The organism is Actinacidiphila yeochonensis CN732 (genome assembly GCF_000745345.1).
Classification (GTDB): Bacteria; Actinomycetota; Actinomycetes; order Streptomycetales; family Streptomycetaceae; genus Actinacidiphila; species Actinacidiphila yeochonensis.
Genome location: NZ_JQNR01000003.1, coordinates 286,275 through 747,647, shown reverse-complemented (window position 1 = coordinate 747,647; position 461,373 = coordinate 286,275). Strand labels below are relative to the sequence as shown.

Genomic DNA, 461,373 nt, shown 5'->3' with positions numbered 1-461,373 from the left:
CAGCACGGCTGCCGCCCCCGCTCCGCGTACGCGCCGAGCCCTCATGGCTGCTACTCCCTTGCCAGGCGGCGGTGGGGCCGCCGCCCGGCGCCGGCCGGGGCGCACCGGGCGGCCTCCCTCCATGGTGGACCCGCCGACGCGGAACCCCCAGTCGGGAACCGGCCGCCCTCCGGGTTCCGGCCGCCCTCCCGGATTCCGGCTCCGGGACCGGTCGCCCGGCCCCGGCGCCCCTGCCGACGGCCGCCAGGCGCCCTCAGAGGGCCCCTGGAGCCCCCAGCGGCCTCAGTCGACCTCCGCGACCGCCTGCGCGAACTGCGCCGCGTACAGCCGCGCGTAGGCCCCCTTCGCGGCCAGCAGCTCGTCGTGGGTGCCCTGTTCGACGATCGACCCGGACTCCATCACCAGGATCACGTCCGCGTCGCGGATCGTGGACAGCCGGTGCGCGATCACGAAGCTGGTCCGGCCGTGGCTGAGCTTGGCCATCGCCCGCTGGATCAGCACCTCCGTGCGGGTGTCCACCGAGCTGGTCGCCTCGTCCAGGACCAGGATCACCGGGTCGGACAGGAACGCGCGGGCGATGGTGATCAGCTGCTTCTCGCCGGCGCTGACCCCGGTGCCCTCGTCGTCGATGACGGTGTCGTAGCCGTTCGGGAGGGTCCGCACGAAGCGGTCGGCGTGGGCGGCCCGCGCGGCCTCCTCGATCTGTTCGCGGGTGGCGCCCTCGTGGCCGTAGCCGATGTTCTCCGCGATGGTGCCGCCGAACAGCCAGGTGTCCTGGAGCACCATCCCGATCGACGCGCGCAGCTCCTCGCGGGACATCGCGGAGATGTCCGTGCCGTCCAGCGTGATCCGGCCGCCGGAGACCTCGTAGAACCGCATCAGCAGGTTCACCAGGGTGGTCTTGCCGGCGCCGGTCGGGCCGACGATGGCCACCGTGTGGCCGGGCTCGACCTTCAGCGACAGCTTGTCGATCAGCGGCTTGTCCGGCAGGTAGCGGAAGTCGACGTTCTCCAGCGCCACCCGCCCGCGCAGCCGCTCGGGACGGGCCGGGGCCACCGGCTCGGCCGACTGCTCCTCGGCGTCGAGGAGTTCGAAGACCCGCTCGGCCGAGGCCACCCCGGACTGGATCAGGTTGGACATGCTCGCCACCTGCGTCAGCGGCTGGCTGAACTGGCGGGAGTACTGGATGAACGCCTGCACGTCGCCGATGGACAGCGTGCCCGACGCCACCCGCAGTCCGCCGACCACCGCCACCAGCACGTAGTTGACGTTGCCGATGAACATCATCAGCGGCTGGATCGTGCCGGAGAGGAACTGCGCCCGGAACGCCGACTGGTAGAGCGCCTCGTTCTGCTCGTCGAACGCCGCCGCGGACTCCCCGGCGCGGCCGAAGACCTTCACCAGCGAGTGGCCGGAGTACATCTCCTCGATGTGGGCGTTGAGCTTGCCGGTGGTCTTCCACTGCTGCACGAACTGCGGCTGGGCCCGCTTGCCCACCCGGGTCGCCACCAGCAGCGTCAGCGGCACCGTCACCAGCGCCACCAGGGCCAGCAGCCACGAGATCCAGAACATCATGGCCAGTACGCCGACGATGGTGAGGACCGAGTTCACCAGCTGGCCGGTGGTCTGCTGGAGGGTCTGGCTGACGTTGTCGATGTCGTTGGTGGCGCGGCTGAGCACCTCGCCGCGCGCCTGCTGGTCGAAGTAGGACAGCGGCAGCCGCGCCAGCTTGGCCTCGACGTCCCGGCGCAGCCGGAACACCAGCCGGTTGACGACCTTCGTGGAGGTGCGCATCGCGAACACGCTCAGCGCCGCCGAGGCCAGGTAGACGCCCAGCGCCAGCAGCAGCACGCCGCCGATGACGTGGAAGTCCATGCCGTGGCCCGGGGTGAAGTCGACACCCGAGAGCACGTCGGCGACGGCGCCTTGGCCGTGCGCCCGCAGGTACTCCAACGCCTGCTGCTTGCTCGTGCCGTGGACCTGCCGGCCGATCACCCCGGCGAAGACCAGGTCGGTGGCGTGGCCGAGGATGCGCGGCCCGGTCACCGACAGGGCCACGCTCCCCGTGCCCAGCAGCAGCACCAGGCAGAGCCACAGCCGGTCCGGGCGGGCCAGGCCCAGCAGCCGCCGCAGCGAGCCCTTGAAGTCGATGGACCGCTCGACCGGGCCGCCGCTCATGAAGCGGCCCGGGCCGCCCATCGGGGCCGGGCCGCGCCGCACGGGCGGCCTGCCGCCCGGAACGGCTCCGGCTCCGGGGCCGGGCCGGGGACCGGAGCCGGGACCCGCCGCCTTCGCACCGCCCGCGGCCGGGGCGGCGCCGGGGGCGGCGGCGACAGGGGCGTTGTCCGGGGCACTGCCGGGGGCGCCCTTGGGGGTGTTCTCCGCGGTGTCGCTCACGCCGCCGCCTCCTGTTCCGTCAGCTGGGACAGCACGATCTCCCGGTACGTGTCGTTGCCCGCCATCAGCTCGGCGTGGGTGCCGGCACCGACGACCCGGCCCTCGTCGAGGACGACGATGCTGTCGGCGTCGCGGATGGTGGACACCCGCTGGGCGACGATCACCACCGTCGCCTCCGCCGTCTCCCGGGCCAGCGCCTTGCGCAGGGCCGCGTCGGTGGCGTAGTCGAGCGCGGAGAAGGAGTCGTCGAACAGGTAGATCTCCGGCTTGCGCACCAGGCAGCGGGCGATGGCCAGCCGCTGCCGCTGCCCGCCGGAGACGTTGCCGCCGCCCTGCGCGATCGGGGCGTCCAGGCCGCCCTCCAGCTTCTCCACGAAGTCCTTGGCCTGCGCCACCTCCAGGGCGTGCCACAGCTCCTCGTCGGTGGCGTCGGGCCGCCCGTACCGCAGGTTGCTGGCCACGGTGCCCGAGAACAGGTACGGCTTCTGCGGCACCAGCCCCACGGTCCGCGCCAGCAGCTCCGGTTCGAGCCGGGCGACGTCCTCGCCGTCCACGAGCACTCGGCCGCCCGTCGCGTCGTACAGCCGCGGCACCAGGCCGAGCAGGGTCGACTTGCCGCTGCCGGTGGAGCCGATCACCGCCGTCGTCCGGCCCGGCCGGGCCTCCAGGCGCACCCCGCGCAGCACCGCGGCCTCGGCGCCCGGGTAGGCGAAGTCGACGTCGTCCAGCAGCAGGTGGCCGTGGCGCAGCAGCTTGGTCACCGGTGCGGCCGGGGGCGCCACGCTCGACTCGGTGTCGAGCACCTCCTGTATCCGCTCGGCGCACACCTCGGCGCGCGGCACCATCATGAACATGAAGGTGGCCATCATCACCGACATCAGGATCTGCATCAGGTAGCTGAGGAACGCGGTCAGCGCGCCCACCTGCATCCCGCCGCTGTCGATCCGGTGGGCGCCGAACCACAGCACGGCCACGCTGGAGAAGTTCACGATCGCCATCACGGTCGGGAACATCAGAGCCATCAGCCGGCCGGTGGCCAGGGACACGGCGGACAACTCGTCGTTGGCACCGCCGAAGCGGCGCTGCTCGTAGTCGTCCTTGACGAACGCCCGGATCACCCGGATCCCGGTGATCTGCTCGCGCAGCACCCGGTTGACGGTGTCGACGCGCTTCTGCATCGTCCGGAACAGCGGGCGCATCCGCCGGACGATCAGGCTGACCGCCACGCCCAGCACCGGCACCACGGCCAGCAGCAGCGAGGACAGCGGCACGTCCTGGCCCAGCGCCATGATGATGCCGCCGACGCACATGATCGGCGCCGACACCATGAGCGTGAAGCTCATCAGCACCAGCATCTGCACCTGCTGCACGTCGTTGGTGGTGCGGGTGATCAGCGACGGCGCCCCGAACCGGCCGACCTCGCGGGCGGAGAACCGCTGCACCTGGTCGAAGACGGACTTGCGCACGTCGCGGCCGAGCGACATCGCGGTGCGGGCGCCGAAGTAGACCGCGCCGATCGCGCAGACCATCTGCCCGACGGTCACACCGAGCATCACCCCGCCCATGCCCAGGATGTAGCCGGTGTCGCCCTTGACCACCCCGTTGTCGATGATGTCGGCGTTGAGGGTGGGCAGGTACAGGGCGCCGATGGTCGACAGCAGCTGGAGGACGACCAGCAGGCCGATAGGTCGCTTGTACGGCCGCAGATGGGACCGCAGGAGTCGGATCAGCACGCGGGCTTCCTCGGGATCGGGGCGGCTACGGGCGGCTACGGGGACGGCTTCACGGCTACGGGCCGGCCGGTTCGCGGTGGCTGCGGGGGAGGGGAGGGCTCAGGGGCGGGGGTGGGCGGGGTCGGTGTCAGGCGGGTCGGGCCGTGTCCGGGCAGGGGGGTGGCTCGGACGCCGACGGGAAGGACGCCGGGCTGCCCCGCCGGGTTGAGCCACGTGCTGTGCGGCCTGGTGCCGGCGGTGCCTGGAGGTGCCCGGCGGCGGATCACCCTATCGCCCGGACCTGTCAGAGCGTTACGTCCCTCGGCACGCACCGAACGGGGACCCGGCGTCCCCGGCTGCCGCGGGCCCGGGGCAGCCGGGCCCCCGGGCCCCGACGGCGCGTGGCGTGCGGGACCGGCCCGGAGCGGCCCCGGCCCCCGGTTCCCCGGCCCCCGGCTCCCGTACGACGTCCGCGTACGACGTCCCCGTACGGCCGCCCGTTGGGGACTCCTTGGCGCCTACGCACGGGCACCCTCGCGCGGTGCTCGCACCGGACGCGACACGCCGGACGGGTCCCCCGGGCGGCTCAGAGGTCGCCGAAGGCACCCGGGTGGGTGGTGTCCCGAACCGACCGGAACTGCTGGCGCACCGCCGCGCCGACCGCCGCGTCCTCGCCCGGCTCGCGGACCAGCGCCTCCGGCGTCGTCCACGCGGGGGGCTCGGTGTGCGGCCGGGACCCCAGCACCGCGCCCAGCGACCATGCCGCCTGCCGGGCGGCGCCCAGCGCCGCGTACTCCGCCGGCGCCGGGACGACGACCGGCACGCCGAACACGGGCGGCGCGATCACCTGGACGGCGGACAGTTCGGCCGCCGCGCCCAGGAGGACCACCCGGCGCACCTCGGCACCCTTGCGCCGCAGCACGTCGAGCGCGTCGGCCAGGGCGCACAGCATGCCCTCGAAGGCCGCCCTGGCCAGGTGCTCGGGCTTCATCGACTCCCGCCGCAGCCCGGCCAGGGTGCCGGCGGTGTGCGGCAGGTCCGGCGTCCGCTCGCCCTCCAGGTAGGGCAGCAGGACGAGGCCGTAGGAGCCCGGCGTGGAGGCGAGGGCGAGCTCGGACAGCCCCGGCAGGTCGGTGCCGAGCAGTTCGGCGGCGCCGCGCAGGGTCCGCACCGCGTTGCGCACCTGCACCGTGGGCAGGTGCCGGCCGGTCGCGTCGGCGTACCCGGAGACGGTGCCGGTGGGGTCCTTCAGCGCCTCCTCGGTGACGGCGAAGACGGTGCCGCCCGCGCCCAGCGAGACCACCGCGTCACCGGGGCCGAGGCCCAGCCCGAGGGCGGCGGCCATGGTGTCGCCGGTGCCGGCCGAGATCAGCAGGCCCTCGGGGGTCTGCCCGGCCGGCTCGGCGGCCGCCAGTACGTCCGGCAGCCGGACGCCGTGGCCGAGGGCCCGCTCCACCAGGTCCGCGCGGTACTCGCCGGTGGACGGCGACCAGTAGCCGGTGCCCGAGGCGTCGCCCCGGTCGGTGGTGCGCCGGGCCGGGCGGCCCAGCAGCTGCCACACCAGCCAGTCGTGCGGCAGCATCACCTCCGCGACCCGCTGGGCCGCGGCCGGTTCGTGCTGGGCCAGCCAGCGCAGCTTCGCCACCGGGTGCGCGGCCTGCGGTACGGCGCCCACCGCCTCGGTCCAGGCGGCCGGTCCGCCCAGCTCGTCGACCAGGTCGGCGGCCTGGCCCTGGGCCCGCCGGTCGCCGCGCGGCAGCGCGGGCCGCACGGTGACCCCGCCCGCGTCCAGCGCGACCAGGCCCTGCCGCTGGCCCGAGATGCCGATCGCCTGCACGCCCTCCAGGACGCCCCCCGTCGCCGCGTCGCCCAGGGAGAGCAGCCACGTCTCCGGATCGGCCCCGTCCTCGGCCGGCCGGTCGCCCTCGCCCGCCGGGTGCGGGGCGTGGCCCCGCCGCAGGACGGCACCGGTGTCGGTGTCGCAGACGACGATCGTGGTGCCGGCGGCCGAGCTGTCTATACCAGCGACTTTCCCCATGCCGCTGATGATGCCGTACGGCGAGGGTGGCGCGCCGCACTCCGTCCCTACTCCACCCGGGACGGGTCCCAGCCCGGGAGCGGCCCGTTTCCGGGACGGGTCCTCACCTGGGAGGCAGCGGGCGGGCCTGGGCACGTACCCCGGCCCGCCCCGTCGCCGTCCGCTCAGGTGTTCGAGGTGCCCCAGTCGTCCTCGGGCGCGTGGCCGTTGCGGCCGGCCCGCAGCCGCCCGGCCAGTGCCTCCGGCATACGGTCCCCGACCTTGGCGGACATGCTGTGGCCGGCCTTCACCGCGGCGGTCCGGCCCTGCTGGACGGCGCTCTCGGCGGTGTTGCGGACCGCCGGGTTCTGGGCGACCTTGCGGGCGGCACCCCGGAGCTGCTCGTACCGCTCCCGCCCGGCCCGGGCGCCGAGCACGAAGCCGATCAGTGCCCCGGTGATGAACGTCAGCCGGTAGCGCATGGCTCCACCCTTCCTTGTGGCCTGCTGGCTTCCTTGTGGCCGCCCCGGGCGGGTGCCCGGGGCCTCCTTGGCGCCTACCCTCCGTCGCCGGGTTCGACCCTCGCGCAAGCGGTTGGCGAAGCACCCCCCCACTTGCGCTAATGTATGTGTCGCACCGGTCAGGCGCCCTCCGGGAACATCTCGGCGGGTGCATTCGGTGCACGCAGTGCATTCCCCTGTAGCTCAATTGGCAGAGCAGCCGGCTGTTAACCGGCAGGTTACTGGTTCGAGTCCAGTCGGGGGAGCGCGGTCCCCTGTAGCTCAATTGGCAGAGCAGCCGGCTGTTAACCGGCAGGTTACTGGTTCGAGTCCAGTCGGGGGAGCTCTGGATCAGGACTCCTTCGGGGGTCCTTTTCTGTGCTGGTCCCCCGTGGACCTGCGCGTCGGCTCCGGCACCGGTCCCGTCCGCTCCCGGCCCTGGCCCGTCCCGGTCCGGCTCCCGCCTCCGGCTCCACCTCCGCCGTCCCCGGACCGTCCGCCCGAGCCCCGGGGCCCCGCGCGTCCACCGCGCACCCCTTCCTTACACCCGCGAGGGCGACAGATCGTATGAGCAGCTATGCTGCGGCAGACGGCGAACACGCCACGCCGTCAAGGGGCGGTAGCTCAGCCGGTTAGAGCAGCGGACTCATAATCCGTCGGTCGTGGGTTCGAGCCCCACCCGCCCTACCGAAGGACCCCAGGCCAGACCACAAGTCGCCTGGGGTTTCCGGCGTTTCCGGGGGCTGAGGACCGCTCGCCGGCCCGTTGCCTGTCCGCTGCCGGCCCGAACGGCTGATGATCTTGCCGCCGGTGAGCGGTCGCCCTCGTGGCCTACCGGCCATCGGCGGGGCGGGGACGTGACGCGCTGCCAGCGGCGGGCGCCTGGGCGAGGACGAGGACGTGGAGTGGCGGAGAACCCCGGGCGGGGCGGCCGAAGGAAGCGGAGGGTGCCGTGCGCCGGGAAGGGGAAGGGGCGTGCGCGTTGTGCGCGGCGCTCCACGCGGTACCCGGGAGCCCGCGCACCTGCCTGAGACCTCCGGCCGCGTCGGGCAGGGGGCCGGGGTGGCGTTCGTCGGACCGTGCGCCCGGGCCGCGAAGGGCGTGACCGGCCGGGGAGGGCGGATCAGCCGCGCTCCGGCGGTGCTTGTGTCCGGACGGCCGTTGCGAACGGACAGGGCGGTGACCTCCGCCAGGTCCGGCGGGGCCGCGCCGTTGCCCTCGACATCGACGACGAGCAGTTGACGGGTCAGGTGGTGCAGTCCGGCGCGCTGGCGTTCCGTTCTCCGCCGCCTGGATGAGGTGCCCGGCCGTGCTGGTGGTGGTGATGGGGATTGCGGTGGTCGTGCCACTGGCAGCTGTAGCCGTGGGCGTGGGCGTGGGCGTGTCGCGGGGAGGAGTGCGCCCGGGCTCGTTCGGGCCATCCACGACGACGGCCCGGTCGTCGATCTCCATCGGGCCGGTGCGTCACCGTGGTTGCCGCTGCCGGGCGGGCCTGGTGGGGCGTAGGGTCGGCGTGTGGGCAGGAGCAGAGGACGTCGGCGGCAGGCCGTGGCAGTGCTCTTCGGCGCGGCCTTCGCCTTCCTCGCGGTGGGCGCGGCGGTCGGCGCGGAGCGGTTCGGCGGGGGGATCGGCGGGTTTCTGCTCGCGGTGCTCTTCGCGCTCGCCGCGTGGGGCTGCCTCCGCCGGGCCCGCGGCGGGTAGCGGGCCCCGACCCTCGGCTGAGGAGCCTGGTCGATCCTGGTGTGGCCGTCCGGTGGGCTGTTCCCCGACGGCCGTCCGCAGGGGTGCCGGTGTGCCGTCTTCGGGTGGGCCGTTGGGTCGCGTAGGGGGTGATTCCTCCACCAGGAAGCCGACATGACGTGACGTCAGGCGTACAGTGCTGGTATGGAGGCCGATGGGGGATTCGGCGGAGCGCACTCCTGGCAGGTGCCGGCCTGGGCGGTACGGGTGCGGCGCGGCGACGGGACGGTCGCCGGGGCCGGGGTGCTCATCGAGCCGGAATGGGTACTCACCAGCGCCCGCGTGGTGGCCCGCGGCGAGCGTGTGACCGTGGAGTTCAGCGGTGCCGATGCCGCTGCCGTACCCGCGGGCGCCTTCCTCGCGGGCGGCCCGCGTCCCTCGGCCACCGCCTCTTCCGCCACCGTCTCTTCCCCCGCCGCCTCTTCCGCCGTGGCCGCGCAGGGCACCGCCGCGGGCGGTCACCGGGCTCCGCCCGGCGGCCCCGCTTCCGTCGGCGGGGTGGCTGAGGAGGTGTGCCCGCCGGGCGTCGGCGGGGTGGCCCTGGTGCGGCTCGACCGCCCGGGCCGCCCGGCGCCGCCATGCCGCTGGCGCGGGGCGCGGTCCCGGGCCGGCGGTTGCGCGTCTACGGCTTCCCGCGGCTGGAGGGGGCGGGCACCTGGGCGTCCACCGCCACCGGTCCGGGCGCGGGCGGCTGCGACGACGGCCGGGTGCTGCTGGTCGCGGCCGGCCCCCTGGCCCCGGGGTACGCGGGCGCGGGCGCGGCCGACGCGGACACCGGCCGGCTGGCCGGCGTCGTCCTGCCGGGGGCTGCCGGAACCGAGTGGGAGCCGGCCACGGCGTTCACGCCTTACCTGTGCCCGGCCGAGTCCGTGGTGCGCCACCTGGCCCGTACGGCCGGCTCCACGCTGGGCCCGCGAGCCGTCGACGCGCGTCTGTACGCGGTGGGACGCGAGGTCCCCGGCCTCGTCGACCCCGCTTTCGCCCGCCGCCTGGCCGACTGGTTCCGCGGCGACCCCGATGTCAGGCCCGATGTCAGGCCCGATGTCCGGCCCGACGCTTGGCCGCACGCCTGGCCCGACGCCCGGCCCGCCCTCCGGCCCCATGCCCCGCCGGGCGCGGCCCCGCCCGGCATGGCGCCGTCCATGACGGCCCGGCCGGAGCGGCACGGCGACGGCGGCCAGGTCAAGATCTCCGTGGTCCGGCCCGGGGACCGGGTCCGGCTGGCCACACTGCGCCGCGCCGTGCTGCTGGCAGACCGTGAACTGCGGCCCGAGGAGACCGGCCCCGACCCGGAGCAGGTGCCGCCGCCCGGCAGCCTCGACCTGGCCGTCGACATGTCCGGACGTCCCACCCGCTGGCTCGTCGACCGGGTGGCCGACCGGCTGGGCCTGTCCGCCGGCGCGGGCCGGACGCCGGAGGAGGCCGTCCTCTCCGTGGCCGGGTCGCTCGTCCTGGCCGTCACCGGCGTGGACGAGGCCGCCGACCCCGGCTCGCTGCTGGACGTGCTGGCCGCCCTGCGCACCCGCGGCGACCGGCTGCTGCTGGTGTTCCGCGGCGAGGGCGAGCACTTCGCACGCGCCTGGAGCCAGTTGGTGATCGAGCCGAGCCAGCAGCGGCAGGCCGCCGTGGTGGCGCGGCTCACCGAGGCCGTCGGGCCGCTCGCCGCCCGGCTGGAGCGGGGGATGGCCGAGGTCCGGGCTGACTGCGGGCGGGCGCTGCGCGCGCTGTCCCGGGCGGAGGCCGTGCTCGCCACGATGTCCGGCGGCGCCGGCGAGGCGGCCGGGATGGGCCTGGACCCGGCGTTGGGCCGGTACGACCGGACGGCCCTGCGCGCCGAGCGGAGGCTGCGGGAGGCCGTCACCCGCCTGTCGGTGCTGACCGAGCGGCGCGCGGAGCTGGCCGGGCTGCTCTCCGGCTACCAGGTGCTCTACAAGGGGGTCGCGCGGCGCGAGGACCTGGCCGCCGAGGAGCTGTACGAGCGGGCCGCCGGCCTGCTCGCCGCCCGGCCCTGCGACGTCGCCGGGGCGGAGCGGGCGGTGGACGCCTACGTGCGGTTCGTCGAGGAGTGGCTGCGCGGGGACGGGCCGCCGCCGGAGGAGGGAGAGGAGCCGTTATGACCGGTCCGACCGCCATACCGTGCCCGCGCGAGGGGTGTGACGGTGTGATCCTCTCCACCGGGTTCTGCCGCCGTTGCCAGCGCAGGGCGCCCGAGGGTGCGCCGGTGCCGGGCGGAACCCCGGCCGCCTCCCCTCGGGCGGCGACACCGGAACCGGTCGCGACACCGGAACCGGCCGCGATGCCGGAACCGGATGCGGAATCAGGCGCGTTGGCGAGTCCGGGTTCGTTGGCGAAGCCCGAACCATCCGCGCGACCAGGCCAGTTCGCGAAGCCGGCCAAGCCCGTGGAGCCGGAGTCAGCCGTGAAGCCGCCCCCGCCCCCGCCCCCGGCCCACCCAGCCGTCACCGCCGTCACCGTCACAGCCGTCGACGCCCGGAGCGCGTCAGCCTCGCCCGCCCGCCCCGGCACGCTCGACAGCGACGGCCTCGTCCAGCTTCCGGACATCCCCGTACCGCCGCTCTCCTCGGTCTCCACCACTCCGGCGCCGCCCCCGGCCGGGGGCCGCGAGTGCGGCGTCCCGGAGTGCCCCGGCTTCATCGGCGTCTCCTTCGACGGCGGGCCGCCGCCCGACCACGGCTTCTGCCCGGAGTGCGGCACCCCCTACTCCTTCCGCCCGCAGCTCGCGCCCGGTGACGAGATCGGCGAGCCGGGCGGGCAGCGCTACGGGGTGGTCGGCTACCTCTCGCGCGGCGGCACCAGTTGGGTCTACCTCGCGCGGGACACCGCGCTGGAGAACCAGTTCGTCGTCCTCAAGGCGCAGATCCACAACAGCGACGCCATCGCCCGGCGCCGCGCCGTGGAGGAGATGCGCTCGCTGGCCAGCCTCCACCACCGCGACATCGTCAGCGTCATCTCCTCCCGCAGCCACCAACCCCCGGGCGAGCAGCGGCCCACCGACTACATCGTCATGGAGTACGTCGGCGGCCGGCCGCTCAACTCGCTGCTGTCGGCGGGCAACCCGGAGCTGGCCGAGCTGTTCGGTGAGCCGTTCGCGCTCGACCACGTCCTCACCTACGGCTGCAAGATCCTCGGCGCCATGGAGTACCTGCACGACCAGGAGCTGCTCTACTGCGACATGAAGCCCGCCAACGTCATCCACTACGGCCGCCAGGTCAAGGTGATCGACCTCGGCGCGGTCCGCCGCGCGGACGACCGGACGTCGCGGCTGTCCTACACCAAGGAGTTCGCCCCCGGCCGGGAGGAGCGGGAGCGGCGCGGCTTCCACGTGGACAGCGACCTGTACACGGTCGGCAGGACGCTGGAGGCGATGGCCGCCCGGGCCGCCCCCGGGACCGGACTGGCCGCCAGCTCCTTCGAGCGGCTCATCGCCCGCGCCACCCACCCCGATCCGGCCGCGCGCTTCACCTCGGCCCCGCAGATGTCCCGCCAGCTGTGGGAGGTGCTGCGCGAACACCGGGCGCTCAGCCGGCGCGAGCGGCACCCGGAGCGGTCCACCCGCTTCGAGCCCACCGGGCTGCTCTTCGGCGCCGAGCTGGGCACCGTGCCCGAGGCCCGGTACTGGACGGCCCGGGCCGGACTGGACACGGCCGCCCCGCCCGACCTGCCGGTCGCGCCGCCCGAGCCCTGGGACGCCGCCGCCGCGCTGCCCGCCCCGATCCCGGACCCGGCCGACCCGGCGGTGGTCTTCCTGGCCCGGGCGGCGTCCGCGCTGCCCGAACGCGTCGAGGAGCGGGTGGCGCACGAGGCCCGGCTGCGTACGGTCGAGGTCGCCCTGTGGCTGTGCCGGGCGTACCTGCGGCGCGGCGGCGAGGAGGCGGCGGCGCTGTCGGCCGGCTGGCTCGACACCGCCGAGCGGCTGATGCGCCGCCAGGGGGTGGCGCCCGGCTACGACTGGCGGCCCGCCTGGCACCGCGGGCTGGGCTTCCTGACGGCCGACCGGGTCGCCGACGCGCAGGAGTCGTTCAGCGCCGTGTACGACATCGTGCCGGGCGAGTGGGCGCCCAAACTCGCCCTCGGCTACTGCGCCGAGCGGCTTGAGGCCACCCGGCGCCGGGCGGGCGGCGGCCACTCCGTCGAGGAGCTGTACCAGGCGGTGTGGGAGCGGGACCGCGGGCAGGGCAGCGCGGCCTTCGGGCTGGCCCGCCGCCATCTGCGGGCCGGCGCCCGGGAGGCGGCGGTGACGGTGCTGGACCAGGTGCCGTCCACCTCCCGGCACTACGACACCGCCCAGGTGGCGGCGGTGCGGGCGCTGACCGCTCGGCTGGCCGGCGTCCCGGCACCGCCGTCGGCGCTGCGGCAGGCCGCGGAGCGGGTCGAGCGGCTGCGCCCGGACGGCGAGCGGGACCGGCTGGCCGCCGAGGTCCGGGAGAACGTGCTCGCCGCGCACTTCCCGCCGCTGCTGGACCGCCTTGCCGGGCGGGCCCCGGTCCGCACCGGGCTGGCGGCCCGGCTGTGGGGTCCCGGCGGCGCCGTGGCCCTCGCGGCCTCACCCCGCCGGGTCGGCCGCCAGGCCGACGGCCGCTTCCCGGAGCTGCCGCCCGGCGTGCTCTTCGAAGGGGCCGACAGCGCCGAGCGGCTGGCCCGCCTGCTGTACCGCTCGCTGCGCGGCCTCGCCGACCAGCGGACCTACCGGGCCGAGCGCGGCGACCTGCTCGACCGCGCCTACACCGTCCGCCCCGAAAGCACCTTCTGAACCCCGCCGACGTACCCGGACGCCCCCCTGCCGCCGGCCGCCGGCGCACCCCCGTACCCCCGTACCCCCGTTCCGTCCCACCCCACCCACCCCGCCCCCAATCCAGCCCGCCCCACCCCGCAGCGAAGGAAGGCCGCACCTCCGGCCGCCCGCAGCAGAGGAGCCGCACCCGTGGAGACGACCCCGCCCACCCTCAGCATCGCGGTCGACCAGCGCACGTACCTGTCCGTCGCGGGGCCGGCAGGAGCTGCACGCCCTCGTCACCGTGGGGCTGACCGGCGCCGCCGGGGCGGCCGAGCGGCCGGACCTCGCCGAGGTGCTGGTGGTGGACTGCTCCGGTTCCATGGACCACCCGGAGGAGAAGTTCCGGCAGGCCCGCAACGCCGCCGTCGCCGCGCTGCGGGCCCTGCCGGACGGCACGCCGTTCGCCGTCGTCAAGGGCAACCAGCGGGCCGAGGCGATCTACCCGCCGTCGGGCCGGATGCGGCCGGCGTCCGAGGAGACGCGGCGTGCCGCGGAGGCGGCCGTGCGCCGGCTGGAGGCGGCCGGCGGCACCTGCCTGGGCGACTGGCTGGACCTGGCCGGACGGCTGCTCGACGCCGAGGGCGCGCCCGTCCCGCACGTGCTGATGCTCACCGACGGCCGCAACGAGCACGACCGCCTCAACCCGCTGCGCGGCGTACTCGACACCTGGGAGGGCCGGTTCGTGTGCGACGCGTGGGGCATCGGGGACGGCTGGGAGGCCCAGGTGCTGCGGGACGCCGTCGAACGGCTGCACGGTCGGGCCGACTTCGTCCGCCGTGAGGACGAACTGCCCTCCGCATACCAGGACCTGATCGCCCGTCTGCTCACCCGAACGGTGCCCGAGGTGGAGCTGCGCGTCACCCCGCTGGGCAGTACCGCCGTACGGTACCTGCGGCAGGTCTACCCCAACGACCTGCGGCTGGCCGGGGTCGGGGCCGACGGCGGGCTGCGCTACGCCACCCGTGCCTGGGGCGACGAGACGCGCCGCTACCAGCTGTGCCTGTCCGTCGCCCCCGACGGCCTGCCGCCCGGCGAGGACCTCCAGGTGGCGATGGTCGCCGCGGCCGTCCCCGGCGCTCCGCCGGGGACGCCGGTGCCCGAGGCGGGCTGCCTGGTGCAGTGGACCGACGACCCGGTGCGCGCCGACACGGAGAACAGTGCCAACCGCGAGCGCGCCCACGTCGAGAGGCACCGGCACTACGGCCGGACGGTGGCGCGGGCCGCCGAGGAGTACCGCCAGGGCGACCGGCGGGCGGCGGAGCGGCTGCTCGGCGAGGCGGTCCGCACGGCGTACGAGCTGGCCGCGGCAGATCCCGACGCCGGACGGTACCTGGCCGAACTGGCCTGGCTGGTGGAGGTGGCCGACCCGGCGGCCGGCGAGGTCCACCTGCGCGAGGGGGACCTGCGGATCTTCTTCGAGCACGTGATCACCGCCAGCACCCACACCACCTTCGGCCCCGCGCCGGGAGCGGGCGGCGGCGTTCCCTGGCCGGGCGACCCGTCGCGGCCCCTGGTGCTGACGGCGTGCCCCGGCTGTCCCCGGCACATCCCGGCCGGCTCCCGGTTCTGCCCGCACTGCGGCCACCGGTTCGACGGGGAGGCGTCGTGAGCACCACGGGCCGCGACCTCGCCCTGCGCCAGCGGCTGCTGCTGGTGCTCACCGCCGCCGCCACGCTCGCCCTGTTCGGCGCCTACACGGGCGTGAGCTCCGGCGCGGTGCCGCTCGCCTCGTCCACCGCCGCGGGCGTGCTGGACGTCGACACCGCCATCAACGCCCTCACGCAGGCGGACGCGAGCGTCGACCCCGGAGACGGGGACGGGGACGGGGACGGGGACGGCGGTGCGGCGGCCCAGGCGGTCGGCACCGGCGACTTCCACACCCAGATCGCGGTCGCCGACCAGAGCCTCGCGCTGGCCGCCGCCGAGGACGTGACCGGGCCCTCCGGCCGGCAGACCCTCCAGACCGTGCAGGGCCTGACAGCGGTGTACTCGGGCTGGATCGAGCAGGCCGGCCGGGCGCCCTCCGGGAGCGCCCTGCACACCGCCTGCCTGCGCTACGCCAAGGACGTGCTCGGCACCGCGAACGGCCGGGCCGACGACAGCACCGTGATGGGCCGGCTCGCCGCCCTCCACCAGCGGCAGGTGGCGGTGGCGCGCGAACAGGCGTCGTTCGGCTGGCCGTTGTGGCTGGGCTGGACGCTGGCCGCGCTGCTCCTGCTGGCGATGGCCGGGACCCTCGGCGAGGCCAACGGGTTCCTGCGGCGGCGGTTCCACCGCCGCTGGAACCGCCAACTGGCCCTGGCGATGGCGCTGCTGGTCGCGGGCACCGGCACCGCCGCCGTCTTCACCTGGCAGACCCACCAGGGCCTGGCGGGCGCCCGGCGGCTGCTGGAGAGCCCGCAGGCGGGCGTGCGGATCAGCGCGGCCAGCACCGAGGTGGCGCACCGGATGGCGGGCACCGGGCTGCGCGCTGCGGCCGGCTACGGAATCCTCGCCGGCGGCGCCGCGGTGGCCGCGCTGACGCTGTGGGCGTTCCGGCCGCGGATCGGCGAGTACCGGTCGGCCGCGGCACCGGTCGCACCGGTCGCACCGGGCGGGGCCGGGCCGGGGCGGTGGTGGCGCGGGCGGCGCCGGCGGCGCGCCGTGGTGGCGGGTGCGGTGAGCCTGGCGGTGCTCGCCGCCGCGGGCGTGGTGGTGGTCCACGCCGTCGTGTGGCGCGGCGAGGTGACGGTCCTGGCCAACTGGACCGGCGGCGACGCGGCGGCCTTCCGCCGCCAGGTGATCGAGCCCTTCGAGGACAAGGAGCACATCCACGTGCTCTACCAGGGCAGTTCGGCGGAGAGCCAGGTGCTGGCCGCCGACGTCGAGTCCGGCACGCCGCCCGACGTGGCGGTGCTGCCCGGGCCGGGCGAGCTGGCCGAGTACGCGGGCCTGGGCCGGCTGCTCCCGCTGGACGGCCTGGTCTCCGCCGCGGACTTCGACCAGCCCTGGGCGGCCCCGGCGGTCGGCCCGGACCAGCGCCGCCACACGTACTGGGTGCCGGTCAAGACCGACCTCAAGAGCATGGTGTGGCACCCGGCGGACCTCGCACCCGCCCAGGTCGCCAAGGACGCCGACGACCCGTCCTCGTGGTGCCTCGGCCTCGCCTCCGGCGCCACCTCGGGCTGGCCGGGAACGGACTGGGTCGAGGACATCCTGCTCCAGCAGCAGGGCTGGCGGACCTACCAGGAGTGGGCCGTCGGGAAGCTGCCCTGGACCAGCCAGGCCGTCGTCCAGGCGTTCCACACCTGGGGGCGGCTGGTGGGCGCGGGCGGACCCTACGCCGCGACCGGGCTGCGGACCGGTTACGCCGAGGAGTCCGCGCGGGTGGGCCAGGCCGGCGCCTGCGTCCTGGAGCACCAGTCGACCTTCGTCCGCGGTGAGACGTCCTGGCAGCGGGCCGGCGCGGCCTACACGCACTCCCACGACGCGGTGCCGGACGCCGACGCCCGGGAGACCGCGGACTGGGAGGTCTCCGGCGACCTCGCGGCGATGCTCGGCGGCGGCTCGCAGGCACGTGAACTGATCGCCTACCTCGCCCGTCCGGACGTGCAGAAGCGCTGGAGCCAGGCCCAGGACGGCTTCTCCGCCGACCGCCGGATCACCGCCGCCGACTACCCCGACGCCACCGACCGGCAGATCGCCGCCACCCTGCGGGACCCGGGCGCGATCCGCTGCTACGACGCCTCCGACGCCATGCCGTCCGCCGTGCGCGACGCCTTCGAACTGGCCGCGATCCGCTACCTCGCCGACCCGTCCACGCTGGGCCGGCAGCTGTCGGCGCTGAAGGCGCTCAGCGCGCGGCAGGGCTCGGCCGCCTGGCAGACCTCCGTCTGCGGCAGCGGCTGACCCCGGGGCCCGGGGGTATGCGGCCCCGGCGGTGTCCGGGCGCCAGGGGTCCCCGCAGGGCCCGGGGGCACGGTCGGGGACGGCGTCAGCCGAAGAGCTGGCCGCCCCAGTCCTGGCCGGCCGCCAGCCCGGGCGGGGTGACGAAGACACCGCTGCCCACGTGCTGGATGTACTCGTTGAGGGCGTCGTGCTGCCCCAGCGCCGTCTGGAGGGTGACGAACTGGTCGGGGCTCTTCATGAACGCGATGAAGAACAGTCCGCCCAGCAGTTCCCCGGTCACCGGGTCGATGCCGTCGGTGTACGAGTAGCCGCGCCGCAGGATGCGCAGGCCGTTGTTGTTCTCGTGGGCCGCCAGCCGGATGTGCGCGTCGGCCGGGATCACGTACTGGCCGCCGGCCTTGGCGTGGAAGTCCGGGGTGTCGCGTTCGGCGTGCCCGGTGAGCGGGGCGCCGCTGGACTTGAACCGGCCGAAGACGTCCTGCTGGTCGCCGAGCCGGTCGCGGTCCCACGCCTCCAGCCGCATCTCGATCTTCCGGCTCACCAGGTACGAGCCGCCGCGGGCCCAGCGCTGCGGCTCCTCGTCGCCGATCCACACGTACTGGCCCATCAGGGCCTCGTCGGCGCCGTCGATGTTGCGCGTGCCGTCCTTGAAGCCGAGCAGGTTGCGGGGGGTGGCCTGCGCGGGGCTGGTGGAGGAGGTGCGGCCGAAGCCCAGCTCCATCCAGCGCGGCACCAGCGTGCCGAACGCCAGCCGGCGCAGGTTGCGCACCGCGTGGAAGGCCACCTGCGGGTCGTCGGCGCACGCCTGCACGCACAGGTCGCCGTCGGAGCCCGCCGCCGCCAGGTTGTCCTTGGGCAGGTGCGGCAGCTTCTTCAGCGCGCTGGGCCGCCGTCCGGCCAGCCCGAAGCGCCCGTCGAACAGGCTCGGCCCGTAGCCGATGGTGATCGTCAGGTTCCCCGGGGCCAGGCCGACGGCCTCGCCGGTGTCGTCCGGCGGCGCCTCCAGGTCGCCGTTGTCACCCGGGACGGGGCGGCCCTGGGCCATCGCCTCGGCCGCCGCCGTCCACGTCGTGAGCAGGTCCGCCAGGTCCTCCTTGGTCGCGGTGGACGCGACGTCGAAGGTGGCGAAGCAGAGCCGGTCCTGCGAGGGGGTGGCGATCCCGGCCTGGTGGCCGCCGCGGAAGGCGACCGTCTGGGCCGTGGCCGGCCCCGACGCGCCGGACCCGCCCGAGTCCGAGGAGGAACCGCCGCCGCGGGTGCCCAGGGCGGTGGCCCCGGCCCCCACGGCGGCCCCGGCGACGGCCGCGCCGGCCCCGACCGCGCCCAGCAGCCGGCGGCGGCTGACGCCGCCGGCGGCCGGGATACGGTCCTTGTCGTCGGGTTCGGGCGTGATGTCCGGCGTGTCGGTCACTGTCAGGCGATCTTTCCTGCGATCTTGGAGACGGACTCCGCGTAGGCGTCCACGGTCTGCGACAGCGTACGCCGCTGGTCGCTGGTCACCTTCGTGTACTCCACGTAGCCGCTGTCCTCGTAGCCCGGCGTCGCCTTGTACGGCTTCAGCGCGGCGGCCACGGCCTCGTAGCGCTGCTCGACCTCGGTAGCCAGCGCGGCGTCCTTCTGCTTCAGCGTCGGCATCAGCACCGTGACGGCCTCGTTGGCGCCGGCCAGGTTGCCGTCGAAGTCCAGCAGGTCGATGTGCGAGTAGCGCTCCTCCTCGCCGGTGATCTTGGAGGACTGGATCTCGTTGACGAGGTCGGTGGCGCCGTTGGCGATCACCGCGGGCTGGTACTCGACCGTCTGCACCTGGGTGTAGAGGGTCTTCACGTCCGAGTCGAGCTGGTCCGCGAGCTTGTCCAGGCCGGCGGTGGAGTTCTTCTGCCACAGGCCCTGCTCGATGCGGTGGAAGCCGGTGAAGTCCGCCGGGGTCGCGGCGTCGTCGGCGCGGCCGTCGACGCGGCCGTCCAGGTCGCCCCAGATCTCGGCGGTGGGCTCGATCCGCTCGTAGTGGATGCGGGCCTTGCCGTAGAGCTTCTTCGCGTCATCGAGCTTGCCGGCCTTCACCGCGGCGGTGAACGTGTCGGTGGTCGAGGCCAGCTCCTTGACCTCGCCGTCGATCCACGTCGCGTACTGCTCGGTGGCGGAGACCAGCTGCGGGTCGTCCTTCCAGGTCTTCTTGGCCGCGCCGGTGACGGTGAAGGTGGTCTTCTCCTGGTCGGCGCCGGGGCAGTAGACGTGGTAGGTGCCGGCGTCCAGGTTCAGCGTGAAGTCGCCGGACAGGCCCGGGGTCAGGTTCTCCTTCTCGCCGAGCATCTTGCCGCCGTCGAGCAGCTCCGCCTCGGTGACCTTCGCCGAGTTGTCGTTCTTGACGGTGAACTTGACCGAGCCCGCCGCCACCTTGGCCGGGGTGGGCGCGCAGTTCTTGTCGGAGACGGTGATGGAGACGGCGGCGGTCTTGGAGCCGGCGTTCTTCGCGGAGGCCCCGGAGTCACTGCCTGAGCCCGACTTGTCACCGCCGCACGCGGTCAGCAGCAGACCCGCCGAGACAGCGGTCGCGGCGCAGGCCAGGATGCGGCGGGAGGTGGCAGGGCGGGTCACGTCGGACTCCTCGGGAGGGGCCGTGCGGCGCACGGCGGGTTGACGGCGGAAGGCGGTTCAGGGGTGCCGGCGCGTCCGCCGGAGGGGCGGAACGGGGCGCGGCGAGGCTCTGCGGCGGGGGTTCCGGGCGTGCCGGACCTGAGCGCGGTCGGTGCGGGCCGAACGCGCCCGGAGCCCTCGGTGCTGGACGGTGGGTCGGGGGAGAGGGGAAGGCGTCTGACGGGGCTTGCCCGAGGAGCCGGCCGGGCGTCAGCCCGCGCCGACCTCGGCGGAGCGCTCGACGGGGCGCTTGGCCGGAGCCTTGCGGCGTCCGGGCCAGGCCACCACGGCGAGCATCGGGACGGCGTAGACCAGCCAGCCGATCACCATCGCCCAGTCCGGTTCGGGCTGGATGCCGAGCACGCCGGTGATCACGGACGAGGCCGGGGTACCGGGCCGCACCAGCCAGGACAGGTCGAACGCGGTGTCGCCCCGGTTCAGCCAGCCGCCCTCGAAGGCCGTCATGATCGCGGTGGACACCAGGCCGGCGGCGACCAGCACCAGCACCACGCCGGTGATCCGGAAGAACCGGGAGAGGTTGATCCGCACGCCGCCCTTGTAGATGCCGTACCCGATCACGGCCGCCACCAGGATGCCCAGCGAGGCGCCGACACCGCCGTAGACCGGGTTGTCGGACTCGTTGAACGTGGCCAGCAGGAACACCGAGGTCTCGAAGCCCTCGCGCAGCACCGCGAGGAAGGCCATGACGATCAGGGCGGTCGCGGAGTTCTCCGTCAGCGCGCGGCCCGCCGCCTGCTCCAGGTCCTTCTTGAGGTTGCGCGAGTGCTTGCGCATCCACAGCACCATGTAGCTGACCATGACGACGGCGATGGCGCCCACCACCGTCTCCATCTGCTCCTGCTGGCGGGTCGGCAGTTCGCTGGAGGCCAGCTGGAGCCCGATCGCCACCACGACGCAGATCGCGACGGCGATGCCCACCCCGAGCCAGACCTTCCGCAGCGCGTCGCGGCGTCCTTGCTGGCCGAGGAAGGAGGCGATGATGCCCACGATGAGGGCCGCTTCGAGACCTTCTCGGAGTCCGATGACGAACGTGGGGAGCATGGGCGTCCTTCTGGACCGGCGGGGTCGGGTCGTGGCGAGCAGGGTCCGTGCGGGCCGGCCGGCCCGCGATCCTCGTCTCCCTTAGGGGAGCCTTCCCTAGGTTAGGGCACCCTAATTACAACGGACCCCCTGGGGTGCCCGTCAAGTCCCAGGGAGCCGTGATATCGACAAAGCGGCCTTGTTGTGTGGAGGGTCACGGCCCCGTCCGCAGGTCCCCGCCCTTCTGGGGCGGGAAGTTCGGGACGGAAAGGGGGGTGTTGGCATGCCGTGGAGGAAACACGGCGAAGCTGCGGCCTCTTGGTCTGCCGCTTTTGAGATGAATCGCCTGATTCCTGTTGTTTGACGGGCGTTCGCTCCGGATTCCGCAAGCCTTCACCTCTGGAGAGCTCCGGGGCCCGCTGCCCGCGGGGCACCGCCGCTCCGGGGCCCGCTGCCCGCGGGACACCGGTGCCTCGGCCCCGGCGCGCTGTGGGGGGCTTCCACCGCGCGTCCCGCTCCGTCCCGCGCGGGCGCCGGCGGTCCTGGCCGGGCGGTCCGGCCGGGCCCGCGACGGCGGCCGCGCACCACGCCGCTCCGCCGGAGCTGTCCGCGTACGCCCGGTATGACGACGGCATGGGGGACGGCGGCAAGCCGGCGGGGGCTTTGCCGCCGCCACAGGAGTCCCATAGTGTCCCTTCCGCCATGGACTACTGCTACGCGTGCCGACGCCACCTCAACGGCGCCTACTCGTGCCCGGGTTGCGGGGCCCCTGCCGACCGGCTCACGCCGCCGCCCGTGGGCGAGACGATCCAGATGCCGCCGGTCCAGGCGCGGTTCGGGGACGCGGGGGCGGAGGAGCCCTTCGAGGACGTGCCGGGGCTGCCGGAGTTCGGCGAGCCGGGCGAGCCGGGCCAGTCGGAGGAATCGGGCCAGTCGGAGGAGTACCCCGGGGCCGGGGCCGGGCGGCGCGGCGGGCGGAGAGCCGGGGCGGGCCGCGCGCAGGGCCCGCCGGGGCGGCGCCGGGCGGCGGCCTACGGGGTGGGCGCGGTCGCCCTCGTGGGTGCGGTGGCGATGATCTCGACCGCGGCGTTCTCCGGCCGCTCCGGCAGCCCCGCCGGCGGCTCCGACGCCCCGCCGTCCGGCCCGCGCCCGCGTCGAGCGCGGACACCGCCGCCGCCGGCGTCCCGTCGGACACCGCCGTGGACGGGGGTGCCTCGCCCAGCCCGTCCGCGGCGGTGTCCGACGGGGCGAGCGGTTCGCCGTCCCCGACCTCGCCGACGGCCTCCCCCACGGCCACGCACTCCCAGCGGACGTCCACCTCCGTCGCGGCGGTGGTCCCCACGGGTTCGCCGTCCGCCCCCTCCGTGCCGACGGCGCCCTCCGTGTCGTCCACGTCCTCCGCGCCCACCGGCACCGTCGCTCCCGGCCCCACCAGCGAGCAGCCCTCCGGGCAGCCGTCGCCGACCCGGACGACGTGCAAGCCGGTGCTGTGGTGGTGCGACTGACCCGGAACCGGCCCGACGGGGCGCGTCCGGCGGGGGGTTGGTGGCAGCATGGCGGCATGACCAGGCTCCCGAGACTCCCCGAACCGGGTCGGCGGGCGGCGCTGCGGCCCTCGGACGGCGACCGCGAGCAGGTCGCCGAGGTGCTGCGGGAGGCCGCGGCCGAGGGCCGGATCGACTTCGCGGAGCTGGACGAACGGCTCGGCGCGGCCTACGCGGCGCGGTCGTACGCGGCCCTCGACATGCTCACCCGGGACCTGCCGGCCCGCCCGTCCGCCGCGGCCCCGACCGGCCGGCCGACCCGGCTGCTGGCCTGCTTCTTCGGCGGCTTCACCCGCCGCGGGGTGTGGACGGTGCCGGGCGCGCTGACCGCGGTGTGCCTGTGGGGCAGGGGTGTGGTCGACCTCCGGCAGGCGCGGTTCTCCGCCGGCGAGACCCGCGTCCGGGCCGTCGCGATGTGGGGTGCGGTGAAGATCCTCGTCCCCGAGGACGCCGAGGTGTACGTCAACGGCGTCGGCCTGTTCGGCTGGTTCCGGCGCGGCGCCACCGGCCCCGGGACGCCCGGCGCCCCACGCGTCACCGTGCGCGGGTTCGCCGTGTGGGGCGCGGTCAGCACGAAGCGGGCACCGGTCAAAGACCGGGCGGGGGCCCCGCGCTCCGTGGTTGAGTAGCGGGCGGACCCCGTGGCCGGCGGGGTGGAGGTGCGAGCGGGGGCGCCGGAGTGTGCCCCCTTCCGGGAGGAACCGCTGATGGCCCCGCAGACCGTGGACGTCCTGTACACCGCCGTGGCGACCGCGGAGAACGGCCGTGACGGCCGGGTCTCCAGCGACGACGGCCGGTTGGACGTTGTCGTCAACCCGCCCAGGGAGATGGGCGGCAGCGGCGCCGGCACCAACCCGGAGCAGCTCTTCGCGGCCGGGTACGGCGCCTGCTTCCAGAGCGCCCTCGGGGCGGTGGCCCGCGGTACGGGCGTGGACGTGGCGGGTTCGCGGGTGACGGCGAAGGTCGGGATCGGGCCGATCTCCGGCGGCTACGGGCTCGCTGTCGAACTGGTCGTGTCCATCCCGGGCGCCGACGCCGCCACCGCGCGGGAGCTGGTCGAGAAGGCCCACCAGGTCTGCCCGTACTCCAACGCGACCCGCGGCAACATCGAGGTCACCCTGACCGTCGCCTGAGCCCTGCCACCGTCACCGCCCCGCCACCGCCCCCGCTCCTGCCCGTGCCTGGCGGCCGTCGACGGCCGCCTGACGCCGCCTCAGCGGGAGTCGGGGGCGGCGGGGCCCGGGCCGGCGCGCGGCGGGATCTGTCAGCGGCGGTCCCCGCCGCCCTCCGGCGTGCGGGTGACATCTGCCGCATGGCTGCTTGTACACGGCCCTCGGGAAGGCCCCGCGCGGTAGCGTCTTCCCTGACAGTCGGCTGGGAGTTGGCCGAATCTGACGGGAGGTCGGAACCGGACGGAGGTATCGATGGCGCAAGTTGCCGCTTTCTTGGTGATTCCTTGCGCATAGTGCAGAATGTCTGGAGTTGCCCCTGGTGCTACCGGTTCGTGGGTGAGGCCGCTGGGGAAGGCGAACCTCGTCCACACAGGAGGTACCGGTGACGACACGTGGAGTTCTGTACGTGCACGCCGCACCACGCGCGCTGTGCCCGCATGTGGAGTGGGCCGTCGCGGGCGTCCTCGGCGTGCGCGTGAACCTTGACTGGGTCCGCCAGCCGGCCGCGCCCGGCACCTGGCGTGCCGAGTTCTCGTGGCAGGGCGAGTCCGGCACCGCCTCCCGGCTCGCCTCGGCGCTGCGCGGCTGGCAGCTGCTGCGTTTCGAGGTCACCGCCGAGCCGTGCGCGTCCGCCGAGGGCGAGCGCTACAGCGCCACCCCCGAGCTGGGCATCTTCCACGCCGTCATCGGCATGCACGGCGACATCCTCGTCCCCGAGGACCGGCTGCGCGCCGCCATGGCCCGCGCGGCCTCCGGCGAGGCGGAGCTGGCCGCCGAGGTGGCCCGGCTGCTGGGCAAGCCGTGGGACGACGAGCTGGAGCCGTTCCGCTACGCCGGCGAGGGCGCTCCCGTCCGCTGGCTGCACCAGGTCGTCTGACCCCTCCACCGGGGCCCCCGGCGCGCGCGGTGCCCTCGGCCGGTCCGCGAACGTCGCACGGCCAGGGCCTGGTGCGTGGCCGGCGGGGTCTGCCCGGTGGCGAGGTGTCGTGGTGCGGGCGATCGCAAGGCCGGCCGGAAACCCTCGTGGTGGGCTGCTCGGGTTTTCGGCCAACGCGGCGAAAGCCCGCGCCAGGGCGGCGAGCGGGACGGACCGTGCCGGGAGGCGCACTAGCCTGACGGCATGTCGACGTCATCGCAGCAGCCGCACCCCGCGCCCCAGTCGTCCCGTCCGTCCCCGTCCGGCCCGCTCACCGTGGCCGTGCTCGGCACCGGCATCATGGGCGCCGGGATGGCCCGCAGCCTGGCCGCCGCCGGGCACCGGGTGCGCGCCTGGAACCGCACCGCCGACCGGGCCCGGCCGCTGGCCGAGTACGGGGTCGCCGTCGTCGAGGACCCGCTGGAGGCGGTGCGGGACGCGGACGCGGTGGTCACCATGCTGCTGGACGGCCCCGCCGTGCTGGCCGTGATGCGGGACGGGGTGCGGGTGATGCGCCAGGACGCGGTGTGGGCGCAGTGCTCCACCGTCGGGCCGCGAGCCCAGCGGGAACTGGCCGAACTGGCCGCCGGCAGCGGGCTGCTCTTCCTGGACGCGCCGGTGCTGGGCACCCGCAAGCCCGCCGAGACGGGCCAGTTGACGGTGCTCGCGGCCGGTTCGGAGGCGGCCCTGGCGGCCGCCGGTCCGGTCTTCGACGCCATCGGGCAGCGGACCGTCCGGGTGGCCGGCGAGCCCGCCGACGGGCCGGCCAGCGCGCTCAAGCTGGTGCTCAACAGCTGGGTGCTGGCGCTCAACAACGCCACCGGCGAGGTGATGGCGCTGGCCAAGGCCCTCGGTGTGGACCCGGACCGGTTCTTCGAGGCCGTCGACGGCGGCGCCATGGACGTGCCCTACCTGCGGATGAAGGCGCAGGCCATCCGGAGCGGCGACTTCGCGCCCAGCTTCACCGTCGAGGGCGCCCTGAAGGACGCGCGGCTGATCGCCGCGGCGGCCGAGGGCGCCGGGGTGCGGCTGGACCTCGCCGAGGCCGGCGTCGAGCGTCTGGGACGGGCGGCCGCGGCCGGCCACGGCAGCGAGGACATGGCCGCCGCGTACTTCGCCAGCTTCACGCGCTGACCCTGTCCCCGGGCCGCCGGGGGCCGTTCCGGCGTCCTCCGGCGCCCGCGCCGTCCCCGCCCGCGCCGTCCCGCCCCGCGCCGCTCGGCGGGCGGGCGTCGTCGGGCCGGCGGAAACGGCGCGGCCCGGGCGCTCGGCGGGCGTCACCCGCGCGGGCGCCCCGGGCCGCGGCCGGGGATCTACCGGATCAGACGCTCAGCGTGCGCAGCGCCAGCACCACGTTGTGGCCGCCGAAGCCGAACGAGTTGTTGAGCGCGGCGATCGTGCCCTCGGGCAGCGGGCGCGGCTTGTCCACGACGATGTCCGCGTCCGCCTCCGGGTCGGGGTTGACCAGGTTGATCGTGGGCGGCGCCAGCCGGTTGTGCAGGGCCAGCACGGTGGCGACCGTCTCGATGCCGCCCGCGCCGCCGAGCAGGTGCCCGGTCATCGACTTCGTGGCGGACACCGCGAAGTGGTCCACGTCGTCGCCGAAGACCCGGCGCAGCGCCTTCAGTTCGGCCACGTCGCCCTGCGGGGTGGACGTGGCGTGCGCGTTGACGTGCGCGATCTCGGCGGGCTTGATGTCGGTGTCGTCCAGCAGGTGCTGGAGGGCGGCGGCGATACCGCGCCCGGACGGCTCCGGCTGCGTGATGTGGTGGGCGTCGGACGAGATGCCCTGGCCCACGGCCTCGCAGTAGACGCGGGCGCCACGCGCGGCGGCGTGCTCCGCGGACTCCAGGACGACCACGCCCGCGCCCTCGCCGAGCACGAAGCCGTTGCGGTCCCGGTCGTAGGGGCGGGAGGCGCCCTGCGGGTCGTCGTTCCGCTTGGACATCGCCATCATGTTGCCGAAGGCGACGATCGGCAGCGGGTGGATGGCCGCCTCGGTGCCGCCGGCCACCACCACGTCGGCGCGGCCGGTGCGGATCATCTGGATCGCGTAGCCGATGGCCTCGGCGCCGGACGCGCACGCGCTGACCGGGGTGTGCACCCCGGCGCGGGCGTTGACGTCGATGCCGACGTTGGCCGACGGGCTGTTGGGCATGAGCATGGGCACGGTGTGCGGGGACACCTTGCGCACGCCCTGCTCCCGGAGGACGTCGTACTGGTCGAGCAGCGTGGTCACGCCGCCGATGCCGGAGGCGATCACCGTGCCGAGGCGGTCCGGGTCGATCGCCGGGTCCTCACCGGCCTTCGCGGTGAAGCCGGCGTCCGCCCACGCCTCGCGGGCGGCGATCAGGGCGAACTGGGCGCTGCGGTCCAGCTTCCTGGCCACGGGCCGCGGCAGTACCTCGCCGGGCTCGACGGCGACCCGCGCGGCGATCCGTACCGGCAGGTCCGCCGCCCAGTCCTCGGTCAGCGCGCGCACGCCTGACCGGCCGGCCAGCAGGGCCTCCCAGGTCGACGCGCTGTCGCCACCCAGCGGTGTGGTTGCTCCGATACCGGTGACGACCACAGTGCGATTGGTCGGGCTCACAGGAATGTCTCTCCACGTCTAGAAGGGCGGGCGACAGTCGCGTCGTCCGGGGTGGGCGGGCCGTGCGGCCCAGCCCGGGGTCTTCCTCACCGGTCCCAGCGGGACCGGATCAGTCCTGGGCCTTGAGGATGTAGTCGACAGCGTCGCCGACGGTCTTGAGGTTCTTGACGTCGTCGTCCGGGATCTTCACGCTGAACTGCTCCTCAGCGGCGACCACGACCTCGACCATGGACAGCGAGTCGACGTCCAGGTCGTCGGTGAAGGACTTGTCCAGCTGGACGTCCTCGGTGGGGATACCGGCGATCTCGTTCACGATGTCGGCGAGACCGGCGACGATCTCTTCCTTGGTGGCAGCCATCTGTTCGGCGCTCCTTGATGTGTCGTTTCGCTTGCGGCGGCGGGCGGGACGCGTCGCCACCGGTGGTTCGCGGTGCTCTGTGGTGCTGTGTCGTGCTCTGCCGGAGTCCTGCCGGTGCCTGGACGGCCCCGGAGGGACTCCGACGGTGAGGTGTCGCTGCTGTGTCGGCGTCCGACGGTGTTCTGACGTGTCCGACGCCTTCCGGCGTGTTCCGACTAGGGGAGGGTAACGACCGCGGCGGCGTAGACGAGACCCGCCCCGAACCCGATGACCAGCGCGGTGTCCCCGCTCTTGGCCTCGCCGGTGGCCAGCAGCCGCTCCATGGCCAGCGGGATCGACGCGGCCGACGTGTTGCCGGTGGTCTCGATGTCCCGGGCCACCGCGACGTGCTCGGGCAGCTTCAGCGCCTTGATCATCGAGTCGATGATCCGCATGTTCGCCTGGTGCGGGATGAACACGTCGAGGTCGTCCGCGCTGACCCCGGCGGCGTCCAGCGCCTCCTGGGCGACCCGCGCCATCTCGTAGACCGCCCAGCGGAAGACCGCCTGGCCCTCCTGGGTGATCGCCGGGAACTTGACCTCGCCGCTGGCGTCCAGCGGCAGCTGGTCCAGGTCGCCGCTCCGGAACCGGTCCCAGGGCACGGTCTGGGTGATGGTGTTGGACTTGTCGCCCTCCGAGCCCCAGACCGTCGGTCCTATGGCGGGCTCCTGGGACGGGCCGAGGATGACCGCGCCGGCGCCGTCGCCGAAGAGGAACGCGGTCGCGCGGTCCTCCTTGTCGGTGAGGTCGCTCAGCCGCTCCACGCCGATCACCAGCACGTACTTGGCGGTGCCGTCGGTGATCAGGCCCTTGCCGAGGGTCAGGCCGTAGGTGAAGCCCGCGCAGCCGGCGGAGATGTCGAACGCGGCGGGATTGCCGGCCCCGATCCGGTGCGCGATCTCGGTGGCGACCGCCGGCGTCTGCTTGAAGTGCGTGACGGTCGAGACGATGACGGCGCCGATCTCCGAGGCGTTGATCCCGGCGTCCGCGACGGCCTTGCCGCTGGCCGCCAGCGCCATCTCCGCGACGGTCTCGTCCGGCCCGGCCCAGTGCCGTGAGGCGATGCCGGAGCGGGACCTGATCCACTCGTCGCTGGAGTCGATGTGTTCGAGGATCACCTCGTTGGGCACCACCCGCACCGGGCGGTAGCCGCCCACGCTGAGGATGCGCGCGTGCGGGGCGCCCTTGCTGGGCTTGATCTTGGCAGTCATCGCTGCGGTGGCTCCTGTTCGGCTCGCTGCGGTCGGTCCTCCGCCGGTCCTGCCGCCTGCGCCGCCAGCTCGCGGGCCGCCGCCAGGTCGTCAGGGGTCTTGAGCGCCAGGGTGCGGACCCCGGGCAGGGCGCGCTTGGCCAGGCCCACCAGGGTCCCGCCGGGCGACACCTCGATGACGGCGGTCACACCGCGCCGCTGGAAGGTCTCCATGCACAGGTCCCAGCGGACCGGGCCGGACACCTGGGCGACGAGTCGGCGCAGCACCTCCGCGCCCTTCTCCACCGCCTGCCCGTCCGCGTTCGAAACATACGGCAGAGCCGGGTCGGAGACCGCGAGGGAGGGCGCCAGCGCCTCCAGCGCGGCCACCGCGGGGGCCATGTGGGAGGTGTGGAAGGCGCCCGCCACCTGGAGCGGCCGGACCCGGGCCTTCTCCGGCGGGTCCGCCGCCAGCGCGGCGAGCTGCTCGGCGGTGCCGGCCGCGACGATCTGGCCGGCGCCGTTGATGTTGGCCGGGGTCAGCCCCAGGCCCTCCAGGTGGGCCACCACCGCGTCGGGGTCGCCGCCGAGCACCGCGGCCATGCCGGTCTCGGTGACGGCCGCCGCCTCGGCCATGGCCCGCCCGCGGGTGGCGGTGAAGGCCAGCGCGTCCCGCTCGCCGAGGACCCCGGCGAGCGCCGCCGCCGTGATCTCGCCGACGCTGTGGCCGGCCACCAGGTCCGGACGGCCCGCGGCGCCGGGCGCGAACACGCCCAGCTCGCCGGCGGACAGCAGACCGGCGGCCACCAGCAGCGGCTGCGCCACCTTGGTGTCGCGGATCTCGTCGGCGTCGGCCTTGGTGCCGTAGTAGGCGAGGTCGAGGCCGACAGCGTCGGACCACCCCGCGACGCGGTCCGCCGCGCCGGGCAGGTCGAGCCAGGGGGTCAGGAAACCGGGCGCCTGAGCGCCTTGACCGGGAGCGACGAGTACGAGCACCTTCACACTCTCTCTCGCCGACGGCATCGACCGCCGGTGGGGACAGGGACCAAGAACTGACAGGTGATTTGTGGGTGTCCGACAAAACGGCTCAGCTGGCGCGCTCAGTCTCCGAGAGGCGGCCCAGGATCAGTGCGATGCGCAGGGTGAACGCCGATCGAACATCGGAGGGTGACCAGCCGGTGACATCGGTCACACGTCGCAGCCGGTAGCGGACGGTATTGGGGTGCACGAAAAGCATCCTCGCGGCGCCCTCCAGTGAGGACGCCTGCTCCAGGTAGACACTCAGAGTCTCCAACAGGGCAGAGCCCGCATCCTTCAGCGGCCTGTAGATCTCCTCCACCAACTGGTCGCGGGCCTGACGGTCGCCCGCCATCGCCCGCTCCGGCAGCAGGTCGTCGGAGAGTACCGGACGCGGGGCGTCCGGCCAGGCCCGGCACGCCCGCAGCCCGGCCGCCGCCGCGCGCGCCGAGCGGGTCGCCGAGAGCAGGTCGCCGACCACCGGGCCGGCCACCACCGGGCCCGGCGCGAACGGCCCGAGGAGCGCCTTCGCCACCCGGATCGGATCGTCGTCGCCGCCGGCGATCACCACCAGCCGATCGCCGAGCACCCCGGTCAGCACCTGGACCTTGGCGTGCCGGGAGGCCCGCCGGATCGCCTCCACGGTCAGCTCGCTGTCCCCGGTGGGCGCGGTGCCCAGCACCACCACCACCCGGTCCGGCGACTTCCAGCCCAGCGCCGCCGCCCGCGACAGCACGCCCTCGTCGGCCTCGCCGGAGAGCACCGCGTTGACCACCAGCGACTCCAGCCGCGCGTCCCAGGCGCCGCGGGCCTCGGCGGCCTGCGCGTAGACCTGCGCAGTGGCGAACGCGATCTCCCGCGCGTAGACCAGCAGCGCCTCCCGCAGCACCGCCTCGTCGCCGGGCGCGGCCACCTCGTCGATGGCCGCCTCCATCACCTCGATCGTGGTGCGGACCATCTCCACGGTCTGGCGCAGCGAGATCGCCCGGGTCAGCTCGCGCGGGGCGGTGCCGAACACGTCGGTGCTGATGGCCTGCGGCGTTCCGGGGTGGCGGAACCACTCGGTGAAGGCGGCGATACCGGCCTGTGCGACCAGGCCGATCCAGCTGCGGTTCTCCGGCGGCATCGCCCGGTACCACGGCAGCGTCTCGTCCATCCGCGCGATGGCGTTCGCGGCCAGGTGCCCGGCGGACTTCTCCAGCCGGCGCAGGGTCGCGGGGTGGTCGCCGACCGGTTCGGTGGGACGGGGCGCTTTGGAGGGTTCGGGCACGACGTCAAGGTTAGGGGGTTCGCTTTTCCGGACGGGACGGCCCCTACCGGGCAGACCCGAGCGAGGGGCGGAGACGACCGGGTCAGCCGTACGAGGGCTCGGCGTGCATCTCCCACACCAGGTACTCGGGTGCCCCTCGCTCCCCTTCGGCCGGTACGGCGTCAAGGGGGCCGCCCCCGGTCACCCGCAGGGTGTCTCCGGGCGCCAGCAGCCGGCCGCCGACCGCCACCCGGCCCCGGACGGCCTGCACGTGCCGGAACGGCGCGGCCGGCAGCTCCGCCGCGCCCCGGCCCAGGTACAGGGCGGCGTGCGGCTGCCGCAGCGCCAGCGGCGCGGGCACCGACGGCAGGCCCGAGGCGACCGGGTGCAGGCCGGGCCCGGCCGGCCCGCGCGCGCCGGCCGGATCGCGGGCCACGGTGTGCCGGGGCGGGCCGCCGAACGGGTCCGGGTGCAGCCACATCTGGACGAACACCAGCGGTTCGGCGCCGGGGTTGCGCTCCACGTGCCGCACCCCGCCGCCCGCGCTGAGGAGTTGGGCGTCGCCGGGGCGCAGCGTCACGGCGGTGCCGTCGGCGTCCCGGTGCTCCAGCTCGCCTGCCAGCACCCAGGTGACGATCTCGGTGTCCCGGTGGGTGTGCTCGGCGAACCCGGCTCCGGCGGCGAGGAGTTCCTCGTTGCAGGCCAGCAGCAGCCCGAAGCGGGTGTTGGCCGGATCGTAGAACTCGCCGAAGGAGAACGTGTGCCGGGTGGTGACGCCCGCCGCCGGATCGCCGCCGAGGTACCGGTCGGCGGCCCGGCGCACCTCGAACCCGCCCCCGGGGGAAGGGAGTCCGCCGGCCGGGGAGCCGTCGGGCGCGCTCACGCGGGGCGGCGCAGCTCGGCCAGCACCGCGTCGGTCAGCTTCGGCCACAGTGGGAGCGCCCACTCGCCGAAGTCCCGGTCGGTGAGCGCCACGCAGGCCGCGCCGGCCTCCGGGTCCACCCACAGGAACGTGCCGGCCTGCCCGAAGTGCCCGAACGTCGCGGGGGAGGAGAGCGACCCGGTCCAGTGCGGCGACTTGCGGGCGCGCAGCTCGAAGCCGAGCCCCCAGTCGTTGGGGTCCTGCTGCCCGTAGCCGGGCAGGACGCCCCGCAGCCCGGGGAACGCGACCGTGGTGGCCGCCGCCACGGTGGAGGGGTGCAGCAGCCGCGGCGCCATCAGCTCGCGCGCGAACGCCAGCAGGTCGGTGACGGTGGAGGTCGCGCCGTGCGCGGGGGAGCCGGACAGGGTCGTGCCCGCCATGCCCAGCGGGTCGAGCACGGCCTGCCGCAGGTACTCCGCGAAGGGGATGCCGGCCCCCTTGGCGAGGGTGTCGGCGAGCACCTCGAAGCCGGAGTTGGAGTAGATCCGCCGGGTGCCCGGCGCGGCCATCGCCTTGGAGCCGTCGAAGGCCAGCCCCGAGGTGTGGGCGAGCAGGTGGCGCACGGTCGCGCCGTCCGGCCCGGCGGGGTCGTCCAGCTCGAACACGCCCTCCTCGTAGGCGACGAGCGCGGCGTAGGCGGTGAGCAGCTTCGTCACCGACGCGAGCCGGAACGGCCGCGAGCTGTCGCCGACCGTCCCCGCCACGGTGCCGTCCCCCCGGACCACCCCTGCCGCGACGTTCCCCACCGGCCACCCCGTGACCTGCTCCAAGCTCTCCATGCGGCCCAGCCTAGGTCCTGTCCGCGCGCTGCCGCCGACCGCCCGTGGGAGCGCGTGAGCCAGGGCCGCCGGGTGGCTCGCCCGCGCTCCGGCGACCACCCGATCGGGTGAGCACCTGGGGTGGGCGACGGTCAGGGGGCCCAGGGCAGCCGTATCGCTTCGATCTCGGAGTCGTTCAGGAGGGCGTCGATGAGCGCGGCGGGCCCGGCGACCTTGGTGGCCCACAGGTCGTAGTCGGTGCAGATGACCCATGAGTGGTCCTCGGCCCAGAGGTTGGCGGGGCTGAAGTCGATGTCCGGGTGGTCGTACAGCTCCTCGGCGTCGCCGAGCCGCCCCACCTGGACGCGCGGGTTGTCGAAGTCGTAGACGTGTGTCGTCAGCGGGCAGTAGTAGGCCAGGCAGCGGGTGTCCGGGCCCGCCGGGCTGTGGACGCGGAGCAGCGCGACCAGCCGGTTCCAGGTCTCGCGGTCCAGGCTGCCCTCGGTCGGCGGCTCGATCGTGACGGGCCGGCTGCGGTCGGACTCCACGGAGGGGAAGCCCCGGTAGCAGGGCAGGGTGCCCTCGGGGACGATCGGATCACCGCTGCGCCGCGCGAGGTCGGCCCAGCGCAGCCGGCGCCAGCCGGGGCCCGGGTGCTCGGCGCGGCCCAGGCGGCCTCCGGTGAAGATCGTCTCGCCGTCCAGGTCGATGATGCCGACGACCTGCGGGAGCACGCTCCCGTCGGCGGTCCCGGCGCGGCGGACTCCGTCCAGGGAGGCGTCGGCGGGGCCCCGCTCGTGCTCGTACATGGCGTTCAGCACCCAGGCCGCGTCGGGCAGCGGGGGCGGCATGAACCCGCTGAGACCGTCGTCGTCGGCGAGTTCCCGCAGCCAGTCCGCGGTGCTGGACGGGGCGAGAGGCCACCTGGCCGAGAACGAAGTCGATGGTTGCTGCATTCAACTATATTATCCGGGGCGGCCGGCCGATCCCGCGCGGCGCGCGCCGCCGTTCGCCACCCGCTTCCACGCCGGTACCGGCCAGGGTGTCCACGCGGCCGGTGCACTGACCACCACCGGCCAACTGCGCTCTGTCCGGCGACCCTTGATGCCGTGCCTCCGGGGCGCCCGGTGCGGAAACGCGACCGGAGGGGCGCGCTCGCGAAACCGGCCGGGCGTGGTTGCCTGGAGTGCGCTCCAAGGCCATAGCGTGGACCCATGACCGTTGTGCGGGTGGCGAAGAGCTCTGACACAGGCGAGGTCCGCGGCGGGAGGGCCGGACCGCGCGCCACCGCCGGCTGCGCGGGCCACCCGCGCCCGGACGGCCAGGACTGGTACACGATCAGCGAGGTCTCCGACGCCACCGGCCTGAGCGCCCACACGCTGCGCTGGTACGAGCGGATCGGCCTGCTGCCGCGCGTGGACCGCTCGCACACCGGCCAGCGCCAGTTCAGCAAACGCGACCTGGACTGGCTCGGCCTCGTCGGCAAGCTGCGGCTGACCGGGATGCCGGTGGCCGACATGGTCGCCTACGCCGAGCTGGTCCGCGCCGGCTCCCACACCTTCGGCGAGCGGCGGACGCTGCTGGAGACCACCCGCACCGACGTGCTCCGCCGGATCGCGGAGCTGCAGGACACCCTGACCGTGCTGGACGGCAAGATCGCCGCCTACGCGGGCGCCGCGGCCGCGGCCCCGGAGAGGAACGCGTGATGAGCGACATCGGACGGCTGCCCGCCGAACGGCTGGGCGCGGACGGCCCCCTGGTGGGCGTCCAGGGCCTGGGCTGCATGGGGATGAGCGAGTTCTACGGCGCCACCGACGAGGCCGCGGCCCGCGCGACGCTGGAGACCGCGCTCGACCTGGGCGTGACCCTCTTCGACACCGCCGACATCTACGGCAGCGGCGCCAACGAGGAGTTCCTCGCGCCCTTCCTGCGGGCCCACCGCGACGAGGTGGTGCTGGCCACCAAGTACGCCATCGTGCGCAAGGACGACGACCCGGCATACCGGGGCGTCAGCAACGACCCCGCGTACGTCCGGTCCGCCGTCGAGGCGAGCCTGAGGCGGCTGGGCACCGACGTCGTCGACCTGTACTACATGCACCGGCGCGACCCGGCCGTGCCGCTGGCCGAGTCCGTGGGCGCGATGGCCGAGCTGGTGGCCGCCGGCAAGGTCCGCCACCTGGGCCTGTCGGAGGTGACCGGGGCGGAGCTGCGCGAGGCGCACGCGGTGCACCCGATCGCCGCGGTGCAGTCGGAGTGGTCGCTCTTCAGCCGGGACGTCGAGCTGTCCCTGGTGGGCGCCGCGGCGGCCCTGGGCGTGGCCGTCGTGCCGTACTCGCCGCTGGGACGGGGCTTCCTGACCGGCGCGTTCCAGGACGCCGCCAGCGACCTCGCGGCCGACGACTTCCGGCGGTACCAGCCGCGCTTCAGCGGCGACAACGCCCGGCGCAACGCCGAGCTGCTGGCGCCGGTGCGGCAGGCGGCCGAGGCGCACGGCGCCACGCTGGGGCAGATCGCGCTGGCCTGGGTGCACCAGCGGGCCGACGCGCACGGCCTGCCGGTCGTACCGATCCCGGGCACCCGGCGCTCCGAGCGGGTCCGGGAGAACACCGCCGCCGCCGCGATCCGGCTCACGAAGGAGGAGCTGGAGCTGCTGGAGCCGATCGGCTCCCAGGTGGCCGGCGACCGCTACCCGGACATGAGCGGCACCTCGCTGGCCCGCGAGTAGCCGCGATCCGGCCCCGGCGCCGCCCCGGGACCTGGCCCGCGCCGGGACCTGGGGCGGGCTCAGGGGCGGGCTCAGGGCCGGGCGCGGGCCGCCCGGATCGCCGCCAGCACCGCGGCCGCGAACGGCAGCGACTCGTGCACGGGCCCGTAGCCGAGGCCGAAGACCACCGCCGAGGGGTCCTGGTAGGCGGGGTCGGCCTCCCGCCCGGCCGGGCGGGGGCCGGCAGCCGCGACCGGGGCGGGGCGCGGGAAGGACGGCGGCGTCCCGGTCGCCGCGGCCGGCTCGCGCGGCAGCAGCCGCAGGTGGCCGTGGACCTGCTCCGGGCTGCGCCAGCGCACCCCGGACAGCTCCTCCACCGGGAACGTCTGGTCGCCGGCCTTCCACTTCGCCGTGGACGCGCCGGTGCGGAACCAGTGGAACGTCACCGCCCGGCCGTCGAAGGAGACCTTCGCGTCGTACGCCTTGAACGAGCGCGGCGCCGCCGGCGCGGCCACCAGGAACCGGCACGGCTCCGCGCCGCCGGCCGCCGCGATGGCGCCGAGCAGCTCCCCCCGGCACTCCTCGGCGCGCTCCCTGCCCTGCTCGGGCAGCACCAGCCGGTAGGGGTCGGCGCTCTCCCGCAGCTGGCCGTCGGCCACCTCCATCAGCGGGTCCGCGCCGGGCCTCGGCAGTGCTCTCAGCACCACCGTGCCCTTGCGGCCCTCGAACACGTCCACGCCCCCCAGCGCGCCGTACGGCACCCGCCGCTCGCCGAGCGTCTGGAGCAGCCGGGAGCCCCGTACGCCTCTGCTGTAGCGGATGACCAGTGCGTCGGGTGCGACCTCCCACACGGCGTTGCTTCCGCTCAGCACGTCACCCATAGGGGCCAGCTTAGAACCGGCTGTGCCTTTCGCGCCCCTGTCCGCTACGCGCGTTGCGTGAGGTCACGGGCCGGAAGCGGCCGGGCGTGTGTCACCTGAGACCGGTGGTGCAGGAGGCACCCGAGCGGCATACGACGGACCCGTACCGGCCCAGCGCTATGTCCGCGAAGTCGGCCAGGCTCGTGCTGCCCGGGGCGAAGTAGCCGGAGTGGCCGTCGGCCCCGGCCGCGCTGAGCACCCGGGCGCCGAAGGCGGCCGAGACGGGGTCGGCGCCGTGGCCGAGCCCGGCGAACTCCACGTACGGCACGTCGCTGATCCAGTCCCCGGAGTCCCGGGCCGCCCACACGTGGGCGGTGGTGCGCAGGTCCGAGACGCGGTCGGCGCGCATGCCGGGGCTGCCGAAGACCGCCAGGTCGCGGACCCGACCGTGCGGCAGGTGCGGCGCGGCCACCCCGCACAGCACCGAGCCGTAGGAGTGGCAGAACAGCGAGACGGTCGCGCGGCGCGGCAGCGACGCCAGCAGGCTCTCCAGCCGCGGCGCGCCGCGTTCGGCGAGGGTGCCGGTGGAGGCGTCCAGGCCGAGGCCCACCGGCGCGGTGTAGCCGGCCCAGGCGATGACGGCGGTGTGCGCGTCCGGCGCCTCCCGCCGCTCCGCCTCGTACAGTGCCTGCCCCATGCCGACGGGCGCCTCGTACGGCTTGTTCGCCGACTCGAAGTCCAGGACGTCGGTGTCGGAGCCGGGCACCACCACGGCGACCCGCCGGGCCGTGGAGAGGTCGCCGAAGACCTCGGCGACCAGCCCGCTGCCGGTCGGGTCGAAGGCGAGGATCTGCCGTCCGGGCGTCAGCAGGGAGGCGTACCGCGTGGCCAGCTCCGACGCCTGCCGCTGGCCGGAGAAGTTCAGCTCCCCGGAGTGGGCCAACCGCCGCGCCCGGGTCTGCTGCTCGGCCAGCGCGAGCCGGTTGGCCCGGTAGCGCAGGGTCGGGGAGACGCCGTCGAGGTTGCCGACGACCAGCGGGTAGCGCTCCGCCAGCCGCGCCCGCTGGGCGGCGGTCAGGGAGGCGAAGAAGTGGCTGATGGCGGCGGGCGGGGAGGTGGGGGCGGGGAGCTGCCGCAGGCCGGCCGACCCGGTCATCCAGGCCGCGACCGCCGCGGCGCGGGCCCCCTCGGCGGCGGGTGGGCGTACCGCCGTCCACCCGGTGGTGGAGACCATCACGCAGAGCACCGCCAGCGCCAGCAGGGCGCGCAGCGAGACGGGGCTCAACCGCCGGGAAACGGGGGTCACGTGCAGGTCACTCGCTCCTGCCTCGGGGTGCGGGTTCGGGCGGTGCGGGGCGCGCCCGGCCTGAGGCGGCCGGTGCGGGCCGGGGCGCTCCGCGAGGAGCGCCCGGCGGCGCGAACGCGTCCCCTCCAGCGTAGAAGAACCGTGCCGGGAAGACCCGTCAAGTCCGGAAGGAACCGGTTGGTCCCCTAGGTCGCGATGGACGGCTCGGCAGCCCGGAAACGGCCGCGGGCCCCGACCGGTCGGGGGAGACCGGTCGGGGCCCGCGGGGCGGCGGCCAGGGAGCACCGTCAGCCGTCAGCCGTCAGCCGTCAGCCGTCAGCCGTCAGCCGTCAGCCGTCAGCCGTCAGCCGTCAGCCGTCAGCCGTCAGCCGTGAGCCGTCATCGGCGGCCCGGGGGCTGCCCGAGCCGCCGGGGAGGCCGCCAGGGAGCCGCCAGGGAGCTGTCAGGCGTCGCCGCCCGCCGCGCCCGGGTCGGCGGCCGAGGTGTCCAGCAGCTGGTAGCGGTCCACCGCCTGCTTCAGCGCGGAACGGTCGACCTTCCCGTCCCGGGCCAGCTCCGTCAGCACCGCCAGCACGATCGACTGCGCGTCGATGTGGAAGTGGCGCCGCGCCGCGCCGCGGGTGTCCGCGAAGCCGAAGCCGTCCGCGCCCAGCGACGCGTACCGGCCCGGCACCCAGCGGGAGATCTGGTCCGGCACCGAGCGCATCCAGTCCGAGACCGCCACGAACGGGCCCTCGTGCCCGGACAGCTTCCGCGTCACCCACGGGACGCGCTGCTCCTCCTCCGGGTGCAGCAGGTTGTGCTCCTCGACGGCCACGGCCTCGCGGCGCAGCTCGTTCCAGGAGGTGGCCGACCACACGTCGGCGGCCACGTTCCACTCCTCGGCGAGGATGCGCTGCGCCTCGACCGCCCACGGCACGGCCACGCCGGAGGCGAGGATCTGCGCGGGGACCTGCCCGGCGGTGGCCGGCTGGAAGCGGTGCACGCCCTTGAGGATGCCCTCGACGTCCACGTCCGCCGGCTCGGCCGGGTGCTGGATCGGCTCGTTGTAGACGGTCAGGTAGTAGAAGACGTCCTCGCCCGGCCTGCCGTCGGCGGTCTCGCCGTACATCCGCCGCAGGCCGTCCTGGACGATGTGGGCGATCTCGAACGCGTACGCCGGGTCGTAGGCCACGCAGGCGGGGTTGGTGGAGGCCAGCAGCTGCGAGTGGCCGTCGGCGTGCTGGAGGCCCTCGCCGGTGAGCGTGGTGCGGCCGGCGGTGGCGCCCAGGACGAAGCCGCGGGCGAGCTGGTCGGCCATCTGCCAGAACTGGTCGCCGGTGCGCTGGAACCCGAACATCGAGTAGAAGACGTAGACCGGGATCAGCGGCTCGCCGTGGGTGGCGTACGACGACCCGGCGGCGATCAGCGAGGCGGTACAGCCGGCCTCGGAGATGCCGTCGTGGAGCATCTGGCCGGTCGGCGACTCCTTGTAGGCGAGCAGCAGCTCGCGGTCGACGGACTCGTACTGCTGGCCCAGCGGGTTGTAGATCTTGGCGCTCGGGAAGAACGCGTCCATGCCGAAGGTGCGGTACTCGTCGGGGGCGATCAGCACGAACCGCTTGCCGATCTCCTTGTCCCGCATGAGGTCCTTCAGGACCCGGACGAACGCCATGGTGGTGGCGATCGACTGCGCCCCGGTGCCCTTCTTCGCCGTCGCGTAGGTCTTCTCCGGCGGCAGCGGCAGCGGCTTGGCGCGGACCACGCGGGTGGGCACGTAGCCGTCCAGCGACCTGCGGTGGTCGTGCATGTACTGGATCTCTTCGGAGTCCCGGCCCGGGTGGTAATAGGGCGGGTACCCCTCCTCCAGCTGTCGGTCGGTGATCGGCAGGTGCAGCCGGTCCCGGAAGCCCTTGAGGTCGGCGACGGTGAGCTTCTTCATCTGGTGGGTCGCGTTGCGGCCCTCGAAGTTCGGCCCGAGCGTCCAGCCCTTGATGGTCTGGGCGAGGATCACCGTCGGCTGGCCCTTGTGCGCCATCGCCGCGGTGTAGGCGGCGAAGATCTTGCGGTGGTCGTGGCCGCCGCGGCCCAGGTGCAGGATCTGCTCGTCGGTGAGGTTCTCCACCATCTTCCGCAGCCGCTGGTCGTCGCCGAAGAAGTGCTCGCGGATGTAGGCGCCGGTCTCGGTGGCGTACGTCTGGAACTGGCCGTCGGGCGTGGTGTTCATCCGGTTCACCAGCAGCCCGTCGCGGTCCTGCGCGAGCAGCGGGTCCCAGGAGCGGTCCCACACCAGCTTGATCACGTTCCAGCCGGCGCCGCGGAACTGCGACTCCAGCTCCTGGATGATCTTGCCGTTGCCGCGGACCGGGCCGTCGAGGCGCTGGAGGTTGCAGTTCACCACGAAGGTGAGGTTGTCCAGCCCCTCGCGGGCGGCGATGGACAGCTGGCCCAGCGACTCCGGCTCGTCCATCTCGCCGTCGCCGAGGAACGCCCACACGTGCGAGGCGGAGGTGTCGGCGATGCCGCGCGCCTGGAGGTAGCGGTTCATCCGGGCCTGGTAGATCGCGCCCAGCGGGCCCAGGCCCATGGACACGGTCGGGAACTCCCAGAAGTCCGGCATCAGCCGCGGGTGCGGGTAGCTGGAGAGCCCGTCGGGCGCCTTGGACCTCTCCTGGCGGAACGCGTCCAGCTGGGTCTCGGTGAGCCGGTCGAGCAGGAACGCGCGCGCGTAGATGCCGGGGGAGGCGTGGCCCTGGAAGAAGACCTGGTCGCCGCCGGTGCCCTTGTCCTTGCCGCGGAAGAAGTGGTTGAAGCCCACGTCGTAGAGGGAGGCGGAGGAGGCGAAGGTGGCGATGTGGCCGCCGACGCCGATCCCCGGGCGCTGCGCGCGGGAGACCATCACCGCGGCGTTCCACCGGGTGGCGTTGAGGATCCTGCGCTCGATCTCCTCGTTGCCCGGGAAGAACGGCTCGTCCCTGGTGGCGATGGTGTTGACGTAGTCGCTGCTGCGCATCTCCGGCACGGCGACACGCTTCTCACGCGCGCGCTCGATGAGCCGCAGCATCAGGTAGCGGGCCCGCTCCCGGCCCCCGCTGTCGATGGCCGCGTCGAGCGAGTCGAGCCACTCAGCCGTCTCCTCGGGATCGAAATCCGGGACCTGGCTGGGAAGGCCGCCGATGATGATCGGGTTGCGATCGGAGGAAGCCACGCTGTTCCTTCGCTAGCTGGAGGCGATGACGGGCAGCACCCCGGCACCGGGGTCGTCACGCGCGGGAGCACTGCTGGGGCGCCTCCATCGTGTACCGCACGCGTTCGATACGTCATCTCTACCAGGCGGTAACAGCGGGTCGGCGGCCAAACCTGAACTCTACGCCCACCCGGATGCACGGCCGACGCGCACCGCCAATCGGCCGCAACACCGGCAAACCGCAGTGATCTGCGTCACCATGGAGGAGGAAGGCGGCCGCTCCGGGGCGGGGAACTTGCGGCGAAGACGGTCGAATCATCACCGTTTCGGCGGTCTCGTACGCCGGGTACTTGCGCGATCCGCCGCGCCCGTGTGGACTACCGCCAGCGGCCCGTGACGCAGCGGGCGCGCAACGGGGCCCACTCGGGTCCCGCAGAGCGAGGGCACGAACCCGTGCACGTGACAGGAGGCAAAGCGTGAGCGCGACCGCGGACCACGCGGAGGAGCGGACCAACCCGGCGAGCCGGCTTGGTTTCGAGCCCGGACAGGTGGTCCAGGAGCTCGGGTACGACGAGGACTGCGACCAGGAGCTTCGTGAGGGCATCGAGGACCTCACGGGCGAGGAGCTCGCCGACGAGGAGTACGACGACGTCCCCGACGCCGTCCTCCTCTGGTTCCGTGAGGACGACGGCGATCTCACCGACGCGCTCGTCGACGCGACGTCGACCGTCGACGCCGGTGCGCCGATCTGGCTCATGACGCCGAAGACCGGACGGGACGGGCACGTCGAGCCGAGCGAGATCGGCGAGGCGGCGCAGACGGCCGGCCTGGCGCAGACCAGCAGCGTCAACGCGGCGAAGGACTGGACCGGGAGCCGTCTCGTCACGCCGAAGACGGCGAAGGCCGGCAAGCGGTAGGACGCCGGATTCCGGCCGTCGACCGGGGGCGGATTCCCGCCTCCGGCCACCCGCCGCCGGGTGGGCCCTGGCTTTCGGCTGCCCGCCGGGGGCCGCGTGGATGTCCCGCGGTCCCCGGCGGAGGCATGCCCGGCGACGGCTCCTCGGCGCGCCGCTCGCGACGGTTCGGCGGACCGCTCCCGGCTGTCCGCCCACGGGGGCGCTCGCGGGGGGCTCCGCGCCCCCCGAGGGGCGCGTCGGGGTGCCGGTGGGCGTGTCCGGGGGTAGCGGGTACGGGGAGCGGGCAGGCTGGGGCTGAGGCCGTCCGGGTGGCGGGGTGTGCGGGAGAGGGAGCGGGGCCGTGGAGGAGCGGGGCGTGGCGGGCGGGGGCGCGATCGCGGCGGGGGTGGCGGCGCCCGGGTTCGAACTGCCCGACCAGCACGGCCGCACGGTGCGGCTGGCCGACTTCCGGGGCGTGAAGAACGTGGTGCTGCTCTTCTTCCCCTTCGCCTTCACCAGCGTCTGCACCGGCGAGCTGCGGGCCGTCCAGGAGGCCCTGCCGTCCTTCCAGAACGACCACGTCCAGGTGCTCGCCGCCTCCTGCGACTCCATGCACGCGCTGCGTGCCTTCTCCGACGCCGAGGAGCTGGAGTTCCCGCTGCTGTCGGACTTCTGGCCGCACGGAACCGCCGCCCGCTCCTACGGGGTCTTCGCCGCCGACAAGGGGTGCGCGCTGCGCGGCACCTTCGTCATCGACCGGACCGGCACCGTGCGGTGGACCGCCGTCAACGCGCTGCCGGACGCGCGGGACCTGGACGGGTACGCGAAGGCGCTCCAGGCTCTGTGAGGCTCGGGAACGGGTCACTAGGCTCGGCTCGTTGACGGTGCGGAACAGGCAGACCAGCCGTCCCGACAGGGGCGGCGGAACGGATCGGGAGGACCCTGTGGGAGTCAGCCTCAGCAAGGGCGGAAACGTCTCACTCACGAAGGAGGCGCCCAACCTCACGGCCGTCGTGGTCGGACTGGGCTGGGACGCCCGTACCACCACGGGCGCGGACTTCGACCTGGACGCGAGCGCGCTGCTCACCGACGCGCAGGGCAAGGTCCTCTCCGACCAGCACTTCGTCTTCTTCAACAACCTGAAGAGCCCCGACGGCTCGGTGGAGCACACCGGGGACAACCTCACCGGCGAGGGCGACGGCGACGACGAGGTGATCAACGTCGACCTGGCCGGCGTCCCCGCCGACGTGGCCAAGATCGTCTTCCCGGTGTCGATCTACGACGCGGAGCCCCGCCAGCAGAGCTTCGGCCAGGTGCGCAACGCCTACATACGGGTGGTCAACGCCGCCGACGGCGGCGAGTTGGCCCGCTACGACCTCACCGAGGACGCCTCCACGGAGACGGCGATGATCTTCGGCGAGCTCTACCGCAACGGCGCCGAGTGGAAGTTCCGCGCCATCGGCCAGGGCTACGCCTCCGGACTGCGCGGCATCGCCCAGGACTTCGGCGTCAACGTCTGACCGGCGCGGGCGCCGCACACCACAGATCGAGGGGGAAGGGACAACGATGGGCGTCACGCTCGCCAAGGGGGGCAACGTCTCCCTGTCCAAGGCGGCTCCGAACCTCACCCAGGTGCAGATCGGCCTGGGGTGGAGGGCGCGTTCCACCACGGGTGCCGAATTCGACCTGGACGCCAGCGCGCTGCTGTGCGGGGGCGGCCGGGTCCTGGGCGACGACTACTTCGTCTTCTACAACAACCTGAAGAGCCCTGACGGTTCGGTGGAGCACACCGGCGACGAACTGGTCGGCGGCAGCGGCGGCGACGACGAGACGATCCTCGTCGACCTGGCAAAGGTCCCGGCGACCGTCGACAAGATCGTCTTCCCGGTGTCGATCTACGACGCTGACGTGCGCGTGCAGACCTTCGGCCAGGTCAGCGACGCCTACATCCGGGTGCTCAACCAGAGCGACGGCAGCGAGTTGGCCCGCTACGACCTCACCGAGGACGCCTCCACGGAGACGGCGATGATCTTCGGCGAGCTCTACCGCTACAACGGCGAGTGGAAGTTCCGGGCGGTGGGGCAGGGGTACGCCTCCGGACTGCGCGGCATCGCCCTAGACTTCGGGGTCAACGTTTCGTAAAAAATCCGCGTGACGTTCGCGGGGGACCCTTGGTCCCAGGGGAACCACAAGGGATTGGGTGGGAAGCACGTGCTCCTCAGAACATTCGGCTGGTCGTTGGGCATCACTGCCGCCGGCCTCGCCCTGGCCGGCATCCTCTGGGGAGGCCAAGGCGTCGCGATCGTCGCCATCCTGTCCGTCCTCGAAATCTCCCTGTCCTTCGACAACGCCGTGATCAACGCGGGGATCGTCCGCAAGCTCAACCCCTTCTGGCAGCGGATCTTCCTGACCGTCGGCGTGCTCATCGCCGTGTTCGGCATGCGGCTGGTCTTCCCGATCATCATCGTGGCCGTCACCGCCAAGCTGAGCCCGTGGGAAGCGGTGCGGATCGCGGTCAACGACCACGACCGCTACGAGAACCTGGTGACCAACGCCCACCCGGCGATCGCCGCGTTCGGCGGGATGTTCCTGCTGATGATCTTCCTGGACTTCATCTTCGAGGACCGGGAGATCACCTGGCTGTCGTGGCTGGAGAAGCCGCTGGCCAAGCTCGGCAAGCTGGACATGCTCTCGGTCGTGGTGGCGATGGTCGCGCTGGTCGTCGCCGGCACCACCGTGGCCACCGGGGTGCCGCTGCACGGCGGCCACGGCACCGTCGACAAGGGCGAGACGGTGCTGCTGTCCGGCGTCGCCGGCCTGATCACCTACCTGGTGGTCGGCGGCGTCTCCAGCTTCTTCGAGGAGCGCCTGGAGGACGAGGACGAGGACGGCGACGAGGACGGCGGCGAGGGGGGCGAAGGAGCCGAGCGGCAGCCGCGGGAGGCCGCGGTCGGCAACGGCTCCGGCGCCAGCCGGTCGCAGGCCGCGAGCGTGGCCGGACTGGCCGGCAAGGCGGCGTTCTTCATGTTCCTCTACCTGGAGGTCATCGACGCGTCGTTCTCCTTCGACGGCGTCATCGGCGCCTTCGCGATCAGCAACGACATCTTCGAGATCGCCCTGGGCCTGGGCATCGGCGCGATGTACATCCGGTCGCTGACCGTCTTCCTGGTCCGCAAGGGCACCCTGGACGACTACGTCTACCTGGAGCACGGCGCCCACTACGCCATCGGCGCGCTGGCCGTCATCCTGCTGGTGACCATCAAGTACGAGGTGAGCGAGGTCGTCACCGGCCTGGTCGGGGTTGTCCTGATCCTGGCGTCGTACTGGTCGTCGGTGGTACGCAACCGCCGTCTCGGGGCAGACTCCTCGCAGTCGGACGACGACAAGACCGAGGTGGCGTCCCGGACCTGACCCGGCCGCCCACCGACGGCGCTGCCCCCGCACGGCGGGGGCAGCGCCGCGTTCCGTGACAGGGAAGCGTCTGGGAGGACGAACAGCGATGGCCTGGTGGCGGTTCCTGCAACCTGGCGGCGCCCGCCAGTTGGACATGGCGAACGCCCACAGCGTGGAGCTCACCAAGCGCCAGCCGGAGGTGAACCTCACCCGGAACGGCGCCGCCGTCGGCAACATGCGCGTCAACCTGTCGTGGCAGATGCGCACGTCGGACACCGGTGACTGGGCGCTGGAGCGAGGCGGTTTCCTGCGCCGCCAGATGGAGTCGTTCCGGCCACATGTGGTGCAGGCGGCGGGACCCGCGATGGTCAACGTCGACCTGGACCTGGCCTGCATGTACGAACTGGCCGACGGCTCCAAGGGCGTGGTCCAGCCGCTGGGCGACTTCCTGGGCGACCTGGACGCGGCACCGTACATCCAGATGAGCGGCGACGACCGGTTCGGCGGCTCCTCCGGCGAGACGATGTACATCAACTTCGAGAAGGCCGACGAGTTCAAGCGGCTGCTCGTCTTCGTCTACATCTACGACGGCACCCCCGCCTTCGACCGCGCCCACGCGAAGGTGGAGATCTTCCCCGGCTCCGGGCCCCGGATCGAGATCCCGCTCACCGAGCGCCACCCGCAGGCCCGTTCGTGCGCGGTGCTGCTGATCGAGAACCGCAAGGGCGAGCTGTGGGCCCGCCGCGAGGTCAAGTACGTCTACGGCTTCCAGGCCGAGATCGACCGCCTCTACGGGTGGGGCCTTCAGTGGGGGCGCGGCTACAAGTCCAAGGTCTGATCTTTTCTCTGCCCCCCTCGCACCGCGCTGAGCCTTTTTCTGCCCCCCTCGCACCGCGCTGCGGGCTTCGGGTGGCCGGCCGGGCTCCGCCCTGCAGGGGTGCGCGGCCGGGGACGGGTCGGGCGGGGGGAGGGCCTCAGGACTGCTTCTGGAACTGGGGGCCCTGCGGCGGCAGGGTGAACGAGCCGTCGGGGCTCAGAGGCGCCCTGGCGGCCTGCGCGGTGGCGGCCACCGGCTGCGGGTAGCCGTAGGCGGGGTAGGCCGGCTGCGGCTGCTGGTGGACGGGCGGCTGCGCCGGGGGCTGCTGCGGCATCGGGGGGACGTTGGCGGGCGCGCCGGGGAACGGCGGCCGGCCGGGCCCTGCGGGGCGGCCGCCGGCTGCTGCCGGCCGTGGGCGGGCGCGGTGGGCTGCGGGTAGCCGTAGGCGGGCTGCGCGGGCACGTGGCCGGGGTACGGCGCGGCCAGCGGGTAGCCGTAGACGGCGGAGGGCCGGGCTTCGGGGGAGGCGGCGGTGCCGGTGCCGGTGCCGCCCGCGGGCTGGGCGGCCGGCGAGCCCGCCAGGGGGGCCACGGGCTGCTCCGGCTCGCCGTCGTCGACCGCGACGCCGAACTCCGTCGCCAGCCCGACCAGCCCGGAGGCATAGCCCTGGCCCAGCGCGCGGAACTTCCAGCCCTCACCCCTGCGGTAGAGCTCGCCGCAGATCAGGGCGGTCTCCTGCCCGGTGTCGGGCTCCACCTCGAAGACGGCGACGGGCGCGGCGTGCTGCGCCCCGGCCGTGTCGTACAGCGACAGCGCGAGGTCGCGCACCAGGCCGAACGGCCCGCCGTCGCAGGAGGCCGCCAGCACCACCCGGTCCACCGTCCGCTCCAGTGCCGCCAGGTCCACCTCGACGGTGTCGGTCAGCCCCTCGGGGACGCGCTTCTTCGGCAGGTGGCGGGCCAGCCCGGAGGGGTGCCGGGGCGCGTTGTAGAAGACGAAGTCGGCGTCGGAGCGGACGCGGCCGTCCGTACCGAGCAGCAGCACGCACGCGTCGACGTCGGGCACGGCCGGCCCCGGGCTCCAGCGCAGCACCGCACGGACCCCGGCGGCCTCCAGCGGGATGTTCGAGCCCTTCATCATCGCGTGCGTCATGCCCGCCATCCTGCCCGCCCGGCGGGGTCGCCCACAACGCCGCCCACAGCGCCCGCCCGGCGTGCTGCCCCCAGCGCCGGCCGCAGCGCCGCCCGGAGCGCCGCCCACGGGCGCGGGTGGGTCCGGCGGAGGCGGCCCGGGGCTGTCGGGGGTGTCCGGGGAGGGCCGCCGGACGGTCCGGAGCTGGTCGGGGAGGGGGATGAGCGGACGGCCACGCGGAGGACGGGTCGCGGTTACCTGTTTGTCACATGTTGGGGGAACCTTGGCGTCAGCTGTATACGTACGATAATCAGCCACGTCGTTGGGGGGTGGTCCGGACTGCCGGGCTCCCCGTCCCGCAGAACAGAAGGGGGGCCCATGCGGCACTTCGGGCATCTCTCCTCGGACACCAGGATGGGACTCTTCCACCGGGAGCCCCAGGAGTTCACCGCCGACGCCCCCGCCCACACGCTCGCCGTGGCGCTGGGGGCGACGCTGTACAGCCCCGCCACCCGCGAGAGCCTGGCCGACGACGTCCTGAAACAGGCGGAGCGGGGCGTGGTGTCCATGGTGCTGTGCCTGGAGGACTCCATCGACGACCGCGACGTGGCCGCCGGCGAGTCGAACCTCGTCGCCCAGTTCGCCGCCCTCGCCGCCCACAGCGCCGCCGGCCGGGGCCTGCCGCTGCTCTTCATCCGGGTGCGCACCGCCGAGCAGATCACCGATCTGGTCGAACGGCTGGGCGAGGACGTCCGGCTGCTGTCGGGCTTCGTGCTGCCGAAGTTCACCGAGGAGTCCGGCGGCCCCTTCCTTGAGGCGCTGACCCTGGCCGAGGCCGCCTGCGGGCGGCGGCTCTTCGCCATGCCCGTGCTGGAGTCCCCGCAGCTGCTCCACCTGGAGACCCGGGTGGAGACGCTGGCCGGCATCTCCCGCACCGTGGAGAAGTACCGCGACCGCGTCCTGGCGCTGCGGCTGGGCGTCACCGACTTCTGCTCCGGCTACGGCCTGCGCCGCGCCCCCGCGATGACCGCCTACGACGTGCAGATCGTCGCCTCCGTCATCGCCGACGTGGTCAACGTCTTCGGCCGCGCCGACGGCAGCGGGTTCACCGTCACGGGCCCGGTGTGGGAGTACTTCCGCCACCACGAGCGGATGTTCAAGCCGCTGCTGCGGCACAGCCCCTTCACCCCCGAGGCGGAGGACCTGCGCGAGACCCTGCTCGCCAAGGACATGGACGGCCTGCTGCGCGAGATCGAGCTCGACCGCGCCAACGGCCTCCAGGGCAAGACCTGCATCCACCCCAGCCACGTGCCGGTGGTCAACTCGCTCAACGTGGTCAGCCACGAGGAGTACTGCGACGCCGCCGACATCCTCAGGGAGGACCGCAGCGGCGGCGGGGTGCTGCGGTCGGCGTACACCAACAAGATGAACGAGGTGAAGCCGCACCGGCCCTGGGCCGAGCGGACCCTCGCCCGCGCCGAGGTCTTCGGCGTCGCCCGCGAGAACGTCGGGTTCGTCGACCTGCTCGCGGCCGCGCTGCCGACCGCGTGACCGGGGCCGCGTTCGACCGCTCGCCGGTCCCGCCGGACCCGCTGGACCGCGTGCCGGCCACGACCGTGCCCCTGGCCGCGACCCGGGTCGCGCCTCCGTCCCCGACCCCGGCCGCGCCTCCGACCCTGGCCGCGACCCCGCCCGGCCGTCCCTGCCCGCCCCGACGGTCGGCAGCGCCCGGCCCGCCGGAGCCCGCCGCCCCCGCACCGTGAGGAAGCCCGCCTGATGCCACCGACCACCCCCTGGACCGGCCAGTGGGTCGCCGACCGCCTCGGCGTCGCCCTGCACGGCGACGGCCTCGCCGACCTGCTCGGCCTGGCGCTGCGGCGCAACCCCAAGCGGGCCCACCTCCTGGTCTCGAACGTGCTGGGCAAGCACGTACCGCAGTGCCCGGCCACGATCCTCGACCACGCCGCCGGCCTCGGCCGCCAGGTGGCCGAGCTGCTCGGCGAGGACGCCGCCGACGCCGTCGTCCTCGGCTACGCCGAGACCGCCACCGGCCTCGGCCACGGGGTCGCCGACGGCCTCGGCCACGTGCCCTACCTGCACTCCACCCGCCGGGAGGTGCCCGGCTCCGCCCCCTACGGCGGGTTCGAGGAGGAGCACAGCCACGCCACCAGCCACCTGCTGCTGCCCGCCGACCCCGGGCTGCTGTCCGGCCCCGGCCCGCTGGTCCTGGTGGACGACGAACTCTCCACCGGGCGCACCATCGTCAACACCCTCACCGCCCTGCACGCGGTGAGCCCGCACCGCCGCTACGTCGTGGCCGCCCTCACCGACCTGCGCGGCCCCGCCGACCGGGCCGCGCTGGACGCGCTCGCCGAGCGGCTCGGCACCCGGGTGGACGTGGTGGCGCTGGCCACCGGCTCGGTGACGCTGCCCGAGGGCGTCCTCGCCGCCGGACAGGCCCTGGTGGCCGCCCACGAAGGCGTGCGGGACGCCCCGCCCGCCGCCGCCCGCGCCGCCGCCCCGGTCCGGGTCGGGCTCGGCTGGCCCGCCGGGCTGCCCGACGGCGGCCGGCACGGCTTCCTGCCCGCCCACGCCCGCGCGCTGGACGCCGCGCTGCCCGCGATGGGCGCCCGGCTCGCCGACGCGCTGCCGGCCGGGGCCCGCACCGTCCTCGTCCTCGGCACCGAGGAGCTGATGTACGCGCCGCAGCGGCTGGCCCGGCAGCTCCAGAGCGAGCTGCGGGACCGGGCCGCCGCGAGCACGGCCGGGGCCGGGGCGCCCGCCGTCCGCTCCTCCACCACCACCCGATCGCCCGTACTGGCCCTGGACGACCCGGGCTACGCCATCCGCAGCCGGATCGTCTTCCCCGCGCACGACGACCCCACCGACGGCGGCAGCCGCGAGCGCTACGCCTACAACGTGCACGGCTTCGACGCCGTGGTGTGCGTGGTGGACTCCGCCGGCGACACCGCCGCCCTGCACGCCCCCGGCGGCCTGCTGGACCGGCTGGCCGCCGCCACCGGCACGGTGCTGCTCGCGGTCGTGCCCTCCCACCGACCGAACGGAACCCCGTCCGCGATGAGCCCGACCCCGGCGCCTGCCGCCGAGCGGCTGACCCCGTCCCGTGCCGTGTCCCCCTCCGCGTCCCCGCCCCGGCCCGAACTGGCCAAGGGGCTCGCCGAACCGCTGCGCGGCCCCGCGTTCTCCTCCTACCGCCCCGACGAGGTCGGCTGGCTGCTCCAGGACCTGTCCGCCGTCCGCCTCGAAGCGCCCGTCGAGGAGCGGGAGGAGGCGGTGCAGCACGGCGGCGCCCACTACGCCGAGTCGCTGCCGGTCGAGTACCAGCCCACCGAGGAGTACCAGGAGCTGTTCCGGGCGGCGCTCGACGCCTCCGCGGCCCGCATCGCCCGCGCGGTCGGCGCCGTCACCGAACTCGTCCTGGACGAGCGGGGACCCGGCGCCGTCCTGGTGTCGCTGGCCCGCGCCGGCACGCCCGTCGGGGTGCTGATGCGCCGCTGGGCCCGGCACGCCCACGGGCTGGAACTGCCGCACTACGCCGTCTCCATCGTGCGCGGTCGCGGCATCGACGCCAACGCGCTGCGCTGGATCGCCGCCCACCACGACCCGGCCGCCGCCGTGTTCGTCGACGGCTGGACCGGCAAGGGCGCGATCACCCGCGAACTGGCCGCCGCACTGGAGGAGTTGCGCGCCGACGGCAACGACTGGGCCGGCGCCTTCGACCCGTCCGTCGCGGTCCTCGCCGACCCCGGCGGCTGCGTCGCCGTGCACGGCACCCGCGAGGACTTCCTGATCCCCTCGGCCTGCCTCAACTCCACCGTCTCCGGGCTGGTCTCGCGCACGGTGCTCCGCGCCGACCTGGTCGGCCCGCACGACTACCACGGCGCGAAGTTCTACCGGGAGCTGGCCGGCGCGGACGTCTCCGAGCGGTTCCTCGACGCCGTCACCGCCGAGTTCGACGCGGTGGCCGGCGCCGTCGCCGCCGACGTCGAGGCGCTGCGCGGACAGGACCGCGCCCCCACCTGGGAGGGCTGGGCCGCCGTCGAGCGGATCAGCCAGGAGTACGGCATCGGCGACGTCAACCTCGTCAAGCCCGGCGTCGGCGAGACCACCCGGGTGCTGCTGCGGCGGGTGCCGTGGAAGATCCTCGCCCGGCGCGGGGCCGGCACCGACCTCGACCACGTCCGGCTGCTCGCCCGGCAGCGGGGGGTGCCCGTCGAGGAGGTGGACGGGCTGCCGTACTCCTGCGTCGGGCTGATCCACCCGCACTACACCCGTGGCGCGACCGGCGTCGACGGCCGGGCGGTGACCTCGAAGTGACCTCCGTGCCGACGACGCCCGCCCGGCCCACCACCGTCGTGGCCAGCGACCTGGACCGCACCCTCGTCTACTCCGCGCCCGCGCTGGCCCTGACCATGCCCGACGAGCACGCGCCCCGGCTGCTGTGCGTCGAGGTGCACGAGGCCCGGCCGCTGTCGTACATGACCGAGACCGCCGCCCGGCTGCTGGCCGAACTCACCGAGACGGTGCGGTTCGTGCCCACCACCACCCGCACCCGCAAGCAGTACCGCCGCATCAACCTGCCGGGCCGGCCGCCTCGTTACGCGATCTGCGCGAACGGCGGCCACCTGCTCGTGGACGGCCGCACCGACCACGACTGGAACGCCGAGATGCGCCGCCGGCTGGACGACGCCTGCGCCCCCCTCGACGAGATCCGCGCCCACCTGGCCGCCACCGCCGACCCCGACTGGCTGCGCAAGGAGCGGATCGCCGAGGACCTCTTCGCCTACCTCGTGGTGGACCGGGAACGGCTCCCCGCCGGCTGGGTCAAGGAGTTCGCCGGATGGGCCGAGGAGCGCGGCTGGACGGTCTCCCTCCAGGGCCGCAAGGTCTACGCGGTGCCGGGGCCGCTGCGCAAGAGCGCCGCGCTGGCCGAGGTGGTCCGCCGCACCGGCGCCCAGCAGGTGCTGGCCGCCGGCGACTCCCTCCTCGACGCCGACCTGCTGCTGGCCGCCGACCACGGCTGGACCCCCGGCCACGGCGAACTCGCCGACACCGGCTGGACCGCCCCGAACGTCACCGCCCTCACCTCGGCCGGCGTCGCGGCCGGTGAGGAGATCCTGCGGCGGATCCTCGTCCGCTCCGCCGAGCAACCCGCCTGACAGAATGAGGATCTGACGGAACGTCGGCTGCGAAATGCCGGCGCTCCGTCAGATCCGTCCGCCGGGCAGGACACGGGAGGAGCGGTCCCGGGTGCGCTCCACCCGCTCGGCGTTGGCGCGTTCGCTGGCCCGGATGAACTCCAGCGCCTCCTCCCGGGTGCGGCCGCCCCGCACGTGCCGGTGCAGCAGCCGCCGCTCCCGCAGCTGCCGGGGCGCGTCCACGTACCACAGCTCGTCCAGCAGACCCCGGACCGGCGCCCAGCCCGGGCCGTCGTCCGCCAGGTAGTTCCCCTCGGTGACGACCAGCCGCGCCGCCGCCGGCACCACCAGGCCCGCCGCCACCGGCTCGTCCAGCGCGCGATCGAAGTCCGGCGCGTAGACGGGCCGGTCGCCGGCCTCGCGGAGCCGGCGCAGCAGGTGCACGTAGCCGTCGGCGTCGAACGTCTCCGGCGCCCCCTTGCGGCCGCGCAGCCCCAGCCGGTCCAGCTGCGCGTTGGCCAGGTGGAAGCCGTCCATCGGCACGTACGCGACCGCCCCCGGCCCGAGCCGTTCGTCCACCCCCGCCACCAGCCGCCGCGCGAGCGTCGACTTGCCGGCGGCGGGCGCACCGGTGAGACCCAGCAGCACCCGCCGCCCTGGGATGCTTTCCACCAGCGCGACCACGTCATCGACGAGCATCCGAACAGCCTAAGCGCCGTTCAGGAAGTAGGGCACTCGTGTACGAGACCAAGAACCCGCCGCTCACGCCGGAGCTGTACGCCTACGTTCTGGAGAGCAACCCGCCGCTGGCCGCCGTCCAGCGCGCCCTGGTGGACACCACCCACGAGCGGCTGCCGCAGGACGCGGGGCTGCAGACCGCCGAGGAGCAGGGGCCGCTGCTGTCCTTCCTCGTCCGGCTCACCGGGGCCCGGCAGATCGTGGAGATCGGCACGTTCACCGGCTTCTCCACGCTGTCCATGGCGCTCGCGCTGCCCGAGGGCGGCCGGGTCACCGCCTGCGACGTCTCCGAGGAGTGGACCGCGATCGGCCGGGCCGCGTGGGCGGAGGCGGGCGTCGCCGACCGGATCGACCTGCGCATCGCGCCGGCCATCGACACGCTGCGCTCGCTGCCCCGCGAGCCCTGGATCGACCTGGTCTTCCTCGACGCGGACAAGGGCGGCTACATCGACTACTGGGAGGAGCTGGTGCCCCGCATGGTGCCGGGCGGGCTGCTGGTCGTCGACAACACGCTCTTCCACGGCCGGGTGACCGACCCGGCGGCGGGCGGCGGGGCGGCGGCCATCCGCGCGTTCAACGCCCACGTGCGGGCGGACGAGCGGGTGGAGGCGGTGCTGCTGACCGTCGCGGACGGGCTGACGCTGGCCCGCCGCCGCTGACGGGACCCCCGGACCCCGGACCCCGGACCCCGGACTTCCGCGTTTCCGGACTTCCGCGTTTCCGGACCCCGGGGCCCCGGACTTCCCGGACGGTCGGCGCGGGTCGGACTTCTCGGACGGTCGGCGCGGTCGGCGCGGTCGGCCGGCGGGCGCCGGGTGAGCGGGGGCCGTGGGCCCTGCCGGTCGGGCTCCGGACGGGCCGGAGGGGGCGCCGTCGCCCGGGTGGGCGCGGGGCTGTGGACAACGTGCGGAGCGAGGACGGCGGTCCGGGCTATCGTGAGGTCATGCCTCGTTACGAATACCGCTGCAAGGCGTGCGGGTCCACCTTCGAGATGCGCCGCCCGATGTCCCAGTCCGACGCGCCCGCGCCCCCCTGCCCGCGCGGCCACAACGACACCGTCAAGCTGCTCTCCACGGTCTCCGTGGGGGTCGGCTCGTCCTCCGACAGCTCCTCCGCCGGCCCCTCGGCGGGCGGCGGCTGCTGTGGCGGGGGCTGCTGCGGCTGAGGTGGGTCGCTGCTGAGTCCGGCGGCGTCAGGGCCCGGCCCGGCCGGGCCCGCGACGTCACCGGGCGGTGGCTTCGTCGGGCCCTGCCTTCGTCGGGCCATGCCTTTCCCGGGCGGTGGCTTCGACGCGCCATGCCTTCGTCGGGCGCGGCTGGACCGGGCCGGGTCGGCGGACAGGCCGGGCCGGGCTCGGGGCTCGGACCCGCTCGCCGGCCCCACGGTCGCTCACGTGCCGAGGGCACCCCGGGCGCGTCCCTCGCGTGCCGTGAAGGCGGCGCAGCACACCAGGGCCAGAGCCGCCAGGGCGGTCAGCAGGACCGGCACCGGCACCGCGACGGAGAGCAGGGCGACGAGGTACGGGGCGAACATGCCCAGGTAGGCGAGGGTCCACAGCAACGCGGTGAGCCTGGCCAGGTGCTCGGGCGGCGCCACGCGGGTCACCTCGGTGAGCCCGAAGGCGAGAGCGAGGCCGTATCCGGCCCCCAGCACGGCCCCCGCCAGCAGCCCGAGTACCGGGTCGGCAGCGGCGGCCGCGCAGGCCGCCAGGGCGAAACCGAGGGCGCTGAGCGCGAGTCCGACCGCCCCCGGGGCGATCCGGTGCCAGGCCGCCAGGCGTCCGACCGCGCGCTGCGCGAGCATGCCGGCGAGCGGGACCACCGCCGTGGCGATGCCGCCGTAGACGGTCTGCCAGCCGCGCAGGTGCCCGTCGACCAGGCCCGGCAGCGTGGCGAACCCGATGGTCGGGGCGGCGAAGACCCAGGGGGCGAAGGCCAGGAAGCGGCGCAGGAAGCGGCCTCGCACCACACGCCAGGCATCCGGGCTCCGACCCGGGAGCGGAAGGACCTCCCGCCGCGGCCGGGTCTCCGGCGCGTGCCGCGCGCCGAGCCAGGCGAGCAGCGCCAGCAGCACGTGCGGCAGGTAGGCGGTCACCAGCGGGTCGGGCGCCCACTGCGCGAGCACGGAGGCGACCAGCCCGCCCGAGGCGAAGCCCAGGGAGACGAACAGCCCCGATCGTTTCGCCGCGCCCCCGGCCGCGCCGTACGGCGGGCTGGACAGCTCCTTGACCCACGCGCCGCCTGCCGCCAGCAGGGCCCCGGCGCCGACGCCAGTGAGGAAGCGGCCCGGGAAGAGCACCGCGGTCCAGTGCGCCCCCGCCATCAGCAGCAGGCTGGAGAACAGGTTCACCGCGAGCGCGACCAGGGCGACCGGGCGGCGGCCGTACCGGTCGGCGAGGGGGCCGCCCACCAGGAGCGCCGGTACGAGACCGAGTACGTACAGGGCGAACAGACCGGTGGTCGCGGAGGCGGACATGCCCAGGTCGCTCCGGTAGACGCCCAGCAGCGCGGAGAACTGGTTGGCGCTCCAGCCGGAGGCCGTCATCATCCAGGCGGCCCGCACCGCGGCGCGGGAGTCCGGCGGGGGAGGGGCGGAGGGGGACGCCGCCGAGGTGTCCGGCGCCGCCGCGGAAGGGCGCCGAAGGCGCGTGTCGTTAGTGAGCACACCTCGGTTGTACGGGGCGCCCGCCGCCGTACGCCGCCCGCGTTCACGATTCGTGAACCCGCCTCGCGCGCCCCCGGCCGGCAGTTGTCGGGCTCGTCGCCGTCGGCCGCCGGGGCCTTCGGCCGGTCGTCCGGCAGGGCCGTGAACTGGGCCTCGGCAGGGCTGTGAGCTGGGCCCCGGCAGGGCCGTAAGCTGGGAAGAGTGGACTTGCGTTTGCTGGCGTCGTTTCTCGCCGTGGTCGAGGAGGGCCACTTCGGGCGGGCGGCCCGCAGGCTCTTCCTCTCCCCGGCCGCCGTCACCCAGCACGTGGCCAGGCTGGAGAACGAGGTGGGCGCCAAGCTGCTGCACCGCGGTCCGCCCGTCACCCCCACGCCCGCCGGCCGGCGGCTGACCGGACACGCTCGCACCCTGCTCGCCACCGCCGACGCCGCCACGGCCGACCTGGCGGAGTTCACCGGCGCCGAGGCGCGGAGCGACCGGCCGTTGCGCGTGGGGATCATGGGCCACGGGTCGGGCGAGCTGACCCCGGCGGTGCTCAACGCCTACCGCCGCGCCCGCCCGCACGTCCGGGTCGAGATCCGCCAGCTGGACTACACCGAACACGCCACCGCCCTGCTCCACGACAGGGTGGACGTGGCCTTCGTCCGCCCTGCTCCGGAGACCCCGGGCATCAGCGCCGACGTGATGACCACCGAGCAGCGCATCATCATCGTCCCCGCCGCCTCGCCGTACGCGGACGCCAGGGACGAGGGCCTGCGCGTCACCGACACCGAGCACCTGCCGTTCTTCCGCGTGCCGGCGCACACGCCGCTCTCCTTCGTGGACTACCTCTACTTCGGCAACGACGCGCCGCGCCGCAGCGTCGACTACGCCTGCACCCCGCAGGAGGTCCTCACCGGCGTCGTCGCGGGCCGTTCGGCGGGCTCCGGCCTGAAGTCCTTCGCCCGGTACTACTCCTGGCCCGGCGCCGTCTACGTGCCCGTGCTGGACGCGCCCTGGGACAGCAGCTACCTCGCCCGCCGCAGCGACCACGCCACCGCCGGGCACCCCGAGGTCGCCGTCTTCCGCGCCCTCGCCGTCGCCCTGGCCCGCGAGCTGGGCCCCCGCGTCGCCGCCGGGAGCCTGTGAGCCCGCGCGTCCTCACCCGTTCGTGGCGTAGTGCCGTTCGTGGCGTCGTGTCCGTCGTGCCGACGCCGACGCCGGCGTGCCGTTCGTGCCGTCACGCCGACGCCGGCGTGCCGTTCGTGCCGCCGTGCCCGTGCGGCCTCAGCGACCGGCGGCCCGGTCCTCGCGGATGACCGCCACCACGCGGTTGGCCGTCTCGCGCACCGCCGCGGTCTCGGTGAGGAAGGCCCAGTAGTCGGGGTGGCGACCCTGGAGCCCGGCCGCGGCGCGGTCCAGCCGGGCCACGGCGTCGTCCAGCGGGCGGGCGTACTTCGGCTCCGCGGTGGCGCGGCCCTGCATGGCCAGCCGCTGCGCGTCCCGGATCGCGAACCGGGTCCGCTCGACCTCGCCGCTCGGGTCCTTGCTGACCTCGTTGAGCTGGCGCAGCCTGTTGCCCGCCGCGCCCACCGCGCCGTCCACGTCGTCCATCAGGGTCCGCACCCGGGACAGCGCCGAGGCCGCCTCCGCCCAGCGCTGCTCCGTACGGGCCCGGCGCCCCTCGGCCAGCGTCTCCTGGGCGTCCCGCACCGCCTGCTCGGCCTGCTGCGGAACGTTCTGCAGATCCTGCCAGCAGGCCGCCGAGAAACGCCGCCGCAGCTCGCTCAGGACGGGCGCCACCCCCTGCGCCCGGGTGCCGAGCGCCTCCACCCGAGTGCGCAGCGACACCAGCCGCCGGTCGATCTCCTCCGCCTGCCGCGGCAGACGTTCGGCCTCGGCCCGGATCGCCTCCGCGGTACGCCGCATCGTGTCGGCGCGCCGCACCGTCTCCTGCACGCCGTGCTGGGAGGCGCCCTCGTTCAGCCGGGTCAGCTCCGGGCCCAGCGCGGCCAGCCGGGCGGCCAGGTCGTCGGCCTTCAGCCCGGCGGCGCGCACGGCGTCCAGCGCCTGGCTCGCGGCCAGCAGCGACTGCTTGGCCTGCTCCCGGGCCGGCGCCAGCCGGGCCAGCTGCGTCTCGGCCTTGCCCAGCAGCGGGGCCAGCCCGGCCTGATAGCGCTCCAGCTCGCCGCGGACGCCGACCAGCTCGTCCTTCGCCCGGGTCAGCTCGGCGCGGGCCTGGACGGCGGCGGTGTGCTCCAAGCCGTCCCAGTCCAGGTCGTGGGCGTCCACGGCGGAGATGTACGCGGCGCTGGCCTTGTCGATCTTCTCCCCGAGCGCGCGGAAGCCGGCCAGCGCGCGGCGGCCCTCCGGGGTGTCATCGACGGCCGAGATCGTCTCGACGGCGATCTCCAGATCCCGCTGCGCGGTGTCCAGCTCGTAGAACGCCTGAGCGGCGGCGTCCTTCGCGGCCTGCGCCTGCGCGCGGGAGTCGTCACCGCGCCGCCACCACGAACGTGCCGTCGTCACCTGGCCTGATCTCCCCGTCTCGCGCCGCGCCGTGCCGTCCCGCCACCGCCACACGCCGTCCCGTGCCGTTTCAGGCCGTTTCGTGCCCCGTCGAGCGCCCGTGCGATGCCGTCGGGTCCATCCTCCCACCCGCCCGGCCCGAACACACGGCCCCCTCGGTCGGCCCGGTCGGCCCCGCCTGTTGCTGACCAGGCCCTGCGGCAAGGTACCCTGTGTCTTCGCAGTCTCCCCCGGGCGTGTAGCTCAGTGGTAGAGCGCCGCCCTTACAAGGCGGATGTCGGCGGTTCGAAACCGTCCACGCCCACAGCAGAACCCCTGGTCAGAGGCCCTTCCGCCGTTCCGGCGGAAGGGCCTCCGGCGTTGCAGTACGCATTCAGTACGGATCAAGCGCGGGGGCGGGCCCGCGAGCCTCCAGGGCCCTCGGTCCGCTGGCGATCGAGTCGGTCGGACCCCGTCCAACCGGTTCGACCCGAGGTGACCGTACGGGTCCGGAGTCGGCGTCGTGGTCGTGTGGCCGACCAGGGTCCGGGCCACCGTCCACGTCGGCTCCGTCGGCGATCATCAGGGACGCGGCAGTGAGGTCTTCTCGGCAACGTAGTGACCGCGCGAGGTGGCCGCTCGCCGTACGTCAGCTGGTGACGCGTGTCAGGGCTGCTCGAAGTTCCCCATGGCTCGCACCACGGTTGCCGCCACGCGAGTTCCCGTGGTGCGATGATGAGCTACCAGGAGGGCTGCGGAGGCGGTTTTGTCGGTGGGCCCATCGGGCGTTCGACGTTCCGTGGAACGGTAAACACAGGGGACGCCATGGGTGGTAGCGGCCGTGTTCCGCCGAACTCTCCATAGGATTGCTCTCTGTCCGACGTGGGCACCGAAAGTCTCATCGGGGTCCGTGGTCTCCGTGATGAGAACCAGAAACCTTCTTTCGGTTAAGGGGACGACATGGTCGGCGAACCACAAGACGATGTTATACGGGAGGAGAAATTCAATCGCATCGCAGTGGCGTGGAGCAAAGGTTTCGCCGTTGCGGCAATCGCTATCATCTTTGTTTACGAAGCGGTGGTGATTGCATTGGCCCCTGCCGGGTGGCATCCGTATCTGGAGCCGTTGTGCCTGGTGCCTGTCTACTTCTTGACCCGCTGGGTGAACAGGCGCCGCCACTCCCGCCTTTGAAATTCAAGCTCTCAGCCTTGGCCCTGCGTCATTGGTGAACAGGCGATACGCGGCCGCGAGATCACCTACGCCTACGATGCGGCCGGGTGGCTGTCTCCCTCGCCTCCGGGGGGGCTCCGGTCCAGGCTGAGTCGAACCAATCGCTCCCGGGTTCATCGGAGAAGCTGGTCCCAGGCTGCATTTGGGAGCGTAAGGGTATATCGCACCGCCGCTGCAGGAGTCTGTCCACGTCAGGTTGCGGGAGCCCGCCCGGCAGCTTCCAGGGGTACGAGCTGCTCGGCCCTGCGTGCCGCCTTATTCGCCCTTTTCCACGCCTTCTTCAGCGGATCCGCCGGTGCTCGGGGAGGGGGAGGCCGGCGGGTGGTGGGGGTGCAGGGAGGAGGGGAGGGGCTTGAGCAGGCTGCACATGGAGGTCGGGAACGCGGGCGCCGCGTGCTGCACGGCCTGGCATCCTCCGGCCGCGCCGTCGGCGATCGGCACCCATCCGGACTTCTCGGCGCGGAAGAACCAGCGGTCGCCGAGCCGGGACGTGCACGCGGGGTTCGTCGTGTCGTCGCCGCACACCGGCCCGGTGCCCCAGGAGAAGTCCATGACCAGCCACTTGGTGGAGCAGTCGGTCGCACCCCGGTAGGTGTGCTCGGGTGCGTCGACGGCGATCAGGGCCTGGTCGTAGGAGTCGGCGGTGCAGCCGGTGGCCGGCGGCGTGCATCCCAGGCGTCCGCACAGCCGCAGCGCCGGCGGCGTCGCACCCGCCGCGGTGAACTGCGTGTGGTCGTCGACGACCAGCTCACGATCTCCCAGGGGGTCGGGCAACGTGACCCGGGTGGTGGCCGCGGCCTCTTCGGTGCAGCCCGAACGGGTGTCGCCGGAAGGCGAGCTGAAGGTGACCTGCACGTGTACGGTGCCGGGCACGGTGCCGTAGATGCCGTCGGTGACGACGGCTTTCAGCCTCCGCACGCAAGGGTGCGGCCCGCTGGGCACCTGGGCGGTCAGGGTCACTGTGCGGAGATCGTCGTCGAGTCGGGCCGCGGTGACGGCGGAGGGTTCGAGCGTGGTCCACGGGATCGGCCCACGCGCCGCAGTCGAGGGCATGCCCGCACCCGCCTGACCGGCCACCTGCGTCCCGCAGGCACCCAGCAGCAGGACGACCACGGCCAGGAACAGCGCGGTCGTGGCTGCCTTTCGCCTCTCGCCAGATCGCCTCAACGTCCAACCCCCTCTGCGAGACGCCCTGTTGCCGGTCACTATAGACGTGACCGGCTGAGTGGCTTCTTGGTGTGGTGGCCGGTCCGGCGGATGGTGCGGCGCGATTCCCGGGGCGCCCTCTCACGGGAGGCTCGGCTCGGTTCCACTGCCATCCGGGGATCGATCCGGTGACTAGCACAACGCCCCCTGCCCTGTTCGAGTTTCGGTACTTCTCGCTCACACCGGGGGGTGATCTGTCCGGTTTGCTGGTGTGTCATCGGCTGGGGCGCGAACCATGGAGGGGTGAGCACATCCTGGGGGAGGCGCGCCCTGATACGGGCGGCGTGCGCCGTGGCCGCGGCAGCGATCACGTGGGGGGCGGGCGGCACGGCCGCCTTCGCGGCCCACCCGCGTCGCTGCGCGGAAGGCGCCCGCGCACCCGCGTTCTGCGCGCCCCGAGCCCCCGTCCGTCCGGCCCGGTCGTCGAGCCGTCGAACTCGTCGACCCAGGCCGCCCCTACCGCGACCTCCGACACCTCTGGTACCTCTAGTGCCTCTGAGGCCACAGAGACCTCAGAGCAGCCGCGATCAGACCGGCAGCATCAACGATCCCGACGTCCCGCCGTCCAGGACGACGCAGGCAGCGCGGGCAACAGCACCTCGGCGTCCGGCAGACACCCGGGCAACCAGGCCACTGGGGGAGCCGGGCCAGGGCACACCGACCGCCCAGGAACGCAGGCGAGTTCCGGTCCGGTTTCGCCGCCGAGCCGTGGCGACGGCTCGGCGGCGGGGCGCCACCACGGCGACCGTCCGGGCAAGGGCTCCGCGTCCGGTGGAACGTCGGCCACCCCGGAGCCGGGCGGCAGCCCCCCGCCCTCCGCCAGTGACAGCCCGACCCCCGGCGACAGCCCGACAGCGGGCCGCGGCGGCGACCCCACTCCTCCCGCGCCGACGGCCGGGGAACCGGCTCCGGCACCGACGGCCACCCCGTCCGGCTCCGGCGTCGGCACCCGTCCGGGTTCCAGGCCGTCCGACCCGTTCCAGCGCCCCGGCACCGGTGCGGGAACCGCGCACCGGCCCGGACGGGGCCCCGGGAACGGGAGCGGCGCGGGCCATCTCGCGAACGGTTCGCCGGGGCACCGCCCTTCGGCCGGGTCACCGGGGCCCGCCGCCCACCCGCCCGGCAACTGGGGGCGGCATCCGGTGTACGGGCCGTGGCCCTGGAACGTGAAGCGCCACCCGGGCAAGCACCGGAGGTGGCCGCTCCCGGTGCCGACGTGCGTGCCGTACGCCAAGTGGACGAAGTGGACGGCCTGGACGACACCGACGGATTGGTCGGTGTGGACGCCCCGGTCATGGCGGGGCGGAACCTCCTGGCCGCTCGACTCCACGTGGCCGTTGGGCCCGTCGTGGTCACCCGGTGCGTCATGGCCGCTGGGGTACTGGTTCCGGCACCACCGCCCGCCGCCCTGTCCGCCGCCGTCGCATCCGAACCCGCCGTCCGCGCCGCCGTCCACGCCCACCCCAACGCCCACACCCACCCCGACACCGAAGCCCACCCCGAAGCCGTCACCCACCCCGGCACCCGTCCGCGCCGTACCGCCCGCGACCCCGGCACCCCGGCCGGCCGCGGCACCGGCGCCGGTCGTGACCTCGCCGGCGCCGCGGCCCGAGCCCCGTCCGGTGGTCACCCCGCCGAAGCCGGTGCCCAGCACGGCGGCGGTGTGGCCGGTCGCCGCGCCCAAGCCGGCCAGTCCACCGCGGCAGGAGGGGCACACCGTGCTGACCACGATGCTGCTCACCACCGTGCCCGCCCTGCTCGCCGTCGCCGTCCTACGGCCCGGCTCGCACACGTACCGCAGAAACCGCTGACTGTAAGGGGGAGTTGACGTCATGTCGCAGTGGTTGGCACTGGTGATCGCGATGGCCGCGGTCTGCGTGGTGGTGATCAGCGTCGTCGTGCTCCGGCACCGCCGGATCGGCGACGACGACGACCCGTCGGAGACGCCCGACGTGATCGAGTACATGGTGATGATGATCGGCGTCGTCTACGCCATCGTGCTGGGCCTGGCCATCGCCGGTGTCTGGGAGGGCCGCGGCTCCGCCCAGGCCGACGTCCAGGCGGAGGCGCAGGCGCTGCACGAGGTGAAGGCGCGCGTCGGGGTCTACCCGGCCCCGGTGCGCGACAAGATCCGTGCCGACGTGGACACGTACACCTCCTACGTGATCCACACCGAGTGGCCGTACATGCGGGACCACGGTGACCTCACGCCGAAGGGGACACGGCTGCTGGCGGCCGTGCGCGAAGACATCGAGCAGTACGACCCGAAGAGCGACCTGGGCCAGCAGGCGTACCAGCCGCTGGTCGACTCGGTCGCCGCGGCCGACCAGGCCCGGACCGCGCGCGGCCAGAGTGCCGGGTCCACCATGCCGGGGGTGGTGTGGTTCGGCCTGATCGTGGGCGCGCTGGTGACCGTGGGGCTGGTCTTCACCCTCCAGATCCGCAGATCCCCGCGGGAGTTGCTGCTGGTGGGGCTCTTCAGCGCGCTGATGGCCTTCCTGCTCTTCCTGATCTGGGACCTCAACGCGCCCTTCGGGACCGGCCTCTCGGTGACTCCGTCGGTGTTCAAGGACGTGGTCCTGCGCCAGTAGGGCGCGTACGGGACGGGGCTGCCGGTCGGACGCCGTCCGGTCCCCGTCCGACGCCTGTCCTCACGGCTGCGGCCCCCGCCATCGGTGGGGGCCGCAGCCGTTCCGGCGCCGCCCTGGGCCCAGAGGGATCGCTCCCGGCACCCTGAGGGTCCGCACTGGACCTGTCGCTGGACCTGTGCGCTGGACCTGTGCGCTGGACCTGTGCGCTGGACCTGTGCGCACCGGTAGTCGGAGAAGCCGGGCGGAACGGCGGTCGGCTCTGTCCGGCCCCGCCGGGCGGCCGGCGACAGGCCCGCCTCGATGGCTCGCTCTGCACCGAGGAGCGGCCTGGAGACGGCAGAGAGCGGCTCCCCCGCCACACGGGCGGGGGAGCCGCTCTCTGCCGTCTCAGTTCGTCTCAGCTCGTCGCGGGGGCGGCCGGGCCGACGGGCGGTCGCGGGGAGGCGGGCGTCCCGTCGGCCCGGGGTTCAGCCCCCGGGCCCGAAGCGCGGGCCCCGGGGGCTCAGCGGCCCCAGTGCGCGACGTTCACGTTCTCCAGGACGCCCAGCGCGTCCGGCACCAGGACCGCGGCGGAGAAGTAGGTGCTCACCAGGTAGTTGATGACGGCCTTCTCGTCGATGCCCATGAAGCGGACGTTCAGCCCCGGCTCGTACTCGTCCGGCAGGCCGGTCTGGTTGAGGCCGATGACGCCCTGGTTGTCCTCGCCGGTACGGATCGCGATGATCGAGCTGGTGCGCTCCTCGGTCACCGGGATCTTGTTGCAGCTCAGGATGGGCACACCGCGCCAGGCCGGGACGGTGGACCCCAGCACCTCCACCGGCTCCGGGTAGATGCCCGCGCGGGTGCACTCGCGGCCGAACGCGGCGATGGTGCGCGGGTGGGCGAGCAGGTAGCGGGTGCCGCGGCGGCGGCTGATCAGCTCGTCCAGGTCGTCCGGCAGCGGCGGGCCGGAGTGCGGCTGGATGCGCTGCTCGTACTCGGCGTTGTTGAGCAGCCCGAACTCCGCGTTGTTGATCAGCTCGTGCTCCTGGCGCTCCCGCAGCGCCTCGACGGTGAGCTTGAGCTGCTGCTCGGTCTGGTTCATCGGCTCGTTGTAGAGGTCCGCGACGCGGGTGTGCACGCGCAGCACCGTCTGGGCCACGCTGAGCTCGTACTCGCGCGGGTTCAGCTCGTAGTCGACGTACGTCGCGGGCAGCTGCGGCTCGCCGGAGTGGCCCGAGGCCAGCTCGATGGCCGCCTCGCCGCGCTTGTTGACCCGCTGCTGGGGGAGTGCCCGCTGGGCGTCGAGGTGCTCACGCAGCGGCGGCGTGGTCTCCAGCACCGACTGGAGGGCGGCCCGGGGCAGCTCCAGCACGGTGGTCGCGGCGGCGGCGCGCGCGGTGAACGTCCAGGTGCCCTCGCCGAGCAGGGCGCTCTCACCGAAGTGGTCGCCGTCGGCGAGCGCGCCCAGCCGGGTCTGCTCGCCGTAGGAGCCCTCGCCGATCTTCTCGACCTTGCCGTGGGCGATGAGGAAGACCGTGTCGGCCGGGGAGCCGGCCTCGGCCAGCACCTCGCCGGGGCCGTACTCGCGCTGGACGAACCGGTTGGCGAGGGCGGTGAGCGCGGCCACGTCGTCGAACGAGCGCAACGAGGCGATCTCGCCGAGCTCCTGCGGGATGACCCTGACCTCGGAGCCGGTCTTCACGAAGGTGACCCGGCCGTCGCCGACGGCGTAGGTGAGCCGTCGGTTGACGCGGTAGGTGCCCGCGGTGACCTGCACCCACGGGAGCACCTTCAACAGCCAGCGCGAGGAGATGCCCTGCATCTGCGGAGCGGACTTGGTGGTGGTCGCCAGGTTGCGTGCGGCGGCCGTGTCCAGACTGGTCCGCGCCCGTTGGTCCTGAGGATCGACGTGTGCGGTGTCCTGTCCCGCATCAACCGACATGGGCTGTCCTTCCCGTCATGAGGTGTTCGGCGCCCATTCTTGTCATCACCCAGGGTGCTGACTATTGCCGGATCGAGTGAGAATACTTTTTGAGAATCGGGAAAGCGGCGCCCCAAGAGTGGCTGCTGCGACGTCCGTACGATCCGTACGAAGAGGCGGCGGTCCTCTCCCGGCTTCCGATCCCGGCTTCCGTTCCCGGCCACCGTTCCCGGACTCCGATCCCGGGCTCCGACCGTGTCCCCGCCGCAGCGCCTGCCCCGGCCCCTGAAACGCCGGAAGCCGGAGCGGGCGCGGGGCCCGTCCGGCTTCATTGGTGGATCGGCTGGTCGGTGAATCGGTCGATCGGCTGGTCGGTGGATCGGCTGCTCGGATCAGCTGAGTGCTGAGGCCGGGTCCGCCGTCGGCTGGATCAGAGCGCCTCGACCACGGGGCCGCGCTCCGGCGGCAGCTGCGGCGGGACGGCGGCGATCTGGGTGACGGGCGTCACCGTCGTCAGGGGCGCGGCCGCGGCGGCCTGCTCCTCGATCGTGCCCGCCGCCCTTGTCGTACCCGGCACGTCCTCCGTGCTTCCGGCGGCGGCAGCGGTGTCCATGAGGGCGGCGGCATCCGTGAGGAGCGCTCCCGGTGCCGGTACGGCCAGGACGGCCGTACCCGCGGCGGCGATGGCCATGCGGCGCTCCCGCCGGAAGACCAGGGCGGCGAACGCGCCCGCGGCCAGCAGTGCCACGAACGACATCGCCGTGCCGAACCAGCTCGCGCCCAGCCACCGGCCGCCGGCCCAGCCCAGGCCCACGCTGTAGGTCGCCCAGCAGAGGCCGGCCAGCGCGGACCACGGCAGGAACTCGCGGGGGCGGCGGCGGGCCGCTCCGGCACCCAGGCTCACCACGCTGCGCCCGGCGGGCGCGAAACGGGCCAGCACCACGAGGGTGCCGCCGCCGCGGTTGAGCACCTGGCCGAGCCGTTCGTGGGCGGCGCGCAGTCGGCGGGAGCCGGCCACCCGGCGGTCGAACCAGTCGCCGCCGCGCCAGGCCAGGCGGTAGGCGAGCAGGTCGCCCGCGCACGAGGCGGTGGCCGCGCAGACCAGCAGCACCGCGATGTCCAGCAGCCCGTCGCGGGCGCCGGTGGAGCCCGCGGTGGCCGCGCTGATCACCAGCACGCCGCTGGGCAGTACCGGCAGGAAGACGTCGAGCAGGACGGACAGGCCGACCAGCACGTAGATCCACGGCCAGTTGAACAGGTTGCCAATGCTGTGCAGCACGTCGTCGCCTCCTGCCCTTCGCCAGTCCAGTCCTGCCGGGGTGTTGCGCTTAGGTCGTGCGGGCCCGTCTGGCGAAAGTGCTCCGGAAACGTCGTCTTCGGAGCCGCGTCAACGAGCGGTGGATCTTCTTCCACCGTCAGCCGTACAGGTTACGCCAGTGCCCGCGGGCGGTTCCGCCCCGGTCGCGTGACGTAGAAGACAGTCACGAAGGGGTCACGGCGGGAATAGCCAGCTGGGAAAGGCGCGGTTCGGCCTCGGCGGGCGGGGTGCGCGATGGCCCTCCGGAGGGCCCGCCGATGGGGGCGCGAACGCCGCCGCGGCCGTACCTGGACCGCCTGTACGGACCTTCTCCGACCGGCTCCGCCCCTCCCCGCCGACCGGGTCCGGTGTGCTCCCTCACATCGTTTCCGCAGGACAGAAAGGGTGCGAACCCTCACGGCGTGCCCTCTGGACGGCCGGCCGCACGGAGGGTAAGGGGGTCCGTCGGCCGACCGTACGGGCGGCGGGAGGAGCGGCCGGGTGCCCGCACGCGGACGGTGACGGCCCGCTCGGCGGCGCGCGGCGGCGGACGTGGGCGACGCGGGTCGTTCGCGGAGGGTGGTGGACACGTCGCATCAGGTGATTGCGGGCCCGGGTGGAAGGGGGTATGCCGTAGGGTGGTGCGCAGCAGAAGGGGAGTAGCTCTTCGCCGGACCGTCGACATACTGCTCGCCGGGTGCGCGTCCTCAAGGGGTCGCGTCCGCCAGGTGGGCCGGCGCCCGGAGGCGGCGCGTTTCGTCGCGCCCGCCAGCGAGACCTTCGGCCGCAGTGTCCTGACGCTGCCGCGGCCGAAGCGTTCCCCGGAGTCGATTTCCGTGGTGCTCTCGGTCGTGGCCGCCCCGACCGAACGAGGAACGACCTTCCGTGCTCAGCATCACCGTCATCGCCGTCTGCTTCGGCGTGATCTTCCTGGCTGAACTGCCCGACAAGACCGCGCTCGCCGGGCTGATTCTCGGTACCCGCTACCGGCCCTCCTACGTCTTCGTCGGCGTCGCCGCCGCGTTCGCCGTCCACGTGGCGCTGGCCATCGCGGCCGGCAGCCTCCTCACCCTGCTGCCGCACCGCTGGGTGCAGGGCGTGGTGGGTGTGCTCTTCCTGGCCGGCGCGGCCATGCTCCTGTTCTCCAAGGGCGAGGAGGAGGAAGAGGTCAAGGCGCCCGCCGACCAGAGCTTCTGGAAGGTCGCGGGGGCGGGCTTCATGTTGATCCTGGTGGCCGAGTTCGGCGACCTCACGCAGATCATGACCGCCAACCTGGCCGCCCGCTACGACAACCCGGTCTCCGTCGCGATCGGCGCGGTACTGGGCCTGTGGGCGGTCGGCGCACTGGGCGTCTTCGGCGGCCGGCTGCTGATGAAGCGGGTCCCGCTGGGCCTGATCACGAAGGCGGCCGCCGCGGTGATGGTCGTGCTGGCCGGCTTCAGCCTCTACGAGGCCGCCGCGGGCTGACGTCGCCCGCCGGACGCACGACGACCCGGCGCCGGCCATGGTTCACCTGCCATGGCCGGCGCCGGGTCGTTTCGCGTGGGGCGGTGCCGATCGTCGGGTGGCGCGTGCCGTCCTATAGGACGGCCGTCCAGGCCCTATAGGACGTACGGCCGCCTTATGGGCCCTGAGTGGGCGGCTCGGCGGCTTCCTATAGAGGACGTACTGCGCGGTGAAGGACGTACTACGCGGTGACAGTGACGATGAGGGTCCCGTCCGGCGCCGCCTCGACGCGGACGGCTTCCAGCGAGGGCGCGTGCGCGTCGGGGGCCAGGGCCGCGGCGCGCGGGCCGACGCCCACCACGCGCACACCGGCCGCCCGGCCGGCCGCGATGCCCGCCTCGGAGTCCTCGAAGACCAGGCAGTCCTCGGGCGGGAAGCCGAGTTCGGCGGCGCCCTTGAGGAAGCCCTCGGGGTCCGGCTTGCTGGCGCTGACGGACTCCGCGGTGATCCGGACCCGCGGCATGGGCAGCTCGGCCGCGTCCATGCGCGCCGTGGCCAGCGCCTCGCTCGCCGAGGTGACCAGCGCGTGCGGGCGGCCCTGGAGGGCGGCGAGGAAGGCGGGGGCGCCCGGGACGGGGACGACGCCGTCGGTGTCGGCGGTCTCCTCGGCCTGGAGCACGGCGTTCTCGGCGAGGTTCTCGGCCATCGGGCGGTCCGGCAGGAGCACGGCCATCGTGGCGTAGCCCTGGCGGCCGTGGACGATGGACATCACGTGGTCGTGGTCAAGGCCGTGCTTGTCGGCCCAGCGCAGCCAGCAGCGCTCCACGACGGCGTCGGAGTTCACCAGGGTGCCGTCCATGTCGAGCAGCAGTCCACGGACGCGGAACTCGGTGGACGTGGGCTTGGGCATGGGCGTGGACGTCATTTTCGCGGCTCCATCAGGCTCTCTGCGACTGGTCCTCCCGCCGGGGCGGCGCCCCGCGACGCGGTGGGCGCTGAGCGCGCCCGTGCGGCGTCGGCGTCGGCGTCGGCGCCGGTCGTGGCGGCGGGGCCGACCCGAACCCGCCGGCGTCCCGGGCGCCGTGCTGCGCTCCGGACGTGGCGGGCCGGTTCGGCCCCGTGCGTCGTACTCCATGGTCCCGCCCGCGGGTCAGGGTGAGCGGGCGGAACCACTTTGTTTCTCAACGGTACAAAAGATCGGGCGGCGACGCCAGCCCTAGACTCGCCGCCATGCCGACGGAACCCTTCGGGCCGGCCCACTTCCAGCTGGTGCTGCTGCGGCGGATGGCCGACCACAACCCCGGGCTCGTCGAGGACGCCCTGCGCGCTCTCGGCGCCACCCGGACGGAGCTGCGCGAGGCGCACCGCAGGTGGCAGGCGCGGCTGCACGCCCGCGGCTTCCCCCGTGGCGAGGCCCGCTACCGCACCGCCCTCGGCCCGCCCGAGCAGGTGCGGCGCCGCCGGGTGGGCGACGTCGAGCTGCGCTCGGCGCTGTGGCCGGTGCCGCTCTGGCCCGACCTGCGGTTCGAGGTGGTGACGGCGCCCGGCGGCGCCGCCGTGCTGAACGAGTCGCTGGTCCGGGCGCCGGGGGAGCCGCCGCCACCGCTGCGCTCCCTGGACGACCTCACCCCCTGGTCCTGCGTCATCGACGACGCGGCCCGGGCCTTCGCCCCCGCCGTGCCGCTGCCGCCGGACGCGCCGACCCGCGCGCGCCTCGCCCTGACCCCGCCACCCGGCTCCGGCCTGCCGCCGGAGCCCGCGCCCAACGCCGGCTCCGGCGGCGGGCCCGGCCGCGTGGTGGCCCACTTCACGTGGGGGCTGCTCCAGTTCGTGGAAGGCGTACCGCACCTGGGCTGAGGACCGCGGGGGTGCTGAGGCGGCCGGACCCGGGCGCTGAGGCGGTCCGCGGTTCGGCCCTGGCGTGCCGGACATCCCCATCGGGTCCTGTAATGGCGGGAGTTGGGGGTTTCTGGGGCCCATGACGCGGGCCGGCCGGGGTAGCCGAGCCCGTGAGGAGGTGTGTCATGGAGACGCAACAGGTCGGGGTGGTGCGCACCACACCGTGGTGGGCGCGGATCGTCGTCGGCGTGGTCGTGCTGGGCTTGCTGTTCTTCCTCCTGGGCAGGGCGGACCTCCTGCCCGGCATCCCCAACCCGTTCGCGGAGAAGACCGACGTCCGCAGCGGGCCGGTGGTGTTGAAGTCCATCCAGGACATGAACCGCTTCGAGGGCGCCAGCGGCAACTTCGAGGTGGTGGTGGACCTGGACAAGGACGCGAAGTTCCTGCCGGACGCGGTCCGCGGCAAGCGCACCCTCTACGTCGGGGCGGGCAGCGTGGACGCGTACGTCGACTTCGGCAAGGTCGGGTCCGGGGCCGTGCAGGTCTCCGGTGACCGGAGGAGCGCCACGATCCGACTGCCGCACGCGGCGCTGGAGCGGGCCTCGCTCGACCCGAAGAACTCATACGTGGTCTCGCAGCAGCGCGGCTTCTTCGACCGGGTCGGCGACTTCTTCAGCGGAAACCCCGGCAACACGCAGCAGCTCAACGTGCTGGCCGCGCAGAAGATCCAGGACGCCGCCAAACAGACGAACCTGGCAGGCCGGGCCGAGACCAACACCCGCGGCATGCTGACGCGGATGCTGACCTCGCTGGGCTTCGACAAGGTGACCGTGGTCTTCGGCCCGGCCCCGAACGCGCCAAGCCCGTCGCCGAGTTCGTCGGGTTCCGCACCGAAGCCGTCGCCGTCCAAGGCATCATAGGGCGGCGTAGGGCGGCGTAGGGGCGGCGTGGAGCGCCGTGGAGCGGCGTGAGGCCGCGCGGGTCGTCAGGAGGTCAGGGACCTCAGCGTCGCGCGGGTGTTCGGCCCGGCCTCGCCGATCGGCGTGCCCGTGTCCAGATCGTCCACGTCGTACTGGTGTTGGAACCTGGCCACGGCCCGCTCCACCTCGTGGTCGTAGTCGCCGTCGACCCTGCCGTCGTATATCCCCAGGTCGGACAGGCGCCGTTGGAGGTCGGCCACGGCCCTGCCGGAGTCGCCCTGGCTGAGCACCTGCTCGTCGGAGTGCTGGGAGCCGTCTCCCGCGTCGGAGGTCGGCTCGGTGGTCGGCTCGGTGCTGGGCGTCGTCGTGGTCGTGGCCGTGGCGGTCGCCGTGGCCTGCGGTGTCGAGGTGCTGGTTGCCGTCGGGGTCGAGGCCGGGGTGGAGGACACCTTGCCCGACGGGGTGGCCGAGGCGGTGGGCGTGGTGGACGGCGCCGGGGTCGTCGTGGGCGGCGGCGTGCCGGGCGTGGTCCCGCCGTTGTCGGCGTGCGGGGAGGCGGAGGCGTCCGGCGGCAGCGTCACATCGGGCACCGCGGAGGTGCGGTCCGGTACGGCCAGGTCGGTCGGGGCCCGATCGTTGCCCAGGACCTGCCCGGTCACCGCCGCCGCGCCCGCGGCCAGCGCGCCCGCGGCGACCGCCGCGGCGGCCACAATGCGGCGCCGGCGCCTCCGGTGCCGGCCCCGCGCGGCGGTGTCGCGGGCCTCGTCGGCGGAGAGCGCGTCGCCGGACGGCCCGACCGGCGGGTACGCGAAGCCGGAGTACCCCTCGTCCCCCGGGCGCGCTGCGGCCGCCGCGGCCGCGGCCGGGAAGAGCCGCCGGTCCGCGGTGGCCGGTCCGCGGTGGCCGGGGCCGCCCTGGATGATCGGCAGCCGGTCGGTCGTCTCGGCGTCCATGACCTCCGGCCTGCCGACGTAGGGGCGCAGCCACAGCGGGTGGAAGCCCTCGGCGGCGGCCACTGCGGCGGCGCGCTGAGCGGCGCGCGCGGCGGCGCGGGGGTCTGCGGCGTGGTCCTCGTCCGGGGCGGGACCTTGTGCGGCGTCGGAGCCTGGGGTGGACGTGGCGGCCGGCAGCATGCGGGGGCCCCCGGCGCCCGCGGGTATCAGCGGTCCGGCCGGGGTCCGGCCGGGGCCTCCGCCGTGCTGGGCTTCCGGCGCCGGGGTGCGCCCCTGGGCGGGTACGGGGATCAGGCCGTGCGGCGAGGCGGGGCCGGTCGGCGGCCTGGTCGGAGGGCCGGGCTGGGGGGTCGCGCGGCCGGTCGGACCGGGCGGAGTGGCGGTCACGGGGCGGGCCGGGGGCGGGACGGGGCTCCGGCCGGCCCGCATCGGGCCGGCCACCGCGGCGCCCTTGCCTGCCGGGTCGCCGGCCTCGGCGGTCACCCGTACGACGAGCAGCTGGGTCGTGGGCGTGTCGTCCCCGCCCGCCGTCGGGGCCGGTCCGGGCCGGGGCGAGGGGGAGCCCGTCGAGCCGGGGGAGCCGTCGGAGGAGGGTTCGGGGGTGCCAGGGCGATCGGTGGGGCTGCCGGGACCGTACGCAGGGCCCGAGGGCTGCCTGCGCCCCTTCGCCCGGCCACCTTTGTTCTTCGGCGTCACTGGACCCCTCCCGCCGTCGCTCGCCGACCGCCCACCCCTTGGGTGCGATCTGTGCGAAGCCAGACCCGATTATGCCGATCAGGTGGGGATGCGGCACGCCTCCCCCGCACTCCGCTGGCAGACTCCATACGCCATAACGGGACAAATGGTGCGAACATAAGACGTCCGGTCCGCGTCGGAGGTGGCGTGGGCCGTATGAGAACCGTCGAGCCGTAAGGAGCCGTCGATGGCCCGGGAGACGGACAAGGACCCCACCGAGGACCCCACTGCGACCGCGAGCCCGGCGGCGGCCGCGGGTGCGGGTGACGGTGCCGCTCCCCGCGAGGTACGGGCGGGCGGTCCCGGCGCCGGCACGGCCACCTCAGGCGCACCCGCCACCTCAGGCGCACGCGGGACCTCAAGCGCACCCGGCACTTCCGGTACTTCCAGCACTTCCGGCACGTCAGGTGCGTCCGGCGTCTCCGGCGTCTCCGAGGGTGCCGGGACGGCCGGCCCGTCCGGCGGGAGCGCGGGGACTCCGGGGACCCCGGGGACGCCGGCCGGGCCCGGCGCGCCCGGCGAGGCCCCGCGGCCTCCGCCCACGACCGGCGCGCCGTCCGCCTGGCGATCGGCGCCCTCGCCCTCGGCCTGCTGCTGGCCGCCCTGGACCAGACGATCGTCTCCACCGCGCTGCCCACCATCGTCAGCGACCTCGGCGGCATCAACCACCTGTCGTGGGTGGTCACCGCCTACCTGCTGGCGTCCACCGCGGCCACCCCGCTGTGGGGCAAGCTCGGCGACATGTACGGCCGGAAACGGCTGATCCAGACCGTCATCGTGATCTTCCTGATCGGCTCGGCTCTGTGCGGAGTGGCGCAGAGCATGGGCGAGTTGATCGCCTTCCGGGCACTCCAGGGCCTGGGCGGCGGCGGGTTGATCGCACTGTCGATGGCGATCGTCGGCGACATCGTGCCGCCCCGCGACCGCGGCCGCTACCAGGGCGTGTTCGGGGCGGTGTTCGGCGCGAGCAGCGTGCTCGGGCCGCTGCTCGGCGGGGTCTTCACCGAACAGCTCAGCTGGCGGTGGGTGTTCTACGTCAACCTGCCGATCGGCGTCGTCGCGCTGCTCGTGATCGCCGCCGTGCTGCACGTCCCGGTCCGCCGCACCGAGCACCGCGTCGACTACGCCGGCATGGCCGTGGTGGCCGCCGCCGCCACCTGCCTGGTGCTCGTGACGTCACTGGGCGGCAGCACCTGGGCGTGGAGCTCGGCGCAGATCATCGGGCTGGCGGTGGTGGGTGTCGCGCTGGTCGGGCTGTTCGTGCTGATCGAGCAGCGCGCCGCCGAACCGGTGCTGCCGCTGCGGCTCTTCCGGGTGCGCACCTTCTCCGTCTGCTCGGCCATCTCGTTCATCATCGGTTTCGCGATGTTCGGCGCGATGACGTACCTGCCGACGTTCCTCCAGGTCGTGCACGGCTACTCGCCGACGTTGTCGGGCGTGCACATGATCCCGATGGTCGTCGGGCTGCTGATCTCGTCCACCGCCTCCGGCCAGATCGTCAGCCGGACCGGCCGCTACAAGATCTTCCCGATCCTGGGCACGGCCGTCACCGCGGTCGGCCTGCTGCTGCTCCACCAGATGGGCGTGACGACGTCGACGTGGGTGATGAGCCTGTACTTCCTCGTCTTCGGCCTCGGGCTCGGCCTGGTCATGCAGGTGATGGTGCTGGCGGTGCAGAACGCGGCCGACTACCGCGACCTGGGCTCGGCCACCTCCGGCGCCACGTTCTTCCGCTCGATCGGCGCCTCCTTCGGCGTGTCCGTCTTCGGCACGGTCTTCACCCACCAGCTCACCGGCAAGCTCACCGACGCGCTGCGCGGGGTGCCGCTGCCGCCCGGCTTCAACCCCGGACAGCTCCAGGCCGACCCGACGGCCATCCGCCGGCTGCCCGCGGTGATCAAGGACCCCGTACTGCACGCCTACTCCGACTCGATCACCACCGTCTTCCTCTACGCCGTGCCGGTGGCCGCGGTCGCGTTCCTCCTCTCCTGGCTGCTCAAGGAGCAGCCGCTGCGGCGCAGCGTCACCGTGCCGGACGGCAGCGAGACGGTCGGCGCGAACCCGGTGGAGCGCTCCTCGCTCGACGAGATCGCCCGCTGCCTGTCCCTGCTGGGCACCCGCGAGGCCAAACGCGACCTGTACGCGCGGATCACCCGGATGGCCGGGCTCGACCTCCAACCCGCCACCAGCTGGCTGCTGCTGCGCACCTCCAAGGACGGCCGGGCCGACCCGGTGGAGCTGGCCCGCGCCACGACGCTGCCCAGCTCGGTCATCGAGGCCGCGGCCGTTGAGGCGGAGACCCGCGGGCTGGCCGTCCGCGAGGGCAACCCGCTGGTGCTCACGCCGCAGGGGCGCGAATCCGCCGACCAGCTCGCCCTGGCCCGCCGTTCCGTCCTGGCCGGGCTGCTGGGCGACTGGGACCCGGCCCGCCACGCCGACCTGGCGGCCCTGCTGTCCAAGCTGAGCAACGAGCTGTGCGGCGGCGACCACGACCGCCTCTCTCCCGAACGTGAACGGCCCCCTGTCCACACCAACCTGACCCCGCCGCGTGACTGACCGTCCCGTCGGCGGGTGCTTCCGCGGGTGCTGACCAGTAGCTGACCGCCGGGGCGGAGCACACGGCGCGTCTCGCCGAGCGCGGATCGCACGTCGGCCTCGGTCAGGAGGCGGGGCAGCGCGTTGTCGGCGCGGACGACGGCGTCGAACCGGCCGTCGGGGAAGGGCAGACGGCGCCTGTCGGCGGCGGCCGTACGCAGGGGCAGCCCCCGCCCGGCGGCTTCGCGGACGGCGCGGCGGGCGGCGCGGCGGACGGCGCGGGGCTGATGTCGGTGCCGGTGACGCTGTGCCCGTGGAGCGCCGGCCCGACGGCCTGCGTGCCGATGCCGCAGGAGCAGTCGAGTACCGTCGCGCACGCCCGGTCGATCAGGGCGTCCAGCACGTCCCCCTGCCGGCGGGCGCTCGCGTCCCAGTCGGAGTGGATCAGGTGGTAGTCGTCGGCGAGTTCGTCGTAGAAGCGCGCGCTCGACGGCTCCGGCACGGCCCGAGGCTAAAAGCGGGCGCCCCGAGGCTCGGGGCGCCCGCTTTTCCACGGCGGGCGGTCGGCGCGCCCGGTTCACCCGCGCCGGGACGGCGGTTTCGACGGAGGTGATGTCAAAGAGGCCCCCGCCAGCTAGGGTCCGGGTCGACCAGTGCGCTCCGCGCCCGCGCGGGGACGGTCCGCTCCTTGTCCCACAGATGCGGAGAGAACATGCATGCCGCCTTCGTCGTCGTCACCGTCCTCGGCGTGCTCTTCAACGGCGCCGCCGCCGTCACCTACCTGATCGGCCACGAATACCCCAAGTCCCAGGCGGACATGAAGGGCATACCCCGGAAGTACGTACCGGTACTGGGTACGTTGCTGGCCGCGGGCACCGTGGGGCTGGCGGCCGGCTTCGTCGTGCCGATCCTGGGAACCCTGGCCGCCTCCGGCCTCGTGCTGTACTTCGTCGGCGCCATCATCGCCCACCTGCGCGTGGGTTCCCGCAACATCGTCGGCGGGATCGTCTTCCTGGCCACCGCGGTGGCCGCCCTCGTCCTGGGCCTGCTCTGACCGTGCCGCGGCCGCCGGGTGCGGGCTCCCCGCGCGTGCGGGCGTGGTCGGCGTTCCGCCGGTGCAGGGCGGCGCCGTCGTGTCGCGCTCCCCGCTCGGGCGGAGGGTCGGTGTGGGGGCAGGGGTCAGGCCGGGTGGGGGAGGAGCGGGGGTACGGCCGGGGCGGGCGCCGTGGGGAGGTCGCGGACGCGGCCGACGGGGGAGAGGAGGAGGACGAGCGCGGCGATCGGCACCCCCGCCGTCGTGATCCACATCGCCGTACGCAGGCCCAGGACACCGCCGAGCCAGCCGCCGAGCAGGGCGCCCAGCGGGATCGTTCCGTAGTTGAGGAAGGCCGAGCTGGCGGTGAGGCGCCCCAGCAGCTCGGGCGGGCAGTAGCGCTGCCGGAAGCCGGCCGTGATGACGTTGCCGGCCACCACCCCGGCCGCCACGCCGAACCCGCCCGTGGCGAAGAGCAGCAGCCCGGCCCCGGGGGACGCCAGCGGCATGAGCAGGGCGAGGACGGTGGCGCCCAGCTCGAACAGCACCGTCGCGCGGGCCGTCCCCACCAGCACGGCGACCCGGCGGGCGACCAGCGCCCCGACCACGCCGCCCAGGCTGGTGGTCGCGACGAGCCCGCCGACCGCGCCGTCCGCCAGACCCACGGCGTGGACGAGGAAGACGACCTGGATCGACTGGTAGCCCATGAGCGCCAGGTTCGAGGCGGCTCCGAAGAGCGTCAGCGAGCGCAGCCACGGGTCGCGGCCGACCAGCCGCAGCCCCTCGCCGACCTCGGCGAGCAGGGCGCCCCGGGGCCGGGCGGCCGCGCGGTCGCGGCGCGGCTCGCGCTTGCGGATGCCCGCCAGGCAGAGGATCGAGACGAGAAACGTTCCCGCGTTGGCGAACATCGCGTCGACCACGCCCGCGGCCTGCCCGATGAGGCCCGCGGACCCGAGGCCGGCGATCTGCGCGGCGGACGCGCTGCCGTGCAGCTTCGCGTTGCCCTCGGGCTGATCGGCGGGTTCGAGGAGGAGGGGCAGGTAGGCGCTGTACGCGGTCTGGAAGAACACCGCCGCCGTGCCGGTCAGCAGCGCCACGGCCACCAGCAGCCCGACGCTCAGCCGACCCGCCCACCCCGCCACCGGGATCAGGGCGAAGAGCAGGAACGACGCGGCGGCGGCCGCCAGCATGACCGGCCGGCGCCGCGTCCGGTCCACCCACGCCCCGACCGGCAGCCCGATGAGCAGCCACGGCAGCCAGGCGGACGCGCTCAGCAGGCCGACGTCGAAGGGGCCGGCGTGCAGCGTGGAGACGGCGACCAGCGGCATCGCCACGGAGGTGACGGACGAGCCGTACTTCCCGGCGGTCTCTCCGCACCACAGCAGGCGGAAGTCCCGGTGCCTGCGCAGCAGTCCGCTTCTCCCCCGGACGCTCACGCTTCTCCGCCCTCCCCGACGCGACCTGACAGCAGTCCTGTTGGCCTAGGAGCGGGGATCAAGGGGTGTCTCCGGCGGTGCGCAGCGTGCGGAAGAAGGCGCGGAGGTCGCCGGTCAGCAGCTCCGGCTGCTCCATGGCGGCGAAGTGACCGCCTCGGTCGAACTCCGTCCACCTGACGATGGTGTTGCCGCGCTCGGCGATGTGGCGCAGCGCGATGAAGTTCTCCCGCGGGAACGAGGCGAACGCGGTCGGCGTCGACGACGGCTCCGCCTCGGTGCCCCAGTAGGCCGCGTGGGCGCGTTCGTAGTAGAGGCGGCCGGCAGAACCAGCAGTGCCGGTGAGCCAGTACAGCATCACGTTGGTGAGGAGGTGGTCGCGGTCGACGGCGTCCTCCGGGCGGTCCGACGAGTCCGTCCACTCCTTGAACTTCTCGGCGATCCATGCGAGTTGGCCGACGGGTGAGTCGGTGAGGGCGTAGGCGAGCGTCTGCGGGCGGGTCGACTGGATGTCCGCGTAGCCCTGCTTGTCACGGTTCCACGCCCGTGTCCGCTCCCACGAGGCACGGGTGCGCCGCTGCTCGTCGGGGCTCAGCCGGGCCAGCAGCTCGGCGGCCGGCTCGGCGGTGGCCGCCGCGCCCGGGATCAGGTTCAGGTGCACGCCGACGACCTCGTCGGGGCGGATGCGGCCGAGCTCGCGGGAGATCGCCGCACCCCAGTCGCCGCCCTGGGCGCCGTAGCGCCGGTAGCCGAGCCTGCGCATCAACTCGGCGAAGGCGGCCGCGACCCGCTTGTACTCCCAGCCCGCCTCCCGCGTGGGGCCGGAGAACCCGAACCCCGGGATGCTCGGCAGGACCAGGTGGAAGGCGTCCGCCGGGTCGCCGCCGTGCGCCCGGGGGTCCGTGAGGGGGCCGGCGATCCGCTCGAACTCGACGACGGAGCCGGGCCAGCCGTGCGTGATGATCAGCGGCGTCGCGTCCGGCTCGGGGGAGCGGATGTGTGCGAAGTGCACGTCGGCGCCGTCGATCGTCGTCATGTACTGCGGCCACTCGTTCAGCCGCGCCTCGGCGGCACGCCAGTCGTACTCGTGCCGCCAGTAGTGCGCCAGCTCCCTCAGGTACTCCCGCGGCACGCCGTACGCCCAGCCGACACCGGGCAGTTCGTCCGGCCACCGGGTACGGTCCAGGCGCTGACGCAGGTCCTCAAGGTCGCCGTCGGGGATCGCGACACGGAACGGGCGGAGGGTGTCGTCGCCGGGGGAGGTCGTGGTGGTGGCCATGAGGGCGCAGCTTAGAGGCGCAGGTCGGGGCTGGGGCCGGCATTTTGAGCGCCGGACGTGACGGTCGAGGTGATGTGCCGGAATCTGCGGAGGTGGGGAGGTTCCGGGGCCGGCGCGACTGAAGTCCCAGGTCGAGAAGGGTGCTCCCCGCTCGTGCGGGGATGCCCGGACCACACGGCTCCAACTCGTGCTGGGCACAGGCTAATTGTCGGTGCCATGACGGGGCTCGATGTTACGATCCGGCGCGCGCTGCGGCGGCGGAACGTCGTCGGGGCGGGGCAAGCCGGGGGGCGGCCAGGACGGACGGGGCCCTCCGTACAGGGCGTGCGGCTCGCGGGGGTTACCGCGGGGCGGCGCAGGCCGAGCGAGTCTGGGGGCGGGCACGATGGCGTACGGGTACGGGCGGGGACGCGCGGAGCAAGGGCGCGGTAGACCCGGAGGAAGCGGCAGGCCAGGGGGAAGCGGGGGAGCCCGAAGGCAGGGCGGCGCGCCCAGGAGGGTGTTGGGGGGCACCCTGGTCGCGTTGCTGCTCGCCGTCGCGGCGTTGTTCGTCGCGCCTGCCGGAGCGGCGGTCGCGAGCACCGGGCCGGGCGGCAGCGCGCGGGGCGGAGCGCAGGCGGCCACCCACACCGGGCCGAAGCAGTCCGTTTCCGAGCCGAAGCAGAAGCAGAAGCCGAAGCAGAAGCAGAAGCCGAAGCAGGAGCAGAAGCCGACGGCCGGGCCGAAGTCGACGGCCAAGTCCGCCGCGAAGCCGAACCCGAAGAAGCCTACTGCCGCCCAGCTCAAGACGCTGCGCGCCAAGGCTTCGGTCAGTGCCGCCTCGGCCGCCGCACCCGCCGACACCGACCCCGCCGACTGCGGCGGTGCGCTCGCGTTCGACACGGTGTACGCGTGCGCGTCGATCCCGGCCAACGGCACGGACACCTACACGGTGACCACCACCGCCGACACCGACCTGCTGACCGTCCAGCTCACGCAGAGCGGCGACGCGTCGGCTACCGGGAGCCTCACCGGTCCGGACGGGTCCTCCGTGAACTGCTCCATCCTGAGCTGGTCCGGGCCGGCCAACTGCCGTACGTCCGGGGCCGGTGTGTACACGCTCACCGTCAACGGGGGGTACAGCGCCAACGGGTACACGCTCGCGGTGTCCTCGCTGCGCGCAGCGGACTGCCCGACCCTCACCGACGCCGATCTCGCCTTCGGCGCCGACCCGTTGACGGGTTCGATCGCCGCCGGCGGCGCCTCCGCCTGCTATGCCCTGAGCGCCGACGCGGCCTCCAACGGCGACCTGCTGGAGCTGACCGGCGTCTCGTACGAGCTCCAGGCGACCGTCTACGACTCGGCCCTCACCACGGTGTGCACCGTCGGCCAGTACGGCGCCGCATGCACGCTGACGGGCACCGGCCCGTACCAGGTGGTGCTGCGCGACGCCTACGCGCAGGCGGTCTCCTACCAGGTGGGCATCGCCAGGCTCTCCCACCCGAGCGGCTGCGCCGCACTGGCCGCGGCGCCCTTCGGCGACCCGGGGGACGCCGTGGCGAATGGCACCCTGCCGATCGAGGGCATGGACTGCCGCACCGTCACGCTGCCCGCGGGGCCCGTGCGCGTCTCCCTCGTCGGCGGCGAGGCCACCAGCGGCTCCGCGGCATGGACCCTCTACAGCGCGGCCGGCGACCAGGTGTGCCAGGGCAGCGGGGACCTGACGTGCGACCCGCTGCCGGAGGCGGGGACCTACACCCTGCTGGTCCGGAACAGCTCGATCTGGGACGCGGCACCCTACTCGCTGGCCGTCGTGCCGCTCAGCAGCACTGACGGCTGCGCCGCGAACGTCGGTACCTCGTACGATCTTCCGCTGCTGAGGCAGGCGTTCAGCTCCCCGGTCGAGGTGGACTGCCAGCCGTTCACGGGCACCGCGGGCGAGCGGATCGACGTGGCGGCGAACGAGGACGTCTACGGCGGGCTGTACCCCGTCATCGTCGACGCGACCGGTGCCGACAGCTGCACCCGCGTCTCGGACGACGGCTCCGTGCAGGACGGCTGCGTGCTGACCGGCAGCGGTCCCTACCGGTTGGTCATCCCCGCTGACGGCGCCCCGTCCGGCGGCTACACGATGCGGGTCGCCCGACTGTCGGACCCGGCCGGCTGCGCCACGCTCGCCCCGCAGACGTACGGCACCGCGCCGACCGCCTCCTCCAACCCCTGCCGGCTGGTGCAGGTCACCGCCGCGGGCACCTACGACGTCGGTGGCACGCAGGTCTACCGCCAGGACGGCACCCGGGCATGCGACCTGTTCGACGACCTGTGCACCCTGACCGATCCCGGAACGTACGCCCTCATCTCCCGGCCCGGCTACCTCGACGGCACGCCGTTCGTCCCGGTCTTCGTCTCCCGTACGCAGACGGCGGGTTGCACCCCCGTGTCCGACACCGGCTTCGCGACGGGTGCCGTCGGCGGCACCTTCCAAGGGCCCGGTGAACGCGACTGCCTGACGCTGCCGACCTCGTCCGGCAAGGGCCTGTACCTGGTGAACCCGGAGGCCGACGGGGTGCTCAACCCGCAGGCCGAGGTGGTCGACGCGACCGGCGCGCAGCAGTGCGAGGCATGGGACTACACGCTGACGGAGTGCGCGCTGACCGGCACGGCGCCCTTCCGGGTGCTGCTGCACATGGAGGACGATCCGTCCCTCACAGCGAATGTGACGGGACGTTATGCGGTCACCGTGGCCCGGACGGACTCGGCGGACGGCTGCACCGCCTTCCCGCAGTCGCCCTTCGGCGACGCGCACGGCGCCGACGTGACGCTCACCGCCGACGCCTCCGTGCGGTGCCTGAGCATCGGGGCGGCGCAGCACTCGGCGACGGAGATGTTCGACTACACCGACGCGGACAACACCCCCTCAGCAGGTGTCTACATCGCCGACGCGCAGGGAAACGAGGTCTGCCAGTCCTCCGCGGGCTACTCGTCGGCGATGTTCTGCGGCCTCACCCCCGGCACGGCCTACACCGCGGTGATGGTCGGCGGGTCGGCGTTCGGCGATGGCGGCGCCGACGTCACCTACCAGCTCGTGCACCGCGACATCGGAGCCACCGCGACGTGCGGCACGGCCGGCTCCACCCGCATCGGCGGCCCGCCCACCACCGGCACGCTCGGCTCCACGCTCGCGGCGGCCTGCGTCCGCGTCACCACCACCTCGGCCGCCGACCGGATGTGGCTGTCCACGGCCGGCACCGGTGAGAAGACGCAGCTGCTCGTCACGGACGCGCAGGGCAAGGCGGTGTGCAACCGGGTCGGAGCCGTCTGCCAGGTCACCGGCTCGACCAGCTACCAGGCGGTGATCATCGCCGACAACTACGACGGGACGCCCTTCGACTACCGGCTCGACGCGTGGCAGCTGCTGGCGAACGGCGCCTTCCCGTCGCAGTGCGAGGCGCTGGCGAACGGTCAGGCCGGGTTCGGCCCGCTCGTCGGCACGCTCACCGCCACGAAGCCCGCGGTGTGCGCGACCGTCCCGGTGGGGCAGTACGAGCGCCTCACGATCAGCGGCCTGGGCGAACCGGCCACCGGTGACGGGGTCGATGCCCACCTCTACGCGCCGAACGGCACCGACGAGTGCCAAGGGAGCTACGGAGCGTCCACCACCAGCTGCTTCATCCCGTACAACTACCCGGCCGGGAACGCGCTGCTCCTCATCGACCTGCCGGAGAACGGCACGGCGGCGGACTACGTGCTGTCGGGCACGTGCACGGCGTTCTGTCCGGCCGCCTCGGCCGGCGCGCCGACGCTCACCGCGGTCAGCCCCGCGCACGCCCCCTCGGGCAGCCTCACGCCGGTGACCCTCACCGGCACCGGGTTCGCGCAGGGCGACACGGTATGGCTCACGCCCGACGACGGCACCTCGCCGGTGCCGGGCACCGTGGACTCCGTGAGCGACGGCACGTCCCTGCACGCGTCGTTCGACCTGGGCGGCGCCGCCCCCGGCACGTGGACCGTCCGCGTGGCCTCCCCGACGGCCGCGGCGGCCCAACTCCCCGGCGGCTTCACCGTTGACGCGGCGCTGCCGGGCTCGACGTTCCACACGTTGGCGCCGACGCGGTTGATGGACACGCGGAACGGGACGGGTGTCGCCAAGGGTGCGCTCGGGGCGGGTGCCACGGTGACCCTGCCGGTGGCGGGGAAGGCGGGTGTTCCGGCGGGCGCGACAGCCGCGGTGCTGAACGTGACGGCGACGGGCGCGACGGCCACCGGTTACACGATCGTCTACCCGGACGGCACCGCCCGCCCGGGTACGTCCAGCCTCAACTACGTCGCTGGGCACACCATCGCGAACGCTGTGGTGGTTCCGCTGACGGACGGCAAGGTTGATTTCTACAACAATGCGGGGTCGGTGAACCTGCTGGCGGACATCTCGGGTTACTACACGGCGGACGGGACCGGTTCGACGTTCCACACGTTGGCGCCGACGCGGTTGATGGACACGCGGAACGGGACGGGTGTCGCCAAGGGTGCGCTCGGGGCGGGTGCCACGGTGACCCTCCCGGTGGCGGGGAAGGCGGGTGTTCCCGCCGCCGCGACGGCCGCGGTGCTGAACGTCACCGCCGTGGGGCCGACCGCCACCGGCTACGTGACGGCGTTTCCGGACGGCACCGCCCGCCCGGGTACGTCCAGCCTCAACTACGTCGCTGGGCACACCATCGCGAACGCTGTGGTGGTTCCGCTGACGGACGGCAAGGTTGATTTCTACAACAATGCGGGGTCGGTGAACCTGCTGGCGGACATCTCGGGTTACTACACGGCGGACGGGACCGGTTCGACGTTCCACACGTTGGCGCCGACGCGGTTGATGGACACGCGGAACGGGACGGGTGTCGCCAAGGGTGCGCTCGGGGCGGGTGCCACGGTGACCCTGCCGGTGGCGGGGAAGGCGGGTGTTCCCGCCGCCGCGACGGCCGTGATCCTCAACGTGACGGCGACGGGCGCGACCACCACCAGCTACGCGACCGCCTACCCGAACGGGACCACCCGCCCGGGCACGTCCAGCCTCAACTTCACCCCGGAAGCCACGACGGCCAACCTCGTCGTCGTTCCCCTCGTCAACGGCAAGCTCGACTTCTACAACAACGCCGGCTCCGTGAACCTCCTCGCGGACATCACCGGCTTCTACACCCCCGCGACCTGACCCCTCCCCGAGGTCTCCGAAGGACCCGAAGGGCCCGAGAGCCCCTGAGGTCCCCGAAGTCCCCGAACGGCAACCGGTCACGTCAGCCGTCACGTGGACCCGCTGGGCCGACCCGGACCCGTCAGGACGTCCGGTCGCCGCCCCGGCGGGTCCACGCGCGTGCCCCCGCCCGTGCCCCCGCCCGTGCCCCCGCCTGCGCGGGTGCGGCCCTCCCGGCTTACCCTCCGCTCGGGAGGGGGTGAGCTGCGGCGGGGGTTCGGCGCGGTCGGGCCGTGACGTGGGTCACGGCAACGCGGGCCGCGCCGGGGACAGGGAGGAGTGTGGATACTTCACTACGCGCCCGGGTGCGGGCCGGGGACCCGGATGCCTTCCGGCTGCTCTTCGACGAGCATGCTTCGGTGGTCTACCGGCACGCGGTCCGGATGACCGGGGACTGGGTCATGGGCGACGACATCGTGTCGCTGACCTTTCTGGAAGCGTGGCGGCTGCGCGAGCGGGTGCTTCCGGGGGAGGACAGCCTGCGCCCGTGGCTGCTGGGTATCGCGACGAACGTCTCGCGCAACACCGCGCGGGCGGCGCGAAGACACCAGGCCGCGCTCACCAAGATCCCGCCCCCCGAGGCGGTGCCGGACATCGCCGACGAGGTGGCACGGCGGTTCGCCGACGCCGATGAGCTGGCGGCCGTGCAGAAGGCGCTGGGCACGATGCGGCGCGGCGAGCGCGAGGTGTTCACGCTGTGCGTCTGGGAGGGCCTGGACGCGGCCACCGCGGCCGAGGCACTCGGAGTCGCCGTCGGCACCGTCCGGGCTCGGCTGTCGCGCGCGAGGAAGCGCCTGCGCAAGCTCGCCGAGGCCGAACTCGGCCGTAAGAAGGGCGACGTGAGCCGGGGCGACGTTCCCGGCGGCGCGGGGTTCACGTCCGCGCGGGAAAAGACGCAACGCACCGATCTGGTCGGACAGGTACTGGATAGCCGCCACCAGGCGGCTCGGTCCATTCAGGAGAAGCAGCGATGAACACCCACCCGCGACGACGCGATCAGCCGGTCGACCACCAGGACCTGGCCGAGTTGCTGCCCGCGCCGGGCCGTCCGGTGCTCTCGCAGGACCGCCACCGTGTCCTGAGGGAGCATCTGATGGAGAACATCACCGACGAAGCCGGTCAGCAGTCGCCGGTTCCGACCCCGTCGTCCACGCCTCCGGCCCGTCGCCGCCCCTCGCGGCGCCTCGTCCTCGGCGCCGCGCCGCTGGCGCTGGCCGTGGTCGTGGGCCTGGGCGTGGCGGTGGTCGGCTCGCACGACCCCAAGGGCAGCGCCAGCGCCTCCGCGGTCCAGCACGACCAGGCCGTCAAGGTGCTGAACCAGATCGCGCTGGCCGCTTCCGAGTCCCCGGCTGTCACGGTGGGCGACAACCAGTACATCTACACCAGCACGGAGGGCTCCTCGCGCGTGTGGGACGGACCCACGACGTTCATCAGGGACTCCAAGGGGAAGGTCACGGGCCTGAAGACGTACAAGGGGAACGTCCAGAGCGAGGAGTGGGAGCCCGTCGACGGCAAGCGGGAGGGTCTCCGGCACCTTGTCGCGCTGTCGGCGGACGGCACGCCCGACCCGTCCCAGACGGAGAACATCGCCATGGTGGGAGGCGATGGGTACCTGAACTTCAAGCAGCTGCAGGCTCTCCCGACCGACCCCGACGCCCTGCTGAAGAAGCTGGAGGAGGGCGGCGAGGGTGTGGCGCATTCCCGGCTGACGGAGATTGTGTTCGAGAACGTCGGAGCGATCCTCGACGAGGCGACCCTGCTCCCCGACCTCGACTCCGCGCTCTACCGTGCCCTGGCCAAGCTTCCCGACGTGTACGTGGTGAAGAACGTCAAGGACGCCGCGGGCCGCTCCGGCATCGGCCTCGGTTACACGAAGCCCAACGGCTCGCCGACGAGCGCGGTCGGCGGGTTCGTCTTCGACGCGAAGACCCTGACCTACCTCGGCACGCCCGACAGCGCGCTCCTGAGCGCCGGCGTCGCGGACCAGAAGGGCAAGGCGCCGGTCACCTCCTCCTGACCCCGCACCCTCGCAGGGCGTCCGCTCCGGCGGGCGCCCTGCTCAGCTGGGCCGCTGCGGGCGGGTGTGGTGCCGCGTGCCGCCGCTCAGCTCGCGAACTGGATGCTGCGGCCGTCGAAGTCCGTGAAGTCGTGGAAGTCGTTGGTCGGGAAGTACAGGGCCGGTCCGGTGCAGTCCGTGGACTGGTAGACGGAGAAGCCCACGGGGCTGAAGTTGAACTCGGCGTGGGCGGCGAAGGGCAGCGCGGTGCAGCCCGGCGCGGGGGTGTACGACTGCGACTGCCCGCTGAAGACGCCGGAGTAGAGGGTGACGGCTCCGTCCGGGGGAGTGGCGACGGCCGACGCCGGGGCTGCGGACGCGCCGACCACCAGGGCGAGCGCCCCTGCGGCGACGACTCCCGCGAGTGCCTTGAACTTGCCACCGAACATGGTTGCCTCCGGGCACGATTCACGGGCGGACCCTCCCCCGCGCGGCGCTGCGAGAGGCCGCGGGGGGAGGGGCCACCGTGGCTGATGTCAGGTGTGAGCCTAACTTCGGCCGCCATGTTGTCAAGCATTCAAGTTTCTGAAGGTGTGTCAAACATGTCTACGAGACATGTAGTTCGCGATCTCAGGCGCACATGGCAGGTGAGGCCGCCGACCCGAGACCGTCCGCCCGTGTTTCCCCTCCCACGCGGGGATCTCATCCCTCGGGGGTGGTCGGGGGGTGGGGTGGGATGTGGACGAGGCGGAAGAGGGTGTGGCGGCGGAGGGTGAAGCCCAGGGACTCGTAGATTCTGATGGCCGGGGTGTTCGCGGCGGCGGCGTGGAGGAAGGGGACGTCGCCGCGGGCCTGGATGCCGGCTGCGACGTGGCGGACCAGGCGGGAGGCGAAGCCCCTGCCGCGGTGGGCGGGGTCGGTGCACACCGCGCTGATCTCCGTCCAGCCCGGCGGGTGCAGGCGCTCGCCGGCCATGGCCACCAGGGCGCCCCGGTGCCATATGCCCACGTAGGAGCCCATCTCCACGGTGCGGGGGCGGAACGGGCCGGGACGGGTGCGGGCCACCAGGTCGAGCATGTCGGGTACGTCGGCGGCGCTCAGCGGCGCGGCCTCGGGGGTGAACTCGCCGCGTACGGAGGTTCCCACCAGCTGTACGCCCGGGATGGCTTCGCCCGCTGTCCAGCCCTCGGGCAGCCGCGCCACCCCGGACAGGGAGAAGGAGTTCCCGGGGCCGATGAGTCGGGTCAGGTCCGCCCACGCCTGCGGGTCGTCGGCGTCGGCGATCGCCACGAAGGGGGCGACGTCCTCCAGGTAGCGCCCGGCCTGGCCGACGACCTCGGCCAGGTGGCGGTGCGCGCCGTTGAGCGCGGCCCACGCTGGGTTGTCCAGGACCTGGTCATCAAGGACCCGGTCATCCGGAACCCGGTCATCCGGAACCCGGGAGTCCCGAACCTGGTCGTCCGAGAGAGGGGTGTCCTGGGGATGCGGGTGGGCCGGCGGATCGTGCGGGGGCTGAAGGCTGGTCGACATGGTCGCCTTGACTCTCCGTTCCGGTTCGGGTGCCGCGGGGGGAGCTGCGGGTGCTGCGGGTGGTGCGACACGACGGGTACGGCGCCCGGCCGTCGCGCGATCGCGCCGTCGCGCCGTCGCGCCGTCGCGCCGTCTCGTCGTCGCGCGGTCGCGTCGTCTCGTCGTCGCGCCGTACGGCTGGGCCTGGCGCCGTCTGTCCGCCGAGGTCAGGAGTTGGTCAGGGGCAGCCCCGGCGGGTTGATCTGCGCGCTGGGCAGGGCCTCGTTGCTGAGGTTCCATGCGGCCAGCCACTGCGCGTACTGGCCGTTCTTGATCAGGTACGTGATCGCGTCGGCGACCGGCTTGACCAGGCCGTCGTCCTTCTTGGTGGTGGCGCAGATCAGGCCCTGGAGGCTCGCCCCGGCCCCCGAGTACGTGCCCGCGCTGCGGGTGGCCTGCGGGGTGCCCGCGGTCGTGGTGACGTGGTAGGCGACGCTGGGGTTGGGCTCGAAGTAGGCGTCGATCTTCTTGGAGGACAGCGCCAGGTAGGTGCTGTTGTTGTCCTGGTAGTACTTGATGTCGAGCTTCTTGCCCTCGGCCTTGAGCTTGCTCTGCCACTCCAGCAGGATCTTCTCCTGGTTGGTGCCCGAGCCGACGGCGACGGTCTTCCCGGCGAGGACGTGGTAGTCGCCGTTGAAGGTCCAGTTGTCGCTCTTGCGGGTCTCGAAGCCGAGGTTGTCCTGGCGGTAGCAGGCGAAGTCGTACTTCTCCTTGCGCTGTTCGGTGTCGGTGATGTTGGAGAAGCCGACGTTCGTGCGGCCGCTGTCGATGCCGACGAAGAGGTTGTCCCACGTGGCGTTGCTGATCACCGGCTTGAGGCCGAGGACGGACGCGACCAGTCGGCCGAGGTCGGGTTCGGCCCCGGTGAGGGTCTTCTGGTCGGTTCCGACGTAGCCGAGCGGCGGGGAGCCGGAGGGCAGGAAGCCCTCGCCCACCACCAACTGCCCGCTGTCCCGTACGGACGTGGGCAGTTCCGCGCGGATCGAGGCCACCTCGGGCACCGTCAGCGTGGTCTGCTTGGCCGCGCCGTTGGAGAGCGCGCCGACCACGACGGCGCCCTTGGCGGTCGCCGCGGCCGGGGCGGAGTCGTCCGCGCTGCTGTCGCTGCCGCAGGCGGCGAGCCCCAGCAGGAGCGCGCCGACGGCCGTGGCGGCCAGGGCGGTGCGCGTTCTCACACCGGCCGGGCGCGGGGTGCGGAGGGTGGGACGAGGCATGACGACCTTCCTTGTCGTGCGAGGGGCGGGCTCGAAGCGGGGAACGGGCAGGAGTGGTCGAGGCGTGGGGAGCGGAGGCGGGGCGGGGTGCCGGCCCCTGGTCACAGCACGCGGCTGAGGAACTCCCGGGTGCGGGGGTGGCGGGGCGCGGACAGGACCTCGGACGGCGGCCCCTGCTCGACGACCCGGCCGCCGTCGAGGAAGACCACCGAGTCGGCGACCTCCCGGGCGAACCCGATCTCGTGGGTGACCACGATCAGCGTGGTGCCGCTGGTGGCCAGGTCCTTGATCACCGCCAGCACCTCGCCGACGAGTTCGGGGTCGAGCGCGGAGGTCGGCTCGTCGAAGAGGATCACCCCGGGTTCCAGGGCCAGCGCCCGGGCGATGGCCACCCGCTGCTGCTGGCCGCCGGACAACTGCCGGGGGTAGCTCTCGGCGCGTTCGGCGAGCCCCACCCGGTCCAGCAGGGCGCGGGCCCGCTCGCGGGCCTCGGCGCGGGTGGCCCGGCCGGTGGCGACGGGCGCGGCGGCCACGTTGTCCAGCGCGGTCAGGTGCGGGAAGAGGTTGAAGTTCTGGAAGACGAAGCCGATCCGGCCGCGCTGGACGCGGATCTGCCGCTGGCCGAGCTCCTTGAACCGGCCGCGGTAGTGGCGTACCCCGATCGGCTCCCCGCCCACCTCGACGTGGCCCGCGTCCAGTTGCTCCAGGTGGTTGATCGCCCGCAGCAGCGTCGACTTGCCCGACCCGGAGGGCCCGAGCACCACCAGCACCTCGCCGGCGGCCACCTCCAGGTCGATCCCGGCGAGCACCTGCTGGCCGCCGAAGCTCTTCCAGGCGCCGTGCACGCTCACCGCGGCCGGCCGTACCGCCGCGGCGCCGGCCGGCTCCGGGAGGGTCGTAGCGCTCATCGGGCCACCTCCGTCGCGACGCGGGCACGCAGGTCCCGCAGTGTCGCCCGCAGCCGTTGCAGCGGGGTCGGCGGCACGTTGCGCAGCGCGCCGCGCGAGAAGTACCGCTCCACGTAGAACTGGACCACTGACACCAGGCTGGTGAGGATCAGGTACCAGACGGTCGCCACCAGCAGCAGCGGCACGATGTCGCTCGGGTAGGTGCTGCTGAGGGTCTGCACCCGCCCGAACAGGTCGAGCAGCGAGACGTAGAAGACCAGCGAGGTGCTCTTGATCAGCCCGATCAGCTGGTTGACGTAGGTCGGTACGATCGCGCGCAGCGCCTGCGGGAAGACGATCCGGGTGAACTGGTAGCCGCGCGGCAGGCCGAGCGCGGCGGCCGCCTCGTGCTGGCCCTGGTCGACGGAGAGCACCCCGGCGCGCACCACCTCGGCGGCGTACGCGGCCTCGTTGAGGCTGATGCCGATCACCGCGACCACCATCTCGGTGGCCACCTTCGCCTCGCCGAAGTGCACGAACCCCGGACCGAACGGCACACCCAGGCTCAACGTGGCGTACAGCGCCTGGAAGTTGTAGAGGAAGAGCAGGACGACGATGAGCGGCACCGAGCGGAACAGCCACACGTAGAACCAGCTCACCGCGCGCAGTACCGGACTCCGCGAGAGCCGTGCGGCGGCCAGCAGGATGCCGCCGAGCAGGCCCAGCAGCGCGCTCCACGCCGTCACCTGGAGGGTGGTGGACAGGCCGTGCAGGATCGCCGGGCGCAGGAACCAGTAGCCGAACCGGTGCCACTGGAAGAACTGGTTGGTGACCAGCCCGTGGACCAGTTGGGCGGCGACGACGAGGACGGCCGCGGTCAGCACCCAGCGCCCGGGGTGGCGCAGCGGTACGACACGCTGGTCCGTCGGCCGGCGGACTGACGACACGTCAAGTCGGCCTGGAGCGGGCGGTGATGGTGGATCTTCGGTGGGTTCGGCCGGGTGGGGGATCGCGGGTGCGGTCGGGGAGGGCTCGCTCATCGGGGACTCCGTGGGCAAGGAGGGACCGTCCCGCGGCGCGGGCACGGCGCGGCTCCGGGGCGTCCGGGACCGCGGGGGATGGGAGATGCGGGAGGGGTGCGTTCGGCCCGTCGCGCCACGCACCTGCCGAGCGGGAGGTGCGCGCGGCCGGGCACCGGCGCTGGCGCTGGCACCGGCACTGGCACCGGCGGTGAGGGCGGCGGAGGCTGCGGCTCGGAGGGGCCGGCGGACCCGGTCTCAGAGAAGGCCGGCCGACGGGCTCGCGGTCCTGCGGGTCAGCCTCGACAGAGAGTGCGGCCCACGGGTCGACAGCAGCCCGGACAGCAGCAGGTACGGGTGTGGCAGCGCTGTGCGGCTGTCGCCGTCCCTGCGTCCATTCCGCCCACCTCGTCCGCCCATGACGGGCTTGCCGCGTGCCACCGACCTTTGCGGTCCGGTGTCGTTCGCCGTGCTGGCCTGGCCGTACGCTAGGCAGCCGCTCGGCGGGGTGTCAACGACTCGGAGCGCGGAAAGAGTGGTTCTGTGCCGGTTTCGAGGGCGGGTTTCACACGCCGTTCAAAAAGCGGCCCTCGTCTCGGGCGGCGCTGCCGGGCGTGGGCCGTCCGGTCCGCGCACCGCTACGGCCACGGCAACGGGCACGGGCACGGGCACGGCCACGGGCACGGGCGCGGGCGCGGCAACGGGCACGGCCACGGCAACTGGCACGGGCACCACGAAGGGCACTTCGACGTTCACTGGTACGAGTGCCCGTTACCAGCACCGCGGCGAGGGCGCCCTGGCGGCGGGGCCGGGGCCGGGGCCGTCGACGCGAGGTCGGGTTCAGCGCACACGTGGAGGCGGCAGTGGAAGTCCCCGGCAGGTCCCAGGACACGGCCCCCGACCGGCGCGCGAGGCGCCTCGCCGCCCACGGAGCCGTCTCCGCCGCCCTGGCCGCGCTCAGCGACGACGCGTTGCGGAAGCTCCTGGACGACGAGGCGGTGCCGCTCGGGTCCGGTATCGGCGGGAAGTCGGCGCGGCTGGACGTCGCCGGAACGCCGGTCTTCGTCAAGCGGGTGCCCCTGACCGACCTGGAGCGGCAGCCCGAGCACGTCGGGTCCACGGCGAACCTGTTCGGGCTGCCGCTCTTCTGCCACTACGGCGTCGGCCTCCGCGGCGCAGCGGGCTTCGGGGTCTGGCGCGAGCTCGCGGCGCAGGCCGCGACGTCCGACTGGGCGCTCGCGGGGGAGTACGAGGGCTTCCCGCTGATGTACCACTGGCGGGTGGTGCCGGACTCGACACCCTTGCCCGAGGACCTGGCCGACGTCGAACAGGCCGTGGCCTACTGGGGCGGCGGGGCGCCGGTGCGCCGTCGGATCGAGGCTCTTCGGCGGTCCTCGGCGAGCGTCGCGCTGTTCCTGGAGTACATCCCGCAGAACCTGCACCAGTGGCTGAGCGTGCAGGTGGAAGCGGGGGACGAGGCCGCCAACCGGGCCTGCGCGATGGTGGAGAAGGAGCTGGAGGCGGGTATCCCGTTCATGAACAGCCGCGGGCTCCTCCACTTCGACGTGCACTTCGAGAACATCCTGACCGACGGCCGGCACCTCTACTTCGCGGACTACGGTCTCGCCATCTCCTCCGACTTCGAACTGTCCCGGGACGAGGCCGACTTCTTCGACCGGCACCAGGTCTACGACCGCTGCTACGCCGCCACGTACCTGGTGAACTGGCTGGTCACCGCCCTGTGCGGCGTCCGCAGGGAGGACCGGGACGGCCGCTACGCGCTGGTGCGCGGCTACGCGGACGGCAGCCGCGGGCGCCCCACCGGAATCCCCGAGGAGGCCGCGGCCCTCATCGCCCGCCACGCGCCGGTCGCCGCGGTGGTGTCGGGGTTCAACCTCGCGTTCCAGAGCCGGAGCCGGCGGACCCCGTACCCGCTGGAGGAGATCCGCCGCATCGGCGGTGCGGGGTAGGTGGCGGGCGGACGGGCGGACGGGCGGACGGGCGGGCGACGCGGATGCGGGCTGCGCCGCCCGCGTCCGCCTCGTGGCCGATCGAGGACTCACTGGTCGCCGAGCACGCTCTGCGGGAGCGGGTGCGTGGTGCCGTCGGTGTACGTGACGGTCCCCGACGTGATGTCAGGGCCCGTGCTGGTGGACGTCCAGACGGCCATGAGCCAGTGGTTCTGGACCCTCGTGGCCACACCGCGCCCGTCCGGCAGGCGCAGGACCACCGATCGGATGCCCGTACCGACCCGGCCGACCGTGAACGAGGTGCCGGCGCCGCTTCCGGTCCGGCTCGCCTCCGACCTTCCCGGACCGAGGACGAGCTGCTTCGCCGCCACGTCCACGGCGGCGGGGCCCAGGAGTTCGAAGCCGCCGCTTCCGTCCCCGTTGACCTCGCACGCGTAGGCCTTCCCGCCGGCCAGCACGATCTCGCCGAGCGCCTTTCCGGTCGCGGTGACGGCGACGGCGGGCGCGTCCTTGCCCACCGGCAGGCCGTCGGCCCACGCGAGGCACCGCGGGTCGATGTGCGACGGCGCCGTGGCCGCGGAGGCGGACGGGGAGGCGGACGGGGAGGCGGCCGCGGCGCTGCTGCCGCCCGCTTCCGGCTTCGTGAGGGCGACGCCACGCTCCGGCGCGGCCGAGCCGCCGTTCAGCGTCACCGCACCGTAGGCGGCGGCACACGTCGCGACGACGGCCACCCCCGCCCACACCGCCCGGCTGCGGGGCGCCCGCGACCGGCGGCGGCTCCGCTCCCCGGCGAGCAGGGAGCCGAGAAGCCGCTCGCGCCGTTCCAGCTCGGCGGCGGTGAGCTCACCGTCGGGGGCGGCGTCGTGGCCGGCGAGGAACAGGTCGAGATCGAGGTTCTCGGGCATGGTCGTTCCATTCCGTACGAAGGGGCGGGACTCGGGCGCCGCGTCGGTCCGACGCCGTTCGAAGGGCGGTCCGCCTCTCACCGGGAGACCCTCTGACCGCTCGGGACGACGGCGACCGGCCCGAGCAGCTCGCGCAGCCGCCCCCGCGCCCGGGACAGCCGCATCCGGACCGAGGACGGCGAGCAGCCGAGGACCACGGCGGCCTGCGCGTCGGTCAGGCCCTCCCAGACGACCAGTGACAGCACCTCCTGATCCCTGGCCGCCAACCGGCGCCACGCCGCGCCCAGATCGATCCGGGCGTCGGCGGCGCCCGCGGGGTCGTAGGAGTCGTCCCGGGGCTGTCCCGCGATCCGCACCGCGAGCGCCGCCCGGCGCCGCAGGCCGCGGTGGGCGTTGAGCATCGTGTTGCGCGCGGTGGCGTACAGCCAGGGTGCGACGTCCTCGGGCAGCGAACGCCGCTTCCGCCAGGCGATCGTGAACGTCTCCACGACGATGTCGTCGACCTGCGCGGCGTCCGCACGCCGTCTGACGAAGCGCAGCACCTCCTGGTAGTGCTGCCGGTACATCGCCTCGTAGTCGGTCTCGGTGCTGATCGCCATGGGCGTCCTCTCGAAGGGGCGGCCGTCACCTCTCCATGTCCGGCCGCGCCCGCGCCGCAACACCCGTGCTGCCCTGTGCGCGCGCATCGGTAACCCCGACGCGCCCTCGTGCCGCTCACCGAGGCGCAGCTGGTCTCCCTGGTCTCCGACCCGCGGGTGATGGCCGCCCTCAAGCAGGTTCCGACCGACCAGATCTCCCCCGCGCAGACCGGACAGCCCTACCACCTGTGACCGGTCCGGGACCGTACGGCGACGGCCCCGCACGCGTCGTGCGGGGCCGGGTGCCTGGTCCGGTGAGCGCGGTGTGCTCGCGGCGCCGGGGCGGGCGCCGGGCCGGGCCTGGCGCGGCCGTGGTCAGTGACTCTGGTCGAGCATGCCCAGGACCAGCTGGACGACCTCTTCGGTGTCGGCCTCGGCCAGCGCGCGGAACGCGCCGCTGTTACGGGACAGGATGACGCCGAGGAAGGAGGCCACCAGCAGCTCCGCCCGCAGCTGGGGCCGGTCCAGGCCCTCGCGGGTGAACCGCTGGCACAGCGGGTCCACCAGCCGCCAGCCCAGTTGCCCCATGGCGGCGGCCTGGACCTCGGGGTCCTCCAGGGGAGTGATGGCCGCCCGGAAGAGGGGGCCTGCGCCGCGTCGGGCCACCGCTTCGAGGAGCATCCTGGTGCGCTCCGGTTCGAGCAGGTCGGCGGGCGGGGCGCTGGCCCGGTCGAGGTCGAGTGCCGCGAGGTAGAGCTGCGCTTTGCCGCCGAAGTAGCGGGCGATCAGGGCCGGGTCGACCCCGGCGCGCTCGCCGATCTCCCGGGTGGTGCTGCGGTCGTAGCCGCGTTCGGCGAAGAGGCTGGCCGCCGCCTCCAGCAGCAGTGCCCGGCTGCGCGCGGAGTCGCGTCGCTTGCCGGTGGTCACCGGGCGGACCGGGCGTGGGCGGCCGAGGTGGTGTCCTCGGCCGTCTCGGCGTCGGCGATGCTCTCGTCCATCAGCACTTCCTCGTCCACAGTCATGGCGCGCTTCGCGGCCGCGGCCCCCCGCTTCGGCACGATGATCGTAACGACAGCGGTGACCACCCAGATGACGCAACCCAGCCACGCGGCGGTCTCGTATCCGCTGTTGGTCGGCAGCGGTTGGCCGGACGGGGTGTGCGCCTCCAGGACGACCGCGCTCAGCACGCTGCCCGTGGTGTAGCCGATGGTGCGCAGCACCTGGTTGAAGCTGATGGCGCTGCCGGTCTCGTGTGAGGGGACCGCGTTGACGATCAGCCCGGGCATGACTGCGAAGGTGCAGCCGACGCCGAGCCCGGCGACGCCCATGATGACGAAGAGCTCCCACAGGCTGCCGCGGGCGACCAGGAACAGCACCATCGACACCAGCGAGACCCCGCAGCCGATCGGCAGCACCATCGCGGACGAGGTCCGCCTGGCCAGCAGCGGTACGAGCTTGCTGGACGCGACGCTGGCGGCGGAGAAGGGCAGCAGCACCAGGCCGGTGACCAGGACCGAGGTGCCGAATCCGTAGCCGGCGCTGCTGGGGGTCTGGACGAAGCGGGTCACCATCGACATCAACATGTACATGGCCACACCGGCGATCAGGCCGGCGACGTTGGCGGTCAGGACCGAGTGGTTCCGCAGCGACCGCAGGTCCACCAGCGGGTGGCCGGTGCGCAGCTCGTGGCGGCTCCAGGCGACCAGGACGACGACGGCGAACACGATCATGCCGAGGACGCGGGGAGAGGTCCATCCCCAGACGTCGCCCTCGCTCAGTGCGAGCAGCAGCGAGGCCAGGCCGACGGCCAGGAGCACGGCCCCGAGCGCGTCCAGCGGCCGGCTCTTCCGGGCGCCGGACTCGGGGAGGACCAGTGCGGCGCCGAGCAGCGCCAGGGCGCAGATGATCGCGCCGAACCAGAAGGCCGCGTGGACGCCCAGCGACTCGGTGATCAGGCCGGTGAGCGGGTAGCCCAGGCCGACACCGGCCACGGTGGTGATGGAGAGCATCGCGACGGCCGACCGCGAGCGCTCGGCCGACAGCGCGTCGCGTGCGGTGGCGATGGCCAGCGGGACGAGGCCGAGGCCCACGCCCTGCAGGCCGCGTCCGGCGACCAGGGAGCCGAACCCGAGTGGCAGCGCGGCGAGCACGCCACCGAGCGTCACCACGGCCAGGGCTCCGAGTACGACTCCCCGCCGGTGCGGCCCGTCGCCCAGCCGCCCCAGGACGGGTGTGGCGATCGAGCCGACGAGCAGGGTGATGGTGAGCGACCACTGGGCGTCGGACAGTGAGACGTGGTCGACGGCCGCGATGGTGGGCACCAGGGGAGCGCCCAGGCTGCTGATCACGGCGACCACGGTGCCTACGAAGACCAGTACGGGGACCAGAGCACGGTGTCGCAGGTCAGGTCCTGTATGGCGGCCACTCATCAACGTTCTCCAAGATTGTCATCAGATGATGTCATCATATGATGACATGGCGCGGAGGGGATATTCACCGCGCGAGCGCACCCACGGGGGCGATGCTCGCCACTTCGCTGCCCGCGCAGCGCAGCGCAGCGCAGTGCCGTGCCGCGCCGCGACCGCGACCGCGTCAGTCGGCCGGGTCGAAGTTGACGCCCAGGGCCGAGAGCTTCTTCGCCGCGTCGATCAGGACGGGAGCCAGGCGCGCGGCGACCTGGGCGTTCATCCGGCCCACGGGTCCGGAGATGTTGAGGGTCATGACCTCCGCTCTCGGGTCGCGCCGGGGCAGCGCGCAGGCCATGCCCGCGACGCCGGTGTGGTTGGCCTCCTCGGTGTACGACCAGCCGCTCGACCGGACCCGCTCCACGTCGTCCAGCGTGGTCTCCGCGGTGTCGGCGGTGCTCTCCAGGAGTTGCCGGACCACGTGGGCGGGCAGCTGGGCGAGCATGGCGCGGCCGGTGCATCCCCGGGCGAGCTCCGTCGTCTCGCCGACCCTCGCGGCATAGCGGATCGGCCGGTCCTGGTTCTCCGCCACCAGTACGATCACGGCCCGGTCGTCGGCGCGCCGGTGCAGCGTGACGGTCTCCCCGATGCGGTAGGTCAACGCCTGCATCACCGGACGGGCGGCGAGGTAGCTGTTCCGTCGGGGAAGGGCGGTCAGGGCCAGTGCGATCAGTTCGCCGCCCGTCGAGTAGCCCTCGGCGGTGTGCTTCAGGTAGCCCTCCTCCTGCAGGATCCGCAGCAGCCGGTAGGTGACGCTCTTGTTCAGCCCTGTCTCGGCCTGCAACTCCGCCAGCCGCCGAGGTTCCTGGGCGAGGGCGACCGCCCGGAGCAGCCGCAACGCCCGTCGTGCGGTCTCCCCGCCGGGCGTGGCAGTCGTCGGTCCGTCCACAGGGCTGCTCATCAGTCCTCCTTGGTTTCACCATGTGTGACCAGTGTGGCGGAATTCTTGGTCTTGATCCAGTACATCATGAACCCTGGCGAATGAGAGCCGCAGTCATGAAGTCACTATGTGGAACTGTTGGCCTGACAACGAGTGGGAGGACGCACCATGTCCACATCGGATCTCTTCGGAGCCCCCGGCCGACCGACCGAGTACGGCCGGATTCACCCCTCCGACGAGGAATGGCTGGCGCGCGGGACCGAGGAAGCGGTCCTGGAGCCCGATCTGCCCATCGTGGACAGCCACCACCACCTGTGGGAGATCGGCTCCTCGCCCTACCTCTTCGGAGAGCTGGCCGAGGACCTGGGCTCAGGACACCGCGTCGAGTCCACCGTCTTCGTCGAGTGCGTCACGCACTACCGCGGCACCGGGCCGGAGGAGCTGCGCCCGGTCGGCGAGACCGAGTTCGTCGTCCGTGAGACGTCAGGCCGTCCGGGCATGGCCGACGGCATCGTCGGGTTCGCCGACCTCGCTCTGGGGCGCGGGGTCGAGGAGGTGCTGCACGCGCACCTGAGCGCCGCCCCCGGCCGGTTCAAGGGCATCCGCTACTCCAGCCACTGGGACCCGAGCGACGAGATCGAGAACGGCCGGCCCTACGTCCGCCCCGGACTGCTCGCGGAGCCCGCCGTCGTCCAGGGCGCGCGCGTCCTGGGAGAACTGGGACTGAGCCTCGACGCGCTGGTCTTCCACCACCAGCTCGACGACGTCATCGCCCTGGCCGACGAGGTGCCCGAGCTGACCATCGTGCTCAACCACTGCGGGTTCCCGCTCGGCTACGGCCCCTACGCGGGCCGGCGCGACGAGGTCTTCGCCGCGTGGCGGGCCTCGATCCGCCGGCTGGCCGAACGCCCCAACGTGGTGTGCAAGCTCGGCGGGCTGATGAGCCGAGCCGCCGAGTTCGACTACCGGACCGCGGCCGAGCCGCCGTCCTCGGAGCTGCTGGCCCGGCTGTGGGGGCCGTGGATCACCACGTGCGTCGAGGAGTTCGGCGCCGAGCGCTGCCTCTACGAGAGCAACTTCCCCGTCGATCGGATGGGGACGACCTACTCGACGCTGTGGAACACGTTCAAGCGCATCTCCTCGGGCGCCTCCGCCGACGAGCGGGCCGCGCTGTTCGCCGGCACGGCGCGACGCGTCTACCGGATCGGCGCTCAGGAGACCCGGTGAGCGCGCAGGCGCGAGAACAGGCGCCGGCACAGGGCGAGGGGCGGGGCGGGAGCGAGGCCGCCTCCGGCAAGGGGGGCCTCCTGCTGCTGCCGCTGGCCACGAGCACCCTGCTCAACCCGATCAACACCACGGTCATCTCCGTCGCCCTCATCCCGATCGGGAAGGAGTTCGGCGCGCGGACCGATCGGACCGTATGGCTCGTGTCGGGCCTCTATCTGGCCTCGGCCATCGGGCAGCCGGTGCTCGGGCTGCTCGTGGACCGGCTCGGCGCCCGGCGGACGCTGGTCTACGGAAGCCTGATCACGCTGGTGGCCGGCCTCGTCGCACTCCTGCCCGTCTCGTTCGGCTGGCTGGTCGGGGTACGCCTGGCGATCGGCATCGGCACCAGCGCGGGCTTCCCCGCCGCGATGGCCGTCCTGCGCAGGCAGCAGGAATCGGAGGGCCTCGACCCCGGCGGGGCACGGCGCGCGCTGGCCGTGCTCGCGGTGTGTTCGCAGGCCGTCGCGGCCGTCGGGCCGACCCTCGGCGGCCTGCTCATCCTCTGCTTCGGCTGGCAGGCCGTGTTCGTGGTCAACGCCCCGCTCGCGGCGCTGGTGCTGATCCTCACCCTCGCCCTCGTACCGCGGGAGTCCCCCGATGCCGGGGAAAGGCAGCCGGCGGACGTCGCCGGTGTCGCGCTGTTCTGCGTGGCCCTGCTCGCGGTGATGCTGCTGCTGTCCGACCCCACCCTCGGGCTGCTGTGGTTGCTGGCGCCCGCGGCCGCCGCGTGCGCCGCGCTGGTCAGGGTCGAACGCCGGGCCGTCGTGCCGTTCCTGCGGCTCGGTCCGGCGGCCACGGTCCGGCCGATCCTGCGGACGTACCTGCGCCAGACGCTGGTCTTCGTTCCGCTCTATGCCACGGTGTTCGGCTACGTGCAGTGGCTGGAGACCACCAGGCACCTCGGCGACACCGCGGCCGGCCTGGTCCTGCTGCCGCTGTCGGGCACGGCCATGCTGCTGTCCTCGCTGCCGCTGCGCGGTCGGGCCCGGCCGCGGCTGGCGCTCTCGGCGGTCCTGCTCGTGCTGGGCACCGCGATGCTGTTCGTGCTGGGCTCCGCCACCCCGTGGGCGGTGCTGCTGATCGTGGGGGTGGTCTTCGGCGCGGTGCAGGGCCTGGTGAGCCTCGCCAACCAGAACGTGCTCTACCGGCAGGCCGCGCCCGGCACCATCGGTACCGCGAGCGGGCTCTACCGCACCGCCCAGTTCCTCGGCGCGATCGCGGCGTCCACCCTGATCGGGATCTGCTTCCGCGACGGCGCGACCTCGCATGCCCTGCACACACTGGCTCTCGTGCTGGCCGTCTTCGCCATCGCGACGCTCCTCGTCACCCTGCCGGACCGTGCTATCGACGCCGAATCTCCCAGCCAGGGCTGATCCGGGGCTGATCGGATCGGGGGCTGATCGAATCCGGGGCTGATCGGGGGTTCCTCGTTCGGGGGCCGGGCTCGGCGAGGAGGCGGCGGTCGACGGGCCCCGTCCCACGGCCGTCGACGCCCGGGATCAACCCGGGTGCGGCGGCCCGGGAGGGCTGGCTACAGTCAGGCCGTGGCCCACACCTACCCGCCGCTGAACGTCGAAGTCCGCACGCCGCGCCTGACGTTGGCCGGAGCCTCCGACGAACTGCTGGAACGTCTCGTGCCGTTGGTGCGGGCCGGGATCGCCGACGCCGAGCCGTGGCCGTTCGACGACCCGAGTTCGTTCTACGCCGACAGCCCCGAACGGGAGTGGCGGTGGCTGCGCGCCGTATGGGCCGGCCGCGCCCGGGTGAGTCCGGACGCGTGGCGGCTGTACTTCGCCGTGCTCGTCGACGGCGAACCGGTCGGCATGCAGGACCTCGTCGGCCGGGACTTCGCGCGGTTCCGCACGGTGTCCAGTTTCTCGTGGCTGGCCCCCGGCCGCCGAGGGCAGGGGCTGGGCAGGGAGATGCGGGCGGCGGCGCTGCATCTGGCCTTCGCCGGGCTGGGCGCGCGGGAAGCCGGCAGCGACGCGTTCGTCGACAACGAGGCATCCAACCGCGTCTCCCGCGGCCTGGGCTACGAACCGAACGGCACGGACTGGGACACCCGCCGCGGTGAGCCCGCGCGCATCCAGCAGTGGCGGCTCAGCCGGGAGGCGTGGGAAAGGGTCCGCCGGGACGACATCGAACTGGTCGGCGTCGAGGAGTGCCTGCCCGTCCTGGGGATCGGCTGAGGCGTCCCGTCCGGAACACCGGGCCTGACCCGCCCCGGCCTGACCTGGTCCGGGGCGGGTCAGGCCGGGCCACGGCCGCGGCGCCCGACTGACGAGCCGGGCGCCGCGACCGCGCGGGTCAGACATGCGACCGCGCAGGTCAGACCAGCGCGGTGACCGCCCCGCCGAGGTGCCGGACGAGGAACCGGGCCGCGCTGTCGGCCTCGAACCGCGGGAACGCGAAGTGCTTGCCCGCGTTGGCGTGCAGCGACTTCTCCTTCGAGGCGAAGGCGTCGAACAGCGCGAGGCTGCCCTCGCGCGGGATGCGCTCGTTGTCCCACTGCATGCCGAACTCGATCGGGACGGTGATCCGCCCCGCCTGCTCGAACAGGGCGTCGGGCCACATCATGCCGAAGACCGCGGCCGTGATCCTGGGCTCGGCCGCGACCAGCGGCACCCCGATCGCGGTGCCCATGGCGATACCGACGTACCCGACCGGCCCGCCGGCGCCGATCTCCGGAAGCTCCTGGAGGGCGTCCAGGGTCGCCTGCCACTCGGGCACGGCGAGCTCCGCCAGACGGGCGTTGTACGGGACGACGATCGGACCTTCCGGCTCGCCCGTCTCCTGCGCCTCGCGCAGCGCGGCGACCGCCTGCTCGTCCTGCGCGGAGCGCGGCCGGTCGCCGTGACCGGGCGCGTCGATGACGGCGACGTGGAAGCCGCAGCCGGTCACGAGCTGCCGCGCCCGGCCCGTCATCGCCGGGTGCTTCTTGTGGGCGCCGCCGCCGTGGCCCATCAGGACCAGGGGTGCGCGATCGGCGCCGGAGGACGGCGACCAGAGGACGCCGGGGACCTCGCCCACGGTGAAGTCGCGCTCGACCATGCCATGCGACGACGACTCGGCGGTGAACCGCGGAGAGTTCATTGGTGATGCCTTTCGGGAGTGCCTTGGTGTGGAGGCGCTCCCGGCAGCACCTACGTCAGCCGCCGGCCGTGACGGAAAAGGGGGAGCACCCACGTCGATACAGCGTTCATGGGTCTCACCTCCTCGGGCGGCGTCACGGTCAACCGCAAGCTACAAGCCCGAGCTTCGCCCCGTCCAATCCTTTTCCGCGCCGGAGGCCGCTCACCGGAGCGGGCTTTTGGGCCGGGCCCGTGGCAGCGCGCTCTACCAGGCCGCAGGGCCTTCTCCGACCCGGGGTGTCGGGGGAGCGCCGCCTGTCAGCGCAGTCGGCTGAACGCCTGGTCGGCGTCGGCCACGGCCTCGGGGTGGACGTCGTGGGCGGTTCGGCCGTCGTCCGCGATCCTCTGCCAGTTGGCCCGGGCGAGCACCCGTTGGACCGCGAGCACCTGGGCGGCCAGCAGACGTGCCTGGATGCCCTCGCCGAGGGCGTCCGCCAGCGCCTCCTCGTCGTCGAGCCGGTACCGCGTGAGGCGTCCCGCCAGGCTCGGGGTGCTGAACACCAGCCGGTGGAAGGCCACCACGTTCGGGTGGTCGTTGAGGCCGGTGACGGGGTCGTGCCGGTCGAGGCCGGCCCGGAAGTGCCGGTGCAGCGCCGCCACCGGCTCGGTGCCGGGCTCGCGGTCGCGTACGACGCGGGCCGCCTCGCCCTGGTGGTCCGCGAACCGGTGCAGCACCAGGTCTTCCTTGGTGGGGAAGTACCGGAAGAGGGTCGGCTTGGAGATCTCGGCCGCCGACGCGACGTCGTTGACCGAGACGCGGTCGAAGCCGCGCTCCAGGAACAGCGAGACGGCCGCGTCGGCGATGGCGTCGCGCGTCCGCGCCTTCTTGCGGGCCCGCAGCCCGGTCGGCTCGTTCACCGGGCCACCGTAACAGTTGTGACCGAGTTGCATTTTTAACCGGGTAACGTTTCTATGGACGGCGTGAACCAGACTGACACTCCTCCCGTACTCGTCACCGGGGCGACGGGCCGGATCGGCCGCGTCGTCATCGACCGACTCCTCGACGCGGGCGTCCCGGTCCGCGCCCTCACCCACCGCTCCGAGGCGGCCGGGACGCTGCCGCCGGAGGTCGAGGTCTTCACCGGCGACCTCACCGTGCCCGAGTCGCTCGACCCGGCACTCGACGGCGCCGGCGCGGTCTTCCTCGTCTGGACCGCCCCGCCGCAGACCGCCGAGGCGGTCGTCGGGCGGCTGGCGGCCCACGTGCGGCGGATCGTCTTCCTCTCCTCCCCGCACCGGACGCCGCACCCCTTCTTCCAGCAGCCCAACCCCATGGCCGCCCTGCACGCCGACATCGAACGGCTCATCGCGGCCACCGGAGTCGAGTCGGCGGTCATCCGACCGGGGATGCTCGCGTCCAACGCGCTGGCCTGGTGGGCGCCCGCGATCCGGGCGGGCGAGGCCGTCCGGTGGCCCTACGGCGCTGCGGAGACGGCGCCGGTGGACGACCGGGACGTCGCGGCCGTCGCGGCGCGGACGCTCTACGAGGACGGACACGCCGGGGCCGACTACGTCCTCACGGGCCCCGAGTCCCTGACCCAGGCCGCGCAGGTGGACGTCATCGGTGACGCCCTGGGGCGCCGGATCGCCTTCGAGGAGATGACGCCGGACGAGTTCCGGAGCCTGTCGGAGGGCACGGCCCCCAGCTTCGTCGTCGACATGCTCCTCGCCGCGTGGAACGCGGCGGTCGGACAGCCCGCGTACGTCACCTCCACGGTGGCGGACGTCCTCGGAACGGCGCCGCGAACCCTTCACCAGTGGGCCGCCGACCACGCCACCGCGTTCACGGAGGGTTCGCAACCGTAGCCCGGACGTCCAGCGCCGCGTACGCCCGCCCCGGCGAAGCCGCCCGGCTGCGGCGCTAGCGCAGGCCGTCGGTGGCGACGGCGGTGAGGAAGGCGGCGAAGGCGGCGGGGGTGAACTGGAGGGTGGGGCCGTCCGGGTTCTTGCTGTCGCGCATGGCGACGACCCCGTCCAGGACGGCGACTTCGACGCAGTTGCCGTTGCCGCCGCTGTAGCTGCTCTTGCGCCAGGTGGTGAGGTCGTTGTCCGTCATGGCGGGACTCCTTCGTCAGTTACGCAGGTCGTTGGTGGTGACGGCGGTGAGGAAGGCGGCGAAGGCGGCGGGGGTGAACTGGAGGGTGGGGCCGTCCGGGTTCTTGCTGTCCCGGACGGCCACGGTTCCGCTGGTGACGGCCACTTCCACGCACTGGCCGTTGCCGCTGCTGTGGCTGCTCTTGTGCCAGGTGGTGGGGTTGGTGGCCGTCATGCGGGACTCCTTCGTCGGTCAGCGGAGGTTGTCGTGGGTGACAGCTGTCAGGAAGTCCGCGAAGGCCGCCGGGGTGAACTGGAGGGCGGGGCCTTGCGGGTTCTTGCTGTCCCGGACGGCCACGGTTCCGCTGGTGACGGCCACTTCCACGCATTCGCCGTTGCCGCTGCTGTGACTGCTCTTGTGCCAGGTGGTGGGGTTGGTGGCCGTCATGGGGGACTCCTTCGTCGGTCAGCGGAGGTTGTCGTGGGTGACGGCTGCCAGGAAGTCCGCGAACGCGGCCGGGGTGAACTGGAGGGCGGAGCCTTGCGGGTCCTTGCTGTCCCGGATGGCCACGGCCTCACCGGTAGCGGCAATCTCCACGCAGTTGCCGGCGTCGCCGCTGTAGCTGCTCTTCCGCCAAGCGACGGTGGTGAGGTCTGCCTTGTTCATCCTTGCCGTTCTCCTTAGTTGATTTCCGTGGCCACGCTCATGGCCAGACTCGCCGAAGCCTCGGGACTCAGAGCCATGGCTCGGAGGTGGTCGAAGCTCTGTGCGTGTCTCTGGACGTCTGCTTCCGCTTCGAGGAAGAGGTCCCCTCCGAGGCTCTCGATGTAGACGAGAGCTGGGTCTGCCGGATCGGGGAAGTCCATGAGAGCGAAGCTCCCCTTCATCCCAGGGTGTGAGCCGGCCCTGAAGGGAACGACCTGGAAGGTCACATTGGGCAGCTCGGCGAGTTGTACGAGCTGGTGCAACTGGTCCCTCATGACTTTGCCGCCGCCCACCGTGCGGCGGAGGGCGGCCTCGTCAATGATGGCCCACAGATCCAGCGGGTTCTCCCTGTTGATGACACCCTGCCGCTCCATTCGCGCCTGCACCCAACGGTCCACCTCCGAGTTACTGGCGGTCGGACGCATGCCCTTGATCACCGCCCGTGCGTACTCCTCGGTCTGGAGCAGGCCAGGGATGAACAGACTCTCGTAGTTGCGCAGACCCCGAGCCTCGGACTCGAAGCTGATGTAGGCAGTGTATTCGTCCGGGAGTTCGGCGTGATATGGCCTCAGCCAGCTCTGTTCGTCGGCCTGGCGGAGAAGGGCCAGGATGTCCGCACGCTGCGGGTCCACGACCCCGTAGAGGTCGAGCAGGCCCATCACGGTGCGGCGCTGGGGGCGGACCCGGGCGGACTCGATCCGATAGAGCGTCACGTTGCTTATGCCCGTGCGTGCTTCGACGTCTTCCCTGGTCAGGCTGCTCACATCGCGGAGCCGACGCAGCTCTCCGGAGAGTCTGCGGAGGCGGATGGTGGGTGTCTGACGCTTCGCTGGCACTCGCTCAACACCTTTCGTTCGCACGACGGGTTGCGGCGAGTCTGACCGAGATCCGCCCCTTCGAGCAAGTTGACTTGCGGGTGTAGTCACTGCATCGGAAGAGGTTGCATTCGTGGGGTGATCGAGCGCATCCTGTTCGCACGCACTCTGCCACCCACCGCATTCGGACAACTGCGGAGTGGTGCGGAATCCACCCCTGCGGTAGGGGGGCGCGTGGGTGCACGAACGGCTCGTTGGTAGTGAAGGGAGGCCCGACGTGGGAAATCCGCCCATGTATGGGTACATGCGTGTGGAGGCGGAGCAGGCGGATCACGAAGTGGCCGCCGCCGAGCAGGGGTTACGGGCGTACGCGGAGGCCGAAGGGCACGCGCTGGTCGGTATCCGCCACGAGGTTGTCGACGGGAGCCTGGCCGAACTGGCCGGGCTGGTACGGGAGATCGCGCAGGAAGGCGGCGGGCCGGTGGTCGTGCCGTCGAGGGCGCACTTCGGACGGGGTGAGGCGTTGCGGGCGAGTGTGTCGGCCTGGGTGGAAGCCGTGACGGGCAGCGAGCCGCACGAGGTGGAGCCGTGAGCACGCCGGCGGTCCAGGGGGCCGCGCAGAGCTGTCTGTACGTGACGTCGATCCGGCTGACCGCGGTGCTCACCGCCGTCGGTGCGGCCAGGGAGTTCGTCCGGCGGACCCTGGGGGAGTGGCGGCTCGGCGCGCTGACGGACAGCGCCGAGCTGATGGTGTCGGAGCTGGTCACCAACGCGGTCAAGAGCAGTGGGCCCGGAACCGAGCCCGGCATCGACCCCCTGGCGTCCTGCGGGACCGCTGTCGGTGTCGGTGCCGAGGGCGGGCCGTACCGCGTGGTGGGGGTGCAGTTGCGCGCGGCCGGGGGCAGCCTCTACGTCGAGGTGTGGGACCGGGGCGCGGGTGCGCCGGTACTGAGGGAGCAGACGCTGGACGCGGAGGGCGGGCGCGGCCTGTTCCTCGTGGACATGCTCAGCAGTCGGTGGGACGTCTTCCGTCCGGCGGCGGGCGGCAAGGTCGTCTGGGCGGAGCTGCCGTTGGACGACGCGGCCGTGGCGCGGCCGTTCGGGGCGTGCGGCCAGGGCGCGGACCTGCCGGAACGCGCCCCCTGGACGGCCGAGTCCGTGTCGGGCACCGACCTCCTCCGCCTGGAACAGGCGTTGACGCAGCGGGTGCTGGACGGCCTGGCGGTCGCCGGCATCTCCGTACCGCCCTCCGTCCCCTCCGTCCCCGTCCCCGTCCCCGCCGCCTCCGCCGACGCCGCCGTACCGCGCACCGCCGCCGCCCAGGCGGCCGTACAGACCCGTACCGGAACGGACAGCGACCGGACCGACCCGCACAACCCACCCGCTCCGGCCCCGGAGTGACCTGAAACCGAGGCGCCGGTGCCGCGGACGGTGCACGATCGAAGGGTGGAGTACGCGGACATGGAGAACTACGAGCGGGACCCCGTCGAGGTGCTGGAGTACAGCGACGACCTCGCGTGCGGCGATGTGGGCCGGGAGATGATGGACTTCCTGACGGCCCGGTTCGGCGAACTGGTGGACGCCCAGCCGGTGGGGACGGAGGCGCGCTGGGCGACGGAGCGGCTTCGCGACGTGACGCTGTCCGACTGCCGCCACCTGTCGGACATGCTCACGTCCTGGGAGGAGATCGTCGGCACCGGCCGCGCCGAGAGGCCGGGGCTGAACCAGGTGCTGCGCCAGGACATCGGGATCTGGTGGAACCGGATCATCCGCACCACCCGCCGGTTCAGGGAGCACCCCGACTTCCTGCCGAGGTGGCGCTACCTGCCCTACCACAACGCCGAGTTCGAGCGGTTCCTGAAGATGGTGGCCAAGGACCACGTCATCCGGGACCTCGAAGAGTACGACGACTGATCCACCACCGACTGATCCACCACCGACTGATCCACCACCGACCGATCCACCACCGACCCGACCCACGGCGACAGCAGGCCGGCGCCCCGGACAGCCCGGTCGGCTCGGCGCCCCGCCCCCGGCCGGGGGCTCAGCGGAAGACGGCCCGGCGGGTCGCGCGGCGAAGGGCGCGCAGGACCGCCGGGCCGAGCGCGTACGACAGCACCGCGGTGAGCGCGGCGCGCGGCAGGTCCCAGCCCATGGACGTCGTCAGGCAGTACGTGGCGAAACGGGCGAGGTTGGCGGCGGGCGAGGCGTGCGGGTCGTAGGAGATGTCCGAGGCGAGGCCGCCGATGTAGGGCCAGCCCTGGAGGTTCATCACCGTGCCGTACGCCACCGCCGAGACGGCCCCGTAGACGGCCAGCAGGAGGAGTTCGGCCCGGCCGCGCAGGGCCGCGGCGCCCGGCAGCAGGCCCGCGCCCATCGACACCCAGCCCATCGCCAGCATCTGGAACGGCATCCACGGGCCCACCCCGCCGGTCAGCAGGGCGGAGGCGAACATCGTCAACGAGCCCAGCGTGAAGCCGAATCCGGGCCCGAGGACCCGGCCGGAGAGCACCATCAGGAAGAACATGGGCTCGATCCCGGCCGTGCCCGCGCCCAGCGGCCGCAGTGCCGCGCCCGCCGCCGCGAGCATGCCGAGCATGGCGACGGCCTTGGCGTCCATCCCCGTGTCGGTGAGCGTGGCGACGACCACCGCGACCAGCAGCGGCAGCAGCAGGGCGAACAGCCAGGGCGCGTCGGCGCTGTGCGCGGCCACCGACGAGCCGTGCGCGGCCAGCAGCGGCCAGCCGAACGCGGCGACGCCGACGGCGGAGACCACCGCGAGCGCGGCGGCCGAGCGCGGCCCGATCCGCACCGGGCGTGCCACGTCGTCCCGGGGGCGGGACGGGAACGCGGGAGCGTCGGCAGCGGCCGCCGCGGCGCCCTCCGTCCCCTCCGGCGCGGTCACGACGCCGCCCCCAGCGCGTCCCGGACCTGCGCGACGGTCAGCCACGGCGCCGGGGCCAGCACCTTCGCGACCTGCGGGGCGAAGGCGGGGGAGGACAGGACGACCTCGGCGGCCGGGCCGTCGGCGACGACGTCGCCCTCGGCGAGGATCACCACCCGGTGCGCGAGGTCGGCGGCGAGTTCCACGTCGTGCGTGGCCAGGACGATCGCGTGCCCGTCGGCGGCGAGCCGGCGCAGCAGGGCGACGAGCCGGGCCTTGGCGGCGTAGTCGAGGCCGCGGGTGGGCTCGTCCAGCAGCAGCACCGGCGGGCGGGCGGTGAGCACCAGGGCCAGGACGAGGGTCAGCCGCTGGCCCTCGGACAGGTCGCGCGGGTGGACGGACGGGTCGACGCCCGGCAGCAGCTCGGCCAGCAGCGCCGCGCAGGTGCCGGGTTCGGCACCGGCGTCGTGATCGGCGGCGGCGCACTCGGCGGCCACCGTGTCGGCGTAGAGGAGGTCGCGCGGCTCCTGCGGCACCAGGCCCGCGTGGCGCAGCAGTTGGGCCGGGCGGGTGCGGTGCGGGACGGCCCCGGCCACCTCGACGCCGCCGCCGGCCGGGGTGTGCAGGCCGACCATCGCGGACAGCAGCGTCGACTTGCCGGCGCCGTTGCGGCCCATCAGCGCGACCGTCTCACCCGCGGCCACCGTGAGGTCCACCCCGTGCAGCACCTCCGTCCGGCCGTGCCGCACCCGCAGGCCCGCGCAGCGCACCAAGGCGCCGCCGTGCGCCCTGGCCTCCAGCAGCGGGGTCGGGGTCGGGGCACGGTCGGCGAGGCGTTCGCGCAGGTCGGCGGCCTTGCGGCGGGCGTCGCGGACCGACAGCGGCAGCGGCGACCAGCCCGCCAGCCGGCCCAGCGCGACGACCGGCGGGTACACCGGCGACAGCGCCATCACCTCGGCCGGATCGCCCATGACGGGCTCGGCGCCGGGTCCGGGGAGCAGGACGACCTGGTCGGCGTACTGCACCACCCGCTCCAGCCGGTGCTCGGCCATGAGCACGGTGGTGCCCAGGTCGTGGACGAGGCGTTGCAGCACCGCCAGCACCTCCTCGGCGGCGCCCGGGTCCAGCGCGGAGGTCGGCTCGTCCAGCACCAGCACCTGCGGGCCGACGGTGAGTACCGAGCCGATCGCGACCCGCTGCCGCTGCCCGCCGGAGAGGGTGGCGATCGGGCGGTCGCGCAGCTCGGCCAGGCCCAGCAGGTCCAGCGTCTCCTCCACCCGGCGCCGCATGGTGTCCGGCGGCACGCCCAACGACTCCATGCCGTAGGCGAGTTCGTCCTCCACGATGTCGGTGACGAAGTGCGCTGCCGGGTCCTGGCCCACCGTGCCGACCACGTCGGCGAGTTCGCGGGGGCGGTGGGTCCGGGTGTCCCGTCCGGCCACGGTGACGCGGCCGGTGAGGGTGCCGCCGGTGAAGTGCGGGACGAGGCCGTTGACGGCGTTCAGCAGCGTCGACTTGCCCGTGCCGGACGGCCCCACCACCAGGCACAACTCGCCTTCGGGGATGGTGAGGTCGAGGGCGCGCAGGGCGGGGGCGGCGGCGCCGTCGTAGGTGATCGTGGCGTTCTCGAAGCGGATCATGGCACCGGGGGTTCGGTCGCGGCGGGTGTGGTGTCGTCCTCGTCCTTGGCCTCGTCCGGCCGGCCTTCGCCGGCGGCGGCGGGGCGGGGCCGGGCGGGCCCGGGTTTCCCGCGCGGGGCGCCCGACGCGGCGGCGGAGGTCCGGGGCGCCGGGGCCGTCGGGGCCTTCGGGGCCGTCCGGCCGGTGGCGGGGGCCTGCTCCGGCCGGGGCGCGGCGAACGCCGGGACCAGCGCGGGGAGCAGGGACAGCGCCGGCCACAGCGGCAGCGTCGGCGCCGTGAGCGGGAACGCCGCCGGGTCGAGCGCGTCCGGGGCGTAGGAGGAGGCGGCGACGAGCAGCGCGGCGACGGCGACACCGGAACCGGCGACCAGCCACGCGCGCGGGCCCCAGCGGTCCGGGCGGTACCGGGTGCGCACCGTGCGGCGCCCGCCCAGCCGCAGCCCCGCGACCGCCGCCGCCAGCCCGGCCAGCAGCACCGGCAGCCCGTACCCGGAACCCGTCGACGACAGCAGCCCGTACGTGCCCGCGCACACACCCAGCAGCCCGCCGAGGGTGAGCACCGCCGTCGCCCGCCGCACCCCGGGCGCCACCCGCGCGGTGCGGCCGTAGCCGCGCGCGTCCATCGCCGCCGCGAGGGCCACCGACCGTTCCAGGGCGCCCTCCAGCACCGGCAACCCGACCTGGAGCAGCGCCCGCACACCCCGGTCCGGACGGCCGCGCAGCCGCCGCGCCGCCCGCAGCCGGGCCACGTCGGCGACCAGGTGCGGGGCGAACGTCATCGCCACCACCACGGCCACGCCCGCCTCGTACAGGGCGCCCGGCAGCGACTTGAGCAGCCGGGCCGGGTTGGCCAGCGCGTTGGCGGAGCCGACGCACACCAGCAGCACGGCCAGCTTCATGCCGTCGCGCAGCGCGAAGACCACGCCCTCGGCCGTCACCGGCCCGCCGATCCGCACCCCCTGCGCCCAGCCGGGCAGCGGCACCTGGGGGAGCGTGACCAGCACGTGCGTGCCCGGGATCGGCGAGCCGAGCAGCACCGCGAAGACGACGCGGACGCCGAGCACGAACACCCCCAGCCGCAGGAACGCCCCGTAGGAGCGGGCCCAGGGCGCGTCGGTGCGGCGGGCGGCCACCACGTAGCCGGCGACGGCCGCGACCAGGGCGAGGAGCAGCGGGTTGCTGGTGCGGGAGGCGGCGGTGGCCAGGCCGAGGGCCCAGATCCACCAGGCGCCCGCGTGCACGGCGTTGGTACGGTCCGCGCGCGGCGCCCGCAGCCGCGCGGCGGCGGACCGGGACCCGCGTCCGGGCCGGGCGTTCCCCTCGTCCGAGGCACCGGGTCCGGCCGGGCGGTCGCCGCGGCCCGAGGGCGCGGGCGGGCGCGGGGCGGTCACGTCCGGCGTCGGCGGGTCTGCCACACGCCGGCCAGCGCGATGACGAGGACACCGCACGCGCCCGCGATCAGCCCGAGGCGCGGCCCGCCGGAGCCGGAACCCGAGCCGGAGCCGGAGTCCGAGCCGGCGGGGGACGCCGTGGTGGTCGCCTTCGTCGTCCCCTTGCCGTCGGAGGAGGAGACCTCCTCGCCGCAACCGGTGCGCGGGTAGCCGGAGATCGCGCACAGCACGCCCGCGGAGTCGTACCGCAGCGGGCGGGCCACGGCGGCGAGCGCGTCGGCGGAGGACGCGCCCGTCGCGACCTGCGCGCACGCGGTCCGGACGGCGGGCGGGGTGGCGCCGGAGGGCGCGTCGGCCGCCGTGCCCGCGTCGATCACCAGGGCGATCCGCTTGTGGCCGGCGACCGGCTTCGTGGTGCCGCAGATCGTCGCGAAGTCGGCGGCGCCGCGCGGCTGGGCGGCTTTCGCGGCGGCGTCCTCGCTCACGGCGAAGCGCCACCCCTCGACGCTGCCGTCGGCGGGGGTGTGCATGGCGGGGCCGGTCTGCGCGTACGTCCAGGTGGTGCCCGAGCGCAGCCAGTACGACCAGTACCGGTAGCCGGTGGCGGAGGCGGGCGCGGCGGCGGCCAGCAGCGCGCAGACGGCGAGCAGGCCGGCCAGGACCGGGCCCGCCGCCACCGCGAGACGGCCGCGCGGAGTCCGCGCGGCCGGGTGCGGCGGGCCGCCGGGGGTCACCGGGTCCGCCGGTTGCGGGAGGCCATCAGCAGGCCGAACCCGATCCCCGCCACCAGGCACACGGCGATGATGATCCAGGTGCTCGTCTGGGACGAGGACTTCTTGTGGTCGGACGTGGCCGCCTGGTCCTGGCCCGACGACGTGGCCGAAGCGGCCGGGGCCGCCGCCTTCGCGGGGGTCGGGCCGAGCGCCGTCAGCTGGCGGACGAGGTCGGCGCCGTCGGCCTTGTGCGGGTCGTTGCCGGTGGCGTAGGCGGCCAGGACCAGCTGGGAGAGGGCGGCCGGGTTGCCGTGCGACCAGGCCGCGGAGTTCCCGGCGAGCCAGGCGTACGCCTGCTTGGCGGCGTCGAGCTGGCCGCCGGAGGCCAGCGCGGCCACGGCGTCGGCGGTGGTCCCGTAGTCGGGGGACGGCTTGTCCGCGCCCGGGGTGACCGCCGTGAGGTGCCCGCCGCCCTTGGTGAGCTGCGCGGTCAGCCAGGCGGCGCCGGCGTCGGCGGAGGCGCCCGGGGTGAGGTTCGCGTAGGCGTCGGTCGAGCCGGAGGCGCCGCACGCGGGCACCTTGGCCGCGGTGTTCGAGGCGGGCGCCTGGACGATGAAGCCCGCGCTGCGGCTGCCGCGTACCGCGTCGGCGGTGGCCTTGGCGTTGACGGAGAGCGTGCCGTTCGACGGGTAGCCGAACGCGCCGCGCTCGGCGGCCTTGTCACGGCAGCCGAACTGGAAGCCGCGCAGCGCCTCGAAGGAGGTCGCCCCGCCCGGCGCGGTCACCTCGGGGTTCAGCCCGGCGGCCTGGAAGGAGCCGACCACGACGGCGGTGGAGTCCGGGTCGGAGGCGCCGCCCGGGTTGTACGACCAGCCGCCGTCCTTGTTCTGCGCCTGCCGCAGCCAGCCGGTGGCCCGGGTCACCGCCTGCTGGTGGCCGCCGAGCGCGGCCAGCGCCTGCACGGCTATGCCGGTGGAGTTGGTGTCCTCGGTCTTCGGGGTGCACGGCGTCGCGGTGTCGGCCCGGAAGGAGGCGAAGCCGCCGTCGGCGCACTGCTGCCCGGTCAGCCACGAGACCGCGCCCGCACCCGGGGTGACCCCGGCCGCGTGCAGCGCGAGGAACGCGTACGACTGGCGCCACACCCCGTCGTACGTCGGGTCGGCGGTGCCGTACAGCCCGGCCGGCGGGGTCGCGGCCCCGGCCGGAGCGGCGCCCAGCAGCGGGGCGGCGCCCAGCAGGGGCGCGGCCAGGGCGGCCAGGAGGAGGGCGGCGCGACGGCGCAGGGGCATGGGGACGCCTTTCGGGGTTCGGGGAAGCCCTCACCTTAACCCGCGCCCGGGGCCCGCCCCGGCCGGGCCCACCCCGGCGGGACCCCGCCCGGGCACCGGCCCCGGGCGCCACCCGCGCACGTGGGACGGGTGCGGGGGCTGCCGGGGACGCGCCGTCGCGGGGGCGGGGCCGTGGCGGGCGGCGGGGTGCCCGTGGCCGTCAGCGCGGGTCCGACGGCGGGGTGCTCGTCACCGTCAGCGCGGCTCCGAGGGCGGGGTGCCCGTGGCCGTCAGCGCGGGTCCGGGCGCCCCGGCCCCGGCCGCGCGGGAGGGGCGGCGCCGTCTTGAGGGAGCGCAGGAACAACGCGAGGTCGCCTCTGGTGGTGGTGAGCACCACGGCCGGGTCGTCGCTCTCCCTGAGCAGCACCGCGCCGCCGGCCGCCGTCAGCTCGACGCACTCGCCCGCCTCCTGCGAGAACGTCGACTTCTGCCAGGTCAATGACGTGTACACGGTTTGCTCGGCCTTTCACAGGTCGCGGATCACGGCGCGGATGAACTCCTGGGACCGCTCGCGGTCCAGGGAGTCCTCGGTCAACTGCTCGAACCGCGCCTGGTACTTGCCCAACTGGGCCGCCGCGTGCAGCATCGTGACGCCGTGGGCGGAGTCGGTCTGCACGGTGTCCAGTTGGGGTACCGGACCGGCGGCGAAGTGCATCACCTGGCCGGAGCCCATGTACCCCCCGCCCGCGAACGGGACGACCCGCACGCTGACGTGGCCCAGGCGGCTCACCTCCAGGAGGTGCTCCAGCTGCTGCCGGGTGACCTTGGGACCGCCGAACCGCATCCGCAGGGCCGCCTCGTGGATCACCGCGCCGTACGGCACGGGCGTGCTCCGGTGGAGCACCTGAGCCCGCTCCATCTGGAACGCGACATGCGCCTCAAGGTCGTTGGGCGGCAGCGGCGGAATGGCCTTCGCGTTGACGGTCCGGCTGTACATCTCGGTCTGGAGCAGGCCGGGGATGTGCGAGAGCTGGATCGAGCGCAGCCCGGTGGCGTGGTGCTCCATCTCCGCGATGTCCAGCATCCACGCGGACACCACTCCGCGGTACGCCTCCCACCAGCCCTTGCGGCCGTTCCCGACGGCCATGGCGACCAGCGCCTCCACGAGGGCGGTGTCACCGCACTCGTAGAAGGCGGCGAGTCGCCGTAACCGCTCCTCGCTGACCCCGAGTCGGCCTGCTTCGATATGGCTCACCTTGGCCGGGTCGGTGCCGAGCAGCCGTGCGGTGTCGCGGGCGGTGATCCCGGCCGCCTCCCGCATCTTCCGCAGTTCCGTTCCCAGACGCTCCTGGCGGGCGGTCGCGGTGCTTCTCAGCGGCATGACGTCCCTTCTTGATGCACGGTCAGAGTCTGCCGTCCCGCTCACGCCGGGTCCACATCGATTCCGGAGGATACGGAGATACGGCGACAATAGGGAGGCAATGTTGCAGTGGCGCAGTATTGCACCAAATCGCCTCGGGCTCGTCCGCTGGCTCTAGTCAACTCCCTTGTGGGGAACGGAGTTTGCATGTCGCCTCGGGACCGGTCGGGGGGCCGTGGGAGCAGTGTGGCGCAGCTGCCCCAATGCGGCGGAAGGGCCAGGCGGGGTCAGCTGTTCGCTGTGGGCGAACGTCAAACGGGCTCCAGGACTACCCCCGGGGGTAGTCGCAAGAGCGGGTGGGCTGGTCGGCCGTGGTGGATGGGCTGGTCGACCACGGCGGGTGGGCTGGTCGGGCGGTGCGGCGGGGCGGTTCGACGGCGGGCGGTCCGCCGCGGTGGCGCCTTCGCCGGGCCCTGGCGGGGTCTTCGCGGGGCCCTCGTGCGGCCTTCGGCGGGGTTCGGCGCGCGGTCGCGGGCGGCCGGCGTCAGCTGTCGAGCAGGGAGCAGGCCGTCCGCAGGTCGCCGCTCACCTCGGCCACCGTCGCCCGGCCCGAGAGCCACGCCACCAGTACCGCGTGCCAGGTGTGCTCGATCACCCGGACGGCCGAGGACTGCGCCGCCGACGGCCGCCCTTCCGGGCCCAGCGCCGCAGGTCCGACGGCCTCCAGGATGATCGTGGTGGTCAGCCGGGAGACGGCCGCCACCTCCTCCCGCACCGACCGGTCGCCGAAGATCACCGCCCGCACCATCGCGTCCGCCAGCAGCGGTTCGCGCTGGAGCGCGCGGAAGGCCCGCAGCAGTGTGTCGGCCACCCGCTCCCCGGGTTCGGGCGCGATCGGCGGACGAGTACGCAGCGCGGTGTGCAACTGCACGAGTTGGTCCTCCATGACGGCCACCAGGAGGTGGATCTTGGAGGGGAAGTAGCGGTAGAGGGTGCCCAGCGCCACGGCCGAGGTCTCCGCGACCTCACGCATCTGCACCGCGTCGAAGCCGCCCCGGCAGGCCAGCGCGGTGCTGGCGGCGAGGATGCGGGTGCGGCGGGCCTCCTGGCGCGCGGTGAGCCCGCCCGGACGGGGACGGGGGTCCGGGGCCCCGGCGGAACGGGTCGCCGCAGCTCCGGGGGCGGATCGGCCGGCTTGGCCGGCTCGGTCCGACCGTTCGGCCCGGTGGTCTCGTGCGGCTCGGTCGGCTTGGTGGGCTCGTTCGGATCGGTCGGTTCCACGGGTTCCCTGCGCGCCATGGGTTCCACGGGTTCCCTGCGCTCCACGGGCTTCAGGGGTGCCGTCGGCGCCGGAGGGCCGGGGGGCTTGCGGGGTGCCCGCAGCCGCGCCCGCTTCGTGTCCGCTGTCCATCGCCGTCCGCCGTTCCGTCCCGCGCCGATCTGCTGCTTGTCCGCTTGACCGCTTGACCGCTTGACCGTTTGCCTGCTTGACCGTTTGTCCGCTTGCCGGCTTGTCCCTGGGTCCCGCGCTTCTTCCGCGCGCTCCTCGTCCGCCGCCGCGGCGCCGATGCCCGTCCTGCCGTTCCTCGCCTCCGCTCCGTACCGGCTGCGGCCCAAGGCCCCGGCGCGCGGGTGCGGCCGTCGCTCTGTACCATCAAGCTGAAACTTGTTCTAGATTAGCGCGACCGGTTAGGCTCCGGCTCGATCGCGGCGAGGAGGGGGCCGGAGTGACCTCACAGGCCACGCCACTGCGGATCGCCCTGCTCAGCTACAAGGGGAACCCCTTCTGCGGTGGTCAGGGCGTCTACGTCCGCCACCTGGCGCGCGAGCTGGCCGCGCTCGGCCACAGCGTCGAGGTGATCGGCGCCCAGCCCTACCCGGTGCTCGACTCCCTCGGCGAGGGCGTCACCCTCACCGAGCTGCCCAGCCTGGACCTCTACCGGCAGCCCGACCCGTTCCGCACGCCGGCGCTGGCCGAGTACCGGGACTGGATCGACTGGCTGGAGGTCGGCACGATGTGGACCGGCGGTTTCCCCGAGCCGCTGACCTTCAGCCTGCGGGCCCGCCGCCATCTCGCCTCCCGACGCGGCGACTTCGACGTCGTCCACGACAACCAGACGCTGGGCTACGGTCTGTTGGGCCTGGACATGCCGCTGGTGACCACCATCCACCACCCCATCACGGTGGACCGGCGGCTGGAGTTGGACGCCGCCGAGGGACGCCGCAAGCGGTACTCGGTCCGCCGCTGGTACGGCTTCGTCCGCATGCAGAAGCGGGTGGCGCGGCGGCTGCCGTCGGTGGTGACCGTCTCCGGCTCCTCCCGCGACGAGATCACCGCGGACCTGGGCGTGCGGCCCGAGCGCATCCACACCGTGCCCATCGGCGCCGACGCCCGGCTCTTCTCGCCCGACCCGTCGGTCCCGAAGGTGCCCGGCCGGATCGTCACCACCTCCAGCGCGGACGTGCCGCTCAAGGGCCTGGTCTTCCTGGTCGAGGCGCTGGCCGAGGTGCGGGCGCGGCGGCCGGAGGCGCACCTGGTGGTCGTCGGCAAGCGCCCCGAGAACGGCCCGGTGGCAGGGGCCATCGCCCGACTCGGTCTGGAGGGCGCCGTCGAGTTCGTCAAGGGCATCAGCGACGCCGAGCTCGTCGGCCTCCTGCGCGGCGCCGAAGCGGCCTGCGTGCCCTCGCTGTACGAGGGCTTCTCGCTGCCCGCCGCCGAGGCCATGGCCACGGGGACGCCGCTGGTGGCCACCACCGGCGGGGCGGTACCCGAGGTGGCCGGGCCCGACGGGGAGACCTGCCTCGCCGTCCCGCCCGGCGACGCGGGCGCGCTGGCCGCCGCGCTGGCACGGCTGCTGGACGACGCGGGGCTGCGCGCCCGGCTGGGCGCGGCCGGACGGGAACGGGTGCTGGCCCGCTTCACCTGGGCCCGGGCTGCCGAGGCCACGGCCGAGGTGTACCGGGCGGCGATCGAGCGGCAGGGTGGCCGGAGCCGGGCCGCTGCCGCCCGAACGGCCATGTCCACCGCAGGTGTTGAGACGCCCCCCGGGCTCCGGGACGGGGTTTCCGCCGAACGGGCCCCGTCCGATGGGCGGTCCGCCCCGGCCTCCGTCCAACGCGCCGATGCCGAGCCGCGGTCCACTGAACGTCCGGCCCAACAGGGCCATGCCGCACCGCAGTCCGCCGCACCGCAGTCCGCCGCACCCGAGCGCGTGGCGCCGCCGTGCGTCGAACCGTCCGAACCGGGGAGCCCCGTGGGGAGCAAACGCTGATGCTGACCGTCGACTTCACCCGCTTCCCGCTCGCCCCCGGCGACCGCGTCCTCGACCTCGGATGCGGCGGCGGGCGGCACGCGTTCGAGTGCTACCGCCGGGGCGCGCGGGTCGTCGCCCTGGACCGCAACGGCGAGGAGGTGCGCGAGGTCGCGCGCTGGTTCGCCGCGATGCGGGAGGCCGGGGAGGCGCCCGCCGGCGCGAGCGCCACCGCGATGGAGGGCGACGCGCTCCACCTGCCGTTCCCCGACGAGAGCTTCGACGTCGTCATCATCTCCGAGGTGATGGAGCACATCCACGACGACAAGGGCCTGCTCGCCGAGATGGTGCGGGTGCTGCGACCCGGCGGCAGGATCGCGATCACCGTGCCCCGCTACGGGCCGGAGAAGGTGTGCTGGGCGCTGTCCGACGCCTACCACGAGGTGGAGGGCGGCCACATCCGCATCTACCGGGCCACCGAACTCCTCGAACGCGTACGGGAGTCGGGCCTGCGCCCGTACGGCACGCACCACGCGCACGGGCTGCACGCGCCGTACTGGTGGATCAAGTGCGCGGTGGGCGTCGACAACGACAAGGCGCTGCCGGTGCGGCTGTACCACAAGCTGCTGGTGTGGGACATCATGAAGAAGCCGCTGGCCACCCGGCTGGCCGAGCAGGCGCTCAACCCCGTACTCGGCAAGAGCTTCGTGCTCTACGCGACGAAGCCGCACCTGCCGGCCGGCGCCGTCCCGCGCCCGGGGACCGGGGCAGGGGCCGTCCCGGACGCCGTCGGCCCCGACGACGCCCTTCCGGGCGCGGCCGACTCGGACACCGTCCCGGGCACTGTCCCGGGCACCGCCGCCGCGGACCCGGCACGGTGACCCCACCGGGCCCCGGCCAGGGCCGCAGGACCGAACGGCTCGAACTGCCCGGAGTACTCACGGCCGAGCAGGCCGAGCAGACCGTCGCGGCCCTCGCCGGCCTCCAGCGCGAGGACGGCGCCATCCCGTGGTTCCGCGGCCACCACCTCGACCCGTGGGACCACACCGAGGCCGCGATGGCGCTGGACGCCGCCGGCGAGCACGAACGGGCCGGCGCCGCCTACGAGTGGCTGGCCCGCCACCAGAACCCCGACGGCTCCTGGTACGCCGCCTACCAGGACGGCGACGCCGCCCGCCCCACGGACCTTGGCGTGGAGTCCAACTTCTGCGCCTACGTGGCCGTCGGCGCCTGGCACCACCTCCTCGCCACCGGCGACGACGCGTTCGCCGACCGGATCTGGCCCACCGTCCGGGCCGCCGTCGAGTACGTGCTCGCCCTCCAGCAGCCCGGCGGCCAGATCGGCTGGCGGCGCGACGCCGACGGCACGGTGGTGTCCGACGCGCTGCTCACCGGCAGCTCCTCCGTCCACCAGGCGCTGCGCTGCGCCCTGGCGCTGGCCGAGCACCGCGGCGAACCGCAGCCCGACTGGGAGCTGGCCACCGGCATGCTCGGCCACGCGGTGCGCCGCCACCCCGAGCGGTTCCTCGACAAGTCCCGCTACTCCATGGACTGGTACTACCCGGTGCTCACCGGCACCCTGCGCGGCCCGCGCGCCGAGCGGCGGCTCGACGAGGGCTTCGCCCGCTTCGTGGTGCCCGGCCGCGGGGTGCGCTGCGTCGTCCCCAACCCGTGGGTGACCGGCGGCGAGTCCGCCGAACTCGCCCTCGCCCTCTGGGCGGTGGGCCGCTCCGACCAGGCGCTGGGCATCCTCACCGACATCCAGCAACTGCGCGCCGAGGACGGCCTCTACTGGACCGGCCACGTCTACACCGACGACGCCTTCTGGCCCGAGGAGCGCACCAGTTGGACGGCGGCCGCGGTCATCCTCGCGGTGGCCGCGCTGTGCGGGGACGAGCCGACCGCGTCGGTCTTCGCCGCCGACCGGCTCCCGGTCGGCCTCGCCCCGGAGTGCTGCTGAGCGCCGCCGACCCGGCGACCGTCAGCGGCTGACGCCGGGCCGGATATCGGCCGCGCAGGTCAGGGGCCCTACGCTGGCCCGATGGACGTGGACACCACCAGCGCGGCAGCCGCCGGGAGCCCGGACGCCGACCGCCCCGCCGCCGACGTGCTCGCCGCCTTCGAGGCGGCCCAGGGCTTCATGCCCACCGACGAGGGCCTGGCCCTGTACCGCGCGGCGCGGGAGGCCGCCGGGGCGGGGCTGCCGCTGCTGGAGGTGGGCACGTACTGCGGCCGCTCCACGATCCTGCTGGCCGCGGCCGCCGCGGCGGCCGGCACCGTCGCCGTCACGGTGGACCACCACCGCGGCAGCGAGGAGCAGCAGCCCGGCTGGGAGTACCACGACCCCGGCCTCGTGGACCCGGCCACCGGCCGGATGGACACCCTGCCCGTCTTCCGCCGCACCCTGTACGCCGCCGGGCTGGAGGAGCACGTGGTGGCCGTGGTCGGCCGCTCGCCGCAGGTGGCGCGGCTGTGGCGGCAGCCGCTCGGCCTGGTCTTCGTCGACGGCGGCCACACCGACGAGCACGCCACCGCCGACTACGAGGGGTGGGCGCCCCTGCTGGCCCACGGCGGCCTGCTCGCCGTCCACGACGTCTTCCCCGACCCCGCCGACGGCGGCCAGGCCCCGTACCGGATCTACCGGCGGGCGCTGGCCTCGGGCGCCTTCACGGAGGTGCTGCACCACGGCTCGCTGCGGGTGCTGCGGCGCACCGCCGGGGACGTCGGGCAGGCCCTGCCGTAACGCCGGGTGCACGGCACCGGCGCGGGCCGATAGAGTCGCGGGCGTGTCCAGCAACGAGTCGCACGGGGGCGGCCGTGGCGGCGGAGCCCCCGCCGTGGCGGCCGCGGTGGCGGCGCTCGTCCTCCTGAGCGGCTGCGGCGCGGCCGGTACTGGCACCGGCGCCGGCGGGCAGGACGCCGCTGACGCGGCCGGCGGCACCCTCGCCTCGGCCGGGCCGTCCGCCACCGCCTCCCACGCAGCCTCGTCGGCCTCGCCCGGCGCCAGGGCCGAAGAGCTTCCGCTGGCCGGCCGGACCGTCGTCCTCGACCCCGGGCACAATCCGACGAACCACCTGCACACCAAGGAGATCGACAGCCTGGTCGGCATCGGCACCAACCGCAAGGAGTGCGACACCACCGGCACCGAGACCGACGCCGGCTACCCGGAGGCGTCGTACACCCTGGACGTGTCCCGGCGGGTGCGCGCGATCCTCGCCGCCCGCGGTGCCAAGGTCGTCCTCACCCAGAACGGTGACCGGCCCTGGGGGCCGTGCGTGGACGAGCGCGCCGAGATCGGCAACCGGGCCCACGCCGACGTGGCGCTCTCCATCCACGCCGACGGCGCTCCGGCCGCCGACCGCGGCTTCCACGTGATCGCGCCCGAGTCGCTGCACGAGGGTGCCGCCGACACCCGTGCCATCGCGGCGCCCTCGCTGCGGCTGGCGGACGACCTGCGGGCCGACTTCAAGGCCGCCACCGGCGAGCCGTTCGCGGACTACCTCGGCGGCGGCAAGGGCCTCATGGTCCGCGGCGACCTCGGCGGGCTCAACCTCTCCACGGTGCCCAAGGTGTTCATCGAGTGCGGCAACATGCGCAACGCGCGCGACGCCGCGTCCCTGACCGACCCCGCCTGGCGGCAGCGCGCCGCCGAGGGGATCGCGAACGGGCTCACCGCCTTCCTCGACCGCCCCGACCAGGGCGCCCCGCCAGGGAAGGGGTGACGGGCCCGTAGCAGCCGCAACCGAATCGCGCACCAAAGCGCGGACCGGCCAACCGGTCCAAGGCGGCACCCGTACGATGGGCACCGCGTTCGGCGCCCTTGTACAGGCCACCGGACCGCAAACGAACCGCAAAGGACAGGACCTGACGTGAACATCCGCTCCCTGACCCGAGGAGACGGCGCGGTGATCGGAGCCGCGGTGCTGCTCCTGATCTCCTCGTTCCTGCCGTTCTTCAGCTTCGACGCGGGCGTCCTCGGGCACGACAAGTCGGTGAACTCCTGGAGCGCGGGCCTGTTCCCGATCCTGCCGTCCGTGACGCTGGGCGCGCTGGCGGCGGCGCTGCTGCTCGTCCTGCACCGCCAGCAGCCGGCCCGCCAGGTCGTCGGCCTGACGCTGGAGCAGTGGTCCACGGCGGTCTCCGTCACCGTCGGCTGGGCCGCCCTGTGGTCGGCCTTCTCCACTGCCATCCCGAACATCGCCGACGGCGCCAACAACGGTGTCAGCAAGGGCGCGGGCGCGTGGCTGACGCTGGTCTTCGGCCTGGTGCTGGCCGTGGCCGCCGTCATGGCGAACCGGCTCCCCGCGCTCAAGGCCCCGCTGGTGAGCGCCCCGCAGCCGCAACAGCAGCCCTACGGGATCGGCGCGCAGCCGCAGTTCGGCATGAACCCGCAGGCCGGCGCCGGCTACGGCTACCCCAACCCGGCCGCCACGCAGCCCGTTTACGGCACCCCGGCCCCGCAGCCCCCCTACGGCGGGACCCCGGCGCCGCAGCCCCCGTACGGCGGTTCCGCCGCCGCCCCGGGCCAGGACCAGGCCGCGGCTCAGGCCCAGGCCCAGGCCCAGGCTCCGCAGGCCCAGCAGCAGGCGCCGGCCGCGCAGGCGCAGCCGTCCTCGGCGGACTTCGCCGCGTTCTGGTTCGCCGTCCCGGTGCCGCGCCCGCTCTTCGCGGAGGACGGCAGCGGCGGGCAGATCGCCGAACTCACCCCCGGCACTTGGTACCTGGCCGTGGACCAGCGCGGCCAGGCGCTCATCGCGCAGACCCAGGACGGCCGGCGCGGCGTGCTCCAGGACAGCAGCGGCATCCAGCGCGGCTGATTCGGTCCGTCTCCCGACGGAACGCGGCGGCGGGCCGCCCCCTCACCAGGTTCACCAGGGGGCGGCCCGCCGCCTTTTCCGTTTCGGCGGGCCGCACCAGGGGCACCGGCGACGCGCGCCGGGCGACCCGAGGAGACGGCAACAGGTGTGCGAAAGCCCGGGTTTCGGGCGGGGGGCTCCGGCAAGAAGAGCCTCATGGCCAGACGGTACGGCGGCAACCCCGCCGCGGTGATCATCCTCATCGCCGCAGACATCGCTTCGCTCATCCTGATCCTGTGGATCCTGTTCTTCCTGCTCGACGCCAACCGCGGCAACGAGCTGGTCATGGACGTCCACCACGCGGCCGACTGGCTCGCCGGCTGGTCCCGCGACCTGTTCACCGTCCACAACGACGACTGGCGCACCATCCTCAACTACGGCCTGCCCGCGGCGGTTTACCTGCTGATCGCGCACGCCGTAGCGGGCCGGGTCAACCGCGCCTGAAACCGCGTCGACTGAGGCGGCGTCAGGCGTGCCAAGTGCGTCAGGTTGCGTCAGGTTGTGCCGGATCGGCGGATCGGCGGACTACCCGGTCCCGGCCGCACCCGAGCCCTACGGCGAGCCGTCCTGTGACGGCCCCACCGGCAGCTCCGCCCGCACCTGGAACCCGCCGCCCGGCGCGGGACCCGAGGCGAGCGAGCCGCCGGCCGCCGCCAGCCGCTCGGACAGCCCGCGCAGGCCCGTTCCCGTCCGGTGCACGCCCGGCGCGGCGGGGCCCGGGCAGCCGCAGCCGTCGTCGGTGATGGTCAGCCGGGCCACACCGCCCTCGGTACGCAGCTCGACGACCGTCCGCGAGGCGCCGCTGTGCCGCACCACGTTCGTGACACCCTCGCGCACCACCCAGCCCAGCAGCGCCTCGGTCCGCGGCGGCAGCGGCGGCCCCGACTCGCGCACCTCGACCTCGACATCCGAGGCGGCCAGCACGGAGCGGGCCCGGTCCAGCTCGGTGGACAGGCTGCCCTCGCGGTAGCCGGTGACCGCCTCGCGGATCTCGGTCAGCGCCTGCCGGCCGACCGACTCGATGTCGGCGACCTGTGCCAGCGCCGCGTCCAGGTCGCGGTGGGCCAGCCGCTGCGCCGCCTCGGACTTCACCACGACCACCGACAGGGTGTGGCCGAGCAGGTCGTGCAGGTCGCGGGAGAAACGCAGCCGCTCCTGCGCCACGGCCGCCCGCGCCAGCTCCTGCCGGGTCGCCTTCAGCTGGTTGACCGAGTGGAAGAGGGTGATGATCACCGACACCACCAGCCCGGACAGGAACGTGCCGTAGGCCAGGCTCACGGTGGACCAGAACCCCTGGTGGTGCACGGCGGACGCGACCCCGGCGGCGGCGCTGATCGGGATCAGCATCAGCCCGATCCCGCGCCGGGTGCGGGAGACGGCGCCCGCGGCCAGCGCCACCAGCACGAACAGCAGCAGGAAGTTCCTGCCGTAGGCCAGGCCCAGCGCCAGCGTCAGCCCGCCCAGCGCGCACAGCAGCCGGAACGGCACCGGGCCGCCGCCCAGCCGCGGGCTGAACGCCGCACGGACCACCGTGACGTACAGCACGCAGAAGAGGGCCAGACCGGCCACGGCGGGCCACGGGTCGGCGAGGCGGCCCTGCGCCAGATCGGAGGCCGGGCCGGCCGTCATCAGCAGCCACCCCAGCAGCGCGTTGCCGTCCGGGGCCTTGAGCCGGTCGACCTCCTCGTCGAAGTCCTTCGTCCGCTGCCACCACCAGTCCCGGCCGGACGCCCGACCCGTCGGCCGTACGGCCGACGACTCCCCGGTGGCGGTGCCGTCGGCGCCGCCTGTGCCGCCTCTGTCACCGGTAGGCGGTGGCGTTGTCGGTCGTGGTGTCGTCGGTCGTGGTGTCGTCGAGTCCACTGCTTGCCGTCCCCGTCCAGGTCCCCGTACGGCGCCGCGCTCTCCACGGCACCCGGCCCCGCCGCCACGGCCGGGCCGGCGCCCACTCCGGGGACGCGGGCCCCGCGGGTCAGGCGGGGCGGGCCGCCGGGCGGGGAGCACCGGCCACGGTACCCAACCCTCGGGCCACGTTGCCCCGGGCGGACGCGCGAGGCCGGACACGAGGGCCGGAACAGCGGACGGCGGCGGTCCGGGGCCCGAGAGCCCTGGACCACCGCCGTCCGGCCGGTCGCGGCCGGTCACTGCCCGGCCCCGTGCGAGCGGCCCGGTCAGTCGCCGTTCTCGTCGCGGCGGTGCCGCCCGTGCGGTGCGGCGGTCTCGGCGTCGTCGTTCGAGGCCGACCCGCGGTGCCGTCCCGCGGTGTCCTCGGCGTGCTCGGCCGTGCGTGCGTCCGACATGTCTCCCGTGCTCCCCGTGCTTGCTGCTGTTCGCTGACAGACCCCTGAACCCGGGAACCCCTGGCCCAGCGGTCGCATTCCCGGCTGCCGAACGCCGACCGGTCGGTCCAACCGGCGGAGGCGCGGCCCGCGCCGAGGGCGGCCGACCCGCGTCCCGGGCGGTACAGCCGACAACCCGCCGTCCGACACCGCGCGGTCCCACCGCCACCTGCGACGACACGCCCACATCGGGCGCTTGCCCAGAAACGCTGGCGAGTCTACCGATCACGCCCGAGCCCGCCGATCACCACGCCGCGCCCGTCACGGACCCGTCACGGACCCGTCACCGAGCCGAGACACTGCGCCCTCCAGGCCGGAGCGGGAACCCGGACCCACCGGGGCCGGCGACCCGGCCGGAGACGACATGAGAGTGTCCGGCACCGGCCTGTCCGGCACCGGAACCATCCGGTGGCGGTGGCGGTGGTGGTAGCGGTGGCGTTCGGATCGGAGTGGAGCGGCTCCTCGACCGCGGACCCCAGCGGCCGCTGTACAGGGCTGACACCTGAGCGGACCACGACGTTGAGAGGATGACCTCCGGACAGCGCCCGTCCACCGTCCGCGTATGCCCACGACCGCCCGCCGAGCCACCCGCCACGATGAACGTGCTTCTCCGGGTCCCTGCGGACATCGACCTTGCTAGGCGCTGAAGTCCCACGGGTTGACCACTACGGCGCCAGTTCGCTCCAAGTGCCTGATATTGCGGCTCGCCACAGTCCAGTTGTTGGCAAGCGCGGTGGCGGCGATGAGCGCGTCCGGCGGGTCGATGTTCGTCCCGGCTGCCTTCAGTGCTTTGTGGACAGCGAGGTAGGCCGTGGCCTCACGTTCGCCGATCGGCGCGATACGGTCGCGGTATTCCTGTCGGGCAGCTGCGAGGACCGCGGCATACCGCGCTTGCCGTGCGCGGTCTGGCGTGGCCGTCACGCCGGCTTCGATCTCGGCGATGGTGATGACGCTCAGGAAGCGGTTGGGGCGCGGTGTTGATCGCAGCCACGCCACCACGCAAGGATCAGGTCGCAGGCGCGTGGTGAGTTCCGCGACGACGTTCGTGTCCAGCAGGTAGATCACCTATCGCCTACCGGGTCGTCATCGTAGGAGCGTGCGCCGAACTCCAGCCCTTCGAAGGGTTGGGACAGCAAGAAATCTTCGAAACTGTCAGTGGCCAGTCGGATCCATCGGCTCAGCATCTCCGGGAGCGCCTCCAGCTCCGTGTCTGCGAGCTCGGCGTCGAAGTGCCGGGCTTGATCCTCCGGCAACGACTCCCGGATATCGCGAATTGTCCGTAGCGGGTGTGCTGTCGTCGCAGACCCGGACGGACGCGGAACGTCACCAGGTGCACTGGTCATCGTCATCCCCCGTCGCTGCACGTAGGCTGCTGTCTCCCACCAGATTAAGGGCACTGCCCATCCGCGCGTGGCACCCTGCCGCTCTCACCGTTCTCACCGCTCCTCGCCAAGGTCGTGGACGTGGACGTGGGGCGAGTCGCGCTCGCCGCCGTAGGCGCTGACGTGGGCGCGCTCGGGCGGGAGCGGGGCACTGGTTTCGAACATGATCGAGGTGGAGCTGTGGACGGGCTGGCGGTGACGTTCCGCGCCCTGGAGGCCCGCTACTTCCGGAAGGGGGAGGTGATCCGTGCCGACGAGCCGGTCGACGGCTTCCGTGAGCCGGAAGACCGTCTGCTCGCCGATCATCCGCGGATGCGCCGCATCGTGGTGAGGGTCCTCCCGACGTGGCCGCTCGCCCGCTTCTGCCTCCACTGGAGTGACGGGAGCGACCTCGCGGCCCTGGACGCGCGGGTCGCGGCGGGTACGGCGACCGAGGCCGACTTCGCCGGCGCCGTCGTCGGTGAGGCTCTCGGTATGAGGCACCAGCCGTGCGGGGCGTACCTGCGCGTGGTGGCCCTGGACCCGGTTCTGCCGTTGTTCTCCGACTCCCTGGCCCGTTCACGTGTGCACGCGTTCCAGTCGGCGTGCCCGGTCTGCGGAGAGCGTCTGTCGGCCGCCGTGTTGGAGTTCGTCGGGGTGGGAGAGCCGTGAGGACAGGCCGCGGCCAGTGCCAGGGGAGCCCCCGCGGCGTCGTCGGCGTGCCCGTGGCGTAGCGTGCCGAAGCTGTCGGTGCCGCGGTGCCGCGGTGCCGCAAGTGCCCGACCGGGTCGGACATCCGGCGGCTGATGGAGAGGGGACGACCGTGGACCAGCCGCTGCTGCCCGCGCTGAGCGCCTGGGTCGCCGGTCGAGCCGTGCCGCTTGCCGCCGAGGGCATCGTGGTGCACGTGGACGAGTCCCCGTCCGGGTGGGCCAAGGCGAGTATGACCGTGGCGCTGGACGGTCCGCGGGCCGTGGGCCGGTTGACGGTGTGGGACACCGGTGAGGCGGAACTGGAGTACGGCGTGATCGCGACGGGCCAGGTCGAGTGTGAGCATCGCGACCTGGCCTCTGCCCGGGACCTGCGGCAGGCTCTGGCGGACCTGACCGGCCGGCTCCGCGGGGGCCGCCACCGTCGTGAGGCCGGATGTGAGGCCGGCGCCAGGGCCGGGGAAGCCACGCACATCGAGAACGGGTTGGGTGAGGACTGATGGCGGAGATCGACGCGGTCGTCGATCGGAGCGGATACCTGGATATCCGCTCTCGTGCCGCGGTGACCTTCGATCTCGATGCCAGGCTCCCTGGCCAGGCGTTCAGGGAGCGGGCGGGGGACGCGTTGTTCTGTGAGTTCGACGTGCTGCTCACTCCGGAGCTCTGGCCGGCACTCCGCGCGATGGCCCGGTGGCACGGGGACGACCGTATCGACATCCTCGTCCTCGAACCGGACCGCGACGGTTTCTCCCTCCGCGAGAGGCTGGGATATCCGGCGGTATCCCTGTCCGTCGAGGCAGGTGAGGACGGGTACTGGGCTGCGGTCGGCTACGAGTGCGACGGCGACTTCGCGGAGTCGCTCACGATCTCGGCGAATGTCGTCGCGCTGACCGGAGCATCCGGAAAATGGGGGTGCTGGGGCGAGAGAGATCCCGAGGTGGCGATCTTCCAGGGTTTCCCCGACGAGGCCGCGCGCAGTGAATGGTGCGCCCGGTTCGGTCCCTTCCTGGACGTGGCGGGCGCGCTGGAGTCCTATCTCCCGCCGACGTTCGCCGGTTGGACCGTCCCGGACGAATACGCTGCGGCCCTGGCGGCCAACTACGGCCCTGTGGGTGGCGGGACGACCGAGCCCGCTTGCGGAGGCGGCGAGCGGTGAACGAGGAGGCCGTGGGCAGGATTCTGCGGGAGAGTTTCCCCGAGGTCGATGCGAACGATCCGGTCGCGTACGTCAGCGAACTGGGCGACACGGCGCAGGCCCTCGCCTACTCGTATCTTTTCTGGCCCAGACTGATGGAATTCGAGGGAGCGGTCTTTCTCTGCCTGTGGGGGGATGACGAGGCGCACATCAGAGAACGCATGGTCACGCCCGCTCCTGGCGGGAGCCGGGCTCCCCTGTCCTGGGCGGACGCGGTCGACGGCTACAACTACTTCGAACTCCAGGAAATGTTCAGGATGATCAGAGGCACAGGAGAGAACAACGAGGCTGCCGCCAGAGAACTCGGCGCGGTTCTGGTCGAGTCGTGGAGGGCGAGGCTGGCGACCGCGTATCCGGTGCGGATGTTCAGGGTCGAGCTTGTCGCCCCTGACGAGTCCATGGGCTGGTGCGTCGCGGTAGCGCAGGAACTCCCGGAACTCGTGCCCCCGGCGGGATGGAACCCGAGGAGACGCGCGATCACCGGCGATTCGGGTTCCTGATCGCGGCGCGTCGAAGCCCCTGCTCAAGCCCCTGCCTGCTGGGATCAGCGGTCGCTGACCGGTCCGCCGGCACCCAGGCCGGTCGGCCGGCGACGGGGCTCAGGCCACCGGGCTCAGGCCACCGGACTCAGCGGCGCCTGCTGCAACGGCAGCACCGCCGGAGTCCGGACGCCGGGCAGCGCGGCCCGGCCCGGACGGCGCTCCAGCGCCGCCAGCGGCGGGGTGTCCCCGCACCGGTCCGGCGCGGTGGGCAGGGGTACGCCGACCGGGGAGGCCGACCCGGCGGGAGAGCACGGAAGGCCAGGGATGTCGGGGCCGTCGGGGCCGTCGGGGCCGTCGGCGGCAGGGGGGTCGTAGGGGACGAGGGTCGGGGCGCGGCGGGCAGCCGCAGGGGCGCCGACGGCAGCCACAGCGCGACCGGGCCGAGCCAGTCGCGCGGCACCGCCCGCCAGTGCAGCGTCCGGCCGCCCGGCCGCCACAGCGCCAGCGACCGTTCGCCGCCGGGCACCTCGCAGCGCAGCGCCACCACCGCGGCCTCCGGGGTGAGGATCTGGCCCGGCTGGGCGGCCACCGGCGTGAGCAGCGCCCCCGGCAGCCGCAGCGCCTCGGGGAAGCGGACCGGGTGGCGGCTGCCGAGCACGCCCCAGCCGAGCCGGTCCTCCCCGGTGGCGTCGCTGCGCACCAGCATCAGCCCGCTGTCCGGCTCGGCCAGCAGCAGCCGGTCGTCGCTGGCCTCGGAGAGCTGGAGCAGCGGGCTCACCGTGCCGGAGCCGAGGTCGACGGCGACCGACTTCGTCCGCCCGCCCAGCTCCCGGTCCAGCGCCAGCAGCCGCCCGTCCCGGTCCAGCCACACCCCGCCCGTGCACCGGCCGGGCACCCGCGCCAGCCGGACCAGCCCCCCAGCCGACACCCGGTCCGACGCCCCGCACACCCGCCACACCTCGGTGGCCGAACCGTCGTAGGCGGTGGCGAACGCCCCCACGGCCGAGGCCGGCAGCAGCCGCACCTCCGTACCGGCCAGCGAGCCCACGGCCAGCGAGCCGGTACCCGCACCCGACGGGTAGAGCAGCACCAGATCGGCGCCGCCGCCGTTCGGCCGGGCGGCCAGCACCCGGCCGTCGGGCAGCGGCAGCACGCGCGTGTCCGGCGCCTCCGGCGAGCCCTCGGGCAGCGCCACGGTGTACGGCTCGGGGCTGTCCAGGGACCACCGCTCCACGTACCAGCCCGCTCCGGCCCCGCCCTCCGCCGCCTGGACGGGAGCCGGGCCCTGGGCCGGGGCGGGGGCGCGGCCAGGCAGGCGGCGTACGTGCCGTCGGCGGCGATGGCGAAACCGGTGCGGCGCACGGAGCCTCCCCCGGCCCGGGCAGCCGAGGAGGCGCCCCCGGTCCCGGTCCCGGTCCCAGTCCCGGCCCCGCCAGCGGCGGGCTCCGGCGCCGTCGCACCCAGGGGTGCCGCACTCGTGTACGAAGGGGACGCCGGGGGCGTGGCGCCCGCGGCCCCGGCGCCACCGCGGCGGCGGCCGCGGAGTGCCGGGGGTGCCACCCCGCGTGCTGCGCCTGCTGTCCGGACGGCCCTGTGGACGGTCATCTGCTGCTCCACCTCCGGCACAGGACCGTAGTTCTCCGCATGCCGGGACGATCAACGCGAGGCAGGACGGTTCACACGTAAGGGTGTCCCTGGCGGCGAAGGGTTGTTGCGGTCGGAGCAGTTGTGCTCCCCTTGCGCCCGCACCCGCGCACCCTTCCCGGTGCCCCGCCCTGGGCGGGTACCCTTCGTTTCGTGCCCGTGCCCACCCTCTCCGACGTGATCGCAGCCCTCGACGCGCTGTGGCCGCCGCGCCTGGCCGAGTCCTGGGACGCCGTCGGCCTGGTCTGCGGCGACCCCGCGGCCGAGGTCCGCCGCGTGCTGTTCGCCGTCGACCCCGTCCAGGAGGTCGTCGACGAGGCGGTGCGGATCGGCGCGGACCTCGTCGTCACCCACCACCCGCTCTACCTGCGCGGTACGACGACCGTCGCACCGGTCGGCCCGGCCGGCTTCAAGGGCCGCGTCGTCCACGACCTGATCCGCGCCGGCGCCGCCCTGCTGGTGGCCCACACCAACGCCGACCGGGCCGACCCGGGCGTCTCCGACGCGCTGGCCGCCGCCGTCGGCCTGCGGGTCACCGGCCCCCTGGTGCCGGACCCGGCCGACCCCGCCGGGCGCCGCGGCCTGGGCCGGATCTGCGAGCTCGACGCGCCGCTGACCCTCGCGGAGTTCGCCGAGCGCGCCGCGCACGGCCTGCCGCGCACCGCCACCGGGCTCCGGGTGGCGGGCGACCCGGACGCCCCGGTGCGCACGGTCGCGGTCTGCGGCGGCTCCGGCGACAGCCTCTTCGACGAGGTCAGGGCCGCCGGCGTCGACGCCTTCCTGACCGCGGACCTGCGCCACCACCCCGCGTCCGAGGCGCGCCAGGCCGGTCCGCTCGGGCTGGTCGACGCCGCGCACTGGGCCACCGAGTGGCCCTGGTGCGAGCAGGCGGCCGGGCAGCTCGACGAGATCTCCGACCGCCACGGGTGGGCGCTGCGCACGCACGTCTCCCGCGCGGTCACCGACCCGTGGACGCTCCACGCGCCCTCCGACCCGCCGGCCGGCAGCACCGGCACCACCGCCATGGGCGCCTCGCGCGCCGACCGTTCCACTAGCAGCCCAGGAGCCCCCCGCTGAACGCCGCGCCCGCCGACCAGATCCGACTCCTCGAAGTCCAAGCCCTCGACTCGCGCATCGCGCAGCTCGACCACCGGCGCCGCACCCTGCCCGAGCACGCGGAGCTGGAGCAGGTGAACGCCGACCTCACCCAGCTGCGCGACCTGCTGGTCGCCGCGCGCACCGAGGAGAGCGACACCGCCCGCGAGCAGACCAAGGCCGAGCAGGACGTCGACCAGGTGCGGCAGCGTGCCGCCCGCGACCAGAAGCGCCTGGACTCCGGCGCCGTCACCTCACCGAAGGACCTGGAGAACCTCCAGCGCGAGATCGCCTCGCTGGCCCGCCGCCAGTCCGACCTGGAGGACGTCGTCCTGGAGGTGATGGAGCGCCGCGAGAGCGCCCAGGAGCGGGCCGCCGAGCTGGCCACCCGGGTCGAGTCGCTGGAGGCCAAGGCCGCGGAGACCGAGCAGCGCAAGACCGAGTCGCTGTCCGGGATCGACGCGGAGGGCTTCAGCGTCGCCAAGCAGCGCGAGGTGCTGGCGGGCGAGGTCCCGACCGACCTCCTCGCGCTGTACGACAAGCTGCGCGGCCAGAGCGGCGGCGTCGGCGCGGCCCGGCTCTACCAGAAGCGCTGCGAGGGCTGCCGGCTGGAGCTGAACATCACCGAGCTCAACGAGGTCCGGTCGGCGCCCCGGGACGCGGTCGTGCGGTGCGAGAACTGCCTTCGCATCCTGGTGCGCACGGCAGACTCCGGCCTGTAAGGACGACCCGGTGGCCCGTACCCCCGGCGGCCCGGGGCCTTCGGGCCCCGGGCCGGAGTCCGCGCGCGACGCCACAGCCACGGAGTCCGCGCACTGCTCGCCGTCCGGGGCTGCGCCTTCGGGCCCCGGGCCGGAGTCACCGGCCGCCGTACCCGTGCCGGCCGCGGCGCCCCCGACCTCGGGACGCCCACCGTCCTCGTGCTGCTGCGGCACGGGGAGACGGCGCTGACCGGGCAGAAGCGGTTCTCCGGCAGCGGCGGGGACGATCCGGCACTGGCGCAGGCCGGCGTGGAGCAGGCAGCGCGGGCCGCCCGGGCGCTGGCCGAGCGGGGCGGGCTCGACGCGGCGGCCTCTGCGACTCCGGTGGACGCGGTCGTCAGCTCCCCGCTGGCCCGCTGCCGGCAGACCGCCGAGCCGCTGGCCGCGCTGCTGGGCCTGCCCGTCGCTGTCGACGAGGGCCTGCGCGAGACGGACTTCGGCGCCTGGGAGGGGCTGACCTTCGCGGAGGCGCGCCGCCAGGACCCGGCCGCGCTGGACGCCTGGCTGGCCGCGCCCGAGGCCGCGCCGCCGGGCGGTGAGAGCTTCGCCGCCGTGGCGACCCGGGTGGCCGCCGCCCGGGACCGGCTGCTGGCCGCGTACCGGGGCCGGACGGTCGTCGTGGTCAGCCACGTCACGCCGATCAAGACGCTGGTCCGGCTGGCGCTGGGGGCGCCCCAGGAGGCCCTGTTCCGTTTCGAGCTGGCTCCGGCGTCCCTGTCCGAGATCGCGTACTACGCCGACGGAGCCGCGTCCCTGCGCTACCTCAACCGCCTCCCGCCGCCGCTGTAGCCCGCGCCGCGCCGGCCGAAAGGAGCCCCGGCCCCTCGTACGTACGGTGACGCGGGCGTCCGTACGGCTTCCCCCGTACGGTCAAGCGGGCGTCCCGGCGCGGGGGACCGTACCGGGCCGGACCGTATCGGGTGGGACCGTACCGGGCCGGACCGTACCGCGTCGGGCGGCGGCGGCCAGCTCCACCGCCTCCCGGGCCAGCGCGGCGATCTCGTCCCAGGCCCCGGCCCGTACGGCCTCACGCGGCAGCATCCAGGTGCCGCCGACGCAGGCCACGTTCTCCAGCGCCAGGTAGGAGGGCGCGCGCCGGGCGTCGATGCCGCCGGTCGGACAGAACCGCGCCTGCGGCAGCGGCGAGGCGAGCGCCTTGAGGTAGGGCACGCCCCCGGCGGCCTCGGCGGGGAAGAACTTCATGTCCCGCACGCCCCGCTCCACCAGCCCCAGCGCCTCCGACGCCGTCGACACCCCGGGCAGGAACGGCAGGCCCGAGCCGCGCAGCGCGTCCAGCAGCCGCTCCGTCCACCCCGGGCTGACCAGGAACCGGGCCCCCGCGGCCCGCGCGGCGGCGGCGTGCTCCGGCGTCAGCACCGTACCGGCGCCCACCACCGCCTCCGGCACGCCGTCCGCGACGGCCCGGATCGCGGCGAGCGCGGCCGGCGTCCGCAGCGTCACCTCGACCGCCGGCAGGCCGCCCGCCGCCAGCGCCCGGGCCAGCGGCACGGCGTCCGCGGCGTCCTCCAGGACGACCACCGGGAGGACGGGAGCGAGGTCCAGCACGGAGTCCATGCGGCCCATCCTTTCCCCGGCCCGTACCGCGCGCAACGACCGTTGCACGGTGTGCAACGGCCCTGGTGGTGGCTCGGCCCTCCCGGGGACAGGGATGGGGGTTCAGCGGCGCGCGGCGCCGTGGACGCTCGGTGGAGGTCGGGCACTCGGCGGACGTCGGGCCTCACTGGATGCCGGGCGCGCGGCGGACGTCGGGCCTCAGTGGACGTCGTGCACGAGGACGTCCAGGCGGGTGCCGGCCTCCTCGACGGTGAAGCCCAGGTCCCGCAGCGCGCCGGCCAGGGCGGCCGGGGTGCGCGGCGCGGCCCCTTCGGTGAGCAGGGCCCGCAGCAGCCGGCCCTTCGTCGCCTTGTTGAAGTGGCTCACCACCGAGCGCTTCTCCACCCCGTCCACGACCGAGACCTGGAGCACCCGCACCGTCGCGGTGCGCTGGGCGAGCGGGCCGCGCGGCTTCCAGGCCGCCGCGTACGCCGACGAGCGCAGGTCCAGCACCAGCCCCGAGCCGGCCGCCTCCGGCAGCACCGCCTCCAGGTGGGGCCGCCAGTACGCGGCGAGGCCACCGGCTCCGGGCAGCCGCACCCCCATCGAGCAGCGGTAGGACGGCACCCGGTCGGTCAGCCGCAGGGCACCCCACAGCCCGGAGAAGACCAGCACAGAACGGCGGGCCCGGCGCAGCGCGGCGGCGTCCAGCGTGGCCAGGCCCAGGGCGTCGTAGAGCACACCGGTGTAGAGGTCGGCGGCGGGCAGCGCGGGGGCGGTGCGCAGGGCGGCGTTCTTGGCGACCTCGCCGCGCAGCCCCGGCGTCAGCTCCAGCACTTCCGCCGCCTTCTCCACGTCGCCCTCGCACAGCGCGACCAGCTCCTCCAGCACGCCGGTGCGGGCGGCGGTGAGGCCGGGCAGCGCGAGCCCGTCCAGGTCGACGGGGCGGCCGCGGGTCGCGGTGGCCTTGCCCTCCGACGGGGGCAGCAGTACGAGCACGGTGTTCCTCCTCCGGCCGGGGCGGGCGCCGGGCGCTGTGCGGTGCGACGCGGCGGCCGGTGCCGCGTCCTCCCCGGTAGGAGCCAGCCTACGGGGTGCGCACCGCCTCACCGGCGGGCCCGGGACGCCGCACGGACGGACCCGGGGCGCCGGTGCGCGAGGGGACGCGGGGAGCGACTACGATGGCCGCACGGCAGACGAGCCGGGCGGACGGCCGCGACGGATCAACCCGATCCGCCGAGGAAGGTCCGGGCTCCACAGGGCAGGGTGGTGGGTAACGCCCACCCGGGGTGACCCGCGGGACAGTGCCACAGAAAACAGACCGCCGGGGGCCTCGGCCCCCGGTAAGGGTGAAACGGTGGTGTAAGAGACCACCAGTGCCCAGGGTGACCTGGGCAGCTAGGTAAACCCCACCTGGAGCAAGGTCAAGAGGGGCCGCGGTCGCGGCCCCGCGCGGACGTTCGAGGGCTGCCCGCCCGAGTTCGCGGGTAGACCGCACGAGGCCGGCGGCAACGCCGGTCCTAGATGGATGGCCGTCTCCCGGCCGGCCGCGAGGCCGACCGGAGACAGAACCCGGCCTACAGCCCGACTCGTCTGCCGCTCCCCTCCCGGACCAGCGCCGGGGAGGGGCCTTCCCCCGCAGCTCCTCGCGCTGGCCGCCCGGCACCCGCAGGGGCCCGGCACGGGGAGTCGGAGTCCCTTACGGCCCGGGAGGCCGGTCGGCCGAGGGACGGTAGGTGGCCCAGGTCTTCGGGGTCTCGGAGACGCTCACGGCCGTGAGTTCCGGCAGGCGCGGCTTCCACAGGTCGTGGAGCCACAGCGCGAGGTTCTCGGCCGATGGCGACAGCCCGTCCATCACCTCGTTCAGGTGGCGGTGGTCGAGCGTGTCGTCCAACCACTTCTTGAACATGTCGAGGTCCCGGTAGTCGCGTACGAAACCCGCCTCGGTCAGGTCCTCCCGGAGCGCCGACAGCTCCAGCACCACGATGTAGTTGTGGCCGTGCATGCGGGCGCAACTGTGCCAGGAGGGAAGCGTGTCCAGGACATGGCTCGCGGAGAAGTGGAACTCCTTGGTGATGATCAGCATGGCGACCCCGGCACCCTAGTCACGAAGAGACCTCCGCATGGCTTCAGCGCTCCTTGCACGGTGGTGGCTCACTGAGAAGGCTGGTCGTCATCGGCGATGAGCCGGTTCAGCGGTTCCTGGCGGAAGAGCTCCAGCAGCTCGGGATCGTGGATGTGCCCGGCCTTCCGCGCCACCTCCGCTCGTGCGCGGTCCAGCAGCTCGCGGCCGCGATCCCGGTGGCCGGCGGCGCGGTGGGTGAGGGCGGCGTAGTAGTAGACCTCTTCAGTACGCAGCGCGGGCATGTCACCGACCTCGTTCAGGATACGCAGCGCCTGGTCCAGGCGGTGTGCTGCCTCGTCGACGCGGCCCAGACGCAGGCTGACGCGGCCGAGCAGGCACCGCGCGGCGATCTCGCTGCGGACCATGCCGGACCCGCGCGTCTCGGCGATGGTGGCCTCGGCGAGGCGTTCGGCCTGATGGAGGTCCTGTCGGAGGTCGTGGTCGCGCTCCCCGGCGGGGGCGTCCCTGCCGCTGGTGCGCAGGAGGACCTCGGCGTAGAGGTTGCGCACGATCGGTACGAGGTTGATCAACCAGGTGCGGGTGGTCTCCTCCCATGCCGCCTCGATGAGGCGGCGGCTGTGCGCGCGGTCCTCGGCAGCGTGGGCAGCGTGGGCGGAGTCGGCGAAGGAGAACGCGAGCAGGGCCGTGTTGTAGGCGTGCCAGCCGCTGTCCCCGCCGCGTTCGGCCTCGAAGGCGCGAGCCTCCTCCAGAGCGGCGCGGGCGCCCGGGAGGTCCCCGAGCCCGAACCGTACCTGGGCGAGGTAGTTCAGGGCGATGGGGAGTTCGGCGTGCAGTGCCTCGTGCCGCAGCCGGTCGGTGCACCGCTCCAGGCGGGTGAGCGCCTCGCCGAGGTGGCCGCTGTCGAAGTGGGCGATGCCCAACTGCATCTCGCCGAGGTTCCTCGCGTGCTGGAGCACCGGATCGGGCCGCCCCCCGAGCGAGGGTTCGCAGGCGTACATCCGCTCGGCCTCGGTGAGTTGCCGCAGGCTCTCGGCGAGGTCGCGCTTGCCGACCTGCCGGCCGTACTCCACGCGGGCGACGAACGACGGCCGCCGGTCGTCGAGGACCTCGGCTCTCTCCATCGCCTGCCGCAGCTTGACCAACGAGGGCTCCACACCGCGCGTGGCCAGGAGGGTCTTTCCCCGCAGCAGGGTGGTGCGGGCCACGAGTTCGGGCTCTCCCACCCGCTCGGCTGCCTCCTCCGCCTCGGCGGCGAGGCCGTCGATGTCGCCGGGCGGGCCCGCCGCCTCGTGCTGCCCCCGCCAGCGCACCTCGGTCAGCGAGAGCAGTAGTTCGATGGCGTCGGCCAGCCGCCGGTCCCGCCCCTCCTGCCGCCGGGGAAGTGCCCGAGCGGCCCGGATCGCCTCCGCGCAGTGCTCCTCGGCCTCGGCGTACGACATGCCCTCCGTGGCGGCGGAACGGGCCAGCGCGTAGTGGACGTCGGCGGAGTCGGCCAGGCACTCGGCGCCGCCCAGGCGCAGATGGCGGGCGATCTCCAGCCGGCGGGCGAGGGGTACGGACTCGTCCCGTCCGTCGCCCCAGGCGGCGGCGATCTTCGCGTGGCGGGTGCAGAGCTGGGCGGGTGTCTGCCGTTTGTAGACGACATCCCACAGGGCGCGGTGCTGGAACGTGTAGCAGTCCTTGCTCTCCGCGCCCGCCCAGTCCGGCGGGGTGGCCACCAGCGTGATCAGCTCGTCGACCTGGGCAATGCGCCGCAGCCGCCCCATCACCTCCTCGTGCTCCGCGCCCAGCGCCCGCGCCAGGATGGGGGAGAAGAACAACGCGCCCTGCGAGGCGGCGACTTCCAGCAGCTCCTGGTCGCGGACGTCGAGCGGGGCGAACCGGCTCTCCACGACGCGTGCGAGTCCCGCCGGCAGTTCGGGGGACGGGCCGTCCCCGTCCTTCCAGGCGTCAAGGCACATCCGGACGAACACCGGGTGGCCGGCGGTGATCTCGCTGAGCGCCATCGACAGCGGTTGGGCGGGTGCCGTCGGATGCTTCCGCAGGACGAGTTCGGCGATGGCGTTCACGGGCAGGCCCACCAGCGTGTGGCGGGTGGCCAGGCCGCCGTTCTCCCAGCGGTCCAGAAGTCCCCTTGTCGACTTCGGCGAGGTCCGCGGTTCGTGGCTGAGGACCAGGGCGAGCGGCGCCTCGGACAACCGGGGCAGCAGCCGGTCCAGGACGTGGAGGCTGCTGGGATCGATGTCATGGATGTCGTCGATGAGCAGGACGACCGGGCTTCCCGAGCGGGCCAGCGACAGTATCGTGTCCGCGATCTGCTGGGCCGCGCCATGCTGGAAGGGCAGCAGGCTGTCCAGGGGGATCGAGCCGGTCGCCAGTGCGGCCTTGGTGACTTCCTTGCCCAGCGTGAGAATGTGCTCCAGGCCGGGTACCAGTGCGGCCAGCACCTCCGGGGCCGCACTCGTGGCCGTCACGGCCGAGCGCCTGAACCCCTCCCGGAACCGCTGGGCGCGGGTCCGCTGCGCTTGGAGCCCTCGCAGCACGTCGATGACCGGCGCGTACTGCAGGCCGGTCCCGATCTCCGGCGTGCACCGGGCCTCGACCACCCGGATCCCGGGCCCGTTCGCCGTCCGAGCGCTTTCGCCGAGGAAGTCGAGGAGCGACGACTTCCCCATCCCCAGGTGCCCCTCGAAGACGAGGGTGCCTCCCCGGCCGCGTGACAGATCGTCCACCAGGACGTTGAACGCGGCCAGGCTCTCGACCCGGTCGACGAAGTCGGTCAGCATGAAGCAGCATCCCCCAAGCGGCAGGCATCGATGTCGGGCCACGTTCTGATCATCGACGCTCACTCTAGATCACCGCTCTGCGGGCCGGGGGGCACCTTCCCACCGAAGCCCGGCCGCCCCGGCAGCAGAACGGGCTGCCGACGGCTGACTCAACGGCACCACGCCTCGAAAGGCCGCTCGGCCACTGGTGGTTGAGGCCCTGACGCGGAAGCTGGGCCGACCGGTCACCCATGCGGAGGCAGGTTTCCCGCCGTCGCGGGATCAGGAGCCGTCGGTCTCTACCATCGAAGGGGTGATCGAGCTCGGGCGACAGGACATGGACCCCTCCCGCCGCGGCGTGCTCGGGGCCGCCCTCTTCTCCGCCGCGATGACCATCCCGGCGTGGCAGGAGGTGGTGGGCCGGCTGGAGGCGGTGCGACTCGGTCGTACGGCGAGTATCGGGATGGCGGACGTCGAGGCCGTACGGGCCATGACGGAGAAGGTCTCGGAGCTGGACGACCAGTTCGGCGGCCGGTACGCCCGCCCCATGGCCGCCGCGTTCCTGGTGAACACCGTCGCACCGCACCTCCGGGCCGAAGGGCCGGCGGAGGTACGCCGGGCGATGCTCTCGGCCACGTCGGATCTGCTGTACCTCACCGGCTACATGGCGGTGGACGAGGGGCTGCACGGCCTCGCGCAGCGGTACTACCTGAAGGCACTGGAGCTGGCCGGCGCCGCCGAGGACCATCTGACGTACTGCACGACGCTGCGGGGGATGAGCGTCCAGGCCGTCGACCTGGGGCAGGGCGCGAAGGCGCTCGAACTCGCGGACGCCGCCGCTGCCGCGTCCCCCCAGGCAGGCCCGCGCATGCTCGCGTTCCTCACCGGGCAGCAGGCCCACGCGGCGGCCCAGCAGGGCGACCGCGCTGTCGCCCTGCGACGGATTCGCGAGGCAGAGGCGGCGATGGAACGGGCGGAGAGCCGGTCCAAGGCGTTCGGTTCCTACGATCCCGCCGCGCTGAACTACCACATCGCGCAGGTCCGATACGAGCTCGGTGACGTCGCCGGTTCCGTCGACGCCATGAAGGCCAGCACCAAGGCGCAGTACTCGCACTACCGGCGCGGTTCCGTCCGCTTCCACGCGATCCTCGCGGAGCGGCAGCTCCGGATCGGGCATCTCGAAGAGGCGGTCGACTCCTGGAACACGGCGCTCGACGGCTATCCGTTCGTCCACTCGGGGCGGGCGGACCAGCGCATGGCGGCGATGCGGTCGCTGATCCTCCCGCACCTGAAGAACCCCGGGGTGGCGGAGCTGTACGAGCGGTCGCGCCCTCTCGTTCCGTCGCGGGAGGCGGTGTAGGACGATCCGCCCCCCGCGGCACTCCGGCGGGCGGGGAGGGGCTCGCGGGTCAGTAGCCGCCGCCGCTGGGCGGGGCCGAGGTGGGCTTCGTGGTGGACTTGGTGGTGATCTGCTTGCCGTTGGTGCCCAGGACGTACCACTTGGCGCCGAAGTTGTTGAGGCCCTGGCCGTTGGTCTGGCCGGCCTTCGTGTCCCCGGCGAAGCGGTACAGCGGGTGGCCCTTGTACGTGACCTGCGTGGAACCGTCGCTGCGCTTGGCGGTCGAGAGCAGCTTGCTCTGCGCGCCGCCCGCCGCGGTCGGCTTCCCCGTCACCGTGAGCGGGGGCCACGCCTTCGCGCACGAGCCGTTGCAGGTGGGCTTGCCGTTCTTGTCGGCCTGGAAGAGGTAGAGGCTCATGCCCTTGCCGTCGACGAGGATCTTGCCGAGCTTCACCGACTTGGTGGACACCGTCGCGGGGGTCGACGTCGCGGCGTCCTCCGCGGCGTACGTCCCCGCGACGGACGGCGAGGCGGCGGCGGAACCGCGGTCCGCCTGGTGGGAGCAGGCTGTCGCCGTGGCGGCCAACAGGGTTCCGGCGACTGCGGCGAAGGCTCGGACGTGCTTCCTCACGACGACTCCTCGGAGATCCGTCCACCCTGGACGGGACGATGACGACCCGCCTGACCGGGGCCGTGCCGCCTCCACTACACGTCCCCGCTCCGCCACCGGCCACAGGAGAAGGGCATCCGGGCTACGGCGCTTACGGCGGCACGTCCCGGCACCTGCCGCGCGTACGGCGGTAGGCCCGCCCGGTTCCGGGTACGCGAAGGGTGGCCGTAAGCGGCCCGCGCGGTGCCGCCCGCGGGCGCCCGTTCCCGGCGGCGCCGACGCGGCGGCGGCCTCCGCCGCCCCGGCCGCCCGTACCCGCACGACCAGCTGTGACATGTGGAGGACCGATGCGGCACGACGAGATCATCGGCAAGGTCCAGGCGCTCGCCCACCTCCCGGACCGCGGATCGGCCGAGCACGCCACCGACGCGGTGCTGCGTACCCTCGGCGAGCGGATCGCCCCGGGGCTGGCCGGACACGTCGCCGCCCAGCTCCCGCCGACCCTGGGCGCGCACCTGCGTTCCGCCGCCCAGGACGCGACCGACGAGGGGCGCGACCCCGGCTCGGGCGAGCGGTTCGACCTGGCCGTCTTCGCCGCCCGGGTCTCGGGCCGGGCCGGCGTGTCCGAGGACGCCGCGCTGCGCGACTCGGCCGCGGTGCTGGAGGTGCTGGACGGCGCCCTGTCACCCGAGCTGATGGACAAGGTGGCCGCCGACTTCTCGGCGGACCTCGGCAGCCTGCTGCCCGCCGGCCGGGCCACCGGCCGCTGAGCGGGCAGGCACGTACCGGCGCCCGAGGACGACGAGGACCCGCGGTGACGTGCGGTGACGTGCGGCGACGTACGGAGAGCAACGCGCGGAAGAGCACCGAGAGGGAGTGGTGGGCATGACCGAAGGATCGATGGGCGACGACGTCTACCAGCCCACCGGCGACGACGACGGGCAGGAGGACGACCCGCTGGACATGGAGGACGCCCTCGGCGAGGACGACTACGACGAGGTGCTCGACAAGGGCTACTCGCCGCCGGAGAAGCCCTACGCGATCGACGGCAGCGGCACCACCGCACGGGAGCAGCGCGAGGGCGAGAGCCTTGACGAGCGGCTCGCGGAGGAGGTGCCGGACGACGTCGGCGCGGAGGACGGCGGCCACGTCGGCGGCGAGGGGGAGCCGGGCCGGCAGGAGGCGGGGGACGAGCGCGCCGGCCGTCTCGTGGCGCCGGGCCAGGGCGTCGAGCGGCCCGTCGAGGACGACACCGTCGCCGAGGACGCGGGCATCGACGGGGGCGCGGCCAGCGCCGAGGAGGCGGCGGTCCACCGCATCGACGATCCCGGCGCCGACGAGGACTGAGCCGGGGCGTCGCCGAGCTGTCCCGCTCGCCGTCCTACTCGTTGCTCCGCGGGGGAGTGGGGGCGCCGAAACGATTCTGTGGCCCCTGTGACGACCCCTGCACCCCCTGAGCCGCCCGAGCCCCCTGTGTCTCCTGCACCGCCCGAGCCCCCTGCGCCGCCTGTGCCCCCTGCCGGTCCCCCCGCTCCGGCAGCCGGGCCGCCGGTTGACGGGCCCCGACGCGGGCGGAGTGGGCCCCACGCCGCCGCCGGTCCGCCTCGGCCCGCCAGTACGCCAGGCTCTCCAGCGCCCGGGTGAGCCGCAGCCGCAGGTGGCGGGCGCTCCGCTCGGAGTGGTGCTGCTCGCGGATGAGGTCGGCGTACGCCTGCTCCACCAGCCGCAGGACCTCGTCCCGCTGTGCCGTCACCCGGACCAGCTCGGTGCGGGCGGCCCGCATCAGGCACACCGCGTCGCGGGCGCGGGCATCGGCCGCGCGAAGCCGCCGGCTGGTGGTCAGTCCGAGCACCGTGCACTTCTCCTGTCTCCTGGACGACGCCGACCGTCATCAGCCGCCCCTGAACGACGCTGGACGACGCCGGTCGACATCGGTCGACGCCGGTCGACGCCGGTCGACGCCGGACGACACCGACCGCCGTCGGCCGACGGGACCGGCGCGGCCGGACGGCGGGCGCGAGCCCGTCCGCACCCCGGCTCCCGCACGCGCGCGGCCCGGCCAGTGTGCCCGCCCGGGGTGGTCGGGGCGGGCCGGGTGCACCCGGGTTCATTCGTACGCGGACGGACGCGATCACCTGTACGCAGGCGGCCGGACGCGGAACGGTCCGCGGCTCCGCGCGGGGTGGCACGGGCAATCCGTCGCGCATGGGTCGCGCTCCGCCCCGGTGCCGTCCGGCGGCGACGCCATGACCCGGGTCATCGGACCTTTCTGCGGCCCCACGTCGCACCAACGTCCGTCAGAACAGGGCCAATCGGTCGATACGTCGCGTGATCGCGGATCTGGTCCGGTCCCTTGACGGGATGTTTGGGTCGGCAGTTGAATCCCTGCGGAACGCCAACCCCTCTGCCACAAGTGCTCAGTGTGGCGCGTGCGTCGGGAGCGCACGCGCAGCCCCGACCGCAAGCACGCACACAGGGCGCTCAGCGCACCGGTGAGCCGTGGCGTGCGCGGTATGCGCGGTATGCCCAGACGCGGGGCCTGGGTTCGGCCACTGGACATCGGAGTCACCATGGACGTGTCTCGTCGTTCGTTCATCAGCACGATCGCCGGCGGCTCGGCCGCCGCCGGACTCGCGGTCCTCGGCGCGGGCGCCCAGCCGGCCCAGGCGAGCACCGCCGCGGCCGCCGCACCCGCCGCCAGCGGCGCCGGCGACGTGGTCGGGAAGATCACCGTCGGCTACCAGGGCTGGTTCGCCTGCGCCGGCGACGGCGCCCCGATCAACGGCTGGTGGCACTGGAGCCAGGACTGGAGCAAGGCCCCCTCGACGTCCAACAACGCGATCAAGGCGTGGCCCGACATGCGCGAGTACAGCAAGGGCTACCCGACCGCGTACGCGAACCTCAACGGCGGCAGCGCCGCGACCCTGTTCTCCTCCTACGACCAGCAGACCGTGGACACCCACTTCGCGTGGATGAAGACCTACGGCTGCGACACCGCCGCGCTCCAGCGGTTCAACCCCAACGGCGGCGAGGGCCCGACCCGCGACGCCATGGCGCAGAAGGTGCGGTCGTCCGCCGAGGCCAAGGGCGTCAAGTTCTACATCATGTACGACGTCTCGGGCTGGACGAACATGCAGTCGGAGATCAAGACCGACTGGACCAACAAGATGAAGGCGTACACGGCGAGTTCGGCGTACGCGGTGCAGAACGGCAAGCCGGTGGTGTGCATCTGGGGCTTCGGCTACAACGACGACAACCACCCGTTCACCGCCGACGCCTGCCTGGACGTCATCAACTGGTTCAAGGGCCAGGGCTGTTACGTGATCGGCGGGGTGCCGCGCGAGTGGCGGACCGGTACCGGAGGCTCCCGCGCGGGCTTCTCCGACGTCTACCACGCGCTGAACATGATCTCGCCGTGGATGGTGGGCGCGATCGGCAACGCCGCCGACTCCGACAACGCGTACACCACCTACACCGTGCCCGACGAGGCGGACTGCGCCGCGCACGGCATCGACTACCAGCCGTGCGTGCTGCCCGGCGACTGCTCCGCCCGGCAGCGGGCGCACGGCGACTTCATGTGGCGGCAGTTCTACAACATGTGCCGGGCCGGGGTGCAGGGCATCTACATCTCGATGTTCGACGAGTACGGCGAGGGCAACCAGATCGCCAAGACCGCGGAGAACGCCTCCATGGTGCCCTCCGGCTCCGGGCTGTGGGCGCTGGACGAGGACGGCACCCCCTGCTCGTCCGACTACTACCTGCGGCTCACCGGCGACGGCGGCCGGATGCTCAAGGGCCAGCTCGCGCTCACCGCCACCCGGCCGACCCAGCCGGTGGTCTAGGTGTTCTGTCCGTGGAGGTCGGTGACAAAGTTCATGGTGGTCTGATCCTGAACGGGTGAGGGCCTTCCGGTTCGGTGTGGATTGCGACGTCTACACCGACCGGAAGGCCCTCGTGCCCCACCGCAATGCACCCCTGACCGAGACCGGCCGTCTGCGGCTGGCCCGCCGCGTCGTGGACGAGGGCTGGAGGAGGCCGGAGATCAGCCGGTCTGTGTAGAGCTGGGCCTTCGTGCTGGCGTCCAGCAGGGCTGAGTGTGTGGCACAAAGCCGCGGGACGACCTCTGGAGGACAGCGGCCATCCGATCGGCGTCGTCTGGCACGGCGGCGAGCCGCTCGCCGTCGGCCAGCAGAGGTTCGCGGCCCTGCTCGCGCCGTTCGAGGGCCTGCGCCACGCGGGCCGGGTCCATCACTACGTGCAGACCAACGCCACACTCCTCACCGAGACCTGGTGCGAACTGCTCGCCGCCTACGACGTCCGCGTCGGGGTGAGCATCGACGGGCCGGCCGCCCTGAACGCCGAACGTGTCGACCTTCGAGGCAAGCCCGCCTTCGACCGGATCCTGCGCGGCATCACACGGGCGCGCGAGCACGGCATCCCGTTCTCCGTCATCTCCGTGGTCGGCACTCTGGGCATCACCAGGCCGGAGGAGCTGATGGAGTTCCTGACCGCTCTCGGAGGCCACTCGGTGGGCTTCAACATCGAGGAGATCGAAGGGGCCAACACCGACCGACAACCCCCCGCGCCGGCCCAGGCCGAGGAGTTCTGGCGCCGCATCCTCACCTGGAGCCGCGAGCACCCTGGCTCCCCGACGGTCCGGGAAGTCGAACGCCTCGCCGACTACCTCCAGCTGATCCGCTCCGGACGGAGAGCCGAGTGGGACCGGCGCCGCCTCGACCCGATCCCCACCGTCTCCTGGAAGGGCGACGTGGTCCTGCTCTCCCCGGAACTCGCCGACACCCGGGAGCCCGCCTACGGCGACTTCCTGGCCGGCAACATCCTCAACCAACCCCTTGCCGATATCCTCCGCGACGCCCACCGGCTGGACTACGTCCGCGACTTCCTCACCGGCCTGGACCGCTGCCAGGCCCAATGCGAGTTCTTCGACTTCTGCCGCGGCGCCCAGGCCGCCAACCGCTACTTCGAGAGCGGCAGCCTCACGACCACCGAGACCGACTACTGCCGGGTCTCCCGGCAAGCCCTGGTCACGGCCCTGTCCGCCCTCGCAACGAAGGAGACGGCCGCATGACACTGCTGGACGAACTCTCCACCTCCAGTGCCCCCGTCGTGATGGAGTTGGCAGCCGCGCACGACGTCCCGACCCCGGGCATCGTTGAAACAGAGTGGGACAACAAGCCCACGTGGGACAACTGGGCGAAGAACCCGGCCCCTTTCGACAACCGCCCGACTTGGGACAACTGGAACAAGAAGAAGTAGCCGGCTCTCTGCCGGCACCTCCCTGGGGTGCCGGCAGTGCCGGCGATCGCGTCGCCGCGCTGAGAGGCCGCCTGATGGACACCCGCACGATCCGCCGCACGAGCGTCACCCTCCCCGCCCTGAACGAGCCGGGCCGCTACCTCTCCAACGTCACCTCGCTGGAGGGCAGCCGCGGCCGGCTGGCGGAGTTCCACTACGCCGACGCTGATCTGAGGGACCTCGACCTGGCCGACACCCACCTACTGGGCGGGCGGATCAGCGGCCTCACCGCCCAGCGCACGCAACTGGAGAAGATCCTCGTCGACTCCGTGGAGTTCTCCGGCTGCGCTCTGGCCTCCTTGCGGTGGACCGACAGCAAGGTCTCCCGGGCTGTCTTCCGCGACTGCAAGCTGATGGGCGCCACCCTCGAAGACGTCACGCTCGACAACGTCCTGTTCGAGAACTGCAAGTTCGACTACAGCACGCTCACCCGCGTCCGAACCGCCGGGCCGGTGATCTTCTCCAAGTGCTCTCTGCGCGAGACCACCTTCTCCGCCGCCGACCTCGGCGCCGCCCTGATCGACGAATGCGACCTGCGGCTGACCGAGTTCGACGGCGGGAAGTACCGCGGCTTGGACCTTCGGGGCAACGACCTCTCCCAGCTTCGCGGCCTGGCCTCGCTCAAACAAGTCGTCATCGACCACGCTCAGACACTCCAGCTGGCCGACGCTCTCACCGCCGAGCTCGACGTGACCCTCGGCGAAGACCTCGACGACAAGTAGCACCCCCAAGGGAGGCACGGCCAGCCATGGGCCCGCGACTCACGTTCGACACGTTCGACGACATACGCGGCCGATGCGATGTCGCGCCGGTCCGGCTGACCGTCAAAGAGCCCGGCTACGACGACGGCGCCCTCGTCCCCAGCGACCGGTGGAGCCCCCTCAGCGCCGCCGACGCCGAGCTGTACCGTGCCGACGATTCGACACCGGCCAGCGTCCGGATCGAACTCGTACACCGGCCCCTCCCGGACCTCGACACCGACGACCTTACGGGGCGCCTCCAAGTCGCCGCTGGCCTTGACCCGCTCCACGGCCGCTGGCCAGCCAACCTTCTGGGCTGCGCGACCAGCCCCGGCAACTGGGCCACCACCACCGAGGACTCCGACACCCGGCGGCGCATCGGCCTCCACGTCGACAACTTCGACCGCCTGCCGTACGCCACACGCCACCAAAGCCGCCGCCGGCTGTGCCTCAACCTCGGACCCGGCCCGCGCTACCTCCTCGTCGGCGACCGGGACGTTCAGCAGATCTGCCACGTCCTGTACCCCGACCCGGAGCAGCGCTACCCCCACACCGACGACGTACGCCGATACGCCGCCTCAGGACACCCGCTGCGCTGCCTGCGCATCCGCCTCGAACCAGGCGACGGGTACATCGCTCCGACCGAGTTCCTGCCCCACGACGGCTCCACCGTCGGCACCGGCCAACCCTCCGTCGCCGCCTTCTGGCTCGGCCGACCGTCTAACGCGTCGTGACAGTCACCACCGGCATGGTCGGCAGCACTTGCCCCGTCGGGGGCGGCTACCGGTCAGCCGCGTTGCCAACCTCACCGCGGGGTCCGGCCCGCCGGACCCCGCGCGGGGGCCAGCGGGGCCGGGGACATGGCGGCCCGGCCGGATCAGCCCCGGCCGATGTACGGCATCGCCGTGGCCATCAGGGTGCCGAACTGGAGGTTCGCCTCCAGCGGGAGTTCGGCCATGTGGCGGACGGTGCGGGCCACGTCGTCCACGGACATGACGGGTTCGACGGCGGTCGTGCCGTTCGGCTGGAGCGTGCCGGCCCGCATCGGGGCGGTCAGTTCGGTCGCCGCGTTGCCGATGTCGAGTTGTCCGCAGGCGATCCGGTACGCCCGGCCGTCCAGGGACAGCGCCTTCGTCAGGCCGGTCAGCGCGTGCTTCGACGCCGTGTACGCGGCCGAGTGCGGGCGCGGGGCGTGCGCGCTGACCGAGCCGTTGTTGATGATCCGCCCGCCGACCGGGTCCTGCTGGCGCATCATCCGGAACGCCGCCCGCGCGCACAGGAACGCCCCGTTGAGGTTCACCTCGACGACGGCCCGCCAGTCGTCGTACTCCACCTCGTGGAACGGCACGTCGGGGCCGGGGGCGCCGGCGTTGTTGAAGAGCAGGTCCAGCCGGCCCCAGCGGGAGCGCACCGCCGAGAACAGCGCGGTCACGTCGGCCGGACGGGTGACGTCGGTGGGCACCGCGAAGGACCCGGGTGCGAGGGCCGCGGTCTTCTCCAGCGGCTCCGCCCGGCGCCCGGCCAGCGCCACGGACCACCCCGCGGCCGCCAGTTCGAGCGCGACGGCGCGCCCGATGCCCGAACCCGCGCCGGTGACGACCGCCACCCGGCCGTTGGTGTACGCAGCGTCGTTCATGAGGACGCAGGGTAATCGGTGCGAGGATGGGATCGCGGCAGCCACGGCCGCGCCCGCCGCGATCCGGCCCGACCGCCGCCCCGCCCGGGCCGGGCCCGATCTCCCGATCTCCCGAACGGAAGGCCCCCGATGCCCGAAGCCCTGTCCGCCGACGAGGTGCGCTCCCGTACCGCCGAGCTGCCCGGCTGGGAGGTCGACGAGGCCGGCACGGCGCTGCGCCGCACCTACCGGCTGGCCCACCTGCCCGCCGCGATCCTGGCCGTGCACATCGCGCAGATCCAGAACGAGCTGAACCACCACTCCGACCTGCTGCTCGGCTACGACAGCCTCGCCGTCACCCTCACCACGCACGCGGCCGGCTCCCGGATCACCGCCGCGGACCTGGACCTGGCGCGCAGGATCAGCGACGCGGCCGCCGCGCACGGCGCCGCCTGAGCCCCACCGGCCCCGTACCCGCCGCCCCCAGCCCCCGTCCGGGACCGGGCCGGGGCAGGGGCAGGGCCGGGCGGGACGGCGCCCGGCGCCGTCAGTCGACGCCCGGGTAGCGCACGCCGATCCGCTCGCGCACCGCGTCCAGCGTCCGCATCACCGCGAGCGAGCCGGCCAGCGGCACCAGCGGCGACTGCGTCTCGCCCGCCCGCAGCGCCCGCATCACCTCGCGGGCCTCGTGCCGCATCGAGGTGCCGTCCGGGTCGGCCGGGTGGACGTCGGCGAACTCGATGGTCTGCGGCGCCTCGTCGCGGCGGTGCAGCACCATCCGCGTGGCGTAGAAGAAGCCGTCGGGGATCTCGATCCGCCCCTTCGTGCCCGAGATCGTCGCCGGCGCGCCCGTGTCCGCGGTGAAGCCGCAGCTCAGGGTGGCCATCGCCCCGTTGTTCCAGCCCAGGACGATGCCGGTGGCGGCGTCCACCCGCTCCGGGGTCAGCGTGGCCCACGCCTCCACCGCGTCCGGCTCGCCCAGCAGCAGCTGCGCGAACGAGACCGGGTAGACGCCCAGGTCCAGCAGCGCGCCGCCGCCCAGCGCCGGGTTGCGCATCCGGTGCTCGGGCGGGAACTCGCCGTGGAAGCCGAAGTGCGCCGAGACGTGCCGGACCTCGCCGATCGCGCCCTCGGCCACCAGGTGCAGGAGGTGGCGCACCAGCGGGTTGCAGTAGGTCCACATGGCCTCCATGAGGAACAGCCCGCGCTCCTCGGCCAGCGTCACCAGCTCCCGCGCCTCCCGGGAGTTGAGGGTCAGCGCCTTCTCGCACAGCACCGCCCGGCCCGCCTCCAGGCACAGCCCGGCGGCCTCGCGGTGGGCCGAGTGCGGCGTGGCCACGTACACGACGTCGACCTCGTCGTCGGCGGCCAACTCCGCCCAGCTGCCGTAGGCGCGGGGGATGCCGAACCGGTCGGCGAACGCCTTGGCCGACCCCGCGTCGCGGGAGCCGACCGCCACCACCTCGGCGTCGTCCGGCAGCGTCAGCAGCGCCTCGGTGAAGGTGGCGGCTATGCCGCCGGTCGCCAGGATGCCCCAGCGGATCTTCCGTGTGATCTCGGTCATCCCCGTCGCCCGTCCCTCACTCGTCCCGCCGCGGGCCCGGCGGTTCCGGACCAGCTCGTCCTGCCCAAAAGCCTCATGTGCGTACGTCCGTTGGCCCGGTGCCCCGCGGACGCGAGGGCCTCCGGCGTACGGCGGCGGCCGCGCCGGACCGGCCGCACGCGGCGGCCCGGACGTCTCAGTGACCGGATAACCGGTGACGCCGGACCTGTGCCGACTGAAAGAATAAGCAACGATTCAACTAGATCAATGGAGAGTGTCCCGTGCAGGACGCCGGGCAACAGCCCACCGCCCAGCCCACCGCCCAGCTCGCCCCCACCCCCACCCCACCGCCCCCGGCCAGGCCACCGCCGGTTCCGGGACGCCGCTTCCGTCGGGACCGCCGCCACAGGCGCGTACCGGCCTCGTCGTCACCCTCGTCCTCGGCGGCCTCACCGCGCTGCCGCCGCTGTCGATGGACATGTACCTGCCCGCGCTGCCGCGGGTCTCCGACGCGCTGCACGCGTCCTCCGCCACCGTCCAGCTCACCCTCACCGCGTGCCTGGCCGGCATGGCCCTCGGCCAGCTGGTGGTCGGCCCGCTCAGCGACCGCTTCGGCCGCCGCCGGCCGCTGCTCATCGGCATGGTGATCTACGTGCTGGCCACGGCGGTCTGCGCGTTCGCCACCACCGCGCCCCTGCTGATCGGCTTCCGGCTGGTCCAGGGCCTGGCCGGCGCGGCCGGCATCGTCATCTCCCGGGCCGTGGTCCGCGACCTGTACGACGGCATGGCGATGGCCCGGTTCTTCTCCACCCTGATGCTGATCTCCGGCGTCGCCCCGATCGTCGCCCCCGTCATCGGCGGCCAGATCCTGCGGCTGACCAACTGGCGCGGCGTCTTCGTCGTCTGCACCGCGATCGGGCTGCTGCTGACCCTCGTGGTCTGGCGCCGTATGCACGAGACCCTGCCGCCGGAGAACCGCCACAAGGGTGAGCTGGCCTCCACCTTCGGCGCCATGCGGCACCTGCTGGCCGACCGGGTCTTCACCGGCTACGTCCTGGCCGGCAGCTTCGCCTTCGCCGCGCTGTTCACGTACGTGTCCGCGTCCTCGTTCGTGGTCCAGGACATCTACGGCGCCTCCCCGCAGACCTTCAGCCTGCTGTTCGGCCTGAACTCGATCGGCATCGTCGGCGTCGGACAGCTCAACGGCAAGGTGCTCGTCGGCCGGGTCGACCTGGACCGGGTGCTGGCCGTCGGGCTGGGCCTGATCGGCGTCTCCACCGCCGCGCTGGTGCTGCTCACCACGGGCGCCCTCGGCCACGCCACGCTGCCCGAGATCGCCGCCGCGCTCTTCGTGATGATGTCCGCCATGGGCCTGGTGCTGCCCACCACCAACACCCAGGCGCTGCTGCGCACCAAGGCCAACGCCGGCTCCGCCTCCGCGCTGCTCGGCACCTCCTCCTTCCTGATCGGCGCGGTGCTCTCGCCGCTCGCCGGGCTGGCCGGGGACGGCACCGCCGTCCCCATGGCGGTGGTCCAGCTCGCCTGCACCATCGTCGCCGTCGCCTGCTTCGCCGGGCTCTGCCTGCGCGGTCGGCGTACCGTGGAGGGACCGTAGACCCTCAGGAGGAAGCGATGTCCGACGATCCGGACGAACGCACCTGGGCGTTCAAGAGCAAGGACAGCACCCTGCACACCGGCGCGGAGCGCGCAGTGGACCCGGAGGACCTGGTGATGGCCTCCGGGGCCGACTGCACCCCCGAGCGGATCGAAGCCGCCCGCAGAGCACTGGAGGAGTATGGCCCGGCCGCTGTCGAGAGGTACCTGCCCTGAGGCAGGCCTCGACACCGACGAGATCGCCGGGATCGTCCCGGAGCTGACCGGCTGGCTCCGGCCCGACCCCGGCGCGGGACGGCCGCACCCGTGGTGCGCGGGCGCGGTGGTGCTGGCCGGGCGCGGGCGGACCGTCGCCCTGCACGAGGCCGTCGGCTGGGCGGCCCGCTACCGCGGGTACGACGGGACGGCCGACGCCGCCGTGGAGCTGCCGCGCGAGCGGTGGCTGCCCGCCCGCCCGGACACCGTCTTCGACCTGGCCTCGGTGACGAAGCTGTTCACCGCCGTCACCGCCGTCCGCGGGGTCCAGGACGGCGTGCTCGACCTGGACGCCCCGGTCGCGGCCCACGACCCGTCGCTGACGGCCGCCGCCGCGCACGGCATCACGCTGCGGCACCTGCTCACCCACACCTCCGGCCTGCGCCCCGAGCTGCCGCTGTACGACGAGCCGGACGCCGCCGCGCGGGCCGCCCGGCTGGCCGCCGAGGAGCCGCTGACCCCGCCCGGCACCGCCCGGGTCTACTCCGACCTGAACCTGCTGCTGCTCCAGCGCGTCCTGGAGCGGGTCAGCGGGCACCGCGTCGACCGGCTGATCGCCGAGACCGTCACCGGCCCGCTCGGCATGGCCGACACCCGCTTCAACCCGCCCGCCTCCTTGCTGCCGCGGGTCGCCGCCACCGAGGACCAGCGCCGCCCCTGGGGCAAGCTCGACCGCGGCATGGTGCACGGCGCCGTCCACGACGAGAACGCCCACGCGATGGACGGGGTGGCCGGCCACGCCGGGCTCTTCTCCACCGCCTGGGACCTCGCCCTCTTCTGCCGCGCCCTGCTGGACGACCTGGCCGGCACCGCTCCCGCGAAGCTGCTCTCACCCCCCTTCGCCGCACGGCTGCTCGGTGCCGAGCCGGACCCCGACGGGGTGCGCCGCCCGCTGGGCTTCGAGGCGGACCAGAGCTGGTTCATGGGCGAGCTGGCCGGCCGCGGCGCCGTCGGGCACTGCGGCTTCACCGGGACCAGCCTGGTGCTCGACCCGGCGACGGACACCTTCCTGGTGCTGCTGACCAACTCCGTCCACCCGGTCCGCACCTGGCGCGAGGGCAACGCCCCCCGCGCCCAGGCCGCCACCCGGCTCGCCCGCGCGGCGAAGGCCGGCTGAGCGGGGGGGTGCCCCTATGGGTTTGGTCAAGCGGCCGGGCGGCCCGAGCTCACGTGCTGGTTGGAGCCGGGCCGGTGTAGGTGTAGATCCATCCGGCTGGCGAGTCTTCGGAGGGGGTTGCCTCGTAGGCGTGCCAGTCGGCCGGACCGGCTTGGGTCGTGGGCAGGCTGCGGCGTCCGCCTCGCGCGCGGAAGCGCTGCGGGGGTGTGCCGTCCGGGTTGAGAGTGACGATCTTGGTTCGGCCGTCGAAGGGGCCGCCGACGATTTTGATGCCGACGCTGTTGTTGACGGTCTCGCCGGCGAGCCAGCGGTGGATCGTCCTCATGTGCTCGCTCTCTTCGGCGTCCATGAGGAGAGCCGATCACAGGCGTCTTGGGGCGACAAGACCCGGGCTGTTCATGTTGTTGCCGGTGTCTGTGGTTGGTAGAAGGTGCCGTCGCGGAGCATGGCGAACAGGACGTCGGCCCGGCGGCGGGCGAGGCAGAGCAGGGCCTGGGTGTGGTGCTTGCCCTGGGCGATCTTCTTGTCGTAGTAGGCCCGGGAGACGGGATCGGCGAGCGACGCGAACGCGGAGAGGAAGAAGGCGCGTTTGAGCTGCTTGTTTCCTCTGCGAGAGGGCTGCTCGCCGCGGATCGAGGAGCCGGACGACCGGGTGGCCGGGGCGAGACCGGCGTAAGCGGCGAGATGGGCTGCCGTCGGGAAGCTGGCGCCGTCGCCGACATCGATGAGGATCCTGGCTCCGGTCCTGACGCCGATCCCCGGCATGGACGTCAGGACCTCCGAAAGAGGGTGGCTGTCCAGGAGTTCCTCGATCCGGGTGGCCAGGACCTTGCGCTGGTCCAGCACTGCGGTCAGTGAGCCGGCCAGGCTCGGGACGATCAACCCGGCCGCGTCCGTGCCCGGAACGACGACGGTCTGCTCGTCCAGCGCGGTGAAGATGTCCTCGACCAGGCGCTCTGCCATCCGCGGGGCCTTCGGCCGAAGTAAGCCGACCAGGCGACGGCGTCCGGCCTTGCGGATCTGGGCCGGGGAGCCGAACCGCTCCAGCAGCTGCAGGACGGCGGGGTGCTGGATGCGGGGACCCAGCACGCGCTCCAGGTGCGGGTGGATCTGGGTGAGCAGGCCGCGCAGGCGGTTGCTGACGCGGGTGGCCTCGCCGGCCAGGTCGTCGTCGAAGCCGACGATCATCTCCAGCTCGGCGATGGTCTCGTCCTCGACATCGACCGAGCGGAGCGTGTGCGGCATGACCCGGGCCGCGTCCGCGATGACGAATGCGTCCCGCGCGTCGGTCTTGGCCTCGCCCGGGTAGAGGTCAGCGATGCGACGCATCGTCAGCCCTGGCAGATAGGCGACCGGGCAGCCCATATCCCGTGCCACCGCCAGCGGCAGGGCACCGATGGAGGCGGGCTGGTCGACCACGACCAGCACCGTCCCGTGCTTGGCCTGCAACTTGCCGAAGACCTCGCGCAGCCTGGGCTCGCTGTTGGGCAGCCGCTTGTCGAACGCCTTCTTCCCGGCCGGGGTGACGGCGGTGGCGTGGTGTTCGCCCTTGCCGACGTCCAGGCCGAGGAAGACTCCGATGTCACTGGTGTCGATCACGCGCGTCCTTCGGTCGTCCCCGCCCGGCCGTCCCACGGCACCGATCGCCACATCCACATTACGAAGAGCCTCCCGACCTGCGGACAAGCCGGTGGTCATGCCCCTAATCAGCGGTCTGTCGATGCCTCCGGGCCGGTGACACCACCCCCCAGGCCATGCGTTCGACAGGGGGAGACAGTCATGCCGGACCCGGAGGCCGGGCGCCCCATTGCGGGGCCACCCAAGAAGGTAATGGGGGTGCCGGTGCGGGCGGCCCGCGAGAAGCCGGCCTCGGGCCGGAGACGCTGCCCATAGACTCCCGGCATGGGAGTGGACGTGGGGGTTCCCGATCTCGTGCGGAGCTACGTCGAGCAGCGCGACGCGGCAGCGGTCCAGACGGGTGCTCCCGGTCGGCTGCTCGCCTTCTACAGCGTGGAATGCGGTCTGAAGGCCGCGATCCTCGGTAAGAACGGGATCAGCGCGCGGAGCACCGAGGCCCTCCCACCCGCCCTGCGGACTCACGATCTGCGACGGCTGGCCAAGGAACTGGGCGTCGTCATGCGGCGGGATCGCGAGCTGGCCGGGTGCCGGCGCCGCCACGACGGGGCAGCCAAGGTGCCACCGCAGGATCTGCACGAGGCGTGGCGCTACGGCGCCGCGCTGAACGAGGAGGACGAGAAGGCCGTGGATGCCGCTCTGACCAGCCTGAGCGACTGGTGCCGGCAGGAGCACCGCCGATGAGCCGCGGCACCCCGGTTTCCGCGCCCGGCCACCTCTACACGTGGGTCGACGTCGACGAGCACTTCGCGAGGCTCGCCGTGAACGGGGAGTGGGCGCCCTGGCTGGTGGAGGTCAGCGCCTACTGGGACGGGGTGGAGCTCAGCGTCGCCGCGGGGACCGACCCGGCCGAGGTGTGGGCGTGGCTGGCCGAGCGGCTCGGACCCCTCACGGTGGACGAGAGCCGCGAGACGGTGCTGCTGGAGTCCCTGGTGGACGGTGAGACCGCGCTTCCGGTGCGGCTGCTGCGGGTGGACGACCCGGTCGGTGCCGTCCGGACGCCCCGGTGGAACGAGCGCCAGGTCGTGCGCGAGCTGGCCGAGAGCCTGCCCGCCCCGGACCGTCCCGAGTTCCGCGACGGCGGCGTCCAGGTCTGCGCCTTCCACTCGTTCAAGGGCGGGGTCGGACGCACCCTGCACTGCGTCGCGCTGGCCCGGGAGCTGGCCGGGCGCGGCCGGACGGGCGCCGGGGGCGCCGGGCGCGTGCTGCTGGTGGACGCCGACATGGAGGCGCCCGGCATCAGCTGGATGGTCGGCGCGCAGGGCGGGCGGCTCGACTTCGCCCTGGACGACTTCCTGGCGCTGCTCCAGGGATCGGCCACGGCCGAGGAGCGGGCCCGGACCGTCGCCCTGGCCCGCAAGTTCCTGGTGAACCAGGAGCACGAAGGGGTGATCGTGCTGCCCACCACGCGCGACGCCACGCGGATCGGGCCGCCGCGCATCCAGCCGGCCGACCTGCTCACCGCCGACCGTTCTCCGTACGTGCTCACCGAGGCGCTCGCCGAACTCGCCGCGGCGCTGGGCGCCGACACCGTCCTCGTGGACCTGCGGGCCGGCTCCAGCGAGCTGAGCGCCCCGGTGCTGCTCGACCCGCGAGTCCACCGGGTCCTGGTCACGACGGTCAGCGACCAGTCCGTGCAGGGCACGGTCAACCTGCTGAACCACCTCGCCCACCACGCCCCGTCGCGGCGGGGGACGGACCCGGTGTGCTCGGTGCTGATCACCCAGTTCCAGCCGCGCGACCACGACTCCGAACTCCTCCAGGCGGCTGCGGCGCTTCGGGAGGCGGTCGCGCGAACCGTGGCCGGCTCCGACGAGGCGGCGGACGACGCCGACGCCGGGGCCGGGGGTGTCCTGCCGACCGACCAGGACGTGACGTCGGAGCCGCTGATCAGCCCGTTCCTGGCCTCGTTGCTGGCCCTGCCGAGGAGTTGGAGCGAGGTGGCCGACCGGATCGACCGTACGGGCCTGCGCTCGGTCGTCTCCGGACTCGCCGACGCGCTGCGCCCCCCGGCACCCCCGGTCGCGGCGGCGGGCGCCGTCCCGGACGACATCAACGTCAGACGGGAGAAGCTGGAGGTCCTGGCGCGCACGCTGGTCTACGCGGACGTGGCGGACTCCCCGCAGGCGCAGGACGGCTTCCTGACCACCGAGCCGCTGCTCAGCCTCGTCTCCACGCACCGCACCGAGGCCCCGATCGAGGTCGTCGTGGGCGCCAAGGGCTCCGGCAAGACGTTCACGTACCTGCGCATGTGCCGGTGCCGGACCTGGAAGGACTTCGGCGAGGCCGCCGGGGTCCCCGGCATCGAGCTGGGGGCGCCGCTGGTGCCGGTGCTCGCCTCGGCGAACCTCGCCGCCAGGGTGGGCGACCAGGTGGAGGAGGTCCGGTCGGCGTCCGCCAAGGCGCTGACGGGCTCCGAGCCGGCCACCTTCCCCGCCATCCGCGATCTCGTCAGGGAGTCCCTCGACCGCAACCTCGACGACATCGGCTGGCGCCGGGTCTGGCTCGCCTGCCTGGCCAGGGCGGCCGGCCTGGTGGGCACCACCACGCAGGACGCGGACCGGGTCGTCACCGCCCTCGCCCGTGCCAAGCAGGCCGTCTTCGTCATCGACGGCCTGGAGGACCTCTTCCAGGAGTTCAGCACCGATCCGAGGCAGCAGCGCGCCCTGCGGGCCCTCCTGACGGGCTGTCCGGAGTGGCTGCGGTCGCTGCGCGGCCGCCCGCTGGGCCTCGTGGTCTTCGTCCGCCGCGACCTCGTCCTGGCCGCCGTCCCGCAGAACACCGCCCAGTTCCTGGAACGCCACCGCGCCTACGAGCTGCGCTGGAACCGCACCGAGGCGCTTCGGCTGGTGGCCTGGGTCTGCACCCAGGCACGGGCGTTGGAAGCCCAGAGCGTGGACGTCCGGTCGGCGGCGGGCGACCAGCTGTCCGAACTCCTGGCGCCGGTCTGGGGGCAGAAGCTCGGCTCGGACCACTCCCGGGAGGCGCGGTCCGAGGAGTGGTTCATCGCCGCGCTCTCGGACTTCACCCTCCAGATCCAGGCCCGGGACATCGTCTCGTTCCTCACCCGGGCGGCGCTCGGCTCCACGGGCGACACCCGCTGGACCTCCCGGCTGCTCGCGCCGACCGCCATGCGCCGTGCCCTGCCCGTGTGCAGCGCCGAGAAGATCGACGCGATCGGCCAGGAGAATCCTCCGGTCGGACGGCTCTTCACCCACCTCCAGCAGCTGCCCGAGAGCGTTCGGAAGGTGCCCTTCTCCCTGGAGTCCGTGGAGCTCGACCTCCAGCAGGCCCGCCTCCTGGCCACCAACGGCGTCATCTTCCAGGAAGGCGACCAGTACTGGATGCCGGAGATCTACCGCCACGGCCTCCGGTTCACGCCCAGCGGCAACGGCCGTCCGCGCGTCGTCTCCATCGCCAAGCTCGTCGGCAACCGCGCCGAACACGGCTGAGATGTCGGCGGACGGCGGCCGGTGCGGGACCGGCGGCCGATCAGACCAGCAGTTCGGAGGCGGTGACGGCGCGCAGGCCGCGGGCGTCGAGGTCGGCGAGGATGCCCGGCAGGGCGGGGGCGGTGTCCGGGTGGTCCGAGCGCAGGGCCACCACGGAGCCCGGCCAGGTCAGGCGGGCCACGGCGGCGCGGACCGGTGACGGGTCGGAGCCGCCGGTGCTCCTCGCGGGGGCGAGCGGGTGCGGCGTCGCGCTCGGCGCCGGGCCGTGGTTGAGCGGGCCGTGGGTGAGCGGGCCGTCGGTGAGCGGGCCGTGGGTGAGCGGGTCGTCGGTGAGCGGGTCGACGTCGTAGGAGAGCAGGTGCGGGTAGCCGGCCTGGCGGGCGAGGGAGACGACCAGCGGGCTGGCCAGCCGGGTCTGCGAGGGGCGGAACCAGCGCCCGATCGACCCTGTCTGGTCCCGCAGCACCCGGGCGCAGCCCTCGATCTCCGCGCCGGCGTCCTCGGCCCCCATGGCGTCGAGGTCGCGGCAGCTCCAGGTGTGGTTGCCCAGCTCGTGGCCGCCGTCGAGCACCCGGCGGGCCATGTCCGGGTACTGGTCCAGCCAGTTCCCGGCGGCGAGTACGGTCAGCCGCGCCCCCGCCCGTTCGCTCGCCGCCAGCAGGCCCTCCACGGTGCCGGGGTCGCCCTGGCCGTGGAGGGTCAGCGCGACCAGCGGGCGGTCGCGGCGGCCGTGCGTGATCTGGTCCGGCAGGCCCGGGGGCAGCGCCGCGTCCCACGCCGCCACGGCGGCGGGCGGTGCGGCGGCGGACCGCCCGGCGGCGGGCCCGCGGTACCCGGCGGGGGCTGTCGTACGGGCGTCCTGGCCGGTTCCGGAGCATCCGGTGAGGAGTGCGCCGACGGCGGTGGCCTGGAGGAGGTGGCGACGGGAGAGCGGCACCACGGCAATGTAGGCGTACTTTGCCATCATCTGCGGCATATGCCGGGCGGGCGCGGGCCGTGTCGCACCTCCCGTCGGGCTGCCGCCTGCCCGGGCGGGGCCCGCCGGCCGGGCAGGCACGGCCCCCGGTCGCCCTCGGCCGCGCGCGCTTCGCGGGCATCGTGGGCGGGCGGCGGCGAAAGGGGACTTTTCGGGGACGGGGCGCCCCGGGGGCTGGCATCATGGGCCGATCCGGGCGGCCGTCCCAGCGCCGCCCACATCCGGGGGCGGGGGGCTCGCGTGGCGCGGACGGCGGCGACGGAGGACGCGGCGGAAACCGGTGGCGGCGGCGGCGCTGTGGGCCAGGGGCGCCCGGCTGAGGTGACGCGCGGGCGGCCGATGCGGTTCGGCGAGGCGCTGGCGCGGCTGCGCGAGGCCCAGAAGGCCGCCAAGGGCGTCTCGCTCTACTCCCGCTACCTCAACCGGCCCGCGGGTCGGGTCCTCGCGGCAGCCGCCTACCGCGCTCACCTGACGCCCAATCAGGTCACATTGGTCAGCGCCGCGTTCAGCGGCGGTGCGATCGCCGCGCTGGCCGTCGCCGCGCCGTCCTGGCCGCTCGGCCTCGCGGTGTGGGCGGCGCTGGCCGTCGGCTTCGCCTTCGACGCCGCCGACGGGCAGCTCGCCCGGCTGCTGCGGCGCGGCGGCCCGGCCGGCGAGTGGCTCGACCACGTCGTGGACTGCGCGAAGATGACGGCCCTGCACGCGGCGGTGCTCATCACCTTCTACCGCCACTTCGCGCTGCCCGGCGACCGCTGGCTGCTGCTCCCGCTCGGCTTCCAGCTCGTCGCGGTGCTGATCTTCTTCGGCGGCCTGCTGACCGACAAGCTCACCCCGAAGCCGCCGCCCGGGCAGCCCGCGCCGGCCCCCTCGCGGCTGCGCGCGGTTGCGCTGCTGCCCGCCGACTACGGCGTGCTGTGCGCGGTGTTCCTGCTGCTCGGCAGCGAACGGGCCTTCCGTTACGCCTACGTGGTGTTCTTCGTCGTGCACGCGCTCTTCCTGGCGGGCTTCCTCACCCGCTGGTTCCGCGCCCTCACAGCGCTTCAGACGGAGCCGCCGACGGCTTCGTGAGCGCGTCCAGCGCCAGCCGCAGCTGCGTGCTGGAGGTGTGCACGGTGTAGGGGAAGTACACGATCTCCACCCCGACCGTGGCGAACTTCTGTTCAAGGAGCCGCCCGCGCTCCGTGCCGCGCCAGTCGTCGCCCTTGAAGAGCACGTCGAACCGCACCTGCTGCCACGTCTCCAGCTTGTCCGGCACGGTCTCCACGAACGCGGCGTCCACGAAGCGGATACTGCGCACGATCTCCAGCCGCTCCGGCAGCGGCACCACCGGCCGCCGCCCCTTGGCCAGTTCGGCCATCTCGTCGGAGACCAGACCCGCGACCAGGTAGTCGCACTGGGCGCGGGCGTGCCGCAGAATGTTCAAGTGGCCTACGTGGAACAGGTCGTAGACTCCGGGCGCATAGCCCACACGATGCCGCATGACGCGACCCCCCAGCCTGCCCCGAACGCGAGTGGCGCTCCCCAGCGCCGTCGGGGACTCAGACGATAGCCGGGCGAACGGCGGCCAACGGGGCGTTTGCGGAAAGCTGACGTCTGGGGTTGGCCAACGCATGGCAAGCGCCGGTGTGATGACCATGTGAAGGGCTATGGTGAGCACTTGTCCGTGTCCGGGGGGAAGGAACACTCCGTGGTCTCGTCCGGTGCCCGCCGCCTGCTGATGGTGTCCACCAACTACGCGCCCGAGCACGCGGGGATCGGGCCCTACGCCGCGCAGATCGCCGAGCACTGGGCGGCGGGCGGCGCCGAGGTGCACGTCCTCACCGGCATGCCGCACTACCCGGCCTGGCGGCTCGACCCCGCCTACCAGGGGGTCGTCCGGATCGAGGAGGACCGGGCGGGGGTGCGGGTGCACCGTCGCGCGCACGCTGTGCCGTCCCGTCAGAACGCCCTGAACCGCGCTCTGTTCGAGGCGTCCGTGCTGCGCGGCGGCCGGGACGCGCCGGTCGGGATGGGCCGCCCCGACGCTGTCCTCGCGCAGATGCCCAGCCTCGCCGGCGGTGTGCTCGGCGCCCGGCTCGCGCAGCGCTACGGCGCGCCCTTCGTCCCCGTGGTGCAGGACCTGATGGGCGCCGCGGCCGCGCAGAGCGGCATCCGCGGCGGCGGCGCGGCGGCGGCCGTGGCCGGCCGGGTCGAACGCCACGTGCTGCGCCGGGCGGTGCTGGTCGGGGTGATACACGAGTCGTTCCTTCCGAAGGTCGAGGCGATGGGCGTACCCTCCGGGCGCGTCCGGGTGGTGCCCAACTGGTCCCACATACGCCGCCCTTCGCGCCCGCGGGAGGAGATGCGGGCCCGGCTGGGCTGGCGGCCCGGCCAGACCGTGCTGCTGCACTCGGGCAACATGGGCCTCAAGCAGGGCCTTGAGGTGCTGGTCGAGACCGCCCGCGCCGCGCCGGACATCCGCGTCGTGCTGATGGGCGACGGCAACCAGCGCGAGACCCTGCGGGCACTGGCCGGCGGGCTGCCCAACCTCGACTTCGTGCAGCCGGCCGAGGACGCGGAGTTCCCCGACGTGCTGGCCGCCGCCGACGCCCTGGCCGTCACCCAGCGCGCGTCGGTACGGGACATGAGCCTGCCGTCCAAGCTCACCTCGTACTTCGCCGCCGGCCGGCCGGTGATCGGCTCGGTCGCGGCGGACAGCGGCACCGCCGACGAGATCACCCGGTCCGGCGCGGGCGTGGTGGTGGCCCCGGAGTCGGCGGCCGCACTCATACGGGCGCTGCGCGCACTGGCGGCCGACCCCGCCCACGCCGACGCGCTCGGCGCCGCCGGCCCCGCGTACGCCGAGGCCCGCCTCACCCCGGCCGCCGGGCTGGCCCGCGTCGACGCGCTCGTCGACGAGGCGCTGTCCCTCGCGCCAGCGCGAACCCGGCCCGCGTCCGCCGCTCCGCCCCGCCCCGCGGCGCCGCCCACGCCCGCCTTCCCGCCGACGCCACCCGCGCGTGGGCCGCAGGGGGGCGCGGGCGGCGGGGAGCCGGTGGCCGAGACCGCACCCGAGAGCACGCCGGACGTTGAACCGGGAACCTTGGCGGGGGACGCTGGGCGTACCGGCGGTGAGGAGGCCGTCGAGGCGGACCGGGAGCGGGGCCGGGGTCCGGTGGCCGGGGCGGCCGGCGACGGGCCGGTGGTGGAGGCCGCGGAGACGGCGGCCGACGCGGCGGGGGAGCGCCGTACGGCCGTACCGCCCGCTGAGAACGACGAGGACCGCCCGGACCGCCCGGACGGCACCGATGGCGAGGACGCCGAGGACGCCGAGGACGGCGGGGTCACGGAGGACGCCGGGGTCACCGGCGACGCCGAGGACGCCCGGGACACCGGGGACGGGATCGATGAGGACGCCGGGACGTCGGCAGGGGACGCCGCGGGGGAACGCGGGAGACCGTGGGGCAGGGCGCGGCCGGACCGGGCCAGGGGACGAAGGGGAGCAGTGAGCGAGGACAGGGGGAGCGGCTCCGGCGAGGAGGTCGACCTCGTACGGGACCAGGTGCGGCAGATCGTCCGCTACCGCGGGCTGATCGCCGCCGGTGTGGTGGTGGGGCTGGCGGGGGGCGCCTATCTGGCGCTCGGCGGTACCGACAGCTACACGGCGACCAGCGACGTGATGGTCAGGGCGGCGACCACCGACCCGTTCGCCACGGCCGCCACCAGTGACAAGGGCATCGACATCGGCACCGAGCGGCAGACGGCGCTGAGCACCACCGTCGCCGAGGCCGCCGCCAAGGCCGTCAAGGAGCCCGTCAAGGAGATCCAGCACTGCCTCCAGGTGACCAACCCGCCCAACACGATGGTGCTGCGGTTCAGTTGCTCCACCACCAGCGCGCGCCAGTCCGCGGTGTGGGTGAACGCGTTCACCAAGGCGTACCTCGACAACCGCGAGGCGCAGACCAAGGCCACCATCAAGCGGATGATCTCCGGCTACGACGACCAGTTGAACCCGCTGGTCAAGCAGCGCAACGACATCCTGTCGCAGATCGGCGACTCCAGCGACAGCCAGACGGTGGGCACCCTGGTCTCCGCGCAGACCAACCTGCTCAGCCGTATCACCGAACTCCAGGGCAACATCTCCGAGTTGAAGTCGCTCGACACCACCCCCGGGCTGGTGATCAAGCCGGGTACGGTGCCCGACGCGCCGTCCGGGCCCGGGCTGCCGATCATGGTCGGGCTGGGCGGCGGGGTCGGAGTGGCACTGGGGCTGCTCGGCGCGTGGGTGCGGCTGGTCTTCGACCCGCGGCCGCGCTCCGAGGCCGAGACGGCCCGGGTGCTGGGCGCGCCCGTGCTCGGCACCCTGCCGCGCCCGCGTCCGCGCCGTCGCACATCCGCCTCCGGCAGGCGCCCGTTGCTCGCCGAGGGCCAGGCCGCCGGCCGGCTCGCCGAGGAGTACCGGGCGGTCGCCTTCCGGCTCGGCCACGACCGGCGGTTCGCCGAGCGGCGCCGGCTGCTCGTGGTGGCGCCACGCGGCACCGGTGACGCCCCGGCCGCCGTCGCCGTCAACCTGTCCGCGTCCTTCGCCGAGATGGGCCGCGAGGTGCTGCTCGTCGAGGCCGACCTGCGCACCCCGTCGCTGGCGGCGCTGCTGCGCTCCACCGACCCGTCCCGGCCCGGCTGGGCCCGCACCGCCGGCCTGGGTGACGGAGGGTGGCCGGCCGGGCTGCAACTCCCGGTCGACGCGGGCGAGTCCGGCTCCTTCGACCTGGTGCCCGGGCGCCGGGTGCGCAACGTGGCCCGGGCGCTGACCTCGGCCCCGGCCGCCCGGCTCTTCGCCGAGGCCGACGAACCCGGCACCGTCGTGGTGGTCCTCGCCCCCGCGGTCCTCGCCTACGCCGACGCGCTGGCGCTCGTCGACCGGGTGGACGGCGTGCTCGTCGTCTGCGACCCGCGCCAGGTGCACCGCGACGACCTGACCCGGGTGCGGGAGCTCGTCGAGGGGGCCGGCGGAGCCGTCCTGGGCGCGGTGCTGCACCGCGAGGACGACGCCCCGCGGCGCCGGTTCGGCCTGCACCGCCGCGCGGGCCGCCCGACCCCGCCCGAACCGCCCGGGCCGAGCCGCCCGCCGAGCAGGCGCCGCTCACCCAGGAACGGCACCCGGTCCCTTGACCGGCCCCGCCCGCGACCGCTCCGCGCGGTCGCGGCGGCCGGGGCCCCCGACGCCCACCGGGCCGCCGCGCAGGCCCGGTTCGCCGCCGAGGGCGCGCAAGTCGCGCCTCTCGCCGACCTCCCGACCTCAGCGAGCCCCGTCGCCGCACCCGGTGGTGCGACGTCCTACGCGAGGGGGTCGACAGCCCTTCCCGGAGTCGAACTGCCCAGTACCGCCGACGCCTTCGATGTGCCGACACTCGAAATGCGGATCGTGACCGATCCGTTCGCCGTTCCCGGCGGCGAACTGCCGCCCGCCCAGCCGATGCCGGACCGCACCCGCACCGGGCCCGCCACCACGGCGGCGGAGCCACCGGTGGACGGGTCGGGGCGGTCGGTGACGTCCGGGCGGTCCGGGCGGCGGCGGGGCGTGGCCGCCGTCGTCAGCTCCGTGGCCGACCAGGGGGTCGCGGCCTTCACCAACATCATCGTGCTGGTGGTGGCCGCCCGGCTCTCCTCGGCCGCCGCGTTCTCGGTGTTCTCCATGGTCTACATGGTCTTCACCGTGCTGCTGGGCGTGAACGTCTCCTACGTCGGCCAGGCCCTCGTCCTGGAGCGCGGCACCGAACGGGTGCGCGCCGCCTGCCGGTCGGCGGTCGTCTTCACCGCGACCGCCTCCACCGTCCTCGGCTGGGGCATGGCCGCCGCGCTGATTCCCGCCCACGGCGCCACCGCGCGCGGCCTGGCCGTCCTCGGCCTCGTCCTGCCCGTGGTGCTCACCCAGGACGGTATGCGGTACTGCTTCTCCGCGCTGCGGCTGCCGCACCTGGCGCTGGCCGCCGACACCGTACGGCTGCTGGTGGCGGTGCCCGCGCTGGCCCTCCAGCCGCACGGCACCGGCGCGGTCCGGCTGGTCGCCGTCTGGGGCCTGTCCGGGCTGCCCGCACTGCTCACCGGCGCGCTGCTGCTGCGGAGACGGCTGCGCGGCGCCCGCGCCGACATCCGCCCCTACCTGCGGCGCGGCCACCTCGGCCAGCGGTTCGTGGTGGAGTTCGGCATCGGCAACGCCACCAGCCAGCTCGCGGTGGTCGGCCTGGGCCTGTTCGCCGCGCCGCTGGCGGTGGGCGCGCTACGCGGCGCGACCACCCTCTTCGGGCCGATGAACGTCCTCTTCAACTCGGCGACCGCGTTCGGGCCGCCGCTGCTGAACCGGGTCCGCGGCACCCGCGGCAAGATCCGCGCCACGGCCGTGCTGGCCTTCGGGACGGCCGCCGTCGCCGTCGGCTGGACCGCCGTGCTGCTGCTGCTGCCGCTCCGCACCGGGCGCCAACTCCTGGGCGCCACCTGGGCGGCGTCCTCCGGCCTGCTGCCCGCCTCGGGCAGCCAGTACGCGTTCATGGCGCTGGGCACCAGCGCGCTGCTGACCCTGCGGGTGCTGCGCCCCCGCGCCACGCTGCCGATCCAGGTGACGTTCTCGCTCGCCTCGGTGGTGTTCATGCTCGGCGGCTACGCCGCCGACGGCGTCCTCGGCGCGGCCTGGGGGCTCGCCCTCGGCTCGGCGCTCAAGGCCGTGGCGCTGTGGGTGCGGATCGCCGCGGAGCGGCGGGCGGACCCGGACGGCTCGGGCCGCCACACCGGGCCCGGCACCCCGGGTGCGCCTGGCGGCCCGGAGGGGGTCACGGCGGGGACCTCGGCGGGGGCGTAGCGGGCAACACCCGGCCCCGCTCGGGCGCGTCCGGAACGCCGACCGCGGCCAGCCGCGGCATCGCCGGACCGGGCGGGACAACCCGGTCCCGCGCCGAACCGGGTGGGACAACCCGGTCCCGCGCCGAACCGGGTGGGACAACCCGGTCCCGCGCCGGACCGGGCGTGACAACCCGGTCCCGCGCCGGACCGGGCGGGACAACCCGGTCCCGCGCCGAACCGCACGTCCCCCGGTGTCAGTCCAGGTTCCTGCGCGGGTCGTCGCGGAACGTCGTCACCAGCGCCAGGCAGACCAGCGCGATCCCGATCCGGCCGGCCGCCTGGAGCAGCGGACCGCGCAGCAGGATGAACGAGTAGCCCGCGACCAGCGGCACCACCACCGCCGCCAACGCGCCCGGACGGCCACCGCCCTGAGCGTGCCGGGTGTAGCGCAGGTCCGCGCGGGCGGCTCCGTAGCCGACCAGCAGCAGGCCGAACGTCATCCCCAACGGACCGAAGTCCAGCCATAGTTCGGCCCACAGGGGAGAGGAGAGGTTGGTGTTGGTCATGCCCATCCAGCGGCCCACGATGACCCCGGAGTCCTGCGGCTTGCCGTGCCACACCGAGCGCGGCACGAAGAAGAACACGTCCCCGGCCAGCTGCCGCCCGTCGGCGTGCCCCGCACCGGCGTTCACGTAGGTGATGGTGTTGGCGAACATGCCGATCTGGTCGTAGTCCTTGAGCGTCAGCGGGTCCAACGCCGAGGTGGACTGCACCGGGTGGTAGCCGCTCGCGTCGTACCGGAAGCGGTCCAGGAACGGGAAGAGCAGCAGCGCCGCGACCACGCCCGCCACCAGTGCCGTCCGGTAGGCGGCCGGGCTGCGCGGGAAGGCGGTGAACAGGATCGAGAAGACCACCGTCAGGAACCAGTAACGCGGGTTGGACACCGGGTTGTTGACGATTGCGTTGATGACGGCGAGGCCGGCCAGCGCGAGGATCGCCGGCACGTTGCGGCGGGCCCGCCGCGAGGTGGCCATCCAGCGGATCAGCACCAGCAGCGCGAGCAGCGCCGGCACCGTGCCGAAGCCGCGGATGAACGCCGAGCCGACGTGGCTGTCGCCGCTCGCCCCGGCCAGCCCGCTCGCCTGCACCGACTCGCTGATCCCCTGGCGGCTGCTGAAGAACACCGCCGGCCCGCCCAGCTTCATCACGCACAGCGCGCTGCCCAGGTACGCCACCGCGACCAGCAGCCACAGCCGGCCCCGAGCCACCTGGGCCGGACGCCGCGGCCGGCGCAGCGGGCTCCGCGGCCGCGCCCGGGCGGCCAGCACGCCGACGTCGAACGCGACACAGCCGATCAGCGTCAGCGCGATCGCGGCGGCGGTGTCCGACCGGGGGCCGACCACCGGCGTGGGGACCTGCCCGAGCACCTCCTGGACGAGCGGCGCCACCCCCAGCGCCACGTAGCCGAACAGCCAGAACGCGCCCTGGACCAGGCGCCGCCGCCGGGTCAGCACCATCGCGCACAGCCGGGCCCCGGCGTAGACGGTCAGCGCGAGCTGCAGCCAGAACGCGGTGTCCCGCACCGGCGTACCCGGCTGCGCGAGCACGTAGCCGGGCAGCAGCCCCACCACGGCGATCACCAGCGGCACGGCCAGCGCCCGCGACAGTGCGGCCCGCGGCACGTCCCCCCGCGCCGCCCGCAGCAGCCCGCCGCGCAGGCGGGCCGTCTCCGCGACGGCCCCCGCGACGCTTCCCCCGCCAGCCCCTCGCCGCATGTCCAGCGCCATGGGACCCCCTTCCCCTGGCCGGAGTCTACTGAGCGCCGCCCCCGCCCGTGCCGTGCTTGGCGGTGTCCGCCCCCCGTGGCCGAGCCGGCGTCGGACTGTGCCGTTACTCTGTGATCTCCGAGGAGGGGCGGGGACAGTGGACCTGTGGCAACTGGGCCAGCGGTTGGGCGAGATCTGGGCCTGGCTCCTGGTGGCGGTGGTGGTGGCCTACATCGCGACCGGGCGCTGGCGGGATTACCCCGACCCCGAGGGCAGGACAGCCGAGCAGGTCGCCACCGAGTCGCGCCGCCGGACGCGCCTGGTCCGGCTGTCGGCCCTCGCGATCATCGGCGTGTGGTTCGTGGCGGACACCGTCATCAGCCTCTGGGCCGTCTACGGCCGGTGAGCAGGACAGCGGCACGTCATCCGAGCGGCGCGTCGACCGTCTCGGCGCCTTCCACCGCCTCCACCCTCTCCGCTGCCTCCACCGCCTCGAAGATGTCCGCGTTGGTCTCCCGCTGCCATTGCGGCTGCTCGCTCCAGTCGGCCACGTACGACGGCTTCGGGTCGGGGAAGTGCCGGTGGATCTGGGCGATCCAGCACAGCGACACGAACCGCCCCTTCTGCTCCCGGCCCAGCTTGGCGGCGCGTCCCCCGCTGACGGCCAGGAAGTCCGCCACCTGCCCGTACACCGCCGCAGCCGCCTCCCGCTCCCACCCGGGAGTCTCCTCCCACGGCGCGACGTACCCGGCTTTCGGCTGACGCTCGCCGACGATACGCGCTCGGATTTCCCTCAGGCCAGGACGCGGGAGGCGGCAGAGGCGAGACGTGCTCAGGCAGCGCCCCCCGACAGCCGATCTGCTCCCACGAGGAGACAGCTCGTGAACGACTCAGCGGCCGAGCGCGGCGGTCTTGGCGCGCTGCTGGCCCGGAACGAGGACCTCGCCCCGAACGGGAGTCCTTCGCCGAGTTCACCGCCCGTGGCGGTGGATGGACGGTACGGCAGGGCGGGCCCGTGGCCCTCTGGGACCGGATCGAGGAAGCGCTCGTCGCGTGGCAGGCCGAGGGCAGCCCCGACATCGACGCCGTACGGCTCCGCGTGACGCGGGCGGCGCACCGCTACTGGATCGAGGGCGCGCCGGCGCTGCGCTGGGAGCACCGGCTCGGCTGAGGGCGGGCCGCCGCCCCGGGGCTCGCGGGCCCCGGATCCGGGCGCTGGGGTGAGTGGGGCTACTCGCCCTCGTAGGCGTGGCGGAGCTCGGCGATGTCGAGCTTCTTCATGCCGAACATCTTCTGCGTGGCCCGCGCGGCCTTCTCCTGGTCCGGGCCGGCGATCATCTCGATCAGCTCGGCCGGGACGACCTGCCAGGACACGCCGAAGCGGTCCTTGAGCCAGCCGCACGGGCCCTCCTCGCCGCCGCCCTCGCGCAGCGCGGCCCAGTAGTAGTCGACCTCGGCCTGGTCGGCGCAGTCGATCTGGAAGGAGATCGCCTCGTCGAAGGTGAACTGCGGGCCGCCGTTGAGCGCCACGAACTGCTGGCCGTTGATGGTGAACTCGGCGGTGAGGACCGAACCGGGCGTGCCCGGGCCGGCCTCGTTGAAACGGCCCACCCGGCCGCGCGAGGAGTCCTTGAAGACCGACAGGTAGAAGTCGACGGCCTCCTCGGCCTTGCCGTCGAACCACAGGCAGGTGGTCAGCGGGGTGCTCGTCATGGTGTCTCCTCCGTGTCCGGTGCGGCCGTCCGCGCGGCCGGGTGGCCGCGCCGTCCGTGCGGTGCCACCTATAAAGGACGGCCTCCCCGGCCGGGACTCATCGGCGCGCGCCGGGAACGCGAACCTGTCGCCCGAATGCCCGCGATGCCCCACCCGGGCGGGCCCGCCGCCGCTACTCTGGGCGGAGGTGCCCGGGGAGGGGCACCGGGGGAGCGGCGACGCCGAGCGCGGCCGCGTCAGGGGATAACCCAGGGGGAGGCTTCGCGCCACGTGAACGCTTTGAGGGTCCTGCACGTCGTCACCTTGCACACGCCCACCAACGACTTCGGCGGCCCGACGCGGGTGGCGCTGAACCTGTCGCGGGGCCTGCGGGCGAAGGGGGTGGACGCCCGGATCGCGACCCTCGGTGACGGGTTCACCGGCCCGTTGCCGACCGAGGTGGAGGGCGTGCCGTCCTACGTCCACCAGGCGCGGCACGTGCTGCCGGCGTTCGAGGTCAGCGGCATCACCTCGCCGGGGCTGCTGGCCCGGGCCCGCCGCCTGGTCAAGGGCGCGGACGTGGTCCACGTGCACCTGATGCGGGACCTGATCACGCTGCCGTTCGCGCTGGTCGCCCTGGAGGCGGGGGTGCCGCTGGTGGTGCAGACGCACGGCATGATCGACCCCACCGAGAAGGTCTTCGCCAAGGCCGTGGACCGGCTCGGCATGAAGCGGGTGCTGCGCCGGGCCGACGCGATCCTGCACCTCACGGGGATGGAGCGGGACGGCGTGCAGGCGGTCGTCCCGGACACCCCGCTGGGCACCTTCCACCGCCTCGTCAACGGTGTCGCCCTCCAGGAGCGCCGCCCCGCGCGCGGGCACCGGCCGCCGACCGTCGTCTACCTGGCGCGGGTGCAGAAGCGCAAGCGGCCGGAGGACTTCGTGGCGGCGATGCCGGCGGTGCTGGCCGCCCACCCGGACGCGCGGTTCGTGCTGGCCGGCCCGGACACCGGCGGCCTCACCGGGCCGATGCGGGAGACGGCCGCACGGCTCGGCGTCGCCGACTCCCTTGAGTGCCCTGGGCCGTTGGGCCACGACGAGGTGCTGAAGCTGCTGCGTGAGGCCGACGTCTACGTACTGCCGTCCGTGGTCGAGCCGTTCGCCGTCTCCGTGCTGGAGGCGATGTCGGTGGGTGTGCCGGTCGTCGTCACCGCCACCGGCGGGCTCTCCCCGGAGGTCGCCGAGGCCGGCGCCGGCCGCGTCACCGACAGCCGCCCCGACGCCGACAACGGCCCCCTGGTGGCCGAGGCGATCCTGGAGCTGCTGGAGCCCGAGGCCAACGAGGCCGCCTCGCTGGCGGCTTGGCAGCTCGTCCGGGACCGCTTCTCCATCGAGGCCGTCGTGGACGACCTGCTCGGCGTCTACGGCTCGGTCCGCGCCACCCGGAGCTGACCGGCACCGAGCCGGTCCGATTCCGGTCCGATCCCGCTCCGATCCCGCTCCGACTCCGCTCCGACTCCGCTCCGACTCCACCTCCCGGGCGGGGGGCCATCGCCCCCGCCCGAGGGCGTCCGGGGGTTCAGGGCCGTTGCTGCTGCTCCAACTCCCGTGCTTTGAGGGCGATCTGCCAGCGGTAGAAGCTCATCGCCAGCGCGTAGTCCAGCCCGGCGCGGCCGTCGAGGAAGCCGCGGCGGTAGACGTACGCGTACGCGAAGGAGACCAGCGGTTTGAACGGGGCGCGGTGGAAGAGCTGGCCCTGGCGGGTCTTGACCTGGCGGACGCGCTCCTTGACGGCCGGGTTGAGTTCCAGCCACGCCTCCCAGTCGGAGTAGCGGTTGTGGCGGTCGAACCAGGTCCGCACCGGGTCGAGGTCCTCGTGCTCGATGGGCGCGCGCAGCCGGGCCGCGGAGGGGGCCTCCGGCTGGTAGTGGCCCTCCTGCTCGCCCATGCCGGGCGCGTCGAGGTCGCCGACCTCGGGGAAGCGGCACCGGGTGCGGTCCATCAGGGCGCGCTTGACGATGGTGTGGCCGTGGCGCAGCCGCCGCCCGGCGAACCAGTACCCCAGGGGGATGTCGAACGACGCGACCGTGGGCGGGCCGGCGGCGAAGAGCGCGTGCAGCTCGGCCAGCAGCTCGGGGCTGGGCGTCTCGTCGCCGTCGAGGAAGAGCACCCAGGGCAGGTCGGTGCGGACGTGGTCCAGGCACCACTGCTTCTTCTTCGGGTAGCGGCCGTCCCAGGCGTAGTCGACGACCTCGGCGCCGAGTTCGGCGGCGAGCTTGCACGTGTCGTCGGTGCTGTGGGAGTCCACGACCACCACCGACTCGGCGTGCTCGATCACCGAGGAGACGGTGCGGGCGATGTTCTCCGCCTCGTTCTTGGTGGGGATGACGACGACCAGCGGGAGCTTTGGCACCGCTGTTCCTCCTTCAGCGACGGGTGTCAACGGGCGGCTGACGTGGACGACGTGGGCGACGTGGACGAGGCAGGTGCAGCGGACGTACCGGACGGCAGCCAGGCGTAGCAGCCGGCGGAGTGGACGGAGACCGCGCCGGCCGGGAGGGTCAGCCGGGCCTTGGCGGCGCTGCTCGCCGAGCCCTTGGCGAGGACCCTGCCCTTGGCGCCGGCCACCTGCCACGAGCAGGAGGCGGACGGGGCGGGGGCGCGGTAGGTGCCGGGCGCCACGCTCCGACCGGCCACCGGCGTGGCGGTGACGGTGAACAGGCCGTCGGTGAAACCGTGTTCGGCCGCCGACAGCACCGGCTGCTGGGCGGGGCACAGTGCGGTGACGGCGGCGGTGGCTCCGGACAGGCTGATGTCGCCGGTGACGATGGCGCTCGCGGCGGCGTCGGGGTCGACCTTCGCCGTGCGGGCCAGCCGCTCGCACAGCTCCTGGCCGCCCTCCAGGACGGCGTCCGGGTCGGTGCCCTCGGGCACCCGCCCGGACAGGTACTTCTTCTGCGGGGCGCTGAAGGTGCCGCCGCCGGGCGGGGTGAGCCGGCTGTCGGGCACCTTCCGGGCCTCGGCGGCCGAGCCCGGCGCCTCGCCCGGGACGCCGCTGCCCGACGGCGAAGGCGAGGGTGCGGGCGGCGACCCGGCGGGTGACGGCGACCCGGCGGGCGCCGTCGTGCCGACGGCGCCGGGGCGGCGGCCGCGGCGGCGCCCCGGGTGTGGTGGGAGCTGCCGCAGGCGCTGAGCAGCAGCACCGCCGCCGCCGTGACGAGCACGGCGGCGGCGGTACCGGTGCGGCGGGTGCGGGTCACCCGGCGGTCCCGAGGGCGTAGTGGTTCGCGATCTGGTCCGCGCTCAGCACGGTGGGGTAGACGGCGGTCTCGTCGAGCTGCCCGTTGAAGTACTGGCTGGCGGGCTGGTCCGGCCAGCCGCCGAGGCTGTCGCCGCCGGTACGCCAGTAGCCGGGGTAGTCCTGGCTGTCGGTGACGGTCGGGTCGGCGGAGCGCAGCGTGCCGTCGACGTAGAGCTTGATGCCGTCCGGGCCCTCGCTCGCCGCGACCTGGTGCCACTGGCCGTCGTTGAACGCGGTCGGGTCGGTGACGGTCCGGGTGGAGCCGGTGTAGACGCCGAAGATCAGCTGCCCGGTGTTGGTCATGTAGATGTGCTTGTCGTAGAGGGTGCTGGTCTGGGTCGGGTCGTTGCCGAAGCCCATGAGCATGCCGCCCGAGGTGGTGGTCGTCCTGAACCACGTCTCGATCGTGTAGGTGCCGGGCTTCGGGTGCTGGCGGTCGCTGTAGGTGAACTGCGAAGTCCCGTTGTACGAGTACGCCTTGGAGCCCGGCACCGCGCCCGGCGTCACACCGTGCACCGGGCCGCCGACGCTGACCCCGCTGTCGTCGGAGGACGAGGAGTCGGCGTTGTAGGAGCCGGAGGCGGCCTCGTAGCGCCAGTACAGGTCGGCGCCGTCGGCGAGGACCTGCGTCGGGTACGGGTCGGCGGCGGACGGTACGGTCGCCGAGGCGTTCGGCGACTGGGCGCTGGTGTTGGTGCCGTCGCTGGCCGAGACCCGGTAGGTGTACTTCTGGCCGGGGACGACGTTGGTGTCGGTGTACGTGAGCTGCGGCCTGATCCACGGCAGCGAGCTCGCGGTGACCGTGTAGACCGGCGTGCTGCCGCCGTTGCGGTAGACCCGGTAGGTCAGCGCCGAGTCGTCGTTGTCGAGGCTGGACTGCCAGCTGACCTTCACCGAGTCCGGTGAGACGCTCGTCACCGAGGTCTGCGGCAGGGTGGGCGCGCCGGTGTCCGGGCCACTGGCGAAGCGGGTCAGGCCCTGCTGCGCGCCGCCGTTGACGGTGGTGAACTCGCCGCCCACCCACATGTACTCGGTGCCGCCGGCGTCGGCGGCCGGGACCAGCGACATCACCCGCGGGCCGATCTGCTCGCCGATGCCGTCGTTGGTGTCCGGGAACCACGGCAGCAGCTGCGCGCTGTCGACGCCCTCGGCCAGCAGGTGCTTGCGCACCCCGTTGGGGTACTCGCCCATGCTGGAGCAGTCGTGCGCGTGCGAGCCGCTGTAGAGGACGGTGTCGTAGACTGCCAACGTCTGTGTGGCGCCAAGGCAGTTGTCGCGCCAGACCTGGTTGAAGTCGGTCAGGCTGAACCGTATGCGGCCGTCGAACACCCCGCCGCCGGTTCCCTCGTTGGCGGTGTAGAAGCTGTTGCTGGCCGGGTCGACGATGATGTCCTTGGTGACGGACGTGGCGTCGATGAAGCCGGGCGGGTACGCCTTCACCAGCGCGCCGGTGGTGGTGTCGACCACCGCCAGCGAGTGCGAGGCGGTGCCGTCGACGGTGTCGAAGTCACCGCCCAGGATGGCGTCCTGGCCGTCCGGGGTGAGAGCCAGCGCCCTGCCGGGGTTGTCCACGGCCGGCGCCCAGGGCAGCAGGCTGCCGTTGTCCGCGCTGACGGCCGCGTACCGGTGGCGGGTGGTGCCGCCGACGGAGGTGACGTCCCCGCCGAAGTACACCGCGGTGTCGGTGGCCGTGATGGTGCGCACCGTGCCGCTGACCGCGGGCCGGAAGGTGGTGCTGACCTGGCAGGTCGCGAGGTTGATGGCGGCCAGGCTGCTCACGCCGGTGCCGTTGACCGAGCCGAAGAAGCCGCCCGCGTAGAGGGTGTTGCCGTCCGGGGAGACCGCGAGGGCCCGTACGGTGGCGTTGTTGGAGCCGACGGTGAAGTTGAGCTGGCAGCCGGCCGGTGCGCCGGTGGTGGCGTCGAAGGACGCGAAGTTCGCGACCTGCGTCTCGTTGCTGCCGGCGGCCGAGCCGGGCGGCCGGATGGCGGAGAACGTGCCGCCGGCGAAGACCAGGCCGTGGGACTGGGCCATCGCCCAGACGACGCCGTTGGTCTGGTAGGTGGACAGGTTGTCGGCGGTGATGCCGACGGGGGCCTGGAGCGCGGCCGCCGGCGGCGACCCCACTCCTGCCAGACCTGCGGCTGCCATGGCCAAGGCAGCCGTCAACACCGGCCATTTGCGCATGTGGTGTTCCCTCTCCCCGTACGGAGTGCGGTGCTGGGTGCGTATGCGAGTGCGTGCGTGTGCGTGGGGCTGTGCGTGTGTGCTGCGATCGCGGGGTGCCCGGCCCCGGCCCGTCGCCGGGCCGGTCGCGGGCCGGGCCCGCCGCTTCCGGCGGCCGCGGCGGGGTGCCGCCGCGGCCGCCGGGGTCTGTCACCGGTCGATGCGGACGCCCGCTCCCGCGAGGTGGTCCTCGACCTGCCGGACGTCGGCGTCGACCATGAGCCGGGCCAGCTCCCCGACGCGCACCGACGGCTCCCAGCCGAGCAGTTCGCGGGCCTTGGACGCGTCGCCGATCAGCGCGTCCACCTCACTGGGCCGCTCGTACTTGGGGTCGTACCGGACGTACTCCGTCCAGTCCAGGCCCGCGTGGCCGAACGCGGTCTCCAGGAACTCCCGCACGGTGGCCGCCCGCCCGGTCGCCACCACGTAGTCCTCCGGCTCGTCGCGCTGGAGCATCCGCCACATCGCGTCGACGTACTCCGGCGCGTAGCCCCAGTCCCGTACGGCGTCGAGGTTGCCGAGGTAGAGGCGGTCCTGGAGGCCGGCCTTGATCCGGGCCACCGCCCGGGTGATCTTGCGGGTCACGAAGGTCTCCCCGCGGCGCGGCGACTCGTGGTTGAACAGGATGCCGTTCACCGCGTACATCCCGTACGCCTCGCGGTAGTTGACGGTCGCCCAGTAGCCGAAGACCTTGGCGCACGCGTACGGGCTGCGCGGGTGGAAGGGGGTGCCCTCGTGCTGCGGGGGCGGGGTGGCGCCGAACATCTCCGAGGACGACGCCTGGTAGACGCGCGCGCCGATGCCGCTGGCCCGCACGGCCTCCAGCAGCCGCAGTGCGGACAGGCCGGTGACGTCGCCGGTGTACATGGGCGCGTCGAAGGAGACCCGCACGTGCGACTGGGCGCCGAGGTTGTAGACCTCGTCCGGCATGGTCTCGCGCAGCAGGTTCACCAGCGCCACCCCGTCCGACAGGTCGGCGTGGTGCAGCAGCAGCGAGCGGCGGGCCTCCTGCGGGCCCTGGTAGATGTGGTCGATCCGCTCGGTGTTGAAGGACGAGGAGCGGCGCACGATGCCGTGCACCGTGTAGCCCTTCGACAGCAGCAGTTCGGCCAGGTACGAGCCGTCCTGCCCGGTCACACCGGTGATGAGGGCGGTCTTGCCCACAGGTTTCCCCCAAGGAGTCGTTGGTGCCGAGGCGTGCGGGAAGGGCACGGGTGGCGCTGGTGGTGCGGGTGGCGCTGGTGGTGCGGTGGAACGCCTCCGGTGGCCCCGGAAGCGGGTCGGTACGTGCCCTGCGCGTGCGCCGGAGCAGCTCCGGATGAGTCGGATGCGTTGGCGTTCGATGGTTCGGATCTTCGGGTGCTTCAGGTATCGCGAGTGCTTCAGGTACTGCGGGTGTTTCGGGTACTGCGGGTGGTCCGGGTGCCTCGGTGGTCCGGGTGGTGCGGTCCCCGTGATGTGAAGGAACGTCAAAGAGCATGCATGGAAACCGTGTTGGCGCGCCGGTGAAGTCAGGCGGCCGCAGCCTGATGTCCGTGGATTCTCCGGTTCGTCACGGAATGGCGGGATAGCTCCCGATACCGTGCGGCGGGCTGGCAGAATCGCGGCCATGACCGAACTGCTGCCGTCCCGAGCCCGGATATTCGTCGCCGGCCACCGCGGGCTGGTCGGGTCCGCCGTGGTCCGCCGGCTGACCGCCGACGGCCACACCGTGCTGACCCGCCCCCGTGCCGAACTCGACCTGCGTGACGCCGCCGCCACCGCCGCCTACCTGCGCGACAGCCGGCCCGACGCGGTGGTGCTGGCCGCCGCCACGGTCGGGGGGATCATGGCCAACTCGACCCGCCCCGTGGAGTTCCTGGAGGACAACCTCCGCATCCAGCTCTCCGTCGTGGCCGGAAGCCACCAGGCCGGCGTGGACCGGCTGCTCTTCCTCGGCTCCAGCTGCATCTACCCGCGGCTGGCCGAGCAGCCCATCCGCGAGGAGGCGCTGCTCACCGGCCCGCTGGAGCCCACCAACCAGGCGTACGCGCTGGCCAAGATCGCCGGCATCGTCCAGGTGCAGTCCTACCGGAGCCAGTTCGGCGCCCGGTACGTCTCCGCGATGCCCACCAACCTCTACGGCCCCGGTGACAACTTCGACCTCGCCACCTCGCACGTGCTGCCGGCGCTGATCCGCCGCTTCCACGAGGCGCGCCGCGACGGCGTGCCCGAGCTGGTGCTGTGGGGCAGCGGCACCCCGCGCCGGGAGTTCCTGCACGTCGACGACCTGGCCGCGGCCTGCGCGCTGCTGCTGCGGGTCTACGACGAGGACTCCCCGATCAACGTCGGTTGCGGTGAAGATCTGACGATCCGTCAACTGGCGGAAACCGTACGGGAGGTCGTCGGCTACGAGGGCGCGATCGGCTGGGACACCGGCAAGCCGGACGGAACCCCGCGCAAGCTGCTGGACGTCTCCCGGCTGACGGAGCTGGGCTGGCGGCCGCGGATTCCGCTGCGGGAGGGCATCGCCGCCGTCTACCGGCAGTGGCGCGCCGAGCAGGAGGACGGCGGCCCGGCGGGCACGGTGGGGACGGTGGGCGGCGGTCGCGCCGGCTCTGAGGACGTCCACTAGTAGGCCCCGCGTCCGTCGACCACGGCCCGCACCGTGCGGGCCATCACCTCGACGTCGCCGGCCAGCGACCAGTTGTCCACGTAGCGCAGGTCCAGCGCCAGCGTCTCGTCCCAGGACAGGTCGCTGCGCCCGCTGACCTGCCACAGCCCAGTGATGCCGGGCTTCACCGCGAGCCGCCGCAGCGCCGTCTCGTCGTAGTGGGCCACCTCGTCCGGCAGCGGTGGCCGCGGGCCCACCAGCGACATCTCGCCGCGCAGCACGTTCACCAGCTGCGGCAGCTCGTCCAGCGAGAAGCGCCGCAGCAGCCGCCCCACCCGGGTGACCCTCGGGTCGCGGCGCATCTTGAACATCAGGCCGTCGTGCTCGTTGCCGCCGGCCCGCTCCAACTCGGCCTTGCGGGACTCCGCGTCGGCCACCATCGTGCGGAACTTCCACATCGTGAACGGGTTGCCGGCCAGCCCGAAACGCGTCTGCCGGTAGAAGGCAGGCCCGCGCGAGGTCAGCCGCACCGCCGCCGCCAGCACCGCGAACACCGGGGCCAGTAACGTCAGCAGGAACGCGGCGCCGGCCCGGTCCACCGCCGTCTTCACCGCGATCTGGGCGCCGGCCCGGGCCGGCGGGGCTATGTGCAGCATCGTCAGCCCGGCCGGCGACTCCAGCTGCACCCGCCGCCCCTCGACGTCGATCAGCCCCGGCAGCACCGCCAGCGGCACGCCCGCGTCATGCAGTGCCCACGACAGCCGGCGCAGCCGCTCCGCCGCCAGCCGCGGCCCCGGCGCCACCAGCACCAGCTCGGCGTGGCTGTCACGCACCGCGCCCAGCACCCGGCGGGCGTCCTCCGCGGCCCCGGAGGGCGCCACCGACGCCAGCCGCGCCGCCTCCGGCGCCCCGGCCGCCAGCCGGGCGGCGCCCACCGGCACCACCCCCACCACCACGTACGGGTGGTCGGTGCGGGACGCGAGGTGGCCCACCACGTCGTCCGCCGCGGCCGGCTCGCCCACCAGCAGCACCCGGCGCACCGACCGGGCGCTCCGGCGGGCCGCCAGCAGGTGCAGCCGGGTGACCGTGGCCGCGGCCCCGGTCAGCACCGGCGCGGCCAGCAGCGCGGCGAGCGCCCGGCCCGGGCCGGCGGTGTCGCCCAGAGCGGTGCGCACCACCGCCAGCAGGCCCAGCAGCACCAGCCAGTCGCCCGGCACCGAGCGCCGGACACGGCTCTCGCCCAGCGCGGACGAGGCGTACCGCCCGCGCGCCACCCGCACCGCGGTCCAGGCCGCGGCCGTGACCAGGCCGTACAGCACCGCGTGCGGTTCGGCGGCCGACCCCAGCAGCGCCGCGACCGGAACCCCGGCCAGTGTGTCCGCGGTCAGTGCCAGCGGCAGGTACCACGCCGCCTTGTCACCGTAGCTGCTGTGGGCCCGGTGCACGCTGTGCCGGCCCAGCAGCGCGTGGGCGGCCCGCCCGTACGCACCGGGCACGCCGAGGGCGTCGGTGGAACCCGACGCCCTCGTACCGACGCCGTGCGGAGCCAGGCTCCGCAGGGGTCTGCTCTCACTCTCCGCTGGGACAACCGGAACAGCCGGCTGAGCTTCGATTCGCCGCATGGACCCCCCAGGTACCTAGCGACCGACAGGCGGCTCCCCTCCACTTCCCCAAGCGGAGGCTCGCCGTGACACCAGCGAACGCTAGGGCACGGAAGGCCCGTTCCGCTGTCGATTGCGCATATTCGAGACGATGTCATGACAGAGTTAACCCGCCCGTCGCGGCCCGTCAGTGGACAGATCCGCGCTCCGCACGTCCCTCCGGGCCGGTCTCCGGCCCGCCACGCGCCCCCGCCACGCAGGGGGTCCGCCACCTCGCCGCGCGGGACCTCGCGCCCCCGCGCCCCCCGCGCCCCCTTTGGGGCCCCAGGTCCCTTAAAGTGGGACCTCGTGTCTCTCGTTCCCACCGTGCGGCTGCCCGACGACCTGGCCGCGGCCCTGACCCGGTCCCTTGCCGCCACCGCCCCCGCCGGAGCCCAGGTGGACCGGCTGATCGAACAGTATCGCGGCGCCACCCCCACCGCATCGCCCGTGCTGCGGGACGCCGCCGCGGCCGCCGCGTACGCCGCCTACCGGATGCCCGCCACCTACGCGGCCGTCCGCTCCGCGCTGGCCGCGCTGCGCGCCCGCACCCCCGGCTGGACACCCGCCGCCCACCTCGACCTCGGCGGCGGAACCGGAGCCGCCGTCTGGGCCGTCGCCGACACCTGGCCGGACGGCCCGGCGAGCACCGTCCTGGACTGGTCCGCCGCCGCCCTCGCGCTCGGCGGCACCCTCGCCGCCCAGGCCGCCGCCCCCGCCGTACGGGCCGCGGCCTGGACCCGCGCCCCGCTCGGCGGCGCCCCCGAGCTGCCGGCCGCCGACCTCGTCACGGTCTCCTACGTCCTGGGCGAGCTGACCCCCGCCGACCGCGACGCGCTGGTCGACGCGGCCGCGGCCGCCGCCACGGGCACGCTCCTGGTCGTCGAGCCCGGCACCCCCGAGGGCTACGGCCGCACCCTCGCCGCCCGCGACCGGCTGGCCGCCGCCGGCTGGACCGTCCTCGCGCCCTGCCCGCACAGCGGCGCCTGCCCGGTCACCGGCACCGACTGGTGCCACTTCGCCGCCCGCGTCCCGCGCACCGCCCTGCACCGCCAGCTCAAGGGCGGCACCCTCGGCTACGAGGACGAGAAGTTCTCCTACGCCGCCCTCGCCTGCCCCGGCACCGAACCCGGCACCCCCGCGCCCGCCCGGGTGGTCCGCCACCCGCAGCTGCGCAAGGGCCAGGTGCTGATGGAGCTGTGCACCCGGGACGACGGCCTGCGGCGGGACACCGTCGCCAAACGCCACGGCGCCCTCTACCGGCAGGCCCGGGACGCCGACTGGGGCGACGCCTGGCCTCCGCAGCCCGACCCGGATCACGAGCCGGATCACGAGCCGGAGGACTGAGAGGACCGCAGGACTGAGGAGGCCGGAGGACTGACGGGCCCGGCTCCCCGGCGGGCGGCTCCCTGCCGGGGAGCCGGCCCCCGCCGGGGCGGGCGTCACAGCCAGCCCACCCGCCGGAAGACCCGGTAGCACAGCGCCGACAGCGCCGCCGTCACGCCGACCATCACCGGATAGCCGAAGGTCCAGTTCAGCTCCGGCATGTGCTTGAAGTTCATGCCGTAGAAGCCGGCGATCATGGTGGGGATGGCGAGGACGGCCGCGCCCGCACTGATCCGCCGCATGTCCACGTTCTGCTGCACGGCGAGCTGGCTGAGATTGGCCGAGAGCAGACCGTCCACCAGCTCCCCGTACGACGTCAGCCGCTCCCGCACGTGCACCAGGTGGTCGCTGACGTCCCGGAAGTAGCGGCCCATCTCCAGGCCCACGAGGCCGTCGGCGCCCTCGGCCAGCCGCTCCATCGGGCGGGCCATCGGGAACACCGCGTGCTTGAACTCGATCAGCTCCCGCTTGAGCTGGTAGATCCGCTCCGCGTCGTCGCCCTTCTGCGACGGCGAGAAGACGTCCGACTCCAGCGTGTCCACGTCGAGCTCCACGGCGTCGGCGACGTCGAGGAAGTCGTCCACCACCCGGTCGGTGATCGCGTGCAGCACCGCCGCCGGGCCGTGCGCCAGCAGCTCCGGCCGCGCCTCCAGCGCCCGCCGCACCCGGGCCAGGCCCGGCGCGCTGCCGTGCCGGACCACCACCACGAAGTCCGGGCCGAGGAAGACCATCACCTCGCCGGTGTCCACCACCTCGCTGGTCGCGGTGAGCTTCTCGTGCTCCACGAACACGACCGTCTTGAGGACCAGGAAGAGCGTGTCGCCGTACCGCTCCAGCTTCGGCCGCTGGTGCGCGTGGACGGCGTCCTCCACCGCCAGCGGGTGCAGCCCGAACACCTCGGCGATCTCCGCCAGGTGCTCCGCGTCCGGCTCGTGCAGGCCGATCCAGGCGAACCCGCCGCGCCGCCGGGCGTCCTCCAGCGCGGCCTGCGGCGGCAGCGACGCGGCCCGGCAGCCGTCCTCGTACACCGCGCAGTCCACCACGACGTCGGCGGTGCAGCGCGGCGGCTGAGCAGGCCCCGTGTCGGGCTCCAGCGTGTGCCAGCGTCCGCCGCGCCGCCACTGCCGGCCGACGTGCCGGCGCGTGCCGCTCCCGCGCTGGACCACCGAGGACCTTTCCGTCATCACTTCTCCAGTACCGCCATCGCCGCGTTGTGACCGGGGACACCACTGACCCCGCCGCCGCGGGCCGCGCCCGCGCCGCATAGATAGACGTTCGCATACCCCGTACCGACTCCCCAACGGCCGACCTGGCCCGACTCCGCGCAGGCCATGCCCGCCGCGGGGCCCTCCGCCGGGCTCCGCGGCGGGTCGTACGGCGGGTCGTACGGCCACGACAGGTCGCGGTGGAAGATGTGCCCGCCGGGCAGCCCCACCTCCGCCTCCAGGTCCAGCGGCGACTTCACCTCCAGGCACGGCCGGCCGTCGCCGTCCACCGCCAGGCAGTCCGCCAGCGGTTCGGCCAGGGCCTCGTCGAACCGCTCCAGCACCCGGGCCAGCAGCGCCCGCTTCGCGCCCTCCGGGTCCGCCGCGAAGAGCCGGGCGGGCGCGTGCAGCCCGAACAGCGTCAGCGTGTGGACGCCCCGCGCGGCCAGCTCGGGGGAGAGGATCGACGGGTCGCTGAGCGAGTGGCAGTACACCTCGGACGGCGGCGCGTCCGGCAGCCGCCCCGCCGCAGCCTGCTCGTAGGCGGTCCGGAGCTCGCGGTAGCCCTCACCGACGTGGAACGTGCCGGCGAACGCCTCACGCGGGTCCACGGAGCCGTCGCGCAGCCGGGGGAGCCGCCGCAGCAGCATGTTCACCTTCAGCTGGGACCCCTCCGGCGCCGGCCCCGGGCGCCCGGACGGGGTGCCGCCCGCCGCCAGCAGCGCGTCCAGCACCGTCGGCGCCGCCCCCACCAGCACGTTCCGGGCGGCGAACACCCGGCCGTCGGCGCACACGACCTCGGCCGCCGTGCCGTCCGCCGACAGCGCCACCGCCTCGGTCCGGGTGTGGATCTCGGCGCCCGCCGCCCGCGCCGCGTCGGCCAGCGCGCCGGTGAGGGCGCCCATCCCGCCCACCGGGACGTCCCAGTCGCCGGTGCCGCCGCCGATCACGTGGTAGAGGAAGCAGCGGTTCTGCCGCAGGCCCGGATCGTGGGCGTGGCTGAACGTGCCGATCAGCGCGTCGGTCAGCACCACCCCGCGTACGGTGTCGTCCGCGAAGGCCGCCTCCACCGCCTCGCCCAGCGGCCGTTCGAAGAACGCCCGCCACGCCTCCGGGTGGTCCACCCGCCGCTCCAGCTCGGCCCGGGTGGGCAGCGGCTCGGTCAGCGTCGGGAAGACCCGCTCGGCCACGTGCCGGGTCATCCCGTAGAACCGCCGCCACGCCTCGAACTCCCGGTCCGAGCCGGTCAGCCGCGCGAACTGCTCCCGGGTACGCGCCTCGTCGCCCGCGTCCACCAGCAGCCCGCCGCCGCCGACCGGGGTGTACGAGGAGATCCGGCGCCGCCGCACCGCGAAGCGCAGCCCCAGGTCGTCGACGATCTTCCGGGGCAGCAGGCTGACGAGGTACGAGTAGCGCGACAGCCGCGCGTCGACCCCCGGGAAGGCACGGGTGGACACGGCCGCCCCGCCGACGGCCGGCAGCCGTTCCAGTACGGCGGTGGAGCGGCCCGCCCGGGCCAGGTAGGCGGCGGCCACGAGGGCGTTGTGGCCGCCGCCGACGATCACGGTGTCGTACGCGGCAGACGTCATCCCGGCAATCTAGCGCCGGGCCGCGGGCCCGGACCTCGGGGGGCGGGCTCCGGGCTCCGGGTCACGGGCTCCGGGTCACGGGCTCCGGGTCACGGCCCCGGGCCGCGGACAGGGCCTACGGCCGGATCTCCTGGGTGCAGCACTTCACGCTGCCGCCCGCCTTGTGCAGTTCGGAGACGTCCACGCCCACCGGCACGTAGCCGCGCTCCCGCAGCGGCGCGTACAGCCCCGCCGCCGCGAGCGGCAGTACCACGTTGCGGCCGTCGCTGACGGCGTTGAGCCCGAAGGCCGCCGCGTCCTCCTCGGTGGCCAGCAGCGCGTCGGGGAAGAGCCGTTCCAGCACCGCTCGGCTGCCGGGGGAGAAGGCGTCCGGGTGGTACATGACCTCGTCGGCCGCGTCGTCCAGTACCGCGAGCGCGGTGTCCAGGTGGTAGAAGCGCGGGTCGGTCAGCTCCAGGCTGATCACCGGGCGGCGGAAGAACTCCTGCGCCTCGTCGTGCGCCAGCGGGCTGCTGCGGAACCCCTGCCCGGCCAGCACCCACGACGAGGTGACCGCGAAGTCCCCCTCGCCCTCGTTGACGTGCACCGGCTCCCGCACCTCCAGACCGCCCCGCGCGCGGAACCACTCCAGGTGGGCCGGCGCCTCCGCGGCCCGTTCGGGGTTGGCGAACCGCGCGCCCAGCACCCGCCCGTCCACCACCGTGGCGCCGTTGGCCGCGAACACCATGTCGGGCAGCTCCGGCAGCGGGTCCAGCACCTCGACGGTGTGGCCGAGGGCCTGGTAGCGGTCGCGCAGGTCCTCCCACTGGAGCAGCGCGAGCGCGGGATCGACCGGCTTGCGCGGGTCCATCCACGGGTTGATCGAGTACGCGATCCGGAAGTGCGCCGGCGGGCACATCAGGTACCGGCGGGGTCGGGCGATGCGCAATGTGGGCTCCTCAGGGGGTGGTTGAGTGCCTGGTGGGCACGGAGTCCTCCTGACGGACGGTCGTCCGGAGCGGGGACACGGTGCCGATGACTGAATTGTGCGCCCGTTTTGCGGCCCGCGCGGCTTTTCGCCGAATCCGGTTCGCCGGCCGGGTACGCCGGGGTTTCGGCGCTGTTTCCGCGGCGTTTCGGGGTGGTCGCCGCCGTCTCCGGCACCGCTCAACAACCGGGCAGGGCAAGGGGGTTCGCGGGTGGCGTGTTTCCGTCAGGTGTCGGGCGGGTCAGCGTCCCGGGTATCTCAGGAACCCCAAGGCATGCCAGGAATCTCAGACGTCGCAGACGCGGCCTGACGCGGCCGGCGCGGCCTGACCCGGCCCGGCCCGTGCCGAGCGGAACGGCGCGGCCGTCCGACCTGCCGCCGCGCGGCGGGTCGGGTCGGACGGCCACTGGGAGTGGTGAGCGGTGGGGCCCCGGGAGCGGCGGAGCAGCGGAGTCCCGGGAGCGCCGGGGCGGCCGGGGCGGCCGGGGCGGCGGCTCAGGCCGCGGTGAACTCCGTGCCCAGCTCGGTGAAGAGGGCCGTGTTGAGGCGGAAGGCCAGCCGGCACTCGTCCACCACGCGCTCCTGCTCGGCCGGGGGGACGGGCAGGGCGTCGAGGCGGGCGCGGTAGTCGCGCTTGAAGGCCGCCGGGTTGGGGAGGGCGTCGAAGACGTAGAACCGCACGCCGTCCCCCTTGTGGGCGAAGCCGAAGGTCTTCTCCACGCTGCCGCGCACCACCTGGCCGCCCGAGAGGTCGCCGAGGTAGCGGGTGTAGTGGTGGGCGACGTAGCCGCCCGGCCAGCGCGCGGCCACCTCGGCGACGCGGTCGGCGTACGCGGTGGTGGCCGGAAGGGCGCGGGTCCGGTCCCGCCAGGCCGGGCCCCACAGGTGGGCCAGGTCGCGTTCGAGGGCGGGCAGGCGGGTGAGGCCGGGGTCGAGGAAGGGGCCGGCCACCGGGTCGCCGGCCAGGGCGCCGGCGCCCCGCTCCAGGGCCCGGTAGACGAACCAGAGCTGCTCGGTGTAGCGGGCGTACGCCTCGACGCCGAGGGAGCCGTCCAGCATGTCCCGCATGAACGCCGTGCCCTCCGCCTCGGTGTGCTGCGCGCGGGTGGCGTCCCGGATGACCTCGGAGAACGGCGCGGCGGTGGCCGGCCCGGTGTGGCGGGCGGACCCATCGGGCGCGTGGGGCGAGCGGGACGCGTGGGGTGCTTCGGGCACGGAGGACGGGGTGGGCGGTGTCGGCGGTGTCAAGGGGTGACCTCCCGGGGCTCGTGCCGGACACCCGCGGAGGCGGTCCCGGCGCCGGACTGGCGTCGTCGGCTGGATGTCTGCTGAGCGTCGGCTGAGCTGTCTGCTGACCGTCGGCTGACCGTCGGCGAAGTGGTACCCGGTCGGAGCCTACCCGGCCGCTCGGGACTTTGCCGACGCGTTGTCGGGAAAAGCCTCCGCGCAGGGAAGAGTTCCACCCCGAGTGGGTGTTCAATCCGGCCAGAAGGCAGGATGTCCTCCACCGCCCGCGTACCGTGGATCCACACGGCCCCGGGGGAGGTCGGGGGAGAGGGAAGGAGCTCGATGGCAGGAATGAACAGGTTGTCCGACTGGCTGCGCCGCCGCCAGGACGGCTCCTCCGGTCCCGCCCGGGCTCCCCGATCCGGCCGCGCCAGTCGTTCCGCCCGCCCCCAGCTGCCCGACCCGGACCGCGACGACCTGATCCGCGCCGCCGTCCGCGCCGGCTTCCCGGTGGCGCCGGCCGCCCACCCGGACGGGTTCGGCTGCTCCTGCGAGCGCATCGGCTGTCCCATCCCGGGCCTGCACCCCATCTCCCCGGCCTGGCAGACCCAGGCGTCCACCGACCCGCAGCGGGTCGAGGACTGGCTGCGGGTCCACCCGATGGCCAACGTCGTCGCCGCCACCGGCGAGCACGTCGACGTGCTCGACGTACCGGTGGAGGCCGGCCTGGTCGCGCTGGAGCGGCTGAGCGCCGACGCCGCCACGCTCGGCCCGGTCGCCGCGCTCGGCGAGGAGCGGATGCTCTTCTTCACCGAGACCCGCGGCACCCCCGCCGACGAGGACGAGTGGTGGCCCTGCGAGCTGGACAGCCACCCGGAGACCGCCGAGGAGCGCCCCGGCATCCGCTGGCACTGCCGCGGAAGCTACGTCCTGCTGCCGCCGGCCCGGCTGCCCTCCGGGGACATCGTGCGCTGGCTGCCCGACCTCGGCCCGGACCTCCCGCTGCCCGACCCGCTGCCGGTGCTGGACATCCTCACCGACGCCTGTGCCCAGTTCGGGTACGAGCCGGAGAGCGAGTCCCTGGCCTGGGGCCGCTGAGCCGAGGCGCTCCTCCGCAGTCGCCCCCCGCACCGTCCCGGCCGGTCCCAGGCGGTTCCGCGCGGCGGCCGGGAGGCACCCGGGTGGGCGGCAGCGGCCGGGGCGCTACTCGCCCTTCGCGCCGACCAGCCCGTCCAGCCGGCTGAGGACGGCCACCTTGCCGCCCGCGGACCGCGGCGGGACCTCCGCGACCTCCTGGGCCACCCGGGAGAGCGTGATCGACGTCTTCGGCGTGCCCGTGGTCAGCGCCTGCGTGTCCTTGTCGAGGTCGAGCTGGTAGCCGGCCCGGAAGGTGGCGCGGATCTGGTGGCGGGAGCCGAAGAAGACCAGCGCGCCGCCGTCCCGGGTACGCAGCGCGATCGGGGCGAAGTCGCCCGCGCTGTCGCCCTGGTCGGCGTACTGCGTCACCGTGTTCGTGCCGTGCTGCTCCGCGGTGTGGAGCTGCCGCAGGGCGGAGGTGGCGGTGCCGGCCGCGAACTCCGGACCGCCGGAGGCCCCGCCCAGGTAGGCGGCGTAGGCGTCGCTGAGCTTGCCGGGCTGGACGGAGAGGTTCGTGCCGGCCGCCGGTACGGGGATGGCGTGACCGGCCTTGTCGGTGGCGAGGTCCGGCACCTGCCCGGGCGCGGCGACGCCGAGGAAGTCCGCCCTCCAGGGGGCGTCCGGGCTGTCGCGGCGGAAGGCCAGCAGCCAACGGGCGTCGCCGTTGCGGTTGGTGCGGGTGTCGGCCACGAAGAACTTCGGCCAGCCGCGCTGCTCGGGTATGGCGTACCTGGTGTCGGAGAACCGCAGCGGTGTGAGGCTCTTGTTGCCGCCCGGCGCGTCGGCGTGCTTGGCGCGCATCCCGGCCTGGTCGATCGTGCCCAGCGGTCCCGCCTCGACGGAGGCGATGATCCGCTCGTCGAACGCCCGCTTGGCCGCGGTGTTGCGGTCCGCGAAGTGGGCCAGCACCTGCGCCGCCTCGGCCCGGCTGACCGAGGGGATCAGCGCCCGCTCGCCGTGCACGGTCACGCACCCCGACAGCGGCACGGCCAGCGCGGTGACGGCGGCCCCGAGGCCCAACCTGCGGCGGATCATGGCGCGTCGGCTCCCCTTCGGTCCCCGGCCGGCCCCCCGGCGGGATCGGCGCAACCCTACCGGGCGGCGCGTGTCACGGGAGCGTCAGGACCTCGGCGCCGTCGGCGGTGACCACCAGCGTGTGCTCGAACTGGGCCGTGCGGCTGCGGTCCTTGGTGACCACGGTCCACCCGTCGTCCCACATCTCGTACTCGTGGGTGCCCAGCGTCAGCATCGGCTCGATGGTGAACGTCATGCCGGGGCGCATCACCGTGGTGGCCCGCGGGTCGTCGTAGTGCGGGATGATCAGCCCGGAGTGGAACGACGTGTGGATGCCGTGGCCGGTGAAGTCCCGCACCACGCCGTACCCGAAGCGCTTGGCGTACGACTCGATGACCCGGCCGATCACGTTGATCTGCCGCCCCGGCCGCACCGCCGCGATGGCCCGGCGCAGCGACTCGCGGGTCCGCTCCACCAGCAGCCGCGACTCCTCGGCCACGTCGCCCACCAGGTAGGTGGCGTTGCAGTCGCCGTGCACGCCGCCGATGTACGCGGTCACGTCGAGGTTCACGATGTCGCCGTCGCGCAGCACCGTGGAGTCCGGGATGCCGTGGCAGATCACCTCGTTGAGGGAGGTGCAGATGCTCTTGGGGAAGCCGCGGTAGCCCAGGTCGGACGGGTACGCGCCCGCGGCGACGATGTACTCGTGGGCGATCCGGTCCAGCTCGTCGGTGGTGACGCCGGGGGCGACGGCCTTCGCCGCCTCCTCCATCGCCCGCGCGGCGATCCGGGAGGCGAGGCGCATCCGCTCGACGGTCTCCGCGTCCTGCACCTCGGCGCCGGTGTACGGCGCGGGTCCGGGCCTGCCCACGTACTCGGGGCGCGGGATCGAAGCGGGCACCTGGCGCGTGGGCGACTGCTTTCCGGGTACGAGGAGCTGACCAGACATGCCGACGAGTGTATCGGCGCGGCATCGGGCACGATGGCCACGAGGGCGGCGACCGTCGCGCGGCGAAGGAGGCGTCATGGCGTTCCACAAGGCGAACCGGCCGGCCGGCAAGCCGGGTGAGTGGTTCTACTGCCTCAAGCACCAGAAGGTCGAGGAGGGGCCCGAGTGCCCGGCCAAGAACCGCTTCGGTCCCTATGCCTCGCGCGCCGAGGCCGAGCACGCCATGGAGCGGGTCGCGGAGCGCAACGACGAGTGGGACTCCCAGGACTGAGGCCGCCTGCCGCCTGCCGCCTGCCGCCTGCCGCCCGCCGGGCGACGACCCGGACGACCTGACGGACGCCGGGACGGGGGAGTCCGAGGGCGGTGCGGCGGCGGTGCGGGACCACGGCCCGGGTGAGAAGGGTGAGGGCGTTGCCCGTGCGCGGCCGCTGTGGTTGCCTCGCCCCGTGAACCTTCTCCTGACCGCGAGCGGCCTGAGCAACGGAACACTGCGGGACGCGCTGCGCGCCATGCTGGGCAGGCCGTTCGCGTCGGCGAACCTCGTCCACCTCCCCACCGCGTCCTTCGCCGAGCCCGGCGACCACGGCTGGGTCCTCGGCGGCCTCAACGAGCTGCACGGCCTCGGCTGGCGCGAGTTCGACATCCTGGAGCCGAACGGCCTGCCCCGGCGGATGGTGCTCGACCGGCTGCTGCACGCCGACGTCGTCCACGTCGGCGGCGGCAACCAGTACCACCTCGCGCGGAGCCTCACCCGCGCCGGCCTGGCCGACGACTTCCTGGAGGCCCTGGAGAGCCGTGTCTACGTCGGGGTGAGCGCCGGGTCGATGATCTTCAGCCGGCGCCTGGACGAGCGCTCCGCCGAGGTCATGGGCGACACCGCCGACCTGCACGCGCTGGGCGCGGCCACGGTGGAGCCGCCGTTCGGCCTCTTCGACTGGTACCTGAAGCCGCACCTGTACTCACCGCACTTCCCCGAGCGGGACGACGCCTGGGCCGATCAGGTCGTCGCGCGGGCGGACTTCCCGGTCTACTTCCTCGACGACGACTCGGCGGTCCGGGTCGCGGACGGCGAGGTGGAGGTCGTCTCCGAGGGCCGGTGGCGGTTCCACCCCTGAGGCCGCCGGGACGGCCCCGACCGGCGGTCGGGCGCGGGGCGGGGCGGGATGGCGGCACACGGCGGGCGGGACGGCGGCGCACGGCTCCGGCGGGCGGGTGCGACGATGTGGACCATGACTAGCGCTGAACAGAAGAAGCCCGCGCCCAAGGACCCGTGGGCGCTGCCCGACGTCTCCGGGCTGACCGTCGGCGTGCTGGGCGGGACCGGCGACCAGGGGCGCGGCCTGGCCTACCGGCTGGCCCGCGCCGGGCAGCGGGTGGTGGTCGGGTCCCGCGACGCCGCCCGGGCCGAGGCGGCCGCGTCCGAGCTGAACGCCCTGGACCCGGCCCCCGCCGTGCCCGTGGCCGGCACCGACAACGAGGAGTGCGCCCGCCGCAGCAACGTCGTCATCGTCGCGGTGCCGTGGGAGGGCCACGCCAAGACGCTGGAGGGGCTGCGGGAGGTGCTGGCGGGGAAGCTCGTCGTCGACTGCGTCAACCCGCTCGGCTTCGACAAGCAGGGTGCCTACGCGCTCACCCCCGACGAGGGCAGCGCCGCCCAGCAGGCCGCCGCGCTGCTGCCGGACTCCCGGGTCACCGCCGCCTTCCACCACCTGTCGGCGGTGCTGCTCCAGGACCCGGCGGTGGAGCGGATCGACACCGACGTCATGGTGCTCGGCGACTCCCGGGCCGACACCGACACCGTGCAGGCGCTGGCCGGCCTCATCCCGGGCATGCGCGGGATCTTCGCCGGGCGGCTGCGCAACGCCCACCAGGTCGAGTCGCTGGTGGCGAACCTGATCTCCACCAACCGCCGGTACAAGGCCCACGCGGGCCTGCGCGTCACCGACGTCTGACCCGCGCGCCGATCCGCCGTCCCGGCCCGCACGCGGGCCGGACACCCGCGCAGTGGATCTTCCGCCCGCCGCCCCGCCGGGGGTGCGCCCCCGGGGGCGGTGCGCGGTGGGGGACAATGGCGGGGTCCGAACCCGCCGCCGGGCCCCGCGCCCGGCCCCGCCCGGACGGTGTCGGCCGCCCGCCGCCCGTCCCCCGACAGGAGCACCGCCTTATGCCGCGCCTCGCCGTCTACGCCCTGATCGTCTGCGTGCTCGCGGTGGCCGCCGCGGTGGTGTCCTTCGTCAACGGCAACTGGGTGGGCGTGGTCTGGCTGCTGCTCGCGGGCCTGAGCAGCAACATGGGCTGGTACTACCTGCGCAGGGCCCGGGCGTCCGCCGCCGCCCAGCGCGGCTGACGGCGCACCGGCGCGTCCCCGGGGGTGAGCGGCGTACGGCGCCGTCCGAAGTGGCGCCGCCGCCGGGTTCGGCTCAGTGGTGCCAGAAGCGGAAGAGCGTGTAGCCGTAGTACGCGTAGCCGTCGGGTACGTGGAACCAGCCCATGACGGTGTACATGCGGTCGAAGAACCAGTGGTTCACCGCCTGGATGTACAGCACCACGAAGACCGCGAGCATCCCGAAGGGCGCGAACGGCGCCAGCTGCTGCCGCACCGACCTCGGCAGCCACGGCTCCAGCACCCCGTAGCCGTCCAGGCCCGGCACCGGCAGCAGGTTGACGATCGCCGCCGTCACCTGGAGCAGCGCCAGGAACGCGAAGGCGAAGCGGAACTCCAGCTGCCAGCCGTCCGCCCAGCCCAGGCTGAACGGCAGCATCAGCGCCACCGCGAAGACCACGTTCGCCAGCGGGCCCGCCGCCGACACCAGGCTGTGCCGCAGCCGCCCCCGGATGCGGTGCCGCTCCACCTCCACCGCCCCGCCCGGCAGGCCGATGCCGCCGAGGACGACGAACACCAGCGGCAGGAGGATCGACAGCCCCGCGTTGGCGTACTTCAGCGGGTTCAGGGTGAGGTAGCCCTTGTCCTCGATGCTGAGGTCGCCGCTGGCCAGGGCGGCGCGCGCGTGCGCGTACTCGTGCAGGCACAGCGAGAGCAGCCAGCCGGAGACGACGAAGAGGAACACCGCGAAGCGCGTGTGGGAGGGGTAGTCGGCGGCCAGCGCCCACCCGGAGGCCGCCATCGCCGCGGCGATGCCGAGGAAGACCGGGCTGATCCGCCGGTTCAGGCGGCCGCGCCGGGAGACGCGGATCGGGGTGACGCTCATCGGTGGGCTCCTCGCGGACGGTGCGGCGGCTTCGGGCCGTCAGCGGACAATACGTGGGGACGTCGGGACGTGCGGGGTGTAGGCGCCCGAGCACACCGGGCGTACATCCGTACGTCGGTCAGGTCGGCGGTTCATCTCGGGGTTCGCGTCAGCTGTTCACTTTGGCGGCTCCATGTCGGCTGTCCACGTCGGCTGTCCACGTCGGCGGTTGTGTCGGCAGGCCGGCCGGCGTTCAGGCCGGCGCGGTTCCACGGCCGGGTCGGGCGGTCGGGCGCGGCTGCGGGGGTCCCGGCGGGCGGGGCGCCTGCGGGCGCGGGCCGATCATGTCACCACCAGGGGCCCACCTCCCACCACCTCGCGTCCGACGCGTACCGTGTGCCGTCGGACGGCCACCCAGAGCGAGCGGCACGGCCGGTACGGCGACAACGCGCGGGCCGCCGCCGGGGTTCCACGGGGCACCCCCGAGTACGCGCGCTCACCCGATCGGCGGACTGGGCAAGAATGGCCCTGTGCGCTACGTGATCCTCGGACCGGCTCAGGCCCTGCGGGACGACTCCTCCCCCGTCCTCCTCAGCGGGGGACGGCTGCGCGCGCTGCTGACGGCGCTGGCCCGGCGGCCCGGCCGTGCCGTCGGCCCGGACGTGCTGATCGACGAGGTGTGGGACGGCGACCCGCCGGCCGACGCGACCGGGGCGCTCCAGGCGCTCGTCGGACGGCTGCGCCGGGCGCTGGGGCACGCGCGGGTCGGCTCCGTGGACGGCGGCTACCGGCTGGAGGCCACCCGAGAGGACGTCGACCTCTTCCGCTTCGAGCGGCTGGCCGAGGAGGGCCGCCGGGCGCTGAACGCCGGCGACCCGGGCAGCGCCGCCGCGCTGCTCGGCGACGCCCTGGCCCTGTGGCGCGGCCCCGCGCTGGCCGACCTGCCCGGCCGCGGCTCCGCCGCGGTCCGCGTCGAGGCGCTGCGGCTGGACGTCCAGCGCCAGCGGCTGGCCGCCGAGCTGGCGCTCGGCCGGGCCGCGCAGACGCTGCCGGAGCTGGCCGCGCTGGCCGCGAGCCACCCCCTCGACGAACCGCTGCACGCCCTCCACCTGCGCGCCCTGCGCGCCACCGGCCGTACCGCCGAGGCGCTGACCGCGTTCGAGGCGCTGCGCCGGGCGCTCGCCGAGGAGTTGGGAGCGGACCCTAGCGCGGAGCTGCGGACCCTGCACGCCGAACTGCTCACCCCCGAGCCGCTGCCGCGACCCTCCTCGGAGGTTCCGGCCCACGCGCCGTATTCGGCCCGCGTGCCTGAGCCTGCCCGCGTGCCTGAACCGGCCCGCGCGCCGCGTCCGGCCCGCGCGCCGGAACCGGAATCCGGTCCGGCGCGCGGGCCGGAATCCGGTCCTGAACCCGGTCCGGAATCCGGGCCCGCCCCGGCGGTCCCCGGGCCGGCTGCGGGCCCCGCCGCCGACCGCCCCGGCCCTCGGACGGCCGCCCGTCCGGCTCCGGCGGGAGCCGCCGGACGCGGCCTCCGGGCAACGCCCGCACCCGGCTGACCAGCTTCGTCGGCCGGGAGGAGGACCTGGCCGCCGTCCGCCGCGACCTGGGCGGCAGCCGCCTGGTCACCATCACCGGCCCCGGCGGCACCGGCAAGACGCGGCTGTCGCAGGAGGTCGGCGACCTGGTGGCCGTGTCCTGGCCGGACGGCGTCTGGTACGCCGAGCTGGCCCCGGTGCGGGACCCGCGTACCGTGCCCGAGGCCGTGGTCAGCCAGCTCGGGCTGCGCGAGACGGTGCTGCACGCGGCCGGCAGCGCCGAGGCCGCGCTCGCCGCCGAGGGTGCCCTGTCCAAGCCGCGCGACCCCGTCCAGCAACTCGCCGAGTACTGCGCCGGGCGCGAGCTGCTGCTGGTGCTGGACAACTGCGAGCACGTCATCGACGCCGCCGCCGCCCTCACCGGGCAGTTGCTCGCCGACTGCCCCGGCCTGACCGTGCTCGCCACCAGCCGGGAGCCGCTGGGCGTCCCCGGCGAGCTGGTGCGCCCGCTCGACCCGCTGCCCGACCCGACCGCGCTGCGGCTGCTGGCCGACCGCGGCGCCGCCGCCCGCCCCGGCTTCACCACCGAGGAGGACCCCGCTGCCTGCGCCGAGCTGTGCCGGCGCCTGGACGGGCTGCCGCTGGCCATCGAGCTGGCCGCCGCGCGGCTGCGCGGCCTGTCGCCGCGTCAGCTCGCCGACCGGCTGGACGACCGCTTCCGGCTGCTCACCGGCGGCAGCCGCACCCTGCTGCCGCGCCAGCAGACGCTGCGGGCGGTCGTCGACTGGTCCTGGGACCTGATGGACCCGGCCGAGCGGGTGCTGCTGCGCCGGCTCGCGGTCTTCCGCGGCGGCTGCACGCTGGAGGCGTTGGAGGCGGTGTGCGCCGACCCCCGGGGCGGCGTGGTGGACGGCCTCGCGGGCGCTTTCCGGCACGGCCTCTCGGACGGCGTCGCGGACGGGCTCCCGCGTGGCGTCGCGGACGGCCTCGCGGACGGGTTCCCGCGTGGCGTCGCGGACGGTCCCGCGCGCGGCTTCGTCGACGGTCTCGCGGGCGGTTCCGCGGGCGGTCGTCAGGGCCCGGGCGCGGCCGAGGGGGCGATCGACGCCGCTGACGCCGCCGCGCTCGTCGCCTCCCTGGTCGACAAGTCGCTGGTGCTGGCCGAGCACACGCCGGACGGCCCGCGCTACCGGATGCTGGAGACGATCTTCGAGTACGCGGCCGACCGGCTGGACGAGTCGGGCGAGCGGGCCGCCGTCGAGCGCCGGCACATGGTGTTCTTCCGGGAGTTCGCCCGCACGACCGACCCGAAGCTGCGCCGGGCCGGCCAACTCGTCTGGTTCGAGCGGCTGGAGCGGGAGCACGAGAACCTGCGGGCCGCGCTGGGCCGGGCGGTGGCCTCCGGCGACGAGGAGGAGGGGCTGCTCCTGGTGCTGGGCTGCGACTGGTTCTGGGAGGTCCGCCGCTACACCGCCGAACGCCGCCACTGGGCCGCCGCGGTCTGCGCGATGGGCCCCAACCCCTTCCTCGGCGAACCCGACCTGCGCCCCGTCGAACGCTCCCCGCTGGACGACCCGCCGCCGCTGGAGGGCGGCCGGCTGGCCGAGGCGCGGCGGCACCTCCGCGTCATCGACCTCTCCTCGCGCGAGGGCGAGACGGAGTGGCTGACCGACCCCGAACTGACCGCCATCGGCACCGCGTTGGTAGAGACATACCCGCCGCACCTGCCGCAGTCCGCCCGGCAGCCGGGCATCTCCCGCCCCTACGGCGCCTTCTTCTCCGGCAGTTTCGACCGGCTGCACGAGCTGATGGACGAGACGGTGGAGTGCTGCCGGCGGTTCGGCCGCACATGGGAGCTGGCCTTCTCGCTGCAACTGCGGGCCAAGGTGCGCAACGACCTCACCGACACCCTGGACAGCGCCATGGAGGACATCGGCGAGGCCCGGCGCCTCTTCGAGCGGCTCGGTGACGAGTGGGGCATGGCCGAGACGCTGTCGGCCGAGGCCGAGGCGGCCGGCAACGGCGGGGACTGGGAGCACGCCGCCGAGTGCTGCCGCCGGGCGATCGGACTGGCCCGCAAGCTGGGCGCCGACCAGCACTCGCCGGTGCTGACGGTGCGGCTGGGCGATTCGCTGGTGAACGCGGGGCGGTTGGAGGAGGGCGAGCGCGTCATCCGCCAGGGCATCGCGGAGGCCGAGGAGTACGGCGCGCACGGCGACGGGGCGGGCTTCTTCGGCAGGATGATGCTCACCTCGCTGCTGGCCCGCACCGACCGGATCCACGAGGCGCTGGAGATGATCGACCGCGGTATCGAGGAGGTCGAGCGGACGCCGACTCCGCTGCCCCGGTTCGTGGTCGGCGTGATGACGGCGACGCGCGGCTCCCTGATCGGCCGGCTGGGCCGGCCGGCCGAGGGGCTGGAGATGCTGTGCGCCGGCGTGGCGGAGCTGAACTCCCACCCGCTGTCCCACATGGTCACCCCCCGGCTCGGGATCATCCTCACTCCGGGGGCGGCTGAACTGCTGCTCACCCTCGCGGAGACGGAGTCCGAAGCCGGGTCCGAGTCCGGGTCCGGGTCCGGGGCTGAGTCCGGGTCGGGTGCGGATGCGGGCGCGGAGGCGGCCGGGCGCCTGCGGGCCGCGCGGCTGCACCGGGCCGCCGTCCTGCTCGCCGCCCATGACCGGCTGCGGCCCTCCGTCGTGCCGCCGTTGGAGGCCCGGGACACCGCGCGGGTCCGCGACCGGCTGCGGGAGCTGCTGGGCGAGGAGGAGTTCGCGGCGGCACAGGCGAAGGGCGGCGGCCTCTCCGCGGAGGAGGCCGCCGCCCTCATGTGCGACGTCGACTGACAGCCCAGGTGCCGGACCCGGACCCGGACCCGGACCCGGCTCGACCAGGCCGGGCGGGGTGCGGTTCCGGGCCCGTCAGGTCTTCTTGCGGAACCGGGCCACCGCGAGCGGCGCCGTCACCACCGTGATGCCGACCGCCCAGGCCAGCGTCATCCACACGGTGTGCGCCACCGGGCCGCCGTTGACCAGCGCCCGGGAGGCGTCGGCGAGGTTGGAGAGCGGGTTGACCTTGGTGAAGCTCTCCAGCCAGCCCGGCATCGTGCTCGGGCTCGCGAAGATCGAACTGCCGAACTGCAGCGGCATCAACACCAGCATGCCGAGCCCCTGTACCGACTGGGCGGTCTTCATCGTCAGCCCCAGCAGGATGAAGACCCACATCAACGAGGCGCCGAACGCCGTGGACAGCGCCACGGCGGCCAGCAGGTGCGGCACGTCGGTGGCGACCGACATGCCCAGTGCGAAGCCCATGCCGAGCAGGATCGCGATGGCGATCAGCATCCGCCCGACCTCGACCACGATCTTGGCGATCAGCACCGAGGACCGGGCGATCGGCATGGTGCGGAACCGGTCCATGACGCCCTTGCGGAAGTCGTCGTTGATGCCGGTGCCGACGGACGTGGCGAGGTTCATGCCCATCATGGCCATCAGCCCGGGGACCACGTAGTCCACGTACTGGTGCTGGTGGCCCTTGCCGGAGATCGCCCCGCCGAAGACGTAGACGAACAGCAGGGTGAAGATCACCGGCATCAGCAGGGCGTCGAACATCGACTCCGGGTCCTGCCTGATCTGGAGCACGTTGCGGCGGACCAGGGCGCCGACGTGCCGCAGGTTGGCCCGCAGGCCGATCCTCCCGTCGCCGCCCGCGGCGGCGTACCGGCCGCCGGCCGGCGGGGCCGTCAACGTCTGCGCGCTCATACGGAGACCTCCACGTTCTTCTTCTCGTCGGCGCCGCGGCCGGACCCCTCCGGCTCCGCCGTGCCGGACCCGCCCTCGGAGGTGGGCCGCTCGCCGGTGATGGCCAGGAAGACCTCGTCCAGGCTGGGCAGCCGGGTGTCGATGTGGGCGATGCCGAAGCCGCGCCCCGCCAGCAGGCCCACCACGGAGGTGAGCTGGTCGTCGCTGTGGACCGGCACGCTCACCAGGCTCTCGGCCGGGTCGACCTGAAGGCCGCCGACCCCGTCCAGGCCCGCCTCGGTGATCGCGGCGGCCATCGCCGCCGCCTGCGCCGGGTCCGACGGGCGGATGGTCAGTGTCCGCCCGCCCACCTTGGCCTTCAGCTCGGCGACCTTGCCCTCGGCGACCACCTTGCCGCGGTCGATCACCGTCAGCTCGCTGGCCAGCTGCTCGGCCTCCTCCATGTACTGGGTGGTGAGCAGCACGGTCGCGCCGTCGGCGACCATCCGCTGCACCTCCTCCCACACCTCGTTGCGGGTGCGGGGGTCCAGGCCGGTGGTGGGCTCGTCCAGGTAGAGCACCGCGGGCCGGCCGATCATGCTCGCGGCCAGGTCCAGCCGGCGCCGCATACCGCCCGAGTACTGCATCGCGGGCCTGCGGGCGGCCTCGGTGAGGGAGAACCGTTCCAGCAGCTCGTCGGCCCGGCCGCGGGCCTCCTTGCGGGAGAGGTCGAGCAGCCGCCCGATCATGTAGAGGTTCTCCCAGCCGGAGAGCTTCTCGTCCACCGAGGCGTACTGGCCGGTCAGGCCGATCACCCGGCGCAGCTGCCGGGGCTGGCGCAGTACGTCGTACCCCGCCACCCGGGCGGTGCCGGCGTCGGGCTGGATCAGGGTGGAGAGCACCCGCACCAGCGTGGTCTTGCCGGCCCCGTTCGGGCCCAGCACGCCGAGCACCGTGCCCGGTCGCACGTCCAGGTCCACGCCGTCGAGAGCCTTGGTCGGGCCGTAGTGCTTCACCAGCCCGCGTACCTCGACGGCGGCGGGACCGCCGTTGTCCGTCCGTCGCGTCGTCGTCATGTGCACAACTCTGGGGTACGCCGCCGACAGGGCGCCGACATGCCACCGACAGCGATATGTCGGTTCCCTGTCGGTCAGCTCGGTGCGCGGTATCAGCGCAGGTCGGAGCGGGTGTCCGGGGCGGCCGGACGGTATCGGCAGCGGGCGGCGGCGGGCGGCGCCGGGCGGCCAGGGCCCTTGCGGGGCCTTGCGCAGGCGGTGGCGACCTATGGGGCCGGGGTGCGCGGACGACCTTATGCGCTCGGGCGGCCGGGCGACCTTATGCGGCCCGGCCGCGTGGTCGCGGGCCGGGCGGGGCTATTCCGTGCTGCCGCGCGGCCGGTCCGAGGGCGGGGTGCCGGGGCCGGGGACGGTCACGAGCAGCGTCCCGCCGCTCGTGCGCACCTCGAACCGCTTGATCGCGTCCTTGTGCAGCCCGGTCGTGCCCGAGACGGTGAGCGGCTCGGGGTGCGCGCCCGTCCCGTACCCCTCCTCCGGCACCCGCCAGCTCGCCACGGTCTGCCGCACCGCGTGCGGGCCGATCGCCACCAGGTGGCAGTCCAGCGGTCCGCGCACCCCGGTCAGCCGCAGGTCGACCGTGCTGCCCCAGGTGCGGTCGGTGACGCCCACGATCGCCGACACGCCCGTCGCCGGGTTCGTCGCCGACTGCCGCTCCCCGCCCACCGTCGTGACGGCGGCCGGGGTACCGCCGGTACCTGCCTCGGTGGCCACCACCGCGATCGCCGGGCCGCCGACCACCAGCAGCGCGGCCGCCGCGACCGCCACCACCCGGCGCCGCCGCCGGACCCGCCGGTCCGCGGCGACCCGCGCCAGCAGCCGGTGGAGCATCGCGTCGCCGCCGGGCGGTTCCACCCAGCCGATCCCGTCGTCGCGCAGCTCGGCCAGCACCGGTTCCACGCCGGCCAGCTCGTCCAGCAGGCGCCCGCACTCCTCGCACCCGGCCAGGTGCTCCTCGAAGCGGGTCATCTCCGCGTCGTCGAGCGCGCCGAGCAGGTACGCGCCCACGTCCACGTGGTGCTCGTGGGGTGTCACGGTGTGGTCACCCCTCTCTCCTCCAGTGCGTTCCGCAGCGCGCGCAGCGCGTAGAAGACCCGCGACCGCACGGTGCCGGGCGGCAGCCCCAGCTCCTCGGCGGCCTCGCTCACCGTACGGCCCCGGAAGTACGTCTCGACCAGGGCCTGGCGGTGCGCCGCGGACAGGTCGTGCATCGCGTCGGAGATCGTCATCAGCCGCAGCGAGCGCTCCAGCTCGTCCTGCGCGGGCAGCTGCTCCAGCGCGGCCGGCGGAGCCTCGGGCGGGCGCGCCTGCCGGCTGCGGTGGCTGTCGATGACGATCCGGCGGGCCACCGTGACCAGCCACGGCCGCAGCGACCGCGCCGCCGGGTCCAGCCGGGAGGCGTTCTTCCACGCCCGCAGCAGCGTCTCCTGGACGACGTCCTCGGCGAGGTAGCGGTCGCCGCCGACCAGGCGCAGCACGTACGCGAACAGCGCGCCGGCGTGCTCGTGGTACAGGGCCCGCATCAGCTCGTCCTCGGGCGCGAGGCCGACCGGACCCGCCACGTCCTCGGTCTCCGGGGCTTCGGGGTGCCCGGAGTGCCGAGGGGGCTCGGGGTGTTCCGGGGGCTCCTGGGGTGGTCCTTCCACGGGCGCATCCTGCCGCACGGTTCGGCGCCGGTCGAGTCCGCCTGGGGCGAGTCTGATCATGTGCGGCGGTGATGGTGCCCGGCCGGCCCGGAGGAGGCTCCCCCGGAGTCGGACGCGGGCCGCCCCCGGCCGGGTACGTCGGCCGCCGTGGTGCCCGGTACGGCCGGGCGGCCGCGCGTGGAGCCGGTCATGGGGACCTCCCGTGCGTGCGAGGGGCGCCGTCGAAGCGGCGTTCACCGTCACGTACGTACGGGAGCCCGGACCGTCTCAACGGGGAAGGCCCCCAAACGAGCGGTCCCCGGTGGCGGGGCCCGCCGTCCACGCACCCGCCCCCGGCCCCGGGCGCCTGGAGCGGCCCGGGACCGGGGGCGGGGTCAGCCGACGGTCAGTGGAAGCCGGTCAGTGGAAGCCGGTCCATGGACGACGGTCAGTGGAACGTGTGCTCCTCGGCGGGGAACGCTCCGCCCACCACGTCCTCGGCGTACGCGCGGGCGGCGTCGCCCAGGGTCTGCCGCAGGTCGGCGTACTGCTTGGTGAAGCGCGGCACCTTGCCGCCGGTCATGCCGGCCATGTCCGTCCACACCAGCACCTGCGCGTCGCACTCCGGGCCGGCGCCGATGCCGACGGTCGGGATGTGCAGCGAGCGGGTGATCTCCGCGGCGACCTCGGCCGGGACCAGCTCCAGGACGACCGCGAACGCGCCCGCCTCCTGCGCCGCCTTCGCGTCCCGGATCAGCCGGTCGGCCGCCTCCTCGCCGCGCCCCTGCACCCGGTAGCCCAGGGTGTGCACCGACTGCGGGGTCAGGCCCATGTGGGCCATCACGGGGATGCCGGCCTCGACCAGCGCCTCGGTCTGGGCGAGCGAACGCTCCCCGCCCTCCAGCTTGACCGCGCCGACCCCGGCCTCCTTCACCAGGCGGGTGGCGTTGCGCAGCGCCTGCGTCGTCCCCTCCTGGTACGACCCGAACACCAGGTCCGCCACGATCAGCGCCCGGCTGGTGCCGCGCACGACCGCCGCCGACAGCATCGTCATGTGGTCCATGGTGACCGGCACGGTGGTGTCGTAGCCGAGGTGGCAGTTGCCCATCGAGTCCCCGACCAGCAGGACGGGGATGCCGGCCTCGTCGAAGACGGACGCGGTCATCGCGTCGTACGCGGTGAGCATCGGCCACCGCTCGCCGCGCTCCTTGGCGAGGGTGATGTCACGCACGGTGACCCGGCGGGTGCCGCTGCCGCCGTAGAGCGCCTTCGGGTTGTCGGCCGCCTTCTGGGCAGCCGGAAGCTGCGTCATCAGTGACGCCTCCTTCATGTCATCTCGAGGCGCCCTGACGGCGTCCCCGGACCACCTCCCATGCTGGCACGCCCGCCCCCGCCCCGAAAGCCCGCCCACCCGCTACGTGACACCATTCACCGCTGAGCGGTCGCGCTGCCGCCCGGCCGCTCAGCGGTGGAGAGCAGCCGACGGCCGGCGGACCCGACGGCCGACGATCCGACCACCAGACCGGAGTACGGGGGAGCCATGGAACCGACGGCCCTGCGGGACGCACTCGCCGACTGGACCGACCACGACATCGCGGGCTACCGCCTCGGCCGTCATCTCGGGGTCTTTCCACGCGAGCGCACCTTCGGCTCGGTCAAGCGGCTGTTCTGGATAGCCGACTACCCGGTCGGCGAGGCCCTCGTCGAGATGCTCGACCTGATGGCGGCGGCGGGCGTCCTCCTCAAGGACGAGGAGGAGCTCAGGTACAGGTGGAACCCGGTCCCGCCCGACGTCGACTGGAACCGCGAGGACGCCGAGGCCGGGGCCGAGGCCGCCGAACAGGGCTGACGGCGCGCGCCGGGCCTGCGGCCGAGGGGTCCCCGACCAGCGGGACGGGGGACCGGCCCACCCGCCGGGTGGCGCCCCTCACCGCCGGGCCTCGTCGTCAAGGCGGGCGATCGACTCGGCCAGCCACGCCCGCTCCGCCGCCGCTGTGGCCCGTGCGACGCGGAGCATGCCCTGCCGGAAGAGGTCGGGGACCTCCTCGGCGCTCACCGGCTCGCCGTCGCGGTAGAAGAAGCTGGCCGGCGTCTCCAGGAACGCCTGCCTGCGGCGCAGAACGGCGGCCTGGCCGGCTGGGTCCGGCAGGTGGCGCAGGAACGCGAGCAGCGCGAAGAAGCGCTGACCGTCGGAGATCTCGACGTCCTTGGGGTCGCGCAGCCGGGACAGCAGTTCGGCCCGGCCGGCCGGGGTGAGGGAGACGATCCGGCGGTTGGCGGCACCGCTCCCGGGCTCGGTGTGCTGCTCCACCAGGCCCGCCTTCGCCAGCCGGGTGATGGCCGGGTAGAGCGCGCCGTCGCTCACCGGGCGGATGTGGCCGTTGAGGGCCTGGATGCGCGCCTTCAACTCGTATCCGTGCAGGGGCTCCTCGTGGAGGAACCCCAGAACCGACAGCTCCAGCATGCCCGTAGAGCCCCTTTCCGTTTCCCGTCTCCTGCGCTCGTCCCCCTGGCGTCCGGCCGCGTCCGGACCCTTGGCGGGGGTGACGCGGCCATGCTATCTCTTATCGCTGTACATCGATTCGAGGTACAGCGAAACGAGGGGGGACGGTCGGTGGACGGCACGGAACTCCGGCGCCGGCTGGCGTCGCTGGCGTACCCGGTCTACTTCGAGCTTCTGGCCGGGGTGACGGCGGGGATCATCAACATGGTCTGGGTGGCACGGCTCGGCGGGGCCTCGGTGGCGGCGGTGGCGGTCGCGACGAACGTCGAGAACCTGCTGCTCGGCGTCGTCCTCGTGGCGGGCTCCGGCACCACCGTGCTGGTGGCGCGAGCCCGGGGCGCGGGCGACCCGGCAGGGGTGCGGTCCGCCGTGCGCGGCGGCTGGACGCTGTGGGCGGTCGTCACACCGGTCGTGGCCGTCGGAGGCTACCTGTGCCGCGAGCCGGTGGCCCGGCTCGTCCTCGGCGGCGGCGACGGCCGCCCGCTCTCCCTCGCCACCGGGTACTTCGCGATCGCGCTCCCCGGGATCGCGGTGTTCTTCGCCACCAACGTCGTCGACGGCATCCTCAAGGGCGCCGGTGACACCCGCACCCCGATGAGGCTGTCCCTGCTCGCGAACGGGCTGATCCTCGTCCTGGACCCCGCCCTCATCATCGGCCTGGGCCTCGGGGTGCGCGGGGCGGCCGTCTCCACGGTCCTGGGGCGTACGGCCGCGCTCGCCCGCGGCCTCGTCGCCCTGCGCCGCAACGTCCCGCTCAGGGAAACGGCGTCGGATGCGGCGGGGGAGCGCTCAACGGCGGGAAGCCTCTGGGCCGACGCCCGCCGTACCGCCGCGACCGGGCTGCCGATGTCCGCCGACTTCGTCGTCAGGATGGCCGGGACCCTCGCCCTCGTCGGCGTCGTCGCCCGGATCGGCGTGGCCGACGTGGCGGCGTACGGGATCGCGACCAAGGCGACGTACGTCGCCACCATGGCCTTCTACGCGGTGCGGCAGGCCGCCGCCATCCACACCGCGCACCTCCTCGGCGCCGGGCACGACGCGCGCCGCGCCGTCGGACGCCAGGCACTCGTCCTCGCCGGAGCCCTCGGGCTCGCCGCCGCCCTGGCCCTGCTCGCCGCGGCCCCCTGGATACTGCGCGGATTCGGCGCGGGCGGGCGGGTGGCCGCCGCCGGCACGCTCTACCTGCGGTGCGTGGGCCCCTACCTGGTGCTGCTCGCCTGCTTCATCGCGCTGGGCGGGGTGTTCGAGGCCGCCGGCGGCAGCCCGGCCCTCGCCCGGATCACCACATGCGGCGTGACGCTCCAACTCGCCCTCGCGTACGCCCTGTCCGGCGCCGGTTTGCGCGGTATCTGCCTGGCCATGGCGGTGGCGACCGCCCTCCAGTGCGCGGCCGTCACCCGCATGTACCGTCGTGTGGCGCAGCGGGAAGGCAGGGAAGCGCTGGTCGGCGGAGCGGGAAAACCCGATGGTTCCGGTGCCGGAGCCTCCGTGGCATCCGCCCATGACCGAGTGCACCGGAACCGCGGAGGACGCGCATGACGAGGCGACGGAAAGGCAGGTCTCCTGGCCTGCCGCATCTGTCGGTCTCGCGGCAGTCGAGGCGGACGACGCCGAACTCCCGCACGCCTGGCGGTCCGACCCTGTGGTCGCCCACGAAGGTGTCAGCCGCGCTGCACGCCTACTACGCGGTCCGTCGTCGCCCCCGCAGCCGGTCGGCCCACGTACGGCGACGGCCCGGCCCCGTGTCCCGGCGCGAGCGGGAGGATGCGGGGCCGGGCCGTTCAGGACGACGCCGGGGTGGGCAGGGCACGAGGTGTCGCGTGCGCGGACATGAGCGGGCTCCGCCATCCAGCAACGACGTCCGGACGGCGCGAGGGTCACACGTCGAAGGTGCCCTCGCGGACGGCGGTGAGGAAGTACTGCCAGGAGTCGGCGTCGAAGACCAGGGCGCCGCTCTCGCGGTCCTTGGTGTCCCGGACGGCCTGGCGGCCGTCGGCGAGTCGGGCGTGCTCGACGCAGTTGTCGACCGCTCCGCTGTAGCTGCTCTTGTGCCAGAGTGCGCCCGCCAACTCGCTCGGGGCGGTGTGGCGTATCGACTTAGTCATGTGCAGCTGTCCTTCTCTTAGGGTTGCTGCTGCTGATGACCGCCTGTGACCGCGCATCTCGACGTTCAACCCCACGAGGGTGCGGGACGTCAGATGTCGAAGGTGCCCTCGCGGACAGCGGTGAGGAAGTGCTGCCAGGAGTCGGCGTCGAAGACCAGGGCGCCGCTCTCGCGGTCCTTGGTGTCGCGGACGGCCTGGCGGCCGTCGGCGAGTTGGGCGTGCTCGACGCAGTTGTTGTTGCTTCCGCTGTAGCTACTCGTTCGCCACAGCGCGCCCCCCAACCCGCTCGGGGTGATGCGTGGTGCTGACTCCTGGGTCATGTGCGGCGTATTCCTTGAGGAGATCACGGAGGTGTTGCTGCGACGCGGAAGGGGACAGAGCGGCGGCCGTCATCTCGTCCCACACCTTGACGTATGCCTGGACGTCGACCGGCCGCTCAAGCAACGTACCACCCGTGATGTGCTCCAACCACACATAGTCCGCCGGGGGATCGTCGCGCATCGTGAACAGCGTGAAGGGCCCGTACGCCTCCATCGGCAGTGTGGTCTCCAGCGGCAATACCTGGATGGTCACGTTGGGACGCTGGCCCACTTCGTCCAAGTGCTTCAACTGGTCGCGTCGTACCTCCGGACCCGCGCTGATCCTGTGGAGTGCGGGCACGTCGATGACCGCCCGCAGCCTGAAACCGTGGCGGTCTTCGAGGAGTTCCTTGCGCTTCATCCGCGCCTCAACCATCGGTTCGACCTTCTCTGGCGGCAGCGCCATGGAGAACAGATGCCGCATGTAGGCCTCGGTCTGTAGAACACCTGGAATGACGGCGTGTTCGTAGTCACGCACCAGCTTGGAGTCGGCTTCCAGAGTCAGATAGTCGCGTAGGGCGCTGTGGAGCACCGGGCCCTGGCCGCTCCACCAGTCGACCTTGTGGATCTCCTTGGCCAGCCTTCGCATGGCCGCCCGGTACTGCTCGTCCTCGACGCCGTAAAGGTTCAGCAGCGTCGTGAGATCGAGCGGTCTGATGCCGCGGTTGCCGTTCTCGATCTGGCTGATCTTGGGTTGGCCGCACTCCAACGCCTCGGCGGCATCCCGCACGCCGAGACCGCACTTGAGGCGGAGCCGGCGCAGTTCCCCGCCCAATCGGCGGCTGCGCATCGTGGGCATCTCGTCTTGTGGCATGGAGACATGGTGGTGTTCGCGCACTGTCCTCCGCAACGGATTCTGTCCAACTTCAACCTCGAAGGTGAAAGTTCCTAGGAATACTTGCCTAAGTGACTGCGGGCGCGGCACCATCCTTGCCGTGACTCACAGCACGTGTTGCGTGACGTGCTGTCGACCCTTCGTGCGCGCCGTGATCGGCGCTGGAGAATCCATGAACCCCAGGGCACAGGCAGGTCATCCACGGTTCCGGCGGGAAGTCGTCGCCGTCCCCGAAGCCGTCGCGGAGCTGCGCCATACCGCTGACGCGTACACCCGGCTGTGGGGCTTCGCGGAGCTGGCGGGCGATGTCGCGCTGTGCGTCTCCGAGTTGCTGTCGAACGTCGGGAAGCACACCGGATCGCCGGAGTGCGTGCTCACGCTCCAGCGGCAGGCCGACGGGGTCCGGGTGACCGTGAGCGACAGCAGTCCGGTCCTGCCGCGGATGCGGGAGCCCGACTGGGACGCGGAGGGCGGGCGGGGGCTGCTGGTCCTCCAGGGGATGGCCGAGGTGTGGGGCGCCGTTCCCACGGCGACGGGCAAGGACGTGTGGGTCGAGATGCGGGTCGCCGGGGCGCGGGCCGTGTGCGGTGAGCGCGTCGGCCTCCCGCTCCGACTGCTCGACGCGGCGCTGCGGTTCGCGTCCGGAACGGCCCGGCCCGAGGACGTGGAGCGGCGCCTGCGGTGCACGCTGGAGGGCCACGCCACCGGCGACCACCACGCGTTCGTGATGGAACTCGACGGCGACGCGGGCGCGTTGTGGGCCGCGTGGACGCGGGGGTGCCCGCCCGCCGCGCTCACCGTGCTCCGCGACTGCGCGGCCGTCGGTCCCGTCCCGGAGGCCGCGCCCTGTTGCGAGTTCGCCGACCACCCGGGCGCGCACACCTGGCAGTTGACCGACCCGTCCTACGGCCCCGCGCCGGTCCGCGCCGTCTGAGGCGGCGGCGAGGCGCCGCCCGCTGCGAGAAGAACGCCACCACTCGGTCGGCCGGACTCCATGTCGCGGGCGTCGCCCTCTGGTCCCGCCGGCGGCCGGACGGAACCGGGGGCTCCAGTGCCGCTCCCGGCAGGGTGCGCCCCGCTCGCCGTCCTGGCACGGCCGTCCGCCGCGTTGCCGTACCGGCCGAGCAGGCCCACGACGAGGCCGGTTCGGCGCCTTGCGGCCGACCGCACCAGGACACCTCGCTGCCGGGCGAACCGTGCCGGTCGCGGCACTAGCCGAGTTCGCTGCTCAGGACGGCGCGTACGTGTGCTCGTTGGATGCGGCGGATCGCGGAGGGCGTCTGTCCGGACGCCAGGAGTTCGTCGACCAGGTCGATGTGCACGGCGGCCAGCAGGATGTGCGCCAGGTATGCGGCGTCCTCGGCTGTCAGGGTGGGGAGGGCCTCCATCGCTGTCCGCGCCAGCAGGTCCCTCATCCACCGGTACTGCTCGCTTTGCAGCAGCCCGGAAGCCGTCGCTTCGCGAGCTCTCAGCAGGTTGCCGTTGTCGAGCTTGAAGGTGAGCACCGCGTCGAGGAACGCGACGGCTCGGTCCCGCGCGGGCGCCCCGGGGCCGAGCGGTGGGGGGCCGCTCTCCGCCTGGTCCCGCAGGTCCTGGGCCTTCGTGGCCCACAGCGCGTCCAGCAGGCCGTCGCGACTGCCGAAGAGCCGGAAGACCGTTCCCTTCCCGACCTGTGCCTCCGCCGCGATGTCATCCATGGAGACGCTGCTGACGTCGGCTCGCGCGAAGAGCTTGTCCGCGGCCTTGAGTACCACCTCGGGCGAGGTCGGAGGGCGGCCGCGCCTCCGCTCCCTATTTTCGGACTGGTGGTCCGTAATGGTGTTAGGCTCTTCAGGACACACGGGTCGAACACCTCACTGGAGACGTAATGACCTCATCATCCACCCTGCCCTCGTGGTTCTCCCGCGCACTCGACTCGCTCTGGGCCGACGATCTCGACGGCTTCACGTCGATCTTCGCTCCGGACGCGCTCTACGAGATTCCCTTCACCCCCGCCGGCCCGGTGCGGCTGGAGGGCCGCGAGGAGATCGACACCTTCCTGCGTGGCCTGCTCGACGGCGGTCAGCTCCGCTACGGCTCGCTCACGGAGGTCCGCGCCTACGAGAGCGGCGACGATCTGATCGTCGAGGCGGTCGCCCGCCATCACCGTTCCGCGGACGGATCACCGATCGACCTGAGCTACGTCTGGTTCGTCACGCGTCAGGACGGCCGCGTGACCCGATTCCGCGACTACATGAACCCGCTCGAAATCTCGGCGATCTGAGCGACCCGCAAGGGACTCTGCGCCGTCGGACCTCCGTCATCGGCCTCCGCGCTGTTGGGTTCTCAGGGGGATGCCGCCCCGCCGGGTCGGTGCGAAGGGTCGGTCGCGACGCCGGGGCGCGCGGTGCGGAGTCCGTCGATGAGGACGGCGACCATGCGGTGGTTGTAGTCGGGGCCTTCGCCGGACACGGGCATGCACAGGTTGGCGACGGCGTAGAGCAGGTCCCGGGCGCTGACGTCGTCGCGGACCGTCCCGGCAGCCACGGCGTCGGCGAGCAGCGCCGTGAGGACGGGGCCGACCTTGTCCAGGAAGTAGCCGGACAGCCCTTCGTAGGACGGATCGCCCGAGTGCAGGGCCGGGGCCAGTCCTCGTTTGGTCCCCAGCAGCTCGGTGTACCGGCGCAGCCACTCGGCCAGCGCCTCGGCGGGCTCGTGGGCGGCGCTCAGTCCCGGTGCCGTGGCGGCGAGGGCGTCGATCCCGCTCTCCACCACCGCCTTGACCAGGTCCGAGCGCAGGGGGAAGTGCCGGTAGAGCGTCCCGACGCCGACTCCGGCCAGGTCGGTGATCTCCTTCGCGGGCGCGTCGACGCCGGTCGTGTCGAAGACCTTCTTCGCGGCCTCGACCAGTGCGTCCACGTTGCGCTGGGCGTCCGCGCGTATGCGGCGGGGCGGCCCGCCCTTCTCGGTCATGTTCGCTCCGGTTGCGTAACCGGAAAAGCTTTCCGTATAGTTCCGGAAAGAGTTTCCGTTTGGTTGAGCGTCAAGCATCCCACGGACGCGCTCTTCGCACCCCCTGGAGGGACCCCATGGAGTACCGCACCCTGGGCCGCACCGGCATCAAGGTCAGCCCCTACGCGCTCGGCGCCCTGATGTTCGCCACCCGTATGGGCAACGAACCCGGGGAGTCGGCGCGCATCATCCACAAGGCGCTGGACGCCGGCATCAACTTCGTCGACACCGCCGACGCCTACGGTGACTCCGAGGAAGTGGTCGGCAAGGCCCTCCAGGGGCGCCGTGACGACGTCGTCCTGGCGACCAAGTTCGGCCTGGGCCGGGAGCTCAACCGCCAGGGCACCTCCCGGCGCTGGATCACGACCGCCGTCGAGAACTCGCTGCGCCGGCTGCGGACGGACCACATCGACGTCTACCAGGTCCAGCGGCTCGACCCCACGACCGACATCGAGGAGACCCTCTCCGCGCTCACGGACCTGGTCCGCAGCGGAAAGGTCCGCGCGATCGGCTCCTCCACCACCCCCGCCTCCGACATCGTCGAGGCCCAGTGGGTCGCGGAGCGCCGCAACCTGGAGCGCTTCCACACCGAGCAGCCGCCCTACTCCATCCTCAACCGGGGCATCGAGCGCGAGGTGCTGCCCGTCGCGCAGCGCTACGGCATGGGCGTCATGGCCTGGGGGCCGCTGGGCCAGGGCATGCTCACCGGCCGCGTGCGCAAGAACAGCGAGAACGACCTGAGCCGCGCGGGCTTCTTCAAGCACCTCAACGACGAGCGCCGCATCGACGTCGTCGAGCAGCTCATCCCGCTCGCCCAGGAGGCGGGGATGCCCCTGACCCACCTCGCCATGGCCTTCACCATCGCCCACCCCGGCGTCACCAGCGCGCTCGCCGGACCGCGCACCATGGCCCAGTTGGACGACCTCCTCGCCGGCCTCGACGTCCGCCTCAGCGACGAGGTCCTGGACCGCGTCGACAAGATCGTCCCGCCCGGCACCGACGTCAGCGCCCTCGACCAGGACTACGTGCCGCTCGCTATCCAGGACGCCGGCCTGCGCCGCCGCCCCCTCGCCGAACGCGCGGCCGGCTGACCGACCCGGCGCTTCCCGGACCTCCGGCTTTCCGGTGACGGCCTGATACCCCCGGGACGCGTGAGCGTGCCGGGGGTATCAGGCCGTCACCGGCTCCTCCGCGGCCTGGACCAGTGCCTGGGGCAGGCCCTGGGCTGGGCCCTGGATCGGGCCCTAGCGGCCGGGAAGGATGACGGGCTTGACGACGTGCCCGTCGTGGACGGCCGCTATCGCGGCGCCGATGTCCGACAGCGGGAACGTCGACACCAGCTTGTGCAGCGGGAGGGACCCGTCCTCGACCAGTCCGGCCAGCCGGGGAAGGAACTCGTGGGGGCGCGAGGCTCCCTCCACGACACCGACCACCCGCTTGCTGTCGTTGACGAGGTCGGCGACGTCGAGGGGCACGGTGGTGCCGAACGAGGACACCCCCACGACGGCGATCGTCCCCCCCGGCGCCAGCGCCCGGATGCCGGCCGACAGCGCCGCGGGCGCGCCGCTGCTCTCGAAGACGAACGGGGCCCCGCCGGCGAGCAGGTCCCGGATCGCCTGCTCCGGGTCGTCGGTCATCGGGTTCACGGTCCCGGTGGCACCCAGTTCGCGGGCCAGTTCGAGGCGGGAGTCCTGGGTGTCCACGGCGACGACCTCGCGGTCGCCGATCGCGGCGGCCATCACCGCCGAGAGCCCGACGGCTCCCGCCCCGAAGACCACGACCGGGGCGCCCGGGGGCGGCGCCAGGACGTTCCACACACCGCCCGCGCCCGTCTGGACCGCGCACCCGAGCGGAGCGAGCAGCTCGGGCGGCAGACCGGTGGTGACCGGGATCGCGTTGCGCTCGGTGGCGAGCGCGTAGGTGGCGAGCGCGGACTGCCCGAAGAAGCTCCCGTTCGCCGGACCGCCCGCGAAGCGGAGCCGGGAGGTGCCGTCCGGCCGGGTCCCCGCGGTGAAGTTTCGGGCCACGAACTCCCGGCACTGCGTGGGCGTTCCGGCCTGGCAGCGGTCGCACCGGCCGCACGAGTCGAAGGTCAGCACGACGCGGTCGCCGGGGCGCAAGGTGGTGACGGAGGCACCCACCTCCTCGACGGTGCCGGTGCCCTCGTGGCCGGCGACCACCGGCGTGGGCACCGGGGCGGCGCCGGTCTGGGCCTGGATGTCGGCGTGGCAGATGCCGACCGCGTCGATCCGGACCAGGACCTCATCCGGGGCCGGCGCGCCGATCTCGACCTCTTCGACGAGGAACGGAGCGCCGGGCGAGGCGACGACGGCCGCGGTGGCGCGGCGCCAGCCCGTCATCGTGTGCCCGCCGCGCGGAAGGCCGCGTCGCCGCGGATCGGCGGGAGCCGGCGCCGTACGGCGGGCCGGCCGCTGCTGGTTGGGTACATCGCGCGGTTCCTTATCAGAAGGGCGGCAGCTGGCGCTGCCCGGTCTGGACGGTGATCGCGATCTGGTCGGTGAAGTCGTGCAGCGAGTGCGGTCCGGAACGGCCCCATCCGCTGTCGCGCACGCCGCCGATCGGGGCCTGGATCTCGTCGTCGATCGTCGGCAGGTTGATACGGACCGACCCGGCCTTGATCCGCTCCGAGAGCTGGACCGCGCGGTGCGTGTCACCGGACAGGATCGCCGAGGTGAGCCCGTAGAGCGGGCGGTTGGCGATCTCGACGGCCTCGTCCGCGCTGTCGACGGGCTGGACGATGACCACCGGCCCGAACGTCTCCTCGTTCGACACGATCGCGTCCTGGGGGACGTCCACCAGCACGGTGGGGGCGTAGATCGGGCCTTCGTGGGTGCCGCCGGTCAGCAGCCGGGCTCCCTTGGCGACGGCGTCCCGCACGCGCTCGTCGACGCGGTTCAGGGCGTCCGGCGTGATCAGCGGGCCGATGAAGGTGTCCGGGTCCAGCGGCGAACCGGACCGCAGCGTGCCCGCCTTGGCCACCAGCCGCTCGACGAACTCGTCGTAGATGTCGCGGTGCACCAGGATCTTCCGGGCGTTGAGGCAGATCTGGCCCTGGTGGAAGAACGCGCTGAAGGTGGCGACCTGTACGGCGTAGTCCAGGTCCGCGTCCTCCAGGACGATCAGCGGGTTGTATCCGCCGAGCTCCATCACGGACCGCTTGAGCGTCCGGCCGGCCCGCTCGGCGAGCATCCGCCCGGTCGGGACACTGCCGATGAAGTTGATGCAGCGCACGTCCGGGCTGTCGAAGAACGCGTCCGCGACCGCTCCGGCCTCGCCGGGGCCGTGGGTCACCACGTTGATCACGCCCGGCGGGAAGCCCGCCTCCTCCATGATCTCCGCGACCTGGAGGCCCGCCGACACCGGCGCGAGTTCGGTGGGCTTGACGACGACGGTGTTGCCGGCCGCGAGCGGGGACAGGACCGCGCGCCAGGCGAGGATCTGCGCGCCGTTCCACGGCGTGAAGCTGGCCACCACGCCGAGCGGCCGGCGGACGACGGTCTGCGTGGTGCCGGGGAAGTCGGACTGCAGGAGCTCGCCGGCCGGCAGGTACACCCAGCCCGCCGCCTGCTCGATCAGCTGGATGACCAGGCCGAGCTGGAAGTAGCCGTTGAGCAGCGTGGTGCCGGTCTCCTTGGCCATGGTCAGGGCCAGCTCCTCGCGGCGCCGCTCCACGACGGCCGCGGCGGCCCGCAGCAGGCGCGCCTTCTCCGCCGGCGACGTCCGCGCCCAGGCCGGGAAGGCGCGGGCGGCCGCGGCGATGGCGGCCTCGGTCTCCGACCGTCCGCACCGGGCGGCGGTGGCGAAGACCTCACCCGTCCAGGGGTCGAGGTCCTCGAAGGTGCCGGCCTCGGCGGAGAGCCACTGGCCGTCGCTGAAGTACTGGTACGCGGGCGGGGTCTCCTGGTCCTCTCGCTCCGACTGCGGTGCGTCCGGCAGGACGTGACTCATCGCCATCTCCCTGTGTGTGAGCGTTCGTCGTCAGGGGGTCCGCCCCTGCCCGATCGACTCTCGTCGCTGCCCACCATGCAGTCAAATGCAAGTTGATCAAGACTATTATGCGTCTCGTGCATATTGAAGACGTCGACCTCAACCTCCTCAAGGCCCTCGAAGTCCTGCTGGAGGAGCGGCAGGTGTCCCGCGCCGCCGCCCGCTTCCACCTCAGCCAGCCGGCCATGAGCCGGACGCTGACCCGGCTGCGCGCGGCGTTCGACGACGACCTGCTCGTACGCACCGCCCAGGGCTACGTACTGACACCCCGGGCCCGCGCCGTCCAGGCCGAGCTGACCGAACTCATGCCCAGGCTGCGGTCCATGGTCAGCGGTGACATGTTCCAGCCGGCGACGGCCGTCGGGGTCCTCCGCGTCGCGGCCTCCGACTACTTCCTGGCCGTCCTCGCGGACCTGCTGTACCCGGCGTACTTCGGCGCGGCCCCCGGGATGTCCCTGGTGGTCGAGCCGGTGAACTCGGCGACCTTCGACGACATCGACCGGGGCCGGGTGGACCTCGCCTTCCTGCCCGTCCGGCCGCCCCGCTCGCTCCGGCACCAGGTGCTGTTCTCCGAGGACCACGTCTGCCTGATGGCCCGGGACCATCCGTTGACCGGCGACCGCGTCACCCTGGACGACCTCGGCAGCTACCCGCACGCGGGCGTGGCCGCTCTCCAGAGCGAGCAGATGCTCGTGCAGAGCCGGCTCGAACAACTCGGCGTCCGGCCGCCCGCCGGACTCACGGTCCCGTACTTCGCCGCGGCCGCGGCCGCCGTCCGCGGCAACCGGATGATCGCCGTACTTCCCCGGCGCTTCGCCGCCGCCCACCAGGACGCGGCGGTGCGGATCGCGGAAGCCCCCGCCGAACTGGCCGCCTTCGACTACCTGATGATCTGGCACCCCCGGGTGACCAGCGACCCCGCGCACCGGTGGATGCGCTCACTCATGGCCGAGGCCGGAGCCGCGCTCGACGCGGGGGCCCGCGAGCGGCCGTGACGACCGGCCGTGGCGACTGCCGTGACGACTGCCGTGACGACGGACGACGGCGATGCCTCGGCCGCCTTGGCGTCCCCGGTCCGGGTGCTGTCCATTCATTCCTTTCAGTCATGGAACGAGAGCCGAACGGTCTTGGACGCGCCGGGAGAAGCGGCAGTTCAATGGGGCCATGATTCACCACACGATGATCGTTTCCTTCGACAATCCGATTCCCGAGAGCGAGCTGGACGCCTACCTCAAGGACGTCGAGAACGTCATGACGGGGTCAGGCCACGTCCAGACGTTCGCGGCCCGGCGCCACATCCGTGTCCCCGGCGACGACCACTCCCCGGTGTTCGTCTCCACCGCCGTCGTCCAGCTCGGCCTCGCCGACATCGACGCCCTCAACGCCGCCTTCGCCGTACCCGAGGCCTTCGAGCTCATCGGCCGCTGGCAGGCGCGCCACCCGTACAAGGTGGTGTGGGTCAACCACGAGCCGCTGGCCTGAGCGGTCCCACCGGGGCGGGGCGGGGCGGGGCGGGCCCGGGTCCGGCACCGCCCGGCCGCGGACCGTCGGACGGCGCCGGCCCTGCCCGACGGCCGCCCTGTCCGACGGCCGCTCCTTCCGACGGGCGCCCCTGCCCGCGTGACCCGCCGGAAACCCGCCGGACACGACATCGCGTCGGAGTGACGATTAGACTCGGAGGCGTGCCTCAACTTCGGATCGCACTGAACCAGATCGATTCCACCGTGGGCGACATCGACGGCAACCGCGCCGCCGTGCTGCGCGGCGCGCGGCACGCCGCCCGGCGCGGCGCCCACCTCGTGGCGTTCCCCGAGATGATGCTCACCGGCTACCCGGTGGAGGACCTGGCACTGCGCGGGTCCTTCGTCACGGCCAGCCGCGCCGCGCTCGTGGAGCTGGCCGGGGAACTGGCCGCCGAGGGGCTGGGGGAGCTGCCGGTGGTCGTCGGCTACCTCGGCCGGAGCGAGAACGCCCGGCCCCGGTACGGCCAGCCCGCCGGCGCGCCGCAGAACTGCGCGGCCGTACTGCACGGCGGCCGGGTCGCGCTGCGCTTCGCCAAGCACCACCTGCCGAACTACGGCGTCTTCGACGAGTTCCGGTACTTCGTGCCCGGCGACACGATGCCCGTCGTCCGGGTGCGCGGCGTGGACGTGGCGCTGGCGATCTGCGAGGACCTGTGGCAGGACGGCGGCCGGGTGCCCGGGGCCCGGGAGGCCGGGGCCGGGCTGCTGCTGTCGATCAACGCGTCCCCGTACGAGCGGGACAAGGACGACACCCGGCTGGAGCTGGTCCGCAAGCGCGCCCAGGAGGCCGGCTGCACGCTGGCCTACCTGGCCATGGTCGGCGGCCAGGACGAGCTGGTCTTCGACGGCGACACCATCGTCGTCGACCGGGACGGCGAGGTGATCGCGCGGGCCGGGCAGTTCGAGGAGGAGTGCGTGCTGCTCGACCTGGACCTGCCGGCCGCCGCCGGCGCGCCGCGCTCCGGACGGGTCGCGGACGGCCTGGAGCTGCGGCACGTGGTGCTCTCCGAGACCCCCGTCGAGCCCTACCCGGCGGAGCACCGCGGCGGGCAGGCCGAGCGGCTGTCCGACGACGCCGAGGTGTACGGCGCCCTCGTCACCGGCCTGCGCGCGTACGTGCGCAAGAACGGCCTCCGGTCGGTGCTGATCGGCCTCTCGGGCGGCATCGACTCCGCGCTGGTGGCCGCCATCGCCTGCGACGCGATCGGCGCCGAGCACGTGTACGGGGTGTCGATGCCCTCCTCGTACTCCTCCGAGCACTCCAAGGACGACGCCGCCGAGCTGGCCCGCCGTACCGGGCTGCACTTCCGGACCGTGCCCATCGCCCACACGTTCGACGCGTTCATGGCCGGGCTGGGGCTGACCGGGCTGGCCGAGGAGAACCTCCAGTCCCGGCTGCGCGGGGTCACCCTGATGGCGATCTCCAACCAGGAGGGCCAGATCGTGCTGGCCCCGGGCAACAAGAGCGAGCTGGCCGTGGGCTACTCCACCCTCTACGGCGACTCCGTCGGCGCGTACGGTCCCATCAAGGACGTCTACAAGACGACCGTCTTCCGCCTGGCCCGCTGGCGCAACGCCGACGCCGAGGCGCGCGGCGAGGTGCCGCCCATCCCGGAGAACTCGATCCGCAAGCCGCCCAGCGCCGAACTGCGCCCCGGCCAGGTCGACACCGACTCGCTGCCCGACTACGACGCGCTCGACCGGGTGCTGGAGCTGTACGTCGACCGCGACCAGGGCCGCGAGGAGATCGTCGCCGCCGGCTTCGACCCGGATCTGGTCACCCGGGTGCTGAAGCTCACCGACACCGCCGAGTACAAGCGGCGGCAGTACCCGCCGGGCACGAAGATCTCCGCGAAGGGCTTCGGCAAGGACCGCCGCCTGCCCATCACCAACCGCTGGCGCGAGGGGGGTTGATCCCGCAGGGCCTGCCTCCCGGCCCCAGGACGCGTGCGGCTCAGGGGAGTTCGAGGCGGGCGGCGACGGGAAGGTGGTCGCTGCCGGTGCGGGGGAGGGTCCAGGAGGAGCGCGGCTGGATGCCCTTGACCATGATCTGGTCGATCCGGGCCATCGGGAAGGACGCCGGCCAGCTGAAGCCCATGCCGTCGCCGGCCGCGCCCTGGGCGGAGCGCATCTGCGAGGTGACCGAGGCCAGCGCCCGGTCGTTCATCGTGCCGTTGAGGTCGCCGAGCAGCACCACGTCCGGCAGCGCCTCCTTGGCGATGGCCTCGCCCAGCGCGTCGGCGGCGGCGTCGCGCTGCGTCGCGGTGAAGCCGGCGTCGAACTTGACCCGTACCGAGGGCAGGTGCGCCACGTAGACGGCGACCTTGCCGTGCGGGGTGGTCGCCGTCGCGCGCATCGCGCGGGTCCAGCCCATCTTGATGTCCACCGGCCGCGCCCCGCTCAGCGGGTACCGGCTCCACAGCCCGACGGTGCCCTGCACCGAGTGGTACGGGTAGGCCGCCGCCATGTCGTGCGCGTACCGGGTCACCTGGTCCTCGGGCAGCTCCTCCAGGGCGACGACGTCGGCGCCGGCGGCGACGAGGTCCTTGGCGGTGCCGTCCGGGTCGTGGTTCTCCGCGTTGACGTTGTGGGTCACGACCGTCAGGTCGCCGCCGGGCGCGGACTTCTCCGTCAGCAGCCCGCCGAACAGGTTCAGCCACATCGCGGTCGGCAGCACCACCGCGACCAGCGCCGTCACCGAGCGGCGCAGCACGGCCGTGAGCAGCAGCGGCGGCAGGGCGAGCCCGAACCACGGCAGGAACGTCTCCAGCAGGCTGCCGAGGTTGCCGACCCGGTTGGGCAGGTCGGCGTGGAAGACCAGCAGCCCGGTGAGGACGAGGGCCAGCACCGCGGTGGCGATCCCGCGCCGCCACATGCCCGTCGGGCGCCACCAGCGCAGGAAGGCGGCACCCAGACGCCGCCCGGCGGCTCTGCCCCGCTGCGGGGGGAGGCCGCCGCCGGTGGTCGCGTCCGTGCTGCTCTGCGCCTGCGTCATGGGGGAGTCCTTGCCTGCCGCGGATGCCGCTCGCGGTCGTCGTGCTCGTACCCGGTGCGGATGGGGCCGCCCCGGAAAGCCCGGATGCCTGGGTGTCGTGTCCGTCCGTGCTGCGGAGCACCCGTGCTGCGGTGCGCCCGTGCCCGTGGTCTCGGCGGCCGGGCGGTCCGCGCTGGTGTGATCGTCTGCTGGGCTGCCTGCCGTCTTCTCCCGCGGGTGCGTCTGTTGTGTGGGTCTGCCGTGGGTCTGCTGTGGGTCTGTGGTGGGTCTGTGGTGCGTCGCCCGGTCCTGCTCACTCGGAGCGGCCGTGTCTCCTCTCGGCCGATCCGGTGATCAGTACCGTACTGCTGCTCCGACCTTAGGGAACTGATGTGGCCGATATGTGAACCGACGGGCGGGAAGGGGCCAGGGTTCCCCGACGCGGCGGCTAACGGCCGCCTGTGACAGAACCCGGACACACCCGGTCACGACCTCCGAGCGACCGCGTCCGCCCCGGTTCCCGTCCCCGGTGCCCGGCCCCCCTTCTCGGCCCCCGGTTCCCGGCCCCCGGCTTCCGGCACCTGGACCTCGGCCCCCGGTTCCCGCCCGGCAGGCGGCGAGCGGGGGCCGGGGTCCGGGGGCGACGCCAATCCGGTCGCGGGTCCGGTCGCGAACCGGTCGCGAATCCGGTCGCGGGTCCCGTCGCGAGGTCAGTCGCGAGGCCGGTCGTGGGGGCGCATGCCCTGGAGCAGGATGTCGACCACCCGCTCCGCCAGGTCCGGCGGAAGCGGCGCGTCCGGCCGCAGCGTCGCGCGGGCCAGGACCGGCCCGGCGACCATGTCGGCGAGCAGGTCGAGATCGCCGCCCAGCTCCGGGCGGATGCCGCCCTCCGCGACGCCGCGGGCCAGCAGGTCGGTGAGCAGCCGCCGCCGGGCCGCCACCACCGTGTCGCGGTACCGCCGCCACAGCTCGGGGCTGCTCTCCATCTGCGCCATCATGCTGCGCATCAGCCCCGACTCGCGCTTGGCCAGGCCCCGCAGCCGGATGTACTCCACGGCGGCCACCAGGTCGTCACGCAGGGACCCCGACCGGCGGGCCACCGGCGGCGGCTCGATCGCGGCCAGCACGTCCAGCAGCAGCGCGTCCTTGCCGGCCCAGCGCCGGTAGACCGTGGCCTTCGCCACACCGGCCTCGCGGGCGATGCCCTCCATCGTCAGGTCGGCGATCGAGGCGCCCTCGCCGATCAGCCGCAGCACCGTGTCGACGACGCGGACGTCGACGGCCGCGTCACGCGGCCGCCCCCGCCGTACCGCCGTCCCGGTGCCCGGCGCGCTCACGACTCCGCACCGGCCAGCTCCCGCTCCTCCGCGCCGCCCGTGGTGGGGGCCGCGGGGGGCTTCGCGGGCAGGAAGACCAGGGCGATCACGGCGCCCAGCAGCGCCACCGCGCCGGAGGCGACCGCCGTGACGTGCATAGCGTGCAGGAACGCGTCGTCGGCCGGCTTCACCAGCACCTGGCCGCGCGCGCCCATCCGCTGCGCGGCGCCCAGCGTGGCCTCGATCGACTCGGCCGCCGCGCCCCGCCGGGCCGGGGGCACCACGGAGAGGTGCCCCTTCACCTGGTCGCGGTAGACCGTGGACATCAGCGAGCCCAGAATGGCCACGCCGAGGGCGCCGCCGACCTGCCGGAAGGTGTTGTTGACCGCGGAGCCCGATCCGGCCTTCTCCCGCGGCAGCGAGGACATGATCATCACGGTGGCGGGCGGCATCACGTGCGCCATGGCCGTGCCCATCAGGAAGAAGAGCACTTCGAGCACCCACAGCCCGGTGTGCCGGCCGAGCAGCAGGAAGCCGATGAACGACAGGCCCACCAGCGCCATGCCGCCCGTGCACACCGCGCGGGCGCCGAACCGGTCCACCAGGAGGCGGGCCCGGGGCGCGAAGACCATCTGCGCCACGGCGAGCGGGAGCAGCAGCAGGCCCGACTGGAGGGCGCTGTAGCCGCGCACCGACTGGGTGTAGAAGACGATGAAGAAGGTGACGCCCATCAGCGAGAAGAAGACCAGGCCGATGGCGGCGACGGAGGCGGAGAACTGCCGCTTCCTGAAGTAGCCGACGTCCAGGGCCGGGTGGTCGCAGCGGGCCTCGTACCAGACGAAGGCGGCGAGCACCACGACGCCGCCGACGGAGGTGGTCCACACCTCGGGCCGGGTGAAGTCGCCGTACTGGCCGCCCTTGATGATGCCGTAGACCAGCAGCACCAGGCCGGCGATGGAGAGCACCACGCCCACCGGGTCCAGCCGCCCCGGACGCGGGTCCTTGGAGTCGGGGACGATCAGGAACATCGCGACCAGCCCCGCCGCCACGATGGGCACGTTCACCAGGAAGACCGAGCCCCACCAGAAGTGCTGGAGCAGCAGGCCGCCGGTGATCGGGCCGACCGCGATGGCCAGCCCGACCACGCCGGCCCAGATGCCGATCGCGCGCGGCTGCTCGTCGCGTTCGAAGACGTTCATGATGATCGCCAGCGTGGCGGGCAGGATGAACGCGCCGCCCAGGCCCATCACGCCGCGCCAGGCGATGAGTTCACCCGACGAGCCGGCGAACGCGGACAGCGCGGAGCCCGCGCCGAACACGAACATGCCGAAGAGCAGCACCTTCTTGCGGCCCAGCAGGTCGCCGAGCAGCCCGGCGGTGAAGAGCAGTCCGGCGAAGACCAGCGTGTAGGAGTTGATCGCCCACTCCAACTGGCTCTGGCTGGAGCCGAGTCCGATCGGAGCGGGCTGGGCGATGGTCTTCATCGCCACGTTGAGGATCGAGTTGTCCAGCACCACCACGAGGAGGCTGAACAGCAGCACGGTCAGAATCGCCCAGCGGCGCCGGTGGATCGCTTCCGGCACATGGTGCGCCGACGCCCCCGGCACGTTTTTTGTGCTTTTCCCATCATCGGCCATGAAAAGCAGCGTACATCTTTTCGATACGGGGGTGTCTTGTATCGTGCTCAACTCCGGTTGGACATGCGGGAGATGGTCGTGAAGCCGACCGCCTGAGGGCTGTCCTGACGGATGGTCGGAAACGGAAGCGGCGCGACGGAGCCTCGGCTCGGCGGCCCCCGGGCACCGCGCCGGGACTCAGGGACGCCAGGCCCCCGGGACCCAGGCCCCCGGCGCGTGACCCGGAGCCCCGCGCGCGCCGAACCGCCGGCCGGGGGGAAGGGGCCCCGGCCGACGGTGTACGGGACGGCCGGCGTTCCGGCGCGGGTGTCAGAGGCGCAGCCAGACCGCCGTGTCCCGGGGGAGGCGGCCGTCCTCCGCGAGCGGGCCCGAGGCGAGGAGCAGCTCGGCGTGCGGCGGCAGTTCGGCAGGGTCGGCGGCGAGGTTGGCCACGCAGGCGAAGCCCCCGGCGCGGCGGAAGGCCAGCACCTCCGGGGGCGTGTCCAGCCAGTCCATGGGGCCGTCGCCCAGACCCGGTTCGGCCGCGCGCAGCCGTACCGCGGCCCGGTACAGGGAGAGCATCGAGTCCGGGTCGGCCGCCTGGGCTTCGGCGGTGCGCGCCGCCCAGTCCGCCGGCTGCGGCAGCCACGGCTCGGCCGACCCCGCCGGGCCGAAGCCGAACGGGGGCACGTCCCCCGCCCACGGCAGCGGCACCCGGCAGCCGTCGCGGCCCGGGTTGGTGCCGCCCGAGCGCAGGTACATCGGGTCCTGGAGCCGGTCGGTCGGGATGTCCTCGGCCTCCGGCAGCCCCAGCTCCTCGCCCTGGTAGAGGTAGACCGAGCCGGGCAGCGCCAGCGTCAGCAGCGCCGCCGCCCGCGCCCGCCGGGTGCCCAGCTCCAGGTCGGTGGGCACCCCGAACGCCTTGGTGGCGAAGTCGAACCCGGTGTCGGCCCGGCCGTAGCGGGTGGCCGTGCGGGTCACGTCGTGGTTGCACAGCACCCAGGTGGCCGGGGCGCTGACCGGGGCGTGCGCGGCCAGCGTGGTGTCGATCGAGGCGCGCAGCCGGGCCGGCTCCCAGGGGCAGGCCAGGAAGTCGAAGTTGAAGGCGGTGTGCATCTCGTCGGGGCGCAGGTAGCGGGCGAACCGCTCGGCGTCCGGCAGCCACACCTCGCCGACCAGGATGCGGCCGCCCGGGTAGGAGTCGGCGATCCGGCGCCAGCCGCGGTAGATGTCGTGCAGCTCGTCGTGGTCGATGTACGGGTGCGGCACCGCCGACGGGTCCTCGGCGAGGTCGGGCAGCAGCGGGTCCTTCCAGACCATCGCCGCCGAGTCGATGCGCACCCCGCCGGCCCCCCGGTCGAACCAGAACCGCAGGATGTCCTCGTGCTCGGCCCGCACGTCCGGGTGGTTCCAGTTCAGGTCCGGCTGCCGGGAGTCGAAGAGGTTGAGGAACCAGTCGCCGGGCGTGCCGTCCGGGTCCACGGTCCGGGTCCAGGCCGGGCCGCCGAACTGCGACGGCCAGTTGTTCGGCGGCAGTTCGCCGCCCTCGCCGCGGCCCGGGCGGAACCAGAACCGCTCCCGGGCCGGCGAGCCGGGGCCGCCGGCCAGCGCCTCGCCGAACCAGGGGTGGTCGGCCGAGACGTGGTTCGGCACGATGTCGATGATCGTCCGGATGCCCAGGGCCAGCGCCTCGGAGATCAGCTTCTCGGCCTCCGCGAGGGTGCCGAAGACCGGCTCGACGTCGCGGTAGTCGGCCACGTCGTAGCCGCCGTCGGCCATCGGCGAGGGGTACCAGGGGTTGAACCACAGGGCGTCGACGCCCAGCTCGGCGAGGTACGGCAGCCGGGAGCGCACACCGGAGAGGTCCCCGGTGCCGTCGCCGTTGCCGTCGGTGAAACTCCGCGGATAGACCTGGTAGATGACCGCGCCGCGCCACCAGTTCTCGTCGGCCTCGGGCTGAGGGGTGTCTGCCACGTCAACGTCCTTTCGGGCAGGTGGGACCCCGCCGCCGGCCCCGTTGGCGGGGATGTCGGATGAGGCCGGCGGCGGAGTGCTTCGTGGGTGGGGCGTGCTGGACCGGGCCGGGCTCCACCGGGGTGCGGGGCGCCGGCGGTGGTGCCGGGGCGCCGGGCGGTGGCCGCGGGGGATCAGCCCTTGAGGCTGCCCGCGGTCAGGCCGGACATGATGTTGCGCTGGAAGAGCAGGAAGATCAGCAGGGTCGGCACCGCGGAGATCGCCAGCGCGGCGATCAGCACGTTCTCCGGCACACCCTGCGAGAGCGACTGGATACCGATGTTGATCGGCTGCTTTGTCGGGTCGGGCTCCACCAGCATCGGCCAGAGGAAGTCCTTCCAGACGTTCACCACGGCGAAGATCGACACCACGCCGAGGATCGGCCGGGACATCGGCAGGACCACCGACCACAGGGTGCGCAGCGGACCGGCGCCGTCGATGGCCGCGGCCGCCATCAGGTCCTCCGGTATGGAGTCGAAGAACCGCTTCAGCAGGAAGATGTTGAAGCCGTTGGCCACGGTGGGCAGCCAGATCGCCCACGGGTGGTTGATCAGGTTGACGTGCAGCAGCGGCAGGTCCAGCACCGTCATGTACTGCGGGACCACCAGCACCGCCGCCGGGATCATCAGCGTGATGAGCATCGCGCCGAGCACGATGTTGCCCAGCACCGGCCGCAGCTTGGACAGCGCGTACGCGGCCGCCACGTCGAAGACGAGCTGGAAGAAGAGCGCGCCGAACGCGTAGTACACCGTGTTCCACAGCAGCTTGGCCAGTTGCAACTGGGTCCAGGCCGTCTTGTAGTTGGCCGGGTGCGCGTGGTGCGGGAAGAGCGTCGGCGGGTTGTGCACGACCTCGTGGACGTCCTTGAAGCCGCTGGTCGCCATCCAGTACAGCGGTCCGATGAAGACCAGGGTGAAGACCACCAGCACGACGGACAGGACCGTCCAGTAGACGACCTTGCCCCTGCCTCGGGAGAGCGCGGCGGACGAGATCAGCGTCCGGGTCTGCGGGGTGAACTCAGCCATGTCGAAGTCCCGTCCCTAGTCGCTGTTCCGGCTGAGCCGGGTGTAGAGGCCGGAGAAGCAGATCAGCACCAGCATCAGGAACAGGCCCAGTACCGCGGCGCCGTTGAAATTGTCGTAGTGGTATCCGTACTGGTAGATCATGTAGACGACGGTGGTGGTGGAGTTCTGCGGGCCGTTGCCGCCGGCCATCAGGAACACGTTGGTGAACTCCTGCATGGTGGCCACGACCTGGAGCAGCAGCATCAGCGAGAGCACCAGCCGGGTCTGCGGGACGGTGACGTGCCAGATCTTGCGGAGCAGCCCGGCGCCGTCGAGGTCGGCGGCCTCGTACAGCTCGCCGGGGATGTTCTGCAGGGCGGCCAGGTAGATCAGGGTGGCGCTGCCCATGCTCATCCAGGTGGCGGCGATCACCACGGAGATGAGCGCGGTGTGCGGGGAGTCCAGCCACTGCGAGGTCGGCAGGTGGACGGCCTTGAGGATGTGGTTGAAGAGCCCGTACTCCGGGTCGTAGAAGTACTTGAAGAGCAGCGCGCCGGCCACCGGCGGCAGCATCACCGGCAGGTAGACCAGAACGCGCAGGTAGGCGCGGGCGTGCCGCAGCTCGTTGAGCAGGATCGCCACCAGGAACGGCACCGCGAAGCCGATCACCAGCGCGTACAGGGTGAACAGCGCGGTGTTCCGCCACGCGGTCCAGAAGTACGGGTCGTGGTAGACGGTCTTGAAGTTCCGCAGGCCCACCCAGGTGGTCACACCGCGCCGGGTGCGCTGGAAGCTCATGACGAACTCCCGGACCATCGGGTACCAGGAGAAGAACCCGAAGCACAGGAGGGCGCCGACCAGGAAGCCGTACGCCTGGATGTTGCCGCGCAGCCGGCGGCTCATGCCGCTGCCGGCGGCCGTGGACCGCGGGCCGGCGGGGCGCCGCCCGGGGTGGCGCCTGGAGGTCTTCTCGGGGACGGTCGTCGCCGCCATGGGGGCTCCTCGACGGTGGAGTCGGTGGTGCGGTGCTGTGCGGTTCTCGCGCGGTGCGGTTCTCGCGCGGTGCGGTTCTCGCGCGGTGCGGTTCTCGCGCGGCGGGGTCCTGCGCGGTGCCGGACCCGCGCGGTGCGGCGGCCCGGCCGGCGCCCGTGGGGCCGGTCCGGACCGTGGCCGGTCCGGCGGCCCCCACGGGGCGGGAGGGGCTACTGGCCGGCGGCCAGCAGCTGGTTGGCCTGGCCCTCGGCGGTGGACAGCAGCTTGTCGATGTTCGCGTTCTTGTTGGTCAGCACGCCCGACATCACGGTGTCGAGGACGGTGTACAGCTTCTGCGCGTTCGGCGGCTCGCCCTTCACCGGCACCTGCGCGTCCACGTAGGACGTGAAGTTCTGCACCGGGACGGTGGCGTACTTGGTCTTGTCCGCGGTGTCGGTGGCCTTCGCCGGGCCGGTGAAGAAGAACGGCTGCGGCAGGCCGACCGGCAGGCCGTCCGCCTTGGTGCGGGCGTAGTCGAACTGGCCCTTGCCGTTGGTGAGGAACTTGAAGTTGAGCCAGGCGATGCCGGCCTTGATCTGGTCGGGGGTGTCGGACGACTTGAAGAAGTAGTCGTTGCCGCCGCTCAGTGAGGTCTTCTCGCCGGGGATCGGGCCCATGCCGAGGTCCTCGTAGTTGCCGCCGTACTGCTGCACCATCAGCGTGATGTCGTCCGGCGCGGCCAGGTACATGCCGATCTGGCCGGCGCCCATCGCCTTCTGGCTCTCGCCCCACGCCTTGCCGGGGCTGTCCGGCGTGCTGTGGTCGACCCAGCGCATGTCGTGGATGGTCTGCAGGATCTGCTTCGCCTCGGGCGAGTTGAAGGTGGCCTTGGTGCCGTCGGCACTGACCACGCTGTTGCCCTCGCCGTACAGCGCGGAGGTCAGGTGCCAGCCGCCCTGGTTGCCGGCGCCGTACTCGAAGAAGCCGTGGATGCCCTTGCTGCCGAGCTTGTCCTGGATGGTCTTGGCGTCCTGGCGGACCTGGTCCCAGGTGGTGGGCGGGCTGTTCGGGTCGAGCCCCGCCTCCTGGAAGATCTTGCGGTTGTAGATCAGGCCCATCGAGTAGTTCGTGGTCGGCAGGCCGTACAGCTTGCCGCTGTCGGTGAGGATGTCGAGGGCGCCCTTGTCGATGTTCGGCAGGTTGGGCACCGACGTGGCGGTCACGTACGGCGTGATGTCCGCGGCCTGGCCGGCGTCGAGGACCTGGTTGAGGTCGGTGACGTAGCTGTAGAAGACGTTCGCCTCGGTCTTGCCCTGGAGCTGCGCCGTGAACTTGTCGGTGTCCTCGCAGGGGTAGGTGTCGATGCTCTTGATCGTGACGTTCGGGTAGATCTTGTTGAACGCCGCGACGTCCTCGGTCCACTCCTTGCGCTCCGCCTTCTTGGTGACCGGCGGCTCGCAGTCGACACTGATGGTGACCTTGGTCTTCGGGTCCAAGGGGGTGGAGGCGCTCGCCTTGTCGGCCTTGCCGCCCCCGGAGTTGCCGCCGGAGTTGCCGCCCTTGCTGTTCGAACACGCGGCGCCGGTCAGCCCGATGCCTGCGACAAGCGCGACTGCGACCAGTCGGCGGTAGCCGGTTCTGCTCATCTTCCAACCCTTCCCCTGAACCACTGCGCGTCTTTGGACTGCGTTCTGGGACCCCCGCGGCACGTGGGTGCGCATGCGGTCCGGCGCAGTTGCCGCGCCGCCGTCCCGGGTTGGCTCAACGTACTTAACCCGATAGATGGCCGCAAGATGTCGCGCGAATTTCGCAAAGACACGACTCGGTTACGAGAGGGAGAGCCACGGCCCCGGACGTCATGGCGTGTTCACGCACCCGCGTGCGACCTGCGCCGACGCCGCCACCGCCGCCCCCGCGCACCCCCGGCGGCCGCTCCGACGCCGTGTCGCGGCCCGGCGCAACGCGATGCGGACGGCACCGGGCGGCGGCGGTGGACGGCGGGTTGCGGTGGGTTGCGGCGGATTTCGGGCAGCTTCGCGGCAGCACCCCGCCACGGCCGGCGGCTGTCGCGGCCCGCAAGCGGTTGCTGTCCGCTGCCATCGGGCGCCCTGCGCGCGGAGTACGGCCGTTTGCGGCTGCTTGCTCGCCGGCGGCGGGTCGCGGGCGGGCCTCAGGCGGGGCTTCGGTGGGCCTCGGGCGGGGCCTCAGGCGGGGCCTCAGGCCGGGCCTGGGCGGGCGGCGCCACGCCGTTGGCGGGGCGCTGGGTGCGGGGCGCGAAGGTGCCGGGCCCCGGCGCGGCCGCGCCCCCGCCGCCGGTGCGGCGGCGGGGGCACGGAAGGGTCGCGGGGGCGGGGCGGGCGCTCGGCCGGGGCCCGGGCCGTGAGGGGGCGGCTGCCGGCTCGCGGAACGGGCGGGCGGGCGCGCCGCGTCGGGCCCGGACTCCCAGGGGCGCGCGGCCTCCGGGTGTCCGGGCCGGTCCGTCCTCCCTACGCCCGCGGGTCAGACGTTGGCGCGGTCCGGATGCGGGATGCGGGCGGAGGCGTCGCGGGCCGGGCCGGTGGAGCCGCGCACCACCAACTCGGGCTCGAAGAACAGCTCGTCGTGGTCGACGGGGGTTCCGCTGATCTCCCCGGCCAGCAGGTCCACGGCGGCCCGTCCCATCGCCTCGATCGGCTGGCGGACCGTGGTCAGCGGGGGCTCGGTGCAGTTCATCAGCGAGGAGTCGTCGTACCCGATCACCGACACGTCCTCCGGCACCGACAGCCGGCGGCGCCGCGCGGCCCGGATGGTGCCCAGCGCGAGCAGGTCGGAGGCGCAGATGAACGCCGTGATGCCGCGCCCCAGCAGCCGGCTGGCCGCGGCCTGGCCGCCCTCCAGGGTGAACAGCGCGTGCTCCACGGTCACCGAGGGGTCGACGCGGCGGGCCGCCGACAGCTTGCGGCGGGACGGCACGTGGTCCGGCGGGCCCAGCACCATGGCGATCCGCTGGTGGCCGAGCGAGATCAGGTGGTTCATGGCCTGCTCGACGGCCACCCCGTCGTCGCACGACACCCGGGGGAAGTCGAGGTGGTCGATGGCCGCGTTCATCAGCACCGTCGGCAGGTTCCGCTCGGCGAGCCGGGCGTAGTGGTCGTGCGGCGACTCGGCCTGGGCGTAGAGGCCGCCGAAGAAGACCACGCCGGACACGTGCTGCTGGAGCAGCAGTTCCACGTAGTCGGCCTCCGACACGCCGCCCGCGGTCTGGGTGCACAGCACCGGGGTGAACCCCTGCTGGGCGAGCGCCCCGCCGACGACCTCCGCGAAGGCGGGGAAGATCGGGTTCTGCAGCTCGGGCATGACCATGCCGACCAGCCGGGCGCGTTCGCCGCGCAGCTGGGTGGGCCGTTCGTACCCGAGCACGTCGAGGGCGGTGAGGACCGCGGCCCGGGTCGCGTCGGAGACGCCCGGCTTACCGTTCAGCACCCGGCTGACGGTGGCCTCGCTCACCCCGACCTTCTTCGCCACCTCAGCAAGTCGTCGTGTCATGCCGTCGATTCTAGTACAACGATCGCAAGTTTCTTGCGGTTCCTTTGCGGAATCTCTGCAAGCAATCGGATATTTGCGCCACATCATCGATGTCTTGCTGGTTTCTGTTGGTCACCCGGAGCGCGAACCGCACCACCCGCCCCGCACGGCACGCAGCCCCCACCCGACGGGTGGGGGCTGCGTGGGACTGCGTTCGGGCTGTGCGCGGGCTGTGCGCGATGGGGGTGGGCGGCGGCGCGGGACGGGCGAACCGCGCGCGGTTCAGCGCGTCTTCGGCACCCGGGGGCGGGCGGGGCGCCGCGGGGTGCGGGCGGGGGCGCTGCCGCCGCGCAGGTGCAGGGCCCGTAACGCGATCTCGGTGGCGAACCGCTCGTCGGGGTGGACGAGCTGGTCGCCGAAGGCCCGGTCCAGGATGCGCAGCCGGTAGCGGACCGTCTGCGGGTGCACGCCGAGCTGCTCGGCGACCTGCGCCGCGGTGCCCCGGGTGGTCAGCCAGATCCGCAGGGTGTCGATGAGCCGGGCGCGCTGGGCGGCCGTCAGATCGGCCAGCGGCGCGAGGTACTTGGCGGACATCTGGTCGGCCAGTGCCGGATCGCCCAGCAGCCACAGCGGCAGCAGGTGGTCCTCGCTCAGCAGCAGCGGGTCGCCCGTCAGGACGCCGGTACCGGCCAGCGCGAGGGTGTGCCGGGCCCAGCGCAGCGAGTCCGCGGCCTCGCCCAGCCCGGTGGTGAGCCCGACCGCCGCCCGGCAGCCGCCCAGCGCCTCGGTGAGGCTGGCGCGGCGCTCGTCGGTCAGCGGGCCCGGCACCAGCAGGTGCGGCTCCGGGTCGGCGAAGTCCTGGAGCATGTCCGGGTCCAGGGCCTGGCGGCGCGGCCGGGTGCCCGGGGCGATGGCCACCATGGTCATCTGGTCCGGCAGCCGCCAGCCGCAGTGCTCGGCGAGTTCGGCCAGCGCGCTGCGGGCCACCGCGGTGCCGCCGAGAATGCGGCGCAGCAGCCGCCGGCGCCGGTTGTCGGGCTCCTCGCCGAGTTCGGCCAGCGCCTGGACGTAGCCCTCGCGGGAGAGTTCGGCCAGATCGCCCATGTACGCGAAGAGGGCGTCGGCGAAGGTGAGCATGAAGCCCGCCGACAGGTTGTAGCGGCGGCCCACCGCGCGCACCCGGCGCAGCGCCACCTGGCAGCCGATCCGGTAGGCCGCCTGGAGGTTGTCGAGGCTGCGGCCCTCGTACGCCTCGTAGCGGCCGAACCGCCGGCACAGGTCGTCGCGCAGCGAGGTGGTGGCGGTGGGGGCGGCGACCCGGTCCACGAAAGTGGCGATGCTCTGCTCGATGCCGATGCGGATCACCCGGCTGTTCGGGCCCTCCAGGAGGTGCCCGTATTCGGGGATCGCTGCGACGATTTCAGCGGCCATCTCTTTTAAGAGACTCGGGATTTCCGGGCGCATGATGGCGGCGAACTCCCGTGGTATCGGCCCCGCGATCTCCCCCTGGTCCGTGACCTGCCGCATGACGGACATGTCCGTCCCCCCTCCCGTACCGCTTCATCGCGTCGGTGGCCTCGCTGCAACATAGACCAAAGGTGCACGCTGCGCAGCACCACGGACACGGAAACGTTGTCGGCCGCGCGGGTGCCGGGCTCCGCGCCCGGCGGCGGACCGGGCCCGGCGGGGCGCCGGGCGCGCCGGGCGGTGGCGCGGGCCCGGGTGCGGCTGCGGGGCGCGGCCGGGGTGTGAATGCTCATCCGCCGACAAAAAGACGCGGAGCGATGTTGCCCCGGTGACAGAAAATTACCCGAGGGTAGGGTTCCGCATGGAATCTTGGGCGCCATTGTTGCGCCCATCCGTTACCCGTGCGTAACGTCCAGCACCGCAAGGGCACCCGAGGGAATCGGTGCCCACGTCCCAGGTAGCAGTCGCAGCCGAAATCCCCGCCCACCTGCGCGGAAGTGCGCGAAGGGCGAGGACTCCCGGTTTATCAGGTACGTCGAACTCCTCGGTCCACGAAAGGAACAGCCCATGCGCACGATGTCCAAGACCCTGTCCGGAGTGGCCTTCACCGGAGCGGCCGCCCTCGCGGCCTTCGCCCTCACCGCCGCCCCGGCGTTCGCCTCGGTCAGCACCGCTACCGTCAGCGGGAGCACCGGCACCAACGGCGCGTTCACCGCCACGGCCGCCAACCCGACCCTCGTGGACACCAAGACGGGTGCCACGCTCAAGTGCACGAGCTCCTCGGCCTCCGGCACCGCCGTCAACGGCACGTACACCGCGGGCGCGCCGACGGCGATCCAGGTGGCCTCGCTGAGCAGCGTCACCTGGAGCGGGTGCACGCTCCTCGGCATCCCCTTCAGCGTGACGGGCAGCGGCTACGCGTGGGGGCTCAACGCCACGGGTGCCACCGCCAGCGGTGTGACCCCGGGCTCCATCACCGGCGTCCACGCGGTGCTGTCCGGCGCGTGTGTCGCGACCGTCACCGGCACCGTCACCGGCACGTACACCAACTCCTCCCACACGCTGGCCATCAGCGCCGGCACGCTGACCACCTCCGGTGTCAGCGGCCTGTGCCTGGGCCAGATCAACAACGGCGACGCCGTCACCTACACGGCCAACTACGTCGTCACCCCGTCCACCCTCGCGCTCAACGCGAGCTGATCCTCGCGGCGGCACCGTCCAAGGGGTGCGACCCCGCGCCCCGCGGACGGCGCCGCCGGTGGGTGGCGGCCCCCACAGCGCCACCCCCGCGCACAGCGAAGCGAGCCCCGGCGGGTACGACCGCCAGGGCTCGCTGTCGTCAAGAGGCCGCCGTTCCGGCCCCTTTGGCGGCAGAGGGCCCCGGCTCGGCAGGACCAGGACTCTCCCCGACGAGAAAGGAAACGCCCATGCGCGTGCTCACCAGGACGCTCACCGGGGCCGCCGCCACCGGTGCCGCGGTCGTCGCGGCGCTCGGCCTGGCCGCCGGCCCCGCCTCCGCCGCCGTCACCTCGGCGACCGTCACGGGGGGCGGATCGTTCAGCGCCGCCTCCGGCGCCGTGGTGTTCAAGGACGCCACCACCGGCTTCTCGGTCACCTGCGCCTCCGACACCGTCGCCGGCGTCGCCCCCAACGGGACGTACACCACGGGCGCGCCGACAGCGATCAGGGTGGGTTCGCTCAGCAGCGGCACCTTCACCAGCTGCGCCTACGCCCTGGGGCCCCTCAGCTTCGCGGCCCAGAGCGTGCCCTGGCCGGTCGACGTCACCGGCCCCACCTCCGCGGGGGTCACGGCGATCTCCATGCCCGGCGCCGTGCTCCACATGACCGGCGCCTGCGCCGCCACCCTCACCGGCACCGTGAGCGGCACGTACAGCGACTCCGGCCACAGCCTGTCGCTCAACGGCGGCTCGCTGACCGCCTCGGCCGTGAGCGGAACGTGCGTGGGCCTGAGCAACGGTGACACCTTCACGCTCACCGGGGCCCTCATCTTCTCGCCCGCCACCCTGGTGATCCAGGCCGTCTGACGCCGAGCCGGCCGCCTTCGCGGGTGCGGGGGTCCGGCCCGCGCGCCCGCGAACACGCCGCGGTTCGCGAGCGGGGCGGTGACTGCGGCGAGGTCCGGCCCGCGCGCCCGCGAACACGCCTCACTCCACGACAACGCGCGGGCCGGCGGCATGTCCCCGACACTCACTCGGCGACAAGAACGGGCTCCCGGATTGTCATCGGATGACAAGAAAAGCGTCCCTCGGCACGCTCGTGGAATTCGCCCCTCTCGATCACTTGAACGGCCTTATTACCCGCCCGTAATGTCCGTGCGTCGCGGACGTGCCAGCCGGAGGAGTCAGTCGATGCGAGGTGCCGTGAACCTGCGCCGGGTCGCGCTGACGGCCGCCACGGCCACGGTCGCCGTGGTGGCCGGCATGCTGCCGGGCACGCCCTCCGCCGCCTCCGGGCCGAGCGGAACGGTCAAGCTCGCCTACACCTGCGCCTTCACCGCGTCCGCCGCGTCCGACGGCACGGACCCGGGCACCTCCGACGGCTCCGCGGACACCTCCGGCCCGGCCGACGCGACGGCGGTGACCGAGGACGCCACCGTCACCGTCCACCAGGAGTACCCGGCGACCGGCACCGTCGGCGCCGGCATCCAGCCCGGCCGGCTCACCCTGGAGGTGGCCCTCGGCAAGGACGCCGCCGCCGCGGTGCTGCCGTCCGGAACCACCTCGGCCATCGCGTCCGGGTCGCTCACCGCGAGGGTCACGCAGGGCTCGTCGGCGGCCGACACGGTGTGGTCCGACCTCGTGGCGCCGAGCACGCCCACCGCGGACGGCCTGGACCTGACCTTCACCGGGGACGTCTCCGCCGTCACCGTCAGCGCCGCCGGCACCGTCCGGTTCGACGCCGGTGCCCTGGACCTGTCCGTGGGCGCCGAAGTCGCCGCGACCACGCCGCCGTCCGGCTCACCGACCCCCTCGGCGACCGCGACGGCCGACGGCGACCCGTCCTCCCCGCCGGACGCTCCCGACGCCTCCTCCACCTCCTCGGCCGGAGCGTCGTCCCCGTCCGGTACGGGGGCGAGGATCGTCATGGGCACGGCGACGGGGGCGCGCGCGGTCGCCGCGATCCAGAGCCGCACCGCCTCCTGCACCCCGAAGGCGGGCCAGGCCACCGAGCTGGGCAAGGTCGCCGTCACCTCGGGCGGCCCGGCCGCCACGCAGTCGGCCACGGCCTCCCCGTCCGCCACCGGGACCGCGACGACGGACGCCGCGGGCAGCACCGCCCGGACCGTCCGGAAGGGCACCATCTCGGTGGCGGAGCCCCCGCACTCGGGCACCACGACCTGCCCGCCGCCGCCGACGGGCGAACCGGACCCCGCGATCATCGCCGCCGTCCCGCGCCCGCCGGCCGCCGCCCAGTACCACACCTACTTCCCGCCGGACCAGCGCTGGAACGAGTGCGGCTACATCACCGGACTGGCCAACGTGGGCAAGCTGAACGGGGCGGCGGTCTTCAACGACCTCAACGACCACCCGACGCAGTTGAGCGTCACCGAGACCGACACGTGGGACGACCCCGACACGTTCTACAGCGAGATCGACTCCATCGCGGAGATGACCCCGCCGCCGGGCAAGGCCACCTTCCTCACCTTCGGGTTCATGCCCACGTCGGCCGTGATGACGATGACCCCGGTCAGCCTGATGACCGTGGTGCTGTCCGGCTACAACGTGGCGGGCAAGTCCTCCGAGACGGACATCTACGGCAAGATGACCCTCCGGCTCAGCGACCTGACCGTCAACGGGACGCCGCTGGACGTCGGTTCGGACTGCCGCGCCGTGGCGCCGCTGGACATCAAGCTCATCGGGTTCAGCGACACCGACCACCCGGAACTGGCCACCAACTACAACCCGATCACCGGTGGCCCGGTCTCCCAGGACGACCTCTACATCCCGCCGTTCACCGGCTGCACCGCGCACGGGGAGAACCTCGACGCCCTGCTCACGGCGTCGCTCTCCGGGCACGGCAACTCGCTCAACTTCATCCAGGCCCCGCTGTGCATCCCGTTCTTCGGCGACTACCAGTGCCTCCCGGAGATCGCCTTCCCCACCCCGCCGCACCGCTGACCCCGCGGCCGGGCTCCCCGACGCCCACCGCCACCGCCCACCCGGCGGCCGCGCCCCACCCGCGGCCGCCACCCGACAGCCACCCGTCCGACCCGAACGCCCCCAGGGAGGTGCCCGTGGGAATCGAAGTGACCGTCGAGGGACTGACCAAGTCCTTCGGAACGCAGACCGTCTGGCAGGACGTCACGCTCACTCTGCCGCCCGGCGAGATCAGCGTGATGCTCGGCCCCTCCGGAACCGGCAAGACCGTCTTCCTCAAGTCCGTGATCGGCCTGCTCAAGCCGGAGCGCGGGCGGGTGCTGGTGGACGGCGTCGACATGGTCGGCGGCCGGGAGCGGGACGTCTACGAGGCCCGCAAGCTCTTCGGCCTGATGTTCCAGGACGGCGCCCTGTTCGGCTCCATGACGCTCTTCGACAACATCGCCTTCCCGCTGCGCGAGCACACCCGCAAGAAGGAGGGGGAGATCCGCCGCGTCGTCATGGAGCGGATGGACATGGTCGGCCTGGCCGGCTCCGAGGGGAAGCTGCCCGGCGAGATCTCCGGCGGCATGCGCAAGCGCGCCGGCCTGGCCCGGGCGCTGGTGCTGGACCCGCAGATCATCCTGTGCGACGAGCCCGACTCCGGCCTGGACCCGGTGCGCACCTCCTACATCTCCCAGCTGCTGGTCGACCTCAACGCGCAGATCGACGCGACGATGCTGATCGTCACCCACAACCTCGACATCGCCGCGACCGTGCCGGACAACATGGGCATGCTCTTCCGCCGCCGACTGGTCGCCTTCGGCCCCCGCGAACTGCTGCTCACCAGCGACGAACCGGTCGTGCGGCAGTTCCTCAGCGGACGCCGGTCAGGCCCGATCGGGATGGCCGAGGAGAAGGACGAGGCCGCCCTGGCCCGCGAGCAGCTCGACGACCAGCCCCCGCCGCCGCGCGGCCCGCTCGCCCGCCAGCTGGAGCCCAGCCCCGGCCTGCCGCCCCGCCAGGCCGTGCAGCGCCGCCGGGCCCGGGTGCTGGGCATGTGGGACGAGCTGCCGCCGGCCACCCGGGAGGCGCTGCGCGCCGGCTCCGTCCAGAGCCCGGCCCCGGCCGCGCAGGGGGAGCCCGCATGAGCGCGCCCCCGCAGCCGGCGCCGCAGCCGGCACCACAGCCGGCGCCGCCGCCCGCGTCCGTCCGGCCGCGGCGCCGGTTCCGGCCGACCGCGCCGCTGCGCGCCGCCGGCGAGATGACCCAACTGGCCGCCGGCACCGTCCGCGACACCTTCCGCCGCCCCTTCCAGTGGCGCGAGCTGATCGAGCAGTTCTGGTTCGTGGCGAGCGTGACGATCCTGCCGGCCGCGCTGGTGTCGATCCCGTTCGGCGCCGTGATCGCCCTCCAGGTGGGCTCCCTCGCGCAGCAGCTGGGCGCCCAGTCGTTCACCGGCGGGGCCAGCGTGCTGGCCGTCATCCAGCAGGCCAGCCCGCTGATCGTGGCGCTGCTCATCGCCGGAGCCGGCGGCAGCGCCATCTGCGCCGACCTCGGCTCCCGCAAGATCCGCGAGGAGCTGGACGCCATGGAGGTGATGGGCGTCTCGCCGGTGCAGCGGCTGGTGGTGCCCCGGGTACTGGCCACGATGCTGGTGGCCGTCCTCCTCAACGGCCTGGTGTCGGTGGTCGGCACCGCCGGCGGCTACGTCTTCAACGTGATGCTCCAGCACGGCACCCCGGGCGCCTACCTGTCCAGCTTCTCCGCCCTGGCCCAGCTGCCCGACCTGTACATCAGCGAGATCAAGGCGCTGGTCTTCGGCTTCATCGCCGGGATCACCGCCGCCCACCGCGGCCTGAACCCCAAGGGCGGCCCCAAGGGCGTCGGCGACGCGGTCAACCAGTCCGTGGTCATCACCTTCCTGCTGCTGTTCGTGGTGAACGTCCTGCTCACCGCCGTCTACCTGCACCTCGTGCCGCAGAAGGGAGCCTGAGCGATGGCGCTGCTGGACAGTCACGGCAAGGACGCCCCCAGGCCCGAGCCGCCCGCCCCGCCGCCCGAACCGGTCGCGGCCCGCCCGCCCGTCCGCTGGCTGCGCTGGCTCGACGCGACCGGCGACCACCTGCTGTTCCACATCACGGCCGTGCTGTGGATACCCCGCACGCTGCGCCGCTACCTGCGCGAGGTGCAGCGGCTGCTCTCCGAGGTCGCCTTCGGCAGCGGCGGGCTGGGCGTCATCGGCGGCACCGTCGGCGTGATGATCGGGATGACGCTGGCCACCGGCACCGTCGTCGGCCTCCAGGGCTACTCCGCCATGAACGAACTCGGCACCACCGCGTTCACCGGCTTCATCTCGGCCTACTTCAACACCCGCGAGATCGCCCCCCTGGTCGCCGGCCTCGCCCTGTCGGCCACCGTCGGCGCCGGCTTCACCGCGCAACTCGGCGCGATGCGGATCAACGAGGAGGTCGACGCACTGGAGGGCATGGGCATCCGCTCCATGCCGTACCTGGTCACCACCCGCATCATCGCCGGCGTCGTGGCGATCGTCCCGCTGTACGGCGTCGGCCTGCTCAGCAGCTACGCCGCCTCCCGGCTGGTGACGATCTGGGTCAACGGCCAGTCCGCCGGCACCTACGACCACTACTTCAACCTGTTCCTGGCCCCGCAGGACGTGCTGCTGTCCGCCCTGAAGGTGCTGGTCTTCAGCGTCGTGGTGATCCTCGCCCACTGCTACTACGGCTACACCGCCAAGGGCGGGCCGGCCGGGGTGGGCATCGCGGTGGGCCGCTCGGTGCGCAACGCCATCGTCATCATCTCCATCACCGACTTCTTCCTGTCGCTGGCCATCTGGGGCGCGACCACGACCGTGCGGGTGGCCGGATGACCGCCACCGACACCCGGGCCGCCGTACCGCCGCCGCCCGCCCCGCCCGGGCCACGCGCGCACCGGGCCGCCACCGCCCGCCGCCGCACCGCCGGGATCGTCTTCCTGCTGGTGCCCGCGCTGCTGGCGTGGCTGGCGATCGCCGTCTACGACAAGGACTTCAGCCACTCCGACACCGTCACCGTGGACACCGGCACCGTCGGCAACGAGATGCACCTGGGCGCCGACGTCAAGCTGCGCGGCGTCGTCGTCGGCCGGGTCACCCGGGTCCGCGCCAACGGCTCCGGCGCCCGCCTCACCCTGGCCATCGACCCCGGAAAGCTGCGCGCCATCCCGGCCGGAGTCACCGCGCAGATGCTGCCCACCACCCTCTTCGGGGAGCGGTTCGTGGCGCTCGTCCCGCCGGCCGGCACCCCCGCCGGCGGGCCCTCGCTCGCCGCCCACGCCACCATCCCGCAGGACCGCTCCGCCGACGCCGTCGAGCTGGAGCAGGTGCTCGACAACGTGATGCCGCTGCTGACGGCGGTCCAGCCGCAGAAGCTCGCCGCCACCCTCGACGCCGTGGCCGGCGCGCTCAGCGGACGCGGCGCCGAACTGGGCACCACCCTCGTCCAGCTCGACCGGTACCTGACCAGGCTCAACCCCCAACTGCCCGCCCTCACCGACGACATCAGCCAGCTCGTCACCGTCTCCCGCAGCTACGCGGCGGCCGCCCCCGACATCGTCCAGGCGCTCACCGACTTCACCACCACCTCCGGCACCATCGCCGAGAAGCAGGCGCAGCTCGCCACCGTCTACGGCTCGGCCACCACCACCGCGCAGGACGTCACCACCTACCTCCGGCAGAACAAGGACACCATCATCCGGCTGAGCGCCGACAGCCGCGGCACCCTCCAGACCCTCGCCCGCTACGCGCCGTCCTTCCCCTGCACCCTGCGCACCCTCGCCGACCAGGTGCCGGAGCTGGACAAGGCGCTCGGCAAGGGCACCGACGAGCCCGGCCTGCACGTCGACGTCACCACCGTGCCCTCCCGCGGCTCCTACCAGCCCGGCAAGGACACCCCCGCCTACGACGCGGACGGCGGCCCCCGCTGCTACTCCGTCCCCTACACCGGCCACGGCACCACCCCGCTGGCCAACTCCCCGCAGGAGAACGAACTGCTCGACGAACTGCTGGCCCCCGGTGCCGGCACCTCAGCGGCCGCGCTGCCCGACTGGAGCAGCGTGCTGACCGGCCCGGTCTTCCGCGGGGCGGAGGTGACGGTGAAGTGAGCGCCACCAGCCCCCCCGAGACGACCGGCCGGCTGCGGCGGCCCGGCGCCGGACGCGCCCCCGGCCGCCGGAGCCTGACCGGACCCGTCGTCAAGTCGCTGATCTTCGTCCTGGTCACGGCGTTCGCCACCACCGTCCTCGCGGTGAGCATCGCCGGCGCGGGCGTCGGCGACACCTACCACTACACCGCCGAGTTCACCGACACCACGGGCCTGAACTCCGGCGACAGCGTGCGCATCGCCGGCGTCAAGGTCGGCCGGGTCGACTCCATCCACGTGGTGCGGCACCGGGTCGCGGCAGTGCGCTTCTCGGTGCGGAAGAGCCGCACCCTGCCCGGCTCGGCCACCGCCACCATCAAGTACCTGAACATGGTCGGCCAGCGCTACATCGACCTGGAGCAGGGCACCGGCCCGGTCGGCGCCACCCTCCGCCCCGGCGCCACCATCCCGCTGACCCGCACCACCCCGGCGCTGGACCTCACCGAGCTCTTCAACGGCTTCCAGCCGCTCTTCGAGGGCCTGTCGCCCAAGGACGTCAACCAGCTGTCCGGGGAGATCATCCAGGTCCTCCAGGGCGAGGGCGGCACCGTGGACGGCCTGATGAGCGGCATCTCCTCCCTCACCACCACCCTCGCCGCCAAGGACCAGGTGATCGGCCAGGTGATCGACAACCTCAACTCGGTGCTCGGCACCGTCAACGCCCGGGAGACCGGACTCAACGACCTCATCACCTCGCTCCAGCAGGTCGTCACCGGCTTCTCCGCCGACCGCGAGCCGATCGGGCAGTCCATCACCGCGATCTCCCAGCTCACCACCAGCACCGCCGGGCTGCTCCAGGACGGCCGAGCCCCGCTGAAGCAGTCCATCGACCAGCTCGGCCGGCTCTCCGACAACCTCGCCGCCGGCACCCCGCAGCTCCAGGCGTTCCTCGCCGACACCCCGGCGAAGATGCGGGACATCGGCCGCCTCGCCTCCTACGGCTCCTGGCTCAACCTCTACCTGTGCCAGGCCACCGTGAAGGGCGTCACCACCTCCGACGGCAGCACGCCGCCCACCGGTATCGCCATCACCGCGGCGAGGTGCACGTCATGAGCCTGCCCCGCCCGTTCCGGCGCCGCGCCGCCGCAGGCGCCGACGGCCCGTTCCCGCGCCGCCCGTTCCCGCGCCGCCGCCCGGCCGACCGCGGCCGGCCGCTGTTCCGGCCGCTGCGCGACCGCAACCCCGTGGCCGTCGGCGTCGTCGGGCTGCTGGTCCTGGCCGCCGCCGTGCTCGCCGCCTACAACGCCTCCGCGCTCCCCTTCACCGGCGGCGGCACCAGCTACACCGCCGACTTCAGCGAGGCCGCCGGGCTCAGGTCCGGCAACGAGGTGCGGGTGGCCGGCGTCAAGGTCGGCCAGGTCACCGGCGTCGCACTGGACGGCGCGCAGGTCAAGGTGACCTTCACCGTCCGGCACACCTGGATCGGGAACGCCAGCACCGCCGCCATCGGCATCCGCACCCTGCTCGGGCAGAAGTACCTGGCCGTGGACCCGCTCGGCAACCGCGAGCAGGACCCGGCCAGCCCCATCCCCAGGACCCGCACCACCTCCCCGTACGACGTCACGCAGGCGCTGGACGGGCTCGGACAGACCCTCGGCGCGATCGACACCCAGCAGCTCGCGCAGAGCTTCGAGGCGATCTCCGACACCTTCAAGGACACCCCCGCCTCGGTGCGCGGTGCCGCCACCGGTCTCGCCTCCCTGTCCCGCACCATCTCCAGCCGCGACGCGCAGCTCGCCGACCTGCTCAGCGGCAGCCGCAAGCTCACCGCGACCCTCTCCGACCAGGACGGCCGCTTCCAGCAGCTGATCTCCGACGGCGACCAGCTGCTCGGCGAGGTACAGGCGCGGCGCGACGCCATCCACGCCCTGCTGACCGGCACCGAGAGCCTCGGCGCTCAGCTCAACGGCCTGGTCGCCGACGACAGCAAGCAGCTCGGCCCCACCCTCGACGCGCTGGACAAGGTCACCACCGTGCTCGACGCCAACCAGGCCGGACTGGACAGGATCCTCGCCACCGCAGGCCCCTACTACCGGCTGGTGGGCAACACCCTCGGCAACGGCCGCTGGTTCGACAGCTACCTGTGCGGCGTCGTGCCCAAGAGCTACCTGCCGGCCGGCACCCAGCCGACCACCGGCTGCATGCCGCCCGACGTGGCGACGGGAGGAGCGTCATGACCCCCTTCCCCCGGCCCGGCCGGCGCCGCCGGCGGCTCACCCTGCCGCCGCTCCGGCCCGGACGGCGCGCTCTGCCCCAGGAACCGGGGCGCGGCGCGGACGAGGCCGCCCTGGAGCAGGCCGCCTTGGACCAGACCGCTGTGGAGGCCGCCTCGGGCCGGGCACCGGCCACGCGGCGTGCCGGACGGCTGCGGGCGCCCGGGCGGGTGCTCGTGCTCGCGGTGGTCGTCGCCGTGGTCGCCGCGGGCGCCGTCGCCGCCGGGTTCGCCGTCCTCGGCGGGCCCTCCGGCATCCACGTCACCGCGTACTTCGACCGCACCGTCGGCGTCTACGCCGGCTCCGACCTGCGGGTGCTCGGCGTCAAGGTGGGCACCGTGGAGTCCGTCCACCCCGACGGCACCCGGGTGCGGGCGCGGCTGCGGCTCGACCACGGGGTGAAGGTGCCCGCGGGCGCCGACGCCGTGGTGGTCGCCCCCAGCGTGGTGGCCGAGCGGTACGTCCAGCTCACGCCCGCCTACACCGGCGGGCCCCGGATGAAGGACCACGGCGTCATCCCCGTCTCCCGCACCGCCACCCCGGTGGAGATCGACCAGCTCTACTCGTCCATCACCCAGCTCAGCAAGGCCCTCGGCCCCACCGGCTCCAACGCGGACGGCGCCCTGTCGGACCTGCTCACCACCGGCTCGGCCAACCTCAAGGGCAACGGCAAGGACATCGGCGCGGCCATCGACCAGTTCGGGCAGGCCGCCAAGACCCTCGACGGCAGCCGCGACGACCTCTTCGCCACCCTCGGCTCGCTGCAGTCCTTCACCACCATGCTCAAGAACAGCGACAGCCAGGTGAAGTCCGCCACCGACGAACTCGGCGACGTCAGCAGCTTCCTGGCCGACGACAGCCAGGACCTCGGCGGCGCGCTCCGGCAGCTGTCCACCTCCCTGGACCAGGTGAAGACCTTCATCCAGGACAACCGGGCCAAGCTCAGGACCGGCGTCGACAAGCTCACCCCGATCACCCAGACCCTCGTCGACCAGCGTGCCTCGCTCGCCGAACTCCTTGACGACGCCCCGCTCGCCGCCGACAACCTGATGAACGCCTACGACCCGGCCACCGGAACCCTCGACGGCCGCGCCGACCTCAACGAGCTGAGCATGGGCAGCGCCGCCGCTTCCTCCTCGGCCGCGGGCACGGCCGCCGGAACCGCCTCGGGCACGGCCCCCGCCGCGGCCCCGGCCGGGATGGCACCGCGCGCCCAGGGGGCGGGCGCGCTGCCGCTGCCGCTGCCGGCCGTCGGCACCGTCTACGGCCCGACCACCGCGAAGGGGGCCACCCGATGACGCCCCGCCAGCACCCGGCCCGCACCGCCACCCGCACCGCCGCCCGCCCGCCCGGCCGCTCCCACCCCCGCCGGCTCGCCGCGGCCGGCCTGCTCACCGCCGGGGCCCTCGCCCTGACCGGCTGCTCCTGGACCAACGTGCAGGACATGCCGCTGCCCGGCGGTGCCGACCTCGGCAGCCACCCCTACACCGTCAGGGCGCGCTTCGCCGACGTGCTCGACCTCGTCCCGCAGGCGTCGGTCCGCGTCAACGAGGTCGCCGTCGGCCGGGTCACGAAGATCGCGCTCGCCCCGGACGGCTGGACCGCCATGGTCACCATGAAGGTCAACGGCGGCGTCCGCCTGGCCCCCGACGCCACCGCCCACCTGGAGCAGTCCAGCCTGCTCGGCGAGAAGTACATCGAACTCGCCGACCCCTCCGGCACCCAGGCGTCCGCCGGACGGCTCGCCGACGGCGCCACCATCCCGATCTCCCGCACCAACCGCAACCCCGAGGTCGAGGAGGTGCTCGGCGCGCTGTCGCTGCTGCTCAACGGCGGCGGCGTCCAGCAGCTGCACACCATCACCACCGAGCTGAACAAGGCGCTCTCGGGCAACGAGCCGGCGGTACGGGACACCCTCGGCAAGGTCGACACCCTGGTCACCCAGCTCGACGGCCACCGCCAGGACATCACCCGGGCGCTCGACGGCGTCAACCAGCTCTCCGCCACCCTCGCCGCCCGCGACCAGAAGATCGACACCGTCCTGACCGGCCTCAGCCCCGGCCTGAAGGTGCTGGAGCAGCAGCGCGGCGCCCTGGTCACCATGCTCCAGTCGCTCGACACCCTCTCCGGGGTGGCCGTCGACACCGTCAACCGCAGCAAGGACGACATGGTTGCCGACCTCAAGGCCCTCGCGCCCACCCTCCAGCGCCTCGCCGACGCCGGCGCCGACCTGCCCGACTCCCTCCAGGTGCTGCTCACCTACCCGTTCACCGACCAGGTGGTGAACGGCGTGAAGGGCGACTACCTCAACGTCTACCTGGACCTGACGGCCCAGCCCGGCACCCAGGTCATCCCCGAACTGCCCGCGGCGGAGAACTCCTACCCGCCCGTCCAGCCCTTCACCGCCGCCGAGGCCCGCAAGACCGCCGACGCGCTGGAGACCGAGGGGCGCAAGGCGGCGGGCGCGACGGGCACCGCGGGCACGGCGGCGAAGAAGGGGACGACGGCGACGACGGGGTCGACGGCGGGGAAGACCGGTGCGCCGACGGCCAGCCCCTCCGCCGGTCCTACCGCCGCGCTGCCACTGCCGCTGCCGACCGTCAGCGCGCCGACGGCCACGGGTCCGGCCACCGGGTCCGCGTCCGGCTCCGCCGCCGGGTCGGCCACGGGTCCGGACGCTGCCTCGACCACTGCCGGAGGCCGCTGATGCCGACCCGGACCGTCCTGCTGAAGAACCTCGCCTTCCTCGTCGTGGCCGTCACCGTCATCGTCTGGATCGGCGTCCGCTACGCCGACCTCGGCCGCTACGTGGGCCTGGGCGGCTACTACACCGTGACCGTCCAACTCCCCGAGGCCGGCGGCCTGTACGAGCACGCCGACGTCACCTACCGGGGGGTGTCCGTCGGCCGGGTCGGCACCATCCGGCTCACCGGCGACGGGGTCGCGGCCCAACTGCGGATCGACGACTCGGCGCCGCACATCCCCGCCGACCTCGACGCCGTCGTCGCCAGCCTCTCCGCCGTCGGCGAGCAGTACGTGGACCTGCGGCCACGCACCTCCGACGGCCCCTACCTGCACGGCGGTTCCACCATCGCCAAGGCCGACGCGAAGGTGCCCGCGCCCGTCACCGACGTGCTCTCCAGCGTCAACGACCTTGCCGCGTCCGTGCCGTTGGCGGCGCTCCGCACCGACGTGGACGAACTCGGCCAGGCGTTCGCCGGGCAGGGTGACAACCTCCAGCAACTCCTGGACTCCAGCGGCGAGTTCATCTCCAGCGCCGACGCCAACCTGCCCACCGACACCAAGCTGGTGGACGACGCGCAGACCGTGCTGGCCACCCAGGCCGGCGAGAGCGGCGCCATCGCCTCCTTCGCCAGCGGCGCCAGGCGGCTCGCCGCCCAGCTCGACGACTCCGACACCGACCTGCGCCGCCTGATCGCCGCCGCGCCGGACGCGACGGGTCAGGTCAGCGGCCTGCTGCGGGACGTGGGACCGCAGCTGAGCATCGTCCTCGCCAACCTCCTCACCACCTCCGACGTGGCCGTCACCCGGCAGGCCGGCATCCAGGAGCTGCTGGTCCGGCTGCCCGCCGCGGCCGCCGCCGGCGCCACCACCGTCCACGACGGCGCGCTGCACCTCGGCATGGCCACCACCTTCTTCCAGCCGCTGCCCTGCACCACCGGGTACGGCGGCACCACCTACCGCAACGGCCTGGACACCAGCGCGCCCGCCACCGTCTTCAACACCGCCGCCCGCTGCACCGAGCCCGCCTCCTCCGGCACCGACGTCCGCGGCTCCGCCAACGCCCCCTACGGCGGCGGCGTGCCCGCGGCGGTCCAGCCCGGCTCGGTGCTCTCCGGCGCCGCGGCCGGCTCCGGTTCCGGTTCCGGGACTTCCGGGTCCGCGGCCGGTTCGGGTTCCGGGGCCTCCGGTTCCGGGGCCGCCGTGGCGCTGCCCGGGGCGCTCGGCCTGCCCGGGGTGCCGGCGGGCGGCCCCACCACGATGGCCGGCCTGCTCGGCCTGGAGGGCTCATGACCGACCACCGCCACCTGCCCCGGCCCGCCGTCCTCGGCTGGGCGGCCGCCCTCGCCGCGGCGGCCGTGCTGTGCGCGCTGTCCGGCTGGACGTACGGGAGCGTCCGGGGCGACTCCGCGCTCTCCTACGGCAAGGCCCGGGACGCCGCGCTGAGCGCTGCCCGCTCCGGCGTCACCCGGCTGACCACGGCCGACCCGGCCCACTCCGCGCGCGACCTGGACGGCTGGCTGGCGGTGAGCACCGGCGCGCTGCGCGACCAACTGACCCGCACGCGCTCCGCCGACGCCGCCACCCTGAAGGCGTCCGGCACGGCCAGCCGCGGCACCGTCACCGACGCGGCCGTCACCGAACTCGACAACCGCGCCGGCACGGCCAAGGTGATCGCCACCGTCCAGGTGCGGCTCACCCCCAAGAGCGGCGCCGCGAGCACCGACCGCAAGCGGTTCGAGGCCGACCTGGCCCGGACCGGCGGCACCTGGCGGGTCGCCGCGCTCACCGCCGTTCCGCTGGGGGCGAGTTGACCGGCATGGCGGGGCTGACGGGACGGCGCGGTACGCGGAGGGGAGAACGGATGTCCACGACGGACGCGGCGGCGGAGCCCGTGGCGGCGGTTCCGGAAGGCGGTCCGGGCGGCTCGGACGGCTCGGACGGCCCGGGAGGGCTGGACCGTCCGGGGGAGCGGGAGGCGGTCCTGCCCGAGGCGTCCGCGGTTCCCTCCCCGGAGGGTTCGGCGGACGCGGACGCGGAGGCCCCGGCGGAGGGGGACGGGGGCTCCGCGTCCGAGACGGGGCCGGGGACCGGTTCGGTGGACGGTTCGGCGAGCGGTTCGGCGACTGGCTCGGGGACTGGTTCGGCGGACGGGGACACGGCCCCGGGGGATGGGTCCGACGCGGGCCCGGGGTTCCCGTTCGGCCGGATCGCGCGGCGGGTACGGGCGGGGTGGCCCCGGTGGCTGCGCGGTTGGCGCCGTATCGGGGCCGCGGGCGCCGTCGTCGTCCTGCTCGCCGCGTCCGGGGTGCTGCTGTACCAGGCCCAGCAGCTCCGGGACCCGGCCGCCACCGCCAACCGCGCGCTGACCGACGCGCCCGCCACGGACGAGGTCGTCGGCGACGTCAGCAGCGGCCTCACCCGGATCTTCTCGTACAGCCCGCAGGACACCGACGCCACCGGGCAGGCCGCCCGCGAGGTGCTCACCGGCACGGCGGCCGGCCAGTACCAGGCGCTCTTCGGGCAGATCCAGCAGCAGGTCGCCGCCCAGCAGTTGACCCTCACCACCCGGGTGGTGCGCGCGGGCGTGGTCAGCCTGACCGCGACCCGGGCCAAGCTGCTGGTCTTCCTCGACCAGAGCTCGCAGCGCGCCGGTTCCACCGCCACCTCGGCCGCCGCCCAGCTCTCCGTCACCGCCGACCGCCTGGACGGCCACTGGCGGATCAGCTCACTCACGGCCCGCTAGCCCGGACCACCAGCCCGCCCCACCCAACCGGACCACCAGCCGGACCGCTCCCAGCCAGCACCGCTCCGAAGCCCGCCAGGGGAGAACGCACATGGCACGCACCCGCACCGTCCCGGACGCCGCCCCCGGGGAGCCGTCCATCGCCGAGCCCGGCGCGGAGTCCGCCTCCGAGCCCGCTGCCGGCGCCTCCGATGCCGCCTCCGATGCCGCTTCGGAGCCCGCCTCCGGGTCTGCCTCCGGGTCCGCCTCCGAGCCCGACTCCGGGTCCGCCGACAGCTCCGCCGAGCCCGCTGACGGCGGCACGCCCGACGCCGAGGTGGCGGACGCCGAGGTGGCGGACGGCTGCGCGGATGGCGGCGGCCGGGAGAGGGAGGCGGCCCGGTCCCGGCGTCCGCTGCTGCTGGCCGCCCTCGCGCTGGTGCTGGCCGCCGTGGTGGCCGCCGGGTGGACCGGCGTGTCCTGGTACGCGGCGGCGCACGACGACGACACGGCCTTCGCCCGCACCCGGGACACCGTGCTGGCGGCGGGGGAGCAGGCGGTGCAGAACATGAACACCCTCGACCACGCGCACGTCGCCCAGGGCCTGGCCGTCTGGGAGGCGAGCACCACCGGCGACCTGCACACCCAACTCGTCCAGGGCCGGGCCGACTTCGAGAAGCAGGTGGAGGCCGCCGGGACGGTCAGCACCGCGCGGGTGCTCTCCGGCGCCGTCACCGAACTCGACACCCGCACCGGCAAGGCGAGCGTCATGGTGGCGCTGCGGATCACCGTCAAGGCGTCCACCGGGACGCCCGCGGTGAAGGAGAGCCGGCTGCTCGGCGACCTGACCCGCACCGCCTCCGGCTGGAAGCTCAGCGCCCTCGGCCAGGCGCCGATGGGTGACAGCGCCGCCACCGGCACGGCCACCTCCGCCCCGGCCGCGCCCTCGGCCCAGAGCTCCGCCCCGACCGCCACCGCCCCCACGGCCACCACCCCGTCCGCCGGCCGCTGACGCCGCCCGCGAGAGGACCGCACCCCATGTCGACCACCCGGCACCTGATCAACCGGCAGCGCCGGCTCGCCGCCACCGCGGCGGCCGAGCGCACGGTCCGCCCGGCCCGCGCCCGCGCCGCCGGCACCGTCGAGCGGCCCCGCCCCCGTACCCCCGAGGCCGAGCCGCCGGCCGACCTCACCCGTACCCCGGGGACGGAGGCCGCGGGCCGCGTCGCCCCGGCCGAGCGCCCGGACCCGGCTGACCGTTCCCGCCCCGCCGCCCCGCCGAGGGTGCGCACCCGCCGCACCGCGGCCACCACCCGCCCCGCCGCTGACGACGACCTCGCCGCCGAGCCGCAGCCCGCCGAGCCGGAAGCCGAGGCCGACCCCGAGGCCGACCCCGACCCCGACCCCGAGGCCGCGCCGTCCCGCCGTATCCCCCGGCTGACCCTCCGCCTCCCGCTGCTCCTCGCGCTGCTGGCCGTGGTGACGGCGGCCCTGGGGGTCTTCGCGGCGGTGGCCGCCAACCGGGCCTCCGGGCTGCGCGACGACTCCGCCGCCGCCAACACCGCGCTCACCGACAACGCCCGCACCAGCGAGGTCAAGGGCGCCGTCGCGCAGGACGTGAACGCGGTCTTCTCGTACGACTACGCCGACACCGCGCGTACCGACAGCGCCGCGAAGCGCCTGCTCACCGGCGCGGCCGTGAAGCAGTACGCGACGCTGATCGGCCCGGTCAGGGCGGCGGCGGGCAAGGAGAAGCTGGTGCTGACCACCACCGTCACGGACACCGGCGTGGCGACCCTCGACGGCGACCGGGCGCACCTGCTGGTCTTCGCCGACCAGTCCAACACCAGCGCCGCCCAGGGCGCCGCCTCCGACGACACGTACGCGGCGGCCATGTTCGCGGTGGACGCGGTCCGGCAGGGCGGAACCTGGAAGATCTCCGCGATCGACACGTTCAACTGACCGGTCCGTCCAACCGGCCGGGGGCGCCCCCACCGTCCCCGTCGTCCTCTCCGTCCCCGTTTCCATCCCTCCGTCCCTCCGTTCCGCCGTCCCCCGTCCGCCGGGAGCCGCCTGATCCGTCCGGCCTCTTCGATCACGGGCCGTGAGCGGGCACCATGGGAGAGGAGCGGCACCGGCGATCAGCGTGAAACGCTGTGGTGCAATGCTCCTGATCCCCCGGTTCCCACGGCGGGGGAGCGGTGCCTGACCGGCGAGGATGGATGGATATGGACAAGCAGCAGGAGTTCGTTCTGCGCACGCTGGAGGAGCGGGACATCCGCTTCGTCCGGCTGTGGTTCACCGACGTGCTGGGCTACTTGAAGTCGGTCGCCGTCGCCCCCGCCGAGCTCGAACAGGCGTTCGACGAAGGGATGGGCTTCGACGGCTCCGCCATCGAGGGCTTCGCCCGGGTGTACGAGTCGGACATGATCGCCAAGCCCGACCCCAGCACGTTCCAGGTACTGCCCTGGCGGGCCGAGGCGCCGGGGACGGCGCGGATGTTCTGCGACATCCTCATGCCCGACGGCTCCCCCTCCTACGCCGACCCGCGCTACGTCCTCAAGCGCGCCCTCGCCAAGACCTCCGACCTCGGGTTCACCTTCTACACGCACCCGGAGATCGAGTTCTTCCTGCTCAAGGAGAAGCCGGTCGACGGCAGCCGGCCGACCCCCGCCGACAGCTCCGGCTACTTCGACCACACCCCGCAGAACGTCGGCATGGACTTCCGCCGCCAGGCCATCACCATGCTGGAGTCGATGGGCATCTCGGTGGAGTTCTCCCACCACGAGGGCGCCCCCGGCCAGCAGGAGATCGACCTGCGCTACGCCGACGCGCTCTCCACCGCCGACAACATCATGACGTTCCGTCTGGTGATGAAGCAGGTCGCGCTGGAGCAGGGCGTGCACGCCACGTTCATGCCCAAGCCGTTCTCGGAGTTCCCCGGTTCCGGCATGCACTCCCACCTCTCCCTCTTCGAGGGCGACCGCAACGCCTTCTACGAGTCCGGTTCGGAGTTCCAACTCTCCAAGGTGGGTCGCTCGTTCATCGCCGGCCTGCTGCGCCACGCGGGCGAGATCTCCGCGGTCACCAACCAGTGGGTCAACTCCTACAAGCGCATCTGGGGCGGCTCGCAGCGCACCGCGGGCGCCGGCGGCGAGGCCCCCTCGTACATCTGCTGGGGCCACAACAACCGCTCGGCGCTGATCCGGGTGCCGATGTACAAGCCCGGCAAGACCGGCTCCACCCGGGTGGAGGTCCGCTCCCTCGACTCGGGCGCCAACCCCTACCTGGCGTACGCCGTCCTCCTCGCCGCCGGCATGAAGGGCATCCAGGAGGGCTACGAGCTGCCCCCCGGCGCCGACGACGACGTGTGGGCCCTCACCGACGCCGAACGCCGCGCCCTCGGCATCGAGCCGCTCCCGCAGAACCTCGGCGAGGCGATCGAGCTGATGCAGCGCAGCGAACTCGTCGCCGAGACGCTCGGCGAGCACGTCTTCGAGTTCTTCCTCCGCAACAAGAAGCAGGAGTGGGAGGAGTACCGCTCCGAGGTCACGGCGTTCGAGCTCCGCAAGAACCTGCCGAACCTGTAGCCGCCCACCGGCCCGGGAGCCCGTTTCCGGCGGGCCCCGGGTCCCGAGCGCGACCAGGAGGCGCGGTGTTGGGACTCCTCGGCTTCTACGACGAGTTGGAGGGGCGTTCCGGCGCGCCCAACGGGCTGCTGCGCGCCGCCGTGCGGCCGGTCGGCGAGCCGGACGAGGCAGCTCTGGTCACCTATCTGGACGCCGGCCATGCGCTGATCGACGTCATGGAAGGCGGCCACGACGTCCTCACCGGCTCAGCCCACCGCCATTCCGCCGGTTGTTCCTCGCTGTCGACCGACGGCACCTGGCTCTGGCGACGGGACCTCCCGCACTACGTCGAGACCCACCACGTCGCCCTGCCCGCGGCTTTCCTGGCGCACTCGCGCGCCCTGAACCACCGGATGCCCGCGCTCGTCGGCGCGGAGTTCGCCCCGCTCTTCGACGCGACCATGCCTGTCGTCGGCTGGACGTCGGCCGTCCCATGGCGTTCCGTCCAGGCCGTGATCGAGCCCGAGCCGCGCGCCGTGATCAGCAAGGCGCAGTTCGACGCCGCGCAGTCGGACCGCGCTCGGGCCCGGCCGGGCAGACCGCGCAAGCCGAGGAAGCCTTCGAGCCCGCAGGGGTGAATGGGCTGTCCGGCGGGTCCACTGGAATCGAGCTGACCACACGGCTCTCCGAGTGTGATCATGCCGGGCATGCTGCTGCCACCGACGTTCGTGGACACCGAACTCGTCGAGGTCGTCCACATCACCGACCTCCGCTCCGCCGCCACGCACTACCCGTCGCGTGGCCTGATCGGCGACACGGTGGCGATATGGGCGGGCGAGGAGGCCGCCGAGGCGCTGTCGCTGATCACCGGGCTGGCAGGCGGCGACGCCTACCGTTGCTTCGTCCCCCGGTGGGGAATCCGGGCGCACGGCGCCACGAGCCCGCTCTTCGAGATCGCCTTCTGCTTCCGGTGCCAGGCCACCCGCGGCCGGCGCATCGACTCTGGCCGGGGGCAGTTCGGCGAGCACTTCGACGCGGCGAGCCCGGCGGCCGTCGAACTCCTCCGACGCTTCGACGCCTGCCTGCCCGACTAGGGGCCGCTCCCGGCAGGGTGTGCCCCGCTCGCCGCCCTGGCACGGCCGTCCGCCGCGTTGGCGTACCGGCCGAGCAGGCCCGCTACGAGGCCGGGTCGGCGCCTTGCGGCTGACCGCACCAGGACACCTCGCTACCGGGCGAACCGTGCCGGCCGCGGGACTAGGCGTCCCCGCAAGCCCGAGCCTCACGGTCGCGTGGACGAGCCCCGGGCAGGCGCGCGGCCCGCGCCCTTCCGGCGGCCTGGAAGCCGAAGACAGCAGGCCGTGGCGGTGCGCGGGCCGCAGGAAGGGTACGAGCGCGGCTGACGCGGGCTCAGCCGGGAGGGGGTGCCGGGCGGGGGCGCTCCGGGCTCAGCGGACGCGGGCGGTGTCCTGCTCGTCCTCGTCCGGCTCCTCGCCGGGGACGTGGACGTCGCGGACGTTGACGTTGATCTCGACGACCTCAAGGCCGGTCATCCGCTCCACCGCTTTGGTGACGTTGGACCGGATGTCGTCGGCCGTGTCGGCGATCTCCGTGCCGTACTCGACGACCAGGTCGAGGTCGACGGCCGCCTGGCGCTCGCCCACCTCGACCTTCACCCCGCGGGTGTGGTCGGCCGAGCGGGAGACGCGGTCGCGGACCGCGCCGACCGCACGGGTCGGGCCGCCGCCCATGGCGTAGACCCCGTCGACCTCACGCGTCGCGATCCCGGCGATGGTGGCCACCACCGAGTCGGCGATCGTCGTCTTCCCGGCGGTCTTCGAGTGGGACGTGCTGGGCTTCTCCGGGGTGGTCATAGGGCTGGCCCCTTCCTCGCAGGGTTCGCAGGGTGGCCGCGCAGGGGAAACGCGGGCTCTTCCCACCATCGCCCCGGCGGTCCACCCCTGCCACTCCAATGCAGCAGCGCCGACCCGTACCGGGAGGGGCGGCAGGGGGGACGGGCGCCCCGGGCGGGGCCACAATGGCCGGGTGGAGACGCGGGACGGGCAGGACGGGCGGCCGGTGTGGTACGTCGCCTACGGGTCGAACACCCACAGCGAGCGGCTCGCCCGCTACATCGCGGGCGGGCGGCTGCCCGGTGCCTCCCGCGACCACCCCGGGTGCCGGGACACCACCCCGCCCGCCCGGTCGGTGCCGCTGGAGCCGCCGGGCGCGGTGTACTTCGCGACCCACTCGCCGGTGTGGGGCGGCGGCCGCGCCTTCTACGACCCGGCCGCGCGCGGGCGGGTGCTGGCCCGCGCCCACCTGGTGACGCTCGGGCAGTTCGCCGACATCGCCGCCCAGGAGATGTACGGCCGGCCCGGCGCCGATGTCGACCTCACGCCGCTGCTGCGCACCGGTCGGCAGCGGCTCGGGCCCGGCCGCTACCAGACGCTGCTGCGCTTCGGCGCCCTCGACGGGCTGCCGCTGCTGACCTTCACCGCGCCCTGGTCCATGGCCGACGTCCCCTGGACGGTCCCCACGGCCGGATACCTGGACCACCTCGCGGCGGGCCTGCGGGAGGCGGGACTCTGGGACGCGGCCGAGGTCGCCGGGTACCTCGCAGGCTGCCCCGGCGCCGCCGGCCACTGGCGGGCCGAGGGCGCCCGGCTCGTCCCCGCCACACCCGCGCCGCCGCCCCCGCCGGGCCCGCCCGGACCGCCCGGACCAGCCACGGAGCCGTAGGCCCGCGCCGGAGCCCGTAGGCCCCGGGCCCGCCGTCTGCTACGGCGGCCCACGCCACGGGACAGGCGGGATCTCGACCGGTCCGCCGCCGCGAGCAGGGCCTATGCTCGACCCGGGCGGCCCGCCAGGGCGCCGTTGCGTGTGGGCCAACCCGCGGGAGGGCGGATGCAGGGGCGACGCGGCAGTACGTACACCCGGCTGCTGCGGCACGGCTTCACCGACCCCGGGGCCGCCGAGCGGCTGCTGGACTCCGACGCCCTCGCCTCCGTCCGCAGCGACCCCGTCCTGATGGAGGGGCTGGGCGCCACCGCCGACCCCGACCAGGCGCTGCTGGCGCTGGTGCGGCTGGCCGAGGCGCTGGAGCTGGCCGAGCGGCGCACCCTGCTGGACACCCTGACCAGCGCCAAACCGCTGCGGGACCGGCTGCTGGGGGTGCTCGGTGCCTCCGAGGCGCTGGGCGACCACCTCGCCCGGCACCCCGGCGACTGGCACGCCCTGGTCACCTACGAGGCGTCCGACCTGCACCCGGGCGTCGCCGAGTTCGAGGCCCGGCTGGCCCCGGCCCCCGACCCGGACGCGCTGCGGACGGCCTACCGGCGCTGCCTGCTCGGCATCGCCGCCCGCGACGTGTGCGGCACCAGCGACCTGGTGCGGACCGCGGCCGAGTTGGCCGACCTCGCCACCGCCACGCTGCGCGCTGCCCTGGCCATGGCCTCCGCCGAGCAGCCGGAGGACGCCGCCGCGTGCCGGCTCGCCGTCATCGGCATGGGCAAGTGCGGCGGCCGGGAGCTGAACTACGTCTCGGACGTCGACGTCATCTTCGTCGCCGAGCCGCCGGACCGCCCCGAGAGCCCCGCGCCCGCCGAGAGCCCCGGCACCGGAGCCGGCACCGCAACAGGTACCTCAACCGGCACCGGCACCGGCGCCCCCAACGGCAACGGGGGCGACGAGACCAGAGCCGTCCAGGCCGCCACCCGGCTCGCCGCCCGCATGATGCGGATCTGCTCCGACACCACCGTCGAGGGCACGATCTGGCAGGTCGACGCCAACCTCCGCCCCGAGGGCAAGAACGGCCCCCTGGTACGGACGCTCGCCAGCCACCTGGCCTACTACCGGCGCTGGGCCAAGACCTGGGAGTTCCAGGCGCTGCTCAAGGCCCGCCCGATGGCCGGCGACCCCGACCTGGGCGCCGCGTACCTGGCGGCCATCGGCCCGATGGTGTGGCAGGCCGCCGAGCGCGAGCACTTCGTCGCCGACGTGCAGCAGATGCGCCGCCGCGTCGTGGACGGCATCCCCGCCGCCCATGTCGAGCGCGAGCTCAAGCTCGGCCCCGGCGGCCTGCGGGACGTCGAGTTCGCCGTCCAGCTCCTCCAGCTCGTGCACGGCCGCAGCGACCGCACGCTGCGCAGCCCCACCACCCTGACCGCGCTCGCCGAGCTGGCCGCCGGCGGCTACGTCGGCCGGGCCGACGCCGCCGCCCTGGACGCCGCCTACCGCTTCCTGCGGCTGATGGAGCACCGCATCCAGCTCTACCGGCTGCGCCGCACCCACCTGGTCCCCGACGACCAGGCCGGCCTGCGCCGGCTCGGCCGGGGCCTGGGGTTCCGACTGGAACCGGTGGAGACCCTGAACCGGGAGTGGCGGCGGCACGCCCGCGAGGTGCGGCGGCTGCACGAGAAGCTCTTCTACCGGCCGCTGCTCGACGCCGTCGCCCAACTGGACACCGACGAGAGCCGGCTGAGCACCGGCGCCGCCCGGGAGCGGCTGCTGGCCCTCGGCTACGACGACCCGGCCGCCGCCATGCGCCACCTGGAGGCCCTGGCCAGCGGCGTCAGCCGCGCGGCCGCCATCCAGCGCACCCTGCTGCCGGTGCTGCTCGGCTGGTTCGCCGACTCCGCCGACCCCGACGCGGGGCTGCTCGGCTTCCGCCAGGTCTCCGAGGCGCTCGGCAAGACCCCCTGGTACCTGCGGCTGCTGCGGGACGAGGGCGCCACCGCGCAGCGGCTCGCCCGGGTGCTCTCCTCCGGCCGGCTCGCCCCCGACCTGCTGCTGCGCGCCCCCGAGGCGGTCGCGCTGCTCGGCTCCGCCGACGGCCTGGTGCCGCGGGAGCAGGCCGCGCTGGAGCAGGAGGTGCTGGCCGCCGCCGGCCGGGCCGACACCCCCGAGCAGGCCATCGCCGCCGTGCGCGGGGTGCGCCGCCGAGAACTGTTCCGCACCGCCGCGGGCGACATCATCGGCGCCTACGGGGACGACGCCGAGGAACCGGTGCCCGCCGGCGGCACCGGCCCCGCCGAGCCCGCCGGCACCGGCGCCTCAGCCGACCAGGGCGCCCTGGTCGACCGGGTCGGCGCCGCGGTGTCCGCGGTGACCGCCGCGACCGTCGCCGGCGCCCTGCGGGCCGCGGTCAACGTCGTCACCGGCAACGACGCCCGGCCGCTGCCCACCCGGTTCGCCGTGATCGGCATGGGCCGCTTCGGCGGCGGCGAACTCGGCTACGGCTCCGACGCGGACGTCCTCTTCGTCCACGACCCGCGCGAGGACGCCGACCCGGCCGAGGCCACCCGCGCCGCCCTCGCCGTCGCCGACGAGCTGCGCCGGCTGCTCCAGATCCCCACCGCCGACCCGCCGCTGCTGGTCGACGCCGGCCTGCGCCCGGAGGGCAAGAGCGGCCCGCTCGCCCGCACCCTGGCCTCGTACGGGGCGTACTACCGCCGCTGGTCGCTGGGGTGGGAGAGCCAGGCGCTGCTGCGGGCCCGGCCGGTGGCCGGCGACGCCGACCTCGGCGCCCGCTTCACCGCCCTCGTCGACCCGCTGCGCTACCCCGACGACGGGCTGCACGACGACGCGGTCCGCGAGATCCGCCGGCTCAAGGCCCGGATGGAGTCCGAGCGGCTGCCGCGCGGCGCCGACCCCACCACCCACACCAAGCTGGGCCGCGGCGGACTGTCCGACGTCGAGTGGACGGTGCAGCTCCTCCAGCTCCAGCACGCCGCCCGGCTGCCGTCGCTGCGCACCACCGGCACCCGCCAGGCGCTGGCCGCCGCCCGCGCCGAGGGCCTGGTCACCGCCGAGGACGCGGAGGTGCTGGACGTGGCGTGGGTGCTCGCCACGAGGGTGCGCAACGCCGTGATGCTGGTCCGCGGCCGGCCCGGCGACACCTTCCCCGGCGACGGCCGCGAGCTGGCCGCCGTCGCCCGCTACCTGGGCCACCCGCCCGGCCACGTCGGGGACATGCTGGAGGACTACCGGCGCACCACCCGCCGGGCCCGCGCCGTCGTCGAACGGCTCTTCTACGAGAACTGACGCGTGACAGCCGACGGCGGCGCGCAGGGGGGCGGGCCGTCGGCCGTCAGCGGACCGACGGCTCAGGCCCCGGCACCGCGGGAAGGGCGGGAGCGCCGGGAGCGGCGGGAGCCGTCGAGGGCGGGTACGTCCGCAGGCAGCCGGTAGGCCCACCGCCCGTACAGCAGGTACACCGCGCCGTAGCCGGCGGCCAGGCAGACCGCGCCGCCCACCGCGTCGGCCCAGAAGTGGTTGCCGGTGGCGACGATCACGACGAGCGTGACGGCCGGGTAGGCGCCCGCGAGTACCCGCACCCACAGCCGTCCGGACAGCGAGATGACGGTGAAGGCGCACCACAGCGACCAGCCGATGTGCATGGACGGCATGGCCGCGTACTGGTTCGACACCTGGGAGAGGTCGCCCGAGGAGAGCGAGCCCCAGGTGTGGTGCACCTGCACGGTGTCGACGAAGCCGCCGCCGGTCATCAGTCGAGGCGGCGCCAGCGGGAACGCCCAGAAGCCGATCAGCGCCAGCCAGGTCGTCACGAACAGCGCCAGCCGGGGCGCCGCGTACCGCTTCGGGTGGCAGAGGTACAGCCACACCAGGACCGCGATGGTGATGACGAAGTGCAGGGTGGCGTAGTAGTAGTTCATGCCGACGATCAGCCATGTCACGTGGTTGATCGCGTGGTTGACGGAGTGTTCGACGCCCAGACCGAGGGCCCGCTCCAGGCGCCAGACGTCCCGTGCGTGCCGCAGCGCGGTCTCCCGCTGCTCCGGTACCGCGTTGCGGATCAGCGAGTAGAGCCAGTAGCTGAACCCGATGAGCACGATCTCGAACCACAGCCGGGGCGGGCGGGGCGTGCGCAGCCTCCGCAGCAGCGCCTGCGGCGAGAAGGCGGAACCGGAGGCGGCGTCGGCCCGCGTGGCCCCGGTGGGCCCCGCGGCCCCGGAGGAGCCCGCGCCCGCCTGCTGGGTGCCGTGCATCGTCTTCGAGGTCGGTTCCCCCATAGGACACCAGTCTGCCAGAGCCACCCGCTCCGGCAGCGGCACGACCGCCCCGACGGCCACCCCGCGTGTCGGGTCCGCTACGCCCGGCCGCCCAGGGGCGTGGCCGGGTCGGGAGCGGCCGGGGCCGCGCCGGTGGAGCCGCGCACCACCAGCTCCGGCATGAAGACGAACTCGCTGCGCGGGGCGGCCGTGCCGCCGATCTCCTCCAGCAGGGTGTTCACCGCCGCCTGGCACATGGCCGGCACCGGCTGCCGGACGGTGGTCAGCGGCGGGTCGGTGAAGGCGATCAGCGGCGAGTCGTCGTACCCGACCACCGACACCTGCGCCGGCACCGACAGCCCCCGCTGCCGGGCCGCCCGGATCGCGCCCAGCGCCATCATGTCGGACGCGCACACGATCGCCGTGCAGCCCGCCGCGAGCAGCGCGCCGGCCGCCGCCTGCCCGCCCTCCAGTGTGTACAGCGAGTGCTGCACCAGCTCCCGGGCCGCCGGCTCCGGCACCCCGAGCACCTCGCCCATCGAGGCGAGGAAGCCCTCGACCTTGCGCTGCACCGGGACGAAACGCTTCTGCCCGACCGCCAGGCCGATCCGGCGGTGCCCCTGCGCCGCCAGGTGGGTGACGGCCAGCCGGACCGCGGCCCGGTCGTCCGGCGAGACGAACGGCGCGTCGATCGCGTCGGAGTAGCCGTTGATCAGCACGAACGGCACGCCCTGGCCGCGCAGCCGGGCGTACCGGCCGGTGTCGGCGGTGGAGTCCGCGTGCAGGCCGGAGGCGAAGATGATGCCGGCCACCCCGCGCTCCACCAGCATCTCCACCAGCTCGTCCTCGGTGGAGCCGCCGGGCGACTGGGTGGCCAGCACCGGGGTGTAGCCCTGCCGGGTCAGTGCCTGGCCGATGACCTGCGCCATCGCCGGGAATATGGGGTTGGCCAGTTCGGGGGTGATCAGCCCGACCAGCCCGGCGCTGCGCTGCCGCAGCCGCACCGGCCGTTCGTAGCCCAGCACGTCGAGTGCGGCCAGCACGGACTCGCGGGTGGTCGCCGAGACCCCAGGCTTGCCGTTGAGCACGCGGCTCACCGTCGCCTCGCTGACCCCCGCCTGGGCTGCGATGTCAGCGAGCCGCGCGGTCACAGCACCGGATGCTAGGCGACGAAGCACCGCCATGTCAGATCGCCCACCAGATCGCGGTGTCCGGCGCGAGCAGCACCGTTCCGGCGGAACCGCCCTCGGCCGTGTCCCCTGCGGTCCCCGCGTTCCCTGCGCTCATTGCGGCCACTGTGTTCGCCGCGTCCGCTGTGTCCACCGGGGCAGTCGTGCCCGCCGTGCCCGCCGCGTCCGCCACCGGGCCCGCGCTGGACAGCAGCAGCCGGCCCGGCCGCGCCACCTCGACCCCGTCCGCCGTGAGGTTGACCGTGCAGACGAGGCCCCCGCCCGGCGCGTCCCGGCGGAAGGCCAGCACGCCCTCGGGCGCGTCCAGCCAGGTCAGGCCGGGCGCCGCGCCCAGCGCCGGGTGGGCGCGGCGCAGCGCCAGGGCCGCCCGGTACAGCTCCAGCGTGGAGGACGGGTCGCCGGTCTGCGCCTCGACGCTGAGCCCGGCCCACGCGGCCGGCTGCGGCAGCCAGCTCGGGCCGCCCGGCACCGGCCCGAACCCGTACGGCGCCGCGGAGCCCGACCACGGGATCGGCACCCGGCAGCCGTCGCGGAAGCCGTCCTGGCCGGCCGCGCGGAAGAACGACGGGTCCTGGCGCGCCTCGTCCGGCAGGTCGGTCACGTCGGGCAGGCCCAGCTCCTCGCCCTGGTACAGGTACGCCGAGCCGGGCAGCGCCAGCATCAGCAGCGTGGCCGCCCGGGCCCTGCGCAGGCCCAGCTCCCGGTCGCCCGGGTCGCGCAGCTGCGTGCCCGCGCCGGGCGGGTTGCCGAACCGGGTCGCGTGCCGGGTCACGTCGTGGTTGGAGAGCACCCACGTCGCCGGGGCGCCCACCGCGCCCATCGCCGACAGCGAGCGGTCCACCACCGCCCGCAGCACCGCCGCGTCCCACGGCGCCGACAGGTACTCGAAGTTGAACGCCTGGTGCAGCTCGTCGGGGCGCAGGTACATCGCGGCCCGCTCGACCGTCGGCGTCCACGCCTCGGCCACCCCGATCCGGGCCCCGCCCGGGCCGTCCGCGTACTCGTCGAGGACGCGCCGCCAGCCGCGGTAGACCTCGTGCACGCCGTCCTGGTCGAAGTACGGCATCGGCGCGTTGCCGAGCAGCGCCAACTGGCCGGCGTGGCCGACGTCCGGCAGTCCCGCGGCCTTCACCAGGCCGTGCGCCACGTCGATCCGGAAGCCGTCCACGCCCAGGTCCAGCCAGAAGCGCAGCACCGAGCGGAACTCGTCCCGCACCGCCGGGTGGTCCCAGTCGAAGTCGGGCTGCTCCGGTGCGAACAGGTGCAGGTACCACTCGCCCGGGGTGCCGTCCGGGTCGGTGGTCCGGGTCCAGGCCGGGCCGCCGAAGATCGACTCCCAGTCGTTCGGGGGCAGTTCGCCCTGCGCGCCGGTGCCGGGGCGGAAGTGGAAGCGGTCCCGCAGCGGCGAGCCGGGGCCCTCGCGCAGCGCCCGGGTGAACCACTCGTGCCGGTCCGAGCAGTGGTTGGGCACCACGTCGACGATCACCCGCAGGCCCAGCCCGTGCGCGGTCCGTACGAGGTCGTCGGCGTCGCCCAGGGTGCCGAACATCGGGTCCACGGCCCGGTAGTCGGCGACGTCGTACCCGGCGTCCGCCTGCGGCGAGGCGTAGAAGGGGGACACCCACACCGCGTCCACGCCGAGGTCGCGCAGGTAGGGCAGGCGCGAGGTGACCCCGGGCAGGTCGCCCATGCCGTCCCCGTTCGCGTCGGCGAAACTGCGCGGGTACACCTGGTAGATGACGGCGCCGCGCCACCAGTCGCCGCTCTCGTCGGCGGTGCGTGGCGGCGCGTCGGCCGCGGCCGGGAGGGGCGCGGGGGCGGGGGCGGCGGGCGCGTCGGTGAGGTGCTGGCTCATGGGTTCCCTTGTTCGTGCGGGGGAGTGGCGGAGGGCCGGGGCGGTTCGAGGACCGGGGGGCGCGGTCGGCCGCGCCCGTACGGCGGCGGGCGTCGGGGCGGTCAGCCCTTGGTGCCGCCCGCGGTCAGCCCGGTCACCAGGTGCTTCTGGACGAGGATGAAGACGATCGCCGCGGGTATCGCGATGACCACCGACGCGGCGGTGAGGCTGCCCCAGTCGGCGCGCTCGTCGGCGGCGAAGGTGCGGATGCCCACCGCCACGGTGATGTGCGGGTCGCGCATGAACTGGTTGGAGTAGGCGACCTCGCCCCACGCCGTCAGGAAGCTGTAGAAGGCGGTGACGGCCAGTCCGGGCTTGGCCAGCGGCATCACCAGCCGCCAGAAGGTGCCGAACGGGCTGAGCCCGTCGACCCGGCCGGCCTCGTCGATCTCGCGGGGGATCGTGTCGAAGTACCCCTTGAGCATCCAGGCGCAGAACGGCACCGAGATGGTGCAGTAGACCAGCACCAGCCCGACGTAGGTGTCGAGCAGGCCCAGCCGGACCATCAGGTTGTACAGCGGCACGATCAGCACGGCCACCGGGAACATCTGGGTGACCAGGAAGAGCCACATCAGGGGGCGCTGCCCCGGGAAGCGCATCCGGGACACGGCGTACCCGGCGCTGGCCGCGGTCAGCACGCCCAGCACGGTGGTGGCGGCGGCGACCACCACGGAGTTGAACAGCCAGCGCGGGAAGTGGCTGTGCAGCAGCACGTACCGGTAGTTGCCCAGGCCGAGGTGGTGCATCACCTCGTGCGGCTGCTGCCAGGCGCTGCTCGGGCCCAGCGAGATGAACAGGATCCACAGCACGGGGAAGACGGCGACGGCGCTGGCCGTCAGCAGCGCGGCGTGCAGCCCGATCGAGGCGGCGGTTCCGCGCTGCCCGCGCCCGCGGGCCCGGACGGCACGTTCGCCGCGCCGTCGGGCGAGCGGTCCGGAGCGCGCAGGGGACGGAGTGGGGGAGGTGGTGGTCGCGGTCATGGGGTGACGGCTCCTAGTCCTGCGGCCTGATCCGGCGGCGGTAGAAGGTGGAGAACGCCACGAGGATCATGAGGATGACGATCCCGTAGGTGGCCGAGCCGGCGTAGTCGGCGGCGCCCCCGCCGAAGGCGAGTTCGTAGGCGTGGGTGACGAGGATGTCGGTGTCGCCGGTGGTGTTGTTGCCCAGCAGCAGGTAGATGATCGGGAACATGTTGAACGTCCACAGCGTGCTCAGCAGCACCACCGTGGTGGTCACCGGCCGCAGCCCCGGCACCGTGACGGCGCGGAACCGCTGCCAGGGCGTGGCGCCGTCCATCTCGGCGGCCTCGTGGAGCTCGCCCGGGATCGCCTGGAGGCCGCCGAGGAGGGCGACCATCATGAACGGCACCCCGCACCAGACGTTGACCAGGATCACCGCCGCCTTCTGCGCGCCCGGTGTGCCGAGCCAGTCCTGCGCGGGCAGCCCGACCGCCGTGATGAGGCGGTTGAGCACGCCGTACTGCGAGTTGAACATCAGCCGCCAGGCGAACACGCCCACGAAGGCCGGCACCGCCCACGGCAGCACCAGCGCGATCCGGTAGAAGAGCCGGAACCGCATCGGCCGGTTGAGCAGCACCGCCATGGCCAGCCCGACGGAGTAGGTGACGGCGACGCAGGCCACCGTCCACAGCACCGTCCACTCCAGGCGCGGGTAGAAGGCGCCGTCCTGGCCGGAGAGGACCTGCCAGTAGTTGTGCGCGCCGACGAAGCGGTAGGAGGCCGGGATGTGGATCGGGCCGATGTTCTGCGCGACGTTGCGCTCGTCGGCGTCGGTGAGCGACAGGTAGGCGCCGTACCCCAGCGGGTACAGCACGAGGACGCCGAGCACGATCACGACCGGGGCGACCATGGCCCAGGCGTACCAGTGGCGGTCCCACGCCCGGCGCAGGGCCGGCAGCACCCGGGCGGGCACTCCGGACCCGGTCCGGCCGCGGCCCGGATCGGCCGGGTGCGGGGCGGATTCGTCGACGGTGGCGGTGGACATCGCTCCTGAGCTCTCCTCGGCTGGTTCCAGCGGACGTTCGGGACGGGCGCGCGCCCGGGGGCGCTTCCGGGACGGTCGCGCGTCTTCGGGACGGTCGCGCGCCTTCGGGGCGGGCGCATGCCTTCGGGGCGGGCGTGCCTCGGTGACGGGCGCGCCTTCGCGCTGAACGCGCCCGCCGACCATGGCGCTAGCTCACCGAATAGCCCGGCAGCAGCCGGCCGAACTGCTTCGCCGCCGCGTCCAGTCCGGCCTGGACCGGGGTACCGCCCTGGAGGATCTTGATGTACTGCTGCTGGAGCGGCGTGAACAGGCTGCCCACCTGCGGCAGCGCGACCCGGGGCCGAGCGCTGTCCATGATCGGCCGGAACCCGGCGATGGTCGGGTTCCGGAGCACCTTCGCGGTGTAGGCGGACGTCCGCGTCGGCAGCGTGCCGTTCCGCTCCGAGATCTGCGCCTGCGCGGCCGAGGAGGTCATGAAGCCGGCGAACAGGTAGGCCGCGTCGAGGTTCCGCGAACCCTGGTAGACGGCGAGGTCGTGGCCGCCGGTGGGCGCCAGCGCCTTGCCGGAGGAGCCGGCCGGCACCGGCGCGTACCCGAGGTTGGACGCGTCCTTGAAGGCCGGTCCGGTCAGGTCGTCCCCCACCGACCAGGGGCCCTGGACCAGCATCGCGACCTTGCCGGTCTTGAAGGACGTCTGCATGTTGTCGTAGGCGTTGGCGAAGTCGACCTTCATCGACGAGGTGTCATACACCTTCTTCGCCTCCGTCACCGCCTTCACGGCGGCCGGCGAGTTGACGGTGACCTTCTTCGCCGCCGGGTCGGCCAGGTCGGCGCCCTCACCGAAGAGGTACGGCAGCAGGAAGTACGCGTCCGGGTTGACGTACGTGCCGGTGACGCCGGGCACCTTCTGCTTCACCAGCGCCGCGTCGGCGATCATCTCCTCCCAGGTGGCGGGGGGCTCGGCGATGCCCGCCTTCGCGAAGACCGCCTTGTTGTACAGCAGCCCCAGCGTGTCGGTGACCGACGGCACGCCGTACGTCTTCCCCTCGTACTTCGTGGTGTCCATCGGGCCGGCCACGAAGTCGGAGGTGTCCTGGAGGGCGGCGGTGCCGTCCAGCGGCGCGATGTAGTGCAGCGAGGCGTACTCGGGGATCAGCCCGACGTCGGTGCGGACGACGTCGGGGGCGCCCTTGCCGCTCTGCGCCGCCGCCTTGAACTTCTGCTCGACGGTGGTGAAGTCCACGTTCTGGTAAGTCACCTTGATCTTCGGGTACTTCGCCTCGAACTGCTTGACCAGGGCCTGGTAGGCGGGCGCCTCGTTCTTCGCGTCGGAGGTGTCCCAGTAGGTGATGGCGCCCGTGACCGTGGCGGGGTCCGCCGCCGTGCCGCCGCCCGCGCCTCCGCTGCCGCTGTCACTGCCGCCGCCACCGCAGGCGGTGGCCCCGAGGATGATGGCCGCGGCCATCGCCACGGCGGATATGCCGCGTCGCATACCTGACTCCTTGATGAGGGAAGTGCCCATGGCCCCGGCGACCGGCCCGCCGGACCCCCGTCCTGGGGCCGGCTCCGGCGCGGGCTGGGGAGGAACGTAACAGCGGTGCAAGGCTTTGCGAAAGAAGCTGCAAGCAACTTTCCGCAAGATCCTTCATCCGTGACCCGTGCGGGACCCGTCCGGTCGTACGCCCATGCGGACAGCCGCGCACGGGTGCGGAGTTCGGAGCCGTCGACGTCCGACGTCTCGTCAGTTGCGTTTGACGGAACGCGTTCACCGAGGAGTGCGGGGTGCGTGGTCCGGGTCCACCTGTGGAACCGCCGTCACCTGGCGCTCGCTCAGGGGGCGCCCGCGAGGGGGGTGGCGGGTGCACGGAGAGGTACCCGGAGAGGTACACGGAGGGTCATGTACAGGCAAGGGACAGGCAAGGTACAGGTGGGGAGAACGTGGGGGAAAGGTGGTGGACCGATGGGGGGAATGTGGCGTTCCGGGGCGTGAGACGGGTCACTCCGGGACGATTCGGGGGAACCTTCGGGCCGGGCGGTGCGTCCATGTACCCATGAACACCCCGCCCGTGTCGATCCGCCCGGCCGCCCTCGACGACCTGGACGCGATCTGTGGCGTCCACGCCCGGGCCCGCGCGACGACCCTCGCGGGGCACATACCGGGCGAGGGGCTCAGCGGGCCGGAGGTGCTGGAGCGCCAGCGGGTCGAGACGGCCGAGGCGATCGCCTCCCGGGAGCTGACGGTGCTGTGCGCCACCCGGGAGGTGGACCACGTCGTCGGCTTCGCCGTGCTCGGCGCCCGCCACGAGGGCGACCGGCTCTTCCACTTCCACATCGACCCCGAAGTGTGGCGCACCGGCACCGGTACCGCGCTGCACCGGGCGTGCGTCGCCGTGTGGCAGGCCGCGAAGCTGGCCACGGTCCGGCTCGACGTCGCCGCCCCCAACGCCCGCGCCCGCGCCTTCTACGCGCGCCAGGGGTGGCTGGACGTCGCCCGGGACGCCGACCACGTCACCATGAGCCTGACCCTGCCGTCCGAGCCGTCGTCCGACGCGTTGTCCGAGCCGTCCTCCGAGTCGTCCTCCGACTGAACGCGGCGCCCGGCGCGGGGGGTTGGTCCCTCGCGCCAGGCGCCGCGCTCCGTCGGACGGGCGATGGTGTGCGGCCGACGCTCCCGCGGATGTCAGTCGTCGCTCAGCGGGCTGAGCGGGGTGCCGTCGGCGAGGTGGCCGCTGAGCGTCGCCCGAGTGCCGCGCGACGCCGGGGCGGCCAGGAACGCCCCCCGCACCGAGGCGTTCACACCGTTGACCGCCGTGAGGTCGGTGGTGCCCTTGCTGGCGGCGGCCAGCACGTACCAGGTGGCGTCGGGGGCCTTCCACATCACGCCTGCCATGACGTGCGGGTCGTACGCGCTGCACGCGTTGCCGTTCACCTGCTGCCCGGCCAGCGTGCCCAGCGCCCCCGCCTTCAGGCCCGGCGGGACGAACTGCACGAAGGCCACACCCGGTCCGCGCCAGGTGTCGGCCCGGGCGCAGGTCCACGACGCCTCGCCCGCCTCACCGGGCAGCTGCGTACGGGCGAACTCCCAGTCGTCCACGGACTTCATGCCCTGGCCGCGCAGCTGGCCCAGCCGGCAGGCGCTGTGCGCCCAGCTCTCCAGCGCCCGCGACCCGGTGGCCCCGCCGGCGGACGAGGTGGGGCCGGCGCTGTTCGGCGAGGAGTAGGCCAGGCGCACCGGTACCAGGTCGCCGAGGTCGGTCAGCAGCGTGGCACCCCCGCCGGGGATGCGCGAGGAGGTGCCCAGCTGCATCGCCGGCCACGTGCTGCCGCACGCCGCGCTGCCACTGGCCACCTCGCTCGCGCCGGGCATGGGCACGGGGCCGGTGACGCCGTCGGCCGAGCGGCTCAGCGGCGCCGCCGCCTGGTCCGGCCGCAGCAGGTCGCGGGTGCGTGCCCCCGTCACCCAAGGCGCCGTCAGGAAACGGGCGTTGCCGTCCACCCGGTCCACCAGGACAGCCGAGGAGGTGGCCGCGTCGGCGTCGCCGGCCTGAGCGAAGTCCAGCGCCGCCCGGCCCGCGCCGTGCCGCGGCTGGGCGTAGCGCACCAGTCGGCTGCCGTCGTAGAAGAGCACCACCGTGGCGGCGTCCTCGTCCCCGGCGAAGAGCAGCTGCGGCGCCTGGCCCGGGGCGCCGCGCGAGGTGCCCGGGGTGGCGCTGACGTCCACCTGCGAGCCGGGGGACGCCCACACCGCGAGCGCCCGGCCGAGCAGCGCGGTGTCGTGGACGCGGTCGCCGCGGGCCGGCCACGCCGAGAAGTCCATCCGCGTGGTGGCCTTCCACTGCCCGGCCGGCGCCCGCACCAGCGACGCCGGGTCGAGCGCGTGCGGGTCCGTGCCGGGCGCGCCGGACGCCGTGTAGGACTGGGGCGAACCGCCGCCCGCGGTGAGCGCGGCCACCACCGCGCCGGCCGCCGCCACGGCCACGGCCACCCCGGCGATCCGGCCGCGCCGGCGCCGCCGCAGCAGGCCGGTGGGGCGCAACTGGACGACGCAGGCGTCGGGTTCCACGGACGCGGGCGGCCGCCCCGGCTCCGCCGTCCCGGGGCCGCCGGGCCGCGGCACCGGCAGCTGGCCGGCCTCCCGGATCGCTTCGCGCGGATCGTGCGCGCCCGCGGCGTCCAGCACCGTGCGCGCCTCCGGCTCGCCCAGGCCCTCGGCGGTGAGCAGCACGTGGGCGGCGCGCGCCTCGGGGGAGAGGGCGGCCAGCGCGCGCAGCAGCGCCGGCTCCTGCGCGGGGGCGGAGGCGGGCCGGGGCACCATCCGCAGGCCCAGCGCCCACGGCGGCCGCAGCTCGTCCAGGGCCTCGCGCAGCCGGCCCTGCTCCTCGACGGCGAACGCCGCCGCCAGCACCCGCTGGCGCAGCAGGCCGTACGCCCCGCCGCGCGCCTCGCCGGCCGCCTTCGGCAGCGCGCGCTGCACGAGCCGGTGGGCGGCCAGGGTGCGCTGGTGCCGGCCCTGGCCGGCCGGCAGCGCGGCGTAGGCCAGCCGGACCAGCCGCGGATAGTGCTCGACGAGTGCCGCCTCGGCCTCTTCGACCGAAACGGGCACCGCCGTGCCGCCGGATGTGGTCGCTGCGGGTGCGGCTTGCGTGTTCACGCCCCGTCAAACGAGTCGCCGTGGGGATGGTCACCCGGACGGCGACCACCCGAAAGCGTGAAACCCGTGAAACGCGTGAAAGGCGTGAGGGGCCCGAGCGGCGTGCGAGCGCTGCTGGGCCGGGAAACGCAGGGGCGCCGCCCGTCCTCGGGGGACGGGCGGCGCCCTCGGTGCTCGACTCCGTTACCGGGCCTTCTGCCGGGCCGCTGCCGGACCCCGCCGGGGTCCGTACCGCGGGTCGGTGGGTCAGACCAGGCCGGCCTTCTCCAGCGCCGCGCCGCAGGTGTCGACGATCAGCCGGGTGACGACGTACGGGTCGACGTTCGCGTTCGGGCGGCGGTCCTCGATGTAGCCCTTCTGCTCCACCTCGACCTGCCACGGGATGCGGACGGAGGCGCCGCGGTCGGAGACGCCGTAGCTGTACTTGTTCCACGGGGCGGTCTCGTGCGCGCCGGTCAGGCGGGCCTCGACGCCGGCGCCGTAGTGGCGGATGTGCTCCAGCGGCTTGTCGTCGCGGCCGAGCGCCTCGGCGGCCTCGATGATGGCGTCGTAGCTCTCGCGCATCTTCCTGGTGGAGAAGTTGGTGTGCGCGCCCGCGCCGTTCCAGTCGCCCTTGGCCGGCTTCGGGTCCAGGGTCGCCGACACGCCGAAGTCCTCGGCCGTGCGGTAGAGCAGCCAGCGCGCCACCCACAGCTGGTCGGAGACCTCCAGCGGGCTGAGCGGGCCGACCTGGAACTCCCACTGGCCGGGCATGACCTCGGCGTTGATGCCGGAGATGCCCAGGCCCGCGGCCAGGCAGTTCTCCAGGTGCTTCTCCACGATCGGGCGGCCGAAGATCTCGTCCGCGCCGACGCCGCAGTAGTAGCCGCCCTGGGGAGCCGGGAAGCCGTTCTCCGGGAAGCCGAGGGGGCGCGAGCCCTGGAAGAACGTGTACTCCTGCTCGATGCCGAACAGCGACTCCTGGTCGGCGAAGCGCTCCGCGACCTCACGCAGCGCGGCCCGCTGGTTCGACTCGTGCGGGGTGCCGTCGATGTTGTAGACCTCGCACAGCACCAGGCGGTCGTTCCCGCCCCGGATCGGGTCCGGGTAGTCCGCGACCGGCTTCAGCACGCGGTCGGAGGCGTGGCCCTTGGCCTGGTTGGTGCTGGACCCGTCGAAGCCCCACGTCGGCAGCTCGGCGCCGTCGGCGAGAATCCTCGTCTTCGAGCGCAGCTTGGCGGTCGGCTTGGTGCCGTCGATCCAGATGTACTCGGCCTTGTACGTCACGGGGGCCATCCTCAACGAACGAGCGGGTGCGGGTGCGGGTGTCCCGAGCTGCTCTGATCGGGCCGGAGCACACTTTTCCAGCGGCCTTTTTCCCGACCGTTGCCCCTGTGTTAACCACACGTGAACTGGGTCGCTGACCAGCCACTCTGTCCCCACGAGTCAACCTGACGCACAGGGGCGCGGGACCGGGCCGGCGCGGACTCCGCCGAGTGCGGACGGACGGTGACGGGGAGGTGGCCGAACGCGTCCGCCGCCCCCGTGACCAGGCCGCCAAGGCGCCGCCGGCCGACGGTGTGCGCCCGTCCGGCCGGGCGGATAGGGTCGCGGAATGCCGCACATAAGGGTTGAGTACGACGAGAAGGTCGCAGGCGTCTTCGACCGGCGCGGGTTCGCCGAGGGCCTGCACGGCGCGCTGGTGGAGATCGTCGGCGGGCGCGCCGGCGGGTGCAAGACCCGCTTCCTGCCGCTGGCCGAGACGTACATCGCTGACGGCTCCGACGCCTACTCCATGGTGCACGTGGAGATCGGCATCCTCCACGGACGCACCCCGGAGGCCAGGCGGGAGCTCGGCGAGGCCGTGCTCGGCCTGCTGCGCAAGAGCGTGGGCGCCACGCCGGGGGCCGAACTCCAGCTCTCCGTGGACGTCAGGGAGCTGGACCGCGAGACGTACGTGAGGTACGACCGACCCGCCGAGGAAGCATGACGCTCCGAGTCGGCCTCCTGGGCACCGGCCCCTGGGCGCGCCGCACCCACGCGCCCGCCCTCGCCGCCCACCCGGGGGTCGAGTTCGCCGGGGTGTGGGGGCGCCGCCCCGACGCCGCGGCCCAGCTGGCCGAGGAGTTCGGCACCCGCGCCTACGCCGACGCCGACGCGCTGATCGCCGACGTGGACACCGTCGCCGTCGCCCTCCCGCCGCACCTCCAGGCGGAGTTCGCGGCCCGCGCCGCCCGCGCCGGGCGCCACCTGCTGCTGGACAAGCCGCTCGCGGCCACCGTGGCCGACGCCCGCGCGGTGGCCGAGGCGGTCGAGGCGGCCGGCGTGCGCTCGGCGGTCTTCTTCACGCTGCGCTTCGACCCGGGCCCGGCCCGGTGGATCGAGCAGCAGGCGGCCGCCGGCGACTGGCTGACCGGCCGGGCCGACTGGTACGGCTCGGTCTTCGGCGCCGGCTCCGCCAGCCCCTACGCCGCCTCCCCCTGGCGCCGGGAGAAGGGCGGCCTGTGGGACGTCGGCCCGCACGCGCTGTCCGTGCTGCTGCCGGTCCTCGGCGACGCCACGGAGGTGCGCGCGGCGGCCGGCCCGGGCGACCTGGTCCACCTGACGCTGCGGCACGACAGCGGCGCCTCCAGCACCGCCGCGCTCACCCTGAGCGCGCCGCCCGAGGCCGCGGGCGTCGCCGTCGAGTTCCGCGGCGCGCACGGCGTGGCCGCCTACCCGATGGGGATCGCGGGCCCGCCGGACGCGTCGATGGCGCGGGCCCTGGACGCGCTCTCCGCACCCGGGCCGCACCCCTGCGACGTCCGGTTCGGGCTGCGGGTGACCGAGATCCTCGCGGCGGCGGAGCAGGCGCTGGGCGCGGCACGCTGAAGCGGTCGGGCGCCCGGGTTCGGGCGCTCGGGGGGCGGGCGCCCGGTTCGGCGGCGGGTCGGCGGCACCGCCGCGGGAGCGCCGGTTCCGGGAAGAAACACGCTCCCGGAGTAGCTTCTGGTAGTCATGAAGGCGATCACTTACACCAGCAACGGCGGTCCCGAAGTCCTCACGCTCACCGAGCGTCCCGTACCCGAGCCCGGCGCGGGCGAGGTCCGGGTCCGGGTCGAGGTCTCGGCCGTCAACCCCACGGACTGGAAGTCCCGCGAGGGCACCCCGCCCACCGGCCACCAGGTGCCGAACCAGGACGGCGCGGGCGTGATCGACGCGGTGGGCGAGGGCGTGCCGGCCGAACGGGTCGGGCAGCGCGTCTGGCTCTTCGAGTCCGCCTACCAGCGCCCCCACGGCACCGCTCAGGAGTACACCACCGTGCCCTCCCGGCAGGCCGTCGAGCTGCCCGAGGGCGCCTCCTTCGACCTGGGCGCCGGCCTCGGCGTGCCCGCGCTCACCGCGCACCGCGCCCTGACCCTCGCGGACGGCGGCCCGCACCGGCTCGCTCCGGGCGCCCTGTCCGGCCGTGTCGTCCTGGTGGCGGGCGGCGCCGGCGCGGTCGGCAACGCGGCCATCCAGCTGGCCCGTTGGGCCGGTGCCACGGTGATCAGCACGGTCAGCGGCCCCGAGAAGGCGGCACTGGCCACCGCGGCGGGCGCCCACCACGTGGTCGACTACCGCCGGCAGGACGCCGCGGCCGAGATCCGGGGGATCGTCCCCGACGGCGTCCACATCGTGGTCGAGGTCGCCCCGGGCGCCAACGCCGACCTCAACGCCAAGGTGGCCGCGAACGGCGCCCTGATCGCCTTCTACGCCAACGACCAGGACACCTTCACCGCGCCCGTCCGGCCGTCCATGGTGGCGAACCTGCGCTGGCAGGGCCTGCTGCTCTACACCGTCCCGGCCGCCGCGAAGGACCTCGGCGCGGCCGCGGTGACCGAGGCGGTGGCCGCGGGCGCGCTGCGCGGCGGCCCCGAGGCGGGCCTGCCCTACCACCGCTTCCCGCTGGAGCGGACCGCGCAGGCGCACGAGGCGGTGCGCGACGGCGCCGTCGGCAAGGTGCTCATCGACGTGCGCGCTTCCTGACCGGAGGCGGGCGGGCGGCAGCCCGGACACGTCGGCCCGGACACGTCGGGCCGGACACGTCGGCCCGGAGTGCTGAGCCCGGCGGTCCGGCGCCCTGACGGGTTCGGGCCGACGGCTGGGGGCCGCGGCTGGTGCTGGCGGCTGCCGTGCCGGTCCGGCCGGGTCAGACCGCGTCGAGCCGGTCGCGTACCCGCACCGGGTCGACGCCCAGGGCGGTCAGCAGCTCCGCCGCCGGGTCGGGGCGGCCCGCGGCGAGGAGGGCCAGCAGGAGGTGGCGCGGCTGGACCCGCCGCCCTCCGCGCTCGCCCTCCGCGGTCCGCTTCGCCCGCACCATTGCCGCCCGCACCGAGGAGTTGAGCGGGAGCCGGCGGTGGTCGCGGACGAGCGCGGGCGGCGCGGCGACCGGCTCGCCCAGGTGGACGCCGATCGCGGCCAGCGCCGCGCGGTCCAGCTCGTCCAGCGCCGCCCGGCCCTGCGCGGGCGTGGCGTCCAGCACCTGGGGACACGGCCGCGAGGAGTCGTGCAACAGGGCGAGCAGCAGGTGGTCGGTGCCGACGCGGCGGTCGCCGCGCCGCTCGGCCTCCTGCCGGGCGAGCGCGATCACGGCCTTGAGCCCGGGCGCTGTGGTGGTCTCCGGCATGGCGGCCTCACTTCCCGTACTTGGCGTGCACCGACTGGCGGGACACCCCGAGGGCGTCCCCGATCTGCTCCCACGACCAGCCCTCGCGCCGGGCCAGCGCCACATGGGCCGCCTCGACCTGTTCCGCGAGCCGGTGCAGCGCGCCCACGGCCCGCAGGCCGACGGCGGGGTCCTCCGCGTTCATGACGGCGGTGATGTCCATGGCTGTCAATCTAGGCTGACGACTCGGTGGGCGTCAACGCAAACTGACACTTCTCACCGGTCTTCTGTCGGTCCTGGCTGACGTACGGACCGGGGCGGCGGAGAGGCCAACGGACCTTCCGTGCAGGGGCCGACGACCCTTCGGGCGCCAGGGGCGCCCCCTGGAAGCGGGGGTACGGCGGGTCGGCGGTTCCCGACCGGGCAGGACGTCGACGGGGCGCGGCACGGCACCGCGCCATGGTGCGGACCCGCCCAGCCCCTTCGCCCCGGTGGCCACCCTGGACTCCGGCGACCTGGCCGCCAGGCTCGGCCTGTCCGCCCCCGGGTGAGCCCCTGTGCGTCCGGTTCGGCGCGGTGCCGGGCACGGGCCGCCGGTCAGCCCTCGGACTCGACGTACGCCTGCGCCGCCGCCTTGGCGATCCGTGCGACCTGGTCGATGCCGCCCTGCTCGGTCTTCTGACCGTCGGAGAGCACGCTCACCAGCAGCCGGTGCCCGTCGCGTTCCACCTCGCCGATGCTGTTGATGTCCCACAGCCCGGTCGCGCTGCGCGGCAGCCAGCCGTTCTTGACCGCGTAGCCGCTGCCGTCCGAGTCGGCCGCGGGAACTCCCCAGTCCTGCCCGTCGGTCACCGACCGCATCAGCCCCGACAGGTAGGAGCGCGAGGCCGCCGTCAGGGGGGAGCCGTCGTCGAAGACCGCCCGCAGCAGGGCGATCTGGTCGCTCGCCGTGGTCTGCGTCAGCCCCCAGAGATCGCCCTCGCCGCCCTTGGTGTGGTGCAGCCCCAACTCGGAGTTGGCCGTGGCCAGTCCGGAGGCGCGTCCGATCGTCTGCCAGAGGGCGAGGGCGGCGTCGTTGTCGCTGTTCTCGATCATCTTGACGGCCGACGAGCGCTGCGCCGAGGTCATCTGGGTGCCCTGGTGCTGGTCGCGCAGCAGCAGCGCCGCCAGGATGTCCGCCTTGACGATGCTGGCGGTGTCGTAGGAGGTGTCCGAGGAGCTGTTCCAGGTGGCGGTGGAACCGCCGTCGGCGTCCACGACGGCCACGGACAGGCGGCCGGTCACGCCGCTCGCCCGCACGGCCTGGGCGACCGCGTCGGCCGGGCTCAGGGCGGCCGACGCCGCGTCTCCGGCCGCGGTCGTGGCCTGCGGGGACGAGGGTGCCGCGGTCGGCGCGGTCGTCGTGCTCGTGGCGCCGGGCGTCGTACCGGGCGTGTCACCGGGGGCGGACGTCGTGGGCGTCGAGCCCGTCGCCCGTTCCGCCTGGGTGCTGGAACCGGCTGTCGCGGAGGGCGAACGCACCACGGCGACGAGGGTGATGACGGCCATCGCGGTCAGCGCCGTCGCGGAGAGCACGGCGGGGCGCGACCACCAATGGCGCGGCAGGCGCTCGGCGGGAGCCCCGAGGGGCATGTCGGCCGCCGGTTCGGTCGGCGGTTCGGCCGCCGGGGGGCTGTCTGTGTCGTCCGCAGCGCCCGCGCCGCCGTCCTCGGCGGCATCGGGTGACGCGGCGCCGGCGCCGCCTGCCTTGCCGGCTTCCTCGGCGGACGCCGGCTCGGACCCGTCCTGGTCCGGCCCGTCGGGCCCGTCACCGTCCGAGGGGTTCTCGTCCGCGCCGGCTGCGCCGTTCACGCCGTCCGGGGCCGTTTCGCCGTCGGGGTCCGCGGCCGGCGCTTCCCGGAGTTCCGGGGGCTCGGGCGCTTCCTGTGCCGAGGTGTCGGGGTCCCCGGGAGCGGCCTCGTCCGTGGAGGAGCCGGCGGGCGCGGGTGTCGCCTCGGCGTGCTGGGGGCCGTCGGCTATGAGGACGTCGGAGTCCTCGGAGTTCTCGGAGTCGTCGGAGCCCTTGGAGCCGTCGGAACGGTGCGAGTCGCCGGGCTCGTCGGAGCCCTGGGGCGCGTCCGGCCCCGGTTCTTCGCCGGCCTTCGGGCCCCGCCGGGCAACCTGCCCCGGGATCTTGCCCGTGCTCCCGCCGCCGTGCCCGTCCTCCTGCCGCACGTCCGCTCGCCCCCCGCCCACGCCGCCTTCGGGCGACGGATGCTCCTGTGTCATGCTGCCGACAGTAGAGAGTCTTTCTGGGGTTCCTCTGAGAGCCGGGTGGCAATCCGCTGAGACCCCGCCCCACCTGCGCCGCGATGGTGATCCCGCCCCGTCCTCGACGGGTTCGGCGAGTGTGTCCGCCGCCGGGCGCGGGTGGTGTCACTCCCACACGACGATCTCCGGCGGGCCTCGGTTCCATCGGGCCCAGGATTGGGGGGCACTGTTGCGGCCGGTGAACCGGTCAAGCGGGGACGGCAAGCGATTGTGGCGGGTCCGGTGAAGGAGTTGGGCTGGAAATCGGACTTTCGTGGGCGCCTGTGGACAACCCGGCCCGCGATGCTCGTGGAGCACCTACGGTTGTCGTCGTGAGGCGCGAGGGGGTGCCTTTCGACGGGGCGATCAGGGGAACGGGAAAGTCGGAAAAGGGGGCAAGGCGATGCGCGGGGCGGAGTTCGGGGATTTCCGCGGGGTGGTCACCGCCGGCCATGGGCTGCTGCTGGAGCCTGCCGCCGCGGCGTCCGGTACGGCGGCAGCGGCGGGCTCAGGGGCGGGGCACCGTGCAGGTGAGAGTGGCCGGGAGGGGCGCGGCGGGGTGACCGGCCATGCCCGTGCCCGGTCAGCTCGGCTGCCGGTCGGCACGGTCGGCACACTCCTGGGGCGGGAGGAGCAGTTGCAGGCGATCCGCGGCGCGGTCCGTACCCGCGCGATGATCGAATTCACCGGGGAGAGGGGTTCGGGAAAGACCGCGCTGCTTCAGGCCGTCGCGCCGGATGCATATATCCGCGTGGGCGGGACGCCGTTCGCTGATTTCCTTCAGGACCTCGTCGTGGAATTCCGCGGTCGCCCCCCGGGCGGCGGCCGAATTCCGGCGCCGGAGTGCTTCCGGGTGCTGTCGGAGGTCCGGGCCGTCATCGCGCTCGACGACGTCTCCTACAGCCCCGGCGAGATCGGCGAGCTGCGGCGGGCGCTCGCCGGGTGCGCGGTGCTGGTCGGAGCCCGCGAGCCGGTGGTCGGCCCGATGGGCCACTCCTACCGGCTCGCCGGCCTTTCCGAGCCCGACGCCATGGCCCTGCTCGCCCGTGACACCGGCCGGCTCATCCACCCGGGGGAGGTGCCGGCCGTCCAGTACCTGGTGGCGGCGGTGGAGGGCTCTCCGCTCGCGCTGCGGCAGGCCGCCGCGCTCGTCCGCCTCCGTCGGTACGACCTGCCGGCACTGGCCGCGGCCCTGTCCACCGCCGCCCAGCAGGCGCCCGCCCAGCAGGCGCCCGGGCGGAACGCCACCCTCGGTCCGCCGGGCCACCCGGACCCGCCGGGCCACCCCGGTCCGTCAGGCAACCTCGGCTCGCCGGGCCACTCCGGCCCGTGCGACGGGTCCGGCCCGTGGGACAGCTCCACTCCAGGGGACGGCCCTGCCCCGTGCGACGCCTTCGGCACACGCGGCCACCCCGGCTCTCCGGACCGCTTCGGCCCGGGCGTTCCGCCGGAACCGGAGGAGCGCGGCCAGGCATCGCGGACGCCGGGCGGCCAGGCATCGCGGACGCCGGGAGGGGCGTTGCTGGAGGAGCTGGCGATCTCGGGTCTCGGCCCGGACGCCCTCCGGGTCCTGGCCGTACTCGCCCTGGCCGAGGGCTGCTACCTGCCGGAGCGGCTGCTGTCCGCGATGGCCGGGGCGGGCGACGGCTCGCGGCACCTGGCGCTGCTCGCCGGGCTGGGCCTCGCCGAGCGCCGAGGTGATCTTGCGGGGCCGCGCTCAGGCAGCCCCGAACCGTCCCGGCGACTGATCGCCGACGCCGTGGACCCGCGCCTCGCCCACCGGGCCCTCGTCACCTGGTTCGGCACCCGCGACCCGGACGACGCCGAGGTGCGTCCGGCGCTGGGCGTCGCGGCGGCGCTGCTCCGCCAGGCCGTGCACCAGGGCGACTGGCCCGCCGTCCACCGGCTCGCCGCCGCGGTGGAGCCCGCGTTGTGCCTGCACGGGCACTGGCGGTCCTGGCGCTCGACGTTGGAAGCCGGCGCGGAGGCCGCGGCGCACATCGGGGCGCCGGACGTGATCGCCTACACCGCCCACCAGCTCGGCACCCTCCACCTGCTGGAGGGCCGCGTCCAGGAGGCGCGGGCGGAGCTGGCCCGTGCGCTGGACCTGCGGACCCGCCTCGCCGACCGGGAGGGCGCGGCCGTCACCCGGCGCAACGCCGAGCTGGCGGCCCCCGCGCCCGCCCCCGCCGCGGCTCTCCCCGCGGTCGGGCGCGGCCGCCGGGGCGCGACGCGCCTGATGGCCACGGTGGCGGTGCTGGCGGCAGGCGTGGGGGTCAGCGCGGGCGTCGGTGCCCTGGTCACCGGCGGCCACGGCGACACCCCGACCACCACCGGAGGCCACGGCGGCTCCTCCGGCGCGGCGGACTCGGACCCCGACGCTTCGGCCGCCGGGTCGGCGGAGGCACGGGCCGACGACCCGGCGGCCCCCGTGGCCGTGCCGAAGGCCACGGTCCCGCCGGCCGCGGGGCGCCACCGGGCACCCGCCGCGACGGCCTCCACCCCGCCTGCCACCTCGTCCTCCACCTCGTCCTCCACCCCGTCCGCCGCTCCGGTCGCTGTTCCGGGAGCGGACGGCGTGCCCGGCCCCACCTCGCTCCCGAGTGCGTCCCGCAGACCCACGTCCATCGCCGTAGCCGGCAGCCGCGGCTGAGCAGGGCGGAGCCCGGGGACGCGCGGGAGCCGGCCCGGGGCCGGCGCCGACGGAGCCGGAGCGCGTCGGCCGGTGCCCGGTCGGCGCAAGGCGCGCTGACGGCGCGCTGACGGCGGGCTACTTCAGGAGGCGGGACATACGGCGGTCGGCCAGAGGCTTGCCGCCTGTCTGGCAGGTCGGGCAGTAGTCGAGAGCCGAGTCACTGAACGACACCTCGCGGATCGTGTCGCCGCACACCGGGCACGGCTCACCCTTGCGGCCGTGCACCCGCAGCCCGCTCTTCTTCTCGGCCTTCAGATCGCGCAGCGGCAGCCCCCGGGAGCGTTCGACGGCCTCCCCGAGCGTCGTGCCGATCACCTCGTACAGCCGTGCCACCTCCTCGTCGGACAGCCGTGCGGCCAGCTTGTACGGCGACATGCGGGCGGCGTGCAGGATCTCGTCGGAGTAGGCGTTCCCGATGCCGGCGAGCACGCTCTGGTCCCGCAGCACGCCCTTGACCTGGCGCCGCTCACCCGCGAGCAGCTCCGCGAGGGACTCCCGGGTGAAGCCGTCGGCGAGCGGGTCGGGGCCGAGGCGTGCCACCCCGGGTACCTCGGCCGGGTCCCGCACCACGTACACGGCCAGCCGCTTCTGGGTGCCGGCCTCGGTGACGTCGACCCCGGTCCCCGGCGGCTCGGCCAGCCGCAACCGCAGCGCCAGCGGGCCCTTGCCCGGGCGCGGCGGCGCGTCGGGCAGCTTCTCGTTCCACCGCACCCACCCGGCCCGGGCCAGGTGCATCACCAGGTAGAGCCCCCCGGCTCCCTCAGCCCCCTCGGCCCGCAGCCCCAGGAACTTGCCGTACCGCTCCACCGCGTCGACCGTCCCGCCCTCCAGCGCCCAGACTCCCGGGTCGTACGTCTTGAGCGCGCTGACCGCCACCGGGTACACCCGCTCCACCACCCGCCCCACCAGGTGTTCCGCGAGAAACCCGCGCAGCGCTTCGACTTCAGGCAATTCCGGCATACCACCATAATGCCCCCACTCTCGCCGCTCGGAGGCCCGGTGGGTCGGGTAGCCGCCGGGCCGAGCGGAGAGCCCGAGCCAACCCCGCGCTCCGGGACGTCAGCACCCGCTGGGCGGAGCTACCCCACGACCCGCGGCACGCCACCCTTGCGGCCGATGTTGAAGGCGATGCGGTACACGTCCGGCAGGTCGAGGCGCCCGTCCCGCCGGCGGCGCATCACCCCCAGAGCGATCAGTTCCTCGATCAGACGGGCCGGATCGTCCGGGTAACGCGGGCCCGTACGGACCAGGGTGTCCTCTTCCCCACCCGCCCCGTACCTCTCGGCCTCCCGATGCAGCACGTCGACCAGACGAGCCTCGTTCCACATCTCGGTCACGGTGTCCTGCTCGATGGGAACCTGCCGGCCGGCCAGCGGCTCGACGGCCAGGCGCACCCACGGCATGTCCTCGCCGACCTCGCGCACCCGGGCCTCGGAGGCGGTCTGCACCCCCCGGCGGATGCCCTCGTGATGAAGGGCGTACTCGTGGCCCGCGTACCTGCCGCGGGTCTCGGTGACAGCCTTGTTCAGGGCGCTGAGGAAGCTGCGCGGGCTGACCTGCTCGACGCCGTCCATCAGGTGGTTCGGCAGCCAGGTGTACGTGTTGCCCTTGCGGTAGTTGGCGCCCATGTACGCCCCGGCGATCAACGCGAACTGCTCGGCCTGGGACCGTTCGTCGCCCCTCAGCAACGCGGGTGGGATGTGACGGCTGCCGAAGGCGTCGGCCTCCCAGTCACCGGTGAGGCGGCGGAAGCGCTCCGCGTGCTCACCGTCATGGTTGCCCATGTAGTGGAAGAGAAGCCCGTACAGGTTGGTGTTGGACCAGGTGAGGCTGGCGGCGTTGGCCGTGAGCTTGGAAGCGTCGGGGAAGTGGAGAAGCGCGCCGTCGAACATGTCGGGTCGGATGAACACCTTGCAGCGGATGTTGCGGGTACCCAGGCGCATGGCGAGAGCCAGTTCCAGGATGCCGCTCACCAGGCGGTCGGCCTGCGCGCGGAGCCGGTGGAGGTGCTCCAGGGCATCGAAGATGATCAGGTGAGTGGTGCCGTCCCGCTGCGCTTCCTGGTCAGCGTGCCGCACTGTCCGTTCCGCCGCGCCCGGGTTGGCGCGCACCCACGTGACGCGGTCGCGCCACTCCGGGAAGGCGTGCAGTTCAGGCTGGCCGAGAGCGCTCAGGAGCACGGCGTACCAGAGGTCGTACGGCCGCACGCCGTCATCCACAAGTTGCCGCAGCACACCCGTGCCGGGATACAGGTCCGGTTCGACGGCGACCCCGTAGCCGGGAGAGACGGTGAGCCGACGCAGCCGCTCGATGCCGTATTCCTCGGCTGCGACCTCCCGCAGTGTCTTGTCGAGCAAGGAGCGGTACCAGAAGGTCTTGCCCACACCCCGCCCGCCCCGCACCACGGTGCTGTCGACGTAGAGCGCCACGCGGTGGCTGTCCGGGGTGAACAGGGTGTGCACGTTCGGAAGGAGCGTGTCCGCGTCCGTCGCCTCGGGCAGCGCCGCGGAGAGCACCTCGCGGTACTCCTCGGCGCCCAGTGCGGTCGTCATCAGGGTCCTTCGTCGCTCTGCGGGTCGGCGGTGATCAGGAGGGTCGAGGTGGTCAGGAACTCACCGTACGCGGCTTGCACGAAGGCGCGGTCCTGCCACCCGGGTGCGCTGTCCGCGTCAAGACCCACCAGGCCGGGATCGAAGAGGATGGGAATCGGGTGGTGGGGGGCCGAGTCGTCCTCCAGAGACGGGGAGAAGGCCCCGGGAACCAGCAGCCCGGTTTCCGGCTCCGGCTCGTCGTTGTCGTAGAGCACGGAGAAGCACTCCCACGAGTGCTCGCGGAACGACTCCAGATAAGCACCCATGGGGCGCTGCGGAGAGTCCGGAACCATGGAGGCGACCATGCGCAGCTTCTCCCGGATCGCCGCGGCCTGCCCGGAGGACTGCCAGGCCGCGAACAGGTCGCCGTAGCCGCCCCAGGTCTGCCTGTTGTCCGCGCCGAACAGCAGGGCGAGGTCGCACAATCGGGAGATGGCGACAGCGGCGATGTCGTGGATGCCGGCCCGGCTGTCGAGGAGGACTACGTCGGGGCGCCGACCGCTCTCACCCTCGCGGGCCACAGCGTCCTCGCAGGCACGGACCGCGGCCGCGAGACGGTCGGCGAAATCCATGCCGGGGATGTCGGCATACACCCGGTTGAGCTTGTCGACGTAGGAGTAGGGCGTGCCCTGGGAGCCTCGGCCGCGGGCCGGGGCCACCCACAGCTCGCCTCGACCGGCGCGTGGCATGTACCGGGTCGGAGCCACCACTTCCAGGCCGTCCGCGTTGTCCAGGGCGGACTCGATGAGCTGGTCGACGATTCCATGGCGGGGCAGCAGAGCCCCCGACGCCAGGAGCGGCCCGGCGCCCGGGGACTCCAGGTCGAGGTCCACGACGAGGACGACGTGGCCTTGGTCGGCGAGATGCCGTGCCAGGAGGGCGGTCGCCGTGGTGCGCCCGACACCGCCCTTGAAGCCGTACAGGGCGGTCCGGTGTGTTCGGGAGCCGTCGCTCTCGACTGCCGGAGTGGACACCTGGGCCCAGTCCTCCCCGACCACGGTGTTGTCCAGGAGCCGGACGCCGCCGTGCCCTTCGGCACGCGGGTGCAGAGGGTCGGGCTGCGCGCGCTCGGAGCCGAGCAGGTCGTCGGCGGAGAAGAGCTCCGAAGCCAGCAGCAGGGGGCGTTCTGCCGCGTACGGCTCAAGTTCCGCCGCCAGGCGTCCGTTCAGCGCGACGACCCGGTCGGCCAGTACGCCGCCGGACGCGCGGTCGTCGACGACGAGCGTGAAGCGGCCCAGCACGTCCCGTACGAGCAGCACGTCCACGCCGTCGGCGGCCGCGTCGTAGGCGATGGCCCGTGCGCGGGGACGTGCCTCGTCGAATCGGATCGGGACGGGGGACAGGTTCACTGGAGCCTTCCGGTGATCAGGGCCTGCTCGTGCAGGGTGAGGATCTCTCGCGCCACGGTACGCCGCTTCGACACGTCGGCCTCGGAGACAGCGGCGCCGTCGAGATACCGCTGATGGACCGTCCATGATTCGAAGGCGGTGAGCGTGGCGAGGACGGCCGACAACCGTGCCGCGGACCGGCCGTGGGTCAGCAGGGCGACGTCGGCGGCAAGCCACGGAAGGTGTCCGTACTCGTGTTTCACCCTGCCCGTGGCCGGATCCGGCACCCACGGAGCCTTCGCGGGGCGTCCGCCCTCCCGTTTGGGGGCCATGGTGGCGGCCGTGAACCTGAGCAGCAGGCTTTTCAGCGCGCACTCCACCGCGAAGCCGAAGTGGTAGTCGGCGTTGGGCAGACGACCGTCGCCGTGGAGGTAGACGGCGTCCCTGTAGTGCCGCTCGGCGGCGTGAGCGTAGTGGTGCTCATGCGTAGCGGCTGACGAAGCTCCCGATGACGTTCCCAAGGTCCCCGACACGCAAGGGATCATAAGGTGAGATCACTCGAAGGGCCGAGTCCGCCGCCCGGCCCTTTCTCTGCTGCTCGGAGGAAGAGGTCCCGCAGCCGCCGTTCACTCGAACGGCCTACGAACTCGACGGTTCGTCCGAGGTACCCGGGCGCCCGATCCGCGAGCGCAGTCCCCGTCCCGCCCGCGCGGAGTACGGGGGCGGGCGGACCGCGGCGCCCCTGGCCGACCGGCCGGGATCAGTGGGCGGCGCGGGTGGTCGGGGGTGGGGACCCGGCCGCGGTGGCCGTCATGTACTGGGTCCAGATGGCGGTGGGCAGGTCGCTGCCGGGGTTCGACTTGGCGCGGCCGCCGGTTCCCGTCAGTGGCAGCAGCTGCTGTGACTTCGGGTCGACGCGGAAGAGGGTCACGGCCGTCGCCGTGTCGGAGTCGTAGCCGACGAAGGAGGCGGAGGTGTTGTCGGGGGCGGTGCCCGGGGTGCCGGCCAGGCCCTGTCCGGCCTTCGCCGCGCTCCTGGCGGCGCCCGAGGTGACACTGTCGCGCAGCGCGTCGGTCACCTCGGCGGCGACGTGCGCGCTGAAGGGGTGGGTGACGGCGGGCGCGGGGAGGGACACCCGGTTGCCGCCGACGGTGACGCTCTCCACCGAGTACGGCTCGGTGTGCGTGCCGCCCGCCGCGAACGTCCCGTAGGCGTCGGCCATCCGGATCGGGCTCGGGGTGGACGTACCGAGGGAGAACACCGGTACCTGCTCGCCGAATCCGCTGTCCGGGAGCAGTCCGGCGTCGACGGACGCCTTCCGCACCTTGTCGAGGCCGACGTCCATGCCCAGCTGCATGATCGGGCCGTCGACCCCGTCCGCCACCGCCTGCCGCAACGGGATCATGCCGTAGGAGCGCTTGCCCTCGTTGGCGGTCCTGACGATCCTGCCGTCCCGGTTCCAGTACGGGCCCTCGGGAGTCTGCACGGGTATGTCGTCGTCGCCGTCGTAGAGGGAGTCCGGGGTGACCTGGGCCAGGGGCGCGTCGCGGGTGCGCACCACGCCGTCGCGCAGGGCCGCCGCGTACACCAGCGGGGCGTAGGCGGTGCCGGCCGGGACGATGGAGATGTCGGCGTCGTCGAAGCCCTGGGTGACGTAGTCGGGGCCGCCGTACAGGGCGAGGATGCGGCCGTCGGCGGCGACCGAGGCGGCGCCGACTCTGACGTCCCGGTCGGCGGCACGGGTGGTGGGCCGCAGGCCGGCCAGGTGCTGCTTCACGGCGGCGGTCAGGGCGTCGGTCCGCGGCTTCTCGAACGTGGTGTGGATCTGGTAGCCGCCGAGGGCGAACCGCGCGTCGGAGATGCCGCTGTGCGCGGAGACGTAGGCGCGCGCGGTGTCCACGAGGTAGCCGGTCTCGCCGCTCAGCCCGGCCGGCCGCGGCGGCGCCTTGGGCTCGGGGAAGACTGTGTACGTGGCGCGTTGGGCTGGTGACAGCCGGCCGATCTTGACCATGCGGTCCAGTACCCAGTTCCAACGGGCCACCGCCCGGCGGTGGTTGGCCGGGCTGATCGAGGGGTCGTAGAGCCCGGAACCCTTGAGCAGCGAGGCCAGGAAGGCGCCCTGGCTGGGGTTGAGCTGCGTGACGTCCTTGCCGTAGTACATCTCGGCCGCGCGCTCGACACCGTAGGCGCCGCGCCCGAACCAGCTGGTGTTGAGGTAGCCCTCCAGGATCTGCTGCTTGCTGACCTTGTCGTCCAGCTTGACCGCGATGAAGATCTCGTCGACCTTCCGGGAGAGCGTCTGGGCCTGGTTGAGGTAGACGTTCTTCACGTACTGCTGGGTGATGGTGGAGCCGCCCTGGACGTCGCCGCCGGTGGCCATGGTGGTCACGGCGCGGGCGATGCCCCGGGGGGAGACGCCGTGGTCGCTGTAGAAGTCGGCGTTCTCCGCCGCCAGTACCGCCCACTGGACGCCGGACGGTATCCGGTCCAGCGGCATGACCTGCCGGTCCACCGGGCCGACGCGGGCCATCTCGGTGCCGTCGGCCCAGTAGTAGACGTTGTCCTGCTGGGTGGCGAAGGCGTTGAGGTCGCGGGGTATCGCGGTGTGCTCGTAGCCGTACCCGATCAGCCCGGCCAGGGCGAGCACCGTCCACACGCACAGCAGCAGGGACTGCCGCAGCGACGGCAGCCAGCGCCGCAACCCGGTCCGGGCGGGGCGCGGGTAGCGGGGGCGCAGTATCCGCAGCATCCGAAGCGCGGGCGGCAGCGGGCGCGACGGGCCCGACGGTCCCGACGGGAGCGGGGGGAGCGGGGGGAGCGTCCGCGGGACGGCTGCCCGTCCCGCGCCCCACGCGACGCCCTGCCGGAGCCGCTGGACGCCCTGCCGGACGCGCCGTACGAGTGCCGGCCCGGCTGCCTGTACGGCTGCCCGTACGACTGCCCGGCCCGCGTCCCGCACGGCTTCTCGTATTCGGCCCGCCGCCCGTCGGGCCCGCCGTATGGACATCCGCTGCTCCTCGTTCGAACCGCCAGGACCGCTGCCCGACGGTAGGGAGGTTGTGGGGCGGCTCCGGGATGGGAGCGTCACAGTCCTGAAACAGGTTGAAAGACAAGGGAGTTGACGGCCCGTGAAATCGACCGGGCGGGGCCGCCCCAGGTGGTCCGTTGTTACGGTCCCGTGACGGAGCGAGCCAGAGACCATCATCTGCGAGCTCCAGGGTGAGCCCCTGCCACCGTCACCCGGCCAGGAGAAGAACCCATGCCCCCTCTGCGGCTTCGCACACCGGCGTTACTGTCCCGCGGTCGTCCGCGCCCCGTTCTGTACGCGCTGTGCGGCCTGCTGTCCGTCGCGGTGCTCGGCACCCTCGTGTTCGCGGTGGCGCCCGGGTCCGCGCACGGCGGGCGGAACGGGGCCGCGGCGGCGTCCGAGCGGCTGGCCGGCTCCGGGAAGGACCCGGCCCCGGAGAGCGCGCGGACCGCCGGGTCCACGCCCGGGCCCACGTCGACACCGACCGCCTCGCCGACGTGGGACGGCAGGACCAAGGTGATCGGTGACGGCTCGACCTCCGACACCGGCCCGCAACCACACCAGTTGAAGCCGGAGAAGCTCAAGCCCGGTGAGAAGCCGCCGCAGTTCGTGGTCTTCTCCTGGGACGGCGCACTGGAGAACAACGACCACCTCTTCTCCCAGTTCCGGGAGTTGGCCGAGAAGAACAACGCGCACATGACGTTCTTCCTCAGCGGCATCTACCTGCTGCCGAAGGCGAAACGGACCCTCTACAAGCCGCCGATGCACTCGCCCGGCGCGTCCGCGATCGACTTCCCGACCGACCAGCACATCCGCTGGACGCTCCAGCAGCTGCGGCTGGCCTGGGAGGACGGCGACGAGATCGGCACCCACTTCAACGGCCACTTCTGCGCGCCCGACCCCGGCGGGGGCGGCAACTGGACCACGAAGGACTGGCTGAGCGAGATCGCCCAGGCCACGTCCTTCGTGCGCGAGTGGAAGACGAACACCGGCTTCACGGACATCCCGCCGCTGCCGTTCGACTACGACAAGGAGCTGGTCGGCGGCCGCGCGCCGTGTCTGGAGGGGCAGAAGAACCTGCTGCCCGCCGAGAAGTCCCTCGGCTGGCGCTACGACGCCAGCTCCCCGGGCGACTTCCAGCAGTGGCCGGCCAAGAAGGACGGGGTGTGGGACTTCCCGCTCCAGCTGGTGCCGTATCCGGGCAAGGACTTCCAGGCCCTGACGATGGACTTCAACTTCCTCTACAACCAGTCCGGCCCCGACGTCACCGAGGGCGACCCGGCCAAGTACGCGCAGTGGGAGAAGACCACGCGGGAGGGGTACCTCAACGGCTTCGAACGCGCCTACAACGGCAGCAGGGCCCCGCTCTTCATCGGCAACCACTTCGAGACCTGGAACGGCGGGATCTACATGCAGGCGGTCGAGGACGTGGTCAAGGACGTCTGCAACCGCAAGGGCGTGCAGTGCGTGTCGTTCAAGGAGCTGTGCGACTGGCTGGACGTCCAGGACCCGGCGGTCCTGGCGAAGCTGCGCGCCCTCGACCCGGGCGAGTCCCCGGACTGGTCGACGTTCCTGAAGAAGCAGTGACGGACCGGCCGCCGGCCGCCGCGGCCGTGTAGCCGACCGGGGCCCGCGGCCGGCTTCGGGGCCGCGGCCCCGGCGGTCGCGGCCCGGCCGAGCCCCGGGGCCCGCGGCCGGCTGTCCGCCCCGCCCCCGCGTGGGCGGGGCGGGGGAATGGGAAGGCCCTCCAATTGTAGGAAAATCATCAAGTAGCTCGCTCGGCGAACGCGCTCCCTGGCGCTCCGAGTTTCTCCGGGCGATCAAGAAACACTCGCACGAGTGAAAGCTGCCGAGACCATTTGGTCCAGGCGGGCGCGGCTCCACTACGGTGATGGACGAGCGGGTTGCCGGACTTCGTCGGTCAGGAATTCTCGATCGCCAAAAAGGAATCGGAATTCTGACGATGGTTCATGCCACCCGCCCGGCTGTGTGCTGCCGCTTCGGTGCGCGGCGCCCGGGTCCCTTTCACGCGTAGCGAGGATGAAGCATCGTGCCGCCCGTCGTACCGCCCTTCCTGATCGGCCTCATCGCCGGCCCGCTGGCCAAGCGCCTCCTCGGGCCGCTGACGCGCGGCGTCGTCAAGACGTCCGTGGGGCTCGCCCTTGAGGTGAGGAAGGCGGCGCGCGAGGCCGGCGAGAACATCCACGGCCTCGCGGCCGAGGTGGCCGCCGAGACGGTCGCGGAGCGGATCGCCGCCGGTGACGGCGAGGCCCGTACGGGTGCGGGCCGGCCGGCCGCCGGGGGCGGCGCTCCACAGGGCGGGAGGGTCGAGACCGCCGCACGGGCCGAGGGCGAGGCGGCGCGGACGCCGAGAATCCGGCTGACCGCCGACACCGCCGGGGCGCGCTGACGCCCCGTGCGGCGGACCGCGGCCGCCGGCCAGGCGCGCTGACGGTCCGTCCCGCGCGGACCAGGGCCGTGGTCCGGCCCCCGGACCTCGCCCCGGCTCGGGCCCGGATCGGGAGCCGGCCCCGGGGCGGGACTTGGGCCCTGGCCCGGAGCCGGTCCGGGACAAGGATTCGGGACCGAGGCCGGGGCCCGGAGAAACGTACCCGCGCGGTGACCGGCCGCGAAATCGCCGGCCGTCTCGCTTTCCCCGTGCTTTCGCATCCTTTCTTCCCCGCGTTTTCCACTCTGCCGCATATATCCGCTGTTCTCATGGCGGTATGTGCGACCTCTGCAAACAGGTGATCGTACACATGCCGTCTCTGCTGGCTGCCGCAGCCGGATATCGCTCCGTGGATCTGGACGTGCGTCCGCGTTCGGTCGTTCCGGGACGCCAGCGCTGGGACGTCAGACTGGTTCTCGGACGGCCCCGGGCGGCGGAGATCCTCGCCGCGACCCTGCGGCGCCTTCCCGGGATCACCGAGGTGCGGGCCAACCCGGTCACCGGCGGGCTCCTCGTCCGGCACGACGCGCGAGTGGCGGCCGCGGACATCGGCCGGCTCGTCCGCGGAGCCGTCGTCCGGATCGTGGAGACCTCCGCCCCGGCGGGGCGCTCGGTCCCGGCGGCGCGCACCGTCCCGGCGCCGCCCGCCGGCGAGCCGGCCCCGCGCCCGGGGCGCGGAGCGGTGCGTCCGGTGCTCGCCGTCGGGGGCGGGGTGGCGGCCGGGATCGCGCTGGTCCGCGGGTCGGCGCTGAGCAGGCAGCTGGTGGCGCTCGGCGGGGTGGCGGTGGCGACCGCGGCGGTCATCCGGAGGGCCTGGGCCAGGATGGCCGAGGCGGCCGGCGAGCTGCCGGGAGACGGAGGCGAGGCCGGACGGCACCCCCTCCTGGAGATCGTCGGACCGCACCGCCCGCGGCTCTACCGCGCCTCCGCGCTGTCGGTGGCCTGCCAGGCGGCGGAGATGGCGCTCGGCACCTTCATCGGCTGGACCGCGCTGGTCCTCATCAAGGGCGAGGCCGCGCCGCTCGTCCACCTCGGCCTGACCACCGCGTCCGCCCAACTCTGGTGCCTGGCCGGTCTGGTGGCCGCCGCCTGTGCCGCCGTGTCGGCCCTCTCGTACTCCTCGAACCTCCAGTGGCGGCGGCTCGGCCAGGACATCGAGCACGACTGGCGCAACCGGACGTACACCCACGTGCAGCACCTCGAACTGCGGCACCTGGAGGGCGAGCGGACCAGCCGGATCGCCGGCGCGCTCACCGACGACGTCCACCAGCTGGGCGCCTTCTTCGCGACCTCGGCCAACGACGTGCTGCAACTGGGCACCAGCCTGGCCCTCCTCGTGCCGCTGTTCCTGCTGCTGGCACCGCAGATCGCCTGGATCGCGTTCCTGCCCATCCCCGTCATCGCCTGGCTGTCCTTCCACCACCAGGACAAGGCCGCGGCCGACTACGCCGTCTCCGGGGAGCACCGCGCCGCGCTGCACAGCCAGCTGGTGAACACGCTGGAGGCCGGCGCGACCGTCAAGAGCTTCTGCACCGAGGACTACGAGGCCGAGCGGATCGACCGGCTGAGCGCGGAGGCCCGGGAGAGCAACCAGCAGACCGACCGGAGCACGATCCGCCACGGCGAGATCGTCCGCGTCTGCACCACCGGCTCGATGGCCGGGACCCTGCTGATCGGCGGCCGGTCGGTGCTCAACGGCAGCCTGCCGTTCGAGGTGTTCAGCCCGCTGATCGGGCTGCCGCAGATGGTGATGCTGCGGATGAACCGGCTCGGCGGCATCGTCGACCAGTACCAGCGCACCCTCACCTCCTACGACCGGGTCCAGCGGCTGCGCGCCCTGCCCGCCGAGGCCGACACGGCCGGCGAACCGCTCGACGTCGAGAAGGTGCGCGGGGAGATCGTGCTCGACAACGTGACCTTCGCCTACCCCGGCCGGCCGCCGGCCCTGGAGAACCTCTCGCTGGCCATCCCCGCCGGGCGGTTCACCGCGCTCGTCGGCGCCACCGGCTCCGGCAAGACCTCCATCGCCCGGCTGCTGATGCGGTTCCAGGACGCGGACTCCGGCACCGTGCTGCTCGACGGGCGCGACGTACGGGACCTGCCGCGGCACGACCTGCGCCACGCGATCGGGTTCGTCGCCCAGGACCCCTTCCTCTTCGACGGCACCATCGCCGACAACATCCGCTACGGCCGCTTCGCGGCCTCGGACGAGGCCGTGGTCCGGGCGGCCACGATGGCCGAGGCGCACACCTTCATCGCGTCCCTGCCGGACGGCTACGACACGGTGATCGGCGAGCGCGGCGCCGCGCTCTCGGGCGGCCAGCGGCAACGCGTCGCCCTGGCGCGCGCGATCCTCAAGGACTCACCGGTCGTGATCCTCGACGAGGCCACCTCCGCCGTGGACAACGCGACCGAGGCCGCCATCCAGCACACCCTCCGCGCCTTCGCGGCCGACCGGACGATGGTCGTCATCGCCCACCGGCTCTCCACCGTCCGCCACGCCGACCTGATCTACGTCATGGACAAGGGCGGCGTCGTGGCCGAGCAGGGCACTCACGACGAACTCCTCGCCCGGCACGGGCTCTACGCATCCCTCTGGCAGCTCCAGGCCGGCGAACTCGCTGCCTGACCGCACCAGCCGCGCCACCCGACCACCCACCGCCTGACAGCACGGCGGTCGGTGTGTCGCGGCGCGCCCCGCGACACGCCTGCCCACACTCCTGGAGGTACCCCCATGTCCCGTCGCGACGGCGACACCCTTCCCCTGACGGCGGCACAGCGCGAGATCTGGCTCGCCGAGCAGCGCGCCGGGACAGGGCTCGACGCCTACCGCGTCGGCGACTACCTGGAGATCCACGGCCCCGTCGACGCCGCGCTCGCCGAGGCCGCGCTGCGCCGGGTGGTGGACGAGACCGACGCGCTGCACGTGAGCTTCACCGACGACGGGGACGAGCCCCGGCAGGTCGTCCGCGCGACCTGGGACTGGCGGCCCCGGCTGCTCGACCTGGGCTCGGAGCCCGACCCGCGGGCGGCGGCGCTGGCGTGGATGGCCCAGGACCGGACGCGCCCGCTGGACCTCGCGCGCGACCCGCTCTTCAGCCTCGCGCTGATCAGCCTCTCCCCGACGCGCCACCTCCTCTACCAGAGCTACCACCACCTGGTCATGGACGGCTTCGGCCTGTCCCTCGTCCGGCGCCGGCTCACCCGGACGTACGCGGCGCTGGCCGCCGGCGGCACGGTCCCGCCGTCGCCGTTCCGCTCGCTGGACGACCTGGTGCGCGGCGACCTGGACTACCGCGCCTCGGAGGCGTTCACCGCCGACCGCGGCTACTGGACGGAGCGGCTGGCCGACTGCCCGGAACCGACCCGGCTCACCGGCGCCGCCCCACGGGGCGGGAGCGCCCCGCGCGCCGCGGTGGAACCGGGCGTGCTCCGGGTGGACGCCCTGCACGCCGCCGCGGCGCGGACCGAGGTCCACTGGTCCCGCCCGCTGATCGCCGCGGCGGCCCTCTACGCGCACCGGCTGACCGGCGACCGGGACGTGCTGATCGGCCTTCCCGTCACCGGGCGCGAGGGCGCCGGACGCGCCCTGATGGCCGCGCCCGGCGCGGTCTCCAACATGGTGCCCCTGCGCCTGCCCGTACGGCCGGAGACGCCGTGGCACGAACTCGTCGCGGAGGTGGCGCGCGAGGCCGACGCCGCCCTGGCCCACCAGCGCTACCGCGGTGAGGACGTGTTCCGGGACCTCGGCGTCCCCGGCCCCCCCGGGGCGATCGCCCCGCTGGTCGTCAACATCCTGGTCTTCGACGCCGCGCCGACCTTCGCCGGGCACCCCGCCACGCTCCACTACATGCTGCCGGAGCCGACCGCCGGGCTGGCCCTGTGGATCACCGGCCAGCGCGGCGAGAACGACCTCCGGGTGGAGCTCAAGGGCGCGCCCCGAAGCTGGAGCGCGGACGAACTCGCCGACCACCAGCGGAGGTTGATCGCGCTGCTGGACACCCTCGCGGGCTGCGCCCCGCAGGAGCCGGTCGGTCGGATCGGCCTGCTCGCCCCGGACGAGGAGCGTGGGCTGCTGGAGTTGGGCGCGGGTCCGGTGGTGGAGGTCCCGGGGGGGAGTCTGCCGGAGGTGTTCCGGGCTCAGGTGGAGGCGAGTCCGGACGCGGTCGCGGTGGTGGGGCCGGACGGGTCCCTGACGTATGCGGAGCTGGAGGCGCGGGCGAACCGGTTGGCGCACGCGCTGATCGCGCGTGGTGCGGGGCCGGAGCGGTTGGTCGCGGTGGCGGTGCCTCGTTCGGCCCAGTTGGTGGTGGCGATCCTCGCTGTCCTGAAGTCGGGTGCGGCGTATGTGCCGGTGGATCCGGACTACCCCGCCGCGCGGATCGGCCACATGCTGGGCGAGGCCCGGCCGGTGCTGGTGGTGACCGACTCGGGTACCGGGGAGCGGCTGCCCGCGGCGGGTTCCGTCGAGCGGCTGGTGCTCGATGACCCGGCGACGGAGGCGGTCCTCGCGGGCTGCCCCGTGGTGGACCCGGGGGTGGCCATCGATCCGGAGCACCCGGCCTACGCGATCTTCACCTCGGGCTCCACGGGGCGGCCCAAGGGCGTGCTGCCGACGCACGGCGCCCTGCACAACCTCCTCGCCGACCACCGCAGGACCCTGTACCCGCCGCTGCTCGCGGGAGGGCGCCGGCTCCGCGTGGCCCTCACCACGTCGGTGTCGTTCGACGCGTCCTGGAACCAGCTGCTCGCCGTGTTCGCCGGCCACGAACTGCACGTCCTGGACCACGCGACCTGGACCGACCCGGACGCCTTCCTCGACCACGCCCGGCGCAGCCGGCTCGACTTCCTGGAGGCCACTCCGTCGTACCTGCACGTCCTGGTGGAGCGGGGGCTGCTGGACGATCCGCGGTGGCGCCCGGCGATGGTCGCGGCGGGCGGCGAGGCCGTCCCGGACGCGCTGTGGGAGCGGCTGCGCGCGGCCGGCGGTGTGGCCTGCCTCAACTTCTACGGTCCGTCCGAGTGCACGGTCAACTCCGTCGTCGCGCCGTTGGCTTCGAGCCCGCGCCCGGTGATCGGCCGACCGGTCGGCAACACCCGGCTGTACGTCCTGGACTCCGCGCTGCGGCCGGTTCCGGAGGGCGTCGCGGGTGAGCTGTACATCGCCGGCGCGGTCCTGGCCCGCGGTTACCTGAACCAGCCGGGGCTGACCGCCGGGCGGTTCGTCGCCGACCCGTACGGTCCTGGCGGCGGGCGGATGTACCGTACCGGCGACCTGGTCCGGTGGAACGGCGACGGGAACCTGGAGTTCCTCGGCCGCACCGACGACCAGGTCAAGGTCCGCGGCTTCCGGATCGAGCCCGGCGAGATCGAGGCCGCGCTCACCGGACACCCGCACGTCGCGCAGGCCGCCGTGGTGGTGCGGACCGAGGAGGACGCCCGGCTGGTCGCCTACGTGGTGCCCGCCGCGGAGGCGGCCCCGAGCCCGGCCGAGCTGCGCGAGCACCTGCGCGAGCGGCTGCCGGAGTACATGGTGCCGTCGGCGTTCGTCCCGCTGGACGCGCTGCCGCTGACGCCGAACCGGAAGCTCGACCGGCGGGCACTGCCCGCCCCCGAGCAGCTCGCGGCCGCCGCCGGCCGGGCACCGCGCACCGCGACCGAACACGTGCTGGCCGGGCTGTTCGCCGAGGTGCTCGGGGTCGCCGAGGCCGGGCCGGACGACAGCTTCTTCGACCTCGGCGGGCACTCGCTGCTGGCCACCCGGCTGGTGGCCAAGGCGCGGTCGGCGCTCGGCGTGGAGCTGCGGCTGGGCGACCTGTTCGACGCGCCGACGGTGGCGGAGCTGGCGGCGGCGGTGGACGGCGCGAGCCGCGCACGGCCCGCACTGGGACGGCGCGGGCGGCCCGCCGAGGCGGCCCGGGGTGTCCCGCTGTCCTTCGCGCAGCGCCGGCTGTGGTTCCTGCACCGCATGGACGGCCCGAGCGCCACGTACAACATCCCGCTGGCGCTGCGGCTGTCCGGCGCCCTGGACGAGCGCGCCCTGGAGGACGCCCTGGCGGACGTGGTCGAGCGCCACGAGAGCCTGCGCACCGTCTTCCCGGTGGTGGACGAGGAGCCGCGCCAGCGGGTGCTGGACCCGGACGCGGCACGGCCGCGGCTGCGGGTGACCGAGGCCGCCGCGCACGACCTGCCGGACCGGCTGGCGGCGGCGGCCCGGCACGGCTTCGAGCTGGCCGAGGAGCCGCCGCTGCACGCCGAGCTGTTCCGGCTGCGCGCCGACGAGCACGTGGTGCTGCTGGTGGTGCACCACATCGCCGGCGACGGCTGGTCGACGGGGCCGCTCTCGCGCGACCTGGCGACGGCCTACGCGGCGCGTTCGGAGGGGGCGGAGCCGCAGTGGTCGCCGCTGCCCGTCCAGTACGCCGACTACGCGCTGTGGCAGCGGGAGCTGCTCGGCGAGGCGGCCGACCCGGACAGCCTGATGAGCGGCCAACTGGCCTACTGGACACAGCGTCTGGCGGGCCTGCCGGAGCAGGTCGAGCTGCCCTTCGACCGGCCCCGGCCGGCGGTGGCCTCGCACCGGGGCGCCCACCTGCCGATGCGGATCGACGCCGAACTGCACCAGGGCCTGCGCACGCTCGCCCGGGACGGCGGGGCCAGCCTCTTCATGGTGCTCCAGGCCGGACTGGCCGCCCTGCTGGGCAGGCTCGGCGCGGGCACCGACATCCCCGTGGGCACGCCCATCGCCGGACGCACCGACGAGGCCGTGGACGACCTGGTCGGCTTCTTCGTCAACACCCTGGTGCTGCGCACCGACCTCTCCGCCGACCCGACGTTCACCGAACTGCTGCGCCGGGTGCGCGCCGACGCGCTGGCCGCGTACGCGCACCAGGACGTGCCCTTCGAGCACCTGGTCGAGGCGCTGAACCCGGCCCGGTCGCTCGCCCACCACCCGCTGTTCCAGACCATGCTCGCGCTGCAGAACGCCCCCCTCGGCACGTTCGAGCTGCCCCGGCTGCGGGTGGCGGCCGACCTGGTGCCCACCGGGACGGCCAAGTACGACCTGACCTTCATGCTCACCGAGGAGCCCGGCGCGGACGGGCTGTCGGGCCTGGTGGAGTACAGCACCGACCTCTTCGACGCGGCCACCGTGGCGGCGGTCGTCGACCGGTGGCTGCGGCTGCTCCGCGCCGTGGTGGCCGACCCCGGCCGGCGGATCGGCCAGGTGGACCTGCTCTCCGCCGACGAGCTCCGCGCGCTGCTGCCGGCCGGCACCGAGGAGGACGGGGACGTGCCGGAGACCACCGTCACCGCGCTCTTCGAGCGGCGGGTGCGGGCGGACCCGGCGGCGGTCGCCGTGGTGAGCGGCGACGTCACGCTCACCTACGGGGAGGTGAACGCCCGGGCGAACCGGCTCGCGCACGCCCTGATCGCCCGGGGCGTGGGGCCGGAGCAGCTGGTGGCCCTGGCCCTGCCGCGCTCGGCCGAGCTGGTGGTCGCGGTCCTCGCGGTCCTCAAGACGGGAGCCGCCTACGTCCCGGTGGACCCGGAGTATCCGGCCGCCCGCGTCTCCTACCTGCTCCAGGACGCCCGGCCGGCGCTGCTCGTGACGACCGGCGCGGTCGGCGGACTCCCGGGCGCGGAAGGGGCGGAGCGGCTGCTGCTGGACGCCGCCGACCTGGACGGGCTGCCGGACGACGACCCGGTCGCCGCCGCCGGCCCCGGCAACGCGGCCTACGTCATCTACACCTCCGGGTCCACCGGCAACCCCAAGGGCGTCGTGGTCCCGCACCGGAACGTGGTGCGGCTGTTCGGCACCACCCGGGAGCTGTTCGGCTTCTCCGCCGACGACGTCTGGACCCTCTTCCACTCCTACGCCTTCGACTTCTCCGTGTGGGAGCTGTGGGGCCCGCTGCTGCACGGCGGCCGCCTGGTGGTCGTGGACCACGAGACCAGCCGCTCGCCCCACCGGTTCCTGGACCTCCTCGCCCGCGAGCGGGTGACCGTCCTCAACCAGACCCCGTCCGCGTTCTACCAGCTGATGCGGGCGGACGAAGAGGCCCCGGAGGCCCGCCGCCCGCTCGCGCTGCGCACCGTGGTGTTCGGCGGCGAGGCGCTGGAGCACGCCAGGCTGGCCAGCTGGTACGAGCGGCACCCGGACGACGCGCCGCGCCTGGTCAACATGTACGGCATCACCGAGACCACCGTGCACGTCACGTACGCGGCGCTGGGACGGTCGGGCACCGCCGCGGGCGAGGTCGGCGCGGCCCTCCCGGACCTGCGGACGTACGTGCTGGACGCGCGCCTGCGCCCGGTGCCCCCGGGCGTGCCCGGTGAGCTGTACGTCGCCGGTCCGGGCCTCGCGCGCGGCTACCTGAGCCGGCCCGGCCTGACCGCCGGGCGCTTCGTGGCCGACCCGTACGGTCCCGGCGGCGGGCGGATGTACCGCACCGGCGACGTCGTGCGCCGGAGCGCGAACGGCAGCCTGCGGTTCGTGGGCCGGGCCGACGACCAGGTGAAGGTGCGCGGCTTCCGGATCGAGCTCGGCGAGGTGGAGGCGGCGCTCGCCGCGCACCCCGGCGTCGCCCATGTCGCCGTCGTGGCGCGGCAGGACCGGGCCGACGACACCCGGCTGGTCGCCTACCTGGTGCCCGCCGCCGATGCCGCCCCGAGCCCGGCCGGACTCCGCGAGCACCTGCGCGCACGGCTGCCGGAGTACATGGTGCCGGCCGCGTTCGTCACGCTGGAGAAGCTGCCGCTGACCGCCAACGGCAAGCTGGACCGCCGCGCGCTGCCCGCCCCCGACCTCGCCCCGGCGAGCACCGGCCGCGCTCCGCGCACCCCGCAGGAGCAGCTCCTGTGCGAGCTGTTCGCCGAGGTGCTCGGCGTGGCCGAGGTCGGCGCCGAGGACGGCTTCTTCGAGCTCGGCGGCCACTCGCTGCTCGCCACCCGGCTGGTGGCCCGGGTGCGCGCGACCCTCGGGGTGGAGCTGGAGCTGCGCACCCTGTTCGAGACCCCGACCCCGGCCGGCGTGGCCGCGGCCCTGGCGGGGCCGGCCAGGCGCGGCCGGCGCTGGCGCCCCGCCGGCGGCCCGCGGAGGCGGCCCCCGGTACCCCCGGTACCCCCGGCGGCTCCGGCACCCCCGGCGCCCTCGGCGAGCCTGGTGATCCTGGCGACGGAACGATCCCGCTGTCGTTCGCCCAGCGGCGGCTGTGGTTCCTGCACCAGCTGGAGGGCGCCGGCGCGAACTACCACATCTCCCTCGCGTGGCGGCTGTCCGGGCCCCTGGACCAGCGGGCCCTGGAGGCCGCCCTGGCGGACGTGGCCGAGCGCCACGAGAGCCTGCGCACCGTCTTCCCGGCGCTGGACGGCGTGCCGCACCAGAAGGTGCTGGACGCCGTGGCGGGTCGGCCGCGGCTGGCCGTGGCCCGGACCACCGAGGCCGCGCTGCCGGCGGCGCTGGCGGCCGCGAAGGCCCGTCCTTTCGACCTGGCGGCCGATCTGCCGCTGCGCGCCGAGCTGTTCGAGCTCGCGCCGGACGAGCACGCGCTCCAGGTGGTGCTCCACCACATCGCCGGTGACGGCTGGTCGCTGGGGCCGTTCACGCGGGACCTGGCCGCCGCCTACGCGGCGCGCCGCCGGGGCGAGGAGCCGCGATGGGCGCCGCTGCCCGTCCAGTACGCCGACTACACCCTGTGGCAGCACCGGCTGCTCGGCGACGGCACGGACCAGGAGAGCCTGTTCGCCCGCCAGGCCGCCTACTGGACACGCCAGTTGTCCGACCTGCCGGAGCAGCTCCAGCTGCCCGCCGACCGGCCCCGCCCGGCGGTCGCCTCGTACCGGGGCGGCTTCGTGCCCGCCGGGCTGGACGCCGAACTCCACCACGGCCTGCGCGAGCTGGCCCGGGCCCACGGGACCAGTCTGTTCATGGTGCTCCAGGCCGCACTGGCGGCGCTGCTGAGCAGGCTCGGCGCGGGCGAGGACATCCCGGTGGGCAGCCCCGTCGCCGGCCGGACCGACCAGGCGCTGGACGACCTCGTCGGCTACTTCGTCAACACCCTGGTGTTCCGTACGGACACCTCGGGCGACCCGACCTTCGCCGAACTCCTGGGCCGGGTGCGGGACACCGCGCTCGCCGGGTACGCCCACCAGGACCTGCCGTTCGAGTACCTGGTGGAGGCCCTCAACCCGGTGCGCTCGCTGGCGCACCACCCGCTGTTCCAGGTCATGCTGGTGCTCCAGAACGCGCCCCGGGCCGACTTCGCCCCGCCCGGGCTGGAGGTCGCCGACCTGCCGTTGACGACGACCACCGCCAAGCTCGACCTGATCCTCTCGATGTCCGAGCGGCACGGCGAGGACGGGTCCCCGGCCGGGATCGACGGGTTCGTCGAATACTCCAGCGACCTGTACGAACCGGCAACGGTCAAGACGATGACCGAGCGCTGGGTGCGGCTGCTCCGGGCCGTGGTCGCCGACCCTCGGCAGCGGCTCAGCAGTGTCGGCCTGCTTGCTCCGGACGAGGAGCGTGGGCTGCTGGAGTTGGGCGCGGGTCCGGTGGCCGAGGTCCCCGCGGGGAGCCTGCCGGAGGTGTTCCGGGCCCAGGTGGCGGCGAGTCCGGACGCGGTCGCGGTGGTGGGGCCGGACGCGTCCCTGACGTATGCGGAACTGGACGCGCGGGCGAACCGGTTGGCGCACGCGCTGATCGCGCGCGGGGCCGGGCCGGAGCGGTTGGTCGCGGTGGCGGTGCCTCGTTCGGCCCAGCTGGTGGTGGCGATCCTCGCTGTCCTGAAGACGGGTGCGGCGTATGTGCCGGTGGATCCGGACTACCCCGCCGCGCGGATCGGCCACATGCTGGGCGAGGCCCGGCCGGTGCTGGTGGTGACCGACTCGGGTACCGGGGACCGGTTGCCCGCGGCGGGTTCCGTCGAGCGGCTGGTGCTCGATGACCCGGAGACGGAGGCGGTCCTCGCGGGCTGCCCCGTGGTGGACCCGGGGGTGGCCATCGATCCGGAGAACCCGGCCTACGCGATCTTCACCTCGGGCTCCACGGGACGGCCCAAGGGGGTACTGCCGACGCACGGCGCCCTGCACAACCTGTTCGCCAACCAACTGCCGCTGCTGTTCGCGCGTCGGCCGGAGGAGCGGCTGCGGGTGGGGCTGACGACGTCGGTGTCGTTCGACGCGTCCTGGGACCAGCTGTTCGCCGTGTTCGCCGGCCACGAGCTGCACGTCCTGGACGACGCGACCTGGACCGACCCGGACGCCTTCGTCGACTACGCCCGGCGCTGCCGGCTCGACTACGTCGGCGCCACTCCGTCGTACCTGCAGGTGCTGGTGGAGCGGGGGCTGCTGGACGATCCGCGGTGGCGCCCGGCGATGGTCGCGGCGGGCGGCGAGGCCGTGCCGCAGCGGCTGTGGGAGCGGCTGCGCGCGGCCGGCGGTGTGGCCTGCCTCAACTTCTACGGTCCGTCCGAGTGCACGGTCAACTCGGTCATCGCGCCGTTGGCTTCGAGCCCGCGCCCGGTGATCGGCCGACCGGTGGGCAACACCCGGCTGTACGTCCTGGACTGCGCGCTGCGGCCGGTTCCGGCGGGGGTCGCGGGTGAGCTGTACATCGCCGGCGCGGTCCTGGCTCGCGGTTACCTGAACGAGCCGGGGCTGACCGCCGGGCGCTTCGTGGCCGACCCGTACGGTCCTGGCGGCGGGCGGATGTACCGCACCGGCGACCTCGTCCGGTGGAACGGCGACGGGAACCTGGAGTTCCTCGGCCGCACCGACGACCAGGTCAAGGTCCGCGGCTTCCGGATCGAGCCCGGCGAGATCGAGGCCGCCCTCACCGGACACCCGCACGTCGCACAGGCCGCCGTCGTCGTCCGGCAGGACCGGGCGGAGGACCGGCGCCTGGTCGCCTACCCGGTACCCGTCGCCGGGCAGGAGCTCCGACCGGACGCGCTGCGCGAGCACCTGCGCGAGCGGCTGCCGGTGCACATGCTTCCGGCCGCGTTCGTGATCCTGGAGAGCCTGCCGCTGACCGCCAACGGCAAGCTCGACCGGCGCGCGCTGCCCGCACCGGAGTACCCCGCGACGCGGACCGATCGGGCCCCGCGCACCCCGCAGGAGCAGGTGCTGGCCGAGCTGTTCGCCGAGGTCCTGTGCGTGCCGCGGGTCGGCCTCGACGACAGCTTCTTCGATCTGGGCGGCCACTCCCTGCTGGCCACCCGGCTGGTGGCCAAGGCCCGGTCGGCGCTCGGCGTGGAGCTGGAGCTCCGTTCCCTGTTCGAGACGCCGACCGTGGCCGGGCTGGCCGCCGGGCTCGGCGGGGCGGGCCGGGCACGGCTCGCGCTGCGGCGAGCGGAGCGGCCCGACCGGGTGCCGCTGTCCTCCGCGCAGCAGCGGCTGTGGTTCCTGCACCAGCTGGAGGGCGCCGCACCGGTCTACAACATGCCGCTGGCGTGGCGGCTGTCCGGGCCGCTGGACCGGACGGCCCTGGAGGAGGCGCTGGCCGACGTCGTCGCCCGCCACGAGACCCTGCGCACCGTCTACCCCCAGGCGGACGGTGCGCCCTACCAGGAGGTGCTGGACGCCTCGGCCGCCCGGCCGCGGCTGCCCGTCACCCGGGTCGGCACGGCGGACCTGACGCGGCCGCTGGCTGCCGCCGCCGCGCGCGGCTTCGACCTCGCCACCGAACCGCCCCTGCGCGCCGAGCTGTTCGAGGTGGCGCCGGACGAGCACGTGCTGCTGCTGGTGGTGCACCACATCGCCGGTGACGGCTGGTCGCTGGGCCCCCTCTCGGCCGACGTGGCCACCGCCTACGCGGCGCGCCGCCTGGGCGAGGAGCCGCGGTGGGCGCCGCTGCCCGTCCAGTACGCCGACTACACCCTGTGGCAGCGCGAGCTGCTCGGTGACGCGGCCGATCCCGACGGTCTGTCGTCCCGTCAGGCCGACTACTGGGAACGCCAGTTGGCCGACCTTCCGGAGCAGCTCCGGCTCCCCGCCGACCGCCACCGCCCGTCCGCTCCCTCGTACGCCGGCGGCCACCTCCCGATCGAGCTGGACGCCGACCTGCACGCCGGGCTGCTCCGCCTGGGCCGGGAGCACGGGGCCAGCATCTACATGGTGGTGCAGGCCGCGCTGGCGGCGCTGCTGGACAAGGTCGGCGCGGGCGAGGACATCCCGGTCGGCAGTCTGATGGCCGGCCGGACCGACCAGGCGCTGGACGACCTCGTCGGGTTCTTCGTCAACACCCTGGTGCTGCGCACCGACACCAGCGGCGACCCGACCTTCACCGAGCTGCTGGGCCGGGTCCGGGAGACCGCGCTGGCCGCGTACGCCCACCAGGACCTGCCGTTCGAGCACCTCGTCGAGGCTCTCAACCCGACCCGGTCGCTCGCCCGGCAGCCCCTGTTCCAGGTGCTGCTCGCACTCCAGAACACGCCCCGAACCGAGTTCGCCCTGCCCGGCCTGAGCGCCGAGATCGTCCTGGTGCGGACGCCCACGGCGATGTTCGACCTCTCCATCCACCTGCTGGAGCGCGGCGGCACCGGCGGGCCGGCCGAGGGCGTCGTCGGACGCGTCGAGTACAGCACCGACCTGTTCGACCACGCCACGGTGGAGGCGCTGGTCGCCCGGTGGCTGCGGCTGCTGGCGGCGGTGGTGGCCGAGCCGGACCGGCCGCTGAGCCGGATCGACGTCCTGTCCGCCGAGGAGCGCCACGAGCTGCTGGTCGCGCGGAACGACACCGCGTGCCCGACCTCCGGCGCCGGCCTGGCGTCGCTGTTCGAGGCCCGGGTCCGGGCCACCCCGGAGGCGCCGGCGGTGGTGTTCGAGGACACCGCGCTGACCTACCGGGAGCTGGACCGCGCGGCCAACCGCCTGGCACACGCGCTGATCGCGCGCGGGGCGGGACCCGAGCAGGTCGTCGCCGTGCGGCTGCCGCGCTCCACCGAGCTGGTCGTCGCCGTCCTCGCCGTCCTCAAGACGGGCGCGGCCTACCTGCCGGTCGACCCGGACTACCCGGCCGCCCGCATCGCGTACATGCTGGACGACGCCCGCCCGGCCGTGGTGCTCGACGACCTCGCGGCCGTCACACCCGCCGGGGAGTGGCCGGAGCACGACCCGGGTACCGCCCCGGACCCGCGGCACCCGGCGTACGTCATCTACACCTCCGGCTCCACCGGCAAGCCCAAGGCCGTGGTGATGCCCGCCGCCGGGCTGCTGAACCTGCTGGAGTGGCACCACCGGTCCGTCGGCGGCGAACCCGGCACGCGCACCGCGCAGTTCACCGCGATCAGCTTCGACGTCTCGGTGCAGGAGATGCTCTCCGCGCTGCTGTACGGCAAGACCCTCGTGGTACCGACCGACGAACAGCGCCGCAGCGCCGAGCTGTTCGCGCACTGGCTGGACCGGCACGGGGTCGAGGAGCTGTTCGCGCCCAACCTCGTCGTCGAGGCGCTGGCCGAGGCCGCCGAGGAGGCCGGGCTGGAGCTGCCGAGGCTGCGGCTGGTCGCGCAGGCCGGCGAGGCGATGCGGCTGGGCGGCGCCGTACGGCGCTTCCAGGCCCGGAGGCCGGGCCGGGAGCTGCACAACCACTACGGCCCCGCCGAGACCCACGTGATCACCGCCTACCCGCTGCCGGCCGACCCCGCCGACTGCCCGCTGCCGGTGCCGATCGGCCGACCGATCGCCAACTGCCGTGCTTACGTGCTCGATTCGTCGCTGCGGCCGGTCGCCCCCGGCGTCACGGGCGAGCTGTACCTCGCCGGGGCGGGCCTCGCGCGCGGCTACCTGAACCGGCCCGGGCTCACCGCCTCGCGGTTCGTGGCCGACCCGTTCGGCCCGGCCGGCGGCCGGCTGTACCGGACCGGCGACCTGGTCCGCTGGGGCGCAGGGGGCGAGCTGGAGTTCGCGGGCCGGGTGGACCACCAGGTGAAGGTGCGCGGCTTCCGGATCGAACCCGGGGAGATCGAGGCCGAGTTGGCCGCGCACCCGGGCGTCGCCCAGGTCGCCGTGCTCGCCCGGGCGGACCGGCCGGGCGAGACCCGGCTCGTCGCGTACGCGGTGCCCTCGGCCGACACCGTCCTGAGCCCGGCGGAGCTGGCGGCGTTCCTGCGCGACCGGTTGCCGGACTACATGGTGCCGTCGGTGTTCGTGGTGCTGGAGGTGCTGCCGTTGACGCCGAACGGGAAGCTGGACCGGGCGGCGCTGCCCGCGCCGGAGCCGGTGGCCGCGGCGGCCGGGCGGGCGCCGCGCACGCCGCAGGAGCAGATCCTGTGCGAGCTGTTCGCGGAGGTGCTGGGCGCGCCCAAGGTCGGGGTCGAGGACGACTTCTTCGAGCTGGGCGGGCACTCCCTGCTCGCCACCCGGCTGGTCTCGCGGGTCCGGGCGACCCTCGGCGTCGAGCTGGAGCTGCGCAGCCTGTTCCGGACGCCGACGCCCGCCGGTCTCGCGGCCGGACTGCACGCCGCCGGCACCGCGCGGCAGGCGCTGGTTCCCCGGCCGCGCCGCGAGGTCATGCCGCTGTCGTTCGCGCAGCGCCGGCTGTGGTTCCTCCAGCAGCTCGGCGCGCCGAGCGCCACGTACCACATGCCGCTCGCCCTGCGGCTGTCCGGCGACCTCGACCGGGGCGCGCTGCGGGCCGCCCTCGCCGACGTGGTGGCCCGGCACGAGACGCTGCGCACCGTCTTCCCGCAGACGGCCGGCATCCCGCGGCAGCGGGTGCTGGACGCCGCCGAGGCCGCCGTCCCGCTGGCCGTGCGGACGGCCGGCGAGGCGGAGGTCCCGGCCCTGCTGCGCGAGGCGGCGGTGCGGAGCTTCGACCTGACATCCGAACTCCCACTGCGGGCCGAGCTGTTCGCGGTCGCGCCGGACGAGCACGTGCTGCTGGTGGTGATGCACCACATCGCGGGTGACGGCTGGTCCATGGGCCCGCTGGCCCGCGACCTCGCCACCGCCTACGCCACCCGCCGGGACGGCGGGGCGCCGCAGTGGCCGCCGCTGCCGGTGGCGTACGGCGACTACACCCTGTGGCAGCACGAGATCCTCGGCGACGAGCACGACGAGGACAGCCTGTTCGCCCGCCAGGTCGCCTACTGGACGGAGGCGCTGGCCGGACTGCCCGAGCGGTTGCCGCTGCCGGCCGACCGGCCCCGCCCGGCCGTCATGTCGTACCGGGGCGACCTGCTGGACGTCCGGATCGACGCCGAACTGCACTCTTCTCTCTCGGAGTTGGCGCGGCGTTCTGGTGCGAGTCTGTTCATGGTGCTCCAGGCCGGGTTGGCCGCGTTGTTCACGCGGTTGGGGGCGGGGACGGACATCCCGATCGGCAGTCCCATCGCGGGGCGTACCGACGAGGCGTTGGACGATCTGGTCGGGTTCTTCGTCAACACGCTGGTGCTGCGTACGGACACCAGTGGTGATCCGGGCTTCGCCGAGCTGCTGGGCCGGGTGCGGGAGACGGCGCTGTCGGCGTACGCGCACCAGGACGTGCCGTTCGAGCACCTGGTGGAGGCGCTGAACCCGAACCGGTCGCTGTCCCACCACCCGCTCTTCCAGACCGGGCTGGTCGTGCAGAACACGCCGGGCGGCGACTTCGACCTGCCCGGCCTGAAGGCCGCCGGGATGGCCGTGCCCACCGGGACCTCGCGGCTCGACCTGACCTTCGGCCTGGCCGAGACGCACGGGCCCGACGGCGCGCCGGCCGGGATCGTCGGCGCGGTCGAGTACAGCGCCGACCTCTTCGACCGCCCGACCGTGGCGGCCCTCTTCGCCCGCTGGACCAGGCTGCTGGCCGCGGTCGCCGCCGACCCGGAGCAGCCGATCGGCGGGTTCGACCTGCTCTCCGACGGGGAACGGCGCGAGCTGCTGCCCGCCGCCGGGAGCACGGCCGCCCCCGCGAGCCTGCCGGAGCTGTTCGCGGCGCGGGTGGCGGCGGCGCCGGACGCGGTCGCCCTCGTCAGCGGTGATGTCGAGCTGAGCTACGGCGAGTTGGAGGCCCGGGCGAACCGGCTGGCGCACGCGCTGATCGGCCGGGGGGTCGGTCCGGAGCAGCTTGTCGCGGTGGCGCTGCCGCGCTCGGTCGAGTCGGTCGTCGCCGTCCTGGGTGTGCTGAAGGCGGGCGCGGCCTATCTGCCGGTGGACCCGTCGTACCCGCGGGCGCGGATCGCGTTCATGCTGGACGACGCCCGTCCCGCCGTGGTGATCGACGATCCCGCGCTGGTCACCGATGCGCAGGGGCCGGAGACAGCTCCCGAGGTCGCGCTCGACGTCCGCAATCCGGCCTACGTCATCTACACCTCGGGCTCCACCGGCCGCCCCAAGGGCGTCATGGTGAGCCACGCCGGTGTGGCGGGCCTGGTCGCCGCGCAGGTCGAGCGGCTCGGCGTGCAGCCGGGCAGCCGGGTACTCCAGTTCGCCTCGCCCAGCTTCGACGCGTCGTTCTGGGACCTGTGCGCGGCCCTGCTCACCGGCGCCGCCCTCGTGCTGGCCCCGGCGCGGGCCCCGCTGGAGGCGTTCACGGACCGCCGGCTCGACGCCACCCATGTGACCCTGCCGCCCTCCGCCCTGGCCGCGCTCGACAGCGCCGAGGTCACGGCCGCCACCCTGGTGGTGGCGGGTGAGGCGTGCCCGCCGGAGCTGGTGGCCCGGTGGGCCCCGGGGCGCCGGATGATCAACGCGTACGGCCCGACGGAGACGACGGTGTGCGCCACGATGAGCGACCCGCTCACGCCGGGCGCGGGCACGCCGCCCATCGGCCGGCCGGTCGCGGGGTTCCGGACCTACGTGCTGGACGAGCGGCTGCGGCCGGTGCTGCCCGGCGTGGCGGGGGAGCTGTACGTGGCGGGTGCCGGTCTGGCCCGGGGCTACCTGAACCGGCCCGGGCTCACCGCCTCGCGGTTCGTGGCCGACCCGTTCGGCCCGGCCGGCAGCCGGCTGTACCGGACCGGCGACCTGGTCCGGCGGCGCGCCGCCGGAGAGCTGGAGTACGTCGGGCGGGCCGACGAGCAGGTGAAGGTGCGCGGCTTCCGCATCGAACTCGGCGAGATCGAGGCGGCGTTGGCCGAGCACCCCGCCGTCGCCCAGTCCGCCGTCCTCGCCCAGGACGACCGGCTCGTCGGCTACGTCGTCCCGCGCCAGGAGGCGGCCCGCCCCGACGCGGCCCCGCGTCCGGCGGAGCTGGCGGCGTTCCTGCGCGACCGGTTGCCGGACTACATGGTGCCGTCGGTGTTCGTGGTGCTGGAGGTGCTGCCGCTGACGCCGAACGGGAAGCTGGACCGGGCGGCGCTGCCCGCGCCGGAGCCGGTGGCCGCGGCGGCCGGGCGGGCGCCGCGCACGCCGCAGGAGCAGATCCTGTGCGAGCTGTTCGCGGAGGTGCTGGGCGCGCCCAAGGTCGGGGTCGAGGACGACTTCTTCGAGCTGGGCGGGCACTCCCTGCTCGCCACCCGGCTGGTCGCACGGGTCCGCTCGGTGCTCGGCGTGGAGCTGGGGCTGCGCGCGCTCTTCCAGGCGCCCACCGTCGCGGGCCTGGCCGAGGCGCTGGCCGGGACGGGCCGTGTCCGCCCGGCGCTGACGGCGCACGCGCGGCCCGAACAGGTACCGCTCTCCTTCGCCCAGCGCCGGCTCTGGTTCCTGCACCGCATGGACGGTGCCGCCGCGACCTACCACATCCCGCTGGCGCTCCGGCTGACCGGAACGCTCGACGCGGCGGCGCTGGACGAGGCGCTCGCCGACGTGGTGGCCCGGCACGAGAGCCTGCGGACGGTCTTCCCGGAGGTCGACGGCGTACCCTGCCAGCGCGTCCTGGACCCGGCCGCGGCCCGGCCCCCGGTACGGAGGACGGAGGTGTCGGAGGCCGAACTCCCTGAACAACTCGGCGCGTTCGCCCGTCGGCCCTTCGACCTGGAGACCGAACCACCGCTGCGGGCCGAGCTGTTCGCGGTCGCGCCGGACGAGCACGTGCTGCTGGTGGTGATGCACCACATCGCGGGCGACGGCTGGTCCACCGGCCCGCTGGCCCGCGACCTGGCGCAGGCGTACGCGGCCAGGTCCGAAGGCCGCGCCCCGAACTGGCCGGACCTGCCGGTGCAGTACGCCGACTACACCCTGTGGCAGCGCGACCTGCTCGGCGACGCTGCCGACCCCGAAAGTCGCTTCGCCGAACAACTCGGCTACTGGAAGGAGCAGTTGTCCGACCTTCCGGAGCTGCTCCAACTGCCCGCCGACCGCGCTCGGCCGGCCGTCGCCCGCTGGCACGGAGGCCAGGTCGGCCTGGAGCTGAGCGCCGAACTGCACGCTTCTCTGGCGGAGTTGGCGCGGCGTTCTGGTGCGAGTCTGTTCATGGTGCTCCAGGCCGGGTTGGCCGCGTTGTTCACGCGGTTGGGGGCGGGGACGGATATTCCGATCGGCAGTCCCATCGCGGGGCGTACCGACGAGGCGTTGGACGATCTGGTCGGGTTCTTCGTCAACACGCTGGTGCTGCGTACGGACACCAGTGGTGATCCGGGCTTCGCAGAGCTGCTGGGCCGGGTGCGGGAGACGGCGCTGTCGGCGTACGCGCACCAGGACGTGCCGTTCGAGCACCTGGTGGAGGCGCTGAACCCGAACCGGTCGCTGTCCCACCACCCGCTCTTCCAGACCATCCTGGCCGTGCAGAACGCGCCGATGGGCCGCTTCTCGCTGCCCGGCCTGGAGGTCGCCACCTACGCGGTGGCCACCGGAACCGCCAAGTTCGACCTCGGTGTGAACCTCGCCGAGCAGTTCGGGCCCGACGGAAGCCCGGCCGGGATCGTCGGCGGGGTGGAGTACGCCACCGACCTCTTCGACCAGGACACCGTCGCCGCCCTCGCCCGCCGCTGGACCCTGCTGCTGGAGGCGGTCGCCGCCGACCCGGAGCAGCCGATCGGCGGGATCGACCTGCTCTGCGACGAGGAGCGGCGCCGGCTCCTGGAGCACGGCAACGCGACCGCCCGCGAGGTCGGCACCCTTCCGGTGCCGGAGCTGTTCGCGGCGCGGGTGGCGGCGGCGCCGGACGCGGTCGCCCTCGTCCGGGGTGATGTCGAACTGAGCTACGGTGAGGTGGACGCCCGGGCGAACCGGCTGGCGCACGCGCTGATCGGCCGGGGGGTGGGGCCCGAGCAGGTCGTGGCCGTGGCGCTGCCGCGCTCGGTCGAGTCGGTCGTCGCCGTCCTGGGTGTGCTGAAGGCGGGTGCGGCCTATCTGCCGGTCGATCCGTCGTACCCGTCGGCGCGGATCACGTTCATGCTGGACGACGCCCGTCCCGCCGTGGTGATCGACGATCCCGCGCTGGTCACCGGGGCGGACGGGCCGGAGACGGCTCCCGAGGTCGCGCTCGACGTCCGCAATCCGGCCTACGTCATCTACACCTCGGGCTCCACCGGCCGCCCCAAGGGCGTCATGGTGAGCCACACCGGTCTGGCGAGCCTGGTCGCCGCGCAGATCGAGCGCTTCGCGATCGAACCGACCAGCCGGGTACTCCAGTTCGCCTCGCCCAGCTTCGACGCGTCGGTGTCGGAGATCCTCACCGCGCTGCTGTGCGGCGCCGCCCTGGTGCTGCCCCCCGCCGCCGATCCGGTCGCCGCGCTGACCGACCCGGACCTCGCGGTCACCCACGTGACCGTGCCCCCGTCCGTCCTGGCCGCCCTGCCGGAGGCCACGTCGACCGTGACGACGCTGGTGGTGGCGGGTGAGGCGTGCCCGCCGGAGCTGGTGGCCCGGTGGGCCCCGGGGCGCCGGATGATCAACGCGTACGGCCCGACGGAGACGACGGTGTGCGCCACGATGAGCGACCCGCTCACCCCGGGCGCGGGCACGCCGCCCATCGGCCGGCCCATCGCCAACGCGCGGGCGTACGTCCTGGACGAGCGGCTGCGGCCGGTACCGCCCGGCGTGGCGGGGAGCTGTACGTGGCGGGTGCCGGTCTGGCCCGCGGCTACCTGAACCGGCCCGGGCTCACCGCCTCGCGGTTCGTGGCCGACCCGTTCGGCCCGGCCGGCAGCCGGCTGTACCGGACCGGCGACCTGGTCCGGCGGCGCGCCGACGGAGAGCTGGAGTACGTCGGGCGGGCCGACGAGCAGGTGAAGGTGCGCGGCTTCCGCATCGAACTCGGCGAGATCGAGGCGGCGTTGGCCGAGCACCCCGCCGTCGCCCAGTCCGCCGTCCTCGCCCAGGACGACCGGCTCGTCGGCTACGTCGTCCCGCGCCAGGAGGCGGCCCGGGACAGCGGCCTGGAAGCGGACCACGTGGGCGAGTGGCGGGACATCTACGACGCCCTGCCCATCGTTCCCGAGGAAGCCGCCTTCGGCCAGAACTTCGTCGGCTGGAACAGCAGTTACGACGCGAGCCCGATCCCCGTCGAGCAGATGCGGGAGTGGCGGGACGCCACGGTGGACCGCATCCTGGCCCTGCGCCCCCGCCGGGTGCTGGAGGTCGGCGTCGGCACCGGCCTGCTGCTCTCGCAGGTCGCACCGCACTGCGAGAGCTACTGGGCCACCGACTTCTCCGCCACCGCGATCGACGCGCTGGCCGCCCAGGTGGCGCGGGAGGAGCGGCTGGCGGAGCGCGTGGTGCTGGAGACCCGCCCGGCGCACGACACCGACGGACTGCCGGCCGGACGGTTCGACACCATCGTGATCAACTCGGTGGTGCAGTACTTCCCGTCCGCCGACTACCTCGCGGACGTGATCGGGAAGCTGACGCGGCTGCTCGCCCCCGGCGGCGCGCTCTTCGTCGGCGACGTCCGCAACCTGCGGCTGCTGCGTCCGCTGACCACGGCCGTCCAGCTGCACCGGACCGCCGACGGCGCCGACCTGCCCGCGGTGCGCCGCGCCGTGGAGCAGGCCCTGCTGGTGGAGAAGGAACTCCTCGTCGACCCGGACTTCTTCACCGTCCTCCGCGACAGCGACCGTGACCGTGGAAGCAGCACCGGCGCCGACATCGGCACCGTGGCCGTGGAGGTCAAGCGCGGCCGGCACCACAACGAGCTGACCCGCTACCGCTACGACGTCACGCTGCACAAGCGGGCAGCCGCCCCCACGGACCCGGCCACCCCCACGGACCCGGTCACCCTCACGGACCCGGCCGCTCCGGCGGACCCGCCCGCGCCGCGCGAGCCGGCCTGGGGCCGGGAGGTCGCCGACCTCGCGGACCTGCGCGAGCTGCTGGCCCGGCACGGGGCGGGCCCGGTCCGCGTCAGCGGGGTGCCGAACCGGCGCGTCGCCCGCGAGGCCGGGCTGGCCCGGGCGGTGCGGGACGGGGAGGGCACGCTCGCCCAGCTGCTGGAACGGCTGCACGGCCCGGACGGCGGCGACGCGCCCGACCCGGAGGACTTCCACACGCTCGGCGGCGAACTCGGCCGCAGGACGGACGTCACCTGGTCGGCCGACGCGCCCGACGCCCTGGACGTGCTGTTCGACGGCGTACCGGGAGACGCCCCGGCTGAGGCGTACCGGCCCGTCCACGGCACCGGCACGGCGCTGTCCTCGCTCACCAACCGCCCGACCGGGAGCCGTACCAGCGGTGCCCTCGTCGGCGAACTCCGCGACCGGCTGCGCGACCGGCTGCCCGACTACCTCGTGCCGTCGGCCTTCGTGGTCCTGGACGCGCTGCCGCTGACCCCCAGCGGCAAGGTCGACCGCCGCGCGCTGCCCGCCCCCGACCTGGGGACGGCCGCGACCGGACGGGCGCCGCGCACCCCTCAGGAGCAGCTGCTCGCCGACCTCTTCGCCGACGTGCTCGGACTGCCGGGCGTCGGCGTCGAGGACAGCTTCTTCGACCTCGGCGGCCACTCCCTGCTGGCGACCCGCCTGGCCTCCCGGGTACGGGCGGCCTTCGGAGCCGAGTTGCAGGTCCGCACGGTCTTCGAGCACCCGACCGTGGCCGGCCTGGCCGCCCGCCTCGACGGCTCCGCCACGGAACGGCCCGCGCTGACCGCCCGTCCGCGCCCGGAGCGGGTCCCGCTGTCCTTCGCCCAGCAGCGCCTCTGGTTCCTGCACCGCATGGACGGCCCGAGCGCCACCTACAACATGCCGCTCGCGCTGCGCCTGGACGGCGAACTGGACCGGGCGGCGCTGCGGGCCGCGCTCGCCGACGTGGTCGCCCGGCACGAGAGCCTGCGGACGGTGCTGCGCGAGGCGGACGGCGTGCCGTACCAGCTCGTGCTGGGCGCGGACGCGTGCCGGCCCGAGCTGCCGGTCGTCGAACTCGACGACGAGCGGCTGCCCGGCAGGCTGGCGGAGGGCGCCCGGTACGGCTTCGACCTGGCCGCCGAGCCGCCGATCCGCGCCGAGCTGCACGCCCTCGCCGCCGACCGGCACGTGCTGCTGCTGGTGGTGCACCACATCGCGGCCGACGGCTGGTCGATGGGCCCGCTCTCCCGCGACCTGGCGACCGCCTACGCGTCCCGCAGCCAGGGTGCGGAACCCCGGTGGTCCCCGCTGCCGGTGCAGTACGCCGACTACACCCTGTGGCAGCGCGACCTGCTCGGCGACGCCGCCGACCCGGAGAGCCTCTTCGCCCGGCAACTCGCCTACTGGGGCGAGGAGCTGGCCGGAATCCCGCAGCGGCTGGACCTGCCGGCCGACCGGCCCCGCCCGGCGGTGGCCTCCCAGCGGGGCGGCAAGCTCGGCGTCCGGCTGGACGCCGAACTGCACCGGGCGCTGCGCGACCTGGCCACCGAGTCCGGCGCCAGCATGTTCATGGTCCTTCAGGCGGGCCTCGCCGCGCTGCTCACCCGGCTCGGCGCCGGCACCGACATCCCGGTCGGCAGCCCCATCGCCGGGCGGACCGACCAGGCCCTGGACGACCTCGTCGGGTTCATGGTCAACACCCTGGTGCTGCGCACCGACACCAGCGGCGACCCCGGCTTCGCCGAACTGCTCGGCCGGGTCCGGCAGAAGGCGCTGTCCGCCTACGCCCACCAAGACGTGCCGTTCGAGTACCTGGTCGAGGTGGTCAACCCGGCCCGGTCGCTGTCGCACCACCCGCTGTTCCAGATCATGCTGGCCCTGCAGAGTTCGCCGACCGGCGAGTTCACGCTGCCGGGGCTGTCCACCGGCCACCTGGAGGCGCCCACCGGCACCGCGCGGGTCGACCTGACGTTCAGCCTGTCCGAGCAGTACCGCCCGGACGGCGGCCCGGACGGCATGGTCGGCGCGGTGGAGTACGCCACCGACCTCTTCGAACCAGCCACCGTGGAGCTGCTGTTCGCCCGCTGGGCGCGGCTGCTGCGCGCGGTGGCCGCCGCCCCGGAGCAGCCCCTCAGCCGGATCGAGATCCTGTCCGACGAGGAACGCCACCGGCTGCTCACGGACTTCGCACAGGCCGACGGCACCCCCGACGCGGCGCCCGCACTGCCCGAGGCCGCGCTGCCGGAGCTCTTCGCCCGCCAGGTGCGGGCCACCCCGGACGCGGTGGCCGTCGTGGCCGGCACCACCGAGCTGACCTACCGGGAACTCGACCTGCGGTCCAACCGCCTCGCGCGGGCGCTGATCGGCCAGGGCGTGCTGCCGGAGACGCCGGTCGCGGTGCTGCTGGAGCGGTCGGCGGACCTGGTCGTCGCGATCCTGGCGATCATCAAGGCGGGCGGCGTCTACGTACCGCTCGACTCCCGCTTCCCGTCCTCCCGCATCGACCTGATCCTCCAGGAGGCCGGGGCCGCGCTGGTACTCAGCGAGGACGTGCTGACCGCCCTGATCCAGGCCGAGCCCGACGCGTCCGACCCCGGAGTCCCCGCCGACGCGCGGCAGTTGGCGTACGTGATGTACACCTCCGGCTCGACCGGGCGGCCGAAGGGCGTGGCCGTCACCCACCGCGACGTGGTGGGCCTCGCGCTCAGCCCGTGCTGGCGCGGCGGCGGGCACGAACGAGTGCTGCTGCACTCGCCGACCGCCTTCGACCTCTCGACGTACGAGCTGTGGGTGCCGCTGCTGGCCGGCGGCCGGATCGTGGTCGCGCCGCCCGGCCGGCTCGACCTCGACCTGCTGCACCAGGCGGTCAGCGAGCACGGGGTGACCGGGCTGTGGCTGACGTCCGGTCTGTTCCGGCTGGTCGCCGAGGAGCGGCCGGGCCTGCTCGCCGGGGTCCGCGAGGTGTGGACCGGCGGCGACGTGGTGTCCCCGGCCGCCGTCTCCCGGGTGCTGGCGGCCTGCCCCGGCATCAAGGTGGTCAACGGCTACGGACCCACCGAGGCCACCACCCTGGCCACCTTCCACCCGCTGCGCTCCCTCTCCGAGCACGCGGCGAGCGTGCCGATCGGCCGGCCGATGGCGGACATGCGCGCCTACGTGCTCGACGCGGCGCTCCGCCCGGTCCCGCCGGGCGTGGTCGGCGAGCTGTACCTCGCCGGGGTGGGCGTGGCCCGGGGCTACGTCCACCGGCCCGGGCTCACCGCCTCGCGGTTCGTCGCCGACCCGTTCGACCCCGACGGCGGCCCAGACGGCGGCCGCGGCGGGCGGATGTACCGCACCGGCGACCTGGCGCGGTGGCTGGCCGACGGCACGCTGGAGTTCGTCGGCCGGGCCGACCACCAGGTCAAGCTGCGCGGCTTCAGGATCGAGCCCGGCGAGGTCGAGGCCGTGCTCGCGGACTGCCCGGGCGTCGCCCAGGCCGCCGTCGTCGCCCGCGAGGACCAGCCGGGCGACAAGCGGCTCGTCGCCTACCTGGTGCCCGCCCCCGACGGCGCGCCCGAGGCCGGCGAGCTGTCCGACCTGCTGCGCCGCGAACTGCCCGAGTACATGGTGCCGTCGGCGTTCGTCACCCTCGACGTGCTGCCGCTGACCGCCAACGGCAAGCTGGACCGGGCCGCCCTGCCCGCCCCCGACTACAGCGCGCCGGGCGGCGGCCGCGGCCCCCGGACCCCGCGGGAGCAGCTGCTGTGCGGCCTGTTCGCCGAGGTCCTGGGCCGGGAGCAGGTACGCATCGACGACAGCTTCTTCGACCTGGGCGGCCACTCGCTGCTCGCCGCCCGCCTGGTCTCCCGGGTCCGCGAGACCCTCGGCGTCGAGGTGGGACTGCGCACGCTGTTCGAGGCGCCGACCGTGGCCGGGCTCACCGAACGCCTGGTCATGAACGACCCGGACGACGCCCTGGACGTGGTGCTGCCGCTGCGCACGACCGGCGGCCGGACCCCGCTGTTCTGCGTCCACCCCGGCGGCGGCATCAGCTGGTCGTACAGCGGGCTGCTGAACCACATCGGCCCCGAGTACCCGGTCTACGCGATCCAGGCACGCGGCCTCGGCCGGCCCGAACCCCTTCCGACGTCCTACGAGGAGATGGCGGCCGACTACGTCGAGCAGATCCGCAAGATCCAGCCCGAGGGCCCGTACCTGCTGCTCGGCTGGTCCGCCGGCGGGCTGATCGCCCACGCCGTCGCCTGCGAGCTGCAGGCGCAGGGCGAGCGGACCGCGATGCTGGCGATCCTCGACGCCTACCCGGTGAAGGACGTGGCGTTCGAGCAGGTGCCCGTGCCCACCGAGCGGGACGTGCTCGTCGGCGTGCTCGACGTCGACCCGGACGAACTGGGCGACCGGGAGATCACCTACGCCGAGGTCGCCGAGATCCTGAGCCTGCGGGGCAGCGCCCTGGCCGGCCTGACCGAGCGGCAGGTCGAGGTCATCGTCCAGATCATGATCAACAACGCGAAGCTGGCCGTCGACTTCGTCCCCGGCAGGTTCGACGGGGACCTGCTGCTCTTCAACTCCACGATCGACCGCGGCGACGACGGCTCCGGGCCCGCCATCTGGCGCCCGTACGTCGCCGGCCGGATCGTCTCGCACGAGATCACCACCCGGCACGACCGGATGACCCAAGCCGGCTCGCTGGCCCAGATCGGACCGATCCTGGCCGCCGGACTCGCCGCGGCCACCGGCACCACCCCGACCCGCAACCAGGAGGACTGACCCCCATGACCAACCCGTTCGACGACCAGGACGGCACCTTCCTCGTACTCGTCAACGAGGAGGACCAGCACTCGCTGTGGCCGCGGTTCGCCGACGTGCCCGACGGCTGGACCACCGTCCACGGCCCCGACACGCACGCCGCCTGCCTGGAGTACATCGAGGAGAACTGGACCGACATGCGGCCCAGGAGCCTCGCCGACGCCATGGCCGCCCAGCGGTAGCGCGGCCGACGTGACCTCCACCGACACCCTGGACGGGGCCCGCGGCACCGCGGGCCCCGCCGGGCCCGGCGACCTCGCCGCGGCGCTGCACCTGCCCGAGGCCCGCCGCGACCCGTACCCGCTCTACGCCCGCATGCGGCGCGAGAGCCCGGTCCACCGCAGCGACCAGGGCATCTGGTACCTGACCCGGTACGCCGACGTCGAGGCGGCGCTGGGCGACATGCGGCTGTCCAACGACCGGGACCGGATGACCCGCGCCTACGGCGCCCTCGGCGGCGACCTGAAGGCGTTCAGCCGGATCACCGACCGGCTCGGCCGGGTGATGACCAACACCGACCCGCCGGACCACGCCCGGCTGCGCAAGCTCGCCAACCGGGCCTTCACCGCCCGGCGGGTCGAGGCGCTGCGCGACGGCATCCAGCGGATCGTCGACCGGCTCGTCGACGAGGCGGTCGCGGCAGGGCCGGCGATGGACCTGCTGGAGGCGGTCGCCTCGCCACTGCCGATGTCCGTCGTCTGCGAGCTGTTCGGCATCCCGGAGGGGGACCGGCCGCAGGTCAAGGGCTGGTTCCGCCGCTTCGGCCGGCTCAGCGAGGACATCGGCAAATCCGAGGCGGCCATCGAGCAGTACGAGGAGTACCTGTCCGGACTCATCCGGCAGCGCCGGCGGGAACCGGGCGACGACCTGATCAGCGCCCTGGTCGCGACGCAGGCGCAGGACGACCGGCTCACCGACTCCGAACTGCTGTCCACCTGCTTCGTCCTGATCACCGCGGGCGACGAGACCACCACCCACCTGATCGGCAACGGCATGCTGGCCCTGCTGCGCCACCCGGACCAGCTGGCCCGGCTGCGCGCGGACCCCGGCCTGATCCGCGGTGCCGTCGAGGAGCTGGCCCGCTACGACACGGTGACCCAGGCGATCGTCCGGGTCGTCGCCGAGGACGTCGAGATCGGCGGGCGGACGCTGCGCGAGGGCGAGTTGGCGTACCTGTTCCTCGCCGCGACCAACCGCGACCCCGAGCGCTTCGAGGACCCCGACCGGCTCGACCTCTCCCGCCCCGGCAACCGGCACCTCAGCTTCGGCAACGGCCCGCACTTCTGCCTCGGCGGCCCGCTGGCCAAGCTCCAGGCGGAGGTGGCCGTCGGCACCCTGGTCCGCCGGCTCCCCGACCTGCGGCTGGCCGACGAGACGGCCCTGGAATGGCGGCCCAACCCGCTGCAACGGCGGCTGAGCGCCCTCCCGCTCACCTACTGACACCCGAACCACGACGAAGGAGAACCCCCCATGCCCCGAGAGTTCCAAGCCCGCTACGAGCAGGACCTGCCCGCCACGCCCGAGCAGGTCTGGGACGCGGTCGCCACCGGCGCCGGCAACCTGGGCTGGCTGTACCCGATGGAGGTCGAACCGCGCGTCGGGGGACGGGTCACCCGGGGCGACGGCACCGTCGTCGCGTGGGAGCCGCCGCACCACTTCGCCGTCCGCGTGGCCCTGGCCGACGGGTTCTCCAACACGCTCTCCTACCGGATCGAGCCGCTCGACGACGGAACCAGCCGCCTGCGGATGGGCATCCACTGGGTGCACACCGGAGTCGTCGACGCCGACTGGGACACCAAGGCGGACGCGGCCGAGAAGCACGTCGCCTTCTACCAGCGGGGCCTCGCCGAGTACCTGAGGCACTTCGCCGGCCGCACCGCCGTCTACGTCAAGGCCGACACCGGCCGCCGCACCGACGACCCCGCCGACTTCGCCGCCCTGCTCCGCCGCCTCGGTGTCGCGGACGGCACCGCCGTCGGCGACCTGCTGCCGCTCGACCTCCCGGGTACGGACGGCGGTTCGGAGAAGGTGGTCGTGGACTGGCTCAGCGCCGACTTCGTCGCCCTGCGCGGCCAGGACGCGCTGTACCGGTTCTTCAACGGCAGCAGCTGGAACTGGCCGATCTGGCTGGGCCACCACCTGTTCGCCGAGGACATGGACGAAGAGCGGGCCGCCCAGGCCACCCAGGCGTGGAACGCCTGGCTCAACGGCGCCTGACCCGCCACCCGACACATCCGACACACCCGGAGGACCCTGGTGGAAACGCTGCTCTACTCCGCCGAGATCGTGCACGAGGACGGCACCTACAAGCTCGTCGTCCATGACATGGTGCGGAACACGGTCCAGGTCACCCTTGTCCCCAAGTCCGCGGTGGACAAGCTTCCGACCTTCCTGTCGGTGCTGAGCGCCAAGCTCGGCACCGTGCCGGCCCAGGGCCGCCGGTAGACCACCCCCGGCGTCGTGGTCCGGCGGCCGCTCCGGGTCCCGGTGTCCGGGCCGATCCCGGTGTCGGGCCGGGGCTCGGTGTCCGGATCGGGGCTCGGTGTCCGGGCCGGGCACTCCGCCCCGATCCCGCTTCGTGCGGTGGTCCGGCAGCGGACCTCCGCCGGAGTCAGGCGGCCCCGGCGGACTCCGGGACACTCCGCCGGAAGTCCTGCCGGACTTCTTCGGACTTCTTCGTCTGCCGGGGACTTCCGCGGACCGCTGCCAACTGCCGCGGATCACCACGGACTTCCCTGGTCTTTCGGGTATTCCCGCGGGCTTGTCCCGCGCTGTCTGCGGACCGAACAGCCAGCGGAAAGAGGGCCGTTCCCCTCGAATGAGTGAAGGCCGCAGCGGAATCCGCAACGACCTTCCCGCTCTCGGATACGCTCCGAGGTACGGGGTGGTTGACGGGGGAATCCATGCATGTCATCGCATTTTCCCGGCACTTCTCGTTGGCCCTTCAATCACTATTTCCCCAGTAGAAGAAAAGGACATCGCACCATGCCACCTGTGGTACCTCCTTTCCTGATCGGCCTGATCGCCGCCTCCCTGGCCAAAAGGCTGGGCAAGCCCCTCATGCGAGGGATCATCAAGACGTCCCTGGGGCTGGGGATCGAAGTCAAAAAGGCCGTCCACGAGGCCAGCGAGGGAATCCAGGACCTCGCAGCCGAGGCGACCGCCGAAATGCTCGCCGTCCAGATGACGCACGGAGCCGGGAACGGCACCGCCGCCGAGGCTCCGGCGGGCGGCACCGCGGTCCGCCCCGGAGCGGACGCCGGGCTGGTTCCGGCGGGCGTGGCGGCCCACGCGGCGCAGGCCGGCGCCGAGAGCACGTCCGTCGGCAAGCCCCGCACCACCGGTTCGGCCGCCGCCAAGGCGCGCTGAGCCCGCACCACCCACGGGTTCCACCGCCTCTTCCCCGCACGCACCCGGCGACGGCCGATCCAACTCGGCCGCCACCACCCGGCCCCGCACCCTCGACGGGGAGCAGGCGTCGGAGGCGTGGAAGGCGCGGCCGGAGACGGAGACACCTTGATGGAGGCAGGTCGGATGCCGGCGACCGGAACACCCCCGTACGCAGCCGAGCCCACACGACGGGCGGCACGAGCGTCCAGGAGGGCGGCGAAGCGGCTCCCCGCCTGCCTCTCCGTGCTCGGTTCCCCCCAGCAAGGCGGTCTCCGGCAGCGATGACGGCGCACGATCCCGAGAAGTGGTTCCGTGTCCACCGGCGAGCGGCGGACCCCAGGCTCCGACTGGTGTGCCTCCCGCACGCCGGCGGCACGGCGCAGCTGTTCCACGGCTGGCCCGCGCTGCTGCCGGCGGACGTCGAGGTGCTCGCCGTGCGGTACCCCGGCCGCCAGGACCGGCTCGCGGAAGCCTGCGTCGAGGACATGGCCACCCTCGCCGACGCGATCGAGAGCGCGCTGCTGCCCCGGCTCGACCGGCCGCTGGCGCTCTTCGGCCACAGCATGGGCGCCTGCGTCGCCTACGAGCTGGCCCTGCGGCTGGAGGCCCGCGGCATCGTCCCCGAGCACCTGATGGTCTCGGCGCACGTGTCCCCCCAGTGGACCGCGCACACCACCCTGCACGCCGCCGACGACGCGACCCTGATCACCCACGTCCGGCACCTCGGCGACCTGCACTCGGAGGCCTACGACATCCCGGAGCTGCGCGACCTCCTGCTCCCCGCCCTCCGCGCGGACTACCGGATCATCGAGACCTACGACTCCCCGCGGCCCGCCCCGGTCAAGGCCCCGATCACCGCCTACGTCGGCCAGGACGACCCGAGCTGCCCGCTCGACCAGGTCCGCTCCTGGTCCGACCTCGCCGCCCCGGGCTCCTTCGAGCTGCGCTCGTTCCCCGGGGACCACTTCTACCTCGTGCCCCACGAGGCCGACGTGGCCGCGGACGTGTCAGCCCGCCTCGCCCGCCCGGCCCGAGGACTCCGCGCCTGACGGCGGGAGCCCTCGGGGCGTCGTCGGAGGACGCCCGGGGGAGGAGCCGGGCTGAGGCCGGCGCTCAGGCCGACGCCGCTCGGCTGCCGGGATGGACCAGGCCGGTCTCGTAGGCGATCACCACGAGCTGGGCGCGGTCACGGGCGCCGAGTTTCGCCATGGCGCGGTTGGCGTGCGTCTTGGCCGTGGCCGGCGTGACGACCAGGTGTTCGGCTATCTCCTGGTTGGACAGTCCGGTCGCCACCAGCCGCAGGACTTCGCGTTCGCGCGGGGTCAGGGAGTCGAGCGCCGCGGGATCGGACGGGCTGCCAGGCTGGGGCCGGGCCAGGAACTGCGCGATCAGCCCGCGGGTCGCGGTGGGCGACAGCAGGGCCTCGCCGTCGGCGACCAGCCGGATGGCGTCCAGCAGCTGCGCCGGCTCGACCCCCTTGCCGAGGAAGCCGCTGGCTCCGGCGCGCAGCGCCTCCACGACGGACTGTTCGGCCTCGAAGGTGGTCAGGACGAGCACCTTGACGCCGGCCAGGTCCTCGTCCTCGTCGATCATCCGGGTGGCGGCGATGCCGTCCAGCCCCGGCATGCGGATGTCCATCAGCACGACGTCGGCCTGGTGGGTCCGGGCGAGTTCGACGGCCTCCCGGCCGTCGGCCGCCTCGCCGACCACCTCCATGTCGTCCTGGGCGTCGATCAGCAGCCGGAAGGCGCCGCGCAGCAGTGCCTGGTCGTCGGCGAGCAGGACGCGGATGGTCGTCATCAGGGGCCTTTCACTTGGGCGGCGTCGCGGGAGGCGGAAGCGGGGGGTGCGGTGGCGGTGGCGGGTTCCGCCGACGCCGTCACCGCCGCGGAGGACGAGGGGGACAGCGGCAGTTCGGCCCGGACCCGGTAGCCTCCGGCGGGATCGGGGCCGGCCGTGATCGTGCCGCCGAGAGCGGTGGCGCGCTCGCGCATCCCGACCAGGCCATGGCCGGTGCGCGCCCCCGGGCCGAGACCGGTGGGCGCCCCCGTGCCGTGACCGGTTTCCGTGCCCGCGGGGAAGGGCGGTCCGGCGGGCCCGGCGGTCTCCCCGCGGGCCGCTCTGAGCCGTTGGCCTCGGCCGGGGCTGTGCTGGTGGACGGCCCCGGCGCCGGCCGCTGCGGCTTCCACGCGCCGCCGCCCGTCGCGGCCGGCTCCGGGTCCGGCCGCCGGTTCCGTGCCGGGTTCCGTGCCGGGTTCCGTGCCGGGTTCCCTGCCCGCAGGCCCGGTCCGCTGGTCCTGGTCGCGGAGCCTGTCGTTGGCCACGGTGACGTGCAGCGCGTCGGCGTCGTACTCCAGCAGCACGCGGACGTGCGTTCCGGGGGCGTGACGGCGGGCGTTGGTCAGCGCCTCCTGGACGATCCGGTAGGCGGCCAGCTGGACTCCGGCCGCGACGGGCGCCGGGACGCCGTGCCGGCGCACGTCGACCTGGGAGCCGGCCGCCCGGAAGGCGCCGACCAGCTCGTCCAGATCCGCCAGGCCGGGCATCGGGTGCAGCGGCGCCGGGTCGTCGTCGGACTGGCGCAGCAGCCCGACGGTGGCGCGCATCTCGTCGAGCGCGGCCCGGCTGGTCTCCTTGATCTGCCCCAGCGCCTGGTAGGCGGCGGCGGGGTTGTCGCGCATCAGGTGGTGCGCCACCCCGGCCTGCGCGTTGACCAGGGTGAGGTGGTGCGCCGTGATGTCGTGCAACTCGCGGGCGATCCGCAGGCGTTCCTCGACGACCGCGCGGCGGGACTCCTCCTCGCGGGTGCGTTCGGCGCGTTCGGCGCGCGACTCGACCTCGGCCAGGTAGTCCCGCCGGTTGCGCACCGTGTCGCCCAGCGCCGTGGCCAGGATCGGCAGGTCGAACAGGCCCAGCACGACGCCGGACGTCCCGCTCTCCCCGTGGGCCACGGCGTAGGCGGCGGTGACCAGCGCGGCCGAGACGATCCCGAGCGGCCAGGCCAGCGAACGCCTCCGGCGCGTCGCCAGGGTGTAGAGCGCGACCAGGACGGCGGCCGGGGCGGTCTCGGACTGCTGCGTGACGACGACGCGCACCACGTCGAGCGCCAGCGTGGCCGCCAGGACCGGCAGCGGCCACCGGCTGCGGACCACGAGTGGAAGGCAGGAGGCCACGGCCAGCAGGGCCGGGACGGTGGCCGCACGCGTCCAGCCGTGGACGCCGAAGGCCGGTGCGATCACGAAGACGACCGCCAGCACGACGGCCGGCGCCGCGTCGCGCACGCGGCGGTCGGCGCGCAGCCGAGCCGGGATGGTTCGCGTCGCCCTCACCTCCTTTGACATACGGGTCCGGTCCACGCCGGCGCAAGGCGGGGCGGGAACCGGCGTGGACAGCGGCTCGTGCGCCACGGACCGTGGCTCGTGCGCCACGGCCCGCGGCCCGCGCGCCACAGACCGCGGCCCGCTGCGCGGGTGACCGCGCCGCGGGCCGCGGACACGGCTACGGCCGGCCGTGGACCGGCGCGTAGGCGGGCGGCGGGACCTCGGCGTCGGCGGGTGCCGAGTCGATCTCGCCTTCGACCGAGATGGAGGGCAGCAGGCGGTCCAGCCATCGCGGCATCCACCAGTTCGCCCGGCCGAACAGGTGCATGAGCGCCGGCACGACGACCAGGCGGATGAGGAGCGCGTCCAGCACGATGCCGACCGACAGGGCCACGCCGAACTCGGCGATGACCCGGGCGCCGCCGAAGACGAACGAGCCGAACACGAAGAACATGATCGCGGCGGCCACCGCGATGACCCGTCCCGTCTCGCCGTGCCCGACGCGCACGGCGCGGTTGTTGTCGCCGGTGCGGACCCACTCCTCGCGCATCCGGGAGACCAGGAACACCAGGTAGTCCATGGACAGGCCGAAGACCACGCCGATGATCATGGGCGGGACGAAGGACTCGATCGGTCCGCCCGACCCGGCGCCGAGCAGCGAGACGCCGAACCCGTTCTGGAACACCAGCACGGTGGCGCCGAACGCGACGCCGATGCTGAGCACGTTGAGCACCGCGCCCACCAGGGGGATGAGCAGGCTGCGGAAGGCGATCACCAGCAGCAGGAGGCCCAGCACGGTGATGACCGCGATGAACAGGGGAAGCTTTCCGGTCACCGTGGAGGCGAAGTCGTCGTTGTTCGCGGTGGTGCCGCCGACGTACGCCTTCATCGTGCTGCCCTGCTCGGCCTGCGGGATGACATCGGCCCGCAGGTGGTCGATCAGGTCGGAGGTCGCCGCGGCCTCGGGCGAGGTCGACGGCACGGCGACGATCTCGCTCACGCCCTGCGCGGCGTTGACCGGCCGCTGGGTCACGCTGACGATCCCGGAGGTGTGTTCGAGGGCGCTGACCAGCCGGGTCTCGGCGGCCTGGTCGGCCTTGCCGTGGCTCTGCACGGCGATCTGGAGCGGGCCGTTGAAGCCGGGGCCGAACCCGTCGGACAGCAGGTCGTACGCCTGCCGGTTGGTCGAACTGGTCGGCAGGTTGCCGTCGTCGGCCGCGCCGAGGCGCAGCGACAGGGCCGGTACGGCCAGCGCGATCAGCACGGCCAGCCCCGCCACGGCCAGAATCCGGGGCCGGGCCTGGACGCGGGTGGCCCAGCGGGGCCAGAACCCGGCCCGTTCGGTGCCACCGGAGGAAGGGTCGGCCAGGCGGCGGCGCTGGGCGCGGCTGAGGACCTTCGGGCCGATGAAGCCGAGCAGCGCGGGCAGCAGGGTGACGGCGGCGAGCACCGTCAGCACCACGGTGACCGCGGCCCCTTCGGCCATGCCGGTGACGACCCCGAGCCTGAGCGTCGTCATTCCGAGCAACGCGGCCACCACGGTCAACCCCGCGAACACCACGGCACGTCCCGAGGTGTTCAGGGAGGCGCCGATCGAGTCGCCCACACTCATCCCGGCCGTCAGGTTCCCCCGGTGCCGGTTGACGATGAACAGCGCGTAGTCGATCCCGACGCCCAGACCGATCAGCGCACCCAGGGTCAGCGCGGTGGACGGGATCGTGACGACGTGGCTGAGCAGCATCACGGTCAGCGCCGCGGTACCGACGCCGGCGATCGCGGTGATGATCGGGAGAACGGCGACCCACACGGCACGGAAGACCAGCACCAGGATCACGAAGGCGAGGACGATGCCGATGGCGTCGGCCGGACCACCCGCCGCCGGCTCGCTGCCGAACGCCTGCCCGCCCACGGCGACGTGCACGCCCGCGGAGTCGTCCGCCAGCACAAGGGACTTGACGCTCTTCTGCTGCTCCTTGGTCGCGGCGTGGTCGAACTGCACACTCGCATAGGCGACGGTGTGGTCAGAGCTGACCTGAGCGGCCCCGGCGGCGTCGTAGGGGCTGGTGACCGAGGCCACCGTGGGCTCCTGCGCGATCCTGCCCAGGAGGCCGGACATCTCGGCCTTCACCGACGCGGTGGTGACCGTGGCGTGCGGCGTCTGCCAGACCACGTACCCGCTGTCCCCGGACCTCCCGGCCGAGGCGTGCTGCAACAGCGCGGAGGCCGTGGCCGATTCGGTGTTCTGCGATGTCTGGCTGCTGCTGAACCCCGTGCCCACCGCCCCCAGCGCCCCGGCGAGTGCGATCAGCAGCACCACCCAACCCAGCAGAACGGCGAGACGGTGCCGGTGGCACCATCGGGCAAGGGCTGACACGAGAGCCTCCAAAGGAGCGGACGGAACGGGGCGCACCCGACAACCGGTGCCCTCCAAGACTTCCCGACACGCCTCCCGCCGTCGTCCACCGAACGCAGACACTTGCGTCTACTGCGATCGCAGTAGACGCCGGACTCCTTGCGGTACTTGGGGGGCGTCGCGGCAGCGGATCGGGAGCGTGCCGATCGCGTTCCTCCGAGCCGGCGTAGGGAGTCCCTGGCAGACAGCGAATCCGTCGATCACGGAGACGGCACATGAGGGAGACGACGACCGGGCGCGAGCCTGTGGCGGAACCGGTAGGGCACGGCGCGTCGGACGAGCGGTTGATCGCGACGCTGGTCGATCGGGCCCGGACCGAGGGCGTGCGGCTGACCGGCGCGGGCGGGCTGCCGCGGCAACGAGTTCGCGCCCTTTCCGTCCTTCGACGTCGAGATCCGTACGGTCACCTGATCGACGAACGCCATCACGTCCGTCAACGCCCGCATACGCAAGGCCGTCCGGGCCCCCGGGCACTTCCCGACCGGGACCGCGGGTCCTGAAAAGCCTCTTCACGGCCCCGAAAAGCCTCTTCACGGTACTGATGAACCCCAACCCGACGGGCAAAGGACCAAAAGGCGGACTATGCGCTGGAAGGCGCCTTTGAACGCCTTCCTGATCGCCTTAGCCGGGGCCTCACCCCGCGACGGGGCCCGGGCTCTCTTCATCCCCTGACGGCCTGATCTGGGAGCTGGGGACTTGGGGACTTGGGGGCTGGGGGCTGGGGCCGGGAGCGCCAAGTGCCCGTCAACGGGGCCGGCCCGTAGGCGGTGAGCCGCTCTCCACCGCAGGACAAAACGTCGTCACATTCGGCAAGGGCGACAACTGCGCCGAATTCGGCTTCTGTTCCCTGCCGACGAGCGGTAGATCAATGCAGTAAAACCGCACCAAAACGACTTTGCGCAGTCATTGCACAGGGGGTAGACGTCACTCCAGCACCCTGCTTTCATTCTCACCGTCCACTCTTCCAACGTTGGAAAGATGGCGAGGGCATGAACCTCCGCCGTTCCCTGGACGCCGAGTTCTCCCACGGAGAGGTGTATCCGCAGTGAGATCAGGCAGATTCCGCCCACCGAACCGACGCCGACTCGCCGCCCTGGTGCCGCTGCTGCTGGGCGCGGCACTGCTCGTCCCGACCGCCGCCGGCGCCGCGGTCCCGGCGTCCGCCGCGGGGTCCGCGGCGCCCACCGCCGACACCCCGCAGGGCCTGCGCGCGGACTACTACCTCAGCTCCGACGCGACGTCACTGGACTTCGCGCAGTACAGCAGCACCGGCGTCGAGGACTCCCTGAACGTCCCCGACCTGCTGCCCACCCTGCGCGACTACGCGGGTTCCACCCTGAACGTCGCCGCGCACTGGACGGGCCAGCTCGACGTCCCGGCCGGCGGCACGTACACGTTCTACATCAAGGGCGACAACGGCTTCCGCCTCTCGCTCGACGGGTCGAGCGTGATCGACCACTGGACGACCGACTGGGACGTCCAGACGCAGTCCGAGCCGATCACGCTCACCGCCGGCCCGCACACGCTGGCGTTCGACTACAACCAGGGCGACGGCGGCGCGTACATCACCACCGAGTGGTCGGGCCCCGGGATCACCCGCCAGGCGATCCCCGACTCCGCGCTGCACCTGCCGGCCGGCTTCACCGCGCCCACCGTCGACGCCGCGGTCACCTCCTCGGGCAAGTCCGCGACGGTGCAGCTGCCCGGAGCGGTCACCTCGCTGCCGTCCGACCTCGGCAAGCACCTGTCGGTCATCGCCGGCAGCAGTCGGTGGACGCCTGACATCGTTGTCAATCCCGCCGACACGTCCCAACTGCTGCTGACCGCCGGGAAGTCCGACATCCCCGCCGCGCTGAAGGCGAAGGTGCGGATCAGCTACGACGGGCAGGGCGGCCTGACCACGGCCGCAGGTCCCGTCCCGCTGTTCTCCGGCCTGGCGACCAACAACTCCACCTGGTACTTCGCCACTAAGTGGGCCAAGGACGTCAGCCCCACGAACGCGCTCCCGGACTACCCCCGGCCGCAGATGACCCGTGACCAGTGGCAGAACCTCAACGGGACCTGGCAGTTCCAGGGCACCGCCGAGAACGCCGCGCTGCCGAAGGGCAAGCTGAGCGGGTCCATCCTGGTGCCGTACCCGATGGAGGCGCCGCTGTCGGGCGTCGCCGAGCACCACGACTGGTCGCTGTACCAGCGCACGTTCACCGTTCCGCAGAACTGGCGGGTCGGGTCGGGCAACCGGCTGAACCTCAACTTCGGCGCGGTGGACTACGAGGCGTGGGTCTACGTCAACGGCAAGCAGGTCGCCCACCACGTCGGCGGCTACGAGGCGTTCACCGCCGACGTCACCGACGCGCTGGTCGGCCGCGGGCCCCAGACCCTCACCTTGAAGGTCAAGGACACCATCGACCCCGACACGCCGACCGGCAAGCAGTCGAGCGACCCCAGCGGCATCTGGTACACCCCGTCCTCCGGCATCTGGCAGACCGTCTGGATGGAGCCGGTGGCCAAGGCGAGCATCGACTCGCTGGCCACGACGCCGAACCTGTCCGACGACACGCTGTCCGTCACCGTGCGGCCGTCCGCCGGCACCCCCGCCTGGTCCCTGGTGAACGCCACCGCGTACGTGGGCGACAAGCCGGTGGGCACCGTCATCGGCACCGTGGGCAAGAAGCTGACGCTGCACATCCCGCACCCGGAGCTGTGGAGCCCCGACCACCCCTACCTGTACAACCTCAAGGTCTCTCTCACCGACGGCCTCTCGTACGACTCGGTGGGTTCGTACTTCGGCATGCGGTCGGTGTCCGTCGCCAAGGTCGGCGGCGTGGACAAGGTCGAGCTGAACGGCAAGCCGACCTACCTGCTGGCCAACCTGGACCAGGGCTTCTGGCCGGACGGCATCTACACCGCGCCGACCGACGAGGCCCTCAAGTCCGACCTGGAGCTGGACAAGCAGCTCGGCTTCAACACGGTGCGCAAGCACATCAAGGTCGAGCCCGCGCGCTGGTACTACTGGGCCGACAAGCTCGGCCTGATGGTCTGGCAGGACATGCCGAGCCGCAACGTCGGGCCCGGCGCGAGCGAGGCCAGCGACCAGGCGTTCAGCGACCAGGCCCACGAGATCGTGGACCAGCACCTCAGCGACCCGTCCGTCATCGTCTGGACCATGATGAACGAGGGTTGGGGCGAGCAGTCCAAGGAGGCCACCGGCGCGCTGGCCGACTCGATCAAGCAGCAGGACCCGAGCCGGCTGGTCGATGCCGCGTCCGGCGTCAACTGCTGTGCCTCGCAGGGCGACTCGGGCAAGGGCGACCTGATCGACTACCACGTGTACCACGGCCCCGCCTTCCCGTCCCCGGACGCGACCCGGGCCGCCGTGGACGGTGAGCACGGCGGGTACTCGCTGAACGTCCCCGGCCACATCCTGGGCGTCTCCGGCGGCCAGAACTACGGTGGTGACGCCTCGACCATCGCGGAGCTGACCCAGGACTACGTCGACAACACCAGCCAACTGCTGCCGGCCGCCGCCGGCAACCTGTCCGGCTCGGTGTACACGCAGCTCAGCGACGTCGAGGGCGAGCTGAACGGGTTGATCACCTACGACCGCGCGGTCCTCAAGGTCGACCCCGGACCGGTGCGGGACATCAACCGCAAGCTCATCGCGGCCGGCGCCGCGGCGGGCACGTCCTGACACCGTCTCCCGGCAGTTGACCCCTGCCAGCAGTTGTCCCCTGCCGGGCAGTCGACACCTGCCGCCCCACCGGGACGGCGCCAGCCAGGCCCGGCGGCACCTCAAGTGCCGCCGGGCCTGGCCCGTACTCAGGCGCCGGTCAAGCGGGCGATCCCGTCCGCGCTGCTCGGGCCTGGCGGCGCGTGCATCGGGCGGCGCCACACCTGGTAGCGGTCGCGGCCCGTGTCCTGGCGGACCCTCCTTTGACGCGGCCGGTGAGCGCGTACTGGCGCTTGTCCAAACGCCAGATGCCGTCACCTCACGCACGTGATGTCTCCATGATCGACATATCAGCCGTTGATCAGACAGTCCCGATAGTGAACGGTCGATGCCGCCTCCGAGGCGGGATCCCCGTCCGGTTGACGGAGACCGGGCATGGTCGAATAGGGGCTGACGCGCGTCTCGAACCCTTCCCCCTCTTGTGGCGGCCACGGCTTTCCTGCAAAGGGAGGCGACGGGACCGCTGCAAGATCTACCATTTGCGAGCCGGGGAGGGGCTTTGGGGTGGCGCGATGAGATCACTACGGCGGTCGACGAATGGATCGCCGTGGAAGGGGGAGCAGGTCAGCGCCCGCGCTGGCGCAGGGTCGGCCGCGCGGCCCGGGCAGGCGATCCGGGCCGCTACACCGTGGATCTGCGGGGCACCGAACTCAACCCGGACCAGCTCGAAAGCCTGCGTCTTGCCGGGCCCGAGGAATCCGGTGTGGAAGCCGGCTTCGCCGTCACCGAAACCATGCAGAGCGGTTCGTCGCTGACCGTCAAGGTCGCCGAGTTCGCGGACCCGGTCGACCCCTTCCTTTGGGTTCTTCAGCAACCCCCCACCTTTCTGCTGGAATCCCTGAGGGACGGCATCGCCGCGCTGGGGGACACCCCGCTGGGCAGTCTGCTCGCTTCCGGCCGCCCCGCCGGAGAGCCTGCCCGGGCCGAGGCGCCCGCCGGGCTCTTCCCGGAACAGGCGGAGGCCTACCGGGCCTGCCTCGGGACCGGCGTACACCTCGTGTGGGGGCCACCCGGCACGGGGAAGACGATGGTCCTCACGCTGGCCATCGGGCATCTGATCGCCGCGGGCAAGAGAGTCCTGCTGGTCTCCGCGACCAACATCGCCGTCGACAACGCCCTGAAGGGCGTCCTGAGGGGACACCGCCACACCAGCGGAGACATCGTCCGCGTCGGGCCGCCCCAGCTGAAGGAGATCGCCGAAAACCCCGAAGTGTCCCTGCCTCTCATGGTCCGGGCCCGGCTGGCCGACGTCGAGGGACGGCGTGCCCGGGTGTCGGCGGAGCTGCTGGGCATGCGCCGCCGCGCGGAAGACCTGGCGGAGCTGGAGGCGGGCCTCGTACGGTTCGACGCAGCGTCCTACGCGCAGGCGAGGGCCCTGGTGACCGAGCCGTTCGGCGACGCGGCGTCGCGCGACATACGCGTGGAGGAGTTGAAAAAGGCCGCCCGGGAAGTCGGCCGGAGTCTGGCGGCGGCCGACCGTGACCTGGACGCGGCGCTGAAGGACCGGGACGACGCCGCGGACTCCCGCCACCTCTGGGAGCAGGTCGATGCCCTCCGCGGGGAGGCGGACCAGGTGGAGAACGCGGCGACGGCAGCCGAGTCCGCCGCTCTTCTGAGGGAGGAGCGGCTGCGCGAGGCACAGCGCACCCTGCGCGGGATCGAGCAGCGGACCGGGTTCGCCAGACGGCGCTCACGTAAGGAGCGAACCGAGGCACAGGCCGCGTGCGGTCAGGCGGAATCCCAGTTCAGCGAGGCGCACGACCACGCCCTCAAGGCCCGCGGCATCGCGGACCGCCGCCGGGCGCGGATCGCGACGCAGACCGAGGAGATGATCCGGGCGATCCCCTTCTCCGACAGCGAGATCGGCAGACGTGACGCGACGGCGCGCGCCGCCGCCATCCGGCATCAGACCCTGACCCGGTCCGTGGGCGAACTGCGCACCGCTCTCGCCACGGCCGAGGACGAAGCCGGGCGGGCACACCGTGCGGAGGCGCTCATCGCCACCGCCGAGGAGCACGGTTGGCCGGCGCGGCACGGGAAGGCCGTGGCCCTGCGTTCCGTCGTCGTCGCAGAAGCGGCTCGAAAGGGCCCGCTGGAGAAGCAGTACAAGGAGATCCAGGAGGAGTACGAGCGGCTCGCCCGCGACGCGCAGGGTGAGATCGTCAAGAACGCCCGTCTCGTTGCCACCACCCTGGCCCGCTTCCGTACCAACCGGCACGTCTTCTCCGGCCACTATGACGTGGTCCTCATCGACGAGGTCGGCGCTGCTTCGCTGCCCGAGGTGCTGCTCGCCGTCTCCCACGCCGAGCGGGCGGCCGTGCTTCTCGGGGACTTCATGCAGCTGGGCCCGGTCGTTCCCCGTGTGCTGAAGGACAAGAAGCGTCCCGACATCCAGCGCTGGCTGGTCCCGGACGTGTTCCAGCACTGCGGCATCACCGACCCGGCGGCGGCTCGGACACACGCCGCCTGTACCACCCTGGTGACCCAGAACAGGTTCGGCCGGGCCGTGATGGGCCTCGTGAACGGCCTGGCCTACGGCGGTGTGCTCCAGGCCGGCCCCGTCGTACGGCACTCCAGGAGCTCCGAGGACCCGGAGATCGTCCTCATCGACACCGACGGGCTCCACGAGCTCGCCCATGTCCATCTCACGGGCCCCAGCAAGGGCTGGTGGGCCGCGGGCCCGCTCATCTCCCGTGCCCTGATCGACCTGCACGCCGGGGACGGCGAGAACGCAGGTGTCGTGACTCCGTACGGGGACCAGGCCGAAGCCACGCTGGAGGCGCTGCGGGACATCGAACGGGCCGGGGGGCCGAGCGCCGAGGTCGGCACCGCGCACCGGTTCCAGGGACGGGAGTTCCCCATCGTCGTCTTCGACACCGTCGAAGGCGAACACAGCCGGCCGCTGTGGATGGCGAAGGCATCGAGTGCGCCGGAGGCGAGCGACTGGATGCGCAGCGGGATCAGGCTGTTCAACGTGGCCATGACCCGCGTACAGACCCGTGTGTACGTCATTGCGAGCGGCGCACGCATCCGGGAGGTGGCGCAGAAGGCCCCGGACTCCCCGTTCGGACAGCTGGACGCCCTCATCGGCACGCCCGGGGTACGGGTCCTCCCCGCCAGAACCCTGATCACGCCGCCCGAGCTGAACGTGCCGCGCGGGGAGTTCGGCGACCGCCTCGCGGACGTCCTCGCACGGCACGTCGAGGTCAGCGACGTCGACGACGAGACGACGTTCTACGCGTCCTTCGTCGCTGCCGTCAGAAGCGCGCGGACGTCCCTGTGGCTGTGGGCTCCCTGGGTGGCCAGGCGCATCCGGATGATCCTCCCGGAGCTGCGTGCCGCAGTCGACCGGGGCGTACGGGTGACCGTGTTCGTCCGTGACTCCAGCGACGAGCTCCAGAAGAGGCCAGCGAACGCGTCCCTCGTCGAGGACCTGCGCGCGGTCGTCCACACCGTCGTACCGATGCACGTCATGCACCAGAAGATCGTCGTCGTGGACGAGAAGACGGTGATGCTCGGCAGCCTCAACGCCTTGTCGCAGAGCTGGACCCGCGAGGTCATGGTCACGATGCGCGGCGCCTACTTCGCCCGCAAGATCCTCGCTCACGAGCACGCCGAGATCTTCGCCCGCCCACCGAAGTGTCCGCGGTGCGGGCAGGGCGACATCGAGATCAGGCGCGGCGCGAAGCAGAACTGGTACTGGCGTTGCTACAACAGGCGGTGCCCGACAGGCGGCGGCAACAAGGCATGGAAGAAGGACATCGACCTATGGCACCGCCCGGGCAGTACGAAGCCGTAGCCTCATCGCGACCTGCGAGGGATGTCCTCCGCCAGACGTTTCCGGCCGATGCGGCCGATGCAGCCGATGCGTACGCGGCCCTCCTCAGCGACCACTCGCAGGTGGATGCGGCCGGGCTTCCGCCGGAATCGGGTGTGGAGGCTGAACAGCCGCTTGCTCTCATTCCACACGGTGAAGCCCGGAACTTCGACGCGAGTCCCTCGAACGACGTTTCCGCAGGTCAACGAGGTGCTGACCTGCGGAAACGAGAAGAGATCGAACTGCGTTTCCGCAGGGCAGAGGCTCTTTACACGTCGAAGTAGAGCTCGAACATGCCTCTGACCTGCATGTATGGGCGCTTGTGAGGAGGCATCCCACAACTCGCGCACAAGGCGGCCGGTCCACGACTACGCGGCGCTGTGGTAGCGCCTGCCGATCGCTTCACGACCTTGTCGAGCGAGCAGGTGCCTGCGGAGGTAGCTACGGAGTGTCAAGATCGGATCTTCGTTGGCCGACAGGTGGCTCTGACGTGAGACCGCAGACATGTCCGCCAGGAAAACCGCATCCACTCGGCCGAAGGTGATGCAGAGTTTCAGACGGTGGAGCGGCGGTACTTCCTCGCCGGCCACGCCGACAGAAGGGCCGTGAGCTGCTCTGCCTCGGCAGCGGTCACCGAGCGGATCGGGAGCATGAGCGCCTTTTCGGCCTCGCGGGGTACGAAGATCCACGTCTGCGCGGTTCGGGTTACGTGGCGAAGGTCGTCCCACGGCAGAGTGGTCACTGCGTCTTCTTGAGTGGCGGTGATGGACTTGTCGGATATCGCCACCTTGTAGGGCATGGCGAAACGTGCAGCCGGTGCCGCCACCTTTCGGGCCCGACTGATCCACGTGAGGGACAGGGAGCCCATGACGAGGAAGCCCAAGCCGAAGGGGACCGTCACAGTGACAGGCAGAACCCCAAGGCCCAGTAGGGTCACCGCGCCCAGAAGGACAACGGCCGGAACGCTGCGCATGCGTTCGAACCGCATGAGCGAGGCTGAGGCGGCGCCGATTTCAACGTCCGACATCTTCGTCTCGATGGTGATGTTCATGTGCGCTTTGGTCATCCTGATTCCTGGAGGACTTGGGCGAGGTCGCCGCGCGTGCAGCACCCTCGCCCAGTTGACGAGGTGACGATGGCCACCGATGTCAGTAGGTCGTCGAGCGGTTCCGTGCGGGCCGGGCGCGTTGGCGCCCGGCCCGCACGGAACTGGCGGGGTGGTGAGGTCAGGTGAAGAATCCTGTGCGGTCGACCACTACGTCAACTGGGTCGCCGTTGACGTAGACGGTGAACTGACCGTTGGACAGGCGCGGCAGGGCGAGATTCGCCTTAGCCTGGCGTTTAACCTCGCCGTGTTTGGTGTTTCTTGATCGACTCGGCCCGTTTGGCGGTCTTTCCGACGTCGTGGTGTTTGGCGCGGTGTTTGTTCTTCGAGCCGGGGGGCCGTCCGGGCCCTGGCCGGGACGGTTTCGGTGCGGCTGCCGGACGGGCTGCCGTCGCGTGGACGTTGCGAAACCCCCGCCGGACTCGGGCGGGGGCGAGTCGGCGGGGCTCGGTGGGCCGTTCCCAGGGGCGGCGGAGGTCTTCGGCCAGCGGGCGGGCCAGGCGGAGTTGGGTGTGGGCGGCGATGATCAGCCACGTCCACAGGTCGGCGGTGTCCGCGTTCCGGATCTTCGGGGCGGTCCAGCCGAGGGTCTGCTTCATCAGCCGGAAGGTGTGTTCCAGGTCGAAGCGGCGCAGGAACGCCTGCCACCAGCGGTCCACGTCTGCCGGTGCGGGGGCGGCCTGGGAGGTCCACAGCCAGACCGGTTGGGGTCGCGGTCACCTGGTAGGCGCTCGACCCTCAGGCGGATCAGCGTGCCGTGCGGAATGGGCAGTTCCTCCTTTGCCAGGTCCAGCCAGGGGCCGCGGTGGGTGAGCCGGGGGTGTATCCGGTCCCAGGCCATCGCTTCTGCCGTGCCGTAGCGGGTGGTGTCGGTGACGCTGGTGACAACGGGTTCGTGCCAGCTGTCGGGCCGGGCGAAGGACAGGACGCCGCCGTGCTTGCGGGGTCGGCCGCCCTTCGGGCCTGACCGGGTGGGCCCGGCGTCGCGCAGCATCACGCGGTCCGAGCGCAGACGTGCGACCAGGACGACGGGCAGGTCCGCGAGCGCATGGGAGAGGAAGGCGACGTCGTAGCCTGAGTCCATGACGACCCAGATCTCCCGGTCGCCCTCGCGCCACTGCCCGGCCTGCGTCAACCGTGCTACGACACCGCGCAGTTGAGTGGCGGTGACCGCGGTCGCGTCGTCGGCCCGGCCCAGGCGGACGGCGTCCAGCAGGGCGGTCCAGGAGGTTCGGCCGGTCTCCAGGGCCGCGACGAAGGAGTAAGGCCAGCCGGGGACGAACTGGTCCTTGCTGCGGTTGCCGCGCCCGTAGAGGTGGCAGAACAACCGGTCGTCGCTGGTGGGGGCGTCGGGGCGGAGCCAGTTGCTCACGTCGACGGCCAGCACGATCCGCCCGCCGGCCGCGCGGGGCAGCGGCAGCCCGGCCAGAGCACGGCGCAGACGGGCAGGCTCGCACCAGCCCCGATCCAACGCGGCGTACAGGGCTGCGTGCCCACGCCGGTGCTCGACCGCCAGGCACAGCTCGACCAGCGTCTTCACCGGCCCGTCCACACACAGCACCGCGTCCGTGAGCTCGAAGAGCACGTCCGCACGGGCGTACAAGGACTCGTAGAACTCGATCCGAAAGCGGGACAACAAGCCCAACGCCGTACCAGCGGGCTCAGCGACAGACAGACTCATACACAGCGGCCGTTCTCTCGCACTTCAAGACTCGACATCTCGAAGGGTGGAGAACGGCCGCGCCCGTCGTCCCACACAGAACCACAGATCAGCAGGTCGGGTGACCTGCGAGGTCAAACGCCAAGCTCAGGTGCCTGCGGGTGCGACGTTTCCGCAGGTCGGCGAGGTGCTGACCTGCGGAAACGAGAAGAGATCAACCTGCGTTCCCGCAGGTCAGAGGCTCTTTACACGTCGAAGTAGAGCTCGAACTCGTGCGGGTGGGGGCGGAGCTGGAGGGGGGCGATCTCGTTGGTGCGCTTGTAGTCGATCCACGTCTCGATCAGGTCGGAGGTGAAGACACCGCCCTGGAGGAGGAACTCGTGGTCGCGCTCCAGGGAGTCCAGCACCGCCGGCAGGGAGGTCGGGACCTGCGGGACGTTGGCGTGCTCCTCGGGGGCCAGCTCGTAGAGGTCCTTGTCGATCGGCTCGGCCGGCTCGATCTTGTTCTTGATGCCGTCCAGGCCGGCCAGCAGCAGCGCGGAGAAGGCCAGGTACGGGTTGCCGGAGGAGTCCGGGGCGCGGAACTCGACGCGCTTGGCCTTCGGGTTGGAGCCGGTGATCGGGATGCGCATGGCGGCCGAGCGGTTGCGCTGCGAGTAGACCAGGTTCACCGGGGCCTCGAAGCCCGGCACCAGGCGGTGGTAGGAGTTCACCGTCGGGTTGGTGAACGCCAGCAGCGACGGGGCGTGCCGCAGGATGCCGCCGATGTAGTAGCGGGCGGTGTCCGACAGGCCCGCGTAGCCCGCCTCGTCGTAGAAGAGCGGGTTGCCGCCCTGCCACAGCGACTGGTGGACGTGCATACCGGAGCCGTTGTCGCCGAAGATCGGCTTGGGCATGAAGGTCGCGGTCTTGCCGTTGCGCCAGGCGACGTTCTTCACGATGTACTTGAAGAGCATCAGGTCGTCGGCGGCGGCGAGCAGCGTGTTGAACTTGTAGTTGATCTCCGCCTGGCCGGCCGTGCCCACCTCGTGGTGCTGGCGTTCGACCTGGAGGCCCGCGGCCTCCAGCTCCAGGGAGATCTCCGCGCGCAGGTCGGCGAAGTGGTCCACCGGCGGGGCCGGGAAGTAGCCGCCCTTGTAGCGGACCTTGTAGCCGCGGTTGTCCTCCAGCGCACCGGTGTTCCAGGCGCCCGCCTCGGAGTCGATGTGGTAGAAGGACTCGTTCGCCTTCGTCTCGAAGCGCACGCTGTCGAAGACGTAGAACTCCGCCTCCGGGCCGAAGTACGCGATGTCCGCGATGCCCGTCGACGCCAGGTACGCCTCCGCCTTCTTCGCCACGTTCCGCGGGTCGCGGCTGTACTGCTCACCCGTGATCGGGTCGTGGATGAAGAAGTTGATGTTGAGCGTCTTGTCCCGGCGGAACGGGTCCACGCGGGCGGTCGACAGGTCGGCGCGCAGGGCCATGTCCGACTCGTGGATCGCCTGGAAGCCCCGGATGGACGAGCCGTCGAAGGCCAGCTCCTCGGCCGGGTCGAAGGTCGACACAGGCACCGTGAAGTGCTGCATCACGCCGGGCAGGTCGCAGAACCGGACGTCGACGAACTTGACGTCCTCGTCCTTGATGAACTTGTTGGCGTCGTCAGCGGACTGGAACATCCAACTCCTCCTAGGCCCGGCCGCTGGCCGGGAGGCGTGGCGATCGGGGCGCGCGGTTCGGTGGACCGGCGCACTCTACCGAGACCTTAGGGACAGGCCATTTCTCCAGCATGACTCATTTGTTTCGCAGAGGTTAACCACGCGGCCGCCTCGTCGCCGCCGCGCCGCGCTCCGGTCGGTCCGGCGAGTTCGCTCCCCTCGCCGCCCGTCGCCGCCCGTCGCCGCCCGTCGCCGCCCGTCGCCCGGCTCCGGTCGGCTCTCGTCGGCTCCGGTCGGCTCGCCGGACGTCCCGCCCTTCACCTCTGCCCCAGCCTGCCCGTCGGTCCCGGGTTCCGCCTGCCCGACGCGGCCGCGCCCAACCGTTCTCCCGCCCCTTCCCGCCATGGCCTCCCGGCCCTCGGGCGTTGCCACGGCGCGGGTTACCTTTGATGCGTGGACAACAGGGAAGTAGTGGGTTCGTGGCTCTCCGGGCCCCGGGCCGCCGCGGAGCAGATGGGCGTCGAGTTCGGCTACCGCGGCGAGCGGCTGGGGCTGCCCGAGGAGGGGCCGGGGTCCATCGCACCCGTCGGCCGCCGCATCGTCGCGCTCCTCATCGACTGGCTGCTGTGCGTGCTGATCGCATACGGCCTGATCGCGCACCGTAGCCTCTACGGCGCCAACAACTGGGCGCTGGTGGTCTTCGGCGTGCTGAGCGTCATCGGGCTCACCCTGGTCGGCAGCACGCCCGGCAAGGTGGTCACCCGGCTGCGCGTGGTCTCCGTCGACGGCGGGCGCCTCAGGCCGCTCGGCGTGATCATCCGTACGGTGCTGCTGCTCATCGTCATTCCTGCCGTGGTCTGGGACCGCGACACCCGCGGCCTGCACGACAAGGCGGCCAGAGCGGTCCAGGTCCGCGCCTGACGTCTCGCGCCTGATGTCTGGCGTCTGAGGCGTCGGACCTGACGTCTCGCGCCTGAGTTCCGGGCCGAACGTCTCGCGCCAGGGGCTCCGGGCCTGACGTCTCGCGCTGAACGTCTCGCGGCCGAAGCCTCGCGCTGACGACCCGCGCCCGGGGCGGCATGCAACGCTGCCCGGCGCCCCCATATGAGGACGGCCGCGCCCGCCCGGAAAGCTCCGGGCGGGCGCGGCCGTGTGAGGAGTGGAGGGGGAGGGGCTCAGCGCGGTCCGCGCGGCATGCGCATGCCGCGGGGCATCGGGCCCTTCGGGATGGGCATGTTGCTCATGAGGTCGCCGAGCGCCCGGAGGCGGTCGTTCACCTCGGTGGTCTTCGGACCGTCCAGCGTGCGCGGCAGCCGCAGCAGGGTGGAGCGGATCTTCTTCAGCGGCAGCTGGCCCTCGTCGTCACCGACCACGAAGTCGTGCACCGGCACGTCGTAGACGACCCGGGCGACCTTCTTCTTCTCGTTGGCCAGCAGGCCCTTGACCCGGTTGGGGTTGCCCTCGCCGATCAGGACCACGCCGGCGCGGCCGACCGCGCGGTGCACCATGTCCTGGCTGCGGTTCGCGGCCACGGCCTGGCTGACGGTCCAGCCCTTGCCGACGTTCTGCAGTACGGCCGCCGCAGCGCCCGGCTTGCCCTCCATCTGGCCGAACGCGGCCCGCTCCGCCCGGCGGCCGAAGACGACCGCGGTGGCCAGCAGGCCCAGCAGGAGGCCCAGGATGCCGGCCCAGATCGGATGTCCGATCGCGAAGCCGATGCCGAGGATGACGCCGAAGGTGACGACTCCCACAGCGGCGAGGACAAGCCCGATCCTGGAATCGGCCTGCCGCGTCATCTTGTAGGTCTGCGCGATCTGTGCGAGCCGCCCAGGGCTGCTCTCGGGGGTTTCCTTCCTCGCCATGCCGCACAGGATACGTGGCCGGTCGGGACGGCGTCACCGCGGCTGGGCGGCGCCCCCGCTGCCAGTGCCCGTCAGGGCGGCGAACTCGTGCTCGGCCTCGTGGCGGTCGAGGGCGCGCTGCCGGTCGGCCACGACGGCCGCCCAGGCGTTCCTGCGGGCCGTTCGCTGGCCACCGCTCAGCAGAAAGGTTTCCACAGCGCGCAGAGCGCCCCTTACGGGCGTGCTCGGCTGGCGGTGCTGGATGGCGGGCACCTGCTCGGACGACATGGCGTCCCCCTCGGAAGAGCGTCGCGGAGCGGCGGTCGGGCGGGCGGGGTCAAACGGTGGAGCGGTGGAGCGGTGGATCAGCCGAACGGCGGATCAGCCGAACGGCGGATCGGCCGAACGGTGGAGCAAGTCGGAACGGTCGAGCGGTCGAGCGGTCCAGCGGAGCGAACGGGACGGAACGGGCTGAGCCGTCGAACAGGCGGAGCCGGCCGCCCGGGTCGCAGAACCCGGGCGGGTGGAGCGGGCACGGGACGGGCACAGGGCGGACGGGCACGGGGTGGGACGGGCGCGCGGGGTGCCGCCCTGCCACACCAGGATCGCCACTCCGTGTTACCAGCCGGTGACGACCGGGTCAATCGCGGATGAAAGCCGCACCCCGCCCACCACGGCGGCGCCGGACCGGCCTCAGCGGGCCGCGCCGGCCGCCGGCGCGGTGGCGCCGCCCAGCTCCGCGGCCTGGCCGCGGCGGTCCATGGCCTGCTGGAAGAGGCGCCCGGCGCGGTACGACGAGCGGACCAGCGGCCCGGACATCACACCCGCGTAGCCGATCTCCTCGGCCTCCTCCTTCAGCTCCACGAACTCCGCGGGCTTCACCCACCGCTCCACCGGATGGTGGCGCACGGACGGCCGCAGGTACTGGGTGATGGTGATCAGCTCGCACCCGGCGTCGTACAGGTCCTGGAGGGCCTGGCTGATCTCCTCGCGCTCCTCGCCCATGCCGAGGATCAGGTTCGACTTGGTGACCAGGCCGGCCTCGCGGGCGCGGGTGATCACCTCCAGCGAGCGCTCGTAGCGGAAGCCGGGGCGGATGCGGCGGAAGATGCGCGGCACCGTCTCCACGTTGTGGGCCAGCACCTCGGGGCGGGCGGCGAAGACCTCGGCGAGCTGCTCGGGCTCGGCGTTGAAGTCCGGGATCAGCAGCTCGACCTTGGTCCGGCCGTCGGCGCGCTCGGCGGTCATCGCGTGGATCTGCCGGACCGTCTCGGCGTAGAGCCAGGCGCCGCCGTCGGGCAGGTCGTCGCGGGCGACGCCGGTGATCGTGGCGTAGTTGAGGTCCATGGTGACGACGGACTCGCCCACCCGGCGCGGCTCGTCGCGGTCCAGCGGTTCGGGCCGGCCGGTGTCGATCTGGCAGAAGTCGCAGCGCCGGGTGCACTGGTCGCCGCCGATGAGGAACGTGGCCTCACGGTCCTCCCAGCACTCGTAGATGTTGGGGCAGCCCGCCTCCTGGCACACCGTGTGCAGGCCCTCGCTCTTGACGAGCTTCTGCATCTGTGTGTACTCGGGGCCCATCTTCGCCCGGGTCTTGATCCATTCGGGCTTGCGCTCGATGGGGGTCTGGCTGTTGCGGACCTCCAGGCGCAGCAGCTTCCGTCCGTCTGGTGCGACTGCGGACACGACCGACTCCCTACAGCGTCTATGTACAGCTCTTACGTACAGGTCTACGTCGATACGGCTTCGTCTGCGACCGACGGGGACCGCCGGCGGTTGCCGGTGGCTGTCGTCCACCGCCCCGGCAGTGCCAGGGCGGCTTCGGTACGGCGGCGCCGGAACCGTCCGCCGCGCGCGGTTTCACCCACGGCGGCTTCGAATCCTCGGCGGACTCCAGCGTACGCCTGCGGTTCACCGCCTCCCACCGTGGCAACCCCCGCCCACCTCGGCGCATTCCCCCGCGAAGGGCCCCCGGGCGTGCCGGAGATCACACGGGACGCGGTCCGGCCGGCGGTCCGGCCCGGAGCGCGGCGCCGTCAGACCGCGCGGGGGAGGGGCACGGCCGCGGTGAGCACCTCGGTGAGGTGCTTCTCGACCACCGGCGCCACCTCCTCGACGGTGACCTCGCGGCCCAGCTCCTGGGAGAGCGAGGTGACGCCCGCGTCGCGGATGCCGCAGGGCACGATCCGGTCGAAGCCGGTGGTGTCGGGGTTGCAGTTCAGGGCGAAGCCGTGCATGGTCACGCCCTTGGCCACGCGGATCCCGATCGCCGCGAGCTTGCGGTCCTCGCGGCGCAGCCCGGCGTTGGAGGGCGCGTACTCGGGGCCGCTCAGCCGCGGGTCGAACTCCTCGTCGTGGATGCGCGGGTCGAAGTCCAGGACGAGGCCGCGGGCCGTCCGCTCCTCCAGCGGGTCGCCGAGCACCCAGACGCCCGAGCGGCCCTCGACGCGGCTGGTCTCCAGGCCGAAGTCGGCGGCGGTGCGGATCAGCGCCTCCTCCAGCCGGCGGACGTGGGCGACCACGTCGACCGGGCGGGGCAGCTTCAGGATCGGGTAGCCCACCAGCTGGCCGGGGCCGTGCCAGGTGATCTTGCCGCCGCGGTCCACGTCCACCACCGGGGTGCCGTCCAGGGGCCGCTCGTCGTCGGCGGTGCGGCGGCCGGCGGTGTAGACCGGCGGGTGCTCCAGGAGCAGGCAGGTGTCCGGGACCTCGTCGACGAAGCGGGCGGCGTGCACGCGGCGCTGCTCCTGCCACGCCTCCTCGTAGTCGACCTTGTCGGCTCCGAAACCGAGACGGACGAACTGCAGCTCGCTCACGGCGACTCCCTTTGCGTGTACGCGGCGGGGGGCCCGGCTCTGGCTGATGGCCGTCGCCGAACCCACCCAGCAACTGTACGGCGGGCCGCCGCGACAGCCGCGGGGCGGGTGCGGGCGGCCGCGACGGGGCTGCGGCGAGGGGCGGCGGCGGGCCTGCGGTGAGGGCCGCGGGGGGCTGGGACGAGGGGGACCGGGGCGGCTGCCGGGGCCGGTACGCAAGGGGCGTCTGGGACCGCCGACACATGCGCGTGCGGGGGTGGCGGGAGTCCGTTATGCCGTCAGTTGTAGCCCATTCAGGCGAATATACGGTTCTTACGGTGAGCTTCCCACCGCAGACCGTTACATTCGCGCCGACCTGAGCGCCCAGAGGAAGTGGACCGTACCGCCGATGACGGACCGCCCTATCCCGCGTACACCTGGCCGTCCCCTGCCCGGAACGGAGCGCGCCGGCCGCCCCACCCAGCCCGGCTCCACCGTCCCCCGGCCCGCCCCGGGGAGCCCGCCCCGGGACCCCGCCGGACACCCCGCCCGCACCCGGCACCCCGGCGCGGGCGGGCCGCCGAGCCCGTCGGAGGCGTCAGGCCCCGCGAGCGCGTCGGGCCAGCCGGGCCGGCCGAACGTGAAGCTCGCCGCCGTCATCGCCGAGGCCGGCTTCTCGCACGCCGGGCTGGCCCGCAGGGTCAACCAGCTGGGGGTCGAGCACGGCCTGGACCTGCGCTACGACAAGACCTCCGTCACCCGCTGGCTGCGCGGCCAGCAGCCGCGCGGCACCACGCCCGCGCTGATCGCCGAGGTCTTCACCCAGCGGCTCGGCCGCCGGCTGTCGACGCAGGACCTCGGCCTGGACGCCGCGGCCCCGGTCTACGCGGGCCTGGAGTACGCCGCCACGCCCGGCGAGGCGGTGGACATCGTCAGCGGGCTGTGGCGCAAGGACACCGGGAGCCCGGTGGAGCTGCGGAAGATCGCGTTCACGCCGGCCGGGCTCGTGGTGCCCAGCCGGGACTGGCTGATCGGGCGGCCCGACGAACGGGTGGCGCGCGAGGAGGACCCCGAGGCAGGTCACGAGGCAGGCCACGGGACGGGCGCCGAAGGGGTACCCGGCACGGGGCCGGGCCGCGCCCCCGGCGGGACCCGGCCCGGCCCGGTGCCCCTGGTGGGGCGCTTCCGGCCGGGCGCGGCCGGGGCCGGCGGCGGGCTGCTCCCGGCGCGGGCCGGCCGGGTACCGGCGCAGACCCGGGGCGGCCCCCGGATGCCTCCCGCGGCCGCCGCCCCCGTCGTGTACGGGCGGGTCGGCGGCGGCGAGGTCGCGGCGGTCCAGGCCGTCGGCGACCTGTTCCGCTCCCTCGACCACGCCTACGGCGGCGGCCACGCCCGGCTCGCCCTCGTCCGCTACCTGGAGCACGAGGCGGAGCCGATGCTGCGCGGCGGCTACGGGGAGGCCCTCGGCCGGCGGCTGTTCGGCACGGTGGCCGACCTGACCCGGCTGGCCGGCTGGACCTCGTACGACATCGGCGCGCACGGCCTGGCGCAGCGCTACTTCGTGCAGGCGCTGCGGCTGGCCCAGGCGGCCGGGGACCGCGTCTTCGGCGGGTACGTGCTTGTCACGATGAGCCGGCAGGCGGTGTACCTGGGGCACGGCCGGGAGGCGGTGCAGCTGGCGCGGGTCGCACAGCAGGGGGTGGGGACGGGCGCGCCGCCCGTCGTACAGGCGCTGCTGCACGCGGCGGAGGCCCGGGGCCACGGGCTGCTGGCCGAGGGGCGGGCGTGCGCGGCCGCCCTGGCGCGGGCGGAGCGGGCGCTGGGGCCGCGCGGGGCGGGGACGAGGTGCCGGCCTGGGCGCGCTTCTTCGACGAGGCGCAGCTCGCCGACGAGTTCGGGCACTGCTTCCGGGACCTCCAGCAGTACCGGGCGGCGGCGCAGTACGCCGAGCGGTCGCTCCAGCTGCGGTCGCCAGCGTACGTGCGCAGCCGGCTGTTCTGCCGGACGGTGCTGGCGTGCGCGCGGCTGGGGATGGGGGAGGTGGAGGCCGCCTGCGCGCACGCGTGGGAGGCGCACAAGGGGGCGGCGGAGATGAGGTCGATGCGGGCGGCGGAGTACGTGCGGGACTTCCGGCAGCGGCTGGAGCCGTTCCGGGACTCGGCGGCCGCGCGGGCGTTCCACGACCGGTTGACGGCGCTGCCGAGGTGAGGGTGGCGAGAGGACCGTCGGAACGCGGGGCGGGCGCTCTGGGCCGGGGGGTCGGAAGCCGTGTGCTCGCGGCCCTTCGGTCGAAGGGCACACGGCAGGGTCGCGAACCCCCGGCCCGTCGAACCCGCCGTGTCGACAGGGCCGTTCGGGTGAGTTCGGGCGAGTCCGTGAGTTCGGGTCAGGGGCGGGGGGTGTGGAGGTCGTGGAGGGCCGCGGTGGCGGCACGGCGGCCGGAGACGAGGGCGCCCTGGACGGTGGAGGTGTCACGGTGGTCGCCGCAGACGTAGAGGCCGGCCAGCAGGCGGACCGGGCGGCGGAGGTCGTGGGGGGCGGGCATGGCCGGGACGGCGGTGGGGTCGGTGCGGGTGGCCAGGTGGTCCCAGTGGTCGGTGGGGGTGTCGTAGAGCTCGGCGAGGTGGGCGCGGACGGCCTTGTCGCGGGTCTCCTCGGTGCCCGGCGGCAGCGGGCCGAGCAGCACCGAGGTGACGAGGGCGCGGCCGAGCGGGGCGCGGCTCGGGTCCACCGCGCTGGCCTGGTACGTGTAGGCGACCGGCCCGGCGCGGTCGGCGTCGAGGATCAGGGCGGGCCGGCGGACGGAGGTGGCCGGGAGCGCGTGGTGCACCACCGTGACCTGGTGGAAGTCCGGCACCCGCAGGCCCGGCAGCAGTTCGCCGGCCGAACGCGCGTCGGTGGCCACCACGGCCGCCCGGCAGGCGAGTTCGGTGCCGTCCTCGGTGCGGACCCGGTTCACCGCTACGTGGACGGCCCGCACGCCGAGCCGGACGGTGCCCGGCGGCAGGGCCGCGGCCAGCCGTTCGGGCAGCCGCGCGGCGCCGCCGGCCGGCAGGCAGACCCGGCCCCGGGCGAAGCCGCGCAGCACCAGGTCCGCCACCCGGCTGGAGGTGTTGAGCTCCTGGTCGTAGAGGAGCGCGGCCAGCAGCGGGCGCAGGAAGCCGTCCACCGTACGGGGTGCGAAGCCGCGCGCCCCGGCCAGCGCCACGGCGGTGGTGGTCTCCGGACGGGCGGTCAGCCGGGTCACCGGGGTGGCGGCGAGCCGGTTGAGGGCGGTGCCGTACCGCGCCCGGTCGAGCGCCGAACCGATGGGCGTCCGGACGGGAGCGAGGGCGGTACGGGCGCCGCGCGGCTCGCCCACGCGGTAGCTCCGGCCGCCGGCCCGGACCATCACGCCGGGGGCGAAGGAGGCGAGCTCCAGCCCGCGCAGGGCGGGTTGCCGGCGCAGTTCGGGGTAGCAGGAATTGAGGAGGTGGGGCCCGCGGTCGAGCCGGAAGCCGTCCAGGGTGTCGGTGGCCATCCGGCCGCCGATCCTTTCCGAGGCTTCCAGGACGATGACGGACAGGCCCGCCTCGGTCAGCTGATGCGCGGCCGAGAGACCGGCGAGTCCCGCGCCGATCACGATCACGTCCGCGGTGGTGGCAGTTCTCCGGCATGCTGGCGAGAGCACGTTGCCCCTCCAGGAGATCGGGTCCTTCCCCGCTCGCGCCGCGGCGGCCGGCACAGAGGTGCGGGTCTGGCACGGGACCTCCGCCGGGCGCTGCTAGAGGTCATGCCCCCAACAACGACAAAAAATGCGGGCGGCGCACACGAACCGGACAGTCCCGGACAGGTTCTGACGGCAGGTCGGAGGTCTGTTCTCCTCCGGCGGAGCCCCCGGCGGTGGCGGAGGGGTGTCCTCCGGTCGCGGCGGTGCGGCCGGAGGGGCCGTGAGCGGGCCGGACACGTCAGCCCGCGGCACCCCCGGGCCCGTACGGCCCCCGCCCGGGTCCGGCGGACTCCGGCGCGCTGATGGCGCGTTGCTGTCGTCCGCCCGGCCCGCGAGGGCGGGCGGCGGGGCCTCGGGCGACGGTCGTGCGGGGCCCCGGGCGACGGTCGCGCGGAGGCCTTCGGGCGGCGGTCGTGCGGCGGGGGAGGGTTCGGGCGGCGGTCGTGCGGCGGGGGAGGGTCAGACGCGGTTGCGCGGCGGGAGGGCGGCGCGGATCGCCTCCTCGATTCCCGGGTGGGTGAAGGTGAAGCCGGCGTCGAGCAGGCGGCTGGGCCGGACCCGCTGGCTGCCCAGCACGTCCCCGGCGAACTCGCCCAGCACGGCCCGCAGGGCGAAGCCGGGCACCGGCAGGGCCGTGGGGCGGCGCAACACCTTGCCCATGGCGGCGGTGATCTCGCGGTTGGTCAGCGGTTCGGGCGCGGTCAGGTTCACCGGTCCGGACAGCCCCGGGGTGTCGATGGCGAAGCGCAGCGCGGCGACCTCGTCGGCCAGCGAGATGAAGCTCCAGAACTGCCGGCCGCCGCCGATCCGGCCGCCGAGACCGGCCTGGAAGATCGGGAAGAGCGCCCCCCACGCGCCGCCGCCGTGCGCGACCACCAGGCCGGTGCGGGCGTGGACGGTACGCACCCCGGCCTCCCGGGCCGGGTCGGCCGCCGCCTCCCAGTCCCGCACCAGGTCGGCCAGGAAGCCGTGCCCGGCCGGGCTCTCCTCGTCCACGAACCGGTCGCCGGTGTCGCCGTAGTAGCCGATGGCGCTGCCGCACACCAGCACCGGCTTGGGGTCCAGCGCGGCGACCGCGCGGGCGAGGGCGGCCGTCCCCTTCACCCGGCTGTCGCGCAGCTCCCGCTTGCGCTGGTCGCTCCAGCGGCGGGCCGCGATCGGCGCGCCGGCCAGGTTGACGACGGCGCCGCAGCCGCTCAGGGCCTGCGGGGCGACGGTGCCCGCAGCCGGGTCCCAGCGGGCCTGTCCCGGTCCGTCGGGATCGTGGCGGACGAGCGCGACGACCTGGTGGCCGTCGGCGGCCAGGGACTCGGTGAGGGCGGAGCCGATCAGGCCGGAGGCGCCGGCGACAGCGATACGCATGGCGGCCATTGTGCCGGGTCGCGGCCGGGGGCCGGCCGAAGCGCGCCCGCAAGGCGCTCAGCCGGAGCGGGCCCACCAGGCGCTCAGCCGAAGCGCGCCCACAGGCGGGGCAGGTCGGCGGCCATCGCCTCCGCGTCGTCGAAGTCCGGCCGGTCGCCCTCAGGGGCGTCCTCCTGCGGTGGCAGGCCCAGCTCGGGCAGGCGCAGCCCGGTCAGCTGCTCGTACGCCTCGTCGGCCGCGTAGCCGACGTCCTCGGCGTCGCCGTCGGTCTCCGGGTCGAAGGCGGGGACGAGGTCGGCCAGGTCGTCGGGGGAGGCCAGGGCGCCCTCGAAGACGTCCCGGCCCTGGGCGATCAGCCAGCAGCGGAAGAAGTCGAACGCCTCCTCGTCGGCGCCGCCGAGCATGACGTCGGCGGCGGCCCACACGTCCCAGCGGTGGGCGCGGTGGAAGCGGGTCTCGAAGTGGCGGGCGAAGTCCAGGACGGCCTCGGGGTCGTCGAGCTCGGCCAGCCGGTCCACCAGCGCGTCGGCGTGGTCCTCCGGGTCGCCGTCGGCCGCCGCGCGGGTCTCGTCGACGATCTGCCAGAACTCCGTCTCGTCCATCACGCGTAACAGCTTCCCGCCCCGCCCCACCCGACGCACGCCCGGCGGGCCGGATGCGGCCGTGTTGTTACGTGCGGGGCGGGAGGGGAGCCTCCCGCCGGGCCCGCGGGCGTCAGCGGCGCAGGGCGAGCCGGTACGCGACGGTACGGCGCAGCGGGCGGTAGCCGAGCGCCGCGTTGAGCGCGTGCATGTGGCGGTTGTCGTCGGCGGTGCCGGTGGTGATCTCGGCGACCGCCGGGTGGTCGCCGCGCACCCGGCGCAGCATGGCCGCCTTCAGCCACAGGCCAAGGCCGTTGCCCCGGTGGCCGGGCAGCACCGCGGTGTCGAGCTGCCGGGCCGGCTCGGCAGCCTCCGCGGGCAGCACCAGCCGCGTGTAGCCGGCCACGGCGCCGTCCGGGTCGGCGAGCGCGGCGACGGTCAGCAGCCGCTCGCCGCGCCGGGCGGCGGCCTCGGCCGTGTCGTGCTCGCCCAGATGCGGGGCGTGCCGTCCGGCGTCGCCGCGCGGGCCGCCGCCCAGCGTGCCGCGGGCGGCGGCGAACCCGGCGGCCAGTGCGGGCGGCGGCGGCCCCTCCCACACCGACAGCCGGTAGCCCGGGTGCGGCACGTCCGGCAGCTTGACCACCCGTTCGGGTACCTCGCACAGCGCCAGCCGCTGCCACGTCAGGCGCTGCACGGGGACGAACCCGCGGGTGGCCAGGAAGTCCTCCCCCGGAGCACCGGCCGGGACCTCGGCGGTGACCCCCGCGCACCCCTCGGCGGCGGCCGCCTCCGTGGCGGTGGCCAGCAGCCGGGAGCCGGTGCCCATCCGCCGGTGGGCCGGGTGCACGACGAGGTCCAGCCCGGCGGTGGGAACGCGGTCGGAGGCGGGCAGCCGCAGCGCGGCTGTGGCCGTCGGGTCGCCGCCGGGGCGCCGCACCAGCCACAGCAACTGGCGGGAGTCCTCGCCGGCGGCCGTGAGCGCCCTGCGGACCGAGGCCGGTGAGGGCAGCGGTTCGCCCGGCCGGTCGTGGCTGGACGCGGCCGTCCACACGCGGTGCCAGGCGCTCAGGTCGTCGGCCGACGGCGCGCCCAGCGGACTGGGGTTGGGTGGCATCCGGGGGACGGTAACCGCTGTCCGTACGCCCCCGCAATCCCCGTTCCGGCCACGGCACGGCGACGCCGCCCGATGGAATCCTCCACCGGGCGGCGTCGCCGTGCCCGACCGTCGCGACCGGCGTCGCGAGAAGTGCTACAGCCCGTAGCGCTCAGCGGCCTCCTTGACGACCTCCGGCTTGACCTCGCCGCGCCGGGCGAGTATCGACAGCGCCTGGACGACCACCGACTGGGCGTCCACGCCGAAGTGGCGGCGGGCCGCCACGCGGGTGTCGGACAGGCCGAAGCCGTCCGTGCCCAGCGAGATCCAGTCCTGCCGCACCCAGGGGGCGATCTGGTCCGGGACCGCGCGCATCCAGTCGCTGACGGCCACCACCGGGCCCGGCGCGCCCTGGAGCGCCCGGGTCACGTACGGCACGCGGTCCTCGCCGCGCAGCCGGGCCGCGTCGCACTCCATGGCCTCGCGCCGCAGCTCCGTCCAGGACGGCGCCGACCACACGTCGGCGGCCACGCCCCACTCCTCGGCCAGCAGCTGCTGGGCCTCCAGAATCCAGTGGATCGCGGTGCCCGAGGCCAGCAGCTGGACCCGGGGCGCGTCGGCGGCCCGGACCTCCGCCTCCTGGAAGCGGTAGAGGCCCTTGAGGATGCCCTCCTCCACGCCCTCGGGCATGGCGGGCTGCGCCTTCGGCTCGTTGTAGACCGTCAGGTAGTAGAAGATGTCCTCGGCGTCCGGACCGTACATGCGGCGCAGACCCTCGCGGACGATCACCGCGACCTCGTACGCGAACGCCGGGTCGTAGGAGATCACCGCCGGGTTGGTGGACGCCAGCAGGTGCGAGTGGCCGTCCGCGTGCTGGAGGCCCTCACCGGTCATGGTGGTGCGGCCGGCGGTGGCGCCGACGACGAAGCCGCGGCCGAGCTGGTCGGCGAGCGCCCAGAACTGGTCACCGGTGCGCTGGAACCCGAACATCGAGTAGAAGATGTAGAACGGGATCATCGGCTCGCCGTGGGTGGCGTACGACGTGGCCGCGGCGGTGAAGTCGGCCAGCGAGCCGGCCTCGGTGATCCCCTCGTTGAGGATCTGGCCGTTCGTCGCCTCCTTGTAGTACAGGAGCTGGTCGCGGTCGACGGGGTCGTACGTCTGGCCCTTGGGCGAGTACAGGCCCGCCGACGGGAAGAGCGACTCCATGCCGAAGGTGCGGGCCTCGTCGGGCACCACGGGCACCCAGCGGTGGCCGGTCTCCTTCTCCCGCATCAGGTCCTTGACCAGCCGGACGAACGCCATCGTGGTGGCGATCTCCTGGCCGCCCGAGCCCTTGTGCAGCGCGGTGAACGACTTCTCGGCCGGCATCGGCAGCGGCTTGGCGACGACCCGCCGGGCCGGCGCCGGGCCGCCCAGGGCCGCGCGGCGCTCGCGCAGGTACTGGGCCTCGGGGGAGTTCTCACCCGGGTGCCAGTACGGCACGGTGTCGCCGGCCAGGGCGCTGTCCGGGATGGGCAGCTCCAGCAGGTCCCGCATGTCGCGGAACTGCTCCATGGTGAGCTTCTTCATCTGGTGGTTGGCGTTGCGCGACTCGAAGTGCGAGCCGAGCGTGTGGCCCTTCACCGTCTGCACCAGCACCACGGTGGGCGCGCCCCTGTGCTCCAGGGCGGCGCGGTAGGCGGCGTACACCTTGCGCGGCTCGTGGCCGGCGCGGGAGGTCTGGAACAGCTCCAGCAGCTTGGCGTCGTCCAGCCGGGAGGCGATGGCGCCCAGCGCGGCGTCGGCGCCGAAGAAGTGGTCGCGGATGTAGGCCGCGTCACGGGTGGCGTACGTCTGGAACTGGGCGTCGGGCGTCGCGCGCAGCCGGCGCAGCAGGGCGCCGTCGGTGTCCTGGGCGAACACGCCGTCCCAGGCCGAGCCCCACAGCGACTTCACGACGTTCCAGCCGGCGGCGCGGAACTGCGCCTCCAGCTCCTGGACGATGCGGAAGTTCGGGCGGACCGGACCGTCGAGCCGCTGCAGGTTGCAGTTGACGACGAAGGTGAGGTTGTCCAGGCCCTCGCGGGAGGCCAGCGCCAGGGCGGCGGTGGACTCCGGCTCGTCCATCTCGCCGTCGCCGAGGAAGGCCCACACGTGCGAGTCGGAGGTGTCCTTGATGCCGCGGTGCTCCAGGTACCGGTTGAACCGGGCCTGGTAGATCGCCGACAGCGGGCCGAGGCCCATGGACACGGTCGGGAACTCCCACAGCCACGGCAGGCGCCGCGGGTGCGGGTAGGAGGGCAGGCCGTCGCCGCCGGCCTCGCGGCGGAAGCGGTCGAGGTGCGCCTCGGTCAGCCGGCCGTCGAGGAAGGCGCGGGCGTAGACGCCGGGGGAGGCGTGGCCCTGGACGTAGAGCTGGTCGCCGCTGCCGTTGTCGGCGCCGCCCAGGCCGTCCTTGCCGCGGAAGAAGTGCTGGAAGCCCACCTCGTACAGCCACGCCGCGGAGGCGAAGGTCGAGATGTGGCCGCCGAGGCCGTCCTTGCTGCCACGGGTGACCATGGCCGCCGCGTTCCACCGGTTCCAGGCGGTGATGCGGGCCTCGATCGCCTCGTCACCCGGGTACGCGGGCTCGGCGGCGGTCGGGATGGTGTTGAGGTAGTCCGTCTCGGTCAGCGACGGCAGACCAAGATCGGCCTGGGCGCTCTCCAGGGTGCGGCGCATCAGGTAGGCGGCGCGGTGCGGGCCGGCCGCCTTGGTGACCGCGGCGAGGGAGTCCCGCCATTCCGCGGTCTCCTCGGGGTCGGTGTCGGGTACCTGGTCGAGCTGAACCGGCCGGTCCAGGGGCCGTTCGAGGGGCCCGGTGGGGCCTACGGCGTCAGGCATGGGTGCCGCCTTCCGGACAGAGATTGGGGGTGGGGAAAATGCTTCGGTCGGGCACGACAGGGAGCTCCCCACTACCGACGATACGACGCCGATCGATGATCGATCAATAGCCGTAACACGAGGAAACCGCAGGTCGGCACAGGGTGCCAGCCTTCGAGGCACGCAGTGCCAGCGGATTCGGGCCTTGGATTCCCCGGCCGACGGGGTCTTCCACGGGCGTGAGGACCGGAGAACTCCCGGCTCCGGGCCTACACCTGCGGGGCACAGCTGAGCACGTGCTCCTTGATCAGTCCGGTGATCTCCGGGTCGCGGCGGCGGAACGCGTCCACCAGGTCCTGGTGCTCCTGGGCGTACTCCCGCGGCGCCGGGCTCAGCCAGCGGATGGACAGGGTGGTCCACACCTCGGTGCCCAGCGACTCCCAGGTGTGCAGCAGCACCGCGTTGCCCGCGGCCCGCACCAGCTCGTGGTGGAACGCCACGGTGTGCCGCACCTGCGCCTCGCTGTCCAGCGCCGCGTCCGCCGCCCGCAGCGCCGCCACCTCCCGCTCCAGCGCCGACAGGTCCTCGGCCAGCCGTCCGGCCGCCAGCTCGGCCGCCACCTGCTCCAGCCCGGCCCGGACCGGGTAGCTCTCCTTGAGGTCGGCCGGCTTCAGCTCGCGCACCCGCACGCCCTTGTTGGGCGCGGAGTCGATCAGCCGCAGCGCCTCCAGCTCCCGCAGCGCCTCGCGCACGGGCGTCTGGCTGACCCTGAGCTCCACCGCGATCCGCCGCTCCACGATCCGCTCACCCGGCTTCCAGCGGCCGCTGACGATGCCTTCGAGGATGTGCTCGCGGATCTGGTCGCGCAGGCTGTGCACGACCAGGTTCGTAGCGGCGGCAGGGCCCATCGGGCGCCCTCCTTCACGGTTGCGGTGCTCTAGACGATACGACCCCGCCTCCGCCGCCGTCCGCCACCCGGGGTCTGCGCCCCGCGCACCCCGTCCCGCCGGCTACCGCTCCGCGTCCGGGCCGTACCACTGGAGGGGCTGCCCGGTGAAGGCCGCGACGCACTCGAAATCGCGGTCGCGGTGCAGGAGGGTCAGCCCTCGGAGCTCCGCGGTCGCCGCCACCACCAGGTCCACGGCTCCGGCACTGCGGTGCTGCCCCTTGCGGGTCAGTAGTTCCTGGATGCGCAAGGCCCGGTCGTAGGCCCGGTCGTCAACCGGGACCCAACCGAAGAGCATCCGCATGTCCTCGATGCCCCGGGCGCGGTCCTCGGCCGACCGTGCGCTGTAGAAGAACTCCAGCTCGGTGATGGGGCAGGTCGAGATGAGCCCCGCCTCGGCGGCGCGGTCCCAGCCGTACTTCTCGCCGTCTCCCCGGAGGAGACGGGCCAGAGCGCTGGTGTCGATCAGGAACTGCGACGCACTCACCGGCGGTAGTTCCTCTTGTCTTCGAAGAGGTCGAGGTCGAAGCCGCCCTGACCGGCCGCTGAACGGAGCCGGGCCAGCGCCAGGGCGCGCCTGCGGTTGTCCAGAACCTCGCGGAGGGCCGTGTTGACCGTGTCCTTCTTGGTGTTCGTTCCTAGGGCCTGTGCGACGTCGGCCAGCAACCCGTCGTCGAGGTCGATCACCGTTCGGCTCATGTGCGGCACCTCCGTTGATATATGTGATGTATCGAATGATACATCGGCGGATGTACGCGTCGGTGCGGAAACGGCTTGGGCGGTCCGGACACCCCCGGAAAGCAGCCGGCGGCCGCCCCCGGAAGGGGGCGGCCGCCGGACTGCGGGCGGGGTGGTCAGAGGCCGAGCTCGACCTCGAACTCGCCGGCCTCCAGGATCTCCTTGACCGCGGTCAGGTAGCGGGCGGCGTCGGCGCCGTCCACCAGGCGGTGGTCGTAGGAGAGCGACAGGTACGTCATGTCCCGGACGCCGATGACGGTGCCCTCGGCGGTCTGCACGACCACCGGGCGCTTGACGGTGGCGCCGATGCCCAGGATGGCGACCTGGTTCGGGGGCACGATGACCGTGTCGAACAGCGCGCCGCGCGAACCGGTGTTGCTGATCGTGAAGGTCGCGCCGGCCAGGTCGTCCGGGGTGATCTTGCTGGCCCGGACGTTGGCCGCCAGCTCCGCCGTCTTCTTGGCGATGCCCGCGATGTTCAGGTCGCCGGCGCCCTTGATGACCGGGGTCATCAGGCCGCGCTCGGAGTCCACCGCGATACCGACGTTCTCGGTGTCGAAGTAGGTGATCGTGCCCTCGTCCTCGTTGATGCGGGCGTTGATCACCGGGTGGGCCTTGAGCGCCTGGGCGGCGGCCTTGACGAAGAACGGCATCGGCGAGAGCTTCACGCCCTCGCGGGCCGCGAAGGACTCCTTGGCCAGCCCGCGCAGCCGCATGAGGCGGGTGACGTCCACCTCGACGACGCTGGTCAGCTGCGCCTGCGTGTGCAGGGCCTTCAGCATGTTGTCGCCGATGACCTTGCGCATCCGGGTCATCTTGACCGTCTGGCCGCGCAGCGGGGACACCGCCGGCGTGCCGGCCGCGGCCTTCGCCGGGGCGGCGGCCGGAGCCTTCGCCGCGGCCTTGGCGGCCTCGGCGGCGGCGAGCACGTCCTGCTTGCGGATGCGGCCGCCGACGCCGGTGCCGCGCACCGACGCCAGGTCGACGCCGCTCTCCACGGCCAGCTTGCGGACCAGCGGGGTGACGTAGGCACCCTCGGACCCGCCGGCCTCGGCCGGAGCGGCCGGAGCCGCCGGCTGGACCGGTGCGGGCGCCGCCGGGGCCGGGGCCGCGGGCTGGACGGGGGCCGGAGCCGGAGCGGCCGGGGCCTGCGCCTGCGGGGCGGGGCGGCCGGCTGCGCGGGGCGGCCGGCTGGACCGGGGCGGGCGCCGCCGGAGCCGGGGCCGGGGCGGCGGGGGCCGGGGCCTGGGCCGGAGCGGCACCGGCCGCGCCGACGACCGCCAGGCGGGCGCCGACCTCAGCCGTCTCGTCCTCCTGGACCAGGATCTCCAGGACGGTGCCGGAGACCGGCGACGGGATCTCGGTGTCGACCTTGTCGGTCGAGACCTCCAGCAGCGGCTCGTCGGCCTCGACGGTCTCGCCGACCGCCTTCAGCCAGCGGGTGACGGTGCCCTCGGTGACGGACTCGCCGAGCGCCGGCAGCACCACGTCGGTGCCGGAGGCGCCGGAGCCGCCCGCGGTGGCGGCGGCGGTCGGGGCCGGGGCGGGCGCGGCCGCCTCGGTGGACGGCACGGCGGCGGGCGCGGCGGGGGCCGCGGCCGGCTCGGGCTGAGCCGCCGGGGCGGCGGGCGCGGCCGGGGCGCCGGTGCCGTCGTCGATGACGGCCAGCTCAGCGCCGACCTCGACCGTCTCGTCCTCGGCGACCTTGATGGAGGAGAGCACGCCGGAGACGGGGGAGGGGATCTCGGTGTCGACCTTGTCGGTCGAGACCTCGAGCAGCGGCTCGTCGACCTCGACGCGCTCGCCCTCGGCCTTGAGCCAGCGGGTGACGGTGCCCTCGGTCACGCTCTCGCCGAGCGCCGGCAGGGTTACGGAAACCGCCATGGTTGCGGTTGCTCCTAACGATCTGTGCGGATGGGTGGCTCTTGCGGTTGCGAGGGTCAGTCGTGCGAGTGCAGCGGCTTGCCCGCGAGCGCGAGGTGGGCCTCCCCGAGGGCCTCACTCTGCGTGGGGTGGGCGTGGATCAGCTGCGCGACCTCGGCCGGCAGCGCCTCCCAGTTGTAGATCAGCTGGGCCTCGCCGACCTGCTCGCCCATCCGGTCACCCACCATGTGGATGCCGACGACCGCGCCGTCGCGGACCTGGACCAGCTTGACCTCGCCCTGGGTCTTGAGGATCTTGCTCTTGCCGTTGCCGGCCAGGTTGTACTTGAGCGTGACCACCTTGTCCGAGCCGTAGACCTCCTTGGCCTTCGCCTCGCTCAGCCCCATCGAGGCCACCTCGGGGTGGCAGTACGTCACCCGCGGCACGCCGTCGTAGTCGATCGGCACCGGCTTGAGGCCGGCCAGCCGCTCGGCGACGAGGATGCCCTCGGCGAAGCCGACGTGGGCCAGCTGGAGGGTGGGCACCAGGTCGCCGACCGCGGAGATCGTCGGCACGTTGGTGCGCATCTGCTCGTCGACGAGGACGTAGCCGCGGTCCATCGCGACGCCCTGCTCCTCGTAGCCGAGGCCCTGCGAGACCGGGCCGCGGCCGATCGCGACCAGCAGCACCTCCGCCTCGAAGGTCTTGCCGTCCGCCAGCGTGACCCGCACGCCGGAGTCGGTGTACTCGGCGCCCTGGAAGAACGTGCCGAGGTTGAACTTGATGCCGCGCTTGCGGAAGGCCCGCTCCAGCAGCTTGGAGCTGTTCTCGTCCTCGACCGGCACCAGGTGGGGCAGGCCCTCGACGATGGTGACGTCGGTACCGAAGGACTTCCACGCCGAGGCGAACTCGACGCCGATGACGCCGCCGCCCAGGATGATCGCGGACTGCGGAACGCGGTCCAGGACCAGCGCGTGGTCCGAGGAGATGATCCGGTTGCCGTCGATGGTCAGGCCCGGCAGCGAGCGCGGCACGGAGCCGGTGGCCAGCAGCACGTGCCGGCCCTGGACGCGCTGCCCGTTGACGTCCACCGAGGTGGGGGAGGACAGCCGGCCCTCGCCCTCGATGTAGGTGACCTTGCGGGAGGCCACCAGGCCCTGCAGGCCCTTGTACAGGCCGGAGATCACGTCGTCCTTGTACTTGTGGACGGCCGCGATGTCGATGCCCTCGAAGGTGGCACGCACACCGAACTGCTCGCTCTCACGAGCCTGGTCGGCGATCTCGCCGGCGTGCAGCAGCGCCTTGGTGGGAATGCATCCCTGGTGCAGACAGGTGCCCCCGAGCTTGTTCTTCTCGATCAGGGCGACGTCCAGTCCCAGCTGCGCGGCACGCAGAGCGGCCGCGTAGCCACCGCTGCCACCGCCGAGGATCACTAGGTCGAAAACGGTGCTGGCGTCGTTCGCCACGTCACGTCCTCCATGCATGGGTACGCCGGAGCCGGTCCGCGGTGACCGGGCGGCGGTTGGGTTCGGCCGCTTTGTCTCAAAGGGGGCCCTGTCGTGCCGAGACAACATCTTCGCACTTGTCGGCGCCCGGCGGGGCATCGGCCCGGGCCGTCGGCGCCAACACGTACGGCCCCGGGGGCGTACCCGGGGCCGTACGTGACGGATCTCACTGCCCGTGCGGTGCCGTCCGGCGCCCGGGCCGCACCGCTCAGCGGGCGAACAGCTCGCCCTCGGCGGTCCGGCGGGCCAGCGCCACCAGGGTGCGCACGGCCGAGCCGGTGCCGCCCTTGGGGGTGTAGCCGTACGGGGTGCCCTCGTAGAAGGCCGGGCCGGCGATGTCCAGGTGCGCCCAGGTGATGCCCTCGCCGACGAACTCGCGCAGGAACAGGCCGGCGATCAGGCCGCCGCCCATCCGCACGCCCATGTTCGCGATGTCGGCCACCGACGAGTCGAACGACTTGCGCAGCTGCTGCGGCAGCGGCATCGGCCAGGAGTCCTCGCCCTCGGCCAGCGCGGTGGCGTGCACCTCGGCGCGGAAGTCGTCGTCGTTGGCCATGATGCCGAACCGCTCGGTGCCCAGCGCCAGCACCATCGCGCCGGTCAGCGTGGCCACGTCCACGATCGCGTCCGGGGACTCCTCGGAGGCGCGGGTGATCGCGTCGGCCAGCACCAGCCGGCCCTCGGCGTCGGTGTTGAGCACCTCCACCGTCCGGCCGCCGTACATCCGCAGCACGTCACCCGGGCGGGTGGCGTCGCCGCCGGGCATGTTCTCGGCCAGCGCCAGCCAGCCGGTGACGTTCACCTGAAGGCCCAGCCGGGCCGCCGCGACGACGGCCGCGAACACGGCGGCGGCGCCGCTCATGTCGCACTTCATCGTCTCGTTGTGGCCGGCCGGCTTCAGCGAGATGCCGCCCGAGTCGTAGGTGATGCCCTTGCCGACGAACGCCAGGGTGCGCGCGGTCTTGCTGTGCGTGTAGGCCACCCGCACCAGCCGCGGCGGCGTGGCCGAGCCCCGGCCGACGCCGATCAGGCCGCCGTAGCCGCCCTTGGCCAGCGCCTTCTCGTCCAGCACCTCGACCTTCAGGCCGTACTGCTTGGCCGCGGCCTGCACCTGGGCGGCGAACAGCGACGGGGTCAGCTCGTTCGACGGGGTGTTGATCAGGTCGCGGGCCCGGTTCATCTCCTCGGCCACGGTCAGCGCCCGCTCCAGGGCGGCCTTGACGGCCTTGTCGCGCGCCTTGGCGCCCACCAGCGCGGCCTCGCCCAGCGGCTTCCTGCCCGAGTCGCTGCGCTCGGTGCGGAAGGCGGTGAACGTGTAGGCGCCCAGCACCGCGCCGGTGCCCACCGCCTCCACCTGCTCGGCGGTGCCGACCGGCAGCGCGAAGGCGGCCTTCTTCACCCCGGACAGGGTGCGCGCGGCGACGCCCGCGGCACGACGCAGCGCCTCGGCGTCGTAGACGTCGTCCTCGGGGGCTTCGCCGAGCCCGACCGCCAGCACGAGAGCGGCCTTCACGCCGCTGGGCGCGGGCACCTTGACGGCCTCGCCCTCGGCGCCGGTCGCCCCCAGGGTGTCCAGGACGGCCGCGAGCTTTCCGCCGAACGCGTCGTCCACGCTTTCCGCGCCGGGCGCGAGGCGCGGGCCCTTCGGCCCCTTGGCCACGCCGACGACGACGGCGTCCGCCCGCAACGCTGCGGCGGAGGAAGAGCTGAGTGTCAGACCAGTCACGGTGGTGGGAGTCCTATCAATCGAAGGTGGAGCGATGCCGCCGCGTCGACGGGGCGACCTTCAGGCGAGGGTACGCCGCCACCTTCCCGTCATCCCCGCACCCCACCCGTGCCGCCTGCGACTTCCCGTGCCGCACCACCCGCCGGAGGGCCCCGGCGCGGGGCCGGGGACGTTCGGCGGGGGAGCCGTCACAGCGAGGAAGGGGTGTTCGGGGTGGGGTGGTTGGGACGGGAAAGGGGTGTTCGGGGTGGGGCGGTCGGGACGGGGAGGGGCGTTCGGGGTGGGGCGGCGGCCGGGACGTCGACGGCGCGTCCGCGCTTCGGGGTGAGGCGCCTTCGCGTGCGGCTCGACGGCTTGTTCGCGTTCAGCGAAGGGCGGTCAGGACGAGGACGGCGGTGGCGGACGCCTCGCACAGGGCGCCGAAGACGTCGCCGGTGACGCCGCCGAAGCGGGTCCGGCAGCGGTACAGCAGCGCCTCGGCGACCAGCAGCCCCGCCGCCGCGGACAGCGCCAGGCGCAGCCACTCCAGGCCCGGCAGGGCCAGGCCGGCCAGCCCCGCGAGGACGGTCCAGAGCGCGGCCACCGTCCAGGCCGCCGGCGGCGGCAGCACCCCGGCCACGGCCGCCCCAGCCCTCCCGGCCGGGCCGCCGGGACGCCCCGGCGGCAGGCCAGCGCCATCGCGGCCCGTCCGGTGGTGGCGGCCACGGCGGCGCAGGCCAGCCCGTGGCCGCGGCCGTGGCCGTACGCGCCGGCCAGCGCCGCGGTCTGCGCCAGCAGCACCAGCAGCAGGGTGACGACGCCGAACGGGCCGATGTCCGAGCGCTTCATCACCTCCAGCGCCTGCGCGGGCGGCTTGCCGCTGCCCAGCCCGTCGGCGGTGTCGGCCAGCCCGTCCAGGTGCAGGCCCCGGGTGAGCACGGCGGGGACGGCCACGGCCGCGACGGCGGCGAGCAGCGGCCCGCCGCCCAGAGCCGCCACCACCCACCCCGCGCCGCCGGCCGCCACCCCCACGACCAGCCCGGCCAGCGGCGCCGCGGCCATCCCGCCGCGCGCCGCCGCCCGGTCCCACCGTGTCAGCCGCACCGGCAGCACGGTCAGCGTGCCGAAGGCGAAGCGCAGCGCGTCCCCGATCCCGGCGCGGGCGCTTTCCGTGCCCGTGTCTGCGCCCGCGTCCGTACCGCTGCTGCGGGCGGGCTCGGCTTCGGCTTCGGCTCCGGGTTCGGGTTGCGGGCTGTCGGTGGAGGCGGTGGAGGCTGCGGCCTCGGGCTCGTGGGGGGCGGCGTTCACCGCGTGAGGCTACCGCGCACCTCGCGCCCGGGGCCCGCCCGCGATCCCGGGGTGGCGGGCCGCCGCCGGGGATGCGGGCGGGGCCAGGTGGCGAGAGGGTGGAAGGAGCAGCTCTGCGGCCTCCGGTTGCTGTGCGGCCCTGTGGGGGCGCCGCCGCACCGGCCGCTCGGCAGGGGAAGGGCCGGGCTGGTCACGACCGTACGCGCCCCCGCGAGGAGTTCGCCATGGACGGTACGACGCTGCAGGGGATACGGACGGCGCTGCGCGGACCGGTCATCACGGCCGAGGACGCGGCGTACGACGAGGCCCGCAAGGCGTACAACGCGATGATCGACCGGCGGCCGGCCGCCGTGGTGCGGTGCCGGGACGCGGGCGACGTGCGGGACGCGGTCACCGCGATCCGCGAGCGGGGACTGGAGATAGCGGTGCGCGGCGGCGCGCACAGCGGCCCCGGCCTCTGCCTGGTGGACGACGGGGTCACCGTCGACCTGTCGCCGATGAGCGGAGTGCGCGTCGACCCGGCCGCGCGGACCGCCCAGGTCGGCGGAGGCAGCCTGCTGGCCGACCTCGACCACGCCGCGCACGCCTTCGGCCTGGGCGTACCGGCCGGGATCGTGTCGACGACCGGTGTGGCGGGCCTGACGCTCGGCGGCGGACACGGCCACCTCACCCGCAAGTACGGCCTGACCGTGGACAGCCTGCGGTCCGCCGACGTCGTACTCGCCGACGGCGGTTTCGTCACCGCGAACGAGCGGGAGCACCCGGACCTCTTCTGGGCGCTGCGCGGCGGCGGCGGCAACTTCGGCGTCGTCACCTCCTTCACCTTCGACCTGCACCCCGTGGACACCGTCGTCCTCGGGCTCACCCTGTGGCCGCTGGACCGCATCCGCGACGTGCTGCGCTGGTACCGCGAGTTCCTCCCGCAGGCGCCGAACGACCTCAACGGCTTCTTCGCGGAGCTGACCGTGCCGCCGGCCCCGCCCTTCCCCGAGGAGATCCACGGGCGGAAGATGTGCGGCGTGGTGTGGTGCGTGACCGCCGACCCGGACGAGGCGGAGCAGGCGCTCGCGATCGTGGACGAGCCCGGGCCGCCGGACTTCCACTTCACGACCCCGATGCCCTATCCGGCGGTGCAGTCGATGTTCGACGGCCTGATGCCGCCGGGCCTGCAGTGGTACTGGCGCGGGGACTTCTTCGACCGGATCACGGACGAGGCCGTGGAGGTGCACGCCGAATACGCGGAGCGGCTGCCGACCGGCCTGTCGACGATGCACATGTACCCGGTCGACGGTGCCGCGCACGAGGTGGCCCCGGGGGACACGGCGTGGGCCTACCGGGACGCGGTGTGGTCGGGGATCGTCGCCGGCATCGACCCGGACCCGGCCAACGCCGAGCGGATCAGGCAGTGGTGCGTGGAGTACTGGGAGGCGCTGCACCCCCATTCGATGGGCGGCGGCTACGTCAACTTCATGGGCACCGGCGAGCGGCAGGACCGGGTCAGGGCCACCTACCGCGACCACTACGACCGGCTCGCGGACGTCAAGCGGACCTACGACCCCGGCAACTTCTTCCGCGCCAACCAGAACATCGCCCCGTCCGCGCCCTCCTGAGGACCCCTCGGCCCGCCACCGGAACGTCACCGAGTGCCACGTCGGACGGCCGAGGCCGAACGGGACCGCGACCCCGCGACGTCTCCAGCCTGCCTACGAGGCCCCGGTGGTGCACCGGTATCCGCTGGCGTCGGCTACTTGAGTCATGCCTCCTCTGTGCCGCTTCCGTGCATGTGGTGGAGCATGAGCAGTGCGGCCACCGCATTCGCCGACCTGATCTCGCCCCGCTCGACCAGGGCCGGTACCGAGGCAAGGGGTACCCATTCCCGGCGCTCCGACTCGAAGTCGTCCTCGGGGTGGCCGACGTACTCGGCGGTGGTGGACCAGTAGACGTGGTGGCGGCCGTCGGCGAGGCCGTTGGAGGGCTCGACGGTGAGGAGGTGCTTGAGGGGGCCCGGGCGCCAGCCGGTCTCCTCGACCATCTCGCGCGCCGCCGCTGCCTCGATGGCCTCGCCGTGCTCGACGACGCCGGCGGCGAGTTCCCAGCCCCAACTGTCGGTGATGAAGCGGTGGCGCCACAGCAGGAGGGCTTCGCCCGCCTCGTTGACGGTGGTGGCGAGGGCGACGGGGCGTTGACGGATGAGGTAGTGGTCGAGGTGGCGGCCGTCAGGGAGTTCGACGTCGGCGAGGTTGAGGGTGAGCCAGGGCGACCGGTCCAAGCATAGGAAGTTCACGCTAGGCGTCGAGCTGATGTCACGTCAGGTGAAGTGGGGTTCTTGTGCTTGGCAGCTGCGCAGCTCCCGCGTGAGTCCTGAGTCCGCGGCCCGACCCGGTGGTCCGGCGTGTGCGTGTGCCGGACCACCGGGCAGAGGAAGGGGTCAGGTGCAGGTGGCGAGGAGGAAGGAGATGACAGTGCAGGTGGCAGTGCTGGTGTCGTTCGCCGGCGTGGTATCCGTGGGTGCGGAGGCCGTGCGCGTGCCCGTAACCGAGACGGGTCCGAGGGACAGCAGGTTCAGCGGGACGCGGAAGGACTTCGCGCTGCTGGCGCCGTTGGCGATGCTGCCGAAGGTGCAGGTCACGCTGCCTGTCGCAGTGGTGCAGCCGGAGGACAGGTTCGTGGCGCCCACACCCGGCGGGAGGCTCGCGGTGATGGTGGCCGAGGTGACCGGGTCGGGGCCGTTGTTGTGCGCGGTCAGGGCGTAGGTGAGGTAGGGCACCAGGATGCCCAGTTGGGGCTGGCCGGTGACGGTGACGGCGATGTCAGCGTTGGGCGCGACGTAGGTGTACCGGTCTGCACTGCTGGTCGTGCTGGTCCCGCCGGGGGTGGTGACCTGGATGTCGACCGTGCCGGCCGCATGCGCCGGGGAGGTGGTGGTGCAGGTGGTGTCGGTGGTGCAGGACACGGCGGTGGCCGGGCTGCCCGGGCCGAAGGTGAGGGCGGTGGCGCCGGTCAGGTCGGTACCGGTGACGGTGACCGGGGTGCCGCCGGCGATGGGTCCGCTGCTGGGACTGACTGCGGTCACGGCCGGCTGCGCGAAGTAGGTGTACTGGTCGGCTGCGGAGGCGGGGCTGGTGCCGGCCGGGGTGGTGACCGTGACGTCCACCATGCCGGCGGCGTGAGCCGGGATGGTCGCGGTGACTTCCAGGTCGCTGATGACGGTGACGTCGGTGGCCGGGGTGCCGCCGAAGTTCACGGCGCCGGCACCGGCCAGGCCGGTTCCGGTGATCGTGACGGTGCCGCCGCCGGAGGCCGGGCCGTGGTCGGGGCTGATTGAAGTGACGGCGACCGGCGGGGGCGTCACGGTGACGCCGAACGGGGTGGTTCCCACCGGGACGGCGCCGGTGACGTTGCCGGTGGCCGTGTCGATCACCGAGACCGTGTTGGAGCCGGAGTTGGTGACGTAGGCGCTGCCGCCGGCCCGGTCGGCCGCGACGCCGACGGGCCCTGAGCCGACGGTGGTCGTGCCGGTGATGGTGTTGGTGGCCGTGTCGATAACCGCGACGTTGCCCGCGTTGGCGTTGGCCACGTAGACGTGGGCGCCGTCCGGGGTGACCGTGATCCCCTCCGGCCCGCCGGGATCTGGGATGAGGGCGGTAATGGTGTTGGTGGCGGTGTCGATCACCGAGACCGTGTTGCTGTTGAAGTTCGCCGTGTAGGCGTGGGCGCCGTCCGGGGAGACTGCCACAGCCGCGGGCGTCCTGGCATTGGGGTCGCTGATGGTCGCGGTAACCGTGCTGGTGGCGGTATCGACGACCGAGACCGAACTGCCCACGAAGTTGGCCACGTAGGCCTTGCCGCCGTCGGGGGTGAACGCGATACCGATAGGCTGGTTACTGGTGGCGAAGGTCCCGGTGACGGTGTTGGTGGCGGTGTCGATCACGGTGATCCCGCCGACGCCCGTGGCGATGTTGCCGCCGACGTAGAGCAGGGAGCCGTCGGGAGAGACCGCCACGGGACCCGGGATCGCACTGACAGGAACGGTTGCGGTGACCGTGTTGGTGGCCGTGTCGATGACCGAGACGTTGTTGTCCCCGTCGTTGGCTACGTACACGCGGGAGCCGTCGGGGGACTCGGCCACCCCTTCGGGGAACCGGCCGACGGGAACGGTCGCGGTGACCGTGCCGGTCGCGGTGTCGACGACCGAGACCGAATTGGCGCGCAGGTTGGTGACGTAGGCCATCCTGGCCCCGGTGCTCGCCTGGGCGGGCGCGGCGGCCAGGGCGACCAGGCCGGTCAGGGCCAGGCCAGCGGAACACACCGCAGCAATGAGGGAACGGTGCCGGGATTGGCGTATCAGGCGTAACGGCCAGGACCTGCGAGAACGGGAAGACGTCACTGTCTCTCCTTCCGGTCCGCACCACGACGGCGGGGACCGGAAGGCCCCGGGAAACCGGCAGCGGCGCGGTCGCACAGGACGGACCCGCCCCCTGCGGCACTCACCGCCGGACCTGCCCGCCCCCGCCCGCCACCGCGGCCCAGTCGGCCGCGACAGCAAGCGACTCGCACGCACCCACAGAATCAGGCACAGCCAAGTCCTCGCATGTTCTCAACGATCCACCCTGCGCCAGGCTAGATGCTCGATCTGGACCGAAAATGGCCGATCGGCGATTCATTTCCTCGCGCTGTTGTCTCTGCCCCGCAGCTTCAGGGCCGGCGATGTCCGGCGCCCGAGAGGGGATGGGGTTGCGGGACTGGTGAAGCGGACGGCCGCCGTGAAGTTGGCGCGGCGGGCGGCGCCGCGGAAGGTGGTGAGGGCTGCGGGGCCGGCGATGAGGATGGCGATGAAGTTGGTGACCGCGGCCGGTGTCCCAGCCGAGGGAGGTGGCGACGTCGAAAGCGAGGTAGCGGTGCCACTGCTCGGTGAAGGGCAGGCCGGGCAGGTAGGCGATGGAGCTGCCGGGGTCGATGGAGAAGGGCCAGAAAGACAGGTTGAGCAGGAAGCCGAAGAGGTAGGCGGAGGCTGCGCCCACGAACAGGCCTGCGCCATCTTCCGCGAGACCGGCTATTACGAGGCAGAGCAGTTGGCTGATGTTCACCTGGAAGCAGTTCGGAAGGCGGGTAAAGGAGACCAACGCATCTGGCGGTTCCTGCGGCGGCACAGCTGAACTGGCCAACAGGTCATCGCCGAGGAGCGGGGCGACATTGGCAGGACCGTCTCATCCGTCCCCTGGCCTTCTTCTTCGAAGCGGTGGTAGGCACTCCCGGCACCCAGAAGGGACCCGTCAGGCACCACCAAGGCCGGGGCCTCACCGCGAACGATGAGGCCCCGGCCTTCTCAGCTCAGTCCCTGGCGAGCGTCCCCCTATCGACGGCGCACCACTCCGTGGAGGCGGCCTGCCCGTTCGAGGGGGGCCACTGGACGCGGACTCCTCCCGGACGGACATCGACGTGTGTACTGCTACGCCGGAGGCCCCTCCGCCGGAACGGCGGAGGGGCCTCTGAACTGGGCTTCTTCTGTGGGCGTGGACGGTTTCGAACCGCCGACATCCGCCTTGTAAGGGCGGTGCTCCGTCGTTGCCGTGCCGCGCCGCAGGGCAGCGCGACGCCGCCGGGCGGGGTGGGGCCGCCGGCGGCGCGGGAGGGGTGGGGGGTTGTCAGCCCGGGATCAGGCCGTCGTCGTCGAGGAGGGCCCGGACCTCCTCAAGGGTGGCGTCGCCCGCCGGGAGGATCAGCCCGGAGGGCTCCAGCGAGGCGTCCGGCAGCGGCTCGCCGGCCGCGCGCACGCCGTCCAGCAGAGCGGAGAGCGTCCGCTGGAAGGCGGCCTCGTCACCCGACCGCACCGCGGCCAGCAGTTCGTCGTCCAACGCGTTGAGCTCGGTGAGGCGGCTGTCGTCCACCCGCACCTGGCCCTCCCCCATGATCCGCACGATCACGACGGCCTCCTCCGTCCACCGAACCTGCTCGGAGCCGGGCAGACCCGCACGGGACTGCCTCAGACGTGCCGGGCGCGGCCGGGCCGCGCCCTCACTGCTTGTGGTGCCGTGCCGTCACTGCTTGTCGAAGCGCGGGGCTTCCTGCTGCTGGCCCTGGGCGGCCTGTCCGCTCTGGCCGCCCTCGATCGCCTGCTGCCCGCTGCCGCCGGCCAGCTCCGCCTTCATGCGCTGGAGCTCCAGCTCGACGTCGCTGCCGCCGGAGAGCCGGTCCAGCTCCGCCTGGAGGTCGTCCTTGGCCAGGCCGCTGGGGTCGTCGAGCGCGCCGGAGGCCATCAGCTCGTCCAGGGCGCCGGCCCGGGCCCGCAGCTGCTCGGTCTTGTCCTCGGCCCGCTGGATGGCCATGCCGACGTCGCCCATCTCCTCGGAGATGCCGGAGAACGCCTCGCCGATCTGGGTCTGCGCCTGGGCGGCGGTGTAGGTGGCCTTGATGGTCTCCTTCTTCGTGCGGAAGGCGTCCACCTTGGCCTGGAGCCGCTGGGAGGCGAGGGTGAGCTTCTCCTCCTCGCCCTGGAGCTGGGTGTGCTGGGCCTGGAGGTCGGTCACCTGCTGCTGGAGCGCGGCGCGGCGGGAGAGCGCTTCGCGGGCCAGGTCCTCGCGGCCCAGGGCGAGCGCCTTGCGGCCCTGCTCCTCGTACGTGGTCGACTTCTTCTGGAGCTCGTTCAGCTGGAGCTCCAGCCGCTTGCGCGAAGTGGCGACGTCGGCCACTCCGCGGCGCACCTTCTGCAGCAGCTCCAGCTGCTTCTGGTACGAGTAGTCGAGGGTCTCGCGCGGGTCCTCGGCCCGGTCCAGGGCCTTGTTCGCCTTCGCGCGGAAGATCATCCCCATCCGCTTCATGACACCGCTCATGGGCTTCGCGCGCCCCCTTCTCGGCAACTGCTCCGGCACTGCTACAGACTCAAGCCTACGGGCCCTGGTTCCATTACCGCACTGCCCTGGTGCGGATGCACTCATCCGCAGGGACGATCAAGCGACCCCGGCCTCGGGCCCAGGGATGAGGGACGTTCCCAGGGTGTCGGGCCTCATCCCCGGGGATGAGGCCGGGGACTGGGGTGTCGGGCCGCGAGCACGTAACCTTGGTCGTGTGTTCCGACGCCGTTCCTCAGAAGATGAGCAGTCCACCACCCCGGGTACCGTGATGGTCGACGAGCAGCCCCGCGATGCCCAGGCGCCCAAGGGCCGCCCGACGCCCAAGCGCAGTGAGGCGCAGAGCGCCCGGCGCAAGGCCGCGGCCACCGGGCCCATGGACCGCAAGACCGCCGCGCGCAAGACCCGGGAGGCCCGCCGGGCCGACATGGCCAAACAGCGCGAGGCGCTGGCCGGCGGTGACGAGAGGTACCTGCCGGCCCGCGACAAGGGCCAGGTCCGCAAGTTCATCCGCGACTACGTCGACTCCCGGACCCGCTTCGCCGAGTTCTTCCTGCCGCTGGCGGTGGTCATCCTCATCCTGAGCGCGGTCGGCGGCATGCAGGACCTGATGCTCCTGCTGTGGCTGGTGGTCATCGTCGGCATCGTCGTGGACACCGTGATCATGGTGGTGCGGATGCGCGGCGAGCTGCGCCGCCGCTTCCCGAAGGACACCACCCCCCGTACGACGATGTACGCGATCACCCGCAGCCTGCAGATGCGGCGGCTGAGGCTGCCGAAGCCGCAGGTCACCCGCGGGACCAAGCTCTGAGCGGGGGATACCCCGCCCCGGCCTCCGACTACCCGGACCACTCCGCCTACCCGGGCCAGCAGGGCTACCCGGCTCAGCAGGGCCACCCTGGACACCCCGGCCAGCAGGGCCATCCCGGCCACCCGTTGGGTGTTCCGGGCGTGCCCGGCGTTCCCGACGTCCCTGGTGCTCCCGGAGCGGGCGGGTTCGCGAGCGGTGCGGAGGGCCGGCTGGGCCAGCTGGGCGGACTGCGGAACACCGTCCGGCAGGAGCTGGTGGCCCGCCAGCTCGACGAGCAGATCGCCGCGTGCTTCCCGGACCCCTCCGGCGGCTACGCCGTGCGGCGGCTGCGGGTGCTGGACATAGGCCCCGCCCAGGGTACCCAGGCGTTGCGGCTGGCCCGCCTAGGCCACCTGGTGACGGGGCTGGAGTCGAACCCGACGATGCTGGCCGCGCTGCGGCAGGCGGTGGCGGCCGAGCCGGCGGACGTGCGGGAGCGGTTCGTGGTGCTGGGCGGGGACGGCCGGGACACCGGCCGGCACTTCGGCCCGGCCTGGTTCGACGTGGTGCTCTGCCACGGCGTGCTGATGTACCTGCCCGACCCCGAGCCGCTGCTGGCCGCGCTGGCCCGGGTGCTGGCGCCGGGCGGCCTGCTGTCGGTGCTGGTCCGCAACGGGGGCTCGCTGGCCATGCGGCCGGGCCTGTTCGGCGACTGGTCCGGGGCGCTCGCCGCGTTCGGGGCCGACGCCGACACCAACCGGCTGGGCCAGGCCACGCGCGCCGACCGCCTGGACCGGCTGGCCGCCACCATGCGCGGCATCGGGGTGCCGCCGCGTGACTGGTACGGCGTCCGCGTGTTCACCGACATGGCCTCCGACCAGGACCAGGTGCCCCGCGACCCGCGCGAGCTGGCGCTGCTGCTGGAGGCGGAGGACCGGGCGGGGCGCACCGACCCGTACCGGGGTGTGGCGGCGCTGCTGCACCTGTGCGGAGTGCGGAGCTGAGGCCCCTACGGCCTGGGACGGGGGCACGGGGCAGGGGCTGACGGCACGGCTTCGGCGGCGCGTCCGCGGCGGGTTCGGGGCCGGTGTGCGGGCGGTGTACGGGCCGGTGCATAAGCCGGTGTACGGGCCGGTGTGCGGGTCGTAGCGGGACCGGTGCCAGGCCGCGTCGGTCAGGGGAGGGGCGCCTCGGGGGTGACCCGAATGGCGGTGCGGGCCGGGCCCGAGCCTCGACCCGACGGGACAATTCGGACATGAGCCGATCGCACTCCGCCCGCTCCCGCTCCACCCGAACCGCGCTCGCCGGCGCCGCCGGCCTCAGCGGCGCCGCGCTGCTGCTCGTCTCCGGATGCACCCCGACCACCGGCGCGTCCCCGGTCTCCGACGCGGCCTCGGCGAGCGGCCCCGCGGAGGCCGCGGCGGCCCAGGCCGACACCTCCGCCCAGGGGCTCCAGAGCGCCTACCAGCAGACCGTCAAGGCCGTCCTGCCGTCGGTCGTGCAGATCACCACCAGCCAGGACCTCGGCTCCGGCGTCGTCTACGACAGCAAGGGCGACATCGTCACCAACGCCCACGTGGTCGGTGACGCCAAGAACTTCCAGGTCTCGCTGGCCACCGGCGGGAAGCCGCTGGCGGCCACCCTCGTGTCGTCCTTCCCGGCCAACGACCTCGCCGTGGTGCGGCTGTCCTCGCCGCCCAAGAGCCTCAAGCCGGCCTCCTTCGCCGACACCTCGAAGGTCGGGGTCGGCGAGCTGGTGCTGGCCATGGGCAACCCGCTGGGGCTGTCCAGCAGCGTGACCGAGGGCATCGTCTCGGCGACCGGGCGGACGGTCAGCGAGGGCGAGTCCGGCGGCGGCACCGGCGCGACCATCCCGGACATGGTGCAGACCTCGGCCGCGATCAACCCGGGCAACAGCGGGGGCGCGCTGGTCTCGCTCGACAACCAGGTGATCGGCATCCCCACCCTCGCCGCCACCGACCCGCAGCTCGGCAGCGGCGCGGCGCCCGGTATCGGCTTCGCCATCCCGTCCTCGACGGTCAAGCGCATCGCCGACCAGATCATCGAGCACGGCAAGGTCACCGACTCCGGCCGTGCGGCCCTCGGGGTGACCGTGCGCGGGGTCGTCGGCGAGAACTTCCAGCCGGCGGGCGTCGCGATCGTCACCGAGGAGAAGAACGGGGCGGCGGCGAAGGCGGGCCTCAAGGCGGGCGACGTCATCACCCGCGTCGGCAACACGCAGATCACCACCGTCCAGTCGCTCTCCGAGGCGCTGGCCGCCCTCCGCCCGGGGGACAAGACGAAGGTGACCTACACGCGCGGTACGTCGACGAAGACGGCGGAGGTCACGCTGGGCTCCCTGTGACCGCGGGTGACGGCGCCGACAGCGGCGACCGCCCGAACCGACCGCCCGACCGCCCGACCGCTTGGTGCGGATCGCGCCGGGCGGTCGGACCGCTGGAAGCGCCTATGCCTGCTCGGGCGCGGCGGCGGTCTCCTCGTGGAGGCTCATCGGGCCGTAGATCCTCGTGTCGTCCTCGAAGAGCACGACCTGGTCGGCGCCGCCGGCCAGCAGGTCCTTCCACACCTCGCCGACCCACGACTCGGCGTCGCCCTGGGTGGCGAACTCCTCGGGCTGCACCGCGGGCGGCACCTCGGTGCCGTCGGACTTCTCGAACCGCCACGTCCACGCCATGCTCGCTCCTCGGGTCCGGGGATGGGCGCCCAAAAACCGCCGCCCGGGCAGCGTAGCCGCCGCACTCGCCGGGCACCGGTGATCCCGAGCGATCTTGCCAGCGCGTCCCGGCGGCCGTCGAGAGGGCGTCACGAGCGCGTCGGCGGGGGCGACGGCCGGGGCGACGGCGGGGCGCTCGGAGGACCGGACCCCGCCGGGACCCCGTCCGGTCCCGCCCGCGCCCGGTGCGGAACACCGCCGGGACCCCGCGCGGAAGGCCGCCGGAACCCCTCTTCTCGACTGCCGCTCGGACTCCCGCTCGGCCCCCGCTCGGACCCCGTCCGGTGCCGCCCGGGCGGCCCGGCGCGCTCGCGCGCGGCGGACGCGCGAAGATCGTGGCGTGGAACTCACTCTGCTCGGCACCGGCGCCCCCGAGGGCCTGCCCGTGCCCGGCTGCCCCTGCGCGGTCTGCGCCCTGGCCGACGGCGCCGCCGCCCGTGCCGCGACGTCGGTGCTGGTCGACGGCGTGGTGCTGCTCGACCTCGCGCCCGCCCTCGCCCTGGCCGCGGCCCGGGCAGGGCGGAGTCTGGGGGCGCTGCGCCTGGTCCTGCTGTCGCATCCGCACGACGGTCCGCCGCTGGAGGTCCCGCCCGGCCTGCCCGCCCCCGCGCGGGTGCCCGACGGCCAGCGGCTTCCCCTGACCACCGGGCACCGGGTACGGGCCGTGCCCACCGACGCGCCGGGCACCGGGTACGCCGTCGAGGGGCCCGACGGCTCCCGCGCCCTGTACCTGCCGCCCGGTTGCGCCCCGGCCGGGCTGGCGGCCGACCGCGGCGGCCCGGCGCGGGGGCCCTATGACGTGGTGCTCCTGGACGTGCTGGGCCGGCCCGACGCGCTGGCCCGGCTGCGGGCGGCCGGGGAGGTCGCGGCCACCACCGACGTCGTCGCCGTGCACCTCGGACACGACGCGCCGCCCGGCCCCGAACTGGCGCGGCGGCTGGCGGCGGTCGGCGCCCGCGCGGTGCCCGACGGCACCGTGCTGGTGGCCGGCGACTACCACCAGGTCCCCGACGTGCCGCGCCGCACCCTGGTGCTCGGCGGCGCCCGTTCGGGCAAGTCGGCCGAGGCCGAACGGCGCCTGGAGGCGTTTCCCGACGTCCTGTACGTGGCCACCGGCGGTACCCGCGAGGGCGACTCCGACTGGGCCGAACGGGTGAGCGCGCACCGCGAGCGCCGTCCGGGGTCCTGGCAGACCGCCGAGACCTGCGACCTGGTCCCCCTGCTCGCCGACGCCGACGGCCCCCCGATGCTGGTGGACTGCCTGTCGTTGTGGCTCACCGCGGTGATGGACGCCGCCGGCGCCTGGGAGGACGCCGCCTGGCGGGACGGCGCCGCCGCGAAGGTCCGGGCCGAGGTCGACGCGCTGTGCGCGGCCTGGCGCGCCACCCGCCGCACGGTCGTCGCGGTCTCCAACGAGGTCGGCTCCGGCGTGGTGCCCGCCACCTCCGCCGGACGCCGCTTCCGCGACGAACTCGGCCGTCTCAACGCGGCGGTGGCCGCCCGGTCCGAACACGTGCTGCTGGTGGTCGCCGGTATCCCGCTGCCCCTGCGGTGAACCCGGTGGACCCGGTGGAGCCGGTGGAGCCGGCCGGGGGCGCGGGGCCGGGGCGGAGGGCGGGTAAGGCCGTGTGGTCAGTGTGGCCAGTGGTTCTGGTGGGGCCGCTGAGTCGCGAGCCGGGGGAGGGGCGCCGCGCCGCCGCCCGCGGGCGGTAACGTTCGGCGGGTGACTGGGATCGACATGGATGAGTTCGCAAGCCTGGTGGAGCGGCCGGACGCGGGGGTCCGGAGGGACTCCCAGGAGCGCTGGGCCGGTCTGGTCCGGCCGCAGGGCGGCCTGGGCCGGGTGGCCGAACTGGCCGACTGGCTGGCGGCGGTGCGCGGCACCGCGGTCGTGAAGCCGATCGAGCGCCCCCGGGTGGTGGTCTTCGCCGGGGACCACGGCGTCGCCGAGCTGGAGGTCTCGGCCCAGCCGGCCGGCTCCACCGCCGAGTTGGTGCGGGCCGCGGTGGAGGGCGCCTCGCCGGCCGCGATTCTGGCCCGCCAGTACGGCGCCGGGCTCCGGGTGGTCGACGTGGCGGTCGACTGCGACCCGGCCGAGCTGCCCGCCGAGGTCGCCGGCCACCGGGTGCGGCGCGGCTCGGGCCGGCTCGACGTCGAGGACGCGCTCACCCGCGACGAGGCCGAGCAGGCGTTCCGCACCGGCATGGCCCTCGCCGACGAGGAGGCCGACTCCGGCACCGACCTCGTCCTCCTGGGTGACCTGAGCGTGGGCGGCACCACCGCCGCCGGCGTGCTCATCGCCGCGCTGTGCGGGACCGACGCCTCCGTGGTGACCGGGCGCGGCTCCGGCATCGACGACCTCGCGTGGATGCGCAAGTGCGCGGCGATCCGCGACGGCCTGCGCCGGGCCCGCCCGGTGCTCGGCGACCAGCTCGCGCTGCTGGCCGCGGTGGGCGGCGCGGACCTCACCGCCACCACCGGGTTCCTGCTCCAGGCGGCCGTCCGCAAGCTGCCCGTGGTGCTGGACGGCGTGGTTAGCGCCGCCTGCGCGCTGGTGGCCCAGCGGGTCGCCTTCCGGGCGCCCGACTGGTGGGTGGCGGGCACCTCCACCGAGGAGCCCGGCCAGGCCAAGGCGCTGGACCGGATCTCCCTCGACCCGCTGGTCGAGCGCGGGGTGCGGGTGGGCGGCGGCGCGGGCGCGCTGCTGGCCCTGCCGCTCCTCCAGGCCGCGGCGGCCCTCTCGGCCGGCCTCGACGTGGCCGCCTCCGACGAGCCCGAGACGGCCGAGCCCGAGGCGGCCGAGCCCGAGCGCGAGCCCGAGGCGGCCGAGCCCGAGGCGGCCGACGGGCGGCCGCAGGAGGACTGAGCCGGGCCCGCCCTCCCCTGATCCCTTCCCCCGATCCCGCCGGTGCTTTCCGCTCGGCGGGATCGGTTCCAGGCTTCCGACTCGGCGCCCTCGTCCGGCGTCGGGCGATTGACGCACCGTCAGTCCCGCCGTCCCCGAAGCCGTCCCCGCCGGGCGCCGGGCGCCCCGGGGGCAGGCCGAGGCAGGCGGCAGCCGAGGCGGGTTCGGGCGGGCTCACGGCAACGCGCGGCTGAAGATCGCCAGTTCGGGCGGGCGCAGGCCGCGGAGGCAGACGAAGCCGTCGCTGGTGACCGACAGGCCCGCCGTGACGGCCACGTCGACCGCCCACTGCGCCTCGGCCAGCACATGGCCGATCCGCACCGGCTCGCCCGCCGGGGTGGCCGCGAGGGCGGCGGTCAGCAGCCGGGTGGCCAGCCGGCGGGAGGTCGCCGCCAGCGCCTCCACCCGGCCGCCGCGGGTGTAGCAGTACCCGCTGCCGGCGAGGTCGTCGGCGACCAGCAGCGTGTGGTGGCGCAGGAGTTCGTCGTGGTCCGGGCCGTGGGCGCCGCCCCGGGTGCGGCGGTCGACGGAGTCCATCAGGTCCCGGTGCCGCTCCGTCCCCTCGTGCACCGCGCCGTCCAGCGGGCCGAGCCGGGCCACGTCCACGGCGCCGCTCAGCCGCATCGCGGGGTGCACGGTCAGGCCGGCCCGCCGCAGCGTGCGCACCGCCACCGGGTGGCCCGGAGCGCAGGCGACGCCGCGCAGGCAGGCCCGCCCGTACTGGAGCGAGCGGGCCAGTAGCGCCTTGCCGACCTCCTTGCCCTGCGCGTCGGGCGCGACCGCCAGCAGGGACAGCGCCCAGGTGCCCTCGCGCCGGGAGGAGAGCACCGCGCCCACCGGCCCGGCCGTCTCGTCCTCGGCGATCCAGCAGCCGCCCGGGTCGGTCCGGGCCAGGTGCCGCACCCGTCCGCGCCGCCGGGCGGCCCGCTCGGGGCTGTCCGCCGATCCCGGGCCCTCGGTCGTCCCCGGGCCGTCCGCTGTGTCCGGAGCGGGCCGTCCGGGCGTGGGGCCGGGTCCGGGCGGTGCGGCCAGGGAGGGCCGCCCCTCGAAGGCCGCCGCGGCGATCTCCCGCACCACGTCGGCGTCCCGCTCGTCGTCGCGTACCGGCCGGAAAAGCACCCCTCAATGATGCCCCGGCCAACTCCCTTACGGGTGACGCTTGTCGGGTGCGGCGCGGCGTGTTGCCGGGTGCGGCCCGGTGTCGGCCCCGGCCCGGTGCCGTACAGCGCCGCACCGGTGCCGTACCCGGTGCCGAACCGTTTCCCCGCGGCCCGGCACCGGCCGGTTCCGCTACGGCAGCGCCAGCATCTGCTCCAGCGCGACCTTGGCGAAGTGCTCGGTCTCGGCGTCGACCTGGATGCGGTTGACCACCCGGCCGTCGGCCAGCGACTCCAGGGCCCACACCAGGTGCGGCAGGTCGATCCGGTTCATCGTGGAGCAGAAGCAGACCGTGCGGTCCAGGAAGACGATCTGCTTGTCGGGGTGGGCCTTCGCCAGCCGGCGCACCAGGTTCAGCTCGGTGCCGACCGCCCAGGACGAGCCGGCCGGGGCCTCGTCCAGCATGGCGATGATCTGCTCGGTGGAGCCGACGCGGTCGGCGGCCCTGATGACCTCGTGCCGGCACTCGGGGTGCGCCACCACGGTCACCCCGGGGATGCGGGCGCGTACCTCGTCCACGGACTCGCGGGTGAAGCGGCCGTGCACCGAGCAGTGGCCGCGCCACAGGATCATCTTCGCCGCGCGCAGCTCCTCGGCGGTCAGGCCGCCGTTCGGCTTGTGCGGGTTGTAGACGACGCAGTCCTCCAGCGTCATGCCCATGTCCAGCACCGCGGTGTTGCGGCCGAGGTGCTGGTCGGGCAGGAAGAGCACCTTCTCGCCCTTGTCGAAGGCCCACTCCAGGGCCCGGCGGGCGTTGGAGGAGGTGCAGATCGTGCCGCCGTGGCGCCCGGTGAACGCCTTGATGTCGGCGGAGGAGTTCATGTACGCCACCGGCACCGTGGCGTCCGCGACGCCCGCCTCGGCGAGCACGTCCCAGCACTCGGCGACCTGCTCGGCGGTGGCCATGTCGGCCATCGAGCAGCCGGCCGCGAGGTCGGGCAGCACGACCTGCTGCCGGTCGGAGGTGAGGATGTCGGCGGACTCCGCCATGAAGTGCACGCCGCAGAAGACGATGAACTCGGCCTCGGGCCGGGCGGCGGCGTCGCGGGCCAGCTTGAACGAGTCGCCGGTGACGTCGGCGAACTCGATGACCTCGTCGCGCTGGTAGTGGTGGCCGAGGACGAACACCCGCTCGCCCAGGCGGGCCTTGGCGGCCCGGGCCCGCTCCACCAGGTCGGGGTCGGAGGGCGCGGGCAGCTCTCCGGGGCAGTCCACGCCGCGCTCGCTGGTCGGGTCGGACTCGCGGCCGAGCAGCAGCAGCGCGAGCGGGGAGGGCTGGACGTCCAGCGGGTCGGCGGCGGCCGCGGCGTCTGCCGCGCCTGCCGCACCTGTGACGTCCGCGGGATCGGTCAGGTGGGGTGTGGTGGTCACGGGCCGGCAGCCCTTTCTTTGCGGCGCGTTCTTGCCGCGCGGAGCCTTTTCGTCTACTTGACGCTATCTATCATAGCCCGTTCGTGTCAGATTGACGATGCTGGTGTCGTCAATGTGACGCATACCGCTGGGCTGACGGCGCCGGTGCGGCCGCGGAAACGGCGGGCGAGGGGCGGGCGGCGGACGATCGCCTGGTCGGAGGCACGGGAACCGGGCACGGGAGGACGTCCCGACACGTCCCCGGCCGGTATCCGGAAAGGCTCCCGAAAGGCTCCCCGGACGCTCCCGAGTGGTTGCGGACACCTCCTGAGCGGGGCGCCGGTGTGCGAACATGGGAGGGGAAACGTCACCACGGACAGGAATGAATCCGAGGGGGCACCGGTTAGGCATCGGTAGCCAGCAGTCCGTACAACCCGGGAGTGAAGCACATGACGGTTCAGGACGAGACCACCACGACGGACGGCATCATCCTGTCCGACGCTGCCGCCGCCAAGGTGAAGAGCCTGCTGGAGCAGGAGGGCCGCGAGGACCTGGCTCTGCGGGTCGCCGTCCAGCCCGGCGGCTGCTCGGGCCTGCGCTACCAGCTGTTCTTCGACGAGCGGTCCCTCGACGGTGACGTCGTCAAGGACTTCGGCGGCGTCAAGGTCGTCACCGACCGGATGAGCGCCCCCTACCTGGGCGGCGCCTCGGTCGACTTCGTCGACACCATCGAGAAGCAGGGCTTCACGATCGACAACCCGAACGCCACGGGCTCCTGCGCCTGCGGCGACTCCTTCCACTGACCGTCCGCCGGCCGCCCGGCCGGTCTCGGCGCTGACGTGGCGAAGCGGCGGCACCCGCGAAGGGTGCCGCCGCTTCGGCATGCCCGGCCGCGCAGGCCGAGCGGCGGGCCGCCCCGGGGGAGACAGGTCCCCGGGGGACGCGCTCAGTGCCTCGGCACCCGCCGGCCGTTGCTGGTGTCCACGACCGGCCGCGAACCCAACGGCTGCGCCAGTTCCACCTTCTGGGTGAGCGGGCGCACCAGCATCGGGCACATCGTGCCCTTCGGCTTCGGGGTCGCCACCACCGACACCCGCACCTGCCCGCTGTCCGCCGCCGCCGAGGCCTGGTAGGTGTCGCAGAGCCCGCCCTCGTAGTCGAGGGTCAGCGTGCGGCCGTCCGAGGTGTACGAGGAGATCTCCACCTGGCGGGTGCCCGTGCCGTTCGGCGGCTGGCCCGGAACGGCCGTCCGCTCGGGGCCGCCCGGGTCGGCGGAGGCCGGCGGAGAGGCCGGCGCGACCGGGCCGCCCGGGTCCACCGTGGCCGGCGGGCTCGACGGGCTCGGCGTCCCGCTCGCGCCCCCGCGACGTACGCCGGGTCGACGGCCGTCACCGGCTCCACCGACGTGGTCGCGGAGCCCGCCGGGGCGACCCGGAAGAGCCAGGACGGCACCAGCGCCGGCCGGCCCGCCACGTCCCGCGCGGCCAGCCCGAAGGACGCGCCGCGCACCTCCACCGGCTGCCCGCTGCCGCCGGACGCCGCCCCGCACGAATCGCCGCTGCCGGAGCCCGAGCCGGTGCCGGACGCCGGGACGGCCATGCAGTACATCGGGTGCGCCACCGGCTCGGAGCGCAGCCCGGCCACCGCCTTCGCGGCGCTCACCACCGGGTACTCGTCCCCCTTCACCAGTGGCGACAGCCGCCCGAAGCCCAGGGCCGGGCGGCCGTCGGAGCCCACCTCGACCGACGTCGTCCAGTCGTAGGTCGGCAGCCCGCCGATCCGCGGGTCGGCCGTCACCGTGCGGACCCCGCCCACCGCCCCGGAGGCGTCGATCCGGGCGTCGGACAGGCCGAGCCCCTTCAGGAGGGGTGCCGCCGCGGCCTCGGCCGCCGCCACGGACACCGGGGTGCCGGGGGACGCGTTCGTGCCCCCCGCGGCGCCCGGCCGGACCGGCGTGGCGGCCGCACCGGTGCTGCTGTACGTCCAGGTGCCCGGCGCGGCCTTGGCCACCAGCAGGGAGGGGCCGCCCTGGGAGCCGCCCACCCGCCAGGAGTCGTGGTCGGAGACCACCGGCCCGGCCACCTTCAGCAGCCCCGCCAGCCGGCTCACGTCGGAGGCGGTGACGTCGCCGCCCGTCCGGTAGACCGCCGCCCGTGCCGGCCCCGCCGGCAGCGTGCCGGTCACCCGGTAGCGAGCGCCGTCCGCGCCCGCCCGCCCGCCCGAACCGTCCAGGCGCAGCGGCGCGGGTGCGTCCCGCGTCGCCGCCGCGCCGCCGTCCCCGCCGCCGCCCGCGGCGGCGGCCCACCAGGCCCCGCCGGCGCCGACCGCCAGGACGGCCGCGGCGACGGCCACGACCGCCGTCCGTCGCCGGTGCGGCCGGGCCCAGCCGCGCTTCGCACCGCCACCCGCCGCCGGCTCCGGGCCCGCTCCCTGCTGCCCTTCGTGCTCCGTCGTCACCACGTGCTCCTTCGGCTCCACGATCTCGGGTCGCCGGTCTGACGCGGCGGCCCCGGGTCCGGTTCCCGCCTCCCCCCGCGCGCAAGGCCGTCGGGAGCAGGCTACGAAGGACCGCCCCGGATACGGGGAGCGACGCACCCGCCGTCCACGTCGGGTAGCGTGAACGGCGCCTTACACCACAGCGGAACCCCCGCCACGCCCCCCGGACACCCACATCTCCCAGGAGCCACCGCCGTGCGCATCGCCGTCACCGGGTCCATCGCGACCGACCACCTGATGTCCTTCCCGGGCCGGTTCGCCGACCAGTTCGTCGCGGACCAGCTGCACACGGTCTCGCTGTCGTTCCTCGTCGACAGCCTCGACGTCCGGCGCGGCGGGGTGGCCGCGAACATCTGCTTCGGCATGGGCCAGCTCGGTACCCGCCCGATCCTGGTGGGCGCGGCCGGCGACGACTTCGGCGAGTACCGGGCGTGGCTGGAGCGGCACGGCGTGGACACCGCCTCGGTGCGGATCTCCGAGGTGCTGCACACCGCCCGGTTCATCTGCACCACCGACGCCGACCACAACCAGATCGGCTCCTTCTACACCGGTGCGATGAGCGAGGCGCGGCTGATCGAGCTCCAGCACGTCGCCGAGCGGGTGGGCGGCCTGGACCTCGTCTCCATCGGCGCCGACGACCCCGAGGCGATGGTGCGGCACACCGAGGAGTGCCGCACCCGGGGCATCCCGTTCGCCGCCGACTTCTCCCAGCAGATCGCCCGGATGGAGGGCGAGGACATCCGCACCCTGGTCGACGGGGCCGCGTACCTCTTCAACAACGAGTACGAGGCCGGCCTGATCGAGGCGAAGACCGCCTGGACGGCCGACGAGATCCTCGACCGGGTCGGCGCCCGCGTCACCACGCTGGGCGCCAACGGCGTGCGCATCGACCGCAAGGGCGAGCCGTCCATCGTCGTCGGCTGCGCGGAGGAGGAGACCAAGGCCGACCCGACCGGCGTCGGCGACGCCTTCCGCGCCGGCTTCCTCTCCGGCCTGGCCTGGGGCGTCAGCCTGGAGCGCGCCGCGCAGGTCGGCTGCATGCTCGCCACCCTCGTCATCGAGACCCTCGGCACCCAGGAGTACGAGCTGCGCCGCGGCCACTTCATCGAGCGCTTCACCAAGGCGTACGGCGACGAGGCCGCGACCGAGGTCCGCGACCACCTGCCCGCCTGACCCACACGACGGCCGCCCCGGGACGCCCCCGCCCTCCCGGGCAGGGCCCCGGGGAGCACGACGGCGCCGCCGGCGGACCCGGCCCCGAGGGGCCGGTCCCCGTCAGCGGGCGGCCGGCGAAGGGCGGACGGCCGAGCGCCGCCCCGACCCGTCGCCACGGCCCCCCGAGCGCCGCGGGCTCACCGCAGGCGCCGCACCACGTACGCGCTGCCGCGGGAGGCCGGCCGCTCGCCCACGTACTCCTGCTCGCACATCCCGCACCACGCCGGGACGTCCAGCCGGGCCGCCGCGTCGTCGGACAGCACCGTGACCAGCCCGCCCACCGGCACCTCGCCGATCACCTTGGCCAGCTCGATGACCGGGATCGGGCAGCGCTTCCCGAGCGCGTCCACCACCAGCCCCGCGGCTTCCTCAGGCCCCTGCCGCCCCTCCGGCCCGTCCGCGGGCGCCGCCGCGCCCGAGCCGGCCGCCGCGGGCGGCCGCGGCTCCGAGGACGGCGCCCCAGCTGCGCCCGCACCCGCGCCACCACCCCCGGCAGCACGTCCAGGAACCGCTCCACCTCGGCCTCCGGGGTGCCCGGCGGCAGCGACACCCGGACGTTGCCCTCGGAGAGCACGCCCATCGCCCGCAGCACATGACTGGGCGTCAGCGTGTCGGAGGTGCAGGAGGAGCCGGACGACACGGAGAACCCCGCCTGGTCCAGCCCGGTCAGCAGCGCCTCGCCGTCCACGTACAGGCAGGAGAACGTCACCAGGTGCGGCAGCCGCAGCCGGCCGTGCCCGACCACCTCCGCGTCCGGCACCAGCTCCGGCACCCGGGCCCGGATGCGGTCGACCAGCGCCGCGAGCCGCCGCCCCTCCGCCTCGGCCCGCTCCCGTACCGCGCGCAGCGACACGGCCGCGGCCACCACCGCCGGCAGGTTCGGGAACCCCGGGGCCCGGCCCGACTCCCGTTCGTCCGGCGGCTCCTGCGCCGCGTACCGGGTGCCCTTGCGCACCGCCAGCAGCCCCACCCCCGGCGGACCGCCCCACTTGTGCGCGCTCGCCGCCAGCAGCGACCACGGCCCCTCCACCGGCCCCCAGGCCAGCGACTGCGCCGCGTCCACCAGCAGCGGCACCCCCGCGGCTCGGCACGCTGCGGCCACCTCGGCGACCGGCTGCACCGTCCCCACCTCGTGGTTGGCCGACTGGAGCGCGGCCAGGGCGGTGTCCGGGGTCAGCGCGGCGGCGAACTCCGCGGCGTCCACCCGCCCCTCCCGGTCGACGCCCACCAACTCCACCCGCCCCTGCGGCACCGCCTCGGCGGCGTGCAGCACCGCCGAGTGCTCCACCGCCGACAGCACCAGCCGGTGGCCGGCCCGGCGCCGCCCCGCCGCCGCCCCGGCCACCGCCGAATGGAGGGCGCGGGTCCCCGAAGGAGTGAAAGTCAACTCGTCCGGCCGGCAGCCCACCGCGTCCGCGGCGGCCTCCCGGGCGGCGTCCAGCAGCATCCGCGCGCGCCGCCCCTCGCGGTAGAGGCGGGCCGGGTCGGCCCACCCCTCGTCCAGCGCGGCGACCAGCGCCTCACGGGCCACCGGGTGCAGGGGAGCGGCCGAAGCCGCGTCGAAATAGGCCACGTCGGCACCGTACCCCGCGCCTCGGGCGGCCCCGCGCGGGCGGTGCGCGCCACCCCGGTACCGGGTGCGGGCGGCGTGTCAGAACGCCCCCGGAGCGCGTGATTCCACCCCTTCGGAGTGAGCCCCGGCGCGTTGGCCCCCCTCCCCGCGAGACGCGGAATAGCGTCCAGTAGGGTTTGTGCCGCATAAACATCCACACTTATTTGCCCGCGCCTGGGGCAGACCGACCAGACAGATACACGGCCGGAACACCCGGTGGCGCGGACGAGACTCTCGGGAAGGCGCTACGTGAGTCCCAACGGCTCCGACCTCCCCCACGGCCAGAAGGGCGTGGGAGGCACTCCCATGCCTCGGCGCCCGATGCGGCGATGGCTGCCGCGGGCGCTGGCCGCGGGCCTGGTCCTGGTAACCGCCACAGGTTGCTCGTACAAGGACTACCCCCGCCTCGGCATGCCCAGCCCGGCCACGGAACAGGCACCCCGCATCCTCTCCCTCTGGCAGGGTTCGTGGGCCGCCGCACTCGTGACCGGCATCCTTGTCTGGGGCCTGATCCTGTGGAGCGTGATCTTCCACCGGCGCAGCCGGACCAAGGTCGAGGTCCCTCCGCAGACGCGGTACAACATGCCCCTTGAGGCGCTGTACACGGTCGTTCCGATCGTCATCGTCGCGGTGCTCTTCTACTTCACCGCCCGTGACGAGTCCAAGCTGCTCGACACCTCCAAGAAGCCGCAGCACGTGGTCAACGTGGTCGGCTTCCAGTGGAGCTGGGGATTCAACTACGTCGAGAACGTGGACGGCGACTCCGCCACCGGTGCCACGGTGCCGAAGGAACTGTCGGAGATCCCGACCAACAAGCTGGACTTCACGCCGGGCGACGAGGGCGTCTACGACGTCGGCACCGCCGCCAGCAAGGACCCGGACACCGGCCTGCCCGGCCCGACCCTCTGGCTGCCCGAGGGTCAGTCGGTGCGCTTCGTGCTCACCTCCCGCGATGTCATCCACTCCTTCTGGATCGTGCCGTTCCTGATGAAGATGGACGTCATCCCGGGGCACACCAACGACTTCCAGGTCACCCCGAACAAGCTGGGCGACTTCAAGGGCAAGTGCGCTGAGCTGTGCGGTGTCGACCACTCGCGCATGCTCTTCAACGTCAAGGTGGTCACGCCGGCGCAGTACCAGCAGCACCTCAAGGACCTGGCGGCCAAGGGTCAGACCGGCTACCTGCCGGCGGGCATTGCCACCACGGGCAACGCGAAGAACTCGGAGCCCAAGACCACATGAGCATTCTCAACGAACCTCAGCCGGCGCCGGCTGACGACTCCTACGAGGACGAGATCCCGGCACGCACCAGGAAGCCGGGCTCGGTCGCGGTGTCGTGGCTCACCACCACGGACCACAAGACCATCGGCACGCTGTACCTGGTCACCTCGTTCGCCTTCTTCCTCATCGGCGGCGTCATGGCGCTGCTGATGCGCGCCGAGCTCGCCCGCCCCGGGAACCAGTTCCTGTCGAACGAGCAGTTCAACCAGGCGTTCACGATGCACGGCACCGTGATGCTCCTGATGTTCGCGACCCCGCTCTTCGCGGGCTTCACGAACTGGATCATGCCGCTGCAGATCGGCGCGCCCGACGTGGCGTTCCCGCGGCTGAACATGTTCGCCTACTGGCTCTACCTGTTCGGCTCGCTGATCGCCGTCGGCGGCTTCCTCACCCCGCAGGGCGCGGCGGACTTCGGCTGGTTCGCCTACTCCCCGCTGTCCAGCGCGGTGAACTCGCCGAGCGTCGGCGCCGACATGTGGATCATGGGTCTGGCGCTGTCCGGCTTCGGCACGATCCTCGGCGCGGTCAACTTCATCACCACGATCATCTGCATGCGCGCACCCGGCATGACGATGTTCCGGATGCCGATCTTCTGCTGGAACGTGCTGCTGACCGCCGTCCTGGTGCTGCTCGCCTTCCCGGTGCTGGCCGCCGCGCTGCTGTGCCTGGAGGCCGACCGGAAATTCGGGGCACACGTCTTCGACGCGGCCAACGGAGGGGCGCTGCTATGGCAGCACCTGTTCTGGTTCTTCGGCCATCCCGAGGTGTACATCATCGCGCTGCCGTTCTTCGGCATCATTTCCGAGGTCATCCCGGTCTTCTCGCGCAAGCCGATGTTCGGCTACGTCGGCCTGGTGGCCGCGACCATCTCCATCGCCGGCCTTTCGGTGACGGTGTGGGCGCACCACATGTACGTCACCGGCGGTGTGCTGCTGCCGTTCTTCTCCTTCATGACCTTCCTGATCGCGGTACCGACCGGTGTGAAGTTCTTCAACTGGATCGGCACCATGTGGAAGGGAAGTCTGAGTTTCGAGACCCCGATGCTGTGGGCGATCGGATTCCTGATCACCTTCACCTTCGGCGGTCTGACCGGTGTCATCCTCGCCGCGCCGCCGCTGGACTTCCACGTCTCCGACTCCTACTTCGTGGTGGCCCACTTCCACTACGTGGTGTTCGGCACCGTGGTGTTCGCGATGTTCGCGGGATTCCACTTCTGGTGGCCGAAGATGACCGGCAAGATGCTCGACGAGCGGCTCGGGAAGATCACCTTCTGGACGCTGTTCATCGGCTTCCACGGCACCTTCCTGGTCCAGCACTGGCTCGGCGTCGAGGGCATGCCCCGCCGCTACGCCGACTACCTGGCGGCCGACGGCTTCACCACGCTGAACACGGTGTCGACGATCAGCTCCTTCCTGCTCGGCCTGTCGATCCTGCCGTTCCTCTACAACGTGTGGAAGACGGCCAAGTACGGCAAGAAGGTCGAGGTCGACGACCCGTGGGGCTACGGCCGCTCGCTGGAGTGGGCGACCTCCTGCCCGCCGCCGCGGCACAACTTCCTCACGCTGCCGCGTATCCGCTCTGAATCCCCGGCCTTCGACCTGCACCACCCGGAGATCGCGGCGATCGACGCGCTGGCCGCCGCTGGTGCCACCACCGCGCCGATCACCGGTGCCGACGATGTGGAGGGCCGGTCGTGAAGGTCCAGGGCAAGATGTTCATCGGACTCGCCGTCTTCATCCTGGTGATGGCGATCGTCTACGGCCTGTGGTCCCATGAGGCGGCCGGTACCACGGCGCTCTTCCTGGCCTTCGCCCTGTGCACCATGATCGGCTTCTACCTCGCGTTCACCGCGCGGCGGGCCGACACCGGCGCCCAGGACCGGGAGGACGCCGACATCGCCGACGACGCCGGCGAGCTGGGCTTCTTCAGCCCGCACAGCTGGCAGCCGCTCTCCCTGGCGATCGGTGGCAGCCTCGCGTTCCTCGGCATCATCTTCGGCTGGTGGCTGATGTTCTTCGCGCTGCCGGTGATCCTGTTCGGCGTGTACGGCTGGGTCTTCGAGTACTACCGAGGCGAGGACCGTACGCAGTGATCCGGCGCCGCGGCGCCCCCGGCAGGGGGCCCGTGGCCGGTCGGAGAGCGACCCCGGGCGGGCCCGGACACCTTCCAACGGTGTCCGGGCCCGCCCTTTCGGCTGCCCGGCGGCGCCGCCCGGCAGCCCTCTGCCAGTGGCCCGACAGCTGCCGGCCGGCCGCTCGCGGACCCCTTGCCAGTGGCCCAACGCCCGCCCCGCGGCCTCGCCAGCCGGCCGCCAGCCGGCCGCTCGTCAGCCGCCGGCCGGCGGCCCGCCGCCCGCCCGGCCGAGGCCGCGACGGGCTCACCGTTTTGCAGGCGTCCACCGCGCGGGAAGGCGGTGCCGTTCTTAGCGTGAACGCATGAACCACCTCTGCGAACGCTCCCGCCCCCTGCGCCTCATACGCCTGCGCCACGTACTGATCGCCGCCCCCCTGGCGGCGAGCCTCGCTGCCTGCGGCGGCAACGGCAACCCGCTGGCCGACAAGCCGCACACCGCCTCCGCGAAGGTCACCTTCACCGCCGTCAGCGGCGGGAAGGCGGACCCGGCCAAGCCGTTGACGGTCTCCGTCAAGGACGGCTCCCAGATCACCGACGTCACCGCGACCGACGCCACCGGCCGGTACGTCAGCGGCCAGCTCAGCGCCGACGGCAAGAGCTGGCGCTCCACCAGCCCGCTCGCGGCAGGCGCCCATTACACCGTCCGGGTGAGCACCGAGGACAACGGCGGCCACCCCGGCCGCAAGACCCTCAGCTTCGACACCACCGGCGCCTCCGCCGGCTTCCACGTCACCTTCGGCCCCGACGCCGGCACCTACGGCGTCGGAGAGCCCATCGTCGCGACGCTGAGCGCCCCCGTGAAGGACCAGGCCAGCCGGGCCGTCGTGGAGTCCCACCTCCAGGTCGGCAGCGCCCCGCAGGCCGACGCCGGCTCCTGGTACTGGGTCGACGACCGCACCCTGCACTACCGGCCCAAGACCTACTGGCCGGCGCACGCCGCCATCACCGCCCGCAGCACCCTCAGCGGGGTGCGGGTCGGCAAGAACCTCTACGGCGGCGTGGACAAGCCGCTGACCATCCACACCGGCGACCGCGTCGAGGCGCTCACCGACGCCTCCACCGACCAGATGACGTTCAAGGACGACGGCAAGGTGGTGCGCACCATCCCCGTCACCACCGGGAAGCCGGGCTTCGACACCCGCAACGGCATCAAGGTGGTGCTGGACAAGGAGTCGTTCGTCCAGATGAAGAGCTCCACCGTCGGCATCGCCGCGGGCAGCTCCGACTCCTACGACCTGCCCGTCTACTGGGCCACCCGGGTGACATGGAGCGGTGAATACGTGCACGCCGCGCCGTGGTCGGTCGGCTCCCAGGGCTACGCCAACGTCAGCCACGGCTGCACCGGCATGAGCACCGACGACGCGCACTGGTTCTTCGACCACGTGCAGCTCGGCGACGTCGTCCAGGTCGTCAACAGCCAGGGCCCGATGATGACCCCGTTCGACAACGGCTTCGGCGACTGGAACCTCAGCTGGGCCGACTGGCAGAAGGGCAGCGCGCTGCACGGCGGCGGCTCCTCGGGCAGCACCTCCGGCGGCGGCTCGGGCAGCACCTCGGGCGGCTCCTCGCAGGACCAGACCACCCCGGTCGACAGCGACCCCGGCGACTCCGCGCGCCTCAGCCCCCAGACGGCGTAACCACCGAAGCGGCCTGTGGCGCGACGGCCGCACGGGGTCACGGGTGCGGCGCAGGGCGGACGACCCCCACGCGGACGTACCGCGAAGACGAACGGACGCACCCGTACGGGTGACAACGGGCGCCCACGCAGGCAGCGTGGGCGCCCGGACGGGGGAGTACGTCAGCGGTGGGCGACGGCCCCGGACTCGGGGGCCACACGGCGGCGCAGGAGGATCGCCAGGGTGTCGCTGAGGGCCACCGGGTCGACGGGGTGGGTGACCGCGGCGTCCGCCCGGCTCCACGTGGCCAGCCAGGAGTCCTGCGGGCGCCCGATCAGGACCAGCACCGGCGGGCAGTTGAAGACCTCGTCCTTCACCTGGCGGCACACCCCCATACCGCCGGCCGGAGTGGCCTCGCCGTCCAGCACCAGGGCGTCCACGCCGCCCTCGGCCAGCTCGCTGAGGACCGCCGGGAGCGTCGCGCACTCCAGATACCGCACGGGCGGCAGGTCCGAGGCGGGCCGGGTGCCGACCGCGAGCCGGACCTGCTCCCGGGTGTTCGCGTCGTCGCTGTAGACCAGCACGGTGGCGTGAGCCTGCATCGTCGGACCTCCTCGTGAACGGTTTCACACGTGGTCGGAGCCTACTCCCGCAGGTGCCCTCCGGAGGAGGTGTCGCCCGATCGGGGGACGGTCAACTAGGCCGTGCGGGTCGCCGGGAGGGCTTGACACACCGAAGGGGGACCCCCGGAGTGAGCGCCGGATAAGCGACCGACATAATGTCGGACGTGGCGACAGCAACAGCAGTAGAAACCGGGCACGCGCACCCGTCGGTCAACCGGCCGAACCTCACCAGCGTCGGAACCATCATCTGGCTGAGTTCCGAGCTGATGTTCTTCGCGGCCCTCTTCGCGATGTACTTCACCCTGCGGTCGGTCACGGGTGCCGACTTCTGGAAAGCGCACGCCGACGCGCTGAACGTCCCCTTCTCCGGGACGAACACCGCGATCCTGGTGGCCTCCTCCTTCACCTGCCAGATGGGTGTGTTCGCCGCCGAGCGCGGTGACGTGAAGAAGCTGCGCTCCTGGTTCATCGTGACCTTCATTATGGGCGCGATCTTCATCGGCGGTCAGATCTTCGAGTACACCAACCTGGTCAAGCACGACGGGATCTCCCTCAGCTCCTCGCCGTACGGCTCCGTGTTCTACCTGACCACCGGGTTCCACGGTCTGCACGTGACGGGCGGTCTGATCGCCTTCCTGCTGGTCCTGGGCCGGACGTACGCGGCCAAGCGGTTCACCCACCAACAGGCCACCGCTGCCATCGTCGTGTCCTACTACTGGCACTTCGTCGATGTCGTCTGGATCGGCCTCTTCGCCACGATCTACCTGATCAAGTAGTGGCACCAGCCGTCGGCCCCGTACCGGGCGTCCGACAGACGACCAGCCAGAAGCATCGACACAAGAGATCCTGACACCGGGGTAATCCGTGAAAAAGCTCTCCGCACGACGGCGCCACCCGCTGGCGGCGCTCGTCGTCCTACTCTTCGCGCTCGCGGCCACCGGGGGGCTGTACGCCGCGCTCGCGCCGGCGCCCAAGGCGCAGGCTGACGACTCGTCGCAGTCCCTTGCCATCGAGCAGGGCAAGAAGCTGTACTCGGTCGGCTGCGCCAGCTGCCACGGCATGTCCGGGCAGGGCAGCTCCGACGGCCCGACCCTGGTGGGTGTGGGCTCGGCCGCAGTGGACTTCCAGGTCGGCACCGGGCGTATGCCCGCGCAGCAGCCCGGCGCGCAGGTCATCAAGAAGAAGAACATCTACAGCCAGGCGGAGATCGACCAGCTCGCCGCGTACATCGCGTCCCTGGGCCCCGGTCCCGTGGCCCCCACCAAGGACCAGTACAGCCCGGCGGACGCCGACGTCGCCCACGGTGGCGAGCTGTTCCGCACCAACTGCTCCCAGTGCCACAACTTCGTCGGCAAGGGCGGCGCCCTCACCAACGGCAAGTTCGCCCCGAGCCTGAAGGGCGTGTCGGCCAAGCACATCTACGAGGCCATGCAGACCGGCCCGCAGAACATGCCGTCCTTCCCCGACACCACGATGCCGTCGAAGGACAAGGCCGCGATCATCGCCTACCTGAACGCCGTGGACACGGCCAAGAGCGCCAACCCGGGCGGTTTCACGCTCGGCTCGCTCGGCCCCGTCTCCGAGGGTCTGTTCGCGTGGGTGTTCGGCCTCGGCATCCTCATCGCGGTCGCCGCCTGGGTCGCGGCCCGGACGTCTAAGGCCAAGAAGTCATGAGCGAAACCGGATCCCACAACGACGTGCCAGAGAACCTGCCGGAGCACGGCTCCGTACACGGCAGCGCGCCGGCCAAGGCCGACCCGTTCGCCAACCCCGGCCTGCCGCCCCACGAGCACCGGCGCCAGGACATCGACGAGAAGGCCGCGAAGCACTCCGAGCGAGTCGTCGCGGGCCTCTTCACGCTGTCCATGCTGGGCACGCTGGGCTTCATCGCCTCCTTCGTGATCTTCCCGGTCGACAAGCTCATCTACGTCTTCCCGATCGGCCACGTCAGCGCGCTGAACTTCTCGCTCGGCCTGACCCTGGCGGTGGCGCTCTTCTGCATCGGCGCCGGCGCCGTGCACTGGGCCCGCACGCTGATGGCCGACGAGGAGGTCGCGGACGACCGGCACCGGGTCGACGCCGACGACGAGCTGCGCGAGAACGTCCGCCAGCAGTGGATCACCGGCGCCAAGGAGAGCGGCTTCGGCCGCCGCAAGCTGATCCGCAACACCATGTTCGGCGCGCTCGGCATGGTGCCGCTGGCCGGCGTGGTCATCCTGCGCGACCTCGGTCCGCTGCCGGAGAAGAAGCTCGACCACACCGCGTGGGCCAAGGGCAAGGAGCTCATCAACTCCAACACGAACCAGCCGCTGCGTCCCGAGGACGTCGCGGTCGGCTCGCTGACCTTCGCCCAGCCCGCGGGGCTGAACGAGGACGACGACGACTTCCAGACGCAGATCGCCAAGGCCGCGCTGATGATCGTCCGGCTCAAGCCGGAGGACATCAAGGACAAGCAGGAGCGCGACTGGGGCCACCAGGGCATCGTCGCCTTCTCCAAGATCTGCACCCACGTCGGCTGCCCGATCAGCCTGTACGAGCAGCAGACGCACCACGTGCTGTGCCCCTGCCACCAGTCGACGTTCGACCTGTCCGACGGAGCCCGGGTGCTGTTCGGCCCGGCGGGCCACCCGCTGCCGCAGCTCCGGATCAGCGTCAACGACCAGGGCAACCTCATCGCCCTGGGTGACTTCTCCGAGCCCGTCGGCCCGGCATTCTGGGAGCGCTCATGAGCACCACGACCGAAGAGGCACCCGCGCGCCGCGGGCGCCCGACCCACCCGGGCGAACGCGTTGCCGAGTGGACCGACGGCCGGCTCGGCCTGTACAAGCTGGCCAAGTCGAACCTGCGGAAGATCTTCCCGGACCACTGGTCCTTCATGCTGGGCGAGATCTGCCTCTACAGCTTCGTCATCCTCATCCTCACGGGTGTGTACCTGACGCTGTTCTTCCACCCGAGCATGAACGAGGTCGTCTACCACGGCTCGTACACCCCGCTCCAGGGCGTGCGGATGTCCGAGGCGTACTCCTCGACGCTGAACATCAGCTTCCAGGTGCGCGGCGGCCTGCTGGTCCGGCAGATCCACCACTGGTCGGCGCTGATCTTCATCGCCGCGATGATCGTGCACATGATGCGCGTCTTCTTCACCGGCGCGTTCCGCCGCCCGCGCGAGCTGAACTGGCTGTTCGGCTGGACGCTGCTCTTCCTGGGCATGTTCACCGGCTTCACCGGCTACTCGCTCCCGGACGACCTGCTGTCCGGCACGGGTGTGCGCTTCATGGAGGGCGCCGTCCTGTCGGTGCCGATCGTGGGCACGTACCTGTCGATGTTCCTGTTCGGCGGCGAGTTCCCGGGCCACGACTTCGTGGGCCGCTTCTACTCGGTGCACATCCTGCTGCTGCCCGGCCTGATGGCCGGTCTGCTGGTCGCGCACCTGATCCTGGTGTTCTTCCACAAGCACACCCAGTTCCCGGGTGCGGGCAAGACCGAGGAGAACGTCGTCGGCACCCCGCTGCTGCCGATCTACATGGCGAAGGCGGGCGGCTTCTTCTTCCTGGTCTTCGGCGTGATCGCCGCGGTCGCCGCGGTGGCCACGATCAACCCGATCTGGGAGATGGGCCCCTACCGGCCGGACCAGGTGTCCACCGGAGCGCAGCCCGACTGGTACATGGGCTTCTCCGAGGGCCTGATCCGGTTCATGCCCGGCTGGGAGATCAGGGCCTGGGGCCACACGCTGGTGCTCGGCGTGTTCATCCCGCTGATGATCTTCCCGCTGGTGATGATCTCGATCGCGGCGTACCCGTTCATCGAGTCCTGGATCACCGGTGACCACCGCGAGCACCACCTGCTGGACCGCCCGCGCAACCGCCCGGTCCGCACCGGTCTCGGTGTCGCCTGGCTGACCTGGTACTTCGTGCTGCTGATCGGTGGCGGCAACGACATCCTGGCCACGCACTTCCATCTGTCGATCAACGCGATCACCTGGTTCGTCCGCATCGCGTTCTTCGTCGCGCCGGTCATCACCTTCTGGATCACCAAGCGGATCTGCCTGGGCCTCCAGCGGCGCGACCGGGAGAAGGTGCTGCACGGCCGCGAGACCGGCATCATCAAGCGGCTCCCGCACGGCGAGTTCATCGAGGTGCACGAGCCCCTGTCGCAGCAGCAGCTGCACGTGCTCACCGCCCACGACCAGCCGAAGCCGATCGAACTCGGCCCGGAGGTCGACGAGAACGGCGTCGAGCGCAAGATCAGCCCGATCGCCAAGATCCAGTCGCGGATGTCGCAGAACTGGTACGGCGAGCACAGCCAGATCCCGAAGCCGACCGTCGAGGAGTACGAGGAGATCACCAGCGGCCACGGCCACCACTGATCCCTCCGCTCCCCGCGAGCGGCACACCGCAGGACAGCAGTAGCTGCAAGGGTCGCCACACCCCTTCCGGGCGGCCCGGGACCGCGTCAGCGCGGCTCCCGGGCCGCCCGTGGCGTTTTCCCGGGCCGGGCACGGGCCTGTCCCCTCCCGGGGCGGGTGCCGGGGAGCGGGGCCGCCCGAGGAGCGGAACCGGTGGGGAGGGCCGGGCCGCTCTCGATAGAGTGATCCTGTAAGCGGCGAACCCGTCCAGGAGCGTGAGCGATGAGCGTTGAGTACCCCGCAGGAGGCGAACCCGCGGTCACTCGCTCGTGGCCCGACATCCTCAGCGCCCTGATCGCCGGCCAGGACCTCGACACCGCCGACACCGCCTGGGCGATGGACTCGATCATGCGCGGCGAGTCCACCAACGCGCAGATCGCCGGCTTCGCGGTGGGCCTGCGCGCCAAGGGCGAGACCGTCGAGGAGATCGCCGGGCTGGTCCAGGCGATGTACGAGCACGCCACCACCATCGAGGTGCCCGGCCCCACGCTGGACATCGTCGGCACCGGCGGCGACCGCTCCGGCTCGGTGAACATCTCCACCATGTCCGCGATAGTGGTGGCCGGCACGGGCGCGAAGGTGGTCAAGCACGGCAGCCGCGCCGCCTCGTCCAAGAGCGGTGCCTCCGACGTGCTCGGCGCCCTCGGGCTCAACCTCGACCTGCCCCCCGCACGGGTGGCGGAGGTCGCCGAGGAAGCGGGCATCACCTTCTGCTACGCCGTCAGGTTCCATCCCTCGCTGCGCCACGTCGCCAGCGCGCGGAGCGAGTTGGGGGTGGCCACGCCGTTCAACTTCCTCGGCCCGCTGACCAACCCGGCGCGGGTCAAGACCCAGGCCACCGGCGTGGCCGACGCGCGGATGGCGCCGATCCTGGCCGGGGTGCTGGCCGAACGCGGCTCCTCCGCGCTGGTCTTCCGCGGCGACGACGGCCTCGACGAACTCACCACGACCGCCACCTCGCAGGTGTGGGTGGTGCGCGACGGCAAGGTCGACCACCACTCGTTCGACCCGCGCGACATCGGGATCACCCTGGTGCCGGTCGAGGCGCTGCGCGGCGGTGACGCGGCTCACAACGCCGACGTGGTCCGTCGCCTGCTGGCCGGCGAGCAGGGGCCGGTACGGGACGCGGTGCTGCTCAACTCCGCCGCCGCGCTCACCGCGTTGGAGCCCGCCGGGCAGGGCGGGCTGGAGGAGCGGATCGCGGCGAACCTGCCGCGCGCGGCGGAGTCCATCGACTCCGGTGCCGCCGAGTCGGTGCTGCGGCGCTGGGTGGCGGCCACCAACGCCTGACGCCGGGACGGCGGTTCACCGGCCGGCTCCGCGGCGCCCGCACGGGCGGCCCGCGGGGCCGGCCGTAGGCGTTCCCCGCCGGTTCCCCGCGCGCTTCCCGCCCGCTTCCCGTGCCGTGCCCCGGCCCGCTCCGAAGGCCCTCCTATACGGCTCTTCCCAGGTCCAGACGGGCCCCGGGGCTGCTGCCGGTCGGGCCGTTGGACGGGTCGTCGGGCGGGCGGGTGCGAAAGGTGCCCGGGGGGAGGGGCTTGCGTCGTGGCGGACGTGTGGCAGAATCTGATCCAGGTCACGAGTGACAGCGCAAAGGCCCCGGCTCGCTGTCCGGCAACCCTCCGTCCGAGGCGGGGTGCCCCGGGTGATGACCAGGCTGTGACGCAGCAAGGCTCACAGCAAGCCGGACCTGGGGAGTTCTTCATGAGCAAGCGAATGCGTTAGGGCCGTCGGGCCCAGGGACCGCTTCGCCCCCTTCGCGGCAGGCGGTCGTCACCCTCGCAGTTCCGCCACACCCTTCTTCGCACCCGCACTCGCCTGCGCGGCAACGCCGCCGTGCCATCGCCGAGTGGTGCTTCAGCCTGCCTTCCTACGGGAGTCCGCCGTGACCGTGACCGCCGCTGCCGCCACCGACCGTCCCACCTGTAGCCCGCTGCCCGTCCTGGGCCGCGACGTCCGCGTCCCGCTGGTCACCGGCGGCGAGGTGGAGTACGGCGCCCTGGACTACGCGGCCAGCGCGCCCGCCCTCCAGCGGGTCTGGGACGACGTCGCCGCGTACGCGCCGTACTACGGCAGCGTGCACCGGGGCGCCGGCTACCTGTCGCAGCTGTCCACGGACCTGTTCGAGCAGAGCCGGGAGACCGTCGCCGCCTTCCTCGGCTGCCGCCCCGGCGACGAGGTGCTCTTCACCCGCTCCACCACCGACTCGCTGAACCTGCTGGCCGCCGCGCTGCCGGCCGGAACCCAGGTCTTCGTCTTCGAGACCGAGCACCACGCCTCCCTGCTCCCCTGGAGCCGCGCCCGCGAGGTCCAGGTGCGCTACCTGCCCGCGCCGGACGGGGCCGAGCAGGCGGTGGCCGCGCTGGACGCCGCGCTGGCCGCCGCCGCCGACGGGCCGAAGCTGGTGTGCGTCACCGGCGCGTCCAACGTCACCGGCGAGATCTGGCCGATCCGCGAACTGGCCGCCGCCGCGCACCGGAACGGCGCCCGGATCGTCCTGGACGCCGCGCAGCTGGCCCCGCACCACCCGGTGGACGTGGCCGAGCTCGACGTGGACTGGGTCGCCTTCTCCGGCCACAAGCTCTACGCGCCGTTCGGGGCCGGGGTGCTCGCCGGCCGGGCCGACTGGCTGGACGCCGCCGAGCCCTACCTGGCCGGGGGCGGCGCCACCCGCAGCGTCATCCACACCGGTGACGCCGTGGACGTCGAGTGGAACTCCGGTACGGCCCGGCACGAGGCGGGCTCCCCGAACGTGATCGGCGCCTACGCCATCGCCTCGGCCTGCCGGGCGCTGACCGAGGCGGGCTTCGAGGCGCTGGCCGCGCGCGAGCAGGAGCTGCTGGGCCGGCTGCGCGAGGGCCTGGCGGCGATCCCCGGGGTGCGGGTGCTCTCGCTCTTCGGCCCGGACGCCCCGCGCGTCGGCGTGCTCTCCTTCGTGGTCCGCGACTGGAACTCCTCGCGCCTTGCCGCGGCGCTGTCGGCCGAGTACGGGATCGGCGTCCGCGACGGGCTGTTCTGCGCCCACCCGCTGGTGCGCACCCTGCTGGGCGGCGAGCCGGACGAGCCGGCCGAGTGCGGCGTGCCCGACGACGTGCCGGGCGGCCGCCCGCTGAACGCGGTGCGGGTCAGCTTCGGCGCGGGCACGCCGGACGAGCACATCGACCGGTTCGTCAACGCGCTGGCCACGCTGGTCCGCGACGGCGCCGCCTGGGACTACACCACCGAGAACGGCCGCTGCGTCCCCGCCCGCGCCTGACCGGCCGGGCGGACCGGCGGCCACTGGTCGGGACCGCCAGAGGTCCCGGCCGGCGGGCCCGCGGCGGATGGCGGACCGGTCGGATCGGCGGATCGGTCGGACCAGCGGATCAGCGGATCGGTCGGACCAGCGGATCAGCGGATCGGTCGGATCAGCGGATCGGGCGGGTCCGCGCCGGGCCGGCGGGCCGCCGGGTCGGCTGCCGGGAGCGGCGGTGGGTCAGGAGTCCAGGCCGATGGCGAAGGCGGACTCCAGGTCGTGCTGGGAGTAGGTCCGGAAGGCCACGTGGGTGTCGGTGCCCATGACGCCGGGGATCTTCGAGATGCGGCCGGGGATGACGTCCGCGAGGTCGTCGTGGCGGGCCACCCGCACCAGGGCCACCAGGTCGTAGCCTCCGGTCACCGAGTAGACCTCGCTGACGTGCTCCAGGGCGGCGATGGCTTCCGCGATCTCGGGGATACGGTCCACGGACGTCTTGATGAGCACGATCGCGGTGATCACGGCTGGGCATCTCCTTGGCTGGGCCTGACGACGACGCTCACCTTACGCCGTGGCCGGTAGCAGACCCACGCACACAGGAAGCCGAACGCGAAACCGACCACGTGCGCCAGGTAGGCCACTCCGGGGCCGCTCCGGGCGGTCTGCGCGGCCAGCCACTGGAGCACGAACCAGAAGCCGAGCACGACCCAGGCCGGGAAGCGCAGCGGTACGAAGAAGAGGAACGGGAAGACGCTCGTCACCCGGGCCCGCGGGTAGAGGTAGAGGTACGCGCCCAGCGCCCCGGAGATCGCCCCCGACGCCCCGACCAGGCTCTGCGTGTCCTCGGGGTGCGCGAACGCGAAGCCGTAGGCGGCCAGGTATCCGGCCGCGAGGTAGAAGAGCGCGAACCTGGTCCGGCCCATGCGGTTCTCCACGTTGTCCCCGAAGACGTACAGGAACAGCATGTTGCCCACCAGGTGCAGCCAGCCGCCGTGCAGGAACATCGAGGTCAGCACGGACAGGAACGGCACCTTCGCGAAGGGCCCGGGGACACCGCAGCCCGCCGGCAGGGCCAGTCGGGAGACGGGCAGCCGGCCGTGGAAGAGCTCGGCCGGGATCACCCCCCACCGGTCGAAGTACAGCGCCTGCCGGCAGTGCAGCGCCTGCCCGGCGCCGTAGAAGCCGGCGAAGCCGGAGACCGGACCCAGCAGGAACACCACCGCGCACAGCCCGATGAGCGTGTACGTGACGACCGGCGTGCGGCGGACCGGGTTCGTGTCGTACACCGGGATGACCATGGACCGATCATGACGGAACCGGACCAACCGGCACGGGTCGCCTCGCCGCAGCGCGCGGCGCCGCCCAGGCCGTAGGGTGACCCGGACAGCGCCCGGCGGCGGGTCGAACTGGTGGACCGCGGTGGCACGGACGTGTCCGGTGGTTCCCCGCGCGGACGGCCCGGACGGCGGCCCGGAGCGGGGACAATGGAAACAGGAGGCGGCGGCCGGAGGGATCGGAGGGGCCGGGAGCCGAGGGACCCGACAGGAGTGACTGGTGGACGGTAACGGCGGCCGACCGCGGCCCGAGCAGAACGGGCCGGACGGACCGGAGGTCGGCGTGCCCGCGGAGCCGGTCACGAGCGCGGACGCCGCGCGACCTGGCAGTCCCGCACCCGCCGACGCGGACGGTCCCGGCCTGCCCGGGGACGACGCGGCGGCAGCGGCCGGACCCCCCGGCGACCCCGAGGGCGCCGGACCCCCCGAGCACGCGGACGGCGGGTCCGAGGTCGAAGCCGAAGCCGAGGCCGGGAACGAGGCAGGCGCGGACCCGGATGCGGATGCCGCCGATGCCGATGCCGACGCCGGCTCCGACACTGACGACGACTCCGACTCCGACTCCGACTCCGACGCTGACGACGGCGACACCGGTGCCGAGCCCGCCCTGGAGGGGCCGCTGCCGGAGGGGGTGCGGCACCGCGTGGTCACGGTGGCGGCCGACGCCTTCGGCGGCTTCACCTTCGCCGAACTGCCGGTGACGCTGCGCCCCTACGCGCGCTTCACCCCCACCCGCCGCGCCCGGTACGCCGCGACCGCGCTCGCCGCCGCCCTGGAGTCCGATCCGGCCTTCCGGCAGCGGGTCGCCGTCCGGCTGCGCGAGGCCCAGCCCGACCTCACCGGCGCCCTGGACGCGGGCACCCCGCCGCCGGCCGCCGATCCGCTGGACGTGGCCGCCGCCGCCTATCTGCTGCGCCCGCCCGGCTGGGCCAAGCTGGTGGCCACTGCCGGGGAGGAGGCCCAACGCGTCGGCGCGGAGCGGGCGGACGAGGAGGCCGCCCGCCAACTCGTCCGGCTGCGCGAGGAGGTGGCCGCCCTCCACGAGCACGCCCGCACCAGCGCCGCCCGGGCCCGGACCGAGCTGGACGCCGCGCGCAAGGAGACGGACGCGGTCCACCGCAAGCTGCGGGCCGCGCACAGCGACGTCCGCCGCGCCGAGGCCGCCCAGCGCAAGCTCCAGGCCGAACTGGACGAGGCGCGGGGCGCCGCAGAGCGGGAGCGGGCCGCCGCCGACAGCGAGCTGCGCCGGCTGCGCGCCCGGCTGGGCGCTGCCGAGGCCGCGGTGGAGGCGGGCCGCCGGGCGGCGCGCGAGGGCCGCAGCGTCGAGGACGTACGGCTGCGGCTGCTGCTGGACACGGTGCTGGACGCGGCCGCCGGCCTGCGCCGCGAACTCGCCCTGCCGCCCCGGGACACCCTGGGCGTGCGCCCGGCCGACACCGTCGACGCCGTGGCGCCGGGCCAGTTCAGCCCCAAGGACATCGCCACCCGCGCGCTGTCCGACACCGACCCGGCGCTGCTCGACCAGCTCCTCGCGCTGCCGCAGGCGCACCTGGTGGTCGACGGCTACAACGTCACCAAGACCGGCTACCCGGCGCTGCCGCTGGAGAAGCAGCGGCTGCGGCTGCTGGGAGGCCTGGCCGCGCTCGCCGCGCAGAGCGGTGCGGAGGTCACGTGCGTCTTCGACGGGGCGGACCTGGACCGGCCGGTGCTGCTCGCGCCGCCGCGCGGGGTGCGGGTGCTGTTCTCCAAGGGCGGTGAGACCGCGGACGAGCTGATCCGCCGCCTGGTGCGGGCCGAACCGCCCGGCCGCCAGGTCGTGGTGGTCTCCGCCGACCGCGAGGTGGCCGACGGCGTCGCGAAGGCGGGGGCGCGGCCGGTGGCCTCGCTGATGCTGCTGAAGCGGCTCAGCCGGGTCTGATCTCCGGCGGGGGCTCCTGGGGCTGATGTGACGTGCTGTGAACATGCCCGCGGAATCCGGCCGTTCCCCCGGGGCGGCCCCGGCCGTGCGCCGGTGCGGGCCGCCGCGCCCGCGCACACCGGGTTTCGCCTGCGGAAACGTACGGTCGTCGGCGTGCCACGACGGGTACGGACCTTGGTAAAGCCCCGTAAAGAATGTGCGAAGCGGTCGATATTTTGCCTACAAGGATTTGAACTGATCACAGTCTGGTCACTAAGGTCGGGGCTCGTACCTCCGCGCAGTCGATCATCCAGCCCGGATGGCGCTCGGGGGCCGCCCGCCAGCTGAACCGGTAGGCGGCTGAAGGAAGAAGGAGACCGCCTTCGTGGCGTCCCACCGTCGTCCCAAGCCGGCAAGCCGCACGCGTGTCACCGTGCTCACCGCGACCGCCGCAGCAGCGGTCGCCCTGTCATCGCAGGCCGCGCAGGCCGCTCCCGCCAAGGAGTCCATCAAGGACGCCAAGGCGAAGGTCGACGCCCTGTACTCGCAGGCCGAGGTGGCCACGGAGCAGTACGACGCGGCCAACGAGAAGCTGGGCACCCTGCAGAAGGAGGCGTCCAACCTCCAGGACCAGGTGGCGCGGCAGCAGGAGAAGCTGAACAGCCTTCGGGACGGCATCGGCGTCATCGCCGCCTCCCAGTACCGCAGCGGCGGTATCGACCCGTCGCTCCAGCTGTTCCTCTCCTCGAATCCGGACAGCTACCTCGACCAGGCGACGTCGCTGGACCAGATCTCCTCGCTCCAGGCCGGCGCCCTCACCCAGCTCCAGGACGCCAAGCGGACGCTGGACCAGGAGCGGGCCGAGGCCACCGCCAAGCTCGCCGAGGTGCAGACCACCCACACCGAGCTGACCAAGAAGAAGAACGAGACCAAGCAGAAGCTGGCGAAGGCGCAGACCGTCCTCAACGGCCTCACCGAGGCCCAGCGCGAGCAGATGGCAGAGGACAACGCGGCCGCCGCCAACCGCGCCAGCAGCCAGGTGGACCTCGGCAACGCCAAGGCGTCCTCCGCCACCGCGGAGGCCGCGTACAAGGCCGCGGTGGGCAAGCTGGACCATCCGTACGGCTACGGCGACGAAGGGCCCACGTACTACGACTGCTCCGGTCTGATGCAGTACGCGTACGCCCAGGCCGGCGTATCCATACCGCGGACCTCCGAGGAGCAGGCGAACGCCGGCACCCGCATCTACAGTGCCTCGCAGCTTGAGGTGGGCGACCTGGTGATCTTCTACGGCGACTACCACCACGTGGGCATGTACGCGGGCCACGGCCAGGTCATCCACGCGCCGAGGACGGGCGAGAACGTGAAGTACGAGGCGATGAGCGACATGCCGTTCCAGTTCGGCGTCCGCATCGGCTGATTATCGGCTGGCCCCGGCGCGGAGCCCGCAGTCGGCTCCGCCCGCACACCTCCACCCCGCACCGCCACGGCCGACGCCGTGGCGGTGCTGTCGTTTCGGCGCCCTTCGCGCGCGTCCGGGCGGGCTTTCCGGGGTCTCGCGGGTGGGCTTCGGCGGCCTTCCGGGGCCTTCGGGGGCTTCCGGGGCGTGCGCCCGGCGTGGCCGGGCCGGGCGGTCGCGCGCCGTCGGGGGCCGCGAGGTCCCGCCGATGGCAGCGGCGCGCCCGGCGGCGTACGGCGGACGAGTGATGAACACCCAGCCGAGGCGGCCGCCGCCGGGCGCGTGACCTGCGGCGCCGGGGAAGGGGTCACCCCTGCTCCGCTCCGGATCTTTGAACTGCCCGCCACGGCGCGGTTACTGTCTGCTGTCGTGGCTTCCCATCGACGCATCCCCCGGCGCGGTCCGGCCGGCACCGGCACCCGGGCCGCCGTGCTGTCCGCCGCCGCCGCGGCGGCGGCGCTCTCGGCCGCGGCGCCGCTGGCCGTGGCGGCCGACGGAGGGCCGGAGCACGGCCCCCGGGGTGCCGCCTCCCGGCTGGACCGGCTCTACCAGGAGGCCGAGCAGGCCACCCAGGGCTTCGACGCCACGCGGGAGCGGGCCGGCGTGCTCCGCGACGAGCTGGCCGACCTCCAGGACCAGGCCGCCCGTGACCAGCAGCGCGTCAACGACCTGCGCGACCGGCTCGGCCTGCTGGCCGCCGCCCAGTACCGCGCCGGCGCCCTCGACCCCACGCTGGCGCTGCTGCTGTCGCCCCGGCCCGAGCAGTACCTCGACCAGAGCGCCGTGCTGGACCGGATCGGCGCCGACGAGTCCGCCCGGCTCACCCCGCTGCGCGAGGCCGAGCGGGCCCTGGCGCAGCAGCGCGCCCAGGCGTCCGGCAAGCTCGCCGAGCTGCGCGCCACCACGGCGACGCTCCAGCGGCGCAAGCAGGCCGTGCAGAGCGCCCTGTCCGCCGCGCGGGCGCTGCTGCGCGGTATGACGCCGGGCCAGCGCGACGCCTTCGGGGGCGGCTTCGGGGACCGGGCCTCCCGCGACGCGGGCCTGTTCCCGCTCGGCGACCTGCCCGCCTCCTCGGCGCGGGCGGCGCTGGCCGTCGCCGCCGCCCGCTCGGCCCTCGGTTCGCCGTACCTGTGGGGCGCCACCGGCCCGCGCGCCTTCGACTGCTCCGGCCTCATGCAGTGGTCCTACGCGCGGGCCGGCGTCGCGCTGCCGCGTACCTCGCAGGAGCAGATGAACGCCGGCCGGCGGGTGCCGCTGAACGAGATCCGCCCCGGTGACCTGGTCGTCTACCGGTCGGACGCGAGCCACGTGGGCATGTACGTCGGCGGCGGCCGGGTCATCCACGCCCCCTACCCGGGTGCAAGGGTGCGCTTCGACCCGGTCGGGATGATGCCGATCGCGGCGGTCACCCGGCCGTAGCGCGGGTCCGGGCGGCCGCCGTTTCGCCCCCGGGGCAGCCGGGCCGGGGGCCGGGGCGACGTACGATCGCTGCGTGCCTGCCGTGCTGCGACCGTCCGGACGACGCCGACCACGGGCGTCCCGCCGTCACGACCGGGCCGCCCGCTCCGTCCTGCCCGGAACCCGGTCGAAGCCCGCCGCCTCAGCCCCGTCCGCCGCGGCCGCGGGTGCCGCCTCGGCGTGCGCGCTGCTGGTGGTCGGGCTGGTCGGCGGCTGCTCGGTCGGCGCCGGCAAGCCGACCGCCTCCCGCACCCCGGGCGACCCCGCCGTACGGGCGCTGCTCGCCCGGCAGTCCGCGGCGGTGCTGCACCACGACCGGGCCGCCTTCCTGGCCGGGATCGACCCGCACTCGGCCGCGTTCCGCGCCCGGCAGGAGAAGGCCTTCGCCGACCTCGCCAAGGTGCCGCTGGCCTCCTGGTCCTACACGCTGGTGGGCACCGGAGCGTTCCGGCTGCCCCCGGCCGCGGACGGCGCGGCCCGCACCGCCGCCGAGATCCGGCTGGGCTACCGGCTCGCCGGGTACGACGACCAGCCCGTCACCTCCACCGCCTACCTGACGCTGACCCGGCGCGGCACCCGCTGGTACGTCTCCTCCGACGACGACGGCGCCGACTCCGGCCACCGCACCGACGCGCAGCTGTGGGACTTCGGGCCGGTACGCGTGGTGCGCGGGGCGCACAGCATCGTGCTCGGGCTGGAGGGCCAAACCACCCTGAGCGGTTACGCGAGCGACGCGGACCAGGCGGTGGCCCAGGTGCGGCACGCCTGGGGGACGGCCGGATGGCCCGCCCGGGTCGTCGTCGAGGCGCCCGCGACGCTGGACCAGACGGCCGCGCTGCTGAACGCCAAGGCGTCGGACTACCGGGACATCGCGGCCGTCACCACCGGCGAGGGCGGTTCGGACAGCGAGGCCCCGGCGGACCGGGTGGTGCTCAACCCGGCGGCGTTCCGCGAACTGTCCGCGTTCGGCCGGCAGGCGGTCCTCACCCACGAGACCACCCACGTGGCCACCCGGGAGGCCACCACGGCGCACACCCCGCTGTGGCTGTCCGAGGGCATCGCCGACTGGGTCGCCTACCGCACCTCCGGACGGACCGCCCCCGAGATCGCGTCGGAGCTGGCCGCCGACGTCAAGGCCGGGCACGTCCCGCAAGCGCTGCCCACCGACGCGGACTTCGGGCCCACCGCGAAGGGCCTGGCGCAGGCGTACGAGGGCGGCTGGCTGGCCTGCCGGATGATCGCCGACCAGTGGTCGCCGGCCACGCTGACCGCGTTCTACCGCGCCGTCGGGAAGGGCGGCACCGTGGACGCCCGGCTGCGGGCCGAGCTGGGGCTGGACACGGCGCGGTTCACCGCGCGCTGGCGCGCCTACGTGGAACAGGAGCTGGGGTGAGCGGGCCGGAGGACCGCGCGGCCGGCCGATCCGGGGGAGCCCCCGTCGGCCGGGACGCGCACGACGGGCAGGACGCGCACGACGCGCACGACGCGCACGACGCGCACGACGCGCACGACGCGCACGACGCGCACGACGCGCACGACGCGCACGACGCGCACGACGCGCACGACGGGACGGACGGGCTCGACGGCGCGGACGGGCTCGACGGCACGGACGCGCACGACGGCGCGGACGCGCACGGTGGGCAGGACGCGCACGACGGCACGGAGAGGCACGACGGGCACAACGCGCACGACGGGACGGACGGGCTCGACGGGACGGACGGGCTCGACGGCGCGGACGGGCTCGACGGCGCGGACGGCACCGGTGACCTCGCGGGTGACTTCACGCCCGAGGAGGTGGCCAGGGGGCGGGAGCTGCGGCGGCGGGCGCTGCCGGTGGCGCTGGCCGGGAGCGCGGCCGGGCTGGTGCTGTGCCTGGCGCTCGGGCTGACCTCCGGCGGGGCCGCGCTGGTGGGCGGCTTCGGGTCGGCGTGGGCGGCGCGGGTGGCGGGCGCCGCGCTCACCCTCGTCCTGCTGAGCGAGGCCGTGGCGCTGCCGTTCGCCGCCCGGGGCCGGGCGGTACGGGCCCGGTTCGGCCTGGTCACGCAGGGCTGGGGCGGCTGGGCGGTGGACCGGCTGCGCGGGCTGCTGGTGACGCTGCCGCTGGCGTTCGGCACGCTCTTCGCCCTGTACGCGCTGGCCGGCACCACCCGCTGGTGGTGGGCCTGGGCGGCGCTCGGCGCGGCCGTCCTCGCGGTGCTGCTGTCCTTCCTCGCGCCGCTGCTGCTGGAGCCGCTCTTCAACCGCTTCACCCCGATGGAGCCCGGCCCGCTGCGCGAGGCGCTGCTCGCGCTGGCCGCGCGCGACGGCGTGGCCGTCCGCGACGTGCTGGTCGCCGACGCCTCCCGGCGCACCACCGCGCTCAACGCGTACGTCTCGGGGATCGGCCGCACCCGCCGCGTCGTCGTCTACGACACGCTGCTGGAGACCGCCGATCCGCGCGAGGTCGAGCTGGTCGTCGCGCACGAACTCGGCCACGTGGTGCACCGGGACGTGGCGCGCGGCACCGCGCTGGGGGCGGTGGGGGCGGCGGCCGGGGTGTGTGTGCTGGCCGCCGTGGTCAGCTGGCGGCCGCTGCTGGACGCCGCGGGCGTCGACCGGTTCGCCGACCCGCGCTCGGCCTGGCTGCTGGCCGCCGCGGCGGCCCTCGGCGGGGCGCTGGCCGGGCCGCTCACCGGGGCGGTCAGCCGGCGGGTGGAGCGGCGCGCCGACCGCCACGCGCTCGACCTGACCGGCGCGCCGGGGGAGTTCGTCGCGATGCAGCGGCGGCTGACCGTCGCCAACGTCGCCGACCCCGAGCCGCCGCGCCTGGGGCACCTGCTGCTGGGTACCCACCCGACGCCCGCGGAGCGGATCGCCGCCGCCCGGGCCTGGACGCCGCCGGCGCCGCCCCCGGGGACGCGGTCCGCGACCTGACGGCGGCCCGGCTCCGGCGGACGGTACTGTCGGGCAGACGGCGGACGACCCGAGCCGGACACCCGGCTACCCGGACAGCCCGGCTACCCGGCCACCCGCGCCCCCGCACCGGCCCCGACACCACCGCGATGGACAGATGGACAAGACGCTGATCGTCACCAACGACTTCCCGCCCCGGCAGGGCGGCATCCAGTCGTTCGTGCACAGCATGGCGCTGCGGATGGACCCGGCGAAGGTGGTGGTCTACACCTCCAGCTGGCGGGACGGCCGCGAGGTCGCGGAGTTCGACGCCGAGCAGCCCTTCCCGGTGGTCCGCGACCGCACCCACATGATGGTGCCCACCCCCCGGGTGACCCGGCGGGCGGCGGGGCTGCTGCGCGAGCACGGCTGCACGTCGGTGTGGTTCGGGGCCGCCGCCCCGCTGGGCCTGATGGCGCCCGCGCTGCGCCGCGCCGGGGCGCGGCGGCTGGTCGCCACCACCCACGGGCACGAGGCGGGATGGGCCCAGCTCCCCGTCAGCAGGACACTGCTGCGGCGGATCGGCGAGGGCGTCGACGTCATGACCTACCTGGGCGAGTACACCCGCTCCCGGATCGCGTCCGTGCTCACCCCCGAGGCGGCCGCCCGGATGGTCCACCTGCCGCCCGGCGTGGACGAGAAGGTCTTCCACCCCGGGACCGGCGGCGCCGCCGTACGGGCCGCGCTGGGGCTGGCGGACCGGCCCGTCGTGGTGTGCGTCTCCCGGCTGGTGCGGCGCAAGGGCCAGGACACGCTGATCCTGGCGATGCCGCAGGTGCTGCGGGAGTTCCCCGACGCGGTGCTGCTGGTGGTCGGCGCCGGACCGTACCGGGAGGACCTGGAGCGGCTGGCCGAGCGGACCGGCGTCGCCGCCGCGGTGCGGTTCACCGGCTCGGTGCCGTGGAGCGAACTCCCCGCCCACGTCGGGGCCGGCGACGTCTTCGCGATGCCCTGCCGCACCCGGCGCGGCGGCCTGGACGTGGAGGGGCTCGGCATCGTCTACCTGGAGGCGTCGGCGACCGGGCTGCCGGTCGTGGCCGGGGACTCCGGGGGCGCCCCGGACGCGGTCCTCGACGGCGGGACCGGCTTCGTCGTCCGCGGCGGCTCCCCCGAGCAGGCGGCCACCCGCGTCCGCACCCTGCTGCGCGACCCCGAACTGCGCCGCTCCATGGGGGAGAAGGGCCGCGAATGGGTCCACGCGGCGTGGCGCTGGGACCTGCTGGCCGCCCGCCTCCAGGCGCTGCTGTAGGCCCCAGGCCTGTGGCCCGGACCGCGTGGCCCCGGACGTGTGGCCTGTTCCTGTGGCCCCGGCCCCGCAGGCCCCCGGCCTGCCCCCGGCCCGGGCGGCGGGCGGGCCCTACCTGGTGTAGATCGCCTCGATGTCCTTCGCGAAGTCCCGCGCCACGGCGGCGCGCTTCAGCTTCAGCGACGGCGTCACGTGCCCGGACTCCTCGGTGAACTGGCCGGGCAGGATCCGGAACGCCCGGACCGACTCCGCCCGGGACACCGCCGCGTTGCCGCCGTCCACCGCCCGCTGGACCGCCGCGAGCAGGTCCGGGTCGCCGGCGAGCTCCGCCGCCGAACGCCCCGCCTTGCCGTGCCGCTCCGCCCAGCGCGGCAGGAACTCCTCGTCGAGCGTGATCAGCGCCCCGACGAACGGCCGCCCGTCGCCGACCACCATGCACTCCGCGACCAGCGCGTCCGCCCGGATGCGGTCCTCGATCACCGCGGGCGCCACGTTCTTGCCGGCGGCGGTGACGATGATCTCCTTCTTCCGGCCGGTGATCGACAGGTACCCGTCGTTGTCGAGGGTGCCCAGGTCGCCGGTGTGGAACCAGCCGTCGCCCAGCGCCTCGGCGGTGGCGGCCTCGTTGTTCCAGTAGCCGGTGAACAGGTGCTCGCCGAAGAGCAGCACCTCGCCGTCGTCGGCGATCCGCACCGTGGAGCCGGGCAGCGGCTGCCCCACCGTGCCGACCTTCGTGCGGTCCCACGGGTTGAAGGTGGTCGCTCCGCACGACTCGGTCAGGCCGTACCCCTCCAGGACGGTGAACCCGATCCCCCGGTAGAAGTGGCCCAGCCGTGCCCCCAGCGGCGCCCCGCCGGAGATCGCGTGCGTGGCCCGGCCGCCCAGCACCGCCCGCAGCCGCCGGTAGACCAGCCGGTCGAAGAGCCGGTGGGTCAGGCGCAGCCGCAGCGACGGCCCGCCGGGGGAGTCCTGTGCCTGGCTGTAGGCGATGGCGGTGGCCGCCGCCCGGTCGAAGATCCGGCCCCTGCCCTGCGCCTGCGCGGTGGCCCGGGCGGTGTTGTAGACCTTCTCGAAGACCCGCGGCACGCCCAGGACCAGCGTGGGCCGGAAGCTCTGGAGGTCGTCGGTGAGGGTCGTGATGTCGGAGACGTGGCCGAGCCGGACCGGCGCCATCACACACGCCACCTCCACCAGCCGCCCGAAGACGTGCGCCAGCGGCAGGAAGAGCAGCACCGAGGAGCGGCCGGTCCGGAAGAGCGGCCCGAGCCGCTCCACCGCGTTGCCGCACTCCGCGAAGAAGCTGCGGTGGGTGAGCACGCAGCCCTTGGGGCGGCCCGTGGTGCCGGAGGTGTAGACGATCGTCGCCGGGCTGTCGGCGTTGGCCAGGGCGGCCCGCTCGTCCACCACCGCGTCCGAGACGTCCGTGCCGGCCTCGGCCAGCAGCGCCACCGCGCCCGCCTCGATCCGCCACACCTGCTTCAGACGCGGCAGCCGCTCCCGGACCGCCTCGACGGCGGCCTCGTGGGACGCGGTCTCCACCACGGCCGCGACCGCGCCGGAGTCGCCCAGCACCCACTCCACCTGCTCCGCCGAGGACGTCTCGTACACGGGGACGGTCACCGCTCCGGCGTACCAGATCGCGAAGTCCAGCAGCGTCCACTCGTACCGGGTGCGGGACATCACCGCGACCCGGTCGCCGGGCTCCACACCCGAGGCGATCAGCCCCCTGGCCGTGGTCCGCACCTCGGCCAGGAACCGCTCCGCCGTGACGTCCGCCCACCGGCCCGCCGCGTCCTTGCGGCCCAGGACCGCCGCGTCCGGATGCTGGGCGGCGTTGCGCCGGACCAGATCCGTGAGGTTGCCGTCCGCGGGGACCTCGTACAGGGCAGGAAGGCTGAACTCACGCAAGGCTGCTGCTCCTCATCGGTGCCGCGCCGCACCCGGAGGGAGTGTGCTGGACGGCTCGGACGCTACCCATCGGTTCACCTCCGGGGATAGGGGAGGCAGGGCAGATGTTCTCAGCGTCACACGCCGAGCATAGGCTGCCAGTATGCGGGTTCATGTGGTGAGCGACGTACACGGCGCGGCCGAGGCGCTGGCCAGGGCGGGGCACGGCGCCGACGCCCTCGTCTGCCTCGGCGATCTGGTGCTCTTCCTCGACTACGCCGATCACAGCCGCGGTATCTTCCCCGAGCTGTTCGGGGTGGAGAACGCCGACCGCATGGTCGAACTGCGTACCGCCCGCCGCTTCGACGAGGCCCGCGCGCTGGACCGCGAGCTGTGGGCCGGGATCGACCGCCGCACGGCCGTCGTAGGCGCCGTACGCCGCCAGTACGACGAGCTGTTCACCGCCCTGGCCGCCGCCCCCGGACCGGTCTACGCCACCTACGGCAACGTCGACATGCCGACGCTGTGGCCGGAGTACGCCCGCCCCGGCACCACCGTGCTGGACGGCACCACCGCCGAGATCGGCGGCCTCGTCTTCGGCTTCGTCGGCGGCGGCCTGCCCACCCCGATGCGCACCCCCTTCGAGGTGTCCGAGGAGGAGTACGCGGCGAAGGTCGCCGCCCTCGGCCGTGTCGACGTGCTGTGCACGCACATCCCGCCCGCCGTCCCGGAGTTGTGCTACGACACCGTGGCCCGCCGCTTCGAGCGCGGCAGCGAGGCCGTCCTGGAGGCGATCCGCAGCGTGCAGCCGCGCTACTCCCTCTTCGGCCACGTCCACCAGCCGCTGGCCGCCCGCACCCGGATCGGCCGGACCGAATGCGTGAACGTGGGCCACTTCAACCGCACCCGCGAGCCCTGGGTGCTCCAGTGGTGACGGGCCGGGCACCCCGGCGCGGTAGCCTTCCCTCGAACCCGGATCTCCGCGTCCCCCGCGTTCCCCGCAGGTCCCCGCGTTCCTTCCCAGCAGCTCCACAGTCACCTTCACCAGTCAGTCCGGAGGCCACGGCGATGGCGGAACACACCAGGTCGAGCATCACGATCGAGGCGGCCCCGGCCGACGTCATGGACGTCATCGCCGACTTCGGCCGCTACCCGGAGTGGACCGGCGAGGTCAAGGAGGCCGAGGTACTGGCCACCGGCGCGAACGGGCGGGCCGAGCAGGTCCGGCTGGTGCTCGACGCCGGAGCGATCAAGGACGACCACACCCTCGCCTACGAGTGGACCGGCTCCGACGAGGTGCGCTGGTCGCTGGTGAAGTCACAGATGCTGCGCACCCTCGACGGCTCCTACGCGCTGCGCCCGGTGGACGGCGGCACCCGCACCGAGGTCACCTACCAGCTCACCGTCGACGTCAAGATCCCCATGCTGGGCATGATCAAGCGCAAGGCCGAGAAGGTCATCATCGACCGCGCCCTGGCCGGCCTGAAGAAGCGGGTGGAGTCGGTGCCCGCGGGCCCCGCCGAGCCGTCCTCCGGCCCCGCCGCGTCGGCCTGACCGGGTGGCCACGGCCCCGGTGCGCAGGCCCGTCCGCACCCTCCTCGTCACCGGCGACGCCGGCGCCGGCCGCACCACCGTGGCCGCCGCGTTCGCCGCGGCCGCGGCCGGATACGGCGACCGGACCCTGCTGCTGACCGCCGACGCCGAGGCCGTCCCCGGGCTCGACGACCCGGCCGCCGTCCCCGCCGTGGGCGACGCCCCGCCGGTCCGGGCCGTGGCCGGCCTGCCCGGCCTCGCCGTCGCCGCGATCGACCCGCCGGGCGCGTTCCGGGCCGCGCTGCTGGAGGCCCAGGAGCACACCGGCGCCCTGCTGACGCTGCTCGGCGCCCCGCCGCTCGACCCGGAGGAGGTCACCGAGCTGCCCGGCGCCGACGCCCTGGCCCTGCTGCGCGCCCTGCGCCGCGCCCAGGTGCTGCCGGACGAGAACGGCGCGGCCACCGGCTGGGACCTCGTCGTCGTGGACCTGCCGCCCGTGCGGGAGGCCGTCCGGCTGCTCGCACTGCCCGAGCAGCTGCGCCGCTACCTGCGCCGGCTGCTGCCCGCCGACCGGACCGCCGCCCGCGCGCTGCGCCCGGTGCTGGCCCAGCTCGCCGGGGTGCCGATGCCCGCGGAGTGGGCGTACCAGGCCGCCGAGCGGGCCGACCGCGAACTCGCCGCCGTCCAGGCCGTGGTCGAGGACCCGGCGACCGCAGTGGCGGTCGTGGCCGAACCCGGCGACCGGGCCGCGCGGACCGTGCGCACCGCCCGCACCGGCCTCGCGCTGTACGGGCACCGCACCGCCGCGGTGGTCGCCAACCGGGTGCTGCCCACCGGTTCGGACGACCCCTTCCTGGCCCGGCTGTCGGCCGCCCAGCAGGACCACCTCAAGACGCTGGCCGAGCACTGCGCGGCCGACGGGGTGCCGCTGCTGGAGCTGCCGCACCTGGGACGGGCCCCGCGACCGCTGGCCGCGCCGGCGGAGCTCCCGCTGCCCGTCCCGGAGGCCGAACCGCGCGCCGTCGAGCCGTGGACGGTCGTGGACCGGCTGGCGGACGAGGGCCACTTCCTGTGGTCGCTGCCGCTGCCCGGGGCCGGCCGCGAGGGCCTGGACCTGGTCCGACGCGGCGACGAACTCGTCGTCGACGCGGGCGGGTTCCGCCGCATCCTGCCGCTGCCGTCGGCGCTGCGCCGCTGCACGGTGCGCGGGGCGGCGCTGCGGGACGGCGCCCTCCAGGTCCGCTTCACCCCCGACCCGGACCTCTGGCCGCGCTGACACCTGGGACGACGGGTCCCCGCCGGACCGGCTCGGGGGCTGCCCGGTGGCCTGCTCGGGCCGTTCCAGGACCGGCTCGGGGGCCTGCTCGGGGCCTGTTGCCTCGGACGGGCTCGGGAGCCGCTCCAGGACCGCGTACTGCCCCCGCCGGACCGCGTGCTCCCGGAACCAGCGGGGTGGGGCACCCCGCTTCGGCGGCGGGTTCGGGTACCGTCGGGTACGGGGCGGGAAGGGGCCGCGCGACTGCCTGCGGCACCCCTGGCAGCGCCCCCGTTTGGAGCCGATCATGAGCGAAGCCACCGACCGCCCCGACGCCGACGCGTGGGCCAAGGCGAGCGCCGAGGACATCGCGGCCGAACGGGCCCGCCGCCGCGGCCACGCCGGCCAGGAGCCGGGCAGCGCGGCGGACGAGCTGCGCCGCCTCGCGGCGGCCGTGGGCGACGTGGTCAGCGAGCGCCTGGCCGCGCTGAACAACCCCGCGGTCCAGCTCGCGGCGCAGGGCGTCGCCGCCCAGGTGCGTTCTGTTGTCGAACCCATCGTGGATCCGATCATCGAGCGCAACCCCGAACTCGTCGACCATCTCAAGTCCGCCGGGGCCGAACTCCTGGCCGCCTACCGGTCCGTGGTGGCCGGCGCCGAGTCCCGCTGGACGGCGGGCGGGGCGTCCGACCGTTCAACCGCTGAACACATCGACCTCGACTGACCTCCCCTCCGGTACGGTTCTCTTAGCGGGGAACGACCGAACTGAGGGACACATGGGACTCACCATCGGCGTCGACATCGGCGGCACCAAGATCGCGGCCGGCGTGGTCGACGAGGACGGATCGATCATCGAGACCGTCAAGGTGCCGACGCCGTCGACCCCCGAGGGCGTCGTTGACGCGATCGTGGAAGCGGTACGCCAGGTCAGCACGGGTCACCAGATCGAGGCCGTGGGCATCGGCGCGGCCGGGTACGTCGACGACAAGCGCGCCACGGTGCTCTTCGCCCCCAACATCAACTGGCGCCACGAGGCGCTCAAGGACAAGGTCGAGCAGCGCGTCGGCCTGCCTGTCGTGGTGGAGAACGACGCCAACGCGGCCGCCTGGGGCGAGTACCGCTTCGGCGCCGGGCAGGGCCACTCCGACGTGATCTGCATCACGCTGGGGACGGGGCTCGGCGGCGGCATCATCATCGGCAACAAGCTGCGCCGCGGCCGGTTCGGCGTCGCCGCCGAGTTCGGGCACGTCCGCGTGGTGCCCGACGGGCTGCTGTGCGGCTGCGGCAGCCAGGGCTGCTGGGAGCAGTACGCCTCCGGCCGCGCGCTGGTCCGCTACGCCAAGCAGCGCGCCAACGCCACGCCCGAGAACGCCCGGACGCTGCTGGCCCTCGGCGACGGCACCCCCGAGGGCATCGAGGGCCGGCACATCAGCGCGGCGGCCCGCGAGGGCGACCTGGTGGCGATCGACTCCTTCCGCGAGCTGGCCCGCTGGGCCGGCGCCGGCCTCGCCGACCTCGCCTCGCTCTTCGACCCGTCGGCCTTCATCGTCGGCGGCGGCGTCTCGGACGAGGGTGAACTGGTCCTCGACCCGATCCGCAAGTCCTTCCGCCGCTGGCTGATCGGCGGCGAGTGGCGGCCGCACGCCCAGGTGCTGGCCGCGCAGCTCGGCGGCAAGGCCGGGCTGGTGGGCGCCGCGGACCTGGCCCGCCAGGGCTGAGGCCCGTAGCGGCCCTGGTGGCCGCTGACGGGCATTGATGGGCACTGACGGCCGTTTGACGGCCGCTGGTGAGCGTCGACGGCCACTGACGGGCACCGCCGCCGCGCCCGCACCTCCCTTCGGGGCCGGTGGGCGCGGTGGCGGGGCCGTCGGGTGTGACGTCGTCGGTCGGTGCCGTCGGTGTGTGTTGCCGTTCGGTGCCGCCGGTCGGTGCTGTTGGTCGGTGCTGTTGGTCTGTGTTGCCGTCGGTGTGCTGTCGCCGACGGGATCTCGGGATGGGTTACCGGGCGGTGCTCCGCGGGTGAGGGGCGGCCGCTCCACGGACAAGGGACGAGGGAACGTGACCGCGGCGGATCTGCCGGCCTCCACGACCGAACCGGACGGCGCAGCCGTCGTCCGCGTGCTCAGCTACAACGTCCGCTCGCTGCGGGACGACACCGCGGCGCTCGCGCGGGTGGTGCGCGCGTGCGCGCCCGACCTGGTGCTGGTCCAGGAGGCGCCGAGGTTCTTCCGCTGGCGCAAGGCCGCCGCCCGGCTCGCCGAGGCGACCGGCCTGTACTACGTCACCGGCGGGGCGCCCGCCGCCGGGCCGCTGATCCTCGCGTCGCTGCGGGTGAAGGTGGAGCGTGCCGAGGACGTGCTGCTGCCGAGCACCCCCGGGCTCCACCGGCGGGGCTTCGCGACCGCGGTGGTGCGGGTCGGCGGGGCTCGGCTGTCGGTGCTGAGCACACACCTCAGCCTCCAGGCGGAGGAGCGCGCCCGGCATGCCCAGGCGCTGGTGCGGCAGGCGGCGGCACTCGGCGCGGAGCACACCGTGCTCGGCGGCGACCTCAACGAGCCGCCCGGGGGGCCGGTGTTCGGCCGCCTCGCCGAGGGGTTCCAGGACTGCTGGGCCACGGCGCCGTGGGGTGGCGAGGCCACCTCTCCCGCGCGGGCGCCGCGGCAGCGGATCGACGCGGTGTTCGCCTCCCACGGGGTCGAGGTGCTGGGGTGCGGAGTCCCGCAGGGCCTGCCCGGGGTCTCCCGCGCCGACCTCGCCGCCGCGACGGACCACCTCCCGGTGCTGGCGGCCCTCCGGGTCCCGACCCTGGGCTGAACGCTCCTGCGGCGCCTCGTCGTCGGTGTGTGCCGGCGGCGGGGTGGTCGGCTGCGGGGAGGTTCGGCGGGGCGGTCGGCGGTGGGGCCTGGTGGGCCGTCCGGTCCCGCCGCGTCCGTCACTCTGCCCTGGCGGCGTCCACCGGGGGCGGCGTGTCGTAGGCGGTGCGGGCGGCGTCGACCTCGGCCATGTGGTCGACGGTCCACTGCCTGAGCGCGCGCAGCGGTTCCCGCAGGGTGTCGCCGAGCGGGGTGAGCCGGTACTCGACCTTGGGCGGCACGGTCGGGTAGAGCGTGCGCGTCACCAGGCCGTCGCGCTCCAGGTGCCGCAGCGTCTGGGTGAGCATCTTCTCGCTCACCCCGGCCAGCCGGTCGCGCAGCGCCGAGAAGCGCCGGGGCAGGCCGTCCGTCAGTTCGCCCAGGACCAGGACCGTCCACTTGTCGCCGATGCGGTCGAGCAGTTCGCGCGACGGGCAGCCCCGCGCGTAGGGGTCCACGGGTTCCTTCATGGGAAGTAGCTTACTAAAAAGTGGCTACTTCCCAATGGTTAGTGCTGTCGGTCTACTGGGTGGTGATCCTCCCCGAGTCCCAAGGAGCCACCCCATGGCCATCGCCGTCACCGGAGCCACCGGCCGCCTCGGCCGCCACACCGTCGAGGCGCTGCTGGGCCGCGGCGTCCCGGCGTCGCAGATCGTGGCCACCGGCCGCGACACCGACAAGATCAAGGACCTGGCCGACCGCGGTGTCACCGTGCGCCGCGCCGACTTCGCCGACTCCGACAGCCTGGAGGCGGCCTTCGCCGGCGCCGACAGGCTGCTGCTCGTCTCCACCACGACACCCGGCGAGCGGTTCGCCAACCACCGCCGCGCTATCGACGCCGCCAAGGCCGCCGGCGTCTCCCACGTCGTCTACACCAGCATGGTCAACGCCGACTCCGCCCGCGTGATCCTCGCGGACTCGCACCGGGAGACCGAGCGCCACCTGCGGGCCGCCGGCGTCCCGTTCACCATCCTGCGCAACGGCTGGTACCTCGACAACTACACGTCCCTGCTGCCCTTGTACCGGCAGAACGGCGGCATCCCCGGCGCTGCGGGAGAGGGCCGGGTGAGCGCCGCGACCATCGCCGACCACGCCGAGGCCGCCGCGGCCGTCCTGGCCGCCGACGGCCACGTCGGAGCGGTGTACGAGCTCGGCGGCGACGAGGCGTTCACGCTCACCGAGCTGGCGGCACGGGTGTCCGCCGCCACCGGCGAGAGCGTCGTCTACCGGGACCTGGCCGTCGACGCGTACGAGGCCGTGCTCACCGGCGGGGGCGTCCCGCAGGACTTCGCCGAGGCGATCGCCGACGCCGACCTCGGCCTGGCCCGCGGCGAACTCCGCACCGACTCCGGCGACCTCCGCCGCCTCCTCGGCCGCCCCACCACCACCCTCGACGAGGCGATCGCCGCCGCCCTCGCCGAGCCGCCCCACTCCTCCTGACGCCGCCCCCGCCCGGTTGCCGCCCCCGCCCGGTTGCCGCACCCCCCGGTTGCCGCACCCGCCCGGTTGCCGCACCCGTCCGGTCGCCGTCCCGCCCGGGGGGCGTCCTCCAGCACGCGGGCAGGCTGACCGTACGGAGCCTGCCGGGTTCGTCGGACTCGCACCTCACCATGGACCTGGTGGTGTACGGAGACGTCGTCACCGGGACGTGGGCGGAGGAGACCGCGCTGGACGGCCACTACCGGGGTGCCCGCTACCACGGGGCCGTCCAACTGCTCGCCGACCCGACCGGCCGCCGCCTGGCCGGCAAGTGGGTCGGCTTCGGCAGCGAGATGGACGTCAACACCGGACCGTGGGAACTGACCTTCCAGGACGCCTCCACGAACAAGGCCACCCTGGACGCCTACAGTCGCCGCCCGTAGCCCCCATCGGGCATCTCGGCGCGCCACCTCAGGAATGGGCGAACAGCGGGCTCAGTCGCCCACTCTCCGGGGCCCTCGCGGCGGGGAGCCGCGGGGTCCCGGCAGGCGGGGTCAGACGACGGCGCCGCCGCCGGGGAGGTCGTCGTCGTCCTCGCCGGTCCGCATGCGGGACACCAGCGTGGCGAAGCCGCCGAGGAAGCCGCCGACGCCGACGAGGATGACCCACCAGGCGAGTTCGAGCTGGAGCAGCACGAAGACGATCAGCAGCAGCGGGCCGCCGAGGACCGCGATCCAGCCGAACTTCGTGGTCAGGTCGGCCTCGGGCAGCGGCGGGGGCTCGGGCGGGACGAAGTGCGCGTCCTCGTCGTCCTCGTCCAGCTCGTAGTTGCGCGGCCCGGAGATCACCGGGTGGACGACGATGCTGCGGGTCGGCGGCGCCGTCGGTGGGACCGGGTCGAGCGCCGTGCGCTGCTCAGGGCCCGGGTCGTCGCGCGGCTCGGCCGGCACGTTCTCGGCCTCCGGCCACGACGGCGCCGTACCGGGTTCCGGCTCGGCGTCGTAGCCGGCGACCAGGGCCGCCCACGCGGCCTCCTCGTCGAGCGGGGACGCGCCCTCGTCCTCGCGGTCGGCGTCAGCCACGCGCACCCCCTTCCTCAGCCGGTGCGGACAGCCGCCGCACGAACGCGTGGGACTTCTCGAAGACCAGTTCGGCGTCGTGGTCCAGCGTCGCCACGTGGTAGCTGCGCTCCAGCACCACCTCGGCGACGTCCGTCGACGACACCCGGGAGAGCAGCAGCTCGCCGTTGGACGGGTGCACCACGTGGTCCACCCGGCTGCGCAGGAGCAGCAGCGGCTGGGTGACCTGTGGCAGGCCGCGCCGGACGACCTGCCACAGCCCTCTCAGCGAGTGCACCGCGTCCAGCGGCGCGCGCTCGTAGCCGACCTCGGTGCCGCCCTCGCGGGCGATGTCCCTGACGATGCCGGGCACCGACGGGACGAGGTGGCGCACCAGGGGCACCGCCTTCAGCTGCCAGCTGTCCGCCTTCACCGACGGGTTGACCAGCACCAGACCGCGCACCGCCGCGCCGTGCTTCTGCGCCAGCCGCAGCGCGAGGGTGCCGCCCATCGAGAGGCCGAAGACGAACACCTGATCGCAGCGTTTCGACAGCGCGCGGAACTCGCGGTCAACCTCGGCGTACCAGTCGGGCCACCCGGTGGGCCGCATGTCCTGCCAGCGGGTGCCGTGCCCGGGCAGCAGCGGCAGCGAGACCGTCAGCCCGCGTCCGGCCAGGTACTCCGCCCAGGGGCGCAGGCTCTGCGGCGAACCGGTGAACCCGTGGCAGAGCAGCACCCCGGTCGCACCGCCGTCATGGCGGTACGGTTCGGCTCCGGGCATGAGCGGCACGGTGCGTCTCCTGTTCAACGTCGCGAACGCGGGTAGGCGAGAGTCGGAGGTTCAGCGTACGCGGCCCCGATCCACAGGGGTAAGCCCTCCAGGGCCCGTGGGGGGTTATGGTCGTCGCGACGGCACAGGAGGCTCGGTTGTTCTACGGCGCGATGAAGATCGTTCTGGGTAAGCCCATCAAGGCGGCGTTCCGCCCGTGGGTGGAGGGCCTGGAGAACATCCCGGCCGAGGGGCCGGCCATCCTGGCCAGCAACCACCTGTCCTTCTCCGACTCCTTCTTCCTGCCCGCGGTGCTGGACCGCCAGGTCACCTTCATCGCGAAGGCGGAGTACTTCACCACCCCCGGCGTCAAGGGCCGGCTGACGGCCGCGTTCTTCAAGGGCGTCGGCCAGCTGCCGGTGGACCGCTCCGGGGTGCGCGGCGCCGGCGAGGCGGCGATCCGCAGCGGCCTCGCCGTGCTGGAGCGCGGAGAGCTGTTCGGTATCTACCCCGAGGGCACCCGCTCGCCCGACGGGCGGCTCTACCGCGGCAAGCCCGGCGGCCTCGCCCGCGTGGCGCTGGCCAGTGGCGCGCCCGTCATCCCGGTGGCGATGATCGACACCGAGAAGGTCCAGCCGGTCGGCCAGGTCGTGCCCAAGCTCTCCGTCCGGCCGGGCATCCGCATCGGCCGCCCGCTGGACTTCAGCCGCTACCACGGCATGGAGAGCGACCGCTTCATCCTGCGCTCGGTCACCGACGAGGTGATGTACGAGATCATGAAGCTCTCCGGCCAGGAGTACGTCGACATCTACGCCACCGCGGCCAAGCGGCAGATCGCCGAGGCGGCCAAGGCGGCCACGCAGGCCCAGACGCGGCCTTCGTCCTCGTCATCCGCTTCGTCCTCGTCGTCCTCCTCATCCTCCGGAAGCGGGTCGTCGGCGGCTCAGCCCCCGGCCCAGGGCGCGCGGACGGACGGGCGGCGGGAGGCGGCGGCTCCGGTCCAGGGCCGGAGGGGGGAGCGGCCCGAGCCGGGCCAGGCCCCCGGCGGCCGTAGCCTCCGCGCGGGCGGGGAGACCGGGGCCGGGGCCGGAGAGCGACACGGCGCCTGGGTAACAGGGGGAACGTGACGGCGCGGATGTCCGTCGAGCAGCCGCTGTGGCGCGCCCTGCTCGCCTACCGGGTGCTGACCTGCGGATACGCGGTGGCCATCTTCGTACACGCGTACGGCGAGCTGCGCCGTCCGGTGCCCGGCGCCGTCTTCATGGCGCTGCTGGTGGTGTGGACGCTGACCACCCTCGGCCGGGTGAGCTGCGCCGAACGGTGCACCCCGGTGTTCCTGGCCGTCGATCTGGCCATCGCCGTCGGCGGGGTACTGCTGACCGCCGTGGTGGACGCGCCCGCCCGGATCGCCTCCGGCGCCTTCACGCTGCCGTCGATATGGACCGCCGGGCCGGTGCTGGCCTTCGCGATCAAGGGCGGCTGGCGGTGGGCGGCGCTGGCCGCGTCGGTGGTGGCCGCGGCCGACATCGGTGAGCGCGGCACGCCCAGCCGCGAGACCCTGCACAACCTGGTCCTGGTGTGGATCTCCGCCATCGGCATCGGCTACGTGGTGGAGGTGGCCCGGGCCAGTGAGCGGACCCTCGCGCGGGCGCTCCAGATCGAGGCGGCCACCGCGGAGCGGGAACGGCTGGCCCGCGACATCCACGACGGGGTGCTCCAGGTGCTGGCGATGGTGCAGCGGCGCGGCGACCGGGCCGGCGGCGAGGCCGCGGAGCTGGGCCGGCTGGCCGGCGAGCAGGAGGCCGCGCTGCGCTCGCTGGTCTCCGGCGCGCCGCCGCCCCCGCCGGCCGAGGCCGGCCCCGTCGGGCCGCGGGACCTGCGCGGGCTGCTGGCCCCGCACGCCTCCGCCCGGGTGACCGTCTCGGCGCCCGGCACCCCGGTGCTGCTCGACCCGGCCGTCGCGGCGGAGGTGGCCGCGGCGGTGGCCGCCGCCCTGGACAACGTGCGGCGGCACGCGGGAGAGCGGGCGCGGGCCTGGATACTCGTCGAGGACGAGCCGGACGCGGTGCTGGTCACCGTCCGGGACGACGGGCCGGGCATCCCCGAGGGACGGCTGGCCGCGGCCGAACAGGAGGGACGGCTGGGCGTGGCGCAGTCGATCCGCGGCCGGCTGCGCGACCTCGGCGGCAGCGCCGAACTGCTGTCCGTGCCCGGACAGGGCACGGAGGTCGAGCTGCGGGTGCCCCGGGCGGGCTGAACCGTCCGCGTCGCGCTCTCGGAGCGGGCGTGTCCAGGGCCCGGTGCGGTCCCGGCTGGTGCCTGGGATCTGGTGCCTGACGCCTGAGACCCGGTGCCTGATGCCTGACGCCTGAGACCCGGTGCCCGAGCCGGCGGCCGGACGCGGGTAGGGCACCCGGACGCGGGTAGGGCACTGACGTGGGGCGCTGTCGTCGGCCGGCAGGGCGGGTGGGCCACGACAGCGACAGGGAGCGGAGGCACTACGGTGGCGGGACCAGCACGGCGCGGCGGCTCGGCCCGGCACGGCGCGGGCGGGGTGGCCGCCGGGGCAGCCGACCGGGGAGGACAGCATGACCTTGGGCACCGCCGGGCACGACGGGCCCGACAGACCGGTGAGCGTGATGGTCGTCGACGACCATCCGATGTGGCGGGACGCGGTCGCCCGCGACCTCACCGAGGCCGGCTTCTCGGTGGTGGCCACCGCGGGTGACGGCCCGGAGGCGATCCGCCGGGCCCGCGCCGCCCGCCCGCAGGTGCTCGTCCTCGACCTCAACCTGCCCGGGGCCTCCGGGGTGCAGGTGTGCAAGGAGGTCGTGGCGCACGACCCCGCTCTGCGGGTGCTGGTGCTGTCCGCCAGCGGCGAGCAGACCGACGTGCTGGAGGCGGTCAAGTCCGGCGCCACCGGCTACCTGCTGAAGTCCGCCGGGCGGGACGAACTGGTGGACGCGGTGCGCCGCACCGCCTCCGGCGACCCCGTCTTCACGCCGGGCCTGGCCGGTCTGGTGCTGGGCGAGTACCGCAGACTGGCCGCCGCGCCCGTCCCGGACACCGCCGACGAGCCGGCCGCGCCCCGGCTCACCGAGCGGGAGACGGAGGTGCTGCGGCTGGTCGCGAAGGGGCTGAGCTACAAGCAGATCGCCCAGCGCCTGGTCATCTCCCACCGCACCGTCCAGAACCACGTGCAGAACACCCTCGGCAAGCTCCAGCTCCACAACCGGGTCGAGCTGGTGCGGTACGCGATCGAACGCGGCCTGGACCGCGGCCCCGACAGCCCGCTCCCCGGCGGCACCCGCGACCGCGACCGCGACCGTGACCGAGACCGGGGACGTGGCGCTGACGAAGGCGGCGGCTCGGACCGCCGCTTCTGACCTCACCCCCGAAGGGCCGTACGCCCGACGCCCCGACGCCGTGCCCCGGGCGCTGGACCTCGGGCACCAGAGCTCGGGCACCAGAGCTCGGACACCAGAGCTCGGACACCTGTGCCATCGCCGTGCGCCCGCCGCCGTCCGGCCGCCTTCCGCCCACCGCTTGCGCGCCGCCGTCCGGGCCTTGTCCGCGGTCTGTCCGCTGTCTGTCGGTTGTCTGTCCGCGGTCCGTCCGCTGTCGGTTCGCGGGCCGCCATCAGCCTGTTCGCCGCCCGTGCGCGGCCTGTTCGCGACCAGTCAGCGGAGTCCGGCCCCGGCCCGGCGCAGGCCCGGCCCCGGCGCGCTCCGGGCCCGTCGGCCGGAGGCATACCGCGACCTGGTGCGAGACCTCCCGGAGCCCCGCCCGGCGGCGGCTTGCCGCACCCGAGCCAGGAGCCCTAACATCCCTCCACCCGGCTCGTCCGGCCGCTTCGTTTCCCCTTCTTGAGCACATGAGGAGCGCCCGGTATGGCGGGTGTGGTGGGCGGGCACGACGTGCCCGTACTGGCGGTCGCAGGCGGCACCGCTTCCGGCAAGTCCACCCTTGCCGAGGCGATGGCGCTGCGGTACCCCGCAACCGTGGGCGTCGTACACCTCGACGACCACTACGTCTCCGCGCACGACCCGCTGCGGGGCGTGCGCACGTTGAGCGCCACCGGCGCCGAGACGCTGGACTGGAACCATCCCGGCTCCATCGACGAGTCCGCCGCGGCGGCCGCCGTCGACGCCGCCGTCGGCAGCGGACGGTACCGGCTGGTCGTGGTCGAGGGCCTGTTCGCGCTGACGCTGGCCGCGGTGGCCGCCCGCGCCACCTGGCGGGTCTACGTCGACACGCCCGACGACATCCGGCTGGCCCGCAAGATCCTGCGGAAGATCGAGGTCCAGCGGCAGGACCCGGGGGTGTCCCTGCGCAACTACCTGCTCAGCGGGCGGGAGCGGCACGCGGAGTACGTGGCGCCCTCCCGGCACCTGGCCGACCTGGTGCTCGACGGGACCGCCTCGGCCGCCGAACTCCTCGACGGCGTCCGCCGGCTGGTCGGCCCGCTGCTGGAGAGCACCGCCCCGCCGGTCGGCCCGCTGGCGGCCGGCGCCGCGCTGGCGGCCGGCTGACCCCGGCCGCCCCCTGACGGGCGGGCGCCGGCCGACCCGGGCCGACACCTGATGGGTGGCGGCCGACCCGGCGCCCCGGCGGTCCGGGCTGGCTCACCCGGCCGCCCAGGGCGCCGACCGGCGGGGCGGTACCGGCCCGACCCTCCCGGCTCCGCCGGCCTTCCCGCGACTGCCCCCCGCGCCTACGGCGCCTGGTGCGACGCCGCCGCGCCCAGCGCCGCCGCCTCCGCCAGCAGCGCCGCGCCGCCCAGCGTCAGCACCGACTCCGGGTGGAACTGGAAGCCCTGGAAGCCCGGTCCGCGCATGCCGAAGACGTCCCCGGTGGCCGGGTCGCGGCTCAGCTCGATCCGGTGCATGGCCAGCTCCTCGGCCGTGGCGTCGTCGCAGCGCGCGGTGAAGGAGCTGTAGAAGCCGACCGTCTCCGGGCGGCCGAACCAGTCGATGCGCCGCTGCGCGCCCTGGTACGGCTCCTCCTTGCGGACCAGGGGCAGGCCCAGCTCCGCCGCGAGCAGCTCGTGGCCCAGGCACACCCCCACCACCCCGGCCGGGCGGTGCAGCCGCAGCAGGTCGGCGGCCAGCCCGCGCAGCAGCCGCATCTTCGGGTCCGAGGTGTCCGACGGGTCGCCCGGGCCCGGGCCGAGCACGACCGGGCCGTCGTGGGCGAGCGCGGCGGCCGCCAGCCCCGGCTCGTCGTAGCGGCGCACGGTCACCCGCAGGCCGCAGGAGCGCAGCACGTGCGCCAGCATCGCGGTGAAGGTGTCCTCGCCGTCCACCACCAGGGCGTGCCCGCGGTCCGCCGCCACGGGCTCGGCCGCGCCGGCCCGCATCCGCAGCCAGAACGGTGCCAGGTTCGCCCGGCGGGCGTCGAGCGCGGCCCGCACCCGGATGTCGTCGGCCAACCGCGGCGCGGGCGTCCCGGCCGGGCGCGGCGCCGCGGGGCGAGGGCCGGCGGGCGGCGGACACCGAGCGCGGTGAGCACCCCGGCCGCCTTCGCGTGCGTCTCCGCCACCTCGGCGTACGGGTCGGAGTGGCGCACCAGCGTCGCGCCGACGGGCACCCGCAGCGCGCCGTCGGGGGCGATGTCGGCGGTGCGGATCAGGATCGGCGAGTCCAGGGTCTGGGCGCCGCCCGCGTCCCGGCCGATCAGGGCCAGCGCCCCGGCGTAGTAGCCGCGGCCGGTGCCGTCGGCGCCGCGCGGCTCGTGGCGGGCGATCACCCGGCACGCGTTCTGCACCGGCGAGCCCGTCACGGTGGCGGCGAACATCGTCTCCCGCAGCACGTCCCGCACGTCCATCGTGGAGCGGCCGCGCAGCTCGTACTCGGTGTGCGCCAGGTGCGCCATCTCCTTCAGCCGCGGGCCGACGACGGTGCCGCCGAGGTCGCCGACGGTGCACATCATCTTCAGCTCCTCGTCCACGACCATCGTCAGCTCCTCCACCTCCTTCGGGTCGTGCAGGAACGCCAGCAGCCCCTCGGCGGTGGGGCCCTGCTCCGGGTAGCGGTAGGTGCCGCTGATCGGGTTCATCACGACCGTCCCGCCGGCCGTCCGCACGTGCACCTCCGGGCTCGCGCCCACCAGCGTGCGGTCCGGGGTGTGCACGACGTACGTCCAGTAGGCACCGCGCTCGCCGCTCAGCAGGCGGGCGTAGAAGGCCAGCGCGGCGGCCGCGCCGAAGTCGGGCACCCTGCCGTGGAAGGTGCGCCGGATGACGAAGTTGGCCCCCTCGCCGCGGCCGATCTCCTCGTCCACCACCCGCCGGACCACGGCCGCGTAGGCGTCGTCGTCCAGGTCGAACGCGCCGTCCTCGACCACCGGCGCCGGGCCGGCCAGCTCCGCCAGCGCCTCCCGCACCCCGGCCAGCGGCAGCTCGTACACCTCGTCGGGCCGCAGCACGGCGAGCGGGGTGCCGTCGTCGTGCACCTCGAAGCCGCGCTCGCGGATCTGCCGGAACGGCACCAGGGCCAGCACGTCCGGGCCGGGGGCGGCCGGGGCGCCGGACGGCAGCGCGATGTCCGCCAGCCGCTCGACGGTCCCGACCGGGCCGAGCAGCACCTCCACCACGTCCTCCGGCCGGCCCGGGGTGCGGCGGTGCAGCAGCGCGAAGGGCGGGCAGTCCGGGGAGAGCAGTCGCGCGACCACCTCGCGGGCCGCCGGAGCGGCGGCGGTGCCCCGCGCCGCGACCTGCGCGGGCTGGGGGGTCGGGACGGATGCGGGAGAGGTGTCGTTCACTTCGGTTACGTCCTTCCTCTGCGACGTCCGCGCCGCACGCGGGGCGCGGCGGGAGGGGAGGCAGGGGCGGCCGTCCGGGAGAAACGACGAAGGCCGCCCCGTGCGGGCGGCCTTGGGAGATCTGTGCTCGAACGCGCGAGTCAGCCGGCCGCCGGGTCAGGGCGCCAGCACCAGGTGCGGTTGATCGTCGCGAACACACCGCGACCCTACCGCACCGGGGCCGGGCATGTCTCACCCACTGAGCGACCATTCGGCGGCCCCGGGACAGCCCGTAAGGTGGGTTCCGTGACCGTGACAGCAGATCCCCGTGCCGGGGAACACACCTGGCTCTCTCTTCCCGCGGCGCAGCAGCCCGAATGGCCGGATTCCGAGGCGCTGCGCGATGTCGTCGCCGAGCTCGCCTCCTATCCGCCGCTCGTGTTCGCGGGGGAGTGCGACCAGTTGCGTGCCCGTATGGCCGCGGTCGCCAGGGGTGAGGCGTTCCTGCTCCAGGGCGGCGACTGCGCCGAGGCGTTCGACGCCGTCGGCGCGGACCAGATCCGCAACAAGCTCAAGACGCTGCTCCAGATGGGAGCCGTGCTCACCTACGCGGCGGCCGTCCCGGTGGTGAAGGTCGGCCGGATCGCGGGCCAGTACAGCAAGCCGCGCTCCAAGCCGACCGAGACCCGCGACGGCGTCACGCTGCCCACCTACCGCGGTGACTCCGTCAACGGCTTCGAGTTCACCCCCGAGGCCCGCGTCCCCGACCCGCAGCGGCTGAAGCGGATGTACCACGCGTCCTCCGCCACGCTGAACCTGGTGCGCGCCTTCACCACCGGCGGCTACGCCGACCTGCGCCAGGTGCACGCCTGGAACCAGGACTTCGTGCGCTCCTCGCCGTCCGGGCAGCGGTACGAGGCGCTGGCCCGCGAGATCGACAACGCGCTGAACTTCATGGCGGCCTGCGGCACCGACCCCAGCGAGTTCCGGACGGTGGAGTTCTACTCCTCGCACGAGGCGCTGCTGCTGGACTACGAGACGGCGCTCACCCGCACCGACTCGCGCACCGGGCAGCTCTACGACGTCTCCGGCCACATGGTGTGGATCGGCGAGCGGACCCGGCAGCTGGACGGCGCGCACATCGAGTTCGCCTCCCGCATCCGCAACCCGATCGGTGTGAAGCTCGGCCCGAGCACCACCGCGGAGGAGGCGCTGACCTACATCGACCGCCTCGACCCGGACCGCGAGCCGGGCCGGCTCACCTTCGTCGTGCGGATGGGCGCGGACAAGGTCCGCGACAAGCTGCCCGAGCTGGTGGAGAAGGTCACCGCCTCCGGCGCCCAGGTGGCGTGGGTGTCCGACCCGATGCACGGCAACACCTTCGAGGCCGCCTCGGGCCACAAGACCCGGCGCTTCGACGACGTCCTCGACGAGGTCAAGGGCTTCTTCGAGGTCCACCACGGCCTGGGCACCCACCCGGGCGGCATCCACGTGGAGCTGACCGGCGACGACGTCACCGAGTGCGTCGGCGGCGGCGACGAGATCTTCGTGGACGACCTGCACCAGCGCTACGAGACCGCCTGCGACCCCCGGCTGAACCGCAGCCAGTCGCTGGACCTGGCGTTCCTCGTCGCCGAGATGTACCGCGGCCAGTAGTCCGCCCACCCGCCGGCACCACGGCGGGTGAGGAAGGCCCCTCCCGAGCACCGTGCGTCGCGCGCCGTGCCGGGGAGGGGCGTTCTTCGTGCCGGCCCGCCACGGTTCGTGCCGTCGGGCACCGGCAGCAGGGCGCAGAGGCGGGCAGGGCGGGTGTCAGACCCCTGGTGGATGATCCGGCCATGCTGATCGCGACCAACGAGCGTGGCCATGTGGTGAAACGCCCGTCCACGCCGGCTGTCGGGACGATGCTGGCCAACCTTGGACGGGGGAACGCCTACCTGATCCTGGATCGGGTCGAGGAGGAACAACCCGGTAGCTGGTACATCCAGGTCCTGCTGCGTGACAACAACAGCTACCAGCTCGAATACCGGGACGGGTCCCCTCAGCTGCACTTCTGGACGCGGACGATCTCCCAGGAGAAGGTCCTCGCGGCGCTCCTCGGCTGGGCGGGAGGGAAGCCGGACTGGCGGGAGGGCTTCATGTGGAAAAGCATCGCCGAGCTGTTCGACGCCTCCTGCGAGACGCCGCGGCCGTCCGTCGTACCGCGGCCCTCCGGGGCGACGGAGTCGCCCTGACCGGTGCCCCGACCCGACGGCGTGGTGGGAGGCCGGCGCCTGGGGGGTGGGGTGCGGATCACACCGATCTGGGGGGCTTGTGTCTTTTCCGCCCCTGACAGGCTAGGTAAGGTAAGGGTTACCTCAGTCCCCTTGCTTCCTGGAACGGCGGTGGCCCGTGTACGTGTGCTCCTGCTTCGGTATCACCGAAGAGCAGGTCAGGCAGCACGCCGACGCCGGCCGGTGCACCCCGCGACAGATCGCCTCCGCCTGCAAGGCGGGGACGGACTGCGGGTCGTGCGTCCGCCGCATCCAGGCCCTGCTGGGCCGCGGCAACCCGTGCGTGACCCGGGCCCGGCTCGGCACCGACGAGCCCGCCGTGCCGGAGACGCCGAAGCCGGCCCCTGTGCCGGCCGGGGTCGTGGGCGACGCCAGGACCGGGGCGCCCGCGCGCGTGCCGGCCGTCGCCGAGGCCGCGTCCGTCGCCGAGGCCGCGTCCGAGGTCGGGGTCGGTTCTGGGCGCGAGGCCGAGGCCGAGGTCGAGGTCGCGTCGGAGGCCGAGGTCGAGGCGTCCGTGGCCGCCGTTCCGGCTCGGGGTGTGGACAGGGTGGAGGCGGAAGAGGCCGAGCGGCTGGTCAGCTGTCGGGCTGCTTGACGACCTGCGCCAGGTAGAGCGGCTCGCCGAGCTTCGCCACCAGGTCCAGCTGGGTCTCCAGGTAGTCGACGTGGTGCTCCTCGTCCTTGAGGATCGACTCGAAGAGCTTCGCCGAGGTGACGTCCCCCTTGGCCCGCATCACGTCGATGCCCCGGCGCAGCCGGTCCACCGCCTCGACCTCCACCGCCTTGTCGGCCTCGAACATCTCGGTGACGGTCTGGCCGACCCGCACGTGGAAGAGGCGCTGGTAGTTCGGCAGGCCCTCCAGGAAGAGGATGCGGTCGGTCAGGATCTCCGCGTGCCGCATCTCGTCGAAGGACTCCGCGCGGGTGTACGCGGCGAGCTTCAGCCAGCCGAAGTTCTCCTGCATCTTGGCGTGCAGGAAGTACTGGTTGATCGCGGTCAGCTCGGCGGTCAGCTGTTCGTTGAGGAACTCGATGACCTCGGGGTCGCCCTGCATGGCAGCGCCGTCCTTCCCGTCGCGGCTGCGGATGTCGCCCGCATCCTCGCACTACCGGACGGTTCGATCCAGTAAGTGCGCACTTACTCCGTGTGGTGGCATATGTCCGCCCGCTGGCCGGGAGTGCGGTCACCGGGCCAGTTGCCTGGCCGGTCACCGGGCCGGCCGTCGGGTCTGCCGCTGAGGCTGGTCGAAAGGGCTGGTCGCAGGGGGTGGACGGGTGTGGTCGGGAGCACCGCGCGGGGTCTGCGACCATGGAGGCATGGGTCGGTCGGAGCGTCGGGAAGGGGAGCTTCCGCCGGGGCAGCGGCTCCAGCGGGGCTGGCCGGTCACGCACTACGGACCCGTGCCGCGCTTCCGGCCCGAACGCTGGGACTTCCGGGTCTTCGGCGCCACCGCCGACGGCGGCTGGACCGGCTGGAACCACGAGGAGTTCTCGGCGCTGCCCTTCGCCACCGTGGTCGCCGACTTCCACTGCGTCACCCGGTTCAGCATGCGGGACGTGGAGTGGGGCGGGGTCCCGGCGGCGACCATAGCCAAGCTCGCGCCGCCCGCGGACGGGGTCACCCACGTCATGGTCTGGGCGGAGTACGGCTACTCCGCGAACGTGACCATGGAGGACTTCCTCGACGGCCGGACGATCTTCGCCAGCCACGAGGGCGGCCGCCAGCTCACCGCCGAACACGGCTTCCCGGTCCGCCTGATCGTGCCGCAGCTGTACGCGTGGAAGGGCCCCAAGTGGGTGCGCGGCATCGAGTACATGACCTCCGACCGGCGCGGCTTCTGGGAGGAGCGCGGCTACCACAACGGCGGCGACCCGTGGTCCGAGCAGCGCTACTCCTACCAGGAGTCCCCCGGGGACGGTCCCTGACCGGCCCGTACCAGTGCCGCGAGCGGGGCAAACCTGCCCGGACAGGGCCTAGGCGGACCAGGCGGACGGGGTGCGCAGCGAGCGCAGCAGGTCCGTGTCGGCGGCGTGGCCGGAGCCGTCCGCCGGGCTCGGGGTCTCCACCACGAACGGCACGCCCGCCGTCGCCGGATGGGCGAGCAGGGCGCGGAACGGCTCGGCGCCGATCCGCCCGGCGCCCACGTTCTCGTGCCGGTCCAGGTGCGAACCGCACCCCGCCTTCGAGTCGTTGGCGTGCACCAGGCGCACCCGTCCGGGGCCGGCCGCGTCCTCGATCCGCGCGAACAGGTCGGCCACGCCGTCCGGCGCCGTCAGATCGTGCCCAGCCGCGAAGAGGTGGCAGGTGTCCAGGCACAGCCCCACCTTCGGATGCCGGTCCAGCGCGTCCAGGTAGGGCCCCAGGTCCTCGGCGAGCGAGCACAGCGACGCGCCCTGGCCGGCGGTCGGCTCCAGCAGCAGCCAGGGCGCGTCGTCCGGCGCCAGCTCCTCCAGCAGCGGGCGTACCCGCTCCCGCACCTGCGCCAGCGCCTCCCGCCGGGGCCGGCCCCCGGTCGCCGAGCCGGTGTGGACGACGACGCCGAGCGCGCCGATCCGCCGGCCGCGCCGCAGCGCGTGCCGCATCGACGCCACCGACAGGTCGGCCGTCGCCTCGGTGTGCGAGCCGAAGTTGATGAGGTAGGGCGCGTGCACGTAGGCGGGCGTGCCGGTCTCGGCGCAGTAGGCGCGGAAGGCGTCGTCCTGCGCGGGGTCGCCCGGCCCGGTGGCCCAGCCGCGCGGGTTGGAGACGAACACCTGCACCGCCTCGGCGGCTATCCGGTCGGCGTACGCGGTCCCCTTGGCGGCGAGCCCGCCGGCCACCGGCACGTGCGCGCCGATCGGGTTGCGGGCCCGGGCCGCCGCGGCGGCCTCGGCCGAGGGCACGGCGCCGCCCGACGGGGACGAGGCCGCGGCGGTGCGGGACGGGGGTGGGGGCGGACAGGACGGCACGGCCCGGTCAGTCCACCCACAGCGTGATGGTGGTGCCCTTGGGCTTCTGCGCGCCGCCGCCCGGGCTCTGGCTGAACACCGAGCCGCCGAAGAAGAGGTCGATCGCCCGGACCTTGAAGCCGGCGGCCTCCAGGACCTTCTTGGCGTCGCCCTCCTTCTTGCCCGTCACGTCCGGCACCTCGAACAGCTGCGGGCCCCTGGAGACACTGATCGTCACGGAGTCGCCCGCGCCCGCCCGCGCGCCGGAGCCCGGCGACTCCAGCGCCACCTTGTCCTTGCCGACGTCGTCGGAGTAGACCTTGCCCGGCGCCAGCACCACCTTCAGCCCGGCGTCCTCCAGCTTCTGCTGGGCGTCGGCCACCGAGTCGCCGACCACGTCGGGCACGTCCACCTCCCGGCCCCGGGACACGGCCAGGTCCACGGCGGCGCCCGGCCTGCTCTCCACGGCACCCTTGGGGTCGGTGGAGACGACGCTGCCGCGCGGCACGCTGTCGCTGAAGACCTCGGTGACCTTGCCGGGGGTGAGCCCGGCGGCCTTGATCTCCTGGCGGGCCGTGGCCAGGGTGCGGCCGCGCACGTCCGGCACCCGGGCCTGGCGCGGCCCCTCGGACACGGTCAGGGTGACCGTGCCGTGGTCGCCGACCCGGTGGCCCGGGGCCGGGTCGGTGGAGATGACGCTGCCGCGCGGCACCGTCAGCGAGTAGTCCTGCCGCACCCGGATGTCCAGGCCGGCCTGCTCCAGCTTCTGCCGCGCGGTGGCCTGCGGCAGCGCCAGGACACCGGGGACGGTGGTGTACCGGCCGTCGGCCAGGTACCAGACGCCGACACCGCCGCCGATCAGCACCACCAGCGCCACCAGGAGCACGATCAGGCCGCCGCGCGGGGCCCGGCCGCCGCCGGGCGCCGGCTCCGGCGGCTCGGCGCCGCCCGTGCCCTCGCCGGCCGTCGCCTGGGAGGCGTGGGGGCCGTCCGCCGCGCCGTACAGGGGCGGTGTCGCCAGCAGCCGGGTGGCGTTCTCGCCGTCGTGCGCGGCGGTCGGCGGCACCGGCTGGCGGTCGGCGGCGACGGCCGCGGCCGCCCCGGCCAGGGCCGGGGGCACGCTGACCACCCGGGTCGGGTCCTCCGAGCCGGCGGCCGGCGGCGCGTACGCCGTGCCCGCGCCGGGCGCGGCGAGCCGGGCCCGCAGCGCCCGGACCTCGGCGAGCAGCGCCGCCGCGTCGGCCGGGCGGTCCGCCTGCCGCCGCGCGGCGGCCCGCGCCACCAGCGCGTCCAGCTCCGGCGGCAGCCCCGGCACGGCGGCCGACGGGGCCGGCACGTCCTCGTTGACGTGCTGGAACATCACCTTCGCCGGGGTGTCCCCGGAGTACGGCTTGCGGCCGGTCAGCAGCTCGTAGAGGACCACCCCGCACGCGTACACGTCGGTCCGCTGGTCCACCTCGCCGGCCGCGATCTGCTCCGGCGCCAGGTACGACACGGTGCCCAGCACCCGGCCGGCCGAGACGCTGGTGCGGTGGCCGACCGTGCGGACCAGGCCGAAGTCGGCGACCTTCACCCGGTCGGCGTAGGCCGCGCCGCCGCCCGCCACGGGGCCGGGGGCGCCGGCGGTGGTGCCGATCAGCACGTTCTCGGGCTTCATGTCGCGGTGCACCAGGCCCGCCCGGTGCGCGGCGCCCAAGGCGGCCAGCACCGGCTCCAGCAGGTCCAGCGCCTCGGCCGGCGGCAGCGACCCGCGCTGGCGCAGTACGTCCCGCAGTGTGCAGCCGGCCACGTACTCCATCGCGAGGTACACGTAGGGACCGTCGGCGCCCTGGTCGTAGACGGCGACCACGTTGGGGTGGGCCAGCCGGGCGACCGCCTTGGCCTCGCGGATGAACCGCTCCACGAAGGCCGCGTCCTCGGCCAGCGACGGGTGCATGACCTTCAGGGCGAGCACGCGGTCGAGGCGGGTGTCGACGGCGCGGTAGACCGTCGCCATCCCCCCGTCGGCGATCCGGTCCTCGACCCGGTACCGCCCGTCGAGCGTCCGTCCGACCAGCTCGTCCCGCACACTGCTGTCCACGGCGAACGATTCTACGAGGCCGGGAGGGCCGGACGGCCGGGCCTGCCCGGACTGTGCCCCACCCGTGGCGTTCCGGAACCCGTTCGTGACATCGGCATTCACCGCCCAGCCGGGTCTGGTGGGGCGGTGTGCCGGGCGCCGAACACCGCGGCAGGCGCCGGTCCGGGCGGGGCCCCGCGCCGTACCGTCGGGGCGCTTCGGGGCGCTTCGGGGCGCTTGAGGGCGCTCGGGGCGCGTCGGCGCGTCAGAACGCCGGGCGCTCCGGGTCCCCGAGCGGGTCCAGCGCCGCCAGGCCTTCGGCGGGGGAGGAGGCCAGCGCGTGGTGCCGCCGGGGGACCCGGCCCGCCCGGTGGGCCAGCCGGCCGGCCACCACCGCGTGCCGCATCGCCGCCGCCATCAGCACCGGGTGCTGCGCGCGGGTGACGGCGGTGGCCAGCATGACCCCCGCACAGCCCAGCTCCATCGCCAGCGCCGCGTCCGAGGCGGTGCCCGCGCCCGCGTCCAGGATCACCGGGACCCCGGCCCGCTCCACGATCAGCTGGAAGTTGTGCGGGTTGCGGATGCCCAGCCCGGAACCGATCGGGGAACCCAGCGGCATCACCGCCGCGCACCCCACGTCCTCCAGCTTCCGCGCCAGCACCGGGTCGTCGCTGGTGTACGGCAGCACCGTGAAGCCGTCGTCCACCAGCGTCTCGGCGGCGTCCAGCAGCTCCACCGGGTCCGGCAGCAGCGTGCGCTCGTCCGCCACGACCTCCAGCTTCACCCAGTCGGTGCCCAGCGCCTCCCGGGCCAGCCGGGCGGTGAGCACCGCCTCGCCCGCGGTGAAGCACCCCGCGGTGTTGGGCAGCACCCGGATGCCGTGCCGGGCCAGCACCGACAGCACCGACCCCTGCACGCCCGGGTCCAGGCGGCGCATCGCCACCGTCGTCAGCTCGGTGCCCGAGGCCAGCAGGGCCCGCTCCAGCACGTCCAGGCTGGGCGCGCCGCCGGTGCCCATGATCAGCCGGGAGCCGAGAACGGCGTCCCCGATCCGCAGCGGGTCCGCGCCGGCGGCGACGCCCGTGCGGTCCGTGCGGTCCGTGCGGTCCGGGCCGCCCGGCGTTCCCGGCCCGTGCCCCGTCCCCGGCGCGTCCGCCGTCTCCGGCGCGCCTGAGGTGCCTGTTGCGGTGGTCATCGGTCAACCCCCCTGTACAGCGGTCAGGATCTCCACCCGGTCGCCGTCGCGCAGCGGTGTCGCCGCCCAGCGGGAGCGCGGGACGACGGCCTCGTTGACGGCTGCGGCGATGCCGGGCGCGGCCGGACCGGAGGGCCCGGCGGGGCCGGCGGGGCCTTCGCGGAGCGGCTGTTCGGCCCGCGCGGACTGCCGGGACGGGGCCGGCTTCGGCACGGCCGCGACCAGAGCCACCAGGGAGTCCAGGGCGACGGGGGCGGCCAGGGATCGCTGTTCGCCGTTGACGCGCACGGTGATCACCGCCGGGGCGCCGTCCGTGGTCCGTTCCGCCGTCATGCCCGCCGCTCCTCGGTCCGCCGCTCCGGTCGTCCCGCCGACGCCGGTACTGCCTGGACGGGGTCCGTCGCGTCGCCCGGGGCCGTCGCGTGAACCGGACCCGTCCCGTCGTGCCCGCCGCCGTCGAACCGGTCCGCGGCGAACGGGAGCGCGTACGGCGGCAGCCCGTCGCCGGCCAGCGCCCGCGCCATCGCGTCACCGGTGACCGGGGTGAGCAGCACCCCGTTGCGGTGGTGGCCGGTGGCGAACAGCAGGCCCTCCAGCGGGGTCGGGCCCAGCAGCGGGCCGTTGTCGGGGGAGCCGGGGCGCAGGCCCGCCAGCGTCTCGGTGAGCGGGAGTTCGGTGATGCCGGGCAGCAGGTCGTGGGCGTCGCGCAGCAGTTGGTAGACCCCGCCGGCGGTCACCTCGGTGTCCCAGCCGGTCTCCTCGGTAGTGGCGCCCAGCACCAGCTCGCCGTTCTCGCGCGGCACCAGGTAGACATCGCTGCCGCGGACCACCGCCCGCACCGTGCGGGACAGGAACGGCGGGCTCAGCGGCGGCATCCGCAGCCGCAGGATCTGGCCCTTCACCGGCCGCACCGGCGGCCGCGCCTCCGGCGGCAGGCCCTCGACCAGGCCGCTGCGGCTGCCCGCGGCCAGCACCGTGCGGCCGGCCGACACCCGCCCGCCGCCGTCCAGGTCGGCGCCCGTCACCCGGTCGCCCGCGCACCGCAGCCGGACCGCCCGGCGGCGGACGAACTCCACCCCGGCCAGCTCCGCGGCCCGCAGCAGCGCCGCGGCCAGCCGCCGCGGGTCGACCTGGTGGTCGCCCTCCACCCGCAGGCCGCCGCGCACCCCCGGCGCCAGCAGCGGCTCCAGGCGGCGGCACTCGCGCCCGGTGAGCCACTCGGACTCCAGGCCCAGCGACTCCTGGAAGGCGTGCAGGTCGCGCAGTTGGGACCGGTCGTCGGCGTCCAGCGCCACCGCGAGGGTGCCGCAGGCGCGGTAGCCGGTGTCCAGACCGGTCGCCTGCGCCAGCTCCGCCACGAAGTCCGGGTAGCGGGCGGCCGAGGCGAGGTTCAGGTCGAGCAGCGCCCGCTCGCCGTAGTGGAGTTCGGTGACGGGCGCCAGCATGCCGGCCGCGACCCGCGCGGCGCCCCCGCCCGGCGCCGGATCGGCCACCAGCGTGCGCCAGCCGCGCTGGGCCGACCGCCAGGCCGTCACCAGCCCGATCAGGCCGCCGCCCACCACCAGAACGTCGGCGGTCAGGTCCGCGGCGCGGTCCGCCGCCCGCTCTTCCGCCCGCTCTTCGGCCCTGGCGTCGGACTGCCCGGGGACGCGGCATGGCGGCGCGGCGGCGGACGGGCGCGGATGCGGCCCGGTGGGGACGGACGTCTGAGGGCGTGGATGCTCGCGCACGGCCACGGCTGCTCCCTTCGCCGGCATGACCCGGATCAGGTTCGTACGGTCGGCGGCCGGCCAGCCGCCCTCTCAGCCCGGTCGTCCGGGCTCCCGCGTGTTCGCTGCCGCTCACCCTACCCCGCCGCCGCGGCCGCCCCGGGGCTCCGGCCCCGGCTGTGGACAACCGCCGCGCGGGGTGCGCCGGGCCGGGGAGGCGCCGCCGCGCGCGGACGGCGAACCGTTACGGTTGCCGACGTGAGCGAGCGTCACGCGGTGATCGTCGGGGCCGGGATGGCCGGAGTGCGGACAGCCGTCGAGCTGCGGGAGCAGGGCTGGCCCGGGCGGATCACCCTTCTGGGTGAGGAGCCGCACCCGCCCTACGACCGGCCCCCGCTGTCCAAGGCCCTGCTGCTGGGCCCCGAGGGCGGCCTCCCGCCGGAGGTGCGCCTGGACGTCGACTTCGCCACCCTCGACGTGGAGCTGCGGCTGGGCGTGCGGGCGTTGGCGCTGCACCCGGGCGAGCACCGGCTGGCCACCGACGGCGGCACCGTCGGCTACGACCAGCTGGTGCTGGCCACCGGCGCCCACGCCGCGACGCTGCCCGGCACCGCCGGCCTGCCCGGCGTCCACCTGCTGCGCACCCTGGACGACGCGGCGGCGCTGCGCCCGCTGCTGGACCGCCGGGAGCGGGTCGTGGTGGTCGGGGCCGGCTGGATCGGCGCCGAGTTCGCCACCGCCGCCCGCCAGGCCGGCTGCGAGGTGACCGTCGTGGAGGCCGCGGAGCGGCCGCTCGCGGGCGTGCTGCCCGCCTCCGTGACCGGCCGGATGGCCGCCTGGTACGCGGAGGCCGGCGTCGAACTGCGCACCGGCACCGCCGTGGCCGCCGTGGAACAGGGGGCCGTGCTCCTCGCCGACGGCACCCGGCTGGCCGCCACCGGCGTCGTCGTCGGGGTGGGCGCCCGTCCCGCCACCGGCTGGCTGGCCGGCTCCGGGGTGGAGCTCGACGAGCGGGGCGCCGTCCTCGCCGACGACCGGCTGCGCACCACCGCGGCCGACGTCAGCGCCGTCGGCGACTGCGCCTCCTTCCCCTCGGCCCGCTACGGGCGGCGGCTGCTCGTCCACCACTGGGACAACGCGACGCAGGGCCCGCGCACCGCCGCCGCCAACCTGCTCGGCGGCGACGAGGCGTACGACCCGGTGCCGTACTTCTGGTCCGAGCAGTTCGGGCGGTTCGTCCAGTACGCGGGCTTCCACACCGACGAGGACGCCATGGTGGTGCGCGGCGACCCGGACGGGCCCGCGTGGTCGGTGCTGTGGCTGCGGCAGGGGGCGCTGGTGGCGCTGCTCGCGGTCGGGCGGCCCCGCGACATGGCCCAGGGCCGCAAGCTCATCGCCCGTTCGGCGCAGCCCGACCCGGTGCTCGCGGCCGATCCGGCGGTGCCGCTGAAAGCGGCGGCGGACGGCGCCCGCTGAGGCCCCGGCGGCCGGGTCGGAGGCGTTCGGGCGCCGTGGGGGAGGCGGCCGCGCCGCCCGGTCGGCGCAGCCCCGCAGCGCGGACCGCGCCCAGGTGGCACCCTTGTCGCGTGACTGTTTTCACGTCGATTGACGTACACATCGACTCGCTCGTCCCCTCCTGGCTCAACCTGCCCGAGGTCGCGGAGCGACTCGACCTCGAAGTAACGCGTATCCGGCCGCTGATCAAGGAAGGCCAGCTGGTCGCGATCCGCCGCGGGGAGAACAAGGTGCTCATGGTCCCGGCCGACTTCATCGGCGACGGGAAGATCGTCAAGGGCCTGCCCGGCACCCTCACCCTGCTGAAGGACGACGGCTTCACCGACGAAGAGATCCTGGAGTGGCTCTTCACCCCCGACCCCACCCTCCCCGGCACCCCCGCCCAGGCGCTGCGGGAGAATCGCGGGACCGAGGTGAAGCGCCGCGCCCAGGCGCTCGCCGTGTAGCCCCGCGCCCCTGCGGCCGCCGGCCCCCTGACGGCGGCCGGCGGCCGCCGAGCGCCCCGAACCACCGGAGCGACGGATGACCGCCCCAGCCGACCCGGCCGCCACACCCGCGCCCGCCACTCCCCGTGGGGCCGCGGCCTCGGGGGAGCGGGCCGGCTCCGCCGCACTCCGCGACCGGCTCGCCGCGGCCCGGCTCTACCTGTGCACCGACGCCCGCTCGGGCCCCGGCGACCTCGCCCGGTTCGCCGACGCCGCCCTGGCCGGCGGGGTGGACGTGATCCAGCTGCGGGACAAGCGGATCGAGGCCGCCGAGGAGCTGGCCGCTCTGGCCGTCCTCGCCGAGGCGTGCCGCCGGCACGGGAAGCTGCTGGCCGCCAACGACCGGGCCGACATCGCCCACGCGGCCGGCACCGACGTCCTTCACCTCGGGCAGGGCGACCTCCCGGTGCCCGCCGCCCGCGCCCTGCTCGGCCCGGACGTCCTGATCGGGCGCTCCTGCCACAGCACCGCCGAGGTGGACGCCGCCGCCGTCCAGCCCGGCGCCGACTACTTCTGCACCGGCCCGGTGTGGCCCACCCCCACCAAGCCCGGCCGGCCCGCCCCGGGCTCGACCTGGTCCGGTACGCCGCCGCGCTGGCCCCCGCCCGGCCCTGGTTCGCCATCGGCGGCATCGACGCGGACACCGTCGGCGAGGTGCTGGACGCCGGGGCCCGGCGGATCGTGGTCGTCCGCGCCGTCACCCAGGCCGACGACCCCCGCCTCGCGGCGGCCGCCCTGGCCCGCGCCGTCCGCTCCCGCGACTGACGGCCGCCCGCCCGGACCCCGCCCGCCCGGACCCCGCCCGTCCGAACCCCGCCCGGGCGGTCCGGCGGGTACGCCTCCGGCCTCTCCGCGGCCGGGCGGCCGGTCCGCGCACCCCCTGCGGCCGCCCGCACACGGCCGATCCGTGCGGGTCCGCCACGGGGCCGTACGGATGGTCCGCACGATCACTCCGCCCGGATGCGGACGAAGCAGGCGCCGAGGAGGGGCGGCGGGCGGTTGTCCACAGACGCGATGACGCTCGGTGGCCGAGCACCGTTAGCCTTCATGCATGGCCCTGGGCACTTCATCCACGCGCACCGACCGTGCGGTCACCATCCGTGAGCTGCTCGCGTCCGGTCGGAGGTCGTACTCCTTCGAGTTCGCCGCCCCCCGGACCGAGAAGGGCGAGCAGACGCTGTGGCGCGCGATCCGGCAGATCGAGGCCGTGCGCCCGACGTTCGTCTCGGTCACGTACGGCGCCGGCGGCTCCTCCCGGGACGGCACGGTCCGTGCCACCGACCGCATCGTCTCGGACACCACGCTCACCCCGTGCGCGCACCTGACCGCCGTCAACCACTCGGTCGCCGAGCTGCGCAACATCATCGGCCAGTACGCCGACGCCGGTATCCGCAACATACTGGCGGTGCGCGGCGACCCGCCGGGTGACCCGATGGGCGAGTGGGTGCCGCACCCGGAGGGCCTCACCTACGCGGCCGAGCTGGTGCGGCTGATCAAGGAGTCGGGAGACTTCTGCGTCGGGGTGGCCGCGTTCACCGAGATGCACCCGCGCTCCACCGATTGGGAGGAGGACACCCGCCACTTCCTCGACAAGTGCCGGGCCGGCGCCGACTTCGCGATCACCCAGATGTTCTTCGACGCCGACGCCTACCTGCGGCTGCGCGACCGGGTCGACCGCGCCGGCTGCACGGTGCCGATCATCCCCGAGGTCATGCCGGTCACCAACGTGCGGCAGATCGAGCGCTTCTCCCAGCTGGGCAACGCGCCCTTCCCGCCCGAACTGGCCGAGCGCATCCTCGCCGTGCAGGACGACCCCGCCGCCGTGCGGGCGATCGGCATAGAGTTCACCACCGAGATGTGCCGCCGACTCATGGCCGAGGACATCCCGGGGCTCCACTTCATTACTCTTAACCACTCCACCGCGTCGCTGGAGATCTACCAGAACCTCGGGCTCGCACCGGCGGACGGCGTGACCCCCCCTAGGTGAGGAAGTGGGCACATGGGTTACTCGGTGCTCTACATCGCGTTCGGCATCGTCGCACTGTGGCTGCTCAGCGAAGTGCTGCTGCAGCACAAGGCCAGACTGCGGTGGCGGGTGCTGGCCTTCGCCGGGTTCCTCGGCGTGGTGGCCGGCGTCTACCAGCGCAGCGTCCCGCTGATCCTGGCCGGCGCGGTGGGCTTCGGGGCCGGCCAGACCTGCGTGACCCTCTCCTACAGGCGCGGCTTCGCCGCCGGGTGGGCGATAGGCGGTCGGTTCGGCGTCGACCTGCGGCGCCGGGCCGGCGCCAAGCCCCCGGCCCCGCCGGCGCTGGCCGTGAGCCAGGTCGAGCCGGAGCCGGACGGGTTCGAGACCGTCCCGGCACCGGTCGGCCCGGCCGCCGACGAGGTCGCCTCGGCCGGGGTCCGCGGCATCTACCGGCCGGTGCCCATGCTGGACGACAGCGGCGAATTCCCGCTGTACGACGGCCAGTCCACGTACACACCCGACCCGTACACCAGCGGCGGCTACGAGGGCTACGGCGCGCAGGGCTACGGCTGGTCCGGCGGCTACGGCCAGGGCGCGGAGCAGCCGGCCGCCGCCGCGCCGCAGCACGGGCAGCAGAGCGCCTGGGAGCGGCAGGGCTACGGCGGCTACCCGCAGCAGGAGGCCGCCGCCGGGTACGACGCCACGGGCGCCCCCGACGGCTACGGCACGTCCTACGGGTACGGCTACGGCGGCGAGGCCGGCCAGGGACAGGACGGCGGCGGCTGGCAGCAGGAGCAGCACGGCCAGGCGTACGGCGGCCAGCAGGAGCCGCACGGCCAGGGGTACGGCGGCCAGCAGGACCAGAGCGGCCAGGCATACGGCGGCCAGCAGGCCGACCCGTACGCGGCCCCGTACGGCTACCCGCAGCAGCAGTACGGGCGGCAGGAGCAGCAGCCCTACATCCCGCAGCAGCCGCAGCAGTCCCCGTACGAGCAGACCCCGGCGGGCGAGCGGTCCGAGTACGCCGACCCGTACGACCCGTACCGCTACTGACGCCGCCGCCGAGCACCCGCCCGGCGTGAGCCGGGCCGCGGCGGGGGCGCGGGCCGCCGAACCGGCAGGGACGTGAACGGCCGCCGTACCGCCGGGAGTCCGGGGCGGTGCGGCGGCCGTCGGGCGACGGCGGCGCGGCCCTGGGTCAGGGGGCCGCGGGCCGCCGGGCCTCGCGAGGAGGACGCGGGTCGGGAGGGGGCGTTGGCGGGGCCGGGCTCGGCGCGGGGCCGTTCAGGAGCGCGGCAGCACGGGCAGCCGGGCCGCCGCGGTACCGAGCCCGGCGGGCGGGCCCCACGGCTGCCGGGCCGTCGCCGCCGCCGCGGCAGCCGCGTGCGGGAAGTGCGCCATCAGCGCCCCGTCGTCGTAGCGGTGGCACCCCTCGTGCCAGGTGAGGATGCCCGCCAGCCAGTCCCGCAGCTCCTGCGCGTAGCCCAGCAGCGCCTCGCGGGCCGCCCCGTCCAGGTCGAACTCCTCGAAGAGGGCGGGGATCTGGGTCTCCGTCAGGAGCTGGAACTCCGCCATCCGGGCTTCCATCAGGTCGCCCACCACGTCCATCGCCTGCTGCGGCGAGCAGTCGAGGAAGTTCCGCACCACCAGTACCGCGTTGTGCACCTCGCCCTCGAACTCGACCTCCTTGCGGTAGGAGAAGACGTCGTTGACCATGCAGGCGAAGTCCGCCGCGGCGGCCTCCATCGACCGCACCGGCCGGGCCCGGTAGACCTCGTCCGCCAGCACGTCGCCGTGGCCGATCCGGGACAGGCTCATCGTCAGGTCGGAGCCGAAGGTCCGGCGGCGCATCTCCACGTAGTCCACCGGGTCCGGCACCCGGTTCAGCCGCTGGTTGTCGAGCTCCCACAGCCAGCTCTCGCACATGTCCTCGACGGACGCGCGGAACCGCGCCCGGGCGGCCGGTGCCATCGGCCCCGCCGTACGCCGCCACAGGTCGGCCAGCCCGCGCTCCAGCGCCGTCACCGGGGGCGGTGGCGGCGGGCCCGCGTCGAGCGGCATGAACAGCTTGAGGCGCTCGGTGGCGATCCGGGCCGCCGCCATGTCCCCGGACCGCCCGAAGACCGCCGGGTAGTAGTCGTCGCCGTAGGTGCCCCAGGCCAGCCAGTCCGTGGTGAGCGCCAACTCCTCCTCGGAGGCGGCCGGGTGGATGCCGGCCGAGCACAGCGCGAAGTCGTAGGCGGCGAGCTTCTCCTCGTTCCACAGCCCGCCGGGCAGCGGGAAGCCGGGCTCCGGGCCGGTCAGGCCCGTCGCCCGGCCCCACTCCAGGCTGTGCCGCCGGGCGGCGTCCAGGTGCGGGCTGAGCGTGGTCGGGAACGGCATCGGCACGGCCGCCCGCCGCACCTCTCCGGCCGGCTGGTGCGGCGGGTGGCTGAAGGAGCGCAGCCGCTGCGGCATGGTGGCCGCCAGCGACGCCGCCACCCGGGCGGCCGAGGAGCCCAGCCCGGTCGGGCCGCCGAGCGTCAGGACGGCCCGGGAGCGCTCGTCGGCGCCGTTCATGTAGCGGCTGGAGCGCATGTGCCACTCGTGGCCGCCGGACTGCCAGTCCTGGAGCCCCTTGACGTAGGCGAACACCGCCAGCCGCTCCTCCGGGGACACCGCGAAGCGGTCGAAGAGCGGCTCCACCTCGGTGAACGCGGTGTGCTCGAACTGGTGGAGGCGCGAGGTCAGCAGGTCGTTGACCCGCTCGGCGGCCTCCTGCGGGCCCAGCCCGAGGAACCGCTCCAGCACCAGCACCGCGTTGGACAGCTCGCCCTCCTCCTCGATCTCGCGCTGGTACGAGAAGAGGTCGTTGCGCAGGTGCACGCCGTCGGCGAAGCAGTCCCGCAGCACCCGCAGCGGGCGGCTCCCGGCGATCCGGGCCGGCAGTTCCGCACCGGCCGCGTGCTCCACCAGGTTCGCCGACCACGGGGCGCCGCCGACCTTGCGGCGCATCTCGATGTACTCGACGGGGTTGGCCACCCGGCCCGCGTTGATGTTCGACAGCTCCCACAGCGACTCCTCCAGCAGCGCGCGGGTGCTGTCGTGGAAGCGGCGGCGGAAGTCCTCGGACATCGACGGGACCGTCCGCGCCCACAGGTCGGCCAGGCCCGCCTCCACCTGGTTGGCCGGCTCGGGCACCTCCTCGGAGAGGTCGACCGGCATGAACGCCGGCAGCCGGTCCAGGTACTCCCTGGCGCCCGCCATGTCCTGGGTGCGCTTGAAGATGTCGAGGAAGTGGTCGTCGAAGAAGAACACCCACACGTACCAGTCGGTGACCAGGTCGAGTTCGGGCCCCGACGCGTCGGGGTGGGTGTAGGCGCACAGCAGGGCGTAGTCGTGGGAGTCCAGGTCGGACTCCTCCCAGATCCCCGACCCCTCCAGCATCTCCATGGAACGCGCCCAGCTCCTGGTGTGCTCCCGGGCGGCTTCCAGATGCGGGTTGAGGCGTGCCGGATACGGCACGTAGAACTGGGGGAGTTCGAAGGGCTGGGCCATCGGCGTGGGGCCTTCCGCTGAAGCGATCACGGCTGCGCTCACGCTAGGGGCGGCTCCCGGCCGGGTCAGGGAACGGCTGCCTAATCCGCCCGATGGGCTGAAATCCGCGCCACCGCCGATTAACGATCTTGCTCAGCGGAAACCTGGCAGCCGTTCCCCCGTGCCCGCCCGTGCCTGCTCCGTGCCTGCGAGGGGGCCGCCGCCCGCGGCTCAGCGGCTGCCGCCGGGGCCGCCCGTGACCAGCGAGGCCGTGATCGCCGCGGACATGCCCGCGTGCGGCAGCCCGCCGCCCGGATGCGCCCAGCCGCCGGCGAGGAAGAGACCCGGCAGCGGTGACCGGTTCGGGGCGCGCAGGAGCGTTCCGTCGGCGCCCGCCAGCGAGGGCGGCGGTACCGACCCGCCCGGCACCCCGAGCTCCCGCGCGGTGTCCGCCGGGGTGCGCACCTCCCGCCACAACTCCCGCTCCCGCAGGCCCGGTACGGCCGCCTCGGCGGCGCCCAGCACCCGCTCCGCGAACGCCTCCGCCAGCTCCCCGGCCGTCCAGTCCAGCCCGCCCGCGGCCGCGCCGCCGCCCGGCCCGGCGTGCGCGGGGACCACCGCGGTCACCGTGACCGCCTCGTGGCCGCCGTCGGGCCGCAGCGCCGGGTCGTCGGGGCGCAGCACCGCCACCGTCAGCGCCCCCGGCGGCGGCAGCGGCTCCCGGCCGCGGCGCGGGAACAGCCACTCCAGCGCCCGGTCGCGGTCCGCCGCGTGCACCACCGTGCGGTGCGCCGCGCCGTCCGGCCGCGAGCCGCGCAGCGCCACGTGCACCGTGAACCGCCCCGGCTCACCGGCCGCGCCCCGGAACGCCGGCTCCCCGCCGGGTCCGTCCAGCGGGCCGCCCGCCGCGTACAGCGAGGGCAGCGGGACCGCCGCCACGACCGTGTCGGCCGGCTCCACCGTCCCGTCGGCCAGCCGCACCCCCGCGGCCCGGCCGGACTCGACCACCACCTCGGCCACCGGCGCGTCGAACCGGAACCGCACCCGCCGGGCCAGGCACCGCGCGTGCAGCGCGTCCGCCAGCGCCCGCAGGCCGCCCCGCACGTACCAGACGCCGAACGACTGCTCCAGGTACGCCAGCACCGCCGCCGAGGCCGGCGCGGTGCGCGGGTCCAGCCCGTACGCCAGCGCGTGGCTCTCCAGCAGCGCGGCCAGCCGCGGGTCGCCGCCCAGCTCGCGCGCCGCCACCTCCGCCAGGCTCGGCGCCGCCCGCCGCAGCAGGCCCCGCCGGCGGGCGCCCGGGTACGGGTCGGCGGCCAGCGCGGCCGGGTCGGCCGGGACGTCCTCCAGCAGCGGCCGCCGGGTCGCCTCCCACACCTCCCGGGCGCGCACCTGCACCCCGTCCCACCGCTCGCCGCTGCCCGCGCCGAGGGCGCCGTCCAGGGCCTCCAGGACACCGGCCCGGGAGGCGTTCGGCAGCGCCAGCGAGACCCCGCCGGCGAACACGTGCCGGGCGGCCGGGTCGGTCTGGACCAGGTCGACGCACTCCTCCAGCGGCTCCCGGCCGGTCTTCACGAACAGGTCCCGGTAGACCGCGGGCAGCACCAGCAGGCCCGGCCCGTTGTCGAAGGCGAAGCCGTCCCGTTCGAAGCGGCTGACCGCGCCTCCGTGGGAGCCGCCGCGCTCCAGGACGGTGACCTGGTGGCCGGCTGTGGCGAGACGGGCGGCCGCGGCCATTCCGGCCAGCCCGGCGCCGATCACTGCGATGCGGGACATGCGGGCGAGCGTATCCCCTGAGCAGGGACGTCCGTGGCAGGGGGAGCCGGAACCGGCGGTGGCGGAGGGCGCCGCGGCGGCCGGGCGGAGGGCGCCGGCGGGGGAGGGGCGCCGTCTGAGTAGGAGTACTCAGCCGGCGGATTGAGTACGGCGGCGGATGGGCCGGCGGGCGGCCGACCGGAAGAGTGGGCCCAGGAAGGACGGGCACCCGGGGACCGCCGGCACGGGGCGGCGGAAACCCGGGTGCGCGTCCGCCCGTACGCGGCGCGGGCCCGGTGCGCCGCCGCGCCCGCTGCTCCGTGCGCCGCCGCGCCCGCTGCTCCGTGCGACGGCCGCGCCGCGGCGACGGCCGGTCGGACGCGGCGGCCGGTCAGCGGCGGGCGATGGCGCCCCCGACCCGGCCCTGGAGCAGGAGCGACAGCGCCGCGTGCACCTCCTCGACGCCGCGCTCCGGCTGGAACGCCTGCCAGTCCAGCGCCGCCACGAGCACCATCCCGAACAGCGCGGACGCGGTCAGCGGTACGTCGATGTCGTCGCTCACCTCGCCCGCCGCCACGGCCTCGCCCAGCACCTTCTCCACCACCGCCACGGCGTCCTGGCGGGCCACCATCAGCGTGTCCTGCCAGGCCCGGTTGGTCCGCCAGAGCTCGGCCACGTACAGCTGGGTGAAGGACGGGTTGGCCACGATGAAGTCCAGCCCCGCCCGGATCATCGCGTCCAGCGCGTCCACCCGGCTGCCACCGTGCTCCCCGACGCCGACGGCCGCCCGCCGGAGCGACTCCGCCAACAGACCGACGCCGTACCGCAGCAGCTCCTCGAACAGGTCGTTCTTGCTGGCGAAGTTGTAGTAGACGGTTCCCTTGGCGACCCCCGCGCGCTCCGCGATCTCGTCGACCGTGGTGGCGGAGAAGCCCTGCTCGGCGATGAGCCCGACGGCCGCGTCGAAGAGCTTCCGGCGGGTGGCCTGGCGACGTGGGGTGGTCATGGTCCCGATTCTGCCCGCCGCCGCTGTCGCCGCCGAACGCGCAACCGGCCCGCGCGGCACGGATGGTGCGGGTAACACGGGCGTTTCCGGCAGGTCACAGCCGTGCGCGAGGGGCTGGGACGGCTCTGCAAGATCCGATCCGGACCGGGCCGTCCGCCGCGCGGAGGGGCCGCGGCGGCCGCTGAACGGACGGTTGGGGGCCGGACGGACCGGATTGTCAGTGGTGGCACCGAAGATGGGCACTGTACGGAGAACGGCCCGAAACGGTACGGAGCACCCCGGAGGCACCCGGGAGGCACCGGGGGATGCCGGGAGACGCACGGATACGCAGATCCACACGAAGGCACGAAGAGACACGGCGAAAACGGAGAAAACGGAGAAACGGAGAAGGGAGCCCGTCATGGCAGTACCCGCCCGCTCGACTGCCCGCTCAGCTGCCCGCCCAACTGCCCGTCGAGCCGCCCGTGCTGTTCCCGCCGCGGGCGCCGGGGCCGACGTCCACCCGGTGCCGCGCCGCGCCGCGGCCTCGCCCGCCGCTCTCGACCTGCTGGCCCAGGCCCACGAAGGGCTGCGGGAGGCCGCCCGGTCGGCCGCGCCGCACGAGCGGTTCGCCGCCGCCCACCTCGCCGCCCTGCGCACCGCCGCCGCAGTGCTCGCCGTCCGGGGGCGGCCCGAGGAGACCGCCGGGCGGCGCCGGCGAATCCGCAGCGCCTGGTCGGTACTTCCCGAGGCGGCGCCCGAACTCGCCGAGTGGGCCGCGCTCTTCGCCGCGGGAGCCGACCGCAGGGCGCGGGCCGAGGCCGGCATACCCGGCGCGGCCACCGCCCGCGAGGCCGACGACCTGGTACGGGACGCCCGGACGTTCCTGCGGCTCGTGGAGGACCTGCTCCTGCTGCACCCGGCCCCAGGCGCGGAGCCCGGCTGAGCCCGGCGGGTCACGGGCCTGCCCCGGCCTGCCCGGTCGCCCCCCGCGGACCCCGTCGACCCCCGACAGGACGGTGCCGAACGGTTCCGGACCGTGCCGAACGGTTCCGGACCGTTCGGCGGCACACCGCCGAACGCGTCACGACAGGCCGGGGACACCTCCACCACCGAACCCTTCGCGACGATCACCGCACTAGAGTGGGACCGCCCGTCCCACCTGCACGCGAGGAGAGCCGCCCGCCATGTCCCGTCAAGGAGGGGTGGAGCCGATCCGCCCGCGCGCCAGTCTGCGGACCGCCGTGGTGTGGGAGGTCCTGCGGGACGCCCTGGAGCGCCGCGCCGCGCGGCTGGGGCGTCCGGAGCTCGACGTGCTCGACACCGGCGGCGGCACCGGGAACTTCGCCGTGCCCGTGGCCCGGCTGGGACACCGCGTCACCGTCGTGGACCCGAGCCCCGACGCCCTGTTCGCACTGGAGCGCCGCGCCGCCGAGGCCGGCGTCACCGACCGCGTCACCGCCGTCCAGGGCGACACCCACGGCCTGCTCGGGCTGGTCCCGGTCGCCGGGTACGACATGGTGCTGTGCCACGGCGTGCTGGAGTACGTCGACGACCCTGGCGAAGGCGTCCGCAACGTGGTCGGGGCGCTGCGCTCCGAGGGCACACTGAGCCTGCTGGCCGCCGGGCGCGGCGGCGCGGTGCTGGCCCGCGCGCTGGCCGGGCACTTCGCGGAGGCCAAGCGGGTGCTCGGTGATCCGGACGGGCGGTACGGCGAGGAGGACTCCCTGCCGCGCCGGTTCACCGCCGACCAGCTCAGCGCGCTGCTGGAGACGGCCGGCCTGCGCACCGTCTCCGTGCACGGCGTGCGGATCTTCGCCGACCTCGTGCCGGGCGTCCTGGTGGACACCGAGCCCGGCGCGGCGGAGGCACTGCTCAAGCTGGAGCTGGCGGCGGCCCAGGAACCCGGGTTCCACTCGGTCGCGACGCAGCTCCACGTGCTCGCCGAGCGCGGCTGATCCTCCCGGGCCCGTACGGCTGGTGCCCGTCCGCCGCAGCCGGTGCCTTCGGCGCGGCCCCTCGGACCTCCGGGCGCGGCGGGGCCGCGCCGAAGGGGCCGAAGGGCTCACCGGGCGGAGGGGCAGAAGGGCCGGATCGGCCGACGGCCGGGCGGTGCGGCCGCCCGCGCCGGCGCGCCGGAGGCCGGACTCCGCGACGGTCCCGCGCCCCTCGCCGGGGCCCGCCGGGGCGTCACGGGCCCGCTGCCGCGGCGCGTCCCACGGGCTCGCCGCGACGCCTCGCGGCGGGACTGCGCCACAGGCCGCCCACGGCGCTGTTCCTGACCGTATGCTGGCATGACGTAACGCCTGGCGGGGAAGGACAGCCCCGTCGGATTGGCGCACTGGGGCGGGTTTCACGGAGGCGTTTCCCGCCTATCCTGAAAAGGACGGACCGGCCGCGACCCCGCGCGGCCGACGAGTAGGAGGTCTCCGTGCCGCTCTCGGAGCATGAGCAGCGCATGCTCGAGCAGATGGAGCGCGCGCTCTACGCCGAAGATCCCAAATTCGCGTCCGCGCTGGAGGGAAACGGGCTGCGCACGTTCACACGTCGGCGCGTGTACCTCGCCGTCCTCGGTTTCGTGTGCGGGATCGGGCTGCTCCTGGGTGCCATGGTCGTCGAGCAGGCGTGGCTGGGCGTGGTCGGCTTCCTGGTGATGCTCGTCTGCGCCGTCCTCGCCGTGACCAGTTGGCGGCGGGCGGTGCGTCCGCTGGAGCAGCAGCAGGCACCGCCGGCGGTGCCCGGGCACATGGGTAGGAGGTTCGGCGCGCGCCGGCGCCAGCAGCCGCGCCGCGCGATGATGGACCGCATCGAGGAGCGCTGGCAGCGCCGCCGGGACGAACAGGGCCAGTAGGGCCGCGCCCCTTTCGATCGCGACCGCCCCGGCGGGCCAGGACGGCCCCCGGGGCGTCGGCATGCCCGGCCTGGCTCCTCGCACCCGCAAGGGCCCGGCCCGGCTCCTCGGACCCTCGGCCTCCCGGCCGCCTCGCCTCGAACGGGCCCGGGCACGGCCGGGAGCGCCCTCAGGGGCCTCCAGACGTGCCCCAGACGTGCCCCAGCCCCCGGGCCCGTCCGGGGTGGCGCCGAAGGCCCGCCCGTCCGCCCTCGGGCCTGGTGGGCCCGCTCAGGGGCCCCGTCGCCGAGGGGCCGTCGAGTGCCGCGCCCCGCGCCCCGGGGCGCGGCACTCGACGGCCCGGGGCCCCGAAACAGCCCCGGGGGCTGCCCTGGAACCAGGACAGCCCCCGGGGAGCGGGCCGGAAGGCGGACCGGCGGCCCCTGACCGTCGCCCTACGCGGGAGTGCGGCGGGGCCGCAGCCGCTGCCGAACCGGCGCCGCCGCGCGGGTGGAGACGTCGCGGAGCCGCCGTGTGCCCGCGTGCCACCGCGCCGACAGCGCCCACACCAGCCGCACCGAGGTCCGCGGCAGCACCACCGCCCGTACCCGGGTGCGGCGCCTCGCCGCGGCGCGCAGCCCCGCCCGGGCCTTCCGCACCTCGTCCGCGAGCCCGTCGGCCGGGCGCGGCCGGGCCGCGTAGAGGCTCTGCTCCACGGCCGAGGCGACCGACTCCGCGGCCAGCGCCGCCGGCCCCTCCAGGCCGCCGTCGCGCACCAGGCGGGCCACCGCCCGGCGCGGGGTCTCCGAGTCGTCGGGCGGCACGCCGTGGTCCCAGCCGCTGTCCAGCAGCTCCTGCCAGGCGGCCAGCGCCGCCGCCTCCGGCCCGCCGCGTCCTGCGGCCAGCCGTCTGCGGCGCAGCCGGGACCGCCACAGGGCGGGCACGGCGGGCAGCAGCAGGACCAGCAGCGCGGCCAGCGCGATCAGCGCGTCCCGCGGGGCGTGCCCGACGCCCCCGCCACCCGAACCGGTGCCGCCGGTCGCGGCCGCCGCCTCGCACTGCGGGGCCGGAGTGCCGTGCTCGGGGGCGCAGCTGTCGGTGGGGGTGGGGGTGGCCGTCGGGGTCGCCTGCGTGCTGTGCGGGGCGGCCTCCGGGCGGTCCCCCGTGGCCGAGGGGGTCTGCGACTGCGTGTACGAGGGGGCCGAGCCGCGGTAGGGCGTCGGCTCGAACCGGGTCCAGCCGATGCCCTCGAAGTACAGCTCCGGCCAGGCGTGCGCGTCCTTCAGGCCCACCGTCATGGTGTTGGTGCCGCTGGCCTCGCCCGGGGTGAAGCCGATCGCCACCCGCGCCGGGATGCCCAGGGTGCGGGCCATGGCGGCCATGGTGAAGGCGAAGTGGACGCAGAAGCCCTCCTTCGTCTTCAGGAAGCGCGCGATGGCGTCCACCCCGGTGCCGGCCTTGGCCTGCGTGTTGTACACGAACTGGCCGGAGGTGAAGTACGCCTGGAGGTCCACCGCCCGCTGGTAGTCGGTGGTGGCGTTCGCCGTCACCTGGAGCGCGGTCTGCTTGACGATCTTCGGCAGCGAGCCGGGCACCTGCGTGTACTTCTGGGCGATCTCCCCGGTGGCCCGGGGCGCCGCCGCGAGCTGGGCCGCCGTCGGCCGCACGTCCATGCTGGTGACCGTGTAGCGCTCGCTGGCGGCGGTCTGGCCGTGCTGGCCGATGATCATCCGGCCCTCGGGCTGGAACACCCAGGCGCCCGGCGCCTGCACCGACATCGCGGGGAAGGGCACCGGCAGTATCCCCTGGACGTAGTCGGCGTCCACCTGCACCTGCGTGCTCACCGAGCGGTAGGCCACGGAGTCGGCCATGCCCTGCGGATGCGGCAGGAGCGCCGGCACCGGCTCGGTCGGCAGGTTCGACGGCGACCACGCCTTGCCGTCGAACCTGTCCAGCGCGGCGATGCGCAGGTACATCCCGGACGGGTCCGAGGCGTTGGTGGTGTAGCGCAGGACCTCGTGGTCCTCGGGCTGGTTCAGGTTGTCCTGGAGGGCCGCGACGAGGTTGACCGCGCCGCCCCCGCTCTGGCCGCCGATGCCGCCGCCGTGCCCGCTGGTGTCCACCAGGCCGCTGCTGAACGAGGGCAGCGCGGCCGGCACCACCAGGGCGATGCCCAGCGCCACCACGCCGATGCCGCGGGCGCCGCGCGGCGCCCGCGAGGCGGTCCGGCCGGAGCCGGGCGCGCCGCTGGTGAAGACCCGCCCCCAGCGCGAGAGCCGGTCGCGGCCCTCGGCGAGCAGCAGCACCATGTACCCGGCGGCCGCGACCAGGAAGTACAGCCAGTCGGCGTTGCCGCCGTCGGCCAGCCCGGCCGCCACGGAGTACAGCGCCAGCAGCGGCAGCCCGGCCGGGGCCGCGCTGTTGTACGTCACCGCTATGGCGTCGACCGCGAGCGCGATCAGCACCACCCCGCCCACCAGCAGGATGCGGATGCCGGGGGTGACGGGGGCGGGGATGGAGAAGTTCGAGACGTCCGTCAGGCCGTCCTGGAGCACCTGGTTCAGGTGCTCCACGGCCAGCGGGCCCGGCAGTATCCCGCCCAGGGCCTGGCCCGAGGCGAAGATCATGGTGACCACGACCAGCGACACCACCGCCTGCGCCAGCACCGTCAGCGGCCGGGCCAGCGGCAGCCGCCGCGCCACGGCGCCGACAGCGGCCTGCAGACACACGATCAGCAGCGCCTGGAAGTACCACTTGCTGTCACTGGTCAGCGGCAGCAGCGAGAACGCCGCCATCATCGCGGCCACCGCCGCGCACACCGTCAACCGCGCCTGCCCGCTCATCCCGCCGCCCCCGCTCCGCGCCCTGCCCGCCGTGCGTCCGCCACGGCCTGCCCCCGCCCCTGCGCCGGCTGCCACGGCTGACCCGGCTTTCCCGCCCGGCCGGCCGGTCCGGCGCCGTCGCCGCCGAGGTGGCGGTCCGCCCGCTGCCACAGTTCCGGCAGCCGGTCACCGGGGTGGACCTCCACCACCGTCCAGCCGGACTCGCGCAGCAGCCGCATCGCGTTGCCCGTGCTGTCGGCGTCCTCGCCCTCCTCCTCGGCTGCCTTCGCGCCCGGCCGCACCCCGATCTCCCGGGCCAGCCAGTGGTCGCTGTCCATGACGAACGCGACCGCGCTGCCGGCCCGCTGCCGCATCCGGGCGATGACCGCCGCCTGCTCCCGGTAGACGTCGCCGAAGAACCCCACCAGCAGGCTCTCGTTGGCCGAGCGCAGCGCCTCCCAGGCGGCCGCCAGCGACTCGCCCTCGGAGTGGTCGACCACCGCGAGGGTGTCCAGCAGCAGCCCGGCCAGGTCGCCGGCGTCGCCGATGCCGGCCCCGCCGTCCGGGCCCGGCACGCCGCTGCCGGTGTCGGTGAGCAGCCGCACCGCGTAGCCGCGCTCCAGCATGTGCGCGGAGACGGAGGCCGCCCCGGAGACCGCCCACTCGAAGGCGGAGTCCGGGCCGGCGCCGAAGTAGGCGTCCCGCCGGGTGTCGAGGACGACCGTGCAGCGGGCCCGGTGCGGCTGCTCCTCGCGGCGCACCATCAGCTCGCCGTACTTCGCGGTGGAGCGCCAGTGCACCCGCCGCAGGTCGTCGCCGTGCCGGTAGCCGCGCGGGATCATGTCGTCGTCACCGGCCAGCGCCAGCGCCCGGGTGCGCCCCTCGCCGTAGCCGGAGGACTCGCCGTTCAGCCGCACCGGCGGCAGCGGCTCCACCCGGGGCACGACGGTGAGGGTGTCGTAGGCGCTGAACGAGCGGGTGAGCTCGACCATGCCGAACGGGTCGGTCAGCCGCAGTTGGAGCGGGCCCAGCGGATAGCGGCCGCGCAGGTCCGAGCGGACCCGGTAGGACACCTCGCGGTGGCCGCCCGGCTCCACCCGGTCCAGCACGAAGCGCGGCCGCGGCCCGAGCACGTACGGGACGCGGTCCTGGAGCATGAGCAGGCCGGTCTGCATCCGGGAGACGTTGTCCACCCTCAGGTGGACGCGGGCCTCGGACATGGCCGGCACCCGCGACGGAGCCAGCCGGCGGCTGCCCGCCACCCGGTAGCGGGTGCGGTAGAGGACGGCCACGGACACCAGTGGCAGCACCGCCAGCAGCAGCCCGACCCGCAGCAGGTCGGGCTGGCCCAGGACGTAGGAGCAGGCTGCGGCGGCCAGCCCGGCGGCCACGAAGGACCGGCCGCGGGTGGTCAGGCCGCCCAGCGCGCGGCGGAAGCCCGAGCCCTGCCGCTCCCCGCCGGAGCCGGCGTCGGCCTCGGCCTCGGCGTCGGCCCGGGCGCCCGGCCCGGCCACCGGCGGCGGGGCCTGGCCGGCCCCGGACAGGTACCCGGGGCCGTACGCCGGCGGGTTGGCGGGGCCGTACCCCGGGGCCGGCCCGGCGGCGGGGCGCCGCGGCCGGCGGCCGGCCGGGTTGCGGAGGCGGGACCGGCGCGGGCCGGCCGGGCGCGGGCATCAACGGCCCCGCGCGTCCGGCATGGCCTGCGGCGCGCCGCCCGGCCGCTGCGGCCAGCCGGCGCCGGGGCGGCGCCGTTCCCGCCGCCCGCGCCTGACGACGGGTCCGGCAGCGGTACCCGCTGCAGGATCTCGGCGATCACCTGTTCGGGGGTACGCCGGTTGAGCTGGGCCTGCGCGGTCGGCAGCAGCCGGTGGGCGAGCACCGCGGAGGCCAGCGACTGCACGTCGTCGGGGAGCACGTAGTCCCGGCCGTCCAGGGCCGCGGAGGCGCGGGCGGTCCGCACCAGGTGCAGGGTGGCCCGCGGTGAGGCGCCCAGCCGCAGGTCGGGGTGGTTGCGGGTGGCGCCCACCACGGCCACCGCGTAGCGCCGCACCGGTTCGGAGACGTGCACCTGGCGCACCGCCTCGATCAGCTTGACGATGTCGTGCGCGTGCGCGACCGGCTGCAGGTCGTCCAGCGGCGAGGTGCCGCCGTGCACGTCCAGCATCTTCAACTCGGCCTCGGGGCTGGGGTAGCCCACCGAGACGCGGGCGGTGAAGCGGTCCCGCTGCGCCTCCGGCAGCGGGTAGGTGCCCTCCATCTCCACCGGGTTCTGGGTGGCGATGACCATGAACGGGTCGGGCAGTTCGTACGTGGTGCCGTCGACGGTGACCTGCCGCTCCTCCATCGACTCCAGCAGCGCGGACTGGGTCTTGGGCGACGCCCGGTTGATCTCGTCGCCCACCACGATCTGCGCGAAGACCGCCCCGGGCTTGAACTCGAAGTCCCGCTGCTGCTGGTCGAAGACGCTCACCCCGGTGATGTCCGACGGCAGCAGGTCAGGTGTGAACTGGATGCGCCGCACGGTGCAGTCGATCGACCGCGCCAGAGCCTTGGACAGCATCGTCTTGCCCACACCGGGCACGTCCTCGATCAGCAGGTGGCCCTCCGCCAGCAGGACGGTCAGCGCGATCCGCACGACCTCCGGCTTGCCCTCGATCACGTTCTCCACGCTGCGGCGCACGCGGCCCGCGGTCGCGGTCAGATCGCTCAGGCTCGGTCGTGCGTCAAAGGTCGTCACCAAGTGCTCCTCGGCCTGTTCCTAGGGACCGCGGAGGGTCCCTCAGGGGCGCGGTCATCCCTTGACCGGGCCCTCCCCAAACGGGCAACGTCCGCCACCGGCGGGTCGTGCCGCAGGGTGCATTCTTCCCTTACGGGGAGGGCCGCGTCACTCCCCGCCGTTACTTGTCCGTGATTTCGCGGAGCAGGCCGGTGTGCACGTCGAAGACGAAGCCGCGCACGTCGTCCGTGTGCGGCAGGAACGGCGAGGTCCGCACCCGTGCCATCGACTGCCGTACGTCCTGGTCGATGTCGGTGAACGACTCCACCGCCCACGTCGGCCGCTGCCCCACCTCCCGCTCCAGTTCGGAGCGGAACTCCTCGGTGATGGTCTGCATGCCGCAGTTGGTGTGGTGGATCAGCACGACCGAGCGGGTGCCCAGCGCGCGCTGGCTGATCGCCAGCGAGCGGATGGTGTCGTCGGTGACGACGCCGCCCGCGTTGCGGATGGTGTGGCAGTCGCCGAGCCGCAGTCCCAGCGCCTTGTGCAGGTCGAGCCGCGCGTCCATGCACGCCACGACGGCCACCTGGCGCACGGGCGCCGCGCCCATGCCCGGGTCGCTGAAATCGGCGGCGTAACGGGCGTTCGACTCCACCAGGTCGTCGGTGACGGACGCGGTGGTGGCGGTGACGGACGGTGCGGTGGGGGCCCCGGCGGTGCTCTCGGCAGGCCCGGCGGGTCCAGCAGATATCGACATGTTCCGACGGTATCCGAGCGGCGGCCCGGACGGCGCCGCGCCCGAGCCGGACGGCCGTTGACGGTGGAACATGGTGGAGTAAAGTGGCGCGAAGTGGTGCCGTCTGGTGGAGGTGTGCCGTGAACCTGGGATTCCTCGGCACGCACACCCCGCGACTGGACGACAAGAACCGCCTGGTGCTGCCGGCCCGCTTCCGGGAGCCGCTGGCCGGCGGCCTGGTCATGGCCCGCGGGCACGAACGCTGCCTGTGCGTCTGGCCGGTGGAGGGGTTCCGGGCCGCCACCGAGCAGCTCGCCGCCGCCCCGCTGAGCTCCAAGGCCGCCCGCGACTACACCCGGGTGCTCTTCGCCGGGGCCCACGACGAGGTGCCCGACCGCCAGGGCCGGGTCACCGTCCCGCAGCCGCTGCGCGAGTACGCCGGACTGGTCCGCGACCTCGCGGTGATCGGTGCCGGCACCCGCGTGGAGATCTGGGCGGCGGACGCCTGGGAGCGCTACCTCGCGGCCCAGGAGGACACCTTTTCGGCCCTGTCCGAGGAGGTGCCGACCGGCATACCGTGAGCCCGGCGCGTCCTGCCGTGCCCCGCGGCACCCGCGGGCGTCCGTCGCACCCCACGCCCCGAGTCCCCCCGCGCTACGCCGTCCGGGGGAGGACGCGGGCGCGGGACGCGCGACCCGGCCTCCTCCCGCTCCGGCCTCCCGCTGGCCCCACTTCCCCGGTGCCAGAGGGGCGCTCTCCCCGAGCGGGCGGGGACCAGGCCCCGCGTCCCGCCCGTGGCGGCGGCCCCGCCGCCGGGCAGGCGGCCGCGCCGTGATCGCGGCGACGCGGCGACACCAGCGGCCGTAGCGCCGCCCGGTGGGGGAATCCGGGACGGCACCCCCGACACTGGGACCAGCACACGGACGCCGGACCCGGAGCACGTCCGCACCACCGTCGGAACGCACCCGGAGCGCATCGACAGCCACCGAGCACGATCCGACGACCACCGAGGACGACCGACGACCACCGAGGACGGCCACCGAGCACGACCGATGCACGCAGCAAGAACGCAAGCAGGCCGCAGGCGGGCCGCGGGCGGCCGTACGCGGAACACCCGCGCGGGCCGGCGGGCGCCGACCGGCCCGTCGGGCGCCGTACCGACGCGAACCGAGGGGCCGACACGCAGCACCGCGAGCACCACCGCAACCACGACCGACCGACCACCGTCCTGAGAAGTGACCGAGAACCGTCCGGAATGGGCACCATGACCGACCCGTCCCCGCCCCCGCGGCACGTCCCCGTGATGCTGCGCCGCTGCCTCGACCTGCTGGCGCCCGCCCTCACCCCGACGGGGGACGCCCCACCGCAGGCCGCCCCCGTGGTCGTGGACGCCACCCTCGGGCTCGGCGGCCACAGCGAGGCGCTGCTGCGCACCTTCCCCGCCTGCCGGCTGATCGGCCTGGACCGGGACCCGGCCGCCCTGAAGCTGGCCGGTGAGCGCCTGACGCCCTTCGGCGACCGGGCCACCCTCGTGCACGCCGTCTACGACGAGATGCCGCAGGTGCTGGAGCGGCTGGGCGTGCCCAGCGTCCAGGGCGTGCTCTTCGACCTCGGCGTGTCGTCCATGCAGCTCGACGAGGCCGACCGCGGCTTCGCCTACGCCCACGACGCCCCGCTGGACATGCGGATGGACCAGACCACCGGGATCAGCGCCGCCGAGGTGCTCAACACGTACCCGCCCGGCGACCTCGTCCGGGTGCTGCGCGCCTACGGTGAGGAGAAGTTCGCCCGCAAGATCGTCGAGGCGGTGGTCCGCGAGCGGCAGCGGGAGCCCTTCACCAACAGCGCCCGCCTGGTGGAGCTGATCCGGGAGGCGCTGCCGCAGGCCGCCAAGCGCACCGGCGGCAACCCCGCCAAGCGGACCTTCCAGGCGCTGCGGATCGAGGTCAACGGCGAGCTGGCGGTGCTGGAACGGGCCGTGCCCGCGGCGGTCGCGGCCCTCGCGGTGGGCGGCCGGATCGCCGTGCTGTCCTACCACTCGCTGGAGGACCGGCTGGTGAAGCAGGTGCTGGGGGCCGGCGCCGCGCAGACCGCGCCGCCCGGCCTGCCGGTGGTGCCCGAGCAGTACCAGCCGCGGCTGCGGCTGCTGACCCGGGGCGCCGAACTGCCCACCGAGGACGAGATCGCCGAGAACCGGCGGGCCGCCCCGGCCCGGCTGCGCGGCGCCGAACGTATCCGGGAGGACCTGCGGTGAGCTCGGGCGGAGGGCCTCGGCGGCCCGCGGGAGGCCGGCGCGGAGCCGGGTCGGGGCTGGGCGGGCTGGGGTTCGGCCTGCTCGGCGGGCGGCAGGCGGCGGACCGGTCGGCGACGGCGGCCCGCACCCCGTTCGTCGTCCTCGTGGTGGCGCTGCTCGGCGGCGGGCTGATCACGCTGCTGCTGCTGAACTCGGCCGTCAACAGCGACTCCTTCAAGCTGGACAAGCTCAAGGACCGGACCACCGGCTACACCGACGAGCAGCAGCAGCTCCAGCAGGAGGTCGACGGCTACTCGGCGCCCGGGCAGCTCTCCCAACGCGCCCAGCAGCTCGGCATGGTGCCCGGCGGCGTGCCCGCCTTCCTCGGCCCGGACGGCACGGTGCACGGCTCCCCGACGCCCGCCACCGCCCCGCCCTCCCCGCCGCCGAGCCCGGCCCCGACCGCCGCGGACCCCACGACCCCGTCCGGCGCCCTGGCGCCCCCGGCGGGGACGGTTTCCGGGACGACCTCCGGGACGGCCTCCGGGAACGCGCCCACCACCGCCGCCACGTCCGAGATGTCCGGCACGTCCGGCACGTCCGCCCTCCCCTCCGCCTCCCCGACTCCGTCCGCGCCGGCCGCCACGGCCCCGACCTCCGCCAGGTGAGCGTGTGACCCCCCGTGACGACAGCGGCCGGCCCGCCCCGGCCGGCTCCCCCGACGGCAGCCGGCCCGCCCCCGCCGGCCCGAACCCGGCCGCGTCCCCCGCGTCCCCCGTGTCCCGCGCGCCCCCAGCAGGCGCGCCCGCCCGCCGCCCGCCGCGGCCCCGGCCGCGCCGCCCCGGTCGCGGCACCCGGACCGTGCGGCTCGGCGCCCCCGGCCCCGGCTGCGCCTGGTCGGCGCGGTCCTCACCGTGGTGTTCGCCGTGTTCGTGGTGCGGCTGCTCCAGGTGCAGGCCGTCGACGCCTCCGCGTACGCGGCCAAGGCCGCCGTCAACCGCTGGGTCACCCAGGAGGTCACCGCCGACCGCGGCACCATCACCGACCGCGACGGCGCCGACCTGGCCACCACCGTCGACGCCTACGACATCACGGCCGACCCGTACCTGTTCACCGCCGCCCAGACCAAGGTCCGCGACGCGCCCCAGCAGGCCGCGCAGCTCCTGGCGCCGATCGTGGGCGGCGACGCCGCCACCATCGCCCGCCAGCTCGCCACGCCCCGCTCCCGCTACCAGCTCATCGCCCACCAGCAGTCCCCGCAGGCCTGGAAGCAGATCCAGGACCTGAAGTCCTCCTTCGCCGCCAAGGCCGCGGCCGGCCAGGGCGCCGACGTGCTGGCCGGCGTCTACAGCGTCCCGCACTCCAAGCGGGTCTACCCCGACGGCGACCTGGCCGCCGGGGTGATCGGCTTCGTCAACAGCCAGGGCCAGGGCGCCGGCGGCGTGGAGTCCATGCTCGACAAGGAGCTGACCGGCAGGAACGGCAAGATCCGCTACGCCCAGTCCAACGGCTGGCAGGTGCCCACCGCCGGCTCCGAGGAGCAGCCCGCCGTCCCCGGCACCGACGTGCGGCTCACCCTGGACCGCGACATCCAGTGGGCCGCCCAGAACGCCATCACCCAGCAGGTGCGGAAGTCGGAGGCCGACCGCGGGTACGTCATCGTCCAGGACCCGCAGACCGGCCAGGTGCTGGCCATGGCCGACGCGCCCGGCTACGACCCCAACGACCTCAGCCACGCCGAGGCCGCCGACCTCGGCAACGCCGCCGTCCAGGACGCGTACGAGCCCGGCAGCGTCAGCAAGCTGATGTCCATGGCCGCCATCATCGACACCGGCACGGCCACCCCCACCACCCGCGTCGTCGTGCCCGGCACCCTGCCCCGGGCCGACCGGATCTTCCACGACGACGTCGACCACGGCACCTGGGACCTCACCCTCAACGGGGTGCTCGCCAAGTCCAGCAACATCGGCACCATCGAGGCCAGCGGCCAGCTCGGCCGCACCCAGCCGCAGGCCAACCAGGTGCTCTACAGCTACCTGCGCAAGTTCGGCATCGGCCAGCCCACCGGCGTGGGCTTCCCCGGCGAGACCCCCGGCATCCTCGCCAAGCCGCAGGACTGGAACGCCTCCCAGCAGTACACCATCCCTTTCGGCCAGGGCCTGTCCGTCAACGCCCTCCAGGCCACGTCGGTGTACTCCACCATCGCCAACGGCGGGGTGCGGGTGGAGCCCAGCATCGTGCGCGGCACCACCGGCCCCGACGGGCGGTACGTGCCCGCCGACCCGCCCAAGCGCACCCGGGTGGTCAGCACGAAGACCGCCACCACCCTGGCGGACATGCTGGAGTCCGTCGTCGGCGACGAGCAGGGCACCGGCCTCAACGCCCGCATCCCCGGCTACCAGGTGGCCGGCAAGACCGGTACGGCCAACCGGGTGGACCCGGACACCGGCCGGTACAAGGGCTACACCTCGTCCTTCTTCGGCTTCGCGCCCGCCGACAAGCCGCGGCTGACCGTCTCCTGCGTCATCCAGAACCCGACCCGCGGCAGCTACTTCGGCGGCGACATCTGCGGGCCGGTCTTCAAACAGGTCATGGAGTTCGGCCTCAAGGCGCTCGGCGTGCCCCCCACCGGCAAGCCCGCGGCCAACCTGCCGGTCACCTTCGACGCCGGTCCGCCGGCCCCCGCCAGCGGCCGGAAGAACGGGTGAGCGCCCCGATGGCAGCCTCCGACCCCCGCCGACCCGGCCCGGCCCGTTTTGGCCCGGACCCGGGCCCGCCCGGTAACCTCACGGCCGTGCTCAACGCTGATCACCCCACCCTCAAGCCCTCGGGCGCCCCCCGGCCGGCGCATGTCACCCCCAAACCCCTCGCCGAACTGGCGGAGCGGCTGGGGGCGGCCGCGCCGCCACCCGGCGCACCGGCGGTAACCGGCATCACCCACGACTCCCGGGCAGTGCGGCCCGGCGACCTGTACGCGGCGCTGCCCGGCGCCCGGGTGCACGGCGCGGACTTCGCCGCGCAGGCGGCGCGGGCAGGCGCCGTCGCGGTCCTCACCGACCCGGCCGGCACCGACCGGGCCGCGGCCACCGGGCTGCCCGTCCTGACCGCCGCCGACCCGCGGGCGGTGCTGGGCGAACTGGCGGCCGCCGTGTACGACCGGCCCGGCGACGGACTGCTGCGGGTCGGCGTCACCGGGACCTCCGGCAAGACCACCACCTCCTACCTCGTGGAGGGCGGGCTGCGGGCCGACCGCGGCGCCGGGCACACCGGCCTGATCGGCACCGTGGAGACCCGCGTCGGCCTGGAGCGGGCCAAGAGCGAGCGCACCACCCCCGAGGCCACCGACCTCCAGGCGCTCTTCGCGGTGATGGCCGAGCGCGGCGTCGAGGCGGCCGTCATGGAGGTCTCCAGCCACGCCCTGGTGCTCGGCCGGGTCGACGGAACCGTCTTCGACGTCGCCGTCTTCACCAACCTCAGCCCGGAGCACATGGAGTTCCACGCCGGCATGGAGGACTACTTCCAGGCCAAGGCGCAGCTGTTCACCCCGCGCCGCAGCCGGCTCGGCGTGGTCAACATCGACGACGCCTACGGCCGCCGGCTCGCCGCCGAGGCCACCGTGCCGATCGTCACCTACTCCGCCGAGGGCCGCGCCGAGGCCGACTGGCGGGCCGAGGACGTCCAGGCCGGGCTGATGGACAGCCGCTTCACCGCCGCCGGCCCCAAGGGCGAGCGGGTGCGGGCCACCGCGCCGCTGCCCGGCCCGTTCAACGTGGCCAACACGCTGGCCGCCGTCGCCGCCCTGGCCACCGCCGGGATCGACCCGCAGGCCGCCGCCGACGGCGTCGCCGCGGTCCCCGGCGTCCCCGGGCGGCTGGAGCGGGTCGACGCCGGCCAGCCCTACCTGGCGGTGGTCGACTACGCCCACAAGACGGACGCCGTCGAGTCGGTGCTGCGCGCCCTGCGCTCCACCACCCGCGGCCGGGTGCACGCCGTGCTGGGCTGCGGCGGCGACCGGGACGCCACCAAGCGCGGCCCCATGGGCGCCGCCCTGGCCCGGCTCGCCGACACCGCCGTCCTCACCTCCGACAACCCGCGCTCCGAGGACCCGCTGGCGATCCTCACCGCCATGCTGGCGGGCGCCGCGTCGGTGCCCGCGGAGCAGCGCGGCCGGGTCATCGTCGAACCGGACCGGGCCGCGGCGGTGGCCGCGGCGGTCGCCCTGGCCGGGCCCGGGGACATCGTCCTGGTGGCCGGCAAGGGCCACGAGCAGGGCCAGGACATCGCCGGAGAGGTACGCCCCTTCGACGACCGCGAGGTGCTGCGCGCCGCTATCGAGAAGGACCAGAAGCAACCGTGATCCCCCTCACCCTCGCCGAGGTCGCCGCAGCGGTCGGCGGGAGTACGCACGACATACCGGACAGCGCGGTACAGGTGACCGGGCCGGTGGTCAGGGACTCCCGCGAGGTGCGGCCCGGCACGCTCTTCGTCTGCATCGCCGGGGCCCGGGTGGACGGGCACGACTTCGCCGCCGGCGCCGTCGCCGACGGTGCCGTCGCGGTCCTCGCCACCCGGCCCGTCGGCGTGCCCGCGATCGTCGTCGACGACGTCCAGGCCGCCCTGGGCCGGCTCGCCTCCCACGTCATCGAGCGGCTGGACGCCACCGTGGTGGCCCTCACCGGCTCCGCGGGCAAGACCAGCACCAAGGACCTGCTCGCCCAGCTGCTGCGGCGCACCGGCCCGACCGTGTGGACGCCCGGCTCGCTCAACAACGAGATCGGGCTCCCGCTGACCGCGCTGAGCGCCGACGCCGACACCCGGCACCTGGTGCTGGAGATGGGCGCCCGCGGCATCGGCCACATCCGCTACCTGACCGGGCTGACCCCGCCCCGGATCGGCCTGGTGCTCAACGTCGGCAGCGCCCACATCGGCGAGTTCGGCGGCCGGGAGCAGATCGCCCAGGCCAAGGGCGAGCTGGTCGAGGCGCTGCCGTCCGAGGCGGAGGGCGGCGTCGCCGTGCTCAACGCCGACGACCCGCTGGTGCGGGCCATGAGCACCCGCACCAAGGCAAAGGTGGTGACCTTCGGCGAGACGCCCGAAGCGGACGTCTCCGCGCAGAACGTGACGCTGAACGACCGCGGACAGCCGGTCTTCACCCTGCGCACACCCTCCGGGTGCGCCGACGTGGCCCTGCGCCTGTACGGTGAGCACCACGTGTCGAACGCGCTCGCCGCGGCCGCTGTCGCGTGCGAACTAGGCATGTCCACCTCGGAGATCGCCATCGGGCTCTCCGAAGCGGACGTCCTGTCGCACTGGCGGATGGAGGTCACCGAGCGGCCCGACGGCGTGACGGTCGTCAACGACGCCTACAACGCGAACCCCGAATCCATGAGGGCAGCCCTGCGCACACTCGCAGCCATGGGCCGCTCCGTCCAGGCTCGGGGGGGCCGTACGTGGGCGGTGCTGGGCGCGATGGCCGAACTCGGCGAGCGGTCGCTGGCCGAGCACGACGCGGTGGGGCGGCTTGCCGTCCGGCTCAACGTCAGCAAGCTCGTGGCCGTGGGCGGCACCGAAGCCGCCTGGCTGCAAATGGGCGCCTATAACGAGGGTTCGTGGGGTGAGGAGTCGGTGCACGTGTCCGACGCGGATGCGGCGGTCGACCTGCTGCGCACACAGGTGCGGCCGGGAGACATCGTGCTGGTGAAGGCATCGAGGTCGGTGGGCCTGGAGGCCGTGGCGCAGGCGCTGATCGAGGGTGCCGCTCGATGAAGCAGATCCTCATCTCCGGCGTCATCGGCCTGTTCCTCTCGCTGCTCGGCACGCCGCTGCTGATCCGGCTGCTGGCCGCCCGCGGGTACGGGCAGATGATCCGGGACGACGGCCCGAAGGCCCACCACAGCAAGCGCGGCACGCCGACGATGGGCGGTATCGCCTTCATCCTCGCCACCGTGATCGCCTACGCGGCCACCAAGCTGATCACCGGCCAGAAGCCCACCATGTCCGGGGTGTTGGTGCTCTTCCTCACCGTGGGCATGGGCCTGGTGGGGTTCCTCGACGACTACATCAAGATCGTCAAGCAGCGCAGCCTGGGCCTGCGGGCCAAGGCCAAGATGGCCGGGCAGCTCATCGTCGGCATCGCCTTCGCGGTGCTGGCGCTGAACTTCCACGACTCGCGCAACCAGACCCCCGCCTCCACCAAGCTCTCCTTCACCTCCGACTTCGGCTGGTCCATCGGCCCGGTGATCTTCGTGGTGTGGGCGCTGTTCATGATCCTGGCCATGTCCAACGGCGTGAACCTCACCGACGGCCTCGACGGCCTGGCCACCGGCGCCTCCGTCATGGTCTTCGCCGCCTACACCGTCATCGGCGTGTGGCAGTACGGCCAGTGGTGCGGGGCCCCGGTCAGCGCCAACGGCGCCTGTTACGAGGTACGCGACCCACTCGACCTGGCCGTGGTGGCCGCGGCCCTCATGGGAGCCTGTTTCGGCTTCCTGTGGTGGAACACCTCGCCGGCGAAGATCTTCATGGGCGACACCGGCTCCCTCGCCCTCGGCGGCGCCCTGGCGGGTCTGGCGATCTGCTCCCGCACCGAGCTGCTGATGGCCGTCCTCGGCGGCCTGTTCGTCCTCATCACCCTCTCGGTGATCATCCAGGTCGGCTCCTTCCGGCTCACCGGCAAACGCGTCTTCCGGATGGCACCGCTCCAGCACCACTTCGAACTCAAGGGGTGGAGCGAGGTCCTGATCGTGGTCCGGTTCTGGATCATCCAGGGCATGTGCATGGCCGTGGGCCTGGGCATCTTCTACGCCGCGTGGGTGGCCGCCTCATGACCGATCCCGCAACCGGGCCCTCCGTACCTCCCGGCCTCCCGGACCTCAAGGGCGCCGTCGTCACCGTCGCCGGCCTGGGCGTCTCCGGGGTCCCCGCAGCCAAGGCCCTGCTGGACCTCGGCGCCGTCGTCACCGTCGTCAACGGCCCGGCCGGCGAGCGCCAGCAGACCGAAGCGGCCGAACTGGAGGCGCTCGGCGCCACCGTCCGGCTCGGCGACGCCGACACCCTCCCCGAGGGCACCACGCTGGTCGTCACCACCCCCGGCTGGAAGCCGACCGCCCCCCTCTTCCAGGCCGCGGCCGCGGCCGGCGCCGAGGTGTGGGGCGACGTCGAACTCGCCTGGCGGCTGCGCGGCCCCGGCGCCGCGCCCTGGCTCGCGGTCACCGGCACCAACGGCAAGACCACCACCACCCGCATGCTCGCCGCCATCCTCACCGCGGCCGGCCTGCGCACCGCCGCCGTCGGCAACATCGGCGTCTCGCTGCTGGACGTCGTCCTCGGCGAGCAGGAGTACGACGTCCTCGCCGTCGAACTCTCCAGCTACCAGCTGCACTGGGCGCCGTCCCTGCGCCCGCACTCCGCGGCCGTCCTGAACCTCGCGCCCGACCACCTCGACTGGCACGGCTCGATGGAGGCGTACGCGGCGGACAAGGGCCGCGCCTACAACGGCAACACCGTCGCCTGCGTCTACAACACCGCCGACCCGTGGACGGAGCGGCTGGTCCGCGAGGCCGACGTCGAGGAGGGCTGCCGCGCCGTCGGCTTCACCCTCGGCGCCCCCGCGCCCTCCCAACTCGGCGTCGTGGACGGCATCCTCGTCGACCGCGCCTTCGTCGAGGACCGCTACGGCACGGCCCAGGAGCTGGCCGAGGCATCCGACGTGCGCCCGGCGGCCCCGCACAACATCGCCAACGCGCTGGCCGCCGCCGCGCTCGCCCGCGCCTACGGGGTGCCGCCCGAGGCGGTCCGCGAGGGCCTGCGCGCCTTCCGCCCGGACGCCCACCGCATCGCCGAGGTGGCCACCGCGGACGGCGTCACCTGGATCGACGACTCCAAGGCCACCAACACCCACGCCGCCGAGGCGTCGCTGCTCGCCTACGAGTCCGTGGTGTGGCTGGCCGGCGGTCTCGCCAAGGGCGCCGAGTTCGACGAGCTGGCCGCCAGGGCGGCGCCCCGGCTGCGCGCCGCCGTACTCTTCGGCGCCGACCGGGCGCTGATCCGCGAAGCGCTGGCGCGACACGCCCCGCAGGTCCCGGTGGTGGAGCTCGACCGGACCGACACTGGGGCGATGTCCGCCGCCGTCGCCGCGGCCGGCGACCTGGCCCGCCCGGGAGACACGGTGCTCCTCGCCCCGGCCTGCGCGTCGATGGACATGTTCAGCAACTACAACGAGCGCGGCGACCGGTTCGCCGAGGCCGTCCTGGCCCGCACCGCCCCGGCAGGCGGGGGGCGCGAGGCGGCCGGCCCGGCCGGCGGCGACCGCTGACCCGGCGGCCCCGCCCCGGGCGGCGGCGCCCGCGCCCGCGCACCGAGGAGGGGACGCATGCCGCCAGACCGCTCCACCGCCCCCGGCGGTGAGGACCGCGCCGGCGACCGCCCGCCGCGGCGCCGCGCCCCCGCGGCCGGCGCCGGCCGCGGCCCGACCCCGCGCACCGCGCCCGCCCGGCGGGCGCCGCCGCGGCCGGCCGCCGCCAGCCCGTCGCCGACGCCGGCCCCCGGCCGCGCCCCCGGCGCCGGCCGGGGCGCGGGCGCCGGGCACCCGGCCCGCCGCGCCGGCCGGCCGCGGCAGCGCCCGGCGCGCCGCGGCCCGGCTGCCGTGGCAGCTGCGCGACGCCTGGGACCGCCCGCTGACCGCCTACTACGTCATCCTCGGCGCCAGCCTGCTCATCACCGTGCTCGGCCTGGTGATGGTCTACTCCGCCTCGATGATCCAGGCGCTGCGCTACGGGCTGCCGTCCACGTTCTACTTCCGCAAGCAGCTGCTGGCCGTGGCGATCGGCGGGGTGCTGCTCCTCGCGGCGGCCCGGATGCCGGTGCGGCTGCACCGGGCGCTGGCCTACCCGCTGCTGCTCGGCGCGGTGTTCCTGATGGTCCTGGTGCAGGTGCCGGGGATAGGGCAGACGGTCAACGGCAACACCAACTGGATCTCCGTCGGGGGGCCCTTCCAGCTCCAGCCCAGCGAGTTCGGCAAGCTCGCCCTGGCGCTGTGGGGTGCCGACCTGCTGGCCCGCAAGAACGCCAGGAAGCTGCTCACCCAGTGGAAGCACCTGCTGGTGCCGCTGGTGCCGGTCGCGGTGCTGCTGCTCGGCCTGATCATGCTCGGCGGCGACATGGGCACGAGCATGGTGCTCACCGCGGTGCTCTTCGGCATGCTGTGGCTGGCCGGCGCCCCGACCCGGCTGTTCGCCGCGGTGCTGGGCGCGGCCGGGGTACTGGCCGCGCTCTTCGTCGCCACCAGCCCCAACCGGATGGGCCGGCTGCACTGCATCGCGGCGACCTCGCCCGGCGCGCACGACCAGTGCTGGCAGGCGGTGCACGGCATCTACGCGCTGGCCTCCGGCGGCTGGTTCGGCACCGGCCTCGGGGCGAGTGTGGAGAAATGGGGCGAACTGCCCGAACCGCACACCGACTTCATCTTCGCCGTGACCGGGGAGGAACTGGGCCTCGCGGGCACGCTGTCCGTCCTGGCCCTCTTCGCGGCACTAGGCTACGCGGGTATCCGCGTTGCCGGACGCACGGAGGACCCCTTCGTCAGGTTCGCAGCGGGAGGTGTGACCACCTGGGTCACGGTCCAGGCCGTGATCAACATCGGTGCGGTGCTCGGCCTGCTGCCGATCGCCGGAGTCCCGCTCCCGCTGTTCTCCTACGGGGGTTCGGCCCTCCTGCCGACCATGTACGCGATCGGGCTGCTGATCTGCTTCGCCAGGAGCGAGCCGGCCGCCCGGGCCGCGTTGGCCGCCCGCGGGCACACCCCCCTGACCGGGGCAGTGAGAAGGACGATGCGACGGTACGCCAGGCGGCGGCCGTCCGGAGAGCGGTGAATTTCGGTGCATGTCGTACTCGCCGGTGGAGGGACCGCCGGCCACATCGAGCCGGCGCTCGCGCTCGCCGATGCCCTGCGCAGGCAGGACCCGACCGTGGGGGTCACCGCACTCGGCACCGAGCGGGGGCTGGAGACCCGGCTGGTGCCGGAGCGGGGCTACGAGCTGGCCCTGATCCCGGCCGTCCCGCTGCCCCGGCGGCCCACCCCCGAACTCATCACCGTCCCGGGGCGGCTGCGCGGCACCATCAAGGCCGCCGAGCAGGTGCTGGAGCGCACCAAGGCGGACTGCCTGATCGGCTTCGGCGGCTACGTGGCGCTGCCCGGCTACCTGGCCGCCAAGCGGCTGGGCGTGCCGATCGTCGTCCACGAGGCCAACGCCCGCCCCGGGCTGGCCAACAAGATCGGCTCCCGCTACGCGCACACCGTGGCCGTCTCCACGCCCGACAGCAAGCTGCGCGACGCGCGGTACATCGGCATCCCGCTGCGCCGCACCATCGCCACGCTGGACCGGGCCGCCGCCCGGCCCGAGGCCCGGCACGCCTTCGGCCTGGACCAGAACCTGCCCACGCTGCTGGTCTCCGGCGGCTCCCAGGGCGCGCGGCGGCTCAACGAGGTCGTCACCGCGGTCGCCCCGCGGCTCCAGCAGTCCGGCGTGCAGATCCTGCACGCGGTCGGCCCGAAGAACGAACTGCCCCGGTCCGACAACATGCCCGGGATGCCGCCCTACCGGCCGGTGCCCTACCTGGACCGGATGGACCTCGCCTACGCCGCCGCCGACATGATGCTGTGCCGGGCCGGCGCGATGACCGTCGCCGAGCTCACCGCCGTCGGGCTGCCGGCCGCGTACGTGCCGCTGCCCATCGGCAACGGCGAACAGCGCCTCAACGCGCAGCCGGTGGTCAAGGCGGGCGGCGGACTCCTCGTCGACGACGCGGAGCTGACGACGGACTGGGTGCTGTCCAACGTGCTGCCGGTGCTCACCGACCCGCACCGGCTGTACGACATGGCCCGCTCCGCCGCGGAGTTCGGCCGCCGGGACGCCGACGAGCTGCTGATGCGCATGGTCTACGACGCGGTGGCCTCCCGGCGCTAGGGCCGCGACCGGGGCTCACCCTGCCGGGAGGGGCACGAGCCTGAGCGGGCCCCTGGCCCGACGCCGGAGGGCGACCCGTGAAGTCCGCCCGGACCGGGCCCGCTCCGCTGCATCCGCCGGGGCGGGCCCGGTCCGGCCCGGCGGCCGTCCTACCCTCCGGCCGGCTCCGTCGCGGCTCCCCTCCGGCGGCCCGGCGGACCGGCCGCCGGGGAGCCGGGGTGTCGGGGGAGGGGTGCCGGTCCGCGGCCCCCAGGGGGCGCCGGAGACATCATCGGGCGGGTCCAACGGCGGGGTGCCGCGCGGCAGGCGCGTCCGCAGGGCAGGATGGACCCCGCCGTCACAGAACCGAAGCGGGAGGCCCGAGGTGACCGCATCCGACGGAACCCCCGTGCGCCGGCGCGGCCTACGCCGTCCCGCGGCGGAACCCGCTCCGAGTGCCCGGGGGTTCACCCCCGCCGGCCGCAACAGCACCGCCCCCGCCCGGGACGCGGTGCCGCGCCCGGCCGGCGCCCCGCAGGGCGACGGCCCGCCCGGCACCGCCGAGGGCGGTGAGCCGCGCACCCTCGCGCACCGCCGCCGCGTCCTGCTCGTGCTGCTGCTCGCCGCGGCCGTCCTCGTCGGCGGCGGCAGCTGGCTGGTGTGGGGCTCGCCGCTGCTGCGTGCCGACCGCGTCACCGTTCACGGCAACCAGGTCGTGTCGGATGATCAGATCATCAGAGCGGCTCATGTCCCGCTCGGCGGAGCCCTCGTGTCCGTCGACACCGGCGCCGTCCGCCGCCGGCTGCTGGCCGCGCTGCCCCGCCTCCGCGCGGTCCGCGTCGACCGCTCCTGGCCGCACACCGTCCGGCTCGACGTCACCGAGCGGACACCTTCCGCCGTGCTGCCCGACGGTCGGCGGTGGACCGAAGTCGACAGCGGCGGTGTCCGGTTCGCCACCGTGGACCAAACCCCCAAGGGTGTCCCCGTGATCCGGCTCGACCACCCGCTCGACGCGAGCGTCCGCCAGTTCGGGACCAAGCGCCTCCTCCAGGCGGCGATCGAGGTCTCCGCCGCGCTGCCGGCCGGTGTGCGCGGCCACGCCACCGCGATCCTGGTGCGTTCCTACGACGGCATCACCGTCGAACTCACCGGCGGCCGCACGGTGGTGTGGGGGAGTCGGGACGGGAGTACGCGCAAAGCGGTCGTCCTGACGGCGCTGATGCGGGCCCAGCCCGACGCCGACCACTACGACGTCAGTGCCCCTGACGCCCCTGCCGCGTCCGCGAGTTGACGCTCTACGGGAGGGTGACAGCCCAGTCCCCGCACGGGTGTCGAAGGCTACCGGCCCCCGATGCGGCGACGCACGGCGTGATCACATAGGGTGAAAAGAAAAACGGGAGGTTCGGCGTGTTCGTTGAACCGCCACCGCTTGTCGACTTAGTGTCTCGTCTCAAGAGAAACACTTGGGACAGGCATACTGGTAACCCTAAACCTCAGGGTTAGGGTTCAGAACGGCACCGGCGAGCCACCGACCGTCCCACACGATTCGTAATCGAGGCGAGAGGGCTTCGACGTGGCAGCACCCCAGAACTACCTTGCGGTCATCAAGGTCGTCGGCATCGGCGGCGGTGGCGTCAACGCCATCAACCGGATGATCGAGGTCGGGCTCAAGGGCGTCGAGTTCATCGCGATCAACACCGATGCACAGGCCCTCCTGATGAGCGACGCCGACGTCAAGCTCGACGTCGGACGGGAACTCACCCGCGGCCTCGGCGCCGGCGCCAACCCGGAAGTCGGCCGCAAGGCGGCCGAGGACCACCGGGAGGAGATCGAAGAGGTGCTCAAGGGCGCCGACATGGTCTTCGTCACCGCCGGCGAGGGAGGTGGCACCGGCACCGGCGGCGCCCCCGTGGTGGCCAACATCGCCCGCTCGCTGGGCGCTCTGACCATCGGCGTCGTCACCCGCCCGTTCACCTTCGAGGGCCGCCGCCGCGCCAACCAGGCGGAGGACGGCATCGCGGGCCTGCGGGAGAACGTCGACACCCTGATCGTCATCCCCAACGACCGCCTGCTGTCGATCTCCGACCGCCAGGTGAGCGTGCTGGACGCCTTCCGCTCCGCGGACCAGGTGCTGCTCTCCGGCGTCCAGGGCATCACCGACCTCATCACCACCCCCGGCCTGATCAACCTCGACTTCGCCGACGTGAAGTCGGTGATGTCCGAGGCCGGTTCGGCGCTCATGGGCATCGGCTCGGCCCGCGGCGACGACCGCGCGGTGGCGGCGGCCGAGATGGCCATCTCCTCGCCGCTCCTGGAGGCGTCCATCGACGGCGCCCGCGGTGTGCTGCTGTCCATCTCCGGCGGCTCCGACCTCGGCCTGTTCGAGATCAACGAAGCCGCCCAGCTGGTCAGCGAGGCGGCCCACCCGGAGGCCAACATCATCTTCGGCGCGGTGATCGACGACGCCCTCGGCGACGAGGTGCGGGTCACCGTGATCGCCGCCGGGTTCGACGGCGGCCAGCCGCCGACCCGGGGCAGCCGGGACAAGGTGATCGGCTCGTACACCTCCCGCGACGAGTCCGCGCCCTCCTCCGGCACCAGCGGT

General features: G+C 73.9%; 359 protein-coding genes, 4 tRNA genes, 1 other RNA gene, 21 pseudogenes and 1 riboswitch (2 of these 386 running past the window's edge). Of the genes and pseudogenes, 205 read left to right on the top strand and 180 right to left on the bottom strand.

Annotated features, from left to right (window positions below):
• The 5 genes from BS72_RS04760 to BS72_RS04740 all read right to left on the bottom strand — a co-directional run.
• On the bottom strand, positions 1-45 hold the start of the coding sequence (locus tag BS72_RS04760; protein ID WP_037906642.1) for a DUF3048 domain-containing protein. Its footprint begins 891 nt before the window's first position; only the first 45 of its 936 coding nucleotides appear in the window; it begins with the start codon at positions 43-45; its stop codon lies beyond the left edge, outside the window.
• Positions 46-282: 237 nt separating this feature from the next.
• Positions 283-2,199: an ABC transporter ATP-binding protein gene (locus BS72_RS04755; protein ID WP_037907667.1), complete on the bottom strand. Its 1,917-nt coding sequence runs from the start codon at positions 2,197-2,199 to the stop codon at positions 283-285.
• A 194-nt stretch (positions 2,200-2,393) separates the two neighbouring features.
• On the bottom strand, positions 2,394-4,130 hold the full coding sequence (locus BS72_RS04750; RefSeq protein WP_037906640.1) for an ABC transporter ATP-binding protein: 1,737 nt from the start codon (positions 4,128-4,130) through the stop codon (positions 2,394-2,396).
• Positions 4,131-4,695: 565 nt separating this feature from the next.
• Complete coding sequence (locus tag BS72_RS04745) at positions 4,696-6,147, bottom strand: FGGY family carbohydrate kinase (protein WP_037906639.1); 1,452 nt, start codon at positions 6,145-6,147, stop codon at positions 4,696-4,698.
• 164 nt (positions 6,148-6,311) lie between these two features.
• Positions 6,312-6,608 carry a hypothetical protein gene (locus tag BS72_RS04740; protein ID WP_037906637.1) on the bottom strand — a complete coding sequence of 99 codons (297 nt, stop codon included), beginning with the start codon at positions 6,606-6,608 and terminating at the stop codon, positions 6,312-6,314.
• 211 nt (positions 6,609-6,819) lie between these two features.
• Here BS72_RS04740 and BS72_RS04735 point away from each other — a divergent pair.
• The 8 genes from BS72_RS04735 (at position 6,820) to BS72_RS37735 (ending at position 17,049) form a co-directional block, all read left to right on the top strand.
• A tRNA-Asn gene (locus tag BS72_RS04735) sits at positions 6,820-6,892 on the top strand.
• A 5-nt stretch (positions 6,893-6,897) separates the two neighbouring features.
• A tRNA-Asn gene (locus BS72_RS04730) sits at positions 6,898-6,970 on the top strand.
• 269 nt (positions 6,971-7,239) lie between these two features.
• Positions 7,240-7,313 (top strand) — tRNA-Ile (locus tag BS72_RS04725).
• A gap of 861 nt (positions 7,314-8,174) precedes the next feature.
• Positions 8,175-8,327, top strand: coding sequence for a hypothetical protein (locus tag BS72_RS36290; RefSeq protein WP_157856148.1), 153 nt, complete (start codon positions 8,175-8,177; stop codon positions 8,325-8,327).
• Positions 8,328-8,944: 617 nt separating this feature from the next.
• Positions 8,945-10,483, top strand: coding sequence for a hypothetical protein (locus BS72_RS04720; protein ID WP_051950676.1), 1,539 nt, complete (start codon positions 8,945-8,947; stop codon positions 10,481-10,483).
• A 302-nt stretch (positions 10,484-10,785) separates the two neighbouring features.
• Positions 10,786-13,137: a tetratricopeptide repeat protein gene (locus BS72_RS04715; protein WP_232792213.1), complete on the top strand. Its 2,352-nt coding sequence runs from the start codon at positions 10,786-10,788 to the stop codon at positions 13,135-13,137.
• 265 nt (positions 13,138-13,402) lie between these two features.
• Positions 13,403-14,770 carry a VWA domain-containing protein gene (locus tag BS72_RS04710; RefSeq protein WP_051950674.1) on the top strand — a complete coding sequence of 456 codons (1,368 nt, stop codon included), beginning with the start codon at positions 13,403-13,405 and terminating at the stop codon, positions 14,768-14,770.
• Entirely contained in the window at positions 14,767-17,049 is a 2,283-nt protein-coding gene (locus BS72_RS37735; protein ID WP_232792212.1) for an extracellular solute-binding protein, read from the top strand. Before BS72_RS04710 ends, BS72_RS37735 begins: the two co-directional genes overlap by 4 nt.
• Before the next feature lie 85 nt (positions 17,050-17,134).
• Here BS72_RS37735 and efeB read toward each other — a convergent pair whose 3' ends face one another.
• From efeB to efeU, 3 genes are all read right to left on the bottom strand, one after another.
• The gene (gene efeB / locus BS72_RS04695; protein ID WP_407638938.1) at positions 17,135-18,466 is read right to left on the bottom strand and encodes an iron uptake transporter deferrochelatase/peroxidase subunit; all 1,332 of its coding nucleotides are present in this window, start codon (positions 18,464-18,466) and stop codon (positions 17,135-17,137) included.
• Complete coding sequence (gene efeO / locus BS72_RS04690; RefSeq protein ID WP_037906634.1) at positions 18,463-19,644, bottom strand: iron uptake system protein EfeO; 1,182 nt, start codon at positions 19,642-19,644, stop codon at positions 18,463-18,465. The genes efeB and efeO overlap by 4 nt, the downstream gene beginning before the upstream one ends.
• 249 nt (positions 19,645-19,893) lie before the next feature.
• On the bottom strand, positions 19,894-20,745 hold the full coding sequence (gene efeU / locus BS72_RS04685; protein WP_051950673.1) for an iron uptake transporter permease EfeU: 852 nt from the start codon (positions 20,743-20,745) through the stop codon (positions 19,894-19,896).
• A gap of 612 nt (positions 20,746-21,357) precedes the next feature.
• Here efeU and BS72_RS40135 point away from each other — a divergent pair.
• The 6 genes and pseudogenes from BS72_RS40135 to BS72_RS04660 all read left to right on the top strand — a co-directional run.
• Positions 21,358-21,798, top strand: a pseudogene (locus BS72_RS40135) (SCO2400 family protein); the annotation flags it as partial.
• A gap of 308 nt (positions 21,799-22,106) precedes the next feature.
• Positions 22,107-22,229, top strand: coding sequence for a hypothetical protein (locus tag BS72_RS39095; RefSeq protein WP_265736775.1), 123 nt, complete (start codon positions 22,107-22,109; stop codon positions 22,227-22,229).
• Positions 22,230-22,285: 56 nt separating this feature from the next.
• Complete coding sequence (locus BS72_RS04675; protein WP_037906632.1) at positions 22,286-22,897, top strand: DUF1707 SHOCT-like domain-containing protein; 612 nt, start codon at positions 22,286-22,288, stop codon at positions 22,895-22,897.
• Between the two features lie 78 nt (positions 22,898-22,975).
• Positions 22,976-23,401, top strand: coding sequence for an organic hydroperoxide resistance protein (locus tag BS72_RS04670; RefSeq protein ID WP_037906631.1), 426 nt, complete (start codon positions 22,976-22,978; stop codon positions 23,399-23,401).
• A 421-nt stretch (positions 23,402-23,822) separates the two neighbouring features.
• A complete protein-coding gene (locus BS72_RS04665; RefSeq protein WP_037906628.1) occupies positions 23,823-24,317 on the top strand; it encodes a DUF3145 domain-containing protein in 495 nt (164 codons plus the stop codon).
• 243 nt (positions 24,318-24,560) lie between these two features.
• Complete coding sequence (locus tag BS72_RS04660) at positions 24,561-25,490, top strand: NAD(P)-dependent oxidoreductase (protein ID WP_078901006.1); 930 nt, start codon at positions 24,561-24,563, stop codon at positions 25,488-25,490.
• 187 nt (positions 25,491-25,677) lie between these two features.
• Here the strand turns inward: BS72_RS04660 and fabF are convergent, their stop codons facing one another.
• From fabF to BS72_RS04620, 8 genes are all read right to left on the bottom strand, one after another.
• On the bottom strand, positions 25,678-26,946 hold the full coding sequence (gene fabF / locus BS72_RS04655; protein WP_037906625.1) for a beta-ketoacyl-ACP synthase II: 1,269 nt from the start codon (positions 26,944-26,946) through the stop codon (positions 25,678-25,680).
• A 109-nt stretch (positions 26,947-27,055) separates the two neighbouring features.
• Positions 27,056-27,304, bottom strand: a complete 249-nt coding sequence (locus BS72_RS04650) for an acyl carrier protein (protein WP_037906622.1) — start codon at positions 27,302-27,304, stop codon at positions 27,056-27,058.
• Between the two features lie 215 nt (positions 27,305-27,519).
• Positions 27,520-28,554: a ketoacyl-ACP synthase III gene (locus tag BS72_RS04645; RefSeq protein WP_037906619.1), complete on the bottom strand. Its 1,035-nt coding sequence runs from the start codon at positions 28,552-28,554 to the stop codon at positions 27,520-27,522.
• A complete protein-coding gene (locus BS72_RS04640) occupies positions 28,551-29,528 on the bottom strand; it encodes an ACP S-malonyltransferase (protein ID WP_051950744.1) in 978 nt (325 codons plus the stop codon). The genes BS72_RS04645 and BS72_RS04640 overlap by 4 nt, the downstream gene beginning before the upstream one ends.
• 91 nt (positions 29,529-29,619) lie before the next feature.
• Positions 29,620-30,819, bottom strand: a complete 1,200-nt coding sequence (locus BS72_RS04635; RefSeq protein ID WP_037906617.1) for a PucR family transcriptional regulator — start codon at positions 30,817-30,819, stop codon at positions 29,620-29,622.
• A gap of 82 nt (positions 30,820-30,901) precedes the next feature.
• On the bottom strand, positions 30,902-31,681 hold the full coding sequence (locus tag BS72_RS04630) for a pirin family protein (protein ID WP_051950672.1): 780 nt from the start codon (positions 31,679-31,681) through the stop codon (positions 30,902-30,904).
• Entirely contained in the window at positions 31,678-32,499 is an 822-nt protein-coding gene (locus BS72_RS04625) for a serine hydrolase domain-containing protein (protein ID WP_037906615.1), read from the bottom strand. Before BS72_RS04625 ends, BS72_RS04630 begins: the two co-directional genes overlap by 4 nt.
• Before the next feature lie 131 nt (positions 32,500-32,630).
• Positions 32,631-33,434, bottom strand: coding sequence for a hypothetical protein (locus BS72_RS04620; protein WP_037906613.1), 804 nt, complete (start codon positions 33,432-33,434; stop codon positions 32,631-32,633).
• Positions 33,435-33,692: 258 nt separating this feature from the next.
• On the opposite strand from BS72_RS04620, the gene BS72_RS04615 reads away from it, so the two are divergent.
• Positions 33,693-34,184 (top strand): MerR family transcriptional regulator, encoded by a 492-nt coding sequence (locus BS72_RS04615; RefSeq protein ID WP_037906610.1) that lies wholly within the window; start codon positions 33,693-33,695, stop codon positions 34,182-34,184.
• Positions 34,184-35,203 (top strand): aldo/keto reductase, encoded by a 1,020-nt coding sequence (locus BS72_RS04610; RefSeq protein WP_037906608.1) that lies wholly within the window; start codon positions 34,184-34,186, stop codon positions 35,201-35,203. Before BS72_RS04615 ends, BS72_RS04610 begins: the two co-directional genes overlap by 1 nt.
• Before the next feature lie 71 nt (positions 35,204-35,274).
• Here the strand turns inward: BS72_RS04610 and BS72_RS04605 are convergent, their stop codons facing one another.
• The 3 genes from BS72_RS04605 to aceE (BS72_RS04595) form a co-directional block, all read right to left on the bottom strand.
• Positions 35,275-36,063 carry a DUF4429 domain-containing protein gene (locus tag BS72_RS04605; RefSeq protein WP_051950671.1) on the bottom strand — a complete coding sequence of 263 codons (789 nt, stop codon included), beginning with the start codon at positions 36,061-36,063 and terminating at the stop codon, positions 35,275-35,277.
• Positions 36,064-36,154: 91 nt separating this feature from the next.
• Positions 36,155-37,348, bottom strand: a complete 1,194-nt coding sequence (locus BS72_RS04600; protein ID WP_232792211.1) for an alpha/beta hydrolase — start codon at positions 37,346-37,348, stop codon at positions 36,155-36,157.
• A 442-nt stretch (positions 37,349-37,790) separates the two neighbouring features.
• Positions 37,791-40,535, bottom strand: coding sequence for a pyruvate dehydrogenase (acetyl-transferring), homodimeric type (aceE, locus tag BS72_RS04595; protein ID WP_037906607.1), 2,745 nt, complete (start codon positions 40,533-40,535; stop codon positions 37,791-37,793).
• A 455-nt stretch (positions 40,536-40,990) separates the two neighbouring features.
• Between aceE (BS72_RS04595) and BS72_RS04590 the strand changes: the two genes are divergently transcribed.
• The 6 genes from BS72_RS04590 (at position 40,991) to BS72_RS04565 (ending at position 45,641) form a co-directional block, all read left to right on the top strand.
• Complete coding sequence (locus BS72_RS04590; protein WP_037906606.1) at positions 40,991-41,431, top strand: DUF3052 domain-containing protein; 441 nt, start codon at positions 40,991-40,993, stop codon at positions 41,429-41,431.
• 340 nt (positions 41,432-41,771) lie between these two features.
• Positions 41,772-42,257 carry a peroxiredoxin gene (locus BS72_RS04585; RefSeq protein ID WP_232792210.1) on the top strand — a complete coding sequence of 162 codons (486 nt, stop codon included), beginning with the start codon at positions 41,772-41,774 and terminating at the stop codon, positions 42,255-42,257.
• A gap of 97 nt (positions 42,258-42,354) precedes the next feature.
• Positions 42,355-42,930, top strand: a complete 576-nt coding sequence (locus BS72_RS04580; protein WP_037906605.1) for a TerD family protein — start codon at positions 42,355-42,357, stop codon at positions 42,928-42,930.
• Between the two features lie 46 nt (positions 42,931-42,976).
• Positions 42,977-43,552: a TerD family protein gene (locus BS72_RS04575; protein WP_037906604.1), complete on the top strand. Its 576-nt coding sequence runs from the start codon at positions 42,977-42,979 to the stop codon at positions 43,550-43,552.
• A 69-nt stretch (positions 43,553-43,621) separates the two neighbouring features.
• Positions 43,622-44,821 carry a DUF475 domain-containing protein gene (locus tag BS72_RS04570; RefSeq protein ID WP_037906602.1) on the top strand — a complete coding sequence of 400 codons (1,200 nt, stop codon included), beginning with the start codon at positions 43,622-43,624 and terminating at the stop codon, positions 44,819-44,821.
• An 88-nt stretch (positions 44,822-44,909) separates the two neighbouring features.
• Positions 44,910-45,641, top strand: coding sequence for a Tellurium resistance (locus tag BS72_RS04565; protein WP_037906601.1), 732 nt, complete (start codon positions 44,910-44,912; stop codon positions 45,639-45,641).
• A 195-nt stretch (positions 45,642-45,836) separates the two neighbouring features.
• Here BS72_RS04565 and BS72_RS04560 read toward each other — a convergent pair whose 3' ends face one another.
• Positions 45,837-46,772, bottom strand: coding sequence for a TerD family protein (locus tag BS72_RS04560; RefSeq protein WP_063835957.1), 936 nt, complete (start codon positions 46,770-46,772; stop codon positions 45,837-45,839).
• Between the two features lie 357 nt (positions 46,773-47,129).
• On the opposite strand from BS72_RS04560, the gene BS72_RS04555 reads away from it, so the two are divergent.
• From BS72_RS04555 to BS72_RS04540, 3 genes are all read left to right on the top strand, one after another.
• Positions 47,130-48,302: an HpcH/HpaI aldolase/citrate lyase family protein gene (locus BS72_RS04555; RefSeq protein WP_037906600.1), complete on the top strand. Its 1,173-nt coding sequence runs from the start codon at positions 47,130-47,132 to the stop codon at positions 48,300-48,302.
• A gap of 225 nt (positions 48,303-48,527) precedes the next feature.
• A complete protein-coding gene (locus tag BS72_RS04545) occupies positions 48,528-51,089 on the top strand; it encodes a phosphoribosyltransferase (RefSeq protein ID WP_037906596.1) in 2,562 nt (853 codons plus the stop codon).
• A gap of 5 nt (positions 51,090-51,094) precedes the next feature.
• Positions 51,095-51,931 carry an HAD family hydrolase gene (locus tag BS72_RS04540; protein ID WP_037907638.1) on the top strand — a complete coding sequence of 279 codons (837 nt, stop codon included), beginning with the start codon at positions 51,095-51,097 and terminating at the stop codon, positions 51,929-51,931.
• 48 nt (positions 51,932-51,979) lie between these two features.
• Here BS72_RS04540 and BS72_RS04535 read toward each other — a convergent pair whose 3' ends face one another.
• Entirely contained in the window at positions 51,980-52,609 is a 630-nt protein-coding gene (locus BS72_RS04535) for a nucleoside/nucleotide kinase family protein (RefSeq protein WP_037906593.1), read from the bottom strand.
• A gap of 38 nt (positions 52,610-52,647) precedes the next feature.
• Here BS72_RS04535 and BS72_RS04530 point away from each other — a divergent pair, with 38 nt between their 5' ends.
• The gene (locus BS72_RS04530; RefSeq protein WP_037906592.1) at positions 52,648-53,307 is read left to right on the top strand and encodes an O-methyltransferase; all 660 of its coding nucleotides are present in this window, start codon (positions 52,648-52,650) and stop codon (positions 53,305-53,307) included.
• A 284-nt stretch (positions 53,308-53,591) separates the two neighbouring features.
• A complete protein-coding gene (locus BS72_RS04525) occupies positions 53,592-53,813 on the top strand; it encodes an FmdB family zinc ribbon protein (protein ID WP_037907636.1) in 222 nt (73 codons plus the stop codon).
• Between the two features lie 224 nt (positions 53,814-54,037).
• Here BS72_RS04525 and BS72_RS04520 read toward each other — a convergent pair whose 3' ends face one another.
• Positions 54,038-55,312 (bottom strand): MFS transporter, encoded by a 1,275-nt coding sequence (locus tag BS72_RS04520; RefSeq protein WP_232792209.1) that lies wholly within the window; start codon positions 55,310-55,312, stop codon positions 54,038-54,040.
• A gap of 201 nt (positions 55,313-55,513) precedes the next feature.
• Here BS72_RS04520 and BS72_RS04515 point away from each other — a divergent pair, with 201 nt between their 5' ends.
• Positions 55,514-56,440: a LysR family transcriptional regulator gene (locus BS72_RS04515; RefSeq protein WP_037906590.1), complete on the top strand. Its 927-nt coding sequence runs from the start codon at positions 55,514-55,516 to the stop codon at positions 56,438-56,440.
• A 138-nt stretch (positions 56,441-56,578) separates the two neighbouring features.
• On the opposite strand, the gene BS72_RS04510 is transcribed toward BS72_RS04515, so the two are convergent.
• The gene (locus BS72_RS04510; protein WP_037906587.1) at positions 56,579-57,820 is read right to left on the bottom strand and encodes a hypothetical protein; all 1,242 of its coding nucleotides are present in this window, start codon (positions 57,818-57,820) and stop codon (positions 56,579-56,581) included.
• A 232-nt stretch (positions 57,821-58,052) separates the two neighbouring features.
• On the opposite strand from BS72_RS04510, the gene BS72_RS04505 reads away from it, so the two are divergent.
• Positions 58,053-58,124: transfer RNA gene (locus tag BS72_RS04505), tRNA-Val, on the top strand.
• Between the two features lie 635 nt (positions 58,125-58,759).
• Positions 58,760-58,990, top strand: a complete 231-nt coding sequence (locus BS72_RS36285) for a hypothetical protein (RefSeq protein WP_157856147.1) — start codon at positions 58,760-58,762, stop codon at positions 58,988-58,990.
• A gap of 294 nt (positions 58,991-59,284) precedes the next feature.
• Here BS72_RS36285 and BS72_RS04500 read toward each other — a convergent pair whose 3' ends face one another.
• A complete protein-coding gene (locus BS72_RS04500) occupies positions 59,285-60,196 on the bottom strand; it encodes a hypothetical protein (RefSeq protein WP_198545755.1) in 912 nt (303 codons plus the stop codon).
• 1,661 nt (positions 60,197-61,857) lie between these two features.
• On the opposite strand from BS72_RS04500, the gene BS72_RS36280 reads away from it, so the two are divergent.
• Positions 61,858-62,046 carry a hypothetical protein gene (locus tag BS72_RS36280; RefSeq protein ID WP_157856146.1) on the top strand — a complete coding sequence of 63 codons (189 nt, stop codon included), beginning with the start codon at positions 61,858-61,860 and terminating at the stop codon, positions 62,044-62,046.
• Positions 62,047-62,067: 21 nt separating this feature from the next.
• Positions 62,068-62,826 (top strand): bestrophin-like domain, encoded by a 759-nt coding sequence (locus BS72_RS04490; RefSeq protein ID WP_037906585.1) that lies wholly within the window; start codon positions 62,068-62,070, stop codon positions 62,824-62,826.
• A gap of 502 nt (positions 62,827-63,328) precedes the next feature.
• Here BS72_RS04490 and BS72_RS04485 read toward each other — a convergent pair.
• Both BS72_RS04485 and BS72_RS04480 read right to left on the bottom strand, forming a co-directional pair.
• Positions 63,329-64,750, bottom strand: a complete 1,422-nt coding sequence (locus BS72_RS04485; RefSeq protein ID WP_037906582.1) for a family 2B encapsulin nanocompartment shell protein — start codon at positions 64,748-64,750, stop codon at positions 63,329-63,331.
• Positions 64,751-65,159: 409 nt separating this feature from the next.
• Positions 65,160-66,008 (bottom strand): DedA family protein, encoded by an 849-nt coding sequence (locus tag BS72_RS04480; protein ID WP_078901004.1) that lies wholly within the window; start codon positions 66,006-66,008, stop codon positions 65,160-65,162.
• Between the two features lie 903 nt (positions 66,009-66,911).
• Between BS72_RS04480 and BS72_RS04475 the strand changes: the two genes are divergently transcribed.
• Entirely contained in the window at positions 66,912-67,493 is a 582-nt protein-coding gene (locus BS72_RS04475) for a TMEM165/GDT1 family protein (protein WP_037906579.1), read from the top strand.
• A gap of 220 nt (positions 67,494-67,713) precedes the next feature.
• Here the strand turns inward: BS72_RS04475 and BS72_RS04470 are convergent, their stop codons facing one another.
• Positions 67,714-68,397, bottom strand: a complete 684-nt coding sequence (locus BS72_RS04470; RefSeq protein ID WP_232792208.1) for an HAD-IA family hydrolase — start codon at positions 68,395-68,397, stop codon at positions 67,714-67,716.
• Positions 68,398-68,702: 305 nt separating this feature from the next.
• Between BS72_RS04470 and BS72_RS04465 the strand changes: the two genes are divergently transcribed.
• A complete protein-coding gene (locus BS72_RS04465; RefSeq protein WP_037906574.1) occupies positions 68,703-69,329 on the top strand; it encodes a hypothetical protein in 627 nt (208 codons plus the stop codon).
• A 167-nt stretch (positions 69,330-69,496) separates the two neighbouring features.
• Positions 69,497-70,231: a DUF4230 domain-containing protein gene (locus BS72_RS04460; protein ID WP_078901003.1), complete on the top strand. Its 735-nt coding sequence runs from the start codon at positions 69,497-69,499 to the stop codon at positions 70,229-70,231.
• Positions 70,232-70,296: 65 nt separating this feature from the next.
• Here BS72_RS04460 and BS72_RS04455 read toward each other — a convergent pair whose 3' ends face one another.
• On the bottom strand, positions 70,297-71,364 hold the full coding sequence (locus BS72_RS04455; protein WP_157856145.1) for a peptidoglycan-binding domain-containing protein: 1,068 nt from the start codon (positions 71,362-71,364) through the stop codon (positions 70,297-70,299).
• Between the two features lie 1,116 nt (positions 71,365-72,480).
• Between BS72_RS04455 and BS72_RS04450 the strand changes: the two genes are divergently transcribed.
• A complete protein-coding gene (locus tag BS72_RS04450) occupies positions 72,481-74,475 on the top strand; it encodes an MFS transporter (protein WP_078901002.1) in 1,995 nt (664 codons plus the stop codon).
• A 95-nt stretch (positions 74,476-74,570) separates the two neighbouring features.
• On the opposite strand, the pseudogene BS72_RS39740 reads toward BS72_RS04450, so the two are convergent.
• Positions 74,571-74,831, bottom strand: a pseudogene (locus BS72_RS39740) (hypothetical protein); the annotation flags it as partial.
• A 335-nt stretch (positions 74,832-75,166) separates the two neighbouring features.
• Between BS72_RS39740 and BS72_RS04440 the strand changes: the two are divergent.
• On the top strand, positions 75,167-75,508 hold the full coding sequence (locus tag BS72_RS04440) for a DoxX family protein (RefSeq protein ID WP_037906569.1): 342 nt from the start codon (positions 75,167-75,169) through the stop codon (positions 75,506-75,508).
• A 125-nt stretch (positions 75,509-75,633) separates the two neighbouring features.
• On the opposite strand, the gene BS72_RS04435 is transcribed toward BS72_RS04440, so the two are convergent.
• Both BS72_RS04435 and BS72_RS04430 read right to left on the bottom strand, forming a co-directional pair.
• Positions 75,634-76,923 carry an MFS transporter gene (locus BS72_RS04435; RefSeq protein ID WP_037906566.1) on the bottom strand — a complete coding sequence of 430 codons (1,290 nt, stop codon included), beginning with the start codon at positions 76,921-76,923 and terminating at the stop codon, positions 75,634-75,636.
• Positions 76,924-76,981: 58 nt separating this feature from the next.
• On the bottom strand, positions 76,982-78,199 hold the full coding sequence (locus BS72_RS04430; RefSeq protein WP_037906564.1) for an epoxide hydrolase family protein: 1,218 nt from the start codon (positions 78,197-78,199) through the stop codon (positions 76,982-76,984).
• A gap of 502 nt (positions 78,200-78,701) precedes the next feature.
• On the opposite strand from BS72_RS04430, the gene BS72_RS37730 reads away from it, so the two are divergent.
• From BS72_RS37730 to BS72_RS04415, 3 genes are all read left to right on the top strand, one after another.
• Complete coding sequence (locus BS72_RS37730) at positions 78,702-83,375, top strand: hypothetical protein (protein WP_037906562.1); 4,674 nt, start codon at positions 78,702-78,704, stop codon at positions 83,373-83,375.
• A gap of 320 nt (positions 83,376-83,695) precedes the next feature.
• On the top strand, positions 83,696-84,388 hold the full coding sequence (locus BS72_RS04420) for an RNA polymerase sigma factor (protein WP_037906560.1): 693 nt from the start codon (positions 83,696-83,698) through the stop codon (positions 84,386-84,388).
• Entirely contained in the window at positions 84,385-85,431 is a 1,047-nt protein-coding gene (locus BS72_RS04415) for a CU044_5270 family protein (RefSeq protein WP_037906558.1), read from the top strand. The genes BS72_RS04420 and BS72_RS04415 overlap by 4 nt, the downstream gene beginning before the upstream one ends.
• Before the next feature lie 86 nt (positions 85,432-85,517).
• Here the strand turns inward: BS72_RS04415 and BS72_RS04410 are convergent, their stop codons facing one another.
• The 5 genes from BS72_RS04410 to BS72_RS04390 all read right to left on the bottom strand — a co-directional run bounded on the left by BS72_RS04410 (position 85,518) and on the right by BS72_RS04390 (position 90,120).
• The gene (locus tag BS72_RS04410) at positions 85,518-85,859 is read right to left on the bottom strand and encodes a hypothetical protein (RefSeq protein WP_037906556.1); all 342 of its coding nucleotides are present in this window, start codon (positions 85,857-85,859) and stop codon (positions 85,518-85,520) included.
• Positions 85,860-86,112: 253 nt separating this feature from the next.
• Complete coding sequence (locus tag BS72_RS04405; RefSeq protein ID WP_037906554.1) at positions 86,113-86,940, bottom strand: GNAT family N-acetyltransferase; 828 nt, start codon at positions 86,938-86,940, stop codon at positions 86,113-86,115.
• Between the two features lie 206 nt (positions 86,941-87,146).
• Positions 87,147-88,193: a transporter substrate-binding domain-containing protein gene (locus BS72_RS04400; protein ID WP_078901001.1), complete on the bottom strand. Its 1,047-nt coding sequence runs from the start codon at positions 88,191-88,193 to the stop codon at positions 87,147-87,149.
• Between the two features lie 101 nt (positions 88,194-88,294).
• Positions 88,295-89,101 carry an amino acid ABC transporter ATP-binding protein gene (locus BS72_RS04395; RefSeq protein ID WP_037906551.1) on the bottom strand — a complete coding sequence of 269 codons (807 nt, stop codon included), beginning with the start codon at positions 89,099-89,101 and terminating at the stop codon, positions 88,295-88,297.
• Complete coding sequence (locus BS72_RS04390) at positions 89,098-90,120, bottom strand: amino acid ABC transporter permease (protein ID WP_037906548.1); 1,023 nt, start codon at positions 90,118-90,120, stop codon at positions 89,098-89,100. The genes BS72_RS04395 and BS72_RS04390 overlap by 4 nt, the downstream gene beginning before the upstream one ends.
• An 842-nt stretch (positions 90,121-90,962) precedes the next feature.
• Between BS72_RS04390 and BS72_RS04385 the strand changes: the two genes are divergently transcribed.
• Positions 90,963-92,069, top strand: a complete 1,107-nt coding sequence (locus BS72_RS04385) for a serine/threonine-protein kinase (protein ID WP_037906545.1) — start codon at positions 90,963-90,965, stop codon at positions 92,067-92,069.
• An 89-nt stretch (positions 92,070-92,158) separates the two neighbouring features.
• On the opposite strand, the gene BS72_RS04380 is transcribed toward BS72_RS04385, so the two are convergent.
• Together BS72_RS04380 and BS72_RS04375 are read right to left on the bottom strand one after the other, a co-directional pair.
• Positions 92,159-92,974, bottom strand: a complete 816-nt coding sequence (locus BS72_RS04380) for a hypothetical protein (RefSeq protein WP_037906542.1) — start codon at positions 92,972-92,974, stop codon at positions 92,159-92,161.
• A 77-nt stretch (positions 92,975-93,051) separates the two neighbouring features.
• The gene (locus BS72_RS04375) at positions 93,052-93,573 is read right to left on the bottom strand and encodes an RNA polymerase sigma factor (protein ID WP_037906539.1); all 522 of its coding nucleotides are present in this window, start codon (positions 93,571-93,573) and stop codon (positions 93,052-93,054) included.
• Between the two features lie 108 nt (positions 93,574-93,681).
• On the opposite strand from BS72_RS04375, the gene BS72_RS39090 reads away from it, so the two are divergent.
• Positions 93,682-93,804, top strand: a complete 123-nt coding sequence (locus tag BS72_RS39090; RefSeq protein WP_265736774.1) for a hypothetical protein — start codon at positions 93,682-93,684, stop codon at positions 93,802-93,804.
• A gap of 123 nt (positions 93,805-93,927) precedes the next feature.
• Here the strand turns inward: BS72_RS39090 and BS72_RS04370 are convergent, their stop codons facing one another.
• The 3 genes from BS72_RS04370 to BS72_RS04360 all read right to left on the bottom strand — a co-directional run bounded on the left by BS72_RS04370 (position 93,928) and on the right by BS72_RS04360 (position 96,918).
• Positions 93,928-94,479 (bottom strand): TetR/AcrR family transcriptional regulator, encoded by a 552-nt coding sequence (locus tag BS72_RS04370; RefSeq protein ID WP_051950668.1) that lies wholly within the window; start codon positions 94,477-94,479, stop codon positions 93,928-93,930.
• Complete coding sequence (locus BS72_RS04365; RefSeq protein ID WP_078901000.1) at positions 94,476-95,981, bottom strand: MFS transporter; 1,506 nt, start codon at positions 95,979-95,981, stop codon at positions 94,476-94,478. The genes BS72_RS04370 and BS72_RS04365 overlap by 4 nt, the downstream gene beginning before the upstream one ends.
• Positions 95,982-96,144: 163 nt before the next feature.
• Positions 96,145-96,918 carry an IclR family transcriptional regulator gene (locus BS72_RS04360; protein WP_078900999.1) on the bottom strand — a complete coding sequence of 258 codons (774 nt, stop codon included), beginning with the start codon at positions 96,916-96,918 and terminating at the stop codon, positions 96,145-96,147.
• Positions 96,919-97,065: 147 nt separating this feature from the next.
• Here BS72_RS04360 and BS72_RS04355 point away from each other — a divergent pair, with 147 nt between their 5' ends.
• The 3 genes from BS72_RS04355 (at position 97,066) to BS72_RS04345 (ending at position 100,352) form a co-directional block, all read left to right on the top strand.
• A complete protein-coding gene (locus BS72_RS04355) occupies positions 97,066-98,124 on the top strand; it encodes an amidohydrolase family protein (protein WP_078900998.1) in 1,059 nt (352 codons plus the stop codon).
• Positions 98,121-99,536, top strand: a complete 1,416-nt coding sequence (locus BS72_RS04350) for an MFS transporter (protein WP_232792206.1) — start codon at positions 98,121-98,123, stop codon at positions 99,534-99,536. The genes BS72_RS04355 and BS72_RS04350 overlap by 4 nt, the downstream gene beginning before the upstream one ends.
• Positions 99,537-99,707: 171 nt before the next feature.
• The gene (locus tag BS72_RS04345; protein ID WP_037906533.1) at positions 99,708-100,352 is read left to right on the top strand and encodes a GNAT family N-acetyltransferase; all 645 of its coding nucleotides are present in this window, start codon (positions 99,708-99,710) and stop codon (positions 100,350-100,352) included.
• Between the two features lie 139 nt (positions 100,353-100,491).
• Here BS72_RS04345 and BS72_RS04340 read toward each other — a convergent pair whose 3' ends face one another.
• Complete coding sequence (locus tag BS72_RS04340; RefSeq protein WP_037906531.1) at positions 100,492-101,256, bottom strand: alpha/beta fold hydrolase; 765 nt, start codon at positions 101,254-101,256, stop codon at positions 100,492-100,494.
• A gap of 296 nt (positions 101,257-101,552) precedes the next feature.
• The gene (locus tag BS72_RS04335; protein ID WP_037906527.1) at positions 101,553-102,152 is read right to left on the bottom strand and encodes a TetR/AcrR family transcriptional regulator; all 600 of its coding nucleotides are present in this window, start codon (positions 102,150-102,152) and stop codon (positions 101,553-101,555) included.
• 54 nt (positions 102,153-102,206) lie between these two features.
• On the opposite strand from BS72_RS04335, the gene BS72_RS04330 reads away from it, so the two are divergent.
• Entirely contained in the window at positions 102,207-103,100 is an 894-nt protein-coding gene (locus tag BS72_RS04330) for an NAD(P)H-binding protein (RefSeq protein ID WP_037906525.1), read from the top strand.
• A 55-nt stretch (positions 103,101-103,155) separates the two neighbouring features.
• Here the strand turns inward: BS72_RS04330 and BS72_RS04325 are convergent, their stop codons facing one another.
• Genes BS72_RS04325 through BS72_RS04305 form a run of 5 tightly spaced genes read right to left on the bottom strand, consistent with a single transcriptional unit; the run spans position 103,156 to position 104,870 of the window.
• The gene (locus tag BS72_RS04325) at positions 103,156-103,350 is read right to left on the bottom strand and encodes a DUF397 domain-containing protein (RefSeq protein WP_037906522.1); all 195 of its coding nucleotides are present in this window, start codon (positions 103,348-103,350) and stop codon (positions 103,156-103,158) included.
• Positions 103,351-103,365: 15 nt separating this feature from the next.
• Positions 103,366-103,563: a DUF397 domain-containing protein gene (locus tag BS72_RS04320; RefSeq protein ID WP_037906520.1), complete on the bottom strand. Its 198-nt coding sequence runs from the start codon at positions 103,561-103,563 to the stop codon at positions 103,366-103,368.
• Between the two features lie 18 nt (positions 103,564-103,581).
• On the bottom strand, positions 103,582-103,776 hold the full coding sequence (locus tag BS72_RS04315; RefSeq protein ID WP_037906518.1) for a DUF397 domain-containing protein: 195 nt from the start codon (positions 103,774-103,776) through the stop codon (positions 103,582-103,584).
• 18 nt (positions 103,777-103,794) lie between these two features.
• Positions 103,795-103,995 (bottom strand): DUF397 domain-containing protein, encoded by a 201-nt coding sequence (locus BS72_RS04310; RefSeq protein ID WP_037906515.1) that lies wholly within the window; start codon positions 103,993-103,995, stop codon positions 103,795-103,797.
• A 14-nt stretch (positions 103,996-104,009) separates the two neighbouring features.
• Positions 104,010-104,870: a helix-turn-helix domain-containing protein gene (locus BS72_RS04305; protein ID WP_198545754.1), complete on the bottom strand. Its 861-nt coding sequence runs from the start codon at positions 104,868-104,870 to the stop codon at positions 104,010-104,012.
• 283 nt (positions 104,871-105,153) lie between these two features.
• Between BS72_RS04305 and BS72_RS04300 the strand changes: the two genes are divergently transcribed.
• From BS72_RS04300 to BS72_RS04290, 3 genes are read left to right on the top strand one after another with little or no spacing between them, the layout of a single operon-like run.
• Entirely contained in the window at positions 105,154-105,441 is a 288-nt protein-coding gene (locus BS72_RS04300) for a hypothetical protein (protein ID WP_157856144.1), read from the top strand.
• Positions 105,438-106,250, top strand: coding sequence for an ATP-binding protein (locus BS72_RS37050; protein WP_051950667.1), 813 nt, complete (start codon positions 105,438-105,440; stop codon positions 106,248-106,250). Before BS72_RS04300 ends, BS72_RS37050 begins: the two co-directional genes overlap by 4 nt.
• 45 nt (positions 106,251-106,295) lie before the next feature.
• Positions 106,296-106,763: a hypothetical protein gene (locus BS72_RS04290; protein WP_037906512.1), complete on the top strand. Its 468-nt coding sequence runs from the start codon at positions 106,296-106,298 to the stop codon at positions 106,761-106,763.
• Positions 106,764-106,893: 130 nt separating this feature from the next.
• Here the strand turns inward: BS72_RS04290 and BS72_RS04285 are convergent, their stop codons facing one another.
• From BS72_RS04285 to BS72_RS33600, 8 genes and pseudogenes are all read right to left on the bottom strand, one after another.
• A complete protein-coding gene (locus BS72_RS04285; protein WP_078900996.1) occupies positions 106,894-107,754 on the bottom strand; it encodes an ECF transporter S component in 861 nt (286 codons plus the stop codon).
• Positions 107,751-109,373 carry an ABC transporter ATP-binding protein gene (locus tag BS72_RS04280; RefSeq protein WP_037906509.1) on the bottom strand — a complete coding sequence of 541 codons (1,623 nt, stop codon included), beginning with the start codon at positions 109,371-109,373 and terminating at the stop codon, positions 107,751-107,753. Before BS72_RS04280 ends, BS72_RS04285 begins: the two co-directional genes overlap by 4 nt.
• Positions 109,370-110,614 (bottom strand): CbiQ family ECF transporter T component, encoded by a 1,245-nt coding sequence (locus tag BS72_RS04275; protein ID WP_407638923.1) that lies wholly within the window; start codon positions 110,612-110,614, stop codon positions 109,370-109,372. Before BS72_RS04275 ends, BS72_RS04280 begins: the two co-directional genes overlap by 4 nt.
• Positions 110,615-110,760: 146 nt before the next feature.
• Entirely contained in the window at positions 110,761-111,498 is a 738-nt protein-coding gene (locus tag BS72_RS04270; RefSeq protein ID WP_037906507.1) for an SCO2322 family protein, read from the bottom strand.
• On the bottom strand, positions 111,495-112,766 hold the full coding sequence (locus BS72_RS04265; RefSeq protein ID WP_037906505.1) for a prenyltransferase/squalene oxidase repeat-containing protein: 1,272 nt from the start codon (positions 112,764-112,766) through the stop codon (positions 111,495-111,497). The genes BS72_RS04270 and BS72_RS04265 overlap by 4 nt, the downstream gene beginning before the upstream one ends.
• Positions 112,767-112,965: 199 nt before the next feature.
• Complete coding sequence (locus tag BS72_RS39410) at positions 112,966-113,256, bottom strand: DUF397 domain-containing protein (protein WP_037906503.1); 291 nt, start codon at positions 113,254-113,256, stop codon at positions 112,966-112,968.
• 15 nt (positions 113,257-113,271) lie between these two features.
• A complete protein-coding gene (locus tag BS72_RS04255; protein WP_037906501.1) occupies positions 113,272-114,126 on the bottom strand; it encodes a helix-turn-helix domain-containing protein in 855 nt (284 codons plus the stop codon).
• 523 nt (positions 114,127-114,649) lie between these two features.
• A pseudogene (locus BS72_RS33600) lies at positions 114,650-115,255 on the bottom strand (TetR family transcriptional regulator); the annotation flags it as partial.
• Between the two features lie 577 nt (positions 115,256-115,832).
• Here BS72_RS33600 and BS72_RS04245 point away from each other — a divergent pair.
• From BS72_RS04245 to BS72_RS04215, 7 genes are all read left to right on the top strand, one after another.
• On the top strand, positions 115,833-117,377 hold the full coding sequence (locus BS72_RS04245) for a glycosyltransferase family 4 protein (RefSeq protein WP_198545753.1): 1,545 nt from the start codon (positions 115,833-115,835) through the stop codon (positions 117,375-117,377).
• Positions 117,377-118,237, top strand: coding sequence for a class I SAM-dependent methyltransferase (locus BS72_RS04240; protein ID WP_051950666.1), 861 nt, complete (start codon positions 117,377-117,379; stop codon positions 118,235-118,237). Before BS72_RS04245 ends, BS72_RS04240 begins: the two co-directional genes overlap by 1 nt.
• Positions 118,234-119,316, top strand: coding sequence for a prenyltransferase/squalene oxidase repeat-containing protein (locus BS72_RS04235; protein ID WP_037906498.1), 1,083 nt, complete (start codon positions 118,234-118,236; stop codon positions 119,314-119,316). The genes BS72_RS04240 and BS72_RS04235 overlap by 4 nt, the downstream gene beginning before the upstream one ends.
• Before the next feature lie 81 nt (positions 119,317-119,397).
• Complete coding sequence (locus BS72_RS04230; protein ID WP_051950665.1) at positions 119,398-120,099, top strand: class I SAM-dependent methyltransferase; 702 nt, start codon at positions 119,398-119,400, stop codon at positions 120,097-120,099.
• Between the two features lie 43 nt (positions 120,100-120,142).
• On the top strand, positions 120,143-121,078 hold the full coding sequence (locus BS72_RS04225) for an N-acetylmuramoyl-L-alanine amidase (RefSeq protein ID WP_051950664.1): 936 nt from the start codon (positions 120,143-120,145) through the stop codon (positions 121,076-121,078).
• Positions 121,079-121,225: 147 nt separating this feature from the next.
• Positions 121,226-122,173 carry a DUF5336 domain-containing protein gene (locus tag BS72_RS04220; protein ID WP_037906492.1) on the top strand — a complete coding sequence of 316 codons (948 nt, stop codon included), beginning with the start codon at positions 121,226-121,228 and terminating at the stop codon, positions 122,171-122,173.
• A 195-nt stretch (positions 122,174-122,368) separates the two neighbouring features.
• A complete protein-coding gene (locus BS72_RS04215; protein WP_037906490.1) occupies positions 122,369-122,656 on the top strand; it encodes a hypothetical protein in 288 nt (95 codons plus the stop codon).
• 108 nt (positions 122,657-122,764) lie between these two features.
• On the opposite strand, the gene BS72_RS04210 is transcribed toward BS72_RS04215, so the two are convergent.
• The 3 genes from BS72_RS04210 to BS72_RS04205 all read right to left on the bottom strand — a co-directional run bounded on the left by BS72_RS04210 (position 122,765) and on the right by BS72_RS04205 (position 125,616).
• Positions 122,765-124,075: a sensor histidine kinase gene (locus BS72_RS04210; protein WP_232792204.1), complete on the bottom strand. Its 1,311-nt coding sequence runs from the start codon at positions 124,073-124,075 to the stop codon at positions 122,765-122,767.
• A 308-nt stretch (positions 124,076-124,383) separates the two neighbouring features.
• Entirely contained in the window at positions 124,384-124,512 is a 129-nt protein-coding gene (locus tag BS72_RS39085; RefSeq protein ID WP_265736773.1) for a hypothetical protein, read from the bottom strand.
• A 675-nt stretch (positions 124,513-125,187) separates the two neighbouring features.
• Entirely contained in the window at positions 125,188-125,616 is a 429-nt protein-coding gene (locus tag BS72_RS04205) for a PIN domain-containing protein (RefSeq protein ID WP_037906487.1), read from the bottom strand.
• A gap of 497 nt (positions 125,617-126,113) precedes the next feature.
• Here BS72_RS04205 and BS72_RS04190 point away from each other — a divergent pair, with 497 nt between their 5' ends.
• The 4 genes from BS72_RS04190 (at position 126,114) to BS72_RS04175 (ending at position 128,317) form a co-directional block, all read left to right on the top strand.
• Positions 126,114-126,584 carry a hypothetical protein gene (locus tag BS72_RS04190; protein WP_157856143.1) on the top strand — a complete coding sequence of 157 codons (471 nt, stop codon included), beginning with the start codon at positions 126,114-126,116 and terminating at the stop codon, positions 126,582-126,584.
• Positions 126,585-126,735: 151 nt separating this feature from the next.
• Positions 126,736-127,122, top strand: a complete 387-nt coding sequence (locus tag BS72_RS04185) for an immunity protein TriTu family protein (RefSeq protein WP_051950663.1) — start codon at positions 126,736-126,738, stop codon at positions 127,120-127,122.
• A complete protein-coding gene (locus BS72_RS04180) occupies positions 127,122-127,778 on the top strand; it encodes a hypothetical protein (RefSeq protein ID WP_051950662.1) in 657 nt (218 codons plus the stop codon). Before BS72_RS04185 ends, BS72_RS04180 begins: the two co-directional genes overlap by 1 nt.
• Positions 127,775-128,317, top strand: coding sequence for a hypothetical protein (locus tag BS72_RS04175; RefSeq protein WP_051950661.1), 543 nt, complete (start codon positions 127,775-127,777; stop codon positions 128,315-128,317). The genes BS72_RS04180 and BS72_RS04175 overlap by 4 nt, the downstream gene beginning before the upstream one ends.
• Positions 128,318-128,444: 127 nt before the next feature.
• Here the strand turns inward: BS72_RS04175 and BS72_RS04170 are convergent, their stop codons facing one another.
• Positions 128,445-129,533, bottom strand: coding sequence for a hypothetical protein (locus BS72_RS04170; RefSeq protein ID WP_051950660.1), 1,089 nt, complete (start codon positions 129,531-129,533; stop codon positions 128,445-128,447).
• Positions 129,534-130,102: 569 nt separating this feature from the next.
• Here BS72_RS04170 and BS72_RS04165 point away from each other — a divergent pair.
• The 3 genes from BS72_RS04165 to BS72_RS04155 all read left to right on the top strand — a co-directional run bounded on the left by BS72_RS04165 (position 130,103) and on the right by BS72_RS04155 (position 132,588).
• Positions 130,103-131,020 carry a Nif3-like dinuclear metal center hexameric protein gene (locus tag BS72_RS04165; RefSeq protein ID WP_037907590.1) on the top strand — a complete coding sequence of 306 codons (918 nt, stop codon included), beginning with the start codon at positions 130,103-130,105 and terminating at the stop codon, positions 131,018-131,020.
• Positions 131,017-131,760: a zinc ribbon domain-containing protein gene (locus BS72_RS04160; RefSeq protein ID WP_051950659.1), complete on the top strand. Its 744-nt coding sequence runs from the start codon at positions 131,017-131,019 to the stop codon at positions 131,758-131,760. Before BS72_RS04165 ends, BS72_RS04160 begins: the two co-directional genes overlap by 4 nt.
• A gap of 198 nt (positions 131,761-131,958) precedes the next feature.
• The gene (locus tag BS72_RS04155; RefSeq protein ID WP_198545752.1) at positions 131,959-132,588 is read left to right on the top strand and encodes a histidine phosphatase family protein; all 630 of its coding nucleotides are present in this window, start codon (positions 131,959-131,961) and stop codon (positions 132,586-132,588) included.
• A gap of 81 nt (positions 132,589-132,669) precedes the next feature.
• Here BS72_RS04155 and eda read toward each other — a convergent pair whose 3' ends face one another.
• Positions 132,670-133,374 (bottom strand): bifunctional 4-hydroxy-2-oxoglutarate aldolase/2-dehydro-3-deoxy-phosphogluconate aldolase, encoded by a 705-nt coding sequence (eda, locus tag BS72_RS04150; protein WP_078900994.1) that lies wholly within the window; start codon positions 133,372-133,374, stop codon positions 132,670-132,672.
• A gap of 198 nt (positions 133,375-133,572) precedes the next feature.
• Complete coding sequence (gene yaaA / locus BS72_RS04145; RefSeq protein WP_037906480.1) at positions 133,573-134,352, bottom strand: peroxide stress protein YaaA; 780 nt, start codon at positions 134,350-134,352, stop codon at positions 133,573-133,575.
• A gap of 198 nt (positions 134,353-134,550) precedes the next feature.
• On the opposite strand from yaaA, the gene rnpB reads away from it, so the two are divergent.
• An RNA gene (rnpB, locus tag BS72_RS32035) (RNase P RNA component class A) lies at positions 134,551-134,949 on the top strand.
• 103 nt (positions 134,950-135,052) lie between these two features.
• Here rnpB and BS72_RS04140 read toward each other — a convergent pair.
• Positions 135,053-135,439: a 6-pyruvoyl trahydropterin synthase family protein gene (locus BS72_RS04140; RefSeq protein WP_037906478.1), complete on the bottom strand. Its 387-nt coding sequence runs from the start codon at positions 135,437-135,439 to the stop codon at positions 135,053-135,055.
• Positions 135,440-135,507: 68 nt separating this feature from the next.
• Positions 135,508-138,225, bottom strand: a complete 2,718-nt coding sequence (locus BS72_RS04135) for an AAA family ATPase (protein ID WP_037906475.1) — start codon at positions 138,223-138,225, stop codon at positions 135,508-135,510.
• 292 nt (positions 138,226-138,517) lie between these two features.
• Between BS72_RS04135 and BS72_RS04130 the strand changes: the two genes are divergently transcribed.
• Positions 138,518-139,564 (top strand): transcriptional regulator, encoded by a 1,047-nt coding sequence (locus tag BS72_RS04130; protein WP_322942091.1) that lies wholly within the window; start codon positions 138,518-138,520, stop codon positions 139,562-139,564.
• Positions 139,565-139,613: 49 nt separating this feature from the next.
• Here the strand turns inward: BS72_RS04130 and BS72_RS37720 are convergent, their stop codons facing one another.
• Positions 139,614-140,174: a COG4315 family predicted lipoprotein gene (locus BS72_RS37720; RefSeq protein ID WP_037906473.1), complete on the bottom strand. Its 561-nt coding sequence runs from the start codon at positions 140,172-140,174 to the stop codon at positions 139,614-139,616.
• Between the two features lie 326 nt (positions 140,175-140,500).
• Here BS72_RS37720 and BS72_RS04120 point away from each other — a divergent pair, with 326 nt between their 5' ends.
• Both BS72_RS04120 and BS72_RS04115 read left to right on the top strand, forming a co-directional pair.
• Entirely contained in the window at positions 140,501-140,923 is a 423-nt protein-coding gene (locus tag BS72_RS04120) for a DUF2267 domain-containing protein (protein WP_037906471.1), read from the top strand.
• Positions 140,924-141,038: 115 nt separating this feature from the next.
• Positions 141,039-141,500: a DUF5709 domain-containing protein gene (locus tag BS72_RS04115; protein WP_037906470.1), complete on the top strand. Its 462-nt coding sequence runs from the start codon at positions 141,039-141,041 to the stop codon at positions 141,498-141,500.
• A 34-nt stretch (positions 141,501-141,534) separates the two neighbouring features.
• On the opposite strand, the gene BS72_RS39080 is transcribed toward BS72_RS04115, so the two are convergent.
• Complete coding sequence (locus tag BS72_RS39080; RefSeq protein ID WP_037906467.1) at positions 141,535-142,005, bottom strand: hypothetical protein; 471 nt, start codon at positions 142,003-142,005, stop codon at positions 141,535-141,537.
• Positions 142,006-142,723: 718 nt separating this feature from the next.
• Between BS72_RS39080 and BS72_RS04105 the strand changes: the two genes are divergently transcribed.
• From BS72_RS04105 to BS72_RS04085, 5 genes are all read left to right on the top strand, one after another.
• Entirely contained in the window at positions 142,724-143,995 is a 1,272-nt protein-coding gene (locus tag BS72_RS04105) for a glycoside hydrolase family 71/99-like protein (protein ID WP_037906464.1), read from the top strand.
• Between the two features lie 254 nt (positions 143,996-144,249).
• Complete coding sequence (gene amcB / locus BS72_RS04100) at positions 144,250-145,242, top strand: cyclophane-forming radical SAM peptide maturase AmcB (RefSeq protein ID WP_198545751.1); 993 nt, start codon at positions 144,250-144,252, stop codon at positions 145,240-145,242.
• A complete protein-coding gene (gene amcA, locus BS72_RS04095; RefSeq protein ID WP_037906461.1) occupies positions 145,239-145,430 on the top strand; it encodes a multiple cyclophane-containing RiPP AmcA in 192 nt (63 codons plus the stop codon). The genes amcB and amcA overlap by 4 nt, the downstream gene beginning before the upstream one ends.
• A gap of 74 nt (positions 145,431-145,504) precedes the next feature.
• Complete coding sequence (locus BS72_RS31980; protein ID WP_051950657.1) at positions 145,505-146,191, top strand: pentapeptide repeat-containing protein; 687 nt, start codon at positions 145,505-145,507, stop codon at positions 146,189-146,191.
• 26 nt (positions 146,192-146,217) lie between these two features.
• Entirely contained in the window at positions 146,218-146,943 is a 726-nt protein-coding gene (locus BS72_RS04085; RefSeq protein WP_037906459.1) for a hypothetical protein, read from the top strand.
• Positions 146,944-147,086: 143 nt separating this feature from the next.
• On the opposite strand, the gene BS72_RS04080 is transcribed toward BS72_RS04085, so the two are convergent.
• Positions 147,087-147,845, bottom strand: coding sequence for an SDR family oxidoreductase (locus tag BS72_RS04080; protein WP_037906455.1), 759 nt, complete (start codon positions 147,843-147,845; stop codon positions 147,087-147,089).
• Between the two features lie 129 nt (positions 147,846-147,974).
• On the opposite strand from BS72_RS04080, the gene BS72_RS04075 reads away from it, so the two are divergent.
• On the top strand, positions 147,975-148,280 hold the full coding sequence (locus BS72_RS04075; RefSeq protein WP_037906454.1) for a 4a-hydroxytetrahydrobiopterin dehydratase: 306 nt from the start codon (positions 147,975-147,977) through the stop codon (positions 148,278-148,280).
• Positions 148,281-148,371: 91 nt separating this feature from the next.
• Here the strand turns inward: BS72_RS04075 and BS72_RS04070 are convergent, their stop codons facing one another.
• On the bottom strand, positions 148,372-149,388 hold the full coding sequence (locus BS72_RS04070) for a Gfo/Idh/MocA family protein (RefSeq protein ID WP_037906451.1): 1,017 nt from the start codon (positions 149,386-149,388) through the stop codon (positions 148,372-148,374).
• 253 nt (positions 149,389-149,641) lie between these two features.
• On the opposite strand from BS72_RS04070, the gene BS72_RS04065 reads away from it, so the two are divergent.
• The 3 genes from BS72_RS04065 to BS72_RS04055 are packed head-to-tail and all read left to right on the top strand — an operon-like array spanning position 149,642 to position 152,353.
• Positions 149,642-150,982 (top strand): multidrug effflux MFS transporter, encoded by a 1,341-nt coding sequence (locus tag BS72_RS04065; protein ID WP_198545750.1) that lies wholly within the window; start codon positions 149,642-149,644, stop codon positions 150,980-150,982.
• 17 nt (positions 150,983-150,999) lie between these two features.
• Positions 151,000-151,197, top strand: a complete 198-nt coding sequence (locus BS72_RS04060; RefSeq protein ID WP_037906448.1) for a hypothetical protein — start codon at positions 151,000-151,002, stop codon at positions 151,195-151,197.
• Complete coding sequence (locus tag BS72_RS04055) at positions 151,163-152,353, top strand: serine hydrolase domain-containing protein (RefSeq protein WP_037906445.1); 1,191 nt, start codon at positions 151,163-151,165, stop codon at positions 152,351-152,353. Before BS72_RS04060 ends, BS72_RS04055 begins: the two co-directional genes overlap by 35 nt.
• 49 nt (positions 152,354-152,402) lie before the next feature.
• Here the strand turns inward: BS72_RS04055 and BS72_RS04050 are convergent, their stop codons facing one another.
• Together BS72_RS04050 and BS72_RS04045 are read right to left on the bottom strand one after the other, a co-directional pair.
• A complete protein-coding gene (locus BS72_RS04050; RefSeq protein ID WP_037906442.1) occupies positions 152,403-152,702 on the bottom strand; it encodes a hypothetical protein in 300 nt (99 codons plus the stop codon).
• A gap of 47 nt (positions 152,703-152,749) precedes the next feature.
• A complete protein-coding gene (locus BS72_RS04045; RefSeq protein ID WP_198545749.1) occupies positions 152,750-153,952 on the bottom strand; it encodes an IS110 family RNA-guided transposase in 1,203 nt (400 codons plus the stop codon).
• A 303-nt stretch (positions 153,953-154,255) separates the two neighbouring features.
• Here BS72_RS04045 and BS72_RS04040 point away from each other — a divergent pair, with 303 nt between their 5' ends.
• Both BS72_RS04040 and BS72_RS04035 read left to right on the top strand, forming a co-directional pair.
• Positions 154,256-154,672: a hypothetical protein gene (locus BS72_RS04040; RefSeq protein WP_157856141.1), complete on the top strand. Its 417-nt coding sequence runs from the start codon at positions 154,256-154,258 to the stop codon at positions 154,670-154,672.
• Positions 154,669-157,440 carry a KGGVGR-motif variant AAA ATPase gene (locus BS72_RS04035; protein WP_051950653.1) on the top strand — a complete coding sequence of 924 codons (2,772 nt, stop codon included), beginning with the start codon at positions 154,669-154,671 and terminating at the stop codon, positions 157,438-157,440. Before BS72_RS04040 ends, BS72_RS04035 begins: the two co-directional genes overlap by 4 nt.
• A gap of 40 nt (positions 157,441-157,480) precedes the next feature.
• Here the strand turns inward: BS72_RS04035 and BS72_RS04030 are convergent, their stop codons facing one another.
• Positions 157,481-158,404 carry a polysaccharide deacetylase family protein gene (locus BS72_RS04030; RefSeq protein WP_051950739.1) on the bottom strand — a complete coding sequence of 308 codons (924 nt, stop codon included), beginning with the start codon at positions 158,402-158,404 and terminating at the stop codon, positions 157,481-157,483.
• 351 nt (positions 158,405-158,755) lie between these two features.
• Here BS72_RS04030 and BS72_RS04025 point away from each other — a divergent pair, with 351 nt between their 5' ends.
• Entirely contained in the window at positions 158,756-159,484 is a 729-nt protein-coding gene (locus tag BS72_RS04025) for a CDP-alcohol phosphatidyltransferase family protein (protein WP_198545748.1), read from the top strand.
• Here BS72_RS04025 and BS72_RS04020 read toward each other — a convergent pair.
• Complete coding sequence (locus BS72_RS04020; protein ID WP_037906433.1) at positions 159,447-159,896, bottom strand: adenylyltransferase/cytidyltransferase family protein; 450 nt, start codon at positions 159,894-159,896, stop codon at positions 159,447-159,449. The genes BS72_RS04025 and BS72_RS04020 overlap by 38 nt on opposite strands.
• A gap of 237 nt (positions 159,897-160,133) precedes the next feature.
• Between BS72_RS04020 and BS72_RS04015 the strand changes: the two are divergent.
• Positions 160,134-161,321: pseudogene (locus BS72_RS04015) on the top strand (glycosyltransferase); the annotation flags it as partial.
• 4,165 nt (positions 161,322-165,486) lie between these two features.
• Here BS72_RS04015 and BS72_RS04000 read toward each other — a convergent pair.
• Positions 165,487-167,019 (bottom strand): hypothetical protein, encoded by a 1,533-nt coding sequence (locus BS72_RS04000; RefSeq protein WP_232792203.1) that lies wholly within the window; start codon positions 167,017-167,019, stop codon positions 165,487-165,489.
• A gap of 136 nt (positions 167,020-167,155) precedes the next feature.
• On the opposite strand from BS72_RS04000, the gene BS72_RS03995 reads away from it, so the two are divergent.
• The gene (locus BS72_RS03995; protein ID WP_037906431.1) at positions 167,156-167,404 is read left to right on the top strand and encodes a hypothetical protein; all 249 of its coding nucleotides are present in this window, start codon (positions 167,156-167,158) and stop codon (positions 167,402-167,404) included.
• Between the two features lie 16 nt (positions 167,405-167,420).
• On the opposite strand, the gene BS72_RS03990 is transcribed toward BS72_RS03995, so the two are convergent.
• Positions 167,421-167,795, bottom strand: a complete 375-nt coding sequence (locus BS72_RS03990) for a hypothetical protein (protein ID WP_051950652.1) — start codon at positions 167,793-167,795, stop codon at positions 167,421-167,423.
• 149 nt (positions 167,796-167,944) lie between these two features.
• Here BS72_RS03990 and BS72_RS33585 point away from each other — a divergent pair.
• A pseudogene (locus tag BS72_RS33585) lies at positions 167,945-168,169 on the top strand (ATP-grasp peptide maturase system methyltransferase); the annotation flags it as partial.
• A gap of 59 nt (positions 168,170-168,228) precedes the next feature.
• On the opposite strand, the gene BS72_RS03985 reads toward BS72_RS33585, so the two are convergent.
• On the bottom strand, positions 168,229-168,711 hold the full coding sequence (locus tag BS72_RS03985) for a VOC family protein (RefSeq protein ID WP_037906428.1): 483 nt from the start codon (positions 168,709-168,711) through the stop codon (positions 168,229-168,231).
• Between the two features lie 279 nt (positions 168,712-168,990).
• Here BS72_RS03985 and BS72_RS03980 point away from each other — a divergent pair, with 279 nt between their 5' ends.
• Positions 168,991-170,142, top strand: coding sequence for a glycosyltransferase (locus tag BS72_RS03980; protein WP_037906426.1), 1,152 nt, complete (start codon positions 168,991-168,993; stop codon positions 170,140-170,142).
• Between the two features lie 127 nt (positions 170,143-170,269).
• On the opposite strand, the gene BS72_RS03975 is transcribed toward BS72_RS03980, so the two are convergent.
• From BS72_RS03975 to gmd, 4 genes are all read right to left on the bottom strand, one after another.
• Positions 170,270-171,103: a glycosyltransferase family 2 protein gene (locus BS72_RS03975; protein ID WP_037906423.1), complete on the bottom strand. Its 834-nt coding sequence runs from the start codon at positions 171,101-171,103 to the stop codon at positions 170,270-170,272.
• 26 nt (positions 171,104-171,129) lie between these two features.
• The gene (locus tag BS72_RS03970; RefSeq protein ID WP_051950650.1) at positions 171,130-171,699 is read right to left on the bottom strand and encodes a hypothetical protein; all 570 of its coding nucleotides are present in this window, start codon (positions 171,697-171,699) and stop codon (positions 171,130-171,132) included.
• A 247-nt stretch (positions 171,700-171,946) separates the two neighbouring features.
• Positions 171,947-174,142: a LamG-like jellyroll fold domain-containing protein gene (locus BS72_RS03965; protein ID WP_078900990.1), complete on the bottom strand. Its 2,196-nt coding sequence runs from the start codon at positions 174,140-174,142 to the stop codon at positions 171,947-171,949.
• Positions 174,143-174,367: 225 nt separating this feature from the next.
• A complete protein-coding gene (gene gmd / locus BS72_RS03960) occupies positions 174,368-175,381 on the bottom strand; it encodes a GDP-mannose 4,6-dehydratase (RefSeq protein WP_037906418.1) in 1,014 nt (337 codons plus the stop codon).
• Between the two features lie 23 nt (positions 175,382-175,404).
• Between gmd and BS72_RS39075 the strand changes: the two genes are divergently transcribed.
• On the top strand, positions 175,405-175,539 hold the full coding sequence (locus tag BS72_RS39075) for a hypothetical protein (RefSeq protein WP_265736772.1): 135 nt from the start codon (positions 175,405-175,407) through the stop codon (positions 175,537-175,539).
• Positions 175,540-175,826: 287 nt separating this feature from the next.
• Positions 175,827-176,831, top strand: coding sequence for a GDP-L-fucose synthase family protein (locus tag BS72_RS03955; RefSeq protein ID WP_078900989.1), 1,005 nt, complete (start codon positions 175,827-175,829; stop codon positions 176,829-176,831).
• Here the strand turns inward: BS72_RS03955 and BS72_RS03950 are convergent.
• A complete protein-coding gene (locus BS72_RS03950; protein WP_407638937.1) occupies positions 176,828-178,210 on the bottom strand; it encodes a sugar transferase in 1,383 nt (460 codons plus the stop codon). The two genes, BS72_RS03955 and BS72_RS03950, sit on opposite strands and share 4 nt — an antisense overlap.
• 549 nt (positions 178,211-178,759) lie before the next feature.
• Here BS72_RS03950 and BS72_RS03945 point away from each other — a divergent pair.
• Entirely contained in the window at positions 178,760-179,797 is a 1,038-nt protein-coding gene (locus BS72_RS03945) for a small ribosomal subunit Rsm22 family protein (RefSeq protein WP_051950649.1), read from the top strand.
• Between the two features lie 95 nt (positions 179,798-179,892).
• Here the strand turns inward: BS72_RS03945 and BS72_RS03940 are convergent, their stop codons facing one another.
• The 4 genes from BS72_RS03940 to BS72_RS03925 form a co-directional block, all read right to left on the bottom strand.
• Positions 179,893-181,020, bottom strand: coding sequence for a magnesium and cobalt transport protein CorA (locus BS72_RS03940; RefSeq protein ID WP_051950647.1), 1,128 nt, complete (start codon positions 181,018-181,020; stop codon positions 179,893-179,895).
• On the bottom strand, positions 181,020-182,630 hold the full coding sequence (locus BS72_RS03935; RefSeq protein WP_037906415.1) for a phytoene desaturase family protein: 1,611 nt from the start codon (positions 182,628-182,630) through the stop codon (positions 181,020-181,022). Before BS72_RS03935 ends, BS72_RS03940 begins: the two co-directional genes overlap by 1 nt.
• A gap of 115 nt (positions 182,631-182,745) precedes the next feature.
• Complete coding sequence (gene ddaH / locus BS72_RS03930; protein WP_407638922.1) at positions 182,746-183,558, bottom strand: dimethylargininase; 813 nt, start codon at positions 183,556-183,558, stop codon at positions 182,746-182,748.
• A gap of 534 nt (positions 183,559-184,092) precedes the next feature.
• The gene (locus BS72_RS03925; RefSeq protein WP_037907543.1) at positions 184,093-184,716 is read right to left on the bottom strand and encodes a biliverdin-producing heme oxygenase; all 624 of its coding nucleotides are present in this window, start codon (positions 184,714-184,716) and stop codon (positions 184,093-184,095) included.
• A 450-nt stretch (positions 184,717-185,166) separates the two neighbouring features.
• Here BS72_RS03925 and BS72_RS03920 point away from each other — a divergent pair, with 450 nt between their 5' ends.
• Complete coding sequence (locus BS72_RS03920) at positions 185,167-185,922, top strand: bifunctional DNA primase/polymerase (protein WP_037906413.1); 756 nt, start codon at positions 185,167-185,169, stop codon at positions 185,920-185,922.
• 105 nt (positions 185,923-186,027) lie between these two features.
• Here BS72_RS03920 and BS72_RS03915 read toward each other — a convergent pair whose 3' ends face one another.
• Together BS72_RS03915 and map are read right to left on the bottom strand one after the other, a co-directional pair.
• Positions 186,028-186,996, bottom strand: coding sequence for a hypothetical protein (locus tag BS72_RS03915; protein ID WP_051950644.1), 969 nt, complete (start codon positions 186,994-186,996; stop codon positions 186,028-186,030).
• Positions 186,997-187,069: 73 nt separating this feature from the next.
• Positions 187,070-187,924, bottom strand: a complete 855-nt coding sequence (map, locus tag BS72_RS03910; protein ID WP_037906411.1) for a type I methionyl aminopeptidase — start codon at positions 187,922-187,924, stop codon at positions 187,070-187,072.
• Between the two features lie 76 nt (positions 187,925-188,000).
• On the opposite strand from map, the gene BS72_RS03905 reads away from it, so the two are divergent.
• From BS72_RS03905 to BS72_RS03890, 4 genes are all read left to right on the top strand, one after another.
• Positions 188,001-188,195: a hypothetical protein gene (locus tag BS72_RS03905; protein ID WP_051950643.1), complete on the top strand. Its 195-nt coding sequence runs from the start codon at positions 188,001-188,003 to the stop codon at positions 188,193-188,195.
• Positions 188,196-188,370: 175 nt separating this feature from the next.
• The gene (locus BS72_RS03900) at positions 188,371-189,039 is read left to right on the top strand and encodes a Type 1 glutamine amidotransferase-like domain-containing protein (RefSeq protein ID WP_037906408.1); all 669 of its coding nucleotides are present in this window, start codon (positions 188,371-188,373) and stop codon (positions 189,037-189,039) included.
• A gap of 105 nt (positions 189,040-189,144) precedes the next feature.
• Entirely contained in the window at positions 189,145-189,876 is a 732-nt protein-coding gene (npdG, locus tag BS72_RS03895; RefSeq protein WP_037906406.1) for an NADPH-dependent F420 reductase, read from the top strand.
• Positions 189,877-190,088: 212 nt separating this feature from the next.
• Complete coding sequence (locus BS72_RS03890) at positions 190,089-190,271, top strand: hypothetical protein (protein WP_037906404.1); 183 nt, start codon at positions 190,089-190,091, stop codon at positions 190,269-190,271.
• Positions 190,272-190,344: 73 nt separating this feature from the next.
• Here the strand turns inward: BS72_RS03890 and BS72_RS03885 are convergent, their stop codons facing one another.
• The gene (locus tag BS72_RS03885; protein WP_037906400.1) at positions 190,345-191,133 is read right to left on the bottom strand and encodes a site-2 protease family protein; all 789 of its coding nucleotides are present in this window, start codon (positions 191,131-191,133) and stop codon (positions 190,345-190,347) included.
• Between the two features lie 509 nt (positions 191,134-191,642).
• Here BS72_RS03885 and BS72_RS39735 point away from each other — a divergent pair.
• Both BS72_RS39735 and BS72_RS03875 read left to right on the top strand, forming a co-directional pair.
• Positions 191,643-192,668: an AfsR/SARP family transcriptional regulator gene (locus tag BS72_RS39735; protein ID WP_051950637.1), complete on the top strand. Its 1,026-nt coding sequence runs from the start codon at positions 191,643-191,645 to the stop codon at positions 192,666-192,668.
• A gap of 62 nt (positions 192,669-192,730) precedes the next feature.
• Positions 192,731-195,493: a hypothetical protein gene (locus BS72_RS03875; RefSeq protein WP_063835953.1), complete on the top strand. Its 2,763-nt coding sequence runs from the start codon at positions 192,731-192,733 to the stop codon at positions 195,491-195,493.
• A gap of 75 nt (positions 195,494-195,568) precedes the next feature.
• On the opposite strand, the gene BS72_RS03870 is transcribed toward BS72_RS03875, so the two are convergent.
• From BS72_RS03870 to panB, 5 genes are all read right to left on the bottom strand, one after another.
• Positions 195,569-196,408: an ABC transporter permease gene (locus BS72_RS03870; RefSeq protein WP_037906397.1), complete on the bottom strand. Its 840-nt coding sequence runs from the start codon at positions 196,406-196,408 to the stop codon at positions 195,569-195,571.
• Positions 196,405-197,463, bottom strand: a complete 1,059-nt coding sequence (locus tag BS72_RS03865) for an ATP-binding cassette domain-containing protein (protein ID WP_051950634.1) — start codon at positions 197,461-197,463, stop codon at positions 196,405-196,407. The genes BS72_RS03870 and BS72_RS03865 overlap by 4 nt, the downstream gene beginning before the upstream one ends.
• 297 nt (positions 197,464-197,760) lie before the next feature.
• A complete protein-coding gene (locus BS72_RS03860; protein WP_051950632.1) occupies positions 197,761-198,495 on the bottom strand; it encodes an anti-sigma factor family protein in 735 nt (244 codons plus the stop codon).
• On the bottom strand, positions 198,492-199,022 hold the full coding sequence (locus BS72_RS03855; protein WP_265736779.1) for a sigma-70 family RNA polymerase sigma factor: 531 nt from the start codon (positions 199,020-199,022) through the stop codon (positions 198,492-198,494). Before BS72_RS03855 ends, BS72_RS03860 begins: the two co-directional genes overlap by 4 nt.
• 511 nt (positions 199,023-199,533) lie before the next feature.
• Complete coding sequence (panB, locus tag BS72_RS03850) at positions 199,534-200,397, bottom strand: 3-methyl-2-oxobutanoate hydroxymethyltransferase (protein ID WP_037906395.1); 864 nt, start codon at positions 200,395-200,397, stop codon at positions 199,534-199,536.
• 228 nt (positions 200,398-200,625) lie between these two features.
• Between panB and BS72_RS03845 the strand changes: the two genes are divergently transcribed.
• On the top strand, positions 200,626-200,934 hold the full coding sequence (locus BS72_RS03845) for a hypothetical protein (protein ID WP_051950628.1): 309 nt from the start codon (positions 200,626-200,628) through the stop codon (positions 200,932-200,934).
• A 78-nt stretch (positions 200,935-201,012) separates the two neighbouring features.
• Here the strand turns inward: BS72_RS03845 and BS72_RS03840 are convergent, their stop codons facing one another.
• The gene (locus tag BS72_RS03840; protein WP_037906393.1) at positions 201,013-201,549 is read right to left on the bottom strand and encodes a PadR family transcriptional regulator; all 537 of its coding nucleotides are present in this window, start codon (positions 201,547-201,549) and stop codon (positions 201,013-201,015) included.
• Positions 201,550-201,699: 150 nt separating this feature from the next.
• Between BS72_RS03840 and BS72_RS03835 the strand changes: the two genes are divergently transcribed.
• Positions 201,700-203,127 carry an MATE family efflux transporter gene (locus BS72_RS03835; protein WP_078900984.1) on the top strand — a complete coding sequence of 476 codons (1,428 nt, stop codon included), beginning with the start codon at positions 201,700-201,702 and terminating at the stop codon, positions 203,125-203,127.
• 338 nt (positions 203,128-203,465) lie between these two features.
• On the opposite strand, the gene BS72_RS03830 is transcribed toward BS72_RS03835, so the two are convergent.
• The 3 genes from BS72_RS03830 to BS72_RS03820 all read right to left on the bottom strand — a co-directional run bounded on the left by BS72_RS03830 (position 203,466) and on the right by BS72_RS03820 (position 204,866).
• Positions 203,466-203,693 carry a DUF397 domain-containing protein gene (locus BS72_RS03830; protein ID WP_037906391.1) on the bottom strand — a complete coding sequence of 76 codons (228 nt, stop codon included), beginning with the start codon at positions 203,691-203,693 and terminating at the stop codon, positions 203,466-203,468.
• 89 nt (positions 203,694-203,782) lie between these two features.
• Complete coding sequence (locus BS72_RS03825; RefSeq protein ID WP_407638921.1) at positions 203,783-203,974, bottom strand: DUF397 domain-containing protein; 192 nt, start codon at positions 203,972-203,974, stop codon at positions 203,783-203,785.
• Positions 203,946-204,866 (bottom strand): helix-turn-helix domain-containing protein, encoded by a 921-nt coding sequence (locus BS72_RS03820; RefSeq protein ID WP_078900983.1) that lies wholly within the window; start codon positions 204,864-204,866, stop codon positions 203,946-203,948. Before BS72_RS03820 ends, BS72_RS03825 begins: the two co-directional genes overlap by 29 nt.
• A gap of 193 nt (positions 204,867-205,059) precedes the next feature.
• On the opposite strand from BS72_RS03820, the gene BS72_RS33045 reads away from it, so the two are divergent.
• Positions 205,060-205,821: an ATP-binding protein gene (locus BS72_RS33045; RefSeq protein WP_063835952.1), complete on the top strand. Its 762-nt coding sequence runs from the start codon at positions 205,060-205,062 to the stop codon at positions 205,819-205,821.
• A gap of 277 nt (positions 205,822-206,098) precedes the next feature.
• Here the strand turns inward: BS72_RS33045 and BS72_RS03810 are convergent, their stop codons facing one another.
• The gene (locus tag BS72_RS03810; RefSeq protein WP_107498662.1) at positions 206,099-206,641 is read right to left on the bottom strand and encodes a TetR/AcrR family transcriptional regulator; all 543 of its coding nucleotides are present in this window, start codon (positions 206,639-206,641) and stop codon (positions 206,099-206,101) included.
• Positions 206,642-206,754: 113 nt separating this feature from the next.
• Between BS72_RS03810 and BS72_RS03805 the strand changes: the two genes are divergently transcribed.
• Complete coding sequence (locus BS72_RS03805; protein WP_037906386.1) at positions 206,755-207,150, top strand: nuclear transport factor 2 family protein; 396 nt, start codon at positions 206,755-206,757, stop codon at positions 207,148-207,150.
• A 62-nt stretch (positions 207,151-207,212) separates the two neighbouring features.
• On the opposite strand, the gene BS72_RS03800 is transcribed toward BS72_RS03805, so the two are convergent.
• Complete coding sequence (locus tag BS72_RS03800; protein ID WP_051950627.1) at positions 207,213-207,839, bottom strand: TetR/AcrR family transcriptional regulator; 627 nt, start codon at positions 207,837-207,839, stop codon at positions 207,213-207,215.
• Positions 207,840-207,955: 116 nt separating this feature from the next.
• Between BS72_RS03800 and BS72_RS03795 the strand changes: the two genes are divergently transcribed.
• Positions 207,956-208,969, top strand: a complete 1,014-nt coding sequence (locus BS72_RS03795) for an aldo/keto reductase (protein ID WP_037906384.1) — start codon at positions 207,956-207,958, stop codon at positions 208,967-208,969.
• A gap of 153 nt (positions 208,970-209,122) precedes the next feature.
• On the opposite strand, the gene BS72_RS03790 is transcribed toward BS72_RS03795, so the two are convergent.
• Together BS72_RS03790 and BS72_RS03785 are read right to left on the bottom strand one after the other, a co-directional pair.
• Positions 209,123-210,238, bottom strand: a complete 1,116-nt coding sequence (locus tag BS72_RS03790; RefSeq protein WP_037906383.1) for an NAD(P)-dependent alcohol dehydrogenase — start codon at positions 210,236-210,238, stop codon at positions 209,123-209,125.
• A 103-nt stretch (positions 210,239-210,341) separates the two neighbouring features.
• Positions 210,342-211,847, bottom strand: a complete 1,506-nt coding sequence (locus tag BS72_RS03785; protein WP_037906380.1) for an aldehyde dehydrogenase family protein — start codon at positions 211,845-211,847, stop codon at positions 210,342-210,344.
• 116 nt (positions 211,848-211,963) lie between these two features.
• Between BS72_RS03785 and BS72_RS03780 the strand changes: the two genes are divergently transcribed.
• From BS72_RS03780 to BS72_RS03770, 3 genes are all read left to right on the top strand, one after another.
• Entirely contained in the window at positions 211,964-212,881 is a 918-nt protein-coding gene (locus BS72_RS03780; RefSeq protein ID WP_198545745.1) for a LysR family transcriptional regulator, read from the top strand.
• Positions 212,882-213,050: 169 nt separating this feature from the next.
• The gene (locus BS72_RS03775; RefSeq protein WP_037906376.1) at positions 213,051-213,368 is read left to right on the top strand and encodes a hypothetical protein; all 318 of its coding nucleotides are present in this window, start codon (positions 213,051-213,053) and stop codon (positions 213,366-213,368) included.
• A 200-nt stretch (positions 213,369-213,568) separates the two neighbouring features.
• On the top strand, positions 213,569-215,323 hold the full coding sequence (locus BS72_RS03770) for an NAD+ synthase (protein ID WP_037906374.1): 1,755 nt from the start codon (positions 213,569-213,571) through the stop codon (positions 215,321-215,323).
• Between the two features lie 40 nt (positions 215,324-215,363).
• Here BS72_RS03770 and BS72_RS03765 read toward each other — a convergent pair whose 3' ends face one another.
• The 9 genes from BS72_RS03765 to BS72_RS03725 form a co-directional block, all read right to left on the bottom strand.
• A complete protein-coding gene (locus BS72_RS03765) occupies positions 215,364-216,284 on the bottom strand; it encodes an endonuclease/exonuclease/phosphatase family protein (protein WP_063835990.1) in 921 nt (306 codons plus the stop codon).
• An 809-nt stretch (positions 216,285-217,093) separates the two neighbouring features.
• On the bottom strand, positions 217,094-217,720 hold the full coding sequence (locus BS72_RS03760; RefSeq protein ID WP_037906371.1) for a TetR/AcrR family transcriptional regulator: 627 nt from the start codon (positions 217,718-217,720) through the stop codon (positions 217,094-217,096).
• Positions 217,717-219,336: an MFS transporter gene (locus BS72_RS03755; protein WP_051950624.1), complete on the bottom strand. Its 1,620-nt coding sequence runs from the start codon at positions 219,334-219,336 to the stop codon at positions 217,717-217,719. Before BS72_RS03755 ends, BS72_RS03760 begins: the two co-directional genes overlap by 4 nt.
• Positions 219,337-219,645: 309 nt before the next feature.
• Positions 219,646-221,289, bottom strand: a complete 1,644-nt coding sequence (locus tag BS72_RS03750) for a glycoside hydrolase family 13 protein (RefSeq protein WP_037906365.1) — start codon at positions 221,287-221,289, stop codon at positions 219,646-219,648.
• Positions 221,290-221,462: 173 nt separating this feature from the next.
• Complete coding sequence (locus BS72_RS03745; RefSeq protein WP_037906362.1) at positions 221,463-222,353, bottom strand: carbohydrate ABC transporter permease; 891 nt, start codon at positions 222,351-222,353, stop codon at positions 221,463-221,465.
• A gap of 15 nt (positions 222,354-222,368) precedes the next feature.
• Positions 222,369-223,325, bottom strand: coding sequence for a carbohydrate ABC transporter permease (locus BS72_RS03740; protein ID WP_037906358.1), 957 nt, complete (start codon positions 223,323-223,325; stop codon positions 222,369-222,371).
• Between the two features lie 209 nt (positions 223,326-223,534).
• On the bottom strand, positions 223,535-224,950 hold the full coding sequence (locus BS72_RS03735; protein ID WP_037906356.1) for an ABC transporter substrate-binding protein: 1,416 nt from the start codon (positions 224,948-224,950) through the stop codon (positions 223,535-223,537).
• Positions 224,951-225,803: 853 nt separating this feature from the next.
• The gene (locus tag BS72_RS03730; RefSeq protein ID WP_078900982.1) at positions 225,804-226,829 is read right to left on the bottom strand and encodes a LacI family DNA-binding transcriptional regulator; all 1,026 of its coding nucleotides are present in this window, start codon (positions 226,827-226,829) and stop codon (positions 225,804-225,806) included.
• Between the two features lie 261 nt (positions 226,830-227,090).
• Positions 227,091-228,344 (bottom strand): helix-turn-helix domain-containing protein, encoded by a 1,254-nt coding sequence (locus tag BS72_RS03725; RefSeq protein ID WP_051950622.1) that lies wholly within the window; start codon positions 228,342-228,344, stop codon positions 227,091-227,093.
• A 498-nt stretch (positions 228,345-228,842) separates the two neighbouring features.
• On the opposite strand from BS72_RS03725, the gene BS72_RS03720 reads away from it, so the two are divergent.
• From BS72_RS03720 to BS72_RS03630, 19 genes and pseudogenes are all read left to right on the top strand, one after another.
• Positions 228,843-229,475 (top strand): hypothetical protein, encoded by a 633-nt coding sequence (locus BS72_RS03720; RefSeq protein ID WP_037906352.1) that lies wholly within the window; start codon positions 228,843-228,845, stop codon positions 229,473-229,475.
• Positions 229,476-229,702: 227 nt separating this feature from the next.
• Positions 229,703-230,320 carry a hypothetical protein gene (locus BS72_RS03715; protein WP_037906350.1) on the top strand — a complete coding sequence of 206 codons (618 nt, stop codon included), beginning with the start codon at positions 229,703-229,705 and terminating at the stop codon, positions 230,318-230,320.
• A 324-nt stretch (positions 230,321-230,644) separates the two neighbouring features.
• Entirely contained in the window at positions 230,645-232,414 is a 1,770-nt protein-coding gene (locus BS72_RS03710) for a hypothetical protein (RefSeq protein WP_157856140.1), read from the top strand.
• A 116-nt stretch (positions 232,415-232,530) separates the two neighbouring features.
• Positions 232,531-233,523 carry an ABC transporter ATP-binding protein gene (locus BS72_RS03705; RefSeq protein ID WP_037906348.1) on the top strand — a complete coding sequence of 331 codons (993 nt, stop codon included), beginning with the start codon at positions 232,531-232,533 and terminating at the stop codon, positions 233,521-233,523.
• Positions 233,520-234,368, top strand: coding sequence for an MlaE family ABC transporter permease (locus BS72_RS03700; RefSeq protein WP_037906345.1), 849 nt, complete (start codon positions 233,520-233,522; stop codon positions 234,366-234,368). The genes BS72_RS03705 and BS72_RS03700 overlap by 4 nt, the downstream gene beginning before the upstream one ends.
• Before the next feature lie 3 nt (positions 234,369-234,371).
• A complete protein-coding gene (locus BS72_RS03695; RefSeq protein ID WP_078900981.1) occupies positions 234,372-235,262 on the top strand; it encodes an MlaE family ABC transporter permease in 891 nt (296 codons plus the stop codon).
• Positions 235,259-236,533, top strand: a complete 1,275-nt coding sequence (locus tag BS72_RS03690) for an MCE family protein (RefSeq protein WP_078900980.1) — start codon at positions 235,259-235,261, stop codon at positions 236,531-236,533. Before BS72_RS03695 ends, BS72_RS03690 begins: the two co-directional genes overlap by 4 nt.
• Positions 236,534-236,565: 32 nt before the next feature.
• The gene (locus BS72_RS03685) at positions 236,566-237,624 is read left to right on the top strand and encodes an MCE family protein (RefSeq protein ID WP_037907500.1); all 1,059 of its coding nucleotides are present in this window, start codon (positions 236,566-236,568) and stop codon (positions 237,622-237,624) included.
• Positions 237,621-238,748 (top strand): MCE family protein, encoded by a 1,128-nt coding sequence (locus BS72_RS03680; protein WP_078900979.1) that lies wholly within the window; start codon positions 237,621-237,623, stop codon positions 238,746-238,748. Before BS72_RS03685 ends, BS72_RS03680 begins: the two co-directional genes overlap by 4 nt.
• Positions 238,745-240,082, top strand: coding sequence for an MCE family protein (locus BS72_RS03675; RefSeq protein ID WP_107498661.1), 1,338 nt, complete (start codon positions 238,745-238,747; stop codon positions 240,080-240,082). Before BS72_RS03680 ends, BS72_RS03675 begins: the two co-directional genes overlap by 4 nt.
• Positions 240,079-241,491 (top strand): MCE family protein, encoded by a 1,413-nt coding sequence (locus BS72_RS03670; RefSeq protein ID WP_078900978.1) that lies wholly within the window; start codon positions 240,079-240,081, stop codon positions 241,489-241,491. The genes BS72_RS03675 and BS72_RS03670 overlap by 4 nt, the downstream gene beginning before the upstream one ends.
• A complete protein-coding gene (locus BS72_RS03665; protein ID WP_037906341.1) occupies positions 241,491-242,819 on the top strand; it encodes an MCE family protein in 1,329 nt (442 codons plus the stop codon). The genes BS72_RS03670 and BS72_RS03665 overlap by 1 nt, the downstream gene beginning before the upstream one ends.
• Positions 242,816-243,340, top strand: coding sequence for a hypothetical protein (locus tag BS72_RS03660; protein ID WP_051950618.1), 525 nt, complete (start codon positions 242,816-242,818; stop codon positions 243,338-243,340). Before BS72_RS03665 ends, BS72_RS03660 begins: the two co-directional genes overlap by 4 nt.
• 50 nt (positions 243,341-243,390) lie before the next feature.
• Positions 243,391-244,272 carry a hypothetical protein gene (locus tag BS72_RS31975; RefSeq protein ID WP_051950616.1) on the top strand — a complete coding sequence of 294 codons (882 nt, stop codon included), beginning with the start codon at positions 243,391-243,393 and terminating at the stop codon, positions 244,270-244,272.
• A gap of 397 nt (positions 244,273-244,669) precedes the next feature.
• Positions 244,670-245,161, top strand: a pseudogene (locus BS72_RS03650) (hypothetical protein); the annotation flags it as partial.
• A gap of 128 nt (positions 245,162-245,289) precedes the next feature.
• On the top strand, positions 245,290-246,213 hold the full coding sequence (locus tag BS72_RS03645) for a hypothetical protein (protein ID WP_037906339.1): 924 nt from the start codon (positions 245,290-245,292) through the stop codon (positions 246,211-246,213).
• A gap of 266 nt (positions 246,214-246,479) precedes the next feature.
• On the top strand, positions 246,480-247,841 hold the full coding sequence (gene glnA, locus BS72_RS03640) for a type I glutamate--ammonia ligase (protein WP_037906336.1): 1,362 nt from the start codon (positions 246,480-246,482) through the stop codon (positions 247,839-247,841).
• A 65-nt stretch (positions 247,842-247,906) separates the two neighbouring features.
• Entirely contained in the window at positions 247,907-248,458 is a 552-nt protein-coding gene (locus BS72_RS03635; RefSeq protein ID WP_037906332.1) for a hypothetical protein, read from the top strand.
• A gap of 69 nt (positions 248,459-248,527) precedes the next feature.
• Positions 248,528-248,914, top strand: coding sequence for a hypothetical protein (locus tag BS72_RS03630; RefSeq protein WP_037907486.1), 387 nt, complete (start codon positions 248,528-248,530; stop codon positions 248,912-248,914).
• A gap of 351 nt (positions 248,915-249,265) precedes the next feature.
• On the opposite strand, the gene BS72_RS03625 is transcribed toward BS72_RS03630, so the two are convergent.
• Entirely contained in the window at positions 249,266-249,691 is a 426-nt protein-coding gene (locus BS72_RS03625; RefSeq protein ID WP_037906329.1) for an Asp23/Gls24 family envelope stress response protein, read from the bottom strand.
• Between the two features lie 172 nt (positions 249,692-249,863).
• Here BS72_RS03625 and BS72_RS03620 point away from each other — a divergent pair, with 172 nt between their 5' ends.
• Together BS72_RS03620 and BS72_RS03615 are read left to right on the top strand one after the other, a co-directional pair.
• Positions 249,864-250,559 (top strand): hypothetical protein, encoded by a 696-nt coding sequence (locus BS72_RS03620; RefSeq protein WP_063835951.1) that lies wholly within the window; start codon positions 249,864-249,866, stop codon positions 250,557-250,559.
• A 165-nt stretch (positions 250,560-250,724) separates the two neighbouring features.
• A complete protein-coding gene (locus BS72_RS03615) occupies positions 250,725-253,862 on the top strand; it encodes a bifunctional [glutamine synthetase] adenylyltransferase/[glutamine synthetase]-adenylyl-L-tyrosine phosphorylase (RefSeq protein WP_037906327.1) in 3,138 nt (1,045 codons plus the stop codon).
• Between the two features lie 62 nt (positions 253,863-253,924).
• Here BS72_RS03615 and BS72_RS03610 read toward each other — a convergent pair whose 3' ends face one another.
• The 6 genes from BS72_RS03610 to BS72_RS03585 form a co-directional block, all read right to left on the bottom strand.
• Positions 253,925-254,851: a phosphatase PAP2 family protein gene (locus tag BS72_RS03610; RefSeq protein ID WP_051950613.1), complete on the bottom strand. Its 927-nt coding sequence runs from the start codon at positions 254,849-254,851 to the stop codon at positions 253,925-253,927.
• A gap of 77 nt (positions 254,852-254,928) precedes the next feature.
• Positions 254,929-255,981 (bottom strand): LacI family DNA-binding transcriptional regulator, encoded by a 1,053-nt coding sequence (locus tag BS72_RS03605; RefSeq protein WP_265736771.1) that lies wholly within the window; start codon positions 255,979-255,981, stop codon positions 254,929-254,931.
• Positions 255,982-256,015: 34 nt separating this feature from the next.
• Positions 256,016-257,875 carry a glycoside hydrolase family 13 protein gene (locus BS72_RS03600; RefSeq protein WP_078900977.1) on the bottom strand — a complete coding sequence of 620 codons (1,860 nt, stop codon included), beginning with the start codon at positions 257,873-257,875 and terminating at the stop codon, positions 256,016-256,018.
• 101 nt (positions 257,876-257,976) lie between these two features.
• The gene (locus BS72_RS03595; protein ID WP_037906325.1) at positions 257,977-258,894 is read right to left on the bottom strand and encodes a sugar ABC transporter permease; all 918 of its coding nucleotides are present in this window, start codon (positions 258,892-258,894) and stop codon (positions 257,977-257,979) included.
• 13 nt (positions 258,895-258,907) lie between these two features.
• Positions 258,908-259,918 (bottom strand): carbohydrate ABC transporter permease, encoded by a 1,011-nt coding sequence (locus BS72_RS03590; protein WP_078900976.1) that lies wholly within the window; start codon positions 259,916-259,918, stop codon positions 258,908-258,910.
• A gap of 187 nt (positions 259,919-260,105) precedes the next feature.
• Positions 260,106-261,410: an extracellular solute-binding protein gene (locus tag BS72_RS03585; RefSeq protein WP_037906323.1), complete on the bottom strand. Its 1,305-nt coding sequence runs from the start codon at positions 261,408-261,410 to the stop codon at positions 260,106-260,108.
• A 559-nt stretch (positions 261,411-261,969) separates the two neighbouring features.
• Between BS72_RS03585 and BS72_RS36255 the strand changes: the two genes are divergently transcribed.
• A complete protein-coding gene (locus BS72_RS36255; RefSeq protein WP_051950611.1) occupies positions 261,970-262,506 on the top strand; it encodes a GNAT family N-acetyltransferase in 537 nt (178 codons plus the stop codon).
• Positions 262,507-262,598: 92 nt separating this feature from the next.
• Here BS72_RS36255 and BS72_RS03575 read toward each other — a convergent pair whose 3' ends face one another.
• On the bottom strand, positions 262,599-264,521 hold the full coding sequence (locus tag BS72_RS03575; RefSeq protein WP_051950610.1) for a hypothetical protein: 1,923 nt from the start codon (positions 264,519-264,521) through the stop codon (positions 262,599-262,601).
• Positions 264,522-264,815: 294 nt separating this feature from the next.
• Positions 264,816-265,835, bottom strand: a complete 1,020-nt coding sequence (gene glnII, locus BS72_RS03570) for a glutamine synthetase (protein WP_037906318.1) — start codon at positions 265,833-265,835, stop codon at positions 264,816-264,818.
• 328 nt (positions 265,836-266,163) lie between these two features.
• Between glnII and BS72_RS03565 the strand changes: the two genes are divergently transcribed.
• The 3 genes from BS72_RS03565 (at position 266,164) to BS72_RS03555 (ending at position 268,556) form a co-directional block, all read left to right on the top strand.
• Positions 266,164-266,538, top strand: a complete 375-nt coding sequence (locus BS72_RS03565; protein ID WP_037906316.1) for a 5-carboxymethyl-2-hydroxymuconate Delta-isomerase — start codon at positions 266,164-266,166, stop codon at positions 266,536-266,538.
• A complete protein-coding gene (locus BS72_RS03560) occupies positions 266,535-267,419 on the top strand; it encodes a Gfo/Idh/MocA family protein (RefSeq protein ID WP_037906313.1) in 885 nt (294 codons plus the stop codon). Before BS72_RS03565 ends, BS72_RS03560 begins: the two co-directional genes overlap by 4 nt.
• A gap of 126 nt (positions 267,420-267,545) precedes the next feature.
• The gene (locus BS72_RS03555; protein ID WP_037906311.1) at positions 267,546-268,556 is read left to right on the top strand and encodes an NADPH:quinone reductase; all 1,011 of its coding nucleotides are present in this window, start codon (positions 267,546-267,548) and stop codon (positions 268,554-268,556) included.
• A 163-nt stretch (positions 268,557-268,719) separates the two neighbouring features.
• Here BS72_RS03555 and BS72_RS03550 read toward each other — a convergent pair whose 3' ends face one another.
• The 3 genes from BS72_RS03550 to BS72_RS33580 form a co-directional block, all read right to left on the bottom strand.
• Positions 268,720-269,196, bottom strand: coding sequence for a Clp protease N-terminal domain-containing protein (locus BS72_RS03550; protein WP_037906309.1), 477 nt, complete (start codon positions 269,194-269,196; stop codon positions 268,720-268,722).
• Between the two features lie 7 nt (positions 269,197-269,203).
• On the bottom strand, positions 269,204-269,398 hold the full coding sequence (locus BS72_RS03545) for a helix-turn-helix domain-containing protein (protein WP_037906307.1): 195 nt from the start codon (positions 269,396-269,398) through the stop codon (positions 269,204-269,206).
• A gap of 374 nt (positions 269,399-269,772) precedes the next feature.
• Positions 269,773-271,443 carry a serine hydrolase gene (locus BS72_RS33580; protein ID WP_157856139.1) on the bottom strand — a complete coding sequence of 557 codons (1,671 nt, stop codon included), beginning with the start codon at positions 271,441-271,443 and terminating at the stop codon, positions 269,773-269,775.
• Positions 271,444-272,023: 580 nt separating this feature from the next.
• Here BS72_RS33580 and BS72_RS03530 point away from each other — a divergent pair.
• A complete protein-coding gene (locus BS72_RS03530; protein ID WP_157856138.1) occupies positions 272,024-274,117 on the top strand; it encodes a P-loop NTPase family protein in 2,094 nt (697 codons plus the stop codon).
• Positions 274,118-274,234: 117 nt separating this feature from the next.
• Here BS72_RS03530 and BS72_RS03525 read toward each other — a convergent pair whose 3' ends face one another.
• The 5 genes from BS72_RS03525 to BS72_RS03505 form a co-directional block, all read right to left on the bottom strand.
• Entirely contained in the window at positions 274,235-275,119 is an 885-nt protein-coding gene (locus BS72_RS03525; RefSeq protein WP_037906300.1) for an Fpg/Nei family DNA glycosylase, read from the bottom strand.
• Between the two features lie 119 nt (positions 275,120-275,238).
• On the bottom strand, positions 275,239-276,711 hold the full coding sequence (locus BS72_RS03520; RefSeq protein WP_037906297.1) for a hypothetical protein: 1,473 nt from the start codon (positions 276,709-276,711) through the stop codon (positions 275,239-275,241).
• Positions 276,711-278,099 (bottom strand): KGGVGR-motif variant AAA ATPase, encoded by a 1,389-nt coding sequence (locus BS72_RS03515; protein ID WP_051950605.1) that lies wholly within the window; start codon positions 278,097-278,099, stop codon positions 276,711-276,713. The genes BS72_RS03520 and BS72_RS03515 overlap by 1 nt, the downstream gene beginning before the upstream one ends.
• On the bottom strand, positions 278,096-278,611 hold the full coding sequence (locus tag BS72_RS37710; protein ID WP_157856137.1) for a hypothetical protein: 516 nt from the start codon (positions 278,609-278,611) through the stop codon (positions 278,096-278,098). Before BS72_RS37710 ends, BS72_RS03515 begins: the two co-directional genes overlap by 4 nt.
• 227 nt (positions 278,612-278,838) lie before the next feature.
• Complete coding sequence (locus BS72_RS03505) at positions 278,839-280,827, bottom strand: transglycosylase domain-containing protein (protein WP_232792201.1); 1,989 nt, start codon at positions 280,825-280,827, stop codon at positions 278,839-278,841.
• A gap of 510 nt (positions 280,828-281,337) precedes the next feature.
• Here BS72_RS03505 and BS72_RS03500 point away from each other — a divergent pair.
• From BS72_RS03500 to BS72_RS03455, 13 genes and pseudogenes are all read left to right on the top strand, one after another.
• Positions 281,338-282,693 (top strand): polysaccharide deacetylase family protein, encoded by a 1,356-nt coding sequence (locus BS72_RS03500; protein ID WP_232792200.1) that lies wholly within the window; start codon positions 281,338-281,340, stop codon positions 282,691-282,693.
• Between the two features lie 463 nt (positions 282,694-283,156).
• The gene (locus tag BS72_RS03495) at positions 283,157-283,516 is read left to right on the top strand and encodes a DUF5132 domain-containing protein (RefSeq protein ID WP_037906294.1); all 360 of its coding nucleotides are present in this window, start codon (positions 283,157-283,159) and stop codon (positions 283,514-283,516) included.
• 349 nt (positions 283,517-283,865) lie between these two features.
• Positions 283,866-286,184, top strand: a complete 2,319-nt coding sequence (locus BS72_RS03490) for an ABC transporter ATP-binding protein/permease (protein ID WP_051950604.1) — start codon at positions 283,866-283,868, stop codon at positions 286,182-286,184.
• 105 nt (positions 286,185-286,289) lie between these two features.
• Positions 286,290-292,541 (top strand): annotated as a pseudogene (locus tag BS72_RS37705) (amino acid adenylation domain-containing protein); the annotation flags it as partial.
• An 86-nt stretch (positions 292,542-292,627) separates the two neighbouring features.
• Positions 292,628-294,028 (top strand): annotated as a pseudogene (locus tag BS72_RS40130) (condensation domain-containing protein); the annotation flags it as partial.
• Entirely contained in the window at positions 294,002-304,507 is a 10,506-nt protein-coding gene (locus BS72_RS39405; RefSeq protein ID WP_456049131.1) for an amino acid adenylation domain-containing protein, read from the top strand. The pseudogene BS72_RS40130 and the gene BS72_RS39405, both read left to right, overlap by 27 nt.
• Positions 304,474-310,464, top strand: coding sequence for a non-ribosomal peptide synthetase (locus tag BS72_RS39400; protein WP_322942087.1), 5,991 nt, complete (start codon positions 304,474-304,476; stop codon positions 310,462-310,464). The genes BS72_RS39405 and BS72_RS39400 overlap by 34 nt, the downstream gene beginning before the upstream one ends.
• A 5-nt stretch (positions 310,465-310,469) precedes the next feature.
• Entirely contained in the window at positions 310,470-310,685 is a 216-nt protein-coding gene (locus BS72_RS03480) for an MbtH family protein (protein ID WP_037906290.1), read from the top strand.
• Positions 310,686-310,695: 10 nt separating this feature from the next.
• Complete coding sequence (locus BS72_RS03475) at positions 310,696-311,943, top strand: cytochrome P450 (RefSeq protein ID WP_037906288.1); 1,248 nt, start codon at positions 310,696-310,698, stop codon at positions 311,941-311,943.
• Positions 311,944-311,973: 30 nt separating this feature from the next.
• Positions 311,974-312,720, top strand: coding sequence for an SRPBCC family protein (locus BS72_RS03470; protein ID WP_037906286.1), 747 nt, complete (start codon positions 311,974-311,976; stop codon positions 312,718-312,720).
• Positions 312,721-312,759: 39 nt separating this feature from the next.
• Positions 312,760-312,948 carry a hypothetical protein gene (locus BS72_RS03465; RefSeq protein ID WP_232792199.1) on the top strand — a complete coding sequence of 63 codons (189 nt, stop codon included), beginning with the start codon at positions 312,760-312,762 and terminating at the stop codon, positions 312,946-312,948.
• 540 nt (positions 312,949-313,488) lie between these two features.
• Complete coding sequence (locus BS72_RS33575) at positions 313,489-313,872, top strand: DUF5132 domain-containing protein (protein WP_078900972.1); 384 nt, start codon at positions 313,489-313,491, stop codon at positions 313,870-313,872.
• Positions 313,873-314,243: 371 nt separating this feature from the next.
• The gene (locus tag BS72_RS03455) at positions 314,244-314,942 is read left to right on the top strand and encodes a thioesterase II family protein (protein ID WP_232792198.1); all 699 of its coding nucleotides are present in this window, start codon (positions 314,244-314,246) and stop codon (positions 314,940-314,942) included.
• A 64-nt stretch (positions 314,943-315,006) separates the two neighbouring features.
• Here BS72_RS03455 and BS72_RS03450 read toward each other — a convergent pair whose 3' ends face one another.
• From BS72_RS03450 to BS72_RS03440, 3 genes are all read right to left on the bottom strand, one after another.
• A complete protein-coding gene (locus BS72_RS03450; RefSeq protein ID WP_037906280.1) occupies positions 315,007-315,693 on the bottom strand; it encodes a response regulator in 687 nt (228 codons plus the stop codon).
• The gene (locus BS72_RS03445) at positions 315,693-317,222 is read right to left on the bottom strand and encodes a sensor histidine kinase (protein WP_051950602.1); all 1,530 of its coding nucleotides are present in this window, start codon (positions 317,220-317,222) and stop codon (positions 315,693-315,695) included. Before BS72_RS03445 ends, BS72_RS03450 begins: the two co-directional genes overlap by 1 nt.
• 169 nt (positions 317,223-317,391) lie before the next feature.
• Complete coding sequence (locus BS72_RS03440) at positions 317,392-319,530, bottom strand: MMPL family transporter (protein WP_232792197.1); 2,139 nt, start codon at positions 319,528-319,530, stop codon at positions 317,392-317,394.
• Positions 319,531-319,986: 456 nt separating this feature from the next.
• Between BS72_RS03440 and BS72_RS37670 the strand changes: the two are divergent.
• The 3 genes and pseudogenes from BS72_RS37670 to BS72_RS03430 form a co-directional block, all read left to right on the top strand.
• Positions 319,987-320,298: pseudogene (locus BS72_RS37670) on the top strand (transposase); the annotation flags it as partial.
• 373 nt (positions 320,299-320,671) lie between these two features.
• Positions 320,672-323,317 (top strand): glycoside hydrolase family 2, encoded by a 2,646-nt coding sequence (locus BS72_RS03435; RefSeq protein WP_037906276.1) that lies wholly within the window; start codon positions 320,672-320,674, stop codon positions 323,315-323,317.
• Positions 323,318-323,855: 538 nt separating this feature from the next.
• Positions 323,856-327,155 carry an AAA domain-containing protein gene (locus BS72_RS03430; RefSeq protein WP_037906275.1) on the top strand — a complete coding sequence of 1,100 codons (3,300 nt, stop codon included), beginning with the start codon at positions 323,856-323,858 and terminating at the stop codon, positions 327,153-327,155.
• 571 nt (positions 327,156-327,726) lie between these two features.
• On the opposite strand, the gene BS72_RS03425 is transcribed toward BS72_RS03430, so the two are convergent.
• The 3 genes and pseudogenes from BS72_RS03425 to glnA (BS72_RS03415) form a co-directional block, all read right to left on the bottom strand.
• Positions 327,727-328,224, bottom strand: coding sequence for a YcxB family protein (locus BS72_RS03425; RefSeq protein WP_157856136.1), 498 nt, complete (start codon positions 328,222-328,224; stop codon positions 327,727-327,729).
• A gap of 290 nt (positions 328,225-328,514) precedes the next feature.
• Positions 328,515-329,959, bottom strand: a pseudogene (locus tag BS72_RS03420) (NF041680 family putative transposase).
• A gap of 224 nt (positions 329,960-330,183) precedes the next feature.
• A complete protein-coding gene (glnA, locus tag BS72_RS03415) occupies positions 330,184-331,593 on the bottom strand; it encodes a type I glutamate--ammonia ligase (protein WP_037906271.1) in 1,410 nt (469 codons plus the stop codon).
• 432 nt (positions 331,594-332,025) lie between these two features.
• On the opposite strand from glnA (BS72_RS03415), the gene BS72_RS03410 reads away from it, so the two are divergent.
• Entirely contained in the window at positions 332,026-332,493 is a 468-nt protein-coding gene (locus BS72_RS03410; protein WP_037906269.1) for an RDD family protein, read from the top strand.
• Between the two features lie 254 nt (positions 332,494-332,747).
• Here the strand turns inward: BS72_RS03410 and BS72_RS03405 are convergent, their stop codons facing one another.
• The 4 genes from BS72_RS03405 to lipB form a co-directional block, all read right to left on the bottom strand.
• Entirely contained in the window at positions 332,748-333,434 is a 687-nt protein-coding gene (locus tag BS72_RS03405) for a DUF4191 domain-containing protein (RefSeq protein WP_037906267.1), read from the bottom strand.
• A gap of 33 nt (positions 333,435-333,467) precedes the next feature.
• Positions 333,468-333,701 carry a hypothetical protein gene (locus tag BS72_RS03400; RefSeq protein WP_051950600.1) on the bottom strand — a complete coding sequence of 78 codons (234 nt, stop codon included), beginning with the start codon at positions 333,699-333,701 and terminating at the stop codon, positions 333,468-333,470.
• Between the two features lie 405 nt (positions 333,702-334,106).
• Positions 334,107-335,099: a lipoyl synthase gene (lipA, locus tag BS72_RS03395; RefSeq protein WP_037906264.1), complete on the bottom strand. Its 993-nt coding sequence runs from the start codon at positions 335,097-335,099 to the stop codon at positions 334,107-334,109.
• Between the two features lie 350 nt (positions 335,100-335,449).
• Positions 335,450-336,229 (bottom strand): lipoyl(octanoyl) transferase LipB, encoded by a 780-nt coding sequence (lipB, locus tag BS72_RS03390; protein ID WP_037906261.1) that lies wholly within the window; start codon positions 336,227-336,229, stop codon positions 335,450-335,452.
• A 619-nt stretch (positions 336,230-336,848) separates the two neighbouring features.
• Here lipB and BS72_RS03385 point away from each other — a divergent pair.
• Positions 336,849-338,416, top strand: a pseudogene (locus tag BS72_RS03385) (regulator).
• A 178-nt stretch (positions 338,417-338,594) separates the two neighbouring features.
• Here the strand turns inward: BS72_RS03385 and BS72_RS03380 are convergent.
• The 12 genes and pseudogenes from BS72_RS03380 to BS72_RS03325 form a co-directional block, all read right to left on the bottom strand.
• Positions 338,595-339,878 (bottom strand): NAD(P)/FAD-dependent oxidoreductase, encoded by a 1,284-nt coding sequence (locus tag BS72_RS03380; RefSeq protein ID WP_037907454.1) that lies wholly within the window; start codon positions 339,876-339,878, stop codon positions 338,595-338,597.
• A gap of 498 nt (positions 339,879-340,376) precedes the next feature.
• Entirely contained in the window at positions 340,377-341,279 is a 903-nt protein-coding gene (locus tag BS72_RS03375) for a TIGR01777 family oxidoreductase (RefSeq protein WP_037907453.1), read from the bottom strand.
• Positions 341,280-341,362: 83 nt separating this feature from the next.
• Entirely contained in the window at positions 341,363-341,881 is a 519-nt protein-coding gene (locus tag BS72_RS03370) for a DUF4240 domain-containing protein (RefSeq protein ID WP_037906258.1), read from the bottom strand.
• 112 nt (positions 341,882-341,993) lie between these two features.
• The gene (locus BS72_RS03365; RefSeq protein ID WP_037906256.1) at positions 341,994-342,974 is read right to left on the bottom strand and encodes a GNAT family N-acetyltransferase; all 981 of its coding nucleotides are present in this window, start codon (positions 342,972-342,974) and stop codon (positions 341,994-341,996) included.
• 135 nt (positions 342,975-343,109) lie between these two features.
• Positions 343,110-345,818: a pyruvate dehydrogenase (acetyl-transferring), homodimeric type gene (gene aceE / locus BS72_RS03360; RefSeq protein ID WP_037906254.1), complete on the bottom strand. Its 2,709-nt coding sequence runs from the start codon at positions 345,816-345,818 to the stop codon at positions 343,110-343,112.
• 248 nt (positions 345,819-346,066) lie between these two features.
• Entirely contained in the window at positions 346,067-346,705 is a 639-nt protein-coding gene (locus tag BS72_RS03355; protein WP_037906252.1) for a GntR family transcriptional regulator, read from the bottom strand.
• 102 nt (positions 346,706-346,807) lie between these two features.
• Positions 346,808-347,230 (bottom strand): PIN domain nuclease, encoded by a 423-nt coding sequence (locus tag BS72_RS03350; RefSeq protein WP_037906250.1) that lies wholly within the window; start codon positions 347,228-347,230, stop codon positions 346,808-346,810.
• Entirely contained in the window at positions 347,227-347,442 is a 216-nt protein-coding gene (locus BS72_RS03345; protein WP_037906248.1) for a type II toxin-antitoxin system VapB family antitoxin, read from the bottom strand. The genes BS72_RS03350 and BS72_RS03345 overlap by 4 nt, the downstream gene beginning before the upstream one ends.
• A gap of 155 nt (positions 347,443-347,597) precedes the next feature.
• Positions 347,598-349,365: pseudogene (gene sucB, locus BS72_RS03340) on the bottom strand (2-oxoglutarate dehydrogenase, E2 component, dihydrolipoamide succinyltransferase).
• A 56-nt stretch (positions 349,366-349,421) separates the two neighbouring features.
• Positions 349,422-350,810, bottom strand: a complete 1,389-nt coding sequence (lpdA, locus tag BS72_RS03335) for a dihydrolipoyl dehydrogenase (protein WP_037906246.1) — start codon at positions 350,808-350,810, stop codon at positions 349,422-349,424.
• A 247-nt stretch (positions 350,811-351,057) separates the two neighbouring features.
• Positions 351,058-352,575 carry a leucyl aminopeptidase gene (locus tag BS72_RS03330; RefSeq protein ID WP_037906243.1) on the bottom strand — a complete coding sequence of 506 codons (1,518 nt, stop codon included), beginning with the start codon at positions 352,573-352,575 and terminating at the stop codon, positions 351,058-351,060.
• A 364-nt stretch (positions 352,576-352,939) separates the two neighbouring features.
• Positions 352,940-353,706 (bottom strand): annotated as a pseudogene (locus BS72_RS03325) (adenosylcobinamide-GDP ribazoletransferase).
• A 380-nt stretch (positions 353,707-354,086) separates the two neighbouring features.
• Between BS72_RS03325 and BS72_RS03320 the strand changes: the two are divergent.
• Positions 354,087-355,472, top strand: a complete 1,386-nt coding sequence (locus BS72_RS03320; protein WP_037906241.1) for an FAD-binding oxidoreductase — start codon at positions 354,087-354,089, stop codon at positions 355,470-355,472.
• 143 nt (positions 355,473-355,615) lie between these two features.
• On the opposite strand, the gene BS72_RS03315 is transcribed toward BS72_RS03320, so the two are convergent.
• The 5 genes and pseudogenes from BS72_RS03315 to BS72_RS03300 form a co-directional block, all read right to left on the bottom strand.
• Positions 355,616-356,131: an NUDIX hydrolase gene (locus BS72_RS03315; RefSeq protein WP_037906239.1), complete on the bottom strand. Its 516-nt coding sequence runs from the start codon at positions 356,129-356,131 to the stop codon at positions 355,616-355,618.
• Positions 356,132-356,290: 159 nt separating this feature from the next.
• A complete protein-coding gene (locus BS72_RS03310) occupies positions 356,291-358,171 on the bottom strand; it encodes an IPT/TIG domain-containing protein (RefSeq protein ID WP_051950598.1) in 1,881 nt (626 codons plus the stop codon).
• A 351-nt stretch (positions 358,172-358,522) separates the two neighbouring features.
• Positions 358,523-358,880: pseudogene (locus tag BS72_RS37665) on the bottom strand (ECF transporter S component); the annotation flags it as partial.
• A 627-nt stretch (positions 358,881-359,507) separates the two neighbouring features.
• Positions 359,508-359,786, bottom strand: coding sequence for a PspA-associated protein PspAA (gene pspAA, locus BS72_RS03305; protein ID WP_037906236.1), 279 nt, complete (start codon positions 359,784-359,786; stop codon positions 359,508-359,510).
• Positions 359,787-359,900: 114 nt separating this feature from the next.
• Positions 359,901-360,692, bottom strand: coding sequence for a PspA/IM30 family protein (locus tag BS72_RS03300; RefSeq protein WP_037906233.1), 792 nt, complete (start codon positions 360,690-360,692; stop codon positions 359,901-359,903).
• Positions 360,693-360,927: 235 nt separating this feature from the next.
• Here BS72_RS03300 and BS72_RS03295 point away from each other — a divergent pair, with 235 nt between their 5' ends.
• The 3 genes from BS72_RS03295 (at position 360,928) to BS72_RS03285 (ending at position 363,865) form a co-directional block, all read left to right on the top strand.
• Entirely contained in the window at positions 360,928-361,521 is a 594-nt protein-coding gene (locus tag BS72_RS03295; RefSeq protein WP_037906231.1) for a DUF3043 domain-containing protein, read from the top strand.
• Positions 361,522-361,739: 218 nt separating this feature from the next.
• Positions 361,740-362,504: a class I SAM-dependent methyltransferase gene (locus tag BS72_RS03290; protein WP_051950733.1), complete on the top strand. Its 765-nt coding sequence runs from the start codon at positions 361,740-361,742 to the stop codon at positions 362,502-362,504.
• 251 nt (positions 362,505-362,755) lie between these two features.
• Positions 362,756-363,865 carry a S1C family serine protease gene (locus BS72_RS03285; protein WP_037906229.1) on the top strand — a complete coding sequence of 370 codons (1,110 nt, stop codon included), beginning with the start codon at positions 362,756-362,758 and terminating at the stop codon, positions 363,863-363,865.
• Positions 363,866-363,967: 102 nt separating this feature from the next.
• On the opposite strand, the gene BS72_RS03280 is transcribed toward BS72_RS03285, so the two are convergent.
• Positions 363,968-364,195, bottom strand: a complete 228-nt coding sequence (locus BS72_RS03280; protein WP_037906226.1) for a hypothetical protein — start codon at positions 364,193-364,195, stop codon at positions 363,968-363,970.
• Between the two features lie 379 nt (positions 364,196-364,574).
• On the opposite strand from BS72_RS03280, the gene BS72_RS03275 reads away from it, so the two are divergent.
• Positions 364,575-365,789, top strand: a complete 1,215-nt coding sequence (locus BS72_RS03275; protein ID WP_037906224.1) for a bifunctional adenosylcobinamide kinase/adenosylcobinamide-phosphate guanylyltransferase — start codon at positions 364,575-364,577, stop codon at positions 365,787-365,789.
• Positions 365,790-365,957: 168 nt separating this feature from the next.
• Entirely contained in the window at positions 365,958-367,100 is a 1,143-nt protein-coding gene (cobT, locus tag BS72_RS03270) for a nicotinate-nucleotide--dimethylbenzimidazole phosphoribosyltransferase (protein WP_037906220.1), read from the top strand.
• A 213-nt stretch (positions 367,101-367,313) separates the two neighbouring features.
• On the opposite strand, the gene BS72_RS03265 is transcribed toward cobT, so the two are convergent.
• Positions 367,314-368,258, bottom strand: coding sequence for a GNAT family N-acetyltransferase (locus BS72_RS03265; protein WP_037906218.1), 945 nt, complete (start codon positions 368,256-368,258; stop codon positions 367,314-367,316).
• 171 nt (positions 368,259-368,429) lie between these two features.
• Positions 368,430-369,584, bottom strand: coding sequence for a quinolinate synthase NadA (gene nadA, locus BS72_RS03260; RefSeq protein ID WP_037907447.1), 1,155 nt, complete (start codon positions 369,582-369,584; stop codon positions 368,430-368,432).
• A 512-nt stretch (positions 369,585-370,096) separates the two neighbouring features.
• On the opposite strand from nadA, the gene BS72_RS03255 reads away from it, so the two are divergent.
• Positions 370,097-370,450, top strand: a complete 354-nt coding sequence (locus tag BS72_RS03255; RefSeq protein ID WP_037906216.1) for a HesB/IscA family protein — start codon at positions 370,097-370,099, stop codon at positions 370,448-370,450.
• Between the two features lie 143 nt (positions 370,451-370,593).
• Here BS72_RS03255 and BS72_RS31965 read toward each other — a convergent pair whose 3' ends face one another.
• Entirely contained in the window at positions 370,594-370,851 is a 258-nt protein-coding gene (locus tag BS72_RS31965) for a hypothetical protein (RefSeq protein ID WP_051950596.1), read from the bottom strand.
• Positions 370,812-372,104, bottom strand: a complete 1,293-nt coding sequence (locus BS72_RS03250; protein ID WP_051950594.1) for a hypothetical protein — start codon at positions 372,102-372,104, stop codon at positions 370,812-370,814. The genes BS72_RS31965 and BS72_RS03250 overlap by 40 nt, the downstream gene beginning before the upstream one ends.
• Before the next feature lie 234 nt (positions 372,105-372,338).
• On the opposite strand from BS72_RS03250, the gene BS72_RS03245 reads away from it, so the two are divergent.
• Positions 372,339-373,316 carry a carbohydrate kinase family protein gene (locus tag BS72_RS03245; protein WP_037906213.1) on the top strand — a complete coding sequence of 326 codons (978 nt, stop codon included), beginning with the start codon at positions 372,339-372,341 and terminating at the stop codon, positions 373,314-373,316.
• A gap of 179 nt (positions 373,317-373,495) precedes the next feature.
• On the opposite strand, the pseudogene BS72_RS03235 reads toward BS72_RS03245, so the two are convergent.
• A pseudogene (locus BS72_RS03235) lies at positions 373,496-374,931 on the bottom strand (aminotransferase class V-fold PLP-dependent enzyme).
• Positions 374,932-375,219: 288 nt separating this feature from the next.
• On the opposite strand from BS72_RS03235, the gene ctaC reads away from it, so the two are divergent.
• From ctaC to BS72_RS03215, 4 genes are all read left to right on the top strand, one after another.
• A complete protein-coding gene (ctaC, locus tag BS72_RS03230; protein WP_198545742.1) occupies positions 375,220-376,212 on the top strand; it encodes an aa3-type cytochrome oxidase subunit II in 993 nt (330 codons plus the stop codon).
• Positions 376,209-377,948, top strand: coding sequence for an aa3-type cytochrome oxidase subunit I (ctaD, locus tag BS72_RS03225; RefSeq protein WP_037906206.1), 1,740 nt, complete (start codon positions 376,209-376,211; stop codon positions 377,946-377,948). Before ctaC ends, ctaD begins: the two co-directional genes overlap by 4 nt.
• Complete coding sequence (locus BS72_RS03220) at positions 377,945-378,343, top strand: cytochrome c oxidase subunit 4 (RefSeq protein WP_037906203.1); 399 nt, start codon at positions 377,945-377,947, stop codon at positions 378,341-378,343. Before ctaD ends, BS72_RS03220 begins: the two co-directional genes overlap by 4 nt.
• Before the next feature lie 343 nt (positions 378,344-378,686).
• Positions 378,687-380,021, top strand: coding sequence for a L,D-transpeptidase (locus BS72_RS03215; RefSeq protein ID WP_051950592.1), 1,335 nt, complete (start codon positions 378,687-378,689; stop codon positions 380,019-380,021).
• Positions 380,022-380,182: 161 nt separating this feature from the next.
• Here the strand turns inward: BS72_RS03215 and BS72_RS03210 are convergent, their stop codons facing one another.
• Positions 380,183-380,602: a response regulator transcription factor gene (locus BS72_RS03210; protein ID WP_037906200.1), complete on the bottom strand. Its 420-nt coding sequence runs from the start codon at positions 380,600-380,602 to the stop codon at positions 380,183-380,185.
• Positions 380,603-380,778: 176 nt separating this feature from the next.
• On the opposite strand from BS72_RS03210, the gene ctaE reads away from it, so the two are divergent.
• The 6 genes from ctaE to BS72_RS03180 all read left to right on the top strand — a co-directional run bounded on the left by ctaE (position 380,779) and on the right by BS72_RS03180 (position 388,284).
• Entirely contained in the window at positions 380,779-381,399 is a 621-nt protein-coding gene (gene ctaE, locus BS72_RS03205) for an aa3-type cytochrome oxidase subunit III (RefSeq protein WP_037906197.1), read from the top strand.
• An 88-nt stretch (positions 381,400-381,487) separates the two neighbouring features.
• Entirely contained in the window at positions 381,488-382,297 is an 810-nt protein-coding gene (qcrC, locus tag BS72_RS03200) for a cytochrome bc1 complex diheme cytochrome c subunit (protein WP_037906195.1), read from the top strand.
• Positions 382,294-383,352 (top strand): cytochrome bc1 complex Rieske iron-sulfur subunit, encoded by a 1,059-nt coding sequence (gene qcrA, locus BS72_RS03195; protein ID WP_037906194.1) that lies wholly within the window; start codon positions 382,294-382,296, stop codon positions 383,350-383,352. The genes qcrC and qcrA overlap by 4 nt, the downstream gene beginning before the upstream one ends.
• A complete protein-coding gene (gene qcrB / locus BS72_RS03190; protein WP_037906192.1) occupies positions 383,349-384,989 on the top strand; it encodes a cytochrome bc1 complex cytochrome b subunit in 1,641 nt (546 codons plus the stop codon). Before qcrA ends, qcrB begins: the two co-directional genes overlap by 4 nt.
• A gap of 261 nt (positions 384,990-385,250) precedes the next feature.
• On the top strand, positions 385,251-386,318 hold the full coding sequence (trpD, locus tag BS72_RS03185) for an anthranilate phosphoribosyltransferase (RefSeq protein WP_037906189.1): 1,068 nt from the start codon (positions 385,251-385,253) through the stop codon (positions 386,316-386,318).
• A gap of 284 nt (positions 386,319-386,602) precedes the next feature.
• A riboswitch (SAM riboswitch) is annotated at positions 386,603-386,720 on the top strand.
• Positions 386,721-386,913: 193 nt separating this feature from the next.
• On the top strand, positions 386,914-388,284 hold the full coding sequence (locus BS72_RS03180) for an aminotransferase class V-fold PLP-dependent enzyme (protein WP_037906186.1): 1,371 nt from the start codon (positions 386,914-386,916) through the stop codon (positions 388,282-388,284).
• Between the two features lie 219 nt (positions 388,285-388,503).
• Here BS72_RS03180 and BS72_RS03175 read toward each other — a convergent pair whose 3' ends face one another.
• Both BS72_RS03175 and BS72_RS03170 read right to left on the bottom strand, forming a co-directional pair.
• Positions 388,504-388,785, bottom strand: a complete 282-nt coding sequence (locus BS72_RS03175; RefSeq protein ID WP_037906182.1) for an Lrp/AsnC ligand binding domain-containing protein — start codon at positions 388,783-388,785, stop codon at positions 388,504-388,506.
• Positions 388,782-389,561 (bottom strand): rhomboid family intramembrane serine protease, encoded by a 780-nt coding sequence (locus BS72_RS03170; RefSeq protein ID WP_037906179.1) that lies wholly within the window; start codon positions 389,559-389,561, stop codon positions 388,782-388,784. The genes BS72_RS03175 and BS72_RS03170 overlap by 4 nt, the downstream gene beginning before the upstream one ends.
• A 643-nt stretch (positions 389,562-390,204) precedes the next feature.
• Here BS72_RS03170 and BS72_RS03165 point away from each other — a divergent pair.
• From BS72_RS03165 to BS72_RS03140, 6 genes are all read left to right on the top strand, one after another.
• Positions 390,205-391,515, top strand: a complete 1,311-nt coding sequence (locus BS72_RS03165) for an NYN domain-containing protein (protein ID WP_037907439.1) — start codon at positions 390,205-390,207, stop codon at positions 391,513-391,515.
• Positions 391,516-391,879: 364 nt separating this feature from the next.
• On the top strand, positions 391,880-392,914 hold the full coding sequence (locus BS72_RS03160; RefSeq protein WP_037906176.1) for a C40 family peptidase: 1,035 nt from the start codon (positions 391,880-391,882) through the stop codon (positions 392,912-392,914).
• Positions 392,915-393,322: 408 nt separating this feature from the next.
• The gene (locus BS72_RS03155; RefSeq protein ID WP_037906174.1) at positions 393,323-394,372 is read left to right on the top strand and encodes a C40 family peptidase; all 1,050 of its coding nucleotides are present in this window, start codon (positions 393,323-393,325) and stop codon (positions 394,370-394,372) included.
• A gap of 73 nt (positions 394,373-394,445) precedes the next feature.
• Positions 394,446-395,804: a hypothetical protein gene (locus BS72_RS03150; protein ID WP_232792196.1), complete on the top strand. Its 1,359-nt coding sequence runs from the start codon at positions 394,446-394,448 to the stop codon at positions 395,802-395,804.
• Entirely contained in the window at positions 395,801-397,324 is a 1,524-nt protein-coding gene (locus tag BS72_RS03145; protein WP_232792195.1) for a M48 family metalloprotease, read from the top strand. Before BS72_RS03150 ends, BS72_RS03145 begins: the two co-directional genes overlap by 4 nt.
• A 136-nt stretch (positions 397,325-397,460) precedes the next feature.
• Positions 397,461-398,591, top strand: a complete 1,131-nt coding sequence (locus tag BS72_RS03140; protein ID WP_037906172.1) for a glycosyltransferase family 4 protein — start codon at positions 397,461-397,463, stop codon at positions 398,589-398,591.
• A gap of 108 nt (positions 398,592-398,699) precedes the next feature.
• On the opposite strand, the gene BS72_RS03135 is transcribed toward BS72_RS03140, so the two are convergent.
• Entirely contained in the window at positions 398,700-400,496 is a 1,797-nt protein-coding gene (locus BS72_RS03135; RefSeq protein WP_037906170.1) for an AMP-dependent synthetase/ligase, read from the bottom strand.
• A gap of 142 nt (positions 400,497-400,638) precedes the next feature.
• On the opposite strand from BS72_RS03135, the gene BS72_RS03130 reads away from it, so the two are divergent.
• From BS72_RS03130 to BS72_RS03105, 6 genes are all read left to right on the top strand, one after another.
• A complete protein-coding gene (locus tag BS72_RS03130) occupies positions 400,639-401,409 on the top strand; it encodes a metallophosphoesterase family protein (RefSeq protein WP_078900970.1) in 771 nt (256 codons plus the stop codon).
• 134 nt (positions 401,410-401,543) lie between these two features.
• Positions 401,544-402,029, top strand: a complete 486-nt coding sequence (locus BS72_RS03125) for an SRPBCC family protein (protein WP_037906165.1) — start codon at positions 401,544-401,546, stop codon at positions 402,027-402,029.
• A 4-nt stretch (positions 402,030-402,033) separates the two neighbouring features.
• Positions 402,034-403,284, top strand: coding sequence for an ArsA family ATPase (locus tag BS72_RS03120; protein WP_232792194.1), 1,251 nt, complete (start codon positions 402,034-402,036; stop codon positions 403,282-403,284).
• 286 nt (positions 403,285-403,570) lie between these two features.
• Positions 403,571-403,987: a DUF5304 family protein gene (locus tag BS72_RS03115; protein WP_037906163.1), complete on the top strand. Its 417-nt coding sequence runs from the start codon at positions 403,571-403,573 to the stop codon at positions 403,985-403,987.
• Between the two features lie 52 nt (positions 403,988-404,039).
• Positions 404,040-404,981 (top strand): ROK family glucokinase, encoded by a 942-nt coding sequence (locus BS72_RS03110; RefSeq protein ID WP_037906160.1) that lies wholly within the window; start codon positions 404,040-404,042, stop codon positions 404,979-404,981.
• A gap of 340 nt (positions 404,982-405,321) precedes the next feature.
• Positions 405,322-406,077 (top strand): endonuclease/exonuclease/phosphatase family protein, encoded by a 756-nt coding sequence (locus BS72_RS03105; protein ID WP_037906157.1) that lies wholly within the window; start codon positions 405,322-405,324, stop codon positions 406,075-406,077.
• Between the two features lie 118 nt (positions 406,078-406,195).
• Here BS72_RS03105 and BS72_RS03100 read toward each other — a convergent pair whose 3' ends face one another.
• The gene (locus BS72_RS03100; protein WP_051950590.1) at positions 406,196-406,585 is read right to left on the bottom strand and encodes a winged helix-turn-helix transcriptional regulator; all 390 of its coding nucleotides are present in this window, start codon (positions 406,583-406,585) and stop codon (positions 406,196-406,198) included.
• A gap of 94 nt (positions 406,586-406,679) precedes the next feature.
• On the opposite strand from BS72_RS03100, the gene BS72_RS03095 reads away from it, so the two are divergent.
• Both BS72_RS03095 and BS72_RS03090 read left to right on the top strand, forming a co-directional pair.
• A complete protein-coding gene (locus BS72_RS03095) occupies positions 406,680-407,555 on the top strand; it encodes an SDR family oxidoreductase (protein WP_037906155.1) in 876 nt (291 codons plus the stop codon).
• 104 nt (positions 407,556-407,659) lie between these two features.
• Positions 407,660-407,977: pseudogene (locus BS72_RS03090) on the top strand (XRE family transcriptional regulator); the annotation flags it as partial.
• Between the two features lie 111 nt (positions 407,978-408,088).
• On the opposite strand, the gene BS72_RS03085 reads toward BS72_RS03090, so the two are convergent.
• Both BS72_RS03085 and BS72_RS03080 read right to left on the bottom strand, forming a co-directional pair.
• Complete coding sequence (locus tag BS72_RS03085; protein WP_078901077.1) at positions 408,089-408,616, bottom strand: hypothetical protein; 528 nt, start codon at positions 408,614-408,616, stop codon at positions 408,089-408,091.
• The gene (locus tag BS72_RS03080; RefSeq protein WP_037906150.1) at positions 408,609-409,382 is read right to left on the bottom strand and encodes an alpha/beta hydrolase; all 774 of its coding nucleotides are present in this window, start codon (positions 409,380-409,382) and stop codon (positions 408,609-408,611) included. The genes BS72_RS03085 and BS72_RS03080 overlap by 8 nt, the downstream gene beginning before the upstream one ends.
• Before the next feature lie 137 nt (positions 409,383-409,519).
• Here BS72_RS03080 and BS72_RS03075 point away from each other — a divergent pair.
• From BS72_RS03075 to BS72_RS03060, 4 genes and pseudogenes are all read left to right on the top strand, one after another.
• Positions 409,520-410,222, top strand: a pseudogene (locus BS72_RS03075) (lysophospholipid acyltransferase family protein); the annotation flags it as partial.
• Positions 410,223-410,496: 274 nt separating this feature from the next.
• The gene (macS, locus tag BS72_RS03070; protein ID WP_037907427.1) at positions 410,497-411,618 is read left to right on the top strand and encodes a MacS family sensor histidine kinase; all 1,122 of its coding nucleotides are present in this window, start codon (positions 410,497-410,499) and stop codon (positions 411,616-411,618) included.
• Positions 411,619-411,949: 331 nt separating this feature from the next.
• Positions 411,950-412,747, top strand: a complete 798-nt coding sequence (locus tag BS72_RS03065; RefSeq protein ID WP_078900969.1) for a response regulator — start codon at positions 411,950-411,952, stop codon at positions 412,745-412,747.
• Positions 412,748-413,251: 504 nt separating this feature from the next.
• On the top strand, positions 413,252-413,893 hold the full coding sequence (locus tag BS72_RS03060) for a uridine kinase family protein (protein WP_051950588.1): 642 nt from the start codon (positions 413,252-413,254) through the stop codon (positions 413,891-413,893).
• A gap of 182 nt (positions 413,894-414,075) precedes the next feature.
• On the opposite strand, the pseudogene BS72_RS33565 reads toward BS72_RS03060, so the two are convergent.
• Positions 414,076-416,033: pseudogene (locus BS72_RS33565) on the bottom strand (anthranilate synthase family protein).
• 375 nt (positions 416,034-416,408) lie between these two features.
• Between BS72_RS33565 and BS72_RS03050 the strand changes: the two are divergent.
• From BS72_RS03050 to BS72_RS03040, 3 genes and pseudogenes are all read left to right on the top strand, one after another.
• Entirely contained in the window at positions 416,409-417,758 is a 1,350-nt protein-coding gene (locus tag BS72_RS03050) for a class II 3-deoxy-7-phosphoheptulonate synthase (RefSeq protein WP_037906148.1), read from the top strand.
• Between the two features lie 182 nt (positions 417,759-417,940).
• A complete protein-coding gene (locus tag BS72_RS03045; RefSeq protein ID WP_198545741.1) occupies positions 417,941-418,336 on the top strand; it encodes a hypothetical protein in 396 nt (131 codons plus the stop codon).
• A gap of 157 nt (positions 418,337-418,493) precedes the next feature.
• A pseudogene (locus BS72_RS03040) lies at positions 418,494-418,659 on the top strand ((2Fe-2S)-binding protein); the annotation flags it as partial.
• Between the two features lie 291 nt (positions 418,660-418,950).
• On the opposite strand, the gene bfr reads toward BS72_RS03040, so the two are convergent.
• The gene (gene bfr, locus BS72_RS03035; RefSeq protein WP_037906146.1) at positions 418,951-419,430 is read right to left on the bottom strand and encodes a bacterioferritin; all 480 of its coding nucleotides are present in this window, start codon (positions 419,428-419,430) and stop codon (positions 418,951-418,953) included.
• Between the two features lie 262 nt (positions 419,431-419,692).
• Between bfr and BS72_RS03030 the strand changes: the two genes are divergently transcribed.
• A complete protein-coding gene (locus tag BS72_RS03030) occupies positions 419,693-420,301 on the top strand; it encodes a molybdopterin-dependent oxidoreductase (protein ID WP_037906144.1) in 609 nt (202 codons plus the stop codon).
• Positions 420,302-420,349: 48 nt separating this feature from the next.
• Here BS72_RS03030 and BS72_RS03025 read toward each other — a convergent pair whose 3' ends face one another.
• The 5 genes from BS72_RS03025 to thiO all read right to left on the bottom strand — a co-directional run bounded on the left by BS72_RS03025 (position 420,350) and on the right by thiO (position 426,137).
• Entirely contained in the window at positions 420,350-421,258 is a 909-nt protein-coding gene (locus BS72_RS03025) for a deoxyribonuclease IV (protein ID WP_037907410.1), read from the bottom strand.
• A gap of 73 nt (positions 421,259-421,331) precedes the next feature.
• Positions 421,332-423,383 carry a Stk1 family PASTA domain-containing Ser/Thr kinase gene (gene pknB, locus BS72_RS03020; RefSeq protein ID WP_063835950.1) on the bottom strand — a complete coding sequence of 684 codons (2,052 nt, stop codon included), beginning with the start codon at positions 423,381-423,383 and terminating at the stop codon, positions 421,332-421,334.
• A 244-nt stretch (positions 423,384-423,627) separates the two neighbouring features.
• Positions 423,628-424,557: a thiazole synthase gene (locus tag BS72_RS03015; protein WP_265736769.1), complete on the bottom strand. Its 930-nt coding sequence runs from the start codon at positions 424,555-424,557 to the stop codon at positions 423,628-423,630.
• Positions 424,558-424,560: 3 nt separating this feature from the next.
• Positions 424,561-424,890: a sulfur carrier protein ThiS gene (thiS, locus tag BS72_RS33035; RefSeq protein WP_063835949.1), complete on the bottom strand. Its 330-nt coding sequence runs from the start codon at positions 424,888-424,890 to the stop codon at positions 424,561-424,563.
• Complete coding sequence (gene thiO / locus BS72_RS03005; protein ID WP_232792242.1) at positions 424,887-426,137, bottom strand: glycine oxidase ThiO; 1,251 nt, start codon at positions 426,135-426,137, stop codon at positions 424,887-424,889. The genes thiS and thiO overlap by 4 nt, the downstream gene beginning before the upstream one ends.
• Before the next feature lie 423 nt (positions 426,138-426,560).
• On the opposite strand from thiO, the gene BS72_RS03000 reads away from it, so the two are divergent.
• From BS72_RS03000 to BS72_RS02980, 5 genes and pseudogenes are all read left to right on the top strand, one after another.
• Entirely contained in the window at positions 426,561-427,742 is a 1,182-nt protein-coding gene (locus BS72_RS03000; protein WP_051950728.1) for an NAD(P)/FAD-dependent oxidoreductase, read from the top strand.
• A 110-nt stretch (positions 427,743-427,852) separates the two neighbouring features.
• A complete protein-coding gene (locus BS72_RS02995; protein WP_037906141.1) occupies positions 427,853-428,227 on the top strand; it encodes an Rv2175c family DNA-binding protein in 375 nt (124 codons plus the stop codon).
• A gap of 76 nt (positions 428,228-428,303) precedes the next feature.
• Positions 428,304-429,031: pseudogene (gene thiE, locus BS72_RS02990) on the top strand (thiamine phosphate synthase).
• A 286-nt stretch (positions 429,032-429,317) separates the two neighbouring features.
• Positions 429,318-430,253, top strand: a complete 936-nt coding sequence (metF, locus tag BS72_RS02985) for a methylenetetrahydrofolate reductase [NAD(P)H] (protein ID WP_037906139.1) — start codon at positions 429,318-429,320, stop codon at positions 430,251-430,253.
• Positions 430,254-430,265: 12 nt separating this feature from the next.
• Entirely contained in the window at positions 430,266-431,285 is a 1,020-nt protein-coding gene (locus BS72_RS02980) for a hypothetical protein (RefSeq protein ID WP_037906137.1), read from the top strand.
• Positions 431,286-431,516: 231 nt separating this feature from the next.
• On the opposite strand, the gene BS72_RS02975 is transcribed toward BS72_RS02980, so the two are convergent.
• From BS72_RS02975 to BS72_RS02965, 3 genes are all read right to left on the bottom strand, one after another.
• The gene (locus BS72_RS02975) at positions 431,517-433,769 is read right to left on the bottom strand and encodes a terpene synthase family protein (protein ID WP_037906134.1); all 2,253 of its coding nucleotides are present in this window, start codon (positions 433,767-433,769) and stop codon (positions 431,517-431,519) included.
• Between the two features lie 210 nt (positions 433,770-433,979).
• A complete protein-coding gene (locus tag BS72_RS02970; protein ID WP_232792193.1) occupies positions 433,980-435,524 on the bottom strand; it encodes a phytoene desaturase family protein in 1,545 nt (514 codons plus the stop codon).
• A 370-nt stretch (positions 435,525-435,894) separates the two neighbouring features.
• Positions 435,895-436,509, bottom strand: coding sequence for a TetR/AcrR family transcriptional regulator (locus BS72_RS02965; RefSeq protein ID WP_037906132.1), 615 nt, complete (start codon positions 436,507-436,509; stop codon positions 435,895-435,897).
• A 400-nt stretch (positions 436,510-436,909) separates the two neighbouring features.
• Between BS72_RS02965 and BS72_RS02960 the strand changes: the two genes are divergently transcribed.
• The 3 genes from BS72_RS02960 to BS72_RS02950 all read left to right on the top strand — a co-directional run bounded on the left by BS72_RS02960 (position 436,910) and on the right by BS72_RS02950 (position 439,339).
• Complete coding sequence (locus tag BS72_RS02960; RefSeq protein ID WP_037906130.1) at positions 436,910-437,434, top strand: SAV_6107 family HEPN domain-containing protein; 525 nt, start codon at positions 436,910-436,912, stop codon at positions 437,432-437,434.
• A 241-nt stretch (positions 437,435-437,675) separates the two neighbouring features.
• Positions 437,676-438,446 (top strand): methyltransferase, encoded by a 771-nt coding sequence (locus BS72_RS02955; protein WP_037906128.1) that lies wholly within the window; start codon positions 437,676-437,678, stop codon positions 438,444-438,446.
• A 473-nt stretch (positions 438,447-438,919) separates the two neighbouring features.
• Entirely contained in the window at positions 438,920-439,339 is a 420-nt protein-coding gene (locus tag BS72_RS02950) for a DUF3040 domain-containing protein (protein ID WP_037906126.1), read from the top strand.
• A 434-nt stretch (positions 439,340-439,773) separates the two neighbouring features.
• Here the strand turns inward: BS72_RS02950 and BS72_RS02945 are convergent, their stop codons facing one another.
• The 4 genes and pseudogenes from BS72_RS02945 to BS72_RS02930 all read right to left on the bottom strand — a co-directional run bounded on the left by BS72_RS02945 (position 439,774) and on the right by BS72_RS02930 (position 445,613).
• Positions 439,774-442,161: a transglutaminase TgpA family protein gene (locus tag BS72_RS02945; RefSeq protein ID WP_037907395.1), complete on the bottom strand. Its 2,388-nt coding sequence runs from the start codon at positions 442,159-442,161 to the stop codon at positions 439,774-439,776.
• Complete coding sequence (locus BS72_RS02940; RefSeq protein WP_078900967.1) at positions 442,158-443,654, bottom strand: DUF58 domain-containing protein; 1,497 nt, start codon at positions 443,652-443,654, stop codon at positions 442,158-442,160. Before BS72_RS02940 ends, BS72_RS02945 begins: the two co-directional genes overlap by 4 nt.
• Positions 443,655-443,863: 209 nt before the next feature.
• A pseudogene (locus BS72_RS02935) lies at positions 443,864-444,877 on the bottom strand (AAA family ATPase); the annotation flags it as partial.
• A gap of 160 nt (positions 444,878-445,037) precedes the next feature.
• Positions 445,038-445,613 (bottom strand): beta-class carbonic anhydrase, encoded by a 576-nt coding sequence (locus BS72_RS02930; RefSeq protein WP_051950584.1) that lies wholly within the window; start codon positions 445,611-445,613, stop codon positions 445,038-445,040.
• Between the two features lie 119 nt (positions 445,614-445,732).
• Between BS72_RS02930 and mraZ the strand changes: the two genes are divergently transcribed.
• From mraZ to ftsZ, 12 genes are all read left to right on the top strand, one after another.
• Positions 445,733-446,173 (top strand): division/cell wall cluster transcriptional repressor MraZ, encoded by a 441-nt coding sequence (mraZ, locus tag BS72_RS02925; protein ID WP_322942083.1) that lies wholly within the window; start codon positions 445,733-445,735, stop codon positions 446,171-446,173.
• 683 nt (positions 446,174-446,856) lie between these two features.
• The gene (gene rsmH, locus BS72_RS02920) at positions 446,857-447,846 is read left to right on the top strand and encodes a 16S rRNA (cytosine(1402)-N(4))-methyltransferase RsmH (RefSeq protein ID WP_037907384.1); all 990 of its coding nucleotides are present in this window, start codon (positions 446,857-446,859) and stop codon (positions 447,844-447,846) included.
• Positions 447,843-448,493 carry a septum formation initiator gene (locus BS72_RS37035; protein WP_198545740.1) on the top strand — a complete coding sequence of 217 codons (651 nt, stop codon included), beginning with the start codon at positions 447,843-447,845 and terminating at the stop codon, positions 448,491-448,493. The genes rsmH and BS72_RS37035 overlap by 4 nt, the downstream gene beginning before the upstream one ends.
• A 246-nt stretch (positions 448,494-448,739) precedes the next feature.
• The gene (locus tag BS72_RS02910; RefSeq protein ID WP_322942082.1) at positions 448,740-450,533 is read left to right on the top strand and encodes a peptidoglycan D,D-transpeptidase FtsI family protein; all 1,794 of its coding nucleotides are present in this window, start codon (positions 448,740-448,742) and stop codon (positions 450,531-450,533) included.
• 8 nt (positions 450,534-450,541) lie between these two features.
• Positions 450,542-452,182: a UDP-N-acetylmuramoyl-L-alanyl-D-glutamate--2,6-diaminopimelate ligase gene (locus tag BS72_RS02905; RefSeq protein ID WP_037907382.1), complete on the top strand. Its 1,641-nt coding sequence runs from the start codon at positions 450,542-450,544 to the stop codon at positions 452,180-452,182.
• Complete coding sequence (locus BS72_RS02900; RefSeq protein WP_037906122.1) at positions 452,179-453,591, top strand: UDP-N-acetylmuramoyl-tripeptide--D-alanyl-D-alanine ligase; 1,413 nt, start codon at positions 452,179-452,181, stop codon at positions 453,589-453,591. The genes BS72_RS02905 and BS72_RS02900 overlap by 4 nt, the downstream gene beginning before the upstream one ends.
• Positions 453,588-454,652 (top strand): phospho-N-acetylmuramoyl-pentapeptide-transferase, encoded by a 1,065-nt coding sequence (mraY, locus tag BS72_RS02895; protein WP_037906120.1) that lies wholly within the window; start codon positions 453,588-453,590, stop codon positions 454,650-454,652. Before BS72_RS02900 ends, mraY begins: the two co-directional genes overlap by 4 nt.
• Positions 454,649-456,139 (top strand): UDP-N-acetylmuramoyl-L-alanine--D-glutamate ligase, encoded by a 1,491-nt coding sequence (murD, locus tag BS72_RS02890; RefSeq protein WP_051950727.1) that lies wholly within the window; start codon positions 454,649-454,651, stop codon positions 456,137-456,139. Before mraY ends, murD begins: the two co-directional genes overlap by 4 nt.
• Before the next feature lie 88 nt (positions 456,140-456,227).
• Positions 456,228-457,694: a putative lipid II flippase FtsW gene (ftsW, locus tag BS72_RS02885; RefSeq protein WP_037906118.1), complete on the top strand. Its 1,467-nt coding sequence runs from the start codon at positions 456,228-456,230 to the stop codon at positions 457,692-457,694.
• 6 nt (positions 457,695-457,700) lie between these two features.
• On the top strand, positions 457,701-458,789 hold the full coding sequence (murG, locus tag BS72_RS02880; protein ID WP_037906116.1) for an undecaprenyldiphospho-muramoylpentapeptide beta-N-acetylglucosaminyltransferase: 1,089 nt from the start codon (positions 457,701-457,703) through the stop codon (positions 458,787-458,789).
• Positions 458,790-459,153: 364 nt separating this feature from the next.
• A complete protein-coding gene (locus BS72_RS02875) occupies positions 459,154-460,059 on the top strand; it encodes a cell division protein FtsQ/DivIB (RefSeq protein WP_232792192.1) in 906 nt (301 codons plus the stop codon).
• 282 nt (positions 460,060-460,341) lie between these two features.
• Positions 460,342-461,373 carry the 5' portion of a cell division protein FtsZ gene (ftsZ, locus tag BS72_RS02870; protein ID WP_037906114.1) on the top strand. The gene runs 225 nt beyond the window's last position, so 1,032 of the gene's 1,257 nt are visible here — the first part of the coding sequence; its start codon is at positions 460,342-460,344; its stop codon lies beyond the right edge, outside the window.

Excerpts from the sequence above, each read along its gene's own strand:
- BS72_RS04755 (WP_037907667.1), bottom strand. The coding sequence starts at position 2,199 with ATGGGCGGCCCGGGCCGCTTCATGAGCGGCGGCCCGGTCGAGCGGTCC.
- BS72_RS04745 (WP_037906639.1), bottom strand. The coding sequence starts at position 6,147 with ATGGGGAAAGTCGCTGGTATAGACAGCTCGGCCGCCGGCACCACGATC.
- BS72_RS04740 (WP_037906637.1), bottom strand. The coding sequence starts at position 6,608 with ATGCGCTACCGGCTGACGTTCATCACCGGGGCACTGATCGGCTTCGTG.
- BS72_RS04720 (WP_051950676.1), top strand. The coding sequence starts at position 8,945 with ATGCCGCTGGCGCGGGGCGCGGTCCCGGGCCGGCGGTTGCGCGTCTAC.
- efeU (WP_051950673.1), bottom strand. The coding sequence starts at position 20,745 with ATGCTCCCCACGTTCGTCATCGGACTCCGAGAAGGTCTCGAAGCGGCC.
- BS72_RS04675 (WP_037906632.1), top strand. The coding sequence starts at position 22,286 with ATGACCAGGCTCCCGAGACTCCCCGAACCGGGTCGGCGGGCGGCGCTG.
- BS72_RS04670 (WP_037906631.1), top strand. The coding sequence starts at position 22,976 with ATGGCCCCGCAGACCGTGGACGTCCTGTACACCGCCGTGGCGACCGCG.
- BS72_RS04660 (WP_078901006.1), top strand. The coding sequence starts at position 24,561 with ATGTCGACGTCATCGCAGCAGCCGCACCCCGCGCCCCAGTCGTCCCGT.
- BS72_RS04650 (WP_037906622.1), bottom strand. The coding sequence starts at position 27,304 with ATGGCTGCCACCAAGGAAGAGATCGTCGCCGGTCTCGCCGACATCGTG.
- BS72_RS04645 (WP_037906619.1), bottom strand. The coding sequence starts at position 28,554 with ATGACTGCCAAGATCAAGCCCAGCAAGGGCGCCCCGCACGCGCGCATC.
- BS72_RS04625 (WP_037906615.1), bottom strand. The coding sequence starts at position 32,499 with ATGGAGAGCTTGGAGCAGGTCACGGGGTGGCCGGTGGGGAACGTCGCG.
- BS72_RS04620 (WP_037906613.1), bottom strand. The coding sequence starts at position 33,434 with ATGCAGCAACCATCGACTTCGTTCTCGGCCAGGTGGCCTCTCGCCCCG.
- BS72_RS04615 (WP_037906610.1), top strand. The coding sequence starts at position 33,693 with ATGACCGTTGTGCGGGTGGCGAAGAGCTCTGACACAGGCGAGGTCCGC.
- BS72_RS04610 (WP_037906608.1), top strand. The coding sequence starts at position 34,184 with ATGAGCGACATCGGACGGCTGCCCGCCGAACGGCTGGGCGCGGACGGC.
- BS72_RS04605 (WP_051950671.1), bottom strand. The coding sequence starts at position 36,063 with ATGGGTGACGTGCTGAGCGGAAGCAACGCCGTGTGGGAGGTCGCACCC.
- BS72_RS04575 (WP_037906604.1), top strand. The coding sequence starts at position 42,977 with ATGGGCGTCACGCTCGCCAAGGGGGGCAACGTCTCCCTGTCCAAGGCG.
- BS72_RS04565 (WP_037906601.1), top strand. The coding sequence starts at position 44,910 with ATGGCCTGGTGGCGGTTCCTGCAACCTGGCGGCGCCCGCCAGTTGGAC.
- BS72_RS04560 (WP_063835957.1), bottom strand. The coding sequence starts at position 46,772 with ATGACGCACGCGATGATGAAGGGCTCGAACATCCCGCTGGAGGCCGCC.
- BS72_RS04555 (WP_037906600.1), top strand. The coding sequence starts at position 47,130 with ATGCGGCACTTCGGGCATCTCTCCTCGGACACCAGGATGGGACTCTTC.
- BS72_RS04545 (WP_037906596.1), top strand. The coding sequence starts at position 48,528 with ATGCCACCGACCACCCCCTGGACCGGCCAGTGGGTCGCCGACCGCCTC.
- BS72_RS04535 (WP_037906593.1), bottom strand. The coding sequence starts at position 52,609 with ATGCTCGTCGATGACGTGGTCGCGCTGGTGGAAAGCATCCCAGGGCGG.
- BS72_RS04525 (WP_037907636.1), top strand. The coding sequence starts at position 53,592 with ATGCCTCGTTACGAATACCGCTGCAAGGCGTGCGGGTCCACCTTCGAG.
- BS72_RS36285 (WP_157856147.1), top strand. The coding sequence starts at position 58,760 with ATGGTCGGCGAACCACAAGACGATGTTATACGGGAGGAGAAATTCAAT.
- BS72_RS04490 (WP_037906585.1), top strand. The coding sequence starts at position 62,068 with ATGTCGCAGTGGTTGGCACTGGTGATCGCGATGGCCGCGGTCTGCGTG.
- BS72_RS04485 (WP_037906582.1), bottom strand. The coding sequence starts at position 64,750 with ATGTCGGTTGATGCGGGACAGGACACCGCACACGTCGATCCTCAGGAC.
- BS72_RS04470 (WP_232792208.1), bottom strand. The coding sequence starts at position 68,397 with ATGACGTCCACGCCCATGCCCAAGCCCACGTCCACCGAGTTCCGCGTC.
- BS72_RS04465 (WP_037906574.1), top strand. The coding sequence starts at position 68,703 with ATGCCGACGGAACCCTTCGGGCCGGCCCACTTCCAGCTGGTGCTGCTG.
- BS72_RS04460 (WP_078901003.1), top strand. The coding sequence starts at position 69,497 with ATGGAGACGCAACAGGTCGGGGTGGTGCGCACCACACCGTGGTGGGCG.
- BS72_RS04455 (WP_157856145.1), bottom strand. The coding sequence starts at position 71,364 with ATGCTGCCGGCCGCCACGTCCACCCCAGGCTCCGACGCCGCACAAGGT.
- BS72_RS04440 (WP_037906569.1), top strand. The coding sequence starts at position 75,167 with ATGCATGCCGCCTTCGTCGTCGTCACCGTCCTCGGCGTGCTCTTCAAC.
- BS72_RS04430 (WP_037906564.1), bottom strand. The coding sequence starts at position 78,199 with ATGGCCACCACCACGACCTCCCCCGGCGACGACACCCTCCGCCCGTTC.
- BS72_RS04415 (WP_037906558.1), top strand. The coding sequence starts at position 84,385 with ATGAACACCCACCCGCGACGACGCGATCAGCCGGTCGACCACCAGGAC.
- BS72_RS04410 (WP_037906556.1), bottom strand. The coding sequence starts at position 85,859 with ATGTTCGGTGGCAAGTTCAAGGCACTCGCGGGAGTCGTCGCCGCAGGG.
- BS72_RS04405 (WP_037906554.1), bottom strand. The coding sequence starts at position 86,940 with ATGTCGACCAGCCTTCAGCCCCCGCACGATCCGCCGGCCCACCCGCAT.
- BS72_RS04400 (WP_078901001.1), bottom strand. The coding sequence starts at position 88,193 with ATGCCTCGTCCCACCCTCCGCACCCCGCGCCCGGCCGGTGTGAGAACG.
- BS72_RS04395 (WP_037906551.1), bottom strand. The coding sequence starts at position 89,101 with ATGAGCGCTACGACCCTCCCGGAGCCGGCCGGCGCCGCGGCGGTACGG.
- BS72_RS04390 (WP_037906548.1), bottom strand. The coding sequence starts at position 90,120 with ATGAGCGAGCCCTCCCCGACCGCACCCGCGATCCCCCACCCGGCCGAA.
- BS72_RS04380 (WP_037906542.1), bottom strand. The coding sequence starts at position 92,974 with ATGCCCGAGAACCTCGATCTCGACCTGTTCCTCGCCGGCCACGACGCC.
- BS72_RS04375 (WP_037906539.1), bottom strand. The coding sequence starts at position 93,573 with ATGGCGATCAGCACCGAGACCGACTACGAGGCGATGTACCGGCAGCAC.
- BS72_RS04365 (WP_078901000.1), bottom strand. The coding sequence starts at position 95,981 with ATGAGTGGCCGCCATACAGGACCTGACCTGCGACACCGTGCTCTGGTC.
- BS72_RS04360 (WP_078900999.1), bottom strand. The coding sequence starts at position 96,918 with ATGAGCAGCCCTGTGGACGGACCGACGACTGCCACGCCCGGCGGGGAG.
- BS72_RS04355 (WP_078900998.1), top strand. The coding sequence starts at position 97,066 with ATGTCCACATCGGATCTCTTCGGAGCCCCCGGCCGACCGACCGAGTAC.
- BS72_RS04340 (WP_037906531.1), bottom strand. The coding sequence starts at position 101,256 with ATGAACTCTCCGCGGTTCACCGCCGAGTCGTCGTCGCATGGCATGGTC.
- BS72_RS04330 (WP_037906525.1), top strand. The coding sequence starts at position 102,207 with ATGGACGGCGTGAACCAGACTGACACTCCTCCCGTACTCGTCACCGGG.
- BS72_RS04325 (WP_037906522.1), bottom strand. The coding sequence starts at position 103,350 with ATGACGGACAACGACCTCACCACCTGGCGCAAGAGCAGCTACAGCGGC.
- BS72_RS04320 (WP_037906520.1), bottom strand. The coding sequence starts at position 103,563 with ATGACGGCCACCAACCCCACCACCTGGCACAAGAGCAGCCACAGCAGC.
- BS72_RS04315 (WP_037906518.1), bottom strand. The coding sequence starts at position 103,776 with ATGACGGCCACCAACCCCACCACCTGGCACAAGAGCAGTCACAGCAGC.
- BS72_RS04310 (WP_037906515.1), bottom strand. The coding sequence starts at position 103,995 with ATGAACAAGGCAGACCTCACCACCGTCGCTTGGCGGAAGAGCAGCTAC.
- BS72_RS04300 (WP_157856144.1), top strand. The coding sequence starts at position 105,154 with ATGCGTGTGGAGGCGGAGCAGGCGGATCACGAAGTGGCCGCCGCCGAG.
- BS72_RS04280 (WP_037906509.1), bottom strand. The coding sequence starts at position 109,373 with ATGATCCGCTTCGAGAACGCCACGATCACCTACGACGGCGCCGCCGCC.
- BS72_RS04265 (WP_037906505.1), bottom strand. The coding sequence starts at position 112,766 with ATGCCCCTGCGCCGTCGCGCCGCCCTCCTCCTGGCCGCCCTGGCCGCG.
- BS72_RS04255 (WP_037906501.1), bottom strand. The coding sequence starts at position 114,126 with ATGCCGCTGAGAAGCACCGCGACCGCCCGCCAGGAGCGTCTGGGAACG.
- BS72_RS04240 (WP_051950666.1), top strand. The coding sequence starts at position 117,377 with ATGCTGACCGTCGACTTCACCCGCTTCCCGCTCGCCCCCGGCGACCGC.
- BS72_RS04230 (WP_051950665.1), top strand. The coding sequence starts at position 119,398 with ATGGACGTGGACACCACCAGCGCGGCAGCCGCCGGGAGCCCGGACGCC.
- BS72_RS04215 (WP_037906490.1), top strand. The coding sequence starts at position 122,369 with ATGGCCAGACGGTACGGCGGCAACCCCGCCGCGGTGATCATCCTCATC.
- BS72_RS39085 (WP_265736773.1), bottom strand. The coding sequence starts at position 124,512 with ATGTCGGACGCACGCACGGCCGAGCACGCCGAGGACACCGCGGGACGG.
- BS72_RS04180 (WP_051950662.1), top strand. The coding sequence starts at position 127,122 with ATGGCGGAGATCGACGCGGTCGTCGATCGGAGCGGATACCTGGATATC.
- eda (WP_078900994.1), bottom strand. The coding sequence starts at position 133,374 with ATGGACTCCGTGCTGGACCTCGCTCCCGTCCTCCCGGTGGTCGTCCTG.
- BS72_RS04140 (WP_037906478.1), bottom strand. The coding sequence starts at position 135,439 with ATGCTGATCATCACCAAGGAGTTCCACTTCTCCGCGAGCCATGTCCTG.
- BS72_RS04135 (WP_037906475.1), bottom strand. The coding sequence starts at position 138,225 with ATGCTGACCGACTTCGTCGACCGGGTCGAGAGCCTGGCCGCGTTCAAC.
- BS72_RS04120 (WP_037906471.1), top strand. The coding sequence starts at position 140,501 with ATGCGGCACGACGAGATCATCGGCAAGGTCCAGGCGCTCGCCCACCTC.
- BS72_RS04115 (WP_037906470.1), top strand. The coding sequence starts at position 141,039 with ATGACCGAAGGATCGATGGGCGACGACGTCTACCAGCCCACCGGCGAC.
- BS72_RS04105 (WP_037906464.1), top strand. The coding sequence starts at position 142,724 with ATGGACGTGTCTCGTCGTTCGTTCATCAGCACGATCGCCGGCGGCTCG.
- amcA (WP_037906461.1), top strand. The coding sequence starts at position 145,239 with ATGACACTGCTGGACGAACTCTCCACCTCCAGTGCCCCCGTCGTGATG.
- BS72_RS31980 (WP_051950657.1), top strand. The coding sequence starts at position 145,505 with ATGGACACCCGCACGATCCGCCGCACGAGCGTCACCCTCCCCGCCCTG.
- BS72_RS04085 (WP_037906459.1), top strand. The coding sequence starts at position 146,218 with ATGGGCCCGCGACTCACGTTCGACACGTTCGACGACATACGCGGCCGA.
- BS72_RS04080 (WP_037906455.1), bottom strand. The coding sequence starts at position 147,845 with ATGAACGACGCTGCGTACACCAACGGCCGGGTGGCGGTCGTCACCGGC.
- BS72_RS04075 (WP_037906454.1), top strand. The coding sequence starts at position 147,975 with ATGCCCGAAGCCCTGTCCGCCGACGAGGTGCGCTCCCGTACCGCCGAG.
- BS72_RS04070 (WP_037906451.1), bottom strand. The coding sequence starts at position 149,388 with ATGACCGAGATCACACGGAAGATCCGCTGGGGCATCCTGGCGACCGGC.
- BS72_RS04060 (WP_037906448.1), top strand. The coding sequence starts at position 151,000 with ATGTCCGACGATCCGGACGAACGCACCTGGGCGTTCAAGAGCAAGGAC.
- BS72_RS04055 (WP_037906445.1), top strand. The coding sequence starts at position 151,163 with ATGGCCCGGCCGCTGTCGAGAGGTACCTGCCCTGAGGCAGGCCTCGAC.
- BS72_RS04050 (WP_037906442.1), bottom strand. The coding sequence starts at position 152,702 with ATGGACGCCGAAGAGAGCGAGCACATGAGGACGATCCACCGCTGGCTC.
- BS72_RS04040 (WP_157856141.1), top strand. The coding sequence starts at position 154,256 with ATGGGAGTGGACGTGGGGGTTCCCGATCTCGTGCGGAGCTACGTCGAG.
- BS72_RS04035 (WP_051950653.1), top strand. The coding sequence starts at position 154,669 with ATGAGCCGCGGCACCCCGGTTTCCGCGCCCGGCCACCTCTACACGTGG.
- BS72_RS04030 (WP_051950739.1), bottom strand. The coding sequence starts at position 158,404 with ATGGCAAAGTACGCCTACATTGCCGTGGTGCCGCTCTCCCGTCGCCAC.
- BS72_RS04025 (WP_198545748.1), top strand. The coding sequence starts at position 158,756 with ATGCGGTTCGGCGAGGCGCTGGCGCGGCTGCGCGAGGCCCAGAAGGCC.
- BS72_RS04020 (WP_037906433.1), bottom strand. The coding sequence starts at position 159,896 with ATGCGGCATCGTGTGGGCTATGCGCCCGGAGTCTACGACCTGTTCCAC.
- BS72_RS04000 (WP_232792203.1), bottom strand. The coding sequence starts at position 167,019 with ATGGCGCTGGACATGCGGCGAGGGGCTGGCGGGGGAAGCGTCGCGGGG.
- BS72_RS03985 (WP_037906428.1), bottom strand. The coding sequence starts at position 168,711 with ATGACGAGCACCCCGCTGACCACCTGCCTGTGGTTCGACGGCAAGGCC.
- BS72_RS03965 (WP_078900990.1), bottom strand. The coding sequence starts at position 174,142 with ATGGCAGCCGCAGGTCTGGCAGGAGTGGGGTCGCCGCCGGCGGCCGCG.
- BS72_RS03955 (WP_078900989.1), top strand. The coding sequence starts at position 175,827 with ATGACCGAACTGCTGCCGTCCCGAGCCCGGATATTCGTCGCCGGCCAC.
- BS72_RS03940 (WP_051950647.1), bottom strand. The coding sequence starts at position 181,020 with ATGACGGAAAGGTCCTCGGTGGTCCAGCGCGGGAGCGGCACGCGCCGG.
- BS72_RS03935 (WP_037906415.1), bottom strand. The coding sequence starts at position 182,630 with ATGACGTCTGCCGCGTACGACACCGTGATCGTCGGCGGCGGCCACAAC.
- BS72_RS03920 (WP_037906413.1), top strand. The coding sequence starts at position 185,167 with ATGGCAGGAATGAACAGGTTGTCCGACTGGCTGCGCCGCCGCCAGGAC.
- BS72_RS03915 (WP_051950644.1), bottom strand. The coding sequence starts at position 186,996 with ATGATCCGCCGCAGGTTGGGCCTCGGGGCCGCCGTCACCGCGCTGGCC.
- map (WP_037906411.1), bottom strand. The coding sequence starts at position 187,924 with ATGTCTGGTCAGCTCCTCGTACCCGGAAAGCAGTCGCCCACGCGCCAG.
- BS72_RS03905 (WP_051950643.1), top strand. The coding sequence starts at position 188,001 with ATGGCGTTCCACAAGGCGAACCGGCCGGCCGGCAAGCCGGGTGAGTGG.
- npdG (WP_037906406.1), top strand. The coding sequence starts at position 189,145 with ATGTGGACCATGACTAGCGCTGAACAGAAGAAGCCCGCGCCCAAGGAC.
- BS72_RS03890 (WP_037906404.1), top strand. The coding sequence starts at position 190,089 with ATGCCGCGCCTCGCCGTCTACGCCCTGATCGTCTGCGTGCTCGCGGTG.
- BS72_RS03885 (WP_037906400.1), bottom strand. The coding sequence starts at position 191,133 with ATGAGCGTCACCCCGATCCGCGTCTCCCGGCGCGGCCGCCTGAACCGG.
- BS72_RS03870 (WP_037906397.1), bottom strand. The coding sequence starts at position 196,408 with ATGAGCGCGCAGACGTTGACGGCCCCGCCGGCCGGCGGCCGGTACGCC.
- BS72_RS03865 (WP_051950634.1), bottom strand. The coding sequence starts at position 197,463 with ATGACGACGACGCGACGGACGGACAACGGCGGTCCCGCCGCCGTCGAG.
- panB (WP_037906395.1), bottom strand. The coding sequence starts at position 200,397 with ATGACGCAGCTTCCGGCTGCCCAGAAGGCGGCCGACAACCCGAAGGCG.
- BS72_RS03845 (WP_051950628.1), top strand. The coding sequence starts at position 200,626 with ATGGAACCGACGGCCCTGCGGGACGCACTCGCCGACTGGACCGACCAC.
- BS72_RS03840 (WP_037906393.1), bottom strand. The coding sequence starts at position 201,549 with ATGCTGGAGCTGTCGGTTCTGGGGTTCCTCCACGAGGAGCCCCTGCAC.
- BS72_RS03830 (WP_037906391.1), bottom strand. The coding sequence starts at position 203,693 with ATGACTAAGTCGATACGCCACACCGCCCCGAGCGAGTTGGCGGGCGCA.
- BS72_RS03820 (WP_078900983.1), bottom strand. The coding sequence starts at position 204,866 with ATGCCACAAGACGAGATGCCCACGATGCGCAGCCGCCGATTGGGCGGG.
- BS72_RS33045 (WP_063835952.1), top strand. The coding sequence starts at position 205,060 with ATGAACCCCAGGGCACAGGCAGGTCATCCACGGTTCCGGCGGGAAGTC.
- BS72_RS03805 (WP_037906386.1), top strand. The coding sequence starts at position 206,755 with ATGACCTCATCATCCACCCTGCCCTCGTGGTTCTCCCGCGCACTCGAC.
- BS72_RS03800 (WP_051950627.1), bottom strand. The coding sequence starts at position 207,839 with ATGACCGAGAAGGGCGGGCCGCCCCGCCGCATACGCGCGGACGCCCAG.
- BS72_RS03795 (WP_037906384.1), top strand. The coding sequence starts at position 207,956 with ATGGAGTACCGCACCCTGGGCCGCACCGGCATCAAGGTCAGCCCCTAC.
- BS72_RS03790 (WP_037906383.1), bottom strand. The coding sequence starts at position 210,238 with ATGACGGGCTGGCGCCGCGCCACCGCGGCCGTCGTCGCCTCGCCCGGC.
- BS72_RS03785 (WP_037906380.1), bottom strand. The coding sequence starts at position 211,847 with ATGAGTCACGTCCTGCCGGACGCACCGCAGTCGGAGCGAGAGGACCAG.
- BS72_RS03775 (WP_037906376.1), top strand. The coding sequence starts at position 213,051 with ATGATTCACCACACGATGATCGTTTCCTTCGACAATCCGATTCCCGAG.
- BS72_RS03765 (WP_063835990.1), bottom strand. The coding sequence starts at position 216,284 with ATGTGGCGGCGCGGGATCGCCACCGCGGTGCTGGCCCTCGTCCTCACC.
- BS72_RS03755 (WP_051950624.1), bottom strand. The coding sequence starts at position 219,336 with ATGGCCGATGATGGGAAAAGCACAAAAAACGTGCCGGGGGCGTCGGCG.
- BS72_RS03745 (WP_037906362.1), bottom strand. The coding sequence starts at position 222,353 with ATGGCTGAGTTCACCCCGCAGACCCGGACGCTGATCTCGTCCGCCGCG.
- BS72_RS03740 (WP_037906358.1), bottom strand. The coding sequence starts at position 223,325 with ATGGCGGCGACGACCGTCCCCGAGAAGACCTCCAGGCGCCACCCCGGG.
- BS72_RS03735 (WP_037906356.1), bottom strand. The coding sequence starts at position 224,950 with ATGAGCAGAACCGGCTACCGCCGACTGGTCGCAGTCGCGCTTGTCGCA.
- BS72_RS03730 (WP_078900982.1), bottom strand. The coding sequence starts at position 226,829 with ATGACACGACGACTTGCTGAGGTGGCGAAGAAGGTCGGGGTGAGCGAG.
- BS72_RS03725 (WP_051950622.1), bottom strand. The coding sequence starts at position 228,344 with ATGTCCGTCATGCGGCAGGTCACGGACCAGGGGGAGATCGCGGGGCCG.
- BS72_RS03720 (WP_037906352.1), top strand. The coding sequence starts at position 228,843 with ATGCGCACGATGTCCAAGACCCTGTCCGGAGTGGCCTTCACCGGAGCG.
- BS72_RS03715 (WP_037906350.1), top strand. The coding sequence starts at position 229,703 with ATGCGCGTGCTCACCAGGACGCTCACCGGGGCCGCCGCCACCGGTGCC.
- BS72_RS03710 (WP_157856140.1), top strand. The coding sequence starts at position 230,645 with ATGCGAGGTGCCGTGAACCTGCGCCGGGTCGCGCTGACGGCCGCCACG.
- BS72_RS03700 (WP_037906345.1), top strand. The coding sequence starts at position 233,520 with ATGAGCGCGCCCCCGCAGCCGGCGCCGCAGCCGGCACCACAGCCGGCG.
- BS72_RS03695 (WP_078900981.1), top strand. The coding sequence starts at position 234,372 with ATGGCGCTGCTGGACAGTCACGGCAAGGACGCCCCCAGGCCCGAGCCG.
- BS72_RS03690 (WP_078900980.1), top strand. The coding sequence starts at position 235,259 with ATGACCGCCACCGACACCCGGGCCGCCGTACCGCCGCCGCCCGCCCCG.
- BS72_RS03680 (WP_078900979.1), top strand. The coding sequence starts at position 237,621 with ATGAGCCTGCCCCGCCCGTTCCGGCGCCGCGCCGCCGCAGGCGCCGAC.
- BS72_RS03675 (WP_107498661.1), top strand. The coding sequence starts at position 238,745 with ATGACCCCCTTCCCCCGGCCCGGCCGGCGCCGCCGGCGGCTCACCCTG.
- BS72_RS03670 (WP_078900978.1), top strand. The coding sequence starts at position 240,079 with ATGACGCCCCGCCAGCACCCGGCCCGCACCGCCACCCGCACCGCCGCC.
- BS72_RS03665 (WP_037906341.1), top strand. The coding sequence starts at position 241,491 with ATGCCGACCCGGACCGTCCTGCTGAAGAACCTCGCCTTCCTCGTCGTG.
- BS72_RS03660 (WP_051950618.1), top strand. The coding sequence starts at position 242,816 with ATGACCGACCACCGCCACCTGCCCCGGCCCGCCGTCCTCGGCTGGGCG.
- BS72_RS31975 (WP_051950616.1), top strand. The coding sequence starts at position 243,391 with ATGTCCACGACGGACGCGGCGGCGGAGCCCGTGGCGGCGGTTCCGGAA.
- BS72_RS03645 (WP_037906339.1), top strand. The coding sequence starts at position 245,290 with ATGTCGACCACCCGGCACCTGATCAACCGGCAGCGCCGGCTCGCCGCC.
- glnA (WP_037906336.1), top strand. The coding sequence starts at position 246,480 with ATGGACAAGCAGCAGGAGTTCGTTCTGCGCACGCTGGAGGAGCGGGAC.
- BS72_RS03630 (WP_037907486.1), top strand. The coding sequence starts at position 248,528 with ATGCTGCTGCCACCGACGTTCGTGGACACCGAACTCGTCGAGGTCGTC.
- BS72_RS03625 (WP_037906329.1), bottom strand. The coding sequence starts at position 249,691 with ATGACCACCCCGGAGAAGCCCAGCACGTCCCACTCGAAGACCGCCGGG.
- BS72_RS03615 (WP_037906327.1), top strand. The coding sequence starts at position 250,725 with ATGCAGGGGCGACGCGGCAGTACGTACACCCGGCTGCTGCGGCACGGC.
- BS72_RS03610 (WP_051950613.1), bottom strand. The coding sequence starts at position 254,851 with ATGGGGGAACCGACCTCGAAGACGATGCACGGCACCCAGCAGGCGGGC.
- BS72_RS03600 (WP_078900977.1), bottom strand. The coding sequence starts at position 257,875 with ATGAGCCAGCACCTCACCGACGCGCCCGCCGCCCCCGCCCCCGCGCCC.
- BS72_RS03595 (WP_037906325.1), bottom strand. The coding sequence starts at position 258,894 with ATGACCGCGACCACCACCTCCCCCACTCCGTCCCCTGCGCGCTCCGGA.
- BS72_RS03590 (WP_078900976.1), bottom strand. The coding sequence starts at position 259,918 with ATGTCCACCGCCACCGTCGACGAATCCGCCCCGCACCCGGCCGATCCG.
- BS72_RS03585 (WP_037906323.1), bottom strand. The coding sequence starts at position 261,410 with ATGCGACGCGGCATATCCGCCGTGGCGATGGCCGCGGCCATCATCCTC.
- BS72_RS36255 (WP_051950611.1), top strand. The coding sequence starts at position 261,970 with ATGAACACCCCGCCCGTGTCGATCCGCCCGGCCGCCCTCGACGACCTG.
- BS72_RS03565 (WP_037906316.1), top strand. The coding sequence starts at position 266,164 with ATGCCGCACATAAGGGTTGAGTACGACGAGAAGGTCGCAGGCGTCTTC.
- BS72_RS03560 (WP_037906313.1), top strand. The coding sequence starts at position 266,535 with ATGACGCTCCGAGTCGGCCTCCTGGGCACCGGCCCCTGGGCGCGCCGC.
- BS72_RS03555 (WP_037906311.1), top strand. The coding sequence starts at position 267,546 with ATGAAGGCGATCACTTACACCAGCAACGGCGGTCCCGAAGTCCTCACG.
- BS72_RS03550 (WP_037906309.1), bottom strand. The coding sequence starts at position 269,196 with ATGCCGGAGACCACCACAGCGCCCGGGCTCAAGGCCGTGATCGCGCTC.
- BS72_RS03545 (WP_037906307.1), bottom strand. The coding sequence starts at position 269,398 with ATGGACATCACCGCCGTCATGAACGCGGAGGACCCCGCCGTCGGCCTG.
- BS72_RS33580 (WP_157856139.1), bottom strand. The coding sequence starts at position 271,443 with ATGACACAGGAGCATCCGTCGCCCGAAGGCGGCGTGGGCGGGGGGCGA.
- BS72_RS03525 (WP_037906300.1), bottom strand. The coding sequence starts at position 275,119 with ATGCCGGAATTGCCTGAAGTCGAAGCGCTGCGCGGGTTTCTCGCGGAA.
- BS72_RS03520 (WP_037906297.1), bottom strand. The coding sequence starts at position 276,711 with ATGACGACCGCACTGGGCGCCGAGGAGTACCGCGAGGTGCTCTCCGCG.
- BS72_RS03505 (WP_232792201.1), bottom strand. The coding sequence starts at position 280,827 with ATGCTGCGGATACTGCGCCCCCGCTACCCGCGCCCCGCCCGGACCGGG.
- BS72_RS03500 (WP_232792200.1), top strand. The coding sequence starts at position 281,338 with ATGCCCCCTCTGCGGCTTCGCACACCGGCGTTACTGTCCCGCGGTCGT.
- BS72_RS03490 (WP_051950604.1), top strand. The coding sequence starts at position 283,866 with ATGCCGTCTCTGCTGGCTGCCGCAGCCGGATATCGCTCCGTGGATCTG.
- BS72_RS03480 (WP_037906290.1), top strand. The coding sequence starts at position 310,470 with ATGACCAACCCGTTCGACGACCAGGACGGCACCTTCCTCGTACTCGTC.
- BS72_RS03470 (WP_037906286.1), top strand. The coding sequence starts at position 311,974 with ATGCCCCGAGAGTTCCAAGCCCGCTACGAGCAGGACCTGCCCGCCACG.
- BS72_RS33575 (WP_078900972.1), top strand. The coding sequence starts at position 313,489 with ATGCCACCTGTGGTACCTCCTTTCCTGATCGGCCTGATCGCCGCCTCC.
- BS72_RS03450 (WP_037906280.1), bottom strand. The coding sequence starts at position 315,693 with ATGACGACCATCCGCGTCCTGCTCGCCGACGACCAGGCACTGCTGCGC.
- BS72_RS03425 (WP_157856136.1), bottom strand. The coding sequence starts at position 328,224 with ATGAACATCACCATCGAGACGAAGATGTCGGACGTTGAAATCGGCGCC.
- glnA (WP_037906271.1), bottom strand. The coding sequence starts at position 331,593 with ATGTTCCAGTCCGCTGACGACGCCAACAAGTTCATCAAGGACGAGGAC.
- BS72_RS03405 (WP_037906267.1), bottom strand. The coding sequence starts at position 333,434 with ATGGCGAGGAAGGAAACCCCCGAGAGCAGCCCTGGGCGGCTCGCACAG.
- BS72_RS03400 (WP_051950600.1), bottom strand. The coding sequence starts at position 333,701 with ATGTCGTCCGAGCAGGTGCCCGCCATCCAGCACCGCCAGCCGAGCACG.
- BS72_RS03375 (WP_037907453.1), bottom strand. The coding sequence starts at position 341,279 with ATGCGTATCGCTGTCGCCGGCGCCTCCGGCCTGATCGGCTCCGCCCTC.
- BS72_RS03370 (WP_037906258.1), bottom strand. The coding sequence starts at position 341,881 with ATGGACGAGACGGAGTTCTGGCAGATCGTCGACGAGACCCGCGCGGCG.
- BS72_RS03365 (WP_037906256.1), bottom strand. The coding sequence starts at position 342,974 with ATGCCACCCAACCCCAGTCCGCTGGGCGCGCCGTCGGCCGACGACCTG.
- aceE (WP_037906254.1), bottom strand. The coding sequence starts at position 345,818 with ATGCCTGACGCCGTAGGCCCCACCGGGCCCCTCGAACGGCCCCTGGAC.
- BS72_RS03355 (WP_037906252.1), bottom strand. The coding sequence starts at position 346,705 with ATGGGCCCTGCCGCCGCTACGAACCTGGTCGTGCACAGCCTGCGCGAC.
- BS72_RS03345 (WP_037906248.1), bottom strand. The coding sequence starts at position 347,442 with ATGAGCCGAACGGTGATCGACCTCGACGACGGGTTGCTGGCCGACGTC.
- BS72_RS03320 (WP_037906241.1), top strand. The coding sequence starts at position 354,087 with ATGGACGGTACGACGCTGCAGGGGATACGGACGGCGCTGCGCGGACCG.
- BS72_RS03300 (WP_037906233.1), bottom strand. The coding sequence starts at position 360,692 with ATGAGCGGTGTCATGAAGCGGATGGGGATGATCTTCCGCGCGAAGGCG.
- BS72_RS03285 (WP_037906229.1), top strand. The coding sequence starts at position 362,756 with ATGAGCCGATCGCACTCCGCCCGCTCCCGCTCCACCCGAACCGCGCTC.
- BS72_RS03280 (WP_037906226.1), bottom strand. The coding sequence starts at position 364,195 with ATGGCGTGGACGTGGCGGTTCGAGAAGTCCGACGGCACCGAGGTGCCG.
- BS72_RS03255 (WP_037906216.1), top strand. The coding sequence starts at position 370,097 with ATGACGGTTCAGGACGAGACCACCACGACGGACGGCATCATCCTGTCC.
- ctaD (WP_037906206.1), top strand. The coding sequence starts at position 376,209 with ATGAGCATTCTCAACGAACCTCAGCCGGCGCCGGCTGACGACTCCTAC.
- BS72_RS03215 (WP_051950592.1), top strand. The coding sequence starts at position 378,687 with ATGAACCACCTCTGCGAACGCTCCCGCCCCCTGCGCCTCATACGCCTG.
- BS72_RS03210 (WP_037906200.1), bottom strand. The coding sequence starts at position 380,602 with ATGCAGGCTCACGCCACCGTGCTGGTCTACAGCGACGACGCGAACACC.
- ctaE (WP_037906197.1), top strand. The coding sequence starts at position 380,779 with ATGTCGGACGTGGCGACAGCAACAGCAGTAGAAACCGGGCACGCGCAC.
- qcrA (WP_037906194.1), top strand. The coding sequence starts at position 382,294 with ATGAGCGAAACCGGATCCCACAACGACGTGCCAGAGAACCTGCCGGAG.
- qcrB (WP_037906192.1), top strand. The coding sequence starts at position 383,349 with ATGAGCACCACGACCGAAGAGGCACCCGCGCGCCGCGGGCGCCCGACC.
- trpD (WP_037906189.1), top strand. The coding sequence starts at position 385,251 with ATGAGCGTTGAGTACCCCGCAGGAGGCGAACCCGCGGTCACTCGCTCG.
- BS72_RS03170 (WP_037906179.1), bottom strand. The coding sequence starts at position 389,561 with ATGGTCATCCCGGTGTACGACACGAACCCGGTCCGCCGCACGCCGGTC.
- BS72_RS03140 (WP_037906172.1), top strand. The coding sequence starts at position 397,461 with ATGGACAAGACGCTGATCGTCACCAACGACTTCCCGCCCCGGCAGGGC.
- BS72_RS03130 (WP_078900970.1), top strand. The coding sequence starts at position 400,639 with ATGCGGGTTCATGTGGTGAGCGACGTACACGGCGCGGCCGAGGCGCTG.
- BS72_RS03125 (WP_037906165.1), top strand. The coding sequence starts at position 401,544 with ATGGCGGAACACACCAGGTCGAGCATCACGATCGAGGCGGCCCCGGCC.
- BS72_RS03115 (WP_037906163.1), top strand. The coding sequence starts at position 403,571 with ATGAGCGAAGCCACCGACCGCCCCGACGCCGACGCGTGGGCCAAGGCG.
- BS72_RS03110 (WP_037906160.1), top strand. The coding sequence starts at position 404,040 with ATGGGACTCACCATCGGCGTCGACATCGGCGGCACCAAGATCGCGGCC.
- BS72_RS03100 (WP_051950590.1), bottom strand. The coding sequence starts at position 406,585 with ATGAAGGAACCCGTGGACCCCTACGCGCGGGGCTGCCCGTCGCGCGAA.
- BS72_RS03095 (WP_037906155.1), top strand. The coding sequence starts at position 406,680 with ATGGCCATCGCCGTCACCGGAGCCACCGGCCGCCTCGGCCGCCACACC.
- macS (WP_037907427.1), top strand. The coding sequence starts at position 410,497 with ATGTCCGTCGAGCAGCCGCTGTGGCGCGCCCTGCTCGCCTACCGGGTG.
- BS72_RS03065 (WP_078900969.1), top strand. The coding sequence starts at position 411,950 with ATGACCTTGGGCACCGCCGGGCACGACGGGCCCGACAGACCGGTGAGC.
- BS72_RS03060 (WP_051950588.1), top strand. The coding sequence starts at position 413,252 with ATGGCGGGTGTGGTGGGCGGGCACGACGTGCCCGTACTGGCGGTCGCA.
- BS72_RS03045 (WP_198545741.1), top strand. The coding sequence starts at position 417,941 with ATGCTGATCGCGACCAACGAGCGTGGCCATGTGGTGAAACGCCCGTCC.
- bfr (WP_037906146.1), bottom strand. The coding sequence starts at position 419,430 with ATGCAGGGCGACCCCGAGGTCATCGAGTTCCTCAACGAACAGCTGACC.
- BS72_RS03030 (WP_037906144.1), top strand. The coding sequence starts at position 419,693 with ATGGGTCGGTCGGAGCGTCGGGAAGGGGAGCTTCCGCCGGGGCAGCGG.
- BS72_RS03015 (WP_265736769.1), bottom strand. The coding sequence starts at position 424,557 with ATGACCACCGCAACAGGCACCTCAGGCGCGCCGGAGACGGCGGACGCG.
- thiS (WP_063835949.1), bottom strand. The coding sequence starts at position 424,890 with ATGACGGCGGAACGGACCACGGACGGCGCCCCGGCGGTGATCACCGTG.
- BS72_RS03000 (WP_051950728.1), top strand. The coding sequence starts at position 426,561 with ATGGCCGGAGTGCGGACAGCCGTCGAGCTGCGGGAGCAGGGCTGGCCC.
- metF (WP_037906139.1), top strand. The coding sequence starts at position 429,318 with ATGGCCCTGGGCACTTCATCCACGCGCACCGACCGTGCGGTCACCATC.
- BS72_RS02980 (WP_037906137.1), top strand. The coding sequence starts at position 430,266 with ATGGGTTACTCGGTGCTCTACATCGCGTTCGGCATCGTCGCACTGTGG.
- BS72_RS02975 (WP_037906134.1), bottom strand. The coding sequence starts at position 433,769 with ATGGCCCAGCCCTTCGAACTCCCCCAGTTCTACGTGCCGTATCCGGCA.
- BS72_RS02970 (WP_232792193.1), bottom strand. The coding sequence starts at position 435,524 with ATGTCCCGCATCGCAGTGATCGGCGCCGGGCTGGCCGGAATGGCCGCG.
- BS72_RS02965 (WP_037906132.1), bottom strand. The coding sequence starts at position 436,509 with ATGACCACCCCACGTCGCCAGGCCACCCGCCGGAAGCTCTTCGACGCG.
- BS72_RS02960 (WP_037906130.1), top strand. The coding sequence starts at position 436,910 with ATGGCAGTACCCGCCCGCTCGACTGCCCGCTCAGCTGCCCGCCCAACT.
- BS72_RS02955 (WP_037906128.1), top strand. The coding sequence starts at position 437,676 with ATGTCCCGTCAAGGAGGGGTGGAGCCGATCCGCCCGCGCGCCAGTCTG.
- BS72_RS02945 (WP_037907395.1), bottom strand. The coding sequence starts at position 442,161 with ATGAGCGGGCAGGCGCGGTTGACGGTGTGCGCGGCGGTGGCCGCGATG.
- BS72_RS02930 (WP_051950584.1), bottom strand. The coding sequence starts at position 445,613 with ATGTCGATATCTGCTGGACCCGCCGGGCCTGCCGAGAGCACCGCCGGG.
- rsmH (WP_037907384.1), top strand. The coding sequence starts at position 446,857 with ATGACCGACCCGTCCCCGCCCCCGCGGCACGTCCCCGTGATGCTGCGC.
- BS72_RS02905 (WP_037907382.1), top strand. The coding sequence starts at position 450,542 with ATGGCAGCCTCCGACCCCCGCCGACCCGGCCCGGCCCGTTTTGGCCCG.
- mraY (WP_037906120.1), top strand. The coding sequence starts at position 453,588 with ATGAAGCAGATCCTCATCTCCGGCGTCATCGGCCTGTTCCTCTCGCTG.
- murD (WP_051950727.1), top strand. The coding sequence starts at position 454,649 with ATGACCGATCCCGCAACCGGGCCCTCCGTACCTCCCGGCCTCCCGGAC.